We start from the raw sequence: 461373 nt of genomic DNA, 5'->3' as shown, positions 1-461373 counted from the left end.
TCGTATGGAGATTCTTGGATATGCATTGTTTGGAATACTGCTAATCATACTAATACGCGGACCTATCGGCAGGTTGCTAGGCGATTTGACAAACGGAGATTGGGAAAGCATCAAGAAAGGACTGTGGTGGAAAAACTACTGGCGTGATGTAAAAGCCGCAAGAGAAGAACAAAACAAGAAGTAGTGAATATATCCATACCAGAGAGGCGGGCACACAAGCCCGCCTTTTTGTTTGCATATTTAATGTTACAGCTGCGTTATAGGATTGCGTTGGAGGTGGATTGAATGGACCTTTTGCAAAGATTAAGACAGATTTGTCCGCAGGATCAAGAAGTCTTGGAAGAGTACATTAAGACAATTGAACAAGCGGCAGTTTTGTTTGCAAAGAAACAGGCTGATTATGGACCTGGAAACATAGCTAAGTTCGGCGAAATAGGTTTGCTTGTGAGAATGAGTGACAAACTTGAACGGTTAATCAATTTAATCACGTCGAAGAGAGAACCGAACAATGAAGCGATAGAAGACACACTGTTGGATATACTTAATTACGCGGCAATTTGGCTGATCGTAAGACGTGTTTCCATTCCTCATAGGTAGTGTCCAAACCGGTCAGCATCGCAGCTTACGACGGCGCAGGGTATGACGAGTTTCCATTCCTCATAGGTAGTGTCCAAACAAATGAACTATGACGAAATTTGCCGCCGTGCCGCAAGTTTCCATTCCTCATAGGTAGTGTCCAAACTAAGCGGGCCAATGCCATTTACGTAGATCCCATTAATGTTTTCATTCCTCATAGGTAGTGTCCAAACATGTCTAAGAAAACAGAGATACTATAATCCGCATTCGGAGTTTCCATTCCTCATAGGTAGTGTCCAAACGATTTTCTATGCGGAATTGTTGGAATACACAAGGCATGTTTCCATTCCTCATAGGTAGTGTCCAAACCTTTAACAAGCGGGTTGTAGTCCACCTGCTTGAAGCGTTTCCATTCCTCATAGGTAGTGTCCAAACACTGGCAGAGAACTCATCACTTTGCTTTTAAGCCAGAGTTTCCATTCCTCATAGGTAGTGTCCAAACCTTCAGTGTTGGAAAGATTAAACATCACGAATAAGGGTTTCCATTCCTCATAGGTAGTGTCCAAACGGATATAGAGAAGAACCTGCAGGCAAAGAAGGGGCAGCGGAGTTTCCATTCCTCATAGGTAGTGTCCAAACTGGGGAGAATCCACCGTTTACGATTAAGTATGTTAACGGGTTTCCATTCCTCATAGGTAGTGTCCAAACGGGTATGTCTCCGTTACGTGCCGCAGCGAAGGCGATTGACATGTTTCCATTCCTCATAGGTAGTGTCCAAACGAGATAGGTCTTAGCGTCAACTTGAACGCCTTGCAGGCGTTTCCATTCCTCATAGGTAGTGTCCAAACGATCCATCTGAAGCTGCATAGATCCGTGAAATACAGTTTCCATTCCTCATAGGTAGTGTCCAAACTAATCAGAGTTAGTATCAACGGCGAATCAGAAAAAGAGTTTCCATTCCTCATAGGTAGTGTCCAAACTCTGCCAGATGCCGTGCCTGTTGGCTAGTACACCGTTTCCATTCCTCATAGGTAGTGTCCAAACTATCATGTAAATCCCTCCTTCTTTTTGCGCCCACCATGTTTCCATTCCTCATAGGTAGTGTCCAAACGGTTTTTTACCCATCAAACCCCCCCTTTATTAAAATCATGTTTCCATTCCTCATAGGTAGTGTCCAAACAGAGGGAGCAACAGAACTGCCGGAAGATGCACAAAGTTTCCATTCCTCATAGGTAGTGTCCAAACGTACGGATAGACTAGCAATGCACAAGGTTTTAGACGTGTTTCCATTCCTCATAGGTAGTGTCCAAACTGGAACAGCAAAGCCCGCTGTCCCGAATATTTTAGCGTTTCCATTCCTCATAGGTAGTGTCCAAACTGTCAATTTCGACTGCGAAGTATATTTTTGAAAAAAGTTTCCATTCCTCATAGGTAGTGTCCAAACCCGTTTTTTCTATATGTGATTATACCAGCATCTTTGGATTCTGGTCAAATTATATCACTTTTGCTTTTGCCAAGTCAACTTTTGAGATGTTCGTATAGCTAATTTGTCGTCGACCTGGGGGGTGAAGGTGGACTTGTGAGTGAGAGTTAAAAATATCTAACTTGAGTTTTGTCAGTCGTAGAGAATAAAAACTGTTTGTCGTCGACCTCCAGTAGTTTTTGCATTATCGTAGGTCGACGACAAGTTCGTATGACGAACTGCTTGTCAAAGTACCCAGGTCTCTTTGCCTTTTTGTGTACCAATGGTTTCCCTCGAGAGGTTTTTCCCATCTGGTAGTTTGTAAAAAATCAGTGCGTCTTCGTTGGGATCTATCACTTTGCTCAGATCTCTTTGAAGTTTTTTGAGTGTTGCTTCGGTGAGTTCTCCTTCGAGTACCGAGTTTTGAACCCACGTTAGATATTTTCTTGCTATCTTCAGAACTTTGTTGACCCTCTTCACGTTGACATCATAGACGAGGATGATGTACACCAGATACTTCCTCTCTTGTGGTGTGTTTTACCATCTGCTGACAAACGGTTCGTATTCCTTTTCGCCCATCAGGTGTTTTTCCAACTTGTAGAGTTCCATACGCATCAGATTTTGATAGCTTATATTTCTCTTTAATTCTCTATGGTAGAGGGTTGTGGAGAGTTTTTCTTCAAACTCTTGAACGTACTTTTTGGCGGTTTTTTCCTTTAAAATGCACATTTCACCTTTATATTCAAAGCCCTCCTCATCGATCATCCTTTTCCCCAGAATGGAGAACAAAGTTCGATCAGCTAGTATGGGCTTGAATATTTCGGCAACATCTAAGTTCAGCGTGAAGCTTCGAAAGTTTGTCGTATGTAAATAGCCTATCCTTGGGTCAAGATGGGTCATGTATATCTCCGTCAAAAGCTTCATGTACACAAGAGAGTTACCATAGCTGATAAGCGCATTTATCGGATCTGTCGCGGGTCTTTTTTCCCTTTTTGCCAAACTAAACGGTGTGTCCTCAAGGATGACGTTGAAACTCTCATAATAACAACGTCTTGCGTTTCCTTCAATTGCCATCAATTCTTCAATTGAATTGCAGTTTTCAAGAGTTCTGAGTAATGAGCTAACTTTTTCGCAGTACTCTTCAAGATTCTTCTTCCTTTTTTCGTAGTATTTCAACACCTGAAGCATGTTTTCCAAGGATCCTTCGACGAATTTTCTGGCGAGTTTAAGTCTCAGCGAAGGATTTAGATAGTGTTCGACTTGTTTGACTATCATATAACCAGAGTTGTTGTGCTCTCTGGGATAGAACGTTCCAACATAATTACCATAGTATCCGAAAAAGTGTGCGACGATTTCCTTTTCCTCGAGGAACTCGAGAAACTTTTTGTTCAAATCCACTTCGCCCATGATGAAGATATCCCTTACACTCTCAACAGGGAAGTACTTTTTTCCTTCCTCAGTTTCAGCGCAAATGGTGTTGTCCTTTCTTTGCAATCTTCCGCTTGCAAAGATGTAAAGAGTCTTTTTTGCCATGGCAACCATCCTTTCAAGCCCAACAAAATTCCGAGTGAGCGCAATTTCTACAATAACCAATCCATTTTGGCTGAGGGGGTTTTTCCGATTTCAATAGTTGTTTGATATCTTCCATAACAATTTCAATTTCCTTTTGCAGGCTTTCGTCTAAAATCAGTCGTTCGCGTTTTCTTTCTTCTGGAAATCGAAGCTCTCCTTCAGCTTCGATTCCCATGCGCTTCAATTCATACAAATAGAAAGCAAGTTGCATCCTTGCTGCTTTTTTGGCTTTGGAGGATTTTTTGACCTCAGCTATGATCAAGTTTTCATCCCTGATGATAACTACATCCAACGCCAGATGCTCAATGTGAACCTCCCTAAGTTCCCTTTCGTAGCTTTCTTGACGCAGGATTTCTCCAAGTTGAAGATGAATGTTGTCTTTGCTGGGACCGATTTGTCTGGAAACAAGCCAGACTTTTCTTGGACAGATCAAGTAACAGTTGACCAATATACCGGTGATCTTCGGCGTCATGAACTTCCCCCTCGATTTTTCTATAGTATTTCCATATTTGAGGGCATCTTGTCCTTTGAGGGAGGCAAAAGTCCCAACTTTTGGTCGTACTCAAGATCCACTTGAAAGCAGGATAGGTCGCTTATCGGTTGGAACCAGTCTTTGTAAGCATAAAGCCAACCTATTGGCACGGGGACAAGGTATTCAACTATCTGCCAACTTTGGTTGGTTTCCATAAGTTTTCTTGCTTCGTCGAAAAATTTAGCAGGAAGAACGTCTATAGACAACTGACCTTTTCGAGTCGAGAATCTCCTTCTCATATCTTCGTCGCGAAGATCTATCGTGTAACAACCAAGCATCTTTCTGAGCTCATATAAAGTTCTTTTGCCTTCATTGAATTCCTGCTGGAATGTTTGACTTTCCCAGATGGCTTTGTAAAGCTGATCTGCCGCTTCAGCCCACTCTCTTTCAGTCGGCGTTTTTGGCAAATTCATCGTTATTTGTCGACTTTCTTGTAATATCTCCGCATCGTAAATCCTTTTCGAGTCCTCGTCTTCATATAGGGATACGAAGACTGGGGCGGCTTGGTTTGATCGGCTTGGAAATCGATTGACTCTGCCAAGTCTTTGAACTAAGGCATCTATCGGGGCTATCTGGGTGAACAAGACATCGAAGGATATGTTCAAACTAACTTCAACCACTTGGGTTGATACCAATATCACTCCTCGCATCTTATTCTGGTTTTCAATCAAATGTCTTTCTTTTTTCAAGCGATCTTTGTATATGAACCTTGCGTGCAAGAGTTTGACTTTGCGGTATCTTTGGCTTATGTTTTGGTACATTTGCTGAGCTTTTTTGACGGTGTTGCAGACTACAAGAACGTTTTTCCCTTGGTTTGCATACCGTAGGATTTCATCAACACAGTCTTCCAGTGGATTTTCTACAAGCTCAACAAAGTGTCTTCTTCGGTTCCATAGCTTCTTTTCGGCTTCGATTTCTTGTCCTTGTGGAAGGATGTTTTTGAGAAACTCGGGCATTGTGGCGCTGGCGAAGGCTATTTTTAAAGGTTTTTCGAATTCCAATGCCTGAGACAGCAAGCCAAGGGTGTAACCATCGTAACAGTGGATTTCATCGATTATAACCGTAGAATTTCTTATGAGAGTTCTTTGTATTTCCCAATGCCTTGTGTTCAGATGTGCAAGCAAAAATTGATCGAGCGTTGCAACGGTTACAGGTTTGCCAAACACCTTTGCCAAGAGTTTTTCATTCCAATATTCTTGTTCATCCTTTTCTTGCGATCTTAAAAGGTATCCTGACATTCCATGGGAGATTGAAACCTTCCGCTTTCCAAAAAGTTTTGCCAGCCTCTTCCACATGGCGTTGACTGTCGCCTGGGTTGGAAGAAGGTAGATGAGCTTTTTTGAATCCCTTGCCCAAAGTAACAGTGCCTCGGTTTTTCCAGTACCCGTAGGAGCTTTCAACCACAGGACGTATCCAGGAGAAGATAGAACCTTTCGCTGGAAATTCCTCAGATTGTACGTGCTCTTTATCTTCTCAATCCATGCATTCGATTTTCCAAGGAAGAGATTTCTAACACTCAAGCTGCTCGACGAGACAAGCCAGTCGGAAAGTTGTAAGATCGCTTTGACGTTTGAAAAATCATCAATCGGCAGATTCATAAGCTTGAGCCTGATTGTTTCAGTATCACCATCTTGATAGGTTATTTGTGTATCGAGAATTGCCGCTGGATTTTTTCCAAGTGTTAAGGCTTGCTGCGTGATCTCATCAACTGTCTGTGAATTTGGGAGACGCATGTTAATCTCCTGGAGTAACTGTGCAAGTAGTTTTTTTATGATCTCTTTATCCAAGTAATCTGGTTCCTTACTTGAACTTTCAAAGCCCTTGTAAAGCATAGGTGTGAAAGGTGAATGATGAGTCAACACCGCCGCTGTGGCAAGAAGGTTTTCATCAAACAGAATCGACTCAACAAGCATAATAAAAGGCAGAGAAGCAAGAGCATGCGGATACGCTTTCTTTGTTTCTTTTCGCACGAATTTTTGAAAACTGTGTGTGGATTTTCCTATGTCGTGGAAAGCACAAGCTAAGATGGCTCTTTGAGAAATGCCATTCTCTATGATCAAGATCTTTGCAATTTTCTGTGCAAGTTGAACAACTTCGCTGCTGTGTTTTATCAAAGGAACATCCGGTTTTGCAAGAACGTCTAAGACATCCATGTGAAATTCCTTCCTTTGAGAATTTCCAAGGTGTAAGAGTTCACTGGTTCATTTAGCACGACGTGCAAATCGTAAGGTAAAAAGGTCAGAAGCTGTTTTGATCTCGGATAACGTCTGCCATCTTTATCCACTTCAAAAGCAACAGGCATGTTCTCGCAGATTGGAGGTTCGAACTTTACGCCGCCTTTTGGTATCCAGTGGAATTTCATTTTGGATATATCCCCAGCAAGAGCTGTTCCATAGAAGGTTGTTCCGCCAACCTGCAGCTCTGCTATGTCACACTCTTCCACCAACACAAGTTCGTCTTCTCTGCCAAGCGATAGAGCGTACACAGGATCGAGGATAGCTTCTTTCAAGCGCTTCAAAAAATCCTCATCGGCTGAGCCGTATACAAGCATGTAGCGGGCGTTGAAAAGCATTTCTCGAAAGTACGGAGAGCGCTCGGAGATTTTGTAGTTGTCTATTTTCAGAATCTTCCACATATCTTTCGCAAAACCAGGTTTGTTCAACAAGAGTGCAGATACTTTCACATTTAGCAACGGACTTTCTTGACTCCAGATAGCTTTGTCCTCAAGTCCAAGTGCTGCTCCGGCAAAACCCAAAATTGTCGTTGGTGGCGGAAGGGGCAACGTTCTTTGGTAGACATGATCCAAAGGAGGTCTGAAGGAACATGCCTGCGCTATGACTTTGACCCACAACGCCTTCATATGCTCTCAACATCCTTTTTCGCTTCTTCGAAGGCTTCGTGAATGTGGCATACTGTAACTTTGTTGTGCTCCGAGAAAGCTTTCCGTATATCGTTTTCGTTGCTAAGAAAACCGGACTCAAAACCAAAGATAAAACGATCGGCGTAGTCTCCAAACTTCTTAACAGTTGAAAGGAGTGGATCTAAGATCAACTCGTATTTTCCTTGGGAGTACTTAACTTCGATGGATTCGAGAAAAACAGGATGCTTTGTTGTCAGCTTGGCATATGCAAAGAACTTGGGGGATAAATCGCTCAACAGCCTTGCCGTTCTTCCTCCACCCCAAAGCGTTTTCACAGCTTCAAGCAGCCATTTCAGTCTTTCAACGCGTTTTTCCTTTGGTAATACCCAGATTATTCGACCATTCTTTTCAACTCTTTCGAGGTCCTTCAGGTGTTTCCCTGCTTCTTCACCGATTTCCAAATCGCTGAACACTCCGAGTCTATCCAATTCAACGAGTATGTTTCCTCTGAAAAGGTTTGCGTATACCTCCGTTTCGTACATATTTCCACCTTCGCTGGCTTCCAGACCGAATCTTTGGAAATTTCTTGTTCCAAGGTCTCTGTCACCTTGGTACTGGAACAAACCTATAGCCGCGGAGACCCTAACGGGGGATGTTCTTTTCCTTCCGCCTGGTTCCATGTAGCCGAAAAGATCTTCGTCGATGAATTCCCAAGGTCTTACCGGTGGGAGAACTTGTTTGTTCTCGACCTTAGCCGCCAAATCGGAGACTTCAAGGGAGAAGTCCTCAAACCTGTCTTTGATTATTCTTCTGATGCACTGCCCCGAGTAGTAGGGTATGAAATTCCCATCCGGTAAAGTGACTTTCTTGGCGACTATTACATTCCCTTCGGTGTGAGATGAATTCACGTTACCGACTGAAACCTTTGAAAGATAACCTATGCAGACTGCCTTTGGTTTATTCATCTTTCTCGCCTCCTTGTCCCTCGTTTCCACCCTTTAAGGTCCTCAGATAGCTGTTCATGGCGTATATTGACAGAAGTGTTTTCACTCTCACCCAAGGTGTGTTGAATATCTTGGATTCTTCCTGAAGCTCAACTATCTCCCTTGGAACCATCATTTCGAATCGAAACTGCGCGTCGTTGAGTACTTTGAGATACTCTTCAACGTTTTTCGCGTTTCTTAAGGCATAAAGCACGCTCATGTCCTTTTTCTCAGCAGACTGTTTTCCAAGGTTTGATCCAAAACCCATGAGTACTTTTATCAGTTTTTCCTCCATACTAAGCACCTCCTTGCAGTAGTAATCGATCACATTCACAGTTCCCCAAACAAGAGGCGTCTTGTTGTCGCTTCTCAGTTTGCCTTCAAACAGGTAATCCTCAACATACGGCAACGGATCGGAGAATTCGAGAATTGCCCAGGCTATCTTTTCGCGCCAGATCGTCTCTTCTCTCTGTTTTTGGCTGACTGTAAACTGCCTGAACACTTGTGTGAGAGCTTGCTTTGGATTCTGCGAATCTGCCAATGCTGCGATCCAGCCTTCGTAGAGTTTATAAAGCGCATGAAGTTGCGTGATATTTGAAAGATGGCGCGCTTTAAATACCTGTCTTGTACCTTCAATCGATCCGCTCAAGCAATACAAACTCAGTTTGCTGCCTTTTGAGCCAACAGCAGCAGTTTCCACGCCGAAGATCGATGCCAAAATCTTTCTTCTCTCATCTGAAAGCGTTTTGGAACTACCAATATGTGAGAACAATTCCAGCAGCAACGCAAGAATTGTTTCATGTGGATAATCACCGTAGAACGGAAGCTTCACATTTCCAGCTTTGCTTTCTGACAGTTTGAGATAGTCAATCACTTCTTTGCGCAATAGTTCAAGGTCTTTCAGATCTCCGTGGAACAGGAAGATGTGCAAGGTCTGGCGACCTTGCACAACCCAGAGGAGGGATAGATAACACGCCACCCCGGCCACGGCGCATCGAGGGCAGAGCAGTGTTCCTTTTTTGGAACCAGAATAGAAATTGCCAAACTTGTCAACTGCCGCAACCATTGGAAAGATCCACATTGAGGTGTCAACGACCAAGCCATGTGTTCCGCAAATCTCGCAATCTGCTATCTTTGATTTGTATTTTAAATTCAGCTCTGGGTTCGCTGGAGCGGTTCTGTATTCTTTGCCTGCAACGCTGATTTTGTTGCTCGACGTATCGTTGACCTTTATGAAATGGCTTGCTGGGGCTATCCAACCGAGTTTTGGGTAAGTAACCAGCTGTTTGGTATTCTGATCATAATATTGATCCATCTTACCGGTGGGTTGAAGAAGGTCGTTCCGCAGTTCTCTTAAAAGATCATTTGCGGGGTAAATTCCAGGTCCTTTTTTGATTAGAAGGTGAACTAAACCATTGTCTATCCAGAAGTTTCCTGTCGGAGTGTAATCCACTTTAATTGGTGGATTGGTATTCACTTTTTTCGAACTTGCTTTGGATTTGCCGAAAACTCTTCACCTCACTTTCCTTGGACAACTTCGCAGCATCCATAACCCAGAGAGTTTTTCGAGCCCAAGCCTGCATCGAGCGCCAGTTTCAACAGCTTTGGATTTCCCCTTAGTTCGTACTCTCCCATCCAACCTTTGATCCAGGTGTTTTTGTAGGAAGTGATGACAAAGTGTCTCCCGCCGACTTTCACAGGTTCGATCAAGAACCCATCCTCCGAGAGGTTTTCTCCATAGACGATGAAATACTTTTTCTCGAGGTTCTGTTTCACAAGTTCGTTAAACCTTTCCTCAAACGGCGAATAATAATGCGTCTGTTTGTTTTGATCGGGTTTTTCGAAAGTGCTGTAGACGACTATCGGGGAAAGCATCTTCACCCGTATTCTGCTTTCGTTGACATCGTTATTCATGGTGGCTATCTCGCTTATCTGTAGTAGATTCTCACCGAGCCGTATGTATTTCTTTTTTAGAAGTCCAGAACCGAGTTCACGCATTATTGAGTTCATTGGGGAACACACAACCAGTTTCACCGGCGGTTCAAAGATTATTCTCTTTGTCGATTCTTCAAATACGCTTTTGCCCATGAGCCAAGAAAAGGTGAACATCTTGAAACTTCTTTTTCCAAGCTCAAAACCGTGTTCGTGTAAATAAGCTCGAAAAGTTGGATCATCCATAACGTTGTAGATCATCGCTTGGATCATGTGATTGTAATTCACAGGAAGATTGATCTTTTCATCGCTTTGAAGAGTGATTGTCAGCCTCATCCAACCACCATCCTTAAGGGTTTCTGTTGACATAATCGTGTGTTCCCACGTGCCTCAAAAACAGCATACCGTTTCTTTCCTCGCAAGAGACTCTCCAACCTTCGTTGATTCTGAAATGCCCAAGTCTGTCTTCACGGTTTTTATAGTTTTCGTATAACAATCCAGGATCGGCTTTTAAAGCTGCAATCCCTTTTTCGGAATAGTTCACCGATACTTTGGCAAGAGTGAGTATCAAGTCAACTTTTTGCTTGGAATTTGCGATCTGTTCAAAGTCCTTCAGAAAACTTTTCTCGTAAACGATTTTTGGAAAGGTCAGTTTTTCCAGTTCCATGTTTTTCAAGATCTCGTACTTGTTCTCGTTCCAAACCAGTAAGCCCCATTCGCTCAAGGTTGCTCTACCATTTTGGTCTTTTTCAAGGTATATCTCAGGTATGTTCGAAACCTCGTGTGGCTCGGCAATGTAGCAATGTTCCATCATCGCAAAAAGAACCACTTTTTCTTTCAGTATTGGTTGATCTTCCATCTTTATGGGTAATTTTGGGATCCTTATCAAATCCGCCGAAGGTGCTTCAAATATGTAGATGACTTCATCCGCGTAGAACATTCCCAAGGTGTTCATAACGCTTTGAAAACTTTTGAACCCTCCGACAAGGTTGAAGACGACATGATAACCTTCTTCCCTGTAGCCTTTTGCAACCTCATAACACCATTTGACGATGGCTTTCATCCCTTCTGAGAAATTCTTCGTTGTCGAAACGTCGAAGTTGGGTGGTGTGAAGATTTGAACATTTTCCACACCGAATTGCCTGAGACGTTCCTGAACAAGCTTTGCCGTGCTGATCCCTTGATAGGTATCGGTGGACATCAAAACATGGATGCTTGTTGGATCTGGTTTTTGGTTGTTGAAGTAGCTCAATATTCCATTCAGCTCGGCGCTCATGCGTTTGATCTCCTGAACAGTGGATAGCTCAAGTCTTTTTCCAACTTGATCTATGAGTTTCTGAAGAACCTCTTTTTGATCCTCTTTCAAATCTTTTTCCTTTAGGTTGGCAGTTTCTCTGAGTAAAGATTGAAGCTGCTGATCCTTCACCGCCGCGTTTGTCAACAGACTTGTACCAACTGTTGAAACCATGAAAATAAGTTTTGCTGCTTTCATCGTTCTCACCCCCAATTAGTCCTCGGATTCAAATATCGGCATGAACATGGTGATTAAGACCTTTCTGTTGATTTTCATATCCTCTTTGCCGAGAAAGTCCCTTAGTTTATTGTTTATGTTCTGCAAATGGTTCGCAACGGTTTGTTTTTCGATGTACATCTCTCTTGCTATCTCTTCGTTCGAAAGTCCCTTGCAAACAAGCTTCAACAACTGTCTTTCCCTTTCTCCGAGGTGCTGTTCCACAAATTCGCTAAGCTTTTGTTGGTTCGCCTTCTTCGTCAGTTTTTTGTACCAGATGGAGATTTCCTTGGGATCATTCAGCTGTGCAACCTGTTCCATGAAGGTATCCGCTTCAGACCAACGTATGACCGGCATGTCTATAAGCCAAGCTTCCTCGTGTTGTTCAAGATGAAATTTTCTTTCACAGCCAGCCTTCCAATTCTTTGTGATCAAATACCAAAGTTTGTCCTCCTCACCGAACAAAAGCTGTGCTACAACGGTGGCAACGACCCCCATCACCTTACGCCCACCCGAGATGGACAGATGCACGATTCTACCGCTCTTTTTTTCATCTCTTACGACTTTATAGATTGTTCTAAATAAAGCGTTCAAAGCCTCTTCCGAAGTGAAATCGCTTAAGATCACATTGTTATGTTGAACCGGTTCGCAAGTTAAGGTGATGTTAGAATAGTTCTCGTTCTGTGAAAACTCCTGCTTGAGCGTTGCAAGGCCATTTGAAACGTTATTGTCCGAGGTGTAAATCACCACGACCTTTTCAACCAAGTACTTTTGTTCAAGCAGTTTGTCGAGAGTGATCGTGACTACCTGTGGCTCAGTGCCGAGAGTGGCTATCAAGACAGAAGATTTCCCACCACGTTTTTTCCTTGCCAACACAGCTATCACCTCTTCAAATTTACCTTGTGTTCGAATCTCTATGAAGATTAACTTTTACACAACTTTCGATGGTAAATTTTTACCAATCAAGTGCTATATCCACCTGAAAGATATGTCGCTAAGAACATAGACTGCGAAAGATACAAGCCCCCACGATTTGGCAAGCGCAGGCAATTCATACACTGTTCACATTAATCTTATAATACGATTTTGCCACATGCAAACAGAGAAGCAAAATGAAGGTGAAAAAACTATGTTTGGGAAGAACCTTTCCATCTTTCGAGGAAAGCTTGAAGGTGGGGTTTTTGCGAGGAGGAGAGATAGTCGCGGACAAGATTTATCTCTTGGTCGTATTCTTCCTTTGAGAGATTTCCTCTAAAAAGCTCGAAACGAAGGTAAACAAGAAAGGAAGCTCAAAAACTAATCCGCTCGAAGATATCGTACTAAGTGAGGTAAGCGCCCGAAATCATAGACACTTTTCCATGAACTTTTCCTAAATGGAATTGTGCACAGCAAGGCTTTCTTAACCGAAAAAAGCAAGCTAAAATACTCCACTTGCGAACAATACACTTTTGACATGCTTGTTTTTAAGTATCCGCGTTCAGATCACCTCCTATAGTCACATTTCATCTAATTCTGGCATTTGCTTTAATTCTGGCATAAGTAGTTTTGCTCCAAAACCTAAACTTATTCTGTAATACACTACAGATGGAGAAAGATAATTATATGGAAATTCTCTTCCCATTTCCGTAGTTTTTATCGGATCATCTGGTTTGCGACTTTCATCTCTGTGATAACCTAAATCAAAAACGTGGCTGTCATCATTTAATCCCATATAGAATCTGATATCCACTCTATCATTATCTTCTGTATTACATAGTGATAGTGCATCTCGCACCTTTTCTGAGTTTTGAATCACATTTACCGGGCAAATATCTCTAAGTTCTTCAAGAGCTACTTCATCACCAATTATTCGTTTTATAAGTGGTCTGTCTTCATTGAGTTTGTCTAACACTTCCCGCATTTTATGCTTTCTTTCAGAATTTTCCAAAGTGATTTTACATAGAAGTGAATACATGCCACGCATTGGAGCTATCGTATCTGGATATTGTTCCATGCATGAGAAAAATCCTCCCGTCATTTTTTCAATCTTATATCTATTTTGCCCTAGAACTTGCAAAAGATAAATTGAAAACAGCATTCCTCCACCGGAATGATCACCTAAGATTGGTGATTCATCAAAAGTGTCCATGTATATGACATATTTTCCAAAGTCTTCAAGCTTATCTAATTTCAAATCTGTATAAATCTTCTTGAAGAATGCATAGCTTAGCTTCCTGGTAAGCAACTTATGAAACGCAATTTCGTTTGTGTTGTGACATATATAGAACTTCAGCAGCTGACCATCTTTCATATATGCGAGTTTTAAGTTTCCATATACGGTCATGGTAAATTCATCATAAACAATATGATTATTAAAAAGATCTACAACGTTTAGTTTTAGATTATCTTGACTCGAATCCTGGGCGCATAGAGTAACATGTACTGTTCAATTCCTTTAGGACATCTTCATATTTAAAATCCAAACCTCGGAATTTCTTCAAATTAACTGCTAACTCATCGTATGGACGTTTTAAAAAAGAGAAAGTTATAAACCCTGTGGATTCGTGACTATTTCGCATTTCTTCTTTCATTCTTTGCGGTATTTCTTTTCTTTCGACTCCCATTTTTACTCCCATCCTTCCAGTTTCCATTCCTTATAGGTTGTAATGCCATCAAAATCCTTAGGCAGGTTCTCATGCACTTTCAATAAGCACATAACTCTCATAATACTACCTTGGATTCTTGTGACTCAGGCTGTTGTGTGGATATTGATTTGCTTGATTTTATCAGCCTTCATCATACCTCCTCGTCCTCCTTCCTTTCCACCCACGTCAACAATCAGTACAAGAGCCCAGACAATTTTGCGCCCGATTCTTGTTGTCAGTATGAAACTATGATCAGGGATACTGCATCCATTGGAAGAATTCAAACAGAAAATAGTCGGGACGGAGTGAAATGCCATCCACCTGAAGAGGCGGAGGCTTCCTGCTTCATCGACCAGACTTGCTGCCAAGCTTCTCACCAGCAGTAGAGGTCCAATCTCCACAGGCGTCTATTCGGGCTGTTCCTTCCCTACTCGAGATTACATAATCCCTCAGATTCCTCGCTGCATTTTCGTCTCGATCATGCATGCTTCCATATCGCGGACATTTCCAACTTCTATCTCTCAAGCTAAGATCTTTATTAATATGTGTTTTCCCAATCTTGTTCTTGCCAATCCCTTTATGTTCAATCTTTCTACCACCACGACTTGGTTCTCGTCTATGATGGTTTTGAATATCTTGTGCAAAAAGTCTTTCTTTGAGTTACTCACATATTCATATTCCTTTGCAAGCCTTCCTCTTGCTTTCTCCCTGTTTTTAGAACCTTCCTTTTTTCTTGATACCAGTAAATACAAAAGTCCTTTCTCAAAGTCTACCTTAATTGTCTGGTTCCCATTCTTCAGATATTGGTTGTTCGTTGTATATGACTGCTTGTCTTTCTTTCTCTTAAACTTCGGTACTCCAAAATGCTTTGGATCTCTGAAGAAGTTTTTGAATGCCTTTTCTTGCTGAAGCTGTACATTTGCAAGAGCAAGGTATCTACCCTCTCAAGAAAGGATAGCAAGATCATATTGCATTTTCCATTCCTTATAGGTAGGGTTCAAACTGAAGAAGTTAAAGATGGAAAATGAAGCTGTGAAGCGGTTTCCATTCCTCATAGGTAGGGTTCAAACGCCTAACCAACTGTTGATGTGTCTAATTAAGTCTTTGTTTCCATTCCTCATAGGTAGGGTTCAAACATGGCGAAAGGACTCAATGAAATAGCAGACGAAACATACAAGTTTCCATTCCTCATAGGTAGGGTTCAAACCATAATGATGGTGGAAATTATCATCGCAGACTGTACGTGTTTCCATTCCTTATAGGTAGGGTTCAAACGCGAGCAAAGCAAGTGAGAACCTTATTGCCCTTAGGCCGTTTCCATTCCTTATAGGTAGGGTTCAAACCAGACGTAGTAATCGATTGTAAAGCAACAGATACAATCACGTTTCCATTCCTTATAGGTAGGGTTCAAACACTGGCAACAAGGTTACAGAAGTTGCCAGTTTCAAAGCGTTTCCATTCCTTATAGGTAGGGTTCAAACACGCAATCTCGTCAAGTGTTCCGCTGATTTGTGAAATGTTTCCATTCCTTATAGGTAGGGTTCAAACCGTGCCAAGCTGGGCGGAAGATTGGTTTGCGTGTAAAAGTACGTTTCCATTCCTTATAGGTAGGGTTCAAACTATAGGTGCACTCGTTACGCAGGAAAAGCTAAAGCGGTTTCCATTCCTTATAGGTAGGGTTCAAACTTAAGGTTGCCTACTGAGCTACATGAGAAGCTAAAGAGTTTCCATTCCTTATAGGTAGGGTTCAAACAAACAGAATCCAAGTCATAGCAGCGATCGCACAACAGTTTCCATTCCTTATAGGTAGGGTTCAAACGCGCAAAAAACGAAAGGAGGGACAGCATGTCAGTGCTGTTTCCATTCCTTATAGGTAGGGTTCAAACTATACACCAATCACCATGGCTCTGCTTCAAAAAGCAGTTTCCATTCCTTATAGGTAGGGTTCAAACACAATAGCTCGTCCACATAACCCCGGGCTGACGCCTGTTTCCATTCCTTATAGGTAGGGTTCAAACTTGGCAACCAGGTAACCAGGGTTGCCAGTTTTGCGGTGTTTCCATTCCTTATAGGTAGGGTTCAAACCCAAGAGCATTTAAAGTTACAGATGAACAAAATCCGCGTTTCCATTCCTTATAGGTAGGGTTCAAACATAGACCATACCGGTTGAGTAGAAGAAATATAAAATGTTTCCATTCCTTATAGGTAGGGTTCAAACATGATCCAGAAGTGCTTCAAGAATTGCTTGAACAACTGTTTCCATTCCTTATAGGTAGGGTTCAAACAAGCGCGTCAAAACAAACGAAGTCATATCGGTATCTGGCGAGTTTCCATTCCTTATAGGTAGGGTTCAAACAGTAAACCACAAGCCATTCCTGCTTTTGTCAGATACAGTTTCCATTCCTTATAGGTAGGGTTCAAACGGGTGGGTCCAATTAAAACTTCGTATGGAACGAGAATGTTTCCATTCCTTATAGGTAGGGTTCAAACGGCCCATGGGTAGGCATAAGTAACAGAGAAGATATAAAGTTTCCATTCCTTATAGGTAGGGTTCAAACGATGGATGTGTTTACACAACAACAACGCATCCAGACACGTTTCCATTCCTTATAGGTAGGGTTCAAACATGAATATATGCCACTCGTCTGTATATCCCACTACGTGTTTCCATTCCTTATAGGTAGGGTTCAAACGTATATGGTGTGAGTGTAGAGCTTCAAAGTTCAAAGTTTCCATTCCTTATAGGTAGGGTTCAAACAAGACCAACCACAATCAAAAATGAATACGTTGAATACGTTTCCATTCCTTATAGGTAGGGTTCAAACCCGTTTTCTCTATATGTGATTATACCAGCATTTTTGGATTCCAGTCAAATTATATCACTTTTGCTTTTGTCAAGTCAACTTTTGGAATGTTTGCATAACTAATTTGTCGTCGACCTGGGGGGTGAAGGAGGTCTTGCGATTCAGAGTTAAAAATATCTAACTCGAGTTTTGTCAGTCGTAGTGTATAAAAACTGTTTGTCGTCGACCTCCAGTAGTTTTTGCATTATCATAGGTCGACGACAAGTTAGCTTTGCGAAGTAATTGCTGCCTTTTGTTTGAGTAGGCAGGGTACTTTTAGACTGTCAACACTATTTTTCCAAAGTGTTTTGATTGTTCCAAATATAGATGTGCCTCTCTTGCTTGTTGCAATGGAAAGATTTTGTCAACTATTGGTTTTAAAACACCTCGCTCCATAAGCTGGGTTATTTTGAAAAGGTCGGCTCGACTGCCCATGTACGCTCCAAGAAGTTCTATTTCTCCAACAAAAAGATACCTTATGTCTATCTGCGCTTGGCTTCCAGTCGTTGTGCCAAAAAAGACAAGCTTTCCACCTTTTTTAAGGCATTCAACGCTTTTCCAAAACGTTTGAGCTCCAACATGGTCGACCACTAAATCTATTCCTTCTTTGAAAAGTTCTCGGACCTTCCTTGGAATGTCATCGGTGTAATGGTTTAGCACAACATCTGCTCCAAGATCTTTGCATTTTCTCATTTTCTCTTCGTTTCCAGTTGTTGTGATGACAAAAGCTCCCAATAGTTTTGCAAGCTGTATCGCCGCCACTCCTACTCCAGATGAACCAGCCCATATCAATACTTTTTGATGTGGCCTTATTTTTCCCTTACTCACCAAGGCATTCCACGCTGTGAGAAAAGTCAATGGATAGCTTGCGGCTTCTTCAAAGCTCAAATTAGATGGTTTTTTGATCACATTTCTTTCAGGAACTTTGACAAACTCGGCATAACCACCTTTGTTCTTCATTCCCAGAATATCGTAATCTTTGCAAAGATTGTCTCTACCGCTTTGACATTCATGGCACACTCCACAGGAAAGTCCTGGGGCTATTATGACTTCATCTTTTTCCTTTACATTTGAAACCAACGAACCAACTTTTTCGACGATCCCACTTACATCAGAGCCAAGTATGTGTGGTAGTTCTGGTTTCACAGCCAAAGCCCCCGTTCTCACCCAGATGTCAAGGTGGTTCAAGGCAACTGCCTTAACTCTAACAAGAACCTCATCTTCACGTATCTGTGGCGTTGGAAAATCTTCAACGTAATGCAGATTTTCCACCCCACCAAAATCTTTTAGTATCACGGCTTTCACGATATCACCTCCAAATGGTATTTCTTGTGTTGAATTTTACCACTTTTGTTGCTAAATTAATTGTAGGGGGCCGAGGTGTGAATATTGAAGCCGTGACGAACGAGATCAAGCTGGTGGCAAGCCGGATTTCAAATCAAAAGCTTTGGGTTATAACTGAAAACGCTTTCAAGGAAGCTTTCAAAATGACGTTTATTCACAAATATTACGCTTTTAAGTTTTTCCTTGCAGCAAGTTATAAGGCGTTGAAGGCACTTGCAAAATATTTCAAAGAATCGTTTCAGGCAAAAGGTATCAAAGGGATTTTGATTGAAGCACCGATAAGGGCAAAGAACAAAGCCGTTGAGAAGATTAACCAATTTTGGAAGGATTGGAAGAGCATGGATGAAAAAGAAAGGTTCGATAAGCTTTTAGGATACGTTGTATTTGGAATATCCGCTGTGATAACAGGTGGGGGATTTGATTTCGAAGGTGGGATACCGGATACAGATATAAAACTAGGTGGAATAGGTAGTCATAGAAATTTGCTTTCTCATACGATAATCATAGGCTTTATCAGCGAATTTGCAATAAGATTTGTGACACAACTTGCAGTTGAAGCAGAAAAAGAAGAAATTGCGGAGAATCTTCCTTTCATAAAACTACTTGCGGAATTTTCAAGAAAGTATCAAGATTACTTGGTCAATGGTATGTGGTTTGGTTTGTTTGTACACTTTTTGAAAGATTCAAAAATCTTTTCAAGCTCAAGAACAAAACCTTACGTTGGCTTGAAAAATCTCACAGTGAAGCAGCACAAACAAATCTTTGCCGCAAACGCTTTCACATCGATGGCTTTTTCAGTCGGGAAAGCAAATCACAACAAAAGGCTTAAAAGTTCGTCGTAATTTTTCACCGTCTTTCCGGAAAAAGAACAAGCGCCGGTGGGATCGAACAGTATGAAATCCACATCGGCGTTTTTGGATGCTTCAAAGTCTATAACTGGATCATCACCGACGTAAACAGATTTTTCCAAACTAACTCCACTCATCTTGGAAGCAACGTGGAAAATTGTTGGATCAGGTTTGGGTTTTCCAACTGCCTCGGAAGTCAAGACAAATTCGACAAATCTTTCCAATTTCAAGAGTTTACACCTTTTCTCTTGCACAGCCTGAACACCGTTTGTCAAGATTGCCATCCTTTGACCTTTCGATTTGAGTTTTTCAAGAAATTCTTCAGCTCCAGGCAAAAAGTACGCAAGGTTTGAAAGTTTTTCAAGGTAGTTTTCAGCAATTTCAACTGTGTTTAAATCAGTTCGACCAAGTAGATTCAAAAATTCTTCAAACCTTGCGACGACGATATAGTCCTTTGGATAAAGCCCCTTTGCGTAGTATTGCCACCATTTTTTGTTGATCAAGACATATTGGTTGATCAATTCATCGGTCAAATCGAAACCCTTTTCCTCAAAAATGCTTGTAAGGGCTTCTTTTTCAGATCTTGAAAAATCAAGCAACGTGTTGTCAAGATCAAAATAAACCATTTCGTATTTCAAATCACTTCACCTGCTCGAGTATTGAAAGGTTTTTGTCCAATATAACGATACTACCAGGAATGACGGTTTTATAGCTTTCAAGTGTTCTCCAGAGTCGGTAGAAGTATTCATCCTTTCCAAACGCTTCGGCGTAGATTTTTGCAGCCATTGCTTCACCCATTCCCTTGATCTTTTCAGATTCACTCATTGCCTCCGCACGGATTATCGCGGCTCTTTTGTCAGCCTCTGCTTTTATTCTTTGAGCTTCCCTTTGACCTTCGGCTCTTATCATGGCAGCGATACTTTGTCTTTCCGATTTCATTCTTTCAAAGACGGCTTGCTGGTTTTCCTGTGGCAAGTCGGTGTGTTTGACTCGAACATCGATGACCTCAATACCAAAGTCTGCCAAATTAGTTTTCGCAAAGTCAGTTATGTCTTTCAGATAAAGTCTTTCGCTGGTTACAATGTCGTCGAATTCATATTTTGCAAGGATATTTCTCAGTCCAGAGTAAACCACGTCGTCGATTCTCGGCAAAGCCAAGGAAACCGTTCTCAGCCTTTCCATGAACCGTCTTGGGTCTGAGATTCTCCAGACTGCGTAGCTGTCTACCAACAAAGTCTTTTTGTCAAGGGTGATCACTTTTTCAACGGGTATATCGTAAATGTAGTATTTCTTCGAAAATCTAACTACATTCTCGACAAAAGGCGTTTTCATGTACAAACCAGGTTCCTCGATAACTTTTCTAATCTCTCCGAACCGCAGTACTATGGCATATTCAGCTTGATCGACTATGAAGAACGAAAAGGCAAGAAACATTCCAACAACTGCAAGAATAACCAATGAAATTATGAGTATCGCGGTTTTCATCATTTTGAACCACCTACCAGCAAGTCTTGAAGGTTAAAGAACAAGATTTTTTGGGAAATATCCAAAACTATGATCCTTGTCGCCTTTGGCAAAACCTCTTCGAGTGTTTCAATTCTCAAACGCTGTTCTGTGATCCCCGGTGAAGATTTGTATTCTCTCAAGATGCTTGCAAACCTTTCTGCTTCGCCTTGGGCTTTGAGAATTCTTTGTTCTGTGTAGGCTTCGGCTTCAAGAAGAATTCTTCTTGCTTCACCTTCAACTGCTGGAATCAAACTGTTTGCGTATTTCATCGCTTCGTTTATGTACCTTTCTTTGTCTTGCTTTGCGTTGTTCACATCGTCAAAAGCAGCTATGACAGGTTGAGGTGGTACAACTTCTTGCAGAAGAACGTTGAGTATCGTCACACCGCAATCGTAAGCGTTCAGAAGCTCTTGAGCTATTTGAGCAACTTCAGTTGCTATTCTGTCTCTTTCGCTTGTCAAGACTTCGTCTACGGTTCGTTTTGCAACGCGATCCCTGAGGACTGATTCCACGGTGAACTTAACAAGGTCGTTTGGATTGGTCACCTTGAACACAAATTTTGCCGGATCAGAGACTTTGAACTGCGCCACTGCTTCGACACTCACTATGTTCCCGTCTCCTGTTAGCATCAAAGCTTCATTTGGCTTTGCCGCATATTGGCCAGGTTTAATGGTTCTAAAACCTATTTCTATCTTTCTTACAGTTTGAACATCCACTTTCATATGAGATTGAAATGGCCAAGGGGCTCTTAAATGAATCCCTGGGCCAACCGTGGCAACGTGTTTTCCAAAGGTTTTCACAAGGGCAACCTCAGAGGGATCGACTTGGTAGATCCCTGTTGCAAAATAAACGATGAGTAGTAACAAAACGATCATTATCACAACAAACTTGGTTTTCAAGAAATTGCCCTCCTTTCAGTAAAAGATGATTTTTTCGTTTTCATTATACCCTAGCTTTTGAAAATAAAAAACGGCGCCTTTGGGCGCCGTTGAAGGTTTTAAAGTATTCATCTGTTAAATTTTAAATTTTTTCACCTGTTCCACCAAAGATTCTGCTATTGCACTAAGCTCTTCACTTGATCCACTCACCTGCTGACTTGCCTCAGCCTGCTGCTTAACCGCATTCAACATCTCGTCTATCTGATGCGCTATGTCCGTTATCGACCTTGTAGCCGCATCCATCGCACTACTCATCTCCTCAGCCGCCGCACTCATCTGCTGCGAACTTGCAGCTAAGCTTTCTATCATCCCACTTATCTCTCTAACTTCACTCAATATGTTCGAAAGCTCTTTCTCTATCACAACAGACTGCTCTGCTGTCTTTTCCACCTGCTTCACTGCTTCCACCGTCTCCATACTCGCCTTCTGTGCACTTTGTTGTATCTGACTCAATATCTCACTTATCTTCTGCGTCGCATTCTTGCTCTCCTCAGCTAACTTCCTTATCTCATCCGCCACAACCGCAAAGCCTCGTCCCGCCTCACCAGCCCTAGCCGCCTCTATCGCAGCATTCAATGCCAGCAAGTTCGTCTGCTCTGCTATGCTGTTTATCGTCTCTACAATCTGACCTATGTTCTTCGCACTCTCGGCAAGTTCTAACACAACCTTCTCTGTTCTCTGAGCACTTTCTTTCGTCTGTGTGATCATCTGAACTATTGTTTTAACTGCTTCGTTTCCTCTGTCTGCAGCTGTCTTGACTGAACTTGCTTTCTCTGTCAAACTTTGTGCTGCTTTGGATACGTTCTGCGCGCTTGCCGCAACTTCTTGAACACCGGATGTTACTTCTTGAATCGAAGCAGATGCATTCTGTGCGTTCTTGTTCACATTGTCCATCTGAGCTGCTAGCTCCTCACTTGTGGCACTGAGTTCTTCTGCAGTCGTAGAAAGATCACGCGATGCTGAAAGCATTTTTTCTGCGCTCGCTTGAAGTTGCTGGAACAAAGGTGTAAGCTTAGAACGCAATTCATCAAGATGCGTTTTTAGCTCGGTGAACTCTTTTGAGATAGTTTTGATATTATATGCTGCAGTAAAATCGCCTTCGCTGAAAGATTTGATAACTGGATACAGCTTTTTCACAGCTTTAGCCATTGTTATTTCAAAAATAACAACGACCAGTATGATTGAACCTGCAACAATTATTGCAAGGGCTATGGACATGTTTTTCATAGCTTTGCTTTGTTGCTCCTTTGCTAAAGCATTCAATTTTTCTGCCGGAACACCAACAAACAATATTCCTATAACATTACCTTTATCATCAAGATATGGATCGTAAGCAGTGAAGTATTCTTTTCCAAGTATCATTGCCCTTCCGATGTACCTTTGTTTGTTCCGAACGGGGTTGTATGCTGCACTGTCTTTTCCAAGGAATGTACCTACTGCTCTGCTACCGTCGTCTTTTCTGATTGAAGTCACAACTATTATGAAATCATCTCCCTCGGCTTTGAAAATAGTTGCAACGATGTCCATGTTTTTCGAAATGGTATCCACCAGCTCAAATCGTCCATCCAGCGGCACACCGTTTGCATCAACCAGTCTGTTGTTTTCGATTCTTAGTTTTCCATACGTTCTTGCGACAAGGTCTACAAACATGTTGATAGCTGCGGTGACTTTGTCTTGGAAAGCTAGTTCTGATAGTTGTACGGTTGATGTTTTCAAGGCCACTATTGAAAACCAAAAAAGCACACCTGTAGCCGTACCTGCAAGAACAATAGCGATGATCACACCTATTATTCTGATAGACAATTTCACTTTCTTCCACCTCCGCAAAGTAGTTTAAAACAGAGCGTATATTATTATACACATATACACATAATTAAAAAGCGGAGGGGAAAAATTTTGTAACAGCACGACAAAACTGACCAACCAATTTTGGTTGGTCTTCTTGGACTGCAGCCCATTATATAATATACAGCGCGAAAAAATTTAACATTTTGCCGTTTTTCTTTTCTAATCAGCTTTTTCAACGAAGTTGTCGCCAAATAAAGGCAAAAATCGAAATCTTAAAACAGCCTATCTTGATTCATAGCCAGACTTTTCACATCTCTTTCTTTCACGCCTTTTTCATCGTATTCACCAAAAAGGATGGGAGAATTTGGATCGTGAAGTTTGTAATTTTTCAAAGCAGCTTCTTTGTTCACGTTGGCATAGCAGTAAACACAACCGTGCAGGCAAGTGTCGTACTCACCTATGTCTATGCACTGATGACATAGACAAGCAGGTCGTTGTTTGTCGAGCCTTGGGATTTTCAACTTTACTTTGGATATTCTTTCTATAAGCTCTGCATCAACGCATCTGCCGTGTTTTATTCCAAAATTGTCTAGGTCGATTTTTTCTGCACAAGTTTCAACCGCAAGGTTGCGAGTGCTTGCTATTTTACCAAACTTTTCAGCAAGTCGGTATATATCATCCTCGGTGAGCTCTTTCACTTCGATGTTTTTCATGTTTCTGGACACCTTTCTGTAATCATCAAGGAAGCTTATCACGATTTTTTCGGTATACTTTCCAAGTTTTTCAACAAGTTTCTCAAAGGTTTCTATGTGAAAATCCACGGAGTACTTTTCGGTTAAAAATATCGGATCGTAGCGAAGTATGACGCGATGTTTTCCAAGTCTTTCAGAAAGCTCTATAAAGGTTTCTATTATTTCAGCTTTATCCCTTAAGTTTGGTTCTATTTCCTTTCCATAACCAGTTATCGTAAAATGAAAGTAATAAACGTATCCATAGCTGTCTATTTCGTCAAGATATCTCATCAAAGGCTTTGGATCTTTCGACCAAAAAACTATTCCATCGACTACATCGGGAGTTATTTTAACTTTGCTTATTTGCTTTGCGTTGAATGGATTTCTCACATAAACGAAACCTTCTCTTACCCTGTTGATGAACCATTCGCTGTAAAAGGAAGGAATGTCCGTCCTTCGACTGACACTCAGAATCAAGATGAACAACCTCCTTTCAGAATTCTCTGATGATTTCTATTTGGGAATCGCATTGCACGGAGATTTCCTTTTGATTGCACAAAATTCTTCCAGACTTTACAGAGACTATTGCCCCTGTGTCAATACGTCGAATCAAATCATGGTTGGGAAGTCTTACCCAGATTTCGTTTTCACCGTCACAAATGGCGAAAGAATTATGATCCCAGCTCTTTGCTTTGACGACACCAAAAACAGATCGCGAACTTCTTTGGCCTTTGTCGAACCTCTTTTGTCCATCCTTTCTGAGTATAACGTACGAGAAAGGATGACGTGTGTGATGTTTTCTTTTATTTGCGCCGCAATCAACAAGTGCCTGGATAAGCCCGCAATTTTCGATCTCAACTTCAAAGGCTTGATAGCAGTCATAGCATTTTTCATTACCATTTGAAGGATCAACAAGACAGGGGGAAAACAGGTTGCATCGTCTGCTTTTAACAAGTATGTCTCTAATCCCCTTCAATGGACGGGATAATTCCTTTTTTGATTGCTCAATGAGTATCAAACTTCCCTTCTCGTCGAGAATCTCCAACACGTTTTCAAAAAACGGAAGATAACTCATGGATTTTTTGCCGTGTTCGTAGTAATTCAAGAAGTTTCCAGCGCATATTATGTCGAAGAGTTCTTCGACCCTGAATCTCGTCTGTGGCTGAATCGTTTGTGTCACAGTTGAGTAGACGATTTTCAGATTCTTTGGCGCACTGTCTTTGACAGTATCAAGAAGAATTTTGGCGTAGGATAAAAACTCTTCTTCTTTGTCAACAAGACAGATTCTCAAAAGGTATGATTTGCTGGGGTTTTTCAAAGCGAGCTTTTTGTAAAACTCAGCTATTCCAACTGAAAGTGTCCCTGGACCGCAGGCTATGTCCAAGACGTTCACTTTCTCTGGTAAGAGATTTGCACTGTGTAACTCGCTCAAAGGTCTGTGAATTTTGAAAAGATTGTACGGAAAATAGTACCAAAGGTATGCGATCTTTTTTTCTTTGGAGTAGTTCGTTGAGTAATTCTCGACAAGGTTTTCTTCGTTCTTGTTGTACATGCCCTCAAGAGCTTTAACAATACAGTCGATGGAAATGTTTTCCTGATTTGTAATCTTTCGGACAGCTTGCTCAAGGTAAGTTGGAAATTCTACCTTGAAAATCACCACCTCCTCTTAAGACGAAACACTGGTAGACCAACAGACTTTTCGAATGGCGGTGTGAGGTTTGCAGCTGATTGACTGGTTCTTACCACGACGCAGCAGTTTGACTCTATCATTTTTCCAGCAGACATCACAGATTAGTTTTTGTACAACTTTGAATAGTATTTTTTTACTATTCGCCTTTCTGGAATCTCTTCGAACTATATAATTTAACTACGAATCATTTTGTAATTTCAACGGCAAGTTTGTGTATAATTATCTAGAAGCCAACGTTCAGGGGGAATAAAGATGGCACTTTTTCAGAAGCAACCGCTGATGAGAAGAGTTCTTTATTCGCTTGTGCCGATTTACGTGTTTGCTTTTTTTCTATACGGTCTGCGTGTGCTATGGTACAGCTTGGTGATTTTCACAGTTGGCATTCTGACTGAATACGTGATGGAAAAAAGAAAGGGAAAAAGCGTCACCGAAGCGGTTCTTGTCACCTGTTCACTTTTAACCCTCTCAATGCCTCCAAGCGCCCCGCTTTGGGTTGCTGGGATTGCGAGTTTCTTTGGAGTTTTCATAGCCAAAGAAGTCTACGGAGGTTTTGGGAGAAATGTTTTCAACCCAGCAATCGTTGGAAGATTGTTTGTTTACATAACTTTTCCAGTTTATATGACAACAGGTTGGATCATACCAAGAACCGATGCTATAACGTCCGCAACACCACTTGATCTTTTGAGAGCTGGAGAAACGGTGAAATTCTCTGAGTTGATAGTAGGTGTCAGATCAGGTTCACTTGGTGAAAGTCCTATTCTTTTGATAGTTGCCGCCGCTGTATATCTGATCGTCACCAAAACGGCAAGTTGGAGAATCATTCTTTCAACGGTAGGGTCAGCCTTTGGTTTGAACCTTTTGTTGAACGCTTTTGGCAAAGGCATGCCTGTTTTGCCTGCAATGCTCTCTGGGAGTCTTTTGTTTGTTGCCGTTTTTATGGCGACCGATCCAGTTTCAGCCCCCAAGAAAACTATTTCCCAATGGTTTTATGGAATGATAATCGGCTGTGTTACGGTGATAATAAGAAATTTCTCTTTGTTTTCAGAAGGAACAAGCTTTGGTGTTTTGATGGGTAACATTTTCGCTTCCCTTTTGGATGAATTGAGAATAAAGAAGGTGAAAAAATGAACAAGGAATCTAAACTTTTTACCGTAATTTTCACCTTTGTGTCGACTTTTGCCTTCGTTTTGATCCTTTCGATAATCAACTTTGCCACGACCGCTCGGATTAAACGAAACGAAGAATTGTTCAAAATTAGAGCTATTTTGAACGCCTTTGGGTTTGAGTACAAAAGCGATCAAGAAGCATTTAAAATTTTCAACGAAAAAGTTTCCACACAAAAAATTAGAGATGTCGTTGTTTACAAAGCAACGGTGAATGGCGAAGAATATTTGGCTTTCATTTTCACAGGCAGTGGATTGTGGGGCACAATTCAAGGTGTCATCGCTTTTGATTCAAATATCGAAAAAGTTGTTGGGATCGACTTCATATCCCACAGTGAAACCCCTGGACTTGGTGGAAGGATCGAAGAAAAGTGGTTCAAAGACCAGTTCAAAGGTAAGAAAATCCCAGATGGTGGTTTTGTTTTAAGAATAGGTGGAAGTGGAGATTACGATCCCGATAGTGGCAGATTTGATGCCATAACCGGTGCAACTTCTACTTCGAAAGCTGTGGAAAAAATTGTGAACGAAGCGATCTTGACCTTCAAAAAAGTCGTCGGGGGTGAAAGAAGATGAGCGAGTTCAGTAAGATAGCAAAGAAGAATATCCTGTATGAAAACCAAATACTAGTTCAGATTCTTGGTATATGTTCAACCCTTGCCGTTACAAACAAACTTTTGAACACGCTGATAATGGCAGTTGGAGTGACTTTTGTTACTGGGCTTTCCAACCTAACAGTTTCGCTACTTAGAAACTTTCTTCCAAGAAAGGCAAGAATGATGATTGAAACGTTGATAATCGCTTCTTATGTGATAGTTATCGACATCATTTTGAAGGCATATTTACCGGATGTGAGCAAAGCGTTGGGACCGTATGTTGGTCTTATCATCACAAACTGCATCATCATGGGAAGGACGGAGGCTTTCGGACTATCGAACAGTCCTATTCTCTCACTTTGGGACGGGTTGACGGCTGGATTTGGTTATATGTGGGTTTTGATGCTTATAGCTTTTATCAGAGAACTGCTCGGTTTTGGAACAGTTTTCAATGTTCGAATCATGCCGGTTAATTTTACACCATGGACGATAATGGTCATGGCTCCAAGTGCGTTCTTCCTTCTTGGGATAATGATCTGGTTCTTCAAATCATTGATTTTGAAGGTGGGTGAGAAAAAATGAATATTGATCCAATTACGCTATTTTTCGCCTCGGTTTTTACCAGCAACATTGTTCTTACCAATTTCCTTGGAATGTGTTCTTACATTTCAATTTCAAAGGATTTGAAATCGGCAAGTGGACTTGGTTTAGCCGTCACTTTTGTAATGACGATAACAACGACGATAAATTGGTTTGTTTATCACTATATCATTGTTCCGCTTGGTATTGAATATTTAAGATATATCGTTTTCATAATAGTAATCGCGGCAGTTGTTCAAGTGCTTGAAATGCTGATTGATCGGCTCTCACCGGCGTTGTACATGAACCTTGGAATTTTTCTGCCTTTGATAACAGTTAACTGCGCAATTCTTGGCGTCACTTTGTTCATGCAACTTAGAAACTACAATTTGATCCAAGCTGCAGTTTATGGTTTTGGTGGGGGGGTGGGCTGGTGGTTGGCGATAGTTTTGCTTGCTGCAATAAGAAAGAGAATTGACAACAATCCAGTTCCTGCAGGTTTAAAAGGTTCGGCGCTAACTTTCATAACCATCGGCATTATGGCGATGGCTTTCATGGGTTTTGCCGGAATGATTAAAGTTCAGTGATAAGGTGAGGTGAAAAATTGTGCAAATTTTGGTTGCCCCGATAGCAGTTAGTTTGATAAGCGCTGCCTTGGCAGGTTTAATAGTCCTGATAGATTCAATAGTGAACAACTATGGCGAAGTCAAGATAACGATAAACGGAAAAAAGACCATAAGCGTCAAAGGTGGTGCGCCACTGTTGTTCACACTTAGCTCGGCTGGTATTTTCCTACCGTCTGCCTGCGGAGGAAGGGGAAGCTGTGGAGTTTGCAAAGTAAAGGTTTTGACAGACATAGGACCTCATCTTCCAACAGAAATACCTTATATGACAAAAGAAGAAATTGCAAGAAACATAAGACTATCTTGCCAAGTCAAAGTAAGAAAAAACTTGGAAATTGAGATACCAGAAGAGTTACTTTTTGTCAAAAAATTTAAGGCTATTGTGGAAAAAATTATCAACGTCACCTACGACATAAAGGAATTGACTCTCAAATTGATAGAACCAACCGAAATAGAATTTAAGGCGGGACAATACATCCAGCTGAAAATTCCTCCTTATGGAAACATAAAGGAATCAGTAGAAAGAGCTTATTCAATTTCTTCCCCTCCAAGTTTGAAGAACAAAATCCAACTTTTGATAAGACTCGTTCCCGGTGGTGTGGCGACAACCTACGTTCACAATTATATGAAAGAGGGAGAAACGGTGGAATTTATTGGACCATTTGGTGAGTTTTACGTCAGAGACACGAAGGCAATGATGATCTGCGTTGCCGGTGGTAGTGGTATGGCTCCGATAAGATCGATTTTGCTGGATATGTACGAAAAAGGTATCAACGACAGGGAGATATGGTATTTCTTCGGCGCTCGTTCGTTGAGAGATCTCTTTTACGTTGAATTTTTCAGAGAACTTGAACAGAAATGGAAAGTTTTTCACTTTATACCGGCTTTGTCTAACCCACTTCCAGAGGACAAATGGGAAGGTGAAGTTGGGCTGATCACACAGGTTCTTGATAAGTATCTTAAAACTGTTATAAGAAAGGATGTCGAAAAAGAAGGTTATCTGTGCGGTAGCCCAGGAATGATCAATGCATCAATTGAGGTTATGACGAAGAACGGTATACCAGTGGATAAGATCTACTATGACAAGTTCGCGTAAGGAGGATTGATATATATGAAAATGCCTCCAGAATACATAGAAGCTCAAAAGAATATGCAACCTGGTGTTATAAGTTCTGTCGGTTTTCTTGGAAATGACGAAAGAGATTTGATGGAAATAATCACGACAGACGAACAAGAGATGATAGCACTTGGTTTGGATTTTCAAAAAGTTGCAGAATGGTTGAAAAAGATGATGAAAGAAGCTGAAAAAGGCTTAGGAGAGCCTGTTGTTCTTGATAAATTGGAAGTGCAGATTTTCGAGGCGAGAGGTTTTTTACCGTGTCCTTTTAAGGATGGAATTTTCAGAAAAAAAACAATGTATATCAAAAGACTGGATAAGAACTTGACTTTGCAAGTAAGTGAGCTTTCAATACACCTTCTTGAAAAACACCATTTTCTGCAGGGAAAAGGTTCACCTTTTAGAATAGAACCAAAAATTCTAAAAGAGTTGATTGAATGATCTATCTTTCATAAACTACTGTTCCAGGAATTCTAAGTTTCTTCTCAAGCGCTGAAAGTAGTGCTGTTGCAAGCCAGACTATCGAAAGGTATATAAGCGCCGTGACAAGATACACTTCAAAGAACTGAAAATTTCTGCTAGCGATGAATTTTGCTTGAGCCATCATCTCTGGTGCTCCTATTATGTAAGCCATCGAAGTGTACTTAAGAAGGTATATAAACTCGTTGGTCCAGGAAGGTATAACCCTTCTTAAAGCTTGAGGAAGGATTATCAACCTAACAGCTTGCCATTTTGTCATTCCTATGGAAAGTGCAGCCTTATACTGGCCAATTCCGATGGATTGTATTGCCCCACGAATATATTCAGCTTGATAAGCCCCGCTGTTTATGCAAAAGCCTATCAATGCAGCTGCCAAAGGAGTTAATCTGACTCCGTACGCAGGTAAACCATAGTAAAGAATGAAAAGCTGAACAAGCATCGGAGTGCCACGAATGAGCTCTATAAATCCAGTCGATAGAATACTCAAAAATTTGTTTGCATAGACTCTGCCAAGACACAAGATTATACCAAGCAAAAGTCCCACGGTGGAAGCTATAGCTGTCATATACAAAGTTACTATTAAACCGTTTAATAACTTAGGGAGTGAAGTTATTGCAATCTGTAAAAGACTCATCTTGCTTTCTCTCCATAAAGTTCTGTGAGTTTTCTTAAAAATATTTTTGTTCTTTCCATCTTTGGATTTGTGAAAAGTTGATCTGGAGGGCCTTGCTCAATTATGACGCCATTTTCCATGAAAATTATTTCATTTGCAACAGTCCTTGCAAAACCAAGTTCATGAGTTACAACTAGCATCGTCATTCCAGATTTTGCAAGGTCTATCATAACTGTTAAAACTTCTCCGATCAACTCGGGATCTAAAGCCGAAGTTGGCTCATCAAACAAGATCAACTTTGGTCTCATAGCAAGAGCCCTTGCGATAGCCACCCTTTGTTTTTGACCTCCTGATAACTGCGAAGGATAAAGATGTGCTTTATCAGCAAGTCCTACTTTTCTAAGTTGTTCCATTGCTATCTCAGTTGCTTCTTGTTTTGAAAACTTTTGTACCTTTATCAAACCTATTCTCACATTATCAAGAGCAGTTAAGTGGTTGAAAAGGTTAAAATCTTGAAAAACAAAACCTATCTTTTGTCTCATCTTTGCAGCATTGTGGTGTGTTATTTCTTCACCTTCAAGGTATACTTTTCCCTCATCAGGCTCAACCAACCTGTTTATGCAGGCAAGTAAGGTACTTTTACCGGTGCCACTTGGACCTATTATCACTTTAGTTTCACCTTTTTGAACCTCAAAACTTACACCATTCAATATCACAGTATTTCCATAGCGTTTTTTAAGATTCTCAACCTTTAAAACAGGAATGTCACTCATTGCAACTCTCCCTTTAGTTCAAAACCTGGTATTCTAAGTTTTTTCTCAACAAAAGACATTAATTTGTTCGCCGTCAAGGTAAGGATTAAATAAATTCCAGCGCAGGTTAAAAATATCACCATAGGTTCATAAGTCCTTGCAACTATGTAGCTTCCCTGTCTTAAAAGCTCAACCACCCCTAAAGCGTAAGCCATGGAGGAATCTTTCAAAACTATGGTTAATTCATTCGTCCAAGGTGCTATTGAAAATCGTAAAGCTTGCGGTAATATGATATACCAAAAAGCTTGCATTTTATTCATACCTATTGAGAATGCCGCCAAAGTTTGACCTTTTCCAACCGAAAGTATCGCGCCTCTAAAAATTTGCGATTGATAAGCTGCGCTTCTTATTCCCAAACCAACAACACAAGCGGTGAATGGATTGAGCCTAATTCCAAATTCTGGTAAGCCATAAAAGAGGATCATTAGAAGAACAAGTAAAGGTATACTTCTAAAAATTCTTTCATACAAAGAAGATATAAATTTGGCAACGCCGCCACCGTAGACTTGAAGAAAGCTCACAGGTATTGCTATAACCAAGCCCAAAAGCAAACCTAAAACCGTGAGTTGAACGGTGACGAGCGTGCCTTTTAAAAGAACAGGTAAAGAAGATACAACTAAATGAAACTTGTCTACGGCTTAGTCCTCCCACAGCTTAGAAGTATTTGTCTATCAATTCTGCCAGTTTCCCTGTTTCTTGCAAAACTTTCAAAGCTTCGTTTATGGCTTTCAACAAATCGGTGTTTCCTTTTTTAACAGCTATTCCATACTGCTCTCCCGTAACTATTATTCCAACGATCTTAACAGGTTTTGTTGCAGCAAATCTGTTTGCCACAGGAGAATCAAGAACTATTGCATCGATGTTTCCATTTAAAAGATCAGTCAAAGCAAGGACAAAGGTATCGTATCTTTTCAAATTCTTTTCAGGAAGGATACCTTTCTTAACCAATTCTTCGGTACACCAAAGATCTCCAGTTGTTCCAGTTTGAACACCTATTCTATACTTTCCAAACAAAACAGTGATGGATAAATTTGAATCCGCTTTGACTATGACACTTTGGTCTGCCGTCCAATAGGGGATGGAAAAGTCAACAACTTGTTTTCTTTCTTCTGTTATAGTCATACCAGCAATTGCTATGTCAATCTGGCCAGCTCTCAAGGCTGGTATAAGGGAATCAAAACTCATATCGACAAATTTTACCTCGAAGCCAGCAATCTTTGCGATCTCTCTAATGAGATCCATGTCAAAACCAACGAACTGTCCGTTTTCGATGTACTCAAATGGTGGAAAGTCCGCGCTTGTTCCAACAGTGTATGTTTTTGCCAAAGCTAGGACACTTACAAGAAGTAGAACAATCAAGATTTTGCCAACCTTCATGCTCTCCCTCCTTTCTTTTTCAAATTATAGCATAGTCTATCTTCACTGAGACTGCTTCTTAGACAGTGTAAAGGAAAGATAAGTAGTAACTGCCATGATGACCAGCACAAAAAGTACTGTCAAAATACTCAAATGCTGTTTACCAAAAGGTTGAATCTTGATCAAAGAAGCTAAAAGTAATCCAAAGATGAAATTGTACGTTTGGTTTTTGAAGTTGCTAAGCAAATATTTCATTCCCACCGCTGCTATAGCGATTCCAACAAGCACGCCTATTCCAAAAGGAATTATCACAGATAGTTCTAAAGAGCCAAGTGCATCGATAACCTTTTCATAGATACCAAAAATCAACATCATCAAAGAACCACTGATACCTGGAAGGACCATAGCGATCGCAGCAACTATACCACCGATGAATAAAGATGCTTTTCCAAGATTAACAGTTACATTACCAAAAACCTCAACAATTAATAAAAGAAAAGCTCCAACCAGCACATACGCAATTCTCAATTTTGGAATTTGTACGTAAAACCTTGGCAGCATACCTATCACAAGACCAAAAAATGCAGAATAAGCAAAAGCTGGGTAAAACACCAACAAATAACTCATCAATTTTGAACCAACAAGCAATGCTAAACCTATTCCAATAGCAATTTTGACGAGAAAAAAGATGGAATCTTTTGAAAATCTAAGCTGTAAAAACGAATTCAAACAATCAATTATCTTTTCATACAAATTAAGTAAGACAGCTATTGTGCCCCCACTCACACCCGGTACCAAGTTTGCAAGTCCTATGAGAAATCCTCCAAGAAATGTTTTCATTATTTCACCTTCTTCAACGGTTATTGTGTATCCTGTAAAGCCTACCAAGAGTATTAAACCAGATCAGAGCGATAAGTTTTGTTAAATAGTCTTGACTACTACTTGAAACGGGCGTAGAATTTTTTGAAGGTACGTACGTTAAAATGGAGGGATGAAAAATCGCGCCGAAACACAAAATAATAGAGCGTTATTTAATGGATGAGCTAAGATCTGGTCGATACAAACCTGGCGATAAGCTTCCTACAGAAAAGGAGCTGATGAAAAAGTTCAACGCAAGTAGAGAAACTGTGAGAAAAGCTCTCGATAGGCTTGCATTAAAAGGAATGATAATACGCAAACCCGGTTTAGGAACTTTTGTAAGTTCAAGTAGTACCAATCATTTTGTTGGAATCATCGTTCAACAGATAACAAGCTATATATTTCCATACGTTGTTCTTGGAGCCGAGGACCAACTTTTCAGAAATGGTTATAAACTACTTCTTGGAAATGCCGCCGAAGATCCTGTTAAAGAAAGACAAATCCTCACAGAATGGATGGAGCTGGGAGTAAAGGGTTTGATACTTGATCCAGTTTACAGTGCAACAAAACGGTGTAACAGAGATCTTGTGAAATCTCTTGCAAAGGAAGGCGTTAAAATTGTTACGGTTCACAGTAACTGGAGCATTGAACAGGTTAGCTCTGTAACCTTGAACGACAGCTATGGTGGTGAAAAAGCTGCAGAGATTTTTCATTCCTATGGGCACAAAATAGTCGCAGTGGTTTACAAGTCAATTCACCTTCCAGGACTTTTAAGGGCTCAAGGATTTCTGAGAAAATGTGAAGAACTTGGTTTTGAGAAAATCTACGATAAAGCTTTCAATGTATCGGAATTCACCGGCGCACCAATGCAAATTGCTTATGAATTGTTGAACCTACCAAAGCAGATAAGGCCTACTGCTATTTTCTGCTATAACGACGCAACAGCGCTTCAAGTGTACATGGTCGCCAAAAGACTGGGTATACGTATACCTGAAGATCTCTCGATCATAGGTTTCGACGATGCCCCAATAGGTGATTTTAGAGAAATACTTACAACTTTTGCTCATCCAAAAGAAGAAATTGGCAGAAAAGCTGCTGAAATACTTCTTGAAATGTTGGAAGGAAAAGATGCCCAAAATATCGTTTTGACCCCAGAATTGATTGAAAGATCCTCTGTTTCTTATGTTCCAAACAAGTGAGGGGATACCCCCTCACTTTTTAAAGAATCCCCAGTAAACTTCATTTGCTCTAAGTTCCGCTTTGAATCTTTCAAGATCAAGTTTTTCGTCTATAACCACGCACTCTATGTCCAGCATTTCCGCCCAGTCTATCAAATAACTTGGATCAACGGCGGTGCTGAAAGCTGTGTGGTGAGATCCTCCTGCTAGTATCCATGCTGTTGCCGCTGCTTTGAAGTTTGGAAGTGGTTTCCAAAGGACCCTTGCAACAGGCAGTTTTGGCATGGGTTTTACCAAGGGAACAGATATCACTTTGTTGACAACCAGTCTAAACCTGTTACCAAGATCAACTATCGAAGCGTTCAATGCCTCACCAACCTGAGCTTCGAATACCAATCTTGCGGGATCTGCCTTACCACCTATGCTCAGTGGATGAACTTCTATTCTTGGTTTTTCTTTCGCAATACTTGGACAAATTTCAAGCATGTGCGCTCCAAGGACAAGTTCGTTTCCCTCAGGCAAATGGTAGGTGTAATCCTCCATGAAAGAAGTTCCACCTTTCAAACCGACTCCCATGACCTTCAAGGCTCTGACCAAACCGGCAACTTTCCAATCTCCTTCTGCTCCAAATCCATAACCTTCTTCCATGAGTCTTTGAACAGCCAAACCTGGAAGTTGTGGAAGATCGTGCAAATCTTCAAAGGTTGTGGTGAAGGCTATTGCGTTCTTTTCCTTGAGGAATTCTCTAAGGGCTATTTCGATTCTAGCTTGTTCTTTGATGGCTTTCAGTTCATATTCCCCAGATGGCAAAACGTATTTTTCGGCGTAGTGTTTTATCAAATCTTCTACTAGGTTTTCTGAAACACTTTTCACTCTTTCTGCAAGTTCACCGACTCCCCACGTGTTGATCGACCAACCAATTTTAATCTGAGCCTCCACCTTGTCTGCTTCTGTGCTTGCCACTTCTCGCATGTTATCGCCAAACCTGACAATTTGCCCAGATCTTCCATCAGCTATCGCGCAAGCCACGCGCATCCACTTCGATATCTCTCGTTTAACCTCTGAATCCTGCCAGTGACCAACAACAACCTTTCTTGGAAGCCTAAGCCTTGCGTGGATATAACCATGTTCTCTATCTCCATGAGCAGATTGGTTGAGATTCATGTAATCCATGTCAATTGTATCCCAAGGAATTTCCCTGTTGAACTGTGTGTGTAGATGCAGAAGTGGCTTTTTGTTTGCAAGCAGTCCTTTTATCCACATTTTGGAAGGTGAAAAAGTGTGCATCCAAGTTATAACACCAGCGCAGTTTGTCTGGGCATTAGCTTGTTCAAAGGTTCTAAGTATTTCTTCTGGTGTCGTTAAAACTCCCTTGAAAAGCAAAGGTGATGGCAAATCCTTAGAAAGCTCTTCTACGATTTTCCTAGCTTGCTGTTCGACTTTTTTGAGAGTTTCTGAACCATATAGATGCTGACTTCCAACCAAAAGCCAAAATTCGTATTTTTTTAGATCTATCATGCTTCACCTCTCCCTTTTGTGAAACATTATAGTTGTTTTTAATCTTCGATCCGAACTCCCCAGATGCAAATTCCCTTTTCGCTAACTGCAGAGAAGGTTGTAACCCATTTTTTCTCTGTTGGATGCCATTGTTTTAGACAAACCCCTTTGTACGTTACTAGTTGACCTTTCTCTTCAAGGGATATATCGATAAAGTACCCATTTTTCAGCTGCCAATGTCCTTCGATTGCACCAGAGATTTTTCCATCTTCTAGTACTATCCTAACAGGTTGTTTTATGTCGCTAGTGATCTGTTTACCATGATTTATCAACATGTATTCACCAAGTAAATCTTCTTTTCCCAAAGGTAAAATGGTTTCACCAGCGTATGGAAATGGTGCCATCACAAACCAACCTTCTTCGTTCAGCAGAAGTTGGTGAACTCTAATTTGATGACTCTCACCTCTGCCTGGAAATCTGGTATGAAAGAAAATGAAGTATCTAGCCGTATCTGGGTCATAGTAAGCTGAGTTGTGACCAGGAGATACATACCCAAATGTCGCAGCGCTGATTGGGTTTGTTTCATTGAAATTGAAATTTCCAACAAGTTTAACTCCAAACTGCTCTGTTGTCCTTGCATCGCCCATACATTCGCGCGCGTCATTGCCTTCTATGTCATAGTATGGTCCAGTAACGTTTCTTGAACGCATAACTCGAATGTTATAACCGCCGCGTGAGTCAAGTCCCCCGAAGCTCACGAAAAGATAGTAATAATCGGTTTCTGGGCTATAAAGGATAAAAGGTCCTTCTATTGGGCTGTGATTACCACCGATAAGTCTTTCTCCATAGCCTTGTCCTGGAAGTGGCAAGCCAGTGTTAGGATCAAGCTCGATGATGAAAATTCCTCCAAAGTACGAACCATAAACCATCCATAATCTGCCGTCTTTATCGTAAAACGTATGAGGATCTATGCAATTGGGATGTTTCATTCTGTTGTACGGTGTGCCATCTTCACTTGGACCATCGGCTGGTGTCTGACCAGATCTCAAAATGACTGCATAATGTCTATATGGTCCTTCAACTTTGTCAGACACCGCTATACCTATGGCGGAACGCGGGGAACCAAAAGTAGATGCGCAGTAGTACATGTAAAATTTTCCGTCTGGCATTCGGATGACATGGGGAGCCCAAATCGAATCTGCTCGTGCCCAGGAAACGGCTTCCTTTAAATCTTGCTGAATATCAGGTACTATTGGATTTCCTTTGTAAACGTTTAAATTCACCTGCGTCCAACGCATTAGATCATTTGATTTAGCAACAGCAAGATGTGAACCAAAAAGGTAGTATGTATCATTGACTTTGATAACTGAAGGATCGTGTACAGTTGCCCAGTTGAATACCGCCTGTTCAGAAGCCGATAAAATGGAACAAATAAGACATATTACAAGGCACGGAAATCTTGAAGACTTACAACAAATTTTCATCAGACATCCCAACTTTCAAAGGCCCCCCACGAAGGGGGCCTAAGGTTAATTACAAAAACATCGTAAGCCGCCGTGAAGCAACGACTGTTTATTTCCTTCGTCCGACTGTTGCCCAGTAATCATCCAAAATTTCCTGCACTGCTTCCTCTGCTCGACGCATTGCTTCTTCTGGGGTTAGATTTCTGGTTATCAACACATCTTGAACGTAAACTGCAATCTCAGCAACTATTTCCGCTATGTATGGGAATGTTTGGAATGTTTTCACATAAGGAAGCTGCTGTGCAACTGTGTATATGTGTGGCAATCTTCTCTTCAGCTCTTCACTTTCGGCAATGGATTTTCTGGCAGGTGCCTGTCCGGCAGCATACCAGTCTATAGCGTTGTCCCACAAGTATTTGATCCATGTCATAGCTGCTTCATAGACTTTGGGATCTTCCACCATCACTCTTGGCATAGCGAGGACATGTGAACCACCGAAAACCGCTTTTGTTGTTCCAATTTGCGGTGCTGGTGCGTAGCCGAAGTTCTCACCCAAAACTTCTTTCCATGCACCCATGGTCCAGATTCCTGTTATCAAAATACTACCGGCTCCAGACTCGAATGTTGGTCCTGTGTCGACTGCTTCACGTGAGAAATATCCTTTGTCCTGCAGGTACATCAAATATTTCAGGGCTTCAACAGCTGCTTTTCTGAAAGCCGGTTTCTTGAAATCAGGCGTCAGAATGTCTCCACCAAATTGCCACATTGTGTGGATGAATATCCAGTCCCATGCAGGTGATTCACACCAAGGTGCAACACCTGCTGGTGTAACCTTTTTCAAAGCTTCCAAGGCTGCTTCGAATTCCTGTCTGGTATACGGTGGTTTGTCGGGATCGAGACCTGCTTTCTTGAAATTGTCCCTTCGATACGCCATGTAGAAGATCCACACGTCCAAAGGTATCCCGTACACTCCTCCGTCCTTGATCAATCCATCAAGTACTGACGGATAAACATCATCGATATCGATACCGTATTTGCGAAGTTCGTCTTTACCCAAAACTTTGAGATGATCAAAGAAAATTGGCATGTCATGCTTTCTAATGAACAGGACGTGTGGAGCGGTTTTCGTAGCTATACCTGCAGAGAGCTTCTGTTTGTAATCAACCGACGAAACAACGACCAAGTGGACAACTTCGATATCCGGATGAGTTGCGTTGAATTTCTTGATAATCTCGTCCATGTAAGCTCCGTCAGGACCTCCAAGCGGTGTCATGAACGTTAGCGTCACTTTCTGAGCGAATAAAACAAGTGTCAGTGCCAAAAGAGCCAGTACAAAAAGCCTTTTCATAAAACCTTCACCTCCCGCTGAGATTCTGTGAATTCTCCATAGGAAAACCAATAGAACCGTGTGACACTTAAGTGCTCACAACTGTACAGAGTTGCCTTTCTTACCACCTCCCTTAGGAAGTACAATCCAGCCAGAGTCTCATGCCGCTATTCCCTCTGTTGTTCCACATATGGTATGGGATAAGTTTGAACGTAACGTATTTGGACTTTGTTTTTGTTTTTGGCCTATACAATTTGCCTTGCCAACTTCGTATGTTCGTTGCTTTACCGTTACCGAGTAAGAAAAACATCCGCTTGCCAAGGATCTCTCCTGGAACCATTTCAAATGAGTCTGAATCAATTTTCAGTGTCCAAATGTCAAAATCGGGATTGTCAACCTGTTCGATACAGTAGAGAACTGGTCCAGATCTCACAGCCACTTTTCCATGGTTCTCGGATACGTAGGGATGGCTTTGCAGACATTCTGGTCGAAGCTTCAAGGTAAGCTGCACATTATTTGTACCCTTCCAAGAATTCTGGAGCTCCGCATAGCCATTGTTCAAATGAAATTTCACGCTTTTGCCGTTCAGTTTAAGATCAAAGTCGGCAGACCATTCAGGTATTCTTAGCAACAAGGTAAACGAAAGAGTTTCTCTGGCAGCTATTCTTATATGCACATCACCAGACCATGGGTAGTCTGTTTGCTGAACAATTTCGATCGGCACATCGTTGTGAATAATTTTGAACGTGCTGCTTTCGTAGAGATTCACCCAAAGCTTATCCTTTGATTGAGCATAAATATAGTGAGGCAGGGATGCTATCGTTCGTGCAATGTTGGGGGGACAGCAAGCACAATCGAACCATCTTTGTCTGCGTTTGGTTCCCATGTCTTCAAGCGGATTATCGTAGAAATACTTATCACCATCGAGCGATATGCCAGAGAGTAAACCGTTGTAGACAACTTGTTCCATGACGTCTACGAATCTTGCTTCACCGGAAGCAAGAAACATCCTGTAGTTCCACATAAAATTGGCGATTGCAGCGCAAGTTTCCGCATAAGCTCTACGATTTGGAAGTTCATAAGGTTCGCCAATTGATTCCCAATCATGCCTCGAGCCAACCCCACCGGTTATGTACATTTTCCTAGTAGTCATATCTTTCCAGAGATTCTCCAGTGTTTTCCAAATTGCTTTGCCTTCGGTTTCAAGATAAAGATCTGTCGCACCACAGCACAAATAAAGCATTCTCACGGCATGTCCAACAACTTCATCAAGTTCTACAAACGGTTTGTGATCAATGAAGTAAACTGGCCCTGGATTTCTTGGAACGCTTGCAAGACCTTTCCCTCGAGCCTCGATGAAATACTTAGCTTGATTCAGGTATTTCCTTTCCCCAGTTTCACGGTACAGTTCAACAAGTGACATTTCGATCTCGGGATGTCCACACGTTCCTTCTTTTTTACCAGGTTTAAAGGTTTCGCATATCAAATCGGCGAACTTCTTTGCCACCTTGAACATGTTGTCCTGGCCTGTGAACCTCCTGTGTGCTATCGCCGCTTGGATTAAATGACCTGCTGTGTACAATTCGTGCCCCCACACCAGATCCTCCCATTTGGGACTGTCGTTAATCATGAAGAAGGTGTTGAGATATCCGTCTTCACTTTGAGCATTTGATATATCTCGAATGATCTCATCAAGTGATTGAGCAAGTTTCGGATTTGACTTTTTCACTCTCTCAAATACATAACTCACCGCTTCAATCCATTTGTACACGTCAGAGTCGTTGAAGGGAAAATACCCGTTGAACGATCCAGACAGTTTCCCTGATGCGATTTTGAAATTGTCTATACGACCTGTTTCATACAACAGGGAAAGTTGAGTTGGAAGCGTTACATTGGCAAGCATATCCTGATACGGATGAAGGAAACCGCCCAATGTATAATTGTACAAACACGCCGGATGAATGGATTTAGACTTCAATGGCGAAACGTGAGCTTTCATTATAATCCCCCTAAGGTACGTACGTCTGAGAATATTGTACCAAATTTATATATGATGTCAAGCTACCATAAACTAAGGCAGGCGACTTGATTAAAACCATCAGTCTTGACACAAAACATTTCCAATGTGTATAATATGATTGGTCTTTTACGTACGTACATATTCTGACAGATTGTTTGACGGTTCATGCATGCGTAGGGCTTTGCCAAATTCAGGATTCCTTAGTGGGGTGATTGAATGCAAGAGTATCAAGTAACAGCATCAGAAGCACAGAAAAGTGTGAAATCTTTTAGCCGTCGAAGACTCCGCAGAGAACTTGGCGCTTGGGGCTTCATGGCACCGCATCTTTTCTTTTTCATCGTGTTTACCATGGCTCCACTTGTGTTTGGATTCATAATGAGTTTTCATCGCTGGACCTTGTTAGATGAACCTCTCTTCATTGGATGGGACAATTTTGTTCGTGTTTGGAGAGATTCCAGATTTTGGCAGGCCGTTAGTAACACCTTAATTTTTGCGTTGATAAGTGTCCCACTGACGATGCTTGTGTCGCTGGTTTTTGCGTTATTGCTAAATCAGAAATGGTATGGAAAGCTATGGTTGCTTGTTGCGTTCGTTTCCCCAACATTTTTCGGTTCGGTTGGCATTCTAACCACATGGCGTTGGGTACTCAGCTCAGCTCCAAATGGATTGGTGAACTATTATCTCAGTAGTATTGGAGTTATCAAACAGCCTGTTTCTTGGTTTACAACTGCAACAATGGCTTGGGTCTGTATAATTGGGGTTACCGTCTGGTGGATAGTGGGATTCAGTGTCTTGTTGTACCTAGGGGCTTTGCGCAGAATCCCCCCTGAACAATATGAGGCTGCTAAAATAGACGGTGCCGGACCATTCGAGAGATTCGTACACGTTACCCTTCCTTGGATGAGAAACGTTTTGTTCTTTGATACAGTCAGACAGGTTTTACTTGCGTTTGGGTTGTTTGACCAGGTATATTTCTTTACCGGCGGTGGTCCTGCTGGAGCTACTCGAACAATGGTTTATTACCTCTTCGAAGTAGGTTTCCAGAGACAACAACTTGGTCGAGCAGCAGCTATTTCTTGGTACATTTTTATTGTTGTCTTTGGTTTCGCTTTAATTCAGCTGTTTATACTCACAAAGAGCATCAGAAGTGCGGAGGAGTGATTTGATGCGTAAGAGAAGGGAGAAAATCATAAGAATCATCGGGTCAATTTTGCTGTGGATTTTTGCTGCTTTTTGGTTTGTTCCGATATTCTGGATGTTAATAACATCGCTGAAGGAATCCAGCTCCGCAGTGATGGAATATCCTCCTCGTTGGATACCAGATCCAGCGACGTTGAATAACTATAGACGAGTCTTCACCCCTGCTGGTGGAATAAGTGTTGTGCGCGGTCTTAGAAATAGTTTGATAGTCGCAACTGTTACCGGTATTCTTGGATTAGTCATCGCAACTCCAGCAGCTTACGCTTTGGCAAGGATGAGATTCACGGGTCAGAAAGTTGCCTTCTGGCTTTACATAGCAATCCTTGCTTTTCCCGGAATAATTTTCCTTGTTCCAAACTTTCTTATCGTACACTCTCTTGGTTTGATGAACACTTTCGCGGCGTTGATATTTCCTACCTTCGGTACTACCTTTGGTGTGTTTCTCTTGCGGCAGTACATGCTTGGTATACCCAGAGAACTTGAAGATGCAGCTTGGATAGACGGATGCTCACGACTTAGATTCCTGATAACCATAGTAATTCCGTATATCAAGCCAGCCTTGTTTGTACTTGCCTTGATGACTTTTCTTGGATCATGGAACAACTTCCTGTGGCCCCTTCTGGTCATGCAAAGTCCTGAGAAATTCACGTTGCCAATTGCTCTGGTTCGTTTTGCCGGTGGAACGCAATGGAACGATCCATATAGGGGCATTGGTGCGTTGATGGCTGGATCATTCATTTCTGTGGCTCCAACGTTGTTGATTTTCGTGGTATTCAACAAATATTTGATGCAAGGTGTGTACCTTGGTTCCGTTGGAAAAGAATAACCGCTGGCATTGTATTTGGATTTGCATTGAGACTAACCTTGATTTCGACCAGAGCATACGGAGCGTTGAGGAGTGATCTTGTGAACAGTATTTCTAAAGCCAAGTTAAGAAAACAGATTTTGAGAATCGTTGTTTCTGTATTGCTCTGGGTTTTCGCTGCAATTTGGTTTATCCCAATATTCTGGATGTTTATCACGTCTCTCAAGGAATCCACCCTCGCCACAAGTGAGTATCCGCCTCAATGGATCCCAAGTTCTCCCACACTCGAGAACTACCGTCGGGTTCTTATGCCAGCAAGTGGTATAAGCGTGGCAAGAGGAATTAAAAACAGTTTGATTATTTCGGTTTTGTCAACTGTCCTTGGCTTTGTGGTAGCAACACCAGCAGCTTATGCTTTATCAAGGCTTAAGTTTAGAGGACAGCGTGTAATCTTCTGGTTGTACATAGCTGTTCTGGCGTTCCCGGGAATAATTTGGAGGTGTCAACTTAAGCCGGGAAATACGATAAAATAAACGGGAACCAACTCTTCTCACCGAAAGGAGGTTCCCGTAAAGATGAAAGTTACAACAACAAATATCACCGAGTACCTATACCAAATTATACCAAACCTTTTTCAAAGACAAAGAGTTCCACATGAGGCGAAAGTATCTGCATTGGTTTTGTACTTTTATGGACTTGCATTAAGGAAGGCAGCAGCCATAATTGGAGTCAGTCATGAAGCCTTGAGGAAATGGTGGGCAAGAATGAAAGAAGAGATATTTGCTGAGAAGATAGAAGGCAATGCAGTAGTAGCTGTAGACGAGATGAAGGTGAACATAAACGGTTACTGCTGGTATGTATGGATAGCGTTTGAGGTTAAGAGGAAGAAAGTGATCTATGCGTTGGTCAGCAAAACGCGAGAGAAGGACAAAGCGAGCTTGGTGATGAAGATGGTGAAGAAGAGAGTGACAGGTAAGTTGAGGATAATAACGGACAAAGGGCCATGGTACTGGGAAGCGAGCGAAGAGAATATGGGATATTGGGAACACGAGCATGAGAGGTTTGGGGAGAGGAGTCTTGTTGAGAGCGTGATAGGGATAAAAAGGTACAGGCTGAGGCGTTTTAACATAAGCAGGTTATGGTACAAGAGGAGGGATGAGGACATAGTGAAGTGGCTATTTCCATTTCTTCTATTAGTGCAGTTTTCCTTCTTAAGTTGACAGGTCCATTTTCCTTGTACCTAATTCTTGGTTTAATAGATACGTTCTCGGCTTTGATTTTACCAGGTCTTGGTGGTACTTTCGGAGTGTTTCTGCTAAGACAGTACATGCTTGGTATACCCAGAGAACTTGAAGACGCTGCTTGGATAGATGGGTGCTCGCGACTCAGGTTCCTATTGTCAATCGTAATTCCATACATCAGACCTGCTCTTTTTGTCCTAGGATTGATGACCTTTCTGGGATCTTGGAACAGTTTTCTCTGGCCTTTGTTAGTTCTGAACAGACCAGACAAGTTTACGCTTCCAATCGCTCTGGTCCGATTTACGGCAGGCTGGGGTGATCCGTACAGGGGAATTGGAACGTTGATGGCTGGGGCTTTTATTTCGGTAGCTCCAACGCTGTTGATATTTATTGTCTTTCAAAAATATCTGGCGCAAGGTGTCTATCTTGGATCAGCGGGTAAGGAATAACCAGGGGGTATCAACGTGAGAAAATGGGCATTTTTAATAGCAATCATTCTTTTAATAAACACCTTGTCTTTTACTGTTGATCATGTACTGACTTTTGAAATGAGCCTTATTCACGCGATTCCACAGACTTTGTTTGGAATCTTTTTTGAAGATATCAATCACGCTGTCGACGGTGGTTTATATGCAGAGTTGATCAGAAATGGATCATTTGAGCATATCTTTTCTTTGGAAGGATGGGCATTGGAACTGTGCGAAGAATCTATTGAGGTTTCCGTAGATACCTCGAATCCGATTCATCCCAACAACAAAAACTACGTAAGGGTACGGTCAGACGATCCAAACGCTGAGATTGTGCTCATCAATCTTGGTTATACTGCTTCGCCCATAAGAGGCGGTATCCCAATAAAGGCCGGTGAAGCTTATAATTTGTCGTTTTTTGTAAGGACCGTTGGTTTTACTGGGGAAGTTTCCGTGTACTTGGAAAATCGAAGGGGAGAAAAGTATGCTGAAAGCCTTGTAAGGATTTCCGAACAAATTGACGATTGGATGAGAATCTCACTTGAGCTTGTACCAAAGGTAACCTTTTCCAATTCACATTTTGTGATGAGGATCAAAGGTCAAGGGGAACTTCACTTGGACATGATTTCTCTGATTCCGAAGAACACTTGGCATAATATGCGAACAGATTTGATTAACGTTCTCAAGGATCTAAAACCAGGATTTTTCCGATTTCCCGGAGGATGCTTGGTTGAAGGCGATAGTTTGTCAAACGCCTACCGTTGGAAGGATACCATAGGACCTATCGAGGAAAGAAAGCCGAACAGAAATCTTTGGGGATATCATCAGTCTTATGGTATAGGCTTTTACGAATATTTGTTGCTTGCAGAATACCTTGGTGCGGAGCCCGTTCCAATCTTCAATGCGGGTATTTCTTGCCAAGTTAGAGGAGCTGAGTACTGTCCAGTCGATGAACTTGACGAATGGATTCAAGATGTACTTGATTTTCTGGAATTTGCAAACGGACCTACTGATACATATTGGGGATCGATCAGAGCACAACTTGGTCATCCTGAAACTTTCAACGTTAAATACATTGGTATAGGAAATGAGAATTGGGGAGATCAATACCATGAAAGGTTCAAGCTATTCCACACAGCTATTAAGGAGAAATATCCAGAGGTAAAAATTGTCTTCAGCGGACCTCCTTCATACGAAGGTTCGAACTTCAGATATGCTATGAGGTGGGCGAAGGAAAATGACGTTGAAATTTTCGACGAACACATATACGCATCTCCAGAGTGGTTACTTGCCAACACCGAAAGGTACGATAGATACGATCGAACAGGACCGAGGATCATGTTGGGTGAATATGCTGCCCACGCACCGGGTAGACAGAATAATTGGCAAGCCGCACTTGCGGAGGCTGCGTTCCTCACCGGCGTTGTTCGGAATTCCGATGTTGTGATAATGGCTTCATATGCACCGCTTTTCAATAGAATTGGTTTTTCACAGTGGGTACCTGATTTGATATGGTTTGATTCAGCCAGCTTTTTTCTAACACCGAGCTATTTTGTACAGAAATTATATGCCGATCACACGGGCGATTATCTAATTCCGTCTGAAATAACAAACGAAGATCTCGTTCTAATTGGTTACAGATACAAGGCAATCTATCATGTTTGCACTTACAATTCAAAATCAAATGAAATAACAGTTTTTCTGGTTAATCCCTGGCCGGATGATAAGAGCGTCAAAATCCAATTACCCGAGAACATCAGGACTCGAAAAGAAATCAACTTGATTAGACTATGCGGATCGCTCACGGATATCAACAACTTTGATGATTATGCGATTGTACCTGTTCATGAGAAGATCATTTCAAACAGTTGTGGTAGTTTCGATTTTATCGCAAAAGGTTATTCGTTCAACGTGTTGAAAATAGGTCTTGAATAGCATCAATACGAAGGAACATTCGATAAGGAGGGTTTAAGGTATGGCTTACGAAATCAGTGTGAATCCGAGCAAGACTGTGAAACCAGTTAGCAAGTACATCTACGGGCATTTCACTGAGCATCTTGGAAGATGTATTTACGGTGGGATTTACGAAGAAGGTTCACCGCTGTCGGATCATCGTGGGTTTAGAAAAGACGTGCTTGAGGCGATAAAGAAGATCAAAGTTCCAATTCTACGATGGCCAGGTGGAAACTTTGTGTCGAATTATCATTGGGAAGATGGAATTGGTCCAAAGGATCAAAGACCCGTGAGGTTTGATCTTGCTTGGCAACAAGAGGAAACGAACAGATTTGGTACAGATGAATTCATCGAATACTGTCGTGAAATCAAAGCAGAACCATATATCTGTGTTAACCTTGGAACTGGTACCTTGGACGAGGCACTTCATTGGTTGGAATACTGTAATGGAAAAGGTAACACATATTATGCTCAACTTAGGAGAAAATATGGTCATCCAGAGCCATATAACGTCAAATTCTGGGGTATAGGAAATGAGATGTATGGTGAATGGCAAGTTGGGCATATGACAGCCGATGAATATGCAAGAGTTGCCAAAGAATACGCAAAATGGATGAAAGTTTTCGATCCTTCGATAAAAACAATAGCAGTTGGATGTGATGACCATGAATGGAATCTAAAGGTTTTAAACCAAGCCGGAGATGTTTTTGACTACATTTCTTACCACTTTTACACGGGATCTGAAAACTACTACGAAACGGTGTCCACAGTTTATTTGCTAGAACAAAGGCTTATAGGTCTTAAAAGGCTGATAGAAACAAGCAGAACAAAGCGAAGGAATGAAATAAAAATCGCGCTCGATGAATGGAATGTTTGGTACAGAGTAATGGATAACAAACTTGAAGAACCTTACGATCTAACCGATGGTATTTTCGCCTGCGGAGTTTTGATAATGCTTCAAAGAATCAGCGACATTGTTCCAATAGCAAATCTCGCTCAGCTTGTCAACGCACTTGGAGCAATACACACGGAGAAAAACGGAATAATTTTGACGCCCGTTTATAAAGCTTTCGAGTTAATAGTTAATCACAGCGGAGAAAAACTCGTTGAAACAATTGTTGAAACAGAAACTTACGATATAGAAGGAAAAATGTTCTACTTCAAAACGCCGTTTAAAGTCTACGATGCAAAGCTTTTGGACGCAACTGCAACGATTTCAGAAGATGGGAAAAAGTTGTATCTGGCAGTTGTAAACTACAACAAAGATTCAGAAATACGTTGTCCAATCAAAATCAAAGGTTGTGGAAAGAAGCAAGCAAAAGTTTACGTACTCAACGGTCCAGATATCAAAGCAAGAAATACTTTGGAAAAACCGAATGTTGTAGATATTGTTGAAAAGACAACAATAGTTGATGAGGAATTTGAATTTACCTTCGAACCACACTCTTGCACTGTGATAGAAGTAGAAAGATCATAAAAGGGGGAAGCTGAATGTACGAAAAACAAAAGCAAGAGCTTTACGAAGCTCATATGATGCTTGAAAGATACAACTTGGTTGCTTATACAAGCGGAAATATCAGTGTGAGAATACAAAATCATGTGATAATAAAACCATCGGGAGTGCCTTATTCTTCGTTGAAGCCTGAAGATTTCGTCGTGGTGGATTTGGACGGAAACATTGTCGAAGGGAATAAAAAGCCATCGGTTGATACAGCTACGCACTTGTATCTGTACAAAAATCTCGATTGGGTTTATTCTGTTATCCACACTCATTCAACATTCGCAACTGTTTGGGCAATTTTGGAAAGGGAAATACCTGTGCTTTGCACAGCACACGCAGATGTTTTTGGTGAAAAAATTCCGATCACAGAGTATGCACCCGTTGGTTCTGAAGCCATAGGCAAAGCTGCAATGAAAGTAATGGGAAAATCTGGAACAGTTCTATTGAGAAAGCACGGAGTACTCATTGCAGGCACATCTTTGGAGGATGCTTTAAAAAAGGCAATCTTTCTTGAAGAAGTTGCAAAAGCAAGCTATTATGCAATTTTAGCTGGTAATCCTATTGCAATGGATCCACAGGAGGTTGATAAATTGTACAATCAATATCACACAAAATATGGGCAAAAATGATTAATTTATGCATTTCCATAACTTTTCTAGCGAGGAGGTGTTTTTATGAGGTTGAAAGTGCTTTTGTTGCTGGTTGCCTTGGTAGCTTCTATAGTTTTTGCCCAAGTAACTATCAGCGTCGTTGCTTGCTCAGACAATGCTGATTCACTCAAGTGGCTTGCCGAAGAATTCATGAAGCGAAATCCCGATGTAAAAGTGGAAATCACAGTCCTGTCGTGGGAAGTACTCTATCCAAGAATTTTGGCTGACATTGCCGCAAAATCAGCTGCGTTTGATGTTTTCAACTGGGACGTCATGACAGCTGGGGCAGTTAGTCAAGGGTGTGTGGATTTGTTCCAATTCATGAAAGAAAATCCAGATTTAGTTGACCCAGATTACGACTTTGATGACTTACTTCCACTCGCAAGAGATTTAAGCATATGGGATGGTAAGCTAGTAGGCTTCCCGTATTTTAACAACACAATGCTGTTCTACTACAGAAAAGATTTGTTCGAAGATCCAAAAATTAAACAACAGTTTGAACAAATGTTTGGTAGGCCTTTAAGAGTACCAACAACTTGGGCAGAGGCTGTAGATGTTGCCAGATTCTTCACAAAGAAATACAACAAAAATTCTCCAACAGAGTACGGAATAGCTTTGATGTTCCCAACAACTCACACAATGTTCTACATGTATTTGTTGTTCTTTGGTCCGTACAGAAGAAGCCCAGAAGGTTTGGCAAAACTTGGCCCAGTTGACATCGATTATGGAGATTATTTCACAGCGGATAGAAAACCAGCCTTTGCAAACGAATTTGGTTTGAAAGCTTTTGAAGACATAAAAGCCTTGTTGCCGTATGCACCTGATCCTCTTGGATCAGATTACGGAGAAACGATAGAATACTTTGCCAAAGGAATAGTGGCAATGGTTCCACAGTGGACTAACCCATATTTGCAATTTGCATCTTCACCGGTGTTGCAACCAGCAGACAAAAAGATTGGAATAGCTCCAATGCCTGGCAGATCTGTGGCAGGAAACTGGGCTTTAGGAATCAACGCGTTCACAACAAAAGAGAAACAAAGAGCTGCCTTTAGATTCATACAATTTGCTACTTCAAAATGGGCAGACAAAGAAAAACTCATCAGATTTGCAATAGCTCCCGTTAGAAAGTCAACGCTAGAAGATCCGGAAGCTCAAAAAGCAATACCATGGGTTTCTGCTTTGCCAGCTATATACGCCGATGAGACATTCAGGCCAAGAATACCAGAAGAACCCAAACTTGAAGACGTCACCAACATTTACTTTGCAAAAATCCTTGCTGGAGAACTACCATTGACAATTGAAACGCTACAAAAACTTGCAGATGAATGGGAAAGAATCCTTGGCAAATGATTTAAAAATTGAACGGGAGGGCGCCAAGCTCTCCCGTTCATATTTGAGGTGGATATCCTATGCTGATGTTAAACAGAAAAATTGCTTTGACCCTGGTGCTACCTGCGATAGTTCTTTTTCTTGTTATGACTATTTATCCTTTTGTGTATATGCTTTATTCATCTTTCACAGACTTAGATCTTTCCAAACCAAATACTGGAAAATTTATAGGTTTGAGAAATTATGCTGACATTTTCCGCGATCCATTAGCTATTTCTTCAATCGAATATACTGGTTTATTACTTTTGATTGCTGTACCTATAGAAATGTTAGCAGGTTTGGGATTAGCTTATTTGATACGTGGATTAATTGGCGAGAAAGTAATTAGATCCTTGTTTTTATTGCCAATGATGGTACCAGCCGCAGTTGGAGGTTTTGCTTGGAAAATGTTATTCAACTACATTTTTGGACCTGTGAATTATTTTCTTAGTCTGTTAGGATTTCAAAAAATTGAATGGTTTGGAAAAGCAACTAGCGCCAAAGTAGCTGTAATGATCGTTGAAATTTGGCAGTGGACACCTTTTGTTTTTCTAATATTATACGCGGCTATGCAGTCTTTACCCAAAGATCTTTTAGATGCTGGAAAGGTTGATGGCGCAAGCGGTTGGAAACTGTTTAGATACATCGAATTTCCTTTGCTTAGGCCAATCGTATATGTGACACTCTTACTTAGGGTTATAGATGTGTTGAAAACATTTGATATCGTATACATGACAACCTTCGGTGGGCCTGGAACGGCAACTTCTACTTGGAGCTTTTACGCCTACAAAGTAACTGTGTCATATGGTTGGAACATTGGATACGGCTCTGCACTTTGCGTCATCTTGGTGATAGTCTCGATGGTTCTCGTCAACATGTTGATAAGGATACTCAACATAGGTAAAGAACTTGGGCTTGAAAGGGAGAGGAGAATATGAAAAGAAAAATAACGATAACAATCAAATTTGCAATAACTACGATTGTTCTTGTGTTCTTTCTTTTCCCAATTTATTGGATTGTCATAACCGCTTTTAAACCGGAAGCTGAATGGTTTACTTTGCCGCCCACTTTTTGGCCAACGAAGTGGACTTTGTCAAATTTCCTTGGCACGGGATCCACAACCTTTGGTACCACAACTACATCGATTGCTGGTATCAAACCGTTCTTGAGAAACAGCATTGTAGTTGCAACAACTACTTCTATAGTCTCAACATTCATAGCAGCTTTGGCAGCTTACTCAATATCGCGAACTAAAATAGGTGGAACCGGTTTGGTCGGATGGTTCATATCCATGAGATTCTTACCACCTATAGCCAGCGCAATTCCACTGTATGTGATATTCACAAGGATTAAATTGCTCAACACATGGTTTGCCTTAATATTGCCATACCTTGTTCCAACTACTGCTTTGTCAATATGGTTGTTGATATCATTCTTCAACGAAATACCTCAGGAAATAGAAGAAGCTGCTTACATAGATGGCGCATCAGCAACAAAAACTTTCATTTACGTTGTTTTGCCACTCAGTGCCCCTGGCCTGGCGGCGGCAGCCATTCTTTCGTTCATACAAAGCTGGGGAGAATTCCTTTTAGCGTTGGTTTTAACAAGTAACGCTTCTGCTCAAACTTTGCCTGTGTATCTTGGAAGATACATAACTGGTTGGAGAGTGGCGTGGGGACCACTATCGGCTGCGGGTTTGGTGACAATGTTGCCTGTAGTGATATTCGCTTTGATTACACAAAGGTTCTTGATAAGAGGTTTGACTCTTGGAGCTATCAAATGAACGAAAGCGCAGGAGGTGTAAAAGCATGTACTTACTTGGGAGCGATATAGGCACACAAGGTACTAAAACTGTTCTTGTGGACGAAAAAGGCAATGTGATTGCCGAAGCAAGCAGGGAGTATCAGGTAATAACACCACGGCCCAATTGGGCGGAGCAGTGGCCAGATACTTGGGCAAAAGCTGTTTTTGAAACGGTCAAAGAAGTGGTTGAAAAATCAAACGTTCCGAAAAATCAAATAGCTGGTTTGGCGATAAGTGGTCTTTACGGAGGGTCAGGGGTACCCGTTGACAAAGATATGAATCCCTTAAGACCTTGCTTGATATGGATGGACAGAAGGGCAGTTGAAGAAACAGAATGGGTCAAGAAGAACATTCCAAAGGATATGATATTTGGCATCACCGGTAACTACGTGGATTCCTATTTTGGCTTTACAAAGATCATGTGGATCAGAAACAACGAACCAGAGATATGGAAAAAGATCTACAAGTTCATTTCCCCAAAAGATTACGTGATATACCTTTTAACCGGTGAAATAGTTACCGACTATTCCTCGGCTGGAAACTTGGGTGGAGTGTTTGATCTGAAAAAGCTAACTTGGTCTGATGAAATGTGCAAAGCTTTGGGAATACCGAAGGAATACTTACCAGAAAGAATAGTCAAATCTTCAGATGTAGTTGGCAAAGTGAAGAAAGAGGCTGCTCAACTGTGCGGTTTACTTGAAGGAACACCGATAGTTGCTGGTGGCATTGATGCTCCGGTTGCCCAGCTTTCTGCAGGTGCACTCGAAGAAGGTGAACATGTTGCAATGGTTGGCACATCTACCTGCTGGGGAACGGTTCACAAGGGTGAGAAGCTTCCGTTTGGTCTGGTGAGCTATCCTTATGTAGTTTACGACACCGAAAGAATCTACACATTCGGTGGTTCAGCAACAACTGGGGCTTTGGCAAGATGGTTTAAAGAACAGTTTGGAGAAACTGAAACCGTCGTTGGAGAAAGAACGGGTATTTCACCTTACCAACTGTTCGACAAGGAAGTTGCAAATATTCCAGCAGGAAGTGAAGGCATAGTGGTTTTGCCTTACTTTATGGGCGAAAGATCTCCAATATGGGATCCGTTTGCAAAAGGCGTCATCTTTGGTGTAACACTTTACCACAAAAGGGCACACATTTATAGAGCATTGATGGAAGGTGCAGCTTACGCGCTGAGGCACAACATGGAAGAGGGTATGAAAGCCGGCTTGAAGTTGAGCGACGAATGCTGGATTGTTGGAGGAGTTTCAAAGTCAAATGTTTGGGTCAAAATTTTTGCGGATGTCACCGGCTTTAAGATGAGACAAGTTGCTAGCCTTGTTGAGGCACCGTTTGGAGATGCATTCTTGGCAGGACTTGGAGTGGGCGTTATAGACAGACCTGAAAGGATAAAAGAATGGGTCAGATACAAAGAAGTTGTCGAACCAGATCCTCAAAACAAACAGATTTACGACAAATACTATGAGATATTCAAAGAGTTGTATGAATCGGTTAAACATCTCATGCCAAAGTTATAAAAAGGCGGGTGAAAAACCCGCCTTTTTTATTCAAGAGGTTGCCATTCTATATGGTAGATACCAGGTTTATCAATTCTTTCGAATGTGTGGGCACCGAAGAAGTCTCTTTGAGCTTGAATCAGATTTGCCGGTAAGTTTGCTTCTTTCATCGAGAACAAATAATCAAGAGAAGAATTCAAAACGGGTGTTGGTATTTGAGCTTCCCTTGCGATTTGGCAAACCTTCAACGTAGGTTCAATCCTTGGCTTTAGATATTCCACCGTTTTTTGGCTTTCAAGCAAGTTCACGTTGGAAGGATTCTCTTTCAATATTTCTCTCAAAAAATCAATCATTTTTGCTCTGATTATGCAACCGCCTTTCCAAATTCTAAGAATTTCCAGCAGGTTTACTCCATAGTTGAAAGCTTTTGAAGCTTCGCTTATCAACCAAAGCCCTTGTGAGTATGCAAGAAACATTGCCAGGCTCAAAGCTTTTTCAAGATATTCGATCAAATTCTTATCTGCTTTAACAATTGGCTTTTGCCAATAGAGCTTTGACAATTCCATTCTTTGTTGTTTGAAGTGTGAAAGAACCCTTGCAACAACTGCAAGGTTTAAAGAAGGAGTTGGTACTCCTAAATCCAAAGCAGCTTCAACCGTCCATTTTCCAGTGCCTTTTTGTTCTGCTTTATCGAGTATCACATCAACCATTGGTTTTCCTGTTTCTTCATCGATTTTCTCCATTATCTTGTAGGTTATTTCGACAAGGAACGATGACAGTTCGCCTTCATTCCACTTTTTGAAAATCTCTCCTATTTCCTTTGGTTGCAAGCCAAGCACTTTTCTCATGATATCGTAAACTTCTGCTATGGCTTGCATTATTGCGTACTCAATGCCATTGTGAACCATTTTAACAAAATGACCTGCTGAATAATCTCCGACGTACGTGCAGCATGGACCATCTTCCGTCTTTGCAGCAATTTTCAAAAAAATTTCTTCAACCAATTTGTAAGCTTCTTTTGTTCCTCCTGGCATTATGGATGGACCATGCAAAGCTCCGTATTCTCCACCTGATACTCCTGTTCCAAGGAACAATATTCCCATCTTTGAGAGTCTTTCAAGTCTTCTGTTCGTATCTTCGTAATGAGAATTTCCAGCATCGATCAAAAGATCTCCCTCTTGAAGATAAGGTAAAAGTTCATCGATCATTTCATCAACAGGAGAACCGGCTTTAACCATCAAAATAATTTTCCTTGGTCTTTCTAACGATTCCACAAAGCTCTTTAGATCATATGCAGCAACAATTTTCTCACCTTTGACTCTTTGTTCTACAAAGTTTTTTGTTCTTTCCGAAGTTCTGTTATAAACTGCTACAATATAACCTTTCCTAGCAATGTTTAGAGCAAGATTTTGTCCCATAACGGCTAAACCTACGACCCCAATTTGTGCTTTCAATTTTTTGCACCTCCTTTGCTGTGAAAATATTTTATCACATCTACATTCCCAAATAAGCTCGTTTTATCAAATCGCTTTCCAACAGTTTTCTTGCTTCTCCTTCTGCTACAATTCTACCTGTTTGAAGAACATAGGCTCTATCTGCTATTTCAAGCGATTCTTGAACTCTTTGCTCAACCATAAGAATAGATATCCCTGTACTCTTGACCTTTATCATGATGTCAAAAACTTTTTCAACCATCAAGGGCATCAAGCCAAGAGACATTTCATCTACGAGCAAAAGTTTTGGTTCAGCCATCAAAGCACGAGCGATGGCAAGCATTTGTTGCTCTCCACCGGAAAGTGTCTCAGCCTTTTGATTTTGTCTTTCTTTGAGGATTGGAAAAATCTCAAACATTTTTTCAATATTTTGCTTTATTCTCTCTTTATCTTTTATCGTGTAAGCTCCCATGAGGAGATTGTCCAACACACTCATTTTTCCGAAAACATGTCTTCCTTCTGGGACCATAGCGATACCAAGCTTGACTATTTCATGTGCTGGAAGAGTGTGTATCTTCTTGCCCAAAAATTCAATTTCACCTGACATCGGTTTTAACAAACCCGCTATTGTTTTCAAAATGGTTGATTTTCCAGCACCATTTGAGCCTATGATTGCAACAAATTCGCCTTCTTTAACCTCAATTGAAACATCAAAAACAACTGGTACGCTGTTATACCCGACGGTTAGATTCTTTACTCTTAGCATGGTATCTCTCCCCCAAGTAGGCTTTTATAACCTCTTCGTTGTTTGCAATTTCCTCTGGAGAACCTTCTGCTATCTTTTTACCAGCATTAAGGACAACTATTCTGTTTGAAATAGGCATAATCGCTTCCATGATGTGTTCTACGATAAGCAATGTGATTCCTTGTTGATTGAGCTTAAGACACAGTTCCACAGCTTCTTTTATCTCCGTTTGGTTCAAACCTGCCATAGCTTCGTCGAGCATTATCATTCGTGGTTGTGTTGCCAAGACGCGCGCTATTTCCAACCTCTTTTTATCGGCTATCGTTAGGTTTGCCGCAAGCATAAATCTTTTATCGTAAAGGTGCGTTAATTCGAGAACTTCGTTTGCTATTTTTTCTGCCTCTTTTCTGGTCTTTGCTCTCAAAAAAGCACCAGTAAGCACATTATCGAAAACCGTCATATCAAGAAGTGGTTTGACTATTTGAAAGGTCCTTGTCAAACCAATCTTTGCTATTTGATGTGGTTTTTTACCTGTGATATCCTTGCCATCAAACAACACTTTTCCAGAAAAAGGCTTGTAAAAACCACTTATACAGTTAAAAAGTGTGGTCTTTCCTGCACCGTTTGGACCGATTAAACTGACTATTTCTCCTTCGTTAACTACAAAGGAAACGTTGTCGTTTGCGACAAGGCTTCCGAATTTCATCGTGATACCATTTACTTCAAGCAGCGGTCTTGCCATAGCTGACACTCCTTCTTCTAAAAGTCCTAACGATTCCTATTATTCCCTTTGGTTCAAAACATACGATAAGCACTATCAGTACACCGTAAATCATCAAGTCTATACCTTTTCCTGTGCCTCCCAAGCTTACACGAGTATACTCAGAAAGTGGTATCAATATACTGGCACCGATTATCGGACCATATATATTTCCAATTCCACCAAGGACAGTTAAAAGTACTATTTTCATCGAAATATCAAGTCCAAAAACCATAAAAGGGTCGATGTACAGGATATACTGAGCATAGACTGTTCCCATGACAGCAGTTAATGCTGCGCTTATTGCCATTGCTGAAAGTTTATAATTGGTGGTATTTATACCAAGCGCCTCAGCTGCTTCATGGCTTTCTCTAAGAGCTTTCAAATAATATCCCATCTTGTTTTGCTCAATTACGATTGCAACGATTGTAGAAATAAGGAATAAAAGATAAGCTATTACGAAGTATGGGATCTTTGATTGATGAAATTGCATAGCAACGAAACTATCCTTTACAACGGGAATAGATATTCCTGTAGCGCCTTCAACATAATCCCAGCTGATGAACAATTGCTTGATGATCTCTGCAACCGCTAGCGTTGCTATTGCAAAATAATGCCCTTTTAGCCTAAAACAAGGATAACTCACAAGAACAGCTACTACAGTCGCTGCAACAGCCCCTAGAAGCATTCCAACCCACGGAGAAATACCGAATTTGTGGAATAAAACAGTCGATGTATACGCTCCTATACCAAAAAACGCTGCATGTCCGAAGGAGGTCTGGCCTCCAAAACCTGTTATGATGTTCCAGGCTTCGCCAAGCCCAGCGAAGAGTACAAGCATTATCATCGTATGTTGGAAATGAACTTCTCTGACAATAAGCGGAAGTATGAAAAGCAAAATCATGAGAATCATAAGTAGCCTGAATTTTTGCATCATACGCATCATCACCATCCAAATAGACCCTTAGGTCTGAACTGCAAAACAAGTAGATATATTAAGAAAGCAAGAGCATATTTGAACTGTGTTCCTAAGTAGAATCCGCCGAGAGTCTCGGTTAATCCTATCAATAATCCTGCATAGAAGGCACCCCAGATGTTTCCAAAACCACCCAACGCTACAATAACGAATGCCAGCAACCCATACATGGCACCTGATTCCGGGTAAACAGGAAAGATATTCGAGAGAAATGTGCCTGCAACACCGACGCAAACGCCGGATAAAGCAAAAGTTATGGCGTATATTCTTTGGGTATTAACACCCATCAATTCGGCTATATCCCTACTCTGAGCAGTAGCTTGAATAGCTTTTCCTGTTTTGGTTTTTTTAATGAACAAAGCAATTAGTAACGTCATAGTGACACTTCCAAGTGCAGCTACCAGTTGGGGCAGACCTATTACGAGGCTACCGACAAAAAATCTCTTGTCACTCACTAAGGACTGACTAACAAAACGATAGTTCGGGCTCCATAGGAACTGTGCAAGATTCCTAATGAACAGACTTAAACCAAAAGTTGCGAGCAACGGCATCAAACCAGGAGCATTGAGAACCCGTTTGATCACGAACTGATAGGTTACTAGTCCAAGCAATGCTGCCACACCGGCTGCCACAGGTAAAGAAACGAGAGGGTCGAGATTAAAAAGACTGTAAAGCCAAAAAACTACGTACATTGATATCATCATAAAGTCGCCGTGAGCGAAGTTGATTATATCCATCAATCCCCATACGAGAGTAAGACCAACTGCAACCAAAGAATACACTGATCCTATCAAGATACCTGTGAGAATCAGTTGTCCTAGCATAAACACCCCTCTCTCTGAAAATTTTGAAAAGGGGGACAACGTCCCCCTTATAAACTCTCAGCAACAGATCTCGATTTTTTACCTCTTTGACCAATCTGGCATTGGAACGGCTGGTTCCTTTGTTCTGAACCGCTCAGGCCAGACAACCTCGTAGACACCGTTGATTATCTGCGTCATGACGTTGGGGTTGTAAATGTTCTGACCATCTGGTCCAAACTTTATCTTACCACTGAGCACATATGGAGCTTCAAATGTGTGGTTTCTGAGTACTTCGAGAATCTTCGTGGGTTCCGTTGAGCCTGCTAAGTTTATGGCTTCAGCTATTACAAGAGCCGAGGCAAAGTCTTCCAAAGTCGGACCGTCGATATCCACGCCGGATTTTGCTTTGTACATTTCATTGATCTTTGCAAGGGCTGGCAACAATGGCATGAGAACAGGTGTAGTTGCAGCTCCCCCAGAGAAGAAATCAGCGTCTTTGCCAAGGTTGATCACAAACTGTGGATCATGATAACCTCCACAGTAAGACAGAACAACCTTTGGAGCAACGTTGAATTCTTTGTACTTCTTCGCAAACATTGTCATATCACCTATATATGAAGCATGGAAAACAGCATCTGGTTTCGCAGCTTTCACTTTCTGAACCTCGATATCAACGTTTGTGGCGTTTACTGGATATTTTACATCGGCAACCAAGGTGAATTCCGGATAATTCTTTATCTTTTCCTTGACCATCTGTGCCGCGTGAACTCCATATTCGTTGTCTATATAGACAACTGCCACACGTTTTACATTCGCATTATATTTCCCGTTCAAATACCTAAGGTATTCAAAGAAGAAATCGGTTTCCAACCCATCATGAGGAGCTATTCTGAAGAACCACTGCAAACCTCTTTCGGTTAATGCCGCAGAACTTGAAGAACCAGCCACAAAGGGTATACCATATTTTTCAGCAACTTGACTCGCTGGTTTTGTACAAGAAGAATGATAACATCCAATTAAAGCAACTACTTTTTCCCTAGTTATCAATCTCTCAGCTCCTGCCATTGCCAGTTCTGGATTTGCTTGATGGTCTGCGAAAATAAACTGCACTTTTGCCCCGCCGAGATTTGGAAGTCCTGATGTCTTAGCAAGTGGTACGTCGAGATCCGGATAAACTCCGTTGATGATTTCCTGAGCAACTTCAATGGCATATTTAATCTTTGTCCCCGTCGCTGCAGCTGGACCGGTCAATGGAAAAATGGCACCGATCTTGAGACCTCCTGAGCAAACACCAGCAGAGATAGTGCTAACACCACGATAATCAAGAGTTTTCGCATGCTTCTACCCCCTCGAAGGATTTTTGCTCACAAAGATTTGTGAGCTATTAACGTTTTTGTACGTTAAACATTTTATCATGACGTACACTCTCAAGTCAAGTTTTGTTTTCCTGTGAGTAATAATTCTAAGTGATTCTTAACTCACCGACTTTTTGTAAATTCTATATGACCCCTGCATGCATGCTTAAAGTTAGAGCTATTATAGGTTTTCTGCTTAACCTTTGGAAAATAAATTTGACTATTTGTTTTGTGATGGTAAACTTTATCTTGGTGAAATTCATCAGGGGGTGTGGAAAATGTCAAAAGTTGTGACTTTTGGTGAAATAATGATGAGGCTGGCTACGCCTGGTTATGTTCGTTTTGTTCAAGCCAACAGTTTTGAAGTAAGTTATGCAGGGGCGGAAGCAAACGTTGCCGTTTCGCTCGCTAGTTTTGGTGTTCCGGCAGCTTTTGTGACTAAACTACCTAACAACGAGTTTGGTTTGGCAGTTTTGCGAACCTTAAGACAATACGGTGTTGACACCTCTTTCATAAAATTTGCAGAAGGTAGACTTGGAATTTATTTTCTTGAAACTGGGTTTTCTCAAAGACCGTCAAAGGTGATATACGACAGAGCAAATTCTGTTTTTGCCCTATCGAAACCTGAGGATTACGACTGGGATAAAATTTTTGAAAACGCATCCTGGTTTCATTTCACAGGAATAACGCCTGCTTTGAGTGATAACCTTGCTCAAGCATGCCTACAAGCAGTTCAAAAAGCAAAGGAAAAAGGTTTAACTGTCTCGTGTGATTTGAACTACAGAGCCAAACTTTGGAGTCCACAAAAGGCAAACCAAGTCATGAGCCAGTTGGTGAAATACGTTGATATCCTGTTTGCAAACGAAGAAGATGCCGAAAAAGTTTTTGGAATAAAAGCCGATGAGTCAAATGTTCAGGAAGGAAAGCTCAGTCTGAAAGGATACGAACAAGTTGCAAGAAGACTCAGGGAACAATTTGGCTTCAAGATGGTCGCGATAACTTTGAGAGAGAGTATCACTGCCAACGTGAATGGTTGGTCTGGCGTTTTACTTGTTAACGACGAATTTTTGGTCAGCAAACACTACACCATTTACATCGTTGATCGTGTTGGCGCAGGAGATTCGTTTGCAGCTGGACTAATTTATGGTTTAATAAATAATATGAAGCCACAAGAAGCTTTAGAGTTTGCAGTCGCGGCATCTTGTCTAAAGCACACCATAATTGGCGATTTCAACCAAGTAAGTGTGGATGAAGTTTTGAGTCTTATGAAAGGTGGAGGGGCAGGAAGAGTACAAAGATAATGGAGGTATCGTATATGACCATAGGTTCTGTTGAAAAAGCTTTGAAGATTTTAGAATATGTAATTTCAAAAAACGGTGGGGCTAGAATTCAAGATGTCGCCGAGTATATGAACATCACCCCACCTGCTGCTTATAAACATTTGGAAACACTTACAAAATGCGGTTATCTTTCAAAAGATCCATATTCTCTTAAATACCATGCTTCTTACAAAATCGTGGAACTTGGAAGCATTATACTTAGAAACGTTCAAGTCGGGGAAATTGCTCATCCATTCCTCGTCGATTTGATGGAAAGAACAGGCATGACTGTACACTTTGCGCTAAAAGATGGTTTTGAGGGAGTTTATATCGATAAAGTTGAAAGTGCTAGAACTATACCAACTGTGTCTAGGATTGGGATGCGAATGAGACTTTATTCAACCGCTTTTGGAAAAGCTATTTTGGCTTTTATGCCAAAGGAAGAACTTCAAGAATACTTAAGTCATGTTACTTTGACAAAGCAAACCCCAAATACGATAACGGATAAATCAAAGTTACTTGAAGAGCTTGAAAAAGTCAGAAAACAAGGTTATGCGGTGGACATGGAAGAAAATGAACCTGGTATAGCTTGCGTGGGTGCTCCTGTTTTTAATTACACAGGCAATGTGATAGGTGCAATAAGCGTAACTGGCGCTGCAAGCGTTTTCAGTGATCAACTGATAAAAGTTGTAGCGCAGGAGGTTATGAAAACCGCCAAGGAAATCTCTAAACGTCTCGGTGCAAAGGAAGATGTTTTAAAGCAAACGAGTTAATTTTTGGTAAGCTTCCTTGGCGACAAGACACGGATCAAGTTGCCAATATTTTTCGTTGAAAAGTTCAACCGATACTATACCTTTGTATCCAATTTGTTTTACAACAGTGAGAAACTCTTTCAATGGCAGGATTCCATCTCCTGGCATAATTCGATCGGAGTCTTTTGGTTTGTGGTTTAATCGTGGCAGATCATTCGCATGAACAACGAATATTCTCTCTGAGGGAGTTCTCTTGAGATCTTCAAAGGATGAACCGCCAGTGAAGAAATGGAAGGTATCAATCACAAGACCAACGTTTTCTCTATCAAGTGATTCGACTATTTCAAGGGCCATCTTAAGATTGTTCACAGAACAGTTCTCAAATCCAAGAAACTCAAAACCTATCTTGACGTTGTACAACTTCGCAAGATCAGAAAATTCCCTCAGAGCCTTTTTCGTCTTTTCTTTTATTTCCTCTGCAGACGGCATAGCTTTTACAAAACCAGGGACAACGATGATGGTTTCAACACCAATTTTGCTTGCGATTTTGGAAAGCAGCTCAAATTCCTTCTTTTTTTGTTCAAAATCTTCACAGAAGGTAAATTGCTCGACCGAGTTGATAGTACTTGGAAGTATTGAATAATCCTTAAACTGTTTTGCGATGAATTCGATGTCCCTTTCTTTTAGCTCTGTCAACAATTTGGTTTTCCATATCTCCAAAGCTTTGAAACCTGCTTGACTTGCACATCTGATATCTGTTAACAAATCTGTTTTGATCGTTGTGGCACCGTTGAAGGTGGGGGTCATCAAAAATCCCCCTTTTTGCTTTAGCATAATGAGCATTAAACTTCGTGATTAGTATAACATTTTTAGAACAGTTGTATAATCATCTTGGTGAAGATTGTGAGGATAGTTTTCCTTGGAACATCGGGGGCGGTGAGTTCAACAAATCGTGATAATACCTCTTTGTTAATTGATAATATCTTGATTGACTGTCCAGGTAACGTTTTCGGCAAACTCCTGAAGGCTGGATGTGATCCTGTGCAAACAGTTGATCACTTGATAATTACACACCGGCATATTGATCACGTTTATGGTTTGCCATCTTTTCTGGAGATGATCCGACTGAGTGGAAGAAAGAAACCTCTGTATGTCTATATCTTAAGGGAATACTTTGATTTTTTGGAGAAATTTCTTTCTTTGTTCGATCTTTTCGAAGAAAAACTTGGCTTTACTTTACAGGTTGTTCCGATTAGTGAAAGACAACAAGTGATCAATACTGACTTCATCACCGTTGAGTGTTTTCCAGTTTGTCATTCCATAAAAAACATTGGATTGAAAATATCTTCCCATGATGCGTTAGTTGTGTACACAAGCGATACACAGCCATGTGAAACCATAGTTGATTTTGCAAAGCAGGCAACTGTTTTAATTCACGAAGCAACGTGCAGTGAACTTTTAACTGGACCAAAAGAAGGACACAGCACAGTTGAGGATGCCGCTCGAATGGCCCAACAAGCAGGTGTGAAAATGCTTTGTCTTGTTCATCTTGGCAACGAACTGGATGGGCAAGAGGAAAACCTCGTACAAAGTGCTCGAAAACATTTTTCTGGTGAGATTCTTGTACCGAAGGACTTTGACAAACTTGTGGTTTGATTTTTTGTCTTATTCTGAAAGAGAAATGAAACAACTAATCTATTAGTTGTCTCTGCATAACCTTCTTATAGACCCCACAGTTTTTCAAAAGATTCTCATGAGTATCCTCACAAACAATTCTACCTTGATCAAGAACGATTATTCTTGTTGCCTTCTTAATCGTTGAAAGTCTATGCGAAATGATTATGATAGTTTTCACTTCGCTGAATATCCTATCAAGTATTCTTCCCTCTGCTTCACTGTCTAGGGAGTTCGGATAATTTTGTGTCTGGTGGTAAGATTATTGTACAATAAGGAGGTGTCGGGCATGTCGAACAAATTTCTGGAAGACAGGGAATACTTTGAACAAGTCAAGAAAAGGTCTTTAGAGATGTTGCTTAAGGAATATGCGGATGATTCTGATCAAAAGCAAAGGGAAACACTTGCAGATTTGTTTGAAAGGCTTTTGAACACGATAATGCTTTCAGAGAGAAAGATATATCTTGAGACTGAGGAAGGGGACAAAGGGAACGGGAAGTATGAAAGGGATCTTTACAGCACGTATGGAATTTTGGAACTTGAAGTACCGAGGACGAGGAAAGGCGGTTTTAGGCCACATTTATTGAAGGAAAAGTACAAGAGGCTGGACGAATCGTATGTTAAGTTATTGGAATCGATGATAGCGAGTGGGTTTTCGGAGTCTGAGATAATGAGTGTTTTGAAGAGGTTAGGGTTACCATACTCGGAGAAGGAGCTTGAGAGGATAAAGGAAGGGTTGAAGGAAGAATTGAGATGGTTCAAGGAGAGGGAGCTACCGAGTGAGGCATTTGCGCTAATAATAGATGGTTACCACAGTGAGATAAGGGAAGAAGGGAAAGTAAGGTATGGGGTATGTTACATAGTATTGGGGATAGACATGGAGGGGAAGAAGGACATATACGGTTTGTACACGTATTTGGGTAAGGAGAGCAGGGTGGAATGGGGGAAGGTATTTGAGGATTTGGTGAGACGTGGCTTGAAGAGGGTGATGGTAGTAGTAAGCGACGATTTAAGTGGATTAGGGGAGATAATAAGGATGGTATATCCATTAGCGGATCACCAGCTTTGTGTGAAGCATTTGAAGAGGAATGCGGATAGGCAAATGAAGCGAGAGGATGCGAAGGGGTTCAAGGAAGGGTTGGACGAATTGAAGAAACTCAGCTATGAAGAGGCATTAGGGAAGATGGGGAAGCTGCTTGAGAAGTACAAAGAGGAGTATCCGAGTTTTGTGAGATATTTGGAGGGTAAGAAAGAGAAATACGTGGCATATACGAAATATCCTGAGGAATTGAGGGGATACATATACACGACGAATGCGGTGGAGAGCATAAACAGCAAGATAGAGCGAGTAAGGATAAAAAGTGGGGGATATTTTGGGAGTGTTGAGCTATTGGAGTTAAGCGTGTATTTGCACAGGAAGAACCTGAGGGAGACAAAATGGAGGAACGGGATAATGAGGGTAAAGGGATGTATGTATGAGCTGAACCAGATGTTTCAACTGAGGTATTTTGTCCAGACACAAAATTCACCCTAAGTCTCCACTGTCTATTGCAGATGTTGCTTCATCCAAAACCAATACTTCTGGCTTCCGTATCAAAGCTCTTGCAAGTACTATCCTCTGCTTCTGCCCCTCAGATAGCCTCGCTCCTCTTTCCCCAACCACCGTATCTATCCCATCTTCTAATTGGTAAACAAAATCACATTCACACACCTTCAAAACTCTTTCTATCTGTTCTTGTGAATAGTCCTCAAACAAGGTAATGTTGTTTTTTATTGACGTGTCAAAAAGATAATCGTTTTGACGAACAACGAGAATCTTTCTTCGAATTGACGAAAGTGAATATTCATCGATCGGAATATCATTAATGAGTACTTTACCACTTGAAGAGGTTAGAAATCCGTTGAAAAGCGATACCAACGTACTTTTGCCTTCACCTGAACCGCCTACTATCGCAAGTCTTTCGCCTGCGGTTATCTCAATTGTGACTCCGTTAAGGACTTTGAGGTCGTTGTATCTGAATTCAACGTTTTCAAGTTTTAGGCTTTGGAAACTGTGTAGAATTTGGTTTCCCGTTTTCTCAGAAGGATTTGAGAAAATTTTCATAAAACTTTCCCAGTTGGGTAAGCTGGAAAAGAACATCATCAAACCTGTGATCATCATTCGTATTGAATCGTATACCCATGTCATGTACAATTGATACGCTGCAAGCGTTCCGACGGTTACTTCACCTTTTAAAAGCAAGTAGATACCCATCGAAATCACTAAAGCTTTGCCAATTTCTTTGTTTATTTCAATGTTCCTATTGGATAATTCATTCGATATTCTCAGTCTCAAATTTGATTTGATCCATCTTTTTGCACTCAAATCGGCAAATTTTTCGGTGACTTTTGAGTCAGGATATTGCTTTAAAGTATACATTCCCTCAAAGATTTCTTTGAATCTTTTCAAGAACAATTGGTAATCTTCTCTGTCTTTCGCAGAACAGCTGATTACGATTTTCTTTATAAACCTTGTTGAAAAGTAAAACAATAAAGCACTGGCAATAACAAGAATAGTTAATTTCATGCTGAGGATAAATAGTATACAAAGAAGAGCGATAAAGAAAATCAAGTTAAACAGAAACTGCAATTTTCCAAGATACACCCCTGTTGTTGCTTTCGGTATATCCCTCAAAAAAACCGATAGGTAATTGTTTGCGTTTTGAGTATTCGGGTCTCGAAATGGTAAAGCCAGTATTTTTGCAAAAAGACTTTTTGATTCTTTTACTTGTGATTTGTTAATCAAGTGCTTGAACGCAGAGTAATTCATCCTATACATAACTAAGGACTGAAGGAAGAGAACTACTAAGTACAAGCCGCCAAAAAGAAAAATTTCAACAATATTACGATTTTGAAATACGTTATCAATCAGTGCCTTGATGATCAAAGGTGTAAGAATGTTTGTTGTTAGAAATAAGAAGTTCATGAAAAATAGTAGTGGATAATGTTTTTTGTACTTTCGCTCGAATTTTGTGAGATTTTGAGCGTATTTTTCAAACGAAATCGTCATAATCAGTACCTCCTAATATTTTTTATATCATTTCATCACTCCATTATTGCTGCATACCAGTAAACACCTGAAAATCAAACATCGTTGTTTCAAAAACATCTGTCTATTCTACTTTTGATTTCACTATAATTTATTCAGTAACAACATATTTGTTCTCCGTCGTAATAACATCACAGGGGGAAAGATCCGTGAGTAAGTTGTTTCAGCAGGTTTTAAAGGTTCTTTTTAAACATGGTTATTACGCTAAACCGTTAGTCATATATGGAGTCAAATTTTCCGAAAGGGATGAACAATACTTTCTGAAAACTGTTGTGAGCGATTGGAAGGATGATGTTGAAAAAAGCATACAAACTGTGGAAAAAGGACTCAGATATGCACGCTCGCTCACAATCAAATATCTTCTTCTTGCAAAAAAGTTATCTGTATTGATTCGAACTGGCAACGATAAAACGGAGAAACTGTTGCGTGAGCTGAAAGACAATTTTTCAAACATTCCTCCGATTGCGAGAAAGCTGATAATCACAATTGTCACGAATAACTTCTATGACGGAAAAACAAAAACCTATATTCGAACGTGGGGAAGAAAATACTTTGAAGATCCTTCGGCAGTGGTTTTCATCAAAATAGCTCAAGCAAGGAAGTATTATCGCGAGAGCAAGATATCGATGGCACTACATGAACTTGTTCAAGCCTATAAAATTGCTAACAAAATTCCTCATCCAACCGCGATGATTGCAGCTTTAAACAACGCTGCTTGGTATATTAAAAACAAACATCCACTGATTGCTTTAAAGTTCTCCAAAGAATGTATCTACACGATGGGATGGTATAGGGAACTCGAGGAGGCATCGCTATATTCGCTGGATATTAATGACACTGTACGAACAGATTGGGGATTTCTATCGAATGTATCAGACTGTCGAGATAATGCTTTCTAAGGGCAAGAAAGTACAGAAGACATTGGAAGCACAGGAAAAACTTGCGCTTTTTTCGCAACTTGACCTATCGACTTCTATGTATGAAAATACTTTAGAGCTGAGAAATTGCATTAGATCACTTTGCAGCAATATCTCAGAACTTTCAAGAAGAACGGGCATCAGTCGTTCAAATCTTTCTAAGCTTTTGAATGGAAAGTTTAAAAGCATAAAAGGTGGGACAATATTCAAAATCCTTCCATATGTTAATAAGGAAACTATTCTTACCTTCAAGCCATTCTTGTGCGAAAAGATAAAGTCGCAAATCGATGGGCTTTTTCGAGAAACCTTTGAATATCTTCACAATATGGATTCAGTCGAAAGAAAGAAGCTTCTATTGGCAACATATTCTGCACAACTTGAAGGCACAAAAGGAATCAATTTACTGACAGTTATGAATAAGGATTTTCAAAAAGCTGATGGTACCAATCTATTGCTTATAAGATTTATTTGTGACGCATTTGAAGCTCACCCATATATTGAGGCAAGGAAAAATCTGGTAAAGAATGTTTTTGAGAGGATGAGTAAAGATAAATTCGAGAAATTTTTGCAAAGGTATATGGAACTTGAAGAAAAAGATAGAAAACTGTTGAACAAATTTTTGAGAAACTACGCGAAATATGAAAATACTCGGTTTTCAATCGCATTGCAAGATTCAGAAGTGTTAAAAGCGTTTTCGGTCGAGTATTCGCTAAAACCACAGGCCTTGTGTGCAGCTTACTGGTGCGAGGAAGATGGTAGGATAAGAAGAAAGTTGAATAGAATTCTAAAACACATGGTGGAGGTATAAACTTTAAGAAAGGGGGATAAGTGTGAACATGGAAAGGTTCAGTTATTCCAAGATTTTTCTCCTTGGTTTTGGATTTTTTGGCATCAGTGTGCTTTGGCCTCTGTACAACGCCTATGTTCCGATTTTCCTTAAAGATTTCGCCCTCAGTTCCTTCGTCATAGGCGCGATAATGACCATCGACAACATCTTTGCGATCTTCATGTTGCCATATATAGGAACGTTGAGTGATCAAACAAGAACCAAACTTGGAAGAAGAAAACCGTACATACTGGGTGGAGCACCGATAGCCGCAATCTTTTTCATGCTGATTCCAATGGCAAGAAGCATTGGCTCTTTACCGTTGATGATGCTTGTGATAATAATCATGAACTTTGCCATGGCGCTGTTTCGTTCACCTGTAATTGCGCTGATGCCCGATATAACGCCATCAAGGTTTAGAAGCCAGGCTAACGGAATTATCAACTTCATGGGTGGTCTTGGAGCGTTGCTCGCCTATTTTGCCGGCAAACCTTTGTATGATGCAAATTATGCTTATCCGTTTTTCGTTGGCGCTTTGATGATGCTTGGGGCGAATATTCTCATCGTTTTTTTCATCAAAGAACCTGAAGAATATACGGTGAAATCTAAGGTAAATCTCAGCGTCTTTGAAACTGTAAAGAAAGGAAATCAAGAACTTTTGAGCAATCTCAAGGATACCTTTAAATCTAAGGAAAGAAGTCTTTTGTTCATGCTTCTTTCCATACTTTTCTGGTTCATAGGTTTCAACGCGTTGGAAACGTTCTTCACAAGTTATGCGAAATTTTACCTTGGCATATCTGAGAGCACTGGAGCACTTGTTCTTGGTGTGTTCTCTTTGACTTTTATGCTTGCTGCAATTCCGGCAGGTTTGGTGGGTTCAAAGCTTGGAAGAAAACGAACGATTTTGCTTGGTCTTTCCGTTTTAATAACTTGTTTACTAATAGTCGTTGTCGTTGCTGGACTTTCGGCGGGCAAGAACGTTTTGACGCAGCTTTTTGTTCTTTTCGCAATCAGTGGTGCTGGATGGGCTTTGGTAAACGTTAATTCTTTGCCGATGGTCGTGGATATGACCACTCAGGAAAAAGTTGGAGGGTACACCGGTTTGTATTACTTCTTTTCAATGGCAGCAAACATCTTTGCTCCACCTTTGGCAGGTGTTTTCATAGATACAGCTGGTTATGCCTCACTGATACCTTTTTCAATAGGCTTTGTGATACTTTCAGCCATCACAATGAGCTTTGTCAAGAAAGGCGAAGCAGTCAAATGATGCCAAGCATCTTGAACATTTGACGAATTTAAAACACAAAATAGCTTCCTGCTGGTATGGCTATGATCACTTTGTCACCATTTGCATAAATCTTGTTGCTGTTTAAATATACATATTCTTCTATTTCATCAATTTTCAATTTATATTTGTATTTTGATCCTAAAAAAAGCTTGTCAACAACAACTGCTTTTAGTATGAGATTTTGCTCAGGTACGTTTTCAGCGGTCAATTGTTTTGCTGACAGCAAATCAGCTTCGTCCACTCTTATGACGAGAGTTAAAAAATCATCTTTCGCAACAAAAATTTTGTTTCCAACTTTGATTTGCTCACCGGATTTAGTTTTAATTCGAATCAAACTATTTGCTCCAACAAAGTCGGCGACAAAAACGTCAACGGGGTTTTTGTATATTTCCTGTGGTGTACCAAGCTGCAAGATTTTCCCATGATTCATCACAGCTATTCGATCCGCTATGCTGAGGGCTTCTTCTTGATCATGCGTGACATAGAGAGTGGGTATATTTAACTTCTTCAACAGTTCGCGCAGTTCAGATCTTATCCTAGTCCTTATCTTGGCATCAAGGTTGGACAACGGCTCATCAAGGAGCAAAACATCCGGTTTAACCACAATAGCTCTTGCCAGCGCAACTCGTTGTTGCTGGCCACCCGATAATTGGGATGGTTTTCTATTGGCAAGATGGCTTATCTCCAGAAAGTTCAACGCCCATTCTACCCTTTCTCTGATCTCTGTTTTGCTCATTTTTCGAATTTTCAAACCGTATGCCACGTTTTCATAAACAGTCATGTGTGGCCAAAGTGCGTAATTTTGGAAGAACATAGATACATTTCGTTTTTCCGGAGGAACATTGGTCACATCGCGTGAGTTTATGATTATCCTACCAGAATCTAAGTTCACAAAACCAGCTATTGCCCTTAATAGAGTTGTCTTGCCAGATCCACTTGGACCGATGACAGCCAGTATTTCCGATTCAAATATAGAGAAAGTCACATCATCCAAGGCTTTGACCTCTCCGTAATATTTCTTGAGACCTTGAACTTTAACAACTTCCATTGTTCTCATCCTCCCAAGCCAGCGAGATATTCGGCTTTTAAGAATTTCTCGATAAGAATCATGAACACCAAGGAAGGTATCGTCAAAACGAGCGCGATCACACTTGCTATTTGCATGTTGTATCCCATACTTGCTGTGTACATTAAAACCGGCGCGGTTTGTATGAAAGGCGCGCCTATGAAAAACGCGGCGTTGAATTCACCCATTGACCAAAGGAAAACATATATTGAACTTGCAATTATCCCAGGAAGTGCAAGAGGAAGTGTGATGGTCCTAAATGTTACAAACTTATTTGCTCCAAGGTTTTGTGCCGCTTGCTCAAGCTCCACCGGAATTGATTTGAACGTTGCAGTTATTATCCATATTGCGAAAACCATTGAAGCCATGGTGTGTGCAAGAATTATACCCCAAACATTTCCCCTCAAACCAATTCTTGAGAAAATCTTCGCAAGATTTATGAAGACTGGTAGTTGTGGAAATGCTTGTGGCATCAAAAACAACAGTAACAAAAGTCGTTCAAAAGGTATTTTGTAGCGAGCAAAGGCGTACGCTGCAGGTATCGAAACCAAGATCGAAAGACCAACCGTTACTAGGGCAATAATCAAACTTAAGCGAAGCGAGTTCAGCACTCTTCCTTGTGTGAAGACATCCCTCCAGTACCGAAGGGTGTATTCTTGAGGTAACGGACTTGGCCAGTACCAAGTTTTGGCAAAACTCCAGATAACTATTCCAACCAACGGTCCAATCATAATACCCAAGATCAACGCAATTACTGCCGCCTTTATCGTTAACGAAAATATCGATATTCTTTTCATCCCTTTATACCTCCTCTTTCAGCGGACATAAATTTAAGATAGTAAACAGCAAGAATTACAACAATTAGATAAGAGACTACTCCCAATGCGTTGGCAACTCCCCAATCGTTGAAGAAATTAATCCTGAACATCATATCTATCGTTATCATCGCAGGAGAATTTGGCCCAACAAGTGCTGGTATTGTTAAGCTGCTGATGGTTCTAACAAATGTTAGAATCATTGTAACCACTATTGACGATCTGCACATTGGAATAATGATTGTAAACAAGACCTTGAGTTTTGATGCCCCAAGACTTTGGGCAGCTTCTATGTAAGAATTATCGAGTGCCCTAAATGCCCCGACAACGACTATTGCTGCATATGGTGTCATCACCCATATAAAAGCCCACAGAAGTCCAATCCAAGATCTTGACAAGCCGGGTAGTTCTTTGACACCTATTAAGCGTGTCAAAAAATTGTTCAACGTTCCATGTGGCGCAAGGAAAATTCTCATTGCATGCCCAACGATGAGAAATGGAATGAACAGTGGAAGTCTATACATTATATCAAGAAATTTCCATTGTCTAAAACGCAGGTATCCGGCTATTGCTATACTCAGCATAGAAACAATTAAGACAGTCGCCACAGTAATTCCAACAGAGTAAATCACATCGCGAAGATACAATTCTACAACTTTTTTGTAGTTCAACAAGCTGATCTTGTTGTTGGCAATGAAACTGGTCCAAATAGATGTTACTAGAGGATAAAAATACAAAAAAGCAAGAATAGTCAAAGATGGGAGGATCAGCAAAAAACCAAAGAAAGCTTCACGGAAGCGTTTGTGTTTCATATTCACCACCTCAAAGCGGCATAAATTAAGCAGGGGCAAGGCCCCTGCTATTTAGAACTATTTTTCAACCCATTTTTCGTATGCTTCCTGCATATCCTGCTTGTACCCAAGAAGCGGCATAGGTTTGCCATACTTGACAAGGTCGGCTTGTTTCACGTCCTTGTAGAGGCGATCCAACACGTCCTTACTTAGATAGGGTGCGACGTAATCGTCTCCAATTGCTGGATACCAGTTGAAGCGCTCCACTATGTATTTAGCTTGAACTTTTGGAGACAGCATGAATTCAATGAACTTGAAGGCGTAGTCTGGATTTGCCGCTTTCGCTGGTATTGCAAAATGCATTGGCTGACCAGGCATTCCGGGAGCCAGTAGGACGATTCTTATGTTCGGATCCATTCTACCTTCGCGCATCCAAGTATAAAGCATGTCAACCCAAACAGGCCCCATCCAGATCTCGCCACGATTCAATGCATCCAACGTTCCGGCGTTACCAGCTGTAATTGTGACGTATTTATTGAATTCTTTAAGCTCGGCGAAAATTTGTGGCCAGTTTTCTTCGTATTTTTTGTCATATGGTCCCTTCGTGTAGATATCCATATACCCAGACTTCCAGTAAACCCATCCAAAGACGAATCCAACACCAGACATACCACCTTTGATGCCGTTGTAACCAAACTTGCCGGGATTCTTTTTCACCCACTCAACCAACTCAGCGTACGATTTAGGTGGATCCTTTACAAATTTCGGATTGTACGCAAGCACAACTTGGCTGTGGAACATTGGTACTACATACCCTTCCACATTAACTCCCAAAGCCATTTTTTCGGTGCCTCGAACTAATAATCTTCTGTACGTTAAGAATTCAGTGTACGGTTTTAACAACCCAGCTTCAATAGCCCAAATGGCACCAGTTTCATGGATCACGACTAAATCAATTGACCATTTGTCTTTCCCAGACTCTTTTTCAAGTTTGAGTTGCTGCACTATCTGCTGTGAACCAGCATCGCCAGGTCCAGTACCGATGACTTTCAAGGTCACGTTTGGATACAGTTTTCTAAACTCTGGACCAACTTCGTACTCGAAGAAGTCAACCATGTTTTGATCTCCAGCTACCATCATTGTCAAAGTAACCTTAATGGGAACATCTTCTTGAGCTAAAGCAGCAAAGGTTATCAGCAACAAACTTGCAAGAAGAATTAAACCTTTTCTCATAATCACACCTCCCCCTTGGAAAATGATGTTCCTAGCGACACTATGCCAAATAGTTTTTAAGTTTGTTCAAGTGTTTTTGAAATCTTCTCAAAATCAAGAATAATGTTCTTGAGCGTTTCATAAGCCAGTCTTGCAGCTTTTTCCGCTCCACCTGGTAATGGTAAGCACTCAACAGACAAAAAACTGTTGTAGCCAATCTTTCGAAGAGTTCTAATTATGGAACCAAAATCAATGTGCCCGGCACCAGGAGCCCATCGATTGCTGTCAGCTACATGAAAGTGATACAATTTGTCCTTTACTTTTTCTAAACTTTCCTCGATCCTTGGTTCTTCTATGTTCATATGAAACGTGTCGGCGAGAATCCCCACACTGTCATGGTTCAAAACTTTGACAAGTTCGTAAGTTTCATCCAAAGTGTTGAGAAAATCTATTTCGTACCTGTTCAGCGGTTCAATTACAAGTTGCACAGACAACAGTTGAGCATAATCTGCCAGTTTTGCGATTTGTTCGATAAAAAGTTTTTGTACTTGTTTCTCATCTCTATTTTTCTTTTTGCCTCTAATAAAGCCAATGATGACTTTTGCACCAAAAATTGAAGCAAAGTTTATGTGATCAATCAGCCTTTCAAAAGCCTTCTTTCTGATGTTTTCATCCTCATCGATCAGATTCAATCCTTCAGCAAGATACGCTTGACCTGTACCTATGGCAACCACTTGTATTTTGAAATCCAAAACAACCTTTTTAATGAGATTAACATCTGCAAGCTTTGGATCTCTGATTGCTATTTCAACGCCATCGTAACCAATTTTCTTGGCAAGCTCTATTCCTTTCACAAGATCCCCCTTGAAAGCCAAAGAGTTAAAAGCCGCGTCGGTAGTGCTTATCACAAGTGAAAGTTTCATCTTAGTTCACCTTCCTTGATGAGTTTGTACAATTGATTCACAAGCTGAAAACCTTTTTTCGGTATTGATAATTTTGCTACATGTTTGATTACTTCAGTTGCATTGCCAACCGCTATTCCAAAACCAGCAATCTTGAGCATTTCCACATCGTTCCAGCTGTCTCCAACTGCAACTACCTCAGAAAAATCAATATTGTACATCTTACAAAGTCGTTCGAGTGCTGCTCCTTTGTTGACACCACAAGGAAGTATTTCAATGATGTCTTTTTCAGAGCGAACAATTTGAACCTGTTTGTCAAGTGATTGCTTAAGAATCAACTGAAAATTGTCAAGAATATCTTTGCTTGCTGAAATTACAATCTTGGTGATTGGTTTTTGCAAAGCAAATTTGCAATCGTTAACAGATATATATGTAAGAGAATCTCTCCAAAGATAGCTTGCCGCAGCAGAGAGCGGATTGTAGGAAAAAACATCTTCTCCAATGAAAAAGAAAACAGCCACATCGAAAGTACAAGCTTTGAAAATTTCAAGAAAATACGCCACAGCATTGTTTTCCAAGACTTCTTGAAACAAATATCTTTTTTCAGCAAGATTGTATATTCTTGCGCCGTTGAACAGTATAACAGGCAAATTTATAGGGAGTCTTTCCAGATAACCATATGAATTTTTCAAAGATCTTCCAGTTGCAACTGTGAAAAGAAAACCCATTTCAACTAACTTTTCAAGCATCAGGACAGTTTCTTTCGACAAGCTATGATCATCCTCCAACAGCGTTCCATCCAAATCAAAGACCAAAAGTCTCAAATCACCTCACCACCGTCATAGATTCTTTGTCGTAAGTAATACCAACATTCTCGTTGATTTCTGGAAGTTTTGAAAGATTGGGATTTTGAATTTCCACAGCCAAAATCCCATAATCTGTTTTTACTTCAAAGTATGCTGTTGAACCAGTGAAAATTCTTGTTATCACAACTCCTGTAAGCATACTTTTATCTGAATCAACAAATTTTCCACCTTCAGGCCTCATCATCAGAAAAACTTCTTCATTTTCTTTAAAATGCGCTCCCACTCGAATTGGAACTTCCACGATCTTTCCGTTTGGCAATTTGACTTTGCAAAATTTGTTTTCGCATTTTAAAACGAGCACCTTTATGAAGCTGGCTTTACCTATGAAACTAGCGACAAATCGGTTGGCAGGGAATTTGTAAACTATGTCTGGGGGGTCCTGCTGCATTATTATCCCGTCTTTCATAACTACGATATAATCTGACAAAACCATGGCTTCCAATTGATCATGCGTCACATATATACTTGTTATACCAAGCTCTTTTTGAATCTTTTTCAATTCTATCCTCATTTGTTCTCTTAATTTTGCATCAAGGTTTGACAAAGGTTCATCAAGCAGCAAAACCTTTGGCTCAACAACTAAAGCTCTTGCCAAGGCGACTCTTTGTTGCTGTCCTCCGGATAGTTGGCTTGGGTATCTTTTTTCAAGACCAGTTAATCCAACTATGGCTAGCATGCTTAGAACTTTTTCTCTTATCTTTTCCTTTGGTAAGCGTTTATTCTTCAAACCATAAGCGACATTCTGAAAAACATTCATATGGGGAAAAAGGGCATAGCTTTGGAAAACCATTGCCGTCGGTCTTCTATTCGGAGGAAGATCATTGACCACTACACCATCTATCAATATCTCACCGCTTGTTGGTATTTCAAATCCACCTATCAAACGCAAAGTAGTCGTTTTTCCACATCCAGATGGTCCAAGCAATGTTACCATTTGTCCTTTCTTAACACCAAAAGTGATACTGTTTACAGCTACTACTTTTCCAGAAGATCCAAATTCTTTAAATTCTTTAGTCAGGTTTCTTACTTCAACATAGTAATCACTCATACTCCTATCCCCCTGAGCTTGACCTGATAGGAGAAGTTAATTGTCAAAAACCTAAGTAGAAACATTGCCAAAAGAACTATGGCTATCAAAATCCAACTTAAAGCAGCAGCTTGTGCAAGATCTGCGTTTTCAACGGCTCCAAGTATTCGAACTGTTAGTAAGTTCCAACGAGCAGATACCACGAAAATAACAGCGCTTATAGCCGTCATGCTTCTGACAAAAGCTGTGAACAAAGCGTTGAAAAATGCTGGCATCAGTAAAGGCATGGTTATCCTCCAAAAAGTTTTGCCGCTGCTTGCACCTAAGTCTAAGGATGCTTCTTCTATTGATTTGTCTATTTGATACAAGACAGCTACACCATTCTGCACACCAACAGCTAATTCACGAAAGATAAAGACCAAAATTATTATCAAAGCGGTGCCGGTAAGTACCATCGGTTTGTCGTTGAAGGCAAGAAGATAACCTATACCAAACACTGTTCCAGGGACTGCAAAGCCAAGCAAAGCAGTTGCCTCCATAAGCCTTCTAGTCGGAAACTCTTTTCTTGCAACCAAATAAGCTATAAGTATACCTAGCACACCACAAATTGGTGTCGCAACCGAAGCAAGAAGAAGTGTATCAATTAAGTACTTTAAGGTTGTTCTTCCAAAGGCGTACTTGTAGTTAGCAAGCGTAAAATTGTGATCAACACCCCAAAGTTTTGTGAACGAACCTATAAAAACTGTACCGTAGATCAAAAGTATTCCTGCGATAAGCACCAAACATATTAAGATGAAAATCATCTTCACCCACCAAGGAGGTTCTAGCACTTTTATTGAAGAAGGTTTCCCAGTGATTGTAACATACGATTTTCTCGAAAGCCAGTACCGTTGGGCGAAGAACGCTATTAAGTTTGGAATCAAAAGCAAAACAGCAAGAGCAGAACCATGAGAAATTCTGTAAGAACCTGTTATCTCCAAATATGCAGCAACGCTTAACACTTGGAATCGACCACCAAGTATCAGCGGATTTCCAAAATCTGCCATCGATTGAGAGAAAACCAATAACCAAGCAGATAGTATTCCAGGCATGGAAAGAGGAAAAGTCACTGTCCAAAAAGTTCTCCACTTTCCAGAACCAAGACTCATCGAAGCTTCTTCAAGATCAGAACCTATGGATAACAAAACTGCTTCGATTGTCATGAAAGCCGTTGGAAAGTAAGCCAAGGTTTCAACAATGACCAATCCCCAAAATCCGTATATTTGAAAAGGTGCTTTACCACCGAAAATTGTTTTTGTTAGAATACCGTTCCTTCCAAGCAACATAATCAACGATAACGCCACAACGAATGGTGGAGAAACTATGGGAAATATGGCAATCGTTCTGAAAATTGCTTTCAATGGAATATTTACTTTCACTATTGAATAAGCAAAGAGATAACCTATGAGAACCCCTATGGATGCTACAGTGACACCAAGCTTTAGAGTGTTGAAGATGGGGGTTATAAAATATCTTCTGGTAAAAATCGTTCGATAAACGTCAAGTCCAAAGATTCCAGGTCTTGGTTGAAAACTTTTCAAACCAACCATTATCAATGGATAAAGCATAAAAAGAGCTAGCAATATCCAGCAAGAAACTATCAGAAACAACAATACAGGTTCATTTAAAACTCTTTTAATTTGCTTGATATACATAAACTCAAACCTCACTTTTTAAGGAAAATCTAATGGCGCGAGCAAAAAAGCCCGCGCCAAAACAGATCACTTACCGTATTCGATTTCTTCTTTCCATCTTTCAATGAGTCTGTCCTTTTCCCTTCCGAAATAGTCAAAGTCCATCGATACTACGTTTACATCTTGCATTTTTACCGCGCCAGGCGCAACTTCTGCGTCGGGATTGATTGGAATTCTGTACCATTGCTTGAACAAACTTTGGGCTTCTGCTGAGAGCATCCAATCGATGAACTTTTTGGCTAACTCTGGCTCGGGTCCTCCTTTGATAAGAGACATGGCTCCTATTTCATAACCTGTAGGTTCTTTCGGGAAAGTCAAAACAAGAGGATAACCTTTCGCAATACCTTTTGCAATAATATCGTGGGCAAAAGCTATAGCTATCGTTACTTCTCCCAAACCAGCTTCAGTTACAGGTGCTGAGCCAGATTTGGTGTAATGATGAATTTGCTTATCAAGTTCTTTCCAGTATTTGAAAGCCTCGTCTTCCCCCATTATTGCCACAAGTGCTGCCAGCACTGTATAAGCAGTTCCAGAAGTGTATGGATACGCAACAGCGATCCTACCTTTGAATTCTGGCTTGAGTAAGTCATACCATGATCTTGGTGGATCGACTTTAAGCTGTTTCAAATGCTCTGTGTTGGTTCCAAATCCTATTGCCCCAAAGTAAAATCCAACCCAATAACCTTCTGGATCTTTGAAAGCTTCCGGAACTTTTTCCGTTGCAGCAGATTTGTATGGTTCAAGAAGTCCTTTTTTCTTTGCAGCAATATGATCAACTGCAGGTCCTCCAAACCAAATACTTGCACGAGGATTTTTTGACTCAGCTTCAATTCTTGCCAAAATTTCTCCTGAAGACATTCTCACAACGTTAACTTTGATTCCTGTGGCTTGTTCGAATGCCTTGACATAAATTGGCCATTCGTTTTCATCAAGAGCAGTATACATATGCAGAACTTGTTCAGCAAAAATCAGCGTTGCAAAACACAGAATAGCAACCAGCAAAAACCTCTTCACAATAACACCTCCCCTTTTTAACCCTTGTAAGGACCAGGATATTGCATTTTTTTCGAGGTCACCTCCGCCGATATCTTCACAGCAACATCAAGTGGTTGATCAAAAGAAGCTAAAAAACTTGCAAGACAAGTATCTCCACGACCAGTTCTTCCCTCAAGTTTGTAAGGTGCAAACTTTGCTTCATAAAAATTCTTGCCGTCGTAGGCACAAACACCTTGATTGTGTGTGAGTAAAACTATTTTGACACCAAGCTCCTTAATCTTCTGGCAAGCAGTAAGCCGATCTTTATGACCAGTTAGAACGAAGGCTTCTTTACTATCAACTTTGAAAACATCCACAAGTTTCAGAAGGTCCAATCTGTCCCATTTTGAATACACCATTTGACCGTTTGAATCAATATTTCGAAGAAAACCTTGAGCATCCAGCGCTAGAAGGTCACAACCTTTCCTAAGGATCGGCAGCAAATCTTCTGGTATTTCCCCGTGCCAAAGGGCACTTATAACAAATATCTGACTTTCGATTCGCAAAATATCATCCAGCGAAAAGCTATCCGCTAAACTAAGAACTCTACTGATTCGATCATCTGGATTATCAGATGGGTAAAGATTCTCTATTGTTGTCGTCCTTTGACTACTTTTGAAAAAAACAGCAGCAACCGCTTGGGTCATCTCGGCAAATAAGGTCTTATCCTCCTCGGCACATTTGGTTATAACAGAACAAGTTGCACCAAGCCTGCTTGCCGCTATACTTCCGTAATAAACTCCCCCACCTGGTGCGATTGTAGTTGCTCTTAAAGTCTTGTTAATGTCCTTTGATACATGACCAATGAAAGTCATTTGCATACTTATCCCTCATTTCACACCAGCTGAGGCAGCGATTATGTCCATAACTTGCTGTGGGGTTACTTCATCCTTTTTGTAATCTCCTATTTTTTCACCCTTTTCCAATATCACTAGCCTGTCTGCAACCTCATAAACGTGGTAAATGTTATGAGTTATGAAAACTACCGATATTCCTTTCTTTTTTGCTTCAAGTATATGTTCTAAAACCCTCTTTGTTTCTCCCACCGAAAGAGCTGCAGTGGGTTCATCCATTATCAAAAGTTTGGCACCAAAATGTATAGCTCTGGCAATTGCAATAGCTTGTCGTTCGCCACCAGACATCATGGCAACCGCTTCATCAGGGTCTCGAAAAGTTATACCGATGTCTTTCAAAATCTTCAACGATTGTGTTTTCATCTCTTTGATTTTCAAAAACTTGAAAGGACCAAATTTTATCATCAATTCCCTGCCAAGAAAAAAGTTTCTCCACAACGGCATAAGATTGACTAAGGCAAGATCTTGATACACAGTTTCAATTCCAAGGTCTCTAGACTCGCGCGGAGAGCGGAATTGAACACGTTTACCTTCAAAATAGATTTCCCCTTCATCTGGTTGATAGTACCCGACAAGAATTTTTATCAACGTTGACTTTCCCGCTCCGTTGTCTCCAAGAAGACCTACTACTTCTTGCTTTTTCACGCTGAAATCAACTTTCTTTAAAGCCTGAACTTTTCCAAATCTTTTGCTTATCCCTCTCATTTCAACAAGCAGTTCGCTCATCCTGCCACCTTCTTTCGAATTCTTGCATTGATTACGGCAGCCACAATCAAAATGACTCCAATGAAAGCACGATACCAATAAGCAGGGGCACCAGCAAGAACAAGACCATTTCGAACCATGCTTATCATCACAGCTCCTACCGCCGCTCCAAGGACGCTTCCATATCCTCCAGTCAACAATGTTCCACCCATAACACATGCAGCAATTGCCTCAAGTTCCATTTCAAGTCCAAAGGTTGGGTCGACTATCCTAAATCTTGCAAAAGTTGTGATACCTGAAAAGCCAGCTAAAAGGGAACTTATCACAAAATTTGAGATTTTAATTTTCTCCGTTGGTACACCAAGAGCTTTCGCAGCACCAAGATTACCACCCGTGGCAAATGTCCAATTACCATAACGAGTTCTTTCAAGGATGAACCACACTACAAAAGCTAAAATGATAAACCAAATAGCTGAATAGCGAAGCCCACCGTAAATTCGTCCACCAAAATAGTTGAGCAAAGGAACACGTTTTTGAAGCATTATGGGAAAACCACCAGTCACAGCGAGCAGGATTCCTCTCCAAAACATCATCATTCCAAGAGTCGTTATAAAAGAAGGTATACCCGTCTTAACAGTTACCAAACCGTTGACAAGTCCCACAAGAGCGGATAAAAAAAGCGAGATAAACAGTGAAAAAAGAGGATCAAAACCATTGTTTATAAGTAAAGCAAATGTCATAGACACAACGGCAAAAACTGCTCCAACAGATAGGTCAAATTCTCCGCTTATCATCAACATGCAAACGCCAGCTGCTATGATTCCAAGCTCCGCAGCCATGGTCAATGTGTTGAAAAAGTTGTCTATACTCAAAAATCGCTTTGAAATCATAGAGAAAACAACAAAGAAGATCCCAACACCTACGATTGCACCAAGTTCCTTGATCCGGAATAATGGAATAACGGAGAAATTTTTTTGCTGCTGCAAAAATTTCCCCCCTTTGGAAAAATCAATAACTATGGCTGACCCCGTGAAGTTGGGGCCAGCCATGAGATTTTCTCAACGGTATCCAGCCTTGACGGTTTCCTCAACAATATCAACGTTTGATTTATCTACAATGAATGGGCCAGTTAGAACATCTCCAACCGGTATAAGTCCATATGTCTTGTACATGTACAAAAAGACAATTGGTAAATATCCTTGCAGGTACTGTTGCTGATCAATTGTAAAAACTACTACACCTTTTCTGATTGCTTCAGTTATTTTTGGCGTAAGATCTATGGCACCTATTTTGACCTTTCCAACAAGCTTCTCTTCTTCAACTAGTTGAATAGCTGGATGAGCGCCAAGCGGCCCAAGTGTGAAGATAGCATCTGTATCCGGGTATTTCATCAAGTAGCTCTTTAGCAACGTCAAAGCTTTTGTTGGATCTGTGGTAATATCAAGTTTCTCCACTGGGATCTTCTTCTCTCCAAGAACATCGGCAATACCCTTTGCTCTTGCTTCAAGCCCAACGTGCCCTGGCTCGTGAATCGCTACCACTGCTCGTTTCGGTGTAAATTCTTGAAGCATTCTTCTTGCTGCATAAACTCCTGCAAGATATTCATTCATCCCCACATAGCACAAGTATGGTATTCTTTCTCCAACAGGTCTATCATCCGGAACGTTGATAGCTACAACTGGTATTCCCATCTTGATTGCTTGACGCAACGGTTCATCTAAAGCAACAGGGTTGGTCATCGTCACAACCAATCCATCCGGTTTTCTCGCAATGGCACTGTTGACTAGGTCGATAAATTCTTTGATCGAAAATTTCTCTGGGCCAAGGTAAATTGCGTTTACACCGAATTTTTGAGCTGCATCCTGAACTCCTTTCATGACAACGCCCCAGAACGGATCAGCTGGACCACCATGTGATACAACGTAAAATGTGAAGCTGAATGCAACAACCGTTAACATGATAACCCCAAGCACCAGCAACCTTTTCACAAAAATCCCCCCTCGCTATGGGGGCAAAAGCCCCCGATATTACCACATGTTACCTATACTGTATATGCTCCTCCAACCCTTTTCAAACGGTTTTTTCAAAACCGCTTCAAGTTCTTCTTGAGATCTTTGCGAAAGCTCGTTGGCTGGTGGAAGCTTCCCTGGAGGATATTTTTCCATAATGTCTCTTACAAGTTTTTCAAGGTAATCCAGGAAAGCTTCTATACCCTCCTTGGCTTTGTTGGCGTCTGCTGCAGTTGCTTTTCCTACAACTCCCTCTGGATAAGCTGCAACCTCAATAGGTCCTCCTCCAACATGTCCATACCAAGCTATTGGTCGATGGAGTAAGTTCCCTGCTTTGTCTATGTGTCCTTCCGGTAAATACCCACGTGGAGTAGTATCAACCGCCCATTCTTGATGGCAGAATTCTGGAAACAGTGCCAAACTCCAGGAAGTTTCCACCTCGTCGGCGTGAATGAACCGCGTCTCATACGGTCCTCCTTCTTCTTTGGTTTTGAATTTATCTTGTATTGCGTGGTACCAATTGACGTTGAATATCATTGCTGGTACTTGGAAAATCTTTGCAAATTTGTGAATTGCAACGGGTATGACAAATTCTTGACCATGACCATTCAAAAGAATTTGTTTCCTAAAACCTGTGTTCCAAAAACCAGCGATAACACTTACAAGATAATCGATGAACGCTTCGTCTTTAACTGGAACTGTCCCGGGCATCCCTATGTGATGGTAAGGATGGTAACCATACCATATTGGTTCAGCTACGGTACATCCTGTTCTAAGTGCAACTTGTTCAGCCATCCTGGTGACCAAAAAAGTATCTTCACCCGTTGGAGCATTTGGACCATGGTTTTCTGTACTTCCAACTGGTATTATTATCAAGTCACATTTTTGAAGTCTTTCTTGTATCTCTTTCATTGTCATAGTTTGAAAATACACACCACTTGGACGCTCCATGTGCCCGCCTTCAGGCGGTATTTGCCACTTTGACACAATTATCCCTCCAATCTTACGTGCGGATTTCCAGATTCAACCGCTTTGTAACAAGCATCGATTATTCGAATAACTCTAACTCCATCGCTGACGGTTACTGGCGGAGTTTTATGTTCTTTAACACAATCGATAAAAGCTCGATTTTCTCTAACATATCCCCATTTTTCTTTGAAATCCACTTTGGTGTAATCGTGACTCTCAACTTCTTTCCCCAAGCCTTTGCAAAAGTGAACTTTTTCCATTTCGTCATTTGACATCATCATGTGCTCACCGTAAACTTCTACTCTTTCAAATGGAATCATCCAACTTGCATGAGCACAAGAAGTGAAGGTACCTAAGATTCCGTTTTTCATTTTCATCACAATTGCCCAATCGTCGTAATCTGGATAGATACTTTTTTTGCCAAGCACGAACATTTCCTCAACGTCTCCAAAGAGCCAACACGCCATGTCAAACAAATGCACAGTGCTTTCGTAGAGAAAACCTCCTGTATAGTTTCTATCGCTTGTCCACGGCGGATTTAACAACTCCCCTCTGTTCATTTTTATTTGAAATGAGTATGGTTTTAATTCGCCGGACTCAATCTTTTGTTTCATAAAGGAATAAACATAGGCAAACCTTCTGTTGTGACCGAGTTGGAAAACAGCGTTTTTCTCCTTAACCTTCTTTTCAAGTTCTATAGCTTCCTCCAAAGATGTTGTCATAGGCTTTTCGCAGAAAACATTAAAACCAAGTTCTAAAGCTTCCATGGCGTATTTGAAGTGAGTCTTGTTTGGAGTGGTTATGTAAACAGCATCAATTCCATCATTTTTCATATCCTTAAGGTTAGTGTAAACCCTTGCTTGATACTTTTCTGCAACATGTCTAGCACGAGATTCATCTATATCCATAACACCGGCTATTTTTACATCATCAAAGGTTGACAAGATTTCAAGATGAACTTGACCAATCCCTCCTGCTCCAACAAGCCCTACTTTGACTTTTTCCATAATCATTCACCTCACGGATTGAGCATGGTTACTTTGACAAGTTCCTTATCGGTTTGAAGTCTTATAATGTATTCTGGGATTTCTTCGAGTTTCACTACCTTTGAAATGATTTTCGTCATATCCATACCAGAAGCCATCAAGCTTATAACTCTTGGAAAGTTTCCATGACCAGAATGCCCTTGCGAGCCGACAACACGAGCCATTCTAACTTGGAAAACCTCTCCTGTTAAAGGTATTTTGGCATCCGCCCTAGCGACGATCACCACTGTGGAGTTAACACCTCGTGCTCTCCAAATTATTTCCTCAATATCTTTCCAAACGATTTGTGGCAACCCTGTTGCTTCCAAATACAATTTGGCTCCCATTCCGTTTGTGCTGTCCAAAACAACGTCAACCAAATTTTCTTTCGTTGGATCTACAACAACATCGGCTCCAAGTTCTTTTGCAAGATTTCTTCTTTTTTCGGAAGGTTCAGAAAGAATCACCTTCGCAGCGCCTGCTCTTTTAAGTATTGCAACCGCGGCAAGTCCTATTGGACCTCCACCAAGTATCACCACGTTGTCACCAGGTCGAATACCTCCGCCGCGTTCTATAACAGCATGATACGCAACAGACGTTGGTTCAACTAAACTTCCTGCTAAGAACAGCTTGTCGCCAGTATAGACGTTTTCAAGTTCTCGTAAGCTCCAAAGGTATTTTGCGTCGGACACAACATACTCTGCGAAAGCACCGTCTACATCAAAACCAATTTCTCTCAAGTTCTCGCAATGGTTTGGATAACCCTCAGCACATGGTCTACAAATACCGCACCAGAACATTTCTTCAGAAGTTACAGGTTCTCCAGGCTCGAACCTTTTGTTCGTCCTTCTGTTTATCGCTTCTGGTCCTGCTTCAACAACTATTCCAGAAAACTCGTGACCCAAGGTTACTGGGAAACCAGTTAAGCCAGGATAAAGAATATATCCATCTTTGTCAGCTTGAGCCATGTGTACATCGCTGCCACAGATACCGCACGCTTTTACTTGGATGATGACCTCCGTTGGTTTTTGAATTTTTGGCTCAGGCACTTCTTCGACTACAACCTTGGGATACCTCCAAACCTTGCTACCTAACCACGTTAGCTTGCCTTCGATATCTTTTGGTCCAAGCTTAAAATCAGGTTTTGGATCCCATTTGGCATGTAATCTAACTGCTTTCACAGGAATTCCCCCTGAAAATACGTTTGAAGCACTTCGTGCCTCAAGCTAGGTTACTTTAAGTATAAATATTTTCAACATAAAATCAAGCTTAGAAAAAGTTGTTTAACAGAAATTAAGCCCAAATGCTGGCGAATAAGTTTGATTTTGGTTTTTATTTCGTTTTATTTCTTTTTGTATCTGCAAATTTCGAAATAAAATGAAGACTTTCGAATTTGAATTTCGAAACATCAGTTTGTTATGATATTGTAGGGGGTGTAAACGATGTTTACAGAAGAAAGAAGGAAAATGATAATTGAAATACTAAAACAAAACGGTAAAGTCACAGTTGAAGAACTTGTAGAGCAGTTCAAGGTAAGTAGTGTAACCATTAGAAAAGATCTTGACGCTTTGGAAGCAAATGGACTTTTGGTTCGAACACATGGAGGAGCTATGCTTCCCGATCATTCACGCTCTGAATGGAATTTTTTAAGGAAAATTCATCAAAAACAAGCCGAAAAAAGGCGAATAGCTAAAAAAATTGTTTCACTCATAACCGATGGTGATACAATAATTCTCGATAGCAGTAGCACAAATTATTACGTGACCTTTGAACTTAGACAAGCTAAGTTCAATTCAATAACTGTTGTTACAAACAACGTCTTCATAGCGGCAAAATTGATAGAATTGGGTATCGAAGTTTTAGTATTGGGTGGGGTTGTAAGGGAAAACAGTTTATCCCTCGTTGGACCATGGACTTTGAAATTTTTGGAGGAAATAAACGTCGACAAAGCTTTCCTTGGAACTACCGGTTTTTCGTTCGAAAAAGGCTTTATGACACCAAGTATTGTTGAGGCTGATGTTAAAAAAGCAATGATAAGAAGTTCATCAAAGGTATATATCGTGACCGATTCAACAAAATTCTATAGAAGTGCCTTTGCCTCATTTGCAACACCAGAAGAAATAGACGGCGTGATAACTGATTTTGGAATACCACCTGAATGTGAAAAATATCTTTTGGAAAAAGGGATGGAAGTTTACAAAGTATAGAAGGAGTGGTGTAAAGTGAAATTACTTGAGGAATTTTTAAAAGCTTTTCCGGGTCGTTTTAAGGTCTATGGATCTTCGTTACGAATAATTACAGATTCTTATTTTTTCCTTGGAAACGATGGAAAAGAAAAATTATTGTTTGTTGTGGGAAAAAAGGGTATATGTCAACTTTTCGATGGACAAAAGATCGGGCAAATTGGATCAAATGATGTTTTAATGTGCAAAAAAACACACGAAAATTTGCTAGCTTTGAGAAAAATTATCAATTTAAATCCAACCACGATCAACAAAAAAGCTTCTTTTGGTTTTGGCGACAGAATCGGTCTTGCAACACCTGCTCATGCCAAAGTGGCAAAGGATTTTGAGGTTTTTCCGATTTTTGCTCAACAGTCGGTCAGGGAACTTTCCAGAACTGGTCGGACGTACAAAGACGTCCTTGACGATGCAGTCTGGGGGGTTTTTGAAAGTGGTTATAACTTTGAATTTGGTGCAGATGCAGACCATGTGAAAGAAATAGAGGACTTAGAAAAAGCTTCAAACGAGGGTTTTACAATGTATACAGTGGATCCTTCAGATCACATCAAGGATGTCTCAAAATTAAGTCAAAAAGAATTTCAAAGTCTTTATCAAGACAACAAAATAAGACGTGAACTTGAGATGAGATACGTTGGGAAGCTTTACAAGTTCAAAGACTTCGAATTTAGAATGACCGATGAGGAATTTGCCGAAATATTTGTGACCTACATAGATGCGATCGAACATGTTTGTAAATGCTACGATGTTTTGAAAGCAAAGGGCAAACCGTTTGACTTTGAGGTTTCCATCGACGAAACTGCCGTACCGACCACACCACTTGCCCACATTTTCATAGTCAAAGAACTTAGAAGACGCGGAATAGACTTTAAAACACTCGCTTTAAGGTTTTCTGGAGAATGGCAGAAAGGTATTGACTACATAGGAGACATGGAAATGTTTAGAAAAGAGATTATCACGCATTCAAAGATATCAAAAGAACTGGGTGGCTACAAGCTTTCTTTGCATTCTGGCAGCGATAAATTCAGTGTTTATCCGATCTTCTCTGAAGCAACGGAAGGAGAGTTCCACGTGAAAACGGCTGGGACAAATTATCTAGAAGCAATAAGAGTTGTAGCGGTGAAAGATCCGGAGCTTTACAGGGAAATCCACAAGTTTGCTTTAACCAAATTTGAGCAGGATAGAAAATCTTACCACGTGACAACTGACCTTTCCAAGATACCAGACGTTGACAAAATGAAAAATGAGGAACTTGTAAAACTTTTAGACATGCCAGATTCAAGACAGTTGATACATATAACCTACGGTTCGGTTTTAACGGCAAAAGATGAAAATGGAAGATGGTTGTTCAAGGAAAGAATTTTGAAGGTACTTCAGGAGAACGAAGACTTACATTACGATTTTGTCGAAAAACATATGAGAAAACATCTTAGTTTGCTTGGCTTGGAAAGGAGGATTGAAAAATGAGATCAATTTTGGAGATGTTCAGTTTGGAAGGAAAAGTGGTTGTTATCACAGGTGGAGCAGGAGTTCTTGGATCTGCCATTGGAAAGGGAATGGGAAAATGTGGGGCAAAAATAGCAATTTGTGATATAAAAAACGCAGAAGCTGTAGCTGAAGATATGAGAAAAGAAGGCATAGACGCAAAGGGATATTACATGGATGTTTTAAACCTAGACAGCATAAAAGCAACACACGATGAGATCATAAAAGATTTTGGAAAAGTCGACGTTTTATTGAACGCCGCTGGTGGAAACATAAAGGAAGCCACAACTTCACCTGAGCTAAGCTTTTTCGATTTGCCCTTTGACGCCCTTCAAAAAGTTGTGAATTTGAACTTGTTTGGAGGAGCCATTTTGCCGTGCCAAGTTTTTGGAAAAACGATTGCCAAGAATCCGGAGGGTGGTTCGATAATCAACATCTCCTCAATGGCAGCATATAGACCGCTGACAAGAGTTGTGGGATATTCTGCCGCAAAAGCTGCCGTAAGCAACTTCACTCAGTGGTTGGCGGTTTATTTTGCACTGGAGTACAACAAAAAGGTTAGAGTCAATGCAATAGCTCCTGGCTTCTTCTTGACGCATCAAAATAGATACCTTTTGGTGGATGAGAATGGCAACTTAACTCCTCGCGGAAAAGCTATAATCGACCACACACCAATGGGAAGATTCGGCGATCCAGATGATCTGATAGGTGTTTGCATTTGGTTGGCCTCGGATGCTTCAAAGTTTGTAACGGGAGCCGTAATACCAATCGACGGTGGATTCAACGCCTATTCTGGTGTGTGAAGTAGATAAATTTTAGGGCTTGAAAAACACAAAAATTGTGGTATAAAATACTTGGTGTGGCCCCATAGGATAACGGCAAGTCCGTCGGATTCTCAGTCCGAAGGTCGGGGTTCGATTCCCCGTGGGGCTACCAGGCTTTAAAGTTCGAGGTCCCGTCATTTTGAAAAAAGGGGAAGTCCGTTTTGGACTTCCCCTTTTTTGTTTTATCAAAAGTCGCTTAGACGTTTAAATTAAAGCTTACAGGAGTTGGATTGACGAGGTTGTCGGAAACTGGACAACGATTTTTGACCGTTTCAAGCCATTTTTCAACAAGCTGCTTTTCAGCGTTGGTTTTAACTTTTATGTTTACGTCTATTTTCTTAAAGCCAGCGCGTTCATTTGTTTGCTTTCCCTGGAATTTTGATGGGTCCAAAACACCCTTGATTTCGATCTCGAAGTTTTCAAAGTTGATACCCATTTCTTTTGCAACCAAACTTCCAACCACGTTTATACATCCTGCAAGAGTTGCAAGTAAATATTCAACGGGAGTGGCACCTTTGTCTTGACCACCAAGATTTGGTGGCTCATCGATGTAGATAGTGAAATTTCTAGCCTTTACTTCGGTCAAAGTTTTTGATAAAGATTTTGCATGTACAGAGAAACTTACTTCCATCGTTATTCACCTCCAGCAAATAGTGTACAATTAGTGTACAATTTCAATATTTCGACAAAATTACTCCAAAATTAAGTTTTCTCATTCATCACGCTGTTCAAAAGCTCCATCAATTCTTTTTCAAGATCTGTGTGGGAAACTGTTTTTAAAATTTCTCCTTTTCTAAATATCACAACACCTGACTTGGTTCCAGCAACACCGATATCGGCATGTTTTCCTTCCCCTATACCGTTGACCACACATCCCATCACAGCAACAGTTAAGTTGGTTTTCTCGACAAGAGGTTCTATCTTTTTTGCTATTTCTTCAACATCTATTTCGGCCCTGGCGCAGGTAGGGCAAGCTATCACTTGTCCACCTTTTCTTAAACCCAAAGCTATTAATAACTTCTTTGCCACAACTACTTCTTTGACGGGATCTCCTGCAATCGAAACGCGTATCGTATCCCCAATGCCTTTCAAAAGAAGATAGCCTAAAGCTATCGAAGATTTGATCACAGCCATTTCGTAGGTTCCAGCTTCTGTAACACCGAGGTGAATGGGATAATCAACCTTTGATGCTATGTATTCGTTTGCCTTTATTGTTTCAAGAACATCTGTGCTTTTTGCCGAAACCACTATGTTTTCAAATCCAACCTCTTCTAAGTACCTAACTTCCCTCAAAGCCGCTTCGGCAAGCGCAACTGAACGTTCGTATTTTTCAAACTCTTTCGGTATCGAACCGCTGTTCGATCCAACTCGAATTGGCACTTTGTATTCACTGGCAACCCTTGCCACTTCTTGTACTTTCCATTTTGCCCCAATGTTTCCAGGATTGATTCGGATTTTATCGGCACCGTTTTTGATTGATTCTATCGCTAACCTGTGATCAAAATGTATATCTGCCACCAGCGGTATGGAAACCTTTTCTTTTATCTGCTTCAAAGCTTTTGCGCTTTCAAAATCCGGTATGGCGAGCCTCACTATTTCGCATCCAGCCATTTGAAGTTCAACGATTTGTTGAACTGTTTTCTCCACGTCGACAGTTGGTGTGTTCGTCATGGATTGTATTGATACAGGACTTCCTCCACCTATGATCACTTTTCCAACTCTAACAGCTTTTCTCATCGTTCAAGCAACCTTCCCACATCTGAGAAAGTCACAAAGATCATGAACATCATCAGCAAAACGAAACCTATTGTGTGGATTATGGCCTCAATCTTTGGATCGATTTTCTTTCTCGTTATCATTTCAAAAAGCGAAAAGGCAATACGTCCTCCATCCAAAGCAGGCAGCGGTAAAAGGTTAAAAATACCAAGGCTCATGGTTATAAAAGCCACAAGCGTTAGCACCTGTTCTAAACCCACTTTTGCAGCCTCAGATACAACTGAGACAAGTCCAATTGGTCCCACAAAACCCCCTGTTTCGCGCAATCTTCCCCCGAAAAGCGTTCGGTACATCATCAATACAACCTTGTTACATCTGTCAACTGCAACGATGATTGTTTCCAAGGGGTTTTTGAGTTTCATGTTTGAAATACTAGGTTGAAAAGCTCCAGGCTGTTCAAAGATGGTTCGTAAAAGATTGCTGGAGATCAAAATCTTCTCAACTTTTCCCTTACGCAAAACTTCCACCTCAACTTCGGGTGGAAAGCCATAACTATCAAAGACGACCTTTCTTCCGTTTGCTTCAAGGTAATATCCATCTTGTCCAACGATTAAAAGCTGATATGCCCTTGCCAAGTCAACGTTGTTTTTAATTTCAAAACCGTTAATGGCCAAAAGGACATCTTCTTTTTGAAATGGAGGAAAATCTTTTCTAAAGACATTGGAAGCACCTGAAAAGTAAAAGCCTATCGCATACCGACTTGGCATGTATTGATAAGCCCTTAAGGTACCAAACAATTTTCCTTCGGAAAATTCTATCGACACGAATTGGTTAACAAGCGAGTTTATAAACTGTGGCTCAAGGTCTCTTCCAGATATTTTTTCTATCGTTGTTCCTGGTGTTCCCATCACACCGGTGAGCGTTAGAAAGTGGTTCTCCTCAAACAAAACAGGTTGAACTTCCACAGTGAGGTACTTTCCTTCCCTTAAAATTGTGAGTTTTACTGGTTTACCTCTTCGCACTATTTGAGTTACAGTATAACTGTCGTAAACTCTGCTGCCGTTGACTTTTATTATTAAGTCGTTGGGTTGCAAGCCAGCCATTTGTGCGGGTGAATCTGCTTCAACTTGTGCTATTCCGACCACAGGTATTCCCCAAGATGCGACGATCAGAATGAAGAGAAAATAACCAGCAAGTATGGAGAATATCGGACCTGAAGCGAAAATCAAAAGCCTTTGCCAAGCAGGTTTACTCGTGATAGGAACGACTCCTTCAGTATAGTTTTCAGAAACGTCTTCTCCGGCTAACCTCACGTAACCACCGATTGGAAAAACGTTTATTCTGAAATTGGTTCTTTTCCCTTTCTTTTCATAAATTTTTGGTCCAAAACCGATGGCGAATTCCAAAACGTCTACGCCAAACATCCTTGCGAACACAAAATGGCCAAGTTCATGAACGGTTATAACTGCCATCAAAATGAGCAAAAAATAAACTACAGACATTTGATCACCTCTTCAGCTAAGATTCTACTCCTTTGGTCTATTTCTTCAAGGTCTTTTAAATCGCGGCACGTTCCAGTCGTTTTTTCAACGACTTTGATGATCACTTTACAGATATCCGTAAACTTGATTCGTCCATTCAAAAAAGCGTTAACGGCAACCTCGTCTGCAGCGTTGTAAGCTGTTCTTTTGGCGTAGTCTTTGGATATTTCGTAGACGATGTGAAAACATGGATATCTACGTTGATCGACCGGTCCAAAAGATAAGGGGGTACTGATCAAATCGGGCCAAGTTGGGTTTGAGTAATACCTGTGCGGATAGGTCAAAGCAAAAGCAATTGGTATCCTCATGTCGGGATAACCAACGTGCATTTTAACTGTGCCGTCTTTCAAAAAAACCGCGGCATGAACGATTCCTTGTCTGTGAATCAAAACTTCGACTTGATCACTTTGAAGCGAAAAAAGTTCGCAAGCCTCAAGAACTTCGAAAGCTTTGTTGACCATCGTTGCAGAATCAACGGTGATCCTTTTTCCCATTTTCCAGACCGGATGGTTTAAAACATCTTTGACGGTTGCTTTCTCAAGATCTTCAAGCTTCCAATCCCTCAAAGCACCACCTGAGGAAGTTATCAAAACTTTTTCAACATCTTTTTCGATTATTTGAAAAAGCGCGTTGTGCTCGCTGTCAACCGGTAAAAGTTCCACGTTGAATTTTCTAACCCAACTTCTAACAAGCCAACCACCACACACAAGAGCTTCTTTGCTTGCAAGAAGAACCCTTTTACAACATTCTATTGCCTTCAAAGTAATAGGTAGGCTTACAAAACCAGGAACACAAACAACAGTTATATCAGGGCGAAGTCTTTCAAACAACTCAAAAAGCTTTTGTAATCCGTTCATTGTGCAAACGATGTTTTCAATTTTGTATTCCTTTGCTATCCTCATCGCCAGTTCTTCGTTTGAATGATATGTTATGCCAATTAACTTGAAGAAAGTCAGTTTAGAAAGGACATCCAAAGTTTGAAGACCTATGGACCCAGTTGCGCCGACAATCACAACGGTTCTCTTCTCCATCTAAAATAAACCACCTTTCCTTCTTTGACACTTATGAAAACACGGTTTGAAAGAGCAACGTTGCTAACACCAAAAGGTTTTAAACAAGGCATAACTGCTTCGCAAAGATTGTATTTGAACCCTTTCAAAGTAACCTTTGAAGCATCGCCACATATTGGAAGAATTGACCACTTTTCACCAACTTCTGCTTCGAGTAAAGCTTCTCCACTCACCGTTCCCATTTCAAGATCGTCAGACACCGCTTTTATAGGCACTTTGCAACGAGCCATCAGATAAATCAAGGCAAGGATCATGTCTATCCTATCACCCTTCCAGCCCACAACGATTATCTGCTGAGCTTGCCTTTTGATAGCCTCTTCGATTGCAAGTTCTGCGTCTATTTCATCTTTTTCCTGAGGATAAAGCATCACCTCACAACCACTTTTTTCAAGCATCTTTAACTGAGATTGATCAACCGAATCGGCGTCTCCCACAAAGATATGTGGTAATAAACCACGTGAAAGCAAAAATTTGACCCCTCCATCAACTGCTATCAACAAATCGGTTGGGTCAAGCTTTATTTCCTCTCTTTCGCCGTATTTTCCGTTCAAAAACAAAAGGCATCTCATTTGATCCCTTCTTTTCAGAAAGATTTTTGACAAGAATGTTTCTGTACTTGTTCACAGTGCGACGACTTATGAAAATGCCGTTTTTTGCAAGGATAGCGGAGAGCTCTTTATCAGTTATGCTTGGATTTTCACGCAAAATCTTTACCATGACACCAAAAAGGTAGTCCATCTCAACTTTGCGACCAAAGAAAATTTTGAGTGGAAAAATACCAACGGGCGTTTTTATGTATTTTCCTTTGATAAGCTTTGAAACCGCGGACAAAGAAAGATTAATTCTTCGTGCGGCTTCGCACATTTTTACTTTGGATGGGTAAAGTTTTCTTTGCTCAAGGAAATCTTTATTGGTTTCAACAACGATTTTTCCAAGCTCGTAAAGATATTCCTTGCGCTTGTTCAAAGCTTCATAGAAAAAGGCAAACAACTTGAATTGATCTTTTTGATGACTTGAAATTGTAAAATTGAAATCCTTTACTTCAACAGAATAATCCTTCTTTATTTCAATATCCGGTTCCACGTAACTTGAAGCTTGTCCAAAGCCTTTTACTTCGCCATCCAACACACCATCTGGTCCTACGTTCTTTATAGCTTGTATGGCTTTTAGAACCACTTCTTCACTTACTTTGAATTTCTCGCAAACCTCTGAAATCGAAACCAACATTCTGCCTCTTTCATCCAAATTGTAAGCGATGTATTCGGCGACTTTCTCCGTGGTATCATCCAACCTCTCAAAGGCAAGGTCTTCGATTATTTGTTCTGCCAAAGACTTTTCACCTGTTGGTAAGTTCTCAGCTAATCCTTCGAAGCGGTCCAAACTGATTCCTAAAGGAAGATTTTTAACAAACTCTTCCAAAGCTTCGTAAGGAAGCTCAAGTATCTTGAAGAATGTTTGTCTTGGGTCGATGAAAATTCTTTCAATGCTAAGCTTTTGATGCATAGATATCACCTTAAATTATCAACATCGCATCTCCGAATGAATAAAAGCGGTATCTCAACTTGATAGCCTCTTGATAAGCATTCATTATCAAATCATAACCTGCAAAAGCCACAACAAGCATTAACAAAGTTGATTTTGGTAGGTGAAAATTCGTTACCAAGCAATCGACTATTTTGAATTCAAACGGAGGGTAGATGAACAAATCGGTCTTTCCAGCAGTTTGTTTGGTCAAAGCATAAGTTTCAAGCGCTCTTACAACTGTTGTACCAACCGCGATGACTCTTCCTCCATTAAGCTTGGTATTGTTAATTTCTTGAACAACTTCATCGGGTATTGAATAGTACTCAGGATATATGGTGTGCTTTGTTATATCCTCCGTTTTGACTGGTCTAAAGGTTCCAACGCTAACATGAAGGGTTAGCTCAACCACTTTCACTCCTTTTGACTTGATATTTTCAAGCAAAGATTCGGTGAAATGTAAGCCAGCCGTTGGAGCGGCAACAGAACCATTGTATTTGGCGTACACCGTTTGATAGCGTTCCATCTCAACGTTTGTCTTTACGTACGGAGGAAGTGGTGTATGACCATGGCTGAGTATTTCATCGTCGTTGGCGTTAAATTCAATCAACCTAAGCCCATCTGGCAATCTGTCTATGCACTTTCCTTGAAAACCTTCAAAATCTAAAATATCACCGACTTTTACTTTTTTTCCTGGTTTTACCATGCACTTCCACAAAGAGGTTTTAACCTTCTCAACCAGAAAAACTTCTATCTTTGCGTTGTTTTTAAAGGCAAAAAGCCTTGCTGGAATCACTCTGGTGTTGTTGAGCACAAGCAAATCCTTAGGATATAGATATTCCACGATATCCCTGAAAATTCTGTGTTCAAAAGTTTTGGTTTTTCTGTTCACCACCATAAGTCTTGAAGAATCCCGAGGCTCAACGGGATGTTGGGCTATCAATTCCTCAGGTAAGTGGTAATCAAAATTGCTGAGCTTCATTCGAAAAACCTCCTTGGGTTTATCCTCTTAATGTTGACGTTCCATTCTAGAAATCTATCACAACTTACAACAACTGCCTTGTTTTCCAAAGCCATTTTTATTATTATCTCGTCGGCTGGAGAATGAAATATGGCATGTTTACTTTTAAGCCATTCTTCGATTTCATTTTTGGCAAGGTAGACGATGTTTCTATCGAAAACAACGGCGAACGGATAATAAAAATCATCCTCGTACGCCAGCTTTTCCAACACGAATTCGATGTCTTTCAGCATTCCTCTAAGTTTGTAAATGTTGCTTCCATCTAAGATTATAGGACACTTTGGCTTTCGAAACAAAGCCGAGATAATATACTCATGTGTTTTCAATTTATTCATCAATTCTTCTTTCGCTAATGAATCAAGGTTTTCAACGATCGGAATGTAACGATTAATTCGATAGCAGTTGTAAATGGTGATGGCGTTTATTTTAGAAGCAAGTTGATCCAAATCGTCATCGTCTTTCATCAAAGCTGCCTGCAGTTCAATGAAATCCTGCATGCCATATGTTTTGAGTAACCTTCGAGCTTCTCTGACATACCCTATCAAATCCGTCTCTCCAATAAAATTAGACATCTCTTGTGCGAAAGGTGGAAACTTTGAAGGCTTTAGCCAAAAAAGAACCTCCAAACCTGCTAAGATTGGGAGATTCAAATTTTTGGCAAAAACTTCAAGTTTGTCCAACAGAACTCCTTTACCTTTCAAAAGAAATATCAAATTTTCTCTGAACTTTAAAAAGTTGATCTCTTTATCTTTGATAGGACCAATGAAAAGTCTTTGCAATGACTTCAATTCATCTTGGGAAATTTTATCTAAAGAGCTTAAAAGCATTACTATTTGCTGCCTTTTTGTCCTCAGCTTTTTCAACCTGTTAAGGTAATCTGGATCGTATATATTCAGCATTTTACAAATCTCCTTAAAACATAAAAAGTTATATAGCCCAGCAAGATTGAGAACAAAGACCTGTAAAGTGATACTACCAAAGGTGTCTTGATGTGGCAAAAAGTGTTGAAGGTAGAAACCAAAGCTATGGCTCCAAGAATTTGAAGGAACGATATCAAACGATTTTTGGAAAAGCTAAGAGAAATGAAAAAAGCAGGATAACCAACGACTTCCTTCAGCCTCGGTCGAACCCACAAGATTGATTCTATAAAATCCCTTGCCTTTCTTTCAACGTTCGGTACAAAGGCAAAGTTACCCGAACGCCATAGGTAATAAAACCCAGCCACACCAACTGCAACAGCAAAATATGGAAGATATTTTTTGTAACGGATCAACAGATCTCGATTTTCAAACAAAAGATTAAGCGTCACAAAAAACGGCAAAGCCATCAAAGACAACTTAACCCCTCTAAACTGTCGAAGGTCGTTCAAAAATTCAAACCTGGAAAGTGCAGCATAGGTTAAAAGACCTATGAGCAAGTACAAAATCGGCAAATACTTTTTATTTTTAACGGCAAAATAAGTTGTAACCGTCGCCAAGATTGAGACAGCAAAGATTGCAAGGTTTAAGTCGGTGAAAACCACCGCAAAGCTTGCTATCCCAAGGATAAGGCTAAAGTGAAAAACAAGCAGCGTCAAAAGCGTAAAGGGTATGAAGGGAAAAACGTTTGAAATTTTTTGAACTGTGGGAAGATCTGTTGGTTCTCCAAATTCTCTTTGTAGCTTAGACAACACAAAATCCAAGTCAATGTTTTCAACGGGCTGGATCCAGATCATATCGATACTTCTTTCAAGAATGGCACGTCGTAATCTGTGGTAAAACATCTTGGTATCAAGCTTCATCTTGACAACTTCTTCCTGCCTGATGGTGTGAACTCTGAAAAATTGATCCTTTTTGCCTCTAACTTCCAAAATTTGCTTTGTGAAAGGCAAACTTTCGTTGAATTCAAGCAGGCCAATCCAAACGTTGTATCGATCCGCATCTACAGCGTACTGCTTTGGATCAAATTGCGAAAAATTTCCACGGAAAACAACGTATTTCATGTATGGTTGAATAAAATCACCAGGTTCAATCACCCAAACCAAAGTACCGCTGGTAAGCTTTATGAGCTTTTCATCTTGTGTAAAACCTAGTGCGTATCTTAAACCGGCTTGATCGCTTTTGATCCTCAACGGAATAAAATAGACCAAATACAAAACAGTTCCTATCAGAAAGGCAAAAAAACACAATTTTTTAATTCTCATCAAAGATCTTTTCAACGCCATCGATCATCACCCTTGTTTTTGCGTCTTCCTTGACCCAGAATCTCATGTATGGAGATACAAATTTAAAACCTCCTATATCTAAAACTCTTTCCTTCGAAAAAACGATCATATGTTCAGTGCAAGGTTGCAAAGGTCTTCTTACGATTTTCGCAAGAAAATTTTGATTTGAAAAGTTGTCTTCCGCGATAACAGTTATCAAATGAAAATCACTGTTCAATTCGATCAAACCACTTAAGAAAGGTAATTTTTCGCCATCCAAAAAGACATCAGTTTTCACAGCAGAATGATCAAAAACATCGACGTTGATCCTGTAAAACCTTTCAGACAATTTGTTCAAAACCAAATCAATCTGTGGAGCAGTTGAATCAACGATAGATATTTTTTCCAAAACTATCTTGTCGGGCTCGAAAGACAAAATCAAAACTTTGCCAACAAGTCCATCGATGGAAGAAAGTCCGCTTGGGAAAATACCTGCTAGATTATATCTTTCCCCAAGTTCCAATGATTTTTCGACTTCGACAAATTGAACTGGTGTCACGAATATTTTCGTATCGAATAGTTTTTCGTCTTCGATAAAACAGCTGATGTTGTTTTCACCCACGCCGAAGGTAACACAAATTCCCACGTGCTTTTGGCCGTTCAAATACCAAGTAAGTTCAAACCTTTCTTCTGGATACTTGAAAATTGGGATGATAGTTCCACCAATACCAGGAAAGGAAATTTCTGCAAAATGAACGTAATCTTCGGCTTGCCACAGGGTGTAGGTACCGGGACCAGAATAGATTTTGACAAGTTTTTCGACATCTTTTGGTTGAAAAAAGATGGAAAGAAATTCTTTCAATTTTTGCTTAGAGATATTTTTTTTGACAATTATTTTATCCTGGAAAATCTCCACGGGATATTCATCGACGATAACCGATATTGGTTGAAAAGAACATTGAAAGTTTTCAAACAACTTTTGAAAGATCTCGGCTGAAATGTTCAAATCACAATTATTTGTCCCAACGATGAAGCCTTTTTCAGTGATCAAAAAGCTTTCCTTGGGCATAGGAATATAGCTAACAGCTATTTCTACAGGCTCAAAGAAATCTACAACGAAATCTTTGAAGGCCTTTTTCTCCCTCAACGAGGCTTTGAAAACTATTGGAAAATCCTTGTCCAAAACAAGATAACCTGTTTCATCGTACAGGTTCACCAAAACCAACGCAGAAAAGGAAACTATGGAAAACAAAGTGAAAAAAACAACGACTATCAACCTCATTTTGAAAGCTCCTCTAGAACGCGTTGTAAATCGTCCGGCAAAGGAGCTTTGATAACAAGTTTTCCATAAAAACTTGGGTTGGTAAAAACCAACCTTAAGCAATGAAGAAATTGTCTTCTGAGTTTGTACTTTTCTTTGAAAAATTCGTTAACTTCCTTTATCCCGTAAAGTTTGTCGCCTACAACAGGATGACCTATCATCGCCATGTGTTTTCTTATTTGATGGGTTCTACCGGTGTGTGGTAGAACTCTAACCAAGGTGACGTTATCGAAGTTTTTCAAAACCACGTACTCGGTCACTGCTTCCAACCCATCCAAAGGTTTGTCAATGACACCTTTGCCTTTCAGAATGCCGTGCACCAAAGCCAAGTATTCTTTTTCGATCAATCTATCACGAAACATTTGACTCAATGTTCGGGCAGTTTTTGGATTTTTGGCAACCAAAAGTACCCCAGATGTTTCTCTGTCCAAGCGATGAACCAAATAAGGCTTGAAGCCTTTTTTCTTTCCGTAGAACATCAAACCTTGTATTAGAGTTGTGCCTTTCGTTCCCTCACCAGGGTGAAGAGCTATGTTGGGTTTTTTGTTTATCGCAAGCAAATTTTCGTCTTCGTAAAGAATGTCAAGCTTGATTGGAACGGGTCTAAGCTCTTTTTCATCCCGTTGATAAACAGATAAATCCGCATCCACAGTGATTTTGTCTCCAACTTGTATTTCATAAGACGGTTCTCTAACGGTTTTCCCGTTGACCTTAACAAGCCCTTTCCTCAAAAACTTGTATATTTCGGAAAGCGGAACATTTTTAAGATTTTTCCTCAAAAATTTGTCAATCCTTGCGTAGAAATTTTCCTGATCGACGATCAACTCCAAGGCTCATCTTCCCCTGTATTTCATGATCGACCTTAAGCGTTTTTCTATCTCCTTCTCTTTTATCTCTTGACGCTTGTCGTACTTTTTCTTTCCTTTCGCAAGCGCTATTTCAACCTTTACCTTACCTTTGTCGTTGAAATAAATCTTAGTTGGTATGAGTGTATAACCTCCAGCCGAAAGCTTACCACTCAGTCTTTTGATTTCCCTCTTGTGGAGTAAAAGCTTTCTTGGTCTTTCCGGATCATGGTTGAAGATGTTGGCAAATCTGTAAGGGCTTATGTGAAGATTCAAAAGGTAAACTTCCCCATCTTTGATGCGGCAAAAGGAATCTTTAAAGCTGACGTTTTTTTCCCGGAGGGATTTCACTTCCGTACCTTTTAGCTCTATTCCTGCTTCGTATTTTTCTATAATCTCATAATCGTTGGCTTTTTTGTTAACCGCAATTATCTCCATGTATTTTCCCTCCTACAAGTTGATCCCTTCAAAGTGCTCTATACCATCTTGTGTTATTTCGACCACGTCTATTCTATAACCTTCGACCTCAAGGGGATGTTTCTTTAAATAATCGTTTGCAGCCATTTCGATTTTTCGAAGCTTTCTTTCATCAACTTTCGTTCTTGGTAAATACTCGCTTTTACCGCTTTTAACTTCAACAAAAACGAGGTACTTTTTGTACCTCGCAATTATGTCTATTTCGCCAAACCTTGTTCGATAATTTTTCTCAATTATTTTAAAGCCTTTTTTCTTGAGAAACTCTACAGCCAGCCTTTCGGCATCTCTCCAATCAAGCATGTATTCCGGGAACAACTATGTGACCGGACCGTTCCTTGGGGAAATTGGATCTGAGCAAATGCAAGTTTTCAAAGGGTTTCACTTCGTCTTCGCGAAGAGTTGCGCTTTCCTCCACCGGTGTGTACATTGGCTCTACGTTGCTGACGTCCACCTCGTTCAAAAGTTCCATGTACTGTAGGATTTCATTCATATCTTTTTGAATTGATTTTCGCTGTTCATCCGTCAGTTTCAACCTTGCAAGTTCTTCCAATCTTTTGACAAGAGCATCGTCAACTTTGATCATTTTATCACCTCACGCAAATCTTTAACATTTTCAGGAGAAGTTTGCGAGGCTAGTTTGTTTTCCTGTAACACCTTTTCGTATATCTCCCATCGGTAGATTTTAACATGTTGTGGTGCAGATATGCCAATTTTCACCTCGGATCCTTCGATTTTGAGTATTTTAACGATCACATCGCTTCCTATGACAAATGCTTCCCCGGGTTTTCGGCTTATTACAAGCAACTTATTCACCCTCGCTGGTTTTGTTTTTCAAAAGATTTTTGCTTCTTTCAATTTCATCTGTCACCAAATGTTTTATTTGATAATTTGTACCTTCCTGAATTATTTGACGAGCTTTTCGAAGTTTTTTGTTTATAACTACCGGTGCCAAAAGGTTGATCGTTGTAGCTTTTGGATCGTCATGAGGTATCGTCAAAATGGCGAAAACTTCCACATCTTGTTCGCTTTCAACCTGCAGCTGTTTAACATCTTCTTCTGACAAAGTCAATGTGTAATCGATTCTCACCAACCACGGGTTGACTATTGGAAAAGCCACACTAGATTCTTCCAAAGACACCAGCCATTTAATCGGTTCGGTACTTTCCAAAGACACGACAACGAATTTTCTAAGATTTTCAAAACCCGGCAATCCCTGTTCAAAGACAATTATATCCTGATCCTCAACGTCAATTGCTCCAAGTTTTGTTGTGTAGGTCATACCAAACACCTCAGGTTATAAAGTCAACCAAAGTTGTTCTCAAAACTCGCGCTGCGGATTTTAAAGCCGCTTCAAGTGCTGCTTGTTGCATCGAAAGATCCGTTATCACCTTTGTCAAGTCAGCGTCCCTTTCTTTTGAGACAAACTCTGTAAGGTAAATGTTCAAATCTTCCAACCTACCTGAGATTAACTCTGCCATTCTCTGGTTGGCTCCAACCTTTGCGATGTTTTCTGACAGCCGCTTTTCAAGGTATTCCAAACTCGATAGAGAAATCGTTGAAAGTTTTGATTGATCGTTCTTTTCAAGTGCATCAACAGTTCTGTCGATTATTTCAAAAACACTTTCGTTGGTATCCGTGACAAAAAGATCATAAACCGTCAAACCATAGTTTAAGGTGTAACCGAGAACGTTGACAGACCTAGAACCTGCTTTGAACGAATCCAAAACTATTTTGCCCGATTCATCAACCGGTGGTTTGTCTGAAGCATAACCTGCGAAGATGTAGTCGTTACCAACCTGAGTGTTTGCAACCTGAATGAGGTGTTGCTTTATTTGTTTCAATTCCTCGGCTATCACTTTGCGATCGTCAGGCGAGAGCGTTCCGTTTGCTGCTTGAACTGAAAGCTCACGAATCCTGACTAAAATTGTGCTTATCTCTTGAAGTGTTGAATCGTAAGCATTGACGATGCTTTGCATTTGATTGAGGTTTCTTTTATACTGTTCGATTTCCCTCAGCCTGGATTCCAAATTTGAAGACCTAGTGGCAACGATGGCATCATCGCTGGGATATCTGACAGCCAAACCAGAGGAAAGTTGATCGTGCAATTTTGCAATCCTTGAAATACTCGACTGAATGTTAGCCAACACACGATCGCTTATCATTCTATCTGTTACTCTCATTTCCCATCACCCCTATCTTCCGACCACTCCAAGACGGTCTATAACCCTGCCTATCATTTCGTCGATGGCCGTTATAACGCGTGCAGCGGCTCCAAAGGCATGTTGGTACTTTATCATGTTTGCCATTTCCTCGTCAAGTGAGACACCTTTTACCCTTTCTCTCTCTTGATCGATTTCCAGCTTCAATCTGTCTGTATTTTCCTTCATCTTCAAAACCGTTTCTGTTTCCACACCAAGCTCTGCAACAATTCCACCAAAGTATTCGTAGAAATTCTCCTTACCGTTGGCAAGGAATCTATCGTAACGCGAGGTTGATATGAGGTTCATAATCTCAGTATTACTTCTGCCTGTTGGTTTAAAGGATGTGGCGTTCCATGTATCATTGCTTAAAGCTATCCCAAGATCAACGGCTAAAGCTTCTGCGTTCATCAACAGTGCGCTTGATACGCTCCATTGGTTGACAAAAAAATACGGTTCGTATGTCTCGCGACGATCAACAGCCAATAACTCTGCTACCGATAATCTTTGTCTGATTGTTGAAAAATCTTCACCCTTGCTGATCAAGGTGTATTCTTCAGACCAATCTTCATCAAAATCATTTGGATTACCATTTTCATCGACAAAGCCAACGGCTTCAAAGAATCCCAATGGACCTTTGATGGTGAAGTTTCTCAAGTTGAATTCAAAATCTCTTCCTGCTCTGAAAACCAAAGCTCCTCTTGGTGTTAGATCAACTATTAGACCTGTTCCTGCCGCGTTGATTTTGTTTACAAGCGTTTGTAGAGTATCAACGGTGGGATCTATGTGAATTCGAGTGTTGTTGATTACGATTTGAAAACCCTGCGTTGGATCAAAAGTGACGTTGCTTGAAAAGATATTTTCGAGTGTCTCGGATGGCTTTAAAACCGTGTACGTCTGGCTTGTGGCTTTTGCTCTTGTAAGAAAACCATTTGGGTCAGTTATGCTAATGCGGCTTGTATCAAATTCGTAATCTGAGGTTGGTATAAAAACAAGCGATCCATCTATGATTTCAGCTTTGACAACATCGAGTGAATTGATAACAGAAGCGACATCAGATAACGTTGTATTAGAGGTTATGTTCAACGTTATACTCTGAGAAACTTTGCTCCCATCTTTTCTAACGCCTTCAAACGTCAATTCGTACTGACCAGCAGACACATTGCTCAAATCGCTTATTGTTATAAACTTCTTCTGCTCTGTTGCAAATCCCATTCTGGCAAGGTTTGAGTTTGAAGTGTCTATGATGAGGGTGTCACGCAGGTTGACATTGTTAGCTTCAAAGTACAATCTGTAAGCTGTCGCACTTGCAGATGGGCTATGAGAACCGACAGACAGACTTAACCACGAGCTGATGTTACCAATCAAACTACCAACATCCATGCCAGCATTAACGTCAATCTGATCAAAATCACTTGATCCATCAAAAAGAACTAGCTTACCGGAAGCGTTGAAAACTGTGTTTAGTATTTGATCTTCTGAAAATCCATTCAAGCCCGTGACGTATCTTATCGGTCCACCAACCATTTGCCTGCTTCCTAGGATTCTGAAGATTGCTGGGTCGGTGTCTCTAGTTGCAGTAATAGGTGTAAAGAAATTCAAGCCTGAAATCTTTCCGGTTGAATCAAATCCCCATCGGTGAATCAAGTTGATTTTGTCAGATAAATTCAAAGCAAACTCATCAAGATAACTCATGTATTTGACAAGTGTTGAATCCCTTAAATCTATCAAAGCTTTTAAACTTCCATCGGTTATGGTTAACTTGGAATTTCCCACAAAAAGCTCGTAGAAACCTTTTCCATAAGGTCTTTCCACAACCCTTATTGGAATTTGCGTGGATCCAGCGAGAACAATTTGATCTCCAATCGAAAGAATCGTTTGACCATCAGTTGTGGTGTAGTAAGAAATGTTGGCATAATTTGAGAGTTCATCCAAAATTCTGTCTCGCTCGTCCATCAAGTCGTTCGGTGTGGCTCTAAGTGCTGTGGCAATTCGAATTTGCTCGTTGATCCTTGCAAGGTTTGAAACCAACGTGTTGATTCTGCTCACCTTCAAAGCTATTTCGTTGTTTATATCTTCTCTAAGTTGTTGTATCCTGTTGTAGATGTCTTGTATGTTCATAACCATTTGCTGTGCGGCTGTCACAAACTGCCTTTTTGCAGCGACGTTTGTCGGGTCCGAAATTACCTCCTCAGCAGCTGCAAGGAAAGTATCGTAGTAAGCTCTTATGCCCGAATTTCCAGGTTCGGCAAAAAGCTGCTCCAAATAGTGCAGGTTGGAGAAAATCGTTTCGTAAAAAGAATATCGGTTGGAAACTTGTCGGTATTGAATATCCAAAAAAGCATCGCGTATACGTTCTATGTTTTTAACATAAGAACCTCTACCAATGTGGATGAAAGCATTGCCAAGTGTGGTTGTTACAAGCGGAAGGGTGTTCATTATCACTGGCCTTTGACGTGAATAGCCTTCCGTGTTGGCATTAGCCACGTTATGGCCAACCACATTCATTGCAAGTTTGTGTGTGTACACACCAAGCAAAGCAGTGTTTAAGGAACCAAAAAGCGTCAAACCCGGCAAGCTCAAACCTCCTTGTTCAATTGAATTTTTCTACATTCAAGTTTCAAATCCTAAATATTTATCGACAAACCAACGGATGGTTTTTAACCTTGAAACTCAAAATTCCCCTTTGCGGGGTTTTTGGAAATGTTTGCCCTCTGATCGTAGGTAGGCTTTTCCGAGGGGACAAGAGCGGAGATCAAAGTTTCAATGTAATTGAGGTTGAAATCCAAAATGTCCTTGAGCCTGCTGGTTAACAAAGATATTTCGTTCATCTGTTTCACAACTTCAAAAAGGCTTTTCATCACTTCTTCTCTTTCCAAAGCGTAGCTGTAAAACGTCAATTCAGATGGTAAGTTTTGCTGACTTTTAATTCTTTCAAAAAGCTGGTTTCTTTGTTCCTCAACAGTTTCAAATTCTTCAACAGCCAGATAAAGATTGTCGAGCAAATTTGATAATAGCGTTAAATCTTTCGAGATAATTGCTTTCTCGTATTCTGATAGCGTTGATTTTATTTGGTTTAGCAGCACTTCTTCCTTTTTTAAAATTTCGACCAAAAGCTTTTCTTCAGAGCTCACTTAAGATCCGCCTTGCAATTCTTTCAGGATCAACGTTGTACACGTTGGCTTCTATGGCTTGACGAATTTGATCAACCAACTTTTGTCTCACTTCAGGGCTTTCTTTTGCCATTTTCACTAACTCGATTATGTTCAAACTTTCAGATTTTACAAAGGCAGAACCTTCCAAAGTGTTTTCACGTTTCCTGCTGATCTGAGGAGCTTTTGGTTGCTGCGGTGGAACTGGTCCTTCGATTCTGTTTATTTCCGTCATCTTCTTCCCTCCTTATTGATTATCGACCTAATGATAAAATTCTTAAGGCGGGGTGTTTGGGATAGTAAATCTTACAACTGCGAAATTTGTTGAAAAAAACTCGATTCTCCATAAAACAAATCCCATTACAAAATTTTTGATAGCAGTGGGAATGTCTTTCTACATTTTTTTGAAGTCCTCGTTCTCCATAGCAAATTATACCACTTTGTTTTCATTTTTAACCTTTCTGATAATTCTTTCAAGGATACCGATTACAAGTTATCTAAAAGATCTCAAAAATGTTTGGTTAATAATTGTTCTGGTATTCCTTGGGGATTTTTCACTGATAAGACAACCAGGTATTGGAACAATTCTTTCTTCTTTCGAAAATGCACTGAAAATTTGCGCGGTTTTTCTTTTGTTTTACGTGTTTGCAAGAACAACGAATCCCTTTGTGTTCGTAAGAACTTTGCAGATTTTACTGCAAAAAGTGAGGTTGCAAAACACGTTTTTGAACGACCTTCTTTTTGTAGTGCAGTTGGCTTTCAGATTCATCCCATTGGTTTTTGAAGAAACCGTGAAAATGATGATGCTTTACAAGCTAAGAGGGTGGAATTTAAACACCAAAAATCCTTTCAAAAAATTCTTTGCCATACCAGTACTTGTTGTACCAATTTTGGTATCAGCCCTAAGGAAAGCTGAAAGAATTGCAACGGCAATGGAAGCTAGAAGATTTGGCTTTTCGAATCACGTGACAAGCTTTTATGAGATCACTTTCTCATTTTCAGACGTTTTTCTGACAGCAATGACTTGTCTAACGATAACATTGTTGACTGTGGTATGATTTGGTGTATACTTCATAAAGCGGATCACAATTTAAGTTAGGAGGGAAACTGGTGGACAAGGAAACAGTTATCAGGAGAGTAAAAGAACTTGTGGCTGAAAAACTTGGAATTGACGTTGATGACGTAGTGGAAGATGCAGATCTTGTGGACGATCTTGGTGCAGATTCCCTTGATCTGGTCGATCTAGCCATGGCCATAGAAGATGAGTTTGGAGTGACGATACCAGATGAAAATCTGGAAAAAATAAGAACTGTGGGAGATATCATTGAAAACCTGTTGAGCCAGCTTGAAGTTGCAGAAACCGAAGAAACAGAAGAGGAAGAAGAAATTGAAGAAGAAGAGGAATTTGAATACGAAGATGAAGATGAATTTGAATACGACGAAGATGAAGATTACGATGAAGAAGAGGAATTTTGATCGATCGCCGGCTTAAAATGCCGGCGATCTTCGTTAAGAAAACCACTTTTTTCCAAGTTTTATCACGAGGAAGGTTCCTTCCACTTTTGTTGGTTTTTCGTTTACAACAACATAAGTATCATAGACATTCGCTTTGTTTTCGTTTATTTTTCCTTCCTCGAGCGCTATGACAATTGCATTCGATGCCAAGTAAGTTCTGCCGATAACTTTGTAGATTTCGAAGTATTCCGATTCAAAATGGCAAAAGCTGGAGATGAAAAGTTTATCAAGATCAAACTTTTTTAAAGAAAGCTTTGCCTTTTCCAAGTGTGTTTCTCTTTTTCTTCCCCAGTCGTATATTCGATATGTTAAATCAGAAGATTGCTGAATTTCAATCAACATTGAATCAGGTCCCAGAGCGTGCGCCAAACCAGCGGGTATGAAGATAAAATCACCTTTTTCTGGCTTTAAGAAAACCAAATTTTCAGCCCAGTCGTTTTTCTCTAAGCATTGTTCAAAGTCAGAATTTGGATTTAAAAAAGCAACCAAACTATTTTGGAGAAAATACCAGCATTCGGTTTTTCCCCACGGTTCATTTTCAATTTTCTTGGCAATCTCATCGTCTGGATGAACTTGAACCGACAACCATTGCGATGAAGAGATGAGTTTTAAAAGCAGTGGGAATCTTGGCAAATTTAGATTGAAACAATCAAGCAATATCGATGGATCGTATTCTTTTCCGTCTTCGTCTAGAAGTTTGGTTTTCATCAAAGGATGATCGGAAAGCAACCAGACTTCTCCAATTGGGTTTTGCTCTTCCAGTTTGAAAATATGATTTAAAAGAAAATTTCCCCATGGCATGGGGCGAAACTGAAAAACGGATTTGAAAATCATCCAGAGTATCCTCCAAGTCTAATTTCTCTATTCTCATTGTCCAACTCTATTATCACCTTTTCCAAAGCTTTATCGGCATAGAATTTCTTTTGAAGAATTTGAGCTTCAACGCCGGGATGGAGAATTTTCCTAGCCACAATTTTTGCACTTTTATATTTTTCGTAAATTTCTATCTCTAGCATCTTTAACTCTTGCGAAGCCTTCTCCACGCTATCCCTCAGGTTTATCAATGCTTGTCCAAGTTTTCTATAGGTTTCTATTTTTTCAGCCGGAATTTCTCCTTTAGTTTTTTCTATTGTTTCCTTTAACATCTTAAAGGCCGAAGCTAACTTACCAAGGTTTTCTTTGTCCAACTCGATTTTTGCCTTCAAAATTTTTATTTTTTCCATGAGATCAGGATCCAATCCAACTTCGACAACTGTTTTCACTCCCAAAGGTGATCCTATTTCCTCCGCTTCAACAAGATATCCCGCGCTGATGATACCTCCAACTATTATTCCCTTGTTTCCTAAAGCTTTAACTTCCAGCTTTGCCTTCACTTGAGAATTTGTTATTGGGCCTGTCACGATCACATTTGCATCGGATTCAACTATGGCGTTTTCCAAAAACTTCGCTTGGACGTTACCCTTTGCTTTCACAAGTCCGCGTTCGCGACCTTTCACACCCAATACATTTATAGAACCCTCATAGGAGATAACGGTTGCGGCTTCTATCACACCATTTATGTTTATGTTTCCTTTGGCTTTCACCGTAAAACCAGGCTTAACATCGCCGGATATCTCCACTTCTCCAGGAAAGTCAATGTTTCCGGTTGCATAATCAACGTCACCCTTTATCACAAGAATTTCTTGAACCTCTATGGTTCCATCAGGCTTAGCAACTAAAATTCCATCTTTGCTTGCTTCCACGTACATTCCATCTTCAGTTGTCTTCACATTCTTACCCAGTTTCACCTGAGCTGGTCGGCCAGGTTTTGGATTAAGGACACGTCCAAAAACGTTGTACCCTTCAACACCCGGGGTAGGGGGAATTATCTGCGCCACTTTTTGACCCGTCTTGACGATTTGCCTTGTTCGACTTGGAAGTTCACGCAAATCAACGGTGCCTTTTTGAGCTTGGAGTTCTTCTTCCTTTTGTTCTTTTATCAGTATAACCTGTCCATCTTCTCCGTCCACAGGACGTTTCCCAATAGCAACAAGCACAGGTACTCCGTAGAGCTTTTTTGCTACAAGCTCTTCTATGGCTTGTTCCTGAATGCCGTAGACAACCCCTTGGGATTTCAAATACTCCAAAATTTGCTCTTTGGTTGGACTTTCTTCGCCTTCCGGAACAACAGTGATGTAATATTCTAACCCATTTTCACCAATCTTTGCCTGTATCTTCAACTCCTATCCCCCTTAAACCCAGTTGACTGTATTCAAAAATGTTTCCAAACTTTCAAGACAAAGCTTTGCAATCTCTTTTCTATCGCGCTTGGATAAATTCAACAAACCGTAATTCGCATACATTGGTTGAAGCCTTCCAAGCTTGCTTTGAGTAACGTAGTTTATCAAAGAACCTATTAAAGTGTCCCTCGGCAATTGTACCATCTCCATCCCGTTCATCAATCTAAAAACGTTCAAGGAAACGTACAAACCTGTGGCAATCGATTCCACATAACCTTCAACACCGGTGATCTGACCGGCAAAAAAGATCCTACCGTCTTTCTTGAGTTGTAGAAACTGATTCAAAACTCTTGGCGAATCAATGTACAAGTTTCTATGCATAACCCCATATCTAACTATTTCGGCATTTTCCAAACCAGGTATCATTCGAATAACCTTCTTTTGTTCACCCCATTTTAGACGTGTTTGAAAGCCCACTAAGTTGTAAAGTGTACCTTCCATGTTATCCTTTCGCAGTTGGACCACAGCGTAAGGTTGCTTGCCAGTTCTAGGATCGATTATTCCAACAGGTCTAAGAGGACCAAAAAGTAAAGCCTCCTTTCCCGTTCTGGCTATTTCTTCTATCGGCTTACATCTTTCAAACAAAAGCGATGTGTCAAATCCTTCCATTGGTTGTACTTCAGCGTTCACAAGAGCTTCGTAAAATCTTTCGTACTCTTCCTTGTTCATCGGACAGTTTATGTGGTCGTTTGTACCAACACCGTACCTGTCTGCAAAGAAGACTTTGGAATAGTCTATGCTATCAGCTGAAACTATCGGTGCAACAGCATCGAAAAAATACAAATGATCCCCGACAACTTTTTCTAACCACAGTGCCAAAGCTTCACTGGTTGCAGGTCCAGTTGCTATTATCCATATATTTTTATCGTCCGGAATCTCACAAATTTCTTCACGTACAATTTCTACCCCAGCGTTGAGTACTTCTTGTGTGACAAGCTGAGAAAATTTTTCCCTATCAACAGCCAAGGCTTTTCCGGCTGGCACAGCTGTTTGTCTTGCAACTTTGATCAACATTGACCCAAGAAGCTCCAATTCACGTTTCAAAAGTCCAGAAGCATTTTCAATATCGTCTGATTTCAAGGAGTTGCTGCATACAAGTTCTGCCAACAAACCAGTTTTATGAACCGGCGTCATTTTGATCGGGCGCATTTCATGAAGCACAACTTTTATGTTTCTTTTTGCAAGTTGATAAGCTGCTTCAGAGCCAGCCAGTCCTCCACCAACTATGTGCACAACACTGCTCATAGAAAAACCTTCCTAAGTTTCAAAAGATTTCCCCTTTCAAGGTTTACAAGTTCAACTTCATCAAAGATCTTCTTTATGATGTACAAGCCAAAACCACCTTCTTTATAAGGATTAGGAGGGGACACATGACAAAAAATCGTTGGATTTACTGCACACCCATAGTCCCTGATGGCTATCAAAAGTTCTCTTTTCTCTTCAGACCAACCGAAAGATATTTTTATCTGCTTGGAAGAGTCAAATTTGTAAGTATGCTTTATAACGTTCGCCAAAGCTTCGTTCAAGCCAAGTTCTAAATCCAAGATATCTTGTTCCTTTATCTCTTTCAACCTAAGATAGGCGGATAACACTGCGCGGGCCAATCTGATGTGTTCTGGCTTAGACCAAATCACGATTGCGACAATATCTTTCACTGTTTCATCACCCTTTTTCTGAGTGCAAAGTTGTACAAATATTCGTCAACGAAATTTTCAAAGAACAACCAATATTTTTGTTCTAACTGCATCTGCCTTTGAAAAACTTCTTCTTTGCGAATAGAAAATTTCCTTGCCAGTTTTTCGTAATCGCGAAACAAAAGCTTACTTTCAATAAAAGGTACATCTTCTTCATCCAAGTGAATCGAAAAAGAATCATGGTAAAGCAGTTTGTCATACGACAAAGTACCTTTGAAAACAGCATAACGATCGACAACACAAGCTTGCCTGATCGCTTCAAGTTTATCAGAACTTGGCATAGAAAGACTAAGCCGACAATCAAAACCTACCGAAATGTCAGCGGTTGGAAAAGCATATAAATCCTTTTTACCCAAGTTGACAACATCGATTGCAAACTTTGAAAGACTTACCCTGTATTCCATTCTATCTTGCAAATCTTCGGTTTCAAGAATACCTATTACACGTTCTCCTTTCCAATCTCCAACAAGGTCGCTAATCTTTGAAATATTCTCAGGATAGCTTTTTTTGGCCATCAATAGCTTTTCAACATGACTTTGTAGCGCTTGGATTGGAAACTCTTCTTTGTCGAATCCAACTATTACCGGGCCAAAGAGTGTGTTCAATTTAACAAACTGCATTTGGTAACCTTCTATACGAAGCAAAATAGGGACATCGCACTCATAAAGAGTGAAAAAAGCGGGATGTTCAAGAAAATTGAAATCAAAGTCGTTGTGAAGAACCTCCATCGATTTTGCGATGAACAGTTTCATCTTTCCCACTCCGAAGTTGTTTTTCTTTTAGAGAATAAATACACCCACAGTAATTTTGTCTGTACAAACCAAGTGCTTTACTTAGTTCAACACTCTGTTTGAAACCATCCTGCTTTTTGAAGTCTGCCTCCAAAAACTTTACGCCAAATTCTAGTTCCAGTTTTTTTCCAAGGGAATTTATATATTTGGAATCCTTTTTTGGACTGGTAGTAAGCGTTGTGCAGAAAAATTCCACGCCAAGCGAAAGAGCTTTTAAAGCTGTTTTTTTCAATCTATGGGCTATACAGGCTTCACACCTTTTTGACCTTTCACCAAGGTTTTCAAGTCCCTTTATGGAATCTTTCCATTCATCGTAACCCGATCTGTCCTCAATCAATTCAAGCCCCCAAGCTTCAGCAAGCAACTTTGTTGCTTCTAACCTTTTTTCATATTCTTCAATTGGTTCTATGTTTGGGTTGTAAAAATACAAAATCGGTTCTAAACCACTTTGCCTAAGTCTTTTTACCGCGACTGTGGCATCCGGTGCACAGCAAACGTGTAACAAAACTTTCATTTCAAAACTTCCTTTCACTGTCAAGAAGTAACGTCACAGGTCCATCGTTTACAAGCTCTACTTCCATATGAGCTCCAAAAATACCTTGTTCCACTTTTGGTAGCTTTTCCTTTAGTTTTTTTACGAACAAATCGTACAGTTCCTTTCCACGTTCTACGGGAGCTGCTTCGCTGAAAGATGGCCTTCTCCCTTTACGACAGTCCCCATAAAGCGTGAATTGTGAAACAACAAGTAGTTCTCCCTTTACATCAAGCAAGCTCAAGTTCATCTTGCCGTTTTCATCTTCAAAAATGCGAAGATTGATTATCTTGTCACACATCCAATCCAGGTCCGCTTCGGTGTCTCTAATCCCAACTCCAACTAAAACCAACAGACCTTTGCCAATGGAACCAACGGTTTTGCCATCAACAGCCACAGCTGCTCTATGAACTCTTTGAACTACTGCTCTCACCTTCCCTAACCCCTTTCTACATTGACAACTCCTTCTAGTTGTGAAATTATTTTCCTAGCCTCCTCAAAATGCGCCAAGTTTTTCACATGCACTCTAATTGTCGCTATGGAATAATTCCAACGTGTTGTTTGAAACTCTGCCTTTTCAATGATAACACCTATATTTTCAAGTGATTGAATTATCTTGCCTATCAAACTCTTATCTCGAAGTTCTACAATCAACGTGGCTTCGTAATAACGTTGGGTAGCTGTATTCCAAGTGGCTGAGAAAATCCTTTCTACAGGAACACCTTTGAGATTTGGGCAATTTACTTTGTGAACAGACATGCCGCGCCGACTAGCAATTGCTACGATTTCATCGCCAGGAATTGGCGAGCAACACTTTGCAAGCCTTAGCTCAATATTCTTAACACCTGAAACTTCTATTTCAGATAAAAGTGAGGTATTCTTCGGCTTTTTCTGAATCTTTTCCTTTTGCTTTTCGGAGAATGGCTTTAAAAGATTTAACAGATCTCCAAAGGTTATTGTTCCTTCACCTATTCTGCAGAAGAACTCTTCTTCGGAAATACCTTGTCCTTGCAAGTATTTCTTCACAACATCGCTTTCCAAAATTTCTTCGATAGATCTTGACAATCTTCTAGCAACTTTTCTGACAACTTCTTTTCCTCTGTCTATTAACTCATTTCTAAGCTGCTCCCTGAAAAATTTTCTAATTTTTGCTTTGGTTCTTGGGGATTTGGCGTATTTCAACCAATCCAGACTTGGTCTTGGACCAGATTTGTTCACAATAATTTCAACTATGTCGCCGTTTTGAAGTTGATAATTTATCGGCACCAATTTTCCGTTTACCTTAGCCCCAGCGAATCTGTGGCCGATGTCGGTATGCACGGCATAGGCAAAATCTATCGGAGTGGCACCAACTGGAAGATGCTTTATTTCACCTTTTGGTGTGAACACAAAAACTTCATCCATTTGCAGTTCTTTTTTCAAGTCTTCTACTCCAGCAAGATCCTTTGCTAGTTCTTTTCGCCATTCAAGCAATTGGGTAACCCACTTTTGCATGACCTTTACGTTGATCCCTTCTTTGTATATCCAGTGCGCAATTAAACCATATTCGGCTTCTGCATGCATTTGCTTGTCTCTGATTTGGACCTCCAAAGGTTCACCATAGCCAGTTATAACCGTTGTATGAAGTGATCTATAGCCGTTGGATTTTGGAGCGGCTATATAATCTTTTATCCTTCCAGGCAAAGGTTTCCATATGCTGTGAACTATACCAAGAACGGTGTAGCAAGTTGGAATATCTTCAACTATTGCTCGAACGCCAAAAAGATCGTATATTTCACTGAAATCTTTTCCCTTTTCTTTTAACTTTTGCCAAATGCTGTAATAATGCTTGAACCGTCCTTCAACGGTTGCAACTATGTCGTGCTCCAGAAGAGCCGCCTTCAAAGTTTCAATGTACTCTTTGATCCGTTGTTCTCTTTCTTTTTTCTTTTCGGCAACCAAGCTTTTTATCATGTTGTATTCTTCTCTGTGAAGAACTTTGAACGACAAGTCTTCGAGTTCCCACTTTATGGAATAAATCCCAAGCTTGTGGGCAATGGGAGCATAAATTTCCAAAGTCTCAAGGGCTTTGTATGCTTTTTTTGACTCATCCTTAACGTATTCGATTGTACGCATGTTGTGAAGCCTATCTGCTAACTTTACGAATATCACCCTTATATCTTCTGCCATGGCAAAGAGCATTTTTTGAATCGTTTCAAGTTTCAAGCGTGAGTCACTTGCTCCAACCGGCGCATTCAACCTACTTACCTTTGTAACGCCATCGACTATTCGAACTATTTGCTTTCCAAACTCTTTTTCTATGTCTTCCAGTTTTACTTTCCCATCGCTGTCTTCGACAACGTCATGAAGCAACGCTGCTATTAAGGTTTCAATGTCAACGTTCATCTGAGCCAATATTTTGCAAACTTCAACAGGATGAGTAACAAATGGTTCACCGGACTCTCTGTATTTTCCTTCATGGGCATAAACAGCCAAACGATAGGCTTTTTCAAGCTTTTCTATGTCTTCTTCGGAAAATTTTCTTGCAGATAAGGAAAGTATTTCTTCCACCGACTGTGAAACAATTATCATGCTCTCACCGCTTTAAGAAATTTTATCATGCTTGGTGCTTTTCCTTAAGATAAGCCACCAAAGCGGCTAAATCGGATGGTGTTATACCAGGAATCTTGGATGCTTCATAGATTGTTTCAGGTCTAATTTTTGAAAGTTTTTCAACTGCTTCGCTAGAAAGATTTGTCACTTTTCGATAATCTATGTCAGATGGTATTCGAAGTTTTTTCATGTTTTCCAGAGTTCTAATTTCTTCGAACATTCGTTCGATGTAATCCTCATACTTTGCAGTTAATTCTACTTGCTCTATTACTTCTGAATCATCAATTGGGCTAGTATCAAGAACTCTGATGTGCTCGTAAGAAATTTGTTGACGTTTCAAAAGTTGAAGGAAACTCACAGGCTGACGTAACGGTGTTGTTCCTGCCTGCACCAAAATGTCGTTCACCTGCTGGGTTGGTTTTATGATGAGATTTCTCAACCGCTCCAATTCCGTTTCAATTCTGGCTTTAAGATTTTGCACCTTTTCGTAGAACCATCGTGGTATTAACCCGACTTGATATCCTTTTTCAGCCAACCTAAGGTGTGCGTTGTCGTGCCTTAAAAGAAGCCTGTACTCAGCCCTTGAGGTGAGCAATCTGTACGGTTCATCAACGCTTTTGTTTATAAGATCGTCAATCAACACACCTATGTAAGCTTCTGAACGGCTCAATATAAGTGGTTTCTCTCCTCTTAGTTTTTGTGCTGCGTTGATTCCCGCAACCAAACCTTGGGCAGCGGCTTCTTCATAACCGCTGGTACCGTTTACCTGACCAGCCAAGAACAAGCCTTCAACGATTTTACTTTCAAGTGTGGGTTGAAGTTGCGAAGGATCCGTGTAGTCGTACTCTATAGCGTAAGCTGGTCTCATTATCACGGCATTTTCAAGCCCCTCTATAGAATGGATGATTTCATACTGAACTTCCAATGGCAAGCTTGTGCTTAAACCGTTCAAGTAATATTCGGTTGTCATTTTTCCTTCGGGTTCAACAAAGATTTGATGAGATTGCTTTTCAGGAAACTTAACTACTTTGTCCTCTATGGATGGACAATACCTGGGGCCTTTTCCGGTGATCAGCTTTACCTCTCCGTACAGTGGAGAAAACGCCAGATTTTGCCTTATAATTTCGTGAGTCCTTTGGTTGGTGTAGGTCAACCAGCATGGATAATCCTTTGGAAGAACCTTTGGTTCGCTGAAATAAGAGAACGCCAAAGGTTCATCAGCCGTGTCTTGTCTTTTCATCTTGGAAAAATCTATACTTCTTCCTAGGATCCTAGCGGGGGTACCGGTTTTAAACCTTCCGATTCTTATTCCCCATTTTGCAAGAGACTCCGAAATACCATGAGCTGGTGAGTCTCCCAATCTTCCCGCTTCAAAAGTTTTCCTTCCGATGAAAATTCTCCCGTTTAGAAAGGTACCAGTTGTTATTATCACAACTGGTGCCAGGTAAACAACTCCAAGCTTGTCGGCAACCCCAAGAACCTTTCCTTTTTCGATTAAAACTTCGCAAACATCTGCGTGTTTTAAAAACAAATTTTCCGTTTTTTCCAACTTCAACTTCATCAATTGACTGTAAGCAACCTTGTCTATTTGTGCTCGAAGTGCCCTCACGGATGCCCCTTTACTTGTGTTGAGCATCCTGACGTTTATCATCGTTTCATCGGTGGTTTTTGCCATCTCTCCTCCAAGTGCGTCTATTTCTCTGACAACTATACCTTTCGCTGGACCACCTATAGCTGGGTTGCAAGAAGCCCAAGCAACCCGATCAAGGTTGTTCGTTAAAAGAGCTGTTTTAAAACCAAGTCTAGCGGTTGCCAAAGCCGCTTCAACACCGGCATGACCCGCACCGACAACGATGACATCATAACGTTCCTCGATCAGTCTTGATCACTCCTTGAAATTCTTTTCATTAGCTGATGTTTTCGACAAGCAGACTTTATTATGGCGATGCCGGATTGAATCAACGCAACAGCAACAACAATTGTCAAAGCTTGCCAAAAACCTGTTGTGAAAATTCTGAAAACGTTGAGTGTCAATAAGGCAGCAATACCCATTGACGTAAGTCCAGATGGAAATCCCTTTTTAACCATATCTCTTATGCCAGAGTATGCAAATAAAACGGCGAAAAACATCATGATAAACTTTCCAAAGGTTATTTCCACCAAGTTGAATGCACTCAGCAAAAGCATAGTACCTATGAAAATCAACAGCGTTGCAAACGTCATAAATCTTCCTCCTTTCATTGAATTTTAACACGAACTTCGTTACAAATCTTGTTCTTACAGTTTTTTCATTTGATGTATGATAAAATGAAAAAAGGACGAGGTGAAAAGTATGAAAGTGCTGATAACAAACGACGATGGAGTTACCTCAATTGGACTTATCACTTTGGCAAAAGTTTTTTCAAAAGAGCACGAAGTTTTAGTTGTTGCGCCAGAATCAGAACAAAGCGCAACTGGTCATGCTATAACGGTGCGAATGCCTATATGGGTTAAAAGAGTTAAGGTTTTGGACAGCTTTCCGGTTTATGCAGCGACTGGAACACCGGCCGATTGCGTGAAAATCGGGGTTGAGGTGCTTGCAAAAGGAAAGGTTGATTTGGTTTTAAGTGGAATCAACATTGGTCACAACCTTGGAACCGATGTCGTTTACTCGGGAACGGTTTCAGGAGCTTTGGAAGGAGCTTTGCTCGGCATACCTTCAATTGCACTTTCAGCACCTATAAGCGAAAATTTTGATTTTGAAGCTGCTGCCAGATTCATTTTGAACTTTGTCAGAAACTTTGATTTTAATCTTCTTGAAAAATTCTGTGCGCTCAACGTGAATTTTCCAGAAGGAGAAATCAAAGGTTGGAAAGCAACCAAACAAAGCAAAAGACGGTATGCAGACAAGTTTGAAGAAAGGAAAGACCCATCTGGAAACACCTATTATTGGATGTACGGCGATATAATCGAAGACGATACAGACCCAGATGCGGATTACATCGTGGTTAAAAGCGGATATGTTTCGATAACACCCATCAGCGTTTTTATGATGCACAAAGATGTCTTTGAAAGGCTCAAGGAGGTTGAAAAACGTGAAAAAAATAAGATTGCTTGGTGATCCAGTGCTTAGAAAAAAGACCAAAGAAGTTGAAATAATAGATGATAATGTCAAAGCTTTCATAAAAGAGCTTTTTGAAACCATGTATCAGTACGATGGAGTTGGACTTGCGGCACCTCAAGTTGGAGTCTCACTTAGGATCTTTGTTATGGACGATGGAACACCAAGGGCTTTCATAAATCCCAAGATAATTTACGCAAGCCCAGAAAAAGTGGTGGATGAAGAGGGATGCTTGAGCATACCTGGTGTTTTCGAAAACGTTGAACGAAGTAAAGAAGTGATTGTAAGATACATAGATGAAAATGGTCAAGAAAGAGAGGAAAAATTCATAGATAGGTCAGCGAGAATCGTTCAACATGAATACGATCACCTTGAAGGAAGGTTGTTTATAGATCTTCTGCCTGCGGAAAGAAGATTTGCGCTGAGAGAAAAGTTGCTTGACATAATGAGACAGTCCAAAGCAAAAAGCTCGAGAGTGTGATTATGAGGATAATCTTTCTTGGTACACCAGAATACTCCGCAAAACATTTACAAGTTCTCTTGGATGAGGGTTTCAACGTTGTGGCAGTTGTTACCCAACCAGACAAGCCAAAGGGAAGAGGTTTGAAAGTTTTGCCTTCACCGGTGAAACTTTTGGCATTGCAACGTGGTATTCCTGTGTTTGAAAAATTGAAAGATGTTCCTTTTGATCAAATCAAACCAGATATAGGAATCGTTGTTGCATACGGGGCACTGATAAAAAAACATTATCTGGATATCCTTCCAATGGGATTTTACAACGTTCATCCTTCTTTGCTTCCAAAGTACAGAGGTGCAGCACCGATCAACAGGGCAATTGAAAATGGCGAAAAGGTGACTGGTGTAACTATTTTCAAGCTGACGGAACAATTAGACGCTGGACCGATAGCCCTTCAAGAAAAACTACAAATTGGTGAATACGAGACTTTTGGCGAACTGCAGGAAAGGTTGATAGAATTAGGCTGCAAACTTTTGGTGGAATTTCTGAAAAACATAGATCATGTCAAATTAATTCCTCAAGATGATAAGTTGGCAACTTATGCTCCGAAGATAAATCCAGAAGATCTGCTTGTGGACTTTTCTAAACAAACCGTTAAAGTGAAGGACAAAATTAGGGCTTATGATCCTAATCCGGGTGTAAAGGCTAACTTGAACGGTCAGTTGGTTAAACTGTTTAAGGTTACTTCAGTCAAAGAAAATGGTCAAGGTGATCCAGGAAGGATAATTCGAATAGATGAACTGGGAGCACATGTTAAAACAAGCGATGGAGTTGTTGTCATTTCAGATGTGCAATTTCCTTCGAAAAAAAGAATGAGGTTTCTGGATGCGATGAATGGGAGATTGGTGAAAGTTGGAGATATTTTTCAGTAAAGAACAATCAAGGGGGAGAGGAACGGGTGGTCGCGGGTTTTCAAAACCCGAGGAAAGTCCGGACTCCTAGGGCAGGGTGCTGGGTAATACCCAGGAGGAGCGATCCTCGGAAAGGGCCACAGAAACTTCAAACCGCCTGGCGTAATTTTTTTGCCAGGCAAGGGTGAAAAGGTGAGGTAAGAGCTCACCAGCGCTGGGGTGACCCAGCGGCTCGGTAACCCCCACCTGGAGCAAGGCCAAGCAGGGGTTGGGTGGCCCGCCCTATCCCCCGGGTAGGCCGCTTGAGGAGGACCGAAAGGTTCTCCCTAGATAGATGACCACCCTCGACAGAATCCGGCTTACAGTTCCTCTCCCCCATGAATAAACAAAAAGGGGGTTGTGAAGGTGAAAAAGTTTGCGGCTGTGATCTCTTACGATGGAAACAACTTCTTTGGTTTTCAACTTCAAAAAGATGTCAGAACAGTTCAAGGTGTGATAGAACAAGCTCTTGAAAGGATTTTTAAAACAAAAATTTCTGTCGTTTGTGCGGGAAGAACAGATACTGGCGTGCACGCCGTAGGCCAGGTCATAGCCTTCGATTGCCCATATGATATTCCCCCTGAAAACATGAAAAACGCTCTCAACGCGAACTTGCCGGACGATGTGTATGTTAGAAAGGTTATAGAAGTTCCAAAAGACTTCAACCCAAGATTTTGTGCAACTCGTAGAATATATCATTATTTCATCTACAACGGGAAAACCCCGAATGTTTTCACAAGAAAATATTACTGGTGGTTTCCATACGAACTCGACGTTAACAAAATGCGCGAAGCGGCAAAATATCTGGAAGGAGAACACGACTTCAAAGCTTTTGCAAAAACTGAAGGTAACGAAAAATCAACGGTTAGAACGATTTATCGAATTAGAATACTTCGACTTAGGAAAAATTTGATTCTGATAAGAGTTGAAGGCAGATCTTTCCTAAGAAGGATGGTTAGAAACATCGTTGGTGCTTTGGTAAAGGTTGGGGTGGGAGTATGGGAACCAATAAAAATAAAGGAAATATTGGAGTCAAGAAATCGATCGCTGGCACCTGCTACCGCGCCTGCACATGGGCTTTACTTGTACTCTGTGGAATTCTCGCTTTCGCCCAATACACAAGAATCGACTTCTTCGGACGAGAGTTGATAATTCACGAAGAAAACGGTGTGATTTATTACGTTGGTTTCGACGAGCCCGAAGATGATGACCTTGATCTCATTCTTCAATGGAAAACTTTACCTGTTGTAAGCCTTCTTTACGATGGTCCGCGAGATTTAAAAGACGCTGTAGAAAAGGTTCTAAACGAAAAAGGTGTATTAGTTGGATGGGGAGATGTTTTTTACGTAAAACTGAGAACAGGATATGACATGTTCAACGTGAAGGTTAGATACAAAAACAACGTTTTGCAAAGTTTTGGAAAAGTAGAAGATTTTGATGAAGAATTCGGGAAAATGGTATCTTTTTTCTTTCCAGACAACGTTGTTCCAAGCGAAGGATATGTTGTCAAGATCGCCGATGAACAAATTGAAATTTCAAAAATTCCAAATGTGATCAAACCGGTTACTTTTGACTTTGAGCAAAAACTCTACGCGGTTACAATATTAGGGCAAAAGTTCTTAGTAGAAGAAGGTTTTCACAAGTTCCTTGGACAAGTTGTTTACGTTGAAAGCGACATGGATATAAGTCCAACGAACTTCTTTCCCGACGCTGAAATGGTTTACAAAGCTTCAAAGGGCTTTTACATATACAAAGACCAAAAGTTGTACACGCCGGATGGAAAAATAATAAATACGCAAGAACCTTTTGACATAACATCGGATGGACGTATTCTACAAAAAAGGTACACTCTCAAAGTTGAGGGAAGCACTTTTTCCTCGACTTTGATTGGCAAAATAAAAGATTTTCTTTTGTTTGCAAGTGGTGTGATTGCTCCAATCGATCTTTCTTGGACCATGAGAATATCTGGTCCTGTGGTTGAATGGTGTGCAGTAGGCGACAAATTGTTCGTACTTGATTTATCTTCGTACTTGCGGATAATAGATTTGAAAACAAGAAAGATTTTGCTTGAAAATCATTTACCATTTGCTTGGGCAGTTGCCACTGATGGTAATTACTTATACGTTGGATTGGAAGAAAAAATCTTGAAGTTGACGCTAGAAGGAACCATTGTTGAAGAAATAGCTGGAAAAAACTTTGGCGTTTGGAAAAACGGTTTAGAAATTTTCGACGAATCAATTCAAGTCGTCAGGTCAGGTGATGTATTTGCAATCTTGCAAAATGGAAAAACTAAAATTTACGCTGACACCATCCATTTTTTCGAAGACGTAAAAAAGATAAGGTTTTTCGAATGGGGAATAGTAGTGGTGTGTTCTAACGGTTGCTGGGTGGTGAATAGATGAGGATTAGATTGGATCTTTTGCTTGTGAAAAAAGGACTTGCAAAAACAAGATCGCAAGCAAGGGATCTTATAAAACTTGGAAGAGTTTACGTGAACAATTCGATATGCAAAAAACCAGGGAAGTTGGTCGATGAGCAAACCGAAATCAAACTATCTTCAGAAAGAATTTTTGCAAGTAGAGGTGGAGAAAAACTTCAAAAAGCTTACGAAACTTTTGAAATAGATTTCGAAGGAAAAATTGTTTGCGACATAGGTGCATCAACAGGGGGCTTTACACACTTTGCATTGCTGCACGGTGCCAAAAAAGTTTACGCTGTGGATGTTGGCACAAATCAACTTGCGGAATTCCTCCGAAAAGATCCAAAAGTTGTATGCATGGAAAATCAAAATGCAAAGGATTTGAGAAAGGATCTTTTTGAAGAAGAGATCGATATAGTTTTGTGCGATGTCTCATTTATATCCGTAACACAAATACTTGGTCAAATATCTTCGATTCTCAAAGAGGAAGGTGACGCAGTTATATTGGTAAAACCACAGTTTGAAGTTGGATATCGGTTGAGAAAAAACAAAGGAGCACATTTTGAGGCAATAAAAAGAGTAATTGAAAAGGCACAAGAATTTGGATTAATTGCTGTTAATGTTACATATTCCCCGTTGACTGGTGGCGATGGAGATATAGAATATTTCTTGCACCTGAAGAAGAAAAATATGAACCCTATCGACGATAAGGTTGTCTTAGATACGGTTGAAAAAGCCTGGGAAAAATTCAGGGGTGAATTGGGATGAAAAAAGCTTTTTTGCTGTTAATTTTGCTTGTTACTTTCATAGGCCTTGCAAGCGATATTGTAAAGTTCGTTCCAAAAGACTACGATTTCTTTTTGCTTTTCAAAGACAATGAAAAAAATTTTGCAAAGCTTTCATCCGTGCCTTTTTTTAACTTTTTGCTCAAGGAAGATGGGCTTGGTGTTGAAAAAATAGTTGAAAGCTTGCTTGAAAACATCAAATATTCGCATGGAGTATCTCCAAAGGTTTTCTACGAAGCATTTTCGAAGGAAGTTTTGTACGCCTCAAAGGGGACAAAGATCGATCTTAGCTCTATTTTTTCACTAGATCCAAATTACTACATAGAGGTTTTCAAAAACATTGGAGTCAATTCGATTGTGGTTTTGCAAACTGATAAACCAAATGAACTGATACGCTTGTTTGCAGCGGTGATGAACTTAAAGCTAAGTTCAAATGAAGGAACTTGGATTCTGATCGACTCTGATGTGGCAATTTTTGCAAGGTACATCGAAGGATATTTAGTTTTTGCGGGTAGCAAAGGGGCTTTGGAAAAAGCCATAGACGTTTACGATAGGCCAAACGATCAACTGTTGAATGAATTCGAGCAAATAAAAGATTTGCTTTCCTTAGATAGCTGGTTTTGCGGTTTCTTTAAATCTGATTCGTTTTCCTTCAACACTGCCAATCTTTCTTTGGAAAATACCGCGATGGAGTATACAACAGTGAAGGGTGAGATAACCAGCGATTCTTTAAGGGTGACCGTGGGACAGTATTTGACGAATCTAGAGGTTTTCAGACGCAACGTATCCGGTGTTTCCACAATGTTGGGAATGCCATTCATTGGAAACTATGCTTTCTCCGCAACAGCTTCAGGTCCGCTTGACATAGCTAAGAACATATCTTCTTGGTTTGAAGGAGCACAAGAGGAGGTTAAGAAAATCTACGAGATAGTTTCTTCGATCTTGGAAGTCAGTACAGATAGAGTGTATGTAACTGGTAATTTGTACGGAGAAAAGATTCTTTTTGCAGCGATCTTTCAACTTCGAAAAGAATATGACTTTAGCAATTTGATAAAATATGGGGCGAGGAATTTTGGGAACGAAATCAGACTGCCGATATTCGACGGATACATTGCGTTCTTCACGCAAGGTAAAAACTTGATAATGACCAACATGTCAAAAGATGAATATGAAAAGCTCGCTTTGAGAAAAAAGCTGAGAGACGAAGCAGCTTATCAATACTTGTCAAAACGTTTTCCAAGTTCTGATGTAATGAGAATATACGTAGACCTTGGTGACCTTTTCCAATCGATGCTTGGGTTGAAAGCCAAAGGCAAACTTCTCTTTTCAGGGTATGTAACAAAGGATGCCGTGGTCTACACTGTTGAGGTGATGTAGCATGCCCTTGAAACTTTTCGATAAAAATACCTTTCTTTTGAAAAGGTATTGGAAAATGGTGCAAAAGATAAAAGAAAAAGAGAAGATATATTCAAAAGCCACAAATCTTGAGTTGATAAACGCTGCTAAGAATTTATCCGACCCAAACGATCCGGCGACTCTTTACGAAGCTTACGCAATTTGCCGAATCGTTGCCAAAAGAACCATCGGTTTGTATCCGTTTGACGAGCAACTTCTTGGGGCAATAGTGCTCCACGAAGGCAAGATAGCTGAAATGAAAACAGGCGAAGGAAAAACACTCGTTGCGACGATGCCGCTTTTTCTCAATGCGCTTACAAAAAAAGGTGTACATCTTGTGACCGTCAACGATTACCTTGCAAGACGAGATGCACTTTGGATGGGTCCAATTTATCTGTTTTTGGGCATGAGAGTTTCCGTGATAAACCAACTTGGAAAATCTTACGAGGTGGTTTGGAAGAACAAATCACTTTTTGAGCAAGCTGTAGAAAGAAATCTGTCCGTCTGGCCAGAAGGTTATGAAGACGAGGTTCTGAAAGATTCTACGAAAAATCAAGAGGCACTAGAGGCTTTCGCGGTGGAGTTAGTGGAGATAACAAGGAAAGAAGCATATTTGTGCGATATAGTTTATGGTACCAACAACGAATTTGGATTTGATTATCTTAGGGATAACCTTGTGTTGGATTTAAGCGAAAAAGTTCAGCGAGGACATTTCTACGCGATAATAGACGAGGTCGACAGCATTCTCATAGACGAAGCCAGAACACCTTTGATCATTTCAGGACCAGCCAAAGAAGGAGCTGCGGTTTACAAACGATTCGCGGCTCTGGCGAAGCGCTTTGTCAAAGACGAAGATTTTGTCGTTGACGAAAAAACCAGGACCGTATCTTTGACCGAAAAGGGTATTGAAAAAGCGGAAAAACTGATTGGTGTGGAAAATCTTTACGATCCAAACAACGTCAAACAGCTTTACCATCTTTTGAACGCTTTAAAGGCTTTGCACTTGTTCAAACGCGATGTCGACTATGTGGTTATGAATCAGCAAGTGATAATAGTCGACGAATTCACTGGAAGGCTTTTACCAGGCAGACGCTACAGTGGAGGACTGCACCAAGCAATTGAAGCAAAGGAAGGGGTACCAATCAGGGAAGAAACGATAACTTATGCCACGATAACTTTCCAGAATTACTTTAAGATGTACGAAAAACTCGCAGGTATGACGGGAACAGCGAAAACTGAAGAAGAAGAATTCAAACAACTCTACGGCATGGAAGTTGTGGTCATCCCAACTCACAAACCGATGATAAGAAAAGATCATGAGGATCTGATCTTTCGAACTCAAGCAGAAAAATACCAAGCCATCGTTAAAGATGTCTTGGAAAGGTACAAAAAAGGACAACCTGTTTTGATTGGTACTACTTCCATAGAGAAAAGTGAGCTTTTAAGCGAAATGCTTCGAAAAGCCGGTATACCCCACCAAGTTTTGAACGCAAAACACCATGAAAAAGAGGCAATGATCATAGCTCAAGCTGGCCAAAAAGGCGCTGTAACCATCGCAACAAACATGGCTGGTAGAGGTACTGATATAAAACTTGGCGAAGGAGTTGCAGAACTAGGTGGCTTGTACGTTATAGGAACAGAACGTCACGAAAGCAGAAGAATCGACAACCAATTGATCGGAAGATCTGGAAGACAAGGCGATCCGGGAGAATCAAGGTTTTACCTATCGCTTGAAGATGATCTTTTAAGGATTTTCGGTGCAGAACAGCTGGAAAAAATTATGAATCTTCTGAAAATACAACCTGGTGAGCCCATATACCACCCGATGTTGACAAAACTGGTTCAAACTGTCCAGAAGAAGGTTGAAGGAATCAACTTTGCCATAAGAAAACAGTTGATGGAAATGGACACAGTCTTAGATGCACAAAGAAAATCAATATATTCTCTAAGAGATCACATACTTGGATGTGACGAAAAAGAATTGGATGAATACGTATCGCAAATCTTTGAAGGCTTTATAGATACTCGTATCTCGCAGTTCTCAGAAGGCAAACAACTCAACTTTGAGGCTTTCGAAAATTCCTTAAGGATTTTGCCAAAGGGAGTGCTGCAACTAGATTCGATCAAACAAATGGATGTCGAGGAGATCAAACAAAACCTAATTGAGCAACTAAAAAAGGCTTACGTTAGAAAGAAAGAAGAAATAGGGGCTGACTACGTCAAATTCATGAAGTTTCTCATGGTTAGAATAATAGATGACAACTGGCGGCAATATCTTGAAGAAGTTGAACACGTAAAGGAAGCTGTGAACTTGAGAGCTTATGGACATAAAGACCCTATAATCGAGTTCAAGCGGGAAACTTACCAAATGTACGACGAAATGATGGATAGGATAAACGAGCTGATTGTCACGTGGATGTTCAGAGTGGTTAAAGTGGACAGAGAAAAAAGCGAAAAAGAAGCAAAGAGAGAACTTGCCAATTTGCAATTGATACATGAAGAGTTCGACATTTTAAACAGAGCAGAACGAAGAAAGTTACAAAAGGATGGAAAAATAAAAAAGCGATTCAAGGTAAAGAGGTGAGTCGAAGTTATGATAGCCTACGAAACCAAGGTGAAAATAGAAGAACTGAAAACAAAAGCCAAAAACTTAAAACAACTTGTTGAACCGGAAAAGCTTCAAATGGAAATTCAACAAATGGAATCAAAGTTGGCTAGTCCTGATATTTGGAACGATCAAAAAAGTGCCAGCGAAATCGGAAAAAAATTAAGACGTGCCAAAAAGCTTTTGGAAGATGTAACGAAAATAGACCGAATCCTTGAGGAAATAGAAATAGGATTAGAGCTTTCCGATGAGGATCCTGAATTCGTCCAAGATGTGGAAAGAAGAGTTACAAACCTTGAAAAAATTGTAAAGCAGTTCCAATTGGATTTGATTTTGAACGATCCTATGGACCAAAACAACGCATATCTTTCCGTTCACCCAGGTGCAGGAGGCACAGAATCACACGATTGGGCACAGATGTTGCTTAGAATGTACATGAGGTGGGCTGAAAAGAAAGGGTTTGAAGTCGAATTGGTTGATTTTCAACCCGGCGAAGAAGCCGGTGTTAAAAGCGCTACATTGCTTATAAAAGGTGAATATGCTTATGGATACTTGAAACACGAAAGAGGCGTGCACAGATTGGTCAGAATTTCACCATTTGATGCTGCTGGAAGAAGACATACATCCTTTGCTTCGGTGAACGTTATCCCAGAATTGTCAGACGACATTGAAATTGAAATAAGACCTGAAGATTTAAAGATAGAAACTTTCAGAGCATCAGGACATGGAGGACAATATGTGAATAAAACAGATTCGGCGGTAAGGATCACACATATTCCAACTGGAATTGTGGTTAGCTGCCAAAGCGAAAGATCACAGCATCAAAATAAAGCACAAGCTTTGAAAATGCTCAAAGCAAGGTTGTATCAGCTCGAGATGCTCAAAAGGAAAGAGAAAATAGAGGAACTTCAAGGAGAATTGAAAGAAATTGCTTGGGGTAACCAAATAAGATCTTACATTCTCCATCCGTACAAGCTAGTCAAAGATCACAGAACAGAAGTGGAAACGGGAGACGCTGAAGCCGTTTTGGATGGAGAAATAGATTTGTTCATCGAAGCCGAGTTGTTCTATTTCGCCGAAGTTAAACTATGAGCTTTATTATAGAAAATTGTAGTGTTTGCGCACAGGTTTTTTCACATTCCAAACACATTTTAATCCCTTTTGAAAGGTGACTAAGTCACCAGGTTTTATGTGGTAAACTTTTCCATCTTCCGTTGTAACTTCCACTTCTCCTTCTAAGATGTAGCAAATTTCAGTTTCATTGTAATACCAATCGAAGACGGATACTTCTTTTGACCATATCGGCCAGTTTTTGACGCCAAGCTGACGAAGTTGTTCTTGTGTCGGTCTTTCAATTTTGACCATTTAAATACCTCCTTTGCGAAAAATGTGTTTTCAGTTCGGAAAGATTATATCATTCAAATTTTTGTGATAACATTCGAATGAAAGGAGTTAACCACTTTCAAAACAAAGGGTGGTTCTATGCCTTTGGCGATTTATAAAGAGTTTTGTCCAAATTGCGGCGGAGAAATCGAGGCTGAACGTTTGGAAAAAGGATTAGCCTGTAGCAAATGCATTCCAGATGAAATTTCAGAAACAGAATTATGCGAAATTCTTGCAAGAAAAAGCGAATTGAAAAATTACTCGTGGGTTTGCTGCTTGAAATCCTTGGAAAGGCAGTTTTGTGATTTCTTCACCAAAAATCTTGGTTTCGAACCGTGGGCTTTGCAGAGGTTGTGGGCTAAGCGGGTTCTTTCAGGAGAAAGTTTTACTCTGATCGCTCCAACTGGTGTTGGCAAAACCACCTTTGGGATAGCCATGGCAAACTTTTTGCCAGGCAAAGCTTACATTCTGCTTCCAACAAGATTACTGGTTGAACAGGTTGCCGAACGTTGTAAAACCTTCAAAGCAAAGAAAGTGGTTGCTTATACGGGTAAAACAAGCGAAAGAAAAACTATCGAGGCTGGAGATTACGAAATACTTGTAACGACAAACATGTTTTTGGCAACCAACTTTGAACTAGTTCAAGATCAGCGATTTAGTTTTATCTTCGTTGACGATGTGGATTCACTTTTGAAGTCTGGAAAAAACATAGATAGAGTCCTAAAGTTACTTGGCTTTACGGATGAAGAAATCTCACAGGCTTGGCAAAAAGTCTCTGGAAAACTTTTGGAAGAAAAAGAAGAAGAAACCATGGAGGAAGAGGAAGAAAATATTCTGGAAGAATCGTCACAAGAAGATGAATTTAACGAAGAAAACGTTTTGCAAACCAAAGGAAAAGGTATCTTAGTTGTATCCTCCGCCACTTTGAAACCGAAAACCCAACGTGTGAAATTGTTCAAATCTTTGCTCGGTTTTAACGTTACTCCTGTCAAATTGACTATTCGAAATGTTTGTGATGCCGTAGAATGGGTTGATGGGCCACAACAAGCACTTTACAGACTTGCAGATTGGATTAGATTCTTTGGTAAAGGTGGCTTGGTATTTGTAAACCGGGAGATGGGAAAAGATGGCGTTACAACTGTCGTTGATTTTCTGAAGCAACAGGGTATAAATGTCTCTTCCTACGAAGAATTGGATTTGGAATCCATGCGCAACGGTTTGATTGACGTAGCAGTAGGAATTGCAACCTACAACAACGCATTGGTTCGAGGTGTGGATTTGCCTGAGGTAATCCGCTATGCGATTTTTATAGATTCACCTAAGATAAGCTTTGCCATTGAGCAATTCGACAATCCGCGCAATTTTGTTCCGTTGCTTTTGGCTTTAAGGGAGGTTGTTGAGGATAAATCAAAAATAGATTTGTATCTCGAAAGACTTAGAAGGTATCAGGTTTTTAAATTTGAAAAACAACTTCCAAAACCGTTGTTGGAGATAGCAGAATATCTGAGAAAAAATTTGAACGATGAAAGTATTGTCGAAAAATTGGAAAAAGCTGAAACAATTGGATTGCAACGCAAGGAAGGAAAACTGTTTATAACCTTTGGTGATGCGGCTAACTACCTTCAAGCTTCTGGAAGAACGTCAAGACTTTATCCCGGCGGGATATCGCGTGGTATAAGCCTTATTCTGGTTTGGGATAAGAAAGCTTTTCATAGCCTTGTTCAAAGACTTAGACTTTTCTACGAAGAAGTTGATTTCTTATCGGCTGATCAGGTGAATTGGGAAGAGGAATTAAAAAACGTCGATGCCGATAGAAAGAAAATTCGCGAAATAAAAAAGCAGTTCAAACCTTCAGAACAACTTTCGTTAAAAAGTACTCTTGTCATCGTTGAATCACCCAACAAAGCCCGTACCATTTCACATTTCTTTGGCGTTCCTCAACAACGTATATTGAACGGTTTACACTTTTGGGAAATACTCACAGGGGATCGACTTTTGTCCATAACAGCTTCCATAGGACATACCGTAGATTTGATTGAAAGAGAAGAAATCTACGGTGTATCAAAAGCGAACGGTCACTTTGTCCCAATCTACAGCACGATAAAAACTTGCTCAAAGTGCGGTCAGCAAACGACTTCTGAAATTTGCAGCTGTGGAAAACAACCAGATAAAGATAAATTGACTTTGATAAAAGCTCTACAACAAGTTGCACCGCAATTCGATGAAATAATCATTGCAACGGACCCCGATATGGAGGGAGAAAAGATTGGCTACGATTTGATGGTTGCCCTTAAACCTTTCAATTCAAACATCGTGAGAGCAGAGTTTCACGAAGTAACAAGGCAAGCATTTTTGAAGGCACTCAATTCTCCTCGCGAGTTGAGCAAAGATCTGGTTAAAGCTCAAATTACAAGGCGCATACTGGATCGATGGGTTGGATTTTACCTTTCACAAGAACTTTGGAAGGCTTTCAAAAAATACAACCTTTCCGCTGGTCGGGTTCAAACACCTGTTCTTGGATGGGTTATAGATCGAACAAACTCTGCACGACAAAAAAAAGCAAAGTTGCAGATAAGTGTTAAGTCCATTTTGGAAGGTAAGACTGCTGCTTTGATCTATGAGCACGAAGATATAAATTTTGCAAAACAACTAGTTTCGATGCTTCAACAAGCACAGGTTACCTTGGAAGATGTCGGGCAAGAAACGGAAAATCCTCCTGCTCCATACAACACGGCTTCACTTCTCTCGGAGATGGGAGCTTTTGCTTCAGCGGTGGACATAATGAACACACTTCAAGAACTGTTTGAACAAGGGTTGATCACCTATCACAGAACAACAAGTACACGGGTTTCACAAACTGGCATCAAACTTGCCGAGGAATTTCTAAAACAAATGGGGTTGCATCAAATCTTTCATCCGAGAACGTACGGTACTGAAGGTGCACACGAGTGCATTCGACCGACAAAACTTTTGAACGTTGATGACTTGAAACTTTGGATTCACACCGGAAGAGTGAAATTTGAAAATCAAAACCTCGCGTTGCAACTTTACGGCAGGATACTAAACAGATTCCTTGCATCGCAATCTGCACCAGCGGTTGTTCAAAAATCAAAGTTGACGATTAAGCTTCCAGATTGGTCATACGAATGGACTTTGACGACAAAAATCATCGAACCAGGTTTTAGAACGATATTGCCAGCCAAAGTTTTCGATTTGAAACCACCACTGAAAGTAGTTTGGACAACCTTGAGATTGGTGGCAAAAGAATTGCCCTTCACTCAAGGTTCACTTGTTCAACAGATGCGCGAGCGGGGACTTGGCCGTCCTTCAACCTATGCAACAATTGTTCAAACGTTGCTCGATCGCAAATACGTTGAAGAAAGAAATGGTTATTTGTACGCCACACCGCTTGGGTACAAAGTTTATCATTGGCTACGGACAAATTATCCACAACTCACCGACGAAAGTCTTACAAGGAAAATGGAAGATGTTCTGGATGAAATTGAAGCTGGGAATGCGGATTATCAAAGCTTCTTGAGCGAATTTTACAGAGATTTTCTCCAAAAGGTCTTCGAAAACAAAACTTGAGTGAAGTTTGAAAAAATTTGAAGACTTCTAAAAATACTTATGAAGATCCACAATGGATACTTGAAAAGTACTACGTCATATGGTATCATCATGATGCAATGTCACTCTCGGGTGGACCCGCTAGCTCAGCAGGCAGAGCACCTGACTTTTAATCAGGGGGTCCTGGGTTCGAGTCCCAGGCGGGTCACCAGCGCGAGAGTGGCGGAACTGGCAGACGCGCTGGACTTAGAATCCAGTGGACGATGAGTCCGTGTGGGTTCAAGTCCCACCTCTCGCACCAAAGATGCGGGCGTAGCTCAGCGGTAGAGCGTCTGCTTGCCAAGCAGAAGGTCGCGGGTTCGAAGCCCGTCGCCCGCTCCAAAAAGCCCCGTATATTGCGGGGCTTTTTTCTTCAAAGTGTTCAACCCGAAAAAGAGGTGTACCAGCCTTGGACACGATCAGAATTAAAAACGCGCGGGTTCACAATCTCAAAAATGTCTGCGTTGAAATACCAAAAAACAAGATAACCGTTATAACAGGTTTATCTGGATCTGGAAAATCGTCGCTGGCGATGGATACGATTTACGCCGAAGGACAGAGAAGGTACCTTGAATCGTTGTCAACTTATGCAAGACAATTTCTTGGAGAACTTAAAAAACCCGATGTCGAGTCAATCGAAGGTTTGTCTCCATCCATCGCGATAGATCAAAAAAGTGTTTCACACAACCCTAGATCAACTGTTGGCACGACGACGGAAATATACGATTACCTTCGTGTTTTGTTTGCACGAATAGGAGAACCCCATTGCCCGCAGTGTGGAAGAAGAGTGGAAAAGAAAGACGTCGATCAAATCGTCGCTGATGTTTTTTCAAAGTTTTCCCCTGGAAGCAGGTTGTACATTCTTTCTCCAATAGCAATCGATAAAAAAGGTACCTACAAAAAGGAGATAACTAATTTAATACAAAAAGGTTTTGTGAGAGCAGAAATTGATGGAGAAGTTGTTCGCCTTGAGGAAGTTGGTGAACTTGACAAAAACAAACGCCACACCATAAAGTTGGTCGTCGACAGACTTGTCATAGATGAAAACGAAAGGCACAGGTTAGCCGATGATATAGAAATTGCCTTTAGGGAAAGCAATGGATTTGTGGAAATCAAAAATCCAGATACCGGAGAATCCTTGCTGTTCAGCCAGCACATGATGTGCCCCGTTTGTGGTATAGGATTGCCCGAGATAAATCCGAAGTTGTTTTCCTTCAACAACCCCTATGGAGCTTGCCCATACTGCCATGGATTGGGGTTTAAAATGGAGATAGATCCATTTCTTGTTGTCAACGAAAAACTGAGTATTGATGAAGGAGCGATTATACCGTTTGGAGCAGATGGGTATTACTCGTACCAAGTGAAAAGGTTGGTTCAACGCTTGGGTGGAAAAACAGATGTGCCATTCGACAAACTACCACAACACATTCAAGAAGCAATTCTCTTTGGATATGGAGATTTTGAAGGAGTTGTACCGTACCTTGAAAGAAGGTACAGAGAAACAGAATCTGAAGAGATCAAGGAATGGATAGAAAGGAAATTCATCGTTGAAAGAACTTGCCAGGTATGTGGTGGAAAAAAACTCAAAGCCGAGGCATTGGCGGTTAAAATAAGAGGACTAAACATAATCGAAATAACCGAGATGACGATAGAAAAAGCTTATGAATTTTTCGAAACCTTGGAAAAAACGCTTACCGATAAAGAAAGCAAGATAGCTGGAGAGCTTATCAAAGAGATAAAAAGAAGGCTTCAATTCATGATCGATGTTGGTCTTGGTTATTTGACCCTTTCAAGGAGAGTCAACACCTTATCGGGTGGGGAAGCACAAAGGATAAGACTTGCCACACAAATAGGTTCAGGACTGACTGGGGTTACATACGTTCTTGACGAACCAACGATAGGTCTTCATCAGAGGGACAACGTCAAGTTGATAAATACTCTGAAAAAACTCAGAGATCTTGGTAACACCGTCATAGTCGTTGAACACGATGAGGAAGTTATAAGAAGTGCAGATTACATAGTGGACCTAGGACCAGGCGGGGGAGAAAGAGGAGGACAAGTACTTTATCAAGGACCTGTTGAAGAACTTATAAAAAATCCAAATAGTTCGATAACTGGACAGTATTTGAGCGGGATGAAAAAGATACCAGTCCCTGAGGTTAGAAGAAGAGGAAACGGGTTGAAGTTAAGGATCATCGGTGTAAGGCACAACAACCTTAAAAATATAACCGTGGAAATTCCACTGGGAACTTTTGTTTGTGTGACCGGAGTCTCTGGATCTGGAAAATCTTCCTTGATTTTGGATACACTTTATCCCGCCTTGGCTAACCACATCTATAAAACAAAGATGCCGGTTGGAGCACACGATAGAATCGAAGGCATAGAAAATGTCGACAAAGTCATCGCCATAGATCAATCTCCGATAGGTAGAACCCCAAGAAGCAATCCAGCAACTTACACAAAGGTCTTCGATGAGATCAGGGAACTTTTTGCACTCACTCCGGAAGCAAAAGCGAGAGGTTACGACAAAAGTAGATTCAGCTTCAACTTAAAAGGTGGAAGGTGTGAAGCCTGCCAGGGACACGGACTAGTGAGGATCGAAATGCTGTTTCTACCAGACGTTTACGTTGAATGCGATGTCTGCAAAGGAAGAAGATACAACGAAGAAACCCTGCAGATCCGATACAAAGGTAAAAACATCTACGAAGTTTTAGAGATGTCCGTTCAAGAAGCTTTGGAATTTTTCAAGAATGTTCCACAGGTGTACAGAACTTTGAAGCTTTTGGATGAAGTGGGGCTTGGATACATAAAACTTGGACAACCTGCTACGACATTGTCTGGAGGAGAATCGCAAAGAGTTAAGCTTGCTTCGGAACTTAAAAAGGTTGCAACTGGTAAAACTGTCTACATACTCGATGAACCAACCGTTGGTTTACACTTCGAAGACGTGAGAAAATTGATAGAAGTGCTGCACAGGCTTGTCGATAAAGGTAACACGGTGATAGTGATAGAACACAACCTTGATGTCATAAAGAATGCCGATTACATAATCGATCTTGGACCTGAAGGAGGAGACGCCGGAGGTTATGTCGTTGCAACTGGAACACCGGAGGAAGTTGCCATGGTTAAAGAATCGTACACTGGACAGTTTTTGAAAAAAGTTTTAGGTAGGTGACCGAGATGAAGAGAATCTTTTTGATCATTTCCTTTATCCTTGTAGCTTGCGCTGCTGTTGCGTACAATTTCTTTTTTGCAAATCTGCACAGTCATACTTCGTACTCCGATGGCGTTGGAACTCCCAAAGAAGCTTACGAGTACGCTAAGAATTACCTTGATGTGCTGGCGATAACCGATCATGCGTACTACTTCGAATCAAAAATGGATGGACAAGACAAATTGCTTCTGACAAAAATGGAGGCTCTTAAAGCAACAGAAGAAGAAAAATTCGTTGCACTTTGGGGATTTGAGTGGACTGGCGGCGTTGGTCACATGAATGTCTATGGGACAGATGAGTGGATGAGCAGAAACAACGTTGATTTGTTTGGACTTTACAGGTGGATAGTAGAAAAACAAGCCCTCGCTCAATTCAACCATCCAACATCCTCTTTCGGAACGTTCTACGACTTCGAATACGATCCTGTTGCAGATGAGTTTATAAATTTGATAGAAGTCGGCAATGGCAGCTGGAGAGGTAGAACCATCACCGATGAAATGATAACCAACTTTGTAGCTGCTTTGAACAAAGGTTGGCACCTTGGCGCCACGGCAAACCAAGACAACCACAGGGCAAACTGGGGATCGGCAAACGATACACGAACGGTGATACTGGCAAAAGAGCTTACCTATGATTCCATAATGGAAGCGTTGAGAAACAGAAGAGTATACGCTTCCGAAGATAAAACGGTAAAGCTGATCTTCGAAGCCAACGGATATCCCATGGGTTCGATTTTGCAAAACGTTTGGGATTTGAACTTCAAAATCAAGGTTGAAGACGATGAAAAATTCGAAAAAATATCGTTGATCAGCCAAAGTGGAACATTGGCAGAATGGCTTCCAAACTCTGAGAAGTTTGAAATTTCTTACACCCACAAAGTACCAGATGTGTTTGAATGGTATTTTGTATATGCGGTTCAAAAAGATGGCGATAGAATAATAAGTTCTCCCATATGGGTTCACAACGCAAACGTTTATGCAGTGAACACAAAAGTAACAGCAGTTGGTAAAAACGTTGAGCTGTTCTTCGATTTGGTGAATTTCCATTTTGAACCAGAGGATGTCTTTGTAACGGCAAAAATTGCCGACAGAGAAGAATCTTTTCAAGTATTCATGAACGGTAAAGAGAAAAAGTCCAAAAAAATTTCCTTCGAAAGTTTGGCAGCTGGCTTTCACAAGTTGGAACTTTGGATAAATGGTAAAATCGCTTTTACACATGAAGTTAAAGTTACTGCGTTTACCGTAATTTTGGATCAATCTCACGAGAACGTTTATCCAGAAATTGAAGAACTACTAAAAACTCATTTAAAAGATATCGCCGATGTAAAACTCAACTCAAGATATTTCAGGAAAATACCAACAGACGCAGATTTGATCGTAATTCCACTGCCGAAGTCCGGTGCTTTCAAAGAAGCGGCAGAGCTAAACTCTTTTGAAATAGAAAGTCTCAAACAATATTTAAAAACTGGTGGAAAAGTTCTTATTGTCGCACTCAAAGACTCGATTTTTGAAGAAAGTTATCAAAAATTGGTTAAAACTTTCGAAGTTCAGATTGATCTCAAACAAATTTTAGAAAATGTTTCGACAGAATGTGAGGATTTAGTTTTGATAAACAAATCTGGTGGTTTTGTCTTTTTGAACAATTTTGAGAAACTTGTAGAAATCTTGAAAGGAATGGTTGAATGAAAATTTTAGCCCTCGATACTTCAACAGATGTTCTTGTGGTTGGTTTTAAAGATGAAGAAAAGTTTTTATCGTTAACCTACAAAGGAATCGAAAGACATGCCACAAAATTGGCTCCGATGGTAAAGCTTTTGCTGGATGCAGCACAGGTTGAACCGGCAAAAATAGACGTTCTTGGATGCGGTGTTGGACCAGGCAGCTTAACTGGTTTAAGAATCGGTATTTCTTTTGTTCAAGGATTGGCTTGTGCTTTTGGAAAAAAGATCACACCAGTTGTGTCGGCAAAGGTCTTGGCAAAGAACTTTTCCACTTACGATGGAGAGATAGTGGTGGCAAGAAAGGCACGAGAAGGTTACGTTTACATAGCCTGCTACAAGAACGACGAACAAATCGTTGAGCCCACGGTAAAACAAATCGAAGAAGCGAAAAAAATCGTTGGTGAAATGCAAAATCCCATGATTGTGGGCGATGCGAAAAAGTTCTTTTTGGATGTTGCCAAACTTGCACCGGATGCGCTTGAAAATATAAACGCTCAGATATTGATTGAAGAAGTCGAAGCACTGACAAAAAATGGTTCAAACTTTGAACCAGCGTTGGTTCAACCACTTTATTTGCAAAAATCAATCGCAGAGATAAATTTTGAAAAAAGAAAACAAGGTTAACCTCTTTTCTTTCTTCTGTTTTTGCCTTTCCTCTTTGCCTTCTTTCCTGCTTCAATTTTTTCCGCCATTTTGTACGCTTTCTCGAGTGCTTTTACAACTAAATCGTTCACTGTACCTTTTTCGAATTTTCCAACCCCAATTTGTTTACCTGGTTTTCTTCCGGTGAGAATCTCTATTACCTCATCGACGTGTTCAACGGTCCAAATGTGGAATAAACCTTTTTTAATATCTTCAAGTACCTCATCTTTCAAAACCAAGTTTTCCAAATTTGCCTTGGGAATTATAACTCCTTGTTCTCCTGTCAAACCTTGCAACTTGCAAGCTCTATGAAAACCTTCCACCTTTTCAGTTACACCACCAACTGGTTGAGCCTCTCCGTTTTGGTTCATAGAACCTGTAACGGCTATTCCTTGCTTCACTGGAACATTGGCTATGGCTGATATCAAAGCCACAACTTCTGCCAAAGATGCGCTATCGCCTTCCACTATGCTGTAAACTTGTTCGAAGTTCAAAGTAGCGCTCAAAGTAAGCGGAAATTTTTGCACATACCTTTGACCGAAAAAGCTTGCTATAGTCAAAACAGCTTTGCTGTGAATTCTGCCGCTCAAATCAGCTTCCCTTTGCAAATCAACCACACCAGGTTGACCTAGGTGAACTTTGGCCGTGATCTTAACCGGTATACCAAAGGAATAATCTCCAAGATCCAAAACGGTCAAGCCATTCACTTGTCCAACTTTTTCCCCGGTTGTTTCTATCATCAAATATCTTTGCAAAATGTGCTCATCGTACTTTGTTTGAAGTAAATTGACCCTTTCTTCGGAGCGCTCGAAGGCTTCTTTGACATCTTGCTCCTCAACGATTTTGCTTCCCCTCTGGCTTGCTATCGAGCATGCCTCTCGTATGAGACTGCTTATTTCTCCAAATCTCATAGAAAATTTTCTCTTATCGGCAGCAAGCCTTGCGGAATACCAAAGTACGCGCCGCACAGCTTCTCTGTCTAGTTCAGGCAAGTTGTACCTACAACAAACGGATGAGATAAACCCAAGATATTTTTGAACATTTTCGGCGTTTGCATCCATTTCCCAATCGAATTCTCCTTTTATTTTGAAAAGCTTTCTAACGTCTTCATCGTATTCGTACAGCAAATAGTAAATCCTTGGGGTTGCGATCAAAAAGACCTTGACATCCAACGGTATCGATTGAGGCCTTAAGGACACTATGTTTGAGAATCCAAGGGCTGTTTCCAAATTTTCCACCACTATTTCTCCCGAAAGAAGGCATCTTTTTAAACCTTCCCAAGCGAACGGATTTCTCAAAACGTTTTCGGCTTCCAATATCAAAAAACCACCGTTGGCTTTGTGAAGAGCTCCTGGCTTGATTAAGGTAAAATCGGTAAACAACATACCAGAGCGGCTATAGTATTCTACCTTTCCAACCAAGTTTGCATAAGTTGGGTTTCTTTCAAAAATTACCGGTGCTCCAAATGTTTGCGAATTATCAACGAACAAATTCACCGAATAACGTTTTTTAAGAACTTCCTTGAATTCTTGTTGTTCTGTTTTAAGCTGAACCAGATTATCCAATATATCCTTTTCAACTTCTTTCAAGTATTCAACTACGCCTTCGTTTTCTTCGTATTGCTTTATCATTTCCTCAAACATTGAACCAACGGTAAACAGAGCGGCATACTTATCTAACTCGATCAATTTTTCTTTGTATTCTCTATCCAGTTTCCTGGATTTGTAAAGAGTTCCTTCGATGATGTGTTTAAGTTTTCTGCTATTTTCGTTGAAAGCGTTTTTGACCTCCTCAGGCAAAGTTTCCAAAACTTCGGGTGTAACAGGTTTTCCTTCGTAAACGGGAACAGTTATGACCCCAGTTGGAGTCAATTGGACAGCAAAACCAAGTTGCGCGGCTTTTTCTCTAAGTTCTTCCCAAAGGCGCGTCTTTCTCGCCATGTACTCATCTTCCAATTCTGCTTTTTTTGCAGCATAATCTTCGCTTTCAAACATTTTCTCTATAGCTTCTATAACATCTTCGGCTAATTTTTCCATATCCCGTTTGAACTGCACACCTTTTCCTGGCTCAAGGGAAATCGCTTTTGGCTCAGATGGGTTTGAGAAATTGTAAACGTAAATCCAATCCTTTGGTTTGTTCATCTTAATGGCTCTTTGCATGAGAAAGTTTGTCACAAGTGTTCGTCTTCCAGTTTGTGGAACACCAACTACAAAAACGTTGAAACCCCTTTCGTTTATGTTCAAAGCGGTTTCAAAAGCTCTTATTGCCCTCTCCTGACCTATGAAACCTTCAAAAGGTTTTATCTCCCCAATGGTTTTGAACTCAGGTAAATAGGGGCTGTTGTAAACAAGATCATCATAAGTGGCCTTCAAGGCAAACACCTCCATCATTTGGAAGAACAGCCAGAACAACCGCTACAGCTTTGCGCTGAACAAGAACTGTTTCCACCCTTTATTTGAACCTTTGGAATTTGTTTCTCCATGGGTTGTCCGCAATCTGGACATTTTGGATCTGGATCATTGATACCCTTTAAAACCGTCACTTCTTTTTTGCAGCTTTGACATAAATATCTGTATATAGGCACAAAGCCACCTCCTCAATTTAAATAATACTACCAACAAAATGTCTTCACAACAGAGTGAAGTGAAAATTAACAAAAACGTGTATAATATAGGATGCTTTAAAAAAAGCACGTCCTCCGATCCCAGGCCTCGGTGCCCTTGCAAAAAGGGTCGGCTTTGGGAGATGACGAGGACGAAAAGATTAACCAAATCTGGAGGTGTTGTGATGCCGGTTGTAACGATGAAACAGCTACTTGAAGCGGGAGCACATTTTGGTCACAGAACCAGAAGATGGAATCCAAAGATGGCTCCGTACATCTACGGAGAAAGGAAAGGTATTTACATCATCGACCTTCAAAAAACTTTGAAACTCCTTGAAGAAGCTTGTGATTTTGTAAGGGCCAAAGCAAGTGAAGGAGCAACCATGCTTTTTGTTGGAACAAAGAAGCAAGCTCAACATGTTATAAGAGAAGAGGCTAAAAGATGTGGTGCTTTCTACGTTGACAACAGATGGCTTGGTGGTCTTTTGACAAACTTCAACACCATCAAAAACAGGATAGCAAGGTTGATTGAACTTGAACAAATGGAAGAAAACGGTGAACTTTCCAAACTCCCCAAGAAAGAACAAAGCAAAGTTCGTAGAGAATTGGAAAAACTCAGAAAGAACTTGGGTGGATTGAAAGGCATGACAAAACTTCCCGACATAGTTTACATCGTTGATCCAAGAAAAGAAAAGAACGCCGTTGCTGAAGCAAACAGGTTAGGCATACCGATAGTTGCCATCGTTGACACAAACTGTGATCCTGATCCAATCGATTTTGTCATACCCGCCAACGACGATGCCATAAGATCGATAAAACTGATTACCTCAAAGATAGCCGATGCTTATCTTGAAGGTAGAGAAGGTGTATCCTTCGCCGAGCAGCCTGAAGTGCAAGCGCAATCTGAAGAAATGCAGGTTAGCGAAGAATCCTTGGACATCTCCGATCTGTTCGAAGAAACTGAGTTAGAGGAGGAATAAAAGAAGGGGCTGCAAAGCCCCTTTTTATAAAATTATGAAGATTTACATAAAAACTTATGGCTGTCAAATGAACGAAAATGACACAGAAATCATGGCGGGAATATTAGCTCAAAAGGGTCATCAAATTGTGGATGACCTAGATCAAGCTGATGTTGTTATTTTAAACACTTGTGTCGTTAGACAAAAATCCCAGGATAAATACCACTCAGCTTTGGGACAGCTTTTGAAGATGAAAAAAGAAGGAAAAATAAAACTCGTTGGTATAAGTGGTTGTGGGGCCAACTTGGAAGCAGAACAATTGATAAAAGACGGGGCAGATTTCGTGCTAGGTTCTAGATCAATTCTCGCTGTGGCAGAAGTTTTGGAAAGAGCCGCATCAGGAGAAAAAGTAATTTATTTGGAAGATACCATATGCTCAGATATGTCTTCTTTACCGCGCTCTAGATCTTCAACACATCATGCATGGGTAACAATCATCCATGGTTGCAATAGATTTTGCACTTACTGTATTGTTCCTTACACAAGAGGCCGTGAGAAAAGTAGGCCAATGGAAGATGTTCTAGCTGAGGTTAAAAAACTTGCGGAATCCGGCGTGAAAGAAATCACGTTCTTGGGCCAAAACGTTGATGCTTATGGAAAAGATCTGAAAGATGGCACATCGTTAGCAAAATTGATAAACAAAGCAAGCGAAATTGAAGGCATAGAAAGGATATGGTTTTTAACCTCTTATCCGACGGATATAACCGATGAGTTGATAGAAACCGTGGCTAAAAATCCAAAGGCAGCCAAATCTTTTCACATCCCCATTCAATCCGGTAGTAACAGAATCTTGAGATTGATGAATCGAAGGTACACACGCGAGCAGTTTGCCGAACTAGTTGAAAAGATTAGAAAAATCGTACCGCAAGCCTCCATAAGCAGCGATGTGATAGTTGGTTTTCCAACGGAAACAGAGGAAGATCATCAACAAACTGTTGAGATTGTAAAAACGCTGCAGTTTGAGCGCCTCAACTTGGCTATATATTCCCCAAGACCAGGTACAGTCGCAAGCAAGTATTTCAAAGACGATGTTCCACGGGAAGTTAAAGTCAGAAGGTTGAATGAACTTCTAGAGCTTCAAAAGGAAATAAACAAAAAGCTCAACGAAAGGTATCTAAACCAAGTTGTAGAGCTCTTTGTCGAGGGAAAAACAAAAGACGGTCTTTACTATGGAAGAGACATAAGAAATAAAATCATCCTGTTCAAAGCTTCCGCGCTTCAAATTGGCCAGCGCGTCTTAGTAAAAATTACCCGCATTACGGCAGGTCCTCTGTACGGAGAACTTGTGACTTCCTAGCTTTAGTAATTCCACTTAAAAAAAAGCGGGCACGAGGCCCGCAGAAAGCCGTGGGGGGTGTATCTCAAGGGGGATAGGGGGGTCGTATTTGATTTTCCAACTACATTGTAACCATTACAAGTTACAAATGAAGTGAATTTACGTTCCAATTGAAATACGTTTATGTTAAGCGATAACTACGACCAATTTTGTCAGAATTTCTTCTCATTTATTTCGACCATGTTAACAACGAGATGGTTCAAAACTTGTTGCACTTTGTTTTCACAAATTCATCCAAGATTTCTTCCAAGTTTGGCCTGCCGATTTCTTGTAATTCGTACCTTACACGTACTGCGGGTTTGTTGAGCTTCATTACCCTTCTTAAGTCCACCGGTGTTCCCATTATGACAAGATCGGCATCACATACGTTGATTGTCTGTTCAAGCTCTCTGATTTGTTTTTCACCGTAGCCCATCGCAGGTAATATCAAATCCAAGTGGCTGTACTTCTTATAAGTATCCACAATCGATCCGACTGCAAACGGTCTTGGATCGACTATCTCGCGGGCGCCAAATTTTTTAGCTGCGACGTACCCTGCACCGTAACGCATTTCACCGTGGGTTAGAGTTGGACCATCTTCAACTATTAAGACACGTTTTCCTTTTATCATTTGATGATCTTCAACGAAAATGGGGGAAGCAGCATCAACAACGATTGCCCTTGGATTCCATTTTTCGATGTTTTTCCTGACAATTTCTATGTTTTCGGGATTCGCCGTCTCTTCCTTGTTTATAACTACCACGTCAGCCATCAAAAGGTTTGTCATACCGGGATAGTAGGAAACCTCATGGCCCGCTCTGTGTGGGTCTGCAACCACTATGAGAAGATCAGGTTTGTAGAATGGAAAGTCGTTGTTTCCACCATCCCAAAGTATCACATCGGGATTTTCCGCTTCAACACTTTTCAAAATAGCCTCGTAGTCAACACCTGCATAGACAACGGATTTTCTATCGATGTGAGGCTCATACTCTTCCCTTTCTTCTATGGTGCACTTGTATCTATCAAGATCTTCGTAACTGGCAAACCTTTGGACTTTTTGCTCCACAAGGTTACCGTACGGCATTGGATGACGAACGGAAATGACCTTCAAACCTTTCGAGCGAAGTATGTCCAAAACTCTTCTTGTGGTTTGACTTTTTCCACATCCAGTTCTAACTGCACAAACGGCAACGACTGGTTTCGAAGCTTTGAGCATAGTGTGGTTTGGACCCATGAGTTTGAAATCTGCACCTGCCGCTGTAACTATAGCAGCCCTTTCCATAACGTATTGGTGAGAAAGGTCACTGTACGCAAGTATCACTTCGTCAACTTGGTATTTCTTTATGAGCTCAACAAGTTTTTCCTCCGGTTCTATCGGTATACCATTTGGATAAAGTTTTCCTGCAAGTTCTGGAGGATAAACCCTACCTTCGATATCAGGAATCTGGGTGGCTGTGAACGCAACTACCTCGTAATCCGGATTGTCCCTAAAGTACACGTTGAAGTTGTGAAAATCCCTACCAGCTGCACCCATGATGATGACTCTACGCCTCATCTAGCTTTCACCTCCATTCGGCGTTTTTTGCCAGGGTTAGTATAACAATTACCGAGGCCTATGTCATCCTTAAATATAGTCAAATTAAGGTAAACATTGGCAAATATTTATGAAAGACCATGGGATGGTTTCTCAAAACTCACGTATGCTCGGGTATGCTTCGGTATGCTTGAGTATACTCCTTGAAGGGAAAACTACTCTTTCATGCGGGATTTGAGATGTTCAAAAATATCATCCCAGGTGATCTGAAGATAACTCAAAAGCACAGAAAGGTGATAAACAAGATCTGACACTTCCCACACGACTTGATCTTTTTCCTCGTTTTTGGCTGCAATTATCACTTCGGAAGATTCTTCACCAATCTTTTTTAAAATTTTATCAAGTCCGCTTTTAAGCAAATAAACTGTGTAGGAACCTTCTTTAGGGTTGTTTTTTCTGTCCTCTATGATTTCCATGAGCCTTTTCAAAACATCATCTTTTGATTCTTCACCGTACAAAGTTGTAAAAAAACAGCTTTTATTTCCAGTGTGGCATGCGTTACCAATTTGCTCAACTTGGGCAAGCAAAGCGTCTTTATCGCAATCAACCTTTAAGCATTTGAGAATCTGATAATTTCCAGACGTTTCTCCCTTCTTCCAAATCTGATTTCTGCTTCTGCTAAAGTAATACATATAACCTGTTTGAAGGGTCAAATTCAGACTTTCACTGTTCATGTAAGCAACCATCAAAACTTGCTTGCTGTGAAAATCTTGAACAACGACCGGGACAAGTCCCTTTTCGTCGAACTTTATACTCGAAAGATCAATCATCTAACCTCACCTCAATTCCATTGGTTTTTAAGTATTTTTTCAACTCGAAAATTGAGATCTGGCCAAAATGAAAAACCGAGGCAGCAAGCGCGGCATCTGCGCCTACTTGAAAAACATTCAAAAAATCCTCGTGCTTACTGGCTCCTCCTGAAGCTATTACAGGAATGTTGACAGCTTTTGCTACTACTGCGACGAGTTCAAGATCATATCCAAGTTTGGTACCATCTCTGTCCACGGAAGTCAACAAAATTTCACCGGCCCCAAGGTTTTCGACGGTTTTTGCCCATTCTACGGCATCCAACTTGGTGTCAACTCTCCCACCTTTTATGTAAACGTGAAATCCATCTGGATGCTTTTTGGCATCTATAGCCACAACGATACACTGTGAGCCGAAGATTTTAGCAGCTTCTTCAACGAATTTTGGGTTTTCGACAGCAGCTGTGTTTATCGAGACTTTGTCCGCGCCAGCCATAAGGATTTCTCGAATATCTTTCAAGCTTCTTATCCCACCTCCAACGGTAAAAGGTATGAATATTTCCTCCGCCACTCTTTTAACAACGTCCACAATGATTTTTCTTTCTTCGTACGAAGCCGTGATATCCAAGAAAACAAGTTCGTCGGCGCCAAATTCATCGTACCTTCTAGCGCATTCCACCGGATCACCGGCATCAACAAGGTTCACGAATCTAACACCTTTCACAACCTTACCCTTATTCACATCGAGACATGGGATAATCCTTTTTGCTAACGTTTTGACCACCTCTTTAAGTCTATTTTTGAAAGGTATATGGCTTTTCCAACCACAACACCATCCACGCCAACTTCTTGAAGTTTTTGAATGTTTCGATCCGAATTTATTCCCCCAGAAGAAATCAAAAATCCTCCAAAAAGTTTTCTCATTTTCAAAGCCAAATTTACATCGTGACCTGAGAGTGTTCCATCAGAAGATATGTCTGTATACAACAATCTTTTAAAACCAAGTGTTTTAACCTTTTCAACGGCTTCTTCAACCGTCAAAAAAGATTGTTCTTGCCAACCTGAAAGTCTCACTTGGTTGTCCATGAAATCGATGCAAGCGACGAACAAATCCGCTCCAAAATCACCGATCACTTTTTCAACGAACTTTTGGTTGCGAAAAATCGCAGTTCCAAGAATCACAAAATCTACCCCAATGTCCAAAAGTTTTTTGACGACTTCCTCGCTTCTGACACCTCCGCCGTACTGTATTTTTATGAAAGTTTCTTTTCTGATTTTTTTGATGATCTCAAAGTTCACCAGCTTTCCAGTTTTTGCGGCATCAAGATCAACCACGTGTACTATTTCAAAGCCAAGCTCTTGAAACATCAAAACTTGTTTTGCAGGATCGTCTTGAAAAACCTCCACCTTGGAGAAATCGCCTTTTTCCAACCTCACACACTTGCCATCCATTATGTCTATCGCAGGGATTACAACCATCTTTTTTTCACCACTTTCAAGAAATTTTCCAAAATCTTAAGTCCCACCTTACCGCTTTTTTCCGGATGAAATTGGGTTGCAAAGATATTTTCGGTTTCAACGGCTGCGTCGAAATTGATGCCGTAGTTGCAAACAGCAGCAACAACGGATCTATCAAAATTCACAACGTAGTAGGAATGTACAAAATAAACGTACTTATCAGAAAATTCGCTCAAAATGGAAGAACTTTTAACCACCGTTATCTTGTTCCATCCCATGTGCGGAACTTTCAAACCAGATTTGGTTGGGAACCTACAAACCTTTCCTTTTAAAATTCCCAAGCCCTTTTCAACACCTTCTTCGCTGCTTTCGTACAAAAGTTGATACCCAAGGCAAATACCAAAAACAAAGCCATTCTTTACTTTTTCCATCAACACGTCCATCAGGTTCTGCCTTTGTAAGTTAACGATTGCGGCATCAAAGGATCCAACTCCTGGAAGTACAACGACATCGTGAAATTTTAAAACATTTCTTTCGCTTGTAACAACAACTTCCGCTCCAACTTTTTCAAGAGCTTTCGTAACACTTCTTAAATTACCAACGCCGTAATCGACGATGCAAATTTTGCCCATCAAAGCACTCCTTTTGTGGAAGATGGTTTTTCACCGACAATTGACAGAGCATCTTTCAAAACCTTACCAGTGGCTTTAAAAACAGCTTCACAAATGTGGTGATCGTTCATACCTGCAAACATTTTGACGTGTAACGTCATTTTGGCGTTTTCAACGAAAGCTCTGAAAAACTCCAGAATGTTTTGAACGTTCATCGTTCCAAGAAATTGTCCGCTGAATTTTACGTCAAAGTTCAAATAAGTTCTGGTCGTCAAGTCTATTGCGACCAAAACAAGCGCTTCATCCATCGGAAGAACGATGTGAGAGTATCTTTTTATGCCAAGCCTATCTCCCATTGCTTCAAAAAAAGCTTTTCCCAAGGTTATTCCCACATCTTCAACCAAATGGTGTTCATCAACATTCGTATCCCCAGATGCCTTGATGGTTAAATCAAAATTGCCGTGGAAACAAAATAGGTCCAACATATGATCCAAAAAACCTATTGTTGTAGAAATGTTACTTTGACCAAATCCATCTATGTTGAGCTTCACATAAATATCCGTTTCCTTTGTTTTCCTACTCAGCTCAGCTTGTCGCATTTCTGTCACCGCCTTTACTGGCTAGAAGAAGATCTAATATCGTTCGGTTATCCTCTGGTTTACCCAAAGTTATTCTGAGAAGTTTGAAGTCATCAAAGCTGAAAAGTTTCACCAAAATTTCGTTGGCTTTCAACTTTTCATAAAGGTATTGACAGTTTGAATCGATTATTGAAACAAAATTCGCCTTTGAGGGTGGTACAAAATAATATGGCTTAAGTTTTTGTATCATACTCTCCCTTTCTTTTGTGATCAAACTGATGTTTTCTCTGAGCAAATCAAAATTTTCCAGCACCTTGATGCAAATTTCCTGAGCAAAAATGTTCACGTTGTATGGAGGCTTGATCTTGCTTAAAAACTCTATGTTAACTTTTGAAGAGATGGCATAACCGCACCTTAAACCTGCAAAACCAAGTTTTGAAAAAGTTTTGAGCAAGACGACGTTTGGATACTTCAGCAAGGGAAAATAATCAACGTCGCAGTACTCACCATACGCGTTATCAATCACCACAAGAACGTCTTGAAGGTTTTTTATTAAGCATTCCAATTTCTCAACAGAATAAGCTATGCCAAGCGGGTTGTTGGGAGTGTCTATGAATATAACTTTTAAATTGCTCATTGCTTTTGCCACAAAGATGAGTTTTTCAACATCCAAATCCCATTTATCTGTTATCGGAAATGGCACGTGGTTTACACCAAACGTATTTGCCGAAATTCTGTACATCGCAAAGGAAGGATAAGTGCTTAAAATATTATCACCAGGATAGCATGTCGCTTGAATTATCAACCTTATGAGCTCGTCTGAACCATTCGAAACGATGAAGTTTTCCTTTTCCAGTTTGTAAAAATCCGCCAGGCTTTTTCTCAAATTCTCAGAATCAATCTGAGGATAATAACGCATCTTTTCAAAAACTTCTTCAACAGTTTTTCTTAAAATTTGCCTCAAATTGCTTGGATAATCAAGCAGGTTTTCGTTGGCATCAGCTTTTATTTTCGCTTGAAAAAGATGAGTTGAATAGTTGACAATTTTTTCAAGCTCCTTCTTGAACATCTTTTTCCCTCACTTCCAAAGATCTTGCGTGAAATTTCAAACCCTCGATATAAGCTATTTTGACAGCGTGTCTGTGGTTTTTTAGAAAATCACTTTTTGAATATTTTATCAAACTTGTTCTTTTGACAAAATCGTAAACACCAAGTGGCGAGAAGAATCTAGCCGTTCCTTGAGTCGGAAGAACGTGGTTCGGTCCAGCTAAATAATCACCGATCGCTTCGGGGGAAAATTCTCCAACAAAAATAGCCCCAGCTGATTTTATCTTTACCAGCAAATCCTCCCAGCCTTTGCAAAGCAATTCAAGGTGCTCTGGAGCTATTTTTTCAACCACATCAACTACTTGTTCCAGCTTTTCGACCAAGATTATCAATCCTTGATTTTCAATCGATTCGCGAGCTATCTCGTTGGGTTCGGCCATCAGAATATCTTCAACTTGTCTTGAAACTTCTGTCGCCAGATCTTTTGAGGTTGTTATCAAAAAAGTTCTTGCCAATGGATCGTGCTCTGCCTGTGCCAAAAGATCATAAGCTATGAAGGTTGGATTAGCGCTTTCATCTGCAACTATTGCAACTTCACTTGGACCTGCGATTGAATCGATATCGACAATTCCAAAAACGATCTTTTTTGCAAGAGCAACGTACAAATTACCAGGCCCAACGATTTTATCAACCTTCGGCAAGATATCTGTCCCAAAAGCAAGGGCTGCAATAGCCTGTGCACCACCTATTTTGAAAATCTTGTCAATTCCACAAATTTTTGCGGTCGCAAGTACATACGTGTTTAACTTTTTTTGCTTGTTAGGAGGGCTAACCAAAACGATTTCTTCAACATTGGCGACTTTTGCCGGAATTGAACACATTAAAACTGTAGAAGGATAACTTGCCTTACCACCAGGCACATAAATTCCCACACGTTTTAATGGAAAAATAAGCTGACCCAAAACTGATCCATTTTGAGTTGTGTAAAACCAACTTTTTTCTAGCTGGTTTTTGTGATAACACTCTATATTCTCATAAGCCTTTTTAACAGCCAACAAAAATTCGGGATCGTTTTTCTCGCACCATTCATAGGCTAATTCAATCTCTTCGTTTTTGACAACGAAATCTTCGTATTGAAAATCTGGACAATCAAAATGCCTTGTGTACCTTAACAATGCCTCATCTTTGTTGATGTAAACATCCTCAACAATCTTTCTAACAATTTTTTCCTGCTCCAAAAACAAATTCAACGTCAAGCTTTGAGTTTTGAAGTGGAAAAAATCATGTGCCGTTGTTATTTTCACTTTTAACCACCCTTTCGATGGTTTCGATGAGACTTTCTACCTCAGGCTTGAGTTTCAAACTGGCACGGTTGACGATTAAGCGGGCTGTAATATCGTAAAGCTTTTCGTAAACCTCCAAACCGTTTTCTTTCAAAGTTCTTCCAGTTTCAACCACATCGACTATCATGTCGCTTAAACCAAGTACAGGTGCAAGCTCCACAGAACCGTTCAGCTTGACTATGCTCACACTCTCACTCAAAATTTCTTCAAAGTACATCCTTGTGATATTCGGATACTTCGTGGCAATCGATTTGTTTGGTTTGGCTTTCAACTTTTCTGCCTCTCCAGCAGGACCAGCTAAGGCGATGAAGCATTTTCCAATTTTAAGATCTAAAATTTCATAAACCTTTCCACCAACTTCCATAAGCACATCTTTGCCGACTATTCCAACGTCTGCAACTCCATGTTCTACATAAGTTGGAACATCAAACGGTTTTACCAAGAGCAATTTGAAACCTTCAAACTCTAAAACCAACTTTCTAGATTCCTCATCAATTTTTTCTAAGTCAACTTCTATTAAACCTGCTTTTTCAAGTAGTTGAGCAACTTTAAGTGCCAGCCGTCCTTTGGGCATAGCTATGTTGATCATTTCTCTAACCTCCGTTTTTTAAATCGACAACCACCGGGCTGTTGGAAGAAAAATACGTTATCCTTTCAAATCCAAATTGCTTTGCCAAAATCAAGGCTGTTTTGTAATTAGTCGGATGTGTGTAGAAATAATACTTGTCTTTATTCTGCAGAGCGTATCTTACAGCTGAAGTGAAACTATCCTGATCGAAAAATATCGCATGTTTTGGAAAATCTTTCGAATTTTTCAAAAGGGAACTTAAAACATCGACCTTCAAAGCAAAACCTATTGCATACAGCTTTTTCCCCATCTTTTCACACAAATTATCGTATCTTCCACCGTTTAAAATAGGATAACCTACGTTTGCAAGATATCCGGAGAAAATGACTCCTGTATAATAATCAAGGTGTTTCACCATACCAAAGTCCACAGAGATGAATTTCTCATAACCAAGCTTGCAAATATTCGTGTAAATTTCCCTTATCCTTTCGGCCGCCCTTTTTGATTTTTCGTTCTTCGCGAATTGATAAGCTAATTCTATTTTTTCCCACTTTCCATAAAGTCGTGTTAGTCTTCCAAAAACGTCAACAAGTTTACTTGAAAGTCCTTTTTTGATCAAAAAGTTCTCTATGCCTATGTAATCTTTGTTATCGACGAGTTTACACAAAGCTTCCGACGATCCGTCGTCCAGTCCTATTGCTTCCACTATTCCTTTAAAATAATTGACCTCCCCAATGTCAACGGTAAAGTTTTCAAACCCAAGTCTCAAAAGACTTTCTATTGCTAAAACTATGACCTCAACGTCAGCGTAAACATCGTCCACAACATCGAAATGCTCCAATCCTGCTTGATAGAATTCCCTCAGTTCCCCGGCTTCCTTTGCAAAAAGTTGGTATGCTCTTCCAAAATAGCAGAACTTGATGGGATACTTTCCGTTGTACTTAACAGCCATTTCAGCAGCTTTTGGTGTGAACTCCTTTCTAAGAATCATCACACTACCATCTGCATCTACAAACTTAATAGTGTTTTCGTAAAGTCCGCTTGGCTCATATTCTGCAAAAGTCGACGGCATGATTTCGACATAACCGAAGGATTTAAAAAGCTCCAAGGCTTTTCTTCCAACTTGCTGAATATTTGCAACTTGTTCGGGAAAATAATCGATGAATTTTCTAGTCACAAGATTTCCCCCTAATAGAGTTCTTTTTTGCAGATTATAGCAAACTTGTGCAAACGTGCAAGATGTTGAATAGTAACAAAAAAGGGCTGGCGAATTTGCCAGCCCTTCATGGCTCCGGCGGAGGGACTCGAACCCCCAACCTAGTGGTTAACAGCCACCCGCTCTGCCGGTTGAGCTACGCCGGAACTTTTCTTGGTTCAGCTTCAATTTTACTACAACACCTTTGTACCAATCAAGTTTCTAAAAGATGAACATTGCTTGACAATAATTTTGCCCTGCATTTCCTTGCCAAAATTTGTTCGCCATAGTAACATACACATTGGTGATCCCTGTGACGTGGGAAAAACTGCCAAAAGATGTCAAAAAATTTCTCATCTTATTCAGCATAAATGGTTTTTCGTTTTCCGCTTTGATCGCAGCTCCAACGCTTGGGAATTTGATGAACATATCCTTGGAAAGCGTTGGATGGTTGTTCAGTTTGAGTTCGTTTTTACAAGCGTTGCTTTCTTACTTTGTTGGAAGAAAGTTTGAAAAGCTTCCACCAACGTACGGTTTGGCAATTTCAAGGGCTATTTTCGGTATCGGTTCTTTATTATACGGTTTGTGCACCAACGTTTGGACCTTTGCCGCCGCACAGTTGTTTTTGAGTTTCACGGACATCTTTTACCCCTGTCTTGTCATGTACGAAAGGGCTTTGTTTCCACCGAAACAACGAGAAATTATATATTCACTCGAGTTTTTCATGACCGAATCAACAAAGGCTATAGCATACGCTTTGTTCGTTTTTGTGTTCGCCCCACTGATGCAAGGTCAAAGTTTTCTAAGATCGATATTCTTCATGATCTTCTTTGCAAACGTTTTCTATTCAGCTGCGTATTTGTTCATTCTTCCAAAAGTTGAAAGCGGTTCGACGGTGCACTCTGAACATGTCATAGCTTCAACTGGGCTTAAGATCTTCTTTTCCATAATGTTGCATCAATATTTGTGCTACACAGCTTTCAATTTTTCAAGTTTTCTCATCATTTCGTATTACTTGATCGATCTTTTCAAAATGCCCGCCTGGTCTCCTTTTCTCTTTGAAATGGTTTTTTCTGCAACGGTTGCTACCTCTATCTTTTGGAAGGGTAAGGTAAAAAGTCACCCATCGTTCAACCTTATTTTTGGGGCATCCGCGATAGCCGCCAATTTCCTGATCTGGATTATACAGAATCCTATTCTCTTTTTCACTTCACACGTGCTCATGGGAATTGGTTTTATTTTCTGGTTCCCTGCAAAGGAAACCATCAAACAACAAGTTGCGCCAAGACAACTTGGTAGGTGGGAAGGGTTTTTCCAAGGTCTCAACATACTGACAAGAATATTCACACCGATCGCCTCGGCTACGGTTGCTTCAAGGTTGGGATATGGATTTGTTTTTGCAATATCGGCGATTTTGTTTTTCTCCGCAATTGTTGTTTCAATGCCTTCGGTTCTTTGGATGAAGAAAAACTTTGGTATCGAACGAGTTTAACTTAGAAAAAGTTCTTTGGCATTTGCAAGAGTTATTTGCGCCACTTGTTCAACGTCCTCATCCAATATTTTTGCTATCTCCTCAAGTACAAGTCGAATATAAGAAGGTTCGTTTCTTTTGCCCCTAAGTTGTTGAGGAGGAAGGTACGGACAATCCGTTTCGGTTAAAATGTTCTCAATCCCAACGGCTCGAACAACGGACTTTAAACTCAAGTTTTTTGGATAAGTCACAGGACCTCCTATTCCGATGAATAAACCAAGCTGAACAAACTTTAAAGCCCAATCGCTGTCAGCTGAAAAGGCATGAACTACGCCACCTTTTGTAGGCAGACCAATTTCGGAAAGAATTTTATAGGCATCCTCGTAAGCATCTCGAATATGTATAATCACAGGCAAATCCAATTCTTTTGCAAGAAGAAGCTGTTCTTTGAAAACCTTTGTTTGGTCTTCCTTGGAAGAAAAGTTTCGATAATAATCAAGACCGGTTTCTCCTATTGCAACAACTTTTTTCTCCTTGGTAAGCTCTTCGAGCTTTTCAAGATAATCAGGTTTAACTTTACCAGCCTCGTGTGGATGCACACCAACAGAACAATAGATGCGTTCATATTTTTTTGCAAGCTCAACGGCTTTCTTAGAATCTTCAACATCAATCCCAACGTTTATGACAAATTCAACGCCCTTGGATGGAAAAAGCTTTATCAGTTGATCTCTGTCCTCTTCAAAATGAGGAAAGTGTAAATGTGCGTGCGTATCTGCAAATTTCATATTCTCACATCCTCATTTTTTGAAAAATTTGTGAGAAATTCTTTCGCTTTTTCCATATCCTCTTCGACAAGCTTTTTGTAAAGTTCCACTCGCTTTATGAAATCTTCTTCTTTAATCATACCCCTGGAGGTATAAACCTTTGTCAATTTCTTTGGAAGTTGTAGTTTATCGAAGCTGAAGCCAAGTTTATGTTTAACCAAAAACTTCATTCCATGAATGATTTTTCCAAGCTCAAGGAGTTTTTCTTCGTCAAAATCGTATCCAAGGTATTTTAAACATTCTACAACGATTTCCTTCGTGTAAGTTCCTCTTGCAAACAAACAAGTCACCAAGCTGTTGGTAACCACTCGCCACGTTGCCTCGTCGTGCATTGCTTTGACTTCTTTCTCGATATCAGCTTGTCTCCCAAGGTACTTTTGATCGATACTGTAACCGGCACAATCCAAGTGCGAATGTCTGACCCCAACGGCATAGCCAACAAAGGCGTCTGGACCTGTCATGTACCCTGGCGCTTCGTTTTTGTTGAAATGCATTGCAAACTCCTTTCCGCCGTATTTTTCAGCACAATAATAAACTCCTTTTTCAAGGTCTCTGTAAAACTCGTTCTTCCCTTCCGCTATGAAACTCAAAGTCTTCATGTAAGCTTCAAAGTCACCAAAACTCAAAGGTGTTTCTGTTTCTTTAAGGGTAATAACTCCTTGCTGGAAAGCCTCTGTAGCCCAAGCTAGCACTACACCTATGCTGATTGCGTCCCAGCCTTGTTTTTCGACAAATTGTATCAATTTCAACACTTGTCCTGCGTCGGCAATCCCAAGGTTTGAACCAAGCGAGTATATCAATTCGTGATCGTAACTGACTTTTGCATGTTTGAACATATGTGGGTCGCTGAAAAGTTCTCTGTGAACAGCGACGTGTATACAACCGACTGGACAATGTGCGCAAGAAATTTGTTGGGCCAGATAATTGTCTGCAAAGTATTCTCCGCTTATTCTGTAAGCACTTTCAAAAATTCCTTGGCTGAAATTTCTCGTTGGAAGACCGTAGATTTTGGAAAGCGGTAAAACGTTTGCAGCAGTTCCAAGGTCACGGTACTTGTAAGTTGTTTCGGAAGAAACAAGTTCTTTGAAAATTTTTTCGTACAAAACTTGGTACTGTCTTTTATTTTCAATCTTTGGATATCTATTTCCAGAGATAACTATCGTCTTCAAATTCTTTGAGCCCATGACGGCCCCAAGTCCGAGACGTCCAAAATGCCTTGAAGAATCCACTACAACACAAGCTATCGGTGATAATCTTTCTCCAGCTGGACCTATTCGCAAGATACTCTTTTTACCTTTTCTTGCATCTTCCCTTTCTCTTAAAATTCTTTCTGTCGCAAGGGTGCTCATCCCCCACAATGCTTTTGCAGAAACAACTCTTACTTCTTCATTGTCAATCGACAAATAAACTGGTTCAGGAGCCTGACCTTTGATCTTGATAACATGAAAACCTGCTGCCAGCATTTCCATCCAAAATCTTCCGCCTGCATGAGATTCACCCAAATCGCCAGTAAGGGGAGATTTGAAAATTGCAACTGCTTTTGAAGCTGTTGGAAAATAACCGTTGAAAGGCCCTATTGCAAAATAAATGGGAGCGTCCGGTGAAAAAGGATTCAACTGATTTGTAAGCTCTTGGCTGGCAAGATACGTTAAAACACCCGTTCCTCCGATGAAAGTTTTGAAAAGTTCTGTTAAATCACTTACTTTTGTCAAGCCAGTTGATAAATCTATTTCAAGCATTCTATACATTTATCTTCACCTCTCTCATCTCAAGAACATTTGTTGGGCAGAATAAGACACATACTCCGCAATGATGACAAACCAAAGGCATCTTGGTTTCTTCGTCCCATTGAAGCGATCCTATGCTGCAAGCTTTAACACATTTGCCGCAGTGAATGCATCTTTCTTTTTCAAGTTCAACCCCAAAACCTCTTTTTGAAAGTCTTAAAGCCCCTGTGGAACAAGCTTGAGCACACTCTGGTTTCAGACAGCCAATGCAAACTCTGACGGAAAAAGCTCCTTCAACGCCCGGATAGTTTCTCACCCGCATTGCAGATTTTTCTATACCAATGGCGTTATGCCAAGTTCTGCTGCATGCAAACATGCATGAATAACAACCAATGCACCTTTCTCTATCTTTCACCGCAAGCCTTTTTGCCAAAGCAATCCCTCCAATTGAAAAGTTATCAAAACTATTATAATAGACGACCATAGATTTTGTTTTTCTTTTTTTAAATTTAGTTAACTTTCAAAAAAACCAAAATAACTTTCAAATTTAAGGGTTTGTTGTCATTAAAATTACGATAGATTGATCTTTTAAATTAATTCAATCTTAACAAAATGGAAATTTTTTTTTTTTTTTGATAGATTATGATCAAGAAAAAGCTAGCGACAAAAACAAGCATCTCAAAAAAGAGGAGGTTTTTATGAGTATCCGCGGTAAAATGCTTGCATTTCTTCTTGCTCCTATTGCCGCCTTACTTTGTGTAGCTGCTGTAATTGGTTATTTTGTTGCCAACTCAAACTTTGAAAAGATCGTGACAAACCTCAGCCAAGAAATTGGCGTAAAGGGTTCTGACATAGTCGATAGATGGTTTGAAGGGATTATCAAAGAAGTCAAGATCTTAGCTGAAACAGCGGAAGTAAGGAACGCATTATTAACAGGTGATTGGAAATCGTTGATGCAAGAGTATCTTCCACCAATGTTGAAAACAAGACCACACTTTGAAACCTTTTTCATCGCTTATCCAGATGGAACCGCTTCCACCACTGCTGGCGCGGTTATAAACATAGCTAACACTCAATATTTCTTGGATATCTTTAGAAATAATAAACAGTATGCTTTGAGCGATCCTGAACTTTCAAGGGTTTCACAAAATGTGTACGTCATAGTTGTGAGCGTTCCCGTTAGATCTTTTGATGGTCGACTTTTGGGTTTATTTGGTGCTACTCTTCCACTTGATACTATCAGGCAAATCGCTTCTGAAGTCAAATTCGGTCAAGCTGGCTACGGTTGGATCGTGGATCAAAGTGGGTTAGTTATCGCACATCCAAATAAAGACGTTGTGATGAACTTGAACGTTCTGCGGTCATCTGCGCAGGGTTATAAAGGTCTTGAAGAAGCAGGTAAAAAGATGCTTGCCGGACAAACTGGATATCAAAAGATAACGACAAAAGACGGCGTTGTCGAGTATACCTTCTACGCGCCGATCAAAGCAGCCGAAGGTTGGTCTTTTATTGTGAGCATCCCTGAAAGGGAAGTTTTAGGACTGGTTATACCTGTCATAACTTCAATCCTTATACTCTGGAATAATCGGAGCAGTTGCTGTCAGCGTAATACTTTTGTTCAGCAACAGCATGACGAAACCTCTTCGCAACCTTGCAATAGCTGCCGAGCAATTTGGTAAAGGCGACTTGACGGTTAAATTCAAAGCAAAGGGTAAAGATGAAATCGCACAGATGGCGCAAGCTTTACAACAAATGGCAGATACACTTAGGGAAACTTTCTCGCACATTAGTGAAGCAGCAGAGCAGGTGAATTCTGCCGCTCAAAATCTTGCAAGTGCAGCTGAAGAAGTTGGTGCTACCAGCGAAGAATTGTCAGCTCAAATGACAAACATAGACAAAAATGCTCAAAACATATCTGCTTCGGCTCAGGAGGTTAACTCTGGGGTTGAAGAAATATCGGCAAGCGCACAGAATTTGTCAAAAGCTGCTCAAGGTTTGACTGAAAAAATAGGTAGAGTACAAGTGGCAGCTGACAAAGGTGAACAAGCTGTAATGCAAATAGACAAACTGATAGAAATTGTTAGAGTAGGAAGTGACAAAATAGACAAATCCTTAGGTAGGCTCATGGAAGATGCCAAGAACATAAGTCAAATAGTTGACACGATAAACAGCATAGCTGAACAGACGAACTTGCTGGCGTTAAACGCGGCAATAGAGGCAGCAAGAGCAGGGGAAGCTGGACGCGGTTTCGCAGTTGTTGCGGATGAAATAAGAAAACTTGCTGAAGAAAGCAAGGGCGCGACACAAAAGATAGCGGCGATACTTGAAAGGATTTACGAATCGGCGCAGACGGCAACAAGAGATTCACAAGAGTCCATTAAGCAGGTTGCATCAACAGTTGAGCAATCGGCAGTAGTTAAGGCAGAGATAGCTAACATATTGAAAGAAATCAAAGAAATAACAGGAATGATAGAAAGTGTTGCGGCAAGCGCGGAGGAATTAAGTGCATCCACGGAAGAGATAAGCGCAGCAATGACAAATGCTACAAACGCAGTTACGGAAATAGCTCGACAAATTGAAGATATGAACACTGCTTTAAAACAACAAGCAGACGCAAGCCAGCAAGTGAGTGCTTCTACAGAAGAGCTTTCTGCAATAGCTCAATCATTGGTAGAACAAACCCGAAAATTCAAATTTTTAAAAGTTGTTGACCTTAAGTATGCTTGCCTGCAAGGCCCCTATAAGGTTTTCCCTTATAGGGGCTTTTTTAAATTATATAAGTTTAAGGAGGCAGAAGAAAGTGACAGTCGTACTCATAGTTATTACAAGCGCCTTAGCTTTAACTTTGGTGTTGTCGTGGATCAAACTATTCAAAACCAAAAAGGTCTTGGCCAAAAGAATCAGCGACATTACAGAACCTGAAAGTAAGCTTTCCGAAGAAAAACATGATCTTCAAATTTACAAAACCATATTACAAGCACAAACTGAAAAAATAGATGTTCTCGAAAGAAAGTTAAAAGCAACAGAACAGATGGCGGCAGCAATGAAAAGTGAATTGGCAGAACGTGATGAAAGAATCGAAAGTTTGAGCAAAGAGCTAACAAGCGCAAAAGAAGCATTGTACCAAAAGGAAAAAGAGCTTAATTTAGCAAATTTAGAGTTGGACGCACGTGCACAAACAATAGAAGCAATGAATCAACAACTGCTTGCGATGAATGAACAACTACAAGCTCAAATTCAAGAACTTGATGCGATGAACGAAGAACTTTCGCGTTTACTAAAAGAATTGGAAAACTCCACAGAGAAATTTTCAAATTGTTTAGAAAAACTCGCAGATATAGCTATATGTAATGAAGAGAAAGTAGAAGAAGAAATAAAAGCCACTCTCTTGAGTGTATTTGAAGATGCTGATGTTCGTATTCTCAACACTAAAGGCATAAAACTAGAATTCGTACAAGGTATGGTTTTCAGCCAACAGTCAACAACGATGTTGTCAATTAATGAACAACTAGCTTTGCTGATAACTAGAAAATCCCCCTTACTTTCAGCAGAGATCAAGTTTTTAAATGCTATTGCCAAACTTTTTAACATATTTATGCAAATTCGAGAATATTTTAAAGAAAGAGAATCACTCTCCGAAAAAGTGATCAACGTTTTGATTTCTTCCCTATCACTTTATGAACCTCACACTGCAGATCACGCAAAAAGGTTGGCAAAGCTTTCCAAAGAAGTGGCTCTCAAATTAGGGTTAGATCAAAGAAGAGCAGAACTTGTTAGCTGGGCAGCTTTGGTTCACGATATAGGAAAACTTGCTGTGGACAAAGAGATTTTGAATAAACCTTCCAGACTCGATCCAGAGGAATATGAAAAGGTTAAAACCCATCCAGTGATAGGTGCACAACTTTTAAAAGCTGGGGGACTTGATGAAATAGCAAAAATCGTTATGTACCACCATGAAAGGTACGATGGAAAGGGATACCCAGAGGGATTGAAAGCTGATCAAATACCGATAGAATCGCGAATAATATGTGTGATAGACGCCTTCGATGCTATGATATCCGATAGACCTTACAGAAAAGCCATGACGATTGAACAGGCAAAAGAAGAGCTTTTGAAAAACAGCGGTACGCAGTTTGACCCAAAAGTGGTTAAAATCTTCTTGGAAGCAATCGAGGAAATGAACAAAGAAACGGAGGGATAACCTTTGAGCTATTTGTTTTTGCTTATAACACTGCTTGCTTGGTCGTCTTTTGAGGTTTTGACAAAGCCTCTCATGGGAGTTGTTGATCCATTTTTTCTCACCTTTTTCAGGGCAACTGTCGGTGGGCTTTTTCTTTTGATGCTTGCAAGAAAGCGTGTGAAATTCAAAGACCTATTAGCCTTAACCGTCGTTGGTTCTCTCAACGTGATCGTTTCACTTACACTGCTGCAATTGACTGTAAAGCATTCAAACGCTTCAACGGCTGCGACTTTGGTTGCAACAAATCCGCTTTTCGTTGGAATTTTTGCCATCGCTATGGGAAAAGAAAAGTACAGCTTTAAAAAGACCGTAAGTTTGATAATCGGTTTGTTAGGCCTTTTGATTCTTTCTTACGGAAAGATGGCAGGTGATAGCGCACTCGGAATCGTGTTGGGAATGCTATCGTCTATCACATTTGCGCTTTATACAGTGTTGATGAGAGATCTAACCATAAAGCATGGTTCTTTAACAGCCAACGCATATTCAATGTTTTTTTCAGGCTTGCTCTATGGAATGATATTGATCTTCACAGGAAAGATGAACTTTCCAAGCATTGATTTTTCAAAATGGCTTGTTCTGTTGTACGCTTCTGTTGTTGTGACAGGACTTGCCTACGTTACCTATTTTAAGGCTATGGAAAAGCTTGGACCAGCCAGAGCTAGTTTTGCAGTTTACTTGAAACCGGCAGTTGCAAGTTTTTTTGCCTTTGTTTTTCTTCACGAACCGTTTGGCATCGCTAAAATAGTTGGAACCGGCATAATTGTTTGTGCTTTGTTTTTAAGATAAACTTATGGCAAAATTTTTCAGGGGTGAATTTTTTGAAAAATTGGATCTCGGCATTTTTTATTTTCGTGCTTTTAGTACTTTTGAACGCCGATCAAATGGTGATTTCACCTGTCATTGGAGATATTCAAGCAGAATTCAAAGTTGACGATGCCGCGATAGGTTTTATCGGAGCTGTTTTTACAATCGTCGGAGCGTTGATAAGTCTTGTTTGGGGTTATCTTGCGGACAAATACAACAGAAAAAATTTGTTGATTTATTCGATTCTAGTAGGTGAGATTCCTTGCTTCATGACGGCTTTTTCATCAACCTATTGGCAATTCTTTATGTGGAGAGCATTGACTGGTATAGGAGTTGGTGCATCGTTTCCCATAGTTTTCTCTTTGGTTGGAGATATGTATGATCAAATAAGTCGTGGAAAGGTTGTGGCTTTACTATCATCAGCTATGTCGATAGGTGGCATCCTTGGAATGGCAGTTGCAGGTTTTGTTGCACCAACTTTTGGCTGGCGAATTCCGTTCATTTTGGTCTCACTTCCAAATGTTGTGCTTGCCTTCGTTGCTTTATTTATTTTGAAAGAACCAAAGCGTGGTGCGTTTGAAAAAGGCATAGGTGAATTGGTCCAGAAAGGTTATGTATACCCAAAGCTTCCAGAGTTGAAAGATTATGCAAAACTTGTTTCGGTTAAAACGAACCTTTATCTGTTCCTTCAAGGCATTGCTGGTACCATACCTTGGGGAGCCATTCCCTATTTCCTGATCGAATATTTCCGACGAGAACGAGGTTTAACAGTTGAGGCGGCTACAATGGTTTTCCTGGTCTTTGGGCTGGGAAATGTCATTGGAATAGTCGTCGGAGGATGGATTGGTGCAAGACTTTACAAGATCTCAAAATCGCTGGTTCCAATCTTTTGTGCGGTAACCACAGCACTTGGAGTTTGGCTAACTGTGATGACAATGGATTACAGAAACGGTTTGTTGGTTCTTTCTTTGATAGGTTTCTCTGCAGCCTTGATGGACAGTCTAACAGGACCAAATGTCAAATTCATGCTACTGAATGTCAACGAACCGCAGGATCGAGGAAGGATTTTCTCGATATTCAACCTGACAGATTCTCTTGGAACAGGTGTTGGTAGATGGTTTGGCGGAGGTATGTCGATTGTCCTTGGTTCGCTTGGTGCAGCTTTAAAATTATCCGCATACTTTTGGTTTGGTTGTTCAGCGATCCTGTTCATTCTGGCTTTTTGCTTTGCCAAGGATGTTCAAATTCTTGAGGAAAAGATGCAAAAACTTTCCGAACAAGTTGAAAAAGTGGGGGTGTGAGGTATGTTTCCAAAGGATTTTCTTTTCGGTGCGTCGATGGCAGGTTTTCAAGTTGAAATGGGATATGGTAAAGATGACGTTGATCCAAACACCGATTGGTTTGTTTGGGTAAGAGAACCGGAAAATCTCTTCACGGGGACTGTCAGTGGACACCTTCCTGAATACGGAGTTGGTTACTGGAAAAACTACGCAAACCTTCACCAACTTGCAGTGGATTTTGGCATGAACTGTTTGAGGGTTAACGTCGAATGGTCAAGGATATTTCCAAAACCGACCTTCGATGTTCCAGTTCACGTCGTGAGCGAAAACGGAATAAGAGAAGTGAAGATCGACAAAACTTCTTTAGAAAAATTGGACGAAATCGCCAACAAATCCGCTGTTGAGCATTATCGAGAAATCTTCAAGGATATGAAGTCAAGAGGATTAAGGTTGATTTTGAACTTGGCTCACTTCACCCTTCCAATTTGGATCCACGATCCAATGGCAGTTCACAGAGGTATTCCAACAGAGAAAACCGGATGGGTCAACGAGAAAACAGTTGTGGAATTTGCAAAGTTTGCCGCATACGTTGCCTGGAAGTTTGACGATCTTGTGGACATGTACACGACTATGAATGAACCTAACGTTGTTAGCCAGATGGGTTACATCATGACCAGAGGAGGCTTTCCACCTTCTTACTTCAGCCCAGAAATGTACTTGAAAAGCCTCTTCAACCAAGCACAAGCTCACGCAAGGGCTTACGACGCAATCAAATTTCTCACAGAAAAACCTGTTGGAATCATTTATGCTTCCTCAATCTATGAAACTCTCAACGGGGATAAAGAAATCGAAGAAAATGCGATGTACATGATGAACTATATGTTTTTGGACTCGATAATCAACGGTTCATTGCTGTTCCAAGATAGGCCAGATATGAGAGAAAAGGTCGATTTTCTCGGTGTCAATTATTATACAAGAACGGTGATTGAGAGAATTGAACCGATGAATTTTGGACAAATCGCTTTGAATTGGAAAATTTTGGAAGGTTATGGCTATGCGTGTCCTCCCGGCGGCTTTTCAAAAGACTTTAGGCCAGTCAGCGACTTTGGTTGGGAAACGTATCCAGAAGGTTTGTTGAAACTTTTGAGAGCATTTTACGAAAGGTACAAACTGCCTTTGATGGTGACGGAAAACGGGGTTGCTGACTGCAGAGATTGGTTAAGACCGTATCATCTTGTTGGACATCTGTACGCAGTTGAAAAAGCTATCGAGGATGGAATTGACGTCAGAGGATACCTTCATTGGTCAATCGTTGACAACTACGAATGGGCAAGAGGTTACACCATGAGATTTGGTTTGGCTGAAACAGATTATGAAACCAAACAGTTAACTCCCAGACCTTCGATGTACATTTTCAGAGAGATCGTCAAAGAAGGGACAACGGCAAGGTTTCACAACTACCTCAAATCACCTTACGAGATTTGGAGAATGTGAAAATCGTTTTTTAATGCAAAATTCTCATAGAGTTTAAAACACAAAGTAAAGCCACACCTACATCGGCAAAAACTCCTTGCCACATGGTGGCAGTACCTGTTGTTGCAAGAAGTATGAAAAGGATTTTTACACCGATCGCTATCACAATGTTTTCAACCACTATTCTGCGCGTTTTTCTTGAAATTTCAATGGCTTCGTAAACTTTTATAGGTTCGCCATCGGCTATTACAACATCTGCAATTTCCAATGCCGCTTCGTTGTCAGCAGTGTTCATCGCAATTCCAACGTCTGCTTTTGAAAGGCTTGGAACATCGTTCAAGCCATCGCCCACAAAGATAATCACCCCTGATTTTTTCTCGTTTTCTAGGATCTTGTACTTTTCTTCTGGAAGCAAATCAGAATTGAATTCTATCCCAAGCTGCTTTGCCACTTTTTCAGCGGAATTTTTTTTATCTCCTGTCAGCATTTTTACGGTTATTCCTAAGTTTTTGAGTTTTTGAATGGCTTCCTTTGTAGAATTTTTGATCTTCTCCCTGAGAAAGACACTACCAGAAAATTTCTTGTTCACGGCGGTGTGAATGGAGCTTTTTTGATCAGAATCGCAAACCCATTTTGGATGTTTAACATTTTCAAGATGAAGAAGCCTATCATTTCCGGCAAGAAATTCTACACCGTTAACCAACCCTTTTATTCCCATTCCAGGAAGCTCAACCAAATTTTGGACTGGATAATTTACTTGTCCAACAGCTTCAACTATGCTTTTTGCAAATGGATGATTTGAGTATCTCTCAATACTTGCTAAATAACGCAATAGTTGCTCGGAAGATATTTCGCCGGTTACCTCTATCTTTTCAATTTCATGTTGTTCTTCCGTTAAAGTACCTGTTTTATCGAACAAAACCACCTTTGCTTTGGCCAAAGTGTCTATGAGGTCTGCTCCCTTTATGAGTATCTTGTTTTTCGAAGCCTTACCCAAACCAGCAAAATATGTAAGTGGAACAGCTAGCATCAACGCACATGGACAGGATATAACCAAAAGCACTAAACTTCGATAAAGTCGGACTTTAAATGGTTGATTGAAAAAAACAACTGGGAAAAGCCAAGTCAAAAATGCAACAACAAGGACTATCGGAGTATAGTATCTTGCAAAAATTGTTATAGCTTTTTCAACTCTAGATTTCCTTTCTGTAGCAGCTTCAACAAGTTGAACAAGTCTTGTCGCAGTTGAATCTTCATAGCGTTTTGTTACTTTAATTTTTAAGGGCGAATCTTTTACGATAAAACCAGCTTTAACTTCTTGCTGTGATTCAAAAAATTGCGGAAAAGATTCACCGGTTACAAGAGAAGTATCAACCATTGCTTTACCTTCGACGATTATACCGTCGATTGGAATTTTCTCGCCAGGCTTTACCAAAATAATTTGGCCTACTTCAAGCTTATCTGGTGAAATTTTGCGAATTTGCCCATTTTCTAAAAGCCAAGCATACTTTGGCATAGCGTTTATCAAATCCTCAATAGATTTTCTAGATTTGTTGACTGCCAAACTTTGCAAATATTCACCAAATCGATAGAAGACCATCACTGCTGCAGCTTCATGATATTCTTTTAGGATCAGCGCCCCAATGGTTGCAATACTCATCAAAAAATACTCATCAAAAATGGTTTTTAAACTTCTTGTAAAAACATTCTTCACTGTTTTTCTAAACACCGAAAAACCGGATATGATGTATGAAAAAATAGCCACATAAGGAGATTTGAAAGCAAAGCTTGCAGCAAACAACAATAGCGATGAAAACAATACAAAAAGTTCTAAATGATTTTTCTTTTGATGAAATTCTTGTATTTCAACCTCATTTTCGATAGACTTTACTATTCGGCGAACATCTATTTCCTTTTCACTCTCCACTTTCAGAATTCCAAGTGAAAAATTCAACTTTACGCTTTTTACACCTTTCGTTTTTTTGATAGTTTCTTCTATTCTCCTGGCACAATTGGGGCAACACAAGTTTTTCAGCTTGTAAATTCGTCTCACTTTTCTTCCTCCCTAACATGGCTTAAAGCCATCAACAAGATTTGCTTCACATGCTCATCGGCTATCGAGTAAAAAACTTGTTTACCCACTCTTTTGGCTTTAACAAGCTTCGTCATCTTTAAAATCCTCATTTGGTGGGATACGGCTGATTTCGAAACCAAGGTGATTTTCGCAAGATCACAACCACAAAGTTGCTGTGAAAGCAAAGCATAAAGGATTTTCAATCGAGTTTGATCTGACAAGGTTGAAAACAGAACCGACATTTCGTTTATCTCTGTTTCAGAAGGAAGATTTTGCAAGGCTTTCTGTATCTTTTTTGTATGAATTTTGTTTATGTCACAAATGTTTTTGGCTTTCATTTTTATCACCTACAGTTGAACAATTGTTCAACTATATTATAAAGTTATTCAATTATTCTGTCAAAAATCTGTTTAGAGAATTCTAAAAATCTCAAACTAATTCAATTGTGGCTTTCCAAAGTTTTTCGTAGGCAATTTTCAAGAGGCTTTTCAAATGAACCACATCTTCATAGTTATACATCAAAAGCGTTTCAAAAGCCTGCTTGTCTTTAAAATACTTCCATTTTTGCCATAATTTAACCGCATCCCAACCGTTTAAACCTTGAGTTTGATGGGAACGCTCTATTCCAAGTTGAGTTTCTATGGCTTTTAAACCACCTTTATAACCAAGCCTTCGAAACAATGGGCAAAGGTCTATATGAAGAATTGGAAATTTCAAATCCTTGAATTTCTTTTTCAAAATAGGTACATCAAAGTTTTTACCATTGTAGGTCACAAGCATTTTGGCATTGAAAATTATTTCATACACTTTGTCAATTTCCTCATCTTCCAAAAATGCGTAGTAAGTTGTCCTATCCGCTAAACCTATGACTGTAACGTCCATTTTCTCATCGGTTTCAATGTCCAAGTATACAGCTTCATTTAAAAACTCCGGAATAGCTCTCCACCAGTGCGATGTGGGCAAAGAAAGAGCAAAGTATTCTGAATTTTTTTGATCCAATGCTACCAAAGATCTTTCTGCCTCCTTTTGCCACTCAAGCCAAAAGCGGCTCCAACCTGAAGGTGGTGGTAAATTGATAATATCTTCCCAGTCAAGGTAACCATATTTCCAAAGCAGTTTTTCTCGTCTTTCACCAACGTTTGGAAAATGAAGAAAGGTCCTTTTGAGCATTCTTCAACCCCCAGCAGTTTTTCATCTAGTATGCTTATAACGATTCTGTCGTAAGAATCTTTTTGCTTCGCATTTTGTATATTTTTCACATGATATTTTATCTTATCTTTCCGCTTAAATTGGCATTTTATTGTTCAATGTAAAGTAATGTACTAAACGAATAGGTGGGAATTTAATGTTATTTCCCCTCTCTGGTTATCAAATTTATTTAACACAACATTAGTTATTATGCAACTTGTTTACGAATATTATGTTTTTGCCACATATAAGAAACCATTTTGTAATAAAATGCGGTAGCAAGAATGATAAAATTTTTTTATGGATGACCACAAAAACCAATAATTCATAGAAAATATTTTTGTGAAGTTATGAAAAAAATCAAAGGGGGGTGATGTTATGAGAAGAAATGGCCTTCTTATGGTACTTGTTGGCATTTTAGCTGTTGGGATGCTCTTCGCACAGTTTCCTACAAAACCGGTAGAGATCATCATTCCGTGGTCCGCTGGAGGCGCAACAGATTTGATCTTCAGAGCCATTGCGGCTGTTTTCCCAAAATATGCAAATGGACAACCTCTTGTGATCAGAAATATTCCTGGTGCTGGCGCAGTGACTGGAACAATGGAATTTTTGAAGGCAAAACCAGATGGTTACACACTGTTGTCCTTTGCATTTCCAATACTTGTTAAAATGCACTGGGACGAAGTAAAATTCACAATCGATGATTTTGTGCCCGTTATAAACATTGTACATGATCCAAGCTATATTCTTGTAAACGCAAACTCACCTTACAAAACTTTAAATGATCTCATTCAAGCAGCTAAAGCAAACCCAGGAGCAATAACAATGGGAAATGGTGGAGCAGGAGGAGGGAACCACTTAGTGGCAGTTGCCTTTGAAGATTTCGTAGGAGTTAAGTTTACGCATGTACCATTTGAAGGAGGCGGACCAGCTGTCACAGCACTTGTTGGTGGGCATATCGATGCAGTGATGGCTGCAGCCCCAGAAGGTGTGACAAATGTTCAAGCAGGTCAACTTAGAGTCCTAGCAGTTTTAGGCGAAAAAAGACTCGATGTTTTCCCAGATGTACCAACAACTGTTGAACTTGGAATCAATTTCAAGTTAGGTATGTGGCGAGGAGTTGCGGCACCAAAAGGTACACCAGCGGAAATTGTTCAAGCACTGCATGATATCTTCTACAAATGTATAAATGATCCTGAATTCCAGGCCAAAGCGAAAGAGATGGGAAATATAATTTCCTACATGGATTCAGCCACTTTTGCTCAATTTGTTAAGCAACAAAACGACTATTGGGAAAGGCTGATGAAAGAGAAAAAACTTGGTAATAAATATGGCAAATGATTCTTTCCCCCGCCTTTGATGGCGGGGGGTGGGGGTGTCAATCAAGGTGGGATTTAAAAACAGCGATTTTCTTTCGGGCCTAGTGATCTTTGTAATTGGATTGGTTTTCTATTTGGATACTCTTAGTATCAAGCCTGCCAAAATTGGACTAAGTCCTGCTAGTTTTCCGCAACTTATAACAATTTGTCTAATGATTTGCGGAATTGGATTAGCCATCAAAGGATTGTTTGTAAAGCCGCAGTTGCGACAAACTTTTAAGTTATCAGTGTTGAAAAAGATAGCCTTCCTGGGAGTCATGTTCTTTCTCTATGTTTTTCTTCTTGACAAACTAGGTTTTCTTATAGTAACACCATTTCTGATATTTGGAACAATTTACTTATTCGGTGGACGGAAATTCCTATTGAATGTGCTGGTTAGTGTACTGAGTACTATCGTCATCTACTACGTATTCACTCAAGTTTTCAAGGTTTTATTGCCATCTTTTTCTCTTTGATCAAGGGGATGACAAATGATGATAAGTTATTGGATAGAAGGTTTGAAAATCGCTGTTTTGCCTTCAAATCTTTTCTTAATGCTCCTAGGAGTATTAGGAGGGATTGTCGTAGGGGCACTTCCGGGAGTTACCTCTTCAATGGGAATAATCTTGCTTCTACCGTTCACTTATTATCTTGATCCGAAAAGCGCTTTGCTGATGCTCACCGGTATGTACTGCGCTTCAATGTTTGGCGGCTCGATTTCGGCTATCTTGATCAGAACTCCTGGAACTCCTTCAGCTGCTGCCACAGCCATCGATGGATACCCTTTGGCTCAACAAGGCAAGGCAGGGAAAGCACTTAGCGCAGCACTTATAGGATCGGTTTTCGGAGGACTTGCAAGCGGAATATGCATGATCTTTTTGGCTCCTGTTCTTGCTAAGATGGCTTTGAAATTTGGACCGGCCGAGTACTTTTCGCTGGCTGTTTTTGGACTTACGATAATCGCAAGTGTTTCGGGTAAGAGTTTGCTCAAAGGTGCTATTTCAGGTCTTTTGGGACTTTTGCTTGCGATGATAGGGATTGACAACATTAGAGGCACGATACGCTTGACCTTGGGAATTGATCAACTTGCAAACGGCATAGAATTTCTGCCTGTCTTGATTGGAGTCTTTGCCATTTCAGAAGTTTTGGAAAGGCTGGATAGAAGCCAGAAACCTGAGATGGCAGTGAAGACAGGTGGTTTATGGCTCACTGCCGCAGAGTTTCGTTCGTTGTTAATCCCCATCTTGTTTGGATCGATAATAGGGACCATTATCGGTGTCATACCAGGAACCGGGGGAACCATTGCGACCTTCCTTGCATACAATGAGTTGAGACGGTGGTCGAAGAATAAAAGCAACTTTGGTAGCGGTGCCTTAGAGGGTGTCGCTGTTTGTGAGACGGCGAACAACGCTGTAACAGGTGGCGCAATGGTTCCTACTCTTTCACTTGGAATACCCGGCGATGCCGTAACAGCAGTCATGTTGGGAGCACTTATACTGATAGGTGTTAAGCCAGGACCGCTGTTGTTCTCCCAGCATCCTGACGTAATATACTCCTTCTTTGCAGGTTGGTTTGTTATTCAGTTTATGATGCTAGCCTGCGGTTTTCTTGCCATAATGTTCGCACCAAGTATTCTGAGGATTCCCGATGAGTATCTGATGCCAATAGTCCTTGTTCTTGCGGTTGTTGGTTCTTTTTCACTCCGCAACAACTTTTTCGATGTTGGTGTGGCACTGGTTTTCGGAATTATTGGCTATTTCATGAAGAAGTACGGTTTTCCTTTACCACCACTTGTTCTGGGGATGATCCTTGGACCAATGGCAGAGCAGAATTTGAACAGAGCACTTCTCACAGCTCGAAACGACTGGACGGTATTGTTCAGACGTCCAATATCCTTGACTTTACTGCTGCTTGCAATTGTCTCGGCTGCTATTCCATTGATTAACTACTTTGTTTTTAAGAAAAAGGAGGCATGACCGTGGAGCGAATACAAGAAGTGAACGAAAAACTCAGAAAAGTTAGAGCTTTGATGGAGCAGGAGAGACTTTCGGCCATCTTGCTCAAAAAACAAGCGAATTTCTCTTGGATAACTGCTGGAGGTTTAAACATGGTAGGTATAGCAACAGAAATTGGGGTTAGTTCTGTGTTAATAACTTACGATGATTGTTACGTAATAGCCAACAAAATAGAAGCACCACGAATGAGAGATGAAGAAGTAGGTGAACTGGGTTTCAAATTGATCGAATACGAATGGTATGAGAACAAGGAGTTGCAGATTGTCAGAGAAATTGTAAAAAACGGTGAAATTGGCTGCGATGTTAACATTTCTGGTTTGAAATATATGGAACCAGAGATTAACAAACTCAGATATGAGCTCTTGGAACCAGAAATTGAGCGTTATCTTTACCTTGGTGAAAAACTATCAAGAGTATTGGAAAGTGTTTTGCTTTTCACCAAGCCCGGCGATATGGAATGTGAGATAGCAGGAAGAATAAGTGAAGAACTTTGGAAATACAGAATAGATCCAACTGGATTCATGGTAGCTGCGGATGAAAGAGCAAAACTGTACAGACATCCTATTCCAACAACTAAAAAAGTTAAAAAGCTTTTGATGGTTTCCGTAAACGCCAGATATAAAGGATTGATAACCACCATAACACGGATGGTTCATTTTGGAAAGCCACCAGAAGATCTTATAAAGCAGTACAAAGACAATATTGAAATTGAATGCATAATGATTGAAAAAACTAAACCAGGAAAGAAAATGAATGAACCTGTTCTTGCTGCGATAGAGGAATACGAAAAGCGAGGATACCACGGTGAATGGAGGCTTCATCATCAAGGAGGAGCAATGGGTTATTACGCTCGAGATATTCGAGTAACTCCTCAAACTGAAGAAATAATAAGAAACAATCAAGCTTTCTGCTGGAATCCAACGATCAGTGGAACAAAATCTGAAGATGGGTTTATAGCCACGCATTCTGGACCAATCATGATAACAAAGCCTTTTATCTTTCCAACTATAAAAATTGAAGTCAATGGAATGGAATTTATTAGACCGTTCTTACTTGTTTTGTGAGGTGATCTTGATGAAGAAGGTGAGAATAGGTTTGGTCGGGGCTGGTTTTATAGCAAAGATTCACGTAGCAGCATTCAAAGAAAACGATACTTTGATTGAAGTAAAAGGTGTATGTGCTTCAAGAAGAGAAAACGCTGAGCGCTTTGCAAAACAATATAACATCCCAATAGTTTTTGACAATTTTGAGCAGTTATGCCAAAGCGACGAAATAGATATTGTGGATATTTGTACCCCAACGGATCTTCACGATGTGGTTATAAAATGCGCGTGCGAAAATAAAAAGCACATAATATGTGAGAAACCATTAACAGGATATTTTGGTGAAGATTTCCCTGAGGTGGAATCTATCGGAACACAAATTTCAAAGGCACACATGTATAAAAAAGTCTTAGAAAAAGTTGAATCAATAGAAGAAATGCTAAAAAAGTCAAAAGTTAAGTTCATGTACGCAGAAAACTGGGTGTATGCACCAGCAATAATGAAAATGAAAAGATTGATAGAATCTTCTCAAATGTTCGTTTTTGATATCAGAGCAGAATGCAGTCATTCTGGCTCACAAGCTGCATATTCTCGTAGATGGAGAACTTCGGGCGGAGGTAGTTTGATGCGGCTTGGTTCACATCCAATAGCAGCGGTAATTGATTTGAAAGCTTTTGAAGGACTTGTGAAAAATGGAAAGCCGATAAAACCTGTATCAGTTTATGGAGAGATTGCCTTTCTTACCAAATCAGATTCTCTCAAAGACAAACCTTGTTATGTCGTGAAAGATTGGTTTGATGTTGAAGATTGGTCATTGGTTGTCATTGAGTTTGAAGATGGTTCTAAAGCAACGGTTTTCTCTACAGATGTAAGCCTTGGTGGTGTTAAGAACAAAGTAGAGATATATGGTTCAACGGGAATAGTAATCGCAAATATCACTCCAAACAACTCGATGATTGCTTACGGACCAAACGATCAGGTTTGGGGTAACGAATACATATCCGAAAAGCTTGAAACAAAGGCAGGCTACAGCTTTCCATCTGCTGATGAATTTTGGACAAGAGGTTATCCTCAAGAGATGAAAGATTTCGCGTTAGCTGTTTTGCAAGATAGAGAACCGCTGAGTGGTTTTGAACTTGCGAAAGAAACCACCAAGATAATGTACGCTGCTTATTTGTCAGCAGAAGAAGGAAGAAAAATAAAACTGTTGTGAAGTATCCAAAATGAAAGTGTGAGCAACTTATTTTAATACAAGGGGGGATATTTGTGAGAAAACTGTTGGTTATCTTGGCACTCTATATCCTGATAGTTGCTACCGTAATTGGTCAACAAATCGTTCTTAAAGCTGTCTCGCCGTTTCAGAAAGGACATATTTTGGTTGAGGCCGCTGAAAAATTCAAAGAGTTGATTGAAACAAGAACTTCTGGAAGGATCACTGTGGAGATCTCAGCAGGCCAAGTTTCCGAAGAAGAAGCAAACAATTTGTGTGCCTCAGGAGCTGCAGATCTGCAATTCACTGGTGGTCGTCCAGTCGAGGTCTTTGCCCCGGAGTACTTTTTTGTAAACGCGCCTTTCGTCATAAAAGACTATGAACATTTCTTGAGGGTTTGGAACGGACCCATAGGAGAAAAAGCAAAATCTTTGATTGCAGAGAAAGGCAATATGATTTGCCTTGGAACAGTTTACCGCGGTTATAGGCAATTCACATCCAACAAACCAATAACATCATTGCAAGATCTACAAGGTCTGAAACTGAGATTGCCAGTTGTACCAACATGGGTGAAGATCTGGGAAGCTCTTGGTACCACACCTGTGACAGTTCCGTTGACCGACCTGTACAATGCCTTGAAGGAAAAAAGAGCAGAAGCTTCTGAAGGTGATTTAACACAAATTGAGTCTTTCAAGCTTTACGAAGTTCAATCTTATCTGACTTTGACAAACCACCTTTGTGGTGTCGGTTGGGTTATGATGTACAAGCCGACTTTTGATAAGCTTTCAAAAGATGATCAAAAATTGGTGGTTGATCTGATGACCGAGGCATGCAACTGGGCTACACAAAGATTGAAAGAAAACGAAAGCAATATAATCGAAAGACTTAAAGCCAAAGGAATGAAAGTATTAACTCTTGATGAAACCGTTGCACAACAGTTAAGAGAGAAAGCAAAACCTGCTGTTGAAGAATTGTTCAAAACAGCTTGGCCAGTTACAACGTGGGACGAGGTGCTGAAACAATAGCAAAAGTGAGGCTGCCCACGGCAGCCTCTTTAATTTCTTTGTGAAACGTTTGCTTTGATTGTCGTTGAAACAACCCGCGAAATCAGAGCAAACATGTGAAAAAAGAAACAAATTATGTATAATGGTCATAGTGGGCGTGACGAAAATGGACGTTCTACAAAACATAAGAAACAAGTACAACTCATTTACCGAAACTGAAAGAAGGATAGCCGATATAGTCCTTCAAAATCCACAGAGGATTCTTGAATCCTCCATAAGTGATTTGACAAAGATGACAGGTGCAAAAAGTGAAGCTATGGTTACTTTACTCGCCATATCCAAACCGGCTGATCTGGTCTCTGCGATATCTCACACTGGAGAGTCAAAAGGTATCGTTGAGGTTGCAAGAAAGACAAAACAACTAAAGATTCCAGTTGTGACGATAACTGGCAACGATAAATCAAGTCTTGCGAAACTGTCAACAGTAGTGCTCAGAACAAATACCAAAGAAACCAAGATTCGAACCGATGCCATGACCTTTCGGATAGTTCAACTGGCTATTCTGAAAGCCATCTATACAATTGTCTGACATAAGATCCGCAAGCCATTGAGAATCCAAAAAACAAAACTTGCGGTGTCGAAGTTGAAGTATTGATGCCCTAAGGTTTTAAGGAAGCCATTCTGGCAACTGCGGGTACATCTTAACTTCCGTTGAACCATTGGTTTCCTCGACAAAGACGGTGAAGAAATAAGCTTTGTCATTAACATTGTTGATTGTAATCATAGGTAAATTGCAGCTTGTTTGAGTTGATTCTTGATCAAACTCGCAAACCATGTTTACAATGAAAACCCTGTCAACGAAATTTGGTTTGCCAGATATGATCAAAGGAAGGAATTTCAGATTCTCAAACTCCGTCACAGAAAGCACTTCAATGTTGGTTGCGGTAGATGGGGAAAGAAAATTAATTGCGAAGATCCCACTTATGTCAAGAACTGCTTCTTTAACATCATCATTTTCTGCATCTTCATCTCGAACATAAACAATTTGCCTGAGCATCTCAAAAGCTTCATCCTCAGTCTGAGGCGGAGATTGGAGTAATTCCCATCACTTTGTCAATCAAATCTTGGGCAAGCTCCATGGGAGTTTTACCGTTGGAAACAGGCGGTGTAGTACACGAAACAAGAATCAGCATCGTTACCGCACCGAGAAAGAACGCGACCCACTTCATCCGTATCCCTCCCCGATGGTGTTAACCTATTATAACTCCAGAAAATGCAATGTGTCAAACACATTATGATGAATGAAACTAATGATCAGTAAAGTTTATAATAGAAGAGCAAAATCATTTAGGGAAGGATTCCCTGCTGAAAGTGACTTATGAAAATAAAATCTTCTTGCAGTTTAGTGTATATATCCTTGTAGATTTCATAAAGCTTGGAATAAATCTTTTGGTTCTCTTCGATTGGCTTAAAACTTTCAACGATGTTAACCGTTTTCGAAAGAATTTCATCGTAATTTTTTATGACACCTACTCCTTTCATAGCCATTATTGCTGCTCCAAAAGAGGAAGCTTCCTCAACGTTTGTACGATGAATACTTGTTCCTAACACATCAGCACAAATCTGTGCCCAAAGGTTTGATTTCATCAATCCGCCGGTTGCTATGATTTTTTCTGGCTTACCTGCCACATCGCAAAGAGCTTCGTATATACTTTTCATTCTGAAAGCAACACCCTCAACAATGGCTCTTGCAAGATGTCTTCTGTCATGATGAAGCGCCATTCCAAAAATTATACCTCTTGCGTTTGAGTTCCAGTAAGGCCCTCTTTCACCTGTCAAGAAAGGAAGAAAGATCAAACCTTCCGAACCTGCTGCAATCTCTAAAGCCCATTTTTCCATGAGTTTGTACGGATCAATCTTTTCATCTATCATATTGGCATAGAAATTCTTCACATACCAACTCATGACTATTCCAGCGTTGTTGATCGCAGAACCAGGCAACCAATTTTCTTCGTCAAGGATGTAACACCAGGTTCTTCTTTGAGAATCGATTATTGGTTTCTTCGAGATTTTTCTAACAGCACCACTTGTAGCAACCATGAAGGTCATTTTGCTTTCATCTAAGCAATTTGAACCGAGAGTGGAAAGAGCTCCGTCACCTGCTCCGATGATAACTGGAATTCCTTGTTTTAAGCCTGTTTCGTTGCTGCATTCTTTTGTGATATACCCAACGATTGTTGAAGGAGCAACCGTTTGGTTCACCTTGGATATATCAATTTTCAATTCATCAAAGATTGATTTTTCCCAGTTTTTTGTGTGAATGTTAAACAAACCAGTTCCAGAGGCAATTGAAATATCAACAGCCATCGTATTTGCCAAGTGCCAAAGTACGTATTCTTTAATACTAATTATTTTGTTTGATTTTTCAAGCAGATCTGGTCTTTCCAGTTTTAACCAAATGAGTTTTGCCAGTGGATACATCTCATGGTAAACACAACCTGTAAGAGGGTAAAGATGCCAGAAAGTTTCCTGATAGTTCTTCAAAATATGAGCTGCCCTTGTATCTGCCCAAATTATCAGATTTGTGAGTTTTTGCGTCTGTGCGTCAACCAAGAGTGTGCTGTGAAACATGCTGCTTAGACCAATGGCTTCAACTTGGTGAGTTTGATTTAGCCCATGCAAGCATTGCTTGATGGAATCAAAAACTGCGTTGATTATCTCATCGGGGTCCTGTTCAACCCAACCAGCTTTGGGTTGAATGACCCCGTAGTTTTGTCTTCCTAGAGAAATCAAGTTGCCTTCTTCGTCGAAAGCACAACATTTCGCGCCGGTTGTTCCTATGTCAAGTCCCAAGAATACAGAATTCACCTCATTCACCTCTACGACAACCTAAATCTACTAGATTTTTATAACCTTTCAAAACATGCTTCAAATTAAGCAGTTGTTGCACCACCATCAATCACAATATAACTGCCTGTCATGAAAGCAGCTTCGTCGCATGCAGCAAAAAGGATTGCAAAAGCTATTTCTTCTTCTTTTGCCAACCGTCCGACAGGTTGGCGAGCTATCATTTCTCTCAAAGTGGCTTCCGGATCAGGTGAAGCTTTAATTCTTTCAGCAAGACCTTGAGAATAAGTTGTTCCTGGGCAAACTGCGTTCACTCTGATGTTGTACTTGACGTAGTCAAGTGCCATTGATTTTGTTAAACCAAGCAAGGCCGCTTTTGAAACGCTATAAACACATCTATCAGCAATGCCTTTAAGCGCTGCAACTGATGATACATTTACGATTACTCCACCGCCTTGCTTTTTCATCTCCTGAACTGCATACTTAGAAAGCATAATAGGACCTTTCACGTTTATTGCCATAGTTTTCTCAAAAATTTCGTCAGTTACATCCTCAACTTTTCCAGCTGGAACAATTCCTGCGTTGTTGACAAGGATATCTAGACGTCCAAAATGTCTCACAGTTTCTTCTACTATTCTTTTTGCGTCAGCCGAATTTGATACATCTCCAAAGATGAAAACAGCATTTCCTCCATTTTGTTTTATCATTTCAACAGTTTCATTCCCTCTTTCTTCTGATATGTCATTAACTGCAACTTTCGCACCTCTTTCTGCAAACATAATCGCTGCTTTTCTTCCTATACCACTTCCAGCACCTGTTATCAAAACTACTTTTCCTGTGAAATTCATATTCTATAACCTCCTTTATTATTTAAAGAGTAGATTTGGTATGATCAAGGAAATCTGCGGGAAGAAAATTACAGCAAGAATAACAAGTATTGCTGCCACAAAGAAAGGACCAGAAGCCTTTGTGTACTCCTCAACACTTGCTCCCAGAATCGAACAACCGGCGTACATCGATGCACCAACGGGTGGTGTTTGATTGCCCATGGCGGCAGCAAGAATGAAAACAAGCCCAAAGTGAACTGGATCGATGCCTATTCGACGGGCTACTGGAAGGAAAACAGAAGTCGTCATAAGGATTAGTGCCGTGGCATCAATAAACAAGCCCGCAAAGATTAAGAACATTACGATTATAAGCATTAAGATCGTGGGATTTGAGCTTATACCAAGCATGAATATTTGCAAGCTTTTCAGGTATCCTTTCCCAAACCATTCCGTAGTCAAAAATTGCTGAAAGTGCTATTATCGCCATCACACTCCCAATATCACCAATGGTATCACTCATTGTCTTTGTTAAAAAGGTTTTCAAATCAAGCTCTCTGTGGATCAAAAAGCCCACTAGCAAACCATAAAGTACCGCAAATGATCCTACTTCCGAAGGAGTAAATATCCCCATCCCCATCCTAAGTCCAAAAATCAAAAGAACAGGGAAGACAAGTGACCACACGCTTTTTATGAAAGCTGAGCTAACTTCCGAAAACGAAGCTCTCTTTGGCCTTTCGGGTTTCAATCCTAATCGTCTTGCGGATATTGAAATAGCAATCATATACGAAACCATCAAAAGCAACCCAGGTAAAATACCAGCTGCAAACAATCTACCTATGGAAACTCCACCTATGGTGCCATAGAGTATATATGCAATTCCTGGAGGTATTATTGGCGTGATAAGCGATGTCCAAACATTAACAGCTACGGCAAAACCTTTTGGATATCCCCTTTTGAGCATTTCTGGCCCGAGCATTCTTGTTTCCATAGCTGCGTCAGCAATACTTGAACCAGAAACTCCTCCCATTAAAGTTGAAAGGACTGCCGAAACTTGACCAAGTCCTCCTCTCATGTGACCAGTCAAAGATGAAGCAAAATCAAGAAGTCTTTTCGTAACACCAGCGTAGTTCATCACATTTCCTGCAAGAATAAACATAGGAATGGCCAAGAGAGTAAAATTTTGGGTTTGAGAAAGAGCCCTTTGAATTGGTATGGTAATAGGAAGATTTGGATGCTGCAAAAACCACAAAAAACCCGATATTCCTATCGAAAACGCAACAGGCATTCCCATCAATAAAAAAGCGGCAAATGCTATAAGAACAATCAACATGACTTTTCAGCTCCCTTGTCTTCAGTATTTTTCAATTCGGCAATCATTTTGGTAATAGTTGTTCTTAAAAGCAAAGCCGCACCAATTGGAACACTCAAATTCACCCATGCATAGCTTACAGCTGGCATTCCAAGAAATCTTCTAAACCTAGAGGCATATGTGAGCTGAGATCCCCAGATTATTAGATAAACCAAGAAAGCTGAGATTATGAGATAGTTTATTGCTTTTATAACTTTTTGCGCTTTTTTTGGCAAGCGTTTAACAAAAAGATCAACAGACATCATCTTATTCTCTCCAAGCCACATCAAAGGCGAAAAAACATGCCCAAGCAAACATAAAAGTACTCATATCAACCGCCCAATTTATAGGATATTTCAGAAATCTTGCAACACCTGATGCGAAAACCAAAATGACCATTGAAAGAATTAAGATTTTTGCAGCATATTTCTCAAACAATAAGAGATAATCCTTTCTTTTCATTGACTCACCCCTTTTGAATTTAAAGGGACCCGACCTATTTGATCGGGCCCCGAAAGATAATTAGTACGGTATTTTCATATTTATTGCCCTTTGACTTCCTTCATCAGTTGATTTCTAGCATCCAAAAGGCCAAGTACTTTGTAACACTGTTCGGCGGCTTGCATGAAAGCTTGTTTATCAACATCTGTGATTATTTGCATTCCCTTTGAAATTACCTGTTGCTTGTAATAAGCATCAAGTTCTTTCATGATTTTCAAAGAGGTCTCAATTCCAGCTTTGTCGCATTCTTCCACGAGTATCTTTTGATATTCGGGCGGCAGACTGTTGAACCATTTTGCGCTGACAACTTCGAAGTTTATCAAGAGAATGTGACCAGTTTCCGAACCATATTTGAGCACTTCGTAAAGTTTTCCACTATATATGTTTTCGTAAACTAGTTCAGCACCGTCAACGGCTTTCGTTTGAATACCAGTGTAAATCTCTCCAAACGCCATAGCCACTGGTTGTGCTCCAAGAGCTCTTATAGATTCCTGCCAAACCGGCGCTGGTGGGGTTCTCACTCTCAAGCCTTTCAAATCTTCAGGTCTTCTAATTGGTTTGTTGGTGAAGAAGTGTCTGTAACCTTGAACCCACATGAAAGAAAGTACTTTGAAACCATACTTTTGTTCAAGTTCAGTTAACCATTTTTGCATCGTTGGGGAATTCTTGATCTTCTGCAAGACTTCCATAACTTCTTCTGGGGTTTTTGCACCCATGAAATCAATGAAGTAAGCAGCGTTCATGACTGCAATTTCTCTGACATACATCCCCATTCGCGCAGAGTCGGTGTTCTGACCAATGTTGGCACCAGCACGAATTTGCTCAAGAATGTCCTCCTCCACACCAAGCTGAGCACTGTGATAAACTTCAATCTTCAAGTCCCCGTTTGTTCTCTCCTCAACAGCTTTTGCCCACTTCAAAAACCCTTCATGATAAGGCGATGTCGGCGACAAAACATGGTTGAACTTGAGCACGTATCTTGGCGCTCCAAGAAGAATTGAGGTGATCAACAAAATTAACCCAAGAACTACAAACCCGCGAACTTTCATCGCTCCACACCTCCTTAATAAGATATTGTAAAACTTAAACAACCCTGTTTTCAGGGTCCTCACCTTTGAAAGTCTGAACAATGCTCTTTGCAGCTGCCATACCCATTTTTAAATTTGCCTCAACAGTGTAAGCGCCAAGATGCGGTGTCAAAACAACATTTTCAAGTTCTAACAAAGGATTACCAATAGGTGGTTCCTTGGAATAAACATCGAGCCCTGCAGCCCAAATTCGATTACTCTTAAGCGCTTCATAAAGCGCTTCTTCATCTACTATTTCTCCACGGGAAGTATTTATAAAAATGGCTGTCCTTTTCATAAATTCGAATTCATTCCTCCCAATTAATCCTCTTGTTTCATCAGTCAAAGGAACATGAACTGTTATAATATCTGCTTCTTTAAGAAGTTGTTCCAATGAAACATATGTTATTCCAATTTCCTTGGCCGCCTTTTCGTTTGGAAATTTATCATAGGCAAGTATTTTCATGTTAAAACCTCTCGCTCTTCTTGCTACAGCCAAACCAATTTGACCTGTTCCAATTATTCCAATTGTTTTTCCATAAATCTCGTATCCTACAAGTCTATCCCATCTTCCTTGTCTTGTCACCCGGTCTGCTTTGGGAATTTGTCTTGCGGCTGCCAGTATAAGTGCCCAAGTCAAATCAGCTACAGATTCGCTGTTGGACCCAGGAGCGTTGGTAACGATCACCCCACGCTCCTTTACTGCAACTAAATCTATGTTGTCAACACCAACGCCGTGTTTTGCAATAATTTTGAGATCTGGTAATGATTCTATAACTTTTCTCGTTATTGGATCAACTCCTACTATTATGCCATGAACTGGAAGAACCTTGGAAAGTTCAGCAATTAATTCTTCTTCCTTCAAAGGTCTGCCAACTGGATTCCAAATCAACTCAATGCCATTTTTTTCAAGATATTCCTTTGGGCTCTTTGCTGTATTTTGAGAAAGACAAAGCAGCTACGAAAACTCTTTTGCTTAACAAATTCAAGCACTCCTTTTCAAAAGAGTTTTTTATATATTAACTTTTATGAGCTATGTTTCTAAAAAAATTTTATCATGAAGATATCATGACTTTGGTGCATAACAAAGTTACGAACGAGTAACATTCAACTAAATAAGAATTTATAAACCCAAACGTGGGTTAATGCCACTTTAATCAAATAAAGTACTTAACTAGCTTGTAATATCGTTTGACAGAGGCATAAAATGTGATAAAATTTAACTAGCAAAAGTGAAGTTCATTTGTATGGCGGAGAATTGGAGAAAGCCATACCTAAAATTAGGTATGGCTTTTATTTTTGAAAAATATCAGTGGGGGGTGTTTAGTGTGAAAAAGTCAGTAGCGTGGGTTCTCTTCTCTGTGGTAGTTGTTTTCATTGGTTCATTGATCGCTTTCTTAGTCCAAACAGATTTTGGAAAAGTACAGGTCAAAGAGGTTAGGTTCATCAGTTCAGATGGTAAGGTTCTGTCGGCGTATTTGTTCTTGCCCAAGGGTGTATCTGCTGAAAAACCTGCTCCAGCTGTTTTGACAATGCACGGTTATATTAATTCTCGAGAGACTCAAAGTGGATTCAACATTGAATTTGCACGCCGTGGATATGTAGTTCTTGCGATGGATATGGCTGGACATGGTTATTCAGAACAAATCAAGGGTGGAATAGCCAACCCCACCCGTGGCGCAGAAGATGGCCTTTTGTATTTAGCAAGTCTACCATTTGTGGATAAGCAAAACATAGCAGTGGAAGGCCACTCAATGGGTGGTTGGTCGGTATTAACGGCTGCAGGCAGACACCCAGATTTGGTAAAGACAGTTATTCTTATGGGTTCATCGTCTGAAACATTTGGCGCACCAAAAGTAACTATTGATTCTGGGTTTAACTTTGCTGTGATTTTCAGCAAATATGATGAGTTTAGCAAACTGATGTGGGGCGTGGATATACCATCTGACATAGTCAAAACTGCAAAGTTGAAGACTGCATTTGGAACGACAGAGGATGTGGTACCTGGTAAACTTTATGGCTCCTTTGAGAACGAGACAGCAAGAAAGTTGTACATTCCAAACTGCACACATCCCGGAGACCATTTGTCAACGGAGGCCATAGGATATGCGATAGAATTTCTGCAAGATTCTATAAAACCACCTAAGTTCATTGATCCCAAAAACCAAATATGGCCATGGAAAGAATTTGGAACATTACTCGGTTTGATTGGTGGTATTATGTTTCTTATAAGTTATGGTGCAGCTTTGCTTGATACAAATTACTTTAAATCTCTTCACGGAAAAGCATTTGTTTTAGAGCCCAAGAACAAAGCTATTGCAACAATTGTTTGGTGGATAGGATTTGCGCTGGTTACTGGAATACCAGCTTTGATATTCTTTAGATTCCAAAAGAACGTCAAAGCAAGTGCATTCTGGCCCCAAAGTCTAACAGTTGGATTCGCTAAGTGGGCAACGCTCAACGCTTTGATTGCCGTTGGCTTGTTCATAGTTTGGCACTTTGCCTACCATCGTAGAATGGGAGCAAACATGATCAGTTATGGTCTTTCAACAAGCACTGAGAAAAAGTCTTTCAGCCTTAAGCAATTGTGGAAAGCCTTTGCACTTGCCGTTTGCACAGTTTTTGCTACACACATAGTTTTGTCGATCGTTCAATGGGCACTCAAAGTGGATTTCAGATGGTGGGTTATTGCACTTAAGCCGATGGATTTTGCAAGGTTCTGGATCTTTATAAAATTCTTGCCACCATTTGCGTTGTTTACATTTGTAAATGCGTTGGTGCTAAATGGACAGTTGAAAGCAAAGATCTTAAGATCCGAAGTATCTACAACTGCTCTTTGGATGGTTAGCTCAGCAGCCGCAAATTGTTTAGGTATTGCAATATTGGTTGCCCTGCAGGTGGGAAAACTGTACACAACTCAGACTTTGTTCTTCCCAACGGAATCTCTTCTTGGTATTGTTGCATACCAATTTGTCTTCCTAACAGCTGTAGCAGGAGCAATATCTGCTTTCTTCTATCGAAGAACTGGTAGTATATACGTTGGAGCCTTTACAAATGCACTGTTTGTGACTTGGTACATTGTTGCTGGCCAAGCCATCCAATTTGCTGCATAAGAGGTGATTAGTGGTGGCTGAAAAGTATGTTCTTGCATTGGATCAGGGTACAACAAGTTCAAGAGCGATTATCTTCGATAAAAACGGTTCTGTGGTTTCGGTAGCAAACCAGGAATTTCCACAGATTTATCCAAAGCCAGGTTGGGTTGAACACGATCCAATAGACATCCTTGAATCTCAAATAAGCGTTGCCAAGAAGGCAATGAGACAAGCAGATATAGAGGCAGATCAAATTGTTGCAATTGGGATTACAAACCAGCGCGAAACAACGATTGTTTGGGATAAGAAAACAGGCAAACCAATTCACAATGCCATAGTTTGGCAATGCAGAAGAACAGCAGATATATGTGAAAAACTTAAGCAAAGTGAGTGGGGCGAGAAGATCAAAAAGAAAACAGGCTTGGTCGTGGACGCATACTTTTCGGCCACCAAGCTGAAATGGATTCTCGACAACGTACCTGGTGCAAGAGAAAAGGCAAAGGCAGGAGAATTGCTCTTTGGAACGGTGGATAGTTGGTTGATTTGGAATCTAACCGGTGGGAAAATTCACGTTACTGATTTTTCAAACGCATCAAGAACTATGTTATTCAATATTCACAATTTGAAGTGGGATGAAGAACTGTTAGAACTTCTTGAAATACCTCGTCAAATGCTGCCAGAGGTTCTCCCTTCTTCATATATTTATGGTTATACTGTAAAGGAAATTTTTGGCGTTCAGATACCAATTGGTTCAGACGCAGGTGATCAGCAGGCAGCGCTGTTTGGACAACTTTGTTGTGAACCTGGGATGGTTAAGAATACTTATGGTACAGGATGTTTCTTGCTCATGAACACTGGTAAGACCGCGGTTAGCTCTGAATCAGGTTTGTTGACAACAATTGCCTGGAGTCTTGATGGTAAAGAAGTTTGCTATGCTCTGGAAGGAAGTGTATTCATCGCAGGAGCAGCTATACAATGGTTAAGAGATGGGCTAAGAATTATTGCAAAAGCTTCGGATACTGAATATATGGCAAATTCTGTAGCAGATTCAGGTGGGATTTATTTTGTTCCAGCCTTTGTGGGTCTTGGTGCACCTTATTGGGATATGTTTGCAAGAGGAACGATTGTTGGAATCACAAGAGGTATAACACGAGAACACATAGTTAGAGCAACACTCGAGTCAATAGCTTATCAAACTAGAGATGTCCTTGAAGCAATGGAAAAAGATTCAAAAATGAAGATTAACACTTTAAGAGTTGATGGTGGCGCTTCGGTCAACAACTTTTTGATGCAATTTCAAGCTGATATACTTGGAATTCCTGTGGAAAGACCTAAAGTAAATGAAACCACAGCCCTTGGTGCAGCATATTTGGCTGGGCTAGCAGTTGGTTTTTGGGAAAATATGGATCAAATAAAGCAACAATGGCAACTTGATAAAAAATTTGAACCAACCTTGCCAGAGAAGGAAAGAGAAAGACTTTACGCTGGCTGGAAGAAAGCTGTCTCAAGAGCCATGAGGTGGGCTGAAGAATGATGAAGCAATACTTTTCATACCCTATAGTACCTGCGGTAAGGGAGAATACAAATATACAAAAGGTACTTGAGAGTAAAGCAAATTCGGTGTTCCTATTAACCGGTGATATAACGGAGTTAAAGAAGATCATAGAAATATTCCACCGCGCTTCAAAATATGTGTTTGTTCACCTTGATCTGATTAAAGGGCTTGGAAAGGATGAGGCTGCTGTAAAGTACTTACGGATGGAGGCAAAAGCCGATGGTTTGATAACCACCAAAGGAAATTTGATAGATGTAGCTAAAAAACTTGATTTAATACCGATCCAAAGAATTTTTCTTTTGGATTCTCAATCTATTGAGACAGGAGTTGCACAGGTTAAAACGCATCAACCAGAATACATAGAAGTGTTACCAGGATTGTTGCCAGAGGTTATAAAGTTAATAAAGGAGCAAGTTAAAATTCCCATCATAACGGGCGGCCTTGTAAAGACACTCAATCAAGTCAAACAAGCATTAAACGCTGGGGCTTTGGCTGTTTCAACGAGCGAAGAATCACTTTGGAACATCTCTTTTTGAAACGCTTCTGGTTGCGATTATATCAACGTTAGTGTTCATGAAATTCTTCAACACAACATCCCCGACCTTCACGGGGGCGTTTATTTTTATCTTCTTTAAAATTTCCATAAGTTGTGGAATATATTTTTTTGAAATAGGTTTGGATGTTTTTACCGAAACAAGTTCATATTCTCCATCGATAACTCTTACGCTCGTTGGAATGATTCTCTTGGGATCCGCAAGTTCATCTTTCAAGTAATCCAGTCCTCTGGGACATTTGTTACCCTCTATTTTTGTTAACTTACCATCGACAAGTTCAAACTTTATTTTGCAACCAACTGGACATTGAACACAAACAATTCTATTCATCTTTCTAAACCTCCTTTAGCGATACTTCAAGTTGCTCAAAATTTTCAAGTTTATTCCTTGGTATTCTTACTCTGAGCATCTCACTTGGAACAAGATCTTCGAATACTTTCTCAAAGTTTCCAATTGCTAGGATCGCTTTTTCAAGTGGTCTTTTACTTCTCACATAAAGAACTAAGTCTTCAACAGGGACATAACGACTCGGAAAGATTATTCCCACGTTTTCCCCAGCTTTGATTGGAATTGACTTTTCGAACTTTTCACCTTTGATGTACCGAGCAGCGTACTTACCTGCTTTTTCGCCCTCAAGGGTAACGTAATCAACAAGATCGTATATGACTGTGCAATTTCCGGCGGCAAAAATCCATTCATTACTACTTTGTCCAAGGTTTGAACACGCAACACCTTTTGATATGGGGTCCAATTCGACTAAACCATTCAAAAGTTCAACTTGAGGTATTAATCCTACAGACAAAACAAGTGTGTCCACTTTGAAAATCGTCTCAGTACCCGGTATTGGATTGAAGTTTTGATCAACTTTTGCAACCACAACCTCTTCGAGCCTTTCTTTGCCTTTTACTTCAACAACAGTACTTGAAAGATAAAGCGGGATGTTGAAATCTTCAAGGCATTGGATGACGTTTCTCAAAAGTCCCCCTGGATAAGGTAATCTTTCCACAACTCCAACTACTTCGATTCCCTCAAGTGTTAGGCGTCTTGCCATAATCATGCCTATGTCTCCAGAGCCAAGAATTAAGGCGCGCTTACCTATCAAACGATTTTCAATGTTCATGTACCTTTGAGCAACTCCCGCCGTGAAAATTCCAGAGGGTCTATCACCTGGAATCATCAGCGAACCGAACGGCCTTTCCCTTGCTCCTGCTGTATAGATCAATGCTTTTGTTTCAATTTCAAAGACCCCTTTTGGCGAAACCAAAATCGCTCGTTTATCTGGAAAAATTTTGTGAACATGACAATCAACGAGAACATCTATATCATAATCTTCAAGAAGCTTGGCAAATCTTTCGGCGTATTCTGGACCTGTAAGCTCTTCCTTGAAATAATGTAAACCAAAACCGTTGTGAATACATTGGTTAAGTATCCCGCCAGTTCTTTCATCTCTGTCGACCAACATTACTTTCATTCCAGATTTTGCCGCACTTAAAGCAGCAGCCATTCCAGCAGCACCTGCACCTACAACAAGAACATCGGTTTTCATTCTCTAACCCTCCCATCAACGATCCAACTGCCAGGAGATTTTAAAACGATTTGTGACATATCCACACCAAGTTCACGTTGGAGGATTTTCATTATCCTGATGCTACAAAATCCACCTTGACATCTTCCAAACATTGCTCTTGTTCTAAATTTGATCCCATCCAAAGTTCTTGCTCCTCGCCTTATAGCTTCAATGATTTCTGCTTCCGTGACTTCGTTGCAAAAACACACTAGCCTTCCAGCCGCCGGATTTTCTTGGACAATCCGTTGCCATTCCTCTAGCGGCAACTCGACCATTTTCTTTATTGCTTTTCTGTATGGATTGAAGTCTTTCTTCCTCTCCAACTTAAACGCAAGTTGCCCTTGAGTAACGTCTTCGACTATGTATTTTGCTATTGCTGGTGCGGCTGTTAATCCGGGAGATCTCATCGCCATGGCATTTATAAAATTTGCAACGACTTTACTTGGACCTAGGAAGAAATCTTTTTGGGGACTTTCAGGTCTTAAACCAGCAAAAGTTTTGACAACGAATGAATAATCTATATTCGGCACTAACTTCTTGACGAAATCCTTTATTTGTCGCAAACCTGAGGAGGTAGTTCCAAGATTTTGTTTCATATCCTCCGGCAAATCTTCAGCAGTTGGTCCTAGAAGTAATCCTCCGTCCACGGTTGGTAAGATCAGTATGCCCTTTGAAATTGATGAGGGAGTTGGAAAGATAACTGAATTAACAATTTTACCGAGTTTTTTGTCCATCAATATGTACTCACCACGGCGTGGGTAAAGCGGCACATATTCAGCTCCTGCGAGTTTTGCAATCTCATCTGCAAATAGACCAGCCGCGTTTACAACAAGATCAGCATCGTAAGAGTTCTTGTCGGTTATAACTTTTTTTATCCGTGTTCCATGGAATTCAAAGCCAACAACTTTTTCTCCAAGTATCAATTTCAAACCATTGGAGATGGCATTTTCAACTGCTGCGACGGCAACATTCCATGGCTCTGTGATACCTGCAGTTGGTGCCCATAGACCAGCTAACACCTGGGGATTTAAATTTGGTTCCCTTTTGAGAACCTCATTTCGATCATGAATTTCTAATCCTGGTACATTGTTTGTTTTACCTTGATTTAAAAGCTTTTCAAGCACTTTGAATTCTTGTTCATCGAATGCCACAACATACGAGCCTATTCTCTTAACTTCTATATCGAGCTCTTTGGCAAGCTGATCGTACATCGCATTTCCTTTTGAACAAAACCTTGCGCGAGTTGTTCCAGGGGGATCATCATATCCAGCATGTAATATGGCTGAGTTCGCCTTTGTTACACCCCAGCCAACGTCGAGATTTTTCTCAATCAAAGTAACTTCAACGTCGTATTTGCAAAATTCCCTTGCTATTAAGCTGCCCACAACGCCAGCACCTATGACAACAACTTTCATTGAATCAACCTCCAAAGAAAAAAGCCACACCCCAAACGGGATGTGGCTTTCTCCAAATCTCAACCACATTTTAATTTTATCAGATTTGTTTTTGAAAATCAAGCCAATGCTTTGGTACAACCAATTAACCAAAATTAGACCACAACTAATCTTATGAATTTATTGGTGTTCTTAACAGTAAAAAGAAATATTTTCGAAATTATTGACATAAGTGAAGTTGTGTTAAAATTGATTAAACAGTCAATCACTTTTCGTTCGAGACTAACAATTTTAATTGTCGAAAGATTCTTAGAATGGGAGTGACAGTTTATGAAAATCAATTGCTTTGGGGATTTTACCATTATTGATGATGACAACAAAATGGTACAATTATGCGATATGAAATCCAAAAAAGCACGTAGTTTACTACGGTTTTTCATTGCAAATCGGGGAAAATGGATATCAACAACCATGCTTTGTGAATATTACTGGCCCAGCATGAATGAACAATACGCAAAAATGAGTCTGCAATGTGCCGTTCATGCTATAAGAAAGCTTCTTGAAAGCAAAGTCATTATTCACAAAGAGGATGGATATGTATTTGATCCAGATTTTGAAATCGAAATTGACGCCGAAATATTTGACAAATTGATCAAAGAAGCTTTGATAACACCAGAACGCGATTTGAAAAAACGATTGTTGTTTACCGCTTTAGAAATGTACAAGGGAGATTATATGCAAGAAATTTTATATGAAGATTGGGTGCTGCGCCAGAGAGAATATTACAAAGAAGTTTTCATTACAGCCTTGCTTGAATGTGCAAAATTAAAGATTGAAGAAAGTATGTACGACGACGCTATTAAGTTTGCACAGCGAGCGCTAGAAGAGGATATTTTCAACGAACGAGCCTGTTATCTGCTCATGGTGGCTTATTGGAAAAAAGGAAATAGAACAGCTTCTATGAAACTTTTCAAAGAGTTTTCCCAGCGTTTGCAAAGAGAATTAAATGTGAATCCTTCGAGTGATCTGATAAATCTTCATCAAATGATAATATCCAATTTGCCAGAAAAGAAAATAATTGTTGTTGAACGGTTATCTAAGGAAATTGATCTCGACGAAGTTTTAAGCCAGCTGAAAAAGATACTTAGACCAACCGATAAAGTGGAAAAGCTATCGGTAGACAAAATAGCAATTTGGTTGGATGGTATGAATGAAAAAGGTATAACAAGTGTTCTGCTCAGAGTCCAAAGTTTAATTACATCATCTCAACTCAATGTGTACATAAGAAATGCAAGATGACATATTCAGTCTTTTTTCAGAAATTGTTAACCAAAGATCAAGTATGCTGTGCAATAATAACTTTGAATTTTGTCTTACAGTGGGGGATTGGTGTGGCTTACAAATTCAAATGTATCAACTGTGGAGATGTGACTTTTTCCGCTTCCGCTTTGAAATATCAAAAATCGAAAAATTGTGAAAAGTGTGGTGGTAAGATTATTCAAATTTTTCCTCCATTGAAACTAGGAGAAATACTTTTAGAACTTGAATCGATAACCAAAGATCAACTTGAACAAGCACTTGCAATTCAACAACGCATTATGACGCATGTGGCTTTGGGAAAGATACTCCTTCGTTTGGGGTATATAAATCAATCAGAACTGGAAAAGGCTTTGAAGTTACAACAGTTAGAATAGCAAAAATCAAAACATAACGATGAGTTTTTTCGCGCCTAAATCTCTGTATGTGAAGAAATCTGTTTCATAGATTTGTTTTAACCTCTCAGGTGTTAAAACATCCTCGGGAGTTCCAAAAAAGCAAATTCTTCCCTCTTTCATAAGAACAATTTTTTCACAAATTTCTGCCGCAGTGTTTATATCGTGAAGAGCGGCAACGATTGTTTTACCTTCGCTGTGTAATTTTTTCAAAAGCATCTTTATTTCCCGAACATGTTTTGGATCAAGATGCGCTGTTGGTTCGTCAAAAAGAACGATTGTCGTTTGCTGAGCAATAATTCGAGCAATTGCCACTCGTTTTTGCTCACCTGTACTTAAATTTTGAAATGGACGATTTAAAAGATTTTTCGCATCAACTTTTTCCAAAGCATCTAAGACAGCTTTTTCATCATCCACAGTCCAACTTGGAAAGAAACTTTTCACGTAAGGTAGTCTTCCGCTCATGACGATTTCTTTAACCGTGAACTTGTAAACAGGCATAAAATCCTGCGTTACTAAGCCAACCAATTTGGCAATTTTACGACGGCTTGTTTTGAAGGGATCCAATCCACAAATTTCAACATGACCTTTTTGTGGTTTTAATATTCCTGCCATCACCTTGAGCAAGGTTGTTTTGCCACAACCGTTTGGTCCAAGCAAACCAACAAATTCTCCGCGGTTGACTTCAAGATCAATTCCTTTCAAAACGTATTGGTTTTCTTTCAAATCATTTTTCTGCGAATAGCTGAACCACACTTTTTGAAGAGCGATGTCACTCACGGGAAGCACCTCTTTTCATTATGAAAAGCATCACAGGTGTCCCAACAAAAGCTGTGACAACTCCTATTGGAAGTTCCGATGGGCTGAGAATAGTTCTCGCAAAGGTATCGCAGATGCAAAGAAAAATTCCTCCGATTATTGAAGACAAAGGTATCAAAATTTTGTGGTTGCTTCCAAACAAACGCCTAACGACATGGGGTGTTATCAAACCGACAAAACCTATTGTTCCAGTTACAGAGACAATTGAAGCGGTGGTGAAACTTCCTATTATGTAAATTAAAAGTTTAACGAATTCGACGTTTACACCTGATATTTTCGCTTGCGTTTCACCAAGTGCAATGGCGTTCAAACTTTCTGAAAATCCAACTGAAAGCAGAACAAAAGCTGCTGTTGATATCAAAGGAATCGGAATATCCTTCCACCCAACTCCTGAGAATGTTCCGTACAACCAAATATGAGCATTGGTGAAAGTTTTTCTAACAAGTAAAATTGCAACTATTGTTCCGGAGCTGAATAAAATACTCATCAACACACCGCTCAATATCAAATCGGTGGTGGGAGTGGTTCCATTTCGTCTTGCAAGTATCAAAGCCAAAGAGGAAGCCAAAACGGCAAAAGAAAAGCTTATTATTGGAAGCCTTAAAACGATTGAATAACCGTAATAACTTGCCAAAAGCAAAGATAAAACGGCCCCAAAGGAAGCGCCAGAGGATACCCCTAAAAGGTAAGGATCGACCAATGGATTTCTCAAAAGCCCTTGAAGGACGCCCCCGACTGCGGCAAGACCTGCACCGGCCACAACTGATAGGACTACTCTTGGCAACCTCACGTCCCAAAGAATTTTTACCCATCTTCCCTGCCTAAAGAAAAAAGCTTCAGAGAAATCTTTAAAACTCATTTTCACAGTACCAAACATCGAGCAAAGCACAATTGTTGCAAACAGCAAAACTGCCGCAGCCAGGATGCGCCATTTCATCTTATTTTCCTCCGTAGAAATCTTTGTACATGACTTCTATCATTTGGATCAACTGTGGTACAGCTCGGCTCAGGAGATTTCCATCGTACACGTAAACTCTGCGATTTTTAACAGCTTTTATCGATTTGAACGGAGCAAAATTGAGAATTTTTTGTTTTATTTCTTCTTCAGCACCCGGTATGTATCCGGCCACGACAATTACGTCGGGATCCTGTGAAACGATGAATTCGATCGAAATCGGCAGCCATCCATTAGGTCCAGTATAACCAGCCGCTATGTTTATTCCTCCAGCTAAAGTTATGATCTCGTGCAAGAAAGATCCTGTACCACATGTCCAGATTTCCTTGATATCTGGTCCAGGGACATCCAAAAGGTATACAACCTTGACACGTTTTTCAAGAGTAATTGCATAAGCTTTCTTTGCTATGTCCGTGTAGAATTTTTCAAGCTCTAAGGCAAGTTGTTTTGCTTTTTCCCTAACCCCACATACGGTTCCGACAAGCACAAGGTTTTGAAGTATGCCTTTGACCGTCGTTGCGTTTAAAACTATCGTTGTAAGGTTATGCTGCTCAAGTTTTGCAACTTCTGGAAGTTGAAATCCCCCATACGTTATTACCAAATCAGGATTTAAACTCAGAATTTTTTCAACGTTCAAAGGTACCATATTGCCTATTTTTTCAGCGTTTTGGTACTCATCCCAATTGGTTACTCCAACTATCCTATCTTCTAAACCTAGATATTGCAAAAACATAGTTGCCGATGGCGCAGCGCAGATAATTCGCATTGGCATCTTCTCGATGGTGACAACTCTTCCAGCATCGTCTACAACGGTTATCGGATAAGCTAGAAGAACACTTACAGCCACCAATAGAACCAACCAAACCGAAAACCTTCTCACAACTCAACACCTCCCGGCAAAAAATTTCACCATCCTCTTGGTCTCGAAGAGGATGGTCAATTGACCAGGGGCAGGTCTCCCGGCTCCCGGATCATCCTACTCTCCACGCCTTCCCGGCTTAAAAGCCAGTGGCATCACGTGGATTTCGTCCCCGGTTACGGTGGCGGACCCGCGCCGGATTTTCACCGGCTTCCCCTTTAAACCCTTGCGGGTACCCTCTGGCGCTCGAATATTAACTTTCAACATAATTATATAACAAAAGGGGAGGCTTTCGGCCTCCCCTTAATTATGAAAATCTTTCATATGATTGCCTCTTGTGTATCTTTATCAAACACGTGGATTCTATTCATGTCAAACACCAAATCGATTCTTGCTCCTTCCTGCGCCTGAGTTCTTGGATCCACTCGTGCAACCAAAACGTCTTCACCACATTTAACATGCAAAAGTGTTTCGCTTCCAAGCGGTTCAACTACATCAACAACACCCGTCACGGTATTTTCAGGTTGAGGCGCTACGGCAAAGAGTTTGTCGAATATATTTTCAGGTCGAATACCGAATATAACCTCTTTGTCAATCCATTTTTCCAAAATTGGTTCATGCTCTTTGACGACTTTCACCTCAAAACCGCTTGTTTTTATCCAAATACCTCCACCTTTTGCGATAACTGTTGCGTTTACAAAGTTCATTGCAGGACTGCCAATGAAACCAGCAACAAACAAGTTCTTTGGTTTGTTGTAGACTTCAAATGGTGTACCTATTTGTTGAATAACGCCGTCTTTCATCACAACGATTTTGTCAGCCATCGTCATTGCCTCAACCTGGTCGTGTGTAACGTATATTATTGTGGCACCCAATCTGTGATGTAACTTTTTCAGCTCACTTCTCATTTGAACTCTCAGCTTTGCGTCTAAGTTAGACAACGGTTCATCGAAAAGGAACACCTTTGGATTTCTCACAATAGCGCGTCCAACGGCAACGCGTTGTCTTTGACCACCGGACAACTGTCTAGGTTTTCTGTCGAGAAGATCTTCTATTCCCAAAATTCTTGCAGCTTCCCTTACCCTTCTGTCAATTTCGTCCTTTGGAAATTTTCTAAGTTTGAGCCCGAAAGCCATGTTTTCATAAACGGTCATGTGAGGATACAATGCATAGTTCTGGAAAACCATTGCTATATCGCGATCTTTTGGTTCTACGTCGTTCACAATTTTACCGTCGATTTTTATGATTCCAGAAGTAACCTCTTCCAGCCCTGCAATCATGCGAAGCGTTGTTGTCTTTCCACAACCGGATGGTCCAAGCAAAACGCAAAATTCCTTATCGTTGACTGTGAATGTCGCTTCTTTAACAGCAACGACTTTGTTGTCGTAAATTTTCGTAACCTTTTCAAGTTCAACCTGTGCCATTCTTACACCTCCTCGATATCCTCTTCAAGCATTTGATCTTGGCTTACCTTACCAAAACAAGATGGATCCCCAATCTCCAACAAGTACAACTCGTAAAGATCGTCTATAAACTTGCTTATTTTTTTGAACCTTTCATAATCCATCAAAACAGCTGCTGGATGCCCATTCTTAGTTATCACAACGTCTTTGTTTTTTGTAAGGTTCACCAGCTGTGACAATTTTGCTTTTGCTTCTGCAACGCTGTAAAACTCGATCTCTCTTTTTGGCATTTTTAATCCTCCATGACCATAATTATGGTCATGATTTATTATAATCGTTGAGTTGACCAAAATCAAGTACTTTGTTCAACAACCCAGCGATTCGACCAATTAACGCTGTAGTATAATGTTTTTTGAGAAGTAAAAACAGGAGGTGTAAGCGATGAAGATCGTTGAATCGGTACCTAATTTCAGTGAAGGAAGAAGGGAAGAAGTTGTAAGGGAAATAATAGCTGAGGCTGAAAAAAGAAAAGGGATTTGGGTTTTGGATTGGTCGATGGATCCAGATCATAACAGATCGGTTGTCACTTTGATAGGAGATCCAGATGTCATGGTTGATGCATTGTTCGATATGACGAAAAAAGCGATGGAATTGATAGATCTTCGCTACCACAAAGGAGAACATCCAAGAATGGGAGCAACGGATGTCATCCCATTTGTGCCAGTTTTAGGAGTTACAATGGAAGAATGCGTTGAACTTTCTAAAAGGCTTGGAAAAAGAATCGGTGAAGAGCTGAAAATACCTGTGTACCTTTATGAGCGATCTGCAACCGCGCCGCACAGGGAAAATCTTGCAGACATTCGCAAAGGTGAATTTGAAGGTTTCTTTGAAAAAATAAAAGATCCCATGTGGAAACCAGATTTTGGACCAGATGAGGTGCATCCAACTGCTGGTGTGGTTGCCGTTGGAGCCAGAGAATATTTGATAGCTTTCAACGTGAACCTTGGCACAAACAGGCTAGAAGTGGCTGAAAAGATAGCCAAAGCCGTAAGACACATAAGCGGGGGATACAGGTATGTAAAGGCAATAGCAGTGGAATTGAAGGATAAAGGTATGGTACAAGTGTCGATGAACATGACAAACTACAAAAAAAGCCCGCTTTTCAGAGTTCTTGAAACGATCAGGCGGGAAGCTCAAAGATACGGTGTACCTGTTGTGAGCACCGAGATAATCGGCATGGTACCACTTCAAGCCATGATAGACGTTGCACAATTTTACCTCCAACTGGACGATTTTGGAGTAGATAGAGTGATAGAAAACCGATTGCTTCAGATTCTTGCAAAAGAGGGGGCAAAAGATTGAATGAACTATTTTACCGTTTTTGCAAAGAAGCTGTACACCGCACTTGGAAATAAACCTAAAAGAGGATTGGAACTTGGTAAGATAGAAAAATACGAAAACGTCTATGTAGTTATAGAAAATGGCAAAATAAAAGATTTGACAAAAGAAAAACCCGTTGATGCAAAATGCATATTTGCCGATCTTGTTATCCCAGGTTTTGTCGACTGCCATACCCATATTCCATTTTATGGTTACCGTGAAATGGACTTTCTCAGGAGGGTGGGGGGATTAAGCTATCTCGATATCCACGCCTCAGGTGGGGGAATTTACGAAACTGTAGAAAAAGTTAAAAATGCGGAACTTTCAGAACTTGTCAGATTTAACTTAAAGCTGCTCGCAAAGTACTTTAAAAAAGGTGTCACTTGTTTGGAAGGAAAAACTGGCTATGGATTGAACGAACTAGATGAATTAAAACAGCTTCAAGCGTTGAAAATTCTTGGTAAAATTTCCCATATGGACGTGGTTCCAACGTTTATGGCTGCGCATGCCGTACCAAAGGGAACCAGTCCAAGTGAATACATGGACAAAGTCATCGAAATGCTACAAAAAGTCCAAAACGATTGTCAATTTGTGGATGTATTTTGCGATGTTGGGGCATTTGATCTTAAGCAAACGGAAAAGCTTTTGATTGCTGCAAAAAATATGAACTTCAAAATACGAGTTCACGCAGACGAAATTGAAAGAACAGGTGCAACTCAGCTTGCCGTTAAATACGGTGCAACCTCGGTTGAACATGTCCTTAAAATCAGCGAAGAAGATATAGACATTCTTGCGCGAAGCAACACTTTTGCTGTACTCATGCCGGCCACAAGTTACTATTTGAATGAAAAATACGCTCCTGCAAGAGAATTGATCGACAAAAATGCTCTTGTTGCGCTTGCAAGTGATTTCAACCCAGGCTCAAGTCCAGTTGTTGAACCTTCTTTCGTCATGAATCTTGCTGTAAGATATTTGAAAATGAATCCCTATGAAGTTTTAACGGCTTTTACTTTGAACTCAGCTGCAGTACTTGGTCTTGCGGACAAAATTGGAACAATAGAACCTGGTAAAGATGCAGATCTTTTGCTTTACAACGACGCAGACTTGGAGACAGTGATGTACCTTATAGGCATTACTCCCGATGTGATAATAAAGAGGGGACAAATCTTTGAAAATTAAAATAATCGTTGTTGGAAAGCTGAAAGGTTTTGCCACTGTTGCAGTTCAAGAATACTTGAAAATGCTGCAAGGATATTCCAGAATCCAAATTGTTCAAGTAAAGGGATCAACTTATCTTGATTCAAGTTGCGATGAACACTTGTTGAACCAAGAGGCAGAACAAGTCATGAAACATTTAAAGGATGACTATGTAATTTTGCTTGATGAGAGAGGAAAAGAATACGATTCCATTGGTTTTGCAAAACATTTCGAAGGTTTGCTGGCGTTACCAAAAAGTTTGGTTTTCGTCATTGGTGGACCGTTTGGCGTTAGTGAAACTTTGAGAAAAAGAGCCGATGAAATGATTTCTCTTTCAAAGTTGACCTTCACACATCAACTTGCTGTTGTTGTACTTTTAGAACAATTGCTTAGGGCTTTTAAAATAATCAACAACGAAAAATACCATTATTAAGGAGGGGAGAAGAAGTGGAAGATCCGTTGAGTAGCAGTTATGATTTGCTGCTGAGATTTCTAGCAATGGTTGTGCTGTTGATTCTTTCTGCTTTTATTTCTGCTTCTGAAACGGCTCTAACTTCTATTAGCAAATTAAAGCTTCTGAGAAAAGAAGAGAAGGACAAAATTCTAAAGGTTAACAGACTGCTCACGGCAATTTTGGTTTCCAACAACTTTGTAAACCTGATGCTTTCATCGATAACCACGGTTTTGTTCATCAAATTGCTTTCGGGCTTAAAGGAAGGAATCGTAGTACTCTTGAGTACCTTGTTTGTAACCATCGTACTTTTGATATTCGGAGAGATAACTCCAAAGATATACGCCAGAGAATACGCCGAAAAGGTTTACGAAAAATCTGTAAAGTTTATATCTCTTATAGAAAGATTGCTATCGCCGCTGATAATGGTATTGCTTTTTATCAGCAACAAACTGGTACAACTCTTTGGCGGTCAAGCCATGGAAAGCACGCCTTTCATAACAAGCGATGACATTGTTGCGGCTGTGAATATAGGGAAAGGAGATGGCACAATAGGTCATCAAGAAGGATTGATCGTAGAAAGAACCTTTGAAATGAGTGAGACAACTATAAAGGAAATCATGACTCCAAGAGTGGATGTTGTGGCCATAGAAGAAAATGCTTCGCTTCAAGAGTTAATGGAACTTGTTGAAAAAGAAGGTTATTCCAGGATACCCGTTTACAGGGGAGATATAGACAACATAGTGGGTGTTTGTTATGTCAAAGATGTCGTGACACTCCTTGCCAAACCAAGCGAAGAAAACTTGCTGAACAAGAAAGTCAAAGAAATAATGCGAGAGCCAATTTTCGTTCCAGAAACAATGAAAGTAAGCACGCTGCTAAAAATATTCAAGGAAAAAAAGGTACATCTTGCAATAGTTGTGGATGAATTTGGTGGTACCGCAGGAATCGTGACATTGGAGGACATATTGGAAGAACTTGTTGGAGAAATCATGGATGAGTACGATTACGATGAGGTAAACGAAATAAAGAAAATCTCCGAAAATACTTATTTGGTCAAAGCAACCATTCCTATAAACGACTTAGAGAGAGAACTTGACGTTGAACTCCCTGAAACTGAGCATGAAACGCTCGCCGGATTTTTGCTAGAATTTTTCCAACGCATACCGTCTGTTGGAGAGGAAATAACAGTTGGTAAATTTCACTTCAAAATAGTTGCGGCTACAAAAAATCGAATTGAAAGAGTTTTGATAACTGTTAAAGGGGTGGATGAAAATAAAGCCAAAAAATGAGGAATTAATAGAGCTTGCTTTAAAAGCCATGCAAAAAGCTTATGCTCCGTATTCGAATTTCAAGGTTGGCGCAGCCTTGCTCACAAAAAGCGGAAAAGTTTACTTGGGCTGCAACGTTGAAAACGCATCGTATGGTTTGACAATATGTGCCGAACGCGTTGCCATCTTCTCTGCGGTGGCTGATGGAGAAAGAGAATTTGAAAAATTAGTTGTAGTGGCAAATACACCACTACCAGTTAGTCCATGCGGTGCGTGCAGACAGGTGATGGCAGAGTTTGGAAATTTTGAGGTGATCCTTGTTGGAAAAGATGGAAAGTATCGAATAACTTGCGTTGAGGAATTATTACCATACGCTTTCAATTTAAGGGGTGAGCAAACTTGAAATCAGGTTTTGTAACACTCGTTGGGCGGCCAAACGTTGGAAAATCGAGTTTGATAAACTCTTTCCTTGGCCGCAAAGCCGTCATAGTTACTGAAAAACCTCAAACTACAAGAAACACCATCAGGTGTATATACAACGATTCAGAGAGTCAGATAATCTTTGTAGACACACCTGGAATTCATGAGCCACTTCACAGACTAGGAGAGTTCATGGTGAGATCTGCAATTCAAGCTTTGAAGCACGTTGATTTAATACTCTTTGTGGTTGATGCCTCAAGAGGGGTTGGAGATCCAGAAGATCGCATATGCAACATTCTCAACCAAGCCAAGAATAGAGTCTTTTTGGTTGTAAACAAAATTGACATAGCAGACGATTATGAGAAGATACCTGAATTGATAAAGCAAAAACTTGAAATTGAAAAGGTCTTCTTCACAAGTGTTGTCAAAGGTATTGGAATAAGCGAGCTTCTTAATGCTGTGAAAGAAGCGCTTCCTGAAGGTCCACAGTACTTCCCAACCGATATGGTCACCGACAGGCCTTTATCCTTCCAGATATCGGAAATAATACGTGAAAAAATATTGCTACTCACTCGAGAAGAAGTTCCACATTGCGTTGCGGTGATAGTTGATGAAATTGCCGAAAGAAGCAATGGGGTTCTGTACGTTGCTGCCACTGTATACGTCGAAAGAGACTCACAAAAGGGAATTTTGATAGGAAAGAACGGTTCCATGATAAAACAAATTGGCACGTTGGCACGCTTGGAAATAGAACAACTCGTCGGAAAAAAGGTGTACCTTGATCTGCATGTCAAGGTCAAAAAAGATTGGAGAAACAAAGACTTCATAATCCTCAACGAAATAGGGATGAAAGCTGAGATTGAATAAAATTCATTTTCCAAGGAGGAACAAGTCCGGTGCCTTTCCTTGAAATACACTTACCCAAGGTACGTGAAAACGCCGAAAAAGTACTATCGCTGTGTAAAAGCTTTGGAATAGAAGTTGTAGGAGTTACAAAAGTTAGCCTCGGAGATCCAACGTTGGCAGAAATTTTAAGGCAAGCTGGAATAAAAATCATAGCGGAATCGAGAATACAAAACATCGAGAGACTTTTGAAAAATGGAATAGAAGGTCCATTCATGATGATTCGAGTGCCACCAAAAAGCGAGTTGGAAAAAGTGGTTCAGTATTGCGACTATATCCTTGTTTCTGAACCACAAACTGTTGAATGGATCGAAGAACTTGCACAACAGCTTTCAAAAAGCCCAAAGTTAATTTACATGGTCGACGTAGGGGATCTACGCGAAGGTGTTTGGTACAAAGAAGCCGTTGAAGAAATCTTTGCAAGTTTTAAGCTATGTAAAAAGGCAAGAATCGTTGGTATCGGAACAAACCTTGGATGTTATGGAGGGGTAATTCCAACACCAGAAACTTTGGCAAAACTAATTTCGGTTAAAGAGAAACTGACCGAAAAAGGGCTTGACGTTCAGATAGTTTCAGGTGGTGCAACCGCGACTCTGAGATTGGTTGAGGAAGGAAAATTACCACCCCAAATAAATCAACTGAGGATTGGAGAGGCAATATTCCTTGGTACCGATGTGACAAATGATAGAGTGATCAAATGGTTGAACCAAGACACCTTCATTTTGAAAGCTGAAATCATAGAGATAAAAACCAAGCCATCTGTGCCTGAAGGAGAAATAGGTTTTGACGCCTTTGGTCGCAAACCTCAGTTCATTGACAAAGGTCCAAGAAAAAGGGCAATACTTGCTTTAGGCGAACAGGACACCGTACCAAAGCAACTCATCCCTCTCCTGGACGGTGCGCAGGTCATACACGCCTCAAGTGATCACACTTTGGTGGATATAACCGAATGCAAAATTGATTTGAAACTTGGCGATTTTATTTCTTTTCGTTTATCTTATGCAGCTCTTTTAAGAGCCATGACATGTCCACACGTTGAAAAAATTTACATGAAGGAGGAATGAGTGATGAAGTTTCTTGGGGAAAAGTACTTACTTTCCAGCGACTTTGCATTGGTTTTGTACGAATCTGTAAAAGATCTTCCAATTGTGGATGCACACAACCACTGCGATGTGAGAGAAATCTATGAGAACAAGGGCTGGGAAGACATTTGGCAAGTTGAGGCTGCAACCGATCACTACGTTTGGGAACTGATGCGAAGAAGTGGGATAGACGAGGAAAGAATTACAGGTAAAGCTTCAAATTACGAAAAATGGGTTGCTCTTGCAACCGTTTTTCCAAGGTTTGTTGGTAATCCCACCTACGAGTGGATACACCTCGATTTGAGAAGACGTTTTGGTATACAAGAAATCATTCGAAAAGAAACAGCTGATTTAATATGGAACAAAACGAAAGAATTGTTGAAAAAAGATCACATGAAACCAAGACAACTTTTGGTCGATATGAACGTTGAGATCATGTGCACAACGGATGATCCAGCCGATGATTTGATTTACCATAAAAAGCTACAAGAAGAATTTCCTGCTGTGCGGATATTACCAACATGGAGACCTGATAGAGCTTGCAGAATTGATAAACCCGATTGGAAAGATTACATAAAAAAACTAGAACAAAGAACAAACATATCCATTGTCAACCTTGATGATTTCATAGAAGCACTTAAGAAAACTCATGATTACTTTGCACAACTTGGATGCAGATGCACCGATCATGCAATACTTGAACCAAACTTTGAATACGTTTCAAAAGAGGAAGCAAGCAAAATCTTTTCAAAAGCTCTCACAGGTGTTGCAACTGAAAAAGATGCCGAAAAGTTCCTGGCTTACATGATGTACCAATTTGGTGAGATGAATGTTGAAAAGAATTGGGTTATGCAACTACACATAGGTGCGTTGAGAGATTACCGTGACAAGCTTTACAAAGCCCTTGGACCAGACAGTGGAGGAGACATAGTTGCTGGATATGTGAACATCGCAAAAGGCATGAGGCAATTTTTCAATTATTTTGATGGAAGACTTAAAATGGTTCTCTACTGTTTGGATCCAGGATGTTTACCAATGATTGCAACAATTGCTCGAGCATTTGAGAATGTCTTCATCGGAGCTCCTTGGTGGTTCAACGACAGTCCTTACGGTATGAGAAGCCAGCTTGAATACATTGCAACTGTTGATCTTTTGAGCAACTTTGTGGGAATGGTTACAGATTCTAGAAAATTGATGTCTTATGGATCACGCACCGAAATGTTCAGACGCGTTTTGTGCGATGTTGTTGCTAATATGGTTGAGAAAGGTCAAATTCCAGAACCTGAAGCTTTTGAATTGTGCAAAAATCTCTCTTACTTGCGGCCAAAAGAATTTTTCTTCGGGAGGTGAAATTATGGAAGAACTGAATGAATCCGATCGAAAAAAGATAGAAAAAAAGGTCAAAGAAGGTTATGAACTTTTGGAAATCCTGGTGAAGGAAAAGGGAGACAGGTACGCGATAATGCATAAAAACGAAAATTACATAGCGATCAAGCTGTCAAAGCAAAAGAAAAACAAGTAGAAATTTTCAAAATTGACTTAGGTATAAAAACAAAAAGCGGGCATAAAAGCCCGCTTTTTTTAATTCGATATTCTATTTTTTTCCTTTTGAGTATCTGCTCTCGATCCTCAACTTTTTCCCTGTTGAAAAACTTACTACATCTTAAATTTGTATATTTCTTTCATACCAACATCCTTCAAGTTAAACCAAAAAAACACGTCAAAACCTCCAAAGGTTTTCTCCTTTGGTTCTCTTTTGGACTAGTCCATTAATACAATATACACCAGAAAAAATCTAACATCCTCAAACAAACCCATAATCACCGTATTTTTAAGCGTCTTCAAGTCGAAAAATCACCCTAAAAGCTAAAAATCGAACCTGCAAGCAAAATTTTAAAGATCGTAACAACAACTTCATTCTAGTATCTTTTCACCTAAAACTCAATTAAAACTTAGCCAAAAGATGCTAACATGGTTGCTTGCATTTCACCAGTATTCTCCCCATGGCAAAACCTAACTTACTCTGAGCGACGCCACGACAAAAAAACAACCAGCGAACTTGTTTCAAATGTTTGGACAATCAGAAGGCATGCAGATAATCTTACCTATCCTGAGTTCAAGCATTCTTGATGTATTTGCTGGTTTTAGAACAACGCATGTATCAAGTCCTCTTGAAGTGCCTCCACACGTTACAATCCATTCAGAGCATTTCACCAAACCAGCATCTGCGGCCATCAGAGCAATTTCCACACAAACTTTCATACCTTGCGAGAACAACCTCAATGTATTTGCCACAATCTCAGCCAGATGAATACCTTGATATTCTCTTCTAAAGGCTCTTTCAATACCAGATAAAACGTGCGTGGCCGTCAAGACTTTGTGGCCTTTTTGTAAAAGCAAATTTCTTACTTCTTCGGGGAACTCTTGTTCATCCACCTGCTTGAACCCTGTATGATGCGTTACGACAATTAGCTGAAAGTCGTCTGGAATCATTTCCAAAGCTTTCTTGGCACTCTTTCCCGTTGTTGAGGCAATCAAAAGCTTTTTACCAAATTTCCTTGCCTCTTCTATGGCTAATTTCAAGGTTTCTTCGGTATTATGTTCTCCTGCTTCTTTGAATAGCACCATCCTTCCACCCCCAACGAACTTGATAATTCATCACGAAGCAGTTGCTCTGAAGAAATAATCGTAGCTTAAGACATACTCCAAAGCTTTTTTCAAAGCCTCATTTATCGGGTACTTTTTAACGGCAAGGTAAGGATCTATAGTTATCAATTTATCGTTAAAATCGTTAGCAATCGGCAACATAGCTGTGTCAAAGCTTTGTGATTTCAACTTTTTGCACGCTAGATAATCTAATTGTCTTTTTTTCAATAAGGCACTTGATCCAAACAATCTACAAACCAACGGACGAAACTCGTAGATCGTGCAACCACCCTGTGGAAGCAACGTATGGTCAGGTTGTAAAAAGACACATAAAGAACTTTCAGTTGCTGCTTTATATTCTTCGTATTTTTGAACTAAAACGTTCTCTTTATGCCACTTTATAACCAATGGGAAAAATTCCAAAATGCTTGCCTCTATATTTTCAACATCTGTCAAACAACAATCCCTGCAACCGTACGGGCAAGCCGGCAAACTCGGTCTAATCAGTTCAATTCGTTTATCAAATTTTTTGTACAAATCCATAACTTGTTCGGCTTTTTCGTAAAGTTTATTCAAATAAGTTTTTTGGACTTTCATATGCTTCTTTCAAGATATCAAGGCTTTGTCCTTTTGATTCCATACTTTTTTATCTTGTAAGAAAGTGTTTTATAGTTTAATCCAAGCATGGCTGCGGCTTTCTTTCGATTCCAAGAAGTTTTTTGAAGAGCATCTTGAATCAACTGTTTTTCGACTTGCGCCACTATTTCACTTACGTACTCTCGCATACTCATGGATTTTATATCATCGACTGTAATGGAGTCTTTTAAACAAGATATTATGTCTTCACCCGAGGCGTATCTGTAGATTACACGAACAAGTTCTTCCGTGTTGCCGGGCCAGTTGTAACTTGTAAGTAGCCTCATCACATGTTGATCTGGAAAAACCACAGTTATGTTCTTGTGCTTTTGATGAATCCAAGAAAGAGCCTTATCCACCATGTATGGAATATCCTCTTTTCTCTCCCGTAACGGAGGAATAGAAACGTTGATTAAATTTTCAATAGGCGACGAAGATGTGATTATATCGACCTTCTTACCATCTAAAATCACCTTGTAGAGCTTTTCGGCGACTTGTTGATAGCACGAATTGGAAAAATAATCTACATAGGCTTCTACTTGGATGCCGTTCTCCGCCACTATCACAAAACAATCCGGTTTTTGAATTTGAAGCTTTTTTAAGGTCTTCAACGTTTCAACGATCTTTACTCCTTGAAGCTCTATATGCTTATCAAGTATATCGCTAGTCCTCTTGCATTCATCAAATTTGCTTCGGATCTCGACATATTTTATAGCAATCAAAAACGATTCAACATTGCTTACAAAAACGGCGGATCGCTGCCTTTCGTCAAAAGGACCATAAATTATGTCCCAAAAATCTTCCATAAGTTTTCTTTCATACTCTTTTTGATCAACATAAAATTCAACGTGAATTTTTTCCAACGTCGTTGGGAGAGTTAAAGAAGACAACTGCCATGGCAAAAGAACTCTTATCATTCACTCACATCTCCTGATTATAGGATACCGCCATGGCTATGGAAAAAAGCTTTGATTCAAAAGTGTCAGCTCTAGAAACAAGCACCACCGGAGCTTTTGCACCAATCACTATTCCGGCAATTTTTCCACCCGCGAAGTAAACAGCTGACTTACCCAACAGATTACCTGCATGTATATCTGGAACAACCAACAAATCTGCATCTCCAGCCACATCGCTTTTGACACCCTTAACTTTGGCAGCGTTGAGATTCAAAGCGTTGTCAAGTCCCAATGGACCGTCAACCAAGCAGCGACCAAATTCTCCCCTTTGCCCCATTTTAGCCAAAACAGCCGCTTCAACGGTTTCGGGCATATCTGGATTAACTGTTTCTACCGCGCATACAATTGCAACTTTCGGTGATTCATAACCTATGCTGTGTAGAAACTTCACTGCGTTCTTTATTATGGTGATTTTTTGCTCAAGCGTTGGGCGAATAACTATTCCTCCGTCGGTGATGAAGACAACCTTGGGTAAATACGGAACCTCAACAGCAGCTATGTGGCTGAGCAAACCTGACCCTCTTAATCCCCACTCTTTGTTCAAAACAGCCTTTAAAAGCGTCGATGTTTTCACAAGTCCTTTGATGAGTATGTCGGCTTTTCCCGATGATATGAGTTTCACACTTGTTTCAGCGCATTCAGCTTCCGTTGAGGCGTGGATAATGGAAAAGTTTTTATCTTCACAAGACACTATCTCCTTGTTACCAACCAAAGTTACATCATCTAAAATCCCCATTTTAACTGCCTCAAATGCAGCTTTAACAGCTTCTGCATCCTCTGCTCCAGCTACAACAGCCCTACGATAAGAGGATTTGCTGGCTTTCTCAAAAAACTCTTTAAGTGTCTTCATAAGACATCCTCCTTTGCTTTGGCGTTTAATTCTGATCAACTTTTGAAGTAACTTTGAAAGTTAGAAGGCTTGATGGCAGCAATTTCTCATTGAAAACTAATTCGACCATATCCTTGACTTTCAACAAGCCTTTCTTTCCCGTATAGTACTCCTCAACGTTGTAAACGCCATTTCCAAGTTTTACAAGCTCATCTTTTTGTTTCACCAAAAAAACATTTTCTTGCGTCGTTGTTCCAATTACAAGTAACTCCAAGATCAACGGTCTTCCTAAAAGTTGCGTAACTTTATCAATCTGGCCAGATTTTATAAATTGTCTAATTTCAGAACTGCTGACTTTTTGAAAAGAACCGTTCATAACAAGATCAAACGAGAAAAATTCTATTCCAGCCTCACTCGAAAGGTTTTTCAAAGTTTCCACCGTTCCAGCCGCGTTTTTTCCAAATCTAAAATCTTTTCCAACAACTAAAACTGCTGTTTGATCTGATATGTACTTGTAAAAGAATTCATCAGGATCCAAATCCTTTATTCGGCTGAGATCCAGAATTTCTACTTCATCAACGTATTTTAAAATCTCTCCTATTCTAATTTTCAAAGGAATTATAAAACCATCGAATCTTCCTTGCAGATACTCATATGGATAAGAAACAACAAAAACCTTCAATGGTAATGATTTTTCACAACCAATTTTTTTCATGAACTTAAACAACGCTTGGTGACCTATGTGAACACCGTCGAAAACACCTATTGTTGTAACGTATTTTTTCATCAAAACCTACTCCTTGAAAACTTTGAACGGTCTTAAAATCACCTCGTTGCGAGATAATCTTTTCAAAGTTTCAACGAACGATGAATTTCTTTCAGCTTTTGCAAGACAAACAATTTTTCCATTGTAAATTACCTGCACTATGTCGTTTTTCGAAAAATCCTCAAATGAAACTACCCCATCAACCCTTACTGCGTTGCCTTCCACTGCCTTTTTAAAACCAACTTCAGACAGATAAACCTTTGGAAATGTCAAAATGTTCACAGGATCGATCAATTTGGATAATATTTCTTCCCTTTCCAAGTTAAAAACGTCTATGGCATCTTCAACCGATAAATTTCCAACCTTTAGTCTTCTCAGTTCAACGGCGGTTGCACCGCACCCAAGGGCATACCCTATGTCCATGCATAGAGATCTTATGTAGGTTCCAGAAGAGACTCTAGCAACAAACGACACTTCTTTTCCATTGATTTTAACGTCTCTGATTTCGTATATCGTTACTTCCCTCGGTGGAAGCCTTATTATCTTGCCTTGGCGCGCCAATTCGTAAAGCTTTTTACCCTTGTATTTGCGTGCCGAATAAGCTGGAGGAACTTGTTTGTACGTTCCCACAAAGGAGTTTATGACCTGAAGTATTCTCTCTTGATCGACGTTCACATCGTGTTGTTCCACTATTTGACCAGTTATGTCAAAGGTATCGGTGATCAAACCAAGCACCATTTTTACATAATAAGTTTTCTCCCACTTCATCAGGTATTCAAGAATTCTTGTAGCCCAACCAATGCCTACTATCAACAAACCAGTTGCAAAAGGATCGAGGGTACCTGCATGCCCAATTTTCCTTATCCCAAGTTTCTTTCTAAGATGTTCAACTACATCGTGCGAAGTTGGTCCCTTTGGTTTGTCAACCAGCAGAATTCCGTTCACCCTTCTTGTCCTCCTTGAGTTTTTCAAGAAGACTGTGAACCCTCACGCTGGCTTCTATACCTTTGTCCTCTTTGAATCTAATATCGGGAACGGCATAAATATCGAGATTTTGGGCTATATAACTTCGAAAATATCCCTTGATCTTGTTCATATGTTCCACAAGGTTTTTTCTCTCATTTTCATCACCAACTACGCTGATATAAACGTCCACATACCTTTTGTCTTTGGAAAGTTCCGCTCTGGACACTGTTATGAGCTTACCCGCGATTTTTGGGTCCTTTGCCTGCCTTATGGCTTCCATGACAAGTTTCACGATTTCAGATTCAATCATTGCTTTTCTGTAATCCGGCTTCATGTTGTTCACCTCCTTACCTTAAACTTCCACCGCTTTGTCGATGCTCAAAAATTCCTCAGCAGTTGCAAGTCTTTCCTTGAGCTTATCAACGTAATTTGTTAGCATTTTTGGTTTTATAGCCAACACATTCAACGCGTCCGGAGATAGTTTTAAACCACCGTAAGTATAGGAATCTCCAAATTTAAACGTGTTGACCACAAAATCCGCTATGTGTACCATGCTCACTACATCTGCGTAAACCGAGTCTGAAAAGCTTTTCACATCGTGATGCCCGCTGATTGGCTGTGTAACGATTTCGGGCAAATTCCACCGTTCAGCGAGCAATGAACCCGTTGCCGTGTGCTGCGGTATATTAAGCTTTGCTTCAGCTTCAAAAAAAGATATCTGTAGCGTTTTGGTAACTTTTGCAACTGCTGCAAAGCTTTCAGGAGATATATAATCTAAAGCAAGTTTTCCCAGGTCGTGAAGTAATCCTGCAACAAACACTTCCTCTCTATTTGGATAATTCAACATATGCGCAAGTAATTCTCCAGCTACAGCAACTCCTACAAAATGTTTCCAAAGTGCAAGTTGATCGATTTTTGAATTTCGAGAACCAGTTAAAGATTTATAGGTGAAAACACTTAATGCCAAATTTCTGACCGTTTTAAACCCAAGAATCATTATTGCTTCGTTGAGCTTCGCTATTTTTCTTGGTAAACCATAATACGCTGAATTGACAAGCCTTAAAACCTTCGCCGTCAAACTTGGATCCAACCTCATAGCATCAGCCAGATCCTTCGCTGAGGCATTTGGATCTGAAGCTATCGATATTATTCTCTGCACCACGGGATCAGGTGTCGGTAATTGTTCGATTTTATCGATAAAGTCTTTCAACTGCATTGTTTATTCCCCTATGTTTAGCTTTACGTAGAATATGCTGCCTTTTCCGGGTTCACTTTCGAACCAAATTTTTCCTCCGTGCAATTCTACAATTTCTTTGCAGATTGTCAAACCTAATCCTGTCCCTTCCACTTTGTAGTCTTTGAAAGATTGCACTCGGAAGAATTTTTCAAAGATTCTGCTTTGGTATTCTTTTGGTATGCCTATACCGTTGTCGCTCACAGCAATGATTACAGAGTCGTTCAGGCGTTCCAATTTAATTTTGACGTACTTGTAGCGATTCTCAGGGTTGGAATACTTTATTCCGTTGCTGACCAAATTCATCAAGACTTGCCTTAACCGCATACGATCTGCAAATACGATAAGCTGATCTGGTCCTTCGTATTCAAGGCTAACTTGCTTTGATTTGGCAAATTCTCCCATAGATTGGATAACCTCTTGGCACAGCTCAACCAAATCGAACCAAGTTTTTTCCAACTTGAGCGTTTTTTGTTCAATTTTTGCAAAATCCAAGATTTGATTTACAAGATTTTCTAGATGCAAAGTTTCGTCGAAAACCGTCTTCATGAAATCTTTAAGCATTGTTTTGTTTAACTCATCCAAAGAATTCAAGATCGTTTCAACGTATGCTCTTATCGCAGCCAGAGGTGTTCTAAGTTCATGAGAAACGTTGGCAATAAATTCGGTCTTAAGCGCATCAATCTGTTTCAATCTCTCGAGTTCTTTTGTGTTTGTAACATCGGTGATCGTCACAAGCACTTGTCTTTGTCCTTCATATTCAATAGGTTCGGCAATTATCGAATAAAATATTCCTTTTATCTCCACTTCTTGAGATTGCTTTTCATTCAAAGTAAAAGTTCTTACGGCAACTTGCTTTATTTGGTTGATCAACTCTTCGTTGTTCTCGTTCTCAACATATCGAATGTTGGCAAAAACCGGGTTTAAAACCTCATCCAAAACAACGATCATTTGTGGGAAAGAATTGAAAATTTGCTGCATGTACTTCATTGTTTCCTCTACAACTTGATGCTGCCTTTCCAAACTTTCGTAAAGTTTTAAGTTTTCAAGAATAACAGTTGATAAAAAGGCAAAAAGCTTAACCAGTTCAAAAATTTCAAAGGAAGGTTCTTGACTTAGCGCGATCACAAGAGCTCCAAGTGTTCTATCGGATTTAGAGAGCGGTGCAACCAAAAAAATCTTGTCTTGGATTGGTATAGCACTTACCGTCATTTTTTGTACGCTCCAAAGTATCATGTTTTTTTCTTCCTCACCAAGTGTTACGTTATTTTTCGATGCGTATACGGCATGCATCTTCTCATCTGTTATCAGTACTTCTTCAGATCCAACTATCCTTTGGATCGTTCTAACAAGTGAACTCAGAAGTTTTTCAGGCTCTCTAACGTTGCTCACTTCCCTGATGAAACTAGAGATAAAAGAATACAATTTTATCGAGCTTGTTTCCGACGGCATAAAACTCCTTCCTGTTTTTTGTGAATTTTAACGCTTAATATATTATACTATGTTCAGCGAAAATTAAGAGGATAAGAAGCTATAATAGTACGTTTGTCATTGCTGACTCACAAAGCTCACGAACTCTCACATCTGATTAATTTCTTGATCGAGCACAACATATCCCATGCTTAAATGGATGTATTACGCATTATATGCTCGATGAAAAAGTATTGGTATAAATTTGCGGCATCTTGATACAATTATTCCTTTCTTAATCATCGCATCCGTCATTCTTAGTGTAAAGCCCATGGTAAAATTCAAAAAGGAGTGATACTCGAATGGGCTCGATTTTGGTAAATCTAGTCAAGACACTTTTAACTTGTGTTATTTCTTATGCGATTTACAAAATGCTTTTGAGACTTTTTTACGAACTGAGTTACAAATTTCGTAAAGAACTCAAGCTTAAGAACACCATAAGACTCATTCTTGGCTTGTTGGTGGGTTTGATTGCTTTGATGGTTATTCTTAACATATGGCAAGTCAACTTGATTCCATATCTGACTGCGTACGGTGTAGCGGGAGTTGTAATTGGTTTGGCTTTGCAAGAACCTTTGGTGAACTTTTTCAGTGGTCTACTTGTGCTTGTGACTGGAAAGTTGTCCGAAGGCAAAGTGGTTGACATCGAAGGAACAACCGGAACGGTAGAGGTAATACATTTCAACTACACAATTCTCAGAACATTCGACGGAAGAAAGGTTATCATCCCAAACAGACAAGTTTGGAATTCTAAAGTGATAGATTTCTGGCCAGATTCAGTGCGAAGAGTTAGTATAAAAGTTGGCGTCCCATACGATTCGAACATAGAAAAGGTTGTGCAAATACTCAAAAAATGCATAGAGGAAGAGCCGTTGGTTGTGAAAGAAAACGTCACAAACTTTGTTGATTTTAGTGCATTTTCAAGCTCTTCAATTGATTTTGAGGTGTTTTTCTGGGTTAGAAGAGAAAGCTTTTTCGAAGCAAAAATATCCCTTGCAAATCGTATTAAACAAGAACTTGAAAAAGAAGGTATCAAGATACCATATCCACAGCTGGATGTACACATAAAAAAGGAAGATGGGGCATGAACGATTTTTTGGAAAAAAACCTCTTCTGCGCCATGGATACGGAAACCACAGGGACAGATCCGCTTGGAGGCGATCGAATCATTGAAGTTGCAGTGGTTCCAATTTTCAAAGGGAAAATCTTAAGGCGTTCCATTTATCACTCGTTGGTCAACCCAAATGTGAAGATACCTGCCACTATTCAAAAAATTCATAAAATAAGCAATGAAGATATACAAGATGCACCGGAAATTGACCACGTTTTTGAACAACTGAGGATTTTTCTGAATCGTTCGATAATAGTTTTTCACAGAGCGTATTTTGATTTATCCTTCCTTGACATCTCCGCAAAGGAGATAGGAATGCTACCTCCCACAGTAACTTATATCGATACCCAAGAAATGGCAAAGATGGTGTTTGGAGAAAAGAAGAGCTTAGCATGGCTTGCCGAAAAGTTTAAGCTCCCAAAGCCAACGCATAGAGCTTTGGACGACGCAATGATAACCGCAAAAGTTTTCCTAAATCTTGCAAAATTTCTTTCCAAAGCTCAGTTTGAAGATTTAATCCGCGTTTGGAGGGGATCGGAATGGTGAAAAATTACGTTCTTGACACAAACGTTTTGATACACGATCCAAACGCAATTTACAGTTTTCAAGACAACAATGTTGTAATTCCCCTTCCAGTTCTGGAAGAGTTGGACAAACTAAAACGCAGGTCTGACTCAGTTGGAAAATCGGCAAGGCAGGTTATAAGAGAACTTGATTTGCTTCGAAGCAAAGGCGATTTATCCAAAGGAGTAAAGTTGGAAAACGGAGGAAATTTGATAATCATGGTTGTAGGGGATGGAAAAAAAGAAACACCAAGTTTTCTTTACGAAAAATACCTTGATAACTGGATTCTCGGTTATGTAGTTCTCCTTTCGAAATCCTCGAATATTCCAACAATTCTGGTGAGCAAAGATATAAGTTTGAGGGTAAAAGCCTCTGCTCTTGGAATACCAGCGCAAGATTATTTAACGGACAGATCCAACCTTTCAACGCTTTCTTCTGGATATTCCGTTTTAGACAAAGATGTTGAACCTGGGCAAAAAATTGAAGGTTTTCCAGAAAATCACTATCTTAAATGTCCAAACGGTTTTTTCAAAGTCAAAAATGGGACGGTAACACAACTTGCTATCAAAAGTTCCGATAAAATATGGGGAATTTCGCCGTTGAACGATGAGCAGCTTTTTGCCATGGATGCACTTTTGGATGACGATGTAAAACTGGTTACACTGGTTGGTATGGCTGGTACAGGCAAAACTTTGATAGCCTTGGCTTGCGCTCTTGAAAAAACTTACAACCAAAAAAGGTATAAAAGGATCATAGTGAGCCGACCGTTGATTCCTGTTGGGAAAGATGTGGGGTATTTACCTGGTTCCTTGCTGGAAAAGTTAGAACCTTGGATGGAACCAATAATGGACAACTTGGAATTTCTATTCGATCGAGTTGGAATGAGCCTTAAAGAATTCATGAAGAAAGACATCTTGGAAATAAGTGCTCTTACTTTCATGAGGGGAAGAAGCCTTCCAAACCAGTACATGATCATAGATGAAGCGCAAAATTTGACACCACACGAAGTAAAAACGATTTTGACGCGTGCCGGAGAAAACACAAAAATCGTTCTTGCAGGAGATCCTTATCAAATCGATACACCTTATTTGGATAAGGATAGCAACGGATTGGTTTACGCCGCTTCAAAGCTTTTGGGAAACAAGCTAGTGGCACACATAACTTTGGTGAAAGGAGAAAGATCTCAGCTTGCATCTCTTGCGGCAGAAAAACTTTAGAAAAAGGAGGACAATCCGTGGTCGCGATTGAGACTTTCAATTTGACAAAGGATTTTGGCAAATTTAGAGCCGTTGACGGATTGAATCTTAAAGTGGAAGAAGGGGAAATATACGGTTTTCTCGGTCCCAACGGAGCTGGAAAAACGACAACAATACGAATGCTAACCGGCACCATGCGACCGACTTTTGGTGAAATAAGAATACTTGGTTTGGATATGAAAAAAAGTGAGCTTGAAATAAAGAAAATGATAGGTGTAGCACCAGAGGAACCAAAGATTTATCCGTACCTTAAAGGGCATGAATTTCTTTCCTTTGTGTGCGAAATCTATGGACTCGACAAAAATCAAGCAAACTCTAGAATAAGGGAGTTATGTGAAGCATTTTCCGTGGACTACCTTGATAAGCTGATCTTGGAAATGTCGCATGGGATGAAACAAAAACTTATCCTTATAAGTGTTTTGATGAGAAAACCAAAAGTTATATTTCTCGATGAACCGACGGTTGGTTTGGATGCGAAATCTGCAAGAATCTTAAAAATGCTTCTTCTAAAATATTCTCAAGAAGGTTGCACAATTTTCATGACAACTCATATCATGGAAATAGCGGAAAAAATGTGTCAAAGAATTGGGATAATCAACTCAGGTAGGTTGATTGCCGAAGGCACCATGGAACAGTTAAGGCTTCTTTCCAAAACTACCCAGGGCAGTCTTGAAGATATCTTCTTAAAGTTGACAAGCAGCGAAGACAACATACTGCAAATCGTGAAGGAGCTGTAAAAATGCGCGAGCTTTTGATAATACTCAAATACGGTCTTAAGGGTTCCTTCCCGAGAAAAAGCGAAAGAAAGCTTCCAAGAAACGTTTTGCTAGCGTTGGCTTTTGCATTTGTCTACGGTATACCGCTGTCGGTGATTTTCTTTGAACTTTTCAAACAAACCTTTCACGTTGTGATTGACGGCCTTGACTTTCCAACTATAATCGTTTCCTATTGGTTGACGATGATCACTGCGATATTTTTTACATCCCTTTTTACAAATTTGGTGAGTTCTTTTGTAAAGAACGAAGAAATAACGATGTTATTAAGCTATCCTCTGAAAAGATCAAGCATAGCACTTTATCAAATGATATTAACCTTTGTAAATCAAGCCTTCGCTGCTGTTATGTATTTTTCTGTTTTCATAGCTTATTCGATTGCCACCGGAAGAAATGTTTTCCTTGCAACAATCTCTGGGCTTTTGATGTTTTTCTTTGTTTTTTCTCTCTCACTCATTCTGGCGTCATCGGTTGGTTTATTGATGAGAAAATCAACCGCCAGAACAGTAAACGTCGTCACACTCTTGTTGAGCGTTGTGATCTTCTTAGTTTCTACTCAAATGCTTCCTGAACTTTTCAGCAAGTTTTTGGAAGGCAAACTTGAAAGCTTTGTCCAAATCGGTGAAAAATTGTTGAGCCATCTGAATATTTTTATTTGGCCAGTTTACATAATCCAAGGAAGTTATGCGCACCTCGCTAGTTTATTTCTCTTGGGCATGTTGACATGGTTTTTGAGCCTTAAAATGGCAGATAGACTGACTTTCGAAGAAAATCAAAAAAGTGTTTCAAAGAGAACGCTTTTAATCACCAACAATTTTGGCTTGATGAAAAAAGAACTCAAGACTCTTTTAAGGCAAAGTCAAACGGTTATGATGTTCTTTTATCCTATCATCCTTTGGTTGATCCTTGGTTATACCACCAAATCGGTTGCAACTTCTGTTATTTTTGTTATTTTCATGAGTTCTTTGTACGTCTCTGTATGTTCGGCTTTGCTTGTCGGTCAAGAACTTTACGTATGGCCAATACCAAAAACTATGCCGGTTGAAGCAAAAGTTTTGTTAATTCCAAAGATCGTTCTTCCCCCACTGCTATTTTGCGGTGTATTCATGGCTTCATCAATTTTGATTCAATTGTTTTTAAAAGTTAGCGGTATCTTTTATTTGCTTTATCCTGCCGTTTTTGTTTTGTATTTATTTGCTGCGGTGATGGGAGTTGATGTTACGTTAAAGCATAAAAAAGCAACAGAAATAATGAATCCTTCAAAAATTTTATCGATGGAACATATTTTGCGGATACAAGTTTTTACAATTGCAGCATCTTTTGGTTTGGTTTTCCCGATAACTCTTCGAATTGAGCGCCTAGAATTTCTCAAGCTATTTTTGAAAAACGATTTACTTGTTGATTTGACAAGTTTTGGAGTACCTTTGGTTTTCTCCGTTTTTCTAATACTTTTTTGTATAGAAAAGATCAAATCAATGTCCAAGAAATTTTGCGAGATGGAATAATAGTTTGTTATGCTAACGTTTTGGTATAATTTTGTGGGGTGATGAAAGTATGCAAAAAGATTGGATAAACGAGCTTGTTGATTTGTGTTTAACTGCTGGAATCTCTGGAAGGGAAGAAATGATAAGGCAAAAAATCATAAACATGTTGCCAAAAGATATGCCGTACAAAGTTGACAACGTTGGAAATCTGATAGTTGAAATAGGCAGCGGAAAAGAGTTTGTGGCTTTGATGGCTCATATGGACGAAATCGGTTTGCTGATAACAGGAATCAAACAAGATGGAACTTTGACTTTTAAAAAGATCGGTGGTTTTGACGATAGGTTGCTTTTGGGATCTCATCTTCAAATAATAACTCAAAACGGCTCGTTGGATGGAGTAATTGGAGCTATTCCTCCTCACCTCGGTGGGAATCAGCCAATTGACAATTTGACCATCGATATTGGAGCTAAAAGCAAAGAAGAAGCCATAAAAATGGGTGTGAAAGTTTTAGACTACGCTGTTTTCAAAAAGCACGTTAGTGTTTTGAACGGAAAATACATTTCTGTAAGATCTTTGGACGACAGATTTGGTTGCCTTAGCCTTGTGAAGGTGCTTCACAAAGTTAAGAATGAAAACCTTGATAAAAAAGTCTTCTTCGTTTGGACTGTTCAAGAAGAAATAGGCCTAAAAGGCGCAAAAGCTTTTCTTTCATGCCACAAAGTAGACATATGTTATGCCATAGACTCTTTTGCATGTTGTTCACAACTTACGGGAGATGTGGCTCCGGGTAATGGACCAGTTCTGAGAATGGCTGACAACAGCGCCATCGGTAGCTACAGCCTAATGATGGAAATTCTTCAAAAAGCCGAGAGAAACCACATACCTATTCAAGTTGGCGTAACCGGCGGTGGAACGGATAGCTCGGTTGCAGTTGATTCCAACGCAAGAATGGTTCCAATAAGTTTGGCAGTGAAATATCTTCATTCAAATGCAGAATACATTTCATTGGATGATTTTGAAAAATTAGTCGAATTGCTGACTGTGCTTCTGATTGAAAAAAGTTAATAAGTAGACTCGGTCTCAGGTTGTTTTATCAAAAATTTGTGGATGACAAAGTAGGCAATCAGTGCAAGGGCAAGGATTTGGTAGGACGCTCTAATTCCTATTACGTTGCCAAGAAGTCCGAAAACAAAAGTACCAACGGGTGATCCACCGTTGTTTATGAGGGCGTACAAAGACATAACGCGCCCTTTTGCATGCATCGGAGAAAGAAGTTGAGTTCTGCTGTTGGTAACGTTGAAAAATACAGTTTGACACAAGCCGTTGACAAAAGACGTGAAAATTGCCGCATTTGGATAAACGGAAGTAACAAATGTACTTGTACCTATTGCAAGTATAAGGAACTCTTCGTTGATCTGTATTACCTTTTTTGAATCCATACCACCGGCTAAAATGGCTCCAACAAAAGCACCAAGCCCCATTGAACCCATCACCAAGCCATAGCCAACAAGCCCTGTGCGCATGGCCGATTTCGCGAAAGCTTGCATAAGCATACTGTACGGCATGCCGAACACAGCGTAAACAGTCAGGGATATAAAAGTTGACAGTATTCTTTTGTCTTTGACAACTATTTTTAAACCCTCTGATAGGTCCTTGAAAAAGGCTCGTTCTTTGCTTAAGTTACGTTGATAATTCGTCGGTATAGTGGGTAAAACGATCAAAAGTGGGACAAAAGAAATGGCGTTCAAAATAAAACCAAACGATAAACCATAGTATTTAACAACGAATCCTGCTATTGAAGGACCGATCATCCTTGCTAAATTAAAGATAAGAGCATGAAGTGCTAGTGCGTTAGGAAGGTAATCTTTCGGAACAACACTTGATATAAAAGTGTTCCTCGACGGAAGATAGAAAGCACCGGATATGCCCATTAAAACGCTTAAAATCAAAAGTTGAGCTGGAGTAAGAATATTTTTGTAAACCAAAAAAGCCATGACACAAGCGTTGATGGTATCTGCAACTTGCGTTAGAAACAATACTTCCCTCGGTCCAAACCAATCTATCAAAACCCCACTGACTGGTGAAAGAAACACCGTGGGAAAACCTTTCAAAAAAGCGATCAATCCAATGAAACCAGCTGCCTTGTTTTCAGGCAAAACGTTTACACCAACCCAGCCTCTCAACGTGGTGTCTATCCACGTTCCTATCAGCGAAATACTCTGCGTCGACCAGAACAAAAGGTAATTTTTGTTTCTGAGAGCTCTGAAAGGATTCGAATACTTCGCCATACGAACTTTTTATACAACAGGATTGTTAAAATAAAGTTGTTGAATTGGTAACAACAGATAATCAAAAAATCGTAGTTATAAAAGAAGGTCTAGCGGCGGAGTTAACGATAGCAGCATCATTGTCTAGCGCGATGATTGTTATCTTCCTAGTCAGTCGGAACTTGAACGTTCGATGAAACAGTTGAGTGAATCATCCAAGACCATAAGTCAAATGATACAAGTGATGGAACAAATTGTCGAGCAAACCTATTTGCTAGCTCTTAATGTTGCCATAGAAGCTGTAAAAACGAGAGAAAGTGGAAAAGGTTTTGCTTGAGTACTTTGTTGATCAGCTTTCAAAAAACAAAAACGACATACGTGATTTCAAACAGATAATAAAAGAGAGCGGAGAATCCGTTCAAAATCAAGTCTTATTCACAAAAAATCAACTGCTAACAATAATTTTCAAAAATCTCTTTGAGTTACTTGGTTTTATTGAAAAATATTTAGGTTACCCATAAAAATGGCACCTGCAAAAATGTCCTGGTGAAACTTCTAACAAATTTGGTTCCTCAATTTGGCAGATTTTTTCTGCTTTTGGACAGCGTGTGTGAAATACACATCCACTAGGAGGATTAATTGGGCTGGGGATTTCTCCTTTTGGAACTGTCCGAATTCTTCTTCCAGTTCCAACACTTGGAACACAATCCAGCAAAATTTTTGTATACGGATGCGAGGGGTGATTAAAGATATCATCTTTGCTTCCTATTTCCATTATTTTCCCCAGATACATAACTGCAACGTGTGTTGCCATGTAATCAACGACTGCTAAGTTATGAGTTATAAACATGTACGTTAAAGAGAAATTTTCTTTTAATTCCTTCAACATAGCAAGAACTCTAGCTTGAACAGAAACGTCAAGAGCAGAAGTTGGCTCATCCAAAACTATAAATTCTGGCTTGAGAACAAGAACTCTGGCAATGGCAATGCGTTGTCTTTGCCCTCCTGAAAATTCGTGAGGATATCTGAACATGTGCTCTTCCCGAAGTCCAACCAATTCTAAGATTCCCTTAACTTTGGAGTATATTTCATTTCTTTTCATTTTGAAGTGTATTTTCAAACCTTCACCAATTATATCTTTCACAAGCTTCCTTGGATGCAAGGAATTATATGGATCCTGCTGAACTATCTGCATTTTACGTCTATATTCAAGCATTTCCTTACCATCTAGTTTTAAGATGTTAACACCTTTGAAATACAAATTCCCACTGGTTGGTTCTATCAACCTAAGGATAAGCCTGCCCAGGGTACTTTTACCAGAACCAGACTCACCAACCACGGCAAAAATTGAACCTTTTGGTATGTCAAAAGATACATCATCCACTGCTCTTACGTACAAAGGTTTTGAAAAAATAGATTTTCTTATTTCAAAATACTTTTTCAAGTTCTCAACTCTTATCAACGGCTCCATAACTGAAACCTCCTACTGCTCGTACAAGTGACACGCCACGTAATGAGTCTCATTTATTTTCAACAATTGTGGAAGTTCAACAAAGCATCTCTTGAAGGCATACTCACATCTCGGATGAAATCTGCAACCAGGTGGTGGATCAACCAAATCTGGTACTACACCTGGTATTCCCTTTAAATCTTTAGTCAGGCCGATGATTGGTACCGATCCTATCAATCCTTTTGTGTAAGGATGTAATGGATTGGCAAATATATCTTCACTTTTTGCGACCTCAATAACATTTCCTGCATACATCACAGCAACCCTATCACAAAATTCAGATGCAATGCCTAGATCGTGAGTTATCAATATTAGGGCATTTCTTTCGGCTGCTATCAACTCGTCTAAAAGTTTTAATATCTGAGCTTGTATCGTCACATCCAACGCGGAAGTTGGTTCATCGGCCATCAAAAGCTTTGGTCTAACGGCTAATGCCATTGCTATCATAATTCTTTGGGCCATTCCACCGCTGAGCTCATGAGGATATAAATCTATGGTTCTTTTCCAATCCAACCCCACCATCTCAAGCACTCTTGGAACTTCTTCGTATGCATCCTTTATAGATATACCTTTTGCATGAGCTATAGATTCTGCCACTTGAAAGCCTACTTTGAAAACAGGGTTCAATGCGGCAAGTGGTTCTTGGAAAATCATTGTGATTTGCTTTCCCCTATATTCATCCATTTCTTCATCGCTTAATTTAGTTAAATCAACCCCGTTGAACCATATTTCTCCTTCTACAATCCCTCCAGGTTGCTCGATCAACCTCATTATAGATAACGCAGTGACAGACTTTCCGCATCCAGTTTCTCCAACAACAGCCAACCGTTCAGATTCATTCAACCAAAGTTTCACTCCATTTAAAGCTTTTACAACCCCACGATAAGTGTAAAAAACAACTTTCAAGTTCTCTATGTTCAACAAATTGCCCTTCACAGATTGATTACCTCCTTAGACGTGGATCAAGTATATCTCTAATACCATCGCCAAGCAGGTTAAAACCAAGAACAACCAACGCGATAAACAAACCGGGAAAAGTTGAGATCCACCATTGATGCACCAAATAGTTTCTTCCATCGCTGACAATTGCACCCCACTCTGGTGTTGGAGGTTGCGCACCCAAACCTAAAAAGCCAAGACCAGCTGCCGTAAGAATGATTGTTCCCATTCTCAAAGTCAATTGAACCAAAACTGGGGAAAGGCACATAGGAAGAACATGGAGTAAAAGTATTCTCAAATTACCAGCTCCAAGGGCTTTGATTGCTTCTATATAAGGTTGAGATTTTACCCTTAGGGCTTCTGCTCTTGCTAACCTTGCTATAACTGTCCATTCAACTAGAGAAATAGCAATAATTGCGTTTGTTAAACCTCTTCCCAGCATTGCAGCCAATGCCATAGCTAGAATTAACCGTGGAAATGCTAGAAAAATATCAGTTATTCTCATCAATATTTCATCAACTATTCCACCAAAGTAACCAGCGGTAATCCCGACTGCCAAACCTATGGTTCCACTGATCACCGTTACCAGAAAAATTATCCAAACCTCAATTCTTGCTCCATAAATTACCCTGCTCAAAATATCACGACCGAATTGATCCGTTCCAAAAGGATGTTTTAAACTCGGAGGTTTAAGACGATTAGTCAAATCGACCTTTATAGGGTCATATGGGGCCAGAATAGGGGCAAAAATAGCCATAAAAAGAAAACCTATAACGATGAATGTACCAACCATGGCAAGTTTTGTTCTTTTCCACAAATAAAGTGTGTATTTCAAATCTTCGATTAAAGGTTTCCATCTTGAGGTCTTGACTTGTTCTATATTTTCCACAGCCAATCACCCCTATACACGCATCCTTGGGTCTAAAACGGCATATACAATATCAACCACTAAGTTGACTAACGAATAAATCACAGCAACAAAAAGTGTTCCTCCCATCACCGCGGGATAGTCTAAGTAAAGCATGGCGTTGACAAGATATCTACCAAGTCCAGGCCAACCAAAAATTGTTTCAGTTAAAATTGCACCTTCGAGTAATCCGCCGAAGGTCAATCCAACGATAGTCACAACCGGTATTAAAGCATTCCTCAGAGCATGCCTATATATGACAAGCCTTTTGCCAATTCCCTTCGCTTTGGCAGTCCTTATGAAATCTTGCCGTAGAACTTCCAACATACTTGAACGGGTTATCCTTGCTATTGAAGCTGTCGCTGAATATCCTAAAACAATTGACGGCAAAATCAGGTGAGCAACAGCGTCTTTCAAAGCTTCAAGATTTCCACTTAAAATTGAATCAAGGACAAGCAATCCTGTGTAACGGGTTGGAGGAGTCGTGAACAGTCCAAGTCGACCCCCACCTGGTAACCAACCAAGTCTGAAATAAAAAATCAAAAGCAAAATAAGCCCCGTCCAAAAAACGGGCATAGAAACACCTAAGATGGAAAAAATTCTGGCAAAATGATCAATGAATTTGTTTCTGTGAACCGCTGAAAATATACCAAGCGTTATACCCAGCACTACAGCCAAAATGGTGGCAGAAATTGCAAGTTCAAGGGTGGCGGGGAAAAATTCAGCTATGTCTTTAGCAACTGGCCTACTAGATTTCAAAGAAATACCAAGATTGCCTTTCAATAAACCGGACATATAGTCAAGAAACTGTAACATCAAGGGTTTATCGAGTCCTAATCTTCTTTTTAAATCCTCTACCAAATCCACGGGTGCATTTCCTCCAAGTATGGCTCCAACTGGATCAGCTGGGATGACTTTGGCTATTATAAAAACAAGTACAGAAACACCAAATAACACAAACAACATTAACAGCAAACGTCTAGCGATGAATGCATACAATCTCATTTTGTACAGACTCCTCCATCTACTTTTTGTAAAACGGGAGGCCTTTGGCCTCCCTTCGAATTATGGATTTAACCATCAATGCTTCATTTTTTGGATATTTTGGTGAAATCAAACACCAAAGTATAACCTTTACAAGCTTTCTCAAATCCAACAACATCATCGCTGACAACCCAGAAGTCAATCGGTTGGTAAAGCATAGCGAATGGACTGTTGTATATCCAGTATTCTTGAAGTTCTTTGTAAAGCTCTAAACGTCGTTGATCATCAAATTCTGCACCAGCTTTTTCTGCCAAATCTGCTGCATAATCGTCATACCACATGTTGCGCCAAGCAAGCTGTTTTACCCTATAGTTTGCAAATGGTTTGGCAAGAGCGTCTGGATCTGGATAATCGATACCCCATCCTGCAAGGATCATTTGATGCCCTTGCTGCCTATATTTCGCATACATTTCAGATGCCGGCATCAAAGTGATGTTTACTTTTATACCAATCTCAGCAAGATTTGCTTGAATAATTACCGCTTCGTTTTGTCTTATTTCTGTAGGATTCGTCAGCAACTCAACTTCAAACCCATCTGGATATCCAGCTTCGGCAAGAAGTTGCTTGGCTTTTTGAACATCCCGTTTGAACGGATTTAATTCAATGTAACCAAAGTATCCTATCGGCATAAAGTTCTGATTCAATACAGCAAAGCCTCTTCTAACTGAATTGATAATGGCATCATAGTCGATGGCGTACTTTATCGCCAATCTAACCCGTGGATCTTTGAATGGACCCCAACCTACGTTCATAGCAACATATTCGTTCGATTGGCTTGGTGTTGTTACAAGCCTAATACCTTTTGGCTTACTTTCGCGAAGTTGTGCTGCTTGTTCTGTCGTCACACCCCATGCGACATCAACATCGCCTTTTTGGACAAGCAAGAATCTGGTTGTTTCTTCAGGTACATCTTTAATGATAATTTTCTTAATTGGAGGCTCTCCAGCCCAATACCTTGGATTTGATTGAAGAATGACATGTTCATTTCTCTTCCATTCAACAATTGTGTACGGTCCAGCACCAGTTCCCGGAGATTTGTCAAGCAAGAAAGCCTGGCCAAGATCTCCATCTTTTTCATTGGCTAAGACTACTTTCTTGTTTACAATACCTCCCCATGGTGGGGCTATAATTGAAAGGACTATGTTTTTAGCCAAAACTTTAGTTTTGAGGACGACAGTTCGAGGATCCAACGCCACAATTGTCTCATCCATGTTCTCTTTGGTCAGCCCAAGTTCGTTGAACAACCAAACGGGAGATTTACCGATCATCAAGACTCTTTTGAAGGAGAAAACAACATCTTCAGCTGTTAGAGGATCACCGTTCGAGAATACCAAACCCTCTCTCAGCTTAAAAGTCCATACAAGTCGATCTCCTTCCTGAACAACGGTCCAACTTTCGGCAAGATCAGGAACTGGTTTGATCACATCGCCTGAGGCATCGAGTTTTGTCAATCCGGCGTATGCAGCTGTAACAACTGCTGCTGCAAAAGTTTCATAACAAACCGCAGGATCAAGCGAGATGAAAATCTGTGTTGTGGCGGCAATAACAAGCGTATCTTTTGGCGTTTTGGCAAAACTTGTCAGCGTAAGCATCAATGTTAGGACAACGATTAAGAGTTTCTTCAACACAACAATCCCCCCTTTTTAAAATGTTGGATATATTCTAGCATAAGCAACTCACACTTGCAAGCTTCTACCTTTTTGTATATTCAAGAGATCCCGCGAGATTTTTCAGCTATAATTTTTCTGGAGGTGCTAAATTTGAGAAATTTGAAAGCAACCTATGTCATCCTTTCTTTCAACGTTTTGATCGCTGTTTTTATGTTTTTTCTAAGTAGTATACCTGTCTTTCGGAATCAAGCTTATTTGCTGATTCGACTAGGTGCTCAATACGGACCGCTTGTAAGCGGAGGGGAATGGTATCGAGTAATAACAGCGATGTTTGTTCATGGCGGATTACTTCATCTTTTGTTCAATTCGTACGCCCTTTTTTATTTTGGTACTATCGTCGAGTCGATATACGGTACTGAAAAATTTGTGATCTTCTATCTATTGGCTGGTGCCGTTGGAAATCTGGCAACCCATGTTTTTTACTATAGGTCGATCTCAGTCGGTGCAAGTGGAGCCATTTTTGGGCTTGTTGGAATACTTTTTGCTTTGGGTTTCAGGCGCGATACACCTATTTTCATGAGACAATTCACCGGTATGGCACTTCTTCCGATGATAATTTTCAACGTGGTTTATGGTTTCATGCCAGGGTCCAACATAAACAACGCTGCTCACCTTGGAGGATTTCTTGCCGGCATGGCGATAGGTTATTTTGCAGATCCTAGACCAGTCTATGCGTCTTGGAAAAGGGGATCAAGAATTTTTTGGAAAGCGGCTGCTATTTTGTCCTGCTTGTTTGTTGCATTTTGCTTTTTTATGCTAATTTTCTTCTCCCGTGTGAGGTGATATGAATGGATTTTCTTCTTGGCATCAATTATTGGTCGAGAAGTGGCGCTATGTACATGTGGGAAGATGAGTACTTCAACGAAGAAGTTATAGAAAATGAAATTATTGAGATGAAAAACTTGGGTATGAACATATGTCGAAGTTTTCTTTTTCTTCCAACCTTTTTTCCAAAACCAAACAAGATAAGTGAAAAGCACGTTGAAAGATATTTGAAATTTTTGAATTTGTGTGAAGAACATGGTTTGAAAACCCTTTTGACGTTCATCGTTGGGCACATGTCTGGAGAAAACTTTGATCCACCATTTCGAAACCAAAGAGATTTGTACATGGATGAATTCATGTTGCAACAACAATGTTTTTTTGTCAAATCCATCGTTGAAAAAGTTCGAAGTTCTCCAGCAGTTTACGGATATATATTGTCCAACGAAATGCCTTTGTATGGTGGGACAGGTGAACCGGAGAAAGTTTTGAATTGGGTAAAAAAACTGGTTGAAGTTATAAAATCAGTTGATCCAACTAGACCTGTTGGAACAGGCGATGGTTGTTGGAATGTTTTTGGTGGTGAAAATGGTTTTAATTTGAGAGAAATTTCAAAAATCGTCGATTACCTTGGACCACACGTTTATTTAAGTGAGACCGACGAATACAGACACAGTATGATACCTGAATTTGTCATAAGATACCTATCTCAATACGATTTACCGATACTGTACGAAGAATTCGGCGCTTCCTCCGCGCAAGCTTTAGATGAAAACATAGCTTTGTACTATCGCGAAGTTCTTATAAATTGCTTGATCAACGGAGCGATAGGTGCACTTGGATGGTGTTTGAACGACTTTAACTATCCCAATATGAAACCATACCTTCACCATCCATTCGAACTTAAATTCGGCATATTCAAAGTCGATGGCGCACGAAAACCAGCGGCAGAAGAAATTGTTAAATTCAAAAATTTCGTGGACAGTTTAGAGAATATTCAATATCCAAACGCTGAAGCTTGCATACTCGTTCCAAGTTACTACAACAAACAGTATCCCTTCAGCTTTGACGATCCAAAGGAAACTTTTAAACATTTACTTCAAGCAACTGTTTTGTGTGCAAAAGCAGGTTTTGTTGTGGACTTAGTGGAAGAAGAAAATTACAAGCGTTGGAAAAGCTATAAATTGATAATACTCCCAAGTGAAAGGAAGTACCTTGCGACAACCTGGGAAAATTTGCACAAATACGTACAAGCTGGTGGAAATCTTTACATCAGTTATTATTGGGGAAAGTACGATTTTCATCAGGGAATATGGTCGCAAAATCTCGAAAGTTTAATTGGCTGCAAGCTCAACTTAAGGTATGGCTTAACTAGTTCACTTCCATCCAAAGTAAAGTTGGAATATGGTGGATTAACTTGGAAGTTAAACGTTGAAAAATGCAACGAATGGGAAAAAAGCTATGCACCAATTGTGAGTATCCTGGAAACTGCTGAAAGTATCGAGCTTGGACAATCAGATTTACAGCTAGTTAAAAACAAAGTTGGAAGCGGTAAAGTTTTCTTCATCAATTTTCCGTTGGAACACATTCTTTCGGTGAATGAGAAGATCAATCTTTCAGACTTAAGCCACTTAATCTACAGGTGTATTGCAAAACAAGCTTCTTTAAACTTGTGCTATTGCGACAACCAACGTGTGCGAGTCAGAAAAATCAAAAGCGGTCGAAAAACACTTTATCTAATCCAAAACATCGCTTGGGATAAAGAACAAGTACAGACTATTTTCGATAACTCATCGACGTATCATGTTCAAATTGAGCTTGATCCCAAAGAGTACAAATTGCTGAACTTTTAAAAAGGCGCAGGAATCTTCCTGCGCCTTCAAAGTTCCATCGGTATCAAACTAAGATAATCTTCGAGTTTTCCGCGATTCAAGCAACATTCGATTATTTCCCTACCAAGTGGGTGAAGATCGTCTTGCAAATACTGTCTAAGCTCTCTGCTGAAGAAGTTTTGTAAAATTTCTGCGCCTTTCATGTATGCTTCTTCTCCAACTTCAGGTTGCAAATGAGGCTGCAACAAACCTTTTGGTATGCTTTCGCCAGCAACAATCATTTCCTTCAGCGAAAAACCTAATAAAGGACATTTGGCTGGCTCAAGTCGCTCGGGCTTGAATTTCACACCGCCTCTTCTTGCAAGATATTCTCTCGTTATCCACTCTGGCATAAAGCCTACCTTGTAAGCGCCTATGTATTGATTTGGCAACAAAATATACTTGGTTTCCGGACTTTCCAAGATCTGTTTCAAAAGAATATTTGCGAGCATGACTTTCCTTCCAGAAGCAAAAGGCCAGAACGAACCGACCCCTTCGCTTTGCATTCCCACGGTGTCCACGATGCTTGGGTTGGCATGCCCTCTTGGTGCGACTAGACGCCAAAGCCAAGCCAACGCCGGCGGAAGGATTTGAACAAATCCAACTATACCGTAAGTTGGTTTTTCCTTTGTACAAGGAGGTGTTCTGATACCAAAACTTCTAACATCAACTTCAACCGGCTCTTTGATGGCGTTTTTAAAGCACTTCTTTGGCAAGATAACCCTCGGATTGGGACAAGGTTTACCAGGTTCATCTTCGATATGTTCCCAAATAAGGATTGTAGTTTTAGGTGTTGCTTGAAGGTTTAAAAATATCAAAGGTTCTGGTGGTGATATCGTTATCCTCTCAAGATTTGGTTCTGTTCCATAGCCTTTTATGTGGTCCAACCTTATGAACCAGCCGTTTTCAGCGTCCATTCCAACTAACTTTTTCTTGGTCTGAAGCCTTGGATGACAGAGAAACATATCGTCGGCCACCGGGTACAAAGAGCAAGTTTCCTTCATCTCCAGGAAAAATTTCTCGCCCGTTTTTATGTTCTCCGCAACCAGCACTTTTCCATCAGGTTGCCTGTGGATTTCCTCAAGTATTTCGCTTTTACCACTGCCGCTGGCTCCTTCGTGCATTATCACTATCTCTGTGTCGTACGGGGTAACAACCTTCACAGCAGAAGCGTGAGCCGTAGTCCATCCTTCTACTTCTCCCATGTGAAGCAGAAAACCGTAAACTCCTTTTTTGGCGCTTGGACCTGGATAAAGGTTGTATGAAAAGATTTCGTAATGACTGTCCAAACGATTATGAACAACTACTTGTTTTCCTTTGAAATAAATGTGTCTGAAAACGGGTGCTAAGAACATTAAAAGTTTTGGCTCAAAGCCGTTTGGTACATCATCAGCGGGAAGGAAAAATTGCAAATCAGCTAATCCGCCGGCAAAAAAGCCTGCATTCTTTGGACCTATCAAAAGTGCAGGATAACCATATTGGTGCCCACCAGCCATAAAGGGTAACAACAGCAACGGTTGGTTTTTCAACCATTCAAAAGTTTCATTTCTAAGCTTTTGAAAGTCAAAACCAAACAACTTTTTGAACGTAGGCTTGTCCGTAGGTTTGTCATCCCCCACAACCAACGCATCTGGATCCCTACGCCTCATGTACGGTTCGGTGTAATTCACCCCTAGCCCGTTTTTACTCTTCACTACAGTTGCTTCAACTACATATCCCTTTCCAGGTACCTCGTATCCAACCTCAAAAAAATCTTTTCCTCCACCAAGGGCTAAATCGAGCAATTCTTGCCTTGAATCTGCTACAACAACTTCTGGTGCTAAGTCAACCACTTCTCGTACTTCAGATGGGAGAGTAAGTTTTTTCAGAAATTCCTTTCCTTTCATGCAAATTCACTCCTTGTTTGGAAAAAACTAATTACTCATTTTAATGGTCTCACAACTTAGTAACCAATCTGTTGAAAATCACGCTCAAGAATGTTTCACTTTGATGAAACACGTGAGTTTTGTTCCTATTGGTTAAGGTTTTCGAATGTATATTTTCGCTACAGGACCAATTTGATCAACGCTCACTTCGTATCCGTTTCTAACTGAGAAGCTGATTATTCTTTCTTTCGATAGTGGATAGTCGCATGCTACAACGAGTGTTTCACCAGGGCGAAGTTTTTCAAGCTCTCTTTTGGTCATTATCTCAGGTACTGGGCAAAGTTGACCACATAAATCCAAAAACTTTTCGGTGGGAATTTGATGAGAGGAAAATACTTGAAAAGTCTTGAAATTTGAAGATTTTTTTCCAGCTTTTTCAAGCACGAATTCGGCTATTTCCTCAAGTATCCTAAAAATGTGGACAGATGAGAAATCATACCTATCCCCTTCCGGCGATTTCACAACGGTTAATATGCCGGCCTTGACCATTTGATTAAGGTATCTGTAAGCTGTGGAAAAGTCTATTTTCAATTTGCTTGCCACCTCAAAAACTGTAAGACAATTATCCCTTAGCAACATCAAAATCTCAAGCCTTGTTTGGTTTGAAAGTATTTTAAAAAGAGTGGCAGCGTCAATAGAACGTTTCACAAATACCCTCCTTTTGCAAAAAGCTGCGGGCAAACCCGCGGCCTAGAGATTACTATTCGTATTCTATCACAAGCTTTTTCAACCAATGAACTTTTCCTCGGATTCCAACAAGTCTATGAATTCGCTATAACTTATCAAAGATACGGTTGAGTCTGATTCAGAATATCCTCTTGATACAAAGTCGTCCTTTATGGCATAGACTTTAGCAGGTGTTTCTATCTTTTCAAGTGCCCAGTAAACTCCATTTTGAATAAGAACGATTTTGTCGTCTGGTTTTGCTACCTTTATTTTGAGCCTTTCAGCAGGATGATCTGTTCCATACTTGACAAGTATCAATGCCATATTTTTCACCTCACATGAAAATTACATAATCAAAGCTGTGTAGAAATTCTGAAAGTTCAGATTCATCGATCAACTCTGCTTGGAAATTTTCGTCGAGTTCTTTTACTTTGAACTTTTCAAGGTGCTGCTTCACCGCGTAAACTTTTGTACCATAGTTCTTGATGTATCTGTGGCAAATCGACAAAGGAAGAAGACCAAGTAGTTCTGGTTTTGTGTTTTTGGAAAGCGCAGCTGAAGCTTCTTCGATCAAAAGTACACTGGGTTCTAAATCCTCACCGTACATCCCAAAAGCCGTTCTAAAAGCCTCGTTGACCCATATGCTACCTACTGGGGATTGGTAAGCGACAAACAGCAGTTTTTTCATGATCTCACCTCAAGCCATCAAATTCACGAAACGATCACAGTTAGCCAAAAGGTTTGCAAGCTCTGGAAGACCGCTTGGTTTTGATCCTTCTATTATCATGTCCGTGGTGATTCCCCTGTAATCCATACAAATGCCACAGATGTGAACCTCAAATTTGCCAGTTTCAATTAATTGCTTCAGTTTTTGCGGAATGTTCCTGTCGATCCTCAATGGTTTAATGTTTTTGTTGACACAAATGACTGAGTCAGCAAACAAGAACAAAGTTACCTCATGACCTTTTGCGATAGCTGCTTCGGCGATTTTTATCGCTGTATCAAGATCTTGGTACGTGTAAGGCTGTACCATGACCTGTATTGCAATCTTCATGGTTTCCTCTCCTTTTAATCACTGTTTTTCTCTACCGTACAAAAGCCATGCCATCGTCCAGTTGCCAAGGATGAAGAAGATCGACGAGACTATTGAAGAAATTGCCAAAAGTGGAACACCAGTCAAGAAATGTCCTATATTGCATCCACCGGCTGTCGCTGCACCAAAGCCCATCAAGAATCCTCCGACAAGAACCTGAACGTAAGTCTTGGGATCTTTCGGCATCCTCAGTTTGAACTCTTTGCCGATGATTGCAGATATGGCTGCACCGATGATTATTCCAAGCACCTCTGCTCCGATCCAGTTTAACTTTGCATTCGCCGTGTAGACGGAAATGATGTTTGTCCATCCTCCGGTGATACCAAGACCATAGTTTCTACCAGCTTTTGCGCTTGCCCACCAAGCGATTGGTGCAAGTATTGCTATCAAAACTGCTGCTGCTATCCAGTTGAGTTTGGAAGGCCTTTCAGATTTGTTCTTTGTGCCAAAAGCATACCAAAGCATCAACGCAAGAAAGATTATCGACACTATCCATGGGTTAATACCAAGCATGCTCGAAATGGTAGGACCAGTCTTTGGAGCATAAAGCGGGGATGTATTTTGAACGGTTATGTTGTAATTTCTAAGCCACTTTGTCCAGCCAGAGAACAAACCAGCTTCGGTAGCGCGTGCAGTTAAACCAAACATCAAGGCCGCAAGCCAAGCGGTGGTCATACCTTCACCGACGCGATATGTTACACCCGATGCACAGCCTCCTCCAAGTACCATTCCCAATCCAAAGATGTAACCACCTACGATGTTGGCTATCCAGTTCAAAGGCATTGGATTAAGCTTTATCAAACCAGTCTGAGCGAATATCAAGAAGGTTATCGATTGAAGTCCCAAAGTCAAAGCAGCAAGTCTCATCAAATAATTATCCTTGAAAAGCAATACATCTCTGAAAGCCGAATTGAAGCAGATTCTACCTCTTTGAAGGATTATCCCAAAGATGATTCCGATCACAAATCCCGTCCAGACCATGAGTTTTTACACCTCCTCACTTAACTTTGATGTAGATCTTCCATTCACTTGGACCAACTTCTTCGATTTCAAGTACCTCATGCCCAAGTTTTTTCACTGTCTCAGGTATTCTTTCTTTTGACATTGGATAGTCAATCCATACTTCCAAAATCTCACCGGGCTTCATGTCTTTCAAAGCTCTTTTTGTTTCAACATCGGGAACTGGGCAAACTTCGCCTCTTACATCCAAAGTTTTTGTAACTTGATACTTTGCCATAAACCCTCACCTCCATTTGTGAAAAAATGCTCAATCTCTTTCAATATGATGTTAACTCTGTTATTTTGCGATTTTTGTTGCTATAGGTTACGATTTGGTAAATTTACCAAATGAACACATGAAAAAAGGCGGCTGTGCCGCCTACATGTGGTTTTTGATGTAATTTCAACTCAGAAAGTCAGAAAACAATTCACCTGCTGGGAAAGGTTCGAAGGGTTCCAGAAGATTCATAAACCATGCACATGAACAGTTGATCAGATTTGCCACTGACACTTATGAGTGGTATTTGCATCACGTATTTGTATCCTGTTTTTCGAAATTCCACGGTGAAAAGATATACTTTTGTTACATCAATTGGTTTTGAATCCAAGTTGAATCCTTTTGATGTATATTCAACGTAATAAATGATAGAATAACTACTCATTTTGTCCGGATCCTGCGGTATCTGTTCTTTTATGCTGTCAATATAATTCTGCGCTTTTGCAGGAGCATCTGAATGAGATGTAGCTAGGTAAACAAGTTTTTCGCGAACTGCTGGAAAGGTTGCTTGATCAGTCAAATACTTGAAAAACTCATTGAAAACAGCTTCACCAGCTTTTGAAACTGGGTCAACCTGTTGCCTTGGTTCTCTGGCACATGAAGATAAAAGCATTACCAGTAAAGTAAACGCAATCAACAAGCCTAGTTTTTTCATAGATTCACCCCGTCCTTTACTAAAAGAGTATTTCATATCGTTTGACTTTCCCGTTTTCATCAAGGTTCATTTTCACAGTTTGAATGTAAGGTTGTCAGTCTTGAAACTTGCTATGGTTGATATTTTCAAAAAAATGTTGGATAATTTTTATGGAATTATTTTCACATGGAGGGTTTAATGTTGAAAATAGGAGTTATGCTCAGCGGCGGTGTTGACAGTGCAGTAGCACTTGCAACGTTGAAGGAAGAAGGGCATCGAATTGTGGCTTATCACATGAAAACAATGCCCGATGAGTTTTTTGTAAACCGAGAAATAAAACACAAAGTTTGCTGCTCTCCATCGGACACTTTGGATGCAAAAATAATAGCGAATCAGTTCGGTGTTCCATTGAAGATAGTAAACCTTCATGAAGTATTTCATGAGAAGATAATAACCTATTTCCTCAACGAGTACAAAAGTGGAAGAACTCCAAATCCATGCTTTATGTGCAACCAAAAGATAAAGTTTGGTTATTTGATGGATCTGATGCTAGCCGACGGAATGGATATGGTTGCAAGCGGACATTATGCAAGAATAATAGATGGAAAACTTTACAAAGCAATCGATAAAGAAAGGGATCAATCGTATTTCCTTGCATCCGTGGAAAGGCATAGACTTGAAAAAATAATCTTTCCCAACGGGGATAAAACAAAAGAACAGGTTAGAGAAATAGCCAAAAAGTACTCGATACATGTTCACAGCAAAAAGGATTCTCAAGATCTTTGTTTCATTCCTGATGGCGATCACGAAAGGTTTTTCATCGAACATGGTGTTCAAGTAAAGCCTGGACCAATTTTCGATAAATACGGAAGAAAGATTGGTGAACACAAAGGTTTGATTCACTACACAATTGGTCAAAGAAAACTTGGTATATCGGTTGGCGAAAGACTTTACGTGAAAAGATTGTGTGCTGAAAGAAATGCGGTGATAGTTGGTACACTTGAGGATGTAAAGTCTGATAAATTCATCGTGAAAGATTTAAACCTTTTGATTGATTGTCCAAAAAGGTTCAAAGCGACTGTGAAAATAAGAAGGAATTTCAACGAAGAATCCTGCGAAGTTGAGATAACCAACAACGTTGCCGTTGTAAAAACCGAAAAACCTTTGTTTGCGGTTACACCTGGACAAGCTGCCGTTTTCTACGATGGAGATCTTGTCATCGGTGGTGGAATAATCGACAGCGTTTTGTGATAAAATTAAAAAAGTATCCTTAAAAGGAGATGATTTGTTGTTTCCGCTTTATGATACCATACCAAGCAGAAAAAAACCATACGTTGTTTATTTCTTAATCATAATCAATGTTGTTATTTTCCTTTACCAACAATCGTTATCAAGGGTTTCACTTCTTGCCTTTCTGTACAATTACGGACTGATACCGGCAAGGTTCACAAATCCAAGGTGGGAACAACTGTGGCAAATAAGAACTGGTATTGAGCTTGTAACTTCAAAGTTCTTCACCTTCCTTTCCCACATGTTTTTGCATGGTGGATGGTCACACCTAATTGGAAATATGTGGTTCCTTGCCGTATTTGGTGATAACGTTGAAGACGCACTTGGACATGTTAGATTCGCATTGTTTTACTTAGCCGGCGGTATCTTCGCTGCCTTGACCCACTTTGCTTTCAACTTAACTTCAACAGTTCCAATAGTTGGTGCTTCCGGCGCCATTTCGGCAGTCATGGGTGCTTACTACGTTTTGTTTCCATACTCTAGGATAATCTCGTTTGTTCCGCTTTTCTTTCTTCCGTTTTTGGTTGCCATTCCAGCGGCCTTTTACCTTTTTGTCTGGTTTTTGATGCAGGTTATCAACGGACTTTTCGACAACATTTTGCGCTCTGGAGTAGCGTATTGGGCTCATGCAGGAGGATTTGTTTTTGGAATCCTAATAGGTTTGTGGAAACGCAGAAGTTACTACAGATGGTGAGGAGGGGACAAAACCGTGTTCGAAAAACTCACGATAGAAGACTGTTTATCTCTTGATCGGAAAGAACTTGTGAAAATGTCCATTGAAAGGATCAAGAAGATTGATAAATTCGTGAAAAGTTTTATAACGGTGGTTGAAGATCCAAAATTTGTCGAAGGTCCTTACAGCGGTATACCAATAGCGATCAAAGACAACATAACAACCGAAGGCATTAGGACAACATGTGCTTCTAAAATTTTGGAAAATTACATACCTTGCTACGACGCAACTGCTGTGAAAAAGCTAAAGCAATACGGGTTTGCAATAGTTGGTAAAACCAATCTTGACGAATTTGCAATGGGTTCAAGTACCGAAAGATCTGCTTTCTTCATCACAAGAAATCCATGGAATTTAAAATGTGTTCCGGGTGGAAGCAGCGGTGGTTCAGCTGCTGCCGTTGCAAGTGGGGAAGTCGTTGCTTCGCTTGGCAGCGATACTGGTGGATCTGTGAGACAACCTGCAAGTTTCTGTGGAGTTGTTGGATTTAAACCAAGTTATGGTTTGGTCTCAAGGTACGGTCTAGTGGCTTTTGCTTCATCGCTTGATCAAATTGGACCAATAACCAAAACTGTTCGAGATGCAGCGTTATTGATGGACATTATCTCTGGCAAAGATCCCATAGATTCAACGACTGTATCGAAAAAGGTTGATTTTCTAAGCCATTTAGAAGAAGGAATACAAGGTATGAGATTTGCCGTACCGGAAGAGGTTTACAATTACGAAGGCTTGGACAACGAGGTTGCACAAAGATTTGAGGAAGCAATCAAACTTGCCGAAAAACTTGGAGCAAAAGTCGCCAAGGTTAAGATACCAACGATGAAATACGTCGTGGCAACGTATTACATCATAGCACCAGCGGAGGCAAGCTCAAACTTAGCCAGGTACGATGGCGTCAAATACGGTTTGAGAATCGAAGAAAGAGGTTTAAAGGATACATACATGTCAACCAGAAACCAAGGTTTTGGAGAAGAAGTTCGAAGGCGTATAATGCTCGGGACCTTTACCTTGAGTGCAGCCTATTACGAGGCATATTTCAACAAAGCTCAAAAGGTGAGAAAACTCATAGCCAACGATTTTGAAACTGTTTTCAAAGACTTCGATGCTGTTCTCACGCCAACTTCACCTGTGCCCGCCTTTGAAATTGGTTCGGTGAAAGATCCTTTGACGTATTATCTTATGGATATTTTCACGATCCCAGCCAATTTGATAGGAGGTCCTGCGATAAGTATTCCATTTGGCTTTGCAAAATCTCTTCCAGTTGGTTTGCAGATTATGGGTAAAAGATTTGACGATGGAAAAGTTTTACAGATAGCAAGGGCTTTCGAGAAAAATTCTCCTTACAACGAAAATGGAAGATTTCCAATGCCGGTGGTGAAGTGCGATGAGGTTTAAAACTGTGATCGGTCTTGAAATTCACGTTCAACTTTCAACGAAAACAAAAGCTTTCTGTTCTTGTAGAGCGGATGTTTTTGATCTCCCACCGAACACCGCAATCTGCCCTGTTTGCACTGGTCAACCCGGTGCACTGCCTGTTGTCAACAAAGCCATGGTTGAGTACGCTACAAAAATCGCTCTTGCTTTGAACTGTACGATAAATCGTTATTCTCGATTTGATAGGAAAAATTACTTCTATCCGGATCTTCCAAAGGGTTACCAAATTTCGCAATACTTTTATCCTCTTGCGAGAAATGGTTATTTGGACATCGATGTTGATGGAACCGTCAAGAGAATAAGGATCAGAAGGCTTCACATGGAAGAGGATGCCGGTAAGCTTATTCACGAAGGCGATTCAATCACACAGGCTCAGTATTCACTTGTGGATATGAATCGATGCGGTGTTCCCCTTGTTGAAATTGTGACAGAACCAGACCTTTCTTCTCCAAAGGAAGCAAGGATTTTTACCGAAAAACTTAGATCGATCTTGAGATACCTTGGCGTCAGCACCGGAGACATGGAAAAGGGAGCTTTAAGGTGCGATGCCAACATCTCTGTGATCGATCTTGAGAGAAATGTGCAGAGCAACAGAGTGGAAGTAAAGAACATGAATTCGTTTAAATTCATAGAAAAAGCTTTGGAATACGAAGAAGCCAGAATCATTGAGGCTCTGCAAAAAGGTGAAAACGTTGAGCAGGAAACCAGAGGATGGGACTTGTCAACGAAAACAACTGTTTCGATGAGAGGAAAAGAAGAGGAAAGCGACTACAGATACTTCCCGGAACCAGATATTCCACCCGTGATAATAAGCGAAGAGATGATCGAGAATTTAAGAAAATCCCTACCAGAGCTTCCCGATCAAAAGGTTGAAAGATTCATTAGAGAGTACGGTATACCAAAGTACGACGCCATCGTTCTCACAGCGGACAAAAATATAGCTGATTTTTATGAAGAATGCGCCAAAGCGACTGGGAGGCCAAAAGAGGTTGGTAATTGGATCATGACAGAAATGTTCAGAGAAATGAAGGAAAGCGAGGTTGAAGAACTGAAGATAACGCCAAAGCATTTTGTTGAACTATTTGAGCTCATGGATAGTGGAAAGATATCGATAAAGGTCGCAAAAGAAATTTTCCCCGAGATGTTCAGAACGGGAAAGATGCCTTCACAACTTGTTGAAGAAAAAGGTTTAATCCAGATAAACGACGCTGCTTTGATTGAAGAGATAGCGAAAAAGGTACTGATGGAAAATCAAAAAGCTGTCGAACAATACAAGGCAGGCAAAAAAGGTGTCATGGGCTTTTTCGTTGGTCAAATAATGAAGGAAACCAAAGGAAGAGCAAATCCAAATTTGGTGAATGAAATTTTGAAAAAACTTTTGGAGGGATGAGTCTGAAACAAATTGTTTTGATCTTGCTCATCCTGGGAATTTTAACATTCGGTGCCGATGCAATATTAACCTGTACTAACTTGATCAACATCATTAACACTGATCAATTACTTTTTATCGCAAAAAAGGATGATTTTCAGGTTGGCTATCTTTTTCAGCATTCTAAAGAAGTTTTCCGGAGAATAGGCATACTCAGGTTTAAAACTTTTGATGCAAATTTCAAGGCCGGTATAGCGTTTGGAAAAGATTTCAGTGCGGCGATGAAAATTGATTTCAACCTTTTCGGCTTAACACCGGGAAGTTACTCTTTGTTCTTTTTGATAAACGACGAAGACAGTCTTGCCAGCCTTCGTATCAAGCAAGTCGTTTCTTTTGGTAACAACGTTTTGAACGTTTTCTGGTACGAAGAATTCAAAGAAGATCCCTTTGGATTTGGAAGAGTTTGTATCAAGCAAGGTAATTTTTCTTATGGACTTTATAGGATCACAAATGGCGTTTTCCCAGGTGTATTTCTTTACAGCATGGGAAAAACTTGTGAAGAAGGTTTGTTTGCAGGTATGGGATGGTTCGATGGCTTGGCACAGTTTTTTGCGTTCAGAAAAAACATCGGTTTGAAGCAGTCCTCAATATTCTTTGAGCCTTTTTTAATAGTTAAAGAAGGTTCGTTGATACCTGCAATAAGGTTAGAGAATTTCGGCAAGAAATTTTCAATGGATTTCTTTTTGATGCCAGGCAAGGTGTTTTTACGTGCAAGCTTTTGAGTATGGTTTGTACATTCACGTGCCTTTTTGTAAAAGCAGGTGCACATACTGCGATTTTGTTTCATACACGGATTTCTCTTTGGTAAAAGAGTATTTCGAAGCGGTTAAAATTGAGCTTGAAATGTGGTCAAAAGAGCTTGAAATGCCAAAAGTTACAAGCATTTACGTAGGTGGTGGAACACCCAGCGACGTTGATTTTGAATATCTTTCAGAAATTCTTTTGGAAGTCGAAAAGCTTTTTGCTCTAGACAATCCGGAAATCACGGTTGAAATTAACCCAAAGTGCAGTTTTATCGAGAAATTGGCTGAAAGCAAGGTTAACAGGATAAGTGTGGGGCTTCAAGCAGCAGATGACAACGTGTTGAAGAAAGTCAAACGAAGGCACAGCGTGAGTGATTTCAAAAAAACATGGGAAATTGTTTGCAAGTACTTTGAAAACACTAACGTAGATTTCATCGTTGGTCTACCAGCAGAAAGTGATTTGACGATTTTAAACAACATAGAAATTGTAAGGACTTATAAGCCCAAACATGTGGCTGTGTACGTTTTGGAAAAAGAGAACGATATAAGAAAAACCTTAGAAGATGAAGCTGTTTGCGAAAGATATGAAAGGTTTTTACAAGCTCTGGAGGAAATGGGATACGTAAGGTACGAAATATCAAACTTCTCACTTCCAGGATATGAATGCAAACACAATATGAAATACTGGAAAAATGAAAATTACGTAGGGGTTGGCGTGTCAGCGGGTGGACATATCGGCTTCACAAGGTACGTCAACACAAAAGATTTAAAGTTATACATAAAAATGATGAAGGCGGGTAAACATCCCTACGAGTATTACCAACAAAACGATCCTTTTCAAGAGGCAAAAGAAACGATCTTCATGGGACTTAGAATTGCTGAAGGAGTTGATTTGGAAAAAATCAAAAAACTTCTGCCAGAATTGAATGTGAGAAACTTGGTTGAAGGTCTTTATGACTTTGTTGAATTTGATGAAAAACACCTTAGATTGTCGAAAAAAGGTATGAATCAATCAGGATGGGTCATCGGCGAAATTGTACGAAGGTTGAACGATCATCGCTTCGGCATGGGAGGTGATCGAAGATGATATTTTTGGAGAAGGTGGAAAAGTACATTTTTCATTATCCTGCAAATGTAGCGATAATATGCTGTGAATTTGAAGGACGAATCAATTTGATGACAGCAGCGTGGCACACTCAGCTTTCACACGATCCACCACTTTATGGTGTCTCAATTTCACCAAAGAGATTAACTCACGATATAATAATGAGCTCAAAAGAATTTACTGTCAACTTTTTAAGGTACGATCAAAGCAGACTAGCTGCGTTCTTTGGAAAGACATCCGGGCGTGATATAGACAAAACAAACGTCTTCGATGTATACTTGATGCAAGGAAAGAACGTCAAGGCACCCATTTTAAAAGACGGTTACGCAGCATACGAATGTAAAGTGACTGATCTTCGCAAGACGGGTGATCACACTTTCTTCATAGGTTTGATCGTTGGTGTGCATTACGATCCAAACGCATTCGCAACTGTTCTCAACGTTCAACCAACACTTTACCTTGGCATGGACAATTACGTCACAATAGATCTATCCAGCAAAAGAATTCATGACGAAAAACAAGTTAAAGATTATCTATCAAAATGGGTACAAGGAGCTTGAGGTGAAAAATGATTAAATTTTCTTCACTAATTTCAAAGCTAACCGATTCACAAAGGATTTTGATCGTAGGTCACATAATGCCAGACGGTGACGATATAAGTTCTGTTGTTTCGTTAACACTTGGTTTACAACAACTTGGAAAAAGCGTTCTTGGAGCAATTGATGATAAAATTCCACCAGAATATTTGGTTTTTCCAGGGGTTAAGGATTTGATTGACTACGAAAAATTTTTGGATTTAAAGTTTTCGCCAGATGTTGTGGTTGTTTTAGATTGCTCTTCTCCAGACAGAGTTGGAAGATTTGTAAAAATACTTCCAGAGCATACCATTGTTGTTATCGATCATCACGCAACAAACGGTTTCTTTGGGGATATAAACTGGGTCGATTCAACTTATGCTGCCACTGCTCAAATGGTTTTTCATCTCAACAAAGTTCTTGGGATTGAGTACAACGAAGAACTTGCGACGATAAACTTTGTTGGTTTGGCCACAGACAGTGGATTTTTCAGATATTCGAACACGACTTCCAACCTTCTGAAAGATGCAGCAGAACTTGTCGAAATGGGCGCAAAACCACATTTCGTAGCTTCAACGATCCTAGAAAACAAAACTCTGAACCAATTTTTGTTGTTGTCAAAGATGATAGATAAAATAAAAGTTGAAAAAGGCTTGGCGTATTCAGTGCTTACCTTTGAAGATTATCTCTCCTGCGGTTGCACCGATCAAGACAGCTCGGGATTTGTCTCCGAAATAAGGTCTTTGAAAAACGTCGAAGTAGCGGTTTTGGTAATGGAATATCCTAAAAATCGCGTACATGTTAGTTTAAGATCGAAAAACTACGTCGATGTAAGCAAAATTGCAGCAACTCTTGGAGGCGGAGGACACGCAAGAGCGGCAGGTTGCTCTTTTGAAAATGCAGACCCATGGCAGGTTTTAAAAGAAGTACTAACATTGGTTCGGGAGGCCATGGGGGGATAAAATTTGAAAATATTACAGTTTCTAAGGGAAACCTACAATGGTAGTGAATATTTGGTGGAAGATAAGTCGATGTTGAAAGTAATGAAAGTTTTAAAACCAGAGGCAATTGGGGGATCGAAAGCAAAACTTGCAAACTTCATCTCAATGATTTCGAAAGTAAAACATCCAGGATTGCTGATTCCAGAGAGCTTTGATCTTAGGGATAAACCGGTTATATATTTGCCTTACTTTAAAGCAAAACCAGTGGATCAAGCAAATTTGCAAAGCAAAGATTTTGCAATCTTTGTTTTATCGCTTCTTAGGGAGTTTCTTCACCGTTCAATCGCTATTCCCGTTTTATCCTTAGACGATTTCATCTTTTCTGAATCTTTTTACATGATACCTCCCATTTGGTTTAACAGTAAAGAATTACCAAAAGGAGAAAAAATCGTTGTAGCCCCAGAGTTTGAAAAATACGGCACAGCATCGATTTTTTCAACTGCGTACACCTTTGGAAAACTTGCACAGAAATTTGCGAAGGAAGCAGAACTAAAAGAATTTTTCAACGACTTTGTATATGAAGATCCCACGAACAGAAAAACGCATTTGTCACTGCTTCCGCAAATATTTTCAGAAACAATCGAGAAAAAGGTGATAAAAGTTAAACCAGTATTCATGAAAAGGAACGAAGCGGACCAAATTTTACAGCAGATTTTAAACGCCAAATCTGGTTTGCAAACCATTTTGGTTTATGGTCCGCAACGTTCTGGCAAAACAACCCTACTCGATTACGTTTCAACAGAAGTTAGAAAGTTTAATATACCCGTTATATGGGTTGAGAATTTTGACACCCTCTTTCTTGCAACACTTCAACTTTTGAGTAGCGAGGACTATGAAAGTTTGGATCAAATAGATCGAAAAGTAATTGAAGAATTTTTGGCAGGTAAGCGACTTTCAGTTGACCAAATCAGTTTAACTTTGGGAAGGATTTTGAACAAAATTTCCAAGTCAGTTATCGTCATCGACGATGTTCAAGAAATGGGAGTTTCCTTGAGATCGCTAATAGAACAGCTAAATTCTTTCAATTTCAAAACTAGCCACATTTTGCTTTTGGCTTCGACTCAAATGCCTATACCAGTCAAGTACGATTATTTTATTCAACTTGAGCCGTTTGATATTCATAAAACTCAGCTTTTCTTATCTTCAATGCTTGATGTACCAGGCGAGCAAATTGAAACGCTTTCCAATTGGGTTTATACAATCTCCCAAGGTTTGCCAGGAAAAATTGTTCAAGTAGTTGACATAGCGATAAAGATTGGGGCGTTGAAATACGAAAATGAACAATTGCAGTTTGATCCATCCGCGATTTTGGCTCACGATTTTTCTGAGATCGTTGAACTAAAGCTTGATTTGGAAAAATACAAAAAAGACGGATCAAACTTAATTGCATTGTGCGGAGAAAAGTTCACGGTAGAAGATCTTGAAGCATTATTTACCTCAATGGAAGATCAAGGAATAAAGGTTAAGCCAACTCTTTCTAGTCTTCTTACAGATGGAATCGTATACTGGGAAAACAATGGTTACAGATTCACGTTGAAAGAGATTTGGGAAAAACTTTATCAAAGCATTGATGAAAAAACGCGTGAAAGGAATCATTTGATTTTGTCTCAAAAGTTTGTCGATCCAGCGAAAAAGGCTTGGCACATGCTTATGATAGGAAGAAAAGCAGCGGCAGCATGTCTTTTCTTGCTTGCAGCAAGAAAGAAGCTGAATTCTTATGGTGAACTATCCGACGCTTTGAACTATTTGAAAGAAGCAGAAAAGATTTTTCCGGCTAGACAAAGCTATGCTTTAATTAGTTTAAAACTCAAAGCCCTTTTGATCAAAGGAGAACCAAATTTACTTGAGTCTTTTGCGCTGATGCTTGAGGGAAATCAAAAATATCTTTTTGAGCAGTACGTTGCCCTTGTCGCTGCAAACAAAATCAACCTTGCACGCGAAATTGAAGAGAAAAATCCGCATATTTTCGAAGCATCAACGGATTATTCAAAGCTTAGAAAGCTGTATTGGAAAGTAAGACGCATCCTTGCAAGCGGTGAAGAAGTCTCAAAAGAGTTGATGAAAGAATTGGATATTTTGATTGGTAGACTTAAAATGAATAAAGTACATTTAAAGTTAAAAATTCAAACGCTTTTGCTGATCGCTGAAATTAGAAGAGAATCCCATCCGCTGCAGGTGATGGAAATGTTAAATTCTATTAGAAAAATATCCGAGGAAAACAATTTTCTTGATATTCTTCCAAGGATATTGTTTTCAATTGCAAGCATTATGACGACAAGTTTTGAAGCAATAAGTTTGTACGAAAAAGTAATAGAGATTGGTCATAAAATTGGATCAACTGAGTTAATTCAAACTGCCTTAAGTAACCTGGTGTGGGTAAGCCTTTATCATGGCGAAGTAGAAAAAATGTTTGCAAATCTTCAACGTTTAAGACAGCTCGCTCACTTAACAGGCATGTTGAATGTAGAAGCTTACAGCTACTTTGTCGAAGGTAATTACCATTCTTACAACCACGAGGTTGAGAATGCACTTGAAGATTTTTCGAGAGAAATAGAGATCGAAAAATACCTTGGAATTGAGCAAAGAGGTTTAAGAGGATTGGTGGCAGCTTATGCAATAAGTGGTTATATCGAAGAAGCTGTCAGGTTGATAAAAGAAAACATAGATAATCCAGCGATGAAAAATCCAGCTTTTGTGAGGTTTCGCAATTTGTTTTTGGCAAACGATGATCAAGAATTCTACAAAGCTTGGAAAGAATTTCTTTACAAAGGTGATCCTTATTGGAAAGAAGAAACTTGCCAAATATTCGGCCCAAGGTTGATAAAAGTGGATCGCGAAGGTTTCACAAGGTTCCTTGAACAGCTTGAACAAGACAACATAAGATATGGAAGCTACCTTTCGCTTGCTCAGGTGTACGAAGGGGCTGCGCTGGCTTATCAAAGTATAGGGGAAATACCTTTGGCAATAAACTACGCAGAGCGGGCAATATCCATCTACAAAAGCAGAGGTTTTGAAAACGCCGCCAAATGGCTTGAGAACAAGTTGAAGTTTGCCCCACCAATTCATCAAGTACTTTCGATTGTCGAATCTGCTAGGCAAAAAGCAAACGAAGAAGTCTCTAACCTGCTGTCCGATGCCAAAAACTTGATAGGCCAAATCATAGAATATCAAAACTTTGCCGAATACGCTCTGGATACGTTGAAAATTGTGAGTGCTCAGGATCAACTTTCAACAACTATGGAATTTTTAGCCTCAAGGTTGATGAGCCTTTTACCGATATCATCAGTGGCGTTAGTTTTAAGAAATCCCAAGGGAAAAATAGTGGAGAAAATATCGATCAATCTATCCGAAGTACCACTTAAGCCAAAGTTTTCATACACTCCACTTGAGGTTTGCAACGTTGTATCAGTTTATGAAAATTATTCATTGGTTCTTTACGTAGCCAACAAAGCGTTGTATTTGGATGAAACCATTTTCACGGAATTTTTGAGAATGCTCATCAGAATGCAAGAAATCATCGCACACGTCGTGAAGAATATCTTGATATACCAAGAGAGCATTACAGACCCATTGACCGGTTTGTACAACCGTCGTTACTTCGCGATGAAATTGAAAGAAGAATACGAAAGAGTTAATCGATACGGTGGAAACTTCTGTGTGATAGTCACTGACATCGACGACTTTAAGAAGATCAACGATAAGTATGGTCACGACGTTGGCGATGAAGTGCTTAGGTTTATATCGTCAGTCCTAAGAAGTTCCACAAGATCAACGGACGTTTTGAGCAGGTACGGTGGAGAAGAGTTTGTTCTAATCCTTCTCAACACCACAAAAAACGACGGAGTCAAGGTTGCTGAGAAAATATTAAAATCGATAATAGATACAAACCCATTTGAATTCAAGCTGACACTTAGCTTTGGGGTAAGCGGTTATCCTGAAGATCCTGCAAAGCGTCCGGAAGACCTTATCGTTTTTGCAGATAAAGCAATGTATATTTCTAAGGAAAGGGGAAAAGCCTGTGTCACGGCGTATCAGTAAAAAGTTTATACAGAAAATCGATGAACTTTTTTCACAGAAAAAGAAGGTTGTCTTGAAAGAAATTTACCGACACTTCGGTGCCACAACGAAAGATAAGAAAAAATCGATAAAGGAAAGAATATTGCAATTGATCGAAGAAGGATATTTAATACAAGACAGCGCTGGACATTACTTTAAACCGTCTCGTGAAATTGCAACTGGAACCATCGAATTTACACGAAGCGGAAACATCGCTTTTGTGAAAACTGAAAATGGAGAAGAAATCGCGGTAATGGTTGAAGATGCCAACGGGGCAATTCACATGGACAAAGTCATGGTTGAAATAATTGGAAAATGGAGAAACCTTCCAAAAGGAAAAGTTATAAAGATTTTGAAAAGAGAAAAGCGCGAAATCGTTGGAGTGTTGCAGCTTAGACGATCGAGATTTTACTTGACACCAGACGATCCGAAGATAAATTTTGAATTTGTTGTAAATGCAAAAACAGTTAAAGGTATCAGACCGGGTTTAAAAGTTGTGGCAAAAATAGTGAAATGGCCTAGGAAAAATCAGCTACCAGAAGTGGAAATAGTACAGATTTTAGGCGATGCAGAAGATCCAAGAATAGACATACCAAGTGTGATTGCAAAGCACTCTTTAAGAGTAGAATTTCCTGAAGAAGTGATGAAAGAAGTGGCTGAGCTACCAGATGATGTCACCAAAGAAGATTTGATTGGTAGAGTTGATTGTACCGATGAAATAGTTTTTACTATCGACGGCGAAGATGCCAAGGATTTTGACGATGCTGTCTCGATAAAGAAAGTTAAGGATAAATACCTTTTATCTGTTCATATAGCCGATGTCTCTCACTACGTCAAAGAAGGCTCTGCACTCGATAAGGAAGCATTCTTGAGAGGTACAAGTGTTTATTTGCTTGACACAGTTATTCCAATGTTTCCTTTCAAATTATCAAACGATCTTTGCAGTTTGGTCGAAGGAAAGATACGTTTAACCTTCACCGTTCAAATGCTCATAAACAAAGACGGTGAAACACTTGATTATAAAGTCTTTCCAAGCTATATAAAAAGCAAAAAACGACTGACTTACACGCTAGTCAACAGATACTTCGAAGGCGACGAGGAAGCAAAAAAGATACTGGGCAAGGAAATTTGCCGCTCGTTAGATCTAATGCTTGAACTATCTCAAATACTTAGAGAATACAGAAAAGCGCGAGGAGCGATTTTAGACATCGAGGGAGGAGAAGTCAAGGTTATTCTTGGAAAAGATTACTCCGTCGTTGATATAGTTCCAGTTGTGCGCGGAAAGGCTGAAATTTTGATCGAAGAATTCATGATCAAAGCTAACGAAACTGTGGCAAACATTTTCCACGAAGCTGGTTTGCCTTTCGTTTACAGAGTGCACGAAGAACCTGATCCCGAAACGCTTGTTCAATTGAAAGAATACGTAGAAGCGTTGGGTATTGGTATAAAGTTTCCAAAGAAGATCGATGCAGCCTTCTTACAGAAGATACTGGAGGCTGTAAAAAATCACCCGCTTCGATCAAGCGTCGAAAGACTTTTGGTCAGGTCGATGAAAAGAGCTCTTTATTCGGCAACGAACATTGGACATTTCGGTTTGGCTTCCTTTGCTTACACTCATTTCACATCTCCGATAAGGCGTTACCCAGATTTGGTTGTTCATAGGCTTTTGAAGATTTATCTTAAGCAAAAAGGAAAATTCACCCCAAAGCAGATTCAAAAATTTTCCGAGGAGCTACCTAAAATCGCCGAACATTGCAGTAGACGTGAACGTGTCGCGGATGAAGCAGAATGGGATTTAATAGCCATTAAAAAAGTTGAGTACATAAAAAGATTCATTGGAAAGATCTTCAACGTTGTGGTGACAAATGTAACTCACTTTGGATTGTTTGTTGAAATACCTGAAAAGCTCATATCTGGCTTGATTCACATTTCAACTTTGGATGATTATTACTACTACGATGAAAAGAAAAACATTCTTGTTGGTGAAAGGACTGGAAAAGTTTTCAAAATTGGCGATGTTATAAAAGCGAGGGTGATCAACGCCGATAAAGCCACAGGAGAAATTGATTTTGAGTACGTGGGGGATGAAAAACAATGTGGATCAAGGAATTCGAGGGAAAAAGAGGATGGGTGATTCTCGTTCACGGTTTAGGAGAACATTCAAAAAGGTATGGTTGGCTAGTTGAGTTACTTAAAACCGTCGACTATGGTTTAACGCTTTTTGATTTACCTGGACATGGAGAAAGCCCTGGAAAAAGAGGGCATTTGTCTTTCAAGAAGGTCTTTCGTTTTATCGACAGTTTGTTGGAAAGGCATCCCAATTCCTTTCTTTTTGGCCACAGTCTTGGTGGATTGATTGCCATACGTTATGCAGAAACAAGATTTTGCAAATCTTTGCGTGGGTTGATCGTTACCTCTCCTGCATTACACTTGCCCAACGTTTCACCAAGCTTGCGATTATTGGCAGCAGTAACGTCGGTAATAACTCCTTGGGTGACTTTTGACAACCGCATTGATCCAAATTTGCTTTCAACAAACAAAGAAGCTGTGAAAAGATATGTGGAAGATCCTCTGGTACACAGAAGAATTTCTGCAAAACTGGCGCACGATATGTTCACAAACTCCAAAAAGGCTATTGAAGAAGCCGAAAAGATAACCATACCTTGTTTTGTTGCGGTTGGGACGGAAGACAAGATAGTTTTGCCAACGGGCGCGGAGCAATTTTCCCAAAAAGTTGCCTCAAAGGATAAAATCTTTAAAGCTTACGAAGGATGCTTTCACGAGCTTTTTGAAGACACAACCATGTCAAGTTTGTTCAAGCAGGATTTAATCAATTGGTTGATCAACCACTGATTACTCTCCTCCAACTGCTCCAGCGGTTTCTTTCAAAACATATATGTTGTTGGAGGAGGGCAAGTAAGCCAAAGGATTTGTTGCATTGCCTGCCACAACTATTTCAAAATGTAAATGTGGCCCAGTTGTCAAGCCAGTACTTCCAACCCTTCCTATCAGCGTACCTTGTGAAACATTTTGCCCAACGTAAACAGTTATTTTTGACAAATGAGCATAACGTGTAACAACGTTGCCGCTTTTTATTTCAACCATCAAACCATAGCCGCCGTTTTCCCCTGCAAAAGTAACCACTCCTGATGTTGAAGCAAAAACTGGTGTGCCTTCGGGTGCTGAAATATCAATTCCACTGTGAAAAGAATATTTTTTAGTGATGGGATGAATCCTATAACCGAATGGTGATGAAAGTGTTCCAAAAACAGGCCATATGTAGCCCTTTTCTCTGTTGAATGCTTTACCTATAGATGATGCGGGTATGAACAACCTTTGTCCGACCCTTATAGTATCAGAGGTGAGGTTGTTGGCAATCATTATATCTGAAACCGTCGTGAAAAATCTTTTTGCTATTGTGTACAAATTATCCCCCTTGACAACGGTGTAAAGATAACCTTCCGGCTGAGGAATTATCAACTGCTGCCCTACTTTCAACTTGGTTGCATTGGATAAATTGTTCCAATCTAAGATTGTTGAGGGAGATACTTTAAACTTTCTGGCAATGTCAATCAAGGTATCTCCAGGCTGAACGGTGTAGGTAATCGTTATGTACCCCCCAAAGCAAATTAAGGAAAACAGGATGAAAAAAATTGTAAACAACCTTTGCACCCCGATCTCCCCTTTTTAAATAAATGATCTATCTTTTATCTTTCTTGTACCAATTCCACCAGCTTCTCAGCAATTTTGTAAGCTGGCAAAACAAAATCTGCGTAACCTTCCTCTATAACGGCTTTTGGCATCCCAAAAACCGCACATGTTGTTTCATCTTCAGCTATTACTTTACCAGAATAGTATTTTACCTTGAAAGCTCCTTTTTGACCGTCACGTCCCATACCAGTCAAAATAACCGCAATCGTGTTAGATTTGTAGATTTCTGCAACATAATTCAACGTAAAGTCAACGGCCGGCCTTACGTTGTTTATTTTATCAGATTTGTCTAGGAATATTTTAACATCACGGTTGACAACTTTTACACCCATATGCCAATCACCGGGTGCCACGTAGACAAAACCAGCTTTAACAATTTCGCCGTCCTCGGCTTCCTTTACGTTCAGTTCAGAAATGGAATTCAGCCTCATAGCCAAAGACTTTGTAAAAACGGGAGGCATGTGTTGAACGACGAAAATTGGAGCCGGAAAATCCTTTGGTAAAGCCGGTATGATTTGATCCAAAGACTTTGGACCTCCGGTTGAACTGCCTATTACAACTGCCTTTTGTCCTAAAATAGGTTGTTTGATTTTTAAACTAACTTTGGCAACAGTAGGCTTTGATGTCAACTTTGAAATGGGAATTTGAAGCGCTGCTCTTATTTTTTGGATCAACTCATCCGCAACAGTTCTAAAACTTAGAGAGGTTGATCCGGCGGGCTTTGTAACAAAGTCAACTGCGCCAAGCGATAAGGCGGTCAAAGTTATGTCAGCACCTTCTTCCGTCAAGCTGCTGACCATTATAACCCTTGTGGGAAACTTTGCCATTATTTGTTTAAGCGTTTCTATTCCGTTCATCCTCGGCATCTCAACGTCTAAAGTCACCAGATCTGGTTTCTTCTCAGCTATAACTTCAAGAGCCTCAAGGCCATCCTTTGCAAAACCAACAACCTGCATGTCGGGTTGTGAATCGATTATATCTTTCAAAACCATTCTCATGAAAGCCGAGTCATCCACGATAACTATTCTTGCCTTTGCGTTTGACAAAACTTGCCAACCTCCTTATCAATATCAACATTGGAAAAACGGTCAAGTATATCATCGTAAAGCCACGGGCCAAATTGAAAGTCCAGTGAAACAAAGCTTTCCCAAGTACGACTAATCCAACAATAGTTGCAAAGAGAGAGTACCACAAAACTATCCCAGCAGAAACATCTTTCACAAATTTGATTGCCGGATCAAAACTTTTGTCGTAAACATCCATCAAAGCTTCCACCAAAGTGTTGATGAGCTCCATTCCTATCACAGAAAAGACTGCAAAAGAAAGCCATAAAAATTCTTCAGCGGATATGTTCAAAAAGTAAGAAACAACTATAACCACAAAGGCCACAGCAAAATGTATTTTCAAATTTCTTTGAGCCCTTAAAGCTTCCTCTATTCCTTCAAAAGCATGCAAAAAAGATTTCAAAATATTACTCGAACCCAATTGTCCTGATCTTAATTTCGGATTTGAGTTTGTACTCCTTGTTGACGCTTTTATATCCATACTCAACCGCCTCAAGGTTCATTTTGAGATATTTTTCAGGCACCATTTCTTGAATGGCTTTCATCAAAGATTCATAGCTTACCAGCTTGGTTGCTCTCACCAAAGCACCTAAACCTATCATGTTCGCAGGTGTGGCGGTATTGAATTTCTCTATTGCCATTTTTTCAAGCGGTAGCTGAATTATCTTTCGGGTTATTGACAGTATTTGCTTTGGTACTTCCTCAAGGTGGGTGACATCCAAAAGAACTATTCCATTCGGTTTCAAAGCTTTTTGATATTCTTTCAAAGCTTTTGGATGCATAATGTACATGATTTCAAATTGTTCCGCCAAAGGATAATCTATCCATTCATCGTGAATCAGAAGATCGCAGTGAGTAAGTCCACCCCTTGCCTCTGCACCGTAAAGTTGTGTTTGTATCACATATTTTCCATCGTACATTGCCGCTTGTGCAAGAATTTTCCCCACCAGTATATTTCCCTGTCCACCAACACCAGCTATTCTCACTGCAACTGGTTCTTCAAGCCTCATGTCTACTCCTCCTCCAAAGCTTTAGCGACCACTTCTCTGTAAAGTTCCAAATAATCCGGGCGAATCTCCTGGTGGAACTCACCTATGATTATTTTATCCTTCAATTCTTCTTCGGACATAGTTTTGGCTTTTTCAAGCATAATCGAGTTTTTCTTGAAATACTCAAGCATATCGGCTGGGTTTGCAATGTTGTTGTACCTACCGTAGTAAGTGTGACAATTTGTCACAGCTTCAACAACGGCTGTGCCTTTGTGTTGAAGCGCTTTTGTTATGTATTTTACAAGCAAAGGATAATGATAAACAGTTGCTCTTGCAACATACGTAGCACCCGCCGCTATAGCCAATTTAACAGTGTCAAATGGCTTTTCAATGTTACCGTAAGGAGTTGTTGAAGCTCTTTTCTCAAGAGGGGTAGTTGGAGAATTTTGTCCACCGGTCATACCATAGATCATGTTGTTGAATATAATTATTGTGATGTCGATGTTCCTTCTGCAAGCGTGTATGAAATGATTGCCACCTATCGCCAGTATATCACCATCGCCACCTAACACAGCCACGTGAAAATCGGGTCTAGCCAATTTGACTCCAGTTGCAAACGCTATGGCACGACCATGCAGTGTATGAAGTGTGTTGAAATCGATGTAACCAGTTGCTCGAGAAGAACAACCAATTCCTGAAACAACGGCGATTCTTTCTCTATTTAGCTTAAGATCATCGATGGCTTGAAGAAAGGCTTTCAAAACAATTCCGTTTCCACAACCTGCGCACCATATCGACGGCCATCTTTCTTCCCTCAAATAAGTAATCAATTTTTCTACTTTCAAGGTTTCACCTCCAAAAGGATTTCGTCCGAAAGTTTTTCAATTGCAACTTTGCAGATTTTGAAGAAATAGTCAGTCAAAGGATCAGGATAATCGTACAGATACACAACTCTCTTTATACCAGCGTTGACAATTAAGCGTGCACAAATGGAACAAGGCTTAAAGGTGGTGTAAAGTGTGGCGCCATTTGTCGATATACCAAACTTTGCAGCTTGCATAAGTGCATTTTGTTCTGCGTGCAATGCAAAGCAAATTTCTTGATTTTCACCTGATTGTATTTTCAACCCATCCCTTATACAACCAATTGTTTCACAATGGGGAAATCCAGACGGAGGTTGGTTGTAGCCTGTCGCTAAAATCCTGTTTTCTTTGACGATCACAGCCCCAACTTTTCTGTGGGAACAACTGGACCTAGTACTCACCAACTTGCAGATTTTCATAAAATAAATATCCCAAGAGAGGTTGCTACTTTTCTCTACAAAGCTTGGGATATTCAAATTTTCAAGGTAGGTCTTTAACTTTTCCTGACGATTCTCCTTTGTTTTCATACCATGAATAATAATACACCACCTACCGCAAAAAAACAAGTAAATCCTTGCAAATTGCACGAACTTAGCCTTGAACATAAAAGTGAGCAACCTGCGTCAAATAAATAGGACAACAAATTTTGTACGATCAAAAGCGCGAAATTGGTTATTTTGTAAAAAAAACGTAAAGATAACTTATTGATATTTACAGAAATTGGTGCTTATAATTGTTAGGAAACTTGACGGACCTTGATAAATATAATGGACAAAAATGGGAAACTATTTTAAACCTAGGAGGATCGAATCCTGTATGGACCTTGGTGAAAAGCTAAAAAAGCTTAGATTATCAAGGGGATTAACTCAAGAGGAACTTGCCATGAGAACGGATCTTTCAAGAAGTTTTATATCCCAGTTGGAAAGCAACAGAACATCCTTATCGATAGATACCTTGGAAAAAATACTGCGAGCACTTGGAACCGATTTAAAAACTTTCTTCTCCGAGGAAGAAGAACCAAAGGTGGTTTACAAGAAAGAAGAAAGAGTTCCAATTTACGATGAGCCAGAAGGAGTGTCTTCATATCTTTTGATAAGTGAAACTGAGACAAAGAAAATAGACCCATTTTTAGTCATCCTTAAACCCGGTGCACAAACGGAGGAGGAAGGCTACCACGAAGGAGATGAATTTGGTTTTGTGCTTCAAGGTCGCGTGGATCTTTGGCTTGACAACGTTCGATACAAACTATCCCAAGGTGATTGCTTCTACTACAAAGCTGATAAAAAACATATGTTGAAAAATCCAAGCAAGAAAAAGGAAGCAATAGTACTTTGGTTAGAAATCTATTGATGGGGAGGGATTGCCATGAGGAAAAGTTTGGGCAGGCACCTGATAGCGGAATTTTACGATTGCGACAGACAAGCACTCGATGATGTTAACTTCATCGAGCAAAAAATGCGAGAAGCAGCCATAATAGCTGGCGCAACGATAATAAACTCTTCTTTTCACCGGTTCCTCCCCCATGGGGTCAGCGGTGTTGTGATCATTTCAGAATCACACTTGACAATCCACACCTGGCCAGAATACGGGTATGCAGCGATAGATCTTTTCACCTGTGGAGAAGACACCGACCCATGGAAAGCTTTTGATTTCTTGAAAGACGTTTTCAAAGCAAAAAGAACGCAAGTAACAGAGCACGCGCGCGGTGATTACAGCACGATAGGAATACCGGCTGATGCTCCACACAAGTTGGTAAAGGGTGGTGTCTAAGGTGTCGGATAAAGTCGTACCAGGTAGACATCTTTGGTTCTTCGATTACCACACAGGAGGAGACAGTGGACTATTTTTGAGAATTTCTCGGCTAGTACACTCCGAGCAAACACCGATCCAAAGAATTGATATCTTTGACAACCCAACACTTGGAAGAGTTTTTGCGCTGGATGGAATAGTTATGACAACCGATGCCGATGAATTCATGTACCACGAGATGCTTGCACATGTTGCGATGTTTTCACATCGCAATCCCAGAAACGTTTTGATCATTGGAGGGGGAGACGGGGGAACTTTACGCGAAGTTTTAAAACATCCACAAGTTGAAAAAGTCACAGTTTGCGAAATTGATGAAAAAGTAGTCCAAGCGGCAAAACAACACCTTTCATCTGGTCAAGCTTTCAACAACGAAAAGGTTCAAGTTGTCTTTGAAAATGGTGCTGAATACGTAAGGCAATTCAAAAACGCTTTTGATGTAATCATCGTAGATTCCACGGATCCTTCGACGAGCAAGGGAGGTTATTTATTCACACAAGATTTTTACAAAAGCTGCTTTGAAGCACTCAAAGAAGACGGTGTTATGACCGCTGAAACGGAAGATCCATTCTACGACGCCGGATGGTTGAAAATGGCTTATAAGCGCATCAGTTCTGTTTTCCCAATTGTGAAAGTTTATCATGGATATGTGCCAACCTATCCATCGGGATTTTGGAGTTATATATTTGCATCAAAGAATGTTGATCCAATAAAAGACTTCAGAGTATCCGATGCCAAGAACATGTCGCAGCAGTTTAGATATTACAACGAGGAAATCCATGTTGCTTGCTTTACACTACCAAATTTCCTTAAGAATATCCTTGCACAAGAAGTTCGCAAATGAACAAGGTACACGAGTGGATCATTGAAGTTGACGATTTTCAACCTTTGGAACAATACTTTGAAAGTATTGGTTTTTGGAACTATGCCGTCGAAAAGACGGCATATTCTTTATTTATCAAAATTTACACAGAAGATGAAAGTTTCGTGGAAAGCTTGCTAAAACGTTCAAACGCAAAGTTGATCGAGCATAGAGTACTTGAACCAAAGGATTGGTTTGTTTATCTTGAACTAAAACCCTTTCAAATAGCCCCAGGTGTGATCGTGGATCCCACTGGCAAGTTAAAAGGTATAAAGGGTGCAACCGTTGTAAAGATGTGGCCTTCCGCAGCTTTTGGAACAGGAGATCATCCTACCACCAAGCTTGCCGCACAACTTATGGTTGAAAACATCGAAAAAATTCGCTCGCTGTTGGACGTAGGGTGCGGGACCGGTATACTTGCCATAATAGCGAAAAAATTGGGTGTAGAAAAAGTAGTCGCAGTCGACAATGATTCAACCGCTTTGCAAGTAGCAGAAGAATTTTGCAAACTGAACAAAGTAAAAATAAATCTTGTGCTATCGGATCTTCTAAGTTCAGTTGAGGATAAATTTGACATGGTTGTGGCAAACATAAATACCTTGTTGTGCGTAAAATTGCTTGAGCAAATTGATAAAGTTTCCCACAAAGATACTTTGGTTGTACTGTCGGGTATCCCAAACGACGAAATGGAATTGGTTTTGGACTTTGCTTTATCGAAAAACTTTGAGATAATAAGCGTGAGAGGGATGGAAGGTTGGAAGGCAACCTTGTTGAAGATCTGAAAGTAGTTGAAAAACAACTTGGCAGACCTCCAAGAGTTTTTCGTTCAGTCAAAAGTAGATGTCCTTATGGTTATCCTGTGACAATTGAATGTCATCCTGAGTCGAATGGCTCACCGTTTCCAACTTTGTACTGGTTGACTTGCCCTTTTTTGAACAAGGTAATTTCAAGGCTAGAATCAAAAGGGATGATCAAAAAGCTTGAACAAATGGTTAGAAATGATGAAAAATTGAGGACAAGGTATATCAAAGCACATTTGAATATAATTGATTTAAGGGACAAACTTGTGACAAGCGAAAGTGTTAGATTGAAGTTAAAACAAGTTGGAACAGGTGGTATAAGAGATTTCTTAAGCATCAAATGTTTACATTTACACGTTGCCGATTACTTATCCGGCGTGGATAATCCAATTGGAGAAATAGTTTTAAAAACAATTAAGCAAGATTATGGAAATTTCTACTGTCATAGCGATGGCATTTTGTGTGAATGAACCGTAAGTCATCTTGAGTTGTCAAAATAGGAGGTAAAGGATGCAAGACGAAGAAATCGTCGAAGGGTTGAAAAAGGGTGAAAATTGGGCTTTTGAGTTCTTGTATAAAAATTACGCAGGAAAAATAGGAAGCGTGGCAAAAGCCTATTTGGGATCAGATGACGTCGATGACGTTGTACAAGAGGTGATGTTTAGAATATTTAAAGGTATAAAAAAATTCAAAGGAGATTCCAAGCTTTCAACGTGGATATACCGTATAACTGTGAACGTTTGCAAGGATTTTCTTTCAAGGTACAAAAGAAGAAGTGAAATTTTAGCGGATTTCACAGAAGACGAAGAAACGAGTTTACCACATCCCCCATCGGACATAGATACATCTGATGTTGCCACCGGAGAAATTGAGTACGAAAAAATTTTGGAAGCCATGGAGAAATTGCCAGCCGAAGATAGATTGCTCATAAAAATGAGAGATATAGACGGTTTAAGTTACGAGGAAATAAGTCAAATCTTGGGAAAACCTGTTGGAAGTGTCAAAAGCAGTTTGCATTACGCAAGGAAAAAGTTAAGAAGACTCCTTGAGGGGGCGAAGGAATGAACGAGGAAAAATTCAATCGGTTTCTTGACGGAGAAGTTGATTTAAGCGAGTTAGACGAAGATACTCAAAAGGCTGTCATTAGCTATACGAAGGCTTTAGAAGTGGCTAAAATACGTTTTAACTATCAGCCAAGCAATATGATGCGGGAAAAGTTGCTGAAAAAAATCAAATCCAGAAAAAGATTGGTTTTTGAGCTGTTGGTTGCAGGAGCAACCGCATTTGCCATATTCAACGTGTTGATCTCCAGTATACCAAAGAAAGTCACAATGCCACCGATACAGAAAGCGACAGTAAGCGAGGTTTTTGATTATCTAAGTTTGATCAAATTGGTAAACGATGGATTCTAGTTCTCTAAATTCAGGAGAGAAGAAGATGAAAAAGAAATTACTTGTGTTTTGTTTACTTTTAGCTCTAATCGTAGTTCAAGCTCAAAGTTATTTGGATTTGTTTTTGAATGCCAATTACTTTGCAAGAAGAACTGTGGTTGAAAGAGGCGGGAGCAACAGAATTCGAGTTGAACTTGTGTACAAATGGGGAAAAGATAAAATTGTGCAGGTGCTATCCCCCGTTCTTTTGATTTGGGCAAGAAGGTTCGACACTTTTGTGATCGGTCAACCAAATGACATCAGAATATCTCCTTTGGAAATTCTGGATTTGGAAGACCTCTTAATAAGAGCGTTGAAACAATATGGTGTATCAAAAGTAGAAAAGGAAGGTGCAAATTATAAGATAACCGTTGAAGGTGAAGGCGAAAATTACGTTGCAATCATAGATGAAAACGGTTTTCCAAGGAAAATCACTCGCACATCCAAAGGAATAGTTAACGAAATGGTTTACGAAACAGTGGAACCTTTGAAGGAAGATTTTGAAAAAGTCGCTAGCCGTTATAGGATAAACTTTCAAGTAGAATCAGTTAATCTACCTTTGGAAATCAAAAAAGTTCTTGAAAGCGTTTCGTGGTATACTGTGTCGAGGTTGAAGATCGGCGATCAACAAGTTGTGATGATAATAGCGAACCACAAGTCCGGAGCAATTGTAAAAGCTGTTTATTCACCATCAGAAGTCAACGTCAACGTTGAACCAAACGAAAAAATTATAATTCGAAAAGGCGAAGGATACTATGTCTATTTGATAACACAAGATGAAAAAACTTACAATGAGATACTTTCGACGCTTTCGAGTATAGAATGAATTTCGTCAAATTTCAACGGTGATATCACATGAAAGCTGTAATCGTCGATGGTTATATCGATGAACCTGCCGCACTTGGGGTACCTCCCTATATTAGCCATTATGTTCGATATGCCGCGGGAGTATTGATCAACCTAGGTTTTTTCGTCGATTATTTCACGATCGATCAAATTAGGCGCGACGATTTGTGGAAGATGTTATCTCAATACGACGTTGTTTTTGTCATCGGTGGTGTCACCGTCCCAGGAAGGTACGTTGGAGGTACACCTATCACCTTGAAAGAAATCGAAAAGATTTTTGAAATTTGCGAAAGATCAGAAAAATTGATAGCCGGACCGCTTGCAAAATTTTACGTTTCAAAAGGTGGATCAAAGGCAAGCACAATTCAGCTTAAGGATTGCAAAACCATTGGTTCAGATCTTGTTGGTGATCTTGTAAGGCTTTTCACCAATCTTAGTCCCTCTTTAAACAACTGGAACTTGGTTAAAGATGCTGCTTTAGCTGGGACTGAGATTATCAAAAAACATCCATTTTATCCACGTATCATCTGTGAGATAGAGTTATCAAGAGGTTGTGAAAGACTTGGTCATTGTTCCTTCTGCATCGAACCGGTCTTTTACCCCACTTTTACTTCTAGACCCGTGGAACACGTGGTGGAAGAAATCGTTAGTCTATACAAGGCTGGTTGTAAAGCCTTCAGACTTGGGAGAGCAGCAAATGTCTTGGCTTACTATGCGGATAGAAATTCTGGCAAACCTTGCCCACAAGTTTTTGAAGAACTTTACAGTGCGATAAGAAACAATTGCCCTGAAATAGAAATTCTTCACCATGACAATGCCAATCCTTCATACATAGTAAGGTACGAGAATGAATGTGCAAAAATTCTCGAAACGATTGTCAAGTACAACAGCCCAGGGGATGTTCTTTCATTTGGAGTGGAAAGTTTCGATGAAAAAGTTTTAAAGATGAACAACATCGGAAATTCCCCAGAAATTGTTTTGCGTGCTGTGGAAATCGTTAACGAAATTGGTTCTGTTCGAGTTGAAGGTGTTCCAAAGCTTTTACCTGGGATAAACCTTCTGTATGGTTTAATCGGCGAAACCAAAGAAACGTATGAAAAAAATTACCAGTGGTTGAAAAGAATTTTGGAGAAAGGACTGCTTCTTAGAAGAATAAACATCAGACAAGTCATGGTAGAACCAGGCACACCTTTGTGGAATTACTACCAAAAGAAAAAGATAAAAGTCGATCGAAAGTTCTTCAACTTTTACAAAGAAAAAATAAGGGCGGAAATAGATCTTCCAATGTTCAGAAAAGTTTTCCCAGTTGGAACGGTGCTTAGAAAAGTCTATCCGGAGTTTAAGGAAGGTAAAGTAACTTTTGGAAGGCAACTTGGAACGTACCCAATTTTAGTCGGAATACCCTTTGAAAACGTCGAAGGACCAATCGATGTGATAATCGTTGATCATGGGCCAAGATCTGTTACAGCTATAAGACATCCTTTTGATTTAAATAAAGTCTCATACGAAGAACTTTTGGCAATACCAAAGATAGGTAAAGCCAGAGCAGCAAGGATATTGCTCTCAAGACCATTCAAAAAATTCGAAGAAGTTGAAAAAATTTTGGATGACAAAGAAGTGGTTGAGCTTTTGAAAAATCTCAAAGCTGTGATATCATGAGCTAAAGGAGGGTTGAACGATTGAAATACGAACGCATTAAAGGGACGAACGATATTTACGGTGATGAAATTCACTTTTGGAACTTTGTTGAGCAAAAAGCCAAAAGGATAGCCAACTTGTTTGGCTACGAAGAAATTCGAACACCCATCTTCGAAATGACTGAACTATTCACAAGAAGTGTTGGAGAAGAAACCGATATAGTTCAGAAAGAGATGTACACTTTTGTTGACAAAGGTGGTAGAAGTATAACCCTAAGACCTGAGGGTACCGCGCCTACAATGAGAGCCTTCATAGAAAATTCGATGATAAACAACGGTCTGCCACAAAGATTTTTCTACATAGGACCAATGTTTAGATACGAAAAACCTCAAAGTGGAAGGTTAAGACAATTTCACCAATTTGGTGTAGAACTGCTTGGTTCCTCACACCCTTTAGCCGATGCCGAAGTGTTAATTTTGGCAAAAAGCTTCCTCGAAGAGCTTGGAATAAAGAATTATCAAATTCATCTGAACTCCATAGGATGTTCAGAGTGTAGGGTCAATTACAAAAGAGCTTTGAAAGATTATTACAGCAAACATTACGATCAACTTTGTGATGATTGCAAAAGGAGATTCGAAACAAACGTCATGAGACTATTAGATTGCAAAGTGGACGTTCAACTTGCTGCCAATGCGCCAAAGACCGTAGATTACTTGTGCAAAGAGTGCAAGGAGCACTATGAAAAACTCAAAGAACTTCTCAACTTGGCAGGTGTAGATTATGTGGAAGATGGCAACTTAGTTCGAGGTTTGGACTATTACACGAGAACCGTTTTCGAAGTTAGACATAGTTTACTTGGAGCTCAAAACACCATTCTGGCAGGTGGAAGATACGATGGTTTATCGACAGAACTTAGGGGACCAGATTTGCCTGCACTTGGATTTGCCGCTGGAATCGAAAGGCTGATAATAGCACTTAAGAGTGAAAAAGTTGAGATACCAAGAAAACCTTTATGTTTGGTGTACGTTATACCACTTGGAGAAGCGAGCTTAAGACATGTTTTCGAAATAACCTCACAGTTGAGAAAGGTAGGTATTCCTACGATAATGGATGTCAACGCGAGAAACCTCAAAGCTCAGTTAAAACACGCAGATCGTTTAAACGCGGTAATAGCTGTTATCCTCGGGGAAAACGAAGTTTCCCGCAACGTTGTTTTAATCAAAGAGCTTGACACAAGTCAACAGCACGAAGTTCAATTTGAATACGCGGTTGATTACATTGTCGATATGTTGAAATTCAAAGGTCTTCTAAGTGGAGAGCATTCTTAGCTTGATGTTGCTAACGAAAAAATGATATCATTGAAATTGGTGATATAAAAATGGTTTTTGTTGATCCTTCAGCAACGATACCTATAACTCTGACTGGAGATTTTTGCGCTTTGAATTGCCCCCATTGCAAGGGACATTACCTTCGTTCAATGAAACCGTTTAGCCAAATTGAGCATTATGTCAAACTTGGTTACAAATCCTTTTTGATAAGCGGAGGTTTGAACAAAACCGGTGAACTTCCTTATAATGAATATTTGGAAAGATTGAAAGAATTAAAAAACGAATACAATTTGAGCTATAACTTTCACGTTGGATTCCCAAGCAAAATCGAATTTTTGGCTGACGTAGCGGATGTCATAAGTTTTGATTTTTTTGCGGATCGAAAAATTCTTAAGAAAATCTATGGTATAGAGTATGAGCCAACTAAGTTGATACAACTTTTGAAAGATTTACAGATTTCAGCGGTACCTCACATAACTATTGGTATAGATCACGGCGTTATAACACACGAATTTGACGCTTTAAAAATTTTGAAAGATCACTTCAAAGTTGTGGTTCTAAATATTTTCATTCCAACTTTTGGCACTCCCTTTGAGAATTTTCCCCCTCCTCCCATAGAAAAAGTCGTAGAAGTATTTGAAGCTGCAAATTTACTTTTTGATAAAGTCATCTTGGGTTGTATGCAACCAAAGGGAGAATATCGCAAAAAATTGCAACAAATGGTTTCAAAGTATGTAGATGTTATGGTAAAACCTGTTTCAAACAAAATTTATCACCATCAAGGTTGTTGCGCATTTTTTGCAACAAAAGGCTTGGGGGTGTTTGAGAATGTACGATAAGGACTTGTTAAAAAAAATTGAAGAGGCTTTTGGCGAATGGGAAAAAAGAACGCAGGAGGAGCTGACAAAAGTCAAGGAAAGAAAGCAGATTTTTAAATCATCGTCAGGGTATGAAATTAAGAGGGTTTACACTCCCCTTGATGTGTCGAGCATTGACTACATCAACGACTTGGGTTTTCCCGGTGAATACCCATACACACGCGGTGTGCAAAGGACCATGTACAGAGCTAGGCTTTGGACGATGAGACAGTACGCCGGCTTTGGTACAGCCGAAGAAACCAACAAAAGGTTCAAGTACCTTCTCCAACAAGGTCAAACGGGTTTGTCTGTGGCCTTTGATCTTCCAACTCAAATGGGATACGATTCTGATCATCCGTTGGCGGAAGGAGAAGTTGGAAGAGTTGGAGTAGCCATAGATTCGTTGAAAGATATGGAAATACTCTTTGAAGGGATACCGTTGAAAGATGTCAGTACTTCTATGACCATCAATTCCACCGCTGCCATTCTCTTGGCCATGTACGGTATAACCGCAGAAAAACAAGGGGCAAAACTTGAAGAACTTAGAGGAACAATCCAAAACGATGTACTCAAAGAGTACATAGCCAGAGGAACTTACATTTTCCCACCAGAACCCTCGATGAGAATAGTTACCAACATATTCGAGTTCTGTTCGCAAAAAATGCCTAAGTGGAACACGATAAGTATAAGTGGATATCACATACGCGAAGCGGGAGCTACAGCAGTTCAAGAACTTGCCTTCACCTTCTGTGATGCTATAGCTTATGTGGAAGCAGCCATAAAGTCAGGATTGGATCCAAATGTTTTCGGCAAACAGATCTCGTTCTTCTTTGCCGCGCACAACAACTTCCTTGAAGAAATAGCCAAATTCCGTGCCGCAAGAAGAATTTGGGCAAAGATAATGAAAGAAAGATTCAACGTTTCCAATCCCGAGGCTCTCAAGCTACGCTTCCACACTCAGACTGGTGGATCAACTTTGACTGCTCAACAACCCTTGAACAACATTGTCAGGGTAACGATACAAGCTCTTGCAGCTGTTTTAGGCGGAACACAATCTTTGCACACAAACTCCTATGATGAAGCGTTGGGATTACCTACCGAAGAATCGGTGCAAGTTGCCTTGAGAACACAACAAATAATCGCATACGAATCTGGCGTTGCTGATACAGTCGATCCACTGGCAGGTTCATTTGCCATAGAAGCCTTGACGAACGAAATTGAAAATAAGGTTTGGGAATACATCGAAAAAATAGATTCCATGGGTGGAATGGTGCGAGCGATTGAAACTGGGTACGTGCAGAAGGAAATTCACAAGAGTGCTTACGAACAACAATTGGCTGTGGAAAGACAAGAACAAATTATCGTTGGTGTTAACGCTTTCAGAACTGAAGAAGAGCAACAGGTGAAGAAAATACTCAAAGTCGATCCTGCCGTTGAAGAAAAGCAAAAACAAGCTTTGAAAGAACTTAGAAAAAGCAGAGACAACAACGCCGTAAGGGCTGCTTTACACGATTTGAAAAACGCAGCTGAAACTGGCAAAAACATCGTACCGTACATTTTTGAGGCAGTGAAAGTTTATGCAACGTTGGGTGAAATAACTGACGTACTCAGGGAAGTTTTTGGAGAATACACCGAACCCCATCTGTTTTAAGGGAGGTAGAGTCTGATGAAAACTTATCGAATATTGATTGCAAAGCCAGGGTTGGATGGGCACGATAGAGGTGCAAAAGTCGTTGCACACGCTCTACGTGATGCCGGATTTGAGGTCATATACACCGGCTTAAGGCAAACGCCAGAACAAATAGTAAAAACGGCCATACAGGAAGACGTCGATCTAATAGGTTTGTCAATACTATCTGGAGCTCACATAGAATTAACGAGAAAAGTCTTAGAACTCATGAAAAAAGAAGGAATTGAAAATATTCCTATCATCGTGGGTGGAATAATTCCACCGGAAGATGTGCCAATTCTTTTGAACATGGGAGTAAAGAAAGTTTTTGGACCAGGAACCTTGTTGTCTGAGATAATCAAAGAAGTTAAAGCAATCCTTGAAGAAGGAGTGACAAAAGCTAGTGGATCATAAACAAATCGCAAAACTGATAACCACAATTGAAAACAATCCTGATAAAGCCAGACAGATCGTTGAACAATTTCCAGAAAGAATAGGAAGAGTTGTCGGATTCACGGGAAGTCCAGGGGTAGGTAAAAGCACGCTCGTTGATCAAGTTGTTTCAGTGTTGAGAAAACGAGGAAAAACTGTGGCGGTCGTGGCAGTAGATCCATCGAGTCCATTTACAAAAGGCGCTTTTTTGGGCGATCGAATAAGGATGAAAAGACATTTTGTAGATGACGGTGTTTTCATAAGAAGCATGGCATCAAGGGGTGCACTCGGTGGTCTTTGTGATGCGATATTCGATGTTGTTACGCTTCTTGAAAGAGTTGGCTTTGACTACGTGCTTGTCGAAACAGTTGGGGTTGGACAATCGGAAGTTGAAGTAAGATACGTTGCGGACGTCGTGGTGTTGGTTTTATCACCAGGATTTGGGGATGACATTCAAGTTCTCAAATCAGGTGTTATGGAGATAGCCGATCTTTATGTTTTGAACAAAGCCGACATGCCTGAAAGCGAACGCTTGTACGATCAGCTTACGGCGTTTTTATCCATTTCAGCAAAAAATATTCCAATCGTTAAAACCATTGCCACAACTGGAAACGGAGTAGAAGATTTGGTAAGCAAGGTTGAAACTATTTTGGAAAATTTGCAATCGTCCGGTGAACTGATACAAAGACGCAGAAGAAGGACAAAGCATCATGCAGAACACATGCTAAGACGAATTCTTCAAAAAAGCCTGGAAGAAGTAGAGGAAGACGACGCACACATTTACGTGGAAAAAGTCTTGAAAAAACTTTGTCAAGGAACTTAATAAAAAACTGGTCAGGGGGGAGGGACTTGAACCCTCGACCTCCGGACCCCGATTCCGGCGTTCTTCCGTCTGAACTACCCCCTGACCTTTCGTAAATTATTGTACCACAAAACAGCCATTGGACAACCTTGTTCTCTATCGAGCTTTTGTTTCAAAATCTGATTTATCAAACAAAATTTTGGTAAAATTCTTTGGGGGAATCAAAATGATCGCCATTGTTGGTGTCCTTCATGAAGAAATTGAACCTATAAAGAATAGTTTTCAGTACATTCTTGAAATTGGAGAAATAGCAAAGCGCCCTTTTTTTCGTGGTGTGATAAATGGAAATGAAATAGTCCTGACCTACGGCTGTGTTGGAAAAGTTGAAACGGCTTTTATAACCCAAGCTTTGTTGGATAAGTTCAACGTTTCTGGTGTTATCTTACTTGGTGGTGCCGGATCTTTATCCCCAGAAATTGGAATTGGAAGCATAGTGTGTGGAACTGGGTATGTTGAATACGACTTTTCCCCAAGAATTCAAACGGATTCCGTGCTGGAACCTTCGCAGAAGTGCTTTCAAAAGCTTATGGAAAGCTTGGATTGTTTTTACGGAATTATAGCTTCTGGAGATAAATTTATATCTTCTGATTTGGAAGCAAAGAAAATTCGTGAGCAATCATCAGCACTTTGTGTAGATATGGACTCGGCGGCAGCAGCAAAGGTTTGCTGGCAAAATGAAAAAGATTTTGTTGCCATAAAAGTCATAGTTGATTTTGCTGGAAGCAAGGCCATAGAACAGTACATAGAGAATTATCACAAACTTTGCACCAAACCGGCTTTGAGCGTTTTGAGTTTTTTGTCTGAAAATCTGGTGATTTGCGGGTGATGAATCTATGCGCAAAATACCAGAAGAAATCATCAAAAGAGTGGAAAAGCTCAGAGAAGAAATTGAATATCACAATTACAGATATTATGTACTTGCCGATCCGATAATTTCCGATGAGGAATACGACAAATTGATGCAAGAATTGCTTGAATTGGAAAGGCAATATCCAGAGCTTGTTACTCCAGACTCTCCTACCCAAAGGGTTTGCGAAAAAGTTTTGGATGAGTTCAAAAGCTTACCACATTCAGAACCAATGCTCAGTTTGGATAACACTTACGATGAAAATCAAATCAGAGAATTCGATGAGCGCGTAAAAAAGCTTCTTGAAACAAACGATGTTGAATACGTCTGTGAATTGAAGATAGACGGTGTAGCAGTGGCTCTAAGGTACGAATCAGGCCGGTTCACAACGGCTTTAAGCAGAGGCGATGGCACAGTCGGAGACGATATAACGGAAAACGTCAAGCGAGTTAGAAGTGTTCCACTTAGACTCAGAAAACCGATAACTGTTGAAGTGCGAGGAGAAATATTCATGCCCGTTGAAGAATTTGAAAAACTGAATGCAGAAAGGGAAGAGAAAGGTGAACCACCGTTTGCCAATCCAAGGAATGCCGCCGCTGGTACGCTCAGACAACTCGACACAAGCGTTGTGACCAAGCGAAACCTTGACTGCTTCATATACTACGTTGTAGCACCTGAGAAATACGGTTTAACCGATCAATGGACTGCTTTGCAATGGCTCAAAGAAGTTGGTTTTAAAGTGAACCCCCACTCCAAACTTTGCCGAAACATAGAAGAAGTTATAGCCTACTGGAAGTATTGGACTGAGAATCGGGCAAAACTCAACTATTGGATCGACGGCATAGTGGTCAAAGTCAACAGGTTCGATTTTCAAAAAACCCTAGGTTCAACTGCAAAAGCCCCACGATGGGCGATCGCTTTTAAATTCCCCGCCGAACGGGCTAGAACTAAACTTATTGGCGTAACGGTTCAAGTTGGAAGAACAGGCACTTTGACGCCTGTGGCCGAACTTGAACCTGTGCAGCTTGCAGGTTCAACGGTTAAACGCGCATCTTTACACAACTTCGACTACATTCGCGAAAAAGATATCCGAATAGGAGACACGGTTTTGATTGAAAAAGCTGGCGGAATTATTCCGCAAGTTGTTGAGGTTTTGGAAGAGTTCAGAACTGGTGAAGAGAAACCAATTGTTCCTCCTTCGACCTGCCCTGTTTGCGGTGGAAAAGTTGGAAAAATCGAAAAAGAAGAGGTTGCACTCAAATGCCTTAATCCACATTGTCCAGCAAAGTTAAAGAGAGCTCTCGAAACTTTGGCGTCGAAAAACGCTTTGGATATAAATGGTCTTGGAGAAAAGATAATCGACAAACTCGTTGATGCCGGCCTTGTGAAAGACATAGCCGATATCTTCTATCTCACACCGTTTGACCTTTCAACTTTGGGAAGTGGAATAGGACAAAGAACGATTGGAAAGTTGTTGATGCAAATCGAAGAAGCAAAGAAAAAGCCGCTTCACAAACTCATTACAGGTTTAGGTATACCCATGGTTGGTGAGAAAACCGCTTATGTACTTGCTCAACATTTTGGAAGTTTGAAAAAACTGGCACAAGCTTCCATCGACGAATTGATGGAAATTGAGGGTATAGGACCTGAAGTTGCAAGAAGTATCAAGGAATACTTCGAAAATCCAAAAACCAAGGAAATAATTGAAAAATTAGAAAAAGCTGGTGTTAAACTTGAGCAAGAATCAATTCAGCATGAAAAAACCTTATCTGGTTTAACCTTCGCGGTAACAGGTACGTTGAAGAACTTTTCTAGAAACAAGATAGAAGAACTCATAAGAAACCTCGGTGGAAGAGTTGTGGATAACGTTTCAAAGAAAGTGGATTATCTCATTGTGGGTGAAAACCCCGGTTCCAAGCTTCAAAAAGCTCAGAGTTTGGGTATTAAATTGTTAACCGAAGAAGAGTTCATCAAGTTAGCGAAGATTGAAATTAAAGGACAACAAAGGTTGTTTTGATTAACTCAGTTCTCCAGAAAGCACTCTGTAGAACAGCTGAGCGTAAATTCTTGCAACTAGCAAAAGATCTTCCAGCAGTATTCTTTCATTTGGTTGATGCTCCGTTTCAGGTCGCCCTGGTAGCAAGGGACCAAAGGCAACACCACAGGGAACAGCTCTGGCGTAGGTTCCCCCGCCCATCGTTATCAACGTTGGTGGAAGCTTTGTCACATCGGTATAAACTTCGCACAAAAGCTTTATCAAATCGCTGTCCGGTGAAATAAAGAGCGGTTTTAAATGCCCCGTTACCTTCACAGTTAAAGGTTTTAAAGCTTCAACAACTTGGTTCGTCATCATTTCGAAGGAGTAATATATTGGGTAGCGAACGTTTATGACGGCTTTAAGTTCACTTTCAGTCATTTCAATCAAACCCAGGTTGACCGTTAAACTACCTGTGACACAATCGCTGCCTGCAATTTTTAGCGATTTTCCATCGGTTTCATAACCTATCTTTTCCGAAATAATCTTTATAAACAGATAAGTATCGTCGTCCGAAGACAAAAGATTAGAAAGAACATCCACAATTGAGGCAATCGCGTTTACACCAGCTTCTGGCTTTGAACCATGTGCAGACTTTCCATAAGCTTCTATTTGCAAGCCTTTATTGGTGATTTCCCACGCTATTCTCGATTCGTTCTTTGGCCTAAATTTTCTCAGAAATTCCAAGGTGTTTTCATCAAAGTTTTTCAAAATTGCCACAGTTTTTTGCGGAACAACGTTTGAAGCTTCTCCGCCTTTCAGATACAACAAGTTGGAATTAGACGTTTTTCTGACGTAGGTTATCTCATAATTTACTATTCCTTTCTCTGCATACACAGCTGTAAAAGAAGCATCTGGGGTAACTGCGTACTTTGGAACCTCTTCCTTTTGAAAATAATACTTTATCCCATTCCAACCGGCTTCCTCATCTGTGCCAAGTATTATCCTCACTCTGTTTTTTGGAACTATCCCAGAATCTTTAACGGCCTTCAAAGCAAAAATGGTTGCAACTGTCGGACCTTTGTTGTCAACCGCACCTCTTCCCCACAAGTAACCATCCTTAATTATCCCACCGTAAGGATCAACGCTCCAACCTTCCCCTTCAGGCACAACATCTAAGTGCCCAAGCACTCCAAACAAAATACCGTTCTCTCCAAATTCGATATGTCCTCCGTAACCATCGACATTTTTTGTTTTAAATCCAAGCTCTTCTCCTATTTTCAAAGCTTCCTCAAGAACTTTTGCCACCCCTTCACCAAAAGGTTTCCCTTCCCCTGCGGATTCCGTGGCAACGGATTTGATTTTGATCAACCTTGAAGCCGCCTCAAAAAGTTTTTCCTTATTTTCTAACACCAATTTGTCCACTTTTTCGTTCACAAACTTCACCCCCGCTGGTTTTTTTCAACCTACAATAAGATCCAAAATAGTCATAAGCGCAAAACCTATCAAAACCCAATAGGTTGTCAACCTTTCCAAGCCTCTTAAATGTGTTTCCGGTAATACTTCGTCGCTTATCACAAAGATCATAGCACCAGCTGCCAGCGCCATTAAATAAGAAAGTAGCCCTTCTGCAACGTTTATCAAAAGAATGCCAAGCAAGCCTCCCACAACTTCAACCAAACCAGTTAAAAGAGAGACAAAAAAAGCCTTAAGTGGTTTATAACCTGCATTCAAAAGCGCAGCAGCGGTTGCAGCTCCTTCCGGGATGTTTTGCAACGCGATTGCTAAAGCTATGGAAAACGCGTGAGGAGTGTAAACCCCAACCCCAACAGCCATGCCTTCTGGAAAGTTGTGTATGGTTATGGCAATTACAAACAGCCAAATTCCCTTCAGCCTTTTCGTCTCGATGCCTTCATGACCTTTCAAAAAGTGTTCGTGTGGTATCAATTTATCAACAAAATCAACCAAAAATCCCCCAAGCATAAAACCTATTGCAAACTTAATTGGTCCACCGAGCTCTAAAGAAGGTACAACCAAGCTGAAAGCACTTGCGGCAAGCATTACACCAGCTGCAAAACCTAAAAGAATGTCTATATACTTTTCCTTTAACCCTTTTTTGAAAAGCAAAAAAGGGATGGCTCCCAAACCAGTTGCCGATCCTGCCAAAAGACTGTAGACAAACGCCCTTAGAACCATTGCTCAAAATTTCAATTCACATCAAGTAAGGCTTTTTTCAAAGCTTCTAAAGGGGCTTTTATGCACTCATAACCTTCATCAAAAAACTCCATTTCGTTGCGAACGTCTTTTTCTTCCAGCGAATTTATCGCTTCCAAATTCTTTCCATTTGCCAACCTGCAGACTGCTTCCGATGCCGCTATAACCCTTGGACATCCAGATGCCTTGAAAGCTATGTCCTTTATTAAATTTCCTTCGACTTTTATGAAAATTCTCACTCTATCACCGTGTTCAGGATAAACTACTTCGGCAGTATGGGTATACTCAATTTCGTTGCAGTGTCTTGGGCGCATGAAAAGTTCTTTGAATTTTTCTGAATACGCCAAGCAAAATCACCTCTCAAGTCTTCTCAGCCTGTACACTTCTTCCTGCAAAACTTTGACAAAGTAAGCTATTTCTTCTTCTGTGTTGTCATATCCAAGGCTTATTCTGATTGCACCATCTATCATCCAGTCCTCCAGTTTCATCGCGGTTAAAACGTGAGATCTCTTTGTTCCGTGGTGTGAGGCACATGCAGAAGCTGTAGAAACCGATATCCCTCGCATATCCAAAGCGGTAGCCAAAGCTTCCCCACTAACCCCTTTGAAAGCCACATTTACATGAGAATGTATTGTGTTAGAACCGTTGATGTGGTGGTCAGGAATATCTTGAATTGCGTCGAGAATCATCTGCTTTAATTTTTGCATTTTTTTATTCCATTCAACAAAGTTCGCGTTTATCACACTCAAAGCGGTTGCCATTCCAACCGCGCCTGGGACGTTTTCCGTACCACTTCTCAAACCCTTTTCATGTCCTCCACCAAGAATAATCGGTTCGATTTTTACAGAATTGCTGACAAATAAGAATCCACAACCTTTTGGTGCGTAAAATTTATGGCCAGATGCAGATAACATATCGACCATTCTTGCATCAACGCGGATTTTACCGATGGCTTGAACGGCATCCGAATGAAGAACTATACCATGTTCTCTGCAAATTTTCGATATTTCCTCAATAGGTTGAATAACACCTGTTTCGTTGTTGACCCACATTATCGATGCTAAAACGGTGTTTTTTCTAATTGCTCTCTTGAAATCTTCTGGTGTAACGTATCCGTCCGAAGTTGGCGGCAAATACGTTACCTCGTACCCAGATTTTTCCAAAAACCTTGCAACCTCAAGTACAGCAGGATGTTCGATTTGGGTTGTTATTACATGGCCTCCGTTTGGAAAGTTGGCTTTCAGGAAACCGATTATCGCAAGATTGTCTGACTCTGTCCCACCGGAGGTGAAAATCAACTCGTCAGCCGAACAATTGATGAATTTTGCTATCGTTTTCCGCGATTCTTCGTAGATTTTCTTTGCCTTTTCTCCATGGGAATGCAAACTTGAGGCGTTACCAAAGACTTCTGTAAAAACCTTTAAAACCTCTTTTGCAACTTCATCAAACACGCGTGTGGTAGCCGCGTGGTCAAGGTAAACCCTCATAAGAATCACTTCCTAGCCAAAGATTTTTCGTATTCTTCAATGGCCTTTTTCAAAGTATCAACGGCGAGGTTGCTGCAGTGATATTTAATTTGCGGAAGTCCTCCGAGTCTTTCAACTATGTCTTTCCAAGTTATCTTTTTTGCCTCCTCAATTGTCATTCCTTTGACAACCTCTGTCATCATAGACGCGGTAGCTATGTTGGCAGCACAACCGTAAGATTCAAATTTTATATCAACGATTCTATCGTTCTCTATCTTCAGATAAACCGTCATCATATCTCCACAAGCTATACTTCCTTCCGTTGCCGTTACATCAGCGTCTTCCATTCTTCCCATGTTTCTTGGATTTTTAAAATGATCCAAAACCAGCTCCGTGTATTTCAGCATACCGATCACCTCCCTGGTTTAATTGGACTTATTTGCCTGAGCCACGAGACAACTTTTTTCAGTTTGTCAACGGTATAATCAAGTTCTTCTTTGGTTGTAAATCTATTGAAGGTAAAGCGTATCGAACCGTGTGCCCTTTCATGATCCCCGCCGATTGCGAGTATGGCGTAGTTTGGTTCCAAGGTCTCGGAAGCACAGGCAGAACCAGTTGCCACCTCTACTCCTTCAAGACTCAAGGCAAGACTGATTGCTTCACCTTCTATGAAGGAAAAGCTAAAGTTCACGTTGTAAGGTGTTCTTTTTTCTCCTCTAGGGCCATTCAAAACCACGTACTCTATTTCAGATTCCACGCGGTTTATGAAATACTCTTGAAGTTCTCTTAGCCTCTGTAAGCTTTGATCCATCTCTTCGAAAGCAAGTTCTGCGGCTTTTTTCATTCCCATGACTCCTGGAACGTTTTCTCCACCGGGACGTCTTTTATCGTAAGATTCCGCACCAAACATTATTGGCTGCAATCTAACGCCTTTTCTAGCGTAGAGAAATCCAACGCCTTTTGGACCATGGAATTTATGGGCACTCACACTCATAAGGTCTATTCCAAGCTCCTGAACGTCGATTGGAAACTTGGCGTACATCTCAGCCGCATCGGTGTGGAAGTATATCCGATGGTCTTGTCTTTTCAAGATCTGGCTAACTTCCTTCAAAGGCATTATCGAGCCAACGAAATGTCCAATCGCAATGATGCTTACAAGAATCGTGGTTGGTTTTATCGACTTCTCAAGAAAGTCAAGATCAATTATTCCTTCATGGTCAACTGGAACAACTGTTACTTCAAAACCCTCTTTTTGCAAAACATCCGCTATTTTCATTACAGAACCATGTTCCAATGCCGAGATTATGATGTGATTTCCCTTGGATTTGTTGGCCCTTGCAACACCCAAAAGTGCCAAATTGTTTGCCTCGGTTGCACCAGATGTGAAGATTATTTCTTCACCCGATGAAGCGTTTATGCTTTTGGCAAAAAATTCCCTAGCAGCTTCAAGTTCATCGTAAATCTCCTGGGCGGACTCGTAAAGCCCGTCAGGCCTTGCAAATTTTTCAGTCATGTACTTTACAACCACTTCGGCAACTTCTGGAAGAACTTTCGTTGTTCTATCGTTGTCCAAAAATACTCTCATTTTGAACCTCCTTGTCTAATCAAGTAACTTCACAACACCCATTATAATCCTTGCAATTTTTTCACCTGTTTTTTCAGCGATTTTCAAAACTTCCTCTGCAGTTAACGGTTTCAAATCCTCTGGTACAGCCCTATCCGTTATAGCAGATATGCCTAAAACTTTTATACCAGCATGGCAAGCTACTATAACTTCTGGCACCGTGGACATACCAACCGCATCGGCTCCAAAATTTCTCAACATCTTTAATTCTGCTCGTGTCTCGAAGTTTGGTCCGGCAACCGCAACGTAAACACCTTTGTAAACTTCTATACCTTCCTCTTGAGCGACCTTCTCGGCAAGTTTTATCAATTCCTTGTTGTATGGCTCACTCATATCTGGAAACCTTGGACCCCACTCATCGACATTTGGACCGATCAACGGATTGTCTCCCATAAAGTTGATGTGATCTACAATGATCATCGGCTTACCAACGTCGAACGTTGGATTCAAACCACCTGCCGCGTTGGTAATGAACAAATACTTAACTCCAAGAAGTTGCATGACTCTTATTGGAAAGGTGACATCACGCATCGAATACCCTTCATAATAGTGAAATCTACCGTTCATCAACATGACATCTTTTCCAGACAACTTCCCAAAGAGAAGCTCACCTTTGTGCCCCGGTGCGGTTGAAACAGGAAAACCTGGTATTTCCGAATACTTGATGACCACGGGATTCTCAAGGGCTTTGGCTATTCCCCCTAATCCTGAACCTAGTATTATGGCTATTTTTGGCTGAACATTGATCTTTTCCTTGAGGTATTCAACTGCTTTTTTCACGCGATCGACGTATTCTTGAATATCGCCAAGTGGAAGCACAGTAACACCTCCTATCTTTGCAAAACTTTTCAATTATATTCTATAGAGATTACATTACGAAAATATTGGAGTTTTTTTGTCTATTATGTTTCCTCAAGGGTTATCAAAGGACCTTGCTGCTTGAAGTCCCCTCTGAATGTTTCTTCAACTAAGGAAAGATGTGAATCCAGATCGTGGTATGCAAAAGCGCCTGTACCTGCTGCAAAGTGAATGCTTGCCGAAATGCCAAGACTGCTTTCACCCATGCAACCGATCATAAGCTGTATTCCTGCCGCCTTTGCAAGTTTTACTATTGCCAAAGCATCGCTTATTCCTGATTTCATGAGTTTTATGTTTATCATGTCTATCGCTTCTTCTTTAATCAACCTTAAGGCATCGTACATCGTGAAAACCGACTCATCGGCTGCAACAGGGTACGGACTGTTCCACCTTACGTATTTCAAACCCAATATGTCATCTTTTTTCACTGGTTGTTCGAAAACGACGACATTTATTTTTTCGCGATACAAAATTTGAGCAAGTTCCACTGCTTCCTTTGGGCTATAACCTTGATTGGCATCAACTATGAACGATAAATCCTTTCCAATTTCGTTTACCTTAAGAATCTTCTCCACATCTTCCTTAAGATTTTTGCCAACTTTTATCTTAAGAATTCTGAATCCTTCCGAATAATATTTTTTGGCTTTTTCAACAGTTCTTTCTAAAGTTGTTATTCCAATCGTAATATCGGTTTCGATTTTATTCTTTGCTCCTCCAAAAAACTCATATTGTCTCAACCCATGTCTCTTACAGAAAGCATCGATTACAGCACATTCCACAGCTGCCTTTATCGCGGGAGTTGCTTTCAACTTTTGGGTTTGCTCAAAAATAAGCTCATACCTTTCAACTGACATTCCAGCAATCATTTCCTGAACAGTTTTTTCCATCTTCTCCAGCATTTGCGGAGTTTCTCCAGAAATCACAAACAAAGCAGAAGCCTCACCATATCCTCTTGTACCATCTTCCAAGGTTATGCAAACTTCTACGTTTTCCTGTGTTTCATGAGTCCCCAAAGAAATCGTAAACGGTTCTTTGTAGCGGTAAAACACTCTTTTGAACTCCACGGATTTGATTTTCACAAAACCACCTCCAGTTTATCGAGAATACAATCGAGCGCTTTATCGTCAAACGGATTAAAAACAAAAAGTCCATCGTGAGAATAAGAATCGTCCAAACAGGATATACCCAAAATGTCTACATCAACAAACTTTTTCAAAAGATCAATCTCGGCACCAACATCCGGTTTCAAAGGAATTTGTGGAAAGAATTCAAAACAATTTCTCGATGGATCATGTGCAACAATTGCAAATTGAGGCATGCAACCGTAAACTAAGCCGAGCGTAACCTGACCATAGGCAGGATGACGAAGTGCCCCTTGACCTTCGATGAAAACAACCTTTTTTCCTTCAGATTCAAGCTTCAAAATCAAATCCTCGACAACTCCTGGGATAAAATCTGCTGGAATTGCATCCAACGGTGCTCCCTCATCCGCGCCGATCATTATACCAGTTTGGCCTGTGGCCAAAAAACCTGCTGGAATTTTTCTTTCAAGTGCCCTTTGCCAAAGTTGAACGCATGTCGTCCTCTTGCCGCTGGCACAATCGGTTCCAAGGCATGCAACCCGGATAACTTTGGAACCATAAATTTTCCCTGAAAAAATCTTCAACTCTCCTGTGTACTTGCGAACATCTATTATTCTAATCCCGCATGCCTTTGCCACAGATTTAAAAGGCTCTGTCTCAGAAAGCTTTACATGTAAACCAGAAACAACGTCCATACCAGATTTGATGGCATCTAGAATCAAGTTGACCATTTCTTTTGGCAACGTTCCTCCCACAGGTGCAACGCCCACCAGAAGAACTTTTGCTCCGCATTTTAAAGCTTCAACGATATTTTTAACGATCGGTACATCATAACGAACGTGTGAAACGTATTTCCCAACGGTACCAGAAAGTTTGTCTACAACGCAAACCGGTTTAAAAACTTTACTGTGTCTAAGAAGCCCGTGCGCTGTCTTTGCCAAAGGTGTGTCGAGTTGACCCCACGATAAGATTGCAGCGGGTGTCCCTACTTCAAAGTAGTCGCTTATTTTCAACTTTCACACCTCCAATGGATTTTTTAAGCTAGTTTGTTGTTATTTTACACCAAATATGTAATAAAACGTGCGATGGACCTGTCAACTTAAGAAGGAAAACTGCACTAATAGAAGAAATGGAAATAGCCACTTCACTATGTCCTCATCCCTCCTCTTGTACCATAACCTGCTTATGTTAAAACGCCTCAGCCTGTACCTTTTTATCCCTATCACGCTCTCAACAAGACTTCTTTCCCCAAACCTCTCATGCTCGTGTTCCCAATATCCCATATTCTTTTTTCTCGCTTCCCAGTACCATGGCCCTTGCTTTGCCTTTCTCTCGTGTCTTACTGACCAACGCATAGATCACTTTCTTCCTCTTAACCTCATTTATGTTCACCTTCATCTCGTCTATAGCTACTACTGCATTGCCTTCTATCTTCTCAGCAAATATCCCTTCCTTCATCCTTGTCCACCATTTCCTCAAGGCTTCATGACTGACTCCAATTATGGCTGCTGCCTTCCTTAATGCAAGTTCATACTTTCGCCTCATGTGGAACTCTTTGTCTTTGAAAAAGGTTTGGTATAATTTGGTATAGGTACTCGGTGATATTTGTTGTTGTAACTTTCATCTTTACGGGAACCTCCTTTCGGTGAGAAGAGTTGGTTCCCGTTTATTTTATCTTTCCCAGCTTAAGTTGACACCTCCACGTGTGATAGAATAAAGATGACTTGTAAAATTTGCTTTTTGACTTTGAAAGGTATTTTGTTTTCACCTGGAGGTGGATAGAACATGGAGAAGCTTTTATTGAAAATCAAAGGTACGGATGAAACTATTGCCATAAATCCAGGTGATCGGCTCATAGATCATTTACCCATGGAGCTGAAAAACTCCCCCAACCCCGCCGTTGCCGCACGAATTGGAAATATGATTGTGGAGTTGAACAAACCTATCGAGCGGTCTGGAGAAATAGAATTTGTAAGGCTCAATTCGCTGGATGGTTTGAGGATATATCAACGAGGAGTTCTTTTTTTGTTGAACAAAGTCTTGAAGGAGTTTTATCCAGACGGTCAACTATGGGTGTTGCACTCGCTGGATAACGCATTGTACTGCGAACTGAGAAAAGAAGGAAAGGTCGTTTCACTTACTAAAGAAAAACTTGAAGAAATAGCCAAAAGGATGAAATGGTATGTGGAACAAGATATACCTTTTGAGAAATTCGAATTTTACAAAGACGAAGCTTTCGAAATTCTAAAAAAACAAGGAGAAGAAGATCGAGTGAGGTTGTTCAAATTCCGAAAAAAGAAGACGATAAAACTTTACAAATGTCTGGATTATTACGATTATTACTACGGCTACATGGTTCCAAGCACAGGTTATTTGAAACTCTTTGATCTTCAACCAAGCGGTGAAGGATTTTTGGTTGTGCTTCCAGATCAAAAGGATCCGACCAAATTAACCATTCCAAAACCGCTTCCAAAGTTATCCGCAGTTTTTCTGGAGTACGCTAGATGGCTTGAAATTATAGGTGTAAGTACCGTAGCCGATTTGAACGAATTAATAGCAAAAGGAGAAAGAGAAGTAATAGAACTAATACTTTTGAACGAATCGCTGCATGAGAAAAGAATAGCTCAAATCGCCGAGCAGTTCGCAAACAGCTCAGCACGTCTGATATTGATCGCTGGTCCATCGGCATCTGGAAAAACAACTTTTGCCAAAAGGTTGATGATCCAATTAAAAACCCTTGGTTTTAAACCAGTCACGATCTCCTTGGACGATTACTTTGTCGACAGAGAATTTACTCCAAGGGATGAAGAAGGTAACTATGACTTTGAATCAATCAACGCCATAGACATTTCCTTGTTCAACGAACATTTAACAGCCTTGCTGGAAGGAAAAGAAGTTGAGATTCCAAAGTTCGATTTCAAATTGGGAAAAAGGACGTGGATTGGTAGGAAAATTAAACTTGAAAAGAATCAACCAATCGTGATTGAAGGAATTCATGGCCTAAACGAAGAGCTGACGAAATCTATAGATAGATCGTTGAAATTTAAAATTTACGTCAGTGCTTTAACGCAACTCAACTTAGACCCGCACAACAGAATTACGACAACCGATACAAGATTGATAAGAAGGCTTGTGAGAGATTATAAGTTCAGAGGTCATTCGGCTTTGGTAACGCTGAGAATGTGGCCTAGTGTCAGAAGGGGTGAGGAAAGATACATATTCCCATTTCAAGAAGAAGCCGATGTCATGTTTAATTCTGCCATCGTATACGAACTAGCGGTTTTAAAAATATTTGCTGAACAATTACTCATTCAAATTCAGCAAAGTGAGCCAGAATACTCTGAAGCACTGAGATTGATGAAGCTTTTGGATTATTTCTTACCTGTGACCAACATCGAAGACATACCAAGAACATCTATTCTAAGAGAATTCATTGGAAGGAGTGTGTTTAAATATTGAGATTTTTGCTAGTCGTTGTTTTGACAATCACGATAATCGAAGTTCTGCTTGCCTACCAACTGATCTTAGGTGACAAGATCCTTTATTCATCAAAGGAATCGGGCTTACCGTGGGAAACGTTCGTAAAAGTCTTTGACAATTATATGGCATATCTTCGTCTTCCCAAACCAAAACTTGGTGCAGTTGGAGGTTTTGAATATTTGGTTTGGAACAATCACGTTGTGGGTTATTCAAAATCCAGTAATTTGCTGAATTTGGACGGAATTACACAAAAGGTAGAATTTGTGCCCTTTGACAAAGTCATGCAAATCTTTGGTATACCGTTTTTCAAGCAAGGAGAAACGATATACCTTGCCGAAATGATCGTATGGGACATATCAAAAACTGGTGAAATAATCGAAATAGTTTTTAACGGAGAAAACAAATTGGAAATGATTGAGGAAAAAGGCAGGATAAAACTTGTCAGCAAAGGAACGGTAGGATGGAAAGATAAGTTTTTCAACGCTGGGGAAGAAATTGTTAGCTTTGATCTAGAACCTGGTTCAAAACTTCAAAAAGTTGCGACATCTGAAGGTTTGATCAAATTAATTCTTGGAAGATTACCAGCTGCAAGCATGGAAATTCAGATACTTCCAATTGAGCGTTGGGTTGAGGCTTCAAAAGAAAAAATACTTTTACTTTATGCAAAAGGAGATAACAGAATAATAATCAGGCCTTACTCTCCAGATTTTGAAGGAGCAGATTGGTACGTTTATTCTTTAACTCGAAACCTAGCATCAAAATTGTGCGAGCAGTTCAACTTAAAACTGGAAATTTGCCCGCTAGTGTGCTTACCGTTGAACCGAGTTTCTTTTCTCGTGTTGGTTGAAGATGAGGATCTATTGAATGAGGTTGTTACACAATTGGAGGAATTGATAAAATGAGAATGTTTTTCGTGTTGGTCATAATCGCTGTTGTTCCAATGTTGTTGCTTGCAGCAAATGCCAAAGTTGTTTATTTCGACGATCATTTGAATCCATCTGTGGTAAATGTGTCCTTTCAAAAAGATGAAGATATCGTTCTGGCAATCTTCAACAAACTGGCAAGTCCTTCGAGCAATTTTAAAACCTTCGTACCTGCAGATGTTTTAAACGCATACTTTTTTGTTGAAACTGCTTTGGTTTTGGACCTTAAATCCTCCAGTTTGAAAGCCTTTGATTTTCTTCAAGAGAGATATTTTTTGCATCAAGTTCTTTTCAGCATCTTCAATACCTTTGGTATGTTGGATAGGGTTTACATACTCATCGATGGAAAAAGGTCAGAAGTTCTTGCAAAATACGTGGATATAAGGTACAGTTTTCCAAGGGAGATCTGGGTGACTTTTCCTGTACAATCCTATCAACATTGATTGGGCGTGGTGGGTTATGAGCAGAGAATTCATAAAGCTTGGAGATAACGTGATGGCTGTATTTGAAGATGAAAGTGAATTCATTTTCACGGTAGATGGAAAACAAATTGGAACACATAAGGGAATAATAAAAACGGAAGAATTGGTTGACAAGCCCTTTGGTGGGACCTTTCACACCCATACTGGGCAAAAATTTGTTGCACTTAGGCCAAGATTTGTCGATGAAATTTACCACATGAAAAGGAAAACGCAAATAGTTTACCCAAAGGACATGGGGTTTATCCTTCTTATGCTCGATGTCAAAGAAGGTGATAAAGTTATAGATGCAGGTGTTGGAAGTGGAGCAATGTGCGCAGCCCTTGCCAGAGCCGTTGGAAGTTGTGGAAAAGTTTTTGCCTACGAAAAACGGGAAGAGTTTCTTAAGCTAGCCGAGGAAAATTTAAGAAAATGGGGACTTCTAGATAGAGTCGTGTTGAAGCTGAAGGATATATCCGAAGGTTTTGATGAAGTTGTGGATGCGATATTCTTAGATGTTCCCGATCCATGGAACTACATTCGACAATGCTACGATAGCTTGATTGGATCAGGAAATTTGGCAATAGTTTGCCCTACGACCAATCAAGTTCAACAAGTTGTCGATGAACTTCAAAAAAATGGATTTTTTCAAATCGAAATATGGGAAAGCCTTTTCAGACAGTATAAAACCAATCCAGAACGTTTACGACCATTCGATCGAATGGTTGCTCACACAGCTTACATGATTTTTGCACGGAAAAAATATTTTAAGGAGGTATAAAAATGAAAAAGAAAAATTTTCTGGCGCTAGTTATTCTCTCAGTAGCTGTGGTTCTATCAAGTTGGTTACTAGCCGGTGCAATAACCGCAAAGGATGTTAACAGAGCTTTGGAACCTTTTTACCAAAGCTTAAGCTACATAATCAACGCCTATTATGAAAAAGACAAAATCGATTTGAACAAGCTTATCGATTCGGCAATAGATGGGCTTGTAAAAGGACTTGGAGATGATTTTTCGTACTATGAAAATCCCGAGGGAACCGAAGAGAAACAAATTGAAATGGAAGGTGAATACGGTGGCCTTGGAATCGAGGTGACGTATGATAGTGAATACAAAGCAGTTAAGGTTGTCGCACCGATGTACGGTACCCCGGCATGGCGGGCAGGTTTACAATCAGGAGATTTGATAGTTGAAATCGACGGTCAACCTGTTAGGGAAATGACCTACATGCAAGCAGTCAGAAAGCTTAGAGGAACACCTGGAACTTCGGTGAAAATCAAAGTTATCAGGCAGGGTGAACCTGAACCATTGATCTTTGAAATAGTGCGCGAAGTTATTCGAATAATTCCAGTTAAATACGCTTTTGTTGAAACATCAAAAGGAAGAGTTGGATACATCTTGATAACAAGGTTTGCTGCTAAGACCTTTGACGAAACCAAACAAGCTTTGGATGAACTGTTTTCAAAAGGTATCAAAGGTTTGATAATCGATCTTCGCGATAATCCTGGTGGTTACTTGAGCAGCGTTATAGATGTGGCAAGTCTTTTCGTAGACAAGGGCATCATAGTAAAAACGAAAAACGCCTTTGGAATAGAAGAGGTGTACGAATCAACAGGAAACAATTATCCCAACGCTCCAATTGTGGTACTTGTAAACAACGGCTCGGCATCTGCTTCCGAGATTTTAACAGCAGCTTTGAAAGAAAACAACATTGCAAAAATAGTGGGAAGAAAAACCTTTGGAAAAGGGTCGGTTCAAACTGCCTTCCCACTTTCCAACGGAGGAACGCTTTATCTTACAACGACGCATTATCTAACACCGAATGGAAAAGACATACATCGTATAGGAATAGAACCGGATGTGGAAGTCGAGCAAATAACTGAGCCTAGAAGACCAACTGCCGTTGACTACACCAAGAAAACGGTTGAAATAGACATGAATGATCCATTCATTGTAAAAGGCTTGGAAGTTCTTTTGGAGATGATTAAATGACGTTAACGGGAATGGCTGTTTTGATTTTCATAATATGCACTGTCCTCAGCTTGGTTTTTTTGAACCAAGCATATGGTAGGGTCTCTTCTGTCACCGTACAGCCATTCCCAAAAGTGATGGTTGTTTCGCCTGTGGCAAATTTGCTAGCAATGGCAAAAAATGTAGTAGAAAATCTATTTTTTTACTCAGAACTGCTGAACTTTGAATTTGATATAATGTTGACCTCGGCAGGAAAGGAAGTCGTTTTCGAAACAAGATCGTTGAAAGCGTACGAAGAAATTAAGCTGAAGGTTCAGAAAAAGCAAGGCATCAAAGTACCAGAGCAAATCACTTATTTGAAAATCGATGAAAAAACTTTCATCACCGGTAGTTCGTTCAAATACAAAACGAATGTTTTTACTTATAGATGCAGCATTATTCTGTCAAACGATGGGCAAATTTTGAATAACCCAAGTGATATAGCTGATGTTTTACTCAAAGCATTGAAAGGAGACCAAGTAACAATCAACCGCAATTCAAAAGTTGATTTACTTGAACCTTTGAAAATGTTCGCAAACAAGTATTCAATCCAAGTGGTGAACCAAAAATGAAAGTCATTTCGGTGTTTTTTTCACAAAACGCAATAAGTAAAAACTCAGGACCTTTGACTCTGTTGGTTCCATTTCTACTTTCAACAACAGTTTGGTTTGGTTTGATAGACAAAGTGAGATACGTTGTGCTTAATACCAATGTCTTTTTAAAGTTCTGTGAGTTTAACCTTTTTGTCTTTCTTTACATGATAACTTTATGTGGTTTGACTTACATTTTCGAAAAGGATAAAAAGAAATCGCTGGAAGTTCCTTTGCATTTTTCGCCTTATTTGCTTTTTCCAGTGTACTACCGAATATTGAAAATCGCTGGGCTACCTCCTAGCATGGCGTTGGAAGTATGTTTTGTTCACAGTATTCTTTTATCCTTAAAAAGATTCGGTTTGTATTTTGTATCATATAGAGCCATAGGACTTGTTCTTGTATCAATGGTGGTGAGACGTTGGCTTTGAGCGCTATTGTGGTAAAATATCACCGTTTAATAGTTGTAATATTCTCATCTCTTGCAATTGTTCTAGGATATTTTGCCTTCGCAAAATTTTCAGTTGATTCAAATTTGGCAAGTTTAGCTCCAAAAGGCGAAAATTTCTACACCGAGCAGCTGGATTTTTTAAAAGAAAAAATGTCATCAAATGTTTTGGTGGTAGTTACATATGCAAATGGAGATGTAGAAAAAACTTTGAAAATTCTGGCCGAACTAAAAGAAGCTTTTGAATCAAGTGGTTACATTCAAGAAACAATGAAGGTTGATGACCCTGAGATTTTCATCAAATACGGTTTTTTGACGGTTGAGGCAAGCAATTTTGACAAAATATTTTCCACATTTGATCCTTCTCTCGGAAACTTTTTGGATTTCGAAGAATGGCGAAAAATTGTGGCCTCATCCGCTTCGGCTTATAATCTCATCTCTGATTACGCAAGAAGATCTGATATAGAAAAATACGTGCTGATTTCTCCCGACAAAGAGATCGCACTGATAAATTTTGTCTTAAAAGATGATTTTACAAATATAAGTGTAATGAACAAAGTTGTTGCGGAGCTAAAGAAAATAGCATCAAATCTTGAGAAACAATGGTCGACCAAATTCTTGTTCACAGGAACTCCAGCTGGTGTGTATGAATCGAACCAGCAGGTCAAAAAAGATTTTGCCCTTACAACGATGATTTCACTTGGAGGAATTTGTGCGATTATTCTCGCTGGATTTGGAAGTTTTGCTGTTTTGGTGCTTTTGTTTATATCGATGATAGTAGCTATGCTAATAACTCTTGGTTTTGTAAACTTGGTCCTTGGTGAAATAAACATCGTTACCTCTTTTGTGAATGCGATGCTGCTTGGTCTTGGAATTGACTATGGGATTTACGTTATTTCGAGAATAGCCTTCTTCTCAAGTGAAAAAAGAGTGGATGAAAGCAGCGTATCTGCGGCTTTGAACGAATTAGCAAAACCTTCTATCGTGGCCCTGTTGACAACCATAGGGGCATTTGGCTCGATGTTTTTAGGCTTGTCAAAACCATTCGTTCAAATGGCTATTTTTGCAATTTTTGGAATGGTGAGTTTCTATTTAACAATGATGCTCTTTCTACCAGCGTTGATTTTAACTTTAAAAGTACAGTTCAAAGAAACAAGAAGAAAATTGCTAGGTAATTTCATCTTCAACAATAAACTTAGAAGAATCTTCAAAATATCAATGCTTATTGCTTTGATAATTTTCATACCCTTGGGAATTCAAAATTTGTCGAACTATTGGTATACACCTTCTGGTCTTGTGTCCGACAAAGCGGAATCAGCCATTGCGTTTAACAAAGTGAAACAAAGTTTTCAAAAAGTTGGACTTGGTGAAATATGTTTGCTCGCAGACAATCTAGAAGATCTTAAAAGGCTGGAAGGAATAGTAAAAAATTCAGGATTTTTAGTTGAACCTTTATCGGTTTTAAACATTTTAGAGCTTGCTTCAAACAAGACCCTAGAGGACCTTCCAGAAGTTTATCGACAAGTTTTCCAAATTGTCAACAATCCTTTCTTGTCGGCGATTTTTCACAGAGTAGGGATTTATCCTCAGCTACTTGAAATGCTTAGATTTGTAAGAAGTACAAACAACTTGGAAGACATTGTGATGGAATTGAAAAAAGATGTTCCCATGGTCTTCTACGAACAAAACGGCAAATCGTACTTTGTTCTTTACACCGATGGTATCGAAAACATATATCAAGCCAACCGTCTTAAAAATGTTTTCAACTACTTTGAGCAAAACAATGTCAAAGTTTATGGGTATCCAGCTTTGTTGTATGAAGTTATGAAGGAAATGAAAAAAACGATCTATTTCCTTGGGATCTTGGTTTTTCTAGGAGTTTTCGCAGCGGTTCTTTTAACGCTACGCTCTTTGCGCAAAGCTCTTTTTATAACAACATTGTTACTTCTTTCAATCATCACAACTTTTGGAATTGGAAAAATTCTGGGATTTCATACAACTTTTCTCACGTTGTTGATATTTCCAGTATTAACAGGAATAGGTGTGGATGGGTTCGTACATGCTACTTTTGCTATTGAAAGAAAGGAAAAAAATTTGATATCAAAAACGTTACATTCGATTTCTTTAAGCTCGTTCACAACAACAGCTGCTTTTGGGAGTTTTACGCTAGCCCAAGGTAAGTTGCTCTCTGAGTTTGGATCACTAATGGCAATAGGATTTTTCGTTAACTATTTGCTAGTGATTTACTTAACGTCTTTCTACAAAGGAGGTGGCAACGATGAAAATCGCCATGATGACTGACGCTTATTATCCTCAGCCGAACGGTGTGGCAGTTTCTGTTTACTTGTACAAGAAATATTTGGAAAAACTTGGCCACGAAGTGTATGTTGTAACCCCATTTGGTGCTAAAACAGACGAAAAAGTGCTAATAATCGGTGGAAAATCTTTCCCGTGGGAGAAAAACCACTTTGTTCCCAGCAGCGGAAGACTCCTTCCAATCATAAACTTTCTGAAGCAAAACAAAATTGAAGTTATCCATAGCCATGCACCTTTTGCACTTGGTTTTAGGGCTTTGGCAGTCCAAAAGTACCTTGGTTTGCCACACGTTCACACATACCATACACTTTTGGTGGAATACAGGCACTACATTCCAAAACCCCTTAGACCGTCTGCAAAATCTGTCGAAGAATTTTCGAGTTGGTTTTGCAACATGGTCAACAGAGTTGTGGCACCGACTGAAAAAATTAAAAGTGAGTTGATCAGCTACGGTGTAAAACGCCCCATAGACGTTGTACCAACGGGGATAGATGTCGAACACTTTCAAAAACCTTGTTCCAGTGATATAAGAAAAAAATTCAACATAGACAAAACGTGTAAGTTGCTTTTGTACGTCGGAAGATTGGCACACGAAAAAAACGTTCTTTTCCTTTTGGATGTTTTGAAAAAGCTTAGAGAAAAACATTTGAATGTTCATCTACTCTTCGTCGGAGACGGTCCAGCTAGAGAAGAAATCTTGGACTATGCTATCGAAATCAACGTAGATGATTTCATAACGCTTGCCGGAGCCGTTAACAGAGATGAGCTGCCAGATTACTATCAGCAAGCTGATTTATTTGTCTTCGCCTCAACAACCGAGACACAAGGATTGGTGGTTCTAGAAGCACTGGCAGCAGGTACACCTGTAGTTGCAGTTAAAAAAATGGGAATTGCGAATGTATTGAAAGAACACGAAGGAGCACTTTTGGTAGATGAACCAAATGTTCATGTTTTTGCAGAAAAAGTGGAACAAATACTCAGTAATCATTCACTTTACGAAAACATGAGGCAAAGGGGAAAAGAATACGTTGCTTCAAACTGGTCCATGGAAAAAAGGGTTAAAGAACTCCTTGAAACCTATCAAAAAGCTTTAGAGGAAGGACCAATACAAGTCGAATTTTGGAACAACCTATGGGTGGAAGTAATGTTGGAAAAGATGAAAGAGATTTACAACAAGATCTTCCAAGATAAAGGAGGTGCTAAAGGTGATGGCGTTTCACTTTCTGCTGGGTCACATCGTCGCTGACCATGCTTTTACAAACAACGCAAAGATTCGAAAATATAGTGGTTCAAAATTGGTAGGGCACATACTTTGGTCTATCCTGGCGATATTAGCTTTCACCTTTGATGTTGTGTTTTCTTCGACGAAAGGAATGATTTTGTTTTTGGTACTTGCCTTTGTTCATGCAGTTTTGGACATTTTGAGAGTCAAGTATTATCCTGTAAGCAGAAGAATTGTGGACGTAATTGAAGCTGCAGGAATAGGTTTCGCTTTTTTGATCAATGGTATTTCTCTGAAATTGCTTGCAAATTCTTATTTGTCAGCAGAATTTGTCTTTTATCTTCTTGGCATGAGCACAGTTTCGGTCGGTGTGACATACTTTTTCAGAAATTTTTATCCGGGTAACGAAAATCTTGCAGATGTAGATGGAATTTCAGAAAGGTTAGCAATATACATTTTTCTTCTAGCCTCAAAACCATTTTATGTTTTTATATCGATCGTCGTAGCTTTGATCTACAGGTTGCTTTTCGTTAAAAAAGTCGATCACACGTGGTGGATCAGCCCAATGAGTGGAATAATTATAAGTATCATTTGGAGGATGGCACTTTACAGATGATAGGTGATAAAATCATCTTTCTTCCAATAATTGGTTCGACGAACGATTTTCTAAAGGAAAATTTCGACAAGTTTCCAAGTGGAACGGTTGTCGTAGCCGAAGTTCAAACAAAGGGACGCGGTAGAAACAACAGAACTTGGGTTTCACCAGAAGGCGGATTGTGGTTTTCTATACTGTTTAAGCCTAAAAAAAAGGTAAAACCGACGTTTTTCACAAAAGCAGCTTGTGTTGCAATAAACAAGGCTTTAAACCAAATCGGGGTGGAAAACAAAATCAAATGGCCAAACGACATATACGTGAAAGCAAAAAAGTTATGTGGTATCTTAACGGAAACAATCTTTGAAGGACAACATCCAAAGGTGATAATATGCGGAATAGGCATCAACGTCAACAACCAAATACCTGAAGAACTTTCAGACAAAGCCGTGAGCTTGTCGCAAATAACTGGAAGACCCCACGATCTCAAGAAGTTGTTGAAACTATTGCTTACCAAGATAAACTACATCGTCAAGAAATACTCTACCAAGCCAGAGGCTTTAACCAGGGTTTGGAAAGAAAGGTTGATGCAAAAAGAAGGCGACGAAATTAGATTTTTGCTGGATGGAAAATTTGTCAACGGTAAGATCTTAGAAATTGAAGATGAGTTTATCGTTGTCGAAGTAGATGGAAAAAGCCTCAAACTATTCTCGCTCGATGTTATCGTTACGTGATTCCGATAACAGTTTGTATTCATTTTCAGAAACAACCATCACTTCAACTGTTTTAAACGGAAATAGAATTTTTATCCTATCCCCGGGTTTAACTTCGTAAGAAGGTTTGACGGGCTTGTCGTTAACAAAAACTCGTGAATGGTTTATCATCTCTTGTGCAACTGTCCTTCTTTTTATTATCCTTGTGTTCTTCAAGTACTTGTCGATTCTCATTTTGACCACCTTTTATAGTATACTACTTAAAAGGGGGTTTATGAATGCCTTACTTTCGATACACCGCCGTTGACAGCCAGGGGAAACGTGTAAAAGCTGTGGTTGAAGCTGAAAACGAAATACAACTTTACGATATCCTTAAAAGGAAAGGTTACGCGGTACTTGAGGTCAAAAAAGTTGGCACAAGACGGCCGATGGAAATTTTCGGCATCTCATTGGCTGAACTTTCCATATTCTCCAGGCAACTAGCAACGATGGTCAGTGCAGGTTTGAGAATAAAAGATGCCCTTACGATATTGAGCAACCAAGCGGTGTTTTCAAAGCGATTTAGAAAAATAATCGAACGAATGATCGTTGCCATTGAAAGTGGTTCTTCTTTTTCAAGCGCTCTGCAAGCTCAAGGTGTGTTCGACTCAGTTTTTGTCAATTTGGTTGCAGCTGGGGAAGAGGGCGGTGTGCTCGATAAATCCTTGGAAAAAGCAGCGGATTTTTACGAATCGACTAAAAGACTACAGGATGAGGTTAAATCGGCCATGGCTTACCCAACCTTCGTTTTGGTCTTCGCCATCGGCGTTATATTCATAATTTCGTTTTACATTCTACCCACTTTGATAAGTGCTTTTGGAAACATCCCGACAAGTGGTGTGGTTAGATTTTTGATGAACGTGAGCAACTTTTTACGTGAAAAATGGACAAGTGTATTAACTTTTGGAGCAATATTTGCTCTAAGCACGTATTTGTTCATGAAAACGAGGTATGCGATGTATTTGAAGGAATTGTTTGCCACTCTTTTCCCACCCGCCGCCAAACTTAGGTATGAGATGGCTGTGGAAAGATTTTGCCGAACGCTTTCCGTTTTAACAGCAAGTGGTGTACTTCTCACAAAAGCCGTGGAAATGGCTGCGTTGGCTTCGAACAATCCCAAGATAATCAGAAAAAGCAAGTTCATAATTGAAAGGATTCGTGAAGGCACAAGTCTCAAGCAAGCGCTTTTGGAATCAGGAGTTTTCCCACAAATGGTTTATGAGCTTGTCGGTACTGGCGAAGAAACAGGTAAACTTGAAGAAGTTCTTGCGAAAGTATCGGAATTTTACGAAGATCAGGTCAGAGTTGGTGTGAAAAAATTGGTTTCTTTGGTCGAACCTATGTTGATAGCCGGAGTTGGTGGTTTCATCGCCTTTATGGCTTTTGCAATGTACAGCACCATCTTCCAACTTCAACAAACCATAGGAAGATAAACCATGATATTGGAATTTTTGATAGGATTATCCGTTGTCTTATGTGCAGCTTTAATATGTATTCCCATTCTTTCTGTAAGCGAGAGAATTGTTCAAGATCTGCAGCCTTATTACGTCAAATGTGCTGTCTACAAAGGGCTTGAGTTTGTGACAAGAGAAAGATGCGGACAAGTAGTAATAGGTGTTTTAGAAAGGGATAAAATAATTGTAAGGGCAGTCCAAGGAGGGGATTCAAAAGCTGTGAAAATTGCCGTTGGAAAAAGCGCCAAAAATCTTAGACATGATGGAACGGCGATAATTTTAAGTCCATCAATTGTTGTAAGGGCAGGAACTATAGAAACAAACGAATGGATGATCAGCTTTCCACCTGTTGTAACAAAAATCAACGTTTACCCAAAGAGGTGATTGCGTGCAAATATTTCACAAGATGATCACAGCCGTTGAATTTGGAAACGGTTATGTAAACGTGGGGCGAGCCAAAAAATCCAGAGGACGATTGATTATAACGAGCTATTTTTCTCAAGAATGTGCCGAACAGTTTTCAACGGCAAAAAGTTTACTTGAAAAAATCGGTACCGATGTAGAGGACATAGTTGTTTTAAATTATCCTATGGATCTTTTGCTCTTCAACACCATAAACGTACCAGGAACTCTTAAGGAAAAGCAAATCAGCAACTATGCGACGATGGAAATTTCACACTTGTTAAACGTGCCACCTGAAGAACTCGTAGTGGAAACGGTTGTCGGACCTGTAAACAAAGCCGTAGTCGCAGTGGCAAAAAGGAAAGAACTGTATTCCTTTCTCACACGATTGAGACAAGCAGGAATACCAGAGCCAGATGTTGTCATTCCGGACGTTTTTAAATATTTACTTTTGGTTCGTATCCCAGATCCATCAACTGTTGCACTCTGTGCATTTTCGTTCGATTACTCAATTGTTGGTATTTACATATCTGAAAAACTTGTTGGCTTGAGGACTATACCTTATTCTTTGCAAGAAGTTTTGAATTTAATCATGGAGGAGATAGGCTTCACAAAACTTGAACTACAATCGGAAAGTTCAATTAACAATTTTGAAAAAGTGTCAAAAATGGTCGAAGCACTGATAAGCGATATCCCATATGTTGTGGAGCGCGAATTGATTTTTCTGTTGAGCGGATTACAAATAGGTGTTTCAATACGAGATATAGCAAAGATTTACCTGTTGTGTGATCCTTCATTTTTAACAGGTACTTTTGTTAAAGCATTTGAATCAAGCGAAGTTTTCCAAGGCAAGGTGGAAAAAGCACAATTTAAATTTGAAACGAACAATTTTCCGATAGGGTTAGCTGGAATGCTTGTTCGAGGGGGCGCAGAATTTGGAAAGAATAAACTTGTACAGATACAAAAAACCGGTTCTTAAGTTGAGTTCTTTTCTAATTCTGGTGGTCGCCTTGCTGGCACCCGTCTTTGCGGCAAGGTTTACTGTGGAATTTTACAAACAAACTGCAGTGAACGCTTTGAACAGCAGCCACGCGGTTATTTTGTCAAAGTACAAATTGACAATCAAATTGCCTGCTTTGCAAGATCAATACCTTGAAATCAAGCGTTTGAACGATTTACTGCACGTCGAAAGCAAGAGGTTGCAAGATCGAATCTCGCTTTTTGAAAACCATCTTTACGAGTATGCTGTCACCAACGCCGCTTTAAAAACTTTGTTGAACAATTGGAAGAAAGATGATGAAAATTGGTTGATCTTGACGAGGTTGTTGATGGATCAAAAAAATCTTGTTTTGAATTTTCACGAAATCTATTTGAGCAATGTAAATGCCGTTTACAACAATTTGGCTGAATTACTTTCGCAATATTATCGGATTTCCAAAGCTGTCGATTATGAAACAACTGTGCCGTTTTTGAACAAAAAATTGGCAAAGGTTACCATCAACGGGAGTCGATAAAGCATGGCGAGAAAACCTGTGAGTATTAATCGAAAAATCGCAATTATAACAGCTTTGATGATATTCGTAGCTTGCGCTGCTTATTTCAACATTTATGATTACTTTCGCTTTGTGGGGCTTTTGCAAAAGGTGGACTCCCAACTGCTGGTTTTGACAGAGCTAGACAGAAATGTTTCAGAAAAACGCGGATACCTTTCTAGGCTTGAAAGTTTGGTTCAACCAAGGATTTCCCCAATGGAGTTTCAAGATGTCGCAAAAAACTTTGGAATGAAGATGATAAGAAATCAAGATGGAAGTTATCGAATAGAAGGAACATGCAATCCAAAAGATGTTCAGCAGATACTAGAAGTTTTTCTTGCCAATCCAAATTTGCGCTTGAAGTCTTTGTCTATTTCGAGCAGTGTTGAAGTACCTTTTCAAATATCTGCGCTCACACATGACTTAAAAATCTTGCTTGTGCTTGAATTTTGGAGTGTGGTTGACAGATGAAAAAAAGATTGGTTGTGCTTTTAATAGTTCTAATATGCATTTGGGGAATTGCTGTTTATTATTTGTTCTTCTATGGAAAAGGTTATGTGCAACCTTTTCAAACCTCTTCCAACAAAGTTGAATATCAGATCCAACCTTTACGCAGAAGATTATCCGAAAGTGAGCTTGAAAGGATAGGAAATCTAGTGCAAATGCAAGTTGAAAAATTTGACTTTTTTGACCTTTACACTTTATCGATAAATCCTGAGACGGTCAATCCGCAAATTCTATCGTCTTTGGATAAGTTAGAAAGCTATAAGTTTGCCGGTTTTTTAATAGGCGAAAAAGCTAGAAGTATTCTTCTTTCTTCACAAGGAAAAGTCTTTGAAAAAAATCTTGGCGAAACAATAGATGATAGATATTTGATTTTACACATCACAAGTTTTGGCGTTCTTGTGTTGGACGTTAACACTGGAAGGCTGTTGACAATAAAATAAGGAGGGAGACCAAATGAGGAAGATCCTTGGTTGTTTAATCCTTATCGTCTTTGTTGTATTTGCCAGCGCTTCGCAATTGACGAAGATTGTCCCCAGCTTTCTTCCCGACGCGATATCTTTTTCAATCTTCGTTGATAAACAGTTAGGGCGAAATGACGTAGTTGTTGACAAAAATGCAGCAGGATCTATAGTGTCTTTATATTTGAAGGACATTTCCGCGCCAAGTTTCTATTTGCCAATAGCTTATGGGCCTGTTGAATCACTGAGAGTGTTCGAAATTCAAGATGGAGCAATGGTTTTGATTCATTTGTTGATACCAGTAGAACCTTCCGTTGAGGTTTTATCGAACATGGTGAAAGTAACGTTCCATTGCTCCAGTAAAAAGATTGACCTAGTCTTGACGGCTGAAACTACTCTTGAAATGGCTTTGAAATTCCTTGCTGACGAGCTTGGATTAAACATTGTTGTTTCCGAAAATGTGAAGAATCAAAAACTTTCTTTAAAGCTTCAGCAAGTGCTGCCAGAGGATGCCTTGAGAAACTTGTTAACCACCGTTAGAGTTCAAGGTGAGCCGTTGGTTTACAGCTATATGCCAGATGGAACCTTACACATAGGAACAAGTGGTGAAATCGCGGCACGCTTTGGAAAATTCTGGGGGATTTACGATGTAACTGACAGAGAAAAGGTCGCTGAAAAACTTCAATCTATGCTTTCTCCTGTTACTTTCATAACCTCTTTACCCAACAAAGCTTTGCTTTTCGTGTACGGAGATGTACGTGAGCAAGAATTGATATCAAAGATAATCTCCTTATCTCCTGTAGTAGCTATGGAAGAAATAGCGTTTACAATACCGGTTGAAAATGTGGTCAAGATGTTGGAATCGCTGAAAAAAATATATTCTTTCGACTACACGATCATTGAGGGTCTGAACAAAGTTGTCTTGAGAGCCGATCCGAAGATCGTTGAGAGAATAAAAGGATACATCTTCGAGTACCAACAAAGAGTACAACCAATTGAAAAAGAGAAAGCCGATCAGCAAAAAGATACAACAGTTGTGGAAAAAAGAATTTGGTCTTTGATCTATCCCCAGCAGGCTCAAGTAATTCTTAAAGAATTCGGCGTTGAGATGAAGCAGTTACCTTTTGGACAAGTGGAAGTCAAAGGAACGGTTGATCTGTTAAACCTTGTGGAAAGAATATTGGATGACCTTGGATTTTTTGGAATTGAACAGCTTTCTTTGAGAACAATATCAGTACCAAAGTCTTTGGAAGGGATCATCGTTCGAATTCTCAAAGATATTTTTGCCTTGGAAGAACCAAGATTGCTGGTCCTTGAAGATCGTGATTTTGTGAAAATCGTAGCTTTTGCACCGATAAATTACGCCGAAACAGTTGTTGAGTTTGCAAACAAAGTGATCGATTTGCTTGCTGTGACCAAGAAGGCCGAAGTTTTCTTCCTCGAAGATGAAGAAACTGCAAAACAAGTTTCCCAGATACTCAATACAATATACGGCATTGAAAGCGTTTACGTTCAAAGTGTGTTGAAAGTTGAAGGAAGCGAAACTGATATAAACAAAGCTAAGAATTTCATCAATTTCTTTGCCAAGAAAAAACTGGTGAGGCTAGCCAATGCAAGATTTGACGACGAAATTTTCCAAGAAGTACGTGAACTCATCGAAAACAAATACAAGGTCAACCTTCAAGCGAATTTGAAAACCCTCGGCAAGGTGATTCTAACTTCCCAAAGCCTCGAAGACATAGAAAATGCCATCCTTGAGATCGAAAAAATATACGAATTCATTTCAAAATTGAGAGAGAAGTTTGTGAAAATCGTTCCGACTATTCCTGGAACCGACTTTGAAAAGCTTGCAGGGTTTTTGAAGCAGCTTGAGCAAATCGAAATCATGCAAGTTATGAATGCCTATGTTCTAGCTGGCAGTTTAGAAGCCGTTGAAAGAGCAGAAAAATTGATCGAACAAATTCGAACTTTAAGTGTGGAGCACAAAGATTACTTGATCCTCACTCTGCATGAAAACCTGAACAAAGAAGAGATCAGAAAGATGCTGGAAGAATTTTTCGACGTAAAAATAGCTTTGGTTGGAAATGTTTTGATAATTCATGGCACGGAAGAAAACCTTGAAAAATCCAAATTGCTTGTTGAAAGCGTAAATGAAACTCTAGTCAAGACAGAACAAAAAACCGAAGCTGTTAGAACAGTTAAAATTGTACCTTACGATGGATCAACACCGGTTGATGAATTTCAAGAATATCTAAAAACCATTGGTAAAAACGTCGAGGTTAAGCTTTTCAAAACCCTGGAACTTGTGGGTTTTGTTGGGCTTGAAGATGAAGTCAAAGAAGCCATTGAAGAATACATCAAAGTCAGCCAAGCACTTGTAGAAAAACAAAAGCTTCAAAAACAAGAAAAATTGGAAGCAGAAGAAAAGGTGAAAGTTATTATTTTAGAAAACGGCAATTTCTCTGTCAAATGCAGCGATGTGCAACTTTACGAAGTTATTTTCAAAATTGCATCATTACTTGGTAAATCGATCGTCTACTTTGACAAACCAACAGAGTTGGTAACACTCGATGTCAAATCCATCAGTTGGGAAAACTTTACAAAGATGGTTGAAGAGTATTACGGTTATCGATTCGCAGAAACTCAAGGAATAACAGCTTTAATAAAACCTCAACCAGTTGTTGATAAAACTTTTGAAGAAACATTCATATATACCGTTCCTCACAATTTGGCGAACATAAAACCGATAATAGAATTCTACGGTGGAAAAGTTTTGATTGACCCCGTGAAGAACCTCTTGATAGTCACTGGACTTGACAAAACCAAGAAAGAACAAGTTGAAGCTTTGATAACAAACGTTTCAAAACCACTTCCACAAGTTGAAATTGAAGCCAGGTTTGTGGATAGATCAATCATAGATGACTTAATAAGAAAGCACGGTCTTAATTTGAAACTGACCGATAATGGCCTGAACTTGAACCTTGATAGTTCTGGAAAGATGGAATTGACCACATCGGTAATTGGTTTGTTAGATTATCAGCGTCTTCTTTCATTGCTTCCAACAGGTAACGTTATCATAAGCAACGAGATTTCCGATAAAGCCACCGTTGAAAGCTTACTTGCCAATCCAAAGATTGTGACAAGCAGCGGTCAAGAAGCTCGGATTTTAATCGGAGAAAGAATCAGGTATTACTACGTAGATCCTCAAGGAAACTTGGTTGGACCAGAAACCTTGGACACAGGAATCGAACTGAGGATAACTCCATTCGTCAGGTCAGATGGAACCATTGATCTTAAAGTTTTCACAAAGGTGAGTGAACCAAGGTATTATCCAGGTGTCAATGTTCCTGGGGAAATCACCCGTGAAGCGGAAACCAGAGTTATACTCAACAACGGTGATACACTTGTAATCGGTGGATTGATGAGGGATAAGAAAACTGAAAAGACAGAGAAAGTTCCTGTTTTGGGTGATCTGCCTTTCATTGGTACATTCTTTAGGAGTAAAACGGAAAATTACACAAAACAAGAGCTGATTATATTCATAACCGCGAGGGTGATCGAATTATGATTAGATATCCTGTTGTTGCGGGGACCTTTTACCCAGGTTCTCCTACAAAACTCAGGCAAACCATAATGGATCTGATAACTTCACCACTTGGACCAGGAAATTTGGATTTCAAAGTACCTGTGACACAACCTTTGAATAAAAATGTCGGTATAATCGTTCCACACGCTGGATACGTTTACAGCGGCCCAATAGCTGTACACGCATACGTTGCCGCTGCAAGGCTTGGAAAACCAAACTTGGTTGTCCTGATTGGTCCCAACCACACAGGAAGAGGAGCCAAAGTTGGGGTGTGGGATAAAGGTAGTTGGCTGACTCCGCTTGGGAAAGTTGAAGTTGACGAGCAGGCGAGCAAACTGCTTTTCGAAAACTGCGAGGTTTGCAAAGCCGATTTCGACTCTCATCTGCTGGAGCATTCTTTAGAAGTTCAGCTACCTTTCTTGCAGTTTTTCTTTGACGAATTCAAGATCTTGCCAATTTCCATTTTTCCGGTCTCAATCGATTTGTGCAAAAAAATCGCCGCAGGATTGGATGCTATAGCTTCTGAATATAAAAACACACTTTTTGTCGTATCGACAGATTTCAACCACTACGAAAATCAAGACGTTACAATCAAAAAAGATCAAATGGCAATAGAAAAAATTGAGGCAAAAGATCCAATTGGATTGGTTGAAGTTGTTGACAAATACGACATTTCAATGTGCGGTGTATCAGCAGTAGCAAGCTTTTTGTACATGAAGACCTTTGGAAAACCGAAACTGCTTTGCCATGCAACCAGCGGGGATGTGAGCAAAGATTTTTTGCAAGTTGTTGGATATGCGAGCTTCATCTGCGAAGCAGCTTGAAAAATTCTTCGAATTCGCGCAATTTAAAAACCTTTGACAAAACCATGTAAGCAAGCATTCCACAGAAAACCAAAACAATTGTGTACAATCTGCTGGCATTCAAGAAAGATAACGTTAAAACGAAAATTCCCATGATGATTGATGCAAGCGATATTTTAATTACATGAACAAGATCAACTTTTGGTTTGACTTTCAACCAAAGGTAAATCATTGAACAAAAACCAGCCAAGGTTGTTGCAACGGCTATACCGTTGATTCCAATCGTCAACCCAAGGACGAAGTCCATGATGGCGTTTACCAAAAACGATAAAACAGTCGCAACAAATGGTGTTCTCATGTTCTTTTTTGAATGGCAAGCCCTTGATAAAACAGCAACGATTGAATAAATTGGCAGTCCGAGAGAATAGAACAGCAACACAAAACCTGTTTTGACGGCATCCTCATGGGTGAAAGCTCCATGTTGGTAAACCAAAATCATCAGACGCTTGCTCAAAACTACCAGTCCAACCATTGAAGGTAGAGTTAAAAACAAAGAAAGCTGCAAAGAATTTTTCAAATGTTCATCGTACCTCTCTTTGTCATAGCTCATCAGTGGTAAAACTACTGTCGACATCGCCACTCCAAACACCCCAAAAGGCAGTTGGTAAAATCTGTTGGCATACTGAAGGATTGAAACATTTCCAGGTCCAAGGAAGGATGCAACGTTGACATCTATCATAACGTTGAACTCCGATACGGTCATTGCAATCAACGCTGGGAAAAACAACTTTAGAAATTCGGAAAATCCTTGAAAGGTTGGTTTATACTTAAAACCAAGCCTCAGAGTACCGGGTACAAGCGTTAAAAACATCAAAGCTCCTCCAACGGTAAAGCCCAAGGTTGGACCTAGAATGGGAGGATCAAAAAGCTTCGAAAAAATTGTACCGCAGATTATACCTATATTCATCATGACGGGTGAAAGCGCTGGAATAAAAAAGACGTTGTGCGAATTTTGTATCGAATAAAGTACTGCCCAAAGGAATATGAAGAATATGAACGGCACGCTTATCCTCGCCAAAAAAGTTGCCAAAGTAAATACTTCCGGCTTTGCCTTGGTGGCGAGTATCAAAGGAACCAACTTTGGGTAAATTTCAACTACTAGAACGATGGTTAATGTAGTTAGGCCAAGGCAAGTTATGACCGCAGAAGCAAATTTGTTTTTATCTTTTTTCTCGTTGTACAACGGAACAAAAGCAGAGGTCATCGCACCTTCGGCAAATGCTCGCCTCAAAAGGAATGGAAAGGATATAGCGATAACGTAGGCATCAAATTCCGATCCTGCCCCAAATTTGTTCGCCAATAAAACGTCCCTTACCAAACCTGTGAACCTTGAAATAAGCGTTGCCAGCGCAAAAAGTGCGCCGTATTTTACTATTTCAGTCATCTTACCTTTCTTTTGTACTCCTCCACACCTAGTGCAAGTATCCTAACAGCGTCCCTCAAATCATCGCAGTTCAGAACATAGGCTATCCTCATTTCGTCTAACCCAGCCGATGGGGTGGCATAAAAACCGTCAAGTGGTGACACCATAGTAGTTTTCCCACCAACGTCAAATTCTAAAAGCATGAATTTTACGAACTCTTCAACGTTGTCAACAGGAAGCCTCGCCGAAATGTAGAAAGCTCCTTTTGGCTTTTGGAAAACAGCCCCATCGATTTTTTTCAGCTCTTCGTAGACAACATCTCTTCTTGCTTGATATTCGTTCTTGATCGATTCTACATACTCATCGTCAAGGGAAAGAAGGCCTATAGCACCATACTGCGAAGTCATGGGAGGACACAACCTTGCTTGTGCAAACTTTAAGGCAGCCGAGTAAATCGATTTATTCTTGCTCACAAACGCCCCGATTCTTGCACCACACGCGCTGTAGCGTTTCGAGATGCTGTCGACCATTATCACCCTGTCTAAAATTGGCTCAAAGGAAAGAGCAGATATAGCTTTACAACCATCAAAGGTGAACTCGCGATATACCTCATCGGATATGATGAACAAGTCCTTTTCCAAAGCAACGTCTATTATGGTTCTAAGTTGACTTTCATTGTAAACAGCCCCGGTTGGATTGCATGGATTGGAAAAAATAATGGCTTTAGTTTTTGAACTGATTTTCTCGAGAAACTTTTTCTTGTCAGGCACCGAATACCCGTCCTCAGGATAGGTCCTAACTGGGACAAGTTTAATGCCAAGTTGAGCTGCAAAACCAGCATAGTTGGCGTAGAATGGTTCAAGAACAAGTATTTCATCCCCCGGATCGGCAACCACAGCCATCGCAAACAACACAGCTTCACTGCCACCGTTTGTGACGATTATCTCGTCGGGAAGAACCTTCACCGAGAACTTTTCATAATATCGCGAAAAAGCTTCCCTAAGTTCCAGCAAACCTGCTGAATGTGTGTAAGCAACCACACTTGGTTTGTACCTTTCAACATACTCAAAATAAACTCGCGGTGTTGGAATATCGGGTTGTCCAATGTTCAAATAGTAGATCTTCTTACCCATTTTCATTGCTTGTTCTGCAAAGGGTATCATCCTTCTTATGGGACTTGCAGGAGCTGTCAAAGCTCTCCCCGAAAGGTTCATCAACTTCGCCTCCTTGCCTCACATACGAAAAACTTCAGATACCTTGTTTCCTCAACCCCAAGCAAATACGGATGGTCAAAAGATTGCCCTGATTTGTAAATCACGGCAAGTTCTGCGTGTGAATCGTTTGCCGCGTCCAACAATATTTGCTCAAACTCCATTTCACTTATCACCTGCGTGCAAGATGATGTGACAAGCAGACCTGGTTTTTTGATCAACCTTATGGCACGCAAATTTATTTCCTTGTGGCCTCTGATAGCTTGATCCTTCGATCTAGCTGTTTTGGCAAAGGAAGGTGGATCCAACACAACTATGTCGTATTGTTCCCCGTAGGCAGAGTTTCTCTTAAGCCAATCGAAAGCGTTTTCGTTTATCAACTCGTATTTTCCTTCAAAACCGTTTTTCTTCAAAAGATCGTCGGCTATTTGCAGCGCTCTTTCTGAATAATCGACCAATTTTACGTGTTTTGCTCCATACTTGAGCAAGTGCAAAGCAAAGTTGCCGGTGTAGCTGAAGGCATCCAAACAAACACTACCTTCGGCAAAATGCGAAAGCACCCGAGCATTCCTTATTTGATCCAAGAAAGCTCCTGTTTTTTGCCCCAAAAGATCCGCAGCTAAAACAAGTCCATCCGAGCGAAAATAAATTATTTCAGGACCTGAACCGTAAAGCCATCCCGTCGATTGCGCCAAACCTTCTTTTTCCCTAGCCGGGGCATCTGATTTTTCGTATATTCCAACAACATTTGGCAAAAGACTCACAAGAGTTGAAACAACTTTTTCTTTGAGCTTTTCCATACCCAAGGTGTTTATCTGAAGGACCAAATAATCACCGTATTTGTCGACTATAAGTCCTGGTAGCCAATCAGACTCTGCATAGATCAACCTTAAAGCTTCCTGATCCTTGAGTAACCTTTTTCTTCGATGAATAGCGTTTTCGATTCTCATTTTTATAAGTCTATCTACATCAATCGGCTCAAAAGACAAAAGCCTAACGGTTATCTTCGAGCGATCGTTGATATAGCCTATGCCGCGAAATCTACCAGATGGTGTAAAAACACCAACTAAATCCCCGTTCTCGTAATCGCCAACGATTTTTCCTATTTCTTGCTTGTAAATCCAAGGATGATACTGATTTTGTCGGTCAACTTTTAGATAAACCTTTGCTTTAATACTTTCTCACCCTTTCGTAAAGTTCTCGAACCAGTTTTGCATCGAAATTACCCCTTGTCCACTGAACATGCTTTGCCGAAATGGCCTTTTGCACCCAAATTTCCAATTCTTCATCGGAAATTTCAACTGACACGTTTAAACCGACGTTTTTGAGAAACTCGTCCATTTTACCGAGAATTGATTCAATTTTCTCAACTTTTTCTGGGACTTCATTTCTAGCCTGATCAACCACAACGTCCAGAAAGGCAGCGGTGGCATCACCGTGTCTGATGTCTTTAAACGTGCTTAAAGGATAACCAAGAGCGTGAGCCAAAGTCGTACTAGTTTGTGCTATGACGACACCGGCAAGGCATGAAGCTAGACACATTTTTTCGCGTGCCTCAAAATCATTTGGATTCTGCAAAACCTTTGGTAAATATTGCGCGATCAACTCTATTGCTTGAAGAGCTATAACATCAGAAATGGGGGTAGCTCTTCTAGAAAGGTATCCTTCAACCGCATGACAAAGCGCATCCAACCCGGTTGATCTTGTCAAACCTTCGTTCATCATCAAAGTGTACTTTGGATCGATGAAAGCAACTTTTGGAAAAGCAACATCACTGGAAAAACCTCGTTTAAAACCATTATCATCTGTCAGAACAGAGTACTGAGTCACCTCACTTCCAGTACCGGCAGTCGTTGGTATGGCGCAAATTGGAAGAGCATCTGTGTACTTCGATGGATCGTACAAATCTTCAACTTTTAGCTTTTTGTTCTTCAACAAAACTGCCACAGCCTTTGCCGTATCCAAAGGACTTCCACCACCAAGACCAATTACAAAATCATAGTTTCCGTCAACGTATATTTCAACAATCTTTCTTACGGTTCTAAATGAAGGATTTTCCTCTACATCGTCGAAAACAACAAAATTTACATTTGCTTTTTGCAAAGTTGCTTTGAGATCATCGAGAGAACCATTTTCCTTTGACGATCGTTTCCCCGTAACTATCAAAGCATTTTTACCCAAAGACGAGAAAATTTCCCAGTTTTGTTTGACGCTGTCCAAACCAAAGAAAACTTTGGTTGGCATGTAGTATCGCCACATCGTTGATCACCTCCTGTGAATTTTTTGGGTGAGAAGATGAGCTAATCTTGTTGGTTCAGGTAGCCTGTTGTTTTCAAGACACATCTTTTTCACAATTTTAGAAGCGGAGTCTAAATCGCATAGATGTCCTGGCGAAACAAAGATTGGGTCGGCATTTTCCTTTGTTCTAATGACTATTCCTATTTGGTTTCCAGAAGGGTCTAAAAGCGGTACCTCACTCCATTTGGCTTGTTGCAAACCTTTGTAAAAACCATACAATTTTGACTTTGCAACACCGATAGTTGGAAGATTTATCCAAAGCCCCATGTGGGAGGCTATACCTAATCCCCTTGGATGAGCTATACCGTGCCCGTCAAAGACAACCAAATTTGGTTTTGTTTTCAAATTTTCCCAAGCTTTTAGAAAAACAGGTCCTTCGCGAAAGGCAAGCAAACCCGGTATGTAATCGAATACAACCTTTTCCTTTGCTGCAACATTCTCAACTATACTCATATTGAAAAGATCAATCACTACGATAACCGCATATCCCAAGTTTGGTTCTGGAAACGATAAATCCACGCCTGCAACGTATCTGATCTTTTCTTCTTTCAAGGGCATCAACTTGATCTTTGAACGAAGTTGATTTTGTATTTTTATCGCTTCTTCAACAGAAACGTTCCATTCGTGCAACTTTTCGTACTTCATTTGGTCACCACTACCACTGCATCTGTATTTCCCTTTAAGTAAATACGATTTTGACTAGCTTTATCCATGATTGCGAAGTATTCTTTTAAAGCATCAGCAGATTTGATTGATCTAAAGTTTTTCTCAGGATAAACTTTTTTCAGAACGTCCACGATTTTAGAAGCTTTTGAAGCATTAAGGATCAAAACCACATCCTCTTGATAGTTTATTCCTATATCTTCCCATATTACAAATTCCGGTGAAAAACCAACCGAAGCATTCCAAAGATTCAAAGTTCTCGACAAAAAATTGCGTGATTTGTCGGGTGTGCAATTTAAAATCAGTACATTTACTCTCTCATCACTTTTTTGATACTCTGCAAAAGTTATCTGATCTTTGAAGTTTTGTAACTTCTTCTCATCGAAAACGACTTCGCCGCGTTCTGTGATTGCGTAAGGAAAGTTGACAAAACTCAGTGAAAGGCCTTTTCTTTTGAAGGCTAAACCTAAGTATAAGATCTCACTTGGCTTAAAATCGGTTTTGACTTTTGTAAGCACGTAGGCAACTACTTCTTGCAAGGTTTGAAAGTTCAGAGAAAGCGCTTTGTTGGCAAGCTTAGTCAAAACTTCCCTTTGTCTTTCTATTCTTGCCAAATCTCCCATGCTGTCTTTTCGATATCTTATGTAAGCAAGCAATTGATCTCCTTTCATTTTGTGAACACCAGGTTCGAAATGAATTGAAAGATTTTGCACCGAATCTTCGTAGTGCATCGATTCTTTTACAACTATTTCTATTGGACCAAGTTTATCACCAAGGTACTTAAACACTTCGTAATCAACCACCACATACCTGTTGATCTCGATTTTCAGCAACTGCTGAAGTACTTTTATCAAACCTTGTATTCCTTCCTTTTGATACACAGAATTTATCTTGCTACCGCCTAAAATCAGGTCTCTGGGAACATTCGTAAGTACAGCCTTAGCGTTCACGTGATCCACAATTGCTATTACTATCGCATCGGTTCTCACCGTACCTTGAATTACCTGATCAGTACCAACAAGCAAAACTACAATTGGATTTTGCTCAATCTTTGACGGCAACAAAACAAAAAGCAAGTTTTTTATGCTTACAACCGCCAAAATCGCCAATATTAGCAACATCAGAAAGGAAATGCAAGCGATAAACATAAACAAAGCTTTTGTATTGCGCATAACATCCTCCTTTGAAATTTTACCATCGTTGGATGTAAAATCAATTACGTGGTGAAGTAACGATGGTGTGGTTAAAGTTAGTAGTTTTCATAATTCTTTCCTTAACGTTGAGAAAAATAGCAAAAAATGGAATAGCAAAATGGAAGAATTTGCAAAAAAATGTTCTTGAAAGGTTGGCAAAAGAAGGTTGGTTACAGCAAACCAGGATTGACCTTGATGGTGCAGTCCTTGCCGTTTACAAAAAAGGATCGAAAAAAAAGGTAGTGCTGCTTGATAACAAATCTGTTGACTTTGAAAAAGTGAAAAAAGGTTTGGCAATATCGGCGTTGAACAATGCTGAGCAATTCTGCGTTTACTGCAATGATATAAAAACTCATGCTCACCGAGCGCTGATGTTGGCCAGTAAAAACCGCCATGTGCATGGAGTTGAGATCAAGTTATGGATTGGATAAAAATAGTTTTGATATTTTTGCTGGGACTTTTTGGCTTGATCTTAATTGCCACTTATCTTGCGCGTAAAAAGCGCATCAAAAATTTTAGAAAGAAATTGGAAAAAGGGTTGAACAACGGATGGGAATTTGAAAAATTCGTTGCTGAATTGTTCAAAAAATGCGGTTATAAAGTTACAACGACAAAAGGCACGCACGATTTTGGAGCGGACATAATAGTTCAAAAAAGAGGTTCTATGGTGGTACTCCAAGCAAAGTATTTGTCCTCTACGCCTTCGACAACAGCTTTGGATGAAGCTCTTGCAGCTGCAATGATATACGGAGCAACGGAGATCGGTTTGGTTACAAACACACAGTTGAGCGATAGTTTGAAAGAATATGCTCGGAAAATCGAAGAGACAACCTTTATCAAAAAAGTTATACTCATTGGGAGAAAGGAACTTGAAAGAGTGATGAATGGTGAAAGGTTAATCTAAAACGTTGTTATCTGGTAATATATATTATGCAAAGGAGGGATTCAACTTGCCAAGAATATCTGTTGATGTATCGCAATTGTCAGAAAAGGTTTCAATTGTCTCAAAAATTGTACCCTCAAAAACAATTAAACCAATCCTTTCTTGTATTTTGTTTAAGTTGTCAAACGGAGAGGTGTTTTTGAGCGCAACGGATTTGGAATCTGGCATAAAAGCAAGGTTGAGATGTGAAAGCGAAGGAGAAGGAAAATTCGCCGTTGATGCAAAGGTTTTAAACGAAATAGTTCGAACACTCCCAGACGAAACCACGGCTGAATTTACACTTTCGGAAGAAAGTGTAACCGTAACGTGCGGTAGAAGCAAGTTCAAAATCCCCACAGTTGATCCATCCGAATTTCCAGACCTTGAGGCTTCTGCAGGTGGAACGGAAATCCAAATTGATGCAAGCACACTGGCTTCGATGCTTGAAAAGGTTATTTTCTGTGCTGCAACCGACGAGTTCATGAAAAACCTGAACGGAGTCTTCTGGGAAGTTGGAAGAGAACTTTTGAGACTAGTTGCTTCAGATGGTTTTCGGTTGGCTATAGCCGAAGAAAGAGTGATTTCAAACAATGAAACTAGCTTTCTGTTGTCGTTAAAAAGCATGCGAGAACTTTTGAGCATGGCAAGTAAAAATGAAGAACAAACATTGAAAATTCTGTACGATGGCAGATGCGTTTCGATTCTGGCAAATGACATTGAGATGACTGCAAGAGTCGTCGAAATAGAGTTCCCCGATTACAAAAAGGTCCTTCCAAAAGCTTTTAAAACAAAAGTCGTAGTTAGTACTGATGAACTCGTGGAGGCTTTAAAGCGAGCATTGGTCATAGCAAAAAGAGGCACTGAATCGATCAGAGTTGACGTTACAGAAGACATTCTAAGGATAAGCAGCAGAAGCCCAGATTACGGAGAAGCTCAAGAGGAAATAGATGTGAGAAAAGATGGGGAAGACATATTGGCAGCATTCAACCCGAAGTTCCTGATAGAAGCCCTAAGACACATCGACTCTGAAGAAGTGGAACTAAACTTTGTTGACAGTACAAGTCCTCTGCAAATAAATCCAGTGGACGTTTCTGGATACTTGTACATCGTAATGCCGATCAGAATAGTGTAGGTGCTGGATAAAGTGAATATTATTTGTGAAAACATTCAAAAATCCTTTTCTGGAAAAACTGTTTTGAAATCGGTTTCTTTTTCCGCATCGGGATGTGTTGCAGTTGTTGGTGAAAATGGTGCGGGTAAGACTACTCTTTTGAAAATTTTGGCTACGATTTTGAAGCCTGACAAGGGTTTGCTGAGATTCGACGAAATAGATGTTGTCCGTAGTCCAGAAAAAGCCAGAAAACTTTTAAGTTTTTGTCCCGAAACCCCAATTTTAATCGAAGAACTCACACCTTTAGAAAACATCAAGTTTTTCGCCAAGACCAAAAATGTAAAAGTGAATGCTCTGGACATTCTGGAAGAGTATAACGTGCCAAACAATTTACCTGTAAAAAAACTTTCGAAAGGGTTAAAAAAACGGTTGAGCATCGCCATTTCCACCTTGAGTAATCCTGAGATTTTGATCATGGATGAACCCGCGGATGAACTCGACGAATTTTCACGCACAAAATTGTACGAAATACTTTCAAGGTTCAAAAATCAAGGAAAAACAGTCATATTTACCTCTCATAGATATGATGACATTTTGTTGGCGGATTATCTTGTTTGCTTGAAGGACGGTACCGTCGTTTTCCAAGAAGAAATGTCTACCCTTTTTGCGTCAAACATGTATGTCATAACGCTTGAGGCTGAAACTGAAAAACACTTGAGTAATTTACCTTTTCTTTCCCGTTTTGACAACAAAATAAACATATTGGTAGACGGTGCAAACCTTGCGGAAATCCTTGGGAAAATGAAAATCATTAGTATTAGAAAACCATTCGCGTACGAGCTCTTGAGCTTAAAGAATAAAAAATAGCCGGCTAAAAGCCGGCTATGTCTAGCTACAAGCCAGCGATATCAAGCGAAGAAATCAAAACGGATGGAAAAACTGCGTTCACTTGTGTCAACTCGCAATCTGACCCGATTTCTTCCAAATCTTTCAACATTTGAAGGAAGTTACCAGCAACAGTTATCTGCTCAACTGGTTTTGAAATCTTTCCATGTTCTATTAAATACCCAATTGCGCCAAGCGAAAAATCACCAGAAACGGTTTTCACCCCAGAATGCAATCCATCAAGACCAATTATGAGTAAACCACGATCAATCTGCGAAATAAGGGTTTCAAAATTCTTGTCTCCCCCATGAACTACGACAGTTAAAGGCTGACACCTTGTTGCAAAGACGTTTCCGGTCGGCTTAACGTTATCTTTCTTCGCAGATTTTAAAGAATGAAAGTAAGTGGTAAGCTTGCCGTTTTCAATGAAAGTTTTTCTTGTCGTTCGAACTCCTTCGTTGTCAAAAGATCTTTTCACCGGAATGATAGGGTGGTTAGGATCTTCGCTGACAGAAAGCTTAGAACTTGCAATCAATTCCCCAAGCTTTCCTTTCAACGGAGAAAGATTCTTTTGAACGTTTTCGGCTGAAAACATCGAAAGAAAGGCAAAAAACAAGCTCGTAAGCGCGTCACGACGAAGTAAGACTTTGTACTTACCCGACGGAACACTTTCAGCACCAAGTTGCGAAATAGCGTCCTTGCAAGCTTCTTGAACAGCATTTTCAACGTCAATTTGTTCGGGTGTTTCACCAAAAACGGCTTTAAAACCACGTTTGGGTTTTTGACCATCCGAAGCAAAAAGATACACAAAAGCCCCACCGAAGCCGTAACTTTCTTCCAATTCCAATCCCTTTGTGTTTGCCAAATATATTTCGTTTCTTTGGTGTTCATACGCACTCATGATAACCGATTTTATCCTGCTGTCAAATGCGAGGGCTTTTTGCTCCATTTCCTTTGCTATTTCAATCTTCTCCCTTACGCTGATGGTTTCAAATTTATCAAAATATTTGAACGTTTTGTAATTTTTAGGATCTTCAAAGTATATATCGTCCTGCTCTAGCGTATCAGTTACAATGAAATTCTCCAGCGCACTTTCCACCAAAAACTTTGCGCTTTCTTCGTCCAAAACCTCGGTTGAAGAAAAAGCCGCCTTGCCATCTTTTAAACCTTTGAAATGGATTTTTATAGATTCCGCGTCGGTATAATTATCAATATTTTGTTTGCTGACAATAACTCCAAATTCCCGTGATCTTACCATGAGAATTTCACAATCGTCGAATCCGGCGTTTTTAGCATAATGAAAAACTTTTTCCTTAAACTGTTCAATCTTCATTTACTTCGCCCCCCAACTATCAATTCACTTACGCGGATCGTCGGTTGACCAACATCTGCTGGAACAGAACCGGAGATAGAACCACACATACCTTGACCACGAGCCAAATCGTTTGCAACCATGTCTATTTTGTTTATCACATCTATGCCTTTTCCTATCAAAGTAGCACCTCGAACAGGTTTGGTTATCCTTCCTTTTTCTATCAGGTATCCTTCCATGACCGCAAAGTTGAATTCACCAGTTGCTGGATGAACCGATCCTCCCCCCATTCTCTTGGCGTACAAGCCACAGTCTGTTGCCGCAATTATTTCTTCTGGCAAGTATTTTCCAGGAAGTATGAAAGTGTTGCTCATCCTTGAAGTTGGAGCAAATCGATAGTCTTGCCTTCTTGCACAACCGTTTGGTTTTAATCCCATCTTCTTGGCGTGGAATCGATCGACCAGATAATTTTTCAAAATACCATTTTCTATCAACACATTTCTTTGAGTTGGAATTCCCTCGTCATCCACGTTTGATGAACCCCAAGCGTTTGGAATGGTCCCATCGTCAACGGCAGAAACACATTCAGCTGCAACTTTTTGACCAAGTTTGCCTGCAAAAACAGAGGCTCCTTTTGCAACGGAAGTTGCTTCCAAAGCATGACCACAAGCTTCGTGGAAAATCACCCCACCGAACTCGTTGGCTATCACCACAGGCATTCTTCCTGCAGGTGCATGTTCAGCCCTAACCATTCGATCGGCTATCCTCGCCGCTTCTACTCCTATGTCAAACGGATTGACAAAGTTGAAAAATTCTATGCCCATGCTTGCACCGGGTCCGTAAAAACCAGATTCCTGTTCCCCATCTTTAAAAGCAACTGCGCTAACCATCAAGCGGGTTTTTATTCTTCTATCTTCAACCATCAACCCATCTGAATTTGCGATGAAAATTTTTTGGTCGTAATCCCAATATCTAACCACAACTTGTGTTATCAGATTGGAAAAACCTTTTGCGCCCTCGTGGGCAAGTTTCATAATCCTCACTTTCTCCGATTTGGAAACTTCGTTGGGGTAGAAGAAAATAACATGTCTGTTTTGAATCTCACTTTTTGACATGTTCAACGTCACGTTGTTTTTTGGTTTGAGATTCAAAGCATCAACTAGTCTAACGACCATTTTGAGCAGGTTGTCTTCGGAGAAATCGTTTGTGTAAGCGTAAACTTGTTGATCTTCGCCAAAAAGTCTCAAACCCAAACCGTATATTCTTTCGCTACTTGCTGCTTCCACCCTACCCTCGATCATGGTCATTTTTGTTTCAAACTTGTCTTCAACAAAGATTTCAACGAACTCCGCTCCCTTTTTCAAGCCAAAATCGATAACTTTCTCAACCAAACTTTGCTCAAGCAAGCAAATCACCTCCGTTTTAAATTGTACCATGATAAATTAGCCTAACGAACTGTATGAAAGCAAAAGTTATGGTATTCTATGGGTTAGAGTTTAAATTAAAAAAACGAACGGTGAGCAGGATATGGAATTGTTGGCTCTTTGTTCTGCTGGACTTGAACAAGCCCCATGCTTGGAACTCAAAAGAATGGGATACAAAATTTTGAAAGTTACAGCTGGTCACGTTTATTTTGACGCAAAGCTTGAGGACATACCTAGGTTAAACATTTCACTTTACAGCGTCGACAGGTTGCTTATATCTGTTGGAAGATTTGAGGCAACAACTTTTGATCAACTGTTCGATGGGACATATTCTCTACCTTGGGAAAACTTTGTCCACAAAGATGCAGAACTTGTTGTTGAGAAGGTGAAGATAAGGTCTTCAAAACTTTCCGCAACGGGCGCCGTTGCTTCTGTGGTTAAAAAGGCTATATATCAAAAAATAAACTCATCCTACCAGGCCGCTATAAAGTATCCTTTGTATGTGTACATCAAAAACAACGTTGTTGAGCTAGCATTGGATACAACAGGAGAAAATTCGTTGAGCAGAAGGGGATACAGAATTAAGACATCCGTTGCACCTTTGCGAGAAACAATAGCAGCGGCTTTACTTTTGATAAGCGGTTGGGATATGAAAAAGTTACTGGTAGATCCATTCTGTGGAAGTGGAACAATTCCAATAGAAGCGGCAAGAATGGCTCTTGGAATTTTGAACAACAAACGCGAATTTGCTTTTCAAAAATGGCCAATGTTTTCAAATTTTAAATTGGATGAATTTGAAAGAAAAATTGTAAAGGCAAAAACTGTTTCGATGGGTTTTGACATTGACGAAACAATTTTAAAAGTGGCAAAGGAAAATGCAGCAAGAGCAGGTGTGCTTGATTTTATTCGTTTTGAAAAGAAAGATTTTTTCAAACTCGATCCTTTTGATCAATCTGTTCACGTTGTTACGAATCCCCCGTACGGCTTACGAATAGAGGGAATTGACAACAAATTCTACAGAAATTTGGCAAGATTTTTCGTTGTTTTTCCACATTCAACCATCTGCGTTATAACCTCTAAGGAAAATTTGGAAAAGCTTTTCGGCAAAAAACCTAGGAAAAAATTTCGTTTTCAAAACAGCGGTATTTGGACATGGTGCTATATATTCTAAATTCTAAAAAAAACGGGGGCTTTAAGCCCCCGTCAATCTTAATCAAGCAAGTTTTTCCGCTTCTGCTGCTCTGGGTGTTTCTTCGATTTGTATGTTGGCAAAGATTTCAAGTCCAGTTCCAGCAGGAATCAATTGACCAACTATCACGTTTTCTTTAAGACCTTCTAGATAATCGATACGACCCTCTATTGCAGCTTCAGTGAGTACCTGTGGCGTTTGCTGGAACGAAGCTGCACTCAACCAACCTTTTTGTTCAAGAGATGCCTTTGTTATCCTTAAAACTCTTCTTCTGTATTGAATAGGTTCCTTGGGCAGAATCTGGTAGGTCTCAACGCGACCTTTTTCGTAGACGCTTATTTCTTTGACGCCAAAATTGATGGCTTTTTCCAAAATCTCTTCGGTAACCTCCGCACCCTCAGGTGCTATTTCTTCAATGGAATCTCCAACTTTTGCAACGATTTTCTTGGCAAGAGTTTTTCCTATCACAAGTTTTCTGTTGTTTTGCACTTCTGCATTGGCTTCGATTATTGCTTTGTTTATCTTTTCAACCTCAATGAGCGGTAACAACTGACCAGGTAGATAATCTGTATCACCCGGATAAATTACTTCAACTTTTCCAAGCATTTGTCTGATTATAATCTCAAAGTGCTTGTCGTGTATTTCGACACCTTGCTCTACGTAAACCTTTTGGGTTTCCCTAAGCAAGTACATTGCCGTTGCTTCGACACCTAGTGTGTCCATAAGTTTTCTAAGTCTTATAGATCCAGTTGTTAGTTGAGTACCCGGCAGGACTTTGTCGCCTGGTTTAACGCGTTCCTTCGTTTTCTCTGGAACTTCGTATTCGTGAATCTGACCTGAGAAATCCTCAACGTAGATTTTCTTTTTGCCATCAACTTCTTTAATGTCTTTCACGATACCGGTAACCAAACTGAATGCTGCTTCTGGATCTCTTAGTTTTTTGCGAGCCTCGAACAGCTCTTCTGCTCGTGGCAAACCTTGAGTTATGTCAGCTGCTGTGGCGATACCACCAGTGTGGAAGGTTCTCATGGTAAGCTGCGTACCAGGTTCTCCTATCGATTGAGCTGCGATTATACCAACGGCTTCACCAACGTTAACGATCTTGTGGCTGGATAGATCCATACCATAACACATAGCGCAAACGCCTTTTTCAGCTGTACAAGTCAATGGAGAGCGAACGTAAATGTTAGGTCTAACTCTCAGTTGCGTAACGTTGTTTTCTTCCAAAACCTTCGCAATTACTTCGTCTATTTCTTCTTGATAGACCGTAAGTTGCTTGCTCTTCTTGCTATCGTAAACTGTTTCTAAACAAACTGTTCCGACCACTGGGTAAACCTTCACCTTCAACTCTTTCTTGCCTGCATTCCTTGCTACTCTGATCACTTCCCATGTAAGTTCTGTACCAGCTTCAAAGTGTGTTCCATCCGGTGCAAAGATATCCTCAGCGATCTCAGCATAAGCATGTGGCAATTGAAGGCTGTGTAAATCCAAGATTTTTTCCTCGCAAACCGGTACAACCAATGAGTAATCGGCCAAAAATTCGGCATCTTCATCGGATAGCATGGTGTTTCTCACATACTCTTTGCCGGTTTTTGGATTTTTAACTATCTCACCAGTCAACGGATTAACGACATCTTTTGCCAAAACTCTACCGAACAAAAAGTCCTTGAGTTTTTGAACGGTGAGATTATCAATGCTAACCAGTTCCATTGCTTTCAAGCCATCTTCTGTGCCGCAATCAGTCGTTGAAACCACAACTGCCTGTGCAACATCAACCAACCTGCGGGTCAGATAACCGGCTTGCGAAGTTCTCAAAGCTGTGTCAGCAGCTCCCTTTCTTGCACCATGTGTTGATATGAAGAACTCCATGCTTGACAATCCTTGTCTGAAGTTGGATATTATAGGAATTTCTATCGTTCTACCAGCTGGATCAGCCATCAAACCTCTCATTCCAGCAAGCTGCTTTACCTGGTCAATGTTACCTCTTGCTCCAGAGTTGACCATCATGAAAACTGGATTGAACGGATCTTCTCCTAGTGCTTCATAGGTTATTTTTTGAACTTGTTCTGTGGCTTTCGACCAGACTTTGATGATTTCTTGATATCTTTCTTCGTAGGTAAGGAATCCTTCTTGATATTGCCGTTCAATGTAATCCACTTTCTTTTTGGCCTCTTCGATTATTTTGTCTTTCAAAGGAGATATGACCAAATCTTTGAGAGACATTGTCAAACCCGACAAAGTAGCATAGTGGAAACCAAGATCCTTCATGGCATCCAAAAGATCTGCGGTCATTTCAACACCATGTTTCTTGAAGGTATCGTAAATAACGTTCTTTATCACTTTTTTATCAAAAGTTGCTGAATAATCACGCAGATCAGGCGGGATCACTTCGTTCATGATGATTCTTCCAACGGTTGTTTTGACAATTTTTTCTTCGTCACCTATTTTTACCTTTGCAAGTACAGGTTCGTGCAATCCAACGTAACCTAAAGAATAAGCAAGTATGGCCTCTTCAGGACAACTGAATTTGAATTTTGGTTGGACTTTTTCAAAATCTTTTCCAACAGCTGTTAGATAATAAAGACCAACTATTATATCCTTACCCGGCATCGAAATGGGTTTACCATGAGCAGGAGAAATTATGTTGTAACGTGAAAGCATAAGGTACCTTGCCTCAGCTTGAGCTGCAGCAGACAACGGCAAATGAACGGCCATTTGGTCTCCGTCAAAATCTGCGTTGAACGGTGGGCAAACAAGTGGATGTAACTGTATGGCGTTACCTTCTATCAACTTTGGCTCAAACGCTTGTATTGACATTCTGTGCAAAGTCGGTGCTCTGTTGAGTAGAACCAATTGACCTTTTATAACTTCCTCAAGCACGTCCCAAGCTTCCGGCATTTCTTTTTCGATTATTCTTCTCTTCATTTTTCTCGATTTACTGGAATCTATTCCGCCTTCAAGCAGTTTTGCGTACACGAACGGTTTAAAGAGCTCCATTGCCATTTTCTTTGGTAAGCCGCATTGATGTATCTTCAAATTTGGTCCTACAACGATAACTGCTCTACCAGAGTAATCAACCCTTTTACCTAGAAGATTTCTTCTGAACCTACCTTTTTTACCCTTGACAAGGTCAGTGAGTGATTTAAGCGGCCTGCCATTCCTGTCAGTCACAGGTTTTCCTATTCTACCGTTGTACAACAAACTATCAACAGCTTCTTGTAGCATTCTTTTTTCATTTCTAACTATTATCTCTGGTGCTCCAATTTCCAAGAACCTCCTTAATCTGTTGTTCCTGTTGATGACGCGACGATAAAGGTCATTCAAATCTGTTGTGGCAAATCTGCCACCGTCTATCTGAATCATTGGTCTTAGATCTGGTGGAATAACCGGCAGAACTTCGAGCACCATCCACTCGGGTCTTGTCCCGGATTTTATCAAATCTTTGACGATCTTCAACCTTCTTAAAAGCTTCAAAGCTCTTCCACTGCTTCTTGGTGTGGAAGCTAACTCTGCTTCGATTTGAGCTTTGAGTTTTTCCAAATCAATTTTCTCCAGCAATTTTTTGATTGCCGCTGCACCGTAGTGAGCTTCGATCTTTCCAGGATAAAGCTCTTTGTAAGCCTCATACTCATTTTCGGTGATTATAGATCCCACTTGCAAACCTGTTAACTTCGATAGTTCCTCGTCTATTTCGGTAATCGCAACTATAGCTTTGTCATTTTCCTCCTCCACTTCAATCGAAAATTGTCCAGGATAATGTTGCTCGAAGATTTTGTATTCAGTCATTGTCAAAATTTCGTCCTCGAAGAGAAATCTTTCTGCAAGATAGTCTCCTGCCTTCACGGTGTCGCCATCGTTTACCTGGATGAAAGCTCCTTCAAAAACAGGGTAGGCTCTTTCTTCAATCAAAGATTCAACGAAGATCTGTCCTGCCGACAAAACTTCGTATGTTCCATCTTCAAGCGGCTTGACGTTCAAATCTTTTCCGAAGACAACCGTACCATCCTCTGGACACTCTATAGGTTGAATTTGTCCAGCGGATAAGAGTTGTTCACCAGCTTTCACTTTTGCACCATTTTTTGCCATAACTCTCACGCAATAAGGAATGGTAACTGTGATAGGCTGCTCTTTACTGGTTGTCAAGGGTTTCAAAGTCAATGCCGAGGCCAGCTCATCTATTTCAACTGTTCCATCAAACGGTGCATAAAAGGCTGGAATCTGCTTTTCAGAAACCAAAAGCTGTCCTTTGCGAACTTGTTGATTGTTCTTGACAAGGAGAATCATTCCAGGCTGAAGTTGTATTGGTGTTTTATGCAAACGTCTCACATATATCCAAGTTATCTCTCGTCCTGTGTGTGTCTTTTCAACCTTGATTTTGACTTCACCATCTATGTCCGATACAAGAGGAGCCTTTGGATTTTTAATCTTGACTGCTCTTTCAACTTCAAAGTCTAAAGCCCTACTGTATATTTCGTATTCAGATTGATAGAGCACATCGCCCTTCGAGAAATTCGTTTTCTTTGGATCTGTGACCAAGTAGAACTTTTCTATTATTCTTTTGCTTCCATAGTAAGTTATGTTTTCCAAATCACGTATGTTCATGTTCAGCAAAGTGGCGATTATGCTAGGACTGCTTTTTAAGTACCATATATGAACAACTGGTGCGGCTAATTCAATGTGTCCCATTCGTCTTCTTCTTGCTTCTTTCGATTCGACGCGCACTCCACATCTTTCGCAAACTGTACCTTCATATTTTTTGCCTTTGTACTTTCCGCAGGCGCATTCATAGTCTTTTGTGGGACCGAATATTTTTTCACAGAACAAGCCGTCCCTCTCCGGCTTGAAGGAACGGTAATTGATCGTTTCTGGTTTTTTTACCTCTCCACTAGACCAGCTTCGGATGACATCTGGGGAGGCGACACCTATCTTAACAGCGGCAATTTTTCTTTTGAAAGTCGAAATCGCCATCAATCTTCCCTCCCTGAAGATTCAATTAAATTGAGTCAATATCGATTTCATTTCCATCTTCGTCGTACACTCTCACGTCAAGTGCCAATCCCCTTAGCTCTTTCACAAGAACTTTGAAGCTTTCTGGAATACCAGGTTCAGGGATGTTTTTACCCTTTAAGATGGCTTTGTAAACTTCGTTTCTACCTCTTATATCGTCGGATTTAATCGTCAACATTTCGTTGAGCGTATGAGCAGCACCGTGAGCTTCAAGAGCCCAAACTTCCATTTCACCAAATCTTTGACCACCGAACTGCGCCTTTCCTCCCAAAGGTTGTTGATGTATCAACGAGTAAGGACCAGTGGATCGAGCGTGTATTTTATCCTTTGCGATGTGTATGAGCTTCATGATGTACATGTAACCTACCACAACGGGATTGGCGAAAGGCTCACCGGTTCTACCGTCTCTCAATATCACTTTACCACTTGGATTGTTTTCATCGTCTCCTGCTTCTAGTCCAACAGCTTTTCTTTCTTTGTAAAGCCACGGAAGGATTTCGTCTTCCTTTGCACCATCAAACACCGGCGACACAAACCAAGTGTTGGTCAGCTTTGCCAACCATCCAAGATGAGTTTCAAGAATTTGACCAAGGTTCATTCTCGATGGGACTCCAAGTGGACTAAGGACAACTTGAACTGGGGTACCATCCGGTAAGAAAGGCATATCTTCCTTTGGAAGTATCATAGAAACAACACCTTTGTTTCCGTGTCTTCCAGCCAATTTGTCTCCTACTTCTAATGTTTTCCTGCTCGCAACGTAAACCTTGATGAGTTTGTTAACGCCTGGACCAAGATCTATTCCCTCTTCTTTGTCGAAAATTTTCACATCTATTACTCTTCCATCCGTACCGTGCGGCAACCTTAAAGAGGAATCTTTGACATCTTTTCCACGTTCACCAAAAACGGATCTTATTATTTTCTCTTCTGGTGTTGTTTCTCCCTCTCCCTTCGGTGTAACTTTTCCAACCAAAATGTCCTGAGGCCCAACATAAGCTCCTATTCTGACTATGCCATTCTCGTCGAGGCTTCTAAGTTGCTCTTTCGAAACGTTTGGAATGTCTGCAGTAACTTCTTCTGGGCCTAATCTTGTATCGCGAACCTGTGTTTCGTAAACCTCAATGTGAATTGAAGTAAAGGTATCTTCTTCCAAAAGCTCTTGGCTAACCAATATGGCGTCCTCAAAGTTGTATCCTTCCCAAGGCATGAACGCAACCAAGACATTTCTTCCAAGTGCAAGTTCTCCCATATCAGTTGCTGGACCATCGGCAATGACATCTCCTGCTTTGACAAAGTCTCCTACGTCGACTATTGGACGCTGATTTATGGTGGTATCCTGGTTAGATCTGACGAATTTCATCAATCTGTACTCATCCAAAACTGGTTTACCGTTTTGATAAATCGGATTGCCTTTTTCATCGGTTCTGTGAATGATTATTCTCCTTGCGTCAACTTTTTTAACTATTCCGTCGTGCTTTGCAATAACAACGTATCCAGAATACCTGGCTGCATCGTACTCCATGCCAGTTGCAACAAACGGGGCTTCTGTTTTCAGAAGAGGTACAGCTTGCCTTTGCATGTTCGAACCCATGAGAGCTCTGTTGGCATCGTCATGCTCCAAGAATGGAATCAAAGCTGTGGAAACACTGATAATTTGTTTTGTTGAAACGTCCATGAACTGAACTTTTTCTCTCTCAACGTATTGGAGCTTTTCCATGTATCTAACTGGGACTTTTTCATCAACAATTCTCATGTTTTCATCCAATTTTACAGTACACGGAGCTATGTTGTAATGTTCTTCCTCATCGGCTGTTAGATAAACTATTTCATCAGTTACTTTTCCGTCGACCACTTTTCTGTAAGGAGTCACCAAAAATCCATATTTATCAATACCAGCGTAAACAGCCAAGGATGTTATAAGACCTATGTTGCTACCTTCGGGTGTTTCTATTGGACACATTCTTCCGTAATGCGAATGATGGACGTCTCTGACTTCAAAGCGTGCACGCTCTCTCTTCAATCCACCGGGTCCGACGGCTGTCAAGCGTCTTTTATGAGTCAACTCGGCAAGCGGATTAACCTGTTCCATGAACTGTGACAACGGGCTTGTCGCGAAGAACTGGTGTATTCCGGAAATAATTGTTTTAATGTTTATCAAGTTTGAAATTGGGATCTTATCCAGCGAGTCGTAAATTGCCAAGCGTTCCTGTATCGTTTTCTGCGCTTTTGCTAAAGCCCTTTCTAGTTCGACTTCAATCAACTCTCCAACAGTTCTAACACGTTTGTTTCCAAGGTGATCTTTTGTATCCATGATTTCCGGATTTTTGCTAACTTCCAACAAATACCTGGTTGCAAGGACAATATCCAAAGGCACAAGTACAAGTTGATCAACATTGTATTCTACCTTTTCCACTTCACGCTTTGGAACATTTTTGACTTGCACCAAATAATCTTTGTAAGCTTGCGTCAGCTTTTTGTTAATCTTATATCTTCCAACTTCGGTCAACTCAAATCGCTCGTTGGTGAAATACAATCCCATAAGGTAGGATTTTGCAGTTGCAAGCCTTGGAATTTCTCCTGGCTTGAGCTTTCTATAGATTTCTATGAAGGCTTTGTTAGAATCAACATCTCCGTGAGCATCTCTGAGCTTTTCCAAAGTTTTTTGTGCAGCAGGATGTGTTCTTTTGATGGTTTTAATCTTCGTGTTCTTTATAATTTCAATTGCTTCTGCTGTCAGCGGTTGACCACGTTCCACAATTTTTGTTCCATCGACAATTATATCTTCAAGAATTATTGACCCCAGAGCTGTTTCAAGGCTGTACTCGTCCTCCGCATCTACATAGTCAGGGAAAAGATCCAATATTTCCAAGTCGGATTCGTAACCTATTGCTTTGAACAACAAGAACAAATTGATTCGCCTTCTTCTATCTATTCTTGCATAGAACAATTCTTCCGATGGATTGTACAATATTTCCAACCACGCACCTCTTGCTGGGAGAAAATGGACCACGTAAATTTGCTCTTGAACGTGTGTTTTCGAAGACTCACTTATGAAATAAACTCCTGGTGCTCTAACCAACTGATTTACCACAACTCGCTCCGTACCGTTGACTATGAAACTTCCTGTTGGCGTCATGTATGGAATAGAACCAAGGAAAGCTTCTTCTTCTCTTATCTCCCCAGTGCTCATATCAGTTACTCTAACCAAGACATAAACAGGTACGGAGTAAGTTAAACCCTTTTCTTTGCATTCCTCAGGAGTTCGATCTGGTTGGCCAACGCGTGTCGAAACAAATTCAAGTACAAAACCTTTTTCCCCACGCTTTAGATCACCTTTGTGGGGTAATGAAGTTATCGGCGAGAATTTTTTCAAAACTCTGAGCAAACCATTTTCCAGGAAATCTTTGTAGGAGTTCTTTTGTATGGATAAAAGGTCGGGTACCGGTATGGCTTCCTGGATGCGACCAAAGCTGAGACGTTCGCGTCTACCATATCGAACCAATTTCATCGCATCACCTCTACTTATTTCACGCTAAAAATTGCCAGAAGGAGCTCCTCGTGAGAGTACAAATGTAGGGTCACTTTATTATAATAACACAGAAAAACCTATACCAGCACAGCTGGTATAGGTTTTGATACACATCCTTTCCAAGGTAGAAAAAACATTTACATTATTTCAATATAACTTCAGCGCCTGCTTCTTCAAGCTTTTTCTTTATCTCCTCTGCTTCGTTCTTTGGAACTCCTGACTTAACTATCGCATCTGGACTTCCAGCTTTTTCAACCAAATCTTTTGCCTCTTTCAAACCAAGACCAGTTATTTCTCTTACAACTTTTATAACTCCAACTTTGTTTGCACCGAAGCTCTTGAGTATGACGTCAAATTCTGTCTTTTCCTCGGCTTTAGCCTCAGGTGCAGCCGTAGCCGCCGCGGGACCAGCAACCGCTGCCACTGCAACCGGAGCAGCTGCGGTGACACCAAATTTCTCCTCAAGAGCCTTAACAAGCTGAGCAAGTTCCGCTACTGTCAATTTTTCAATAGCTTCCACAATCTGTTCAATCGTCATTTCTTCACACCTCCATTAAGAATGAGATTTCTTTTCCTCTATTGCTTTCAAAGCATACAAAAGTTTTCTCATCGTTCCACTCAACACATAAACCAAACCAGAAATAGGTGCTTGCAATCTTCCAACAACCATAGCGTAAAGCTCTTTCTTGCTTGGCAAATTAGCTAGTTCTGGTACTTGATCGCCTGTGAACGGTTTCCTTTCCAAGAATCCTCCTTTGAAAATTCCTTCCTGTTTTCTTTCTTTAGCAAAGTTGTTCATAATTCTTATGGCTTCGATTGGATCGTCACTTTTCACGTACACAACCGCAGTTGGACCAAATAGGTATGAACCAAATGATTTTTCATCGTATCCCGCGTTTTTTAAGGCAATGCGTGCGAGTGTGTTCTTGACCACTCTAAGTTTTGCGGCATTCTCGTATTTTGCGTAAATTTTTCGTCTTATTTCACGCATCGTCGCGACGTTGAAACCAGCAAAACTGATAAATAAGATCAGCGACGATGCTGCAAAATCGTTGGTTAACTCTTCTACCAACTGCTTTTTCTGCTCCTTTGTTAGCATCCTACACCTCCTTTCAAAAGAAAAGGGTCTCTTTTTCAAACCGAGACCCCGCACCACAAAGTGCTTCTAATACTGCCTCTGTAGGCGGGGTTTTTAAAAAACCCTCATTAACAAAACCTACTTTCTCAGGCTTTCTGTTATTAACTTTTTCATTGTACTATTAAGCCGCCTTGCTAATTGCGGCGTTCAAATCCGCCAAATCCAATTTTATTCCAACTCCCATGGTCGATGAAATGGTTGCTTTCTTTATGAACTGTCCCTTAACTCCAGAAGGTCTCATCGAAAGAATCTGAGAATAAGCTGCTATTATGTTTTCCTTTAGTTTAGAATCATCAAAGGATTTTTTACCAACTGGAAGATGAATACATCCAGTTTTATCATTCCTGATTTCTATCCTACCAGCCTTGAACTCTTTAACGGTTGCCTCTATATCGTTCGTTACCGTTCCAGATTTTGGTGACGGCATCAAACCCTTCGGACCCAGAATTTTTCCAAGTTTACCGATCACCTTCATCATATCGGGTGTGGCAATTGCCACATCAAAATCTGTGAAGTTTTCGTTGGCAATTTTTTCAACAAGTTCTTCGCCGCCAACATAATCAGCACCAGCTCTTTTTGCTTCCTCTGCTTTTTCACCCTTTGCAAAGACCAAAACTCTAACTGGTTTACCCGTACCGTGCGGTAACACTATGGTACCACGAACCTGTTGTTCTGTTTTCTTTGGATCAATGTTTGTAACTAAATGAAGCTCTATTGTTTCATCAAATTTTGCAGTCGCAGTTTCCTTCACGAGCTTTATGGCCTCATCCAGTTTATAGTATTTGTTTCTATCAACTTTTTTCCTGATCTCCTCGTACCTTTTGGAGTGTTTCGGCATTGTGCCTCCTCCTCTCAGAAGCTGAAATCCTTAGTCTACGATTTCTATGCCCATACTTTTTGCAGTACCTTCAATTATCCTCATTGCTGCTTCCAAATCATTTGCCGTTAAATCAGGCATCTTTATTTTTGCTATTTCTTCTATTTGCTTTCTGGTAACCTTACCAACGGTTTTTCTCTTCGTTTCACCAGACCCCTTTTCAATACCCGCAGCTTTCTTCAGCAAAAATGATGCCGGCGGGGTTTTTACAACAAACGTGAATGAACGATCTTCATAGACTGTGACTATGACAGGCAAGATCATTCCGGCTTTGTCAGCTGTTTCTGCGTTGAATCTTTTGCAAAATTCCATTATGTTTACTCCACGCTGACCTAAAGCTGGTCCAACTGGTGGTGCTGGTGTAGCTTTACCAGCTGGAAGCTGTAACCTAACCTCAGCTACCACTTTCTTCGCCATCTTGAACTAACCTCCTTGTGTGGTATGGGAAAGCCCCTCCCACTTACGTTATTTTCTCAACTTCAGATGTTTTGACAACAACCGGTGTTTCTCTTCCAAATATGGTAACAGCAACTTTCAGCTCTTGTTTCTCGGGATCAACTTCTCTAACAACACCAGCAAAATCTTCGAATGGACCAGAAATTATTTTCACCACATCTCCAACTTGGAAATCGATTTCGACCTTGGAAGGTTTAGCACGTTCTTCATAGGATTCCAAACCTGCTAATCTTAAAATAGCTCTAACTTCCTTAGGTTTGAGTTCCAAAGGCTGTCCACCCGATGAAACAAAGTCGATGATGTTAGGTACAGATCTGGCAAATTGCCAAGTTTCGTCGTTCATTATCATTTCAACAAATATATAACCTGGAAAAAGCCTTCTTCGTTGAGTTTTTGCAATCCTTATTTCTTTTCTGGTACCAAGGTCTGCTATTTCAACTCTTCCGCTTGATGGAGCGTAAATTTTCCTACCCTCAGCAAGAAGCTCACCATTTCTAACGTGTTTTCCTTTATAAACCTTTTCGCTATCAAAAACTTGAATTGGGATGTGATAAACATCTATTTCACCGTTTTCCTGCTGAATTTCAACCCTTTTTACTCGTTCATTTTCAACAATTTTTCCATCTATCTCAGAAATAACTTCTAAATCCTTGGTTAAGGGCATGCCTTGACGTATTCTAGCGCCAACTTTTATTCCGCTTTCGAGTTTTGAACCTTCCGGAAGATAATAAGTCTTCGAATACTTTTTGTCTATCGTTTCAATTGTGACTTTTCGATAGTTTCTCACGGAAACTATGGTTCCACTGTGTCTGGCATGAATTGGCGGTTCTTCAGCAAGTAAGTCTCCTTTGTTAACGTCAGAACCATTTTTCACATAAAGTTTGGCGTTTGGCGAAACAGTGATTCGCTTAAGCGATTTTGACGTGGCATCAATTATAACTTCCTCTGGGATCACGATCCTACCAAACAATCTTTCTGCTTTCGCAGACTTTATTTTAGCTTCGAGATGTTCCTTTGCCGCTTGTTCTAAACCTGCCATTGTCCAAAGCACGTACCACTTTTTTCTCACGGCTATCACCTTATGCCAAGTGCAGTTAAAAGAGCTCTTATCGCTCCTGATAGCAGCAAATCAAGTACAAAAAAATAAACTCCCATTACAAGGAGGATAACTAAAACAACCGACGTGGAAGTAACGAGCTCCTTCCTGGTGGGCCATTTTGTTTTTTTCGCTTCAGCGAATACTTCTCGGAAAAATTTCTTGATCTTCTCCATTGTTTATTCCCTCCGCGATTTTAAACAAATTGGCAGGGCCGGCAGGACTCGAACCCGCAACCCCCGATTTTGGAGACCGGTGCTCTACCAATTGAGCTACGGCCCTGCGCGTTATTTCACTTCGTTATGAACAGTATGTTTGTTGCAAAACGGGCAATATTTCCTAAGGCTTAACTTCACTTTCGAGTTTTTGTTTTTGTCTTTGTAGTAATTCCTTCTGCCGCATTCAGAGCATTTCAAAGCAACTTTGATTTTCACAGTTTACACCTCTCTTCTGGTGGTGAGGGGAGGATTTGAACCTCCGTAGGCGTTCCGCCAGCGGATTTACAGTCCGCCCCCTTTGGCCGCTCGGGCACCTCACCACTTTAATTATGCTGGAGCCAGCGAAGGGACTCGAACCCCCAACCTGCTGATTACAAGTCAGCCGCTCTGCCGATTGAGCTACGCTGGCCCACAGCCTCAAAAATTATACGCTACCAAGAAGCGAATGTCAATAACCCTATAACCAATCGGCAGAGAAAAAGATACAATACTCTTTTCTACGCTGAGTTAAGCTCATGTTACTTCCTCGAAAACTCAAAGATATTTTTCGATTTCAGGTATTACGAAATCCAACTTTTGCATTTGAAGGGTTTGTTTCGTTGGAATGCCACGTTCATTCCAACCTCTTATTTTGTAATACTCACCAAGCAATTTGTCGTATTCTGCTTTATCCAACTTTTTACCCTCAACATCCAACGTGAACCATCTTTCCGGCGGATAATCCATCTTCCTGTCCCAGTTTCCTTTGTATTCTCTGACCCAGTAGCATCTGATCAAAGAATATACCCTGTCTGCTGCGTTGTAAATATCCTCCATCGAATAATTCCAACCAGTTATGGCATTGAGTATTTTCACATACCAATCTAGCTCAAGCCCCAATTCCACCCAAGGAAGTCTGCAGGCAGTTAGCATTTCAAAAAGCCCACCACGTATTCTCTGAAGTTCGACGACCTTCAAAGCTTTTTGTGGAGAGTAACTTATCTCATACTTACTTTCAGAAGATTCCTCCAATGGTGATGTACCAATCTCCCAAGCTATCACCCAAGCATCCTTGTGATGAGCTCCAATACAACAAGTGGCGTACGCAAGGGCCATGGCTGGGTAAATGTAACAATTGTAAGCGGAAACTTCAAGACCTTTTACGTGCATCGCCAAATCCTGCAAATTCAACTTTTCAGAAGCTATTTTCACACCGTCGGCAAGAATATCTGCCAATTCATCTTTCCTGTAGGCTATCCTCGTGACCAAGTCAATTGTTTTTTCGTAGTCGCCGAATTTTGGAGCATCCTTTATGTATCCCTTTTCAGCAGCCTCCATAGCGAAAGCCAAAACTGCTCCAAGCGAAATTGTATCCATGCCATACTGATCCGCCAATCTATTGACAACAGCCACTTGATTCAAGAATGGTATACCAATATTCGGACCCAACATTGCGACATTTTCATAGTCGAGTTCGCTTTCTTTTCCTTCTTTGTCTAGAACGATGTTGCCACAAATCATGTTGCAGTTTGGACAACCGCGTTTTTTAACTTTCATTGCCTCCATCGCATATCCATCGACAGTTCTTGAGTATTCAAACTTCGTTTGGAGGAAATTGCGAACAGGCAAAGCTTTATTTTTGTTAGCCCATTCCAAAGTTGCCATTGTACCTTGTCTCATCCAAAATTGATAGCCCGCAAGTTTTGGTATCCTTAGGAAAACTTCTTGCGTAAGTTTATCGAAAGCAGGCTTGTCTGCAACAGGAACCTCCTTGGTTCCCTTTATCACTATGGCTTTGAGTTTCTTACTTCCCATAACGGCACCTATACCAGGTCTACCACCTGCTCTACCTTCTTGGGAAATAACAACGGCAAAGCGCACCAAGTTTTCTCCCGCTGGTCCTATGGAAAGAACTCCAACATTTTCACCGTAAATTTGTTTAAGTCTTCGTTCTGTTTCAAAGGTGTCAAGCCCCCAAAGCCCTTCTGCGCTTAGAATGCTTACGTTATCATCTTCTATATAAAGATAAACTGGTTTTTCCGAAGCTCCCTCGATAATCAAAGCCATGTACCCAGCTTTTCTCAGATGAACAGATGCCAAAGTCCCTATGTTTCCATCCCCATATCCACCTGTTAAAGGACTTTTAGCTGCAAGAACTAGCTTTCCACCACTGGGAGTTCTCAAACCGTTGAAGGGACCAGCTGCGATTACCAATTTGTTTTCAGCTGAAAGTGGATCGACATCCTTGACCTCATCCCAAAGTATCTTTGCGGCCAATCCCCTACCACCTATAAAAAGCTTCAACACATCCTCAGCAACAGGTTCTACAGTTACCTTTCGATTATTCAGATTAACCCTTAAAATCAACGTTGACCCCTCCTTGTTGAATGCTTTCAAAATAAAGTATAACAAAAAGTTTTTCGTAAAAGATTACTTTTAAACTATGTGCGGGTGGCGTTTTAGAATGTATAATTTCTTAAAGAATGGAGGTGTTTAAAAATGTACCTACAGGAGATCATCCAAAGACTTAACGATTATTGGGCAAAAGTTGGATGCATGATCGATCAACCGTACGATTTAGAAGTTGGTGCAGGAACGTTTCATCCAGCGACTTTTTTCGGTTGTCTCAGAAAAGGTCCATGGATGGTGGCATACGTTCAACCAAGTAGAAGACCGACAGATGGTCGATACGGTGAAAATCCTAATCGTCTTCAGAGGTATTTCCAATACCAAGTCATAATAAAACCTTCTCCCGAGGATTCCCAGCGACTGTATCTTGATTCACTCAAAGCTTTGAACATTGATTTGAGCGAGCACGATGTGAGGTTCATCGAGGATAACTGGGAATCACCGACTCTTGGAGCATGGGGGGTTGGTTGGGAAGTTTGGCTGGATGGTATGGAGATAACTCAATTTACGTATTTCCAGCAAATTGGTGGGATAACCTTGAAAGAAATACCTCTTGAAATCACATACGGGCTTGAAAGAATAGCGATGTACCTGCAAGGAAAAAACAACATTTTTGACGTGATGTGGAACGAAAAAATCAGTTACGGAGAACTTTACCTTGAAAATGAAAGGCAGTTTTCAAAGTACAACTTCGAGATGTCCGATCCTCAAAAGTTGTTTACACTTTACGATCTTTACGCCGCCGAATTTGAATCCCAAATTCAGGCGAACAACTTTCTTGTTGCATACGACTACATGGTGAAATGTTCACATGTGTTTAACTTGTTGGACGCAAGAGGTGCTATAAGTGTTGCGCAAAGGCAGCAATACATAAGATCAATAAGATCTATGGCAAAAAGGTGCGCTGAAGCATTTCAAGGAGGAATCAAATCATGAGCAGGCACATGGCATTGCTGGAAATAGGTGTGGAGGAAATGCCGGCAAGTGAAATTGAAAATCTTTTACAACAGCTTTCAAGCTTATCTCAGCAGAAGTTGAAAGAAGAACGTTTAACATTCTCTAACATTCGATGCTATGCAACAAATCGTAGATTTGCGATCATCATCGAGGATTTAGCGGAAAAACAAGAAAAAGTGCTTGTTCAAAAACGTGGTCCTTCGGAAAGTGTAGCATATTCACAAGGTCAACCAACCCAAGCTTTAATCGGTTTTCTAAAGGCAAACAACGCCACTGAAAAAGATGTACTAATCAAAGATGGTTACGTCTACCTTTGTAAAGAAATCGAAGGCCAATCAACTGAGGCTATTTTACCGAAAATCTTTAAAGATATCCTGTCCAACCTCAATTTTTCAAAACCAATGAGATGGGGCGATGGCTCTTTTGAATTCGTTCGACCTGTTAAATGGGTTGTAGCACTTTACGATGAAAAGGTGTTACCCTTACAAATTTTTGGAAAAACGGCATCCAACGCCACACGAGCACATCCATACTTTGACAGATTTGTGCAAATAACCCATCCAGCTGACTATGTGAATCTTCTAAGGGAAAATTTCGTTTTGGTCGACGAAAACGAGAGAATTGAAAAAATAAAACAACAAATAGAAGAAATCGAGAGAACGCACCAATTAACCTGCGACAAAGACGAGGCTTTGATTAAGGAAATATCAAAGATCGCTGAATATCCCATTGCTATCGTTGGCCAATTTGATGAAAAATACCTAAGTCTACCGGAAGAATTGATAACTGTAACAATCAAGCATCATTTGAGAGCTTTTACAACCTACAAGGATGGCAAAATTTCGTCGATTTTTGTTGCATTTGCTGACAGACCTGGTGGAAATATGACAAAAGTTGTAGAAGGTTACAAAAACGTTGTTAACGCTCGCTTGGAGGATGCCAGATACTACTTTGAAATTGACATTAAAAAAGATTTTGAATACTTCAACAACAAACTCAAAGGAATGGTCTTTCAAAAAGAATTGGGGACATTGTACGATAAAGTTGAAAGAATTGTGAAACTATCGGAGTACATTTGCGAAAAGGTAAAATTGCAGCATTTGAAAGAGCCTATTGTGCGTGCAGCGAAACTGTCAAAGTTTGACATTGCCAGTCATGTCGTTTTTGAATTTCCAGAACTTCAAGGAACAATGGGAAGAATCTATGCACTTATGAAGGGAGAAAGCAAAGAGATTGCCATGGCCATAGAAGAACAATATTCCTTGAGGCCAAAAACCACGATAGCTGGCGTGATTGGCTTGGCTGATAGGGTGGACACAATCGTTGGAAACATTTGCATAGGTAACATACCATCAGGGTCAAAGGATCCATTTGGTTTAAGGTCAAAAGCCGAAACCATTTATTGGTTGATAGAATTCAACAGATGGGATTTAAACCTGAAAGATCTGCTGAATTATTCGTGCGAACTTCTTTCCATAAGTTGTACCAGCAATTCATTTGAGGAATTCTTTTCCTTGAGATTTTATTCCTACATGGTTAACAACGGCGTGAGATACGATGTGGCAAGGGCTGTTAACCATCTCTGGACAACTCCATTGAGAGGAATTTTGGCTGCAAATGCTATAATGAACATCGTTGATAGGAAAGATTTCACAGACTTGGCGATAGCTTTTGAAAGGGTTCACAACATAACCAAGAATCACACCAGTAGACATTACGATGGGGCGCTTTTCACAGAGGATGCGGAAAGAGAACTTTTAAACAACTTCTTGAAGGCAAAAAGCGAAGTAACAAAGTTTTTGGAAAAGCTTGACTATGATAAAGCGTTGCAAAGTCTTATAGCTCTCAAACCTTACATTGACAAGTACTTCGATGATGTTTTTGTCATGGTGGATCGAGAAGATATTAGACAAAATAGGCTCGGTTTTCTAAAAAATATAGATGATTTGTTTATGTTGCTTGGAGATCTTTCACAACTTGTGAAAACCCAATGAGGGCAAATAGCCCTCATTGGGTTGAAAAACTCCAGTAGTTAGGAGCTTCTTTTATTATTATCACATCGTGTGGATGACTTTCTCTAACTCCAGCTGGCGTGACTTTCACAAAAACTGCTTTTGATCTGAGTTCTTCAAGGTTTGCTGCTCCAACGTAACCCATGCCAGCCTTCAAACCTCCGACCAACTGATAAACCACATCTTTCACCGTGCCTTTGTAAGGAACCATTCCCTCAACGCCTTCGGGAACAAATTTGTTGCCATTTGCGTTTTGGAAATATCTATCAGCACTACCTTTTTTCATAGCAGCCTCACTTCCCATACCTCTGTACGCTTTGTACTTTCTACCTTGGTAAAGTATGCTTTCTCCAGGCGCTTCCTCTGTTCCAGCAAAAAGACTTCCTATCATAACGGAATCTGCACCAGCAGCCAAAGCTTTCACAATGTCCCCAGAATACCTTATTCCTCCGTCGGCAATCAAAGTAACACCTTTTTTTCTCGTTACCTTTGCACAGTTCATTATTGCGGTCAGTTGTGGGACACCAACACCAGCCACCACTCTGGTGGTACAAATGGATCCAGGTCCAACACCGACTTTCACACAATCAGCACCAGCTTCTATCAAAGCAAGAGCACCTTCGGCGGTTGCCACGTTGCCAGCAACCACATAAAGATTTGGAAAACAAGCTTTGATCTTCTTAACCGTATCAATAACTCTTTTTGAATGTCCATGAGCTGTATCCACAACTACGAAATCCACCTGCGCATTGTAAAGCGCTTGAACCCTTTCTAAAGTGTCCTCTCCTGTTCCAACCGCTGCTCCAACGATCAATCTACCTTTGGAGTCTCTAGCGGCATTTGGATGTTCAATTACGCTCATTATATCTTTTATCGTTATCAATCCAACGAGTTTGTTGCTATCGTCAACAAGTGGAAGCTTCTCAATTTTATTTCTATGGAGAATTTCCTTAGCTTCATCGAGAGATATAGAGGGAGGAGCCACTATAAGTTGAGATCTTGGCGTCATCAATTCTTTAACAGGTCTTGTGAGATCTTTCTCAAAACGCACATCCCTATTCGTTATCAAACCAAGTAGTTTTCCATCCTCGTCGATAACAGGTAATCCTCCTATTCTGTAAGTCGCCATAAGTTCGAGTGCTTTTTCAATTGTATCCTCAGGACCTATCGTAACAGGATCATATATAACTCCATTCTCCGTTCTTTTCACAACCGAAACTTGACGAGCTTGTTCCTCTATCGACATGTTCCTGTGAATTACTCCAACTCCCCCTTCTCGAGCAAGTGCTTTTGCAAGTTCAGCTTCGGTGACGGTATCCATAGCAGCACTCACTATAGGTATGTTTATCCAAATGTCTCCAACCAATCTCGTTTTCACATCAACCTGAGTTGGTAAGATCTCGCTGTATTGTGGTACAAGCAATACATCATCAAAGGTTAATCCTTCTTCGAAATTCACGCTGACCACCTCCACTCCACAGGCTTTTTAAAATATGGTATCATGTTTTCGAGAATTGTTGTACAGGGGTGACCACCCCAATGGAGGCTGTTTTTCTGAAGATATACGGTCATGTTCAAGGGGTTGGCTTCAGGTACTTCACTTATCGTATAGCACACAGGTTAGGCGTAAAAGGGTATGTGAGAAACGCCGAAGATGGGACTGTTGAAATTCACGCTGAAGGCGACAAATCGAGCTTGGAACAGTTTGTGAAAGAAGTTTCTCGCGGTCCAAGCAGCGCAATAATTACAAAGGTTGAATGTAATCCCACAACATATCAAGGCTTTGAGGATTTTACAATAACTCGTTAAAAGGATCCCGATTCTATGTTTATAAGTTTTGAAGGAATCGACGGGAGCGGAAAAGGAACACAGATAAAGCTTTTTGCGGAATACCTTCAAAAAAAGGGGATTGACTTTGTTATCGTTCGTGAACCTGGTGGCACTGAGGTTGGGGAGCTCATAAGAAGTTTACTTCTTAACAGCGATTTAAAGATATATCCAAGAACAGAACTACTTTTGTTTCTTGCAAGTCGTGCGCAAATTGTTGATGAAGTAATTTTACCAGCTTTGAGGGCAGGAAAAACCGTGATCTCAGATAGATTCATAGACTCAAGTGTTGCATACCAAGGAGTTGGTAGGGGTATTGGGTTTGAATTGGTTGAAGAACTCAATCGATTTGCCACTTCTGATGTAAAACCTGATTTGACATTTTATCTTGATATAACTCCCGAAACGTCGTTGAAACGCAAGATGATTAAAGATAGGATGGAGAAAAATGGGATAGAATTTTTAAATAAAGTTAGAGAAGCATATCTAATGATAGCACAAAAAGAACCTAATAGAGTTGTTGTGATAAATGGTGAGAGAAATATCGATGAAATACACGCTGAAATCGTTGAAATATTTGAAAAACGTTCAAAAAGCCTTTAAGCATCTAGTCAATTTAAACAGAGGTGAAAGCAAGTGGGCTTTTTCCATCTGATAATCGTAGAATTGAAAAGGGTGTTCCGCAGCCGTTTTTCACTTTTTGTCACTTTCTTGATACCAATTGCGCTGATGATCATTTCGATCTTTCTTTTCAACAGCTTTACCGAAATTAACATGAAGATCGGTGTTTTAAACCTCGACAAAGATCCTCTTTCTCGGCTCACCGTTGGCATTGTAATGTCCATGTTTCGCGGTGGAACCTTGTCGTACGTTGATCAAAACTATTTGCAGAAACTTTTGAGTGGTGAACTCAACGCGGTTGTCGTAATTCCCGAAGACTTTACAAAAAACCTTTATTCTGGAAAACCAACGGTTATAAAGTTCATTCCAAGTCCTATTGATTTCCAACTGTCCACAGTCACGTATCATGTTTTCAACTCGATGTTTAAAGATCTAAATGGTAGCCCATTTTTTGACCCCCAAGTGATAAGGTATCTTTTCACTTCACCTGGTTATCCAGCCCCACAGTTGGACATAGCGGCAAAAGAAAACTTGTTTTCCATTCCCTCGGTTCTTGCCCCTGTGGCTTTGTTTCTTACGTCTGCACTGATCGTTTTTGTACTTTCCATTCAAACAGTCGTCAGAGACAAAAATTTTGGGTTGATCGAATACTACGTTTCCGCAAATTTTGGAAGTTTAAAGTACAGCCTTGCAAAAGTTTTAGCCATTTCGATGGTTGGAATTCTTGTATCCTGTGTCGCACTCATTTTCGAATTAATTCTTAAAGTTGACGTTCCGTTGAATCTCACTTTGAACTTGCTTTTAATCAACAGTTTGGTACATGCATCCCTTGGAATTATGATTTCAGCTTTGTCAAACAACGAAAATTTTGCGAGTTTAATCGGAATATGCTTTGTTATACTCATATTCCTGTTCAGCGGAATAGCGGTTCCAGTAACCTCTATTCCAAAAGCTTTAAGAATCTTTGCTCTCTACAATCCCTTGTTTCTTGAAACAGGTATCTTGAGAAAAGCTCAAATGTACAACAAACCTGATTTTAACGGCATTTTTATCCTCACGGTTGAAGCGATTATTCTAATTTTGTCGGCCATTTTGGTGATAAAAAAGCAATTTGTTAGGAGGTGAACTTGCCATTAGAATATTGGTTGTTTCCGACACACATGGAGATTTTGAAAGTTGGAAAAAACTCAGAGAACAATCTGGGGTTGTTGATCAAATAGTCCATCTAGGAGATTTTCTTTACCATGGTCCACGCAATCCCATACCAACCGGGTATGATCCTTTAGCTTTAGCAGAAGCTTTGAAATCGGAGAACTTAATGGCGGTACGCGGAAATTGCGATGCCGACGTTGACCTTATGCTGCTTGGAATCGAGGATATGGCTAAATTTATGATCTTAACCTTTGGTAAGTACAAAATGGTTTGTTTGCACGGTGAAAATATAAAGAGTGATGAAGATCTCATACAGCTTCTTAAAAACTATGAAGCTTGCATTGTGGCATTTGGTCATACGCACATACCAAGACTTGAAAAGAAAGAAGCCGGCGTTATCTTAAATCCAGGTAGCCCATCCTTGCCTAAAAAGAACAATCCGCCAAGTTTTGCTCTGATCGACTTCGATAACGAATATTTAAAGATCTCTCTTTTTACCCTCTCTGGAAAACTTGTCGCGGAGGTTAACTTATGAACGAACTGGGAAACTTGATTTCAAAATTGAACCCAAGAGTTCTTCAGATTCGCGAAGAAGCTTCTTTTGTACCATTGGATATAACTTACAGTAGTTCAGGAACCTTTGTGGAAAACGATAAACCAAACTTTATCGATCGAGAATGCGAAAACATCATTTTTGTAGACAGCCGTCGAAGAACATTTGAATCCATCACGGTTGAAGGTTTTGTCATGCTTTTGTGCCAAGTGGTCACAGGTGCTTTGAGATATTCGAATAGTTTGTGTACCCCGCTTTTTTCCCCAGACACAAATCCACCTGAAAGCAAATTCATTTTGGCGGTACCGCAAGCTTTAGCTCAACTCCTTGGCCTTGAGGAAAGCCAAAGGATTTGGATCGGAGAGATCTTAGCACAAGTTGAAATTGGGGCTTCTGCAGAAAATGCCCTTGATTCCTATATGCAAAGAGCAGAGAAAAATGAGGTGGAAAAATACTTGGACCAAGCGATAGTAATAAAGGATGGTTCAATTGACTTTACAACGCCAGCCTTTAGACTACCGTTTGGACCTTTTGGATTGGTCAAAAACATCGAAAAAGCCTATTTGGACATGAAAACCTTTTTGTCGCTTGGACAAATGAAGCGTGGCGAAAGATCAAGAAGTATAAAGGTTAAACTATCCGAGCCGGATTACGAAAGGGTAATGACATACTTAAAACTCGTGGACTCACCGGGTTTAAAAGGACTGGTCAGATTGGAAGCAGTTGTGGAAGTGGATGTTTTTGAAAGCTCAAGTGAAAAGATCTTTGAACTTTTCGATCAACTTGCTAAAACTCTACCAAACCTCACCGCTGATGCTTCATTCATTGCCCGAATGCCGGAAAACATCTTTCCAGTTAGCTATTTAGAAAAATGCTTGGAAAAATTTTTCTATGACCGAGATTACGTTCATTGGAATGTTGTCAAAGCCTTGGCTCAAAGCAAAAGCTCGATAATACAAAAATGAGGCGCTAAGTGTAGCGCCTCATTCAACCCCAACTTCCATTCTTACAAAACGTGTTACTCGAATGTTCTCTTTGATCTTTCCAATGAACTCGTCGATCAATTCTTTAACGGTTTTCTTCTCGTCAAAAACGTATTTTTGGTCGTACAAGCAGTTGTCTTCGAAGAATTTTTCCAATTTTCCTTCCACGATTTTTTCCACTACGCTTTCTGGTTTACCAGAATCTTTCAACTGGGCTCGATATATTTCTTTTTCCTTTTCTATAACCTCCTGTGGAACATCCTCCCTTGTCACATACTTTGGAGACATCGCTGCAACATGCTTAGCCAGGTTGTAAGCCAATTCTTTGAACTCTGGCATTCTTGCTACAAAATCTGTTTCACAACCTAGCTCCAAAAGAACCCCAACTTTTCCTGTGAAATGAATGTAAGAGACAATTATACCTTCTTTTACGGCTCTACCACTTTTCTTAGCCGCTATAGCTGCTCCTCTTTTTCTAAGAATTTCCACAGCCTTTTCGAAGTCTCCGTTCGCTTCTTGCAAAGCTGTTTTACACTCCATAACACCAGATCCTGTCATTTCCCTGAGCTTTTTGACCATTTCTGCACTTATTTCCATTTCAAGTTGCCCTCCTTTTTCAAAGTTTTCGAAAGCATCCAAGTTATTATATCATCTGTTCAGTTTCTTTTTCATGTAATCAATTACAATCGGCGGGACCCATTCGCTCACATCGCCACCCATCCAAGCCACTTCTTTAACCAAAGATGACGATAAATAGCAATACTTTTTGTCAGTAACAAGAAAAACCGTTTCCACTTCGTCCCAAAGTTGCTTGTTGGCCATAGCCATTTCCAACTCGTATTGAAAATCCGTAACAGCCCTCAATCCTCTAACTATCGTGGTTATATTTTTGCTTTTAAGATAATCGACGAGTAACCCTTCGTAAGAATCAACATGGACGTTTTGCCAATCTTTGACCAAATGTTTTATCATATCAACTCTTTCTTGAATTGTAAACAGAGCGGACTTTTTGGGATTCACCAAAACAACGACCCAAAGTTCGTCGAAAATCTTTAAAGCCCTTTGGATAATATCAAGATGCCCATTAGTTATAGGATCGAATGAACCTGGATATACAGCTTTTTTCATTTCCTTTCACACTCCACTTGAAAGATGGCGTAATCCTCAATCCTTATACAGCTAAGCTTTCCACCGTAAACACATCCAGTGTCGACACCAATTTTATCGGGCAAAATCAAAACATTGGCGAACGGTGTGTGACCAAAGACAACTTTGTATCCTACAGCTGGATTTTGCGAATAAATGAACTCGTCTCTTATCCACACAAGATCAAATGGGTCTTGATTTTCAAGTGGTACACCTGGTTTTAATCCGGCATGAACGAATATAAATTTGTCCTTGACATAATAAAGGCGTGTGTTTTTGAGAAATTCAATGTGTTGCTGTGGGATGCTTTTTATTCCTCCGTAACTTCTGATCGTTGCGTTTGCCCCGTTGAATTCCCACAGATAGCAATCTTGTCCTTTCTCTAAGCATGCAAGCATCATTTGTTCGTGATTTCCACGTAAAAAGACGCAGTTGTGAAACTTACTCAAACCAATTAGATAATCAATCACGCCCTTGCTGTCTGGCCCTCTATCCACGTAATCTCCAAGGAAAATCAAAGTGTCATCAGAAGCAAGTGGTAGTTTTTTTACCAATTTGTCCAAAGCCCAAAGGCAACCATGGATATCACCCACAACGTAAGTCATGTTTTCAACTCCCTGCGCCTGTAAAGAAAAATCAAACTACCGCATATCATAGTGATGGCAGCTATAAGCTGCGAAGCCCTTATTTGCCCGATCAACAGGTTATCCAGTCTGATTCGTTCTATACAAATCCGTCCAAGCGAGTACAAAGCTAGATACAAGCCAAAAACTTCCCCGTGTGATTTTTTATATTTGTCGTAAAAATTTTTGAGCAATAGAAACACAAACAAATTCCATAAAAATTCGTACAAAAAGGTTGGATGGAAAAACTCGTAGTTCTCATATCCATAGAGTCTGAACCTTGCTGGCACATACATTTTCCAAACAAGGTTTGTCGGCGCCCCGTATGCTTCGTAATTGAAGAAATTACCCCATCTACCTATCGCTTGTCCCAGCGGAAAGAAAGTAGCACCAATGTCAAGAATCTGCCAAACATTGAAATTTACAGGCTTTTTCACTTTCAAATAAATAACCACAGTTAATACACCAAAGATCAAAGCACCGTATATGGACAAGCCTCCACGCCAAATCATGAACACCTCAAGTGGATTTTTAGCGTAATAATTGAGATTGAAAATGACGTAAAAGACCCTTGCCCCAACTATTCCCATTAAAATACCAAAGAAAATCATTTCGTCAAATAGCTCAAGATTTATCCCCTCTTTTTTTGCTTCCTTTCTTGCCAAAATATAAGCAAGCAATATACCGGCTAAAGCAAAAAGCGAATAATATCTGATCTCAAATGCACCAAACCTGGCAAGAACAGGAGAAAGTATTACTTTTCCCGAAAAAACGTAATAAATTGCGAGAAACGAGCTAATTATACTTGCACCAATCAACGTGATAAGAAAAACCATAGGTCATTTCTCCGCAATACGTTTTTCTATAGCCGCAATTTGATTTTTCAACTTGTTCGCTGTTTTATAATCTTCATTTTCCAAAGCTTTGTTGAGTTTATAGCGAAGTAAAAAAATCCTCCTTCTGAAAACCTCTTTTTCCTCTAGATCGTTGAAATTTTGTCCTTTGTCGAACAAAATACGAAGAACAGCCACAGGAGCTATGGAAAAAATGATATCCGTCGGGACCAAATCGACAGAAATTTCACCAAGGTCAGAGTCTTGGACAATCTCGGAGTGACTTGCCAAATAACGAAGCCCAGATTTTGAAAACTCTTCAGATCCAACGAGCACTTTTTTCAAGCATTTGGAACAATAGGATACTTCCTTTACCATCCCATCGGATAAAAATTTGTAAACCTTATCAGCTGAACCGCCGCAAGATGAACAACTCACGCAACCACCTCATGGGAATTGAAAAAAGTCATAGCTTTTTGTATACCTTCATTTGCAATTACAAATATGGCTTTTATGGCTAAGTCAATTACCTTATCGATTATCAAAAGTTCTTCTTTTGTAAAATCTTGAAGGACAAAGTCCGCCAAAGATAAATCACGCGGCTTTGGACCTATTCCTATACGTATTCTTATAAAGTCCGGCGTTCCAAGTTCTTTTATTATTGATTCCAAACCCTTGTGACCACCACTGCTACCTTTTGGCCTTATACGAAGCTTACCACACGGTAAATCTACATCGTCATAAACAACTATCAAGTTGTTTACAGATAAGCAAGCGGAGGTCAAAAATTCCCTTACCGCGACCCCGCTTGCGTTCATATACGTTAAAGGTTTCAGAAGCCAAAAATTTCCACAACAACTTTCTGCATACAATTTCTGCAAAACCCACTTGCAACGATTTATTTCTGCAAATCTATCAACAACCATGAAACCAACGTTGTGCCTGTTAAAAGCATATTTTGGCCCAGGATTTCCTAGGCCAACTACTACCAAAGGTAACGTGGTTATTCTTCTTCCTCCTCTTCTTCTTTCTTACCTTTCTTTATAACCTCAGGTTCTGTTGGAGCTGCTTGAGAAACGCTTGTTTCCTCTTCCTCACCAGCAGGCGAGAGTACAGTTACAACTACCTCATCTTTTGACAACAAGGTTTTCATTCCCTCAGGCAACTTGAGATCACCAACGTGTAAAGAATCTCCTACATCTAAGTTGCTCACATCGACTTCTATGTATTCCAAAACAGCGGTTGGAAGTGTTTCAACTGGTATTTCGTTTCTCATTACTTCTAGAATTCCTCCCTTTTCGACTCCGATAGCTTTACCGACAATCTTAACAGGTATGTTGATCTTCATTGTTCGACCAGCAGCTGGCTTGTAGAAATCTATATGCAGTATCTCGTCGGTTACCTTATCGATTTGCACTTTTTTCATGAACACGTCAAAAACCTCAGTTTTCCCTTCGCGCTCAAGAACGAGTTTTATAGGTACAGATTCGGAGATTTTACCTACGAGTTTTTTGAATTGGTTTGCTTCTAAAACTATATTGATGGGTTCTACATCCGGTCCATAGACAACCCCAGGTATGAAGCCTTGTTTTCTCAGGCGCCTTACCGGTCTTTTGCCCGTTACCTCTCTAACAGCTGCTTTGATCTCCATTTTTACAACCTCCCTTGCGAATCTTATCTAAATAGTATACTAACAGAAAGATTCCTGCGAATTCTTATTATTGCCTCACCTAACAATGAAGCGACACTCACCACTTGAAACTTTTCTGGAAGATTTTCGTGATGAATCGTATCTGTTATATAAACTTTTTCAACTTCGCTTTGAACAATTCTTTCCACAGCTTTTCCAGACAAAACACCGTGTGTTGCAAAAGCAAGTATACGCCTTGCGCCGGATTTTTTCAAGATCTCAGCACCCTGGACAATCGTTCCACCTGTGTCTATTATATCGTCAAACATCAAAGCTATCTTTCCTTTGACATCACCTATCACGTTAACCACTTCTGCCATGTTGTCAGCTGGGCGTCTTTTATCTAAAATTGCCAATGGAACTTGCAATTTTTCTGCAAATTTACTTGCCCTTCTAACGGCTCCAACATCGGGTGAAACAATCACCAAATCTTGCTTTTCTTCTTTAAATTCTTTTTGAATTACCTCCACAAAAACAGGAAAACTGTAAAGATTGTCAACTGGTATATCGAAAAACCCTTGAATTTGATCAGCATGCAAGTCGATCGTAAGTACTCTCGTCGCCCCAGCTACAGTTATCAAATTCGCAACCAGCTTGGCAGTTATAGGATCTCTACCTTTGGCTTTTCTATCTTGCCTTGCATAGCCATAATATGGGATGACAACCGCTATGCTGCTGGCTGAAGCTCTCTTGAACGCATCTATCATAACCAACAGTTCCATCAAATTCTCGTTGACGGGTGGAGAAGTCGACTGAATGAGAAAAATGTCGTGACCTCTCACCGTCTCGTTTATTCTAACGTTGATCTCGCCGTCTGAAAATCTTGAAACCTGGCAATCTCCTAATCTCACTCCAAGGTATTCTGCTACTTTTTTTGCTAAAGGTAAATTTGAGTTACCGGCAAACAACTTGAACTCGTTTTTCAAAAGAGGCATTTTTATTCCTCCTTCTTTTGAAACTTTCGAAGTACCCATCCTATTTTATTTTCCTGTCTTGCACGGGCTATTCCAAGGCTCCATTCTGGAACATCCTGTGTGATCACCGAACCGGCTGCCACAAAAGCACCTTTCTTTACAGTCACTGGCGCTACAAGACAACTGTTACTTCCTATAAAAGCTTCGTCCTCAATGTAAGTTGGATTCTTCTTCCTACCATCGAAATTACAGGTTATCGTACCAGCTCCTATGTTCACTTCCCTGCCAATTGTGGCATCACCTAGGTAAGAAAGATGTTGAGCTTTTGTTCCAAAACCGATAACAGAATTCTTAACCTCAACAAAATTACCAATTTTGACGTTTGAATGCAAAACGGTGCCTTCCCTCAATCGACTGAATGGACCAACCGATACTTCATCAAAAATAGTTACTCCAACACATTCTGATCTAACCACACTCACGCGGTTCCCTATTTTGCAATTTACCAATCTGGTCATTGGACCAATCACACAATCTTCTCCTATCTCTGTTTTTCCTTCTATGAACGTCATGGGATAAATCACTGTGTCCTTTCCTATCACAACGTCGGCTTCTACGTAAGTTGTGTCTGGATCGATTATTGTAACGCCAGACAGCATTAACTTTTCCAAAATTTGCCTGCGTTTTATTTTCTCCGCCTGTGCTAAATGAACTCTGTTGTTAATTCCAAGAAATTGCTCAAAGTTATCTACCTTGAAAATTGAGACCTTATCAAGAAACGCTAAAACGTCCGTAAGATAGTACTCATTCTTCTTGTTGTTTGGTTTAACCTTAGGTAAAGCTTCAAGAAGCTTTTGGGCGTTGAAAACATAAACACCCGTATTTATTTCTTTGATGTTTTTTTCTTCAACAGCGTCTGCTTCTTCTACTATCTTCAAAAATCGTCCGTCACTATCCCTGACAATTCTTCCGTAACCTGTCGGATCGGCAAGTTCGGTGCTAACTATGGTGGCGTCGAATTTTCCTTGAGTGTGGGTAAAAACAAGCTTCCTCAACGTTTCCACATCGATCAGAGGCATGTCACCGTAGAGTATCAAAACTTCTTTCGCTGTTTTGATGAAATCAACTGCAGACATCACGGCGTGAGCTGTACCAAGTTGTTTTTCCTGAAAGAATATCTTGACATCTTCAGGCAAAAGAGGTTTGACCATTTCTGCTCCATATCCCAGTACAACGGCTATTTCATCCGACACTTGCTTGGCAGTATCAACAACCCAATTGATCATGGGTTTACCGCAGATTTTGTGTGTTACCTTTGGATACTTCGAGTTCATTCTAGTTCCTAACCCGGCCGCAAGAATAAGAGTTTTCATACTTTCCCCCCTTTCATTTTTTACACCAATCTAGGTGGATTCACAAGAACTTTTATCCCGTGTTTTCCAACAAGTTTGTACTGTCGCCTTATTTCTTCAAGCGTTAACTTAAGTTGCTGAGTTTTGGCAATGAAATGATATCTGTACTTTCCCCCCACCTTAAACATTGGATGTTCAACTGGTCCAAGTATTTCTGCCATTTGCAATTTTGCCGCAAAATCTTGAATGATTTCCCACCCGATAGCTGCATCGTGCGATTCCAAGATCACTTGAACAATATCACAATAAGGCGGATATTTGCTTTCTTTCCTGCGAAGTAGCTCCGATTCGTAAAGATTTTCTAAAGGCTCATTGATGTATGATGTTATAATCCCTGGATCGATATTTCGAACTTGAATTAATACAGTTACTTTTGCACCAAGTTGAGTGATCTTTCTAACAAACTGAATCATGCGTTCTGTGGAGGAATAATCCGGTTGATTTAAGAAGCTGTCAATGTTTGTAATTCCAACAAAGCCAACCCGCGATAAACTCACAAGATGTGCGATTGGTTGAGTTACGATCAAAACATCAGTTTGACCAACTTCGAATTTGATCAAAGATTCCAACAATGATTTTTCATCGTATTCTTCAACATCTAAAAATCGTATCACAGCTTCCGGTATGTGATACTTCAAAACTCTTTCCAATCGTTCTCCACCAAAACCTATAGGATACAAGGCTGGGGCACCACATTTTGGGCAATTTCTAACGGCTTGCTCCTCCCAACCACACAAATGACACTTCAACGTATGTTTCAGTTTGTGATACGATAAAGGAACATCGCAATTTGGGCATTTAACCAAAGTTTCACAAACAAAACAAATAACGTATGGTGCATACCCTTTTCTTCTGGTTATGATCAGCGCTCCGTAACCTTCACGAAGTTTTCTGTCTATTTCTTCCAGCATTTTAGGTGAAACTATTTGTTTTTCACGGAGTTTTTCAATGATCACATTGGTGTTTTTCACCGATATATCGTATCTGCTATTTTTTTCAACTCTTACAAAAGTTTTCAGCCTACCAGAAGCAGAAAGCGCAATCAGCGGTACTTTAAAAAACTCGGCTTTTTTCCAGGCGATTTCCACTGCATCATAAATGGGTTCATGCATTTGATAATAAGATTCTTCCTCTTCACTCTCAATCACAATCAATCCTAAATTTTTTATCGGTAAAAAAACCCCTGCACGCGTTGCAAAGAATATCGCTGGTTTTCCTGTGTAAGCACTCAACCAAGCGAAAGTTTTCCTGGCATCGGTAAGGTTCGCGTGAAAAACTATTGATCTTTGCTCGAAAACGACGTTTGCAATTCCGGCAAGTTTAACGGCTTGTGAAACATATGGCGAAAGGAACAAAATAGACTTACCTTGGCTGAGTACCTCGGAAATTTTCGGGATTACAAACTTGAACCTTGCTATGTCATCCTGCCCGAATATCAAAATCGCGTTATTTTCAAGATGAAAGCGCAAAGAACCTTCACGACTAGCAATGCTTTCTACCGGAAGGGCCAAGCTTGAAAAACGAATGATGCCTTTTAAAACCATTTTTTCAAGTTCTTTCATGCTGATTCCAAGGGCGTTTATCAAGTCTTCTGTTTTTGACACTTTTGCAAGTGAAAGATAATTCAACACATCGTACTCGATCTCATTCTCAACTTTGTGCAAAAGCTTTGACAGATCGTCAGTTAAAATCACAAATGTCTTCTCTGCTGGTATTCTTGGCATTTTAATTGCTTCCTTTGATTTACTCAACCTTACGTATCCCTTTTTCAGGAGCATCTTCAAATCTTCTTCTGATCTTGTCTTCAAAAAATCTTGAAGCTTTGTTCTTTTTAATCCTATCAATTCTGTTGTCGGTTCAACAAAAGTTTCCAAGTATTTGTCGATATAAGAAGGGAGAAGCAAATCAAATACCTTACCGATTGGAACAAGATATTGTTCGGATATCCATTTTGCGAGCAAAACATCGTTTTCGGAAAGAAAACTGAATCCATCCAAACGCTCCAAAATTGGCTTTATTTTTCGACCTGGTGCTTCGGATTCTTCCACAACGTAGCCTTTAACCTTTCTTCCATGAAAATCAACGATTACTCTTTCACCTATTTCCAACTTTACATCCGAACTATAGACAAAAGTTTCATCAACGGAAATTTTGGAAATGGCTACGCGGTAAAACATTCTTCAAGTTTCTTTACGTTTCCAAACGATGCCTTTTTTTGAGGTTATGAGAGTCACATTTGGGGGAAATTCCACAGGAAAATTTTGGATCAATTCAACAATGAGATCCTCAGGAATAGAAGTTTCAATCCAAATCTCGTCGATACTTATCTCGGTTTTTTCCATTTTCGTCGCAATGTTGTTAACGGCTCTCTCTATGGCCTTGATATACCTGGCATAATCCATGGTTTAATCCTCCAATCGAACTATGTAAACAGCGTCTTCTCCGTCGATTTCCTTCAGACACACTTTAACTTTTTCTCGCGTTTTGGAAGTAGGAAGATTCTTGCCGACAAAATCAGGTCTTATGGGAAGTTCTCTGTGACCTCTGTCCACCAAAACTGCCAACTGTACACTTTTTGGCCTTCCCCTTCTCATAATGCCATCCAAAGCTGCTCTAACTGTTCTACCAGTGAACAAAACATCGTCAGTTAGAATAACTATTTTCCCGTTCAAATCAAAATTGATTGAACTTCTATCTACATCAGTTCGCTTTTCATCATCTCTATAAGGACCAACGTCAAGATAACCAACTTCAACTTTTTTGCCTTCTATAAGTTCAATGTTTCTTGCCAAACGGTCAGCCAAAAACGCACCACGCGTTAAAATGCCCACAAGTACAACGTCGTCCACACCTTTGTTTCTTTCAAGTATTTCATGACTTATCCTCATTAAAGATCTTCTTATTTCGTCTTCTGAAAGAATCTTAATCCTCACCATACATTCACCATTTGAAACCTATTTTGAAATCTATGTGCCACTTGTAGCCAAGTTCCTTTAAAAGATCGTTGCTGTTCATAGGTGAAAAAGGATAAAGCACAGACAATCCTAGATCAACCGTTCCAAGATTGATCATCACACCAAATTCCACAGATATGTTTGACTCATTGAGAGATTTGTACAAAAACGGTAATGAAACATGAAGTTTAACTGGTTCTACATTCAGCTGTGTTGCGGGGACAAACTGCCAAAAATCGAGATTCTCAAAGAAGTATGCTACATCAAAAGCGAAAACCATCTGCTCGAAATCAAGTTTAAGTCCCCCGCCAACGCTGAAGAGTTTAAGTTCTTGAGTTTTTTGTGACCAAAGTTGCAACCTTTTTAAAGCAAGGCTGTAGCTGGTATAACCAGAGTCGGAAAATTTTCCTTGAACACCAAGATCTAGAAAAACAGAGTAATAGTTCCCATTGCTTTCTTGAACTCTATCTAACCCCAAACCTACCCCGAGGTTGGTACTACCAGCTTTTCCAGCTATGACGTACAAAAAAGACAATCTTTGTACATCAAAATCGGTTAAATCTGTTGATAAATTCAAAACACCTGCCAAGGAATCCTCTGGAGGTTGAACCAAAGAGATGGAAAAACTTCTAGAGTTATTTGTACCCAATCTGAACGTTCCCTCAAGCAAAACCCTACGTAGCTCGTTTTCTACAATACCCGCAGGATTGGCTTTGAAAGCCCAAGGTCCCGAAGAACTTGAGCAGAAACCACCCTCAGAGAAGTTAAAGATGTCAGCTTTTACCAAAATCGACGACATTATCAGCAAAATCACTGCAAACAACGTTATCTTTCTCATAAGCCTTCAACACCTCCTCTTTGAACGAACCAAAGGTCCCTTGAAGGATGCTTTCTCTTAATCGTTTCATAAAGTCCATCATGAAGTACAGGTTGTGATAAGTTAACAAAATTCCTCCCAGTGTTTCCTCACGATCAATGAGATGATGTATATAAGATCTAGTGTAGTTTCTACATACTTTGCATGAACATTTTTCATCGATTGGCCTTTTATCCATTTTATACCTTGACGCCTTTACGTTCAACCTTCCTTCCCACGTCAAAGCCGTACCATGTCGGGCTAATCTCGTTGGAAAAACGCTGTCGAACATATCCACACCAATTTCAACCAGTCTTACTATAAGCGCAGGGGAACCCCCACCCATGAAATACCTCGGTTTGTGCTTTGGCAAACACGAAACGCTGACTTCAGACATATAAAGCGTTTTTTCGTACTCTTCACCCAAACTCAATCCACCTATTGCAAATCCATCAAAAGGTAGCTCTGACAAACTTTTGGCACTCTCAATTCTGAGATCTTCGTACGTTCCACCTTGTGCGATCGCAAAAAGCAGCTGATGCTTTTGAACACCTTCTTTAAGACATTTGAGAGCCCATCTGTAAGTTCTCTTTGTCGCCTCAAGGACTTCTTTGTAACCATCTGCAGGAGATGGGCAATGATCCAAAACCATCACGATATCCGAATTCAACGTTCTTTGAATTTTCATGGAAAGCTCAGGAGTCAAAAAGATTTTTGAACCGTCAACAGGAGATGTTATGAGTACACCTTCATCCGATATTTTTATCAGCTTCTTCAAACTGAAAACCTGAAAACCTCCACTGTCTGTTAAAATTGCTCCATCCCAATTCATAAATTGGTGAAGCCCACCGTGAAGTTCTATCACCTCAAGACCAGGTCGAACTGCTAGATGGTAAGAATTTCCAAGCAAAATACCAACACCTATTTCTTTAAGGTCTTCAGATCTCATCAACTTGACATTTGCATTGGTTCCAACCGGCATGAAAATAGGTGTTTCATAAACACCGTGAGCTGTTTTGAGTTTTCCAACTCTGGCAGAACCGCATTCCTTTACAATCTCAAAGCCCAAGCTTTCCACGTTCTTTTGCAACCTCCTTGACCGCTTTCAAAGCTCCTTCAGCTTCACCGGTCAAAGTTCTAAGCTCATGCTTCATATACTCAACAAACTGTTCGTCTTTTATGGAATTCAAATTGATGAGCACATTTGCCTTAGCCGCTTGAAACGCTCCAAAGGCTAATTCTGCCGCACTAACTGCATCGGAAATGGCGTTAATATTTCCCCATCTTGCAACAATTTCGGCAAACCTTAGAACCTCTCTTGAATAACGACACACCTCGTAAGGTACCTTTGCCGCTTTTTTAAGTGCTTCCTGGATAGCCGTTTTTCTTGCTTCCTTTTGTTCTTCCGTTTCCTTTGGCATTTTGTAAGCCTCAATTACTTCATCAAAGGCTTTTATATCAAGTTCAATGTGTTCCAACATCTTGAGGCGTATCTCTTTCATATTTTCAAGTGTTCTTTCCATCTCGGCGTGCCAATCAGAATAATCATTTCTTGCAAGGGTTAGATTTGAAACCATTTCATTAAGCGCCGCTGCCAAAGCACACACCAGTGCGCTTACAGCTCCTCCACCCGGTGTTGGATTCTTATCCGCAACCTTTTCGATGAATTCCCTTAAAGAAAGCTTGTCCCAAGCCATTTTTTACACCTCCTGCAAGATAAGTTGTACTCCTTGGCTGGTTCCTATCCTATCTGCACCTGCAAGCACCATTTGACAAGCTTGCTTGAAAGTTCTTATGCCACCTGAAGCTTTGACGCCCAAGTTTGGTACACACCACTTCATCAAATGCACGTCCTCAACCTTTGCTCCTTCCGGTCCAAACCCAGTGGAAGTTTTCACGAAAGCTGCCTTCGCAAGTTCACTTATAAGGCAAGCTGCTATTTTTTCCTCTAAAGTTAAATAGCAAGTTTCTATTATGACCTTCACAGGTGCGGGCTTTGAAGCCTCAACAACCTGCGAAATTTCTTCGTAAACATACTCCCACTTTTTTGATTTTAACATACCAATGTTTAAAACCATATCTATTTCATCAACACCAATTTTCACTAATTCTTCTGCTTCTTTTGCCTTAATACTCGGAGTACTTGCTCCAAGTGGAAATCCAACAACGCTGACAACTTTGATTCCCGTACCCCGCAATTTTTCAACGGTTAGTTCTGCATAACAAGGATTCACACAAACACCAAAAAATTTGTGTTCTAAAGCTTCATTGCACAAACGCTCCACATCTTCAGGAGAAGCCGTTGGCTTTAAAAGTGTGTGCTCAATCTTCGATCTTATTTGATCTTTCGATACAATCTTATCCTGCTCAATCTCAAACTTGTAATTTGTTCTGTAAGCCTCCAACTTTTCCTCAATCATTTTTTCAAAATTCATCCAAAATCACCTCAAAGCCCCAAGATTTCGCTTATTTCTCTCATTGCATTCAAGGATAAATCAAGAAACTCCTGCAACGATAATCCTAGATTTTCGCAACTTTTCATTTGATCTCTGTTTGCACCTTTTGCAAAAGCTTTTTCCTTGAATCTTCTCAGTAGGAAATCCGTATCAATCGATCTTAGCGATTTCTCGGGTGTAATCAAAGCAGCTGCGACTATGAAGCCTGTGACTGGATCTGAACAGTAAATCGCTCTTTCCATCTTGGTTTCAATCGGCTTTTTTTCGCAATGGGCCAGTATTGCATCTAAAACGGTTTTTGGTACATCGTATTCTTCCAATATTTCCACAGTCTTAAAGCCATGTTGATCGGGAGAATCCTTGGTGTAGTCGTAATCAAGATCGTGTAGCAAACCAGCCAAACCCCATGTATCTTCATCCTCGTTCAATTTTCTTGCCAGTGCTCTCATCACAACTTCAACAGCCAGACAATGTTTAAGCAAATTCCTCGATGACAAATGTTTTTGCAACAATTCATACGCTTGTTCTCTGCTTATCATGTTCCAAACCCTCCCAGATATTTTTACTCAAGATTTTCGAAGCTTTCTTTCCCTTTTTTCCTTGTTGATTTTGCCAGTAGATTTCCCAAAAGAATCAAGCAAACCGTTTTCTCTGAAACTGAAAAAACTCTCAGATCCAACTACAACGTGATCCAAAACCGGGATGCCTATGATCTCCCCTGCCGCGACAATTTTATCAGTTGAAATTCTATCCTCAAAACTGGGAGTGGGATCTCCCGAAGGATGGTTGTGAACCAACACTATGAAGTTGCAATTGGATCTAATCGCAATTCTAAATACTTCACGCGGATGAAAAAGCGTTTGATTATTTGTTCCTTCCGTTAAATCACGGTGAAAAACCATCTTTAACTTACTATCAAGACAAATAACCCTCAACACCTCTTTCTCGTAAAATCTCATGTCATGACAGAATTGATAAATTGATTCCGGGTTGGTGAACACCAACTTGTTCTCTGAAAGCTCTTCGTAAAGACGCTTGCCAAGCTCTAAGGAAGCTTTTATAGAAGTCGCTTTTGCTATTCCAATTCCCTTGATTGAAGCAATTTCTTGTAAAGAAGCGTTGAACAACGTTCTCAAAGATTTTCCAAATGTTTCCCAAAGTTCTTTGGCAAGATCCATTACGTTAAGATCTTGGCTTCCAGTTCTAAGGATTATAGCGAGTAACTCTTCCTCAGAAAGAGCTTCAGAACCAGCTTTGATCATCCTCTCGCGTGGTTTCAAAATTCCACCATCCCTTCTTTTTAAGATAAAGCGCCAGTTCACCTATCGGTAAGCCAATTACAACGTATGGATCTCCTACAATGTGTTCAACAAAGACGGCTCCAAGATCTTGAAGACCGTAAGAACCAGCTTTTCCAACTGAAAAGTTATTCGCATAAAAATCGATGAAGTCATTGGGAACCTTTCTGAATTTCACCTTTGCAACAAAATGTTTTTGCCAAACCTCCAATTTGTTTACAACAGCAACGGCTGTGTGAACGGTATGCCATCGGCCACTTAAAGTTAAAAGCTGCTGCTTGGCTTCGTTTGGATTTTCAGGCTTACCAAGTATCTTTCCATCTATTTCTACAACTGTATCAGCCCCGATGACAATTGCATCTGGGTTTCTCTCAAACACACTCAAAGCTTTCAACAAGGAAAGTTTTCTTGCTGTTTCTTCTGCGGAAGATTCAGGTATCTCTGGAATTTGTGGATCGACAATTTCGAATTCCTTGAGAAAAATTTTCAAAAGCTTTCTTCTCCTTGGAGAAGTTGAAGCCAAAATCAACCTCGGTTGCATATTCTTTCACCTTCTTAACTATCATTGCGTTGGCAAAAGCCCCTGGGATACCAAGTATCAACATCCAAGGAAGTAAGATTAAAAATGCAGAAGACTTAAGCACAGCCATTCCGACTAAAGCTTGGGTTAAATTGTTACCGATGCTGCCAAGTAAACTAACCCCAGCTAAACCAAAGAATTTTATCCTCCAAGCTGCAAACTGAATGAAAGCAGCTGATAAAGAGCCACAAAAACTCAACACAAAAACTGGGTCAAACACGTGACCTGCGATCAAATTCCCAAAAACACTTTTTCCAATTGCAACAAGCAAAGTTGTTTTCAAATCGAACACAGTGGCTGAAAACAATACCACAAAATTTGAAAAACCCCATTTTCCAAAAGGAATAGGAAATGGGATTATACTTTCGAAAATATACATCATCGAACCTAACGCTATTAAAACGGAAGCATAAACCAACTTCTTTACTTTCACCATGTTATGACATCCACTTTGCTCTTTCCACCCATGGCTTTGATGATCAGTTTATTGGGCAGGCAAACTATCACTCCACCTGCACCAATTTTGCCGATTTTTTCGCACAACTTGTTTGGACAATCGGCTTCTTCCACCCAAACTTTTCCATTTTCAAAAACCACTTTCATAACATATCTTCCATCATCAAAAACTTCGTAAACTCCTGGATGATGAATCCGCATAATTAGTTTTCCGTCTTTTAACACTTCGACAAATTCGATAGACGCATTTGTTCGAAAGAGCAAAAAAACAAAAAATATTGCAAAAACAAATAAAAAAACGAATATATCATACTTGCCAAACAACTTTCGATTACCTTTTCTCATACGCCTTGATCGCAGAAGATTTCTTTACAGTTCCATCGTGAGATATCAGCAACACAATACCACCAATTTTTGGATATTCTAAAATCACGTATTCCCAATCTGCACCTGAAACAAAAGCAGCTGTCGATAAAGCGTCCGCAGTTATGGCATCCTCAGAAATGACGGTTGCCGATGTAACACCTTGTGCAGGATAACCTGTTTTTGGATCTATTATGTGATGATACTTTTTATTCTCATAAACGAAGTATCTCTCGTAATCGCCGGAAGTTGCAACTGCTCCCGAAGTCATGTAAAAATACGTAACGGCTTTGGAAGGGCTAAAAGGATCACGCACGCCTACTACCCATGGTCTTGAACCAAATTTCGGGCCGAGTATTCTTATATCACCACCAACTTCGATGAACCCAGTGCAACTAGGGTCAATCTCTTTCGCTATTTGATATGCACGATCTAGGGCATAGCCTTTCACAATTCCTCCAAGATCTAATTTAACGTTGTTGTGTAGTCTGATTCTTCTAGTTCTTCCATCGAGTTCCACGTTCTTGTATCCACTTTGTTCAAGCGCTTTTTTTATGGCTTCATCAGGTGGGATCTTTGAAGGAATTTTTTCATCCAACCTATCGAATCCCCAAAGTGATATCAAAGTGCCAAGTGCAGGATCAAACGCTCCATTTGTAAGTTCAGCAAATTTCAGTGCCGAATCAACAATTACAAAAGTTTCCTCGTCAAGATCCACCCAATCGTTGGACGAATTGATCTTCCAAACAACGCTTTCCGGATCCTTTGGATTGTACTTTTTGTATATTCTATCAAGCTCTTTGAAGATAATCTCAGCAAGTTGCTTCGACTCTACTTTAGAAGATGCCACCACAATCCTATAATAAGTTCCCATCGTAAAACCATTCAATTCATAGTACAAGGTTTTTTGAGAATTGAAAAAGATCCTTATCAAGAAAGCTACTGCAAAGGTTAATCCCAACAGAAAAATCCAAAACAACGTGCGGTTGATTTTTATAAAATCCTTACTATCCTTCTTCGGCATTTAGCGCACCTACCTTCTTCGTCCAAACCAACGACTTGAACTTGATATCCTACCCTTTTCACAACCAGTGTACCACAGGAAGGACAAAAGGTACTTTCATAGTTTTGATCCCAAACATTACCAAGGTAAACAAAATCAAGATATTTCTTTGCAAGATTGTAGAATTTAACCAAAATCTCAACAGGAGTAGCTGGAACGTTGTATTTGTAACTTGGAAAATACCTTGTCAAATGAAGGGGTATCGATTTATCCAAACTCGCAAGCCATTGAAACTCTTTTTCAAGCATATTCTCATCGTCGTTGAAGCCAGGAACAATCAAAGTGGTCACTTCAACGTGTACGCTATTTTCAACGGCTAATTTTATGGTTCTTTTAACAGTTTCAAGATCACCTGCCAACTTCTTGTACAACTGCTCGTCGAAAGCCTTTAAATCAACATTCATGGCATGAATGGACTGCAAAAGCAAATGCAGTGGTTCCTCCGATATCATTCCATTGGTGACCAAAACGTTGTAAATTCCCTCTCTTGCCGCTATCCTTGAGGTATCAAGGACAAACTCAAACCAAATGAAAGGTTCGTTGTACGTATAAGCTATACCTCTTGACTTTCTAGATACGGCAATTGAAACAAGCTGTTCTGGGGTAATCCTACGCGTTGGAGCTATTTCCTGCGATATCTCCCAATTTTGGCAAAACGGACACTTCATGTTGCAACCAAAGGTTCCAACAGATAGAATCTGTTCACCTGGATTTAAATGGAAAAGCGGCTTTTTTTCGATGGGATCAATGGCAATTGAGGTTATTAAACCGTAGTTAAGTGTTAAAAGAACTCCATCTTCATTTTTTCTTGCCAAGCACAAACCAACTTGTCCATTATCCAGCACGCAATTGTGCGGGCACAATTCACACTTTACCCTTTCTTTATCCAACGTGGAAAAGTAAAGCGCTGTTTTATCCACGAAACCACCTCTCAGTGATATCGTTCTACGGTAAAAACGTATATTGAAAATTTTTCATAAGGAGAAATTCCAGCCTTTCTAAGGGCTATCTTCAATTGCTGATCTGGTGTTTCAACACCGGGAAGATCTGGGAGTAAAAGACCTCTTCTAAAACCACTCATAACAATTACTCCGTATTTTTTTGGGTCCAAGTTCATGTACTGCTCAAATGTAACTTGCCAGGGTTCACTCAGAATATCCACTGAAACTTCTATCTCGTCAAGTTCCTCTTCTCTAACCGGCTCGAACCTAGGATCCTCAGTTGCAGCAGCTATTGCGTTGTACATGATTTCCTCGGCAAGGTTTTTTCTAGTTGGCAGATACGTTCCAATACATCCTCTAAGTGATCCATCAAGTTTATGTAGACTCACAAAAGCCCCAGCACGCCTTTGCAGCAAATCTGCGGGTGCTCCGTCACGGATTGGATCGAGTATTTTATGGTCTCTAATATAACTCTCAATACATTTAATTGCCCACCTTACATATTCATGGTTGCCTTTCATAACGTCACCTCTTGAAAGCAGGATGATATTTCATCAACAGTGTTCAAAACCATTTCAAAAGGTACGAAGCGAAAACCATGATCATACACCAAACAGTAATTTCCTGAAGATTTTGAAAAATGCTGAAAAATTTCCCGCGCCAAATTCTTGGCAAACCTTATATCTTCTTGCAAAGGAATCCAAGGTAAAACATCGAATTTAACGATTTTTTCATGACGATCTCGATTAACATTTGCTGAATCTATTCGCAGCTGAACTTTTTTCTCCTCAATTTTCAACGTACCAATTTCTCTCAACATCTTGCAAGTAGCTAGGAAAGGGTACGAATCTCTTTTGAACTCTAAAGTTACACAAAACCCGTTTTGATTCACATAAGCTTTGAAAAATAAAATGAAATCCAAAAACATCGTTTGAACAGAAAACAACCCCAATCTAATTGAACCAATTGGTAAGAAAGCATTCGGAATAAACAAAAAATCCTTTTTCACTCCGATGGATATAAACTTTGCTATCATTTTAAGTTCCATAAGTCCGCCAACAACAAAAATTTTGTCTACATCGCTTTTTGCAAGTTTCTTCATCAGATGGTTCAAAATCATATCAAAATCAACATCGATTGTATCTTCAAAAGAACCTGAAAACACGACAATTTCGCTTTCTAAAAGCTTTGCAAATTCTTTCAGCAAAAAGTCAACAAGCAAATTCTTTTCAGTTTCAAGCATTCCTACACGCAATTTTCGTCCCTCTACTTCAATTATACTCCTAAGAAATAAAAAAATTGGGTTGCTTATCGCAACCCAATTTGTGAGTAAATTATTGACAATTATAAACTGGCAACAGTTACTTGTTTTTCAGCATCTAAAATTTCTTTGAAATGATAGCAATCACCCAATTTCATCTTTGAAAGCAGGTTTGTTAAAACTTTTTGTGGCCCAACTTCGATAAAGGTTTTGACACCCAGGTTTGACAAACAAACCATTGAATCGTACCAAAGAACAGGTCCGCTGATCTGCGCCAAGATGTACCTTTTTATCTCGTCGGGATCGACAACTATTCGTGCACAACTGTTCATCACTATCGGCCAGCGCGGTTTTCTAAACTTGACTCCTTTTAAATCTTGTGCTAGTTTTTCTTGAGCTGTTTTCAGCAAAGGCGTGTGGAATGGACCACTTACTTTTAGTTCCACAACCCTTTTTGCGTATTTTTTCAAAGCTTCACATGCTTCATTGACTTTCTCCTTCAAGCCACTTATCACAACTTGATCGTAAGCGTTGTGGTTTGCTATCCACACGTTCTCAAAGTCCTTGATTATTTCTTGAACTCTTTCACGCGTCAAACCGATAACGGCAGCCATGGTTCCTTGACCTGGAACCACCGCTTGAGAAATGTATTCTCCTCTTTTTCTGACTATGTACAAACCTGTTTCAAAATCGTAGACATCAGCAGCCGCAAGAGCGGTGTATTCGCCTAAACTGTGCCCTGCCACAAAGTTCGGTGTGTAACCATTTCTAACAAGTTCATCAAAGGCTATATAGCTTGCAAGGTATATTGCAGGCTGCGCATTTTCAGTTAACTTAAGTGTCTCTTCATCGCTGTTCATCAAATGGTACATATCTATCCCAAGGACTTCTTTTGCACTTTCAAAAAAGTGGGTTGCCCTTGGAAAAGCCGCAAAGTCGATTCCCATTCCTGAATATTGAGAACCCTGCCCTGGAAATATGAACGCTCTCATTCCATTCCCTCCTTACACAGTTTTAAAACTGTGCTTTTGAATTCCTCCAGGATTTTTTCAATTACCTCTTTTACCGGTAGAATCTCTTCAATCAATCCAACCACTTGGCCCGCCATAAAGGAACCACTTTCCAGATCTCCATCAAGTACCGCACGTCTAAGGCTTCCAACCAGTATTTGTTCAGCTTCCTCAGGGCTTTTCGATTCTAGTTCGCAAATCTTTCTTGCAAAGGGCGTCTTTAGAACCCTGGCAGGATGACCCAACTTGGCTCCGGTGACAACTGTATCCCTTATTGAGGCCGATAGGATTTTTTTCTTGTAATTTTCATGTATTTCCGCTTCAACTGTTGCAAGAAACCTTGTACCCATCTGGATGCCCTCAGCACCTAACGCAAAAACAGCTGCCATGGCCCTTCCATCTGCAATACCACCAGCGGCAATAACAGGAATGCTTACACTGCGTGCCACCTTGTTTACTAAAACGAGCGTCGTAACTTCACCTATGTGTCCTCCAGATTCCATTCCTTCAGCTACAACTGCGTCTGCACCAGCTCTCTCAACCATTTTTGCCAGCGAATCAGACGAAACAACCGGAATGACTTTGATCCCATTTTCTTTCAACTTTGGAATGTACTTACTGGGATTTCCCGCCCCAAAAGTAACAACTGGAACTTTTTCTTCTATCACAGTTTCAACAAGTTCTTCAGCGTGTGGAGAAACGAGTATTATGTTCACACCAAACGGCTTGTTGGTTAGATCTCTAACTTGCTTTATGGCTTGCTTGAGCTGGCTTTTGTTCATAGCTCCAGATCCTATGATGCCAAGTCCTCCAGCTTCAGATACGGCAGCCGCCAGCTTTGCCGTTCCTGCCCAAGCCATTCCGCCCATCAAAACTGGATGTTCAATGCCAAGAAGCTTTGTAACCCTTGTTTTCATTGTTTTTTCACTCCCAGCATCAAAGTTGCTGTGGCGACAACTTTTCCATCCACCGTAGCTTTACCTTCAACGAAATAAACACCCATCCTTGTCTCCTTCAGCTTAACCTCGTACTTTAAAACGTCTCCTGGCCTCACCTCAGCCTTGAACCTGGCTTTGTCAATTCCCAAAAAAAGGGGAATGAAGTTTTTGCCTGGGTCTAAAAGCATAAGTCCAGCAGCTTGAGCAAGACCTTCGATGATCAACACTCCGGGGTAAATTGGATACCGCGGAAAATGCCCAAGGAAGAAAATCTCATTTGCCGTTACATTTTTTACTGCAACAATATGGTTTTCGCTTTTTTCAAGCACACGATCAACCAAGATGAATGGAAATCGATGTGGTAAAATCGAAAGAATTTCGTCGATGTTCAACTTTTATACCTCCCTATCACCAAAGAAACGTTGTGACCACCGAAACCAAAGGAATTCTTCAAAAAGTTCTCAATCTTGCATTCCACATTTTGCTTGCCAACGACGTTCACGTTTACCTCTGGATCTTTGTTGTCAAGGTTTGGCATTCCATGCACGAAATTGTTGAGCATTTGAAGAATTCCAGCTACAGTTTCAGCGGCTGCCGCCGCTCCAAGTAAATGTCCCATCAATGCCTTGGTGCTGTTAACCAAAACCTTATCTCCAAAAACCCTTTCAATGGCTTTTGCTTCAACAACATCTCCAGCAGGTGTGCTGGTGGCATGGCAACTAACGTATTGGATATCTTCTGGTGTTAATCCAGCATCTTCAAGTGCCATTCTCATGGCTTTTTCTGCTCCTTCGCCGTTTGGATCAGGAGCGCTCATATGGTATGCATCACCGTTCATCGCAAATCCCTTTACTTCAGCTATTATTTTTGCTCCCCTTTGCTTTGCCACTTCCTCGGCTTCGAGAACGAGCACACCTGCTCCTTCACCCATCACAAAACCATCTCGATCAACATCGAATGGTCTTGAGGCTTTCTTTGGATCCTCATTTCTGGTTGACAAAGCTTTCATACTGGCAAATCCAGCTATTGGAAGTGGGGCTATAGTTGCCTCAGAACCACCGACAATGGCTACATCCGCATATCCATGGCGTATCAGCATTGCACCAAGCGCAATGGCATGACCAGAGGCAGCGCATGCACTCACTGGAGCAAAATTGACACCCTTGATACCATATTCGATCGATAAAATCCCTGACGCCATGTTTATAAGAAGCATTGGAATCAAGAATGGGCTGACCTTTGAGGCACCGTATTGAAGGAATTTGTTGTTTTCAGTGTCGAGGGTTATGAACCCTCCCATACCGGAGGCAATAAGAACAGCTGTTCGCTCTGAATACTTGGCAACGTCGATCGCTGATTCCTCCAAAGCCTCTTTGGCGGCAATCAGAGCAAAGTGTACAAACCTGTCCGTTCTTCGAACCAGCTTTTTGTCTATAAATTCTTCTGGATTCAATCCCTTGACTTCTGCTGCAATTCGAACAGGTAGATTCGAAGCATCAAAAGAGGTGATAAAATCTACACCAATTTCAAGATTCTTCAAAGCCTCTAAGACCGCCCTTTTTCCAACTCCAATAGGGCAAACTATACCCATCCCAGTTACGACAACTCTTCTCATCGACCAACCTCCTGCCATTCATTATAAGAATGGCAGGAGAAAAGATCAAAAGAGCACTTTGCTGTGTGAGAAACATAAACAAGTTTTTTTTACAAAACTTGCAAAAAAACTCGAAGTCACCTTAATAAGCCTAATAGGCAAACTGATACAACACAATTTTTGCCGTTAAATATGTTGTAAATATTTCAAACCAAAGACACGCCCACAAAAGCACACTCTAAAATCTCTCAATCAAAAATCGATTGAGAACCGCGGGGAATGGAAGTAAAGCTTTGTTAACTTCTATGTCATAATTCGTACACTTCGATGTCTTTTTTAGATGGATCGATGAAAACTGCTGTTGACTTATCCGCAAGATATCCACTGGCATCTCCTGGATTTATCAAAATAGTTTTCGTAGACCTTCTCACATCCAACTTGTGAGTATGACCATAGAATATAAAGTCATAAACATTGGCCTCAAGCAAAGCCTCCAGTGCAACCGGCTCGTGCATCAACAAAATTTTGTGGCCGTCGACGATGATCTCCGCAGGTCCTTTCCTGACCCTTCCAGAAGACCTTTGAGTTAAAAGCAGTATTTCACCATCGTTGTTTCCAAAGACACCATGAAAATCGACTTCGGCAATTAAAAGTTCTTTGAGGGCAAATGGCGAGATTATATCACCACAGTGAAAAATGTGAGTAACGCCTCTTCTTTTCGCTTCGGAAACGATCTTTCTAATGTTAACCAAATTGTCGTGAGTATCCGACACAACAAGCCACATGTAAAACCCCCCCTTCAAAAGTCTTTTTTTACCAAGGATCGTATTCTTTTTGCAAAAATTTATCGATCCAATAGGCGGCCCTTTTCCCTGCCCCCATTGCCTCTATGACAGTTGCTGCTCCGGTTACTATATCCCCTCCAGCAAAAACTTTTCTCAAACTGGTTGCACACGTTTCTTCATCGACGACTATGTAGCCATATTTGTTTAGTTTGAGATCTTTAAACTCGCTGAGCAAAAACCTGTTTGCTTCGGTTCCGATGGCCTCTATGACCATATCCGCCTCGATCACGAACCGACTATCTTCAATTGGAATTGGCCTTCTTCTGCCAGACTCATCAGGCTCACCGAGTTCCATCGATATGCATTCCACACCAACCAAGTTTCCTTTTTCATCGCCTATGTATCTAAGCGGTTGAGTTAACCATCTGAACTTAATGCCTTCTTCAACTGCGTGAATGTATTCCTCGCGTCTAGCAGGCATCTCTTGTTCCGTTCGTCTATAAACGACTGTCACTTGCTTGGCACCTAATCTTAAAGCACTTCTTGCGGCATCAAGTGCAACATTCCCACCACCGACAACTATTACGTTTTGTCCCTTTCTAACAGGAGTGTCGTACTCCGGAAACAAGTACGCTTTCATTAGGTTTATTCTTGTGAGAAATTCATTTGCAGAATAAACTCCGTTTAAATTTGTCCCAGAAATGTTTAAAAACTTCGGTGTACCTGCACCTACACCTATGAAAACTGCATCAAATTCCTTTAAAATTTCTTCAACGGTAACAGACTTCCCAACAGGCGTATTCAACAAAATTTTCACAGAAAGAGATTCCACATATTTTACTTCCCTTTCAACTATGACTTTTGGCAATCTGAACTCTGGTATACCGTAGACCAAAACCCCACCAGGTTTGTGCAGTGTTTCAAAAACAATCACATCGTAACCTAATTTCGCCAAATCTGCTGCTGCAGTTAAACCAGCTGGTCCAGAACCAATAACTGCAACTTTTTTACCTTTTTTAGGTCCAGATTCCTGGGTCAAAACAAGGTTTTCCGCCTCCCAATCTGCGACAAATCTTTCCAAACGTCCGATCGCAACGGGTTCTGAACCTGGTATTTTTCCAACCGTGCAAAAAGCTTCACACTGGTTCTCTTGGGGACAAACCCTACCGCAAATGGCTGGCAGATTGTTATACTTCTTCAAAATCTTTGCGGCTTCATCGAATTTCTTCTCCTTGATTTTCGATATGAATCCTGGGATATCTATGCCAACGGGGCAACCTTTGACACAAGGTTTTGAAGGACATTGAAGACAGCGCATTGCCTCCACCAATGCTTCATCCTCGGTATAACCTAAAGCCACCTCACTGAAGGATTTGATTCTTTCTTCAATTTCCAGTTCACGCATAGGTGTTTTTTTAGGCGAAGGTTTCACAGCCATGAAAGATCACCCACCTTTTGTTTGAATTTCTCAAAAGCCAGTTTTTCTTGTTCTTGGTATTGCTGCAATCTTTTGAGTAATTCGTCCCAATCAACTTGTGTACCATCGAATTCAGGTCCATCAACACACGCAAACTTTATTTGACCGTTAATTGTTACCCTGCAAGCACCGCACATACCTGTTCCATCAACCATTATAGGATTTAGAGAAACCACAATTTTCAAGCCGTACTCGCGCGCTTTTAGGCTACAAAATTTCATCATTATCGTTGGACCAATGGCCCAAGCGATATCGATCCTTTGTTTTCTAAGGATTAGATCCATCCCGTCGGTGACAACCCCTTTGATCCCAAAGGAACCATCATCGGTTGTAACAAGAATTTCGTCAACGTATTGTTCCAATTCGTCTTTGAGTATTACCTGGTCTTTACTTCTTCCACCTAAAACTGCGTAAACTTTATTTCCCAAAGCTTTCAAAGCCTTTGCGATTGGAAGAATGGCGGCTATTCCTACTCCACCTCCTACAAGCAAAACGTTTCCGTAATACTTTATCTCAGAAGGTTTTCCAAGCGGTCCAACCACACCGTAGAGCGTTTCACCTTCCCTTTTCAAAGCCAAATCTGCTGTACTTTTTCCAACTACTTTCACAACCATTCTTATATTTCCATCAAAAGCATCTGCTATGGTTAAAGGAACACGTTCACCTTTCTCTGACGGTATCACGACGACAAATTGTCCTGGTTGAGCTTTTGCAGCAATAATTGGATTTTCAACGTAAAATTCGTATACACCAGGTGCAAGTTTTGACTTTTTTACGATTTGGTTTAACAACTTCCTCACCTCCAAAAGATGTTAAAGCAACTACACAGCCTTGTTTCACCGATTTTCCCTAGGCTTCAAAAAAGCTTAACGATAACAGCTTAGCATTTTATTCCGGACAGCGACCCCCCTATCCCCCCTTGGATGGATCCAAGCTGCCCAAAGGAGCCGTTCCCCGCGGCTCCTTACTTTATTCCAATTATTTTGGAATATAAAGTGAAAAATCAACAACAAGATTGTTTACCCTTGCTTCACGCCAGGTAACAATTTTTGTAGGATGAAAGCGCGTCCCCACTCCATAAACCAAAAAAACAACCATTCCAGGCTTTCCAATAACTATTGAGCAATCTGGTGGAATGATCACTGTATATTGCGTTTTGATGGCCGGTTCTTTAAAGTAGTAAAACTTGTACGGGGCAAGACCAGGTTTTAACTCACGCGAAAAGTAAACAGTATCTCCCTTTCTAAAAGTTATCCAAACGTTTTCTTGCCCCATTACAAACAATTGTATATATCCTGTTGTTGGATCGTCGTAGATGGATTCAATGATTCTTTCCAAATCTACAGCGGTGTTTGCCAAAAAATTGGCAGAATTGATGAATTTCTCTATCACCCCACCCTGTCCGTAGAGATTTTCCAACTTTACCACTTTATCGTTCAAAAGGTTAATCTTATTTTCAAGTGCTTTGACGCGTGCTTCATAATTTTCACGAACTTTGTTGTAATAAATTAGGGAAAAAACAGAAGCAACCGATCCAAAGACTAAAGCGAAGAAAAACAAAAATACAAAAAAAGCCACAATGTTTTGTCCCTGTCTTCTTGCAACCATCATCTCGCCTCCTGTTCTAACACTCCTTTGCCAACGGCGTAAGATTTTAAAATTAAACCAAGTTGAAGGCAAAACGACAAGGTTGAAGATCCTCCGTAGCTTACAAAAGGCAGTGGAATCCCTGTAACAGGCACTAGTCCCATCGTCATACCAATATTGATGAAGACATGAATGAGCAAGTTGAACAAAACACCTATGGTAACTAAAAACCAAAAATCATCCTTTGCAAGTTTTAAAAAGCGAAGTATCCTCAGGCATATCAACATATAAACGATGATACACAACGACGAACCTAAAAAACCAAATTGTTCACCTATGGCGGAGAAAATAAAGTCAGTGTGATTCTTTGGCACGTAGTTCCATTTGGTGGATGGGGCTTTTAAGTAACCACGACCAAAAAGCCCTCCAGAACCTATCGTGTGTAAAGACTGAACAACGTTGTACGCAGCCGTTTGCCTATGACTTTTTGGATCCAAAAATGCCAGGATCCTTTGCCTCTGGTAATCCTTCAAGCCAAAAAAGAATATCACAACTGCCAATATCAACAAAATTGCAAAGATAGTAAAAAATGCTTTGAGAGAATTTTTTGAAAACAATGCCATAAAAGCCCAAAGCAACACCAGAAGAACCGCAGTACCCAAATCCGGTTCCATGGCAACAAAGCCTGCATACGCAAGAACGGCAAAAAAAGACAAAAGCAGATTTTTTCTTGACGAAACGGATAACAACTTGGCGGTAAAAAGTATAACAGCCATTTTGGCCACTTCAGAAGGCTGAAAGTATCCTATGCGTAAAGAAAACCACCGTCGCGCCCCACCTGAGATAACTCCGTATCTTAAAACCGCGATCAACAAAATTAACGTCAAAAAATACAGCAGCCATGGAAAACGCTTTATATCCCTTTCCCTGACAAACAACAACGCAAAAAGAGCTATCAATCCGATGATGTTCCAAATTAGCTGCTTTTTCACAAAACTTAACCCATAGTCAACAGTTGTGCTGTAAAGTACCACCAGCCCAAAGATCATCAACAGTATAACCAGCAAGGGTATTAGAACATCAAACCTTCTGTTCTCCCACGGCACTTTTGAGCCTCTCCTTCATCCTACAAAACGAACAAACGTCAGTGGTGGTTGGATAACCACAAACATTACATTTTTTGAGCTCAACAACCATGTTGTCTTCAAAAAGATTTGCTTTTTGAAACCCATCGTAAAATCTCAACTTCGTCCCAGGATGTTTTAATTCTATCTCGTTAAGCATGTGTTTGTAATGTAGAGAAGTAGCTTCTTTGGAATAAGGACAGATTTCCTCGGAAAACGGTAAATTGTTTATAAAGGCATACGTAAAAGTCTCCTTCTCAGTCAAAAGTACCAGAGGTTTAGCTTTTTTCGAGAATCCTTCTTCCGTGGCCGGAAGCACTGGTTTTTGGCGTCTAAGATAATCTAGATTCCAATTGAGCAAATTCCCTAAAAGAAAACTAGCTTCGTCGTCAAGGTTGTGACCAGTAACAAGCACTGTAAAACCATTTTCCGAAGCCACTTTGTTCATTATGTACCTTCTAACACTTCCACAAACTGAACAAACAGGTCTTTTGACAATTTTCGCAGCTTCAGGAACAGTCAAACCCTCCAGTAATTCTCTACTGTCAACAGTTATCAATTCACTACCTATTGAGCTTGCAAAATCTTTCAGTTTGTTCACATCCGCAGGAACAGTTCCAACATCTATATTCATGCCAGACACCTTGTATCCAAGTTTCGCCAAAACAAACCAAACTGTCGTGCTGTCCTTTCCTCCAGAAACTGCAACAAGGATTTTATCCTTCCTGCTGAACATGGAATACTTTTTAATGGTCATTTCAACGCGCTTTTCAAAATACTCTTTGAAATGTTCGGCACAATAAGCAACGTTGTGATGCCTTAAATTTATGATAGCGGTTTTACCACACTTTCTACACTTCATACCTTCATCACCCTATTTTTAGTTTACATCATACCTGAAAATACACATCCGTTGTAAAATTATTTGTGCTGCAAATTACACTGGGAGGAAAACCATTTGATCATTAACATAGTTGGAACAAGTAAGGTGGCTTTTGCCATTACAAAGGCGCTTGTTGAAAAAGGTTACAAAGTTGAATACGTTGTCTCAAGGCAAAGGGACAAAGCGAAGGCTTACGTTCAAACTTTGGGTCAGGGTAAACCTGTGGAATATGAAGATAACTTTGAACTAAGTGGTATAACTTTCGTAGCGGTTCCAGACGATGTACTTGAAAAGGTCTATGAAAGGATAAGAAAAAAGGTGATTGGAGGGACTTTGATCCACTTTAGTGGTTTTCTTGGCTCAGAAGTTTTCTACGATGCCGATAGTCGTGACTTTGGCCGCGCATCACTTCATCCAAATCTTTCTTTTGCGGATTTTAAAACTGCTGAATTGCATATTCGTAAATGCTGTTTTGGAATAGAGGGAAACGATAAAGGACTTAAAGCAGCGGAAGAAATTGCAAAAAGTGTCTCAAATTGTTTTGTGAAAATTCCACCGAATGTCAAACCAGCGTATCATTTGGCTGCCGTGATTGCCTCTAACTTTCTTGTGGGACTTGCTTATTTAGCCAAAATGCTTTATGAAAAATATGAGATCCCAAACTTCGATAAAATCATACCAGCTTTGATGGAAAACACCGTTCACAACATATCCACACTTGGTGTACGCAAAGCTTTGACAGGACCAGTGGCAAGAGGAGACTGGAAAGTGGTGCAAGCTGAAAAAGAAATTTTTATCAACTCATTTCCAGATTTTGCACAGTTTTACGACACAATGGTTAGAATTCTTTCTGAATTGAAGCGAGGTGATTTTGTATGATAACACTTCAAAAATTGATATCAATGAAGGGTAAGGAGCCCATAGTGATGATAACTGCTTACGATGCACCATTTGCAAGAATTGTCCACGAAGCAGGAGTGGATATAATTCTGGTAGGGGATTCCGTTGGCAACAACGTCCTTGGTTACAAAGACACCCTGCCGGTAACAATGGAAGATATGCTAAGGCATGTACAAGCGGTAAGACGAGGAGCACCAGACGCATTCATAGTTGCCGACATGCCATTTTTGTCTTACCAATGTTCTGCAGATGAAGCTGTGCTGAACGCAGGAAGATTTTTAAAGGAAGCAGGTGCAAACGCTGTTAAAATTGAAGGCGGTTCGTTTTTCGCTCCACTCGTAGAAAGATTGGTCAAATGTGGTATACCAGTTATGGGACATTTAGGCTTAACTCCTCAATCTATAAACGTGTTCGGTGGTTACAAGGTTCAAGGAAAGGATGAAAAAAGCGCACAGTTTTTGATTCAAGAAGCAAAGGCTTTGGAGAGTGCAGGAGTTTTCGCCATAGTTCTTGAAATGGTTGCAGAAGAAACAGCCAAGGCAATCACCGAGTCCGTTAAGGTACCAACCATAGGAATAGGTTCAGGACGGTTTTGCGATGGACAAGTTTTGGTTCTGCACGATGTTTTAGGACTAAATCCAGATTTTCTTCCAAAATTCGCAAAAAGGTATGCCAACCTTTATGAAGAAGCTCTCAAAGCTGTAAAAACTTACATACTCGACGTTCGTTCAAGAACTTTTCCAACGGAAGAAAATGTCTTTAAGAGAGGTTAAGATTATGCCAAAGATCCTTCACACATCAGATTGGCACCTTGGTATAGAATCCTGGATCGGATCAAAATCAACTGACAGATTGGAAGAGTTAAAAGTTGCTTTGAATTTTCTTGTAGAAAAGGCGAAAGAAGAAAAAGTAGATTTAATTTTGATCACTGGAGATGTTCTTCACAACAGGGTTTCACCGAGGCTAGAAGCTTTAAACTTGTTGGCGGATATATTGGCAAAATTCGCTTCCTTGGCTCCAACGATAGTGGTACTTGGAAATCACGACTGGCAAGGCCTTAAAGCTTGGAAAAATCTGAAAGTGAAAAACTTGTTCATCGTGGATGAACCTGTTGTTGAACCATTGCAAATAGGCAACTTCAACATCTTCGCAATTCCATACATAGATGTACAAAGACTTTTAGAATTCCATGACAACTTGGCAAGAGCAAAAGATTTTCTGAATTGGTTTTTCGAGGAAGTTAGACAAAAGATAAACCCTTACAAACTAAATATCGTAGCTGGGCATTTGATGGTTGAAGGAAGCATAGAATCCGAGAGAGAGAATCACATAGAGGTAGAAATAAAAACAACTGTTGTTCCAACGGGAATCGATTACGTAGCGCTTGGACACATCCATCACCAAGGACAACTGTCTGTGAATCCAACTGTATGCTACTGTGGTTCACCAATAATTTTTGACTTTGGCGAAGAAAAAGAATCAAAAGGGGCTTTAATAGTTGATTTTGAAGGCTCGCAGAAGCGCATTTTGGAAATCAAAACGCCTTGCAAAAAACTCAAGACTTTCTACTTGTCAGATTATTCCGCTAAAACAATCGATAAGCTTTCCGATGAGCTGAAATCTTTCGAAGGGTATGCAAGGTTAGTCTTCGATGCACCGGAGTCGAACGAAGTGAGACGATACTTTATGGACAATTTCGAATGTGTTCGAAAAGTTGTTTTCAAAAACGAGTACGATTCCACATCAATTTTGACGCAAATCAAAAAGTTGGATTTGCTCGATATGTACAAACAATTCATAAAAGGTCGATTTGAAGGGTTTGAAGACAAGATGATTCAAACTGTTGAAGAAATATTGAAAGAGGTGGAAGAGCTTTGAGACCAGTTAGTATAAAGGTGGAGAATTTTTTGGGAATAAAATACGCAAATGTTGAATTTGAACAGGGAGTTTTTCTGATCGTGGGAAAAAACGGGGCAGGAAAATCTTCTTTACTCGAAGCGATGGTTTTCGCACTTTATGGTGCAGGCGTTAGGTATGGCCGGCAGAGCCCTAAAAGTTATGTTCGAACTGGTAGCGATTTTTGCCAGGTACAATTCACCTTCCTCAAAAATGGAAAAAAATACCAAATAATAAGAAGAGTGAGCGAAAATGGACATCAAGCCAAACTTCTGGAGAACAATAAGGTTATCGCCACTCAAAGAAGCGCTGTCGACGACTTTGTTCAAAAGATTATTGGAGCTTCTTACGATAGTTTCATAACGACGTTTTTACTTCCCCAGGGAATGGCTACAGAACTCTTGACGGCCAGTTGGTCGAAAATAGAAGAAGTCATATTCGATGTGCTTTTTCCAAAGAAAGTGTTGAAAACTGTTCAAGAAAAGATTGCAGAAAAATTTCAAGAGGCAAAAACGCAGCACGAAATTAAACAATTTGAACTGTCATCGCTTAGAAAACAATTAGAAGATCTAAGTGCAAAAACAAACAAAGAAAAAATTCTACAATACGAAGAGTACTTAAAACAAATTGAACAGCAACTTTCAAAACTCGAGTTAGAGCATGAAATCGTCAAAAAAGCTGCAGAAACGTGGAAGGAGATCGATCAACTGGATCAACAAATAGCAGAACTTGAAAAACTCGAAAAAGATTTAGCGCAAAAAGCCGAAAAAGAACAAAAAATCATCGTAGCTAAACAGCTGGAAGCGATTTACATTAGGTACAAAAACGATAAAGAACTTGTCCAGCAAACTTTGCAAGAGAGAAGAAAAACCGTTGACAAACTCGATAAACTTCAGTCGCAACTTGAACAAACAAAATTACAGATCAACGAAAAAAGCAATCGTTTGAATGATTTGAACAGTCTCTATGAAACATTAAGGGTAAAGTTGGACAACTTGACAAAAATACGGCAGAATTCAGAGCCGATACTTCAAAAAATAGTTCAACTTGCCGCCGAAAAGAGAAAACTTGAAGAATATCTAAGCCAAATTAAAAGAAAAAGTCAAGACGTCAAAGAGCGAATCGAAAGGAAAAAACAAGATCTTCAAAAACTTTACACTGCGTCCGAGGATTTAAACAACGAAATTCAATCCATGAACAATGTGGCGATTGCAAAGATGGCTTCTTTGATAGCTCAACATCTTGCTGTGGGAGATCGATGCCCAGTTTGTGGCAACGAATACAAAGGTCAACCGCCTATTCAAGCTGAAATAAACCTTGGGCTTTACGAACAAAAGCTAAAGCAACTTGAAGATCTAAAGGGCCAAATTGTTGCAATCGAAAGTGAACTTGCAGTATTGAACAAGCAGTTCGATAGTCTAACAAGTGATGAAATAAAACTCAACGTTGAGTTAGAGGAAAAAAATCAAATGATTCGAACACTACAAGAGGATTTGGTTAAAGAAGGGTATTACCAAAATCTAACAAAGGATATCGATGAGCTGTCTAAAAAGTTAGAAAGTGTGACAAAAGAAAAATCCCTTGTTGAAAGTCAAATTTCGTCTTTACTAGAATCAAAAAATCAGATAACACAAAGGATAGAAGAAATTCGAGAAGAATTGAAATTATTGGATGATAAGTTGAAATTGCTTCAAGAAAGGGCAAAAGAGAGCGAAACAGCCTTTTTCGAAGAACTTGACAAAGCGAGCTTGACTTTTGAAGATTTCGAAAAACTCAGAAATTTAAAAGTGGAAAACGCCTTGGAACAACTAAAGAACATCCAAATTCGATTAAACGATTGTAAGCAAAGGAAAAACCAATTGTTGAGTCAAATGACCGTTGACAGATCTACAACTTATAAAAAGTTGGCAGAATTGGGTGAAGAAATTCAAAAATTAAAGAAACAAAGGGATTTAGTGATAAACGAAAAAGCCGTGACACAACATTTGTTGAATCAAATCGAAGAATTAGAATTGAAAAAACAAAGATGCGAACAAGAATATCAGACTGTTTATGAGAAATATCAAGTCTACAGTTTGGTGAAATCAACGTTTGGTGCAAAAGAATTCCAAGCTTATGTTGCAAAAGTCGCCTTAGATCAGATATTAACGCTTGCCAACCAACATTTGAACGTAATAACCGATGGCAGATTTCAGCTTGGTATAGGGCCAAATGGATTCGTAATACGCGATTTTGGAGTTATAAGACATGCGGATGGTTTATCAGGAGGAGAAAAAACGATTGTATCCTTAGCTCTTGCAATGGCAATCGCAGAGGCAACTTTGGGAGAAATGGAGGCTTTCTTTGTTGATGAAGGTTTCTCTGCGTTGGATTCTGAGAACAAATCCAAAATGGCTTCAGTTTTGAAAGGAATGGAAAAGCTGAACAAAGTGGTTGGATTTGTCACTCATGATCCCGAGTTTGCGGAGTACTTTTCGCGCAAATTGGTTGTCGAAAAAGGTGGTGTGGTGCGATGGATGTAGAGAAATACAAAGCGCTGATAGACAGAATAATCTTAGAAAAAGGCATCAGTGCTATTCCGGTTTTGTTGAACTTGCTTGAAGATGAAAACGAAGAAGTTCGAGATATAGTTATCGAGACGATATACAGATTTGGTGATCAAGCTAAACCGGTGTTACTGGAAAAGTTCAAAGAAAGGATGCACAAAAACGAGAAAAACGATGTTATAACTCTTTACATAGCAGATATTTTGGCAGACTTGAACGAGCAGAGCATTAAAAAAGACCTTTACAACTTACTTCAAAGATACGACGATGAAATGGCACACCTTGTGATTTACGAAGCTTTGGCAAAACTTGGAGAAGGAGAAAAAGTTGTAGACGTTGTTGGATACTTCCTAATTGAAGACGAATACCGGCAAGAACTGGCTGAACAAGCGATCATGGTGCTTGCGAATATACCAACTAAAAAAGCTTTGGATTATCTAATCAAAGCCTACAAAATGGAGGAATTTTCAAACGTGGTTAAACAGGATATAGTTAAAGCTACGGCAATGCTTATCATCAAAAACCCTGAACTTTGGGATGAACTGAATTACTTGGGCGATAGCAAGTTAATAGATGATGTTAAGAGGATGCTGGGTTGATTTTTTCAATTTGCCTCATCCTTTGATGGCTCCTTGTGTTAGTCCCTGCACAATGTATTTCCGCGCCAAACCAAAAACAACTATGTTTGGAATCACAGCTATGGTTATACCAGCTGCCATGACATTCCACTGAATACCGGCTTTGGAAACAAAAGAATAAAGTGCAACAGGAACAGTCATTTTGTGTTCGCTGTGAATGAAAAGAACGGCTGTAAACACCTCGTTCCAACTGTTTACAAAACAAAAAGCAAAGATTGCACCTACACTGGGAAGAAAAACTGGGAGTATTACTTTCATCAACGCTTGAAGCTTTGTGCAGCCGTCAAGCCAAGCTACTTCTTCAAGTTCTTTGGGTATCGCACTGAAAAATGCACGCGCCATTATTGCACCAAAGGCTGCACCATAACCGCTGTAAATCACCAGCAAACTTGTGACGGTGTTGGTGAGTCCTAGCTTTGAAAACATTGTAAACAATGGAATCATGAGCACATAAAAAGGTATCATTTGCACGAAAAAAAGAACGATCAAAATGAATCTTCTACCCTTGAAAGTAAACCTAGAAAGCGTATAACCACTCAGCAAAGACGATATCGTCGCGATAGTTGCGGATAGAAGGGAAACCACTAGACTATTTTTAAAATAAATGTGGAACTTGGCAAAGCTAAAAAGATACCTATACGCATCAAAAGAAATCTTCGAAGGTATGTATCTAATGGGAAAGGTATAAACCTCAGTTGATTCCTTAAGAGATGTGAGAACAATCCACAAAAGTGGAAAGATAGCACAAACCAAGAATATGCTCAAGCCTATTGCTCGAACTGTCGATAAAACAATTCTTTTTCTTTTGCTAAGCATCACTCATCCCTTCCAAGCAACGCCAAGTACAAAACTGTGAAAGAAAGGAGTATCAAGGTTATAATAACTCCGACTGCGGCAGCTTTACCAAAATCGTTCCGGTAGTAGACTATGTTTATCATGTAGACAGAAAGGGTTGTTGTAACTCCAGCAGGACCACCACGAGTCATTCCGTATATGATATCTGGGAAATTCATAACCCAGATTATTCTGAGCAACACCGAGTTGACTATCGTTGGCTTTAAAGATGGCAGGGTTATAGTCAAAAATTGCTTCCACAACCCAGCTCCGTCTATAGCTGCCGCTTCGTAGAGCTCTTGCGGAATTGCTTGCAACGCCGCGAGCAACATTATGGCGAAAAACGGTATTCCATACCAAACGTTGACCATTATCACAGAAAACATAGCTAATTTTGGATCGGAAAGAAAACTCACCGACGACCTAATGATACCAATCTTAAGAAGAATATCGTTCAACACACCAAACTGTCCGTTCAAAAGCCATGACCAAAGTAGTCCTATAACAAAACCAGAAAGCGACCAAGGGTAGAAAACTAATCCCATATAAACGCTTCGACCGAAAAATGGTTTGTTCAAAAGCAAAGCCAAGATTAAACCAAAAACGAATTGAAAAAGAACAGAAAAGCCAATCCAAACAATTGTATTCAACACATAAGTTAAGAACCAAGGGTCATTCAGCACGGACACATAGTTTTGAAATCCAATGAACCTTGGATTGTTCATAGTAAAAACTGTCAACCTTTGAAAAGAAATGATCCCCCCGCGAACGAGGGGATACAAGTTCAAGAAAGAAACGAGTAGCAATGTGGGGGATAACATTAGAAAGTACGATAAATTTTTAACCTTCATCCCTACTTGCCAAGCCCCGCCTTCTTCCAGAAGTCAGCCCACATTTTCAGCGCTGCTTCTGGTTTCAGCTTTCCAAGCAAAACTTGCTGCATAGTTGTCTCGTGAGGTTCATTCCACTCACTCCAAGCTTCGTTGTCCAAAGGATACCTTGTAAATTGATACTTTTCTGGATCGTTGAACATAGCAATCCAACCGGCGAATTTTTCACTTTGGAAGTATGGCTCCATTTCGTAAACTCTTTTGTCCACAGGCAAGGCGCCATATTCTTTGCACCAAAGCGCGTTGATCTCCGGCGAATTGAAAAACTCTATGAACTTCCATGCAAGATCTTTGTTTTTGGAATAACTTGTTATACCCCATCCGGCAAATCCAATAGTTGGATAAGCCTTGCCCCCCTTACCTATTGGCAGTGGAGCGGTCTTGTAAGTCCCCTCAACCATAAGTTCATTCAACAACCCCACCGTGTCCGGATCTTGGAAAAGGTATGGAGTAATTCCCGAGACAAAAGCGTTTACTTGCTCATCAAATCCCCAATTGATGGAATCTTTTGGTGCTGTTTTGTAAAGTTCTATATAGAAATTCAAAGCTTCCAATGCTCTCTTGTCTTCAAATATCAACTTTCCATCTTTTTTCAAATACATGCAGTTCGGATCTATATCATCGAAGAAAGAAGTCATAACTATGTCAATGAACGCTGTTGGATATCCTTTCCCACGGAAATCAAATCCATACTGGTTTTTATCTGACCTTGTTAAAATTCTACAATGCTCCAAAAGTTCATCCATCGTTTTTGCAGGTTCAGTTATTCCATATTTTGAAAGTATGTCAGGCCTGTAGAAAAGCGTCTTCACGTATATCGCATTGGGAAGAAGGTAAGCAGTATTTTTGTAGGTTCTTGCGCTCTCCAATACTCCTTCGACCAAATACTTCGTCAGTTCAGACTTAGCCAGATAAGGTTCTAAGGAAAGCAATTTACCCATACTTGCAAGAGCGCTCAACGACCAATCTCCAACTTCAACGATATCCAAAGGTTCTTCAGCGCTTACCATCAAGTAAATCTTTTGATAGGCTGTTTCGTAAGGTGGGGATATGAGTTCTACTTTTACTCCAGGATTTTGTTCCTCAAATTTTTGAATGATCTGTTCAAGTATTTTCGTTCTCAAAGGACTTGTGAAAACTTGAATAACTCTGAGTGTAACTTGTTGTGATAAAACCACAGAGAAGAATAGAATTACCAGCAAAAGAACACTCATTACCCTTTTCATCTTTTCACTTCCCAAATGTAATTTTAAAATGCGATGTATTATTTCACAATACTTTCGATTTTTTGACCAACAAAGAAAAGCAATTCCTCTTCAAACCAGCTTGCAACCAATTGCACACCAGCAGGCAGCCCATCGACAAAACCCACCGGTACCGTTAAAGCTGGAAGTCCAGAAATATTGAACGGAGCGGTGAACCGTGTTAACTTTCTAGCCATTGCAACGGCATTTTCTCCTTCAATGGGTGGAGCTGTGATGGGAGTTGTTGGAAGAAGGATTAAATCGTACTCTTTGAAGAATTCTCTGAAAATGTGCTTTGCCTCAGTTTGTGTTTTTCTTGCAAGAGCATAATCAGTACCGCTGGTGTTTAAACCTTGCATGAGTCTTTCTCTGACATCCGAACCGAACATTTCTGGATTTTTCAAAAGTCTTTCTTTGTGAAACGTAGCTGCTTCCACCTGTGTCATCAAAACATTGGCGGCAGCTAAATCTTTTAGCCAATCCAATTTCTTTTGTTCAACTGAAAAGCCCATTTTCTCAAGAGATTTTGCAATATCCCTCACAAGTTCAAGAATTCTTTGATCAGCTTCTTCTATATACTCTCCAACCGCTACGGCAACACGCAAACGTGAAAGGTTTCTTTTAACCTTATAAACTCTTGTCACAGAGTAAGGATTATTTCTATCATATTTGCGAGTTATTCTGAAAATCAAGTGAGCATCCTCTACGGAGGATGTAATAGGTCCAACGTGATCGAGATGCCAAGCCAAAGGAATTACTCCGCTGGTGCTGACAACACCGTAAGTCGGTTTTAATCCAACTACCCCACATAGCGCAGCTGGTATTCTTATCGATCCACCAGTGTCTGTTCCAAGTGCTGCCAAAGCCATACCTGTCGCAACGGCTACAGCAGAACCGCCAGATGATCCTCCTGATATTTTCGACTTATCGTAAGGATTTCTGCATGGGCCAAAATGCGGATTGTTGTTGGTAACTCCGAGTGCTATTTCGTGAAGGTTTGTCTTTCCAACGATTATCGCACCAGCTTTTCTTAGAAGCTTTACCACAAAGGCATCTTCTTTTGCAATATTTTCCTTGAAAAACAAACTCCCTGCAGTTGTTGGAACACCTTTTACATCGATCAAATCTTTCACAGCTATTGGAATACCCAAAAGTGGTTGCTTTTCAAAATCCGCATTTTTTGCAACCTTTTCTTTTTCCTTTGCCTCTTCAAGAGCCTGTTCTTCCATGCAAGTTATGAAAGCGTTCAAATCTTGGTTTTTGTGGATATTTTCTAGACACAGATTCACCAATTCCACAATCCCAACTTTGCGTTTGCTTATCATTCTAATTGCTTCTGTTATTGTCATATCACTCACCAAGCGATATCTTCGGCCCATTTTGTACAAACTTTCCCCGGAACGTTTCTTCGTTTATCAAAAGATGGCTGTCCAGATCGTGAAATTCAAATGCTCCTGTTCCAAGCGCAAAATGCACACTTTGATTGATACCCAAACTTGATTCCGACATGCAACCTATCATAAGCTTCAAATTTGCTGCTTTTGCTAATTCAACTATCGCCAACGCATCACTTATACCAGATTTCATAAGCTTTATGTTTATGTAATCGACTGCCTCTTCCTTGATAAGTCTCATAACATCGAATTTACTCTTTGCAGATTCATCCGCTGCCACGGGGAACGGAACGTTGAACCTTACGAATTTAAGTCCATCAAAATCTGACCAATAAACCGGTTGCTCATAGACGGCTATATCTATTCCAGATTTGTAAACTTGTTTTGCAAATTCAACAGCTTGCTTTGGTGTATAACCCATGTTCGCATCGACGATGTACATTGCACCTTTTGTTACCTTTGCTATCTCCTGCAAAACCTCTATATCCTCGCGCAGGTTCTCTCCAACCTTTATTTTGATCACCTTAAAACCTTCTTCAAAAATTTGCTTAGCGTCTTTGACACGATTTTCAAAGCTGTCAATTCCAACCGTTTTATCTGTTTCAATTTCTTTTTTGTAGCCACCAAGAAGATGGCTAACTGTTGTACCATAAACCTGGCTAAGACAATCCAAAACGGCAAATTGAAGCGCTGCTTTCAAACTTGGGGTGGATATCAACTTGTCTGTTATTTCAAAGATTTTTCTGTACTGTCTTACATCCAAGCCTATCAACAATTCTTTGACAAAGTTTTCCATTGCCATCAAAGCTTCTGGCTTTTCACCGTTAACTCTAAAGGAAGGAGAAGCTTCGCCATACCCGACTATACCGTCGCTCAGCTTTATCTCAACCTCAACGTTGGTTGCTATGCTTGAAATGCTCCCTGTTATGTGAAATGGTTTTTTATAGGGATAACTTTTCAAAGAAAACTTAATCTCTGAAATTTTAGTCATTCATACCACCTCTTCTTCAAAGGAAATTATTTCAAGCTCAGATTCAAATTCAGCCTTTCCATCTTCAAATTCTGCTTCTCCAACTTGATTGTCGGTAGGATCATCTCTGTGGTACCTTGTGGGAGGATCGAAATCTTTCATAAAATCATCGTTTGCAACCATTCTAAAGGCATCTAGGTTACCAAAGTAAAAGTTTCTCATGTTTTCATCATTTCTTCTTGCTCCTCCAAAAGAAAGATCTGCAGGAAGCCAACCATATGGTTCAACGTAAAACAAAGCCCAATCATGCGGTGAAGCAAAAATTGGATTTGCATACCAACCAGATTGCCATCTTGCCGGTATTCCCTCAATTCTGCACAAAGTTATGAACAAAAGCGCCTGGAAACCACAATCACCCTTTAGATTTTCTGCAACGTATTGGGAAATGTTTTCGTAAGTGGCATAAGGCTTAACGTATGAATAACGAACGTTTTTGGTTATCCAGTCATAAATTAACTTTGCCTTTAAATAAGGATTTTTTTCGCTTTTTACAATTTGATTTGCAAGATATCTCAAATACGGCGTGAAAACGATATGCGGCGGTTCTTCAGCCAAGAATCTTTGAACAGAAGGATCAACCGAACTAGAAACTTTTTCAAGATCAACTTTGTTGACCCATTCTTTTATCTTGTACTCAAACTCAACCCAGTACTCATCCTCCACACCTTCGAAATAAATGGTTCTCTGAGGGCTGTTGTTGGCGGAAACGTAGTAATCCGACTTACTTGCCGAAATTAATCTCACATCTAAAACCTGCAGACCTACTTTTGGAAACGGAAGCCAAACTCTAAGAGATTTTTTCTCGACATTTTTTACCTTTAACATTACCTTTGCCCTTATTCGATAAACCTTTGGATTATCTCCGTTCAAAAGCTGCTTTATCCGCTCATCCAAAATTTTCCTAGCCTCGAGCGTATCTTCATCTTGCTTCATCCTGCTTTTGTATTCGCTCATACTAAAACCAAGGTTTTGAACAAACCTTTTTTCAAATTTTCTCTTGCCGTCCACAAATATGAAATCGAGTTTGCCTTGCTCGATGAGTTGTTCAAATTCTTTGCGGGAAAATCCTTCGATTTGCTCGCTGGCTATTTTGAAAGCTTCTTCCTCGTCGTAAGGATAGGTTTTCAAGATCCTTTCGATCCTTTCCTTTTCATAGGAAAGCCGAGCCTTTTGAAGTTCAGTTGTTCTTTCGTCTGCAAGCCATTGATCGATCAAACATTTAGCAAGGGAAAAATTACCCGATGCTTCAGCACGCAGAATATTTTCCGGAAGCCCACATGTTAAAAAATGCATTTCATCACCCCATAGAGTATTCTATCATCCACAAAAACAATTTTTGCGTATCAAGCGAATACTGTTAGCTATATCTTCTTGAAATCTGTTTAAATCGTTTATCTCTATAACCACGTAACCATCAAAATATTTGTTTATCAACTCGAAAGTAATTTCTAGCGGGAGCACTCCCATTCCCAGAGGAAGATGGAGATCACCTACACCATAAAGATAGGCAAACCAAATCTTTTCACCTATGTCTTTCCAACACAAATTAGCTGGCTTACCAAAATTGTCGTGAAAATGAATTTCTACAGCGTACGGCAACCCCAGCTCCAATTGCTCAATAAACTTTGAGACGTCACCGTTACAATGCAAAAACAAATGACCAACGTCGATGGTGAGTTTGACTTTCTCCTTACCCACATTTTTGCATATGTTTAAAGTCCACTCAATATCATGATCGAGATTTTCAATGCCTATGAAAATGTTTTTATCACCTATAATATCTGCAAGTAGACTTAGCCTTTGAACTTCCAAATCAAATCCTTCAATGCCTGGTTGAGAACCACAATGGTAAACTATGACTTTTGCATCGATTATCTTTGCAAACTCGACCACAGCTGAGGCTATTTCGAAATCCTCTTCTCTATTTATTGCGAAATTTACTGGATCTGGCATATGAATCGTGTATTCGAAAGGGAAATCTCTGATTACCTCTAGTACCTCTTTTAGTTTTGAAAACACTAATTTTCCACCAAAGATGAAATGCAAACCAGCAGGAGGGATCTCAGCTAAATTTATTTCTAAGCTACGTAGAAGTTCTAACTCCTTTCTCAAATTCTTCAACGAACCAGATAATCTAATGGTATCAACATTCAGCCCAACATTTCTCACCATATTAAACTTCCCTCCCTTATCTTTAGTGTATCATTCTTTCTTTCTAATTTTTCTCCTTTAGTCTTTCGATTTTTTCTCTCGAAACCCGTATGGGAAATGGCTTTTATCAATTGTTTACACTAATGACTTTTTGTAGATCATTTTCTATTTCGCTTTGACATTTTTCCATTGACGATAGAGAACCAAATTCATTAACCTTTCGATTTTTGATTTCGAAATGTTGACAAAAAAGAAACGTTAATGTATTATTAGTTAACAAATTTCCAAGGGGGGTGTTTGTATGAAGAAGTTGCTGGTGGTAGTACTTATCCTTGTTGGTACGCTATTGATAAGCGCAAGCATTGAAGAGGGTTTAATTGAAGTTGGAAAAGCTTTGATGAGGAATGGTATAAGCGAGGTTCGTTACAGTGTTTGGAGCTCGGGAGATCCAAATAGCGTTATGAGAGTACTAGGAATAGTGGAAGCTGCAAGAAGGATAAACAGCATTTGGTCAAAGAATGGCATCAACGTAAAAATTACCATCCGCGAAACTAGATACGAACTTGACTTTACGCAAATGTATCAGGAGTTTTTGAGCAAACAACCGCTTGGTACGGCTGGAGATTTCCTTGTGAATTCTTATGTATACATAGCTTCCTTGGCAGAAGAAGGTTACCTCTTAGATATCAGCAAATATGCAACAAAGTACGAAGAGCTCATGTCTGACTTTTACACGACACAAGTGGATGCCGCAAGGTACAAGGGAGGTTTGTATGGATTACCTCAAGACACTGAGGCTCGACCATTTTATATTCGAAAAGACATAGCTGCAAAAATCGGTCTGGATCTAACTGATTTAGACAAGAAAGTCGTTGAAGGTAATTTTACTTGGTTTGATGTTTACAAATGGGCAAAAGAAGCTGTTCAGAAAGGGGCTTCAGAGTGGGGGTTGATCCATAGAAGAGGCACTGCACATCCAGACTTGATGCAGTTCATATTGGCTTTTGGTGGTTCGCTATATGATCCAAAGACGGGCAAATTAGTCCTCGATGTTCCTGCTGTTTACAAATGGTTGACGATTGAATGGGTATTTGCCCGAGAAAACCTTCTGCCAAGTGATATAATGGCTTGGGATTGGGCAAAACAAGTGCATCCTGCCATTGTTGGCGGCAAAACACTATTCGACATCGGTGGAACTTGGTACTGGACAGAATGGCAAACAAAAAGTTATTACACAGATCCAAAAACGGGTCAAGCAAGAGGCCTAACACCTGAAGAAGTTGAAAGCTGGTTCTATTACACATTGTTCCCAGCGGGTGAACCTGGAAAGAAACCAGTTACCTTGAGCCAGCCGTTCATGTGGATGATCAGTTCTAAGGCTGGTTCGCAAAATCCAAAATATACCGCATTAAAGGAAATTTACGACGAACTGGCGTTTTTAATAATTGCAAAAGCTTGTGATCCAGATATCAATGCAATTCATAGCATTATAAGCGCTCACTTGCCAGTTGGTAAAGAACCTGCCAAGTTACTTGCTGACAAAAAGTGGCTAGATGATCTTTACAATTTACGAATCGATTTGGACGAGTCCGTTAAAGCTGTTTTGGCGGATATTGTGAAGGCAACTGTTCATCCAATAAATGCAAGATTTTTAAGTGAGGTTGCTTATATGCTCGATTACACCAACTTTCCACCAATGCATCCCATGTATCCAAAACTTGCAGCAATTTTTGCCGAAGTGGTGGACAACGTTTTGAGAGGCAGGATGCAACCTGATAAAGCTGTGGAATTCATAATAAGCAAAATCAATGCGGATCTCGAACTAAAGCAAAGTGTTTCAATAGTTGGTCAAATTCCAACGGATTGGAGATTCGGCGGGCAATGAGAACCAAAGGATCAAGAGAGCTGTGGACCTTCCTGGTCCCAGCTCTCATAATTTTAGTTGTATTCTATTTCCTGCCAATGATCCTTACAATATACATCAGTTTCACTCCACTGAGAAATTGGAACATCAATAGATACGCGTGGATGATTATCGGCTGGAGAAACTACTATCGTTTGTTCCATGCGATCCAAAATGATCCCTCGGTTAGAGCTGTTTTTCTAACAACAGTTGTTTTTGTGTCAGTTACTTTACTGATCAATGTACTTGGTGGATTGTTGTTGGCTTTGATCAACTTCTTCGTGGAGAAACGTTCAAATGCAATTATCAACACAATCTGGCTTTTGCCAAGAATGGCCCCAATAGCAGTTTACAGTTTGGTCTGGTACTACTTTTTCCATGGTAGTGAGATCGGTACACTTAATTCGATATTTTTGAAGCTTGGATTAATTCAAAAACCCATTTCTTGGGGGCAAGAATACCTTCCATATGGTGCATGGAGTGTAATAATATTTGTAAACGGTCTAGTAGGAGTAAGCTTTGGCATGATTGTGCTTTCGTCGGCAATAAGTAGTATCCCTGCTGAACATGTTATAGCAGCAAGAGTTGATGGAGCAACTGACTGGCAATTGTGTAAACGTATTTTAATTCCACAAATAAGATGGCACATCATGTACGTGGCAACTTGGCAGTTGCTTAGTCTTTTAACCTCTTACGCTCATACTTACCTTCTTGTTTCCTGGAGATTAGTTGATAAATCCTACGGTACACCGTGGGCTTTGTATGTTTATGAATTAGCTTTCACAGGAATTTTTGACCAAGGTTTTGCAGCCGCAGCAGGTGTTCTGTTAGTCATAGTTGGGGCGTTTTTGGGATGGATTACGTTGAAAATCCTTGGTTTTGATAAACTTCTCACCGAACCGAGAGGGGATTTGTGATGGCACAAATGGACGTCGAAACTAAAAGTAAGATTAAAGAGTTTATATATCTTGCCGTACTTTTAGCGCTTTCTTCACCTATTCTTGTTGCTTTTGCACTTTTGGTGATATCAAGTTTTGGTAATCAAATGGCGACTAATTTTGATTTTTCGACTTTTAGATTCACTTTAAAAAACTGGAAACTGCTATTTGAAGGTCGAATCGCCATCACTGGTGGGTTAAGAGAAAATATATGGTTACATGCTCTCAGTACGGCTATAGTAGCAGGGGGGGTAGCCGTTGTAACAACTTTGGTTGGAACATTAACTGGATATGCCATTTCAAGAATAAAATTCAGAGGGCGTAAAATCCTTTTGCTTTCGATGTTGCTCATCCATGCTTTACCTGGATCAGTACTCATAGTTGGGGTTTATTTTCTCTACAGAATACTTATGCCGTCAAACATGATTTTTATTAGATATTTCTCCTTCTTCTACGTGATATTCGCAAGAGCAGCCTTAGAAGTGCCTTTATCTGTTTGGCTTATGAAAGGTTTCTTTGATCTTTTGCCGTGGGAAACCGAATGGTCTGCTTTAATCGATGGAGCTTCAAGATTAAAAGTGTGGAGAAAAATACTCTTACCTTTAATAAAACCAGGTATAGTTGCAGTTTTAATCTTTGGATTTCTCGCAGGATGGCAGGACATAATTTATGTCCGAACTTTTCTGATAGATAAGACTTTGGCAACTTTCATAGAGTCAAATCTGGAAACTGAAATAGCATACATGCCACTACTTGCTGCAGCAGCGACTTTTTATCTTCTACCAACGATTGTTTTCTACATATCGAGTCAACAGCTTTTATTTAAAGTCTACACTGGTGGTATCAGGAGGTGAACTCGTTTGGCAAGAGTTGAAGTGAAAAATGTCACAAAGACTTTCGGAAAAGTTGTTGCACTTTCAAATGTTAGCTTTAGCATAGGGAATGGAGAGTTCGTCGTATTACTTGGCCCCTCTGGAAGCGGTAAAACCACATTGATGTATTTGATAGCCGGTATATATAAACCAACTTCTGGTCAAATTTTCTTCGATGACGTCGATGTTACCAATATACCGCCAAAAGATAGAAACGTTGGCTTGGTGTTTCAAAATTGGGCGCTTTATCCACATATGAAAGTTTATGAAAATATAGCTTTTCCTTTGACGCTTAAAAAAGTTAAACCGCAACAAATAAGAGAAAAGGTTCTTCAAGTTTCACAAATGCTTCAAATAGACCAACTTTTGGATCGCTACCCCTGGCAACTCAGCGGTGGGCAGCAACAACGTGTTGCAATAGCACGTGCTCTTGTTAAAGAACCGAGAATACTTTTGTTTGATGAACCTTTGAGCAACCTTGATGCTTTATTGAGATTGAACGTAAGAGCAGAGATAAAAAAGCTTCAAAAAGATCTCAAAATTACATCGATTTATGTCACACACGATCAAGCTGAGGCTTTAGCCATAGCAGATAGAATAGTTGTTTTGAATAACGGTCGAGTTGTTCAAATTGGAACCCCAGAAGAAGTATACGCAAAACCAAATCATACCTTTGTGGCAAGCTTTCTTGGAAACCCACCTGCAAATTTACTTGAAGCTAAGTTGAACATCGATGATAGGATGATCTACATCGGTGATAGCAAGTTGAATTATGCGTTTGTGGAGTCGTTGACACAGACAGGTCAGAGGGAATTTGTTTTAGCTTTTAGACCGGAACATGCCGTTATCTCCTCGGAATATAAGGAAAATAGTATCCGCTCGACTGTTTACACAGTTGAACCTATGGGACGCGAACAGATTGTGACGCTGCAGACAAACGGGCAAATCTTCAAGGTCGTTACTTCCCTTGAGCAAAAATTGCAGCCCGGGCAAACAGTTTATGTTTTTGTCAGTTCGGACAAAGTGCTGATCTACGACAAGTCATCTGGTCAAAGGTTATTGTGATTAACTACTAACTGCCTCACCGCAAATCGCACGCAACTTTCACAAGCTCGTACTGTCTAGAACCTAGTCCAATCTGCTCGGCATATTCAATCTGAACTTCCCAAGGTGCCTTTGGATGTATTTCTTTGAAAGGATCTTTACCAACAGTTTTTATAACCAAATCTATGCATGCCTGTTCAAGTGCAACTGGATCATAACTTGCCGCAATACCTATGTTTGGCGCCACCGGTTGCTTGTTTGCGTTCCAACAATCGCAGTCTGGTGAGATATCCATCAAAAAAGCGATGAATACAGCTTTTTTATCTTTTAAAACCGCCTTTGTGTATTCAACCATCTTTTTGCACAAAACTTCGTTTGAGCTATCCCACCTTGGCTCCATCGCACCGTAGCTGCACATCGCCACACATTCTCCACAGCCAATGCAAATATCATAGTTTATAACCGCGTACTTTTGTACAGTTATAGCTCCTGTTGGGCAAAATCTTTGGCACATTTTGCAAGCCACGCAATTTTCAACATTCACCTTGGGCTTGGTTTCAGAATGTTGTTCAAGTTTACCAGCTCGTGATGCACTTCCCATTCCGACGTTTTTGATGGTTCCACCAAAACCAGAAGACATATGTCCTTTGAAATGGGCAACGGAGATAAGTACATCTGCCAAAGCTATCGCGGAGCCTATCTTGGCTTTTTTTACATAATTACCGTTTATCTCCACTTCGATCTGATCTGCTCCTCTCAATCCATCGGCAATTATCACAGGGGCTCCGACAACTTCGGGTGTAAAACCGTTCAAAATGGCATTCCAAATGTGATCTACAGCGTTTGAACGTTGACCTTTGTACAAGGTGTTTGCGTCTGTCAAAAAGGGTTTCGCTTCAAATTTTTTTATGTGATCAACCAATATCCTTAAATATTGAGGTTTTACAAAAGCCAAGTTCCCATACTCACCAAAGTGAACTTTTACCGCAACCAAAGTTCCCTTTGACAAGATGTTACCAAGCTCAAGCTGCTCGAGAAGTCTTTGAAATTTCTGAAACATGTTCATGGAAGAGTTAACACTCATATCCGTGAAAAAAACCTTCGCCATACTGTCATCCCCTATCAAGAGTTTTTGACTAAGATTTATTATACAAAAAAGTTCGCTCTCAAAACTAATAGATTCTAAATGGTTGAACTTGCTTTGTGAATTCTGCGGATTGCTTTTCCCAGATTTCAACAAAATCCGAAGATCGTGCGCCTTGCTCTATTGCTTTTCTGTAAAAATCGCTGCCTATCAATCTATCGAAGTAAAACCTTTCCGTTTCCAAATGAACATAACTATCCCACGTAAAGTCTTTTGTGTGAAGTTCCCTTAATTCCGCGATTAGGTCTATCGCTATTTCTAAAGGTTTTATCTTTCTTTTGTCCAACACGAAAAACTCTAACCCGTAGCAAACTTGTCCTTGAAACTTGGAAGCAAATGGGATGAATACTCTTTCTCTAAAGATTACACCATCGTGGGAAAGTTTTTTCATGCTTTTGTATAATTTCTCCGAATCGATCCAAGGCGCACCAATGTATTTGAAAGGATGAACAGTTCCTCTTCCAACGGAAACGTTAACACCCTCCAGCAGGCAAAAACCTTCGTAAAGAATAGTATGTTCCATGGATGGCAGATTTGGAGAAGGGGTATTCCAAAGCAATCCAAGTTCATCATAAAAACGCGTGGGATCATATCCTTCCATGGCAATTACCGTTAAATTTGCGTTGATTTTGAAAGTGTTGTTGATGTACTTTGCCAGTTCTCCGATCGTCAAACCATAACGAATGGGCAGTCCATAACCTCCAACAAAACTTTCAAAATTTTTCTCTATGATAGGACCTTCGATTTTGCTTGAAAGCGGATTGGGCCGATCAAGCACGACAAACTCTATGTTTCTTTTTCCACATTCTTCAAGACAATACGCCATCGTGTATATATAGGTGTAAAATCTCAATCCGACATCTTGGATATCGTATATCAAAACATCGATACCCTCAAGCATTTCATCGTTTGGACGAACTGTTTCTCCATACAACGAGTAAATCGGTACTCCATACTTCGGATGCTTTGAATGAGAAAGTTTTTCCCCATCCGCAGCTGCACCAAATATTCCATGTTCTGGGCTAAAAAGCTTTACAAGTTTGAGCCCTTTCTCAACCAAAAGATCTATGTTTTGTCTAAGATCACTATTAATTCCCGTTGCATTGGTCACAAGACCTAGCCTTGCTTGTTTATAGTTTTTTGCATACTTTTCAAGAAAAACATCCAAACCGAGTTTCATCGTCTCACCCCGCTCAATGGCATTGTGTTACAAATAATTTTACATAGAGCGATGGATTAAGTAAATTCACCTATTTAACTTAAAAATCTTGTAATCTTATCTTGCCAATGTTGTTGCATCCGTGATCGATAGTTAATTGATTTTTTGTTTAAACTATCATACCATTCTTTGAGGAGTGTTTTTAGATGTTTGAGAGACTTCAAGAAAAGTTGTCGAAAATTTTTCGCTCGCTTTCAGGAAGAGGAAAAATAACTGAAAAGAACATCGAAGAGGCTGTAAAACAAGTGAAGATTTCCTTGTTGGAAGCTGATGTCAACTTCAAGGTGGTTAAAGAATTCGTCGAATCAGTTAAAGCCAAAGCTTTGGGTGAAGAAGTCTTAAGAAGTCTCACTCCTGATCAACAATTCATAAAAATCATACGAGATGAGCTTATATCGATCCTGGGTAGACATCCTTCAACACTAAATTTAAAACATCATCCAGCAATAATAATGATCGTTGGACTTCAAGGTAGTGGAAAAACGACAACAGCTGCAAAACTTGCTTTATACTTGAAAAAGAACGGAAGAAATCCTATTCTTGTGGCTGCGGATACGTACAGACCAGCGGCTATCGATCAGCTGGAAAAACTTGGAAAATCCATAAACATCCCTGTTTTTACAGGCGATAGAAAGAATCCTTTAAAAATCGTGGAAGAAGCATTGAGTTTTGCCAAAAATTCTCAATACAACGTAGTGATAATGGACACAGCAGGTAGGCTTCACATAGATGATGAAATGATGGAAGAACTTGAAAAGATAAAGAACATAACTAACCCTGATGAAATTTTGATGGTTGTTGATGCAATGGTGGGACAAGATGCAGTAAACTCTGCCTTAGAATTTGACAAGAGACTTAACCTCACTGGTTTCATAGTCTCAAAAATGGACGGTGATGCAAGAGGAGGAGTAATCCTTTCAATAAGCTATGTTACAGGAAAGCCAGTTAAGTTCATAGGAACGGGTGAAAAAGTCGATGCTCTTGAACCTTTCTATGCGGAAAGAATTGTTAGCAGGATCCTTGGTATGGGAGATGTTCTCACGCTCATTGAAAAAGCAGAAAAAGAGCTCGACAAACAAAAGATGGAGGAAATCGGCAAAAAGATTCTTCATGCAGAATTCACACTCGAAGACTTCAAAGAACAGCTGGCTGAAATGAAAAAGCTCGGACCACTTTCTTCAATACTCGAACTTTTGCCAGGGGCTCCAAAAATTGACCTTGAGGCAAGCGAAGCTTGGCTGAAAAAAGTTGAAGCGATAATAAACTCCATGACTAAAGAGGAAAGGAGAAATCCAAGAATAATAAACGCAAGTCGTAAGCTGAGAATAGCAAAGGGAAGTGGTACAACTGTTCAAGATGTAAACAAACTTTTGAAGTCTTACGAAGAAATGAAGGAACTTATGAAGAGGTTTAAACAAGGAAAACTGAAATTTCCATTCAAGATTTAACGGGAGGTGTCCATGTGGTTAGGATTAGACTTACGAGAATGGGTAAAAAGCATATGCCATTTTACAGGATAGTTGTGGTTGACTCAAGGAAGAAAAGAGACGGTGCGTACATCGAATCACTGGGTTACTACAATCCAATGAAGGAAGTCGACCAAATAAAGGTCGATGTCGATAAAGCAGTGGAATGGATTCTCAAAGGTGCTCAACCCAGCGAAACAGTGGAAAACATCCTTAGAAAAGCAGGCGTCATGGCAAAAGTTCACGAGATTAAGTACGGCAAAAAATCAAAGGAGTAAAGCGCACCTATGAAAGATTTGGTAGAGTACATTCTAAAAGGTATTGTCAAGCATCCTGAAGATGTCGTAGTCGTCGAATTCAACGAAGAAGGCGGAAAAGTTATAGAAATAGTTGTCAACCAAGAAGATATTGGACAAGTCATAGGAAAGGATGGAAGAACGATCAAATCCCTCAAGATTCTCTTGGCATCTCTTGAGGGAAATGGCAATTTCACTTTGAAGGTGGTCAGGTGAAGGATTTCGTCGTGGTTGGAATTATAACGAAAACTCATGGGCTGTTTGGACAAGTGAAAATCGTTCCAACTACCAACATATGGGGATTTTTGTTGAAGTTCAAAAAGCTGAAATTGTACGATGAAGCGCGGGATGAGATGTACGAACTAGATGTTGAAAAAATTACAAAAGGAAGGAAATCCTTGATTGTGAAATTCTCCGGAATATCAGATTCGGAAAATGCATCAAAACTTGTTGGTCTTGAAATAGTCGTTAACGTCTCAGAACTACCAAAGTTAAAGCCAAACGAATTTTACTATTTCGAAGTTTTGGGCATAGATGTGTTCGACGAGGCTGGTAACTTTGTTGGAAAAGTCGAGGACGTGTTTTGGAACGGTTCAAACGAAGTACTTGTCATAAGAAAAGACCAAGAGGAAATGCTGTTTCCAATGATAAGAGATTACGTCATAGAGTTCGAAAGAGGAAAAAGGTTAAAGATCAAAGTTCCGGAGTGGATTTGATGAGAATCATCATAGCAACCATTTTTCCAGACTTTGTCAAAGTTGTCAAAGAATACGGTGTTATATCACAAGCCGTCAAAGACGGAAAACTTGAGATAGAAATACTGAACTTGAGGGACTTCACACAAGACAAGCATAAAACCGTCGATGACTATCCTTACGGCGGAGGACCTGGTATGGTTATGAAACCCGAGCCGTTCTATAGGTTGTACGATTACGTTGTCGAAAAATACGGGAAACCTTTTGTTGTAATGACAAGCCCTCAGGGTGAAAGATTCGACAACAAGATAGCCATGTTTTTATCCAAAAAGGAAAACTTGCTCATTCTATGTGGAAGATATGAAGGCGTGGACGAAAGAGTTATGAAAATAGTTGATCTAGAACTTTCCATAGGAGACTACGTTTTAAGCGGCGGAGAACTTGCGGCAATGGTAATTTGCGATGCGGTAAGTAGGTTTGTGCCAGGAGTAGTTGAGGAGGAATCCTTAAGACAAGATTCGTTTTTCAACAATCTTTTGGATCATCCGCATTACACAAGGCCGGCAATTTTTAGAGAAATGAAAGTTCCAGAAGTTCTTTTAAGCGGAAATCACGAGGAAATAGAATTGTACAGACTCTCTGAAAGTTTAAAGCGGACGGCTATCAAAAGACCCGATTTGTTTCTTAAACATGAATTCACGGAAAAAGACAAACAAGCTCTCATATTGTTGATAAGGGGGTTGGATAAAAAATGTTGAATGACGTTCGTGTAGCTTTGATACATTACCCTATATTAGGCAAAGATGGCAAGATAATTTCAACAGCTGTGACGAACTTAGACATTCATGACATAGCAAGAACAGCTAGAACTTACCATATCAAGAAATATTATGTTGTTACAAACTTAAAAGCCCAACAAAAAGTTGTAGAAACTGTCTTGAAATATTGGAAGGACGAATACGGCAAGAAAAGAAACTTCAGTCGAACACAAGCCCTGGAGTTAGTCGCGGTTAAACCTTACCTTGAGGACGTAATTGAAGAAATCAAAACCGAAACCGGTTACGAGCCTTTGAAATTTTTCACATCAGCAAAACGTCGACCAAACAGCATGTCTTATTCACAAGCAAGGGAGTTGATTAGAAAAACAGAAAGGCCTGTTCTTATACTTTTTGGAACAGGCTGGGGATTACCAAACGAAATTTTGCAAATTTGTGATTACGCACTTGATCCAATTCGTGGTAATTCTGATTACAATCATTTATCTGTACGTGCTGCGGCTGCTATAATTATTGACAGATTGATCGGAGAGGAGGAATGAGCTGTGAGCATGGATAATCTAGTTAGGCTGGTTGAAAAAGATCAGTATCGACAACATCCCGATTTTAGGCCAGGAGACACTGTGAGAGTGCATGTAAAGGTTGTCGAAGGTGGTAAAGAAAGGATACAAGCTTTCGAAGGCATAGTGATAAGCATCCGCGGTTCTGGTCTTGGAAAAACCTTTACCGTCAGAAAGATAGCGAGCGGTGGTATAGGTGTTGAGAGAATCTTTCCATATCATTCACCAGTTATAGAAAAGATCGAAGTTGTCAAAAAATCGACATCAAGGCGTGCCAAGCTTTATTATTTGCGTGATGTCAAAGGTAAAATAAAACTTAAAGAACGAAAAGAAATACCAACCAATGAAGATGAGAAGAAAAACGCTTAAAGAAGAAGCAATTGAATGGTTAAAAGCCTTTTTGTACGCCGTAGTCGCCGCAACAATAATAAGGCTTTTTGTCTTCGAAACCATGCTAGTACCAACTGGATCCATGATACCAACCATAAACATCAACGACAGGTTGTTCATAGAGAAAATCACCTATACTGTTAGAAAACCTGAGACAGGTGATATTGTTGTTTTTTGGTCGCCTTTCGTCGATGAAAGAGCGCAACAGATGCTTCGCTTATTCGACAAATTCATGGATCTATTCGCACCTGCAAGGTTCAAAGGCCACGTAAAATACGTAAAAAGAGTTGTTGGAAAGCCTGGGGATGTAATACAGATAAAAATCGATGATACAGGAAAATACCGGGTTTACGTGAACGGTACAATACCCGAAAGTTTGAAGGACATAGCTTACCTTCCAGATGGGGTATTTCGATACCCTGATCTTTGGAATTGGTTGATTGAGGCAAGCAAGCTAAGACAAAATCAAAGTGCTTACCGAGAGTACCTCCAACAATTGGCTAAACAAGATCCTTTGGCGGCAAATTTGGTTTTCTCCATCGTTGGAGGAATGTATCCTGTTCCACTTGGCATAGTGTTCGACGACGATGTCTACGAAAGTTTGAACCCTCGCGATTTTATCAAACAAACCGATGAAGGAATATCCATAATCGTACCTGAAGGATTTTATTTCATGATGGGAGACAACAGCCCCGAAAGCTTTGACAGCAGATATTTTGGCTTTGTACCAGTAGATCATATAATAGGTAAACCAATATTGCGCATTTGGCCATTTAAAAACTTTGGGCCGATTCAAAAGGGGAGTTGACAAAAACTCCCCTTTTATTTTGCCTTTTTGGAAATTGATACAGGGAGGGTGGCAAAGTGAAAAACTTATTCATAGTCGATCATCCTTTGATAAAGCACAAGCTCACCATAATGAGGAACAAAAATACCGGTCCAAAAGAATTCAGGGAACTTTTAAGAGAAATAACGTTTCTTCTTGCTTATGAGGCGACAAGAAACATAGAAACAATAGAAGTTGAGATTGAAACACCGTTGGAAAAAACAAAAGGTTATGCCATCGAAGACAAGAAAATAGTCGTTGTCCCCATCCTGAGAGCTGGGCTTGGAATGGTGGACAGCATATTGGAATTACTTCCAAACGCTTCTGTGGGACATATAGGAATCTACAGGGATCCTCTGACTTTAAAACCTGTTCAGTACTATTGCAAATTACCGGATTTATCAAACAGTACCGTGACTTTCCTGCTTGATCCGATGCTCGCAACGGGATTTTCGGCTGTGCACGCAATTCGAATTTTAAAAGAAAAAGGTGCGAAGCAGATTGTTTTTGTTTCCTTGATAGCAGCTCCTGAAGGCGTTTTAGAGGTAGAAAAGAATTTTCCAGACGTGAAAATCTACACAGCCTCTTTGGACAGACAGTTGAACGATCATGGATACATCTTACCTGGTTTGGGTGACGCTGGCGATAGGCTTTATAGGACTAAGTGATACATAGAATAATTTATGATTTTTTTACAACCATAAAATTTTCTTTTGCGAGATTTTTTTCTTCAAGCTGCTCTTGAGTAATTGTATGAGTTTTAAGCATACCTTTTTGGATTTTTTCCTGAGATGTAAATAAACAAAGTTTGAATAATTAGATAAAACGTGAGATTACTAAAAAGATCACGAAAAATTGCGAACTTGAATATTTTTTTGGAAAAACAAGACATTTTTCCAAATAGTTGTTTGCAAATCTCATTTTTTCAACTTTACATTTGCAAAAAAATTTTATATAAAATGATAAGCACCATAACTGTGGTTTTATATCCGCGGCTTTGATAAACATTCCTGGTACCCCCTCGTCTATAGCGACAACTTTTGATGCCTACCCGATGTCAAAGAGAGGAGAATCAGCCAAAGCACTTGGCTTAGGGTTGATGTCATCGTTCCTTGGCGGTTTTATCGCCATCTTCTTGATGATAGTTGCAACTTATGCCATAGCTCAATTCGCTTTAAAATTCGGGCCTTATGAGTATTTTGCACTTGGCGTTTTAGCATTTGCTGGTTGTATGAGCATCATCGAAGGAGGATTTATAAAAAATGCTATCAGCTTGATTGTAGGGTTTATGCTATCAATGATAGGAATGGATATAACTGGAGTAAGAAGGCTCACCTTTGGAATACGCGGTCTTGCTGCTGGTATAGATATCTTACCTTTACTCATAGGACTGTTTGGCATTTCTGAAATAATGATTGCAATAGAAAAAAGAACCCAGAACATTGTCCCACTAGAGGCAAGAAAAGCTGGTATGGGTTTAAAAGCTGTTTCCTGGGCCTTGAAGGAAATTCTTAGGCAACCTGCGAATTTCATAAGATCGATGATAGTTGGTTTTGTCACAGGAGTCTTTCCAGGAGTTGGGGGAGCTACCTCAAGCGTACTCGCATATGGGCTTGCAAAATCAAGCTCTAAACACCCAGAGAAGTTTGGAACAGGCATACCTGATGGAATAATTGCATCCGAGGTTGCCAACAACGCAACAATTCCAGGGGCGTTAGTGCCATTGCTTTCCCTTGGCATACCAGGCGATTCTGTCACAGCGATGATGATAGGTGGATTCATGATTCATGGACTTTTTCCTGGGCCGCTTTTGTTCAGAGATAGCCCTCAATATGCGTATACAGTTTTCGCAGCACAGTTGGTCGGGATAATCGTAATGGTTATCATAGGAATATTATTGATGAAATTTTTGATCTACAGTTTAAGCATAAAATCTTATTACCTTTTTCCAGCGATCGCCGCTTGTATGGCAATAGGTGCGTACGGCTTGTACAACAGAATATTTGACATCTGGATTGTCTTTATTTTTGGATTGATAGGTTATGTTTTAAGGAAGATAGAATTTCCTCTTGTACCATTGATAACTGCTTTCATACTTGGACCAATTGTGGAGAAGAATTTTAGACAAGGTTTAGCTATGTACGATGGCAGTTTGAAACCACTGTTTACAAGGCCAATATCCTTAAGCTTGCTCATTGGGGCGGCAATCTTGTTTGCACTTGGTTGGTATATCAATGTGAAAGCGGCAAGAACTGCCAAGAAGTTAGCAGGTTCATAAATTTAGCGAGATTGCAGGAGGTGAAAGTATGTTAAAGAAAGTGTTTTTAACAAGTTTAACTCTGTTTATGCTGTTCTCCGTTGTACTACTTGCTGAGCAGTACCCCTCTGGTCCTGTTACAGTTATTGTTCCATATGCGCAGGTGGAATAAGCGATATTACAGCAAGGATCATCTCTGAATATTGGAAACAGTACACAGGGCAGGATATGGTTGTTGTAAACATGGTTGGTGTTGAAGGAGCAGTTGCAGCAGATTATGTTTTTAAGTCCAAACCAGATGGGTCGATCGTATTTTGGTATCACGAAGCAATGCTTGGTAACTATTACACGGATGTATCACCTCTCAACTGGTACGATTTCACACCGGCATGCATGGTTATAGTCTCGCCAAGAGTAACTCTCACTAGAGCAAATATGCCTTGGAAAAATTTGAAAGAAGCTTTAAAGGATGCCAAAGCTAATCCAAAGAAATACGCCATAGGATTTGGTACAGGTGGCGTTGCTTACTTTGAATATGCTGGTATTGAAGCAATCGTTCCAGGAGCTTTGAGGGCTGTTCCTTACGAGGGAGGAGATACTCCAAGGATAACAGCCTTGCTTGGTGGTCACATAGACCTTGCCATGGTTGGATTGCCCAGTGCCATACCTTATCTTAAATCTGGTGAATTAAAAGCTTTGGCAGTTCATGACACAGAAAGAATCAAACTATTACCAGACGTTCCAACAACTGTAGAATTGGGTTATAAGGACTATATCTTCAGGCTATCGAACACTTTCTTCTTCCCACCAAAAACCCCGAAATCAATAGTCGACCAATTCAATAGCATCATTGAAAAAATCGCGAATAATCCTGAGTTCCAAAAGAGAATGGAAGAAATGAACATAATTGTTGATTTTAGAACTGGCGCAGCTCTTGAAGAGTATTGGAAAGCTGCTGATGAAAACTACAGAAAACTCTCTGGAAAAGGAAAAAATAGTTAACACATTTTCCCCTGGCGTGTCAGCGCTGGCACGCCAGGTTTCGAAAGGAGTCATAGGATAATGAGATCAATGAAAGAATTCTTCGCATCAATTGGCTTTCTAATTACAGGTATTGCATTTCTTAGAGAATCCTACAGGATCAGGATTTTAAAATTTGGAACACTTCTTCCTGGGGATGTTTTTCCAAAAATTTTCTCTGTTGCTTTGATCTGTTTATCGATTCTTTGGCTTGCCGTATCATTTACCAAAATGCTCAAAGAGATTAAACAAGAAAGGAAAGTTACAAATATTGATTTGAAAGCACTGTTGAGAGTCATTACTTATATCGTATGTTCCATTGTGTATGTTATCCTCATGGATTATTTTGGATTCATTCTGGCGACGATTTTTCTCTCTATGGTTACCTACTTGCTTTTGAAGCCAGATTTTCGAAAAATCGACCTTTTCTTCAGTGCAGCTTATTCGGTGGCAACAACTTTTGGAATATGGTATGTTTTCGAAAAGGTCTTAAAACTTGTATTGCCGGCCGGTAGATTGTTTTGATTCAGCGTTTAATCAAAAAAAAAATAAACCGGGGCATCAACAGCCCCGGTTTTTTCTGGTAGCGGGGGCAGGATTTGAACCTGCGACCTTTGGGTTATGAGCCCAACGAGCTGCCTGGCTGCTCCACCCCGCACCGAATATATTTTTCAATCGAAATACCATTCAATCGAGGATTTCTTTCACTTTGGTGCCGGGGATCGGAGTCGAACCGACACGGAGGACTCTCCTCCAGCGGATTTTAAGTCCGCAGCGTCTGCCAATTCCGCCACCCCGGCCAACCATCTGTAATTTTACCATGACAACGTTTGATTGTCAACTAAACGGCTGGCAAAGTCAAACAAATCAAGCTTACAATTGCATTCTCATGATTTCCCTATAAGCTTCGACTATTTTGTTTCTGACTTCATTCGTCAACCTCAAAGCTATTGTGGCTTTTTCAGCTTCTATTATAACTTCATGAATGTTACTTATCCTTCCAAGCGCAAAGTCAGTCGCAAGTTTTTCTGCATTCTTCTGCATTTGGTTGACTTTTTCTATGGCATCCTTCAATATAGAGGAAAAATCTGAACTAGACTTGTTAACCCTTGGCTTATCGAGATTAGAGCCACCTGTAAAACCCGATATTTTATCTATCATTCAATCATCCCCTTCCTATTTGCAAAGCGCTGTTTATCATCGCTTTCGTCGTATTGAACGCGGCAACATTGGCTTCATATGATCTTTGGGCGTTTATCAGATCTATCATTTCTCTTAGAACATTGACGTTTGGCAATCTCACATAACCATTTTCGTCTGCATCTGGATGACTTGGATCATAAACAAGCCTAAACGGCGAAGGATCCTCTTCTATTCTTACCACTTTCACACCACTGCTTTTTGCTGGACCAAACTTGAGAATATATTCTGAAAATATTGGTACTCTTCTTCTGTATGGACCTCCTCTGTCGGTTCTGGTTGTCTCAGAATTTGCAATGTTGCTTGAAATGATATCCAACCGAAGCCGTTGCGCAGTCATACCAGACGCGCTGACTTTCATCGTTAAAAACTCATACATGATTATACACCTCGTAAGACTATGTTGTAATATTCAAAGTTTTTGCTCACCAATCTTGAAAGAATCTCGTATTTCAAACCGTTCATTGTCATTTGAGCTATTTCAAAATCGATGTCAACCCCTGTTTCATCGTTTCGATAATAAACATCCTTTTCAGTGAAGATCTTCGGACCAAATGACCTTTGCGATGAGGACATATGCTTTTCGTGTGTTCTTACTAATGAAAGCCTCATCTCTGACTTAAGCAGCTCCTCAAAAGCAACGTATTTTCTCTTATATCCAGGCGTTTCAGCGTTTGCTATATTTTGCGCGTGAACATTTTGCCTTAAGACGCAAACATCCATGGTTGATTTGAGAACATCAATTGTATTTGAGAACAACTTTCCTAACCTCCCTTTATAAATTTCTGTGGTTAACACCCCAAATCCTAATAACCTTTTAATCAATTTGGACTGCAGTTATATTCCTCTTTTTTTATTTATTTCCTTCTTCCTTCACAAAGATTTTGTGGCACAACAAAAACGACCAACAAAGTCGTTGGTCTTTTTGGACTGCAGTCCATTATAAAGTATACGGAAAGTAAAAATTAAACACTGAGCTTTTTCAAGCTTTAATTCGATGATTTTGAAAAATATTTGAATTTTTTGAACCATCGATGAGCAAAATTGATTTTGAGGAGAAACAATTTGTTATTCATGGAATATTTCATAACACATTGGTCAACATGGTCTTCTTTTTTTCTTTGTTATGGTAAAGTATAATTGCGCAATGGAGGTATAAAGTTTTTCAATTGAGGGGAGAAGTTTTAAGATGAGTTGGATTTTGGGTAAAAAAGAAAGGGAAATCGTTGACAAAGTCTTAAATTTCTTGGACGTGATAGGCAATACTCTTACAAACCTTCGAGAAGCCATCAAAGCTTACCTTGACAGCAAGGATGAATTTCAAGAGTTAGCCGAAAAGGTGAGAGTCAACGAGCATCGTGCAGATGATTTGAGAAGGCAAATTGAATCGACGATGTATGGTGGGGCTTTTCTTCCAAACTTCAGAGGAGACCTGCTTGGGATAATCGAATCGGCGGATAAAGTGGCAAATAAAGCTGAATATGTTGCAGATATGCTTGAATTCGAAAGGCCTTTCATCCCACAGGAACTTAGAATGAACTTCCTCAGAATCCTTGATCTATCCATAGAAACTTATGAAGCTCTTAAACTTTCCATATATTATCTTTTTGAAGACTTGGATAAGGTTGGTGAGTATGTACTTTTAACTGAGCAGAAGGAACACGAAGTTGATGTTGAGGAAAGAAAAACGATAAAAAGCATTTTTGCCAGCGATATACCTTATCCCCAAAAATTGCATCTCAAAGAACTTGTCAGAAACATTGCTGACATCGCAGACCGGGCGGAAGATTGTTCAGACCGTGTTGAAGTTGTTTCACTGAAAAGGAGGGTTTGATCTTTGGATAAAATATGTTCAGAATTTGATAGTTTGATCTCAATAATGAAAACACTTCGTTCTGAAAAAGGCTGTCCATGGGATCGTGCTCAAACTCATGAATCTTTAAAACCATACGTCGTCGAGGAAGCATTCGAACTTGTTGAAGCAATAGACAACAAAGATACAAAAAAAATGAAAGAAGAACTGGGAGACGTGTTGCTCCAAGTTATATTTCACTCCCAAATTGCCTCCGAGAATGGGACTTTTGACATCGCAGATGTTATGAAAACTCTCAAGGATAAACTCATCAGAAGACATCCACATGTGTTTGGTCAAAGCCCTGGCTATTCTTACCAACAGTGGGAAGAGATCAAATCAAAAGAAAAAGGAGATGAAACAAAATCAAGCATTGGTAAAATCAATCAGGCTTTACCTGCGCTCAGTTTAGCCAGACGCATTCAAGAAAATGCCGCAGCCGTTGGATTTGATTGGCCAGATGTGTCTGGGGCTTTGGAGAAAGTAATGGAAGAAATTGAAGAACTTAAGAAAGCAATGGAAAGGGGGGAACAAAAACAATTAACGGAGGAAATAGGAGACTTACTTTTTGCAGTGGTAAACGTTGCTAGATTTCTCAACGTTGATCCAGAGCTTGCATTAAGGAAAGCCACGGAAAAGTTTGTCAAGCGCTTTAACCTTATCGAAGAATACGCCAGAAAAAATGGAATGAATTTGAAGGAACTCTCTTTAGCTCAACTTGATGAGCTTTGGGAAAAGGCGAAAGGAGGAGAGTTGGTATGAAAAAAATTCTTTTGATTTTAACGGTGGTTGCATTAAGCTTTGGCTTGCTGTTGGCTCAAACTGCTAATCCAGATGACACTGTGGTAGCAGAAGTAAATGGAACAATCATAACCATGCAACAACTCAACGAAGAAGCAAATGTTGAAAGATTACTTTTCGAAATTCGATCGATTGATGAGAGATTCTACCAAGTTCTTGTTAACACTTCTGAAGGCATGAATGTTCTACTTCGATACAAAAGAGAGGTTTTGAACAATTTGATAGACCAAGTTCTGATCGTTCAAATGGCTGAGAAAATGGGTGTAGCGCCAAAGAAAGAGGAGATAGAAAACTTGGTCAACGAAGAACTCAACAGAACGCTTTCAACTTATGGAATCACAGAATCGGATCTCGATTGGTACTTGAGAATATCTGGACTTGGAACCTTGGAAACATTCAAAAACAGGCTAAGGAGAATTTTCACTGTGCAAAAATCTGTCGAAGCTATACAAAATGCAGTAACATCTGTCGAAATAAGCAAATCGGAAGTTGAAGATTATTACAACAAAAACAAAGAAGAATTCGCTTTGCAAGAAGCTGTAAAAGCTTTGAGGATAATAGTTGGCTCAAAAGCAGAAGCCGACAATGTACTGGCTAGGCTAAGGGCTGGAGAAGACTTTCAGAAAATTGCGGCTGAGGTTTCCATAGATCCTTTATCGAAAGACAGAGCAGGTGACCTTGGATGGGTTGAAAGAAACAGCTATTTCATCAACAAGGAGATAGAAGAAAAACTTTTTGCAAGCCCAGTTAACGCAATCTTAGGACCATTTGAAACAGCTGGTGGTTGGGAAATTTACCGAGTCATGGATAAAAGAAGCAAAACTTATCTTCCACTTGAAGAAGTTTATCAGGATATAGTTGATATGTTGAAGGAAGCAAAAGCACAAGAACTTTGGTTAAAATGGATAAGCGAAGATTTCAAAGCTTTCAAAGAATCCAGCGACATAAAGATTTACCTTCTAGTGGAGGAGGGACAAAAAAATCAATGACTTTGAAGACTTTGACAATGGAATGGACTGGGGATTGTCTTATCCTTGTTGATCAAAGAAAACTACCGCACAGCAAAGTTTTTGTCCACTGTAAAACCTTTGAAGAAGTTGCTTTTGCCATTAAAGATATGGTTGTCCGCGGTGCACCTGCGATAGGTGTTACCGCGGCATTTGGATATGTTTTAGGTGCAAAACAATTTGATGGAAAAAACGATGAGTTCCTTGAGTTTATGAAAAAAGTTCGACAAACGTTGGCTTCCACAAGACCAACGGCGGTTAACTTATTCTGGGCATTGGATAGGATGGAAAAAGTTTTAAATGAAAGCATTAACCTTGATCGAAAAAGTATAATCAAACGCCTGGAAGAAGAAGCATTGAAAATGGCTTACGAGGATATAGAAACCAATCGCTCTATAGGAATGCATGGGCAGAACCTTTTGAAAGACAACGATACAGTTTTGACTCACTGCAACGCCGGCGCCCTTGCGACTGTTGACTATGGAACAGCTATAGGTGTTATTAGAGCGGCAGTGGAAAATGGAAAAAAGATAAGAGTTTTCGTCGATGAGACAAGGCCATACTTGCAAGGTGCACGTTTAACAACCTGGGAATTGGTACAACTTGGAATAGAAACAATTCTCATAACAGACAACATGGCAGGATGGGTCATGAAAAAAGGATTAGTGAATGCAGTAATAGTAGGTGCCGATAGAATAGCAGCAAATGGAGATGTTGCAAACAAAATAGGAACTTACTCCTTGGCAGTTCTTGCCAAAAAACATGGCATACCATTTTACGTGGCTGCACCTACTTCAACGATAGATTTGACGATAAAAGACGGAACAGAAATTCCTATAGAGGAACGCCCACACGAAGAAGTCACTCACGTACAAGGGATCAGAATAGCCGCCGAAGGTGTTAAAGTCTACAATCCGGCTTTTGACGTAACTGAGAATGAACTTATTACAGCGATAATCACCGAAAAGGGAATCGTTAAACCTCCCTATTCTGAAAATTTGAAAAAGTTGTTCTTGAGGTAATTCACATGAGAATAAATCCACCGGAAGACTGGAATCTTCGTAATTTCGAGGTGAAAAGGAAAAAAATCTCCAGAAGTACCCAAAAAAAGGTTGAATCAAATTCGTTGAAATTTTCCGAAGTATTCGAAATAGTCGAAGAGGAAACATTGAATGAAATATTAGAAGACTTAATCAAAAGAATCGTTGATTGTGGCAACAAGCTTGTTAGATCTCCTACTCAGGAAAACTTCAAAAGATATAGGGAAAGCGTAAAGGAATTTTTAAAACTTGTGGAAAAGAAACTCTATAAAATGTCAAAAGATTTCCAAGCGAGCACAGATCTTTTCGTAGTTGTTGAAGAAGTAGATGAAAAACTTCAACAAATAGCTCAAAGTCTTCTTGAAGCTGAAAAAGGTGCTTTGAACTTGGCGGCCAAAGTTCAAGAAATTTATGGTTTACTGATGGACTTGTACAGGTGATGCAAATGATGGAACTTCTTGATAAAACCGCCGAAAGAATCAAATGGTTTTTTGAGAAGAACGTTGGTTCTTCAATATGCATAAGATGTAAAATGCGTGGTTTGGCCGAAGCCCTTATTCCAAAGGTATTAAAGGAATTGACCAAGGACTACCTTTTGTTTGAGGAAGTCGGAATTGACGATGTGAGAACCATAATAGATTTCCTTTCTGTCGCAAGCACAAATGATGCAAAAATCGTCGTAATTTTTCAAGCCGAGAACATGCTCGCTGAGGCTTCAAATGCACTGTTGAAAACTTTGGAAGAACCACCTTCAAAGTCGACGATAGCACTTGTGACAATGCGTTACAACGATCTTTTGCCTACGATAAGAAGCAGGGTAAAAACTTTCGATCTTTATTTGCCAAAAGAACTTTTCGAAAAATTACGCGAAAAACTCTATGGAACGGAGTACTTTGACTGCTTGTACAAACTTGCTTGCAGTGACTTTGATGTGCTTGAGTATTTACTTGAAAATGCTGTACCAACCCCGAGAAACTTCAGCGTCAATTTACTTTTGGATCTTTTTGGTAACGAAAAGTTAAATGCCCAGCAAAAAATATTGCTGCTTTACATGCTAAACAATTTAATTGATGAAATGAAAACAAAGGACTACGATTTCATTCTGGAGACCCATGCGCAAATTGTTTCTAAATCCGAGAAACTAGATTTGTCGTACTTGATAATTGAATGTTGCCGAATTATTCAGCTGATCTTGGAATCTAAGCAAATACACAACCTGCAATTTGCAAGATTTCTCGATTCGATCCTTTCAAACAAGTTGAAGAATTTTAACTCTTCCTTGGCTTTATTCAACTTGTTAATTTTATCGAGAAGGATATCAAGAAGGTGAAAAAATGCAACTTATGGCAACCGTTTATGGGGTGGAGATACTTCCAAAGGGAAAAATACACTATTTTGCAGAAAACGGGGAAGATATAAAACCAAACGATCTGGTCCTCGTTATGACGGAATTTGGTATGGACGTTGGAAAAGTTCTCTTTGGCCCGCGCGAGATGAGCATTGAGCAAGTAGGATCAGAGCTAAAGCCAATAATTCGAAAGTTGACACAAGAAGATTTGGCAGTTCATGAGCAAAATCTCAAAGATGCACAGGAAGCTTTGAAAATATGCAAAGAGAAAGTCAAAGAACACCAGCTTCCAATGAAGCTTCTTCATGCTAGATACATGTTTGACAGATCAAGGTTAGTTTTCTTCTTCAGTTCCGAAACTAGGGTGGATTTTAGAGAACTCGTCAAAGATCTAGCAAGAATTTTCAAAACCAGGATAGAACTTCGACAAGTTGGTGTTAGAGATGAAATGAGGTTTTTTGGAGGACTAGGCTTGTGTGGTTTACCAACATGTTGCAGCACTTTTCTTAGAGAATTTGACAGCATAACTTTAAAACATGCAAAATGTCAACAATTGATGATAAACACCGCAAAGATATCTGGTGCATGTAGAAGGCTTTTGTGCTGTCTACTTTACGAATACGACTTTTATGCCAAGGAACTTGAAGGCATACCGAGCGAAGGTGAAACAGTTGTTTATGAGGACAAGAAATATAAGGTTCAAACCGTCGATGTCTTTAGACAAAGACTCTCTCTGGTTTCCGAAGATGGGCAGATGATATACGTACCTTTCTCGTATTTTAGGGGTGAGAAGAATGCCCCAAGTGGGTAAGGTTTTGATCCTGATCGGAATACTGCTGGTTTTAGCAGGCGCATTCATTTACCTTTGGGGAAAGATTTTACCCTTCGGAAGATTGCCTGGGGATATAATTATCAAAAAAGACAAGTTTGTTTTCTACTTTCCGCTGATGACTTGTTTGATTATCAGCGCTTTACTGAGTGTTGTGCTGATGATAATATCAAGGTTAAGCAAATGAGAATTTGATGCAGAAGGAGGGTAAAAGCATGAAAAATTTTGATAAGCAAACAATTTCCCACCTCAAGCAACTTGCAAGATTGTGCCGCGGAGATATCCTCAAAATGACCTATGTGGCCAATTCTGGACATCCCGGTGGATCTATGTCTTCACTGGAAATATTCTTGTCTGTTTATTCCTTTGCAAACATTGATCCAAAAAATCCCAACGATCCTTTGCGAGATCGAATAGTCATCAGCCATGGTCACACTTCTCCTGGCGTTTATGCTGTCTTGGGTAGACTTGGGTTTGTAAACATAGATGAAGTCATAGCTGGTTTTAGACATCCATCGAGTATTTTTGAAGGTCACGTCACCCGAGGAATTCCAGGTATTGATTGGTCGACCGGGAACCTTGGTCAAGGGTTGTCAGCTGGTGTAGGTTTTGCACTTGCCAGTAAGATAAAGGGGCTGGATTACCATGTTTATGTTTTAATGAGCGATGCAGAACAAGCCAAAGGGCAAGTTGCAGAAGCTCGCAGGGTGGCAAGAAAATTTGGTTTGAGTAATATAACTGTGGTTATAGATTACAACGATGCTCAAATTTCAGGTAGAGCACGTGATGTGATGCCTGTCAACATACGCGCAAACTACGAAGCAGATGGGTGGCGAGTTCTCGAGGTGGATGGACACGATTTTGAGCAGCTGTTCAACGCTTTAAAGGAGGCTTACGAAGATAAGGTTCATCCAGTTGCAATAATAGCCCACACAGTTATTGGTAAAGGCGTTTCGTTCATGGAGAACGATGTGTCTTTCCACGGTAAGCCCTTGAGCAGGGAGCAACTGGATAAAGCTCTTGCAGAACTTGGACTTGAAAACGATATTGATAAATACATTCAGATGAGAAAAGAATTGCCACTTGCAAAACACAAGCAACCGAAAACAGATTACTCGATTAAGATAAAAGCCACTCCTTTCAGAACGTACAAAGATAAGATTGATAACAGAACCGCTTTTGGAAAGGCACTGTTAGATATAGTTAAGGCTAATCTTGATTCAGAAACGCCTGTTGTGGCAATAGATTGTGACCTTGCATCTTCGGTGAAACTCGACGAGGTACAAAAGCACGCACCAGAAAGATTTTTCCAACTCGGTGTTCAAGAGCACAATGCCGCAACAGTTGCTGGAGCTTTGTCTTGTGAGGGAATAGTCACATTCTTCGCGGACTTTGGAGTATTTGGGGTCAGTGAAACATACAACCAACACCGGTTGAACGCCATAAACAACACCAACTTGAAAGTCGTTGTAACGCATTGCGGATTGAACGTTGGCGAGGATGGAAAAACGCACCATGGATTAGATTACATTTCCGCACCGGCAAATTGGCTTGGCTACAAAGTGATAGTTCCAGCCGATCCAAACCAAACCGACAGAGTTATTCGCTACATTGCAGGGGTATACGGGAACTTCCTGGTTGCAATGGGTAGGGCAAAGATGTCCCCAATAACACGCGAAGATGGTTCTCTTTTCTTCGATGAGAATTACGTATTTGAATATGGAAAGATCGATGTTATTCGCGATGGCGATACTGTAACGATTATTACGTGTGGCTCTGTGGTGGAAAATGCGATCAAAGCCGCAGATCAATTCAAAGGAAAAGTTGCTGTTTTAAATGTCTCATGTCCGTTTGATTTGGACAAGGAAACACTTAAAAAATATTGTTCAGGTAGAAAGGTGCTTGTAGTCGAAGATCACGCAGCTCCTCTTGGGTTGGCTGCCATCGTCAGCAAATTCTTGCTGACAAATGGTATAATTCCAACTCAATTTGAACAAATAGCTGTTGAGGAACATGCCGTATCAGGTCCATACGAAGCCCTTTATGAACTGTACAACCTCAGCTCAAACAAGATTGCCGAAAGGTTGGAGATGATGCTTAAGTGATCGAAGAAGAATTACAAAGGATTATAAACTTTATGGAAAAAATAGAATACTGGTTTCTTGAACCAAGGCTGTTATTCATTGCCCTTTGCCATTCTTCGTACGTGCATGAACAAAAACAAAAGGGTAGAAACGATGTGATTTCCAACGAAAGATTGGAATTTCTTGGCGATTCCGTGATAGAAATGCTGCTGTCTGATTATTTGTACAAAAACTTTGAGGAATTTTCGGAAGGAAACATGGCAAAGATAAAAGCAGCTGTGGCTAGCGAAGAAGCTCTTGCCCGGGTGGCAAGGGATATAAACCTAGGAGAATTTTTGTTCCTTGGAAGAGGTGAGGAAATAACGGGAGGACGTGACAGAGATTCGATATTAGCCGATGCACTTGAAGCTGTGATCGGTGCTTTGTACCTCGATGGAGGGTTCGAGGTAGTTAAAAGAGTAATGTTACCGCACTTTGAATCTTACATAAAACAAGTTGCGGAAGGTAAAATCATCCTTGATCATAAAACTGCTCTGCAAGAATTAACTCAAGCAAAGTACAAAGCGCTACCAAGGTACGTTTTGGTTAAAGAAGAAGGTCCTTCCCATATGAGAAAATTTACCGTAGAGGTTCGCCTTAAAAGAAAAGTTCTTGCCGTAGGAGAAGGTACCTCCATAAAAGAAGCAGAAAAAGTCGCGGCAAAACTTGCCCTTGAAAAGTTAAAAAAGGAGGAAAATACTTGAGGATCTTTCCTGTGTTCATACCTCAAGGTGGATGTAAAAACAAATGTATTTTCTGCAACCAACAGGGTATTACTGGAGTATCCAATCCCATTTCATTCCAAGAATTGGATTGGATGATTTCTTCCTTTCTTCAAGTTTCTAAAGAAAAATTTGAGATAGCCTTTTACGGCGGAACTTTCACTGGTTTACCCGAATCTGATCAACTTCTATACCTAAAATGGGCAAACAAATACATTCAAAAGGGACTTTGCGAGGGAATTAGAATTTCCACCAGACCTGATGAAATAGACGAAGAAAAAATCACAATGTTAAAAGAACATGGAGTGAAGTTCGTTGAAATAGGCGTCCAATCGTTCGATGACGACGTCTTACAAGCGACAAAAAGAGGATACACGGCAAAGGAGGTTGAACAAGCTTGCTTAACGTTGAAAAAACACAGTGTGGATTTTGGCGTTCATTTGATGGTGGGATTACCCGAGAGCGATTATTGGAAGGAAATAAAAAACGCTGAGAAAACCGCTGAAATTGGTGCAAAAACTTGTAGAATTCATCCAACTCTTGTTCTCAAGAATACAAAGCTAGAAAATTGGTACAAGGACAAAATCTATAAACTACTGAGCATTGAGGAAGCTTTAGATGTTTGCAGTGATATGCTTGCAATATTAATTGCTGAAAATGTAAAGGTAATTCGAATAGGTTTGTTTGTTCCCAAAGACCAAGAAGAGACAATAGTTGCAGGACCATATCATCCAAGGTTTGGTGAGTTAACACGAATAAAACTTTTGAAAAAATTGGCTCAATTTTTGAATTGCAACACCATAGTCACAGATTCCGGGACAATGAATATCCACAAAATTGAAAGTGTGGCGTTTTTCAACAAAGATTTTAAATTTGTCACAGGTGATGGAATGGTATCTTTACTGGAGGCCGTCAAGGCATATGTCGGGGGTGTTTTGACATGTTCGAAGACATAGTCGAAAAAGCGATGAAAGATATAGAAAAGGTTGACAAATTATCTGAACTTGACAGAGTAAAAGCTTTATACCTTGGGAAAAAAGGGATAATAACAGAGCAAATGAAAAACATTGCAAATTTGTCACCAGAAGAAAGGCCAAAGGTTGGAAAACTCTTGAACGAGCTTAAAGACAAGATAGAAGCAATGATAGAGGAAAAAAGATATCAACTGAAGCAAGAGGAAGAAAGAAAAGCCATTGAAAAGCTTTGGGTTGATGTGACTTTACCTGGAGCCAAAAGAAAGGTGGGACATCGACATCCAATATCCAAAACCTTGGAAGAAATTGAAATGATTTTTGTTTCAATGGGGTTTGAAGTTGTCGAAGGACCGGAAATCGAAGACGTCTGGCACAACTTTGATGCTTTGAACACACCTGAATGGCATCCAGCTAGGGATGAGCACGATTCGTTCTACCTTGCTTCGAACATAGTTTTACGTACACACACTTCACCTGTACAGATAAGAACGATGCTGGCAAAACAACCACCGATTGCGATAATTTCACCAGGAAAGGTTTACAGACGTGATTACGATGCCACGCATCTTCCAATGTTCACTCAAGTCGAGGGTCTTTATGTTGACAAAAACGTCAGCGTGGCTCATTTGAAATATGTGCTTGAAAGATTCGCGCAAGAAATGTTCGGAAAGGACAGAAAAATTCTTTTAAGACCAAGCTTTTTCCCGTTTACAGAACCCAGCTTTGAGGTGGATGTATCCTGTGGCGTATGCAATGGGAAAGGTTGTCAAGCATGCGGTTACACAGGCTGGCTCGAGATACTTGGAGCTGGAATGGTACATCCAAACGTTTTCAAAAATGTTGGTTATGATCCTGAGAAATGGACAGGATTTGCGTTTGGAATGGGAGTCGAACGCATCGCAATGTTGAAGTACAATTTGAAAGACATACGTGATTTCATTCAAAACGATAAAAGGTTCCTTGCAAATTTCTAACCTGGAGGGGTAAGCAATGCTTGTTCCTATAGAGTGGCTAAGAGAATTTGTCGAAATCGATTGGTCGGTGGATGAGCTTGCAGAAAAATTAACCATGGCAGGTTTAAAGGTCGAAACGATACTCAACCCGTTTGCACAGGGAAAGATAGTTTGTGCAGAAGTGGTTGAAACATCCCTTCATCCAGAATCGAATAAATTAAAGGTTTGCAAAGTTTTCGATGGTGAAAACACTTACACCACGGTAACCTCAGACATGAAAGTCGAAAAAGGTCACAAAGTTGCCATAGCATACCCTTCGACAAAGCTTTCTAATGGTCAAGTTGTTGAACCTGCTAAGATAAAAGGAGTTTTATCACAAGTTGTGATGTGTTCTCTGGAAGAATTGGGCTTGGAACCAAAATCTGAAGGAGTTTGCCTGATAGATCAAATCGACAAGGACATACCAATAGGAGCAGATGTGATCGAACGCTGGAAACTCAACGAACCGGTTCTCGATCTAGAAATAACTTCGAACAGGCCAGACTGCCTTGGAATAATTGGTGTAGCAAGAGAAGTGAGTGTCATCAGCGGAAAACAGTTGAAGAAACCTTCGATAAGCTATTCCTGTTCAAACCTTAAAGTGGAAGATTTCGTGAAAGTTTCTATTGAAGACATCGACGGATGTCCAAGGTATTGCGCCGCTTTTGTCGATGGGGTTGTGATAAAACCAAGCCCCATCTGGGTTAGAAGAAGGTTAATGACTTGTGGTATAAGACCGATAAACAACGTTGTCGATTCCACGAACTATGTGATGCTTGAAACCGGTCATCCCACACATGCTTTTGATTTTTCAAAAGTCTATCAAGGCACAATAGTAGTTAGAAAGGCAAGAGAAAAAGAGAAAGTAACTCTTCTTGATGAAAAAGACTACGAACTGAAAGGTTTAGAAACCTTGATAACAGATCCAGTTAGCATTCTTGCTGTTGGAGGAGTTATGGGAGCGAAAAATTCGGGCGTTAGCGAGCAAACAAGCCGGATAATTCTTGAAGTCGCCTATTTTAATCCTGTCAGGATAAGAAAAACTGCAAAGGTTCTTGGGATAAAATCTGATGCTGCATACCGTTTTGAAAGAGGTGTGGATCCAAACGGTGTCGTTTTTGTAATGCAAAGGCTTTTGACGATTGTTCAGAAAATCTGCAACGGCTCAGTTGCGCAAGGCTTGGTGGATGTTTATCCAAGAAAAATTGACAATCGAGTCATCGAATTACGTAAAGAAAAGATATCGACCATACTTGGTATAGATCCCAAAGGCGAAAGTAAAAAAATCCTGCAATCGCTCGAAATGAAAGTTGAGGAAAAGGAGGACAGATTGAAAGTTGAAGTGCCAACTTTTAGACCGGATATCTCAATCGAGGAAGATTTGGTAGAAGAAATAGGAAGAATCTATGGATACTCAAAGATAGAAGCGGTGGCGCCAAGAATAATTGCCAGAGGACGCGGATGGAATGACAAACAGTTATTCAGGAGAAAAATCCGAGAACATTTAATTGCGCTCGGCTTTGACGAAACGATCAATCTATCCTTCTGTCCGTCAAAGCTGGTATCAAAGATCCTCAACGTAGAACCTGTTAAACTACTTAACCCGCTGACGGAGGATATGGATTGCCTTAGGCCTTCATTGCTTTTTGGGTTACTTGATTCTTTGGCTTTCAATTATCGACGGCAAATGAGAGATATAAAGTATTTTGAAATAGCGAAAATCTTTCACAACGAAAATGGAAATCCTGTGGAAAAAGAGTTTGTCGGAGCAATTGCCACTGGACGGTTTGAAGAAGAGAATTACAAGGTTTCTTCAGAAATTGACTTTTTCATATTCAAAGGATATTTGGAATCCCTTCAAGAACATTTTGCCTTAAAATTTGACTTTAAGCCAGTTAACCTTCCAATGTACGTTCCGGGACGCTCTGCAATTATCAAACTCGAAAATGAAGAGATCGGAAAAATAGGAATGCTTGCTAGCTCTGTGTTAGAATTTTATGATTTGAAGGGAGATGTGTATTTCTTTGAACTTGACCTTGATAAAATGTTCCAAGCTTTCCAATCAGTTCGACCAGTTAAACAACTTTCGAGTTTTCCTGCTATAAGAAGGGACATCTCTTTGTTACTGCCAACAGGAGTTTACGCCGGAGGAATAGTCGATTATCTTTACTCTTCAAGTGAATATGTGGAAAAAGCAGGTGTATGCGATATCTATAAAGGCAAAGACGTGCCTGAAAACATGACGAGCGTGACCTTTTATGTTGTTTACAGAGCGCCTGATCGCTCCCTTACAGACGATGAAGTTAACGCCATTTTTGAAAAAACGGTCAAAGATGTGGAGGAGAGGTTCGGCGTTAAAAGAAGATTCTCATGATTTATTACGATAAAAACAAACCTTTCAACGAAATTATCGAAAAATTTGAAGAGTACGATTTAATATCCTTCGACACCGTGTACGAGCCGGACATTCCGGAATCTAAACGCGTTTATGTTTACAATTTCAAACCTCTAAATCCTTGGTTCAATTTGATCTTCATACACGGAATAAGAAATGGAAATATTCCTTATCTGATGTGGTTTGCAAAATATTTCAAAAATTTTGGAATACAGACATACTATTTGATACTTCCATATCATGCTCAACGCGCCAAACCAAATTGGTTAGGTGGTGAACCTTTCTTTTCAACTTCCCCTGCTTTTTGTTGCGAAAGATTTCATCAAGCTGTTAAGGATGTACGAAGGACCATAGATTACATTGAAACCAAATCCGCTTTACCAGTTGCAATAATGGGCTTTAGCTTTGGCGGTATGATAGCTACCATGGCTTTGGCACTCGATAAAAGGATTAAGGCTGGGATACTTGCCTTCACCGGTGGAGATTGGTATTGGATCAACTGGTTTTCACCGTACACCAAATCTTTGAGGAATGACTACAAAAGACAAGGCAACGAAATAGGTTGTAGGAACGCAAAAACTTGTTTTGAAAACAGGAAGAATGCAATGCAAAACGTTGATAAATTAACTCATATCGAAGAGATATTTTCCTTAACTCCACAATGTTTTCACTACGATCCCATAAGCTATGCAAAATTTGTGGAGCAACCAGTTCTTTTCTTTGAAGCACTTTTCGATAGGATAATTGTTCATAAAGCTTCTGAACAACTTTTCAAAAAACTTCAAAAAGCCAAAAAGATTTTTGTTCCATCCGGGCATAAATCAACATATCTGTTCAGAAAGATCATAGCTAAAAAAGTTGTGGATTTTCTTTCAGAAATGAGATGAAACTAATTCAACCAAGGTACTTGACTTTTGTCAATTTTTTTGTCAGAATATAGAAGGTAGCTCTGGGGACGTGGTGCAGCCTGGTTAGCATGCCGGTCTGTCACACCGGTGGCCGCGGGTTCAAATCCCGTCGTCCCCGCCAAAAAGGAGGGCTTTATGCCCTCCTTTTTTGTGTTATAATGAAATTGAGGTGAATCTGTGCGGCTTTTGCTTGGCAAACAGATAGTTTTAAAGGAATTTTTGAACGCTGATTTTGTTATCTCTTGGGTTGATGAAGTCGTTCCAGGAGCAGAGGCGTATTTGATAGGCAGCGAAAAAGGATTTATATACTTTGTCACCAATTCCGAGGAAATTCACTTTGGGAATGACAACGACGTTATTTGTACCAACTTTGGCAAGATGGCTGTTTTTTGTGTGAATGAAGTACCAAAATGGGAAACCATTTGGCAAATAAAAGAAAAAGGTGCAGATATTTTGGTAATATTTGCAAACGTCGTTAAATTAGCCGATCTTCTTTTGATGAAAAGTATTTGCTGGGGTTGTGCTTTGGAATTTAAAATACCAATATTTATGGTGGCAAAGCATAGCAATGTACTGCACTATCACTTCACAATGCCTGGACAAGAAAACAACGATTTGATCATAGACACAACAAGTACTGTGATCTTGGACATTGATGTGCTCAAAAACCAAACAGGCACATCCTTCTTCATTAAAACCTCCGCTTGGAATTGGTTGGAATGAAACTTGAAAACCTCATCTTGAAGTTCTTAACTTCAAAACGTTTTGTGAAAAAGGCTATAGAAAAATTGATCGAACCATCCAAGGGTTTTGAAAACAAGTTTTTGAAGGTAGCCATAGTTCAAATGGAATACACGTTGTTGCCTTCCGTAAATGCATACGTAGCCTTTTTGAACCGCTTTTTAAGTCGTATGCAGAATTTTTCCCCTGACGTAATCGTGTTTCCCGGGTTGATTGACACTTTGCTTTTTGGAATATTTCCTCTTCCTCTGTTTCCAGGAAACATTTCATCAAAAATTAAAAGGTATTCGAACATAACGTCAAAAGTGACGGAATTGATCATGCTGGAAATATCTCGAAAATGGAACTGCACTTTGGTTTTTGGAACATCCAAAGGTTTGTTTCTTCACCACCGCGGCGAGCAAGCAAACAAAATCTTGAAAACGGATCGTTTTTCCATAGCAGTTGTACCAAAGCGACTATTTTTAAATAGCTTTAAATTATCAGAACTTGTGAACAATGGGGTAAGGCTGATAGTTTCCGTTGGGGTAGGTACACCTGAATACAACGAGCAACTTGAGAAAAAATTTGTCTGGGTTCATTCGCAAATGGTTGGTTTTTATGGCTTGTGGAGCGTTATGACTGGTAAATTAGGTAACATGACACTCAAAGGGAAAAGCTGTTTAACGGCTCCTATTCCTATCACAAACTCTCTAGATGGTTTTGTTGTCAAAAGTGATACAACTGTCGGAGATATTGTTCTTCTTGCCGAAGTTGATCAACAAAAGTTGGAAGATTTCCTTGTCACTTACAGGTTCAAAAAGGTATGAACACAACACGGGGAAATTTTCCCCGTGGTCAATGTGCAAACCTGAAAGCTTGGGCAAAAATTCCGAAAGTACCCCCTGTGTGTATGAAAAGCAGTCTTTGTGATCTTCTAGAATTTTGCAACATACCTCGGAAAGCTTTTGCTGTGTAAACTGGATCGAGTACAATGCCTTCTGTGGAAGCAACAATTCTTATACAATCGATATCGGCATCGCTTGGAACGGCGTAGTCAGGCCCGCTATATTCATCGAGTATGATTATCTCTTCAGAAGAAACCTTAACGTCAACACCAAACTGTGACATACCGGCGATTATTTCCTCTATCTTCTCGACAAACCTTTCGGCTTTTGTTTTCGTGACGTTTATTCCTACAACAGGTGTTTTGTATCCAAGGTACCTGAGGCCGGCAATCAAACCTGCGTAAGTTCCCCCGCTGCCAACCGCACAATAAATGGCATCGACGGTTGACAAATCAATTTGTGTGGCAATCTCCGCAACTGCAAAAAGATAACCAAGTGCACCAAGGCTGTTAGAGCCTCCCTCGGGAATCGTGTAAACCTTGTAACCCCTTGATTCGTAATCTTTCTTGTATTCCTCGTAGATTTCTTCAATCTTTGCGTACTGTTGAGTCGTCACAGGTATTATCGTGGCACCAAGAAGCTCGTCCAAAAGTAAATTCCCGTTGATCAGTTCTTTGTCAACGGTTGCAGGTTGGCGTAAAAACAAAACGGGCTTCAACCCAAGTTTCACAGCCAAATGAGCAGTGGCTCTTGCGTGGTTTGACTGGATACCCCCACAGGTAAAGACCATGTTGCAGCCGTTTTTGAGAGCATCGGCAAGAAGAAATTCCAGCTTTCTTATCTTATTTCCACTTGAAATGAATTCAGTTAGATCGTCACGCTTAACAAATATCTCTCTTCCATATTGCTTACTCAACCTAGCTAAATACTCTATCGGCGTTGGCAATCTTGCCAGTGAAATCTTCATTGAATCACCTCCAAAACTTTTGAAAGAGATTCGATGAAATGCTCAAGCTTAACTGATGTTTTCAAAGAACCTTTTGTCTTTCCTCCACCTCCAGAACAGTTAAATTCTTTGCTGAGAATTTGCACCAATTTTGAACAATCAATCGTTTTGGTTGATATTGTATATCCTTCGCTGGTTTTACAAACCAACACATCGGTTGAGCAATACTTTGGTAAAAATCTTGCTACTTCATCAATCCCGTCGTAAAAGGCTACCTTAAAGTCTTTGATTTTAATCTCTGGCAACTTGCTAGCTTGCTCAACAGCCAAAGCTTCCGCCAACTTTTCAATTAGTCCCGCTTGTTCCTTTGTCTTATCCAAAAGCGATTCTACACGTTTAACCATCTCGTCTATCGAACTGGTCAACAGCGTTGAAAGTTGTTTTAGAACCAAAACGCGTTTTCCATAATCTTTCAAAGCCCTTTCAGCCGCAACGAAATAAACACGAGTCAAAGAACCTTTAACTTTTTCCCAATCCACAACTTTTACACAACCAATTTCACCAGTGTTTGTAACGTGAAAACCTGCACAAGCTGAAAGATCGAAATCTCCAATCTTAACCAATCTAACAAATCCCTCCTCCACTTTTTCGCTGAGCGGTTTTCTCAAATTCATTCGATTTGCTTGTTCTTTGGTTGTATTTATGATTTCAACTTGGACGCAACTTCTTATAACCTCATTTGCTAAAGCCTCTGCTTCAGAAAGTGTCTCGTGTGTTAAAGTCGGAACATCAAGATCGATCGTAGAAAATTCCTCGGACATCCTGAACGAAACCGTTTGAACGTCAGCTACCTTTAGAAAGGCTGCTGACAAAACGTGTTGAGCTGTATGCTGAGCAGCGATGTCCTTCCTTCTTTCCATATCAATTTGATATGGATACTCACCAGGCTCAATGAATCGATCGATTTGATGGAAGAATTTCCCTTCACTTTCTTTTACGAAAAATACCTTCGCATCACCAATGTGTCCTCTGTCTCCCAATTGCCCTCCTTTTCCATCTGGATAGAATGGACTTTCCGAACTTACGGCAAAGATTTTTCCATCTTTTTGTAAAACTTGCTCAATTTTTATCATCGTCTCACCTTTCATAATATGATTATAAGACATAAAAATTGAAAGGAGTCATTGAAAATGGCAACATTTTCGGTGTTAACATCTCTTTTGTGCATCGTTATTTTGCAAAGGTTAACTAAAAGACTTTTTCTATCAATGGTTGGAGGATTTTTCGCGTTTATCTTGCTAAACTCATTTCTTCTATCAAAAATCCCATTTCTTGTTGTTGAAACATTTCGCGATAAATCGTTTTTGACCTTAATCTTGAGTGTGATCATGATATATTTCCTTGAACAACTGATGAGCATTTCCAAAGATGCGGAAAATCTCTCTTTAGCCGTTAAAAAACTTTTCAAAGGATCTTCAAAGGCTGCCGCATCCTTTCTTGCAAGTGTGATAGGACTTTTACCTGTTCCATCTGGAGCAATGTTTTCTGCACCTATCGTTGCAAAATTGACTCCTGAAACCGACAATTTAACCAAAACAGCTATGAATTATTGGTTTAGACACACGCTGGAATTTTTCTGGCCGATGTATCCCGCGATGTATTTGTTATCAAGCTTAATTTCGAAGCCTCTTGGAAGAATTTCTGCAAATCTTTTTCCACTTTTTTTGATTTCTTTTGTAAGTGGATGGATAAAGTTCAATGGTTTTACACTACCAAAAATGACAAGAATAAACTGGGAAGATGTAAAAAAGCTTTGGCCTGTTTTCATGATCCTTTCAATTGGTGTGGCAATAGTCGTTTTCAAAATAGATGGTTGGATAGTCTTGCTGATTGCCTGTACTTTGTATGGAATTTTAAGAAAAAATCACGCTTTACAAGCTTTCTTGGAAACGCTCAAAAGATTCGACATTCTTGGCGTTCTTTTCGTAATATTCTTGTACAAACATGCAATAACCGATTTTGGAATAGGTGAAGTTATTGGAAAAGAGCTAACTAAACTTGGTAACGAAGCAGTTGTACTTTCGACTTTGGCACCGCTACTTGTTGGTATGTCAACAGGTATAACATCGGCGACAGTTGGCATAACAGTTCCTCTGCTCATAAGTCTTGATAAAGCAGAGTATGCACTTTTGACATACATTTTCGCTGTTTTGGGGGTTCTCCTATCCCCAGTTCATCTTTGTTTAGTTTTAACAGCAAAGTATTTCCAAGTGGATTTCCTCAAGGTATTAAAGAGAATTTTACTTCTAGTTATCGTTGTGGCAGTTTTTTCAATCATCATGTATGCTTTTTGAGGAGGTGAAGTTCTATGACAAGGTTTTTGGGGAAGATGCTACCAAAGCACCCTCCTTTAAAACTTCTTTATGAACACGCACTTTTGACAAGTGAAGCGGCAGGCTATATCCCACAAGCAACAAAGGATCATTTCGATGGAAAAGACGTGTCACAGATAAGCTTAAAAGTCGATGAACTTGAAGATAAAGCCGATGAACTCAAAATACTTATAAGGGAAGAGTATTCGAAGTTGAAATTTGTTTATTTCGACAAAACGGAAATGCTGATAATTGTACACGAGCTAGATGCAACTATGGACTCCATAGACGATTACTTGAAGCTTCTTACTATAAACAAAGTTGAAAAACCACTATCCGAAGAAATGATCAAGCTTTTTCTCGAGCTAGCTGAAGAAACAACGGAATCTGTGAAGAATATGGTTAAAGCCGTGGAAGAGCTTCTTAACTTCGTTGAACTTTCCTTTTCAAAATCTGTGGCTTCACATGAAAATATGATCGTATCAAAAGTCGAATCTGAAGAAAGTCAAACGGATAAACTGTCACTTGAGATAGGAAAAAAACTGTTTTCGTCGAAGAACGAAATACATCCTATCGATTGGTTTTACATTGAGAAATTAGTTAGGTTGCTAACGCGGATTGCCGATCATTCTGAGAATGTTGCCGAAAGAATAAGAATGATCACACACTTTTAGGAGGGATTACGGTGCTAATTTTAATCACTGGAGTAGCAGGTTTTCTGATGGCTTTTGCCATAGGAGCCAATGATGTTGCCAATTCCATGGCTACCGCTGTCGGTGCAAAGGCAATCACTCCAAGACAAGCAACAATCATAGCCGGTATTCTTGAATTTCTTGGGGCTGTTTTGTTTGGTTCCCACGTTGCCGCAACCATAACAAGGGGCATAGTTAAACCAGAGGTTATACCAAGTTCAAATGTACTTATAGCTGGAGCTTTGGCTGCTTTGACATCATCTTTTGTATGGGTTATCGCTGCCACGCTTTGGGGAATGCCAGTTTCAACAACTCATTCCATAGTTGGAGGTATGATGGGATTTGGACTAGCGGCAGCAGGTTGGAAAGCTATAAACTGGCAAAAAATGATACCAATAGTGTCAAGCTGGGTTTTGTCACCTTTGGTTGGAGGACTTTTAGCGTACGTTACCTTCAAATCGCTCTCTGTTTTTGTTTTAAAAAGACCTTCACCACGCAAAGCTGCTATAAAAGCTACTCCGGTGATTGTTCTTATAACGATTTTCATAATATCCTTTTTATTCTGTTTAAAAACGCTTAAAATACCTTTCTTAAGGTCTTTCACTTATTCAATCCTTCTAGCTGCTCCAACGTCAATTGTTACCTCAATTTTACTGAAAGTGAATAAAAATTCTCCAAGGTCAGATATCGAATATGTTGAGAACATTTTCAAAAACATTCAGGTAATGACAAGTTGCTACATGGCACTTTCCCACGGAGCAAACGATGTGGCGAATGCGATAGGACCACTCGCCGTCGTGTATTTGGTCGTCAAAACAGGTTTGTTGACACAAACAGCAGAAATACCGATTTGGACGTTGATGATAGGTGGTTTGGGAATATCCTTAGGTGTTCTTCTGCTGGGTTATAAAGTTATGAAGACGATAGGAACGTCGATAACTGAGTTGACGAACACCAGAGGATTTTGCATAGACTTCAGCGCTGCTTCAACGGTTTTAATAGCATCGGTTCTAGGGATGCCGATTTCAACAACTCACACCGTTGTTGGGGCAGTTGTTGGAGTAGGACTAGCAAGAGGCGTGGAAGTTGTGAACGTGGGGGTTCTCAAAAACATAGTGTTATCCTGGCTGTTAACTGTTCCTCTAGCCGCAGGATTGTCAGCCATTCTTTTCGAATTGTTCATAAAGATTGTTTGAGCTTCCTTCTGACAACGATTGATTGAATCAAACCAACTATTCCCAACGCAAATACAATTGTATTGGAAAGGGAAAATTCAAAATCAATGTTTACCAACATTTGAAGCAATATGAATATCGAGAGAATGAAATATAGAATTCCTCCAACTATCAAATGAGAATTCAACCTAACTTTGGAAGATTCAAACAAACCAAAAAGATACACAAGAGTAAAAGTAAGCACAACAAATGAAAGGATTATGCTTTTAGAAAACATACCAAAAAATGCAACAAACCCTAGAATTGTTTGTATTGTCAACATAATCTTTTCCTTTATCATGCAACAACACCTCCAAGCAACTTAACTAAAAGTGCTAAAGCGTACGCAAAGGTGAAGCTATAAACAATCGAGAAAAGTGCGTACTTTTTCCCAAGTTCGCTGGAAATGGTGGCTATAGTTGCTATACACGGAATGTAAGCCATAACAAATACCAAAAAAGCTAAAGCAGTCGAAGGGTCCACTGAAGATAGAATATTCAATCTAAACTGCTCCTCGCTTGTAAAGCCAAAGAATATACCCAGCGCAGAAACGATTATCTCCTTGGCTCCAACACCAAAGACAAGTGCAGCACTCAACTTCCAATCAAAACCCAAAGGCTTTAGAATTGGATGAAGAAATTTTCCCAACTGGGAAGCAAAAGAATTATCTGGCGTACCGTATGGAAAGTAAGTCAAAACCCAAAGCAATATGGAGGCTGAGAATATGATCGTTCCAGCTTTGATTAGAAAATGTTTTCCTCTGTTCCAAACGTATATAACTAGGTTTTTCAACGTTGGCATCCTGTAACGAGGAAGTTCCAAAATCAAATGACTGGGCTGACCTTTGAAGAGTATTTTGTTCAAAACAACAGAACTTATCATAGCAATGGAAATACTTAACAAGTACAGAAAGAAAACGACCAATCCTTTGTTTCTTTCAAAAAATATGCTTGCGATCAACATATAAACTGGCAACCTAGCGCTACACGACACAAACGGGATAGAAAGGGCTACTATCGTTTTTTCCCTTCTATCCATTATTCCACGCGTTGACATGATCGCGGGAACTGAACAACCAAAACCGAGCAAAAAAGATATAAAAGATCTGCCAGTAAGTTTGAAAAAGTGCAGCAATCTGTCCATCACAAAAGCTGCTCTAGGTAAATATCCACTTTCTTCCATTATTCCAAGAACAAAAAACAATGCAAAAATATTTGGTATAAACACAAGAACTGCTCCCAAAGCACCGAAGATACCTTCTTCTATTAAAGATGCAACAAAAGGAGTGGTGAAAAACGAGGCAAAAAATCTTCCCAAACTAGCCATAAGATCCTCAAAATACTCAACCACTGGTTGAACTACGTCGAAAGCAAACGAAAAAACCAAATACATTAGAGAAAAGAAAATCGGTATACCTATGTACTTGTGTGTAAAAGCATGATCAAGAATTTCGCTGAAAGACCAGTTGTTTGACGGTTTCTTCAAGGCTTCCTTTAGAATGAGTTCCACATGTTCATACTTCTGGGATATGATTTTTTCGCGTAACTGTCCTGGCTCAATTCCTTCGATTTTTCCAACAAGTGTCACAGTTTCTGGATCACCTTCAAGGTACTTAATAGCTAGCCACCTTGTTGGAAAAGAACTAAAAGAAGTTTGCTTTGAAAGATATTGTGCAATCTTTTCGATTTGTTTTTCGATTTCTTCGCCGAAAAAAAACTTCGAAACCTTTCTTGGATACCGCGATAAGCTCACAATAGTATCCAAAAGCTCTTCAATACCTTCTCCCGTGACAGCTGATGTGAAGATTATTGGAATACCAAGATGCTTTGACAGTTCACCTTTGTCGATGACTATATTTTCCCTTCTTGCTTCATCTATGGCATTAACGACTCCTACAATTTTTACATCAAGGTCAATGACTTCAAAAAGTAAGTACATGCTTTGCCGAAGTGCCAAAGCATCCATGACAACAACTAAAACATTTGGTGGATTGTAAAGAAGATAATTTCTTGCAACTTTTTCATCTTCGCTGAAAGCGGATAAACTGTATGTGCCAGGAAGATCTATAAATTCTATTTGAACACCTCTGTGGTTTCGAACACCTTTTTTTATTTCCACGGTGACACCAGCCCAATTTGCAACATACTGTCTTAAACCCGTCAAAGCGTTGAACAAACTGGTTTTACCAACGTTTGGATTACCACAGAGCGCAACACGCAAGCTCACTCTTGAACCCTCCTTACAAAAACTCTACTTGCCATTCCTTTTCCAATTCGAATATGTTTTCCATCCAAAGTCGTAACATTCCCATGCGAATCAACTAAAATTCGAGCGCCTTCGTTTATACCTAAGTCTGAAAACCTTCTTTTTAACCCATAAGCTTTTGGTATATCAATACCAACAACTTCGTAAACCCCTTCCTGTGCCAAAGACAAAGGTAATACTTCTTCAAGAAGTTCCACTTCTATGAGACTTGCATCTGAATTTCTCAAAGCGATGAGTTTGTCTTTGATCAAATAAATCTTTGGATCACCTAAAGGAGCTTCGTTGACAACCTTAACGTTTGAATTGGGTGCAAATCCCATAGCTGCCAACTTGTTGGCTAATGGATGATTTTTTAGTGCCTTAACTTTTGCGTAAAAGCCAACTGGTACTTCTGCAAGTGTCATTTTGCAGTCCCCCTGGTTAAGAGCAGTTTTTAAGTTGTTGAGACTCATTCTCAATTATAACCTTAGGCACTTCAGCAGTCAAGTTAAATAGTGAGATAGAATAAATGATGGGAGGAAGGTAAAGCTGTCAATAGAAGAAAAAGCCAAACAAGCTCCAAATCTGCCTGGCGTGTACATCTTTTACGGTCCAAATGGAGAATATTTGTACATTGGAAAAGCCAAAAACCTTAGAAAAAGGTTAAAGAGCTATTTTTCAAACAGTTCAAAAACTAACAGAAAAATGCAACAACTACTTCAAGAAGCAATAGATCTAGATTTCACGATAGTCGAAAACGAGCGGGAAGCACTTTTGCTTGAAGCAAATTTGATATACACTTACAAGCCGAAGTACAACGTCATGCTTAAAGATTCGCAACATTATCCTTATATAGAAATCACAAATGATCTGTTTCCGACCATCAGAATAACCAGAAACAAAATTGCCAATTCAGAATACTTTGGGCCGTACACTGATGCAAATTTTGTGAGAGACCTTGTCGATTTTCTACAACAAGTCTACAAGTTTAGAACTTGCGAGAAAGATTTGTCCAAACCAATCAGAAAACCTTGTATGGACTATTACCTTCACAGATGCGAAGCCCCTTGCGTTGGTAACATTACACACCAAGAGTATTTTGAAAAATGCATTCTTCCGACCAAAAACTTCCTGAAAGGAGATATTCTCTCCACGCTTGAACTAATCAAAAGGAAAATGAAAATACACGCTGATATGCTTGATTTTGAAAACGCCGCAAAATACCGTGACTTGCTATTCAAATTTGAAAAAGTTATGCAAAAACAACAGGTTGTGGTTGAACCTTGGAGAAACCTTGATGTCATAGGCCAATGCAAGAACGTTTTTGTGGTATTTCGCGTTAGAGGAGGATACTTGGTTGGAAAATTATCATACGAAATGGAAGGAGATTTAAAGGATTTTCTTTTCAACTACTACATTGTGAACAGAAACGAAATTCCACCAGCTGTAGTTTCTAAAAAAGCTGTTAATGTTGAAAATCTTGTAGTTTCAAGAAAACCGATGGACGAGGTTGAATCAGGTCTGCTTAAAAAAGCCATGATTAACGCTCAAGAAAGTTTACAGCACATTCAAACCAATTTGGAATACCTCAGAAAAATGCAAGAAATTCTCAACCTTTCAAAAATTCCTATTAGGATAGAAGGAATTGATGTATCGCATCTTCATGGGGAGTTGACGGTAGCATCAGTTGTGGTCTTTGTAGAAGGAAATGCACAAAAAGATGAATACAGACATTACAGGTTCGACACACAATCGATGGACGATTTAGCAGTTATAAGACAACTTGTTCTTAGAAGATATTCAAAGCATTCGCTTCCAGATTTGATCTTCGTCGATGGTGGACAAGAACAGGTTAAAACTGTCAAAGAAGCGTTAAAATCGATTGGAAAAGATTGCGACGTTGTTGGACTCGCAAAAAAAGAAGAAATTATCCACACAATCAATGGACCCGTCCGATTACCTTTGGATAACCCAGTACTTAGAATTTTGGTCAAAATTAGGGACGAAGCACACAGATTTGCAAACAGTTTCCACGCTAAATTAAGGTTGAAAAAACTGCAGCAGACTGTTTTTGACCAAATAAAAGGAATCGGTTCAAAGAGAAAGGAGAAGTTACTTGCGCATTTTGGTTCGGTTCAGAAAATAAAGGAAGCGTCCGTTGAAGAAATAGCCAAAGTGATCAAGAACAAAAAGTTGGCTGAGGAAATTCTCAAAAAGCTAAAGGGGGAATCTTCGTGAAGTTTTTGCCATATTTTATACTTCTTCTTGGAATCGTGATTGCAACAATAGGCTTTTTGTTTGTCCTTGCTTATGTTTTGTTGAACCATTTGATGCCGTTTGTGAAAGATTTGCTCAACGTTTCTGTAACATCCTCAAAATGGTTCTTGCTTGTAGCCGTTTTCACACTTTTGACAGGTTTGAGTTTATCATTCTACACTTTGAGAAAAAGTTCTGATCAAAGTGGTTTGCTTTTTCTGCTTACTTGTATTGCTTCGATCACTCTGTCCACAATAGTTCAAATATGGAGAACGATTGTCACAGGCCTTGCGTGGATTGGGATTGAATTGCTTGGAAACTACGCAAATATTGGTGTGGTCAAAATTTTCTCAATGATTTTTTTGCTTTTCAACATCGTTTTATTAACATTCTGCTATGTCTTGATAAGGGAGGAAAGAAGAAACAAATGAAAGTCCTTGGTATCGTGGTCGAGTACAATCCATTTCACAACGGGCATGAATACCACTTAAAAAAGGCTAAAGAAATTGTCAATCCCGATTTTACAATAGCGGTTATGAGCGGGAATTTCTGTCAAAGGGGCGAACCAGCAATAATAAGCAAATTTGCAAGAGCTGAGATAGCTTTAAGAAGTGGTATCGATGTGGTTTTTGAACTACCATTTGTTTTTGCGGTGCAAGATGCTGGCGGGTTTGCAAAAGGAGCCATATGGATTTTGAAATCAACGAACGTTGTGACAGATATAGTTTTTGGAAGCGAATCAGGTGACCTTGATTTTTTAAAGAAAGTCGCAGAAGTACTGATCAAACAACCCGAACCATTTCCAGTCTTAATGCGCGAAGAGCTGAAAAAGGGATTTTCTTTTCCAAACGCCCGTAAAAACGCGCTTCGCAGATATTTTGAATTCTCTGGAGAGTTGAACCCCTTGGAAGTCTCAAAGATAGAAAAATCCAACGATATACTTGGCTTAGAATATGTTCGATCGGCAATGGAATTGAACTTCAAAGTGAATTTCCATACTGTAAAAAGAGTTGGTGCCGAGGATCGTGATGAAGATTTTAAAGGCAAATTTTCAAGTGCTACAGCAGTAAGAAAGCAAATACTTGCTGGTAATTGGGACAAAGTTGCAGAATCCGTTCCGACGGTGAGTTACGAGATCATCAAAAGAGAAATAGAATCAGGAAGAGGACCTGTAACCTTGGAAGATATGGAAAAGATGATTCTTTCCGTTTTGAGGCTTTCAGATAGACAAACTTTATCGCGTTTTTATGGTTTCAGCGAAGGTATTGAAAAACGTTTTCTCGATTGTTCTTACAAAACAACAAACTTGAAGGATTTTTTCAACTGCGTCAAGAGCAAAAGATTCACGCTGAGTAAGATAAGAAGATTATCGCTTTACGCGTTCTTTGGTATAACCCAAGAATTTCTTGAATCATGTAATCAACTAGGTCCACAGTATTTAAGAATCCTGGGATTCACGGAAAAAGGTAGAAAAATTCTTTCAGTCATTAAGAAAAAGGCAAATCTTCCAATAATAACCAACTGTGCCGATTACAAGAAAGTTATCGAGCGTTGTTTGAAGGATGAAGATAAAAGATTTTCAATATCTCCTGATTTGTTTGAAAAACAAATACTGTTGGATATAAAGTCAACGGCAATTTACAACCTTCTTTTTACAAAACAGTCTGAAAGAAAAGGCGATGAAGATTTCAAAGCCACTCCAACCATAGTTTGAGGGATGCTAATCAGATATTTTGTTATATAAAGTTCAAATGATTGTTGTATTGAAATTCCCCGCACGAGGTATAATAAAGCTTGCGAAGGTTGTTTTCGCAGTAACAAACTCAAGTAAAGACAAAACAGATTTTTTGTGGTCAACTTGAAAGGATATTTATTCAGTTGACAAAATTTTTTCTTTATAATAAAATGAAGCTTTGGCATCAAAACGAAGGGAGGATACGAATGCCGACGATAAATCAGCTTATCAGGTTCGGTAGGGAAGAGAAGGTAAGAAAATCTAAAGCACCTGCACTAAGAGGCAACCCACAAAAACGTGGTGTTTGTATCCGTGTCACAACGATGACTCCAAAGAAACCAAACTCTGCTTTGAGAAAAATCGCAAGGGTTAGGCTGTCGAACGGCATAGAAGTTACAGCCTATATACCTGGTATCGGTCATAACTTGCAGGAACACTCTGTTGTTCTTGTAAGAGGAGGAAGGGTTAAAGACCTACCAGGAGTAAGATACAAGATAATCAGAGGAGCATTGGACGCAGCTGGTGTTGAAAACAGAAAACAGTCTCGCAGCAAATACGGTGCAAAGAGACCCAAGAAATAAGCGGAAGGAGGATTTTTTGTGAGGCGAAGACGCGCGAAAATTAGACAAATAGCACCTGATCCTGTTTACGGTGATGTTTTAGTGGCAAAGTTTATCAATAAAATCATGTGGGATGGCAAAAAAACTGTAGCTCAAAAAATTGTTTACCGTGCCTTTGACTACATCAAGCAAAAGCTTGGTAAAGATCCATTGGAAGTTTTCAAGCAAGCTGTTGAAAATGTCAAACCAGTCTTGGAAGTCAGACCAAGACGTGTGGGAGGAGCAACTTACCAAGTTCCAATAGAAGTTCAAGAACCACGTCGGACCTCTTTGGCTTTGAAATGGATAATCGAAGCAGCTCGCGCAAAGAAAGGAAAGCCAATGTATTTAAAACTTGGTGAGGAATTGATAGCTGCTTACCAAGGCACAGGAGCAGCAATCAAGAAAAGAGACGACGTTCACAAAATGGCTGAAGCAAACAGAGCGTTTGCACATCTGCGGTGGTGAAAGGAGTAATTATGGACTACGAGAAAATCTATTTGCCACTTGAAAAGATTCGCAACATAGGAATAATGGCTCACATAGATGCCGGTAAAACAACAACCACGGAGCGCATACTTTATTACACCGGCAGAAAGCACGTGCTTGGAAGCGTCGACGAAGGAACTGCAACAATGGATTGGATGATCCAAGAAAAAGAACGTGGTATAACCATAACTGCCGCTGCAACGACATGTTTTTGGAAAGGACATCGAATTAACATTATAGATACGCCCGGGCATGTGGATTTTACCATTGAGGTTGAAAGAGCTTTGAGAGTGCTCGATGGCGCTATAGCAGTCTTCGATGCAACGGCAGGAGTTGAGCCACAAACTGAAACTGTTTGGCGGCAAGCAAACAAATACGGCGTTCCACGAATTGCTTTCATGAACAAGATGGACAAAATTGGTGCGGACTTTTTTATGTCGATAAAAAGCATGGTTGAACGCCTTCACACAAAACCAGTACCAATTCAAATACCAATTGGTTCTGAAAAAGACTTTGTTGGAGTTATCGACCTTGTGCGGATGAAAGCGATATATTGGGAAAGTGAAGACGGATCTGTTTTCATCGAAAAAGAAATACCGGCTTATTTGATAGATAAAGCCGAAGAAGTGCGAGAAGAGATGATATCAGCTCTTGCAGAAGAAGACGATGAAATTTTGGAATTGTATCTAAACGAAGGAGAAATACCAGAGGAAAAAATCAAATCCGCCATAAGAAAGCTGACAATTCAAAACAAAATAGTTCCAGTCTTATGCGGAGCGGCTGCTAGAAATAAGGGTATCCAACCACTTTTAGATGCTGTGGTTGATTACTTACCATCGCCACTTGACATTCCACCTGCCAAAGGTTTCACACTCGATGGAAAAGAAATTGAAATACCACCATCAATCGACCATGATTTTGTTGGGCTTGCATTTAAAATACAAACAGATCCTTATGTTGGCAAACTTACTTATGTTCGTGTTTACGCTGGAAAACTTGAAAAAGGCAGTTACGTATACAATTCAACCAAACAAGTTCGCGAGAGAGTATCAAGACTTGTTTTCATGCACGCAGATAGAAGAGAAGACGTTGATGTGGTCAGAGCAGGAGATATAGTTGGAATCGTGGGCATGAAGAGCACAACGACCGGGGATACACTGTGTACGGGAACACCAGTTTTGCTCGAAAAAATCGACTTTCCAGAACCGGTTATATCCATTGCTGTTGAAGCTGTTACGCATGACGATGAGGAAAAAATGATGAAGGCGATAAATGCCCTTGCAGAGGAAGACCCAACCCTACGCGTTTCAGTTGACAAAGAAAGCGGTCAAATAATACTCTCGGGAATGGGCGAGCTTCACCTTGAAATAGTAACAGATCGTCTTAAGAGAGAATTCAACGTCAATGTGAGAACCGGTAAACCTCAAGTTGCATACCGTGAAACCATACGCAAAGCTGCTGAAGCTGAAGGTAAGTACATTCGCCAAACTGGTGGTCGCGGTCAATATGGTCACGTTATCATGAGGTTTGAACCTTTACCGCTGAATGAGAATAAAATCTTTGAATTTATCGATAAAACCGTTGGAGGAGTTATTCCAAAGGAATACATACCAGCTATAGAAGAAGGAGTAAAAGAAGCCATGGCAACAGGAATCGTAGCTGGATATCCAATGGTTGGAATAAGAGCAATACTGCTAGATGGATCATACCACGAAGTTGACTCATCCGAAATGGCTTTCAAAATAGCAGCAAGCTTGGCTTTTAAAAACGCCGTAAAGCAATGTGATCCTGTTCTTCTGGAGCCAATCATGAAAGTTGAAATAGTTACGCCGGAAGAATACGTTGGTGGAATAATCGCTGATTTGAACTCAAGAAGGGCACAAATCGTTGCACTAGAAACTAGAGGCAACTTGAGAGTAATAAGAGCACTGGCTCCTCTTTCTGAGCTATTTGGCTATGCAACTGTACTGAGATCTTTGAGCCAAGGTAGAGCAAGTCATGTTGTACAATTCTCACACTATCAAGAAATGCCAGAGAAAATCCTTGAAAAAGTACTTAAAGCGGTCTAAATCTAAAAGGAGGGAGTATTAATGGCTAAGGAAAAATTTGTGAGAACAAAACCGCATGTCAACGTTGGTACAATTGGTCACATCGACCACGGTAAAACTACCTTGACGGCAGCTATGACAAAGTACTTGTCCTTCAAGGGACTTGCCCAATACGTACCGTACGATCAAATCGACAAGGCACCGGAAGAAAAAGCAAGAGGTATAACCATCAACATCACACACGTTGAATATCAGACGGAAAAAAGGCACTACGCACACATCGATTGTCCTGGACACGCTGACTACATAAAGAACATGATCACCGGTGCAGCTCAAATGGACGGAGCAATCTTGGTTGTCGCAGCAACAGATGGTCCAATGCCACAGACAAGAGAACACGTGCTGCTTGCAAGACAGGTTAACGTTCCTTCTATGGTCGTGTTTTTGAACAAAGTCGACGCTGTTGATGACCCAGAACTGATTGATTTAGTGGAGATGGAAGTTAGAGAACTTTTGACAAAATATCAATATCCTGGCGACGAAGTTCCTGTTATTCGCGGTTCTGCTTTGTTGGCAATGCAAGCAGAAGATCCAAATGATCCTGCGTTCAAACCGATTCAGGAACTTTTGGATGCTCTTGACAACTACATTCCTGAGCCTGTAAGAGAAGTCGATAAACCGTTCTTGATGCCAATAGAAGACGTTTTCTCGATAACTGGCCGTGGAACAGTTGTCACCGGAAGAATTGAGCGCGGAAGAATTAGACCCGGTGATGAAGTGGAAATAGTTGGACTAAGCTTTGAAAAGAAGAGAACAGTTGTCACGAGCGTCGAAATGTTCAGAAAAGAACTCGATGAAGGAATTGCAGGTGACAACGTTGGATGCTTGCTGAGAGGTATTGACAAAGACGAAGTCGAGCGCGGCATGGTTATTGCAGCTCCCGGTACTGTTACACCACACACAACATTCGTTGCAAACGTCTACGTCTTGAAGAAAGAAGAAGGTGGACGCCACACACCATTCATGAAAGGCTACAGACCGCAGTTCTACATAAGAACAGCGGACGTAACGGGAGAAATTATTGAACTTGGAAACAACGCGGAAATGGTCATGCCTGGAGACAACGCCATGCTTACGATCAAGCTGATATACCCAGTTGCAATCGAAAAAGGAATGCGATTTGCTATACGTGAAGGTGGAAAGACAGTTGGAGCAGGCGTTGTTGCTGAAATCATCGAGTAAACAATTTTTCCGGGGGGCACAAGCTCCCCGGTCTTGGTCTTTCACAACAAAAGGAGGGGACAAAATTTATGCCTGGACAAAGAATCAGAATAAAACTTAAAGCTTACGATCATAAAGTTCTTGACGAGTCGGCTAAGAAAATCGTAGAGGTTGCAAGAGCCACGAATGCAAAGATATCTGGACCCGTTCCTCTGCCGACGGAACGAACTTTGTACGTTGTGTTGAGATCACCACACAAGCACAAAGACTCGAGAGAACAATTTGAAAAGTGCGTTCATAAAAGACTTATCGATATAATCGATCCTTCGCCGAAAACTATCGATGCGTTGATGAAAATAAATCTTCCAGCAGGCGTCGACGTAGAGATCAAACTCTGATCTTGGAGGTGCAACCATGGCGAAAATGATCTTGGGAAAGAAAATTGGTATGACAACTTTGTTCAAGGACAACGTGGCAATACCAGTTACCGTCATATTGGCTGGTCCTTGCTATGTTATTCAAAAGAAAACAACAGCAACAGATGGATATTCTGCTGTTCAAATAGGCTTTGATCTAGCGAAAAAAGTCAACAAACCGATGGCTGGCCATTTTGCCAAAGCCGGTGTAAAACCTTTGAGATTTTTGAAAGAGCTTCGCTTAAACGATGATTCTGAAGTTGAAAAGTATCAAATAGGTCAAGAAATAAAGGTTGATATATTCAAAGAAGGCGAAAAAGTCGATGTCATCGGTTGGACAAAAGGTAGAGGATTTGCCGGAGCAATTAAGCGTTGGGGCTTTTCCGGTGGACCAAGATCTCACGGTTCGAAATTTCACAGAGAACTAGGTTCATTGGGACAACACACAGAGCCAGCAAAAATCTTCAAAGGTAAGAAGATGCCTGGTCGATATGGTAACGAACGAGTGACCATACACAACCTAGAAGTCGTGAAAGTGGATCCTGAAAACAACCTGTTGGTAGTTAAGGGCTCGGTACCAGGTGCAAGGGGTAGTTTGGTTATAATAAGAAGTCCAAAGAAGGTCCGAGTGTAATCTTTAGGGAGGAATTGATATGGCTGTAATAGACCTGTACAACGTGAAAGGACAGAAAATCGGAACAAGAGAAATCAGCGATGAAGTTTTCAACATTGATCCTAATTACGACGTAATGTGGCGGTACGTTGATTATCAATTATCCTTGCGCAGAGCTGGTACTGCCAGTACAAAAACCCGCGGCGAAGTCAGCGGAGGTGGCCGCAAACCTTGGCCACAGAAACATACGGGAAGGGCTAGACACGGTTCCATTAGATCACCAATATGGCGCCACGGTGGAGTGGCACATGGTCCAAAACCAAGAGATTGGAGCAAGAAACTTCCAAAGAAGATGAAAAAGCTTGCTTTGAGATCCGCTTTATCACAAAGATTTAGGGAAGGTAACCTAATCGTCGTCGATGATATAAAACTTGAGAAACCTTCGACTAAAGAAATGATAGGAATACTTAAAAACCTTGGTTTAGACGGACAAAAGGTTTTAATTGTTCTACCTTGGAAAAATCCAGAGTATGAAAACGTGAAGCTTTCCGCCAGGAACTTAGAAACCGTCAAAGTCATCATCGCTGATAATCCTGGGGCAAGGCGCGAAGATGAAAGAGCCATTCGAATAGATGGTCTGAACGTATACGATATAATGAACCACGACAAATTGGTCCTAGCATGGGACACGGTAGTGAAAATCGAGGAGGTGCTCAAATGAAAACTGAAAAACTAACTGTCTACGATGTCATCATCAGACCAATAATTACAGAAAAGAGCATGAACCTTAGGGCACAGAACAAGTATGTCTTTGAGGTCCATCCTTCTGCCAACAAAAGTATGATAAAACAAGCTGTTGAAACCATTTTCAACGTTAAAGTCAAAAGCGTAAACGTTTCAAACGTGAAACCAAAACCGAAAAGAAGGGGACTGTTTGAGGGTAAAACAAGATCATGGAAAAAAGCCGTAGTTACACTTGAAGAAGGCTATACAATTAAGGAACTGGAAGGTCAACAATGAGAGAGGTGAAAAAACATGGGTCTTAAGAAATTCAAACCCGTCACACCTGGTAGAAGGTTCATGGTAATACCTGACTTTTCCGAAATAACCAAAACCGAGCCCGAAAAATCCCTTATAGTACCTTTGAAGAAAACAGGTGGAAGAAATCATCATGGTCGCATAACCGTAAGATTTCGAGGCGGCGGACATAAACGAATGTACAGAATCATCGACTTCAAACGCGATAAAATAGGAATTCCCGCCAGAGTGGAAGCAATAGAGTACGATCCGAATAGAACAGCTAGAATTGCCCTTTTGCTTTACGCCGATGGCGAGAGACGCTATATTTTGGCTCCAAATGGCCTTCAGGTTGGAGACATTGTCATGAGTGGTCCTGATGCTGAGATAAAACCGGGAAATGCTCTGCCACTTGAAAAAATTCCACTTGGTACTCTCGTTCACAACGTTGAATTTAGACCTGGTTCTGGTGGAAAAATTGCCAGGGCAGCCGGTACATATTGCCAAGTCATGGCAAAGGAAGGAGATTATGCACTTCTTAGAATGCCATCGGGAGAGCTACGAAAGATTCACATCAAATGCTATGCCACGATTGGTGTTGTGGGCAACGAAGATCACAAAAACGAAGTAGATGGAAAAGCTGGAAGACCTCGTTGGAAAGGTCGAAGACCTCATGTTAGAGGTATGGTTATGAACCCTGTCGATCACCCAATGGGTGGAGGAGAAGGTAGAGGAAAAGGACAACACCCAGTTACTCCTTGGGGTATTCCAACGAAGGGTTACAAGACTAGACGTGGTAAGAGACCATCAGACAAGTTCATAGTCAGAAGACGCAACGAAACATAAGGAGGTGTGGAATGAATGGCTCGTTCCAAGAAAAAGGGCCCTTATGTCGATCCAAAACTTTTGAAAAAAATAAGGATACTGAACGAGACAGGGGAGAAAAAGATCATAAAAACTTGGAGTAGAGCTTCTACAATCGTGCCAGAAATGGTTGGACATACGATAGCTGTACACAACGGTTTGAAACACATACCTGTTTATATAACCGAAAATATGGTTGGACATAGACTTGGAGAATTTGCTCTTACCAGAAGGTTCGGTGGACACGCCGATAAAAAAGCCGCGACGAAAGGTCAAGTTAAGTAAGGGGGTAAGAAATCATGTCCAATGAAACGGACAAAAAAAGACCAAAGAGATCTGTCCAAAAAAGACAAGAAGAACAAAACCAGCAAAAACCTATTGAAGTTAGCGCAACCGGAAAATATTTAAGACTATCACCTAGAAAGGCAAGGTGCGTAATCAACGCAATAAGAGGCAAAACCGTAGCTGAAGCACTACAAATTCTTCAAATGTCACCAAAAAAAGCCGCAAGGTTAGTTGAAAAAGTTTTACAGTCTGCCATTGCAAATGCCGAAAACAACGCAAAACTCGATGTAAGCTCTCTTTATATCTCACATTGTGTTGTGAATGATGGTCCACGTTTGAAGAGAATATGGTACCGTGGTCGCGGAAGAGCTGATATAATTCAAAAGCGAATGTGCCACATAACTGTGAAACTCAAACCTATTGAAACAAAAGCTTAAGAGAGGTGATACGGTGGGTCAGAAAGTACATCCCAGGGGATTTAGGCTTGGTATAAGTGCAGATTGGCAAGCACAATGGTTCAACGAGAAAGACTACGCTTCTTGGTTGCTGGAAGACGAAAAAATAAGGGAGATTGTTAAAAAGACTTATGGTCAAGCTGGCATAAGTGAAGTCTTCATAGAAAGAGCTGGAAATGAAGCAGTAACGATCACCATAAAAACTGCCCGCCCAGGTATGATCATAGGCAAGAAAGGGGCGGAAATCGGAAAGTTCAGAGAAGATCTTGAAAAGCTTTTAAATAGACGTGTCGTGATAAACGTTGAAGAGGTTAAGACGCCCGAGACTGATGCAAGATTGGTTGCAGAAACTTTGGCATCGAGAATAGAAAAAAGAGCTTCTTACAAAAGAGCTATGAAAAGAGCCATCTCTGACGCGCTAAGAAAAGGTGCTCTTGGGATCAAAGTTATGGTTGCTGGAAGACTTGCTGGTGCTGAAATAGCCAGAAGAGAATGGTACCTAAGTGGCCGCTTGCCTTTGCAAAAAGTCAAGGCGATTATCGACTACGGTACAGCGATAGCAAAAACAAAATATGGAACCATAGGAGTTAAAGTTTGGATTTACAAAGGTGATGTTCAGACCTGACACAAGGAGGTTTTGATACCATGCTGATGCCAAAAAGGGTTAAATACAGAAAACAGCAACGCGGAAGAATGAAAGGCGAAGCAAAAGGTGGAACAACTGTTGCCTTTGGAGAATGGGGATTAAAAGCCCTCGCTCCGGCTTGGATAACATCTCAACAAATAGAAGCAGGAAGGCTTGCCATAATGAGGTATCTGAAAAAATCAGGTAAGATTTGGATCAGAGTGTTTCCGGATAAACCGTACACCAAAAAGCCGGCTGAAAGCAGGATGGGTAAAGGAAAGGGAAACGTTGAAGGATGGGTCAGCGTCGTCAAACCTGGCAAAATTATTTTCGAAGTTGCAGGTGTAGACGAACAAACAGCCAAAGAGGCATTGCAATACGCAGCTTCAAAATTGCCGATCCCCACAAAAATAGTTGCCAGAAACCCACTCGGGGGTGAGCCGGCATGAAAGCAAAGGAATTGAGAAATTACACAGATGAAGAACTCAAAAAATTGCTGGAAGAAAAGAAAAAACAATTCATGGAATTGAGATTTCAACATGCAATGGGTCAGTTGAGAAATACAGCCCTTTTGAAGGAAGTCAGAAGGGATATAGCAAGGATCAAGACAATTCTTCGTGAAAGAGAGCTTGGTATAAGGAGGTAAAAATTATGCCGAGAAAAAGGTTGATTGGGGTTGTTGTCAGCGATAAAATGGACAAAACAATCGTAGTTAAAGTCACAAGAAAATTTCAGCATCCTTTGTACAAGAAAACCATAGAAAGATCTAAAAAATATCACGCACACGATGAATTTAATCAATGCAAAGTTGGGGACATAGTTGAGATAGAAGAATGCCGGCCTTTGAGCAAGACAAAAAGATGGAGACTGGTAAGAATTCTCGGACATGAAGAAAAAATAGCTTCGCAAGTGCCCGAGGAGGGTGAGGAAGTATGATTCAAAAGGAAACGTATTTGGATGTTGCCGACAACTCTGGAGCAAAAAAATTGAGAGTTATACACGTTTTAGGCGGTTTCCACAAAAAGTACGGAACCGTAGGGGATATAGTGGTTTGTTCCGTTAGAGAAGTCGTACCAAACACGGGTATAAAGAAAGGCGAAATCGTTAGAGCTGTCATCGTGCGAACCAAAAAGACAATTAGAAGACCAGACGGTACATACATAAGGTTCGATGACAACGCAGCAGTGGTGCTCGACAAGTTCAATGAACCAAGAGGAACAAGAGTCTTTGGGCCTGTGGCTCGTGAAATACGCGAGAAAGGCTTCATGAAAATAGTTTCTCTTGCCCCAGAGGTTTTATAAAATTTGTTTTGCTGAAAGGTGGTAAGAGCTATGAAGTTGAAGATTAAAAAAGGAGATCTTGTAGAAGTTATTTCCGGTAAAGACAAAGGCAAACGTGGTAAAATATTGGCTGCTTTACCAAAGGAAGGAAAGGTAATCGTCCAAGGTGTAAATATAGTGAAAAAGCACCAAAGACCGATTCCACAGCTTCGCGAAGGTGGAATAATAGAAAGGGAAGCCCCAATTTACGCTTGCAAAGTCATGCTTGTTTGTCCAAACTGCGATAAGCCAACACGCGTAGGTATGAAATTCCTAGAAGATGGAAGAAAAGTGAGAGTTTGCAAAAAGTGTGGCGAAATAATTGACAAAGCGTGAGGAGGAATTCAAAAATGGGCAACAATTATGTTCCACTGAAAGACAAGTACTTGAATGAAGTAGTACCAACCTTGATGAAAGAGTTCAATTACAAAAATATCCATCAAGTTCCAAAAATCGAGAAAATAGTTATAAACATGGGAATCGGAGAAGGAGCAAGGAATCCTGACTTGCTCAACAGACATTTGCAGGAGCTTGCGGCAATAACAGGTCAAAGACCAGTTATAACCAAGGCAAAAAAGAGCATTTCAAACTTCAAGATTAGAAAAGGAATGAGTATTGGTTTGAAAGTAACTCTACGTGGCGTGAGAATGTGGAACTTTTTGTACAAATTGGCTAACATAGTTCTTCCAAAAGTTAGAGACTTCAGAGGACTGAATCCAAATTCTTTTGACGGACGTGGAAACTATTCCTTTGGGTTGACCGAACAATACGTCTTTCCAGAGATTACTCCAGATCAATCCCCCAGAGCCCAAGGTATGGACATAACAATAGTCACAACGGCAAAGACCGACGAGGAAGCCCGCAGGCTTTTGGAATTACTTGGACTGCCCTTCAGAAAGTGAGAGGAGGTATACAATGCCAAGAAAAGCGCTTATCGAAAGATGGAAAAAACCCAAGAAGTTCAAGGTAAGAGAATACACAAGATGCAAAATCTGTGGAAGAGCTAGATCAGTTTACAGAGAATTCAACTTGTGCAGGGTTTGCTTCAGAAAAATGGCACTGGAAGGAAAACTCCCTGGTGTCAAGAAAGCCAGCTGGTAAAAAGGGAGGGAAAGCGATGTGGAGTGACCCAATAGCCGATATGCTAACTCGCATCAGAAATGCAAACGCAGCAATGAAAGACTTTGTGGATGTTCCGGCTTCAAATTTGAAAAAAGCTATTTGTGAAATTCTCAAACGTGAAGGTTTTATACAAGACTTCAAATACATTGAAGATGGAAAACAAGGTATACTCAGAATTCAGTTGAAATATAAAGGTCAAAGGAAAAATCGCGAGCGGGTTATCAAAGGTATCGTTAGGGTTTCAAAACCTGGTAGAAGAATATACGTTGGCAAAGATGAGATACCGAAAGTAAAAAACGGCATAGGCATTGCCATACTCACAACATCCAAAGGAGTACTTACGGACAAGGAAGCACGCGCTCTTGGAGTAGGCGGAGAAGTCATAGCCTACGTATGGTAAGGAGGTAAGCAACCATGTCAAAGCTGGCTAAAAGACCCATTGTGATTCCACCGAACGTTCAAGTTCAACTGATTGAAAATAAAGTAATTGTAAAGGGCCCAAAAGGAACCCTTGAACAAACTTTGTCTCCATATGTAGTCGTCAGCGTTGAGGATGGAAAAATTTACGTCAAACAAAACGAAGCTGCCTTGGTGAGAAGATCAATGAGAAAAACTTTGAAAATGCACCAGGGTACCTATTGGGCTTTGATCCGAAACATGGTAATAGGAGTAACTCAAGGCTACGAAAAACAACTGGAAATAGTTGGAGTTGGTTACAGAGCACAGGTTCAAGGCAAAAAATTGACACTCCAAGTTGGTTACACACACCCAGTTGTGATGGAAGTACCAGAAGGTCTTTCTGTTGAAACTCCCACACCTACGTCAATAATAGTCAGAGGAGCAGATAAACAAAAAGTTGGACAATTTGCTGCAGAAATCAGAAAAGTCAGAGAACCGAACGTTTACACCGGTAAGGGTATCATGTACAAAGGTGAAGTCATAAGACGTAAAGAAGGTAAGAAAGCTTAAAGGAGGCATGAGAAAGTGATCAAGAAGGAAGATAGAAAACTCAAAAGAAAAAAGAGACATTTGAGAATTAGAAAGAAAATATTCGGTACTCCTGAAAGACCTAGGTTGTGCGTTTACAGAAGTGAAAAGCACATTTATGCTCAAATCATCGATGATACAATTGGTCACACTCTTGTGGCAGCTTCTACTTTGGACCGAGAACTGGCTGGAAAGCTCAAGAAAACTTACAACATAGAAGCTGCAAGAGAAGTTGGTAAACTCATAGCTCAAAGAGCTCTTGCAAAGGGTATCACCCAAGTGGTTTTCGATCGCGGGGGTTTCAAATTCCATGGCAGAGTTAAAGCTCTTGCCGACGCGGCAAGAGAAGCCGGCTTGAAGTTCTAAGGAGGGTGGTTGAGCATGGAGCAAATTCTTGAAGAAGAAATTGAAAGACAAGAATCGTCTGAAATAGAAGAAAGAATAGTTGAAATAAGAAGAACAGCAAAAGTTACCAAGGGTGGAAAGACTCTTAGTTTTAGAGTCCTTGCCGTTGTTGGAAACAGAAAAGGGAAAGTGGGAATAGGAATAGGAAAAGCTAGGGAAGTACCAGATGCCATAAAGAAAGCCATCGCAGCTGCAAAAGCTTCAATGATAGAAGTTCCTCTTTACAAACACACAATTCCACACGAGACAGAAGCAAAGCAGGATGCCTCAAGAGTTTTGATAAAACCTGCTGCACCTGGTACTGGAATAATCGCTGGAGCAGTCGTAAGAGCAGTTCTTGAGCTTGCCGGAGTACGAAATGCTTTGACTAAATCTCTCGGTTCAACGAATCCTGTTAACCTGGCAATTGCCACGATTAAAGCTTTGCAAAACTTGGTGCCACCAGATAAAGCAGCAAAACTTAGGGATGTTTCAATAAGTCAAGTATTGTATGGCCAGGGAGGTCGTAAAAATGGCTAAGCTCGAGATAGAACTTGTGAAAAGTCCTATTGGTTATAAACCCGATCAAAGAAGCACAGTTAAAGCCCTGGGACTTAGGAAAATACGTGACAAAGTTGTTAAAGATGATACTCCACAAATCAGAGGGATGATAGAAAAGATTAAGCATCTGGTGAGAGTCAGAGAAATAGAGAAGGGGGAATAACAGATGGCAATGAGGTTGGAGGATCTCAGACCAACACCGGGTGCTGTTAAAGAAAGAAAAAGAGTCGGAAGAGGAAAAAGTTCTGGTCATGGAAGAACATGCGGAAGAGGTCACAAGGGACAAAAAGCACGCGGTACAGGTAAAGTGCATCCCTGGTTCGAAGGTGGTCAAACACCTTTGCATAGAAGGTTGCCAAAAATTGGTTTCAAAAGCTTCACACATAAGGAATATGCTATAGTTAATCTCAAAACTTTGGAGGAAAAGTTCCAAGCAAATGAAGAAGTCACTCCTGAACGCCTTTTGGAAATGGGGATAATCAAGAAGATCAAAGATGGCGTTAAAATACTCGGAGATGGCGATTTGACAAAGCCTCTCATAGTCAGAGCCCATGCGTTCAGCGAGAAAGCAAAGAAGGCAATAGAAGCCGTAGGTGGCAAAGCTGAGGTGATTTAGGTGTGGCAAGCTTTGAAAAACGCATTTAAGATAAAAGAATTGAGGGATAGGATTCTATTCACCATAGCCGCTTTGATTGTATTCAGACTAGGAATATACATACCAATACCCGGTATCAACATAATAGCATGGGCGGAGGCTTTCAAAAGATTTGGAGAAGGCGCGATCGGTGGAATAATTAGCTTTTATGATGTTTTCACCGGAGGTGCTTTGGAAAACTTTTCGATCTTCGCCATGAGCGTTACCCCATACATAAACGCTTCAATTGTTCTACAACTTCTGTCCTCGGTGATACCAAGCCTGCGAGAAATGCTCAGAGAGGGAGAAGAAGGCAGAAAGAAATTTGCAAGGTACACAAGAAATCTGACAGTAATTCTTGGTGCATTCCAATCCTTTGTTGTATCCTTCAGTTTGGTTAGGCAAAGCCCAGACATAGTTGCCTATGGACTTCATCCGATGGTTTTTGTTATGGTTGCAACAATCACAATGTTGAGCGGAACGATGTTTTTGCTTTGGCTTGGCGATAGGATAACTGAAAGAGGTATTGGAAATGGTATATCGATCATAATCTTTGCAGGCATCGTTGCAAGATATCCAAACTATTTCGGTAGAATTCTGCTTGGAAGGTTAGACCTTTTCGGTTGGATCTTCTTGATAACCATTGCTTTGGTAACAGTTGCTGGCATCATCTACGTTCAACAAGCTGAGCGCAGGATTTCCATTCAATACGCCACAAGAATAACTGGTCGTAGAGTCTACGGTGGAGCATCAACTTATATACCTGTTAAGGTCAACCAGGCTGGGGTCATTCCAATAATCTTCGCAAGCGCGATCGTTATGATACCCGCTGCGATTGCTCAAATGACCGGATGGACGGCCTTGCAAAAAATTTTTGGCGCGACGAGTCCATTTTACGTGATCCTTTATGGTTTGCTAGTTTTCTTTTTCACGTATTTCTACAGCGTAATAGTCTTCGACCCGCACGAAGTGGCTGAAAACATCAAAAAATACGGTGGATTCATACCTGGTATAAGACCAGGGAAGCCAACGGAAGAGTACATCCAAAAAATCGTAAACAAAGTTACTTTCATGGGAGCGGTATTCTTGGTTATAATTGCTTTGCTCCCACATTTTGTCCAAGCAGTTTCAAAGGTTGACATAGTGATAGGCGGAACATCAACCCTCATAGCAGTTGGTGTTGCTTTGGATGTTGTACAACAAATGGAAGCTCACATGATAATGAGACATTATGAAGGATTCATAAAGAAGGGGAAAATATAGTATGAGAATCATTTTGCTTGGTCCCCCAGGTGCGGGAAAGGGTACGCTCGCCAAGGATCTTTGTAAGGAATTTAACATACCCCATATCTCTACAGGTGATCTTTTTAGGGAAGCCGTGGCTGCTGGCACAGAACTTGGCAAAATGGTTCGTGAAATTTTAACAGCAGGTAAGCTTGTACCTGATGAAATCGTCAACCAAGTGGTTGCAGAAAGGCTTAGAAAAGAAGATTGTAAAAGTGGTTTCATCTTGGACGGCTATCCACGCACCATAGCTCAAGCAGAATTTTTGGAGAAAGAACTTTCAGCTTTAGGAAAAAACATAGACGCTGTCTTGTATCTTCAAATCAGTGAAGATGCCGTTGTAAAAAGACTTACAAACAGGCGTATATGCCCAAAGTGTGGTAAAATTTACAACATGGTATCCATGCCTCCAAAATTCGACGAAACATGCGACGACTGTGGAGAAAGGCTTATAACCCGAGATGACGACAAAGAAGAAGTTGTCAGAAACAGATACAAAGTCTACATTCAAGCTACAGAACCGCTTGTCAATTTCTACGAAAAGCGTGGGATTCTTTTCAAAATTAATTCCGACTGTGAACACGAAGAACTTATAAAAAACGCACTTGAAGTTCTTGAAAAGGTGAGAAAAAGTGGTAAGGATTAAATCAGAAAAAGAAATCGCAGATATGAGAATTGCATGCGAAGCGGTTGCAACTGTGTTAAAAGAACTCAAAAACCTTGTGCAAGAAGGAAACAATGCGTATGATATTGAAAGGTACGTCCTTGAAAGGCTCAAACAGTTGAACGTCAAACCAGCTTTTAAAGGTTACAGAGGATACAAATACGCAACATGTGTTTCCGTAAATCATGAAATACTGCATGGGGCACCACTCAAAACCAAGGTCTTCAAAAAGGGCGATATAGTGTCAATAGACGTAGGAGCGGTTTACAACAACTATTACGGTGATGCCGCTGTGACTTACATAGTTGGTGAATGCGATGAGGTTGGTTTAAAACTGGTAGAAGTCACAAAACTTGCTTTGTTTAAAGCTTTGGATGTCGTCAAAGCTGGTGCAAGGATCGGAGATATTTCACATGCAATACAAAGCACTGTTGAAGCTTATGGTTTCAATGTTTTGAGAGACTATGTTGGACATGGTATAGGTAGACAACTTCACGAAGAACCAGAGATACCCAATTACGGTCAACCTGGAACAGGAAGAATCTTACTGGATGGTATGACGCTTGCCATAGAGGTCATGGCATGTGAGGGAAGTTATGAGACAAAGCTTTTGGACGATGGTTGGACAGTAGTCATGGCTGACGGTAAAAGAAGCGCTCATTTCGAACACACCGTGGTTGTTAGAAAAGATTGCGCTGAGATTTTAACACCATGGTGAGAGGTGATTTTACTTGCCGAAAGACGATGTTGTAAAGATGGAAGGAACAATAGTTGAAGCAAGAAGAAACGCAACATTTTTGGTAAAGCTTGACAACGGCAAAGAAGTTTTGGCTCAAATTTCAGGTAGAATGCGAAAAAATTTCATACGTTTGGTACCCGGAGACAGGGTAGTTGTGGAACTTTCGATATACGATCTTTCAAAAGGTAGAATTGTCTATCGCAAACAATTGGGTAAAAGAGAAGAAGACGAAGATGAAGAGTGAAAGGAGTGGATAAAGTATGAAAGTTAGATCTTCTGTTAAGAAGAGATGCGAACACTGTCAGATCATTAGAAGACGTGGCAAAGTCATGGTTATATGTAAAGCCAATCCAAAACACAACCAAAGACAGGGTTAACAATTGGCAATATCAAGGAGGGAACTAGATGGCTCGTATAATGGGTGTGGAGTTACCAAGCAACAAGAAATGTTTCGTTGCTTTGACCTATATTTACGGAATTGGCAGAAGCCGAGCACTTGAGATACTCAGAAACGCCGGTGTAGACCCTGATAAACGCGTCAAGGATTTAACGGATGAAGAAGTTAACAAAATAACAAAGTACATACAAGATCACTTCAAAGTTGAGGGAGAGTTGAGGGCTGAAGTTAGTCGCAACATAAAACGTTTGATAGACATTGGTTGTTACCGCGGAGTTAGACATAAGCTTGGTTTACCAGTACGAGGTCAAAGCACAAGACATAACGCCAGAACCAGGAAAGGTCCAAGACCAAGCAGAATCAAAACGAAGAAGAAAAAGGAAGAATAATTTTAGGGAGGAGAAAGGTGTATGGCCAGAAAATCGGAAAGCAAAAAGCGCAGACGAGCAGTATCTGAACGAGCGATAGTTCATATAAAATCCACTTTCAACAACACGATAATAACTTTAACAGATACAGCTGGTAACACGCTCTATTGGGCAAGCAGTGGAACAGCTGGATTTGAGGGAACAAGGAAAGGGACACCTTACGCTGCACAGCTTGCCGCAGACAAAGTCGCCAAAGAAGCCCTCAGGCTTGGAATCAAGAAAGTTGACATATTGGTCAAAGGCCCAGGACCTGGTAGAGAGGCAGCCATAAGAACGCTTCAAGCTGCTGGTTTAGAGATCGATAACATCAAAGACGTAACTCCAATACCATTCAACGGCTGTCGACCAAAGAAGAAGCGAAGAGTTTAAAGGAGGGAAATTTGAATGGCAAGATATACAGGCCCACTTTGCCGCCTTTGCCGCAGAGAAGGAATGAAGCTTTATCTAAAAGGTGAAAGATGTTTCACAGATCGTTGTGCTTTTGAAAGAAGACCTTATGCACCTGGAATGCACGGTAGAAACCGTGGAAAACTTTCACAATATGGTTTACAACTGCGCTCAAAACAGATAGTCAAGAGGATCTACGGAATACTCGAAAGACAGTTCAAGCGATACTTCGAAAAAGCTTTGAAGATGCCTGGAGATACACGTGAAAATCTTGTGAGACTTTTGGAATCTCGTTTGGACAACGTTGTTTATAGGCTTGGCTTTGCCATAAACCGAAGACAGGCACGCCAACTGGTCAACCACGGGCACTTTTTAGTCAACGGCAAGAAAGTCAACATACCTTCTATGCTTTTGAAACCTGGTGATGTTGTTGAACTGAAGGACAAATCACTTGCTGTTGTCAGACAAGTTGTCGAACTTACAAAAGATAGAACCAGAGTACCATGGGTTGAAACTGATTTTGAAAATCTAAAAGGAACTTTCCTAAGGTATCCAAAGTTGGAGGAAGTCACCGATCTGCCAGCAGATATGCAAGCAGTTGTTGAGTTCTACTCGAGGTGATACCTATGAAACTGGAATACGTTATTCCAAAAAAGTTGAGAGTGGAAGAAGAAAGATCCGAAGGAGAATACTATTACGGAAGGTATGTGCTTTCTCCACTTGAAAAAGGATATGGAACAACTATAGGAAATGCTTTGAGAAGAGTTTTGCTCTCATCGATACCTTCCATTGCGATCACTGGTTTGAGATTCATAAAACCAGAAAAATATCATGAATTCGACACTTTGCCTGGTGTTAAGGAAGACATTCTTGAAATAATACTGAATCTCAAAAAGGTTCAGCTGAGAGCAGAAATCACCGTACAGGATAAAATAAGAATGCAAGTTGAAAAGAAAGGCCCAGGGATTTTAACAGCTGGAGATATCAAAACCCCTGCTGGAATAGAGGTGGTAAATCCTTCTCTGAAGATAGCGACTTTGGATGAGGAAGCAGACCTGTTCTTCGAATTGTACGCGCAACCTGGAAAAGGCTTTGTACCAGCCATAGATCTTATGGAGGAAAACCAAGAGATAGGATGGATAACCATAGATGGCGTTTTCTCGCCCGTTGTAAAGGTAAACTTCACAGTTGAAAGTGCAAGAGTAGAAAAGAGGACTGACTACGACAAGCTCATACTTGAAATCTGGACCAAGAAAAACATCTTTCCAAACGAGGCGTTGAAACAAGCTGTGAAAATTTTGATGAACCACTTACAGATAATCTCTGATAGTTTACCAGAAGAATTTACGGCTTTCAGCGGGGAGTTTGTACCGATTTCTCAAGAAGAAGCAAAGGTTGAGCAAACAACATCAGAAGAAGAGGCCATTTACTCTAGAAAAATCGAAGAACTTGAGCTTTCGATAAGATCTCTAAACTGTTTGAGAAGAGATAAGATAGAAACAATCGGAGATCTTCTAAAAAGAACTGAAGAGGATCTTTTAAAAATCAAGAATTTGGGTCCAAAATCCTTGGAGGAAATCAAACAAAAACTCATGGAAAAATTTGGACTGACCCTCAGGAAGGGAGGAGATTCTCAATGAGGCACAGAATGCTTAGAACCAAAATAGGACATTATAAAAGCCATGGCCTATCGATAATCAGAAACCAAATGAGAGAATTGATAGAACACGGAAGCATCATTACAACGGTCAAAAAAGCGAAGGTGGTAAGAATATACTTTGAAAAACTCATGACAAAGGCAATAAAGGCTAACCAAGCCAGCGATAAAGCAACCCAAGTTGCACTCAGAAGGCAAATATACCGTCATCTGCAGGACAGAAGACTTGTGAACAAACTTGTGGATGAAATAGCGAAAGAAGTTGGCAGAACAAGTGGATTCACAAGGATAGTAAGAATTGGAACAAGAAGAGGAGACGCCGCAGAAATGGCTCTGATTCAAATCGTGACCTCTAAAGAAGAGTAAAATCTAAAATATCCCCTCCTCACGGAGGGGACATTTTCCCTTTTCAAACTTGACATTTTCATAGTTATCTGGTTAAATCTTTAGCGAAGAGTTTTACTCATCTTTTTTGTTGTGTTATCCCCCTCTTGTTATCATCAATGAACATTTCTCAGCCTGCAATCGTTTTGTGGAGGTGTACCAATTTATGAATAACAACGATCAACAAAAGGAACAAAATACCATAAGTATTGCTGATCTTGAAAAAATGACAGTTAAGGAACTTTACAATCTCGCCAAGCAATTCGACATACCACGTTACACCAGCATGGCAAAAAGGGACTTGATCTTTGCAATCCTTGAAGCCCAAGCCAAACAACATGGTTATTTCTTTGGAGAAGGTGTGCTTGAAATACTTCCAGAAGGTTACGGATTTCTAAGAAGTGGCAACAACCTTCTGCCAAGCGCCAACGATATATACATATCCCAATCGCAGATAAGAAAATTCAACCTGAACACAGGAGACATAATCTCTGGTGTCATACGTCCTCCAAAAGAGGGAGAAAAATACTTTGCGATGATAAAGATCGAAGCGGTGAACTACAAGCCACCGGAACTGACCAGCGAAAGAATTAACTTTGAAAACCTCACACCGGATTATCCAAGAGAAAGGTTTATCCTAGAAACAGAACCTCACATTCTTTCGACAAGAGTTATAGATTTATTCGCTCCAATAGGGAAAGGTCAGAGGGGAATGATAGTAGCTCCACCAAAAGCTGGAAAAACGACTTTACTCAAAGAAATAGCAAACGGAATAGCTCACAACCATCCTGACACTTACAGAATAGTTCTTCTTATAGATGAAAGACCTGAAGAAGTTACAGATATCAGAGAATCCGTTGATGCAAAAGTTATAGCTGCTCCTTTTGACATGCCGCCCGACAAGCAAATCAAGGTTGCTGAATTAACGCTGGAAATGGCAAAAAGATTGGTAGAATGTGGTTATCACGTTGTAATACTCCTAGACAGCTTGACAAGGTTAGCTAGAGTTTACAACATTCAAGTTCCTCCAAGTGGAAAACTCCTCAGTGGTGGAGTTGATCCAGCTGCTTTGTACAAGCCAAAACATTTCTTTGGTGCAGCTAGAAATACCAGAGAAGGTGGTAGTTTAACAATTATAGCAACTGCTCTCATTGAAACTGGATCAAAAATGGACGAGGTCATATTTGAAGAGTTCAAAGGTACTGGTAACATGGAATTGGTTCTTTCAAGACAACTTGCGAACAAAAGGATTTTTCCAGCGGTCAACTTGCAACTCTCTGGAACAAGAAAAGAAGAACTCCTTCTTGATGAAAGCACTTTGAAGAAAGTTTGGATTCTTAGAAGAATGTTGAGCAACATGACTGAAGAAGAAGGATTAACGCTGATACTCAGAAAACTTCAGGAAACAAAATCGAACGAAGATTTCCTTGCACTCATCGACCAACAAAAAGTAAAATATTGAGGGAGGTAAAACAGTTGAAGGTTATCGGAATAGACCTGGGTGGAACGAACTTTGCGGTTGGTGTTGTTGACGAACAAGGTAAAATTCTGGCAAAAGAACAAGGCAAAACGCTGGTGCAAGAAGGTCCTGATGCTGTGATAAAGCGTTTAAATCAAGCGGTGAAAAACGTTCTTTCAAACTACGAAGTTGAAGCAATAGGAGTTGGATGTCCTGGAAGTATTGACCATAAGTTAGGAGTTGTTAGATTTTCCCCCAATTTTCCTGGTTGGCATGATTTTCCGCTGGCAGAAAAGCTATCACTTGAAACTGGTTTGAAAGTCTATGTCGAAAACGATGCAAACGCTTATGCTTTAGGTGAACATACGTTTGGTGTGGGAAAAGGATACGATCACATAGTTTGCTTAACGCTTGGAACAGGTGTTGGTGGAGGAGTTATAACTCATGGGATTCTTCTTAGAGGTAGCAGTGGCATAGGAGCAGAATTAGGCCATGTCACGGTTATGCCCAACGGTCCTACCTGTGGTTGCGGTGCAAAAGGATGTCTAGAAGCTTTTGCATCAGCCACGGCTTTAAAAAGATTTGTTCAAGAAGGATACGAAAGGCACAAAGACTCACTGCTTTTCCACGGAAAAAAGCCAAGCGAAGTTTCCCCTGAGGATATCTTTCGATGTGCCGAGCAAGGCGATGAGTTTGCAAAAAGTATAATTTCCCTTTTAACCGACGCTTTAGCCGTTGCAATAGGAAGTTTTGTAAACATTTTCAACCCCCAATTGGTGATACTCGGTGGTGGTATTTCAAACGCAGGTGAAAAGTTGTTAAAACCCGTCGCTGAAAAAGTTAAAGACCACGTTTTACCAAGCATGTTGGGCACCTTTGAAATAAAGCTCAGCAAGCTTGGAAAAGACGCAGGAATACTTGGAGCAGCATCGATTGTTTTTGAGAGGATGAATAAAACGTGAAAATTCTTTTGGTTTCAGATCTACACATCCCTGTGAGACTTTCAAGTTTTCCTGAAGAACTGATCGAACAACTTCCAAATTTTGATTGCGTTATTGGATTAGGAGATTACGTTGATTTGGATACCGTTTTGGTTTTGAAAAAGTTTTCAAAGCAATTTTACGGTGTTCACGGCAACATGGATTATCCAGATGTTAAGGAATATTTACCTGCAACCTTGACGATAAACTTGATGGGATACACGATAGGTTTGTGTCACGGTTGGGGACCTCCCTTTGGACTTAGGGAAAAAATTCTAAACCTTTTTAGTCCCAAACCTCAGATCATTTTTTACGGTCACACCCACGAAACTGATCATTCAAAGCTGTCGGGTACTACGTTTGTAAACCCCGGTTCCTTAGGCGAAAGTGGCAACTACGCTGTGGTGGAGCTATGCAAGGACTTTGTGAAGGTCGAATTCAAACGCTTGCAGAAATCATAATAAACGAAATAAAACAAAACTTTTCTCAAGGTTTGGTCGTAGCCTTTTCTGGTGGAGAAGACAGCAGCTTGGTTGCTTACCTTGCAAAAGAAGCTCTTGGACCTGACAGGGTGATTCTTGCAACCGTTGATTTCGGACCTGCAACATACACCAAGATACGCGAACAAGCGAAGCTTAATGCCCAAAAACTTGGTTTAAAACACATCATCATAGATGGGACAAAGAAACAAAGAAAAATACTGAGGTATGGTCCAAACTGTAACGCCTGCACGCGAGAAGCAAAACTTGGTAGCGTTTTGGAAGCTTTTCCAAGCTCAGTTGTTGCAACCGGTGCGAACAAATCTGATAGCTGGGGACTTACCGGCTTGAAATTCTTTGGTCGATTATATTCACCGCTGTTTGATTTGCGCAAAGATGAAATAAGAAAAATGGTGAAGCTTTTCCAAATTCCTGTTGCAAAAGCAGGAGAATCATCTTTCAGAGAAGGCTGCAAGATGAAACACCTTTTAAAAATGCTCATAAATCCTAACTTTCACGGGCGAGCAGTTTGGGAATCAAACGAAATTTTACTTTCGTTCCTGGATGAAATTGGATATAAGGCTGAGCTTGCAAACGTAAAAATAATTGGACCACTTTCGAAAAACATAGCTTTGGTGAACGTTCAACCGTTTTTACCATTGGAATACGAACAAAAGCTGATAGAAAGACTCAAGATAAATTGTATCGATGAAATCCATGTCGTAAAACAGCCAATTAAGCTGAGAATCTTGGCAAATCCGGGCATATACAACGACGAAAAGGCAAGACAAGACATCTTCATGGGGTTCATTCAAAGAGATTTTGCCGTGCCTTTGAAGGCAGAATGGATAAAATCCACCAACAATAGGCTTAGAACCTTTCAAGTGGTAGGATATGAAATTGACGCTGGATAAGCTTTTTGAAGATCTTCAGTCAGATTGCATTCTCATAGTTGTACCAACCGAATACGATGCACAAAAACTTGCTGACCACTTTGGTTTTGATTACTTTCCATCCCACGATGTTTTTCCTTTTGAGAATGTTGACGTCTCTTTCTTTGTTCGTTCTGCCAGAATCAAAACTCTTTGGAAAATATTGTTTTTCCAAAAGGCAAAAGTTGTTTCAACTTTGCACGCAATCACAAGAAAAACTCTCTCACCTGAGGTGTTGAGAAAACACTGTTTTCAAATAACCATCGGGCAAGAGTTGAAAGAAATCGACTTCGAAAAACTGTTGTACTTAATGGGATACGAAAGAACTTTCCTTGTTAGAAGTGGTGGTGAATACGCGATCAGAGGTGACATACTGGATTTTTTCGGGCCACTTCAAAACATCCCAGTGCGCGTGGAATTTTTTGGAAGAAAGGTAGAGAGCATTAGAATCTTCGATCCTGCAACACAAAGATCGATAGATTCGATCAAGGAAGTCACAATTTTACCAGTCAGAGAATATATCAGCGAAAACCACGATCTTGATACAATCCCCGGCAAGGCAATGTCAAATTCCACCATACTTGATTACGCCAAATTTGAGGTTGTTTTTGTAAATTACAAAAAGTGCCAGGAGGAGTATGTAAAGCGCGAAAAGGAAATAAGAGAAATACTAACCGATCAACAAATGGAGGAATACCAGCTTTATTCGCAAGTGCCGCTTTCCCAAATCCTAGAAAAAATATCAAATCCTATTTTCGTCGAAGCAGATCTTGACAAATTGAAAACGGTCAAAATCCAAACCTCCGCAGTTAGTCAAATCCCAGTGGTTGACGAGGAAGAACTTGTCGAAGGAGATTACGTTGTTCATGTCGATTATGGAATAGGAATCTTTGAAGGTGTGAGAAGAATTTCAAACGTATTTGGGACAAAAGAGTACCTTTGCATCAAATATGAGGATTCAACGGTTTACGTTCCCGTCGAAAGGTTGGATCGAGTTCAAAAGTACATAGGCGACAAAGGTAAGGTCAAAATAGACAAAATTCGTCTCTCTACTTGGAACAAAAGGTTGGAAAAGGTTAAAAAGGATGTTCGTGAAAAAATACAAGAACTTGTGGAACTTTACTTTAAAAGGCAACAAGTGACAGGTTTGAGTTTGAAAGGTGACCCAGATTTGGAAACCGAATTCGCAAAAACTTTCCCATACGTGGAAACCGAAGACCAAATGAAAGCCATCGAAGAAGTTCTTGAAGATCTTGCAAGTGATAAACCTGCAGATCGTTTGATCTGTGGCGATGCAGGCTTTGGTAAAACAGAGGTAGCTTTGCGAGCGGCATTTCGTTGCGTTGTTTCCGGTAAGCAAGTTGCAGTTCTTGCACCAACGACGGTTTTGGCCAGGCAGCACTACGAAACTTTTAAATCCAGAATGGAAAAATTCAGCGTCTCAGTAAAGCTTCTCGATAGAACGATAAGTCAAAAGGAAAGGAAGCAAATCCTTTTTGACCTTAAAAGTGGGAAAATAGACGTCATAGTTGGAACTCATTCTTTGCTTTCAGACAAGGTGAAATTTTTCGACCTTGGTCTTGTGATAATAGATGAAGAACAAAATTTCGGAGTTGAGCAGAAGGAAAAATTCAAAAAGATGAGGTTGAACGTGAATATAATTTCAATGAGTGCTACCCCAATTCCAAGAACCCTGCACATGGCTTTGTCTGGCATGAAGGATTTGAGTGTTTTGAACACTCCTCCTCAAGGAAGACTTCCAGTTATAACCTACGTGGGTAAGTACAACGATCTTTTGGTCAGAAGTGCTGTTCTTAGAGAAGTCAACCGCGGTGGCCAAGTGATCTACGTTCACAACAGAGTAAACGATTTGGAAAGGATATTCAGACATCTTCAAGAACTCATTCCAGAAGTCAAGATGGTCATGGCACATGGTCAAATGAGCAGTTCAAAACTTTCAAAAGCAGTTAGGATGTTCTACGAGCACGAAGTTGACATGATAGTTTGCACATCGATAATAGAAAACGGTGTGGACGTACCAACAGCCAACACTTTGATAGTAGACGACTCTTACAGATACGGAATAGCACAACTTTATCAGCTAAGAGGAAGAGTTGGAAGAAGTGACAAAAGGGGGTTTGCCTATTTTTTGTACGATGTTGAACCAAGTCCAAGCGCAAAATACAGGCTCAAAGCTTTGGAAGCTTTTAAAGGGGCTGGTAGTGGTTTGCAACTCGCCATGTTGGACATGCAAATGAGAGGTATTGGTTCTATCTTCGGTTTTGAACAGCATGGTAACATCAATTCAGTTGGACTGAGCCTTTACCTTGAAATATTAAATCGTGAAATCAAGCAAGCTTTATCGTTGCAAACTTATGAACCTGTTCTAGAGGAAGAAAACAGAATCGATGTGGAAATAGAGGGCATACCTGGTGAACTTGTGATACCAGAAAGTTACGTTGCAAATCCGATGGAAAGAATGAGACTTTATAGGAAACTTGCAGCATGCAGAGATTTGAAGGAAATTGAAGAAGTAAGAAACGAACTTTTGGATAGATTTGGTAAAATACCACAGCAGGTAAACCTCTTGCTGGATTTGTTTAAAATACGCATTTTGTCACATAAAGTTGGCTTGAAAAAGATAAGCTACGATGGCGAAACTTTGAAAATAACGGGTGCATCGGCTTTAAAACAAATAAAATTGAACAAAAAGCACATTTACAACGAAAAAGAAGATTGCCTACTGATCTACGGCGTTGAACCACAGGAAGTTTTAAAGATTCTTCATCAGTTCCTTGAGTGAGAAAACCACAAACCTGTACTCTTGGCCATTTTTAAAAACTAGAACATCCATCCTTTTAGATGTCTTATCACTCAATTCGATTAGCAACTCATCGTTTATCGTAAGAACTTTCTTTGCGCTTTGAATTGGTACAGATTTGTAAAATCCGACAAACTTGAATTGCTGTGGAATTTTTTCTTTTGAAATCACTTTCACAATCGCTTTGATCACTCTTTCATCCTTTGGTAAAGCAATCGGCTTAAACCTTGCTACTTTGAGCACCGGCAAATCTCGACTCGAAATGTTACAGTGCAGTGGTTGGATGGAAAAAACACTTGTACAACTTAAACCTTTTACCTCTTTAACAGCGCTGGAAAATCTTTTGTCGTTGAAAAGTAAACAGCTAACCATTGTGGTGGAAAGTTTTATTTCTTTTACCGCCACGTTGTTAGAACCAAGTTCAAAGGAAACGATGCGTAAGTCATTTTCCGGCTTTGCAAATTTTTTAACGACCAGTTGGAAGCTTTCGTCCAAAAACCTAACTTGATTCTCAATTCGTTCAGTTCGATCAATAACGTTTGCCTGGGTTTTCTCAACGTGCACATCTGGCAAATCCACATGTAAATCAACCGTATTTACCTTCAAAAGGCCAAGTTCCATTTTCAAGCTTTCAATCAACCAGCGGATGATCTGCATACGTATTCAAGCGCCTTCTGAAGCCTTTGAAAAGGTTCCATGACATCGATTTCTTCAAGCATTTTTACCAATTTTTCCAAAGTTTCCTGCTTGATCTCTTTCGCCGCCGAGACTTTTATTGAACCACTTTGAGCTGGAATTACACATTCCTCGGCAGAAATTTTTTGAACCTCTTCAACAATTGAGGGATGGTAAGTGATGAAGAAAACATTTTCTGCACAATCAACTAATATGGGGGTATCGGTGAAATAAAATTCACACTTGTTCTCGGCTTTTTTAAGCAAATTTTTTCCTATGACTTCAACGTAGAGATACGTTTCGAGGGACTTTCCGTAAAGTATTTTTTGTAGCTGAGTTGGAATCACAGGCTCTGTATATTTGAATTCCAAAGGAATTCCGGCTTGATCAACGATCAAAAGCCCTCCAACGTATTTTTCATCTATCTTTTTGGTGGAAATGTAACCAATCATAGTCTCACATCCAAAATGCAGCCTTTGCTTTCTTCTTTCAAAGGTTCGATGATTTTTTGGCGACGGCTGTAGTTCATCTGATAACTGCCTCTTTTTGCTTCCTCTTCAACGGAGGATTTAACCAGCTTGTCTTCGATTTTATTTTCAGGATTAACTTGTTTTGTCTCTTGTTGAGATTTTCTAATCAATTCCGATTGTAAAAGTTGTAGCACAACAGAATGCGCATTCAAAACCTGCGCAGCATTTTGTGATAATTCATTTCCCCTCACTATCACTACCTGAAGATCCACCGGAGTTATCATGCTCTCCACCCATCAAAAAGTTCTTTATCTTTATCAACGCCGAAGAAATTATTTGCGAAACTCGCGATTCACTTGCTCCTATTATTAGACCTATTTCTTTCAAAGAAAGATCTTGTTCAAATCTCAAGGAAAGAACCAGTTGTTCCTTTGGATCAAGCCTCGATATAGCTTGGGTAAGATCTTCAAGCAAAATTTCCCTCTGAGCTTGCTTAAACGGTTCGTCGTCGTCTTTAAGTTGATCCAAAAACGTTTCCTCGTCGTACAAATATTGATCAAGCATTAGAAACTGTTTTCTAACCATTTCATCTAAGGCTCTTTTCACTTCCGCTGTCGTCAAACCAGTGTACATCGAAATTTCCTCAATCGTTGGAAAACGCCCCAAGCTTGGCTCAAGTTCGTAAATGGCCTTTTCCACTTCTTTTATGTTTCTTCTAAGATTTCTTGGCATCCAATCTATCTTTCTGAGATAATCGTACATTGCCCCCTTGACTCTTTTTATTGCATATCTGTGGATGTTTACACCTTTCTTCGGGTCGTACCTTCTTATTGCCGCAATTAAAGCGAGAACTCCTTCCTGTATCAAATCGTCCAGTTCAACGTTTTTTGGAAGGTTGTTTTTCAAATCAAGTGCTATCATCTTCACCATTGGCAGCATTTCTTTGATTATCTTCTCTTCGTCTTGCTTGAACACGACATTTCACCTTTCTTGTTATATTTCGATGATTTGAACAGTTTCTCCTCCTCCAACTTTTCTGATAAGAAGCTTACCAGTCTCTATGTTGTATTCAATACTCCTTGCACGGTTGCCACCTGTGTCCTCGGCTTTCAACGGTATACCGTGAAATTTCAATCGATTTTTAACTGCCTCAACGTTTCTTTGGCCGATGTTCATTGAACCTGACTCAAACATCGAAGCTCCTCCGGCTATCTTTGCTTCCAGTCTGGATTTCACAGCTCCCCTTTCGACGAGTTTCTCCACCAAATAGTCCACAGCGGTATCCGCATACTTTCCGGGTGTTTTGACATCCTTACCAGGACTTTCTGGAAGCATTACATGAGCCATTCCTCCAATTTTAGCAACAGGGTCTCTCATGCACACGCCAACGCAAGACCCAAGTCCAAGTGTCACAAGCACACAAGGATTACTTTCTATTGCTATTTCGCCTATACCAATTATCACTTTCCTTGTCATGCTATTCCCACCTTCTTGAAGATCTTATCAAGGCAATCCTTTCCGGGAATCAAGAACATGTAAGAAGTTATCGATTGCACGCCTTCCATACTTATTTGCGTTTCAACTACTACAACGTTTTCTTCGAATTCATAATACCTTTCCAAAACTGCTTCGGCAACTATAGCTGCAAGCATGTCTATAGTAAGCTCTGGGGGAGTTGGGTCAAGGTAGAATTCCGTGAATTCTGCAAGCGCGGTTATGTAAGAACCACACATTATATTTCCTATTTCCTTTAAAGCCGATGCGGTTAACTCGTCAAGCTGGGTTATATCTTCACAAGGATTACCAAGCAAATCTGTTATTATCCTTCTTGTGGTCGGCCTATCCAGGATCAAAAGTACATCCATTTTCAAATCCCCAGACACGCTCATCCTTACTCCTACAACAATATCTTCCGGATTTTCAAACATGAAAAGAAGTTTTGATATTGGCACAACTTGAGCGCTTGGAACCGATATTTCCACCTTCTTGTTGACCAAAGTTGACAAGGCAGTTGCCGCGTTCCCAGTTCCTATATTCCCTATCTCTTTCAAAAGGTCCAATTGTCTTTCCGTGAGTTCCATGTCAATCCTCCCTTCCTGAAGCTTTCCTCATCTTCAATTCTTGTTGGAAAACGTAAACAACCAAGGCTTTCTCAAGTTGCGGCGGTACCTCTAAGAATTGTACACCGTATTCGTGCAGCCCAGTGACATCATTTTTTCCCACGTATCTAACCACTTGGGCTTTTTGATCTTCAAGTTTGATTGAGCCAAGGTCAAGGGTTATCAAAATAGGTTGACCTACCTGTAAAAGCTGCTTTGTACACATCAAAATGCCACCGGCACTGAAATCTTTAGTCACAAATCTATAAACTTCCTCTTGCCCAGGTATTTTAAACGTTCCTTCTAGAACCAACGGTATTCTGACGTACCTTCTTCTTTGAACGCGTTTGACTGTCCTTGGGAACGCTATGTACATCACCAAAAAGTTTTGCTCGTCTCTGCCATAATTTATCACTCTGCTGTCGAAAGTGTAAACGACTTTTTCAGCTACGGCCGTGACATGAATGGGTTCTCCAGCTGCAATTGGAACAAAACGTCCCTTATAACTAGGCATACCAATTTTCATTATTCCTCGTTCAAAGTTTATATCGTGTATCGTGCTTTTGAAATCCCATTCATCACCCTTTTTGTCGATGTACTTTATAATCAAAGGCATACCAGGTCTGAGTACGGAACTTGCCTCAACGGGCATGGCGTGTTCTGTCATGAAAAAATCACCCTTTATCCTCCAAAGATCATTCTTAGTCTGTCAAAAAAGCTGAGTTTTCTTTGAACAGCTTTTTTGGTTATGGTATCCGCTATACCGTGGATCGCAAACACCGGCTGAGAATTTGCTTTGCTTACAACAAAAGGCACTTGGTGTGTGACACTTTCTTTAACCGTTGAATCGTTTTTCACAACATGTGCAGAAGTTATCAGTACGCCAGTGAACTTTTCAACTACTGCGATGAACTTGTCCGCTATCCTTCTTCCGTCGCGCATATCTTTAACCATATTAACCACAAGGTGAAAACTTTCAGGATCCAAACCTTTGATGGTCATGATCTTCAAAAAGGTGTAAGCATTCACAAGCGATGTGGGTTCCGTTGTTGTCACTAAAACAAGATGATCGGATTGAACATAAAATTCCTCCAATTTCTCGTTGAAACCAGGTGGAAAATCAAAAACTATGTATTCGTACCTGCTTACGATGCGTTGAAATTCATTGTACAAATCGCTTTTTGTTTGAAGGTTGAAGGTGATTATGTCTTCCACATCCATGCCGGAACTTATCAAATCAACCTGAAATGGTGTTCTAAAAATAGTCTCTTCCAATGAGATTTTACCTCTAAGAAAATCCTTTATCGTGTATTTTGGTACTATTCCCATCAATATTTCCGCGTTGGCAAATCCAACATCCGCATCGAAGAGCAAAACACTATGACCCCTTTGAGCCAAAACAATGGCAAGATTTACGGCTATAACCGTTTTTCCAACCCCGCCTTTTCCACTCGTTACACTTATTATCTTTGTGCCGTCGGCCCGCAAACCCTCAGCTTGATCTGACAGAGCGCAGCACCTCTTTTGCCAAAAGATGTGAAAGTTCTATTCTGTTTGCTTCAATTATATCCTCAGGGACCCTTTGGCCGTTGGTGACGTAGGCCAATGGCACACCAGTTGTGTATGGCACGTTCAAAAGATGACCGTAAGATTTGGTCTCATCCATTTTCGTGAGTATCACGTGTGAAAATTTCGCCACCGAGAATCTTTTGACCATGTCCTTTATGTCCGAATATTTGTAATTCATGGCTAGCACGAGAAAACAAATGTTGGGAGAAATAGTTTCAGCAAGGGCTTTAAGTTCACTTATCTGTATTTCGTTGTTAGGGCTTCTTCCAGCGGTATCGATTAAAACCACATCAAACGATCTCATGGCTTCCAGTTCGATCTTTGCCTCCATAGGTGTGTAAGCAACTCTCATGGGAATATCCATGATATTTGCATAGATTTTCAATTGCTCCGCCGCGGCAATTCGATATGTATCCAGGGTGAGAATCGCAACATTCTTTTTCTCGACAAGTTTCAACCTTGCAGCTATTTTTGCAAGCGTTGTTGTCTTTCCAACCCCGGTTGGACCTACAAACATAACAACACCTTGAAGGATGGGAATTTCTGTTTTCAAAAATGGTTGAAAGTAATCGGTCAACTTTTCAAGAATGGTTTCATCGACTTTGAGATTACCGTAGCTTAACCTGATGTACTCCAAAATCTTATTGGAAATTTCAGAATCTATATCTTGAATTTCAAAAGCTTTCGAAAGTGCCTTCAAATCCTCTGACAAGTCTTCTCGCTTGATCGAAAGAACCATTGTTTTCATTTCTTTCAACATCTGTTTTATTTCGGTAAGTTCTTCCTCATATCTTTTTTCCTTGCTTTTTACAAGTAATTCCTGCAATTTGTAAACTTCCAAGTCTTCTTTCTTTTTCTCTTCCTTTTCATCCACAACGGCTGTTACCTCAAGAAACTTTTTACCTCCTATGCCGAAAAAACCACCTTTTCTAAAACTTCGCGTGCTCAAGATTATGGCGTCCTCGCCAAGATCTTTCCTTATTTGCTCTAAAGCCTGCCTGATATCCGTTACAATGTATTTCTTCATCTTCACAGTTTAACCACACCTTCCACTTGCAAGGTAATGTCTTCAGGAATTTCTTCATAAGCGATAACAGGGACGTTTGGCAAAAACTTTCTCACCGTTGAAGCCAAGTACGGTCTGATGGCACCAGAGCACACCACAACCGGCATATAACCTTTTCTCATAAGCAGTTCAAGCTGCTTGGATATACTTTCCATTATCTCCCTTAAAATCTGCGGGTTTAAAACTATTTTTCTTTCACCAGCCACATCTTGGATTGATTCGGCCAATCTTTTTTCAAGTCCATGGTCAAGCCCAACGGCGTGGATCTTTCCATCCTCGGCTTGAACCGATTGTGCAATTTGCCGCTTTAAAGCCCTTCTAACTTGCTCAGTCAAATACACTATATCTGTACTCTTTTCACCGTATTCAAGAAGAGTTTCGAAAATCAAGGGAAGATTCCTGATGGAAACTTGTTCAGCCAAAAGTCTTTGCAAAATCTTTTTAACATCTCCTGCTTTTAGAACAGATGGTATAAGGTCACTGACAAGTTGCGGGAACTTTTCCCTTAAACCATCGAGCAACAGGTTGAATTCTCTTGTACCAAGCAAATCTGCCGCATTACGTTTGAGAGTTTCCGTCAAATGAGTTGCAAAAACAGTCGGAGGATCCACAACTGTATAACCTAACTTTGTAGCCTCATCTTTTCTCGCTGGTTCTATCCAAAAAGCTTGCATTCCAAAGGCAGGCTCTTTCGTTGGTATTCCAGCTATTTTCTGAGAAGCAGTACCGGGGTTGATTGCAAGCAACCTGTTTGGAACTAGTTCATATCTTGAAACTTCTGCACCGCGTATTTTTATGACGTACTCGTTCGGCTTAAGTAAAACACTGTCACGCACCCTTATAGGTGAAAGAACCAACCCCAAATCGAAGGCAATTTGCTTTCTTATCATGGTGATTCTTTCCAAAAGATCTCCACCTTGAGATGGATCGGCAAGCGGCAACAAACCGTATCCTATTTCGATTTCCACTGTATCAGTCTGCAAAACATCTGCTACCTCTTGAGGTGTCGTCAATATTGGCTTTACAACGGTTGGAGCCGCAACCGCCGGTGTTTTTTCAGGTTGTGGCGCCAATCTGGTTGTGTAAATTGCAAGCAACACAAAAGCTAAGCCAATTATGGTGCTTGTGAAAGGCAATGGTGTGGCAATTCCAAGAAAAATCAACATTACTCCACTGATGAAAAGTACCTTTCTTTCTGCCGTAAGCTCCCTTACCAAATCCTGCCCAAGGTTTTCCTTTGAAGCCGCTCTGGAAACTAAAATACCAGTCGCAGTTGAAACCAAAAGGGCAGGAATCTGCGTTACCAAACCATCTCCGACGGTCAACAAGGCATAAACTCTAGCGGCTTCGGCTACGCTTAAACCATGTTTCAAAATTCCTATCAAAAGACCCCCAAGAATGTTGACAAAAACGATTATTATGCTTGCTATCGCATCGCCTCGCACAAACTTTGTGGCACCATCCATTGCTCCATAAAAGTCTGCCTCTCTTCTGATGAGATCCCTTCTTTTTCTTGCTTCTTCTTCAGTTATAAGGCCTGCGTTCAAATCTGCATCCACACTCATCTGTTTTCCTGGCATTGCATCGAGCGTAAACCTTGCAGCGACTTCGGCAATTCTTTCAGCACCCCTGGTGATGACGATGAACTGAATTATAACCAAAATTATGAACACTATCAAACCGACGACGTAATCACCCTTAACAACAAACTCTCCAAAGGTTCTTATAACTTTTCCTTGAAATTTCTCACCTTCAAGTAGAATCAATCTCGTGGAGGCAACGTTTAGCCCAAGTCTGAAAAGCGTGACTATGAGGAGCAAGGTGGGAAATGAGGATATATCAAGGGCATGTTTGACGTACATGGTTGAAAACAATATGACCATGGAGATGGAAATGTTCAGCAATTGGAAAAAATCCAGCACGAAGGCTGGTAAAGGCAGAATCATTAAAAACACTATCGAAACTATCAAAATTGCAACCACAACGTCTATGTTTTTCATACTGAAACTCCCTTTAAAAATTATAACTTAAGTTTTAAGTGAGTAAACATAAGCAAGAATTTCTGCAACGGCGCGGTAAAGTGTTGGAGGGATCTGTTCTCCAACTTCAACAGAATAATAAAGCTGCCTTGCAACCTGTGGGTTTCTCACGATTGGAATGTTATTTTGCCTTGCAATTTCAACGATTTTTTGGGCAAGTTCATCCAACCCTTTTGCAAGTACAATTGGTGCTTCCATTTCCTCCGCATCGTATTTTAAAGCAACGGCAATGTGGGTTGGATTTGTAACAACAACATCCGCTTTGGGCACCTCTTGCAACATACGTCCACGAGCAAGCCTTATCATAATTTCGCGTTGTTTTCGCTTTATCTCTGGACTTCCTTCGACTTCTCTGTACTCTTCTTTGAGTTCTTGCCTGGTCATTCGAAGGCTTTTTTCAAATTCCCACCATTGGTAAAAATAATCAAAAAAAGCAAGCGCCAACAACGCTAACCCGCATTGAAACATGACTTCATAAAGAAGAACAAAAAGTTTTTTCGAAGCTTCAAAAAGATCCATATCGCTGTAAAGTGCAAAAGTTTTCCAATTTTTTCTTACGATCGAATAACCCACGTATCCAACTATGACCATCTTGAAGATCGATTTAATAAGCTCAAAAAGACTTCTTAACGAAAACATCCTTTTAAAACCTTCAACTGGATTGATTCTTTTTAGATCAATTCTTAAAGGTTTAAAGGAAAAGAAGAATTTAGTTTGAAGGCTTCCAACAAAGACCGCGGCAAGTATTGTCACCATGAAAATCATTGCGACTATCAACAAAACATGCGTGAATTGCCACAGCAAGTTTTGGCCGAAAGAATCCAGCTGTTGCTCATATCCATTTAACGTGAAAAACTCAAAACTGGTTTTTTCCAAAGCCAAAACCAATCTTTGAAAAAGAAACCTCATCGCAAAAGCCGATGCAATGAAAGAAACAGCCATGTTTAGTTCCCTAGAGGTTGCGACTTGACCTTCTTCTCTAGCTTTTTTTCTTCTACGCGGAGTTGGTTTTTCCGTTTTCTCAGGATCGGCAAAAAGTTGTATATCCATCCTCAAAGATTTTTGACAAAATTCTCCACAAAATTCATCAGACGCACCGAAATTTGCGAAAAAACGTCCGCCCATACCGGTATCATCCCAAGAAACAAGATTAAACCAACCAAAATCTTTAAAGGCATTCCGACCATAAAAACGTTCATCTGCGGAATCAATCGTGAGAGTATTCCAAGTGCCAAAGTTACGACAAGCATGAACGCAATTATCGGAAAACCAAATTTCATCGCGACTACAAACATTTCTCCGCTTTTTTCCAAAACCAATGATACGATATTTGGCTTTAAAATCGTCTGTGACAAAGGTACTTTGCTGGTTGACTCAACAATTGCTTGCAGGAGCAACAAATGTCCGTTCAAAGCCACAAACACGTATAAACCAACAACGTAAACGAATTCTCCAAGGATTGGTGTTTCTTCACGCTGAGGATCGAAGACCGACGATAAAGCTAAAACCATCTGTGTTCCAAAAATTTCTCCAGCAATTGAGATAGCGGCAAAAGGTAATATTGCAAAAAAACCAATCAAAAACCCCAAAAAGTAGTTTGCCAGCATGGAAAGAACTAAACTCATCACGTTTATACTCAAAGGAATAACTTCGTTTATCATCGGAAGAGCCGCCCAGCTGAAAAACACCACAAGCGGAATTTTAAGCTGCAAGGGGAAAAACCAATCTGCAAAAAAAGGAGCGATCATGAACATGCCCGCTAACCTTGTAACAAACAAAACCCAAACCAAAAACTTGGTTTCAAGAAAGACTTTCCAATCCAACCTAGATCATTCCCATGTACTTTTCCAACAATTCCTGCGAATACTCAACAAGTTTTTGAAGCATCCAACTACCCAGCAAAGCCACTGTCAAAAGGACCAGAATAATCTTCGGAGCAAACGTCAATGTTTGTTCATGTATCTGCGTAACAGCTTGGAATATGCTTATCACAAGTCCTACGATCAAGCTGACCAACAAAGGCGGGGTTATAACCAAAATTACAGTTTGAACACCTTGCTTGACGATGTCCACAAAAACGTCTATCGTCATAGTTCATCCTCCCGCAAAGCTTTTTATCAATCCGGATATCAAAAGGTCCCAACCGTTCACCGCTACAAAGAGTAATACCTTGAAGGGAAGAGATATCAAAACAGGTGGAATCATTATCATACCCATGGCCAGAAGAATGCTCGAAACAACCATGTCTATGACTATGAACGGTATGTACAACAGCATTCCCATCTTAAAACCAAGCTCAAGTTCTCCAAGAACAAAAGCTGGAATCAAAATGCTGTTCGGAGCGTCTTCCAATTTGTCAAATTTTTGTCCAACAGACGATGCAAGCAAAAAAACTTTTCCTTCGTTGTGATGATTTTTAAGTTCATTTATCATGAAAATCCTCACTCGATTCATAATCCTGGAGAACATCTCTTGATAACCTATCTGCCCGTTCATGTAGGGTTGTAAAGCATTGTTGTAAATGTCATTCCAAACTGGCTGCATTATCAAAAAAGTCAGAAAAAGAGCCAATCCAACTAAAACTTGCGCCGGAGGAGTTTGTCGCGTACCGAGGGCATTCCTCAAAAACGAAAAGACAACTATTATCCTTGTAAAAGATGTGAACAAAACAAGAATACTCGGCGCAAGAGCTAAAACTGTCAATATAAGAAGTATTTCCAACGTTGTAACAAGATCTCGCGGGCTTTCTGCGGGTGATATACCTATCCTGATCGAAGGAAATGGAATTTCCTCTTGCGGGAAACCAGTCGTGAGAAAGAGCACCAAAAGCAAGGATAACAACAGCTTTCTCACTGATTTTCACCTTTCTTGCTTTTTCGCGCTATGTGCTTGAAGAAGATCTCGGAGAAAGAAGATTCTTTGGCTTGTTCCAAAGAACCCATTTCTTCCTCTGTCAACTTTTTCAAAACAGTTGCACCAGAAGGAGTTACAAGGATAAAATAATAGTCATCCATCAGTCTAACCAAAACAATCGAGGTAGATCTATCAAGGTAAAATCTCTCAACAACACGGATATTTTTCCCAAAAGATATCGTTTTTCGTCGGACAAAAAAATAAACGAACGCAAGAAAACCGATCAAAAGAAGAAAAGCCAAAAGAACTTGAAAAAAGAGCGCTCCTATAATCCCCACCTCGGTTTAACCAACTTTTTGAAGCGCTTCAATCACACGAGAGTGCTGGAAAGGCTTGACTATGAAATCCTTTGCACCAGCTTGGATGGCCTCAATAACCATCGCTTGCTGTCCCATAGCGCTGCAAACTATTATCTTGGCGTTGGGATCAATTTCTCGAATTTTTTTTATGGCTTCTATACCATTCATCTCCGGCATGGTTATGTCCATCGTGACGATATCAGGTTTTAGTTCCTTGTACTTTTCAACAGCTTCCACACCGTTTGCCGCTTCTCCAACAACTTCATACCCCGCTTTAGTTATTATGTCCCTCAATAGCATTCTCATAAAAGCTGCATCATCAACTATCAAAACCCTTTTTGCCATTTACAATGCCCTCCTTGTTAAACATGTTCATAAGCAGCTGTTAATTCCTCTAAGATTTTATCAAGACTAAGATATACAATCAATTCATCTCCTTTTTTGATAATACCTTTGCATTTTTCACCAAACTTATCCAGTTTGTACAGTTTTTCAACCTCTTCGATGCTACACCTTGTTACTCCCTTCACCTTTGAAACTGCAAAGCCTGCTTCTATTTCTTCCCAATTTACAACAACTATCTTTCCCACCTCTTCACTCGCTGAGTCTTGCAATCCAAGCAACTTTGGCAAGCTTATAACCGGAACAATCCTACCTCTCAAGTTCATAACCCCAAGAACTGTTGGTTTTGACCTTGGAACTGGGGTTATCTCTGCTTTATCAATAACCATGCTAACGTATTCGATATCAAAAGCCATTTCTTGATCTCCTATACTAAAAACAAACACTTCAAAAATCTTTTGTTCAGCCATGATAGCACCCCCAACATTACGCGATGTTTGTTACATCCAAAATCAAAGCAATACTACCGTCACCAAGTATTGCTCCACCACTGAAAAGTTTCACATCTGAGAAGATCTTGCCAAGCGATTTTATAACGATATCTTCTTGACCTATCAAGGTGTCAACAGCTATTCCTATTTTCCTATTTCCAGATCTAACTATAACTGTGTTATAAAAGCCATCTTGAAGTTCGTGTGGAATACCAAGCACTTCCCAAAGTTTCACAATAGGAACAATTTCACCTCTTATCACCGTAACCTCGCGATCCTGGATTTTCTTTATCTGCGAGCGATCAATGTTGAGAGTGCTGTCAATATTTGCAATAGGTATCGCGTAAACGTACTTTCCAACCTTAACAAGCAAAGCTTGTATTATTGCCAAAGTTAAAGGTAATCGTATTGTAACAGTAGTTCCTTTCCCTCGGACACTTTGTATACTCACTGAACCATTTAAAGATTCTACGACGTTCTTTACAACGTCCATCCCAACCCCTCTGCCAGAAAGTTCCGTCGCCTCAGACTTGGTCGAAAATCCTGGCAAGAACAAAAACTCATAAACTTTTTCGTCGGATAGAGATTCTGCTTGCGCTTCCGTTATTAAACCTTTTTCTATAGCTTTTTTCAAAACGGCGTTTCTATCTATTCCTCTTCCATCGTCCTTTACCTCTATTACAACGTTGTTACCCTCGTGCCTTGCGGAAAGCACAACTGTTCCAACGGCTGGTTTTCCCTTTGCCAAGCGCTCTTCCTTACTTTCTATACCATGGTCGATGGCGTTGCGCAACAGATGGAGTATCGGTTCGCCTATATCTTCAACAAACGTTCTATCAAGTTCTGTTTCCTCACCTTCGATGATGAAGTTTATCTCCTTGTTCAACTGTTTTGCCAAATCACGAACCATTCTTGGAAATCTGTTGAAAACAAAAGCGATTGGAACCATTCTCATTTTCATCACAACGTTTTGTAGATCAAGAGTTACTCTGGTTAGCTGGGCTAAACTTTCGTCAACTTCTTTTATGTTGTATTTTCTCAAGGTATCGGCAATTCTACTGCGAGAAATGACCAACTCACCCATGAGGTTCATAAGTGTGTCGAGTTTATCTATATCGACTCTAACAGTCTGTACAATTCTTTTACGTTTTGCAGTTTTAGATTCCTCTTCAACGGCTTGCTTTGTTTCCTCAACAGTTGGCTGAGGTTTCACATGTTCTTTGACAATTTCAACTTGTTGTTCTGGTGAAATGTCAGCTATCATCACCTTTTCTATTTCTGATATCGCTAACAGAGAATTTCTAAGATCTTCCTTTTCTTGCTTAGTCACAACGACTAATTCAACTTCAAGATCAAACTTTTCTTGTTCTATATCCTCAACGGATGGTAAAGAGCTGAGAATCTGTCCACCGTTGTCTTCGATCTGCTTGAAAACCATGAACATTCTAACAGCTTTAAACTGCGTCCCCTGTTCAAGCACAACTTTTACTTTGTAGGCATTGTAGCCTTGTTTTTTTGCCTCTCTTATCACGTTCAAAACTTCTGGAGATAGCTCTATTGAAAATTCGTTCATTTCCTCAGCCTTCGATGTCTTACTTTTCGCTTCTTGCTCAATGGTTTTTTCGGTATCTTGAGTAACTTTTGCACTTTCGAAGCTTTTGATCAATATTTCCATTTCTGCTTCCCCAACTTGATCCGTGCCTGTGTTCACAATCGAATTCAACATCTTGTCGAGTATATCTATGCTGGCAAACAACCCATCTAGATAATCCGAAGTCAAAGCTACTTTTTTGTTTCTAACTTTGTCCAAAAATTGTTCAACAACATGACAGAATTTTGACATCCTATCAAAACCCATTGTTCCGGCCATTCCCTTGAGCGTATGCAAAGCTCTGAAAGCTTCGTTGACAGCTTCCATGTTGTTTGGATCCTTTTCCAAAGCAAGTAAGCTATCGTTAAGAGTTTGAATGTATTCTTTGCTTTCAGCGATGAACACACTCAAATATTGCTCATTAACCATTTTTATTCCTCCTTGGGAGGATTCTACAAAATATCATATCATACCCTTCAACCTTTTCACAACTTCAAACAGTGCATGACCAGAAATTCTCATTCGAAAAATGTTTCTTTCGTGCGGATAAAAAAGCCTTATAACTTGGCAGTTGTTTTCGTATTTTACCGCAATATAAACAGTCCCAACGGGTTTGTCAACTGTTCCACCTGTCGGACCAGCTATTCCAGTCACCGCAACACATATATCTGCACCTGTTAGTTTTTCTATTCCCAAAGCCATTTCCATAGCACATTCTTGCGAAACAGCGCCAAATTTTTTCAGAGTATCACTTGAAACTCCAAGTACCTTTATTTTAACGTCGTTATCGTAAGCCACAACACTTCCTAAAAAAACTTGTGAAGCACCAGGAACTGAAACTATCCTTGAGGATATCAAACCTCCTGTGCACGATTCGGCAACCGCAAGCTTTTTACCACGTTCTTTGAGTAAATTAACCACCACTTCCTCGAGCTTTAAATCTCCGAATCCCACAAAGGCTTCTTTAAACTTTTTGATAAGCTTTTCTGCAAACTCATTTACCTTGCAAGATATAGATTTGTTGGCAATCAATCTAACTTTAACACCGTTGTCGTAAGTGGCCTGCGTGGTAACCTTGATTTCTTTAGAAGGTTCCAGCTGCGAAATTGTTTCATCGATGACTGATTCTGGTATCCCAAAGAAGGTCATCACAACTATAATGAGATCTTCAGAAGCTTTTAAATCATTTACAATCTTTTCAAACATTGGAATTAATTCCTGAGGCGGGCCAGGTAGAATCACGATTTTTTTGCCGGGTAATTCTATCAACTGACCAGGAGCTGTTCCCACTTCGTTTGGAATTACTTTTGCACCTTCTATAACCTCTGCTTGCTTCACGATGTTCTCAGGAATTTTAGAGTAATATTTTTTCACCCTATCTAGAATTTTATTGGCTAACTCTTGATCAACGTAAAGAGATCTATTCAAAGCTTTTGCAACAGCTTCCCTTGTTTTGTCATCCTCTGTTGGTCCCAATCCACCTGTTATGATCAGTAAATCGTTATCCAAAAGCTCTTGGCTTACAGTCGAGGAAATCAAATCAAGATCGTCATCGAGCATTAGAACCTTCTTGACCACAAAACCTCTCTCTGCAAGTTTCTCACATATATATTTTGCGTTTGAATTCAAAGTACGTCCCTCAACAAGCTCGCTCCCAGTGTTTATAACAACGGCTTTTTGCAAAAGCACCACCTCATTTAAAGATTATACCCAACAAAAAAAGGGCAAGATACCGTGTCTTGCCCCCAAAATTTTGTTTTTCAAAATTTAAGTTTCCTTTTCTTTTCTTGCCTCAGCTATGAGTTGCACAAATTTTCTGGCAGTCTCTACTATCTGCTCTCTAGTTCCCTTCGTTAAACCGCCGCCGACACCTACAGCCACCGCTCCAGCTTTAATCCATTCTTTGACGTTGTCAAGTTCCACACCGCCAGTTGGTATGAGTTTTGCCTGTGGCAGAGGACCGTGTATTGCCTTAATGTAAGAAGGTCCGACTGCCGATGCTGGGAAAAGCTTCATCAAAGGCACACCCAATTCCAATGCTCTCACTATTTCCGTTGGTGTCAAAACTCCGGGAATATAAGGTACCCTGTGTTTGTTACAAAGAAGTGCTGTTTCCTCTGAAAGATTTGGTGCGATAATGTACCTCGCTCCAGCCTCGATTGCTATTTTAGCAGTGTAGGGATCAAGAACCGTTCCTGCTCCAAGGAGAATTTCTTTACCAAATTCTTTGTCAAGTTGATAAATTACTTCAGCTGCGTGGGGAACGCTAAAAGTCACTTCTATGGCAACTATTCCACCTTCTTTACAAGCTCGACAGATCTCTATAGCCCTTTCAGGAGTCTCTGCACGAATAACCGCAACAATACCTGATTCAATGATCCTATCAACAACCTGTAACATCAATTTTCCCTCCTTTTGTTGTTCATCCACACATAGTATAAGCTTTTGATTGAACAAAAGTCAATTTTTTTAACTATTTAGAAAGAAAAGCTTTTCAAATGAACGTTGCTTCATTCGAGCGAAAATTTTATAATTGAACTTGCTGGAGGAATGATATTTTGTTGTATGCACTAGTGGGTTATGGCATCAGCAACAAAGAATTGTGTAAAGTTCTTCGACAGTTGGGTCACAATGTTTTTGTGAGTGAAATTCGTTTGCTCAACTTAGAGGAAAAAACGGAACTTGAATCACTTGGTGTTGAATATGAAGAAGGGCAAAACAGTGACGCAATTTTGAGGGCTGATCGAATCGTTGTAAGTCCGTCTGTTAAACCGGACCATCCTGTCGTTTCCAAAGCAGATGAAAAAGTGCTGACAGATCTTGATGTAATTCTTGCTTTGAAAAAGCCAAAAGTCGTAATAGGGATCACTGGAACCAATGGGAAAACCACAACCTGCAGTATGTTAACACACGCTTTGAAAAAAGCTGGAAAGAGTGTCGAATGTCTTGGTAACATAGGTAATCCCATCGCAAAACTTGTGGAAAAAGACATAGATTACTTGGTGCTTGAACTTAGCAGCTTCCAACTTTTTTGGAGTAGAAAATTACCGATTGATATTGGCGTGATCACTAACATAAAGCCAAACCATTTGGATTGGCATCCAAGCTTTGAACATTATTATCGCTCAAAGCTGAAATTGTTCGATTTCTCTTCTATAAGAGTTTACAACTCGCAAGATCCTTTACTTTCCTCACTGGCAATGTCTTACGATAACACGGTTGGCTTTGATCGGATAAAAGCA

At 40.1% G+C, this 461373-nt stretch carries 479 protein-coding genes, 12 tRNA genes, 1 other RNA gene, 3 pseudogenes, 2 CRISPR repeat arrays and 1 riboswitch (1 of these 498 cut by a window edge); of the genes and pseudogenes, 234 read left to right on the top strand and 261 right to left on the bottom strand.

Annotated elements, in window-relative coordinates:
• Positions 1 to 4 precede the first annotated feature (4 nt).
• Positions 5 to 184, top strand: coding sequence for a hypothetical protein (locus THETH_RS05910; protein WP_013932456.1), 180 nt, complete (start codon positions 5 to 7; stop codon positions 182 to 184).
• Between the two features lie 392 nt (positions 185 to 576).
• Positions 577 to 2020: a CRISPR direct-repeat array (repeat unit 30 nt; unit sequence GTTTCCATTCCTCATAGGTAGTGTCCAAAC).
• Between the two features lie 264 nt (positions 2021 to 2284).
• Here the strand turns inward: THETH_RS05910 and cas2 are convergent.
• From cas2 to THETH_RS05835, 15 genes and pseudogenes are all read right to left on the bottom strand, one after another.
• Positions 2285 to 2548 carry a CRISPR-associated endonuclease Cas2 gene (gene cas2 / locus THETH_RS05905; protein WP_013932455.1) on the bottom strand — a complete coding sequence of 88 codons (264 nt, stop codon included), beginning with the start codon at positions 2546 to 2548 and terminating at the stop codon, positions 2285 to 2287.
• A 27-nt stretch (positions 2549 to 2575) separates the two neighbouring features.
• Complete coding sequence (cas1b, locus tag THETH_RS05900) at positions 2576 to 3571, bottom strand: type I-B CRISPR-associated endonuclease Cas1b (protein ID WP_013932454.1); 996 nt, start codon at positions 3569 to 3571, stop codon at positions 2576 to 2578.
• Between the two features lie 13 nt (positions 3572 to 3584).
• Positions 3585 to 4082, bottom strand: a complete 498-nt coding sequence (cas4, locus tag THETH_RS05895; RefSeq protein WP_013932453.1) for a CRISPR-associated protein Cas4 — start codon at positions 4080 to 4082, stop codon at positions 3585 to 3587.
• Between the two features lie 20 nt (positions 4083 to 4102).
• Entirely contained in the window at positions 4103 to 6295 is a 2193-nt protein-coding gene (locus THETH_RS05890; RefSeq protein ID WP_013932452.1) for a CRISPR-associated helicase/endonuclease Cas3, read from the bottom strand.
• On the bottom strand, positions 6283 to 7002 hold the full coding sequence (gene cas5, locus THETH_RS05885; RefSeq protein WP_013932451.1) for a CRISPR-associated protein Cas5: 720 nt from the start codon (positions 7000 to 7002) through the stop codon (positions 6283 to 6285). The genes THETH_RS05890 and cas5 overlap by 13 nt, the downstream gene beginning before the upstream one ends.
• Complete coding sequence (gene cas7i / locus THETH_RS05880) at positions 6999 to 7967, bottom strand: type I-B CRISPR-associated protein Cas7/Cst2/DevR (RefSeq protein ID WP_013932450.1); 969 nt, start codon at positions 7965 to 7967, stop codon at positions 6999 to 7001. The genes cas5 and cas7i overlap by 4 nt, the downstream gene beginning before the upstream one ends.
• Positions 7960 to 9462: a hypothetical protein gene (locus THETH_RS05875; RefSeq protein ID WP_013932449.1), complete on the bottom strand. Its 1503-nt coding sequence runs from the start codon at positions 9460 to 9462 to the stop codon at positions 7960 to 7962. The genes cas7i and THETH_RS05875 overlap by 8 nt, the downstream gene beginning before the upstream one ends.
• A gap of 41 nt (positions 9463 to 9503) precedes the next feature.
• Entirely contained in the window at positions 9504 to 10253 is a 750-nt protein-coding gene (gene cas6 / locus THETH_RS05870) for a CRISPR-associated endoribonuclease Cas6 (RefSeq protein WP_013932448.1), read from the bottom strand.
• Between the two features lie 13 nt (positions 10254 to 10266).
• Complete coding sequence (locus tag THETH_RS05865) at positions 10267 to 11409, bottom strand: putative CRISPR-associated protein (RefSeq protein ID WP_013932447.1); 1143 nt, start codon at positions 11407 to 11409, stop codon at positions 10267 to 10269.
• Positions 11410 to 11424: 15 nt separating this feature from the next.
• Entirely contained in the window at positions 11425 to 12303 is an 879-nt protein-coding gene (locus THETH_RS05860) for a CRISPR-associated protein Csx14 (protein WP_013932446.1), read from the bottom strand.
• A 251-nt stretch (positions 12304 to 12554) separates the two neighbouring features.
• A pseudogene (locus tag THETH_RS11070) lies at positions 12555 to 12701 on the bottom strand (hypothetical protein); the annotation flags it as partial.
• A 221-nt stretch (positions 12702 to 12922) separates the two neighbouring features.
• Entirely contained in the window at positions 12923 to 13750 is an 828-nt protein-coding gene (locus THETH_RS05855; RefSeq protein WP_013932445.1) for a hypothetical protein, read from the bottom strand.
• Positions 13751 to 14396: 646 nt separating this feature from the next.
• On the bottom strand, positions 14397 to 14576 hold the full coding sequence (locus THETH_RS11130) for a zinc ribbon domain-containing protein (protein ID WP_456153939.1): 180 nt from the start codon (positions 14574 to 14576) through the stop codon (positions 14397 to 14399).
• Positions 14573 to 14851 (bottom strand): transposase, encoded by a 279-nt coding sequence (locus tag THETH_RS10835; RefSeq protein WP_211205294.1) that lies wholly within the window; start codon positions 14849 to 14851, stop codon positions 14573 to 14575. The genes THETH_RS11130 and THETH_RS10835 overlap by 4 nt, the downstream gene beginning before the upstream one ends.
• A gap of 173 nt (positions 14852 to 15024) precedes the next feature.
• Positions 15025 to 16876: direct repeats of the CRISPR family, unit length 30 nt; unit sequence GTTTCCATTCCTTATAGGTAGGGTTCAAAC.
• A gap of 294 nt (positions 16877 to 17170) precedes the next feature.
• Complete coding sequence (locus THETH_RS05835; RefSeq protein WP_013932443.1) at positions 17171 to 18199, bottom strand: zinc-binding dehydrogenase; 1029 nt, start codon at positions 18197 to 18199, stop codon at positions 17171 to 17173.
• Between the two features lie 77 nt (positions 18200 to 18276).
• Between THETH_RS05835 and THETH_RS05830 the strand changes: the two genes are divergently transcribed.
• On the top strand, positions 18277 to 19080 hold the full coding sequence (locus THETH_RS05830) for a hypothetical protein (protein WP_013932442.1): 804 nt from the start codon (positions 18277 to 18279) through the stop codon (positions 19078 to 19080).
• On the opposite strand, the gene THETH_RS05825 is transcribed toward THETH_RS05830, so the two are convergent.
• From THETH_RS05825 to THETH_RS05800, 6 genes are all read right to left on the bottom strand, one after another.
• Positions 19050 to 19724 (bottom strand): YjjG family noncanonical pyrimidine nucleotidase, encoded by a 675-nt coding sequence (locus tag THETH_RS05825; RefSeq protein ID WP_013932441.1) that lies wholly within the window; start codon positions 19722 to 19724, stop codon positions 19050 to 19052. The two genes, THETH_RS05830 and THETH_RS05825, sit on opposite strands and share 31 nt — an antisense overlap.
• A 1-nt stretch (position 19725) precedes the next feature.
• Positions 19726 to 20574: a protease modulator HflC gene (hflC, locus tag THETH_RS05820; protein ID WP_013932440.1), complete on the bottom strand. Its 849-nt coding sequence runs from the start codon at positions 20572 to 20574 to the stop codon at positions 19726 to 19728.
• The gene (gene hflK, locus THETH_RS05815) at positions 20571 to 21491 is read right to left on the bottom strand and encodes an FtsH protease activity modulator HflK (protein WP_013932439.1); all 921 of its coding nucleotides are present in this window, start codon (positions 21489 to 21491) and stop codon (positions 20571 to 20573) included. Before hflK ends, hflC begins: the two co-directional genes overlap by 4 nt.
• A gap of 114 nt (positions 21492 to 21605) precedes the next feature.
• On the bottom strand, positions 21606 to 23339 hold the full coding sequence (locus tag THETH_RS05810) for a methyl-accepting chemotaxis protein (RefSeq protein ID WP_013932438.1): 1734 nt from the start codon (positions 23337 to 23339) through the stop codon (positions 21606 to 21608).
• Positions 23340 to 23590: 251 nt separating this feature from the next.
• A complete protein-coding gene (locus THETH_RS05805; RefSeq protein WP_013932437.1) occupies positions 23591 to 24526 on the bottom strand; it encodes a DUF1848 domain-containing protein in 936 nt (311 codons plus the stop codon).
• Between the two features lie 16 nt (positions 24527 to 24542).
• On the bottom strand, positions 24543 to 25706 hold the full coding sequence (locus THETH_RS05800; RefSeq protein WP_013932436.1) for a class I SAM-dependent methyltransferase: 1164 nt from the start codon (positions 25704 to 25706) through the stop codon (positions 24543 to 24545).
• Between the two features lie 285 nt (positions 25707 to 25991).
• On the opposite strand from THETH_RS05800, the gene THETH_RS05795 reads away from it, so the two are divergent.
• The 6 genes from THETH_RS05795 to THETH_RS05770 are packed head-to-tail and all read left to right on the top strand — an operon-like array spanning position 25992 to position 30255.
• A complete protein-coding gene (locus THETH_RS05795) occupies positions 25992 to 26867 on the top strand; it encodes an RnfABCDGE type electron transport complex subunit D (protein WP_013932435.1) in 876 nt (291 codons plus the stop codon).
• Positions 26864 to 27475 (top strand): FMN-binding protein, encoded by a 612-nt coding sequence (locus THETH_RS05790; RefSeq protein WP_013932434.1) that lies wholly within the window; start codon positions 26864 to 26866, stop codon positions 27473 to 27475. Before THETH_RS05795 ends, THETH_RS05790 begins: the two co-directional genes overlap by 4 nt.
• Entirely contained in the window at positions 27472 to 28077 is a 606-nt protein-coding gene (locus THETH_RS05785) for an Rnf-Nqr domain containing protein (RefSeq protein WP_013932433.1), read from the top strand. The genes THETH_RS05790 and THETH_RS05785 overlap by 4 nt, the downstream gene beginning before the upstream one ends.
• Positions 28074 to 28661 carry an electron transport complex protein RnfA gene (locus THETH_RS05780; protein WP_013932432.1) on the top strand — a complete coding sequence of 196 codons (588 nt, stop codon included), beginning with the start codon at positions 28074 to 28076 and terminating at the stop codon, positions 28659 to 28661. Before THETH_RS05785 ends, THETH_RS05780 begins: the two co-directional genes overlap by 4 nt.
• A gap of 19 nt (positions 28662 to 28680) precedes the next feature.
• Entirely contained in the window at positions 28681 to 29793 is a 1113-nt protein-coding gene (locus THETH_RS05775) for an NADH:ubiquinone reductase (Na(+)-transporting) subunit F (RefSeq protein WP_013932431.1), read from the top strand.
• A 15-nt stretch (positions 29794 to 29808) separates the two neighbouring features.
• Positions 29809 to 30255 carry a hypothetical protein gene (locus THETH_RS05770; RefSeq protein WP_013932430.1) on the top strand — a complete coding sequence of 149 codons (447 nt, stop codon included), beginning with the start codon at positions 29809 to 29811 and terminating at the stop codon, positions 30253 to 30255.
• Between the two features lies 1 nt (position 30256).
• Here the strand turns inward: THETH_RS05770 and THETH_RS05765 are convergent, their stop codons facing one another.
• The 5 genes and pseudogenes from THETH_RS05765 to THETH_RS05745 form a co-directional block, all read right to left on the bottom strand.
• Entirely contained in the window at positions 30257 to 30928 is a 672-nt protein-coding gene (locus THETH_RS05765; protein ID WP_013932429.1) for an amino acid ABC transporter permease, read from the bottom strand.
• Entirely contained in the window at positions 30925 to 31680 is a 756-nt protein-coding gene (locus THETH_RS05760; protein ID WP_013932428.1) for an amino acid ABC transporter ATP-binding protein, read from the bottom strand. Before THETH_RS05760 ends, THETH_RS05765 begins: the two co-directional genes overlap by 4 nt.
• Positions 31677 to 32312, bottom strand: a pseudogene (locus tag THETH_RS05755) (amino acid ABC transporter permease); the annotation flags it as partial. The gene THETH_RS05760 and the pseudogene THETH_RS05755, both read right to left, overlap by 4 nt.
• Before the next feature lie 61 nt (positions 32313 to 32373).
• Positions 32374 to 33096 carry a basic amino acid ABC transporter substrate-binding protein gene (locus THETH_RS05750; protein ID WP_013932427.1) on the bottom strand — a complete coding sequence of 241 codons (723 nt, stop codon included), beginning with the start codon at positions 33094 to 33096 and terminating at the stop codon, positions 32374 to 32376.
• Between the two features lie 42 nt (positions 33097 to 33138).
• Positions 33139 to 33915, bottom strand: a complete 777-nt coding sequence (locus THETH_RS05745; protein WP_013932426.1) for a DUF368 domain-containing protein — start codon at positions 33913 to 33915, stop codon at positions 33139 to 33141.
• Between the two features lie 158 nt (positions 33916 to 34073).
• Here THETH_RS05745 and THETH_RS05740 point away from each other — a divergent pair, with 158 nt between their 5' ends.
• Positions 34074 to 35132: a GntR family transcriptional regulator gene (locus THETH_RS05740; RefSeq protein WP_013932425.1), complete on the top strand. Its 1059-nt coding sequence runs from the start codon at positions 34074 to 34076 to the stop codon at positions 35130 to 35132.
• A 12-nt stretch (positions 35133 to 35144) separates the two neighbouring features.
• On the opposite strand, the gene araA is transcribed toward THETH_RS05740, so the two are convergent.
• The 4 genes from araA to THETH_RS05720 form a co-directional block, all read right to left on the bottom strand.
• Positions 35145 to 36629 carry an L-arabinose isomerase gene (araA, locus tag THETH_RS05735; RefSeq protein WP_013932424.1) on the bottom strand — a complete coding sequence of 495 codons (1485 nt, stop codon included), beginning with the start codon at positions 36627 to 36629 and terminating at the stop codon, positions 35145 to 35147.
• A gap of 38 nt (positions 36630 to 36667) precedes the next feature.
• Positions 36668 to 38104 carry a glycoside hydrolase family 43 protein gene (locus tag THETH_RS05730; protein ID WP_013932423.1) on the bottom strand — a complete coding sequence of 479 codons (1437 nt, stop codon included), beginning with the start codon at positions 38102 to 38104 and terminating at the stop codon, positions 36668 to 36670.
• Between the two features lie 76 nt (positions 38105 to 38180).
• Positions 38181 to 39419: an extracellular solute-binding protein gene (locus tag THETH_RS05725; RefSeq protein WP_013932422.1), complete on the bottom strand. Its 1239-nt coding sequence runs from the start codon at positions 39417 to 39419 to the stop codon at positions 38181 to 38183.
• Positions 39420 to 39531: 112 nt separating this feature from the next.
• Positions 39532 to 41397, bottom strand: a complete 1866-nt coding sequence (locus THETH_RS05720; RefSeq protein WP_013932421.1) for a glycoside hydrolase family 127 protein — start codon at positions 41395 to 41397, stop codon at positions 39532 to 39534.
• A gap of 237 nt (positions 41398 to 41634) precedes the next feature.
• Here THETH_RS05720 and THETH_RS05715 point away from each other — a divergent pair, with 237 nt between their 5' ends.
• The 12 genes from THETH_RS05715 (at position 41635) to THETH_RS05660 (ending at position 53932) form a co-directional block, all read left to right on the top strand.
• A complete protein-coding gene (locus tag THETH_RS05715; protein ID WP_013932420.1) occupies positions 41635 to 42579 on the top strand; it encodes a carbohydrate ABC transporter permease in 945 nt (314 codons plus the stop codon).
• A gap of 4 nt (positions 42580 to 42583) precedes the next feature.
• A complete protein-coding gene (locus THETH_RS05710) occupies positions 42584 to 43444 on the top strand; it encodes a carbohydrate ABC transporter permease (RefSeq protein WP_013932419.1) in 861 nt (286 codons plus the stop codon).
• Positions 43445 to 43524: 80 nt separating this feature from the next.
• Positions 43525 to 43956: a carbohydrate ABC transporter permease gene (locus THETH_RS05705; protein WP_052295967.1), complete on the top strand. Its 432-nt coding sequence runs from the start codon at positions 43525 to 43527 to the stop codon at positions 43954 to 43956.
• Positions 43957 to 43998: 42 nt separating this feature from the next.
• Complete coding sequence (locus THETH_RS05700) at positions 43999 to 44643, top strand: DDE-type integrase/transposase/recombinase (protein ID WP_013932418.1); 645 nt, start codon at positions 43999 to 44001, stop codon at positions 44641 to 44643.
• Positions 44595 to 45113 (top strand): carbohydrate ABC transporter permease, encoded by a 519-nt coding sequence (locus THETH_RS05695; protein ID WP_083815676.1) that lies wholly within the window; start codon positions 44595 to 44597, stop codon positions 45111 to 45113. Before THETH_RS05700 ends, THETH_RS05695 begins: the two co-directional genes overlap by 49 nt.
• Positions 45114 to 45128: 15 nt before the next feature.
• On the top strand, positions 45129 to 47066 hold the full coding sequence (locus THETH_RS05690; protein ID WP_013932417.1) for an alpha-L-arabinofuranosidase C-terminal domain-containing protein: 1938 nt from the start codon (positions 45129 to 45131) through the stop codon (positions 47064 to 47066).
• Between the two features lie 40 nt (positions 47067 to 47106).
• Complete coding sequence (locus tag THETH_RS05685; protein WP_013932416.1) at positions 47107 to 48561, top strand: alpha-N-arabinofuranosidase; 1455 nt, start codon at positions 47107 to 47109, stop codon at positions 48559 to 48561.
• A gap of 14 nt (positions 48562 to 48575) precedes the next feature.
• Positions 48576 to 49214: an L-ribulose-5-phosphate 4-epimerase gene (locus THETH_RS05680; protein WP_013932415.1), complete on the top strand. Its 639-nt coding sequence runs from the start codon at positions 48576 to 48578 to the stop codon at positions 49212 to 49214.
• 45 nt (positions 49215 to 49259) lie between these two features.
• Positions 49260 to 50585, top strand: a complete 1326-nt coding sequence (locus THETH_RS05675) for an ABC transporter substrate-binding protein (protein WP_013932414.1) — start codon at positions 49260 to 49262, stop codon at positions 50583 to 50585.
• Between the two features lie 59 nt (positions 50586 to 50644).
• Positions 50645 to 51541 carry a carbohydrate ABC transporter permease gene (locus THETH_RS05670; RefSeq protein WP_013932413.1) on the top strand — a complete coding sequence of 299 codons (897 nt, stop codon included), beginning with the start codon at positions 50645 to 50647 and terminating at the stop codon, positions 51539 to 51541.
• A complete protein-coding gene (locus tag THETH_RS05665) occupies positions 51538 to 52386 on the top strand; it encodes a carbohydrate ABC transporter permease (RefSeq protein WP_013932412.1) in 849 nt (282 codons plus the stop codon). Before THETH_RS05670 ends, THETH_RS05665 begins: the two co-directional genes overlap by 4 nt.
• A 25-nt stretch (positions 52387 to 52411) precedes the next feature.
• Positions 52412 to 53932 (top strand): FGGY-family carbohydrate kinase, encoded by a 1521-nt coding sequence (locus tag THETH_RS05660; protein ID WP_013932411.1) that lies wholly within the window; start codon positions 52412 to 52414, stop codon positions 53930 to 53932.
• Positions 53933 to 53958: 26 nt separating this feature from the next.
• Here the strand turns inward: THETH_RS05660 and gndA are convergent, their stop codons facing one another.
• From gndA to THETH_RS05630, 6 genes are all read right to left on the bottom strand, one after another.
• Complete coding sequence (gndA, locus tag THETH_RS05655) at positions 53959 to 55365, bottom strand: NADP-dependent phosphogluconate dehydrogenase (protein ID WP_013932410.1); 1407 nt, start codon at positions 55363 to 55365, stop codon at positions 53959 to 53961.
• A gap of 40 nt (positions 55366 to 55405) precedes the next feature.
• The gene (locus THETH_RS05650; RefSeq protein WP_013932409.1) at positions 55406 to 56110 is read right to left on the bottom strand and encodes an ABC transporter ATP-binding protein; all 705 of its coding nucleotides are present in this window, start codon (positions 56108 to 56110) and stop codon (positions 55406 to 55408) included.
• Entirely contained in the window at positions 56076 to 56831 is a 756-nt protein-coding gene (locus THETH_RS05645; RefSeq protein ID WP_013932408.1) for an ABC transporter ATP-binding protein, read from the bottom strand. The genes THETH_RS05650 and THETH_RS05645 overlap by 35 nt, the downstream gene beginning before the upstream one ends.
• Complete coding sequence (locus tag THETH_RS05640) at positions 56812 to 57783, bottom strand: branched-chain amino acid ABC transporter permease (protein ID WP_245530461.1); 972 nt, start codon at positions 57781 to 57783, stop codon at positions 56812 to 56814. Before THETH_RS05640 ends, THETH_RS05645 begins: the two co-directional genes overlap by 20 nt.
• 11 nt (positions 57784 to 57794) lie before the next feature.
• The gene (locus THETH_RS05635; protein ID WP_013932406.1) at positions 57795 to 58649 is read right to left on the bottom strand and encodes a branched-chain amino acid ABC transporter permease; all 855 of its coding nucleotides are present in this window, start codon (positions 58647 to 58649) and stop codon (positions 57795 to 57797) included.
• Positions 58650 to 58727: 78 nt separating this feature from the next.
• Positions 58728 to 59897, bottom strand: a complete 1170-nt coding sequence (locus THETH_RS05630; RefSeq protein ID WP_281012954.1) for an ABC transporter substrate-binding protein — start codon at positions 59895 to 59897, stop codon at positions 58728 to 58730.
• Positions 59898 to 60261: 364 nt separating this feature from the next.
• Here THETH_RS05630 and THETH_RS05625 point away from each other — a divergent pair, with 364 nt between their 5' ends.
• On the top strand, positions 60262 to 61284 hold the full coding sequence (locus THETH_RS05625) for a sugar kinase (RefSeq protein ID WP_013932405.1): 1023 nt from the start codon (positions 60262 to 60264) through the stop codon (positions 61282 to 61284).
• Between the two features lie 14 nt (positions 61285 to 61298).
• Positions 61299 to 62075 carry an IclR family transcriptional regulator gene (locus tag THETH_RS05620; protein ID WP_013932404.1) on the top strand — a complete coding sequence of 259 codons (777 nt, stop codon included), beginning with the start codon at positions 61299 to 61301 and terminating at the stop codon, positions 62073 to 62075.
• On the opposite strand, the gene THETH_RS05615 is transcribed toward THETH_RS05620, so the two are convergent.
• Positions 62058 to 62861 carry a sugar phosphate isomerase/epimerase family protein gene (locus THETH_RS05615; protein ID WP_013932403.1) on the bottom strand — a complete coding sequence of 268 codons (804 nt, stop codon included), beginning with the start codon at positions 62859 to 62861 and terminating at the stop codon, positions 62058 to 62060. The two genes, THETH_RS05620 and THETH_RS05615, sit on opposite strands and share 18 nt — an antisense overlap.
• Before the next feature lie 87 nt (positions 62862 to 62948).
• On the opposite strand from THETH_RS05615, the gene THETH_RS05610 reads away from it, so the two are divergent.
• Entirely contained in the window at positions 62949 to 63710 is a 762-nt protein-coding gene (locus tag THETH_RS05610; protein ID WP_013932402.1) for an MBL fold metallo-hydrolase, read from the top strand.
• Positions 63711 to 63744: 34 nt separating this feature from the next.
• Here THETH_RS05610 and THETH_RS10680 read toward each other — a convergent pair whose 3' ends face one another.
• The gene (locus tag THETH_RS10680; protein WP_157723311.1) at positions 63745 to 63909 is read right to left on the bottom strand and encodes a hypothetical protein; all 165 of its coding nucleotides are present in this window, start codon (positions 63907 to 63909) and stop codon (positions 63745 to 63747) included.
• Positions 63910 to 64032: 123 nt separating this feature from the next.
• Here THETH_RS10680 and THETH_RS05605 point away from each other — a divergent pair, with 123 nt between their 5' ends.
• On the top strand, positions 64033 to 65262 hold the full coding sequence (locus THETH_RS05605) for an IS256 family transposase (RefSeq protein ID WP_041446485.1): 1230 nt from the start codon (positions 64033 to 64035) through the stop codon (positions 65260 to 65262).
• Here the strand turns inward: THETH_RS05605 and THETH_RS10920 are convergent.
• Entirely contained in the window at positions 65254 to 66777 is a 1524-nt protein-coding gene (locus THETH_RS10920; protein ID WP_095522077.1) for an ABC transporter ATP-binding protein, read from the bottom strand. The two genes, THETH_RS05605 and THETH_RS10920, sit on opposite strands and share 9 nt — an antisense overlap.
• 188 nt (positions 66778 to 66965) lie before the next feature.
• Between THETH_RS10920 and THETH_RS05595 the strand changes: the two genes are divergently transcribed.
• The 3 genes from THETH_RS05595 to THETH_RS05585 are packed head-to-tail and all read left to right on the top strand — an operon-like array spanning position 66966 to position 69826.
• The gene (locus THETH_RS05595) at positions 66966 to 67715 is read left to right on the top strand and encodes a hypothetical protein (RefSeq protein ID WP_041446405.1); all 750 of its coding nucleotides are present in this window, start codon (positions 66966 to 66968) and stop codon (positions 67713 to 67715) included.
• Positions 67684 to 68541 carry a helix-turn-helix domain-containing protein gene (locus THETH_RS05590; protein WP_052295965.1) on the top strand — a complete coding sequence of 286 codons (858 nt, stop codon included), beginning with the start codon at positions 67684 to 67686 and terminating at the stop codon, positions 68539 to 68541. Before THETH_RS05595 ends, THETH_RS05590 begins: the two co-directional genes overlap by 32 nt.
• Before the next feature lie 28 nt (positions 68542 to 68569).
• Positions 68570 to 69826, top strand: a complete 1257-nt coding sequence (locus THETH_RS05585) for an SLC45 family MFS transporter (protein ID WP_041446599.1) — start codon at positions 68570 to 68572, stop codon at positions 69824 to 69826.
• 28 nt (positions 69827 to 69854) lie between these two features.
• Here the strand turns inward: THETH_RS05585 and THETH_RS05580 are convergent, their stop codons facing one another.
• The 16 genes from THETH_RS05580 to iolM form a co-directional block, all read right to left on the bottom strand.
• Entirely contained in the window at positions 69855 to 70895 is a 1041-nt protein-coding gene (locus tag THETH_RS05580; protein ID WP_013932400.1) for an ABC transporter ATP-binding protein, read from the bottom strand.
• A 5-nt stretch (positions 70896 to 70900) separates the two neighbouring features.
• Positions 70901 to 71710 carry an ABC transporter permease gene (locus THETH_RS05575; RefSeq protein ID WP_013932399.1) on the bottom strand — a complete coding sequence of 270 codons (810 nt, stop codon included), beginning with the start codon at positions 71708 to 71710 and terminating at the stop codon, positions 70901 to 70903.
• A complete protein-coding gene (locus tag THETH_RS05570; RefSeq protein WP_013932398.1) occupies positions 71707 to 72540 on the bottom strand; it encodes an ABC transporter permease in 834 nt (277 codons plus the stop codon). Before THETH_RS05570 ends, THETH_RS05575 begins: the two co-directional genes overlap by 4 nt.
• Positions 72541 to 72597: 57 nt before the next feature.
• Entirely contained in the window at positions 72598 to 73752 is a 1155-nt protein-coding gene (locus THETH_RS05565; protein ID WP_013932397.1) for an extracellular solute-binding protein, read from the bottom strand.
• Between the two features lie 56 nt (positions 73753 to 73808).
• A complete protein-coding gene (gene iolO / locus THETH_RS05560) occupies positions 73809 to 74654 on the bottom strand; it encodes a 5-keto-L-gluconate epimerase (RefSeq protein WP_013932396.1) in 846 nt (281 codons plus the stop codon).
• Positions 74651 to 75457, bottom strand: a complete 807-nt coding sequence (locus tag THETH_RS10300) for an HAD family hydrolase (RefSeq protein ID WP_013932395.1) — start codon at positions 75455 to 75457, stop codon at positions 74651 to 74653. The genes iolO and THETH_RS10300 overlap by 4 nt, the downstream gene beginning before the upstream one ends.
• Before the next feature lies 1 nt (position 75458).
• On the bottom strand, positions 75459 to 76547 hold the full coding sequence (locus THETH_RS05550) for an ABC transporter ATP-binding protein (protein ID WP_013932394.1): 1089 nt from the start codon (positions 76545 to 76547) through the stop codon (positions 75459 to 75461).
• Complete coding sequence (locus THETH_RS05545) at positions 76544 to 78220, bottom strand: ABC transporter permease (RefSeq protein ID WP_013932393.1); 1677 nt, start codon at positions 78218 to 78220, stop codon at positions 76544 to 76546. Before THETH_RS05545 ends, THETH_RS05550 begins: the two co-directional genes overlap by 4 nt.
• Positions 78221 to 78286: 66 nt before the next feature.
• Positions 78287 to 79273 (bottom strand): ABC transporter substrate-binding protein, encoded by a 987-nt coding sequence (locus THETH_RS05540; protein ID WP_013932392.1) that lies wholly within the window; start codon positions 79271 to 79273, stop codon positions 78287 to 78289.
• A gap of 17 nt (positions 79274 to 79290) precedes the next feature.
• Positions 79291 to 80115 (bottom strand): PfkB family carbohydrate kinase, encoded by an 825-nt coding sequence (locus tag THETH_RS05535; RefSeq protein WP_013932391.1) that lies wholly within the window; start codon positions 80113 to 80115, stop codon positions 79291 to 79293.
• Positions 80116 to 80124: 9 nt separating this feature from the next.
• Positions 80125 to 80874, bottom strand: a complete 750-nt coding sequence (locus tag THETH_RS05530) for an ATP-binding cassette domain-containing protein (protein ID WP_013932390.1) — start codon at positions 80872 to 80874, stop codon at positions 80125 to 80127.
• A complete protein-coding gene (locus THETH_RS05525) occupies positions 80871 to 81839 on the bottom strand; it encodes an ABC transporter permease (protein WP_041446404.1) in 969 nt (322 codons plus the stop codon). Before THETH_RS05525 ends, THETH_RS05530 begins: the two co-directional genes overlap by 4 nt.
• A gap of 72 nt (positions 81840 to 81911) precedes the next feature.
• The gene (locus THETH_RS05520; protein WP_013932388.1) at positions 81912 to 82841 is read right to left on the bottom strand and encodes a sugar ABC transporter substrate-binding protein; all 930 of its coding nucleotides are present in this window, start codon (positions 82839 to 82841) and stop codon (positions 81912 to 81914) included.
• A 39-nt stretch (positions 82842 to 82880) separates the two neighbouring features.
• Positions 82881 to 83849, bottom strand: a complete 969-nt coding sequence (iolN, locus tag THETH_RS05515) for a 3-dehydro-scyllo-inosose hydrolase (RefSeq protein ID WP_013932387.1) — start codon at positions 83847 to 83849, stop codon at positions 82881 to 82883.
• A 2-nt stretch (positions 83850 to 83851) separates the two neighbouring features.
• Entirely contained in the window at positions 83852 to 84838 is a 987-nt protein-coding gene (locus tag THETH_RS05510) for a Gfo/Idh/MocA family protein (RefSeq protein WP_013932386.1), read from the bottom strand.
• An 11-nt stretch (positions 84839 to 84849) separates the two neighbouring features.
• Positions 84850 to 86037 (bottom strand): scyllo-inosose 3-dehydrogenase, encoded by a 1188-nt coding sequence (gene iolM / locus THETH_RS05505; RefSeq protein WP_013932385.1) that lies wholly within the window; start codon positions 86035 to 86037, stop codon positions 84850 to 84852.
• Positions 86038 to 86298: 261 nt separating this feature from the next.
• On the opposite strand from iolM, the gene THETH_RS05500 reads away from it, so the two are divergent.
• From THETH_RS05500 to THETH_RS05485, 4 genes are all read left to right on the top strand, one after another.
• On the top strand, positions 86299 to 87063 hold the full coding sequence (locus tag THETH_RS05500; RefSeq protein WP_013932384.1) for a DeoR/GlpR family DNA-binding transcription regulator: 765 nt from the start codon (positions 86299 to 86301) through the stop codon (positions 87061 to 87063).
• Positions 87064 to 87078: 15 nt separating this feature from the next.
• Positions 87079 to 88563, top strand: a complete 1485-nt coding sequence (locus tag THETH_RS05495; RefSeq protein ID WP_013932383.1) for a tagaturonate epimerase family protein — start codon at positions 87079 to 87081, stop codon at positions 88561 to 88563.
• Complete coding sequence (locus THETH_RS05490) at positions 88560 to 89384, top strand: SDR family oxidoreductase (RefSeq protein WP_013932382.1); 825 nt, start codon at positions 88560 to 88562, stop codon at positions 89382 to 89384. Before THETH_RS05495 ends, THETH_RS05490 begins: the two co-directional genes overlap by 4 nt.
• A gap of 58 nt (positions 89385 to 89442) precedes the next feature.
• Positions 89443 to 89517: transfer RNA gene (locus THETH_RS05485), tRNA-Glu, on the top strand.
• An 84-nt stretch (positions 89518 to 89601) separates the two neighbouring features.
• Here the strand turns inward: THETH_RS05485 and THETH_RS05480 are convergent.
• The 20 genes from THETH_RS05480 to THETH_RS05385 form a co-directional block, all read right to left on the bottom strand.
• On the bottom strand, positions 89602 to 90036 hold the full coding sequence (locus THETH_RS05480) for an OsmC family protein (RefSeq protein ID WP_013932381.1): 435 nt from the start codon (positions 90034 to 90036) through the stop codon (positions 89602 to 89604).
• Between the two features lie 71 nt (positions 90037 to 90107).
• A complete protein-coding gene (ispG, locus tag THETH_RS05475; RefSeq protein ID WP_013932380.1) occupies positions 90108 to 91142 on the bottom strand; it encodes a flavodoxin-dependent (E)-4-hydroxy-3-methylbut-2-enyl-diphosphate synthase in 1035 nt (344 codons plus the stop codon).
• Positions 91139 to 92623, bottom strand: coding sequence for a M50 family metallopeptidase (locus THETH_RS05470; protein WP_013932379.1), 1485 nt, complete (start codon positions 92621 to 92623; stop codon positions 91139 to 91141). The genes ispG and THETH_RS05470 overlap by 4 nt, the downstream gene beginning before the upstream one ends.
• Positions 92614 to 93693 carry a 1-deoxy-D-xylulose-5-phosphate reductoisomerase gene (locus THETH_RS05465; RefSeq protein WP_013932378.1) on the bottom strand — a complete coding sequence of 360 codons (1080 nt, stop codon included), beginning with the start codon at positions 93691 to 93693 and terminating at the stop codon, positions 92614 to 92616. Before THETH_RS05465 ends, THETH_RS05470 begins: the two co-directional genes overlap by 10 nt.
• Complete coding sequence (locus tag THETH_RS05460; protein WP_013932377.1) at positions 93672 to 94301, bottom strand: thiamine diphosphokinase; 630 nt, start codon at positions 94299 to 94301, stop codon at positions 93672 to 93674. The genes THETH_RS05465 and THETH_RS05460 overlap by 22 nt, the downstream gene beginning before the upstream one ends.
• The gene (locus THETH_RS05455) at positions 94243 to 95235 is read right to left on the bottom strand and encodes an RNA polymerase factor sigma-54 (protein WP_013932376.1); all 993 of its coding nucleotides are present in this window, start codon (positions 95233 to 95235) and stop codon (positions 94243 to 94245) included. Before THETH_RS05455 ends, THETH_RS05460 begins: the two co-directional genes overlap by 59 nt.
• A 10-nt stretch (positions 95236 to 95245) precedes the next feature.
• Positions 95246 to 96235, bottom strand: coding sequence for a tRNA preQ1(34) S-adenosylmethionine ribosyltransferase-isomerase QueA (gene queA / locus THETH_RS05450; RefSeq protein WP_013932375.1), 990 nt, complete (start codon positions 96233 to 96235; stop codon positions 95246 to 95248).
• Positions 96232 to 97173: a hypothetical protein gene (locus tag THETH_RS05445; RefSeq protein WP_013932374.1), complete on the bottom strand. Its 942-nt coding sequence runs from the start codon at positions 97171 to 97173 to the stop codon at positions 96232 to 96234. The genes queA and THETH_RS05445 overlap by 4 nt, the downstream gene beginning before the upstream one ends.
• Entirely contained in the window at positions 97167 to 98477 is a 1311-nt protein-coding gene (locus tag THETH_RS05440; RefSeq protein WP_013932373.1) for a DUF5693 family protein, read from the bottom strand. The genes THETH_RS05445 and THETH_RS05440 overlap by 7 nt, the downstream gene beginning before the upstream one ends.
• On the bottom strand, positions 98446 to 99738 hold the full coding sequence (locus THETH_RS05435) for a hypothetical protein (RefSeq protein ID WP_013932372.1): 1293 nt from the start codon (positions 99736 to 99738) through the stop codon (positions 98446 to 98448). The genes THETH_RS05440 and THETH_RS05435 overlap by 32 nt, the downstream gene beginning before the upstream one ends.
• Positions 99735 to 100607, bottom strand: coding sequence for an RluA family pseudouridine synthase (locus tag THETH_RS05430; RefSeq protein ID WP_013932371.1), 873 nt, complete (start codon positions 100605 to 100607; stop codon positions 99735 to 99737). Before THETH_RS05430 ends, THETH_RS05435 begins: the two co-directional genes overlap by 4 nt.
• A 3-nt stretch (positions 100608 to 100610) precedes the next feature.
• Positions 100611 to 101060, bottom strand: coding sequence for an SsrA-binding protein SmpB (smpB, locus tag THETH_RS05425; protein WP_013932370.1), 450 nt, complete (start codon positions 101058 to 101060; stop codon positions 100611 to 100613).
• A gap of 12 nt (positions 101061 to 101072) precedes the next feature.
• Positions 101073 to 101399: a YraN family protein gene (locus THETH_RS05420; protein WP_013932369.1), complete on the bottom strand. Its 327-nt coding sequence runs from the start codon at positions 101397 to 101399 to the stop codon at positions 101073 to 101075.
• Positions 101392 to 101682, bottom strand: coding sequence for an Asp-tRNA(Asn)/Glu-tRNA(Gln) amidotransferase subunit GatC (gene gatC / locus THETH_RS05415; RefSeq protein WP_013932368.1), 291 nt, complete (start codon positions 101680 to 101682; stop codon positions 101392 to 101394). The genes THETH_RS05420 and gatC overlap by 8 nt, the downstream gene beginning before the upstream one ends.
• Positions 101679 to 101912 (bottom strand): carbon storage regulator CsrA, encoded by a 234-nt coding sequence (gene csrA, locus THETH_RS05410; protein ID WP_407635673.1) that lies wholly within the window; start codon positions 101910 to 101912, stop codon positions 101679 to 101681. The genes gatC and csrA overlap by 4 nt, the downstream gene beginning before the upstream one ends.
• A complete protein-coding gene (fliW, locus tag THETH_RS05405) occupies positions 101905 to 102378 on the bottom strand; it encodes a flagellar assembly protein FliW (RefSeq protein ID WP_013932366.1) in 474 nt (157 codons plus the stop codon). The genes csrA and fliW overlap by 8 nt, the downstream gene beginning before the upstream one ends.
• A gap of 10 nt (positions 102379 to 102388) precedes the next feature.
• Positions 102389 to 103279 (bottom strand): flagellar hook-associated protein FlgL, encoded by an 891-nt coding sequence (flgL, locus tag THETH_RS05400; protein ID WP_013932365.1) that lies wholly within the window; start codon positions 103277 to 103279, stop codon positions 102389 to 102391.
• A gap of 12 nt (positions 103280 to 103291) precedes the next feature.
• Positions 103292 to 105874 (bottom strand): flagellar hook-associated protein FlgK, encoded by a 2583-nt coding sequence (gene flgK / locus THETH_RS05395; protein ID WP_013932364.1) that lies wholly within the window; start codon positions 105872 to 105874, stop codon positions 103292 to 103294.
• Between the two features lie 83 nt (positions 105875 to 105957).
• Positions 105958 to 106431 (bottom strand): flagellar export chaperone FlgN, encoded by a 474-nt coding sequence (flgN, locus tag THETH_RS05390; RefSeq protein WP_013932363.1) that lies wholly within the window; start codon positions 106429 to 106431, stop codon positions 105958 to 105960.
• On the bottom strand, positions 106421 to 106684 hold the full coding sequence (locus THETH_RS05385) for a flagellar biosynthesis anti-sigma factor FlgM (protein ID WP_013932362.1): 264 nt from the start codon (positions 106682 to 106684) through the stop codon (positions 106421 to 106423). The genes flgN and THETH_RS05385 overlap by 11 nt, the downstream gene beginning before the upstream one ends.
• A gap of 52 nt (positions 106685 to 106736) precedes the next feature.
• Here THETH_RS05385 and THETH_RS05380 point away from each other — a divergent pair, with 52 nt between their 5' ends.
• On the top strand, positions 106737 to 107507 hold the full coding sequence (locus THETH_RS05380; RefSeq protein ID WP_013932361.1) for an energy-coupling factor transporter transmembrane component T family protein: 771 nt from the start codon (positions 106737 to 106739) through the stop codon (positions 107505 to 107507).
• A 49-nt stretch (positions 107508 to 107556) separates the two neighbouring features.
• Positions 107557 to 107796, top strand: a pseudogene (acpP, locus tag THETH_RS10915) (acyl carrier protein); the annotation flags it as partial.
• Between the two features lie 162 nt (positions 107797 to 107958).
• Here acpP and THETH_RS05370 read toward each other — a convergent pair.
• Genes THETH_RS05370 through THETH_RS05325 form a run of 10 tightly spaced genes read right to left on the bottom strand, consistent with a single transcriptional unit; the run spans position 107959 to position 118075 of the window.
• On the bottom strand, positions 107959 to 108798 hold the full coding sequence (locus THETH_RS05370) for a type I phosphomannose isomerase catalytic subunit (protein WP_013932359.1): 840 nt from the start codon (positions 108796 to 108798) through the stop codon (positions 107959 to 107961).
• Complete coding sequence (locus tag THETH_RS05365) at positions 108795 to 110183, bottom strand: DUF342 domain-containing protein (protein WP_013932358.1); 1389 nt, start codon at positions 110181 to 110183, stop codon at positions 108795 to 108797. The genes THETH_RS05370 and THETH_RS05365 overlap by 4 nt, the downstream gene beginning before the upstream one ends.
• A gap of 12 nt (positions 110184 to 110195) precedes the next feature.
• Complete coding sequence (gene trmFO / locus THETH_RS05360) at positions 110196 to 111488, bottom strand: methylenetetrahydrofolate--tRNA-(uracil(54)-C(5))-methyltransferase (FADH(2)-oxidizing) TrmFO (protein WP_013932357.1); 1293 nt, start codon at positions 111486 to 111488, stop codon at positions 110196 to 110198.
• Positions 111485 to 111898 carry an ATP-binding protein gene (locus THETH_RS05355; RefSeq protein ID WP_013932356.1) on the bottom strand — a complete coding sequence of 138 codons (414 nt, stop codon included), beginning with the start codon at positions 111896 to 111898 and terminating at the stop codon, positions 111485 to 111487. Before THETH_RS05355 ends, trmFO begins: the two co-directional genes overlap by 4 nt.
• Complete coding sequence (locus tag THETH_RS05350; RefSeq protein ID WP_013932355.1) at positions 111895 to 112689, bottom strand: DUF4940 domain-containing protein; 795 nt, start codon at positions 112687 to 112689, stop codon at positions 111895 to 111897. The genes THETH_RS05355 and THETH_RS05350 overlap by 4 nt, the downstream gene beginning before the upstream one ends.
• Positions 112640 to 113242 carry an epoxyqueuosine reductase QueH gene (locus tag THETH_RS05345; protein WP_013932354.1) on the bottom strand — a complete coding sequence of 201 codons (603 nt, stop codon included), beginning with the start codon at positions 113240 to 113242 and terminating at the stop codon, positions 112640 to 112642. The genes THETH_RS05350 and THETH_RS05345 overlap by 50 nt, the downstream gene beginning before the upstream one ends.
• A 1-nt stretch (position 113243) precedes the next feature.
• The gene (gene dtd / locus THETH_RS05340; protein ID WP_013932353.1) at positions 113244 to 113693 is read right to left on the bottom strand and encodes a D-aminoacyl-tRNA deacylase; all 450 of its coding nucleotides are present in this window, start codon (positions 113691 to 113693) and stop codon (positions 113244 to 113246) included.
• 5 nt (positions 113694 to 113698) lie between these two features.
• Positions 113699 to 115831 (bottom strand): RelA/SpoT family protein, encoded by a 2133-nt coding sequence (locus THETH_RS05335; protein ID WP_013932352.1) that lies wholly within the window; start codon positions 115829 to 115831, stop codon positions 113699 to 113701.
• Between the two features lie 25 nt (positions 115832 to 115856).
• Complete coding sequence (gene mnmG, locus THETH_RS05330) at positions 115857 to 117731, bottom strand: tRNA uridine-5-carboxymethylaminomethyl(34) synthesis enzyme MnmG (RefSeq protein ID WP_013932351.1); 1875 nt, start codon at positions 117729 to 117731, stop codon at positions 115857 to 115859.
• On the bottom strand, positions 117728 to 118075 hold the full coding sequence (locus THETH_RS05325; RefSeq protein WP_013932350.1) for a LiaF transmembrane domain-containing protein: 348 nt from the start codon (positions 118073 to 118075) through the stop codon (positions 117728 to 117730). Before THETH_RS05325 ends, mnmG begins: the two co-directional genes overlap by 4 nt.
• A gap of 109 nt (positions 118076 to 118184) precedes the next feature.
• Between THETH_RS05325 and surE the strand changes: the two genes are divergently transcribed.
• The 10 genes from surE to prfB all read left to right on the top strand — a co-directional run bounded on the left by surE (position 118185) and on the right by prfB (position 128655).
• Positions 118185 to 118952 carry a 5'/3'-nucleotidase SurE gene (surE, locus tag THETH_RS05320; protein WP_013932349.1) on the top strand — a complete coding sequence of 256 codons (768 nt, stop codon included), beginning with the start codon at positions 118185 to 118187 and terminating at the stop codon, positions 118950 to 118952.
• Positions 118927 to 119433, top strand: coding sequence for a peptide deformylase (gene def, locus THETH_RS05315; protein ID WP_013932348.1), 507 nt, complete (start codon positions 118927 to 118929; stop codon positions 119431 to 119433). Before surE ends, def begins: the two co-directional genes overlap by 26 nt.
• Before the next feature lie 2 nt (positions 119434 to 119435).
• The gene (gene fmt / locus THETH_RS05310) at positions 119436 to 120341 is read left to right on the top strand and encodes a methionyl-tRNA formyltransferase (RefSeq protein ID WP_013932347.1); all 906 of its coding nucleotides are present in this window, start codon (positions 119436 to 119438) and stop codon (positions 120339 to 120341) included.
• Positions 120342 to 120355: 14 nt separating this feature from the next.
• Positions 120356 to 120698, top strand: an RNA gene (gene rnpB / locus THETH_RS10410) — RNase P RNA component class A.
• 27 nt (positions 120699 to 120725) lie between these two features.
• Complete coding sequence (truA, locus tag THETH_RS05305; RefSeq protein ID WP_013932346.1) at positions 120726 to 121508, top strand: tRNA pseudouridine(38-40) synthase TruA; 783 nt, start codon at positions 120726 to 120728, stop codon at positions 121506 to 121508.
• Positions 121505 to 122761, top strand: a complete 1257-nt coding sequence (locus THETH_RS05300) for a hypothetical protein (protein WP_013932345.1) — start codon at positions 121505 to 121507, stop codon at positions 122759 to 122761. Before truA ends, THETH_RS05300 begins: the two co-directional genes overlap by 4 nt.
• Positions 122758 to 123546: a TlyA family RNA methyltransferase gene (locus THETH_RS05295; protein WP_013932344.1), complete on the top strand. Its 789-nt coding sequence runs from the start codon at positions 122758 to 122760 to the stop codon at positions 123544 to 123546. The genes THETH_RS05300 and THETH_RS05295 overlap by 4 nt, the downstream gene beginning before the upstream one ends.
• Positions 123543 to 124940, top strand: coding sequence for a hypothetical protein (locus THETH_RS05290; RefSeq protein ID WP_013932343.1), 1398 nt, complete (start codon positions 123543 to 123545; stop codon positions 124938 to 124940). The genes THETH_RS05295 and THETH_RS05290 overlap by 4 nt, the downstream gene beginning before the upstream one ends.
• Before the next feature lies 1 nt (position 124941).
• Positions 124942 to 127542, top strand: coding sequence for a preprotein translocase subunit SecA (secA, locus tag THETH_RS05285; protein WP_013932342.1), 2601 nt, complete (start codon positions 124942 to 124944; stop codon positions 127540 to 127542).
• A gap of 9 nt (positions 127543 to 127551) precedes the next feature.
• On the top strand, positions 127552 to 128655 hold the full coding sequence (gene prfB, locus THETH_RS05280) for a peptide chain release factor 2 (RefSeq protein WP_013932341.1): 1104 nt from the start codon (positions 127552 to 127554) through the stop codon (positions 128653 to 128655).
• A 6-nt stretch (positions 128656 to 128661) separates the two neighbouring features.
• On the opposite strand, the gene THETH_RS05275 is transcribed toward prfB, so the two are convergent.
• Positions 128662 to 128928, bottom strand: coding sequence for a cupin domain-containing protein (locus tag THETH_RS05275; protein WP_013932340.1), 267 nt, complete (start codon positions 128926 to 128928; stop codon positions 128662 to 128664).
• A gap of 117 nt (positions 128929 to 129045) precedes the next feature.
• Here THETH_RS05275 and rgy point away from each other — a divergent pair, with 117 nt between their 5' ends.
• From rgy to tsaB, 7 genes are all read left to right on the top strand, one after another.
• Complete coding sequence (gene rgy, locus THETH_RS05270) at positions 129046 to 132534, top strand: reverse gyrase (protein WP_013932339.1); 3489 nt, start codon at positions 129046 to 129048, stop codon at positions 132532 to 132534.
• Positions 132535 to 132648: 114 nt separating this feature from the next.
• Positions 132649 to 132724: transfer RNA gene (locus THETH_RS05265), tRNA-Lys, on the top strand.
• 2 nt (positions 132725 to 132726) lie between these two features.
• Positions 132727 to 132814 (top strand) — tRNA-Leu (locus THETH_RS05260).
• 5 nt (positions 132815 to 132819) lie between these two features.
• Positions 132820 to 132894, top strand: a tRNA-Gly gene (locus tag THETH_RS05255).
• A 67-nt stretch (positions 132895 to 132961) separates the two neighbouring features.
• Positions 132962 to 135727, top strand: coding sequence for an excinuclease ABC subunit UvrA (uvrA, locus tag THETH_RS05250; protein ID WP_013932338.1), 2766 nt, complete (start codon positions 132962 to 132964; stop codon positions 135725 to 135727).
• Between the two features lie 5 nt (positions 135728 to 135732).
• Complete coding sequence (locus THETH_RS05245; RefSeq protein ID WP_013932337.1) at positions 135733 to 137451, top strand: CehA/McbA family metallohydrolase; 1719 nt, start codon at positions 135733 to 135735, stop codon at positions 137449 to 137451.
• Positions 137448 to 138110 carry a tRNA (adenosine(37)-N6)-threonylcarbamoyltransferase complex dimerization subunit type 1 TsaB gene (gene tsaB / locus THETH_RS05240; RefSeq protein ID WP_013932336.1) on the top strand — a complete coding sequence of 221 codons (663 nt, stop codon included), beginning with the start codon at positions 137448 to 137450 and terminating at the stop codon, positions 138108 to 138110. Before THETH_RS05245 ends, tsaB begins: the two co-directional genes overlap by 4 nt.
• Here tsaB and THETH_RS05235 read toward each other — a convergent pair.
• On the bottom strand, positions 138107 to 140509 hold the full coding sequence (locus tag THETH_RS05235) for a Lon protease family protein (RefSeq protein ID WP_407635686.1): 2403 nt from the start codon (positions 140507 to 140509) through the stop codon (positions 138107 to 138109). The genes tsaB and THETH_RS05235 overlap by 4 nt on opposite strands.
• A gap of 5 nt (positions 140510 to 140514) precedes the next feature.
• Positions 140515 to 140712, bottom strand: coding sequence for an FmdB family zinc ribbon protein (locus THETH_RS05230; protein ID WP_013932334.1), 198 nt, complete (start codon positions 140710 to 140712; stop codon positions 140515 to 140517).
• A gap of 203 nt (positions 140713 to 140915) precedes the next feature.
• Between THETH_RS05230 and rpsB the strand changes: the two genes are divergently transcribed.
• Both rpsB and miaB read left to right on the top strand, forming a co-directional pair.
• Entirely contained in the window at positions 140916 to 141710 is a 795-nt protein-coding gene (rpsB, locus tag THETH_RS05225; RefSeq protein ID WP_013932333.1) for a 30S ribosomal protein S2, read from the top strand.
• Positions 141711 to 141744: 34 nt separating this feature from the next.
• Positions 141745 to 143046: a tRNA (N6-isopentenyl adenosine(37)-C2)-methylthiotransferase MiaB gene (gene miaB / locus THETH_RS05220; RefSeq protein ID WP_013932332.1), complete on the top strand. Its 1302-nt coding sequence runs from the start codon at positions 141745 to 141747 to the stop codon at positions 143044 to 143046.
• A gap of 238 nt (positions 143047 to 143284) precedes the next feature.
• Here miaB and THETH_RS05215 read toward each other — a convergent pair whose 3' ends face one another.
• The 11 genes from THETH_RS05215 to THETH_RS05165 form a co-directional block, all read right to left on the bottom strand.
• Positions 143285 to 144619, bottom strand: coding sequence for a cyclic 2,3-diphosphoglycerate synthase (locus THETH_RS05215; RefSeq protein WP_013932331.1), 1335 nt, complete (start codon positions 144617 to 144619; stop codon positions 143285 to 143287).
• Positions 144620 to 144813: 194 nt separating this feature from the next.
• The gene (gene hisIE / locus THETH_RS05210; RefSeq protein WP_013932330.1) at positions 144814 to 145428 is read right to left on the bottom strand and encodes a bifunctional phosphoribosyl-AMP cyclohydrolase/phosphoribosyl-ATP diphosphatase HisIE; all 615 of its coding nucleotides are present in this window, start codon (positions 145426 to 145428) and stop codon (positions 144814 to 144816) included.
• Positions 145421 to 146188 (bottom strand): imidazole glycerol phosphate synthase subunit HisF, encoded by a 768-nt coding sequence (gene hisF / locus THETH_RS05205; RefSeq protein ID WP_013932329.1) that lies wholly within the window; start codon positions 146186 to 146188, stop codon positions 145421 to 145423. The genes hisIE and hisF overlap by 8 nt, the downstream gene beginning before the upstream one ends.
• A complete protein-coding gene (gene hisA, locus THETH_RS05200; RefSeq protein WP_013932328.1) occupies positions 146173 to 146883 on the bottom strand; it encodes a 1-(5-phosphoribosyl)-5-[(5-phosphoribosylamino)methylideneamino]imidazole-4-carboxamide isomerase in 711 nt (236 codons plus the stop codon). Before hisA ends, hisF begins: the two co-directional genes overlap by 16 nt.
• Entirely contained in the window at positions 146874 to 147494 is a 621-nt protein-coding gene (hisH, locus tag THETH_RS05195) for an imidazole glycerol phosphate synthase subunit HisH (protein WP_013932327.1), read from the bottom strand. Before hisH ends, hisA begins: the two co-directional genes overlap by 10 nt.
• Positions 147494 to 148072, bottom strand: a complete 579-nt coding sequence (hisB, locus tag THETH_RS05190; RefSeq protein WP_013932326.1) for an imidazoleglycerol-phosphate dehydratase HisB — start codon at positions 148070 to 148072, stop codon at positions 147494 to 147496. Before hisB ends, hisH begins: the two co-directional genes overlap by 1 nt.
• Positions 148059 to 149120, bottom strand: a complete 1062-nt coding sequence (locus THETH_RS05185; protein ID WP_013932325.1) for a pyridoxal phosphate-dependent aminotransferase — start codon at positions 149118 to 149120, stop codon at positions 148059 to 148061. The genes hisB and THETH_RS05185 overlap by 14 nt, the downstream gene beginning before the upstream one ends.
• A complete protein-coding gene (hisD, locus tag THETH_RS05180; RefSeq protein ID WP_013932324.1) occupies positions 149101 to 150402 on the bottom strand; it encodes a histidinol dehydrogenase in 1302 nt (433 codons plus the stop codon). Before hisD ends, THETH_RS05185 begins: the two co-directional genes overlap by 20 nt.
• Positions 150380 to 151030: an ATP phosphoribosyltransferase gene (gene hisG, locus THETH_RS05175; RefSeq protein ID WP_013932323.1), complete on the bottom strand. Its 651-nt coding sequence runs from the start codon at positions 151028 to 151030 to the stop codon at positions 150380 to 150382. Before hisG ends, hisD begins: the two co-directional genes overlap by 23 nt.
• A 4-nt stretch (positions 151031 to 151034) precedes the next feature.
• Entirely contained in the window at positions 151035 to 152186 is a 1152-nt protein-coding gene (locus THETH_RS05170; protein WP_013932322.1) for an ATP phosphoribosyltransferase regulatory subunit, read from the bottom strand.
• A 109-nt stretch (positions 152187 to 152295) separates the two neighbouring features.
• A tRNA-Asn gene (locus THETH_RS05165) sits at positions 152296 to 152371 on the bottom strand.
• 146 nt (positions 152372 to 152517) lie between these two features.
• Between THETH_RS05165 and THETH_RS05160 the strand changes: the two genes are divergently transcribed.
• Positions 152518 to 153696, top strand: a complete 1179-nt coding sequence (locus THETH_RS05160) for an MFS transporter (protein WP_157723307.1) — start codon at positions 152518 to 152520, stop codon at positions 153694 to 153696.
• Here the strand turns inward: THETH_RS05160 and THETH_RS05155 are convergent.
• The 3 genes from THETH_RS05155 to THETH_RS05145 are packed head-to-tail and all read right to left on the bottom strand — an operon-like array spanning position 153693 to position 156659.
• Entirely contained in the window at positions 153693 to 154460 is a 768-nt protein-coding gene (locus tag THETH_RS05155; RefSeq protein WP_013932320.1) for a TatD family hydrolase, read from the bottom strand. The two genes, THETH_RS05160 and THETH_RS05155, sit on opposite strands and share 4 nt — an antisense overlap.
• Complete coding sequence (locus tag THETH_RS05150) at positions 154457 to 156247, bottom strand: aldehyde ferredoxin oxidoreductase N-terminal domain-containing protein (RefSeq protein WP_013932319.1); 1791 nt, start codon at positions 156245 to 156247, stop codon at positions 154457 to 154459. The genes THETH_RS05155 and THETH_RS05150 overlap by 4 nt, the downstream gene beginning before the upstream one ends.
• On the bottom strand, positions 156240 to 156659 hold the full coding sequence (locus tag THETH_RS05145) for a 4Fe-4S dicluster domain-containing protein (protein WP_013932318.1): 420 nt from the start codon (positions 156657 to 156659) through the stop codon (positions 156240 to 156242). Before THETH_RS05145 ends, THETH_RS05150 begins: the two co-directional genes overlap by 8 nt.
• A gap of 265 nt (positions 156660 to 156924) precedes the next feature.
• Between THETH_RS05145 and THETH_RS10910 the strand changes: the two genes are divergently transcribed.
• The 6 genes from THETH_RS10910 to bgaS all read left to right on the top strand — a co-directional run bounded on the left by THETH_RS10910 (position 156925) and on the right by bgaS (position 164044).
• Entirely contained in the window at positions 156925 to 157905 is a 981-nt protein-coding gene (locus THETH_RS10910; RefSeq protein WP_245530569.1) for a PDC sensor domain-containing protein, read from the top strand.
• Positions 157856 to 159148, top strand: coding sequence for a methyl-accepting chemotaxis protein (locus tag THETH_RS10905; protein ID WP_245530567.1), 1293 nt, complete (start codon positions 157856 to 157858; stop codon positions 159146 to 159148). Before THETH_RS10910 ends, THETH_RS10905 begins: the two co-directional genes overlap by 50 nt.
• A 109-nt stretch (positions 159149 to 159257) precedes the next feature.
• Positions 159258 to 160427 (top strand): HD domain-containing phosphohydrolase, encoded by a 1170-nt coding sequence (locus THETH_RS11045; RefSeq protein ID WP_322785262.1) that lies wholly within the window; start codon positions 159258 to 159260, stop codon positions 160425 to 160427.
• 3 nt (positions 160428 to 160430) lie between these two features.
• A complete protein-coding gene (locus tag THETH_RS05130; RefSeq protein WP_013932316.1) occupies positions 160431 to 161252 on the top strand; it encodes a DMT family transporter in 822 nt (273 codons plus the stop codon).
• 44 nt (positions 161253 to 161296) lie between these two features.
• Positions 161297 to 162571: an MFS transporter gene (locus THETH_RS05125; RefSeq protein ID WP_041446588.1), complete on the top strand. Its 1275-nt coding sequence runs from the start codon at positions 161297 to 161299 to the stop codon at positions 162569 to 162571.
• A gap of 3 nt (positions 162572 to 162574) precedes the next feature.
• Positions 162575 to 164044, top strand: coding sequence for a beta-galactosidase BgaS (gene bgaS / locus THETH_RS05120; RefSeq protein WP_013932314.1), 1470 nt, complete (start codon positions 162575 to 162577; stop codon positions 164042 to 164044).
• Positions 164045 to 164054: 10 nt separating this feature from the next.
• Here the strand turns inward: bgaS and THETH_RS05115 are convergent, their stop codons facing one another.
• From THETH_RS05115 to THETH_RS05105, 3 genes are all read right to left on the bottom strand, one after another.
• Positions 164055 to 166076: a heavy metal translocating P-type ATPase gene (locus tag THETH_RS05115; protein WP_013932313.1), complete on the bottom strand. Its 2022-nt coding sequence runs from the start codon at positions 166074 to 166076 to the stop codon at positions 164055 to 164057.
• A complete protein-coding gene (locus tag THETH_RS05110; RefSeq protein ID WP_013932312.1) occupies positions 166073 to 166435 on the bottom strand; it encodes an ArsR/SmtB family transcription factor in 363 nt (120 codons plus the stop codon). The genes THETH_RS05115 and THETH_RS05110 overlap by 4 nt, the downstream gene beginning before the upstream one ends.
• 91 nt (positions 166436 to 166526) lie before the next feature.
• Complete coding sequence (locus THETH_RS05105) at positions 166527 to 167267, bottom strand: ribonuclease H-like domain-containing protein (RefSeq protein ID WP_013932311.1); 741 nt, start codon at positions 167265 to 167267, stop codon at positions 166527 to 166529.
• Positions 167268 to 167663: 396 nt separating this feature from the next.
• On the opposite strand from THETH_RS05105, the gene THETH_RS05100 reads away from it, so the two are divergent.
• The 7 genes from THETH_RS05100 (at position 167664) to THETH_RS05070 (ending at position 174504) form a co-directional block, all read left to right on the top strand.
• Positions 167664 to 168626 carry a tripartite tricarboxylate transporter substrate binding protein gene (locus tag THETH_RS05100; protein ID WP_013932310.1) on the top strand — a complete coding sequence of 321 codons (963 nt, stop codon included), beginning with the start codon at positions 167664 to 167666 and terminating at the stop codon, positions 168624 to 168626.
• 34 nt (positions 168627 to 168660) lie between these two features.
• Entirely contained in the window at positions 168661 to 169119 is a 459-nt protein-coding gene (locus THETH_RS05095; protein WP_013932309.1) for a tripartite tricarboxylate transporter TctB family protein, read from the top strand.
• A gap of 15 nt (positions 169120 to 169134) precedes the next feature.
• A complete protein-coding gene (locus THETH_RS05090) occupies positions 169135 to 170619 on the top strand; it encodes a tripartite tricarboxylate transporter permease (protein ID WP_013932308.1) in 1485 nt (494 codons plus the stop codon).
• A 2-nt stretch (positions 170620 to 170621) separates the two neighbouring features.
• On the top strand, positions 170622 to 171722 hold the full coding sequence (locus tag THETH_RS05085; RefSeq protein WP_013932307.1) for a M24 family metallopeptidase: 1101 nt from the start codon (positions 170622 to 170624) through the stop codon (positions 171720 to 171722).
• Positions 171723 to 171732: 10 nt separating this feature from the next.
• Positions 171733 to 172914, top strand: coding sequence for a Gfo/Idh/MocA family protein (locus tag THETH_RS05080; protein WP_013932306.1), 1182 nt, complete (start codon positions 171733 to 171735; stop codon positions 172912 to 172914).
• A 53-nt stretch (positions 172915 to 172967) separates the two neighbouring features.
• The gene (locus THETH_RS05075) at positions 172968 to 173936 is read left to right on the top strand and encodes a TRAP transporter substrate-binding protein (RefSeq protein WP_013932305.1); all 969 of its coding nucleotides are present in this window, start codon (positions 172968 to 172970) and stop codon (positions 173934 to 173936) included.
• Between the two features lie 145 nt (positions 173937 to 174081).
• The gene (locus THETH_RS05070) at positions 174082 to 174504 is read left to right on the top strand and encodes an SIS domain-containing protein (RefSeq protein WP_052295964.1); all 423 of its coding nucleotides are present in this window, start codon (positions 174082 to 174084) and stop codon (positions 174502 to 174504) included.
• A gap of 78 nt (positions 174505 to 174582) precedes the next feature.
• Here THETH_RS05070 and THETH_RS05065 read toward each other — a convergent pair whose 3' ends face one another.
• The 10 genes from THETH_RS05065 to THETH_RS05035 form a co-directional block, all read right to left on the bottom strand.
• Positions 174583 to 174972, bottom strand: a complete 390-nt coding sequence (locus tag THETH_RS05065; RefSeq protein WP_013932303.1) for a hypothetical protein — start codon at positions 174970 to 174972, stop codon at positions 174583 to 174585.
• A gap of 16 nt (positions 174973 to 174988) precedes the next feature.
• Positions 174989 to 175144, bottom strand: a complete 156-nt coding sequence (locus tag THETH_RS10675; protein WP_013932302.1) for a hypothetical protein — start codon at positions 175142 to 175144, stop codon at positions 174989 to 174991.
• A gap of 118 nt (positions 175145 to 175262) precedes the next feature.
• Entirely contained in the window at positions 175263 to 176783 is a 1521-nt protein-coding gene (locus tag THETH_RS05060) for a gluconokinase (protein WP_013932301.1), read from the bottom strand.
• 65 nt (positions 176784 to 176848) lie between these two features.
• Complete coding sequence (locus THETH_RS05055; protein ID WP_013932300.1) at positions 176849 to 177610, bottom strand: SDR family NAD(P)-dependent oxidoreductase; 762 nt, start codon at positions 177608 to 177610, stop codon at positions 176849 to 176851.
• An 18-nt stretch (positions 177611 to 177628) separates the two neighbouring features.
• Positions 177629 to 177964 carry a TRAP transporter large permease subunit gene (locus THETH_RS10980; protein WP_281012901.1) on the bottom strand — a complete coding sequence of 112 codons (336 nt, stop codon included), beginning with the start codon at positions 177962 to 177964 and terminating at the stop codon, positions 177629 to 177631.
• Positions 177918 to 178919: a TRAP transporter large permease gene (locus tag THETH_RS05050; protein ID WP_281012899.1), complete on the bottom strand. Its 1002-nt coding sequence runs from the start codon at positions 178917 to 178919 to the stop codon at positions 177918 to 177920. The genes THETH_RS10980 and THETH_RS05050 overlap by 47 nt, the downstream gene beginning before the upstream one ends.
• A complete protein-coding gene (locus THETH_RS05045; protein WP_407635682.1) occupies positions 178913 to 179203 on the bottom strand; it encodes a TRAP transporter small permease in 291 nt (96 codons plus the stop codon). Before THETH_RS05045 ends, THETH_RS05050 begins: the two co-directional genes overlap by 7 nt.
• Position 179204: 1 nt before the next feature.
• Positions 179205 to 179399 carry a hypothetical protein gene (locus THETH_RS11065; RefSeq protein WP_407635681.1) on the bottom strand — a complete coding sequence of 65 codons (195 nt, stop codon included), beginning with the start codon at positions 179397 to 179399 and terminating at the stop codon, positions 179205 to 179207.
• A gap of 80 nt (positions 179400 to 179479) precedes the next feature.
• A complete protein-coding gene (locus THETH_RS05040) occupies positions 179480 to 180487 on the bottom strand; it encodes a C4-dicarboxylate TRAP transporter substrate-binding protein (protein WP_013932299.1) in 1008 nt (335 codons plus the stop codon).
• Positions 180488 to 180521: 34 nt separating this feature from the next.
• Positions 180522 to 181397, bottom strand: coding sequence for a phosphoglycerate dehydrogenase (locus THETH_RS05035; protein WP_245530565.1), 876 nt, complete (start codon positions 181395 to 181397; stop codon positions 180522 to 180524).
• A 436-nt stretch (positions 181398 to 181833) separates the two neighbouring features.
• On the opposite strand from THETH_RS05035, the gene THETH_RS05030 reads away from it, so the two are divergent.
• The 3 genes from THETH_RS05030 to THETH_RS05020 are packed head-to-tail and all read left to right on the top strand — an operon-like array spanning position 181834 to position 185688.
• Positions 181834 to 183618, top strand: a complete 1785-nt coding sequence (locus tag THETH_RS05030; protein WP_013932297.1) for an alpha/beta hydrolase family protein — start codon at positions 181834 to 181836, stop codon at positions 183616 to 183618.
• A 13-nt stretch (positions 183619 to 183631) separates the two neighbouring features.
• Positions 183632 to 185131 carry a glycerol kinase GlpK gene (gene glpK / locus THETH_RS05025; protein ID WP_041446586.1) on the top strand — a complete coding sequence of 500 codons (1500 nt, stop codon included), beginning with the start codon at positions 183632 to 183634 and terminating at the stop codon, positions 185129 to 185131.
• Positions 185128 to 185688, top strand: coding sequence for a glycerol-3-phosphate responsive antiterminator (locus THETH_RS05020; protein ID WP_013932295.1), 561 nt, complete (start codon positions 185128 to 185130; stop codon positions 185686 to 185688). The genes glpK and THETH_RS05020 overlap by 4 nt, the downstream gene beginning before the upstream one ends.
• Here THETH_RS05020 and THETH_RS05015 read toward each other — a convergent pair.
• The 3 genes from THETH_RS05015 to THETH_RS05005 are packed head-to-tail and all read right to left on the bottom strand — an operon-like array spanning position 185665 to position 188688.
• Positions 185665 to 186036: a DUF1667 domain-containing protein gene (locus tag THETH_RS05015; RefSeq protein WP_013932294.1), complete on the bottom strand. Its 372-nt coding sequence runs from the start codon at positions 186034 to 186036 to the stop codon at positions 185665 to 185667. The two genes, THETH_RS05020 and THETH_RS05015, sit on opposite strands and share 24 nt — an antisense overlap.
• 4 nt (positions 186037 to 186040) lie before the next feature.
• Positions 186041 to 187252, bottom strand: coding sequence for an NAD(P)/FAD-dependent oxidoreductase (locus tag THETH_RS05010; protein WP_013932293.1), 1212 nt, complete (start codon positions 187250 to 187252; stop codon positions 186041 to 186043).
• Positions 187249 to 188688: an NAD(P)/FAD-dependent oxidoreductase gene (locus tag THETH_RS05005; RefSeq protein ID WP_013932292.1), complete on the bottom strand. Its 1440-nt coding sequence runs from the start codon at positions 188686 to 188688 to the stop codon at positions 187249 to 187251. The genes THETH_RS05010 and THETH_RS05005 overlap by 4 nt, the downstream gene beginning before the upstream one ends.
• 450 nt (positions 188689 to 189138) lie before the next feature.
• Between THETH_RS05005 and THETH_RS05000 the strand changes: the two genes are divergently transcribed.
• Both THETH_RS05000 and THETH_RS04995 read left to right on the top strand, forming a co-directional pair.
• A complete protein-coding gene (locus THETH_RS05000; RefSeq protein ID WP_211205282.1) occupies positions 189139 to 189966 on the top strand; it encodes an AfsR/SARP family transcriptional regulator in 828 nt (275 codons plus the stop codon).
• Between the two features lie 92 nt (positions 189967 to 190058).
• A complete protein-coding gene (locus tag THETH_RS04995; protein ID WP_041446403.1) occupies positions 190059 to 190361 on the top strand; it encodes a hypothetical protein in 303 nt (100 codons plus the stop codon).
• A gap of 6 nt (positions 190362 to 190367) precedes the next feature.
• Here the strand turns inward: THETH_RS04995 and THETH_RS04990 are convergent, their stop codons facing one another.
• The 5 genes from THETH_RS04990 to THETH_RS04970 form a co-directional block, all read right to left on the bottom strand.
• Positions 190368 to 191159 carry an ABC transporter ATP-binding protein gene (locus THETH_RS04990; RefSeq protein WP_013932289.1) on the bottom strand — a complete coding sequence of 264 codons (792 nt, stop codon included), beginning with the start codon at positions 191157 to 191159 and terminating at the stop codon, positions 190368 to 190370.
• Positions 191152 to 192135: a FecCD family ABC transporter permease gene (locus THETH_RS04985; RefSeq protein WP_013932288.1), complete on the bottom strand. Its 984-nt coding sequence runs from the start codon at positions 192133 to 192135 to the stop codon at positions 191152 to 191154. Before THETH_RS04985 ends, THETH_RS04990 begins: the two co-directional genes overlap by 8 nt.
• 1 nt (position 192136) lies before the next feature.
• Complete coding sequence (locus THETH_RS04980; protein WP_013932287.1) at positions 192137 to 193033, bottom strand: ABC transporter substrate-binding protein; 897 nt, start codon at positions 193031 to 193033, stop codon at positions 192137 to 192139.
• Positions 193034 to 193085: 52 nt separating this feature from the next.
• Positions 193086 to 193267: riboswitch (cobalamin riboswitch) on the bottom strand.
• 65 nt (positions 193268 to 193332) lie between these two features.
• Complete coding sequence (locus THETH_RS04975) at positions 193333 to 194436, bottom strand: ABC transporter ATP-binding protein (protein ID WP_013932286.1); 1104 nt, start codon at positions 194434 to 194436, stop codon at positions 193333 to 193335.
• 2 nt (positions 194437 to 194438) lie between these two features.
• Positions 194439 to 194705, bottom strand: coding sequence for a type II toxin-antitoxin system Phd/YefM family antitoxin (locus tag THETH_RS04970; protein ID WP_013932285.1), 267 nt, complete (start codon positions 194703 to 194705; stop codon positions 194439 to 194441).
• Positions 194706 to 194856: 151 nt separating this feature from the next.
• Between THETH_RS04970 and ftcD the strand changes: the two genes are divergently transcribed.
• Genes ftcD through THETH_RS10770 form a run of 9 tightly spaced genes read left to right on the top strand, consistent with a single transcriptional unit; the run spans position 194857 to position 202641 of the window.
• Positions 194857 to 195777 (top strand): glutamate formimidoyltransferase, encoded by a 921-nt coding sequence (ftcD, locus tag THETH_RS04965; RefSeq protein WP_013932284.1) that lies wholly within the window; start codon positions 194857 to 194859, stop codon positions 195775 to 195777.
• Complete coding sequence (hutI, locus tag THETH_RS04960) at positions 195778 to 196974, top strand: imidazolonepropionase (RefSeq protein WP_013932283.1); 1197 nt, start codon at positions 195778 to 195780, stop codon at positions 196972 to 196974. It abuts the gene before it with no gap.
• Positions 196964 to 197425, top strand: coding sequence for a 23S rRNA (pseudouridine(1915)-N(3))-methyltransferase RlmH (locus THETH_RS04955; protein ID WP_013932282.1), 462 nt, complete (start codon positions 196964 to 196966; stop codon positions 197423 to 197425). The genes hutI and THETH_RS04955 overlap by 11 nt, the downstream gene beginning before the upstream one ends.
• Positions 197426 to 197439: 14 nt before the next feature.
• Entirely contained in the window at positions 197440 to 198735 is a 1296-nt protein-coding gene (locus tag THETH_RS04950; protein WP_013932281.1) for a hemolysin family protein, read from the top strand.
• Positions 198713 to 199117 (top strand): cytidine deaminase, encoded by a 405-nt coding sequence (locus THETH_RS04945; protein ID WP_013932280.1) that lies wholly within the window; start codon positions 198713 to 198715, stop codon positions 199115 to 199117. The genes THETH_RS04950 and THETH_RS04945 overlap by 23 nt, the downstream gene beginning before the upstream one ends.
• Positions 199114 to 200001: a GTPase Era gene (gene era, locus THETH_RS04940; protein ID WP_013932279.1), complete on the top strand. Its 888-nt coding sequence runs from the start codon at positions 199114 to 199116 to the stop codon at positions 199999 to 200001. Before THETH_RS04945 ends, era begins: the two co-directional genes overlap by 4 nt.
• Positions 200002 to 200030: 29 nt before the next feature.
• Positions 200031 to 201101, top strand: a complete 1071-nt coding sequence (locus tag THETH_RS04935; protein ID WP_013932278.1) for an alanine/ornithine racemase family PLP-dependent enzyme — start codon at positions 200031 to 200033, stop codon at positions 201099 to 201101.
• A 3-nt stretch (positions 201102 to 201104) separates the two neighbouring features.
• Complete coding sequence (gene uxaC, locus THETH_RS04930) at positions 201105 to 202469, top strand: glucuronate isomerase (RefSeq protein WP_013932277.1); 1365 nt, start codon at positions 201105 to 201107, stop codon at positions 202467 to 202469.
• A 4-nt stretch (positions 202470 to 202473) separates the two neighbouring features.
• The gene (locus THETH_RS10770) at positions 202474 to 202641 is read left to right on the top strand and encodes a hypothetical protein (RefSeq protein WP_013932276.1); all 168 of its coding nucleotides are present in this window, start codon (positions 202474 to 202476) and stop codon (positions 202639 to 202641) included.
• Positions 202642 to 203183: 542 nt separating this feature from the next.
• Here THETH_RS10770 and THETH_RS04925 read toward each other — a convergent pair.
• The 9 genes from THETH_RS04925 to THETH_RS04885 are packed head-to-tail and all read right to left on the bottom strand — an operon-like array spanning position 203184 to position 210604.
• Positions 203184 to 203747 carry a pyruvate kinase alpha/beta domain-containing protein gene (locus THETH_RS04925; RefSeq protein WP_013932275.1) on the bottom strand — a complete coding sequence of 188 codons (564 nt, stop codon included), beginning with the start codon at positions 203745 to 203747 and terminating at the stop codon, positions 203184 to 203186.
• A gap of 30 nt (positions 203748 to 203777) precedes the next feature.
• On the bottom strand, positions 203778 to 204362 hold the full coding sequence (locus THETH_RS04920) for a YkgJ family cysteine cluster protein (RefSeq protein WP_013932274.1): 585 nt from the start codon (positions 204360 to 204362) through the stop codon (positions 203778 to 203780).
• A 17-nt stretch (positions 204363 to 204379) separates the two neighbouring features.
• Positions 204380 to 205318: a helix-turn-helix domain-containing protein gene (locus THETH_RS04915; protein WP_013932273.1), complete on the bottom strand. Its 939-nt coding sequence runs from the start codon at positions 205316 to 205318 to the stop codon at positions 204380 to 204382.
• A gap of 4 nt (positions 205319 to 205322) precedes the next feature.
• Complete coding sequence (locus THETH_RS04910) at positions 205323 to 206207, bottom strand: bifunctional enoyl-CoA hydratase/phosphate acetyltransferase (RefSeq protein ID WP_013932272.1); 885 nt, start codon at positions 206205 to 206207, stop codon at positions 205323 to 205325.
• A gap of 25 nt (positions 206208 to 206232) precedes the next feature.
• Positions 206233 to 206973 (bottom strand): FAD synthetase, encoded by a 741-nt coding sequence (locus tag THETH_RS04905; protein WP_013932271.1) that lies wholly within the window; start codon positions 206971 to 206973, stop codon positions 206233 to 206235.
• Between the two features lie 6 nt (positions 206974 to 206979).
• Positions 206980 to 207897, bottom strand: a complete 918-nt coding sequence (gene truB / locus THETH_RS04900) for a tRNA pseudouridine(55) synthase TruB (protein ID WP_013932270.1) — start codon at positions 207895 to 207897, stop codon at positions 206980 to 206982.
• Positions 207875 to 208252, bottom strand: a complete 378-nt coding sequence (gene rbfA / locus THETH_RS04895; protein WP_013932269.1) for a 30S ribosome-binding factor RbfA — start codon at positions 208250 to 208252, stop codon at positions 207875 to 207877. Before rbfA ends, truB begins: the two co-directional genes overlap by 23 nt.
• Positions 208253 to 208270: 18 nt before the next feature.
• Positions 208271 to 209134 carry an HDOD domain-containing protein gene (locus THETH_RS04890; RefSeq protein ID WP_013932268.1) on the bottom strand — a complete coding sequence of 288 codons (864 nt, stop codon included), beginning with the start codon at positions 209132 to 209134 and terminating at the stop codon, positions 208271 to 208273.
• Positions 209135 to 209137: 3 nt separating this feature from the next.
• Positions 209138 to 210604: a sensor histidine kinase gene (locus THETH_RS04885; RefSeq protein WP_013932267.1), complete on the bottom strand. Its 1467-nt coding sequence runs from the start codon at positions 210602 to 210604 to the stop codon at positions 209138 to 209140.
• A 320-nt stretch (positions 210605 to 210924) separates the two neighbouring features.
• Between THETH_RS04885 and THETH_RS04880 the strand changes: the two genes are divergently transcribed.
• The 6 genes from THETH_RS04880 to THETH_RS04855 are packed head-to-tail and all read left to right on the top strand — an operon-like array spanning position 210925 to position 216876.
• Positions 210925 to 211710: a mechanosensitive ion channel family protein gene (locus tag THETH_RS04880; RefSeq protein WP_013932266.1), complete on the top strand. Its 786-nt coding sequence runs from the start codon at positions 210925 to 210927 to the stop codon at positions 211708 to 211710.
• On the top strand, positions 211707 to 212279 hold the full coding sequence (locus THETH_RS04875; RefSeq protein ID WP_013932265.1) for a 3'-5' exonuclease: 573 nt from the start codon (positions 211707 to 211709) through the stop codon (positions 212277 to 212279). Before THETH_RS04880 ends, THETH_RS04875 begins: the two co-directional genes overlap by 4 nt.
• Positions 212273 to 213514 (top strand): PhoH family protein, encoded by a 1242-nt coding sequence (locus THETH_RS04870; RefSeq protein ID WP_013932264.1) that lies wholly within the window; start codon positions 212273 to 212275, stop codon positions 213512 to 213514. Before THETH_RS04875 ends, THETH_RS04870 begins: the two co-directional genes overlap by 7 nt.
• Positions 213515 to 213531: 17 nt before the next feature.
• Complete coding sequence (locus THETH_RS04865) at positions 213532 to 214290, top strand: ABC transporter ATP-binding protein (RefSeq protein WP_013932263.1); 759 nt, start codon at positions 213532 to 213534, stop codon at positions 214288 to 214290.
• Positions 214291 to 214292: 2 nt separating this feature from the next.
• Positions 214293 to 215831 carry a hypothetical protein gene (locus THETH_RS04860; protein ID WP_013932262.1) on the top strand — a complete coding sequence of 513 codons (1539 nt, stop codon included), beginning with the start codon at positions 214293 to 214295 and terminating at the stop codon, positions 215829 to 215831.
• A gap of 49 nt (positions 215832 to 215880) precedes the next feature.
• Positions 215881 to 216876, top strand: a complete 996-nt coding sequence (locus tag THETH_RS04855) for a M42 family metallopeptidase (RefSeq protein WP_013932261.1) — start codon at positions 215881 to 215883, stop codon at positions 216874 to 216876.
• Here THETH_RS04855 and THETH_RS04850 read toward each other — a convergent pair.
• Complete coding sequence (locus THETH_RS04850) at positions 216873 to 218099, bottom strand: MFS transporter (RefSeq protein ID WP_013932260.1); 1227 nt, start codon at positions 218097 to 218099, stop codon at positions 216873 to 216875. The genes THETH_RS04855 and THETH_RS04850 overlap by 4 nt on opposite strands.
• Before the next feature lie 172 nt (positions 218100 to 218271).
• Between THETH_RS04850 and THETH_RS10490 the strand changes: the two genes are divergently transcribed.
• Positions 218272 to 218415, top strand: a complete 144-nt coding sequence (locus THETH_RS10490) for a methyl-accepting chemotaxis protein (RefSeq protein ID WP_083815663.1) — start codon at positions 218272 to 218274, stop codon at positions 218413 to 218415.
• A gap of 174 nt (positions 218416 to 218589) precedes the next feature.
• Here THETH_RS10490 and THETH_RS04840 read toward each other — a convergent pair whose 3' ends face one another.
• From THETH_RS04840 to THETH_RS04820, 5 genes are all read right to left on the bottom strand, one after another.
• Positions 218590 to 219549 carry an ABC transporter ATP-binding protein gene (locus tag THETH_RS04840; RefSeq protein ID WP_013932259.1) on the bottom strand — a complete coding sequence of 320 codons (960 nt, stop codon included), beginning with the start codon at positions 219547 to 219549 and terminating at the stop codon, positions 218590 to 218592.
• A gap of 12 nt (positions 219550 to 219561) precedes the next feature.
• Positions 219562 to 220524: an ABC transporter ATP-binding protein gene (locus tag THETH_RS04835; protein WP_013932258.1), complete on the bottom strand. Its 963-nt coding sequence runs from the start codon at positions 220522 to 220524 to the stop codon at positions 219562 to 219564.
• 7 nt (positions 220525 to 220531) lie between these two features.
• The gene (gene nikC / locus THETH_RS04830; protein ID WP_013932257.1) at positions 220532 to 221416 is read right to left on the bottom strand and encodes a nickel transporter permease; all 885 of its coding nucleotides are present in this window, start codon (positions 221414 to 221416) and stop codon (positions 220532 to 220534) included.
• A 12-nt stretch (positions 221417 to 221428) separates the two neighbouring features.
• Complete coding sequence (locus THETH_RS04825; protein ID WP_013932256.1) at positions 221429 to 222439, bottom strand: ABC transporter permease; 1011 nt, start codon at positions 222437 to 222439, stop codon at positions 221429 to 221431.
• 83 nt (positions 222440 to 222522) lie between these two features.
• Positions 222523 to 224106 carry an ABC transporter substrate-binding protein gene (locus tag THETH_RS04820; RefSeq protein WP_013932255.1) on the bottom strand — a complete coding sequence of 528 codons (1584 nt, stop codon included), beginning with the start codon at positions 224104 to 224106 and terminating at the stop codon, positions 222523 to 222525.
• Between the two features lie 132 nt (positions 224107 to 224238).
• Here THETH_RS04820 and THETH_RS04815 point away from each other — a divergent pair, with 132 nt between their 5' ends.
• Both THETH_RS04815 and THETH_RS10295 read left to right on the top strand, forming a co-directional pair.
• Entirely contained in the window at positions 224239 to 224931 is a 693-nt protein-coding gene (locus THETH_RS04815) for a rhomboid family intramembrane serine protease (RefSeq protein ID WP_013932254.1), read from the top strand.
• 5 nt (positions 224932 to 224936) lie between these two features.
• Positions 224937 to 226763, top strand: coding sequence for a glycoside hydrolase 5 family protein (locus THETH_RS10295; RefSeq protein ID WP_013932253.1), 1827 nt, complete (start codon positions 224937 to 224939; stop codon positions 226761 to 226763).
• Between the two features lie 26 nt (positions 226764 to 226789).
• Here THETH_RS10295 and THETH_RS04805 read toward each other — a convergent pair whose 3' ends face one another.
• From THETH_RS04805 to THETH_RS04770, 8 genes are all read right to left on the bottom strand, one after another.
• Positions 226790 to 228667: a DUF4914 family protein gene (locus tag THETH_RS04805; protein ID WP_013932252.1), complete on the bottom strand. Its 1878-nt coding sequence runs from the start codon at positions 228665 to 228667 to the stop codon at positions 226790 to 226792.
• 132 nt (positions 228668 to 228799) lie between these two features.
• Positions 228800 to 229285, bottom strand: coding sequence for a sulfurtransferase TusA family protein (locus THETH_RS04800; protein ID WP_157723382.1), 486 nt, complete (start codon positions 229283 to 229285; stop codon positions 228800 to 228802).
• Between the two features lie 147 nt (positions 229286 to 229432).
• Entirely contained in the window at positions 229433 to 229696 is a 264-nt protein-coding gene (gene tusB, locus THETH_RS04795) for a sulfurtransferase complex subunit TusB (protein ID WP_013932250.1), read from the bottom strand.
• Positions 229697 to 229706: 10 nt separating this feature from the next.
• On the bottom strand, positions 229707 to 230060 hold the full coding sequence (locus tag THETH_RS04790) for a hypothetical protein (RefSeq protein WP_013932249.1): 354 nt from the start codon (positions 230058 to 230060) through the stop codon (positions 229707 to 229709).
• A gap of 9 nt (positions 230061 to 230069) precedes the next feature.
• Positions 230070 to 230426, bottom strand: coding sequence for a DsrE/DsrF/TusD sulfur relay family protein (locus tag THETH_RS04785; protein WP_013932248.1), 357 nt, complete (start codon positions 230424 to 230426; stop codon positions 230070 to 230072).
• 18 nt (positions 230427 to 230444) lie between these two features.
• On the bottom strand, positions 230445 to 231446 hold the full coding sequence (locus tag THETH_RS04780) for a YeeE/YedE family protein (protein ID WP_013932247.1): 1002 nt from the start codon (positions 231444 to 231446) through the stop codon (positions 230445 to 230447).
• 16 nt (positions 231447 to 231462) lie between these two features.
• The gene (locus THETH_RS04775; RefSeq protein WP_013932246.1) at positions 231463 to 231702 is read right to left on the bottom strand and encodes a sulfurtransferase TusA family protein; all 240 of its coding nucleotides are present in this window, start codon (positions 231700 to 231702) and stop codon (positions 231463 to 231465) included.
• A 190-nt stretch (positions 231703 to 231892) separates the two neighbouring features.
• The gene (locus THETH_RS04770) at positions 231893 to 232396 is read right to left on the bottom strand and encodes a hypothetical protein (RefSeq protein WP_013932245.1); all 504 of its coding nucleotides are present in this window, start codon (positions 232394 to 232396) and stop codon (positions 231893 to 231895) included.
• 177 nt (positions 232397 to 232573) lie between these two features.
• Between THETH_RS04770 and mnmA the strand changes: the two genes are divergently transcribed.
• From mnmA to THETH_RS04715, 11 genes are read left to right on the top strand one after another with little or no spacing between them, the layout of a single operon-like run.
• Positions 232574 to 233626, top strand: coding sequence for a tRNA 2-thiouridine(34) synthase MnmA (gene mnmA, locus THETH_RS04765; RefSeq protein WP_013932244.1), 1053 nt, complete (start codon positions 232574 to 232576; stop codon positions 233624 to 233626).
• 37 nt (positions 233627 to 233663) lie between these two features.
• Positions 233664 to 234359, top strand: coding sequence for a rhomboid family intramembrane serine protease (locus tag THETH_RS04760; protein WP_013932243.1), 696 nt, complete (start codon positions 233664 to 233666; stop codon positions 234357 to 234359).
• A gap of 15 nt (positions 234360 to 234374) precedes the next feature.
• Positions 234375 to 235790: an Asp-tRNA(Asn)/Glu-tRNA(Gln) amidotransferase subunit GatA gene (gene gatA / locus THETH_RS04755; RefSeq protein ID WP_013932242.1), complete on the top strand. Its 1416-nt coding sequence runs from the start codon at positions 234375 to 234377 to the stop codon at positions 235788 to 235790.
• A complete protein-coding gene (gatB, locus tag THETH_RS04750; protein WP_013932241.1) occupies positions 235780 to 237219 on the top strand; it encodes an Asp-tRNA(Asn)/Glu-tRNA(Gln) amidotransferase subunit GatB in 1440 nt (479 codons plus the stop codon). The genes gatA and gatB overlap by 11 nt, the downstream gene beginning before the upstream one ends.
• Positions 237216 to 237980, top strand: a complete 765-nt coding sequence (locus THETH_RS04745) for a hypothetical protein (RefSeq protein ID WP_013932240.1) — start codon at positions 237216 to 237218, stop codon at positions 237978 to 237980. Before gatB ends, THETH_RS04745 begins: the two co-directional genes overlap by 4 nt.
• Complete coding sequence (hemW, locus tag THETH_RS04740) at positions 237967 to 239088, top strand: radical SAM family heme chaperone HemW (RefSeq protein WP_013932239.1); 1122 nt, start codon at positions 237967 to 237969, stop codon at positions 239086 to 239088. The genes THETH_RS04745 and hemW overlap by 14 nt, the downstream gene beginning before the upstream one ends.
• Positions 239085 to 239666: a flavin reductase family protein gene (locus THETH_RS04735; protein ID WP_013932238.1), complete on the top strand. Its 582-nt coding sequence runs from the start codon at positions 239085 to 239087 to the stop codon at positions 239664 to 239666. The genes hemW and THETH_RS04735 overlap by 4 nt, the downstream gene beginning before the upstream one ends.
• A gap of 8 nt (positions 239667 to 239674) precedes the next feature.
• Entirely contained in the window at positions 239675 to 240643 is a 969-nt protein-coding gene (locus tag THETH_RS04730; RefSeq protein WP_013932237.1) for a DHH family phosphoesterase, read from the top strand.
• A gap of 3 nt (positions 240644 to 240646) precedes the next feature.
• The gene (locus THETH_RS04725) at positions 240647 to 244720 is read left to right on the top strand and encodes a diguanylate cyclase (protein WP_013932236.1); all 4074 of its coding nucleotides are present in this window, start codon (positions 240647 to 240649) and stop codon (positions 244718 to 244720) included.
• On the top strand, positions 244701 to 246872 hold the full coding sequence (gene rnr / locus THETH_RS04720) for a ribonuclease R (RefSeq protein WP_013932235.1): 2172 nt from the start codon (positions 244701 to 244703) through the stop codon (positions 246870 to 246872). The genes THETH_RS04725 and rnr overlap by 20 nt, the downstream gene beginning before the upstream one ends.
• The gene (locus THETH_RS04715) at positions 246833 to 247591 is read left to right on the top strand and encodes an alpha/beta hydrolase (RefSeq protein ID WP_013932234.1); all 759 of its coding nucleotides are present in this window, start codon (positions 246833 to 246835) and stop codon (positions 247589 to 247591) included. Before rnr ends, THETH_RS04715 begins: the two co-directional genes overlap by 40 nt.
• On the opposite strand, the gene THETH_RS04710 is transcribed toward THETH_RS04715, so the two are convergent.
• Genes THETH_RS04710 through THETH_RS04685 form a run of 6 tightly spaced genes read right to left on the bottom strand, consistent with a single transcriptional unit; the run spans position 247592 to position 251892 of the window.
• The gene (locus THETH_RS04710; protein WP_013932233.1) at positions 247592 to 248410 is read right to left on the bottom strand and encodes a LysM peptidoglycan-binding domain-containing protein; all 819 of its coding nucleotides are present in this window, start codon (positions 248408 to 248410) and stop codon (positions 247592 to 247594) included.
• 35 nt (positions 248411 to 248445) lie between these two features.
• A complete protein-coding gene (locus THETH_RS04705; protein ID WP_013932232.1) occupies positions 248446 to 249495 on the bottom strand; it encodes a protein-glutamate methylesterase/protein-glutamine glutaminase in 1050 nt (349 codons plus the stop codon).
• The gene (locus THETH_RS04700; protein WP_245530563.1) at positions 249458 to 249916 is read right to left on the bottom strand and encodes a diacylglycerol kinase family protein; all 459 of its coding nucleotides are present in this window, start codon (positions 249914 to 249916) and stop codon (positions 249458 to 249460) included. The genes THETH_RS04705 and THETH_RS04700 overlap by 38 nt, the downstream gene beginning before the upstream one ends.
• Positions 249917 to 249920: 4 nt before the next feature.
• On the bottom strand, positions 249921 to 250523 hold the full coding sequence (locus THETH_RS04695) for a 2-oxoacid:acceptor oxidoreductase family protein (RefSeq protein WP_013932230.1): 603 nt from the start codon (positions 250521 to 250523) through the stop codon (positions 249921 to 249923).
• A 2-nt stretch (positions 250524 to 250525) separates the two neighbouring features.
• The gene (locus THETH_RS04690) at positions 250526 to 251347 is read right to left on the bottom strand and encodes a 2-oxoacid:ferredoxin oxidoreductase subunit beta (protein WP_013932229.1); all 822 of its coding nucleotides are present in this window, start codon (positions 251345 to 251347) and stop codon (positions 250526 to 250528) included.
• A complete protein-coding gene (locus THETH_RS04685; RefSeq protein ID WP_041446401.1) occupies positions 251344 to 251892 on the bottom strand; it encodes a deoxycytidylate deaminase in 549 nt (182 codons plus the stop codon). Before THETH_RS04685 ends, THETH_RS04690 begins: the two co-directional genes overlap by 4 nt.
• A 289-nt stretch (positions 251893 to 252181) precedes the next feature.
• Here THETH_RS04685 and THETH_RS04680 point away from each other — a divergent pair, with 289 nt between their 5' ends.
• From THETH_RS04680 to meaB, 14 genes are read left to right on the top strand one after another with little or no spacing between them, the layout of a single operon-like run.
• Positions 252182 to 252715: a helix-turn-helix domain-containing protein gene (locus tag THETH_RS04680; RefSeq protein ID WP_013932227.1), complete on the top strand. Its 534-nt coding sequence runs from the start codon at positions 252182 to 252184 to the stop codon at positions 252713 to 252715.
• Positions 252716 to 252730: 15 nt separating this feature from the next.
• Positions 252731 to 253135, top strand: a complete 405-nt coding sequence (speD, locus tag THETH_RS04675) for an adenosylmethionine decarboxylase (RefSeq protein ID WP_013932226.1) — start codon at positions 252731 to 252733, stop codon at positions 253133 to 253135.
• A gap of 1 nt (position 253136) precedes the next feature.
• Entirely contained in the window at positions 253137 to 254015 is an 879-nt protein-coding gene (speE, locus tag THETH_RS04670) for a polyamine aminopropyltransferase (RefSeq protein ID WP_013932225.1), read from the top strand.
• Positions 254012 to 254815: a 50S ribosomal protein L11 methyltransferase gene (locus tag THETH_RS04665; RefSeq protein WP_013932224.1), complete on the top strand. Its 804-nt coding sequence runs from the start codon at positions 254012 to 254014 to the stop codon at positions 254813 to 254815. The genes speE and THETH_RS04665 overlap by 4 nt, the downstream gene beginning before the upstream one ends.
• Positions 254788 to 255303 carry a DUF501 domain-containing protein gene (locus THETH_RS04660; protein WP_013932223.1) on the top strand — a complete coding sequence of 172 codons (516 nt, stop codon included), beginning with the start codon at positions 254788 to 254790 and terminating at the stop codon, positions 255301 to 255303. Before THETH_RS04665 ends, THETH_RS04660 begins: the two co-directional genes overlap by 28 nt.
• A gap of 40 nt (positions 255304 to 255343) precedes the next feature.
• A complete protein-coding gene (locus THETH_RS04655) occupies positions 255344 to 255898 on the top strand; it encodes an RNA polymerase sigma factor (RefSeq protein ID WP_013932222.1) in 555 nt (184 codons plus the stop codon).
• Entirely contained in the window at positions 255895 to 256245 is a 351-nt protein-coding gene (locus tag THETH_RS04650) for a hypothetical protein (RefSeq protein WP_013932221.1), read from the top strand. The genes THETH_RS04655 and THETH_RS04650 overlap by 4 nt, the downstream gene beginning before the upstream one ends.
• Before the next feature lie 25 nt (positions 256246 to 256270).
• A complete protein-coding gene (locus THETH_RS04645) occupies positions 256271 to 257089 on the top strand; it encodes a hypothetical protein (RefSeq protein ID WP_013932220.1) in 819 nt (272 codons plus the stop codon).
• A 29-nt stretch (positions 257090 to 257118) separates the two neighbouring features.
• The gene (locus THETH_RS04640; protein WP_013932219.1) at positions 257119 to 258768 is read left to right on the top strand and encodes a radical SAM protein; all 1650 of its coding nucleotides are present in this window, start codon (positions 257119 to 257121) and stop codon (positions 258766 to 258768) included.
• 20 nt (positions 258769 to 258788) lie between these two features.
• The gene (gene hisS / locus THETH_RS04635) at positions 258789 to 260075 is read left to right on the top strand and encodes a histidine--tRNA ligase (protein ID WP_013932218.1); all 1287 of its coding nucleotides are present in this window, start codon (positions 258789 to 258791) and stop codon (positions 260073 to 260075) included.
• Positions 260076 to 260125: 50 nt separating this feature from the next.
• Positions 260126 to 260914 carry a radical SAM protein gene (locus THETH_RS04630; RefSeq protein WP_013932217.1) on the top strand — a complete coding sequence of 263 codons (789 nt, stop codon included), beginning with the start codon at positions 260126 to 260128 and terminating at the stop codon, positions 260912 to 260914.
• Entirely contained in the window at positions 260904 to 262583 is a 1680-nt protein-coding gene (locus tag THETH_RS04625) for an acyl-CoA mutase large subunit family protein (protein WP_013932216.1), read from the top strand. The genes THETH_RS04630 and THETH_RS04625 overlap by 11 nt, the downstream gene beginning before the upstream one ends.
• Positions 262584 to 262598: 15 nt before the next feature.
• Positions 262599 to 263015, top strand: a complete 417-nt coding sequence (locus tag THETH_RS04620; RefSeq protein WP_013932215.1) for a cobalamin B12-binding domain-containing protein — start codon at positions 262599 to 262601, stop codon at positions 263013 to 263015.
• On the top strand, positions 263005 to 263856 hold the full coding sequence (gene meaB / locus THETH_RS04615) for a methylmalonyl Co-A mutase-associated GTPase MeaB (RefSeq protein ID WP_013932214.1): 852 nt from the start codon (positions 263005 to 263007) through the stop codon (positions 263854 to 263856). The genes THETH_RS04620 and meaB overlap by 11 nt, the downstream gene beginning before the upstream one ends.
• Positions 263857 to 263864: 8 nt before the next feature.
• Here meaB and THETH_RS04610 read toward each other — a convergent pair.
• Positions 263865 to 263940, bottom strand: a tRNA-Pro gene (locus tag THETH_RS04610).
• A gap of 121 nt (positions 263941 to 264061) precedes the next feature.
• Between THETH_RS04610 and THETH_RS04605 the strand changes: the two genes are divergently transcribed.
• Both THETH_RS04605 and ligA read left to right on the top strand, forming a co-directional pair.
• Complete coding sequence (locus tag THETH_RS04605) at positions 264062 to 264721, top strand: 5'-methylthioadenosine/S-adenosylhomocysteine nucleosidase (protein ID WP_013932213.1); 660 nt, start codon at positions 264062 to 264064, stop codon at positions 264719 to 264721.
• 7 nt (positions 264722 to 264728) lie between these two features.
• Entirely contained in the window at positions 264729 to 266759 is a 2031-nt protein-coding gene (ligA, locus tag THETH_RS04600) for an NAD-dependent DNA ligase LigA (protein WP_013932212.1), read from the top strand.
• Here ligA and pepV read toward each other — a convergent pair whose 3' ends face one another.
• The 11 genes from pepV to THETH_RS04550 form a co-directional block, all read right to left on the bottom strand.
• Complete coding sequence (gene pepV / locus THETH_RS04595) at positions 266760 to 268154, bottom strand: dipeptidase PepV (RefSeq protein ID WP_013932211.1); 1395 nt, start codon at positions 268152 to 268154, stop codon at positions 266760 to 266762.
• A gap of 24 nt (positions 268155 to 268178) precedes the next feature.
• On the bottom strand, positions 268179 to 268913 hold the full coding sequence (locus THETH_RS04590) for a ZIP family metal transporter (protein ID WP_013932210.1): 735 nt from the start codon (positions 268911 to 268913) through the stop codon (positions 268179 to 268181).
• An 11-nt stretch (positions 268914 to 268924) separates the two neighbouring features.
• Positions 268925 to 269278, bottom strand: coding sequence for an iron-sulfur cluster assembly scaffold protein (locus THETH_RS04585; protein ID WP_013932209.1), 354 nt, complete (start codon positions 269276 to 269278; stop codon positions 268925 to 268927).
• 6 nt (positions 269279 to 269284) lie between these two features.
• Positions 269285 to 270418 carry a cysteine desulfurase family protein gene (locus tag THETH_RS04580; RefSeq protein ID WP_013932208.1) on the bottom strand — a complete coding sequence of 378 codons (1134 nt, stop codon included), beginning with the start codon at positions 270416 to 270418 and terminating at the stop codon, positions 269285 to 269287.
• Between the two features lie 5 nt (positions 270419 to 270423).
• The gene (locus THETH_RS04575) at positions 270424 to 270804 is read right to left on the bottom strand and encodes an iron-sulfur cluster assembly scaffold protein (RefSeq protein ID WP_013932207.1); all 381 of its coding nucleotides are present in this window, start codon (positions 270802 to 270804) and stop codon (positions 270424 to 270426) included.
• 5 nt (positions 270805 to 270809) lie between these two features.
• Positions 270810 to 271982, bottom strand: a complete 1173-nt coding sequence (locus THETH_RS04570; protein ID WP_013932206.1) for a cysteine desulfurase family protein — start codon at positions 271980 to 271982, stop codon at positions 270810 to 270812.
• A gap of 15 nt (positions 271983 to 271997) precedes the next feature.
• On the bottom strand, positions 271998 to 272840 hold the full coding sequence (locus THETH_RS04565) for a purine-nucleoside phosphorylase (RefSeq protein WP_013932205.1): 843 nt from the start codon (positions 272838 to 272840) through the stop codon (positions 271998 to 272000).
• Between the two features lie 83 nt (positions 272841 to 272923).
• On the bottom strand, positions 272924 to 273958 hold the full coding sequence (locus tag THETH_RS04560; protein ID WP_013932204.1) for an L-Ala-D/L-Glu epimerase: 1035 nt from the start codon (positions 273956 to 273958) through the stop codon (positions 272924 to 272926).
• Positions 273955 to 274974, bottom strand: a complete 1020-nt coding sequence (locus THETH_RS04555; RefSeq protein WP_013932203.1) for a DUF1611 domain-containing protein — start codon at positions 274972 to 274974, stop codon at positions 273955 to 273957. Before THETH_RS04555 ends, THETH_RS04560 begins: the two co-directional genes overlap by 4 nt.
• An 81-nt stretch (positions 274975 to 275055) precedes the next feature.
• Positions 275056 to 275244: a hypothetical protein gene (locus THETH_RS10485; protein WP_013931581.1), complete on the bottom strand. Its 189-nt coding sequence runs from the start codon at positions 275242 to 275244 to the stop codon at positions 275056 to 275058.
• On the bottom strand, positions 275219 to 275506 hold the full coding sequence (locus tag THETH_RS04550) for a hypothetical protein (protein WP_013932202.1): 288 nt from the start codon (positions 275504 to 275506) through the stop codon (positions 275219 to 275221). Before THETH_RS04550 ends, THETH_RS10485 begins: the two co-directional genes overlap by 26 nt.
• Before the next feature lie 240 nt (positions 275507 to 275746).
• Here THETH_RS04550 and THETH_RS04545 point away from each other — a divergent pair, with 240 nt between their 5' ends.
• Genes THETH_RS04545 through THETH_RS04495 form a run of 11 tightly spaced genes read left to right on the top strand, consistent with a single transcriptional unit; the run spans position 275747 to position 286734 of the window.
• Complete coding sequence (locus THETH_RS04545) at positions 275747 to 277420, top strand: nucleoside kinase (protein ID WP_013932201.1); 1674 nt, start codon at positions 275747 to 275749, stop codon at positions 277418 to 277420.
• Positions 277417 to 278343, top strand: a complete 927-nt coding sequence (locus tag THETH_RS04540) for a DUF4941 domain-containing protein (RefSeq protein WP_013932200.1) — start codon at positions 277417 to 277419, stop codon at positions 278341 to 278343. Before THETH_RS04545 ends, THETH_RS04540 begins: the two co-directional genes overlap by 4 nt.
• Positions 278340 to 278807 (top strand): GerMN domain-containing protein, encoded by a 468-nt coding sequence (locus tag THETH_RS04535; protein ID WP_013932199.1) that lies wholly within the window; start codon positions 278340 to 278342, stop codon positions 278805 to 278807. Before THETH_RS04540 ends, THETH_RS04535 begins: the two co-directional genes overlap by 4 nt.
• A 16-nt stretch (positions 278808 to 278823) precedes the next feature.
• Positions 278824 to 279603 (top strand): tRNA (adenine-N1)-methyltransferase, encoded by a 780-nt coding sequence (locus tag THETH_RS04530; protein ID WP_041446398.1) that lies wholly within the window; start codon positions 278824 to 278826, stop codon positions 279601 to 279603.
• A 2-nt stretch (positions 279604 to 279605) separates the two neighbouring features.
• Complete coding sequence (locus tag THETH_RS04525) at positions 279606 to 280814, top strand: S41 family peptidase (protein WP_013932197.1); 1209 nt, start codon at positions 279606 to 279608, stop codon at positions 280812 to 280814.
• Entirely contained in the window at positions 280811 to 281404 is a 594-nt protein-coding gene (locus THETH_RS04520; protein ID WP_013932196.1) for a hypothetical protein, read from the top strand. Before THETH_RS04525 ends, THETH_RS04520 begins: the two co-directional genes overlap by 4 nt.
• Positions 281401 to 281853, top strand: coding sequence for a hypothetical protein (locus THETH_RS04515; protein ID WP_013932195.1), 453 nt, complete (start codon positions 281401 to 281403; stop codon positions 281851 to 281853). The genes THETH_RS04520 and THETH_RS04515 overlap by 4 nt, the downstream gene beginning before the upstream one ends.
• Positions 281844 to 284171, top strand: a complete 2328-nt coding sequence (locus THETH_RS04510; RefSeq protein ID WP_013932194.1) for an efflux RND transporter permease subunit — start codon at positions 281844 to 281846, stop codon at positions 284169 to 284171. The genes THETH_RS04515 and THETH_RS04510 overlap by 10 nt, the downstream gene beginning before the upstream one ends.
• On the top strand, positions 284149 to 285432 hold the full coding sequence (locus tag THETH_RS04505) for a glycosyltransferase family 4 protein (RefSeq protein ID WP_013932193.1): 1284 nt from the start codon (positions 284149 to 284151) through the stop codon (positions 285430 to 285432). Before THETH_RS04510 ends, THETH_RS04505 begins: the two co-directional genes overlap by 23 nt.
• Positions 285395 to 286024, top strand: a complete 630-nt coding sequence (locus THETH_RS04500; RefSeq protein WP_013932192.1) for a hypothetical protein — start codon at positions 285395 to 285397, stop codon at positions 286022 to 286024. The genes THETH_RS04505 and THETH_RS04500 overlap by 38 nt, the downstream gene beginning before the upstream one ends.
• Complete coding sequence (locus THETH_RS04495; protein ID WP_013932191.1) at positions 286021 to 286734, top strand: biotin--[acetyl-CoA-carboxylase] ligase; 714 nt, start codon at positions 286021 to 286023, stop codon at positions 286732 to 286734. Before THETH_RS04500 ends, THETH_RS04495 begins: the two co-directional genes overlap by 4 nt.
• Here the strand turns inward: THETH_RS04495 and THETH_RS04490 are convergent.
• The gene (locus THETH_RS04490; protein ID WP_013932190.1) at positions 286705 to 286947 is read right to left on the bottom strand and encodes an RNA-binding S4 domain-containing protein; all 243 of its coding nucleotides are present in this window, start codon (positions 286945 to 286947) and stop codon (positions 286705 to 286707) included. The genes THETH_RS04495 and THETH_RS04490 overlap by 30 nt on opposite strands.
• Positions 286948 to 286991: 44 nt before the next feature.
• Between THETH_RS04490 and THETH_RS04485 the strand changes: the two genes are divergently transcribed.
• The 8 genes from THETH_RS04485 to amrB are packed head-to-tail and all read left to right on the top strand — an operon-like array spanning position 286992 to position 295515.
• Entirely contained in the window at positions 286992 to 288185 is a 1194-nt protein-coding gene (locus THETH_RS04485) for a type II secretion system F family protein (protein ID WP_013932189.1), read from the top strand.
• A 3-nt stretch (positions 288186 to 288188) separates the two neighbouring features.
• Positions 288189 to 288590, top strand: coding sequence for a hypothetical protein (locus THETH_RS04480; RefSeq protein ID WP_013932188.1), 402 nt, complete (start codon positions 288189 to 288191; stop codon positions 288588 to 288590).
• Positions 288591 to 288594: 4 nt separating this feature from the next.
• The gene (locus THETH_RS04475) at positions 288595 to 289587 is read left to right on the top strand and encodes a type IV pilus biogenesis protein PilM (RefSeq protein WP_013932187.1); all 993 of its coding nucleotides are present in this window, start codon (positions 288595 to 288597) and stop codon (positions 289585 to 289587) included.
• Positions 289544 to 290122: a hypothetical protein gene (locus tag THETH_RS04470; protein WP_013932186.1), complete on the top strand. Its 579-nt coding sequence runs from the start codon at positions 289544 to 289546 to the stop codon at positions 290120 to 290122. Before THETH_RS04475 ends, THETH_RS04470 begins: the two co-directional genes overlap by 44 nt.
• Before the next feature lie 3 nt (positions 290123 to 290125).
• Positions 290126 to 290611 carry a hypothetical protein gene (locus tag THETH_RS04465; RefSeq protein ID WP_013932185.1) on the top strand — a complete coding sequence of 162 codons (486 nt, stop codon included), beginning with the start codon at positions 290126 to 290128 and terminating at the stop codon, positions 290609 to 290611.
• Complete coding sequence (locus tag THETH_RS04460) at positions 290608 to 291087, top strand: hypothetical protein (protein WP_013932184.1); 480 nt, start codon at positions 290608 to 290610, stop codon at positions 291085 to 291087. The genes THETH_RS04465 and THETH_RS04460 overlap by 4 nt, the downstream gene beginning before the upstream one ends.
• Positions 291088 to 291100: 13 nt before the next feature.
• Positions 291101 to 294673: a type II secretion system protein GspD gene (locus THETH_RS10290; RefSeq protein ID WP_013932183.1), complete on the top strand. Its 3573-nt coding sequence runs from the start codon at positions 291101 to 291103 to the stop codon at positions 294671 to 294673.
• Entirely contained in the window at positions 294670 to 295515 is an 846-nt protein-coding gene (amrB, locus tag THETH_RS04450; protein WP_013932182.1) for an AmmeMemoRadiSam system protein B, read from the top strand. The genes THETH_RS10290 and amrB overlap by 4 nt, the downstream gene beginning before the upstream one ends.
• Here the strand turns inward: amrB and murJ are convergent.
• The 6 genes from murJ to THETH_RS04420 are packed head-to-tail and all read right to left on the bottom strand — an operon-like array spanning position 295496 to position 302261.
• Positions 295496 to 296938, bottom strand: a complete 1443-nt coding sequence (gene murJ / locus THETH_RS04445; RefSeq protein WP_013932181.1) for a murein biosynthesis integral membrane protein MurJ — start codon at positions 296936 to 296938, stop codon at positions 295496 to 295498. The genes amrB and murJ overlap by 20 nt on opposite strands.
• Positions 296935 to 298131 (bottom strand): pyridoxal phosphate-dependent aminotransferase, encoded by a 1197-nt coding sequence (locus tag THETH_RS04440; RefSeq protein WP_013932180.1) that lies wholly within the window; start codon positions 298129 to 298131, stop codon positions 296935 to 296937. The genes murJ and THETH_RS04440 overlap by 4 nt, the downstream gene beginning before the upstream one ends.
• Positions 298131 to 299303 carry a class I SAM-dependent rRNA methyltransferase gene (locus THETH_RS04435; protein WP_013932179.1) on the bottom strand — a complete coding sequence of 391 codons (1173 nt, stop codon included), beginning with the start codon at positions 299301 to 299303 and terminating at the stop codon, positions 298131 to 298133. The genes THETH_RS04440 and THETH_RS04435 overlap by 1 nt, the downstream gene beginning before the upstream one ends.
• Positions 299299 to 300387: an iron-containing alcohol dehydrogenase family protein gene (locus THETH_RS04430; RefSeq protein ID WP_013932178.1), complete on the bottom strand. Its 1089-nt coding sequence runs from the start codon at positions 300385 to 300387 to the stop codon at positions 299299 to 299301. Before THETH_RS04430 ends, THETH_RS04435 begins: the two co-directional genes overlap by 5 nt.
• 6 nt (positions 300388 to 300393) lie before the next feature.
• The gene (nfi, locus tag THETH_RS04425; protein WP_013932177.1) at positions 300394 to 301071 is read right to left on the bottom strand and encodes an endonuclease V; all 678 of its coding nucleotides are present in this window, start codon (positions 301069 to 301071) and stop codon (positions 300394 to 300396) included.
• Positions 301068 to 302261 (bottom strand): LCP family protein, encoded by a 1194-nt coding sequence (locus tag THETH_RS04420; RefSeq protein WP_013932176.1) that lies wholly within the window; start codon positions 302259 to 302261, stop codon positions 301068 to 301070. Before THETH_RS04420 ends, nfi begins: the two co-directional genes overlap by 4 nt.
• 62 nt (positions 302262 to 302323) lie before the next feature.
• Here THETH_RS04420 and THETH_RS04415 point away from each other — a divergent pair, with 62 nt between their 5' ends.
• Genes THETH_RS04415 through THETH_RS04400 form a run of 4 tightly spaced genes read left to right on the top strand, consistent with a single transcriptional unit; the run spans position 302324 to position 305182 of the window.
• Positions 302324 to 302713 carry a hypothetical protein gene (locus tag THETH_RS04415; RefSeq protein WP_013932175.1) on the top strand — a complete coding sequence of 130 codons (390 nt, stop codon included), beginning with the start codon at positions 302324 to 302326 and terminating at the stop codon, positions 302711 to 302713.
• Entirely contained in the window at positions 302701 to 303186 is a 486-nt protein-coding gene (locus tag THETH_RS04410) for a restriction endonuclease (RefSeq protein ID WP_013932174.1), read from the top strand. Before THETH_RS04415 ends, THETH_RS04410 begins: the two co-directional genes overlap by 13 nt.
• Positions 303187 to 303232: 46 nt before the next feature.
• Positions 303233 to 304336, top strand: a complete 1104-nt coding sequence (gene dnaN, locus THETH_RS04405) for a DNA polymerase III subunit beta (RefSeq protein ID WP_013932173.1) — start codon at positions 303233 to 303235, stop codon at positions 304334 to 304336.
• A 12-nt stretch (positions 304337 to 304348) separates the two neighbouring features.
• Complete coding sequence (locus tag THETH_RS04400) at positions 304349 to 305182, top strand: ABC transporter ATP-binding protein (RefSeq protein WP_013932172.1); 834 nt, start codon at positions 304349 to 304351, stop codon at positions 305180 to 305182.
• Between the two features lie 25 nt (positions 305183 to 305207).
• Here the strand turns inward: THETH_RS04400 and THETH_RS04395 are convergent, their stop codons facing one another.
• A complete protein-coding gene (locus THETH_RS04395) occupies positions 305208 to 306533 on the bottom strand; it encodes a TldD/PmbA family protein (RefSeq protein WP_013932171.1) in 1326 nt (441 codons plus the stop codon).
• On the bottom strand, positions 306530 to 307918 hold the full coding sequence (locus tag THETH_RS04390) for a TldD/PmbA family protein (protein ID WP_013932170.1): 1389 nt from the start codon (positions 307916 to 307918) through the stop codon (positions 306530 to 306532). The genes THETH_RS04395 and THETH_RS04390 overlap by 4 nt, the downstream gene beginning before the upstream one ends.
• Before the next feature lie 121 nt (positions 307919 to 308039).
• Here THETH_RS04390 and THETH_RS04385 point away from each other — a divergent pair, with 121 nt between their 5' ends.
• On the top strand, positions 308040 to 309107 hold the full coding sequence (locus tag THETH_RS04385; protein ID WP_041446397.1) for a THUMP domain-containing class I SAM-dependent RNA methyltransferase: 1068 nt from the start codon (positions 308040 to 308042) through the stop codon (positions 309105 to 309107).
• A gap of 42 nt (positions 309108 to 309149) precedes the next feature.
• On the opposite strand, the gene THETH_RS04380 is transcribed toward THETH_RS04385, so the two are convergent.
• The 13 genes from THETH_RS04380 to THETH_RS04320 all read right to left on the bottom strand — a co-directional run bounded on the left by THETH_RS04380 (position 309150) and on the right by THETH_RS04320 (position 323789).
• Entirely contained in the window at positions 309150 to 314093 is a 4944-nt protein-coding gene (locus THETH_RS04380; protein WP_013932168.1) for a DNA-directed RNA polymerase subunit beta', read from the bottom strand.
• Between the two features lie 25 nt (positions 314094 to 314118).
• Positions 314119 to 317637, bottom strand: coding sequence for a DNA-directed RNA polymerase subunit beta (gene rpoB, locus THETH_RS04375; protein ID WP_013932167.1), 3519 nt, complete (start codon positions 317635 to 317637; stop codon positions 314119 to 314121).
• Positions 317638 to 317800: 163 nt separating this feature from the next.
• Positions 317801 to 318196 carry a 50S ribosomal protein L7/L12 gene (gene rplL, locus THETH_RS04370; protein WP_013932166.1) on the bottom strand — a complete coding sequence of 132 codons (396 nt, stop codon included), beginning with the start codon at positions 318194 to 318196 and terminating at the stop codon, positions 317801 to 317803.
• A gap of 15 nt (positions 318197 to 318211) precedes the next feature.
• Complete coding sequence (gene rplJ, locus THETH_RS04365; RefSeq protein WP_013932165.1) at positions 318212 to 318757, bottom strand: 50S ribosomal protein L10; 546 nt, start codon at positions 318755 to 318757, stop codon at positions 318212 to 318214.
• Positions 318758 to 318917: 160 nt separating this feature from the next.
• Positions 318918 to 319634 carry a 50S ribosomal protein L1 gene (gene rplA / locus THETH_RS04360; RefSeq protein ID WP_013932164.1) on the bottom strand — a complete coding sequence of 239 codons (717 nt, stop codon included), beginning with the start codon at positions 319632 to 319634 and terminating at the stop codon, positions 318918 to 318920.
• Between the two features lie 30 nt (positions 319635 to 319664).
• Positions 319665 to 320090, bottom strand: a complete 426-nt coding sequence (gene rplK, locus THETH_RS04355; protein ID WP_013932163.1) for a 50S ribosomal protein L11 — start codon at positions 320088 to 320090, stop codon at positions 319665 to 319667.
• 43 nt (positions 320091 to 320133) lie between these two features.
• Positions 320134 to 321198: a transcription termination/antitermination protein NusG gene (gene nusG / locus THETH_RS04350; RefSeq protein WP_041446570.1), complete on the bottom strand. Its 1065-nt coding sequence runs from the start codon at positions 321196 to 321198 to the stop codon at positions 320134 to 320136.
• A gap of 5 nt (positions 321199 to 321203) precedes the next feature.
• Positions 321204 to 321401: a preprotein translocase subunit SecE gene (gene secE / locus THETH_RS04345; protein WP_013932161.1), complete on the bottom strand. Its 198-nt coding sequence runs from the start codon at positions 321399 to 321401 to the stop codon at positions 321204 to 321206.
• 30 nt (positions 321402 to 321431) lie between these two features.
• A tRNA-Trp gene (locus THETH_RS04340) sits at positions 321432 to 321507 on the bottom strand.
• 5 nt (positions 321508 to 321512) lie between these two features.
• Complete coding sequence (gene rpmG / locus THETH_RS04335) at positions 321513 to 321659, bottom strand: 50S ribosomal protein L33 (RefSeq protein WP_013932160.1); 147 nt, start codon at positions 321657 to 321659, stop codon at positions 321513 to 321515.
• A 17-nt stretch (positions 321660 to 321676) separates the two neighbouring features.
• Positions 321677 to 321763, bottom strand: a tRNA-Tyr gene (locus THETH_RS04330).
• A 13-nt stretch (positions 321764 to 321776) separates the two neighbouring features.
• Positions 321777 to 321852, bottom strand: a tRNA-Thr gene (locus THETH_RS04325).
• A gap of 125 nt (positions 321853 to 321977) precedes the next feature.
• Positions 321978 to 323789: an aldehyde ferredoxin oxidoreductase family protein gene (locus tag THETH_RS04320; protein ID WP_041446396.1), complete on the bottom strand. Its 1812-nt coding sequence runs from the start codon at positions 323787 to 323789 to the stop codon at positions 321978 to 321980.
• A gap of 132 nt (positions 323790 to 323921) precedes the next feature.
• Here THETH_RS04320 and THETH_RS04315 point away from each other — a divergent pair, with 132 nt between their 5' ends.
• Positions 323922 to 324767, top strand: coding sequence for a glycine--tRNA ligase subunit alpha (locus THETH_RS04315; RefSeq protein WP_013932158.1), 846 nt, complete (start codon positions 323922 to 323924; stop codon positions 324765 to 324767).
• Positions 324764 to 326782, top strand: coding sequence for a glycine--tRNA ligase subunit beta (glyS, locus tag THETH_RS04310; RefSeq protein WP_013932157.1), 2019 nt, complete (start codon positions 324764 to 324766; stop codon positions 326780 to 326782). Before THETH_RS04315 ends, glyS begins: the two co-directional genes overlap by 4 nt.
• 13 nt (positions 326783 to 326795) lie before the next feature.
• Here glyS and guaB read toward each other — a convergent pair whose 3' ends face one another.
• Positions 326796 to 328259, bottom strand: coding sequence for an IMP dehydrogenase (gene guaB / locus THETH_RS04305; RefSeq protein WP_013932156.1), 1464 nt, complete (start codon positions 328257 to 328259; stop codon positions 326796 to 326798).
• A gap of 80 nt (positions 328260 to 328339) precedes the next feature.
• Between guaB and THETH_RS04300 the strand changes: the two genes are divergently transcribed.
• From THETH_RS04300 to THETH_RS04280, 5 genes are read left to right on the top strand one after another with little or no spacing between them, the layout of a single operon-like run.
• The gene (locus tag THETH_RS04300; RefSeq protein ID WP_013932155.1) at positions 328340 to 328609 is read left to right on the top strand and encodes an acylphosphatase; all 270 of its coding nucleotides are present in this window, start codon (positions 328340 to 328342) and stop codon (positions 328607 to 328609) included.
• Between the two features lie 15 nt (positions 328610 to 328624).
• Entirely contained in the window at positions 328625 to 329230 is a 606-nt protein-coding gene (tmk, locus tag THETH_RS04295) for a dTMP kinase (protein WP_013932154.1), read from the top strand.
• Positions 329231 to 329263: 33 nt separating this feature from the next.
• Positions 329264 to 330373, top strand: coding sequence for an ABC transporter permease (locus THETH_RS04290; RefSeq protein WP_013932153.1), 1110 nt, complete (start codon positions 329264 to 329266; stop codon positions 330371 to 330373).
• Positions 330360 to 330935 carry a phosphodiesterase gene (gene yfcE, locus THETH_RS04285; RefSeq protein ID WP_013932152.1) on the top strand — a complete coding sequence of 192 codons (576 nt, stop codon included), beginning with the start codon at positions 330360 to 330362 and terminating at the stop codon, positions 330933 to 330935. The genes THETH_RS04290 and yfcE overlap by 14 nt, the downstream gene beginning before the upstream one ends.
• Positions 330932 to 331918, top strand: a complete 987-nt coding sequence (locus THETH_RS04280; protein WP_013932151.1) for a hypothetical protein — start codon at positions 330932 to 330934, stop codon at positions 331916 to 331918. Before yfcE ends, THETH_RS04280 begins: the two co-directional genes overlap by 4 nt.
• An 18-nt stretch (positions 331919 to 331936) precedes the next feature.
• Here THETH_RS04280 and tsf read toward each other — a convergent pair whose 3' ends face one another.
• From tsf to THETH_RS04105, 35 genes are all read right to left on the bottom strand, one after another.
• Positions 331937 to 332533: a translation elongation factor Ts gene (gene tsf, locus THETH_RS04275; protein ID WP_013932150.1), complete on the bottom strand. Its 597-nt coding sequence runs from the start codon at positions 332531 to 332533 to the stop codon at positions 331937 to 331939.
• A 51-nt stretch (positions 332534 to 332584) separates the two neighbouring features.
• The gene (gene coaD / locus THETH_RS04270; protein ID WP_013932149.1) at positions 332585 to 333064 is read right to left on the bottom strand and encodes a pantetheine-phosphate adenylyltransferase; all 480 of its coding nucleotides are present in this window, start codon (positions 333062 to 333064) and stop codon (positions 332585 to 332587) included.
• Positions 333061 to 333687: a metallophosphoesterase family protein gene (locus THETH_RS04265; protein WP_013932148.1), complete on the bottom strand. Its 627-nt coding sequence runs from the start codon at positions 333685 to 333687 to the stop codon at positions 333061 to 333063. The genes coaD and THETH_RS04265 overlap by 4 nt, the downstream gene beginning before the upstream one ends.
• Positions 333684 to 334541 carry a prolipoprotein diacylglyceryl transferase gene (gene lgt / locus THETH_RS04260; RefSeq protein WP_013932147.1) on the bottom strand — a complete coding sequence of 286 codons (858 nt, stop codon included), beginning with the start codon at positions 334539 to 334541 and terminating at the stop codon, positions 333684 to 333686. The genes THETH_RS04265 and lgt overlap by 4 nt, the downstream gene beginning before the upstream one ends.
• Before the next feature lie 3 nt (positions 334542 to 334544).
• Positions 334545 to 334976, bottom strand: a complete 432-nt coding sequence (locus THETH_RS04255) for a UvrB/UvrC motif-containing protein (RefSeq protein ID WP_013932146.1) — start codon at positions 334974 to 334976, stop codon at positions 334545 to 334547.
• The gene (gene pth, locus THETH_RS04250) at positions 334973 to 335530 is read right to left on the bottom strand and encodes an aminoacyl-tRNA hydrolase (RefSeq protein ID WP_013932145.1); all 558 of its coding nucleotides are present in this window, start codon (positions 335528 to 335530) and stop codon (positions 334973 to 334975) included. The genes THETH_RS04255 and pth overlap by 4 nt, the downstream gene beginning before the upstream one ends.
• An 11-nt stretch (positions 335531 to 335541) precedes the next feature.
• A complete protein-coding gene (locus tag THETH_RS04245; RefSeq protein WP_013932144.1) occupies positions 335542 to 336189 on the bottom strand; it encodes a 50S ribosomal protein L25 in 648 nt (215 codons plus the stop codon).
• A gap of 23 nt (positions 336190 to 336212) precedes the next feature.
• Entirely contained in the window at positions 336213 to 337163 is a 951-nt protein-coding gene (locus THETH_RS04240; protein WP_013932143.1) for a ribose-phosphate pyrophosphokinase, read from the bottom strand.
• Positions 337164 to 337165: 2 nt separating this feature from the next.
• Positions 337166 to 338515 carry a bifunctional UDP-N-acetylglucosamine diphosphorylase/glucosamine-1-phosphate N-acetyltransferase GlmU gene (gene glmU / locus THETH_RS04235; protein WP_013932142.1) on the bottom strand — a complete coding sequence of 450 codons (1350 nt, stop codon included), beginning with the start codon at positions 338513 to 338515 and terminating at the stop codon, positions 337166 to 337168.
• A 20-nt stretch (positions 338516 to 338535) separates the two neighbouring features.
• Positions 338536 to 340731, bottom strand: a complete 2196-nt coding sequence (gene priA, locus THETH_RS04230; protein ID WP_013932141.1) for a replication restart helicase PriA — start codon at positions 340729 to 340731, stop codon at positions 338536 to 338538.
• Positions 340732 to 340734: 3 nt separating this feature from the next.
• Positions 340735 to 340956, bottom strand: a complete 222-nt coding sequence (locus THETH_RS04225) for a hypothetical protein (protein ID WP_013932140.1) — start codon at positions 340954 to 340956, stop codon at positions 340735 to 340737.
• 3 nt (positions 340957 to 340959) lie between these two features.
• Positions 340960 to 341490: a bifunctional pyr operon transcriptional regulator/uracil phosphoribosyltransferase PyrR gene (pyrR, locus tag THETH_RS04220; protein ID WP_013932139.1), complete on the bottom strand. Its 531-nt coding sequence runs from the start codon at positions 341488 to 341490 to the stop codon at positions 340960 to 340962.
• A gap of 4 nt (positions 341491 to 341494) precedes the next feature.
• The gene (locus THETH_RS04215; protein WP_245530560.1) at positions 341495 to 342346 is read right to left on the bottom strand and encodes a hypothetical protein; all 852 of its coding nucleotides are present in this window, start codon (positions 342344 to 342346) and stop codon (positions 341495 to 341497) included.
• Positions 342282 to 343442 (bottom strand): tRNA guanosine(34) transglycosylase Tgt, encoded by a 1161-nt coding sequence (tgt, locus tag THETH_RS04210; RefSeq protein WP_013932137.1) that lies wholly within the window; start codon positions 343440 to 343442, stop codon positions 342282 to 342284. Before tgt ends, THETH_RS04215 begins: the two co-directional genes overlap by 65 nt.
• Positions 343423 to 344061 carry a cyclodeaminase/cyclohydrolase family protein gene (locus THETH_RS04205; protein WP_013932136.1) on the bottom strand — a complete coding sequence of 213 codons (639 nt, stop codon included), beginning with the start codon at positions 344059 to 344061 and terminating at the stop codon, positions 343423 to 343425. The genes tgt and THETH_RS04205 overlap by 20 nt, the downstream gene beginning before the upstream one ends.
• 3 nt (positions 344062 to 344064) lie before the next feature.
• Positions 344065 to 344799 carry a deoxyribose-phosphate aldolase gene (gene deoC, locus THETH_RS04200; protein WP_013932135.1) on the bottom strand — a complete coding sequence of 245 codons (735 nt, stop codon included), beginning with the start codon at positions 344797 to 344799 and terminating at the stop codon, positions 344065 to 344067.
• Between the two features lie 11 nt (positions 344800 to 344810).
• On the bottom strand, positions 344811 to 345359 hold the full coding sequence (locus THETH_RS04195) for an HD domain-containing protein (RefSeq protein WP_013932134.1): 549 nt from the start codon (positions 345357 to 345359) through the stop codon (positions 344811 to 344813).
• Between the two features lie 27 nt (positions 345360 to 345386).
• Positions 345387 to 346082, bottom strand: a complete 696-nt coding sequence (radC, locus tag THETH_RS04190; RefSeq protein WP_211205290.1) for a RadC family protein — start codon at positions 346080 to 346082, stop codon at positions 345387 to 345389.
• Entirely contained in the window at positions 346063 to 346659 is a 597-nt protein-coding gene (locus tag THETH_RS04185) for a Maf family nucleotide pyrophosphatase (protein WP_013932132.1), read from the bottom strand. The genes radC and THETH_RS04185 overlap by 20 nt, the downstream gene beginning before the upstream one ends.
• Positions 346550 to 347134 (bottom strand): Gx transporter family protein, encoded by a 585-nt coding sequence (locus THETH_RS04180; RefSeq protein WP_013932131.1) that lies wholly within the window; start codon positions 347132 to 347134, stop codon positions 346550 to 346552. The genes THETH_RS04185 and THETH_RS04180 overlap by 110 nt, the downstream gene beginning before the upstream one ends.
• Positions 347128 to 347478: a NusG domain II-containing protein gene (locus THETH_RS04175; RefSeq protein WP_013932130.1), complete on the bottom strand. Its 351-nt coding sequence runs from the start codon at positions 347476 to 347478 to the stop codon at positions 347128 to 347130. Before THETH_RS04175 ends, THETH_RS04180 begins: the two co-directional genes overlap by 7 nt.
• Before the next feature lie 7 nt (positions 347479 to 347485).
• Positions 347486 to 348541: an FAD:protein FMN transferase gene (locus THETH_RS04170; protein ID WP_013932129.1), complete on the bottom strand. Its 1056-nt coding sequence runs from the start codon at positions 348539 to 348541 to the stop codon at positions 347486 to 347488.
• On the bottom strand, positions 348511 to 349500 hold the full coding sequence (gene amrS, locus THETH_RS04165; RefSeq protein WP_013932128.1) for an AmmeMemoRadiSam system radical SAM enzyme: 990 nt from the start codon (positions 349498 to 349500) through the stop codon (positions 348511 to 348513). The genes THETH_RS04170 and amrS overlap by 31 nt, the downstream gene beginning before the upstream one ends.
• Positions 349501 to 349511: 11 nt before the next feature.
• Entirely contained in the window at positions 349512 to 350042 is a 531-nt protein-coding gene (gene amrA, locus THETH_RS04160) for an AmmeMemoRadiSam system protein A (RefSeq protein ID WP_013932127.1), read from the bottom strand.
• On the bottom strand, positions 350039 to 350776 hold the full coding sequence (locus THETH_RS04155) for a hypothetical protein (protein ID WP_013932126.1): 738 nt from the start codon (positions 350774 to 350776) through the stop codon (positions 350039 to 350041). Before THETH_RS04155 ends, amrA begins: the two co-directional genes overlap by 4 nt.
• 89 nt (positions 350777 to 350865) lie before the next feature.
• On the bottom strand, positions 350866 to 351774 hold the full coding sequence (gene fabD, locus THETH_RS04150) for an ACP S-malonyltransferase (RefSeq protein WP_013932125.1): 909 nt from the start codon (positions 351772 to 351774) through the stop codon (positions 350866 to 350868).
• Positions 351771 to 352709 (bottom strand): enoyl-[acyl-carrier-protein] reductase FabK, encoded by a 939-nt coding sequence (fabK, locus tag THETH_RS04145; RefSeq protein WP_013932124.1) that lies wholly within the window; start codon positions 352707 to 352709, stop codon positions 351771 to 351773. The genes fabD and fabK overlap by 4 nt, the downstream gene beginning before the upstream one ends.
• Positions 352706 to 353122 carry a 3-hydroxyacyl-ACP dehydratase FabZ gene (gene fabZ, locus THETH_RS04140; RefSeq protein ID WP_013932123.1) on the bottom strand — a complete coding sequence of 139 codons (417 nt, stop codon included), beginning with the start codon at positions 353120 to 353122 and terminating at the stop codon, positions 352706 to 352708. The genes fabK and fabZ overlap by 4 nt, the downstream gene beginning before the upstream one ends.
• Complete coding sequence (gene fabF, locus THETH_RS04135) at positions 353119 to 354345, bottom strand: beta-ketoacyl-ACP synthase II (RefSeq protein WP_013932122.1); 1227 nt, start codon at positions 354343 to 354345, stop codon at positions 353119 to 353121. The genes fabZ and fabF overlap by 4 nt, the downstream gene beginning before the upstream one ends.
• A gap of 287 nt (positions 354346 to 354632) precedes the next feature.
• The gene (locus THETH_RS04130) at positions 354633 to 355109 is read right to left on the bottom strand and encodes a metallophosphoesterase (protein ID WP_013932121.1); all 477 of its coding nucleotides are present in this window, start codon (positions 355107 to 355109) and stop codon (positions 354633 to 354635) included.
• A gap of 28 nt (positions 355110 to 355137) precedes the next feature.
• On the bottom strand, positions 355138 to 356547 hold the full coding sequence (gene gltA / locus THETH_RS04125) for an NADPH-dependent glutamate synthase (RefSeq protein ID WP_013932120.1): 1410 nt from the start codon (positions 356545 to 356547) through the stop codon (positions 355138 to 355140).
• Complete coding sequence (locus THETH_RS04120) at positions 356538 to 357377, bottom strand: sulfide/dihydroorotate dehydrogenase-like FAD/NAD-binding protein (protein ID WP_013932119.1); 840 nt, start codon at positions 357375 to 357377, stop codon at positions 356538 to 356540. The genes gltA and THETH_RS04120 overlap by 10 nt, the downstream gene beginning before the upstream one ends.
• Positions 357378 to 357564: 187 nt before the next feature.
• A complete protein-coding gene (locus THETH_RS04115) occupies positions 357565 to 358194 on the bottom strand; it encodes a hypothetical protein (RefSeq protein WP_013932118.1) in 630 nt (209 codons plus the stop codon).
• Positions 358194 to 359279: a rod shape-determining protein RodA gene (gene rodA / locus THETH_RS04110; RefSeq protein WP_013932117.1), complete on the bottom strand. Its 1086-nt coding sequence runs from the start codon at positions 359277 to 359279 to the stop codon at positions 358194 to 358196. Before rodA ends, THETH_RS04115 begins: the two co-directional genes overlap by 1 nt.
• The gene (locus THETH_RS04105; RefSeq protein ID WP_013932116.1) at positions 359254 to 360159 is read right to left on the bottom strand and encodes a TIGR00269 family protein; all 906 of its coding nucleotides are present in this window, start codon (positions 360157 to 360159) and stop codon (positions 359254 to 359256) included. The genes rodA and THETH_RS04105 overlap by 26 nt, the downstream gene beginning before the upstream one ends.
• A 96-nt stretch (positions 360160 to 360255) precedes the next feature.
• On the opposite strand from THETH_RS04105, the gene THETH_RS04100 reads away from it, so the two are divergent.
• From THETH_RS04100 to THETH_RS04080, 5 genes are read left to right on the top strand one after another with little or no spacing between them, the layout of a single operon-like run.
• Positions 360256 to 361059 (top strand): Rossmann-like and DUF2520 domain-containing protein, encoded by an 804-nt coding sequence (locus THETH_RS04100; protein WP_013932115.1) that lies wholly within the window; start codon positions 360256 to 360258, stop codon positions 361057 to 361059.
• Positions 361056 to 361853, top strand: coding sequence for a 3-methyl-2-oxobutanoate hydroxymethyltransferase (panB, locus tag THETH_RS04095; RefSeq protein ID WP_013932114.1), 798 nt, complete (start codon positions 361056 to 361058; stop codon positions 361851 to 361853). Before THETH_RS04100 ends, panB begins: the two co-directional genes overlap by 4 nt.
• A gap of 4 nt (positions 361854 to 361857) precedes the next feature.
• A complete protein-coding gene (locus THETH_RS04090; protein WP_013932113.1) occupies positions 361858 to 362958 on the top strand; it encodes a metallophosphoesterase family protein in 1101 nt (366 codons plus the stop codon).
• A complete protein-coding gene (locus THETH_RS04085; protein WP_013932112.1) occupies positions 362955 to 365498 on the top strand; it encodes an AAA family ATPase in 2544 nt (847 codons plus the stop codon). Before THETH_RS04090 ends, THETH_RS04085 begins: the two co-directional genes overlap by 4 nt.
• Complete coding sequence (locus THETH_RS04080) at positions 365489 to 366121, top strand: HEAT repeat domain-containing protein (protein WP_013932111.1); 633 nt, start codon at positions 365489 to 365491, stop codon at positions 366119 to 366121. The genes THETH_RS04085 and THETH_RS04080 overlap by 10 nt, the downstream gene beginning before the upstream one ends.
• A 15-nt stretch (positions 366122 to 366136) precedes the next feature.
• Here the strand turns inward: THETH_RS04080 and THETH_RS04075 are convergent, their stop codons facing one another.
• The 7 genes from THETH_RS04075 to THETH_RS04045 form a co-directional block, all read right to left on the bottom strand.
• Positions 366137 to 366976, bottom strand: coding sequence for a carbohydrate ABC transporter permease (locus THETH_RS04075; protein ID WP_013932110.1), 840 nt, complete (start codon positions 366974 to 366976; stop codon positions 366137 to 366139).
• Complete coding sequence (locus tag THETH_RS04070) at positions 366976 to 367719, bottom strand: carbohydrate ABC transporter permease (protein ID WP_245530559.1); 744 nt, start codon at positions 367717 to 367719, stop codon at positions 366976 to 366978. The genes THETH_RS04075 and THETH_RS04070 overlap by 1 nt, the downstream gene beginning before the upstream one ends.
• A gap of 128 nt (positions 367720 to 367847) precedes the next feature.
• The gene (locus tag THETH_RS04065; RefSeq protein ID WP_013932108.1) at positions 367848 to 369110 is read right to left on the bottom strand and encodes an ABC transporter substrate-binding protein; all 1263 of its coding nucleotides are present in this window, start codon (positions 369108 to 369110) and stop codon (positions 367848 to 367850) included.
• 38 nt (positions 369111 to 369148) lie between these two features.
• The gene (locus tag THETH_RS04060) at positions 369149 to 370477 is read right to left on the bottom strand and encodes an amidase (protein ID WP_245530578.1); all 1329 of its coding nucleotides are present in this window, start codon (positions 370475 to 370477) and stop codon (positions 369149 to 369151) included.
• Between the two features lies 1 nt (position 370478).
• On the bottom strand, positions 370479 to 371513 hold the full coding sequence (locus tag THETH_RS04055; protein ID WP_013932106.1) for an L-Ala-D/L-Glu epimerase: 1035 nt from the start codon (positions 371511 to 371513) through the stop codon (positions 370479 to 370481).
• Positions 371514 to 372845 carry a transglutaminase domain-containing protein gene (locus THETH_RS04050; RefSeq protein WP_013932105.1) on the bottom strand — a complete coding sequence of 444 codons (1332 nt, stop codon included), beginning with the start codon at positions 372843 to 372845 and terminating at the stop codon, positions 371514 to 371516.
• 24 nt (positions 372846 to 372869) lie between these two features.
• A complete protein-coding gene (locus THETH_RS04045) occupies positions 372870 to 373724 on the bottom strand; it encodes a sugar phosphate isomerase/epimerase family protein (RefSeq protein WP_013932104.1) in 855 nt (284 codons plus the stop codon).
• A 280-nt stretch (positions 373725 to 374004) separates the two neighbouring features.
• Here THETH_RS04045 and THETH_RS04040 point away from each other — a divergent pair, with 280 nt between their 5' ends.
• From THETH_RS04040 to THETH_RS04025, 4 genes are read left to right on the top strand one after another with little or no spacing between them, the layout of a single operon-like run.
• Complete coding sequence (locus THETH_RS04040) at positions 374005 to 375588, top strand: ABC transporter substrate-binding protein (protein ID WP_013932103.1); 1584 nt, start codon at positions 374005 to 374007, stop codon at positions 375586 to 375588.
• Positions 375585 to 376523: a carbohydrate ABC transporter permease gene (locus tag THETH_RS04035; protein ID WP_013932102.1), complete on the top strand. Its 939-nt coding sequence runs from the start codon at positions 375585 to 375587 to the stop codon at positions 376521 to 376523. Before THETH_RS04040 ends, THETH_RS04035 begins: the two co-directional genes overlap by 4 nt.
• Positions 376523 to 377398 (top strand): carbohydrate ABC transporter permease, encoded by an 876-nt coding sequence (locus tag THETH_RS04030; RefSeq protein WP_013932101.1) that lies wholly within the window; start codon positions 376523 to 376525, stop codon positions 377396 to 377398. Before THETH_RS04035 ends, THETH_RS04030 begins: the two co-directional genes overlap by 1 nt.
• Before the next feature lie 6 nt (positions 377399 to 377404).
• Positions 377405 to 378481, top strand: a complete 1077-nt coding sequence (locus THETH_RS04025; protein ID WP_013932100.1) for an ABC transporter ATP-binding protein — start codon at positions 377405 to 377407, stop codon at positions 378479 to 378481.
• Between the two features lie 16 nt (positions 378482 to 378497).
• Here the strand turns inward: THETH_RS04025 and THETH_RS04020 are convergent, their stop codons facing one another.
• Positions 378498 to 379568: a DUF362 domain-containing protein gene (locus THETH_RS04020; RefSeq protein ID WP_013932099.1), complete on the bottom strand. Its 1071-nt coding sequence runs from the start codon at positions 379566 to 379568 to the stop codon at positions 378498 to 378500.
• Positions 379569 to 379632: 64 nt separating this feature from the next.
• Entirely contained in the window at positions 379633 to 380784 is a 1152-nt protein-coding gene (locus tag THETH_RS04015; protein WP_013932098.1) for an exo-beta-N-acetylmuramidase NamZ family protein, read from the bottom strand.
• 185 nt (positions 380785 to 380969) lie between these two features.
• Between THETH_RS04015 and ffh the strand changes: the two genes are divergently transcribed.
• The 13 genes from ffh (at position 380970) to THETH_RS03950 (ending at position 389634) form a co-directional block, all read left to right on the top strand.
• Positions 380970 to 382271, top strand: coding sequence for a signal recognition particle protein (gene ffh / locus THETH_RS04010; RefSeq protein ID WP_013932097.1), 1302 nt, complete (start codon positions 380970 to 380972; stop codon positions 382269 to 382271).
• A 14-nt stretch (positions 382272 to 382285) separates the two neighbouring features.
• Positions 382286 to 382567, top strand: a complete 282-nt coding sequence (gene rpsP / locus THETH_RS04005) for a 30S ribosomal protein S16 (RefSeq protein WP_013932096.1) — start codon at positions 382286 to 382288, stop codon at positions 382565 to 382567.
• A 9-nt stretch (positions 382568 to 382576) separates the two neighbouring features.
• Positions 382577 to 382801: a KH domain-containing protein gene (locus tag THETH_RS04000; RefSeq protein WP_013932095.1), complete on the top strand. Its 225-nt coding sequence runs from the start codon at positions 382577 to 382579 to the stop codon at positions 382799 to 382801.
• Positions 382798 to 383301: a ribosome maturation factor RimM gene (gene rimM / locus THETH_RS03995; RefSeq protein ID WP_013932094.1), complete on the top strand. Its 504-nt coding sequence runs from the start codon at positions 382798 to 382800 to the stop codon at positions 383299 to 383301. Before THETH_RS04000 ends, rimM begins: the two co-directional genes overlap by 4 nt.
• Positions 383301 to 384038 (top strand): tRNA (guanosine(37)-N1)-methyltransferase TrmD, encoded by a 738-nt coding sequence (trmD, locus tag THETH_RS03990; RefSeq protein WP_013932093.1) that lies wholly within the window; start codon positions 383301 to 383303, stop codon positions 384036 to 384038. The genes rimM and trmD overlap by 1 nt, the downstream gene beginning before the upstream one ends.
• Positions 384032 to 384598, top strand: a complete 567-nt coding sequence (locus THETH_RS03985) for an RNA methyltransferase (RefSeq protein WP_013932092.1) — start codon at positions 384032 to 384034, stop codon at positions 384596 to 384598. Before trmD ends, THETH_RS03985 begins: the two co-directional genes overlap by 7 nt.
• A 9-nt stretch (positions 384599 to 384607) precedes the next feature.
• Complete coding sequence (gene rplS, locus THETH_RS03980; RefSeq protein ID WP_157723379.1) at positions 384608 to 384985, top strand: 50S ribosomal protein L19; 378 nt, start codon at positions 384608 to 384610, stop codon at positions 384983 to 384985.
• Positions 384960 to 385814 (top strand): signal peptidase I, encoded by an 855-nt coding sequence (lepB, locus tag THETH_RS03975; protein ID WP_013932090.1) that lies wholly within the window; start codon positions 384960 to 384962, stop codon positions 385812 to 385814. The genes rplS and lepB overlap by 26 nt, the downstream gene beginning before the upstream one ends.
• Before the next feature lie 56 nt (positions 385815 to 385870).
• A complete protein-coding gene (upp, locus tag THETH_RS03970; protein WP_013932089.1) occupies positions 385871 to 386500 on the top strand; it encodes a uracil phosphoribosyltransferase in 630 nt (209 codons plus the stop codon).
• Between the two features lie 317 nt (positions 386501 to 386817).
• A complete protein-coding gene (locus THETH_RS03960; protein ID WP_083815660.1) occupies positions 386818 to 388110 on the top strand; it encodes a tripartite tricarboxylate transporter permease in 1293 nt (430 codons plus the stop codon).
• Between the two features lie 28 nt (positions 388111 to 388138).
• Positions 388139 to 388261: a hypothetical protein gene (locus tag THETH_RS10975; protein ID WP_281012785.1), complete on the top strand. Its 123-nt coding sequence runs from the start codon at positions 388139 to 388141 to the stop codon at positions 388259 to 388261.
• Positions 388262 to 388317: 56 nt separating this feature from the next.
• Complete coding sequence (locus tag THETH_RS03955; RefSeq protein ID WP_095522076.1) at positions 388318 to 389091, top strand: tripartite tricarboxylate transporter substrate binding protein; 774 nt, start codon at positions 388318 to 388320, stop codon at positions 389089 to 389091.
• Positions 389092 to 389151: 60 nt separating this feature from the next.
• The gene (locus THETH_RS03950; RefSeq protein WP_013932087.1) at positions 389152 to 389634 is read left to right on the top strand and encodes a tripartite tricarboxylate transporter TctB family protein; all 483 of its coding nucleotides are present in this window, start codon (positions 389152 to 389154) and stop codon (positions 389632 to 389634) included.
• A 56-nt stretch (positions 389635 to 389690) separates the two neighbouring features.
• On the opposite strand, the gene THETH_RS03945 is transcribed toward THETH_RS03950, so the two are convergent.
• From THETH_RS03945 to flgB, 5 genes are all read right to left on the bottom strand, one after another.
• Positions 389691 to 389767: transfer RNA gene (locus THETH_RS03945), tRNA-Met, on the bottom strand.
• Positions 389768 to 389819: 52 nt separating this feature from the next.
• A tRNA-Leu gene (locus tag THETH_RS03940) sits at positions 389820 to 389909 on the bottom strand.
• A gap of 73 nt (positions 389910 to 389982) precedes the next feature.
• Positions 389983 to 390270: a flagellar hook-basal body complex protein FliE gene (fliE, locus tag THETH_RS03935; protein WP_013932086.1), complete on the bottom strand. Its 288-nt coding sequence runs from the start codon at positions 390268 to 390270 to the stop codon at positions 389983 to 389985.
• 4 nt (positions 390271 to 390274) lie between these two features.
• A complete protein-coding gene (flgC, locus tag THETH_RS03930) occupies positions 390275 to 390688 on the bottom strand; it encodes a flagellar basal body rod protein FlgC (protein ID WP_013932085.1) in 414 nt (137 codons plus the stop codon).
• Positions 390689 to 390690: 2 nt separating this feature from the next.
• The gene (flgB, locus tag THETH_RS03925; protein ID WP_013932084.1) at positions 390691 to 391068 is read right to left on the bottom strand and encodes a flagellar basal body rod protein FlgB; all 378 of its coding nucleotides are present in this window, start codon (positions 391066 to 391068) and stop codon (positions 390691 to 390693) included.
• Between the two features lie 430 nt (positions 391069 to 391498).
• Here flgB and THETH_RS03920 point away from each other — a divergent pair, with 430 nt between their 5' ends.
• From THETH_RS03920 to THETH_RS03840, 17 genes are all read left to right on the top strand, one after another.
• Positions 391499 to 392143 (top strand): TIGR00153 family protein, encoded by a 645-nt coding sequence (locus THETH_RS03920; RefSeq protein ID WP_013932083.1) that lies wholly within the window; start codon positions 391499 to 391501, stop codon positions 392141 to 392143.
• Positions 392144 to 392146: 3 nt separating this feature from the next.
• A complete protein-coding gene (gene mazG, locus THETH_RS03915) occupies positions 392147 to 392923 on the top strand; it encodes a nucleoside triphosphate pyrophosphohydrolase (protein WP_013932082.1) in 777 nt (258 codons plus the stop codon).
• Positions 392920 to 393951: a peptidyl-prolyl cis-trans isomerase gene (locus THETH_RS03910; RefSeq protein ID WP_013932081.1), complete on the top strand. Its 1032-nt coding sequence runs from the start codon at positions 392920 to 392922 to the stop codon at positions 393949 to 393951. The genes mazG and THETH_RS03910 overlap by 4 nt, the downstream gene beginning before the upstream one ends.
• Positions 393948 to 394991 carry an S-methyl-5-thioribose-1-phosphate isomerase gene (gene mtnA / locus THETH_RS03905; RefSeq protein WP_013932080.1) on the top strand — a complete coding sequence of 348 codons (1044 nt, stop codon included), beginning with the start codon at positions 393948 to 393950 and terminating at the stop codon, positions 394989 to 394991. The genes THETH_RS03910 and mtnA overlap by 4 nt, the downstream gene beginning before the upstream one ends.
• 5 nt (positions 394992 to 394996) lie before the next feature.
• A complete protein-coding gene (locus THETH_RS03900; RefSeq protein WP_013932079.1) occupies positions 394997 to 395449 on the top strand; it encodes a YaaR family protein in 453 nt (150 codons plus the stop codon).
• Positions 395450 to 395457: 8 nt separating this feature from the next.
• Entirely contained in the window at positions 395458 to 396339 is an 882-nt protein-coding gene (locus THETH_RS03895; RefSeq protein ID WP_041446390.1) for a hypothetical protein, read from the top strand.
• A 4-nt stretch (positions 396340 to 396343) separates the two neighbouring features.
• Complete coding sequence (locus tag THETH_RS03890; protein ID WP_013932077.1) at positions 396344 to 397168, top strand: PSP1 domain-containing protein; 825 nt, start codon at positions 396344 to 396346, stop codon at positions 397166 to 397168.
• A complete protein-coding gene (locus THETH_RS03885) occupies positions 397152 to 397373 on the top strand; it encodes a DUF2905 domain-containing protein (protein WP_013932076.1) in 222 nt (73 codons plus the stop codon). Before THETH_RS03890 ends, THETH_RS03885 begins: the two co-directional genes overlap by 17 nt.
• A 28-nt stretch (positions 397374 to 397401) precedes the next feature.
• Complete coding sequence (locus tag THETH_RS03880; protein WP_013932075.1) at positions 397402 to 399291, top strand: transketolase; 1890 nt, start codon at positions 397402 to 397404, stop codon at positions 399289 to 399291.
• A complete protein-coding gene (gene rnc, locus THETH_RS03875) occupies positions 399288 to 400013 on the top strand; it encodes a ribonuclease III (RefSeq protein WP_013932074.1) in 726 nt (241 codons plus the stop codon). The genes THETH_RS03880 and rnc overlap by 4 nt, the downstream gene beginning before the upstream one ends.
• Positions 400010 to 400987: an elongator complex protein 3 gene (locus THETH_RS03870; RefSeq protein WP_013932073.1), complete on the top strand. Its 978-nt coding sequence runs from the start codon at positions 400010 to 400012 to the stop codon at positions 400985 to 400987. The genes rnc and THETH_RS03870 overlap by 4 nt, the downstream gene beginning before the upstream one ends.
• Positions 400972 to 401979 (top strand): phenylalanine--tRNA ligase subunit alpha, encoded by a 1008-nt coding sequence (locus THETH_RS03865; protein WP_013932072.1) that lies wholly within the window; start codon positions 400972 to 400974, stop codon positions 401977 to 401979. The genes THETH_RS03870 and THETH_RS03865 overlap by 16 nt, the downstream gene beginning before the upstream one ends.
• Before the next feature lie 16 nt (positions 401980 to 401995).
• Complete coding sequence (gene pheT / locus THETH_RS03860; protein WP_013932071.1) at positions 401996 to 404371, top strand: phenylalanine--tRNA ligase subunit beta; 2376 nt, start codon at positions 401996 to 401998, stop codon at positions 404369 to 404371.
• Complete coding sequence (locus THETH_RS03855) at positions 404368 to 405279, top strand: CocE/NonD family hydrolase (RefSeq protein WP_013932070.1); 912 nt, start codon at positions 404368 to 404370, stop codon at positions 405277 to 405279. The genes pheT and THETH_RS03855 overlap by 4 nt, the downstream gene beginning before the upstream one ends.
• A 64-nt stretch (positions 405280 to 405343) precedes the next feature.
• Positions 405344 to 405421 (top strand) — tRNA-Asp (locus THETH_RS03850).
• A 56-nt stretch (positions 405422 to 405477) separates the two neighbouring features.
• Entirely contained in the window at positions 405478 to 406023 is a 546-nt protein-coding gene (locus tag THETH_RS03845; protein WP_013932069.1) for a hypothetical protein, read from the top strand.
• A complete protein-coding gene (locus tag THETH_RS03840; protein ID WP_013932068.1) occupies positions 406020 to 406850 on the top strand; it encodes a carbon-nitrogen hydrolase family protein in 831 nt (276 codons plus the stop codon). The genes THETH_RS03845 and THETH_RS03840 overlap by 4 nt, the downstream gene beginning before the upstream one ends.
• 28 nt (positions 406851 to 406878) lie before the next feature.
• Here the strand turns inward: THETH_RS03840 and THETH_RS03835 are convergent, their stop codons facing one another.
• The gene (locus tag THETH_RS03835) at positions 406879 to 407835 is read right to left on the bottom strand and encodes a D-cysteine desulfhydrase family protein (protein WP_013932067.1); all 957 of its coding nucleotides are present in this window, start codon (positions 407833 to 407835) and stop codon (positions 406879 to 406881) included.
• Positions 407832 to 408947 (bottom strand): alanyl-tRNA editing protein, encoded by a 1116-nt coding sequence (locus THETH_RS03830; RefSeq protein WP_013932066.1) that lies wholly within the window; start codon positions 408945 to 408947, stop codon positions 407832 to 407834. Before THETH_RS03830 ends, THETH_RS03835 begins: the two co-directional genes overlap by 4 nt.
• Before the next feature lie 57 nt (positions 408948 to 409004).
• Between THETH_RS03830 and THETH_RS03825 the strand changes: the two genes are divergently transcribed.
• Genes THETH_RS03825 through THETH_RS03815 form a run of 3 tightly spaced genes read left to right on the top strand, consistent with a single transcriptional unit; the run spans position 409005 to position 412074 of the window.
• Positions 409005 to 410168: a DUF401 family protein gene (locus THETH_RS03825; protein WP_013932065.1), complete on the top strand. Its 1164-nt coding sequence runs from the start codon at positions 409005 to 409007 to the stop codon at positions 410166 to 410168.
• A gap of 14 nt (positions 410169 to 410182) precedes the next feature.
• Complete coding sequence (locus THETH_RS03820) at positions 410183 to 410860, top strand: DUF47 domain-containing protein (RefSeq protein WP_013932064.1); 678 nt, start codon at positions 410183 to 410185, stop codon at positions 410858 to 410860.
• A gap of 11 nt (positions 410861 to 410871) precedes the next feature.
• Complete coding sequence (locus tag THETH_RS03815; protein ID WP_013932063.1) at positions 410872 to 412074, top strand: inorganic phosphate transporter; 1203 nt, start codon at positions 410872 to 410874, stop codon at positions 412072 to 412074.
• On the opposite strand, the gene THETH_RS03810 is transcribed toward THETH_RS03815, so the two are convergent.
• Genes THETH_RS03810 through THETH_RS10670 form a run of 3 tightly spaced genes read right to left on the bottom strand, consistent with a single transcriptional unit; the run spans position 412058 to position 414761 of the window.
• A complete protein-coding gene (locus THETH_RS03810) occupies positions 412058 to 412393 on the bottom strand; it encodes a hypothetical protein (protein ID WP_013932062.1) in 336 nt (111 codons plus the stop codon). The genes THETH_RS03815 and THETH_RS03810 overlap by 17 nt on opposite strands.
• Entirely contained in the window at positions 412390 to 414318 is a 1929-nt protein-coding gene (feoB, locus tag THETH_RS03805) for a ferrous iron transport protein B (RefSeq protein WP_013932061.1), read from the bottom strand. Before feoB ends, THETH_RS03810 begins: the two co-directional genes overlap by 4 nt.
• Positions 414315 to 414761 (bottom strand): FeoA family protein, encoded by a 447-nt coding sequence (locus THETH_RS10670; protein ID WP_013932060.1) that lies wholly within the window; start codon positions 414759 to 414761, stop codon positions 414315 to 414317. Before THETH_RS10670 ends, feoB begins: the two co-directional genes overlap by 4 nt.
• Positions 414762 to 414861: 100 nt before the next feature.
• Here THETH_RS10670 and uvrC point away from each other — a divergent pair, with 100 nt between their 5' ends.
• The 43 genes from uvrC to THETH_RS03590 all read left to right on the top strand — a co-directional run bounded on the left by uvrC (position 414862) and on the right by THETH_RS03590 (position 444559).
• Positions 414862 to 416574, top strand: coding sequence for an excinuclease ABC subunit UvrC (gene uvrC, locus THETH_RS03795; protein ID WP_322785260.1), 1713 nt, complete (start codon positions 414862 to 414864; stop codon positions 416572 to 416574).
• Complete coding sequence (locus THETH_RS03790) at positions 416571 to 417023, top strand: hypothetical protein (RefSeq protein WP_013932058.1); 453 nt, start codon at positions 416571 to 416573, stop codon at positions 417021 to 417023. The genes uvrC and THETH_RS03790 overlap by 4 nt, the downstream gene beginning before the upstream one ends.
• Positions 417020 to 418306 (top strand): nucleotidyltransferase, encoded by a 1287-nt coding sequence (locus tag THETH_RS03785; RefSeq protein WP_013932057.1) that lies wholly within the window; start codon positions 417020 to 417022, stop codon positions 418304 to 418306. The genes THETH_RS03790 and THETH_RS03785 overlap by 4 nt, the downstream gene beginning before the upstream one ends.
• Before the next feature lie 227 nt (positions 418307 to 418533).
• The gene (gene rpsL, locus THETH_RS03780; RefSeq protein ID WP_013932056.1) at positions 418534 to 418908 is read left to right on the top strand and encodes a 30S ribosomal protein S12; all 375 of its coding nucleotides are present in this window, start codon (positions 418534 to 418536) and stop codon (positions 418906 to 418908) included.
• An 18-nt stretch (positions 418909 to 418926) separates the two neighbouring features.
• Positions 418927 to 419394, top strand: coding sequence for a 30S ribosomal protein S7 (gene rpsG / locus THETH_RS03775; protein ID WP_013932055.1), 468 nt, complete (start codon positions 418927 to 418929; stop codon positions 419392 to 419394).
• A gap of 8 nt (positions 419395 to 419402) precedes the next feature.
• On the top strand, positions 419403 to 421484 hold the full coding sequence (fusA, locus tag THETH_RS03770; protein ID WP_041446559.1) for an elongation factor G: 2082 nt from the start codon (positions 419403 to 419405) through the stop codon (positions 421482 to 421484).
• A gap of 21 nt (positions 421485 to 421505) precedes the next feature.
• Entirely contained in the window at positions 421506 to 422705 is a 1200-nt protein-coding gene (gene tuf, locus THETH_RS03765) for an elongation factor Tu (protein WP_013932053.1), read from the top strand.
• A 68-nt stretch (positions 422706 to 422773) separates the two neighbouring features.
• A complete protein-coding gene (gene rpsJ, locus THETH_RS03760; RefSeq protein ID WP_013932052.1) occupies positions 422774 to 423082 on the top strand; it encodes a 30S ribosomal protein S10 in 309 nt (102 codons plus the stop codon).
• A gap of 16 nt (positions 423083 to 423098) precedes the next feature.
• Positions 423099 to 423734, top strand: a complete 636-nt coding sequence (gene rplC, locus THETH_RS03755) for a 50S ribosomal protein L3 (protein WP_013932051.1) — start codon at positions 423099 to 423101, stop codon at positions 423732 to 423734.
• A gap of 19 nt (positions 423735 to 423753) precedes the next feature.
• On the top strand, positions 423754 to 424434 hold the full coding sequence (gene rplD / locus THETH_RS03750) for a 50S ribosomal protein L4 (RefSeq protein ID WP_013932050.1): 681 nt from the start codon (positions 423754 to 423756) through the stop codon (positions 424432 to 424434).
• Entirely contained in the window at positions 424431 to 424733 is a 303-nt protein-coding gene (gene rplW, locus THETH_RS03745; RefSeq protein WP_013932049.1) for a 50S ribosomal protein L23, read from the top strand. Before rplD ends, rplW begins: the two co-directional genes overlap by 4 nt.
• Before the next feature lie 15 nt (positions 424734 to 424748).
• Positions 424749 to 425576: a 50S ribosomal protein L2 gene (gene rplB, locus THETH_RS03740; RefSeq protein WP_013932048.1), complete on the top strand. Its 828-nt coding sequence runs from the start codon at positions 424749 to 424751 to the stop codon at positions 425574 to 425576.
• Positions 425577 to 425591: 15 nt separating this feature from the next.
• A complete protein-coding gene (gene rpsS / locus THETH_RS03735) occupies positions 425592 to 425879 on the top strand; it encodes a 30S ribosomal protein S19 (protein ID WP_013932047.1) in 288 nt (95 codons plus the stop codon).
• 14 nt (positions 425880 to 425893) lie between these two features.
• A complete protein-coding gene (rplV, locus tag THETH_RS03730; RefSeq protein WP_013932046.1) occupies positions 425894 to 426316 on the top strand; it encodes a 50S ribosomal protein L22 in 423 nt (140 codons plus the stop codon).
• A gap of 13 nt (positions 426317 to 426329) precedes the next feature.
• Positions 426330 to 426959, top strand: a complete 630-nt coding sequence (gene rpsC / locus THETH_RS03725) for a 30S ribosomal protein S3 (RefSeq protein ID WP_013932045.1) — start codon at positions 426330 to 426332, stop codon at positions 426957 to 426959.
• Positions 426960 to 426979: 20 nt separating this feature from the next.
• Positions 426980 to 427408: a 50S ribosomal protein L16 gene (gene rplP / locus THETH_RS03720; RefSeq protein ID WP_013932044.1), complete on the top strand. Its 429-nt coding sequence runs from the start codon at positions 426980 to 426982 to the stop codon at positions 427406 to 427408.
• The gene (gene rpmC, locus THETH_RS03715; protein ID WP_013932043.1) at positions 427405 to 427605 is read left to right on the top strand and encodes a 50S ribosomal protein L29; all 201 of its coding nucleotides are present in this window, start codon (positions 427405 to 427407) and stop codon (positions 427603 to 427605) included. The genes rplP and rpmC overlap by 4 nt, the downstream gene beginning before the upstream one ends.
• A 5-nt stretch (positions 427606 to 427610) precedes the next feature.
• Positions 427611 to 427895, top strand: a complete 285-nt coding sequence (gene rpsQ, locus THETH_RS03710) for a 30S ribosomal protein S17 (protein WP_013932042.1) — start codon at positions 427611 to 427613, stop codon at positions 427893 to 427895.
• Positions 427892 to 428260: a 50S ribosomal protein L14 gene (rplN, locus tag THETH_RS03705; RefSeq protein ID WP_013932041.1), complete on the top strand. Its 369-nt coding sequence runs from the start codon at positions 427892 to 427894 to the stop codon at positions 428258 to 428260. Before rpsQ ends, rplN begins: the two co-directional genes overlap by 4 nt.
• A 30-nt stretch (positions 428261 to 428290) precedes the next feature.
• A complete protein-coding gene (gene rplX, locus THETH_RS03700) occupies positions 428291 to 428614 on the top strand; it encodes a 50S ribosomal protein L24 (RefSeq protein ID WP_013932040.1) in 324 nt (107 codons plus the stop codon).
• A 14-nt stretch (positions 428615 to 428628) separates the two neighbouring features.
• Positions 428629 to 429180: a 50S ribosomal protein L5 gene (rplE, locus tag THETH_RS03695; protein ID WP_013932039.1), complete on the top strand. Its 552-nt coding sequence runs from the start codon at positions 428629 to 428631 to the stop codon at positions 429178 to 429180.
• A gap of 13 nt (positions 429181 to 429193) precedes the next feature.
• Positions 429194 to 429379 carry a type Z 30S ribosomal protein S14 gene (locus THETH_RS03690; RefSeq protein WP_013932038.1) on the top strand — a complete coding sequence of 62 codons (186 nt, stop codon included), beginning with the start codon at positions 429194 to 429196 and terminating at the stop codon, positions 429377 to 429379.
• A gap of 16 nt (positions 429380 to 429395) precedes the next feature.
• Complete coding sequence (rpsH, locus tag THETH_RS03685) at positions 429396 to 429800, top strand: 30S ribosomal protein S8 (RefSeq protein WP_013932037.1); 405 nt, start codon at positions 429396 to 429398, stop codon at positions 429798 to 429800.
• A 14-nt stretch (positions 429801 to 429814) separates the two neighbouring features.
• Positions 429815 to 430369 carry a 50S ribosomal protein L6 gene (gene rplF / locus THETH_RS03680; protein ID WP_013932036.1) on the top strand — a complete coding sequence of 185 codons (555 nt, stop codon included), beginning with the start codon at positions 429815 to 429817 and terminating at the stop codon, positions 430367 to 430369.
• 15 nt (positions 430370 to 430384) lie between these two features.
• The gene (gene rplR, locus THETH_RS03675; protein ID WP_013932035.1) at positions 430385 to 430753 is read left to right on the top strand and encodes a 50S ribosomal protein L18; all 369 of its coding nucleotides are present in this window, start codon (positions 430385 to 430387) and stop codon (positions 430751 to 430753) included.
• A gap of 15 nt (positions 430754 to 430768) precedes the next feature.
• Complete coding sequence (gene rpsE, locus THETH_RS03670) at positions 430769 to 431311, top strand: 30S ribosomal protein S5 (RefSeq protein WP_013932034.1); 543 nt, start codon at positions 430769 to 430771, stop codon at positions 431309 to 431311.
• The gene (rpmD, locus tag THETH_RS03665) at positions 431304 to 431495 is read left to right on the top strand and encodes a 50S ribosomal protein L30 (protein WP_013932033.1); all 192 of its coding nucleotides are present in this window, start codon (positions 431304 to 431306) and stop codon (positions 431493 to 431495) included. The genes rpsE and rpmD overlap by 8 nt, the downstream gene beginning before the upstream one ends.
• 9 nt (positions 431496 to 431504) lie before the next feature.
• Positions 431505 to 431948: a 50S ribosomal protein L15 gene (gene rplO, locus THETH_RS03660; RefSeq protein ID WP_041446557.1), complete on the top strand. Its 444-nt coding sequence runs from the start codon at positions 431505 to 431507 to the stop codon at positions 431946 to 431948.
• Positions 431949 to 433229 (top strand): preprotein translocase subunit SecY, encoded by a 1281-nt coding sequence (secY, locus tag THETH_RS03655; RefSeq protein WP_013932031.1) that lies wholly within the window; start codon positions 431949 to 431951, stop codon positions 433227 to 433229.
• A gap of 1 nt (position 433230) precedes the next feature.
• Entirely contained in the window at positions 433231 to 433896 is a 666-nt protein-coding gene (locus THETH_RS03650) for an adenylate kinase (RefSeq protein ID WP_013932030.1), read from the top strand.
• Positions 433883 to 434632: a type I methionyl aminopeptidase gene (map, locus tag THETH_RS03645; protein ID WP_013932029.1), complete on the top strand. Its 750-nt coding sequence runs from the start codon at positions 433883 to 433885 to the stop codon at positions 434630 to 434632. Before THETH_RS03650 ends, map begins: the two co-directional genes overlap by 14 nt.
• 13 nt (positions 434633 to 434645) lie before the next feature.
• Positions 434646 to 434897 (top strand): translation initiation factor IF-1, encoded by a 252-nt coding sequence (infA, locus tag THETH_RS03640; protein ID WP_013932028.1) that lies wholly within the window; start codon positions 434646 to 434648, stop codon positions 434895 to 434897.
• Between the two features lie 16 nt (positions 434898 to 434913).
• Positions 434914 to 435030 carry a 50S ribosomal protein L36 gene (gene rpmJ, locus THETH_RS10480; RefSeq protein ID WP_013932027.1) on the top strand — a complete coding sequence of 39 codons (117 nt, stop codon included), beginning with the start codon at positions 434914 to 434916 and terminating at the stop codon, positions 435028 to 435030.
• A 28-nt stretch (positions 435031 to 435058) separates the two neighbouring features.
• On the top strand, positions 435059 to 435439 hold the full coding sequence (gene rpsM, locus THETH_RS03635; RefSeq protein ID WP_013932026.1) for a 30S ribosomal protein S13: 381 nt from the start codon (positions 435059 to 435061) through the stop codon (positions 435437 to 435439).
• 21 nt (positions 435440 to 435460) lie between these two features.
• Complete coding sequence (gene rpsK / locus THETH_RS03630; RefSeq protein ID WP_013932025.1) at positions 435461 to 435847, top strand: 30S ribosomal protein S11; 387 nt, start codon at positions 435461 to 435463, stop codon at positions 435845 to 435847.
• A 15-nt stretch (positions 435848 to 435862) separates the two neighbouring features.
• Positions 435863 to 436486: a 30S ribosomal protein S4 gene (gene rpsD, locus THETH_RS03625; protein ID WP_013932024.1), complete on the top strand. Its 624-nt coding sequence runs from the start codon at positions 435863 to 435865 to the stop codon at positions 436484 to 436486.
• A gap of 5 nt (positions 436487 to 436491) precedes the next feature.
• Complete coding sequence (locus THETH_RS03620) at positions 436492 to 437505, top strand: DNA-directed RNA polymerase subunit alpha (protein ID WP_013932023.1); 1014 nt, start codon at positions 436492 to 436494, stop codon at positions 437503 to 437505.
• Positions 437502 to 437888: a 50S ribosomal protein L17 gene (gene rplQ, locus THETH_RS03615; RefSeq protein WP_013932022.1), complete on the top strand. Its 387-nt coding sequence runs from the start codon at positions 437502 to 437504 to the stop codon at positions 437886 to 437888. Before THETH_RS03620 ends, rplQ begins: the two co-directional genes overlap by 4 nt.
• 184 nt (positions 437889 to 438072) lie before the next feature.
• Complete coding sequence (gene rho, locus THETH_RS03610) at positions 438073 to 439368, top strand: transcription termination factor Rho (RefSeq protein ID WP_013932021.1); 1296 nt, start codon at positions 438073 to 438075, stop codon at positions 439366 to 439368.
• A 14-nt stretch (positions 439369 to 439382) separates the two neighbouring features.
• Positions 439383 to 440327 (top strand): ROK family protein, encoded by a 945-nt coding sequence (locus THETH_RS03605; protein ID WP_013932020.1) that lies wholly within the window; start codon positions 439383 to 439385, stop codon positions 440325 to 440327.
• Positions 440324 to 440806: a metallophosphoesterase family protein gene (locus THETH_RS03600; protein WP_013932019.1), complete on the top strand. Its 483-nt coding sequence runs from the start codon at positions 440324 to 440326 to the stop codon at positions 440804 to 440806. Before THETH_RS03605 ends, THETH_RS03600 begins: the two co-directional genes overlap by 4 nt.
• On the top strand, positions 440758 to 441738 hold the full coding sequence (locus THETH_RS03595; protein ID WP_013932018.1) for an adenine nucleotide alpha-hydrolase family protein: 981 nt from the start codon (positions 440758 to 440760) through the stop codon (positions 441736 to 441738). Before THETH_RS03600 ends, THETH_RS03595 begins: the two co-directional genes overlap by 49 nt.
• Positions 441719 to 444559 (top strand): DEAD/DEAH box helicase, encoded by a 2841-nt coding sequence (locus THETH_RS03590; RefSeq protein ID WP_052295963.1) that lies wholly within the window; start codon positions 441719 to 441721, stop codon positions 444557 to 444559. Before THETH_RS03595 ends, THETH_RS03590 begins: the two co-directional genes overlap by 20 nt.
• On the opposite strand, the gene THETH_RS03585 is transcribed toward THETH_RS03590, so the two are convergent.
• The 20 genes from THETH_RS03585 to THETH_RS03490 all read right to left on the bottom strand — a co-directional run bounded on the left by THETH_RS03585 (position 444530) and on the right by THETH_RS03490 (position 460531).
• Positions 444530 to 445234 carry a hypothetical protein gene (locus THETH_RS03585; protein WP_013932016.1) on the bottom strand — a complete coding sequence of 235 codons (705 nt, stop codon included), beginning with the start codon at positions 445232 to 445234 and terminating at the stop codon, positions 444530 to 444532. The genes THETH_RS03590 and THETH_RS03585 overlap by 30 nt on opposite strands.
• On the bottom strand, positions 445213 to 445704 hold the full coding sequence (locus tag THETH_RS03580) for a hypothetical protein (protein WP_013932015.1): 492 nt from the start codon (positions 445702 to 445704) through the stop codon (positions 445213 to 445215). The genes THETH_RS03585 and THETH_RS03580 overlap by 22 nt, the downstream gene beginning before the upstream one ends.
• The gene (locus THETH_RS03575) at positions 445701 to 445973 is read right to left on the bottom strand and encodes a hypothetical protein (RefSeq protein WP_211205279.1); all 273 of its coding nucleotides are present in this window, start codon (positions 445971 to 445973) and stop codon (positions 445701 to 445703) included. Before THETH_RS03575 ends, THETH_RS03580 begins: the two co-directional genes overlap by 4 nt.
• Positions 445960 to 446697, bottom strand: coding sequence for a sigma-70 family RNA polymerase sigma factor (locus tag THETH_RS03570; protein WP_013932013.1), 738 nt, complete (start codon positions 446695 to 446697; stop codon positions 445960 to 445962). Before THETH_RS03570 ends, THETH_RS03575 begins: the two co-directional genes overlap by 14 nt.
• An 18-nt stretch (positions 446698 to 446715) precedes the next feature.
• Positions 446716 to 447198 (bottom strand): chemoreceptor glutamine deamidase/glutamate methylesterase CheD, encoded by a 483-nt coding sequence (gene cheD, locus THETH_RS03565; RefSeq protein WP_013932012.1) that lies wholly within the window; start codon positions 447196 to 447198, stop codon positions 446716 to 446718.
• The gene (gene cheC, locus THETH_RS03560; protein ID WP_013932011.1) at positions 447195 to 447803 is read right to left on the bottom strand and encodes a CheY-P phosphatase CheC; all 609 of its coding nucleotides are present in this window, start codon (positions 447801 to 447803) and stop codon (positions 447195 to 447197) included. The genes cheD and cheC overlap by 4 nt, the downstream gene beginning before the upstream one ends.
• Position 447804: 1 nt before the next feature.
• The gene (locus THETH_RS03555) at positions 447805 to 448488 is read right to left on the bottom strand and encodes a flagellar brake protein (RefSeq protein WP_013932010.1); all 684 of its coding nucleotides are present in this window, start codon (positions 448486 to 448488) and stop codon (positions 447805 to 447807) included.
• A 14-nt stretch (positions 448489 to 448502) separates the two neighbouring features.
• The gene (locus tag THETH_RS03550) at positions 448503 to 449309 is read right to left on the bottom strand and encodes a MinD/ParA family protein (protein WP_013932009.1); all 807 of its coding nucleotides are present in this window, start codon (positions 449307 to 449309) and stop codon (positions 448503 to 448505) included.
• Between the two features lie 4 nt (positions 449310 to 449313).
• Positions 449314 to 450423, bottom strand: a complete 1110-nt coding sequence (flhF, locus tag THETH_RS03545; protein ID WP_013932008.1) for a flagellar biosynthesis protein FlhF — start codon at positions 450421 to 450423, stop codon at positions 449314 to 449316.
• Positions 450420 to 452456: a flagellar biosynthesis protein FlhA gene (flhA, locus tag THETH_RS03540; RefSeq protein WP_013932007.1), complete on the bottom strand. Its 2037-nt coding sequence runs from the start codon at positions 452454 to 452456 to the stop codon at positions 450420 to 450422. The genes flhF and flhA overlap by 4 nt, the downstream gene beginning before the upstream one ends.
• Positions 452457 to 452483: 27 nt before the next feature.
• Positions 452484 to 453545 carry a flagellar biosynthesis protein FlhB gene (gene flhB / locus THETH_RS03535; protein ID WP_013932006.1) on the bottom strand — a complete coding sequence of 354 codons (1062 nt, stop codon included), beginning with the start codon at positions 453543 to 453545 and terminating at the stop codon, positions 452484 to 452486.
• 2 nt (positions 453546 to 453547) lie between these two features.
• A complete protein-coding gene (fliR, locus tag THETH_RS03530) occupies positions 453548 to 454318 on the bottom strand; it encodes a flagellar biosynthetic protein FliR (RefSeq protein ID WP_013932005.1) in 771 nt (256 codons plus the stop codon).
• Between the two features lies 1 nt (position 454319).
• Entirely contained in the window at positions 454320 to 454586 is a 267-nt protein-coding gene (fliQ, locus tag THETH_RS03525) for a flagellar biosynthesis protein FliQ (RefSeq protein WP_013932004.1), read from the bottom strand.
• A gap of 3 nt (positions 454587 to 454589) precedes the next feature.
• Positions 454590 to 455348 carry a flagellar type III secretion system pore protein FliP gene (gene fliP / locus THETH_RS03520; protein ID WP_013932003.1) on the bottom strand — a complete coding sequence of 253 codons (759 nt, stop codon included), beginning with the start codon at positions 455346 to 455348 and terminating at the stop codon, positions 454590 to 454592.
• A complete protein-coding gene (locus THETH_RS03515) occupies positions 455345 to 455686 on the bottom strand; it encodes a FliO/MopB family protein (protein WP_013932002.1) in 342 nt (113 codons plus the stop codon). The genes fliP and THETH_RS03515 overlap by 4 nt, the downstream gene beginning before the upstream one ends.
• Positions 455687 to 455692: 6 nt before the next feature.
• Positions 455693 to 456052, bottom strand: coding sequence for a chemotaxis protein CheY (cheY, locus tag THETH_RS03510; RefSeq protein ID WP_013932001.1), 360 nt, complete (start codon positions 456050 to 456052; stop codon positions 455693 to 455695).
• A gap of 17 nt (positions 456053 to 456069) precedes the next feature.
• On the bottom strand, positions 456070 to 456519 hold the full coding sequence (locus THETH_RS03505) for a chemotaxis protein CheW (protein WP_013932000.1): 450 nt from the start codon (positions 456517 to 456519) through the stop codon (positions 456070 to 456072).
• Between the two features lie 16 nt (positions 456520 to 456535).
• A complete protein-coding gene (locus tag THETH_RS03500; RefSeq protein ID WP_013931999.1) occupies positions 456536 to 458560 on the bottom strand; it encodes a chemotaxis protein CheA in 2025 nt (674 codons plus the stop codon).
• A 33-nt stretch (positions 458561 to 458593) separates the two neighbouring features.
• Complete coding sequence (locus THETH_RS03495) at positions 458594 to 459814, bottom strand: CinA family nicotinamide mononucleotide deamidase-related protein (RefSeq protein ID WP_013931998.1); 1221 nt, start codon at positions 459812 to 459814, stop codon at positions 458594 to 458596.
• An 84-nt stretch (positions 459815 to 459898) separates the two neighbouring features.
• Complete coding sequence (locus tag THETH_RS03490; RefSeq protein WP_013931997.1) at positions 459899 to 460531, bottom strand: bifunctional 2-keto-4-hydroxyglutarate aldolase/2-keto-3-deoxy-6-phosphogluconate aldolase; 633 nt, start codon at positions 460529 to 460531, stop codon at positions 459899 to 459901.
• A 161-nt stretch (positions 460532 to 460692) separates the two neighbouring features.
• Here THETH_RS03490 and murD point away from each other — a divergent pair, with 161 nt between their 5' ends.
• Positions 460693 to 461373, top strand: the 5' portion of a protein-coding gene (gene murD / locus THETH_RS03485) for a UDP-N-acetylmuramoyl-L-alanine--D-glutamate ligase (protein ID WP_245530554.1). The gene runs 600 nt beyond the window's last position; only the first 681 of its 1281 coding nucleotides appear in the window; the start codon lies at positions 460693 to 460695; the stop codon falls past the right edge of the window.

It is taken from the genome of Pseudothermotoga thermarum DSM 5069, assembly GCF_000217815.1.
In the GTDB taxonomy this organism is placed as follows: Bacteria; Thermotogota; Thermotogae; order Thermotogales; family DSM-5069; genus Pseudothermotoga; species Pseudothermotoga thermarum.
This window is presented reverse-complemented; position numbering and strand designations above follow the sequence as displayed.

Bases quoted from the DNA above. Each gene is read 5' to 3' on its own strand.
- flgC (WP_013932085.1), bottom strand. From the start codon at position 390,688: ATGTATGAGTTTTTAACGATGAAAGTCAGCGCGTCTGGTATGACTGCG.
- coaD (WP_013932149.1), bottom strand. From the start codon at position 333,064: ATGAAAAAAGCTGTATATCCAGGTTCATTCGATCCTATAACTAATGGG.
- THETH_RS04910 (WP_013932272.1), bottom strand. From the start codon at position 206,207: ATGAAGACACTTAAAGAGTTTTTTGAGAAAGCCAGCAAATCCTCTTAT.
- THETH_RS05010 (WP_013932293.1), bottom strand. From the start codon at position 187,252: ATGAAAACCGATGTTCTTGTTGTAGGTGCAGGTGCTGCTGGAATGGCT.
- secE (WP_013932161.1), bottom strand. From the start codon at position 321,401: ATGGAGAAGATCAAGAAATTTTTCCGAGAAGTATTCGCTGAAGCGAAA.
- THETH_RS04640 (WP_013932219.1), top strand. From the start codon at position 257,119: ATGAAAGCTGTAATCGTCGATGGTTATATCGATGAACCTGCCGCACTT.
- THETH_RS10910 (WP_245530569.1), top strand. From the start codon at position 156,925: ATGAGTATCCGCGGTAAAATGCTTGCATTTCTTCTTGCTCCTATTGCC.
- THETH_RS05480 (WP_013932381.1), bottom strand. From the start codon at position 90,036: ATGGAAGTAAGTTTCTCTGTACATGCAAAATCTTTATCAAAAACTTTG.
- rplJ (WP_013932165.1), bottom strand. From the start codon at position 318,757: ATGCTAACAAAGGAGCAGAAAAAGCAGTTGGTAGAAGAGTTAACCAAC.
- flgL (WP_013932365.1), bottom strand. From the start codon at position 103,279: ATGAGAGTAACAGATAGAATGATAAGCGATCGTGTGTTGGCTAACATT.
- THETH_RS04050 (WP_013932105.1), bottom strand. From the start codon at position 372,845: ATGCATTTTTTAACATGTGGGCTTCCGGAAAATATTCTGCGTGCTGAA.
- THETH_RS05015 (WP_013932294.1), bottom strand. From the start codon at position 186,036: ATGAATAGAATTGTTTGTGTTCAATGTCCAGTTGGTTGCAAAATAAAG.
- gatC (WP_013932368.1), bottom strand. From the start codon at position 101,682: ATGATCAAAGTTGACGATGCTCTTGTCAAAAGATTGGAAGAACTTGCA.
- THETH_RS05055 (WP_013932300.1), bottom strand. From the start codon at position 177,610: ATGAATTTCACAGGAAAAGTAGTTTTGATAACAGGTGCTGGAAGTGGT.
- THETH_RS05420 (WP_013932369.1), bottom strand. From the start codon at position 101,399: ATGCTTGATTGGAGAGATGCCGAAAGGCTGGCTGTAGAGTTTCTCAAG.
- THETH_RS03840 (WP_013932068.1), top strand. From the start codon at position 406,020: ATGAAACTTGAAAACCTCATCTTGAAGTTCTTAACTTCAAAACGTTTT.
- THETH_RS03505 (WP_013932000.1), bottom strand. From the start codon at position 456,519: ATGGCTGAACAAAAGATTTTTGAAGTGTTTGTTTTTAGTATAGGAGAT.
- THETH_RS04045 (WP_013932104.1), bottom strand. From the start codon at position 373,724: ATGGTGAGAAATGTTGGGCTGAATGTTGATACCATTAGATTATCTGGT.
- tmk (WP_013932154.1), top strand. From the start codon at position 328,625: ATGTTTATAAGTTTTGAAGGAATCGACGGGAGCGGAAAAGGAACACAG.
- flhB (WP_013932006.1), bottom strand. From the start codon at position 453,545: ATGGATATACAACTTTTTGCCGATCCTGAGAAAACGGAAAAACCAACT.
- THETH_RS04440 (WP_013932180.1), bottom strand. From the start codon at position 298,131: ATGAACCTTTCGGGGAGAGCTTTGACAGCTCCTGCAAGTCCCATAAGA.
- THETH_RS05745 (WP_013932426.1), bottom strand. From the start codon at position 33,915: ATGAAAACATTTCTTGGAGGATTTCTCATAGGACTTGCAAACTTGGTA.
- THETH_RS03855 (WP_013932070.1), top strand. From the start codon at position 404,368: ATGATTTATTACGATAAAAACAAACCTTTCAACGAAATTATCGAAAAA.
- THETH_RS05460 (WP_013932377.1), bottom strand. From the start codon at position 94,301: ATGAGATGCCTTTTGTTTTTGAACGGAAAATACGGCGAAAGAGAGGAA.
- tusB (WP_013932250.1), bottom strand. From the start codon at position 229,696: ATGGCATTGATACTTGTCAAGTATGGAACAGATCATCCTGCTGAAAGG.
- THETH_RS10485 (WP_013931581.1), bottom strand. From the start codon at position 275,244: ATGGGATATTGGGAACACGAGCATGAGAGGTTTGGGGAAAGAAGTCTT.
- THETH_RS05570 (WP_013932398.1), bottom strand. From the start codon at position 72,540: ATGAAACACAAACGCTTCCGTGAAGCTTTCTTTGGTTTTTTGCTGATC.
- THETH_RS05090 (WP_013932308.1), top strand. From the start codon at position 169,135: ATGATGATAAGTTATTGGATAGAAGGTTTGAAAATCGCTGTTTTGCCT.
- THETH_RS04430 (WP_013932178.1), bottom strand. From the start codon at position 300,387: ATGTGGCGATACTACATGCCAACCAAAGTTTTCTTTGGTTTGGACAGC.
- THETH_RS05110 (WP_013932312.1), bottom strand. From the start codon at position 166,435: ATGAAAGCCAAAAACATTTGTGACATAAACAAAATTCATACAAAAAAG.
- THETH_RS05370 (WP_013932359.1), bottom strand. From the start codon at position 108,798: ATGATTTTCAAATCCGTTTTTCAGTTTCGCCCCATGCCATGGGGAAAT.
- THETH_RS04215 (WP_245530560.1), bottom strand. From the start codon at position 342,346: ATGAGAAAGATAACGTTGTTTGCAGTGATTTTGCTGATAATGTCGTCG.
- THETH_RS03500 (WP_013931999.1), bottom strand. From the start codon at position 458,560: ATGGTTAATGAGCAATATTTGAGTGTGTTCATCGCTGAAAGCAAAGAA.
- ispG (WP_013932380.1), bottom strand. From the start codon at position 91,142: ATGAGAAAAGCTGTTAGAGTTGGAAAAGTGATCATAGGTGGAGGAAGT.
- THETH_RS05050 (WP_281012899.1), bottom strand. From the start codon at position 178,919: ATGTTGATTGTTCTTATAGCATTTGCCGCTTTTTTATTGATGGGAATG.
- rplN (WP_013932041.1), top strand. From the start codon at position 427,892: ATGATTCAAAAGGAAACGTATTTGGATGTTGCCGACAACTCTGGAGCA.
- THETH_RS04800 (WP_157723382.1), bottom strand. From the start codon at position 229,285: ATGTTGCTAAGGGATAATTGTCTTACAGTTTTTGAGGTGGCAAGCAAA.
- THETH_RS04195 (WP_013932134.1), bottom strand. From the start codon at position 345,359: ATGATAAGCAGAGAACAAGCGTATGAATTGTTGCAAAAACATTTGTCA.
- THETH_RS03585 (WP_013932016.1), bottom strand. From the start codon at position 445,234: ATGCAGATCATCCGCTGGTTGATTGAAAGCTTGAAAATGGAACTTGGC.
- THETH_RS05785 (WP_013932433.1), top strand. From the start codon at position 27,472: ATGAGCGAGTTCAGTAAGATAGCAAAGAAGAATATCCTGTATGAAAAC.
- fliQ (WP_013932004.1), bottom strand. From the start codon at position 454,586: ATGACGATAGACGTTTTTGTGGACATCGTCAAGCAAGGTGTTCAAACT.
- THETH_RS03650 (WP_013932030.1), top strand. From the start codon at position 433,231: ATGAGAATCATTTTGCTTGGTCCCCCAGGTGCGGGAAAGGGTACGCTC.
- hflC (WP_013932440.1), bottom strand. From the start codon at position 20,574: ATGATGAAAACCGCGATACTCATAATTTCATTGGTTATTCTTGCAGTT.
- THETH_RS11065 (WP_407635681.1), bottom strand. From the start codon at position 179,399: ATGAAAAGAAAGGATTATCTCTTATTGTTTGAGAAATATGCTGCAAAA.
- THETH_RS04225 (WP_013932140.1), bottom strand. From the start codon at position 340,956: ATGGATTATGCCAGGTATATCAAGGCCATAGAGAGAGCCGTTAACAAC.
- THETH_RS03955 (WP_095522076.1), top strand. From the start codon at position 388,318: ATGGTTGTTGTAAACATGGTTGGTGTTGAAGGAGCAGTTGCAGCAGAT.
- THETH_RS04785 (WP_013932248.1), bottom strand. From the start codon at position 230,426: ATGAAGATTGCAATACAGGTCATGGTACAGCCTTACACGTACCAAGAT.
- rplC (WP_013932051.1), top strand. From the start codon at position 423,099: ATGGCGAAAATGATCTTGGGAAAGAAAATTGGTATGACAACTTTGTTC.
- THETH_RS05185 (WP_013932325.1), bottom strand. From the start codon at position 149,120: ATGTTCAAGAAGGAGCTTGAAAAAATTGTCAACTATTCAACTCATCTT.
- rpsD (WP_013932024.1), top strand. From the start codon at position 435,863: ATGGCAAGATATACAGGCCCACTTTGCCGCCTTTGCCGCAGAGAAGGA.
- THETH_RS04300 (WP_013932155.1), top strand. From the start codon at position 328,340: ATGGAGGCTGTTTTTCTGAAGATATACGGTCATGTTCAAGGGGTTGGC.
- THETH_RS04065 (WP_013932108.1), bottom strand. From the start codon at position 369,110: ATGAAAAGGGTAATGAGTGTTCTTTTGCTGGTAATTCTATTCTTCTCT.
- THETH_RS04630 (WP_013932217.1), top strand. From the start codon at position 260,126: ATGGTTTTTGTTGATCCTTCAGCAACGATACCTATAACTCTGACTGGA.
- THETH_RS04395 (WP_013932171.1), bottom strand. From the start codon at position 306,533: ATGAAGATTGAACAGTTTAAGGAAAAAGTTTTTCATTATGCTAAAAAC.
- THETH_RS04745 (WP_013932240.1), top strand. From the start codon at position 237,216: ATGAGTCTGAAACAAATTGTTTTGATCTTGCTCATCCTGGGAATTTTA.
- THETH_RS04105 (WP_013932116.1), bottom strand. From the start codon at position 360,159: ATGAAGTGTAGAAAGTGTGGTAAAACCGCTATCATAAATTTAAGGCAT.
- THETH_RS04170 (WP_013932129.1), bottom strand. From the start codon at position 348,541: ATGCCGAAGAAGGATAGTAAGGATTTTATAAAAATCAACCGCACGTTG.
- nfi (WP_013932177.1), bottom strand. From the start codon at position 301,071: ATGAAGTACGAAAAGTTGCACGAATGGAACGTTTCTGTTGAAGAAGCG.
- THETH_RS04780 (WP_013932247.1), bottom strand. From the start codon at position 231,446: ATGGTCTGGACGGGATTTGTGATCGGAATCATCTTTGGGATAATCCTT.
- THETH_RS04580 (WP_013932208.1), bottom strand. From the start codon at position 270,418: ATGAGGGTTTACCTTGACCACGCGGCTACCACACGCGTGTTTGATGAA.
- rpsQ (WP_013932042.1), top strand. From the start codon at position 427,611: ATGCCGAGAAAAAGGTTGATTGGGGTTGTTGTCAGCGATAAAATGGAC.
- THETH_RS05640 (WP_245530461.1), bottom strand. From the start codon at position 57,783: ATGCAAAAATTCAGGCTACTTATGATTCTCATGATTTTGCTTTTCATA.
- THETH_RS04805 (WP_013932252.1), bottom strand. From the start codon at position 228,667: ATGAAAGGAAAGGAATTTCTGAAAAAACTTACTCTCCCATCTGAAGTA.
- THETH_RS04090 (WP_013932113.1), top strand. From the start codon at position 361,858: ATGCCAAAGATCCTTCACACATCAGATTGGCACCTTGGTATAGAATCC.
- ligA (WP_013932212.1), top strand. From the start codon at position 264,729: ATGCGCAAAATACCAGAAGAAATCATCAAAAGAGTGGAAAAGCTCAGA.
- cheY (WP_013932001.1), bottom strand. From the start codon at position 456,052: ATGGCAAAAAGGGTTTTGATAGTTGATGATGCAGCTTTTATGAGAATG.
- cas1b (WP_013932454.1), bottom strand. From the start codon at position 3,571: ATGGCAAAAAAGACTCTTTACATCTTTGCAAGCGGAAGATTGCAAAGA.
- THETH_RS03895 (WP_041446390.1), top strand. From the start codon at position 395,458: ATGGAACTTCTTGATAAAACCGCCGAAAGAATCAAATGGTTTTTTGAG.
- THETH_RS10975 (WP_281012785.1), top strand. From the start codon at position 388,139: ATGTTAAAGAAAGTGTTTTTAACAAGTTTAACTCTGTTTATGCTGTTC.
- speD (WP_013932226.1), top strand. From the start codon at position 252,731: ATGAGGAAAAGTTTGGGCAGGCACCTGATAGCGGAATTTTACGATTGC.
- THETH_RS03880 (WP_013932075.1), top strand. From the start codon at position 397,402: ATGAAAAATTTTGATAAGCAAACAATTTCCCACCTCAAGCAACTTGCA.
- panB (WP_013932114.1), top strand. From the start codon at position 361,056: ATGATAACACTTCAAAAATTGATATCAATGAAGGGTAAGGAGCCCATA.
- THETH_RS04730 (WP_013932237.1), top strand. From the start codon at position 239,675: ATGATTAAATTTTCTTCACTAATTTCAAAGCTAACCGATTCACAAAGG.
- THETH_RS03820 (WP_013932064.1), top strand. From the start codon at position 410,183: ATGACAAGGTTTTTGGGGAAGATGCTACCAAAGCACCCTCCTTTAAAA.
- THETH_RS04875 (WP_013932265.1), top strand. From the start codon at position 211,707: ATGAACGATTTTTTGGAAAAAAACCTCTTCTGCGCCATGGATACGGAA.
- THETH_RS05040 (WP_013932299.1), bottom strand. From the start codon at position 180,487: ATGAAAGTTCGCGGGTTTGTAGTTCTTGGGTTAATTTTGTTGATCACC.
- THETH_RS03900 (WP_013932079.1), top strand. From the start codon at position 394,997: ATGAGAATAAATCCACCGGAAGACTGGAATCTTCGTAATTTCGAGGTG.
- THETH_RS04985 (WP_013932288.1), bottom strand. From the start codon at position 192,135: ATGAAATGGCGCATCCTGGCTGCGGCAGTTTTGCTGTTTGCAACAATT.
- glmU (WP_013932142.1), bottom strand. From the start codon at position 338,515: ATGAAAACTCTTATTCTTGCGGCCGGGTTAGGAACTAGAATGAACTCG.
- THETH_RS05550 (WP_013932394.1), bottom strand. From the start codon at position 76,547: ATGAGTGATTACTATGTTGAAGTAAGAAACCTGACTAAAGAATTTAAA.
- secA (WP_013932342.1), top strand. From the start codon at position 124,942: ATGCCCTTGAAACTTTTCGATAAAAATACCTTTCTTTTGAAAAGGTAT.
- THETH_RS05795 (WP_013932435.1), top strand. From the start codon at position 25,992: ATGGCACTTTTTCAGAAGCAACCGCTGATGAGAAGAGTTCTTTATTCG.
- mnmA (WP_013932244.1), top strand. From the start codon at position 232,574: ATGTTGAAAATAGGAGTTATGCTCAGCGGCGGTGTTGACAGTGCAGTA.
- THETH_RS04490 (WP_013932190.1), bottom strand. From the start codon at position 286,947: ATGAGAATCGACAAGTACTTGAAGAACACAAGGATAATAAAAAGAAGG.
- rpsJ (WP_013932052.1), top strand. From the start codon at position 422,774: ATGCCTGGACAAAGAATCAGAATAAAACTTAAAGCTTACGATCATAAA.
- THETH_RS04790 (WP_013932249.1), bottom strand. From the start codon at position 230,060: ATGAAAAAACTGCTGTTTGTCGCTTACCAATCCCCAGTAGGTAGCATA.
- gltA (WP_013932120.1), bottom strand. From the start codon at position 356,547: ATGGCTGTGAAACCTTCGCCTAAAAAAACACCTATGCGTGAACTGGAA.
- THETH_RS05575 (WP_013932399.1), bottom strand. From the start codon at position 71,710: ATGAAAAGAATATCGATATTTTCGTTAACGATAAAGGCGGCAGTAATT.
- THETH_RS05710 (WP_013932419.1), top strand. From the start codon at position 42,584: ATGCGTAAGAGAAGGGAGAAAATCATAAGAATCATCGGGTCAATTTTG.
- THETH_RS04530 (WP_041446398.1), top strand. From the start codon at position 278,824: ATGAGCAGAGAATTCATAAAGCTTGGAGATAACGTGATGGCTGTATTT.
- THETH_RS04880 (WP_013932266.1), top strand. From the start codon at position 210,925: ATGGGCTCGATTTTGGTAAATCTAGTCAAGACACTTTTAACTTGTGTT.
- rplQ (WP_013932022.1), top strand. From the start codon at position 437,502: ATGAGGCACAGAATGCTTAGAACCAAAATAGGACATTATAAAAGCCAT.
- THETH_RS05150 (WP_013932319.1), bottom strand. From the start codon at position 156,247: ATGTATAGAATGCTTGAAATAGATTTATCAACTGGCTTGACAAAAGTA.
- THETH_RS04620 (WP_013932215.1), top strand. From the start codon at position 262,599: ATGAAAACTTATCGAATATTGATTGCAAAGCCAGGGTTGGATGGGCAC.
- lepB (WP_013932090.1), top strand. From the start codon at position 384,960: ATGAAGATGAGAAGAAAAACGCTTAAAGAAGAAGCAATTGAATGGTTA.
- THETH_RS03885 (WP_013932076.1), top strand. From the start codon at position 397,152: ATGCCCCAAGTGGGTAAGGTTTTGATCCTGATCGGAATACTGCTGGTT.
- pheT (WP_013932071.1), top strand. From the start codon at position 401,996: ATGCTTGTTCCTATAGAGTGGCTAAGAGAATTTGTCGAAATCGATTGG.
- THETH_RS04645 (WP_013932220.1), top strand. From the start codon at position 256,271: ATGAAAAAGAAATTACTTGTGTTTTGTTTACTTTTAGCTCTAATCGTA.
- THETH_RS05585 (WP_041446599.1), top strand. From the start codon at position 68,570: ATGGAAAGGTTCAGTTATTCCAAGATTTTTCTCCTTGGTTTTGGATTT.
- THETH_RS05435 (WP_013932372.1), bottom strand. From the start codon at position 99,738: ATGAGGTTGATAGTCGTTGTTTTTTTCACTTTGTTTTCCATAGTTTCC.
- THETH_RS10905 (WP_245530567.1), top strand. From the start codon at position 157,856: ATGACGAAACCTCTTCGCAACCTTGCAATAGCTGCCGAGCAATTTGGT.
- rpsE (WP_013932034.1), top strand. From the start codon at position 430,769: ATGGAGCAAATTCTTGAAGAAGAAATTGAAAGACAAGAATCGTCTGAA.
- THETH_RS04205 (WP_013932136.1), bottom strand. From the start codon at position 344,061: ATGGCTTGGGACAAGCTTTCTTTAAGGGAATTCATCGAAAAGGTTGCG.
- THETH_RS04915 (WP_013932273.1), bottom strand. From the start codon at position 205,318: ATGATAAGAGTTCTTTTGCCATGGCAGTTGTCTTCTTTAACTCTCCCA.
- ftcD (WP_013932284.1), top strand. From the start codon at position 194,857: ATGAAGATCGTTGAATCGGTACCTAATTTCAGTGAAGGAAGAAGGGAA.
- THETH_RS05215 (WP_013932331.1), bottom strand. From the start codon at position 144,619: ATGAGGCGTAGAGTCATCATCATGGGTGCAGCTGGTAGGGATTTTCAC.
- THETH_RS05275 (WP_013932340.1), bottom strand. From the start codon at position 128,928: ATGGTCAAAATTGAAAGACCGACACAAGAACAACTTCGTCAGCTTGGC.
- THETH_RS04975 (WP_013932286.1), bottom strand. From the start codon at position 194,436: ATGGCACAGGTTGAACTTGAAAAGGTTACGAAAATTTACGACAACAAA.
- rplV (WP_013932046.1), top strand. From the start codon at position 425,894: ATGTCCAATGAAACGGACAAAAAAAGACCAAAGAGATCTGTCCAAAAA.
- smpB (WP_013932370.1), bottom strand. From the start codon at position 101,060: ATGGAGATAATTGCGGTTAACAAAAAAGCCAACGATTATGAGATTATA.
- THETH_RS03865 (WP_013932072.1), top strand. From the start codon at position 400,972: ATGTTCGAAGACATAGTCGAAAAAGCGATGAAAGATATAGAAAAGGTT.
- fmt (WP_013932347.1), top strand. From the start codon at position 119,436: ATGAGGATAATCTTTCTTGGTACACCAGAATACTCCGCAAAACATTTA.
- THETH_RS04575 (WP_013932207.1), bottom strand. From the start codon at position 270,804: ATGCTGAAATACACGGAGCTGGTTTTGGATCATTTTAAAAATCCAAGA.
- rpsL (WP_013932056.1), top strand. From the start codon at position 418,534: ATGCCGACGATAAATCAGCTTATCAGGTTCGGTAGGGAAGAGAAGGTA.
- THETH_RS04460 (WP_013932184.1), top strand. From the start codon at position 290,608: ATGAAAAAAAGATTGGTTGTGCTTTTAATAGTTCTAATATGCATTTGG.
- THETH_RS04680 (WP_013932227.1), top strand. From the start codon at position 252,182: ATGGACCTTGGTGAAAAGCTAAAAAAGCTTAGATTATCAAGGGGATTA.
- THETH_RS05045 (WP_407635682.1), bottom strand. From the start codon at position 179,203: ATGATGTCTGTTGATCTTTTTGTTAAACGCTTGCCAAAAAAAGCGCAA.
- THETH_RS05780 (WP_013932432.1), top strand. From the start codon at position 28,074: ATGAATATTGATCCAATTACGCTATTTTTCGCCTCGGTTTTTACCAGC.
- THETH_RS05500 (WP_013932384.1), top strand. From the start codon at position 86,299: ATGTTTACAGAAGAAAGAAGGAAAATGATAATTGAAATACTAAAACAA.
- THETH_RS04920 (WP_013932274.1), bottom strand. From the start codon at position 204,362: ATGAAAGTCCAAAAAACTTATTTGAATAAACTTTACGAAAAAGCCGAA.
- glyS (WP_013932157.1), top strand. From the start codon at position 324,764: ATGAGCAGGCACATGGCATTGCTGGAAATAGGTGTGGAGGAAATGCCG.
- THETH_RS05245 (WP_013932337.1), top strand. From the start codon at position 135,733: ATGAAGAGAATCTTTTTGATCATTTCCTTTATCCTTGTAGCTTGCGCT.
- THETH_RS05325 (WP_013932350.1), bottom strand. From the start codon at position 118,075: ATGACGTTTGCAACGCTGTTGATTTTCATAGGTACTATGCTTTTGCTG.
- rplE (WP_013932039.1), top strand. From the start codon at position 428,629: ATGGGCAACAATTATGTTCCACTGAAAGACAAGTACTTGAATGAAGTA.
- THETH_RS03920 (WP_013932083.1), top strand. From the start codon at position 391,499: ATGAGTTGGATTTTGGGTAAAAAAGAAAGGGAAATCGTTGACAAAGTC.
- THETH_RS04035 (WP_013932102.1), top strand. From the start codon at position 375,585: ATGAGAACCAAAGGATCAAGAGAGCTGTGGACCTTCCTGGTCCCAGCT.
- THETH_RS04545 (WP_013932201.1), top strand. From the start codon at position 275,747: ATGGAGAAGCTTTTATTGAAAATCAAAGGTACGGATGAAACTATTGCC.
- THETH_RS10770 (WP_013932276.1), top strand. From the start codon at position 202,474: ATGGAAGAACTGAATGAATCCGATCGAAAAAAGATAGAAAAAAAGGTC.
- THETH_RS04885 (WP_013932267.1), bottom strand. From the start codon at position 210,604: ATGCCGTCGGAAACAAGCTCGATAAAATTGTATTCTTTTATCTCTAGT.
- THETH_RS05080 (WP_013932306.1), top strand. From the start codon at position 171,733: ATGAAGAAGGTGAGAATAGGTTTGGTCGGGGCTGGTTTTATAGCAAAG.
- rpmD (WP_013932033.1), top strand. From the start codon at position 431,304: ATGGCTAAGCTCGAGATAGAACTTGTGAAAAGTCCTATTGGTTATAAA.
- THETH_RS05100 (WP_013932310.1), top strand. From the start codon at position 167,664: ATGAGAAGAAATGGCCTTCTTATGGTACTTGTTGGCATTTTAGCTGTT.
- rpmJ (WP_013932027.1), top strand. From the start codon at position 434,914: ATGAAAGTTAGATCTTCTGTTAAGAAGAGATGCGAACACTGTCAGATC.
- THETH_RS04685 (WP_041446401.1), bottom strand. From the start codon at position 251,892: ATGAAAACAAAGGAGAATCGTCAGGAAAAGTTAAAGACCTACCTTGAA.
- THETH_RS05715 (WP_013932420.1), top strand. From the start codon at position 41,635: ATGCAAGAGTATCAAGTAACAGCATCAGAAGCACAGAAAAGTGTGAAA.
- THETH_RS04605 (WP_013932213.1), top strand. From the start codon at position 264,062: ATGATCGCCATTGTTGGTGTCCTTCATGAAGAAATTGAACCTATAAAG.
- THETH_RS04040 (WP_013932103.1), top strand. From the start codon at position 374,005: ATGAAGAAGTTGCTGGTGGTAGTACTTATCCTTGTTGGTACGCTATTG.
- hutI (WP_013932283.1), top strand. From the start codon at position 195,778: ATGAACTATTTTACCGTTTTTGCAAAGAAGCTGTACACCGCACTTGGA.
- rgy (WP_013932339.1), top strand. From the start codon at position 129,046: ATGCCTTTGGCGATTTATAAAGAGTTTTGTCCAAATTGCGGCGGAGAA.
- rplK (WP_013932163.1), bottom strand. From the start codon at position 320,090: ATGGCGAAGAAAGTGGTAGCTGAGGTTAGGTTACAGCTTCCAGCTGGT.
- THETH_RS05700 (WP_013932418.1), top strand. From the start codon at position 43,999: ATGAAAGTTACAACAACAAATATCACCGAGTACCTATACCAAATTATA.
- miaB (WP_013932332.1), top strand. From the start codon at position 141,745: ATGAAGATTTACATAAAAACTTATGGCTGTCAAATGAACGAAAATGAC.
- THETH_RS10670 (WP_013932060.1), bottom strand. From the start codon at position 414,761: ATGACACTTGCAGAAGTACCAGTTGGCTTTTACGCAAAAGTTAAGGCA.
- THETH_RS04695 (WP_013932230.1), bottom strand. From the start codon at position 250,523: ATGAGGCTTGAAGAACCAGTTGCAGTGAGAATAGCTGGTGTTGGTGGA.
- THETH_RS05065 (WP_013932303.1), bottom strand. From the start codon at position 174,972: ATGCTCAGGCAAATTGTTTATGTTCGAGATGAAGATGCAGAAAATGAT.
- THETH_RS05385 (WP_013932362.1), bottom strand. From the start codon at position 106,684: ATGACGGAAATAAACAGAATCGAAGGACCAGTTCCACCGCAGCAACCA.
- THETH_RS04905 (WP_013932271.1), bottom strand. From the start codon at position 206,973: ATGAAAAAATACGTTACAACAATAGGTGTTTTCGACGGTGTTCACATA.
- trmFO (WP_013932357.1), bottom strand. From the start codon at position 111,488: ATGAGCAGTGTTGTGCACATAGTTGGTGGAGGACTGGCTGGCTCTGAA.
- rho (WP_013932021.1), top strand. From the start codon at position 438,073: ATGAATAACAACGATCAACAAAAGGAACAAAATACCATAAGTATTGCT.
- THETH_RS10490 (WP_083815663.1), top strand. From the start codon at position 218,272: ATGAAACAGTTGAGTGAATCATCCAAGACCATAAGTCAAATGATACAA.
- fabF (WP_013932122.1), bottom strand. From the start codon at position 354,345: ATGAGAAGAGTTGTCGTAACTGGGATGGGTATAGTTTGCCCTATTGGA.
- rplP (WP_013932044.1), top strand. From the start codon at position 426,980: ATGCTGATGCCAAAAAGGGTTAAATACAGAAAACAGCAACGCGGAAGA.
- THETH_RS05750 (WP_013932427.1), bottom strand. From the start codon at position 33,096: ATGAAGGTTGGCAAAATCTTGATTGTTCTACTTCTTGTAAGTGTCCTA.
- hisA (WP_013932328.1), bottom strand. From the start codon at position 146,883: ATGGTTGTAATCCCTGCGATAGACATAATGGATGGCAAGTGTGTGAGG.
- THETH_RS05020 (WP_013932295.1), top strand. From the start codon at position 185,128: ATGATGAAGCAATACTTTTCATACCCTATAGTACCTGCGGTAAGGGAG.
- THETH_RS04770 (WP_013932245.1), bottom strand. From the start codon at position 232,396: ATGAAAAAACTAGGCTTGTTGATTGCGTTTACTTTACTGGTAATGCTT.
- THETH_RS04185 (WP_013932132.1), bottom strand. From the start codon at position 346,659: ATGCAACCGAGGTTGATTTTGGCTTCAACTTCTCCAAGGAGAAGAAAG.
- flhA (WP_013932007.1), bottom strand. From the start codon at position 452,456: ATGAAAAACATAGACGTTGTGGTTGCAATTTTGATAGTTTCGATAGTG.
- THETH_RS04890 (WP_013932268.1), bottom strand. From the start codon at position 209,134: ATGCAGTTGAAAGACTTTATCGATAAAATCGAACAATTACCGACACCT.
- THETH_RS04315 (WP_013932158.1), top strand. From the start codon at position 323,922: ATGTACCTACAGGAGATCATCCAAAGACTTAACGATTATTGGGCAAAA.
- surE (WP_013932349.1), top strand. From the start codon at position 118,185: ATGAAAGTGCTGATAACAAACGACGATGGAGTTACCTCAATTGGACTT.
- THETH_RS05535 (WP_013932391.1), bottom strand. From the start codon at position 80,115: ATGCAAATGACTTTCATTGGTCATGTATCAAAGGACATTAACAAGACT.
- THETH_RS05720 (WP_013932421.1), bottom strand. From the start codon at position 41,397: ATGAAAGCTCACGTTTCGCCATTGAAGTCTAAATCCATTCATCCGGCG.
- THETH_RS04480 (WP_013932188.1), top strand. From the start codon at position 288,189: ATGATATTGGAATTTTTGATAGGATTATCCGTTGTCTTATGTGCAGCT.
- THETH_RS04485 (WP_013932189.1), top strand. From the start codon at position 286,992: ATGCCTTACTTTCGATACACCGCCGTTGACAGCCAGGGGAAACGTGTA.
- THETH_RS05865 (WP_013932447.1), bottom strand. From the start codon at position 11,409: ATGAAAGCAGCAAAACTTATTTTCATGGTTTCAACAGTTGGTACAAGT.
- iolO (WP_013932396.1), bottom strand. From the start codon at position 74,654: ATGAAACTTTCACTTGTGATAAGCACTACCGACGCGGCTTTTAACTCT.
- THETH_RS05635 (WP_013932406.1), bottom strand. From the start codon at position 58,649: ATGCTAGGACAACTGATTCTCACAGGTATCTTGATAGGATCAGTGTAT.
- cas7i (WP_013932450.1), bottom strand. From the start codon at position 7,967: ATGAATAAACCAAAGGCAGTCTGCATAGGTTATCTTTCAAAGGTTTCA.
- THETH_RS05910 (WP_013932456.1), top strand. From the start codon at position 5: ATGGAGATTCTTGGATATGCATTGTTTGGAATACTGCTAATCATACTA.
- prfB (WP_013932341.1), top strand. From the start codon at position 127,552: ATGATAGCCTACGAAACCAAGGTGAAAATAGAAGAACTGAAAACAAAA.
- THETH_RS05790 (WP_013932434.1), top strand. From the start codon at position 26,864: ATGAACAAGGAATCTAAACTTTTTACCGTAATTTTCACCTTTGTGTCG.
- hisH (WP_013932327.1), bottom strand. From the start codon at position 147,494: ATGGGCAAAATTTGCATCGTCGATTACGGCGTTGGTAATTTAAGAAGT.
- THETH_RS04970 (WP_013932285.1), bottom strand. From the start codon at position 194,705: ATGCCAAAAAGAGAGATCGAGTTTTACAGCGTTGCAGAAGCAAAAGCA.
- rpsB (WP_013932333.1), top strand. From the start codon at position 140,916: ATGCCGGTTGTAACGATGAAACAGCTACTTGAAGCGGGAGCACATTTT.
- rplD (WP_013932050.1), top strand. From the start codon at position 423,754: ATGGCTGTAATAGACCTGTACAACGTGAAAGGACAGAAAATCGGAACA.
- deoC (WP_013932135.1), bottom strand. From the start codon at position 344,799: ATGAATTTTGAAAAAATGATTGAGGAAAAGTTGGAGGCTTACAGAACA.
- THETH_RS04535 (WP_013932199.1), top strand. From the start codon at position 278,340: ATGAGAATGTTTTTCGTGTTGGTCATAATCGCTGTTGTTCCAATGTTG.
- gatB (WP_013932241.1), top strand. From the start codon at position 235,780: ATGAGGTTTAAAACTGTGATCGGTCTTGAAATTCACGTTCAACTTTCA.
- THETH_RS04465 (WP_013932185.1), top strand. From the start codon at position 290,126: ATGGCGAGAAAACCTGTGAGTATTAATCGAAAAATCGCAATTATAACA.
- THETH_RS04735 (WP_013932238.1), top strand. From the start codon at position 239,085: ATGATATTTTTGGAGAAGGTGGAAAAGTACATTTTTCATTATCCTGCA.
- THETH_RS04855 (WP_013932261.1), top strand. From the start codon at position 215,881: ATGCAAAAAGATTGGATAAACGAGCTTGTTGATTTGTGTTTAACTGCT.
- THETH_RS05660 (WP_013932411.1), top strand. From the start codon at position 52,412: ATGTACTTACTTGGGAGCGATATAGGCACACAAGGTACTAAAACTGTT.
- THETH_RS04075 (WP_013932110.1), bottom strand. From the start codon at position 366,976: ATGCTTAGCAAAAGAAAAAGAATTGTTTTATCGACAGTTCGAGCAATA.
- THETH_RS10675 (WP_013932302.1), bottom strand. From the start codon at position 175,144: ATGAAGTGGGTCGCGTTCTTTCTCGGTGCGGTAACGATGCTGATTCTT.
- cas6 (WP_013932448.1), bottom strand. From the start codon at position 10,253: ATGAGGCTGACAATCACTCTTCAAAGCGATGAAAAGATCAATCTTCCT.
- THETH_RS04570 (WP_013932206.1), bottom strand. From the start codon at position 271,982: ATGAGAGTATTTTTGGACAACGATAGAACAACGAAAGTTCTTCCAGAA.
- THETH_RS04070 (WP_245530559.1), bottom strand. From the start codon at position 367,719: ATGAACAATCCAAGGTTCATTGGATTTCAAAACTATGTGTCCGTGCTG.
- THETH_RS04180 (WP_013932131.1), bottom strand. From the start codon at position 347,134: ATGGTGAAAGTAAAGAAGTTGGTTTATGCTTCCGTTTTAATAGCGTTA.
- THETH_RS04265 (WP_013932148.1), bottom strand. From the start codon at position 333,687: ATGACTTACGTTGTGGGTGATATCCATGGTTGCCTTTGGGCTTTGGAC.
- THETH_RS04130 (WP_013932121.1), bottom strand. From the start codon at position 355,109: ATGTGGCTTGTTGTGTCGGATACTCACGACAATTTGGTTAACATTAGA.
- araA (WP_013932424.1), bottom strand. From the start codon at position 36,629: ATGATAGATCTAAAAAAATACGAATTTTGGCTTTTGGTTGGAAGTCAG.
- rpmC (WP_013932043.1), top strand. From the start codon at position 427,405: ATGAAAGCAAAGGAATTGAGAAATTACACAGATGAAGAACTCAAAAAA.
- tuf (WP_013932053.1), top strand. From the start codon at position 421,506: ATGGCTAAGGAAAAATTTGTGAGAACAAAACCGCATGTCAACGTTGGT.
- tsf (WP_013932150.1), bottom strand. From the start codon at position 332,533: ATGGAAATAAGTGCAGAAATGGTCAAAAAGCTCAGGGAAATGACAGGA.
- THETH_RS05345 (WP_013932354.1), bottom strand. From the start codon at position 113,242: ATGAAAGTTTTGTTACACGTTTGCTGTGCACCGGATGCCACAGTCGCG.
- cas5 (WP_013932451.1), bottom strand. From the start codon at position 7,002: ATGAAGGCGTTGTGGGTCAAAGTCATAGCGCAGGCATGTTCCTTCAGA.
- rpoB (WP_013932167.1), bottom strand. From the start codon at position 317,637: ATGAAATTGGTTCGATATGGTAGACGCGAACGTCTCAGCTTTGGTCGC.
- THETH_RS04825 (WP_013932256.1), bottom strand. From the start codon at position 222,439: ATGAGATTGTATGCATTCATCGCTAGACGTTTGCTGTTAATGTTGTTT.
- THETH_RS05760 (WP_013932428.1), bottom strand. From the start codon at position 31,680: ATGAGTGACATTCCTGTTTTAAAGGTTGAGAATCTTAAAAAACGCTAT.
- THETH_RS04850 (WP_013932260.1), bottom strand. From the start codon at position 218,099: ATGGCGAAGTATTCGAATCCTTTCAGAGCTCTCAGAAACAAAAATTAC.
- THETH_RS04000 (WP_013932095.1), top strand. From the start codon at position 382,577: ATGAAAGATTTGGTAGAGTACATTCTAAAAGGTATTGTCAAGCATCCT.
- THETH_RS05615 (WP_013932403.1), bottom strand. From the start codon at position 62,861: ATGACCCCCACCTTCAACGGTGCCACAACGATCAAAACAGATTTGTTA.
- rplL (WP_013932166.1), bottom strand. From the start codon at position 318,196: ATGACGATTGAACAGATTGTGGAAGCTATTGAAAAATTGACAGTAGCG.
- cheD (WP_013932012.1), bottom strand. From the start codon at position 447,198: ATGACAAGGAAAGTGATAATTGGTATAGGCGAAATAGCAATAGAAAGT.
- THETH_RS03785 (WP_013932057.1), top strand. From the start codon at position 417,020: ATGAAAGTCCTTGGTATCGTGGTCGAGTACAATCCATTTCACAACGGG.
- THETH_RS03620 (WP_013932023.1), top strand. From the start codon at position 436,492: ATGAAACTGGAATACGTTATTCCAAAAAAGTTGAGAGTGGAAGAAGAA.
- THETH_RS04655 (WP_013932222.1), top strand. From the start codon at position 255,344: ATGCAAGACGAAGAAATCGTCGAAGGGTTGAAAAAGGGTGAAAATTGG.
- rpsM (WP_013932026.1), top strand. From the start codon at position 435,059: ATGGCTCGTATAATGGGTGTGGAGTTACCAAGCAACAAGAAATGTTTC.
- THETH_RS05625 (WP_013932405.1), top strand. From the start codon at position 60,262: ATGTCAAAAGTTGTGACTTTTGGTGAAATAATGATGAGGCTGGCTACG.
- THETH_RS05685 (WP_013932416.1), top strand. From the start codon at position 47,107: ATGGCTTACGAAATCAGTGTGAATCCGAGCAAGACTGTGAAACCAGTT.
- THETH_RS04060 (WP_245530578.1), bottom strand. From the start codon at position 370,477: ATGACAATAACAGAAGCAATTAGAATGATAAGCAAACGCAAAGTTGGG.
- THETH_RS05670 (WP_013932413.1), top strand. From the start codon at position 50,645: ATGCTGATGTTAAACAGAAAAATTGCTTTGACCCTGGTGCTACCTGCG.
- rplS (WP_157723379.1), top strand. From the start codon at position 384,608: ATGGATAATCTAGTTAGGCTGGTTGAAAAAGATCAGTATCGACAACAT.
- THETH_RS10980 (WP_281012901.1), bottom strand. From the start codon at position 177,964: ATGCTTATAATCGTAATGTTCTTAATCTTTGCGGGCTTGTTTATTGAT.
- THETH_RS03690 (WP_013932038.1), top strand. From the start codon at position 429,194: ATGCCAAGAAAAGCGCTTATCGAAAGATGGAAAAAACCCAAGAAGTTC.
- THETH_RS04115 (WP_013932118.1), bottom strand. From the start codon at position 358,194: ATGGTTGCAAGAAGACAGGGACAAAACATTGTGGCTTTTTTTGTATTT.
- THETH_RS04410 (WP_013932174.1), top strand. From the start codon at position 302,701: ATGGATTGGATAAAAATAGTTTTGATATTTTTGCTGGGACTTTTTGGC.
- THETH_RS04945 (WP_013932280.1), top strand. From the start codon at position 198,713: ATGAAAATAAAGCCAAAAAATGAGGAATTAATAGAGCTTGCTTTAAAA.
- fabD (WP_013932125.1), bottom strand. From the start codon at position 351,774: ATGAGAGCGTTCATATTTCCAGGGCAGGGTTCTCAATATTCAGGAATG.
- THETH_RS05350 (WP_013932355.1), bottom strand. From the start codon at position 112,689: ATGAAACTGTTCATCGCAAAATCGATGGAGGTTCTTCACAACGACTTT.
- rplB (WP_013932048.1), top strand. From the start codon at position 424,749: ATGGGTCTTAAGAAATTCAAACCCGTCACACCTGGTAGAAGGTTCATG.
- cheC (WP_013932011.1), bottom strand. From the start codon at position 447,803: ATGGAACTCACGGAAAGACAATTGGACCTTTTGAAAGAGATAGGGAAT.
- THETH_RS04650 (WP_013932221.1), top strand. From the start codon at position 255,895: ATGAACGAGGAAAAATTCAATCGGTTTCTTGACGGAGAAGTTGATTTA.
- THETH_RS05455 (WP_013932376.1), bottom strand. From the start codon at position 95,235: ATGCATCAAAAGCTTAGCATTGAAAGAATTTTCATCGACCCAAGACAA.
- hisB (WP_013932326.1), bottom strand. From the start codon at position 148,072: ATGCGACAAGCTGAGCTGAGTAGGAAAACAAAGGAAACGGATATTTAT.
- THETH_RS04525 (WP_013932197.1), top strand. From the start codon at position 279,606: ATGAAAAAGAAAAATTTTCTGGCGCTAGTTATTCTCTCAGTAGCTGTG.
- THETH_RS05465 (WP_013932378.1), bottom strand. From the start codon at position 93,693: ATGGAGAAGAGAACCGTTGTGATTGTCGGCGCAACTGGGTCCATAGGT.
- THETH_RS03490 (WP_013931997.1), bottom strand. From the start codon at position 460,531: ATGTTACAGGTTGTTGATAGGATCATTGAATCAGGTATTGTTGCGGTT.
- lgt (WP_013932147.1), bottom strand. From the start codon at position 334,541: ATGGTTTTTCTTATCACGTTGATTGGTGCAAGTATAATTAGCTCGTTT.
- mtnA (WP_013932080.1), top strand. From the start codon at position 393,948: ATGACTTTGAAGACTTTGACAATGGAATGGACTGGGGATTGTCTTATC.
- THETH_RS04505 (WP_013932193.1), top strand. From the start codon at position 284,149: ATGAAAATCGCCATGATGACTGACGCTTATTATCCTCAGCCGAACGGT.
- THETH_RS05295 (WP_013932344.1), top strand. From the start codon at position 122,758: ATGAGGATTAGATTGGATCTTTTGCTTGTGAAAAAAGGACTTGCAAAA.
- THETH_RS04665 (WP_013932224.1), top strand. From the start codon at position 254,012: ATGAACAAGGTACACGAGTGGATCATTGAAGTTGACGATTTTCAACCT.
- THETH_RS04500 (WP_013932192.1), top strand. From the start codon at position 285,395: ATGGCGTTTCACTTTCTGCTGGGTCACATCGTCGCTGACCATGCTTTT.
- THETH_RS05545 (WP_013932393.1), bottom strand. From the start codon at position 78,220: ATGTATATCAAGCAAATTAAAAGAGTTTTAAATGAACCTGTATTGTTG.
- THETH_RS05855 (WP_013932445.1), bottom strand. From the start codon at position 13,750: ATGACCGTATATGGAAACTTAAAACTCGCATATATGAAAGATGGTCAG.
- THETH_RS03835 (WP_013932067.1), bottom strand. From the start codon at position 407,835: ATGAAGATTTCACTGGCAAGATTGCCAACGCCGATAGAGTATTTAGCT.
- THETH_RS04245 (WP_013932144.1), bottom strand. From the start codon at position 336,189: ATGGAGATCAAAGCAGCTGTTAGAGAGGTAACGGGCAAAAGACCGGTA.
- rpsS (WP_013932047.1), top strand. From the start codon at position 425,592: ATGGCTCGTTCCAAGAAAAAGGGCCCTTATGTCGATCCAAAACTTTTG.
- THETH_RS04055 (WP_013932106.1), bottom strand. From the start codon at position 371,513: ATGACTAAAATTTCAGAGATTAAGTTTTCTTTGAAAAGTTATCCCTAT.
- THETH_RS03580 (WP_013932015.1), bottom strand. From the start codon at position 445,704: ATGATTGGTTACATTTCCACCAAAAAGATAGATGAAAAATACGTTGGA.
- THETH_RS04840 (WP_013932259.1), bottom strand. From the start codon at position 219,549: ATGGAGCCGTTGATAAGAGTTGAGAACTTGAAAAAGTATTTTGAAATA.
- THETH_RS04240 (WP_013932143.1), bottom strand. From the start codon at position 337,163: ATGCCTCTTTTGAAAAACGAGTTCAAGTTGTTTGCCGGTAACTCAAAT.
- fliE (WP_013932086.1), bottom strand. From the start codon at position 390,270: ATGATAGATAAAATATCGGGTTTTACAGGTGGCTCTAATCTCGATAAG.
- fabK (WP_013932124.1), bottom strand. From the start codon at position 352,709: ATGAAAACAAGGGTTACAAAGCTTCTTGGCATTGAACATCCAGTTTTG.
- THETH_RS04015 (WP_013932098.1), bottom strand. From the start codon at position 380,784: ATGAAACTCGGTTTGGATGTTTTTCTTGAAAAGTATGCAAAAAACTAT.
- THETH_RS05005 (WP_013932292.1), bottom strand. From the start codon at position 188,688: ATGAAAGTTGTTGTCATAGGTGCTGGCGTTGTGGGCAGCTTAATAGCA.
- THETH_RS04775 (WP_013932246.1), bottom strand. From the start codon at position 231,702: ATGGCAAAGTATCAAGTTACAAAAACTTTGGATGTAAGAGGCGAAGTT.
- THETH_RS04030 (WP_013932101.1), top strand. From the start codon at position 376,523: ATGGCACAAATGGACGTCGAAACTAAAAGTAAGATTAAAGAGTTTATA.
- THETH_RS04625 (WP_013932216.1), top strand. From the start codon at position 260,904: ATGTACGATAAGGACTTGTTAAAAAAAATTGAAGAGGCTTTTGGCGAA.
- pyrR (WP_013932139.1), bottom strand. From the start codon at position 341,490: ATGGTGAGGATTAAGATTCTTTCAGAAGACGAAATAAGAAGATCTTTA.
- rbfA (WP_013932269.1), bottom strand. From the start codon at position 208,252: ATGAAGCCGGATTACAGAAAAGCAATGATTGAATCTGAAATCGTGAAA.
- radC (WP_211205290.1), bottom strand. From the start codon at position 346,082: ATGATCAAAGCTGGTTCTGAAGCTCTTTCTGAGGAAGAGTTACTCGCT.
- rplX (WP_013932040.1), top strand. From the start codon at position 428,291: ATGAAGTTGAAGATTAAAAAAGGAGATCTTGTAGAAGTTATTTCCGGT.
- ffh (WP_013932097.1), top strand. From the start codon at position 380,970: ATGTTTGAGAGACTTCAAGAAAAGTTGTCGAAAATTTTTCGCTCGCTT.
- rplW (WP_013932049.1), top strand. From the start codon at position 424,431: ATGAAAACTGAAAAACTAACTGTCTACGATGTCATCATCAGACCAATA.
- rplF (WP_013932036.1), top strand. From the start codon at position 429,815: ATGTCAAAGCTGGCTAAAAGACCCATTGTGATTCCACCGAACGTTCAA.
- THETH_RS04520 (WP_013932196.1), top strand. From the start codon at position 280,811: ATGACGTTAACGGGAATGGCTGTTTTGATTTTCATAATATGCACTGTC.
- bgaS (WP_013932314.1), top strand. From the start codon at position 162,575: ATGTTTCCAAAGGATTTTCTTTTCGGTGCGTCGATGGCAGGTTTTCAA.
- THETH_RS04590 (WP_013932210.1), bottom strand. From the start codon at position 268,913: ATGGTTCTAAGGGCGTTTGTCTACAGTCTTTTGGCAGGATCGGCAACT.
- THETH_RS04080 (WP_013932111.1), top strand. From the start codon at position 365,489: ATGGATGTAGAGAAATACAAAGCGCTGATAGACAGAATAATCTTAGAA.
- THETH_RS03825 (WP_013932065.1), top strand. From the start codon at position 409,005: ATGGCAACATTTTCGGTGTTAACATCTCTTTTGTGCATCGTTATTTTG.
- THETH_RS04515 (WP_013932195.1), top strand. From the start codon at position 281,401: ATGAAAGTCATTTCGGTGTTTTTTTCACAAAACGCAATAAGTAAAAAC.
- THETH_RS05770 (WP_013932430.1), top strand. From the start codon at position 29,809: ATGAAAATGCCTCCAGAATACATAGAAGCTCAAAAGAATATGCAACCT.
- rpsK (WP_013932025.1), top strand. From the start codon at position 435,461: ATGGCCAGAAAATCGGAAAGCAAAAAGCGCAGACGAGCAGTATCTGAA.
- THETH_RS10920 (WP_095522077.1), bottom strand. From the start codon at position 66,777: ATGACGATTTCGTTTGAAAAATACGCTCAAAATCTCACAAAATTCGAG.
- THETH_RS05890 (WP_013932452.1), bottom strand. From the start codon at position 6,295: ATGGATGTCTTAGACGTTCTTGCAAAACCGGATGTTCCTTTGATAAAA.
- THETH_RS05445 (WP_013932374.1), bottom strand. From the start codon at position 97,173: ATGCTGAATATATACGATCCAGATTACCTTAACAGGTTGAAAAAGCTG.
- hisG (WP_013932323.1), bottom strand. From the start codon at position 151,030: ATGATCAACATAGCTATGCCCAAAGGACGGCTGGCACTTAAAGTTGCT.
- THETH_RS05490 (WP_013932382.1), top strand. From the start codon at position 88,560: ATGAGATCAATTTTGGAGATGTTCAGTTTGGAAGGAAAAGTGGTTGTT.
- THETH_RS04860 (WP_013932262.1), top strand. From the start codon at position 214,293: ATGCGCGAGCTTTTGATAATACTCAAATACGGTCTTAAGGGTTCCTTC.
- THETH_RS05530 (WP_013932390.1), bottom strand. From the start codon at position 80,874: ATGAGCGAACTGCTTGTTGAAATGAGAGGGATAAGCAAAAGATTTGGA.
- THETH_RS05765 (WP_013932429.1), bottom strand. From the start codon at position 30,928: ATGAGTCTTTTACAGATTGCAATAACTTCACTCCCTAAGTTATTAAAC.
- THETH_RS04715 (WP_013932234.1), top strand. From the start codon at position 246,833: ATGTGGATCAAGGAATTCGAGGGAAAAAGAGGATGGGTGATTCTCGTT.
- THETH_RS05650 (WP_013932409.1), bottom strand. From the start codon at position 56,110: ATGCTAAGAGTAAAGAATCTAACCGTCGGGTATAACAGCGTACCAGTT.
- amrA (WP_013932127.1), bottom strand. From the start codon at position 350,042: ATGAAAGGCAACCATGAATATGTAAGGTGGGCAATTAAATGTATTGAG.
- THETH_RS05590 (WP_052295965.1), top strand. From the start codon at position 67,684: ATGTATCAGACTGTCGAGATAATGCTTTCTAAGGGCAAGAAAGTACAG.
- THETH_RS04420 (WP_013932176.1), bottom strand. From the start codon at position 302,261: ATGCGCAATACAAAAGCTTTGTTTATGTTTATCGCTTGCATTTCCTTT.
- THETH_RS03985 (WP_013932092.1), top strand. From the start codon at position 384,032: ATGTTGAATGACGTTCGTGTAGCTTTGATACATTACCCTATATTAGGC.
- THETH_RS03590 (WP_052295963.1), top strand. From the start codon at position 441,719: ATGAAATTGACGCTGGATAAGCTTTTTGAAGATCTTCAGTCAGATTGC.
- THETH_RS11045 (WP_322785262.1), top strand. From the start codon at position 159,258: ATGGCGGCAGCAATGAAAAGTGAATTGGCAGAACGTGATGAAAGAATC.
- THETH_RS05645 (WP_013932408.1), bottom strand. From the start codon at position 56,831: ATGGCAAGACCGCTGCTTGAAGTAAATGGTATCACGATGAAATTCGGA.
- cas4 (WP_013932453.1), bottom strand. From the start codon at position 4,082: ATGACGCCGAAGATCACCGGTATATTGGTCAACTGTTACTTGATCTGT.
- THETH_RS05070 (WP_052295964.1), top strand. From the start codon at position 174,082: ATGGACGTTCTACAAAACATAAGAAACAAGTACAACTCATTTACCGAA.
- THETH_RS03910 (WP_013932081.1), top strand. From the start codon at position 392,920: ATGAAAAAAATTCTTTTGATTTTAACGGTGGTTGCATTAAGCTTTGGC.
- fliW (WP_013932366.1), bottom strand. From the start codon at position 102,378: ATGACCTACACAACAAAACTTGGAGCAATTGACGTTGAGGATCAGGAT.
- THETH_RS04925 (WP_013932275.1), bottom strand. From the start codon at position 203,747: ATGGTGCTATTCAAAGAAGCAGGAGAACATAATACCGAAGAAACCTTG.
- THETH_RS03555 (WP_013932010.1), bottom strand. From the start codon at position 448,488: ATGACAGAACACGCCATGCCCGTTGAGGCAAGTTCCGTACTCAGACCT.
- THETH_RS10290 (WP_013932183.1), top strand. From the start codon at position 291,101: ATGAGGAAGATCCTTGGTTGTTTAATCCTTATCGTCTTTGTTGTATTT.
- THETH_RS04870 (WP_013932264.1), top strand. From the start codon at position 212,273: ATGGTGAAAAATTACGTTCTTGACACAAACGTTTTGATACACGATCCA.
- THETH_RS04415 (WP_013932175.1), top strand. From the start codon at position 302,324: ATGGTGTGGTTAAAGTTAGTAGTTTTCATAATTCTTTCCTTAACGTTG.
- THETH_RS05105 (WP_013932311.1), bottom strand. From the start codon at position 167,267: ATGCTCAAAAGGACCTTTCTTCATTTTCCAAACGTTGGTGAAAGACGA.
- THETH_RS05000 (WP_211205282.1), top strand. From the start codon at position 189,139: ATGCTTTGTGAATATTACTGGCCCAGCATGAATGAACAATACGCAAAA.
- THETH_RS04020 (WP_013932099.1), bottom strand. From the start codon at position 379,568: ATGGCGAAGGTTTTTTTCACGGATATGAGTGTTAACTCTTCCATGAAC.
- THETH_RS05440 (WP_013932373.1), bottom strand. From the start codon at position 98,477: ATGGCGTTGAAAAGATCTTTGATGAGAATTAAAAAATTGTGTTTTTTT.
- rpsH (WP_013932037.1), top strand. From the start codon at position 429,396: ATGTGGAGTGACCCAATAGCCGATATGCTAACTCGCATCAGAAATGCA.
- THETH_RS04380 (WP_013932168.1), bottom strand. From the start codon at position 314,093: ATGGCGATTTCGACTTTCAAAAGAAAAATTGCCGCTGTTAAGATAGGT.
- THETH_RS03595 (WP_013932018.1), top strand. From the start codon at position 440,758: ATGCAAGGACTTTGTGAAGGTCGAATTCAAACGCTTGCAGAAATCATA.
- THETH_RS05675 (WP_013932414.1), top strand. From the start codon at position 49,260: ATGAGGTTGAAAGTGCTTTTGTTGCTGGTTGCCTTGGTAGCTTCTATA.
- THETH_RS10295 (WP_013932253.1), top strand. From the start codon at position 224,937: ATGGATTTTCTTCTTGGCATCAATTATTGGTCGAGAAGTGGCGCTATG.
- priA (WP_013932141.1), bottom strand. From the start codon at position 340,731: ATGTTTTACCGCGTAGCCATTTCCAAAATTTCCGTTGATGAAACTTTT.
- THETH_RS03890 (WP_013932077.1), top strand. From the start codon at position 396,344: ATGCAACTTATGGCAACCGTTTATGGGGTGGAGATACTTCCAAAGGGA.
- THETH_RS03950 (WP_013932087.1), top strand. From the start codon at position 389,152: ATGAGATCAATGAAAGAATTCTTCGCATCAATTGGCTTTCTAATTACA.
- queA (WP_013932375.1), bottom strand. From the start codon at position 96,235: ATGAAGCTCAGCAATTTTGATTACCACTTACCTGAGGAATTGATAGCC.
- THETH_RS05665 (WP_013932412.1), top strand. From the start codon at position 51,538: ATGAAAAGAAAAATAACGATAACAATCAAATTTGCAATAACTACGATT.
- THETH_RS04550 (WP_013932202.1), bottom strand. From the start codon at position 275,506: ATGAGGCGAAAGTATGAACTTGCATTAAGGAAGGCAGCAGCCATAATT.
- rplA (WP_013932164.1), bottom strand. From the start codon at position 319,634: ATGCCGAAACACTCCAAAAGGTACGAGGAGATCAGGAAAAAAGTTGAT.
- THETH_RS03830 (WP_013932066.1), bottom strand. From the start codon at position 408,947: ATGATAAAAATTGAGCAAGTTTTACAAAAAGATGGAAAAATCTTTGCC.
- THETH_RS05580 (WP_013932400.1), bottom strand. From the start codon at position 70,895: ATGGAAGTTGTTAAAGTTCAAGGTCTCAAGAAATATTACGGAGAGGTC.
- uxaC (WP_013932277.1), top strand. From the start codon at position 201,105: ATGAAGTTTCTTGGGGAAAAGTACTTACTTTCCAGCGACTTTGCATTG.
- THETH_RS04280 (WP_013932151.1), top strand. From the start codon at position 330,932: ATGAACGAACTGGGAAACTTGATTTCAAAATTGAACCCAAGAGTTCTT.
- THETH_RS05680 (WP_013932415.1), top strand. From the start codon at position 48,576: ATGTACGAAAAACAAAAGCAAGAGCTTTACGAAGCTCATATGATGCTT.
- tsaB (WP_013932336.1), top strand. From the start codon at position 137,448: ATGAAAATTTTAGCCCTCGATACTTCAACAGATGTTCTTGTGGTTGGT.
- THETH_RS05510 (WP_013932386.1), bottom strand. From the start codon at position 84,838: ATGGAAAAAGTCAAAGTAGGGCTTGTTGGAGCAGGAGGGATTGGTCAA.
- THETH_RS05335 (WP_013932352.1), bottom strand. From the start codon at position 115,831: ATGATAATTGTTTCACAGTCGGTGGAAGAAATACTTTCCTTATCTGCA.
- THETH_RS05620 (WP_013932404.1), top strand. From the start codon at position 61,299: ATGACCATAGGTTCTGTTGAAAAAGCTTTGAAGATTTTAGAATATGTA.
- amrB (WP_013932182.1), top strand. From the start codon at position 294,670: ATGATTAGATATCCTGTTGTTGCGGGGACCTTTTACCCAGGTTCTCCT.
- rplO (WP_041446557.1), top strand. From the start codon at position 431,505: ATGAGGTTGGAGGATCTCAGACCAACACCGGGTGCTGTTAAAGAAAGA.
- THETH_RS04385 (WP_041446397.1), top strand. From the start codon at position 308,040: ATGGAATTGTTGGCTCTTTGTTCTGCTGGACTTGAACAAGCCCCATGC.
- THETH_RS03810 (WP_013932062.1), bottom strand. From the start codon at position 412,393: ATGATAAAGGAAAAGATTATGTTGACAATACAAACAATTCTAGGGTTT.
- trmD (WP_013932093.1), top strand. From the start codon at position 383,301: ATGAGAATCATCATAGCAACCATTTTTCCAGACTTTGTCAAAGTTGTC.
- THETH_RS05725 (WP_013932422.1), bottom strand. From the start codon at position 39,419: ATGAAAAGGCTTTTTGTACTGGCTCTTTTGGCACTGACACTTGTTTTA.
- THETH_RS05290 (WP_013932343.1), top strand. From the start codon at position 123,543: ATGAAAAAAGCTTTTTTGCTGTTAATTTTGCTTGTTACTTTCATAGGC.
- THETH_RS04495 (WP_013932191.1), top strand. From the start codon at position 286,021: ATGATAGGTGATAAAATCATCTTTCTTCCAATAATTGGTTCGACGAAC.
- THETH_RS05155 (WP_013932320.1), bottom strand. From the start codon at position 154,460: ATGAAATTTGCAGATACGCACGCACATTTACACTTTCCTCATTTTGAA.
- hisIE (WP_013932330.1), bottom strand. From the start codon at position 145,428: ATGATTGATCTTTCGAGTATAAAGTTCGACGAAAAGGGACTTGTCCCG.
- THETH_RS05470 (WP_013932379.1), bottom strand. From the start codon at position 92,623: ATGTCTGTAGTTTATTTTTTGCTCATTTTGATGGCAGTTATAACCGTT.
- THETH_RS05565 (WP_013932397.1), bottom strand. From the start codon at position 73,752: ATGAGAAAAGGTTTAATTCTTCTTGCAAGTTTGTTGCTGATAACCTTT.
- murJ (WP_013932181.1), bottom strand. From the start codon at position 296,938: ATGACTGAAATAGTAAAATACGGCGCACTTTTTGCGCTGGCAACGCTT.